Below are 452,221 nucleotides of genomic sequence, written 5' to 3'. Positions count from 1 at the left end.
ATTCCGGTGGTGCCCGGCTCCGAAGGCTCGGTCACCATTCCCGAGGCCCGGGCCATCGCGGCCAAGATCGGCTTCCCCATCATGCTCAAGGCCGAGGGCGGCGGCGGCGGCCGCGGCATCTACGAAATCTATTCCGAGGCCCAGCTCGAATCCGCCTTTTCCAAGGCTTCGGCCATGGCCCAGGCCTCGTTCGGCAATCCGCGCCTTTTCGTGGAAAAGCTCCTCACCTCGGTGCGCCACATCGAGATCCAGGTGGCGGCCGACATGCACGGCAACGTGTTCGCCTTTGACGAACGCGACTGCTCGGTCCAGCGCAACCACCAGAAGCTCGTGGAGATCACCCCCTCGCCCTGGCGGGGCATGACCGACGAACTCAGGCAGCGCCTCAAGGACTATTCCGAGCGGCTGGTGCGCGAGACGGGCTACTATTCCCTGGCCACCGTGGAATTCCTGGTCGACGCCGACGGCGAGCCGTACCTGATCGAGGTCAACACGCGGCTCCAGGTCGAGCACGGCATCACCGAGTGCCGCTACGGCGTGGACCTGGTCGAGGAGCAGATCAACATCGCCTTTGGCGGCAAGCTGCGGTTCAACTGCGGCGACACCCGGCCCTTCCTCCACGCCATGCAGCTTCGCATCAACTGCGAGGACCCCAAGCGCAACTTCACCCCGAACGCGGGGCTCATCGCACGCTACCTCTCGCCCGGCGGCCAGGGCATCCGGCTCGATTCCTGCCTCTCGGCCGGGTACGAGTTCCCGACCCAGTACGATTCGGCCGGGGCGCTCCTCATTTCCTACGGCCGCAACTGGCCCAAGGTCGTGGCCGTCATGGAGCGGGCCCTGCGCGAGTACATCATCGGCGGGCTCAAAACGACCATTCCCTTCCACCGCCAGATCCTGCGCAACGAGGACTTCGTCAAAGGCGAGTTCGACACCAAGTTCATCGCCCAGAATCCGATCCTCCTCGACTATCTCGACGAGGAGCCCGAGGCCCTTCGCCTGTCGTGCCTGGTGGCCGAGATTTCCGCCCGGGGCTACAACCCCCACGTCATGCTCGACCGATACCGCGGCCGCGAGGACTACCGGCTCGGCCGCTTCCAGCCCCACATGCCGGACGTCGACTTCCGCAGCCACGAAAGCCCCTATCCCCGCGGCGACCGGCAGGCCATTCTCGACGTGGTGCGCGACTCGGGCAAGGTCCACTTCGTGGACACCACCACCCGCGACATCACCCAGTCCAACAGCGGCAACCGCTTCCGGCTGGCCGAGGACGAGCTGGTCGGCCCCTACCTCGACAACTGCGGTTTTTTCGCCCTGGAAAACGGCGGCGGGGCCCACTTCCACGTGGCCATGATGGCCAACATGACCTACCCCTTCACCGAGGCGGCGGAGTGGAACCGGTTCGCGCCGAAGACCCTGAAGCAGCTGCTTATCCGCTCGACCAACGTGCTTGGCTACAAGCCCCAGCCGCGCAACATGATGCGGCTGACCGGCGAGATGATCTGCGAGCACTACGACGTTATCCGCTGCTTTGATTTCCTGAACCACATCGACAACATGTACCCCTTTGCCGAGGTGGCCCTGTCACGGCCCGACGTCATTTTCGAGCCGTCCCTCTCCTTGTCCTTTGCCAAGGGCTTTGACGTGCCCCATTACCTTGGCGTCCTGGAGGCCATCCTCGACCAGGTGGCCAAGGCCGGCGGCATGACCCGGGCCAAGGCCGAAAAAAGCATCATCCTGGCCCTCAAGGACATGGCCGGCGTCTGCCCGCCGCGCTTCGTCAAGGAGCTGGTGACGGCCATCCGCAAGGGCTATCCCGACCTTGTCGTCGACTACCACCGCCACTACACGGACGGACTGTTCGTGCCGGCCGTGGGTGCGGCCGCCCTGGCCGGGGCCCATATCGTGGACACGGCCATCGGCGCCTCGGTCCGCTGGTACGGGCAGGGCGAGGTCCTCTCCACGGCCGCCTACATCGAGGGCGACCTCGGCGTGCCGGTGGCCCTGACCAAGAACAACAAGGAAATGATCCGGGCCGCCAACTTCGTCCTGAAGCAGATCATGCCCTACTACGACCGCTACACCGCTCCGTACTTCCAGGGCATTGACTACGATGTGGTGGACCACGCCATGCCGGGCGGGGCCACGTCGTCGTCCCAGGAAGGGGCCATGAAGCAGGGCTACATCCATCTGTTGCCCTACATGCTCCAATTCCTGGCCGGCACGCGCAAGATCGTGCGCTACCACGACGTGACCCCCGGGTCCCAGATCACCTGGAACACGGCCTTTCTGGCCGTGACCAGTGCGTATAAGGCCGGGGGCGAGCGGGCCGTCAAGGACATGCTCGAAGTGCTCGAGGCCGTGGCCGAGACCCCGGACGAGTGTCTGACCCAGGCCGCCCGGCACGACCGGCTGCTCCTTTACGCCAATTGCAACGACGCCTTCAGGAACCTGCTGCTCGGCAAGTTCGGGAAGATGCCCCTTGGCTTTCCGCCGGACTGGGTCTACGAAAGCGCCTTTGGCCCCGACTACAAGCGGGCCCTGGCCACCCGCACCGAGGACTCGCCCCTCGACGCCCTGGGCGAGACCGATTTCGAGGCCGAGATGGTGGCCCTTACCAAGCAGATCGGCCGCGAACCCACCAACGAGGAGTTCGTGCTCTACCTGAACCACCCGGGCGATGCCTTGAAGACCATCGAATTCCGCAAGAAATTCGGCGATCCCAACCGTCTGCCCCTCGACGTCTGGTTCGAGGGCCTGGAACCCGGCGAGGAGCTCCTCTTCTCCGACAGCCTGGGCAAGCCCCACCACCTGTCGATCCTCAATATCTCCCGTCCGGATGCGAGCGGCGCGGCAACCGTGCGCTATGCGCTCGATTCCGAAATCCTGAGCCACCAGGTGGCCGTGGCCGCGCCCCAGGGCGGTTCGGCGCCCCAGGTGGAGATGGCGGACCCGAAAAACCCCTTCCATGTGGGCGCGCCCGTTTCCGGCGACCTGTGGGTCATGCAGGTCAGCCCCAACGACTACGTGCGGACCGGCGAGGAGCTTTTCAACGTCTCGGTCATGAAGCAGGAAAAATCCGTGGCCGCGCCCATGGATGCGACGGTCAAGCGGGTGCTCAAAAGCGCGGATTACACCAACGACCGCAAGATGGTCCCGGTCCGGGAGGGAGAGCTCCTGGTCGAACTGGCCCCCGTGGGCAAGAACTGTCCTGTCTGCCGGCAACCTGTAGCCGACGACCATTACAAGTTTTGCCCGAATTGCGGTCAACAGGTGTAAATTTCGCCACGAACGTGTTAACGGTGGCCGGCCGGACGCACGGGACCGCCGGGCCGGAAGAGACAAGGAGGGGAGAATGGCCAAGACCGACGCCAAAGACAAGCCGCGCCAGGAGGACGCCACGTCCGCCACGCCGAAACGCGCGGCCATCGATACGACGACGACGCTTATCCTGACCGGAGCCGACATTGTTGCCATCGGCGAGGAAGCCGAGATCCTCGTTGGCGGAAAGAACTACAATACCGCGCTGATAAGCCAGATCGCGGGCATCCGGGCCCCCCAGTTCCGGGCCATGTCCTCCGTGGTCTTCCACCGGGTGCTCGATGAGACCAAGGTCAACGCGGCGCTGATCCGGGAAGTGGTCAACGACGGCTACCGCCGGGTCAACTGGAACGACGAGGACGTCAACAGCGATCCGGAATACCTGAAAAACCTCGTGCGCGACCTGGCCGACGAGGCCCGGGCCCGGGCCGTGGACGCCCCGGGCACCACCATCAAGCTGCGCACCTTTGTCAACAACGTGGTCGAGGGCTTCGCCACCTCTCCCGAAGGCATCGACCAACTGCGCAAGCGTTCCGTCCTGGTCCAGGTGGCCATCCTGTCCGTGGACATGCCGGCCGAAGTCCGCGAAGCCGTGTCCAACGCCTACAACGACATCTGCCGCGAAGCCGGCCTCGAGGACGTGCCCGTGGCCGTGCGTTCCTCGGCGGCGGGCGAGGACAGCCGCAAGAAGGCCTTCGCCGGCCTGCAGGACACCTACTTGAACATCGTCGGCGCGGCCCAGTGCGTGCGCGCCTACCAGTGGGACTGCGCCTCGGCCTACAACCTGCGCTCCATGACCTACCGCCGCGAGGCCATTCTCGACGCCGTGGCCCTGGCCGAGCAGACCGGCGACAATTCCATCGCCGAGACCGCCAAGCAGGAATGGGCCATCGAGAACACCTCGCTGTCCGTGTGCATCATGCGGATGATAAACCCCGTCATCTCCGGCACCGCCTTTGCCGCGGACACCGCCACCGGCTGCCGGGGCACCTCCCGCAACGACCTGGTGTCCATCGACGCCAGCTACGGGCTCGGCGAGGCCGTGGTCGGCGGCATGGTCACCCCGGACAAGCTTTTCGTCTTCCAGCGCGACGACGGCTCCGAAGTCGTCATCCGCAACATGGGCTACAAGGACAAGAAGATCGTCTACGACGACAAGGAAGGCGGCACCAAGCTGGTGAAGGTCTCGGACGAGGAGGCCTACCGCTGGGCCTTGTCCCTGGCCCAGGCCGAGGAGGTGGCCCGGGGCGTTCGGGCCATCAGCGCGGCCTACGGCGGCTGCATCATGGACACGGAGTTCTGCATCGACCAGTCCGACCGCCTCTGGTTCGTCCAGGCCCGGCCCGAGACGCGGTGGAACGAGGAACTCGAACGCCATCCGGACACCATCTTCATGCGCCGCATGGAAGTGGACAAAAAGGCCGTGGCCGCGGCCGAAGTGATCCTCGAGGGCAACGGCGCCTCGCGCGGCGCCGGCCAGGGCATGGTCCGGTTCCTGCGCTCCGCCCTTGAGCTCAACAAGATCCAGAAGGGCGACATCCTGGCCGCCGAGCGCACGGACCCCGACATGGTGCCCGGCATGCGCATCGCCTCGGCCATCCTGGCCGACGCCGGCGGCGACACCAGCCACGCGGCCATCACCTCCCGCGAACTGGGCATCCCGGCCATTATCGGCATCCAGCGGGCCGAGACCCTGCGCTCCCTGGACGGCCAGTACGTGACCGTCGACGGGTCGCGCGGCTGCGTCTACCGGGGGCTTTTGCCGCTGGAGGAAGTCGGCGGCGAGATGGACCTCTCAAAGCTGCCCCCGACCAAGACCAAGGTCGGCCTGATTCTCGCGGACGTGGGACAGGCTCTCTTCCTCTCCCGGCTGCGAAACGTTTCGGACTTCGAGGTCGGGCTCCTGCGGGCCGAATTCATGCTCGGCAACATCGGCGTCCACCCCCAGGCCCTCGAAGCCTACGACAACGGCACCCTGCCGCTCCTTCTCGAAAGCAAGGTCAAGGAGCTCGACGCCAAACTGACCAAGGTCGTGCGCGAGCAGCTGGCCGCCGGCTACATCAACGTCCAGATCAAGCTTCGCAGCTACGTCGGCCTCATCACGGGCCTGGCCGGCGAGCTCGACGCCCTGGCCGACCACGCCGGGGCCCGGGGCACCGACGAGGTCATGGCCGTGCACCGCCAGATCCGCGACCTGGAGAAAAGGCTCGACCACCACCTGGAAGAGGTCACCCGCCGGCTCGATCTCCTCAAAACCTCGGCCGACCTCAAGACCCACGTGGCCATCATCCTCGGCTACTGGGACGAGCTCCAGGAAAAGGCGGTCGACCCGGACGCGATCAAGCGCCGCTACGAGATCAAGGCCCGCATCGACGAGCGGGCGGCGGCCGTGGCCGAAGAGCCCATCATCACCGACACCCTGGCCAAGATCGCGGCCATGCGTCAGGAAGTGGCCCGGCAGGTCGGCATCAAGGGCCAGATCGACGACCTCAACGGCCTGCTCGACAAGATCCGCAAGCAGCTCTTCTCGCGCGGGTTCCGCAGCGGCAAGGAGCTCTACGTCCAGACCCTGTCCCAGGGACTCGGGCTTTTCGCCATGGCCTTCCACGGCAAGCCGATCCTCTACCGGACCACGGATTTCAAGTCCAACGAGTACCGGAACCTGCTCGGCGGCAGCCTCTTCGAGGCCCTGGAAGACAACCCCATGCTCGGCTACCGGGGCGTCTCCCGCAACATCCACGACTGGGAAATCGAGTCGTTCAAGCTCGCGCGCGGCATCTTCGGCGGCAAGAACCTGCACATCATGCTGCCCTTCGTCCGGACCGTGGAAGAAGCCACGTCCATGAAGCGCTACCTCGAACGGGTGCACAAGCTGCATTCCGGCGACGAGGGGCTCAAGATGTTCATCATGTCCGAGATCCCGAGCAACGCCATCCTGGCCAAGCAGTTCATCCAGGAGTTCGACGGCTTCTCCATCGGCTCCAACGACATGACCCAGATGGTGCTCGGCACCGACCGCGACAATCCGGCCCTGCGCCACATCTACGACGAAGAGGACCCGGCCGTGGTCTGGGCCCTGCTCGTCACCATCTTCGCCGGCCAGAAGTACGGCAAGAAGGTGGGCTTCTGCGGCCAGGGCGTGTCCAACAGCGTCATCCTGCGGGGGCTCGTGGCCATCGCCGGCATTGTCTGCGCCTCGGTCGTGCCCGACACCTACTACCGGACCAAGTTCGACATGGCCCATGTCGAGGCCGAGGACATCCCGGTCAGCCGCCTTGGCGAATGGCTCAATCTCCAGCACCTGGAACACCTGAAAAAGGTCCTCCAGGAAAACAAGTACGAGCACATCGCCAAGAAGTACGATACCGGGGCGGACATCAAGGACTGGTACGACGGCGAACTGACCCGTCTGGCCGAGCAGCTCCGGGAAAACCTGGAGAGCCCCAAGGCCAACTTCTACCGCCAGGAGATGGAGACGTTCCGTCGTCTCTTCCACAAGCCCGTGCTCTACGCCACCTGGGATTGGCCGAGCACGGTCTTCGACGCCCTGCGCCAGGCCGGGTTCGACTCCTACAAGGAGCAGGCCGAGGCCCTGGCCAGCCAGCGCATCAAGAAGTGGTGACCGGGGAGGGGTGACCCCCTCCGGGGGACGGCGGGAGTCCTCGCCGTCCCGGTCCGGGCGCGGCAGAGTTCCGCGCCCGGGCCACCGCCCCAAACCTCCCTGTTGTCGCGAAAACGGCCGCCCGGCGTGAAGCCGGGCGGCCGTTTTCGCGTTTCGGCGGGATGTAAGGAAAGGGAGCCAGGGCTGCCTGGCGAGCGGGCGTAGGCCGGGTGGTGCCTGGAGCCCCTGGAGTCCGGCGACGGGGCGCGAAAGCCGGGCCGCCTTGCCGGGCCACCGGGAACGTGCTCTGGACCGGGGAGGGCGCGGGGCGGCGGCTTGGCAAAGGCGAACGAACGGAGGAGCGTCGGATGGGGAGGCGGAAGAAGGCGTTTCCCGGGCCGGGAATCTGTCCCGGCCCGGGGCCGTACCGTTATCGGGGCAAGGCGGTCTGGTCTTTTTCGTCCTTGTGTCCGGTCAGCCAGGACTGGAGATCGTCCATGTAGGTGTAAAAGACCGGCGTCAGGTAGAGGGTGACGACCTGGGAGATGATGAGGCCGCCCGCGACCACAAGGCCAAGGGGCTGGCGGGCGTCGCCGCCGGCGCCAAGGCCGAGCGCGATGGGGAAGATGCCGGCAATGGCCGCGACCGTCGTCATCATGATCGGCCGGAACCGGACCACGCAGCCCTCGAACACGGCGTCAAACGAGGTCTTGCCCTCTTTCTCGGCCTCGATGGCGAAGTCGATGACCATGATCGAGTTCTTCTTGACGATGCCGATCAGCATGATGATGCCGATGAAGCCGTAGAGGTCGAGCTGGCGGCCGAAGACGAGGAGCGTGATGAGGCCGCCAAGGGCCGCCGAAGGCAGGCCGGACAGGATGGTGACCGGGTGGATGAAGCTCTCGTAGAGGATGCCGAGGATCAGGTAGATGATCATGATGGCCAGAAACAGCAGGAACGGCACGCTGGCCAGGGACTCCTGGAAGGCCGTGGCCTGGCCTTCGAAGATGTAGCTGATGTTGGCCGGCAGTTCCTTTTTCGACAGGTCCTGCAAGGCGGTCACGGCCTCGCCCAGGGAATATTTACCGGCGGTGTTGAACGAGATGGTGACCGAGGTCAGCTGGCCGGTGTGGTTGACCACGAGCGGTCCCACGTCCTCGGTCATTTTGACCAGGCCGTTTAAGGGCACCATGATGGGATTGCCGTTGGAGTCGACCTGGCCCGACTTGACGTAGAGCTTGTTCAAGAGATCCGGCCGGCGCTGGAACTCGGGCTGGACCTCCACGATGACCTTGTAGGTGTCGGTCGCGCCGTAGAGGTTGGTGACCTGCCTGGCGGCGTAGGCGGTCATGAGCGCGGTTTCGATGGACGAGGCGGAGATGCCGAGCGATTTGGCCTTGTCGCGGTCGATGTCGATGCGGACTTGGGGGCCGTCGATCTGCATGTCCGTGTTGACGTCGGCCAGCTGCGGCAGCTTGCGCATGGCCGCGGTCATCTTCCGGGCCACGGGGTAGAGTTCGGTCGGGTCCGGAGAGAGCAGGGTGAACTGGTAGAGGGCCTTGGTCTGCTTGCCGCCGATCTGGATGGAGGGCGGATTGTACATGAAGACGAAAAGATCCGGCACCTGCGCCATTTTCGGGCGCAGGTCGTCGATGATCTGCTGGGCGCTGCGTTTGCGTTCGTCCATGGATTTCAGCAGCGGAAACATGGCCACGTTGTTCATGGACGTGTTGGGGCCGCCGACGCCGACCACGCCGATGAACTTGAACACGTCCGGATCGGCCATGAAGATGCGTCCGACCTTCAGCACCCGGTCCTTCATGGTCTCGAACGAGGCGCTCTGCTCGGCCATGCCGAAGGCGTAGAAGATGCCGGAGTCGGTCGGCGGAATGAATCCCATGGGCACGATGGTGAACAGCCAGAGCGTGAGCCCGAGGATGCCGACGGACAGGATCATGACGAAAAAGCGCCAGCGCAGGGCGAAGTGGAGCGACTTCTCGTAGCCGCGCTCGATCCATTTGAAGAATTTGCCCGACTCCGAAATCTTGCCCGAAAGAAACCGGCTGCAGAGCATGGGCGTGAGCGACAGGGTGACAAAGCCCGAGACCAGGATGCAAAGGGTGATGGTCACGGCCATTTCGTTCAGGACCCGGCCGAGGATGCCGGCCATGAACATGATGGGAATGAAGACCGCGACCAACGACAGGGTCATGGAGATGATGGTGAACCCGATCTGCCGCGCCCCGTCCAGGGAGGCCTGCATGATCTTTTTGCCCATCTCGGTGTGGCGCACGATGTTCTCGATCATGACGATGGCGTCGTCCACCACGAAGCCCACGGCCAGGATGATGGCCATGGCCGACAGGTTGTCGATGGAGAAGTTGAAGAACACCATGATCGAGAGCGTGCCGATAAGGGCCGTCGGCAGGGCCAGGCCGGCGATGATGGTGGCCGGAAGGTTGTTGAGGAACAGGTAGACCACGATGACGACCAGGACGATGGAGAGGAGCAGGGTGAACTGGACGTCGTCGATGGCCTCTTTGATGGAAATCGACCGGTCGTAGAGAAATTCCAGGTTGACCGACGGGGGCAGGGTGGCCGTGATGTTCGGCATCATGGCCCGGATGGCGTCCACGAGCTGGATGGTGTTGGTGCCGGCGGCCCGCTTGACCGCGATGACGATGCCCTGCTGCTGGTCGAAAAAGGCGGCGTTCTTGTCGTTTATGGTGGAGTCGATGGTGCGGCCCACGTCCTGGAGGCGCACGGGCTTGCCGTTTCGGTAGGCGATGATCTGGCGGTTGTAGGCCGTGGCGCTGGTCAGCTGGCCTTGCGCCTTGATGGTGAAGAGCTTGTCGAGGCCGTAGAGGGAGCCGGTGGGCTGGAGCACGGTTTCGTTGTCAAAGGCGGTCGCCACCTCGTCCACGCCGATGCCGAGCGAAGCCAGCCGGTCCGGGTCGACCTGGACGCGCGGGGAATAGGTCTGGTCGCCGTAGACCGCCACCTGGGCCACGCCGTTGATCATGGAGATGCGCTGGGCGATGTAGACCTTGGCGTAGTTGGTCACGCGGTACAGCGGCATGGTGTCGCTCGAGACGCGGATGTAGATGATGGGCATGTCGGCCGGGTTGACCTTCTGGAAGGTCGGGGGGCTCGGCATGTTGCTCGGCAGGCTGCCCTGGGCGGCGTTGATGTAGGTGAGGACATCGGTGCCCGCGCCGTCGATGTTGCGCGACAGGTCGAACTGGAGCGTGATGGTGGTGGTGCCGAGCGAGTTGCTCGAACTCATGGATTGCAGGCCCGAAATGGAGGTGAACTGCCGTTCGAGCGGGGTGGCCACGGCCGAGGCCATGGTTTCCGGGTCCGCGCCGGGCAGGCTCGCCGACACCTGGATGGTGGGAAAGTCGATGCTCGGCATTTCGCTTATTGGCAGCGAAAAATACGAGACAATGCCGAAGAAGACCAACGCGGCCATAAGGAGCGTGGTCGCGACCGGCCGCTTGATAAAGAGGTCGGTCATGTCTAGTTCCCCTGGCCTGCCTTGGACGGTTCGGCCGGTTTCTTGTCCCTGTCCGCCACGGCGGTGGGCGACACCGGGCCGTCCTTATAGGCCGCGGGCTCGACGATCTTGATGGGCACGCCCGGGAACAGCTTGATCTGGCCGGAAGTGATGACCTTTTCGCCGGCGGCCACGCCCTTTTCCACCACCGTGTCCGGGCCGATCTTGCGTCCCACGGTCACGGGTCGGACTTCCACGGTGTTGTCGGCCTTGGCGATGAAGACCGAGGCGCCGTCCTGGGTGGTGACCAGGGCGCTTGACGGCAAGAGGATGGTGTCGGTCGTGTCGGCCAGGACCACCGAGGCGTTGACGAACTGGCCGGGCCACAGGAGAAGGTCCTGGTTGGGGAATTCGCCCTGCAGGGTGATGGTGCCGGAATTGACGTCCACGGTGTTGTTGATGACCGTGAGCTTGCCCTTGGCCGTCTTTTCCGGATGGCTGGGTGTGCTCGCCGTAACGGCCAGGGTCTTGCCCTTGGACGCGTAGTCGCGGATGTCCGGCAGGTAGCGCTCGGCCACGGCGAACTGGACGTTTATGGGCTGGATCTGGTTGACGGTGAAAATGATGTCCTTGTTGGCCTCGACGAGGTTGCCGGTCTTGTAGGACTGGAGGCTGACCACGCCGGAACTGGGGGAGGCGATGTAGCAGTAGGCCAGGTTGACCTGGGCGCTGACCACGGCCGCCTCGTCCACGCGCACCTGCTCCAGGGCCTGCTGGTAGGTGGTGCGCTTCTGCTCGTAGTCGTCCTGGCTGACCACGCCCTGGGCCACCAGGTCCTTGTAGCGCAACCAGTCGCGCTTGCTCTGCTCGGCCGTGGCCTTGTCGCGGCCGAGGGTGCTCGTGGCCTGGTCGAGTTGGGCCTTGTAGGGGGCCGGGTCGATGACGAGGAGCGACTGCCCTTCCTTGACCACGTCGCCCTCGCCGACCAGCGTCTTTTTGATCACGCCCGTGACCTGGGACCTGACGCTCACCGTGCGCACGGCATAGACGTGGCCGATGCCGTCGACGGCCATGGGGGCGGTGGTGGCCTTGGCCGTCAGCACGGTCACTTCCACCGGGGACGGGGCCTCGGCCGCGGGTTTTTTCCGGTCGCAGCCGGCGAGGCACAGGAGGGACAGGAGGGTCAGGGCGGCCAACCCGCAGGGGAAAAAGCGGGCGCAATGCCCCACAAAACGGCGTGGGAGTGAAACGGGCATGGATGCGGTCTCCTCTCTTTGCAAGCGTGCCCCTGGCCGCGGCATCGGCCACACGCCTGGCCCCTGGCATGGCAAGGGAAATGCTGCCTGTCTTCACCAATCGGATCGTAAAGTCAAGGTGTTAACGACTTTCGTCGCAGCATTGACGCACAGGGTCGGCCACGGGAGGCCGGCCGGGGCGTTTCCCCGCGTCAGCGCGCCGCGGCCCGGCCGAGATACGGGCCGAAAAGCCGGATCCGGTAGTCATGATCCTCCATCCGGCGCAGCATGGCCACGTTGACGGCCTTTCGCAGGTCCGAGCCGCGCGGGAAGGCGAAACCGTAGAGCTGGGGATCGAAAAAGGCGGAAAGGACCCGGATCTTTCCCAGGAACGCGTGGTGTCTGTAATAATGGAGCAGGGGCTGGTCGTGGACAAAGGCGTCGATTTCCCCGCCGACCAGGGCCCGCAGGCCCTCCTCGGCCGAGGCGAAGGGCAGCACGCCCACATGGCCGGCCACAAGCTCCTCCTCGGCGGAGGAATCCCGCACCACCCCGGTGCGGACCTTGTGCAGGTCCTCGGCATCGCGCACCAGGCCGCCCATGCTCTCCACGGTCAGAGACGAGGTGATGCCGGCCGTGAACGAGGCGAGCAGGGCCACGGACGCGAACATCCAGACCAGGGCCACGGCCCGGCCGGCCAGGGTCTTTGGCGTGGCGTCGCCGTAGCCGACCGAGGTCATGGTGACCGCCGACCACCACAGGCCGTCGCCGAGTCCCTTGTGGCCGGGCCGGAAATGCCCGGGGTTGCGGCGGTGCTCCAAGGCCCAGACGATGGTGCCGACCAGGAGCAGGAGTCCGAGCAGGGAGAGGATGTAAAAAAGGACGCGCGGGGAAAAAACGGCCCGCAGGACCGTGTCCGCGAGAGGGGCCCGGTCCTTGGCCGCCACCGCGATGCCAAGGCCCGTGTAGTAGTAGGGCTGGGAGAAATCCATGGCCGACTCGCGCTCCGGGGTGATGGACAGGGCCGAGACGCCGGCGGCCACGGCCCCGCTTTGCACGGCCGCGAGCAGGCCGTCGAGGTCGTATTCCACGGCCTGCCAGGAAAGGCCCATGTCCAGGGCCACATCGCGCCACAGGTCCATGGCCACGCCGTGGAAATTGCCCTGGCCGTCCCTTGCGACAAAAGGCGGGGCCACGAGCACGCCCACGGCCACCCGCCGGGGACCGGGGGCGGCGACGGCGGTCCCGGCGCCGGGGGCGTCGAGGACGGCGGAGGCGGCCAGGGCCGGGGGCGGCGCCAGGGCGGCGGCCAGCGCCAGCCAAGCGAACACAAAGGCCGCGAGCCGCATCATTCCTCCGGGGCCGGGGCGGGCGGCGGGGCCGGCCACCGGCGTCTGGCGTGGACCCGGCGCAGCCGGCGCATCCTGCCGAACACCCCGGCCCGCTTCTGGCGCAGTTCCTCGCGCATGGCCTCCAGCTGCATGGCCTCGGTGCCCTTGGGCTTGTATTTCATCTTCACCCCCTGGAAGGCGACCAGGATCCTGTTGTCCTGGAACTGCTGGTCAATGGCAATGGCCAGTTCGGACTGGACCTGGAATTTCTTCATGAAGTTCTTGATCCAGACATAGAGGTCGAATTCGAGCCCGGACCGGCCGATTCCCCGCAGCATGACCTCCGGGGGCGGTTTCTTGAGGACGTCGGCATGCTCCCTGGCCACGGCCAGGAGGATCTTGCGCACCTTTTTGATCTTGGTGCCCGGGGCCACGGTCACCGGGATGGTCAGGCGCAAGGTGGCGTCCTGGTAGGACAGGTTCACGATCTCGCCGCGCAGGAAGCTCGAATTGGGGATGATGACCGTGGTGTTGTCGAGGGTGCGCATGATGGTGTTTCGCACCGACAGGTCCACCACTTCGCCGAGGTTTTTCCCCTGCTGGATGATGTCGCCCTTTTTGACCGCCCCGCCGAACATGATGATGAGCCCGCTTATGAAGTTGTTGACGATGTCCTTGAGCCCGAAGCCGATGCCGACCGACAGGCCGCTTACGATCCAGGTCAGGCTGCCGAGCGGCACCTCGAACAGGCGCAGGGCGAACAGGAGGAAAAGGACCCAGGTCAGATAGGAAAAGCCCGCGCCCACGGTATGGATCAGTCCCGGTTCCAGGGGCCTTCCCCGCAGGTGGATGAGGCCCAGGGCCCGCTGGAACCAGGCCTGGGCCAGGCGCAGGAGGAAAAAGGAGAGGAAAAGGCCGGCCAGGGCGTCAAGGGAGACCGTGGCCTGGCCGACCCGCACGGTCATGGTGAAGACGTGGTCCATGAGCCCGGGTCCGCCCATGAACATGAGGACCCAGGCCACGTAGAACGTGGCCAGGACCGTGACGGCCAGCGGGCCGACCAGGCAGGCCAGGGAACGCTCGCGCCGGGTGGCCACGCAGACCAGGCCGCCCTGGATGGCGTTTGACAGGCCCATGGTCAGGTGGAGCATGAAAAGGGCCTGCCCGGCCATGACGGCCTGGGGACCGAAGCCGAGGATGGCGGCTGCGGCCGTGGCCGCGAGGACCCAGACGGCCGCCGACCGGCCAAGGCCCGCGGCCCGCAGCCGCCAGATGGCCGGCGCGGCCACGGCCGGCCACAGGAGGCCCGTCGCCGAACCTGGCAGGTTGGCGGCGTCCAGGGCCGTTGCGGCCAGGAAACAGCCGAAAAGGATCGGCAGCGTCCGGTCGCGCCGCAAAAGGAGGGTCAGGCCCCGGCTGACGGCCAGGACCCACAGGAGCGAGGTGAACTGGTTGGCGCCGAAAAGGACCGCATAGCGGGCCAGGGCCAGGGCCAGGCCGGCGGCCAGCCAGACCAGCCCCGGCCGGGCCTCGCCGCCAAGGGCCGGCCACCGTCCGGCAAAGGCCCAAAGGCCGGCCACGATGCCGGCAAAGTCCAGGACCGCCACGGCGGCAAACGTCTTCCAGTCGGTCCAGGCCATGATCGGCCCCCAGAACCGGGGAGCCGCGTCCAGCCATTCCCGGAGGTCGTCCACCGCCTGGGCCAGGCCCACGGGGCGGAGCAGGGACCCGGACGAGGCGAAATAGGCGGCGGCGAAGACATCGAGGAAGCGGCGGATTTCGTCGGCGCGGGCGGCCTCGATATCGGCGGCTAGCGTCGTGGCCTGGGCCAGGGCGGCGTCCACGTCCTCTTTGAGGGCGTCCACCGCGTGTTTGAGCGCCTTGAAATCGTGGCCCGGCCCGGCCAGTTCCTCGTTTATGAGGTCGGCGTATTCCCGGCTGGCGTTCCTGGCCCGGATCTGGCGCAGGGTGGCGTATTCCTGCTTGGTGCGGGCAAAGGCGTCCTCGATGTCCGCAAGGGGCCCGCAGGCCCTGGACACGGCCCGGGACAGGTCGTTTAAGACCATAAGGAGCGTGCGCGAGGCCCAGGGCGTTTCCCCGGCCACACCCCGAAGGAGCAAGAGCTGGTCCAGCCGGCCGCTCACCCGCGACAGGGCCTCGGCCAGGGCGGCCTTCTCCCCGGGCAGGAGCCGCTCGATGCGGTCGAGCTCCTGGCGCTTGATGCCGATGCCTTCCCGGAGCCCGTCGGCAATGGAACGCCACAGCGCCGGATTCTCGGCCTGGGCCGAGGCCGGACCCGGGCCGCAGGCGGCGAGCAGGCAGAAAAGGACAAGCGGAACGGCGCAACGGGCAAAGGACCTCGGCATGCGTCGGCTCCTTGATCGGCCTCGATTCATTCAGGTTCACGGAGTAGCCTGCCGCCGGCCTTTGGGCAAGGCCCGGCGGCAGGCCTTGCGGCCGGGCTTGCGCTGTCTTTGGGCGGTCGGTATGAAGCGGCCCTGACCCATGAGGAACCAGACATGAAGAAACTTGTTTTTATCGCTTTCCTGATCCTGGCGCTGGCCGGCGGCGCGGCCGGCTACTTTTTCCTGACGGACAACGTGCGGCCGGTGATCGCGCTTTCCCCGGACAACGACGTGGCCGCTCCCAAGCGCGAGTTCACCCTGACCCTGGGCGACGCCGGGTCGGGACTCAAAAACGTCAAGGTGACCGTCAGCCAGGGCGACAAGCAGATCACCCTGGCCGACCAGTCCTACGCCACGCCGGTCAAGGAGGCGGTGGAGAAGTTCTCCCTCGAGCCGGCCGGCCTCAAGGACGGCCCCTTCACCCTGTCCATCACGGCCACGGACCGGTCCATCGCCAATTTCGGGGCCGGCAACACGGTCCGGATCGAAAAGCAGCTGACGCTCGACACCATCCCGCCGCGCATCGAGGTGACGAGCCTGGCCCACAACGTGCGCCAGGGAGGCGTTGGCGCGGTGTCGTTCAACCTGAGCGAGGACTGCGAGTCTGCGGGCGTCCTGGTCGGCGACGAACTCTACCCGGCCTATAAGCTCGAAAACGGCAAGTATTTCGGCTTCTACGTCTTTCCCTACGACATGGACCCGAAGACCTTCGTGCCCAAGGTCAAGGCCGTGGACAAGGCGGGGAACGCGGCCATCATGTCGTTTCGCTACCAGGCCATCCCGAGGAAGTTCCGCGACGACAAGCTCAACATCTCGGACAATTTCCTCGAATCCAAGATGCCGCAGTACTACAACACCATCACCGATACCCGGGACAACCTGCAGATCTACCTGCGGGTCAACAACGACATCCGCCGCCAGAACGCGGTCTTTCTCCACGAACTGGCGCTCAAAACCGCACCGGCCATGCTCTGGGACAGGAAGGCCTTCCTGCGCCTGCCAAACGCCGCGCCACGGGCCGGCTTCGGCGACCACCGGACCTACTTCTACCAGGGCAAGGAAATCGACCAGCAGACCCACATGGGCGTGGATCTGGCCTCGCTCGAAGGCGCGCCCGTGCCGGCGGCCAACTCCGGCAAGGTGGCCTTCACCGGCTTTCTCGGCATCTACGGCGAGACCGTCATCATCGACCATGGCCTCGGGCTCCAGACCCTCTACGCCCACCTGCGCCAGATCGACGTGAAGGAAGGCCAGGACATCAAAAAGGGCGAGATCCTCGGCCGGACCGGCGTCAGCGGCCTGGCCGCCGGCGACCACCTCCACTTCGGCGTCCTGGTCTTCGGGCACGAGACCTCGCCCATCGAGTGGTGGGACCAGCACTGGATCGACGACAATATCCTGAACAAGTTGTAGCGGGCCAAAGGCGAAGATGCCTCCGGCGGCCGGGGGGGATCATCCCCCCCGGACCCCCTGGACGGGATGGGGGGGGCTGCCGGAAGGGTCGGCGGGAGGTAAGGGCATGGGCGATGTTGCAGGGCTTTTCCCTTATGACGCCCTGGCCGACGCCGTGGCCGAGGTCCTGCGGGCCCGCCGGGCCGGCCGGGCGATCGCTCCCGAGCGGCTGGCCATGCCGGTCCCGGGCGGGGTGCTTCTGTGCATGCCGGCCGCGGACGAGGCCCTGGCCGTGGTCAAGACCATCACCGTCCACCCGGGCAACGGGGAGCGCGGGTTGCCCGTTATCCAGGGCGAGGTCACGGTCATGGAGGCCGCGACCGGCCGGCGGCTCGGGGTTTTGGACGGGCCGACGGTCACGGCCCGGCGCACGGCGGCCGTGAGCCTGCTCGCCGCCCGGCTCCTGGCCCCGGCTCCCGCCGGGCCGCTTTTGGTCATCGGCGCCGGGGTCCAGGCCAGGGCCCACGTGGAAGCCTTCCGGCAGGGACTCGGGGTGCGGGAAATATGGCTGGCCTCGCGGACCCGGGACCGGGCCGAGGGGCTGGCCCGGGACCTGGCGGGCCGGGGCGTGGCCGTCCGGGTGGCGGCCGACCCGGCGGCAATGGCGCAAGCGGCCGCAACGGCCGGACTCATCGTCACGGCCACCACCAGTCGGGAGCCGGTCCTGCCGGACGCGGTGCGGGGCGACGTGTTCGTGTCGGCCGTGGGGTCGTTCACGCCCGAGGCGGCCGAGATCCCGGCCGCGCTGGTCCGCCGGGCCGCCCTGTTCGTGGACGATAGGGCTTCGGCCCGGGTCGAGGCCGGAGACTTCCTGCGGGCCGGGGTGGACTGGGACACGGTGACCGATTTGACGGACGTGCTCGACAAGCCGCCCCGCCCGTCCGGCCCGGTGGTCTTCAAGACCGTGGGCCACGCCCTCTTCGATCTGGCGGCCGCCCGGCAGGCCTTTGCCGGGCGATTCTAGACGGCCTGCGGCTTCGCTCCCTGGAACAGCTCCGCCCCCTCGTGCAGGGCTTCGGCCGTGCCCATGACGTAGAGCCTGTCACCCGGAGACAGGGCGAAGGGGCCGTCGGGATTGGGCACGAACTCCTCGCCGCGCCGAGCCGCGGCCACGGTCAGGTTGTGGTCGCGCCGCAGCCGGACTTCTTCGAGGGTCTTGCCGGCCAGCTTCGAGGCCGCATCCACGGTGAAAACCGCCACATGGAGTCCGGCCAGGGACTTGTCCGGCGAAAAGGAGGCCATGGCGGCCAGGGAGTCGGGCAGCATGGCCCGGTAGCCCTCCCGCCGGATGTCCTGGGCCATGCGCTCGATGTCGTCGCGCGGCACCATGAACTTGCCGAGCACCCGGGCGAAAACCACCAGCGACGCCTCGAACTCCTCGGCAATGACGTCGTTGGCTCCGATGTCAAGGAGCGCCTTGATCTCGGAATTGAACCGGGTCCGGGCCACGATGTACAGGGCCGGATTCTCGCTTCTGGCCACCTCCACCGCCCGTCTGGCCGCCGCCGCGTCCGAGATGACCACGGCCAGCGCCTTGGCGTCCCGCACACCGATGTGCCGCAGCACCCCGGGCTTGGACGCGTCGCCAAAGACGATGGGTTCCCCCTTCTTGGACTCCTTGCGCACCGTGTCCGGGTTCATCTCCAGCACCACGTAGGGGATGCCCCCGGCCCGGGCGGCCCGGGCCAGCTGCCGGCCGCCCGCCCCGAACCCCAGGATGATCAGATGGTCGGTCAGAAGCGGCGACGGCGGCCCTTCGGGGATGTCGCGGCCGCCGGTCAGCCGGGCCAGCAGCGAGGCCGCGGCCGGGGCCAGGGCGATGAGGAACGGGGCCAGGACCATGGTCAGGATGCTTGCGGCCAGGAATTTCTGGTAGAAGTGCTCGGAAATGACCTGCTGGTCGAAACCGGCCTTGGCCAGGATGAACGAGAACTCCCCGACCTGGCACAGGGCCAACCCGACCAGCACGGCCGTGCGGCGGGGATAGCCGGTGATGCGCGTAGCCGCGCCGGCCAAAACGGCCTTGACGGCCAGGAGCAGGACCGCCGCGCCGAGGATCTCGATCCAGTGCTGCATGGCCGGGGCCATGTCGAGGAGCATGCCGATGGAGATGAAAAAAAGCGCGGTGAAGACATCCTTGAAGGGCAGGACGGCCTCGTGAAGGTTTTCGCGGTAGTCGGAGCCGGAAAGGAGGAGTCCCGCCAGAAAGGCGCCCAGGGATAGCGACAGGCCGATGGAGGCGGTGAGCAGGCTGACGGCCAGGCAGACGCCGAGGGCCGTCAGCAGGAAAAGCTCGCGGCTGCGCGTGCGCACGATGGAGAGCAGCAGCATGGGCATGAGCTTTCGCGACAGGACCACGAGCAGGATGAGCACCAGCGCGCCCTTGGCGATGGTGAAGACGATGGAGTTGGTGAAGCCGAAGGTCTGGCCGGCCAGCAGCGGCACCGAAAGCATCATGGGCACGGCGAGCAGGTCCTGGAAGACCAGGATGCCAAGCGTCACCCGGCCGTGGGGCGCTTCCATCTCGGCCCGTTCCTGCAGGGTCTTGAGCACGATGGCCGTGCTCGACAGGGCGGCCAGCATGCCGATCAGCACCGCCGCGCCTCCCGAGAAATCAAGGGCGAAAAAGGCCACGTCGAAAAAGACCAGCCAGGTGAGCGCCATCTGGGCCGCGCCGCCGAGAAAGACTGGCCGTCGCAACCGGGTCAGGTCGGCCAGGGACAGTTCGAGGCCGATGGTGAAAAGCAGCAGGATGACCCCGATCTCCGACAGGATTTCGACGTCATGGGCCGAGCGGACGAGTCCCAGGCCGTGCGGGCCGCAAAGGACGCCTGTCAGCAGCATGCCGACCAGGGCCGGGATTTTCAGGCGGTGGCAGACCAGGATAACCACCACGGCCAGTCCGAAAATGACGGTAATGTCTGGAAGAAGAGGAATGTCCATCCCGGGACTATGAACAAAAGCCGTGAGCTTGTGAAGCCGCAAGAGGCGGGCGTCGGCCCGAAAGGGTGCGGCAGGGTTACGGCCGCAGGTCGGCCCGGACCGCCTCCATGCAGTGGCGCAGCATGTCCAGGGAGGCCAGGATGGATTCCCGCTGCCCGGGCTCGACCCGTTCCAGCATGCTCTGGAAGAGCCCGGCCATGAAGGTGCGGACTTCCTCCCGGGCCCGGCGGCCGGCCGGGGTGAGGGTGAGCAGCGTCACCCGGGCGTCGGCCGGATCGGGGTGCTTTTCAATCAGGCGGTGGCGCATGAGGCCGGTGGTCACGGCCGTGACCCGGCTTTTGGTCACGCCGAGCCGCCGCCCCAGTTCGCCCGGGGCCAGATAGCGGCTTTCGCCCAGGGCGAGCAGGGCGCGCAAGGCGGCCGGCGGCAGGCCGAACCGCTCGCTTTGCAGGGCGATCCGTTCCTGGCAGCAGGCGAACAGGTTTTCGACGGATTCCTGCAACCGCTTGGCCTGACGTCGGAACTGCTCGGGTTCATGGTCCAGGGCGGCGTCTTCCATGGGCAAAGTGGTATGTGACCGGCTCGGGGCTGTCAATGCGCTTGGCCGGGGAGGGCGGGGTGGTCCGGTCGGCCGGCGGATGTTGCCCCCGGCCGCGTCCTCCTGTAGGAAAATGGCGTAACGGTGGAAGCCTGTTTCCCCAGGTCCGCCCCATTCTGCCATGAGGTTCCATGCCCCACGCCATCGATCTGATCCTGGCCATGACCGGCGGCCTCATCGCCGCCCTGATCCTCGGCCTTTTCGCCAAGCGCCTGGGCCTGTCGCCCATCGTCGGCTATCTGGTGGCCGGGTTTCTCGTCGGCCCGTTCACCCCGGGTTTCGTGGCCGACAAGGACATCACCAACCAGTTCGCCGAAATAGGCGTGATCCTGCTCATGTTCGGGGTCGGCCTGCATTTCCATTTGAAAGACCTGCTGGCGGTGCGGGGCGTCGCCCTGCCGGGTGCCCTGGCCCAGATCCTGGTCTCGGCCGGGCTCGGGGCCGTGGCCGCCCACGGCTTCGGCTGGTCGTGGTCGGCGGGCATCGTCTTCGGCATCGCCATCTCCGTGGCCAGCACCGTGGTTCTGACCCGGGTTCTGGCCGACAACCGGGCCCTCCACACGCCCATCGGCCATATCGCCGTGGGCTGGCTGGTGGTGGAGGACCTCTTCACCATCCTGGTCCTGGTGCTGCTGCCGGCGATTTACGGTCCAAAGGGCCTGGAGGACGGCGGACTCGGCCTGACCCTGGGGCTCGCCCTTCTCAAACTCGCCGGCTTGATCGCCGTTGCCGCCGTGGCCGGCCGGTGGCTGTTGCCCCGGTTTTTCGAGTACGTGGCCCGCACCGGCTCCCGGGAGCTTTTCACCCTGGCGGTTTTGGCCTCGGCCCTGGGGCTGGCCGTTGGCTCCGCCCTTTTATTCGGGGCCTCCATGGCGCTTGGGGCCTTTCTGGCCGGCATGATCGTCGGCCAATCCGACTTCGGGGCCAGGGCCGCCTCGGACGCGTTGCCCATGCGCGACGCCTTTGCCGTGCTCTTTTTCGTCTCCGTCGGCATGCAGCTCGATCCGTCCTCGGTGGCGGCCGAGTGGCGCCTGGAGCTGGCCACGCTCGGCATCGTGCTGCTTGGCAAGCCCCTGGCCGCCCTGGTCTGCGTGCTGCTGCTGCGCCGGCCGCTGCCGGTCGCCTGCGCCGTGGCCGCGGCCCTGGCCCAGATCGGCGAATTTTCCTTCATCCTGGCCGGGCTGGCGACCGGGCTCGGCATCCTACCGCCCAACGCCACCAACGCCCTGGTGGTGGCCTCGGTGGTGTCCATCACCCTCAATCCGTGGCTGTTCCAGGCCGTGGAGCCGCTGGTGGGCTGGCTGGAGCGCCGGGGGCTGGTGCGGCGCGGGGCGGCGCACCAGGAGGCGGTCCTTGAGGACGATGCCGCGGCCCACCGGGCCGTGGTGGTCGGCTACGGACCGGTCGGCCGCACCCTTTGTCGCATCCTTCGGGACAACGGCATCGAGCCGGTGGTGGTGGAAATGAACATCAAGACCGTGCGGATGCTTCTCGCCCAGGGGTGGGGGGCCGTCCACGGGGACGCCTCCAGCCGGGAGATCCTGCTCCACGCCGGCATCGAAACGGCCACGGGCCTTTTCATCACCGCCTCGGGGGTGGACGCCGGCCAGATCGTGTCCGCCGCCCTCGACCTGCATCCCGGCCTGCGGGTCTTGAGCCGCGCCGACTATCTGCGGGAGGCCGCGGTCCAATGCCGGGCCGGAGCCCAGGCGGTCTTTTCCGGCGAAGGCGAGATCGCCCTGTCCATGACGGCCTATCTCATGCGCGAACTCGGAGCCACGGACGAGCAGATCGACCGCGAGCGCGACCGGGTGCGCCGGGAGCTGTTCCAGGAACGGACGGAGCCCGGCTGCGGGGCCAAGGCCGCCGAGGATTGAGGCCCGTCGCTCAACGGCCTGGGCCGCGCTCCCGCACGGCCTCGAGCCGCCAGGCCAGGGCGGCCAGGGCGATGGCCACCACGAGAAGTCCGGCCAGCCAGCGGAAGACGCCGGCCACGCCGGCCGCCAGCACGGCCGGCGGGGCGCTGGTGAAGGCCGCCCGCGAGCCGACGTGGCCCGAGGACAGGACCAGGGAGGCGAACAGCGTGCCGACCAGGGGCAGGCCCGTGGACTGGCCGAAGACCCGGGCGTAGTTGGCCAGCCCCGACCCGACGCCAAGCCGGTGCGGCGGCATCTGGCCCATGATGGCCGAATTGTTCGGGGCCTGGAAGATGCCGATGCCAAGGCCGACCGGCAGGGTCCGCAGCAGATAGCCCCACCACGGCGTGTCCGCGGCCAGGGTGCCGAGGGCCAGGCAGCCGCCGCACAGGACCACGAGCCCCACCAGACAGATGACCCGCGAGCCGTACCGGTCGGCCAGCGTGCCGGAGACGGGCGCGGACAGGGCCATGGAGGCCGGCAGGATCATCATGATGAGCCCCATTTCGGTCACGGACCGGCCCTGGGCCATCTGGAAGAAAAACGGCATGATAAAGCCGCTGGCCCCGGTGATGAAGACCAGGACGGACATGGCCAGGGGCAGGGTGAGCAGGGGGTTGGCGAAAAGGGACAGGTCGAGCATGGGCGCGGGGGCGCGGCGCTCGATGCGGACAAAGACGGCCAGGCCGGCCAGGGCGACCCCCAGCAAGGCCAGGGTGGCCGGATCCTCGAGCCCCTGGCGCTGGGCCAGGGTCATGCCCAAGCCGTAGCAGCCAAGGGTCAGGCCGGCGGCGATGGCGCCCGGCACGTCGAACCGCTCCCCGGCCTTGATCGGCGGCAGGGCGGGCATGTAGCGCCGCACCACGAACAGGGCCACAAGCCCGACCGGCACGTTTAAAAGAAACATGGAGCGCCAGCCGGCCAGGCCGATCAGCACGCCCCCCAGGGGCGGGCCGAGCATGAGCCCCATGGCCACCGTGCCGCCGATGAACCCGAGGGCCCGGCCCCGACTCGATTGCGGCGCGATCTGGGTGACGATGGCCATGCCAAGCGACTGGCTCATGGCCGCGCCGATGCCTTGGACGGCCCGGAAGGCGATCAGCCAGCCGACGGACGGGGCCAGTCCGCAGCACAGCGACGACAGGATGAAAAGCACCAGTCCGGCCGAGAAGATGCGTTTCTTGTCCCGCATGTCGCCAAGCCGCGAGACGAGGAGCAAGAGGCTCGCGATGACCAGGACATAGCTCAGAACCACCCACTGGATGGTGGCGAAGTCCGTGGCCAGGCTCTCGACCAGGGTCGGCAGGGCCACGTTGACGATGCTCATGTCGAGGGTGGCCATGAAGACCATGAGGTTGACCCCGAGCATGGCCAGGGCCGGCGACGCCCCGCCGGCGGCGGCAGGGGAGAACAGGCGTTGTTTCATAGGGGAAAGGTTCCTTGGGCGAGCGAAGTCGCGTCCCCCATACGCCAAGGCGGGGCAGGGGGGAAGGGGCGTCACCGGCGGCCGGCGGCGGGCGGCAGGCGGTAATCCAGGCTGCCGTGGGTCACGGCGGCAAAGAGCCACTGGGTGACCACGGCCAGGGATCGGGGGTCCGCCCGCCGGCACAGGGGATGGCGGGCCAGGACCCCGTCCAGGGCCGGCGGCAGGCCCCCGGCGTTCGGCAGGGGCGGCGCGGGGGCCAGGAGCGCGATTTTTTGCCCGACCAGATTGACGCCCCTGTCGAGGAGCAATTGCAGGGGAATGTCGCAGGCAAGCTGCCATTCCAGGTCGATGTAGCGGATGTCGCCGGTGGCGGGATGGACGAGGACGTTGCCCGGGTGGGCGTCGAGGAGGTTCCCCGGCAGCCACCGGTCCGTTTGATGGTCCGGGTAGACGGTCTGGCCGAGCCGGCCGCGGCAAAAGGCGGCAAAGGCCCGGACCCGCTCGGGCGTGGCCGGACGGGCCCTGGCGGCCGTGTGCTCCATCCAACGGACAAGCGCCTTGGCGGCCTGGCCCATGTCGCCCTCTTCGACCGCGGTGAGGACGGTTTCGAGAACACTCACGTAGCCCAGGTGGTAGGACTCCTCGGCCTTGACGTGCTGCCGGCCGGACGCAAAGACGGCCGGGGGCAGGCCGTGCAGGTTTCGCCGGGTGACGGCCACGCCGCTCCTCCGGGCCGTGAAGCGGGTCATGGTCTGGAAGAGCGGCGGGCAGGAGTCGACGTTCGCGGCCACGGCCAGCGTGGCCTCGTTGGCGGCCAGAAGCGGCGCGTCGTCCCTGGCCGCGGCCAGGACCAGAAACGAGTTCATGTAGTGTCCGGCCGCGCCGCCGGCCAGAGCCGAGCGCAAAAACTGCCGTTCGCTGAAGGCCGGCCGGAAGCGGCCGCCGTAGTCGGCTGTCGGCAGCTCCAGGAGCGGCAGCACGGCAAAGCCGTCGGTGGCCAGGGCCCGCTCGGCCACCACCGCGTCCGGGGTCTTGTAGTCCGGCGACGGGTAGTACCACCGGGTGGTCGGGAATCCGGCCCGGGCGAGCAGGGCGGCAAGCGTCGGCCGGTCGAAGGTGCGGGCCGCGCCCGGGCCGGGATAGCCGTTTATGCCGTCATAGGGCCGGCCGGTATGGTCCTCGGGCAGGCCGGCCAAGTATTTGTGGCCCATGCGGTTCTCGATGGCCAGGATCAGGCAGCCGTCGTCCTTGAGATAACGCCGGGCTTCGGCCAGGAGCCGCTCGTGGGGGCGCGGGCCGGGAACGAAAGCGGCGGCGTATTCGAGCACGCCGACCAGGGTCGCCACGTCGAAGGAGCGGTCATAGGGCAGGCCCACGGCGTTGGCAGCCACGATTTCGAGGTTTCGGGCCGACCGGCAGCGGGCCCGGATGATGGCCGCCCGCTCGGGCGAGCCCTCCACGGCCGTGACCGCATGGGGCAGGGTGGCCAGGTGGGCGGTCAGGGCCCCGCACCCGGCCCCGAGTTCCAGGATGCGGCCGCCCGGCCCGAAATCGATCCAGGACAGGAGCGTCTTGCGGCGCGGGGTCAGGTGGTAATGGATGGCCCAGGGCGCGTCCTTGGGGAAAAGCTCGTACTCGCCCACCGCGTTCTCTTCGAAAAAACGCAGCAGATAGGCTTCCGAACCATCGCGATAGCCGATGGTCCCCGCGCCGGTCGTCAGGTCGGGTCCGGTGTCAGTAACCATAGAAAGGCATGCCTCCGGCGGCCGGGGGGGATCATCCCCCCCGGACCCCCTGAAAGGGGTGCGACTACGACCGATAGAACGCGCCATGACTCCCGCCGCAGTCGGAAAAGCGTATCCGCCTTCCCCGTTGAGAGTTTTTGGGGGGAAGGAGGGGGTGTGGGGGAGGGAACCCCCCTTTTTGCAAAAAGGGGGGTTCCCTCCCCCACATTACCGCTTCCGGCGCTCGGCGGCGAACCAGGCGGCCAGGCGGTCGCAGGCGGTGTCGAGTTCGGCGTCGTCGCCGCCAAAGGAGAGGCGGAGGCTTGCCGCCCCGCCCGGGCCGAAGCTGTCGCCGGGGATGGTGATGACGTGGGCTTCGCGGATCAGCCGGGTGGCCACGTCCATGGGCGCGCCCGGCAGGTCGTAGCGGGCCATGACGTAAAACGCCCCGCCCGGACGGTTGTAGGCGATGGCCGGGGCCATGGCGTCCAGGCGTTGGCAGATCCGTTCCCGGCGGGCGGCGAGGGTGTCGACGAATTCCTGGTACACGGTCTGGGGTCCGGTCAGGGAGGCCAGGGCCGCGATCTGGGACGGGGTCGGGGCGCAGATGGCCGTGCAGTCGTGGACCTTGAGCATCTGCGCCATGATCGGTTCCGGGGCGTAGGCAAAGCCCACCCGCCAGCCGGTCAGGGCGTAGCGCTTGGAAAAGCTGCCGACAGCCACGAGCCGCTCCCGCAGGCTGGCCAGGCTCGACAGGGAAAAGGCCGGTCCGTCGTAGGCCAGGGCGTCGTAGGTGTCGTCGCAGATGACGTAGAGCCCGTGGCGCAGGGCGATTTCGGCCACGGCCCGCAGGTCCTCCTCGGCAAAGACCGAACCCGTGGGGTTGTGCGGGGAATTGACGATGATGGCCTTGGTGCGCGGGGTGATGGCCGCGGCCACGGCATCCGGATCGAGGCCCCAGTCGCCCCGGCGCAGGGGGGCGAAGACGGGCCTCGCCTCGGCCAGGAGTACCTGCTCCACATGGGAGGGGTAGAAGGGCTCGGGCACGATTACCTCGTCGTCGCGCTCGCACAGGCAAAGGACGGCGCACAAAAGCGCCTCCATGCCGCCGACGGTGATGGCCACCTCGGTCTCGGGATTGGCGGCGATGCCCTTTTCGGCGGCCAGCCGGTCGGCCACGGCCCAGCGGAGTTCGGGCATGCCGGGCTGGAGCGAATACTTGCCCACGGCCGGGGAGTCCCGCAGTGCCCGGCACACGGCCTCGACCACATGGGGCGGGGTGGGAAAGGAGGGCACGCCCTGGCCGAGGGAGGCGCAGTCGCCCATGCCGCTTGCGATCATGGGCATGAGCTTGGTGGCGGAAATCTTGATATTGTGGGCACGTTGGCTGAAGACGTGGCGGACGCTTGTCACGGGAGGCTCCTTGCAGTGGGCCTTGCGGCGGCCTTGGGCCGGGACGGGGCCGGCCGGAATGGGCACCGCTTCAGGCGGCGAATGGTGCGTGGCGTCCTTTTAGCGAGTTGCGCGTCGATGCGCCATGGGCAGGCGCCCGTTTCCGCACATTGGGTCCGGGGGCCGCGCGAAGGGTTGGAGCTAGGGCGCGGTGACGGTCTTCGAATGGGCCGGGGCCGTCTGGGCGGCGGCCAGCGCCTTGTCGTATTCGGCCACGGAGTAGCCGGGAATGGCGGTGGTGCCGATGACGACCAGGGGCACGCCGCGCTGGCCGTATTGCTGGAACCGCTTGGCCGCGGCCGGGTCCTTCTCGATGTCGTAGGCGGTGTAGGCGATGCCCTTGGCCTGGAAATAGGCCTTGGCCTTGGAGCAGTAGGGGCACCAGCTGGTGACGAACAGCTCGACCGTGGGGCCTGCGGCGCGCAGCGGGGCGGCGGCCAGGACCAGGGCGGCCGCAAGGGCCAGGGTCAGGGCGGACAGGGTGTGTTTGGCGGACATGGTACTTCCGGAGGTTCGTGTTGGGAAAGTGTGGTAGGTAGCCGGCCGGCGCGGGCCGCGTCAAGAAGGGCCGCCCCTTCTTGCAAGGGACGGGCGGCGATGCTAGGAGGCTCTCCATGCCGGGTTACAAGACGCACATGGCCGGCGCGGCTGCGGTGACGGGGGTGGCGGTGGCCGGGATCTACTGGCTTGGCTTCTACCGCCCGAATTTCGAATCCATGGTCTGCCTCGGGATTTTTTCGATTTTGGGCGGCCTTTTCCCGGATGTGGACACCGACTCCAAAGGGCGCCGCTTTTTTTACGGCGCGGCCCTGCTCGTCGACATCTTCCTCATCTACAAGCAACAGTACCGCTACGCGGCCATCCTCGGCTTTTGCGCCTTGCTGCCGGCCATCGGCTCGCACCGGGGCTGGACGCATTCGTGGTGGGCGGCCATCCTCATTCCGGCCTCGGTCCTGGTCGCGCCCATGGTGCTCCTGGGGCTGCCCTGGCAACCCTTTGTTCCGTATTACCTGGCCACGGTGCTCGGCTACTTTTCCCATCTCATCCTGGACGGCAAGTTCTAGAGGCCGCGGCCGTTGCGGCTGTCCGCAACAGCAGGTTCCCGACCGACTGTTTCGTCCCCGCATCAGGCGCGGCCAAGCGCCACGCAAACGTCACACGCGCATGCCACAGTCCGTTCCGGTTTCCGACCGGCCGTGCCGGGCAATTTGAAGAAGCGGACCTCTGCAAGAACTCCCGCCCTCCTCGCCTTGCTCTGCGCTCCCCGACGGGAGACGGCCTTGCCTTTTTCTCGGACAACGGCTTAGATTGACAGACCATCGTTTCCAGAAGGACCCCGCCGTCCCACCGTCCGCCCCGGAGCCCAAGCGACATGAGCAATACGAACATCCTCCTTGAATCCGGCACCAACGAACTCGAGATCGTGGAATTCTACCTGGAGGAGCCCACGCCCTCCGGGAAGAACTACGTGGGCTACTACGGCGTCAACGTGGCCAAGGTCCTGGAGATCATCCGCCTGCCCAGGGTGACGGAGATGCCGCAGACGCCGCACCCCTGCGTCCTTGGCACCTTCAACCTGCGCGACAAGGTGGTGCCGCTGGTCGATCTGGCCTTGTGGCTCGGCAAGGACAAGGGGGCCAACGACTCGGACAAGGTGGTGGTCACGGAATTCAACCGGGTGGTCAGCGCTTTCCGGGTATCCGGCGTCACGCGCATCCACCGCCTGAGCTGGGAGCAGATCGAGCCGCCGAGCATCCAGGTCCAGATCTATTCCGCCAATTCCGTCACCGGCGTGGTCCAGCTCGACAAGCGGGTGGTCTTCATCCTCGACATGGAAAAGATCGTGGCCGAACTGAATCCCGGCCTGGCCCTCAAGGAGCTCGACGCGGAGGTCTTTGTCGAGCGCCGCAAGACGCTTCCGGACAAGGACATGGTTTTCAAGGCGCTCATTGCCGACGATTCCACCACCATCCGCCGGATGATCGGCTCGTCGCTCGAGAAGGCCGGCTTCGAGGTGACCCGGACCATCAACGGCCGCATCGCCTGGGACCAGCTCATGGAATGGAAGGCGGCGGCCGCCGCCGGGGAACAGCCCATCACGGATTTCGTGCACATCCTGGTGTCCGACATCGAGATGCCGGCCATGGACGGGCACAGCCTGACCCGCAAGGTCAAGGAGGACCCGGTCCTCAAAAAGCTGCCGGTGATCCTTTTCTCGTCGCTCATCACCGACAGCCTGCGCCACAAGGGCGAGGCCGTGGGCGCGGATGACCAGATTTCCAAGCCCGAGATGCTGCAGCTGGCCGAACGGGCCCGGGCCCTGGCCTGGGAACGGCTGGCCACCGAGGCCTAGCCGGCACGGCCCGGCAGAGCCTTGGGGTAGGCTCACACTGTCGGCAACCGGCGTTGCCGGGGTCCCTTTCCCGTTCCTTGTGCCTTCCCCCGGTTCCCCGGTCCTTCCCTCACACCCCCGGTCCCTTCCTCCCTTTGAGGGGGTCCGGGGGGAATCATTCCCCCCGGCCGCCGGAGGCATCCTTTTTCTCCTGTCAACGTTGCTCGGCGCACCAAGTCGCGACGGCCGTCGCCACGGCTTCGGCGGTGCGCCGCTGCCGGTCCGGGCCGGCCAGCTCGGCCTCTTCCGCCCGGTTGACGATGACGCCGGCTTCCAGCAGCACGGCCGGCATGGCGGCTTCGCGCAGCACGGCCAGCCCGTCGTAGCGGTAGACGCCGGCCGTGTCGTCCACGAGCGGGCGGCGTTCGCCCGGGATGTCGGCGGCGTGGTGGCGGGTGAAGGCAAAGCCGGCCCGGCGCATCTCCCGGCCAAGGAGCCGGGCCAGGGCGAGGCTTGCGGCCGCGTGCCGGTTTTTCCCGGAATAAAAGACCGAGTAGCCGGCGAACCGGTCGCAAAAGCGGCGGGTCTGGCCGGCGACGGTCCAGGTTTCCAGGAATTGCGGCTGGGCCGCGTCGTGGTGGATGGAGACGAGGAGCCCGGCCCCGGCCGCGTTCGCGGCCTTGGCCCGGGCCGTTGGCGCGAGGTCCCGGCCGACCGGGTCGAGGAGAACGGTGCGGGGAAAGCCGGCGGCCTGCACGGCGGCTACGACCTGCCGGGCCAGCCGGAAATTGAAGTCGTATTCAGGCGCGCCCGTGGCGCTCGTGGCCCCGGGGAGCCTCGGGCCGTGCCCGGCGTCCACGGCGATGGCGAGACGCTCGGGACGGCAGCCGGCCCAGGCCGGCGCGGACGGGCCGGCCGCAAGGGCCAAGGCCAGAGCCAGGACGAAAAGTCCGAGGAGCCATCCGCCGCGTTTGGCGCGCAACCGGCTTCCTCCTTTCCGTCCCGGCCTGGGCGCGGCGGCGCGCCTCGTGTGGCGTTCTCGAAATTCGTGCATACGAATTTCGATAATAAAGTATTTAAATAATTATTTTTTTCTAAAAAATATGAGCATATTTTTCAGCGAACGCCACACTAGGCCAGCCGGCCCTCGTGGCGCAACGATTCCTTGAGGCCCGTTTCGAGCAGTTCCTCGGGATTGGCGAGCAGGTGGTCCAGGAACTGGGTGGTCTGCTCCCGCAGCCACTTGTCGTTTTCCAGGGCGTCGATGGTCTTTTCGGCGACGACGCGTTTTTCCGGGGGGAGCCCCTTCTCCTGGGCCAGTTGGTGGCGCAGGAACTGGGCGTAGAGTCGGGAGCCGAAAATGGAAGCCTCGGGGTCGAGGCTCACAAACAGATGGTGCAGGTCGTTTCGGGTCCGTTCCGCGGCCACGGCGTGGGTGAACTTCCAGGGCGAGATGCCGCTTGTCAGCGACGTCCAGAAGTAGCGGAACTTGTAATACCGGGTCCCGGTGGAGAAGGCGTTTTCGAGGTCCAGGCCGGTGCAGACGTCGGTCACGCAGCCTTTGAGGGCCTTGCGATAGGGGTATTCGAAGGCGGTGACGATCACGGACCAGAGCATGTAGAAGTTGATGGCCGTAATGATGTAGAGGCTGCCGTTTCGCAGGCTCGGGTTGACGTCGCTGGCCCAGTTGAGGAACAGGAAAAGGAAAATAAAGGATATCGCGATATATTTGATTGCCACCAGGATCAGGCGCGGCACGGAATCCATCTTCCAGTGCAGACGGGCCAGCACCAGGATGAAGACCAGGAAGAGAAAGCTGTGGAAGTATATGCTGAGGTCAAGGTCTGTCGGCTGGTTGCCCATGGCATGCTCCTCGTGGTGGTTGCTGTACGACGCCTGCGTGGGGGGAGCGTCGTGGTCACGGCCCGGAAAAAGCCACGTTGTCGCCGAGATACACCCGGCAGGCGAAAATGGCAACGCCAATGCCGCCTTGTGTCGCCCGATCGACGGCGGCGGCGTCCTGGTCGAGGGCGCCATTGCCGTCCACCAGTCTAGGACCCGGAAGCCAGCTTGTCCTCGACGGACCGGATTTTGGCAGCAAGCCGTCCCGACGGGCCGTCGCGCCAGTCCACGCGCATGGCCACGTGGATGCGGCGGCAGTCCTTTTCCAGTTCCTCCTTGCAGCGGGTGACCACGGCCAGCACCTCGTCCCAGTCGCCCTCGATGCTGGTCGACATGGGGGAAAAGACGTAGGGCAGGCCGCTTTCCCTGACGATGCGCACGGCCTTGGCCACGTAGGCGGACAGGCTTTCGCCCTTGTCCAGCGGGAAGATCGAAAAATCCAGAATGGCGCTCATGTCGTCTCCTTCTTCGTTATTCCACGCGCACGGTCACGGCGTCGGCCCGACCCTGGTCGTCAGCCACGACCAGCCGGTGCGCGCCCGGGCTTGGTTGCCAGAAGAGCCGCTCCCCGGGGAGCCCCTGGGCGGCCAGCTCCCCGTCCACATACCAGGAAAGCCGCCTGCTGCCAGCCGGAACGTCGGCCAAAAGCGCGATGCGCTGGAATTCGGCCGGCGCGTCGCGGCGAAAGACGTAGGGCGTGGCCGAACTCGGCGACACGATGCGCGGCCCCTCGCCCGCCGGGGCCCCGCACCCCGGCTCGGGCTCGGGCGGCTCTTCGAAGGGGATGCCCGACGCCCGCCACCAGGACACCAGCTCGGCCGGATACCGGGCCACGACCACGGGTTTGGCCTCCCGGGTCTCCAGGCAGTCCCCGGAAAGCGTCCGGCCGGTGGCCGCATCGACCAGGAGCCGGCGGTGGACCGGGCAGGGGCCGAGCCTGGTCACGCCGGGGATGATTTTGGCCGTGACGTGGCGCGGGCAGTCGGGGCCGGGCAGCTGGCGGCTGTCGGCGCAGACCTCGATCTCGCGGAGGTTGAGGCCCTGCGCCGTGGCGAGCCTGGAGCCGTGGGCCTCCACGGCCCGGAAAAGCTCGAAGAGGATCGGTCCGACGTGGACCGCGCCGGAGATGCCCTTGACCGGCGCGCCGTCCATGTTGCCGACCCAGACGCCGATGACCCGGTCGGCGCTGTAGCCCAGGGCCCAGGCGTCGCGGTGGCCGTAGGAGGTGCCGGTCTTCCAGGCCACGGCCGGCACGGCCAGGGCCCGCTCCCACGAGGAGGGGAGATCCGGCCGCTCCACCTTGGCAAGCGTCTCGGTGACGAGCGCGCAGGCCTCGGCCGAGAAAAGGCGCGTCCCCGGGCCGTCCCGGCCGGCCAGGAGCCGGGGCGGCCGGTGTTCGCCGCCGCCGGCCAGGTCGGCGTAGAGGCCGGCCAGGGAGAGAAGCGTCACCTCGCCGCCGCCAAGGACCAGGGACAGGCCGTAGTGCCCGGCCGGCCGGTCGAGGGTGGTGATTCCCCCCCGGCGCAGGAGGTCGAGGAAGGAGGCCGGGCCCACGTCGTTTAAGAGCCGCACCGCCGGGACGTTGAGCGAGGTGACGAGCGCCTGCTCCATGGTCACCCGGCCCCGGAAGTGGCCGTCGTAGTTCTTGGGGCTGTAGCCGGCGAAGCCGGTGGGGATGTCGAGGAGCAGGCTCTGGGGAAAGACCAGCCCCTTGTCCAGGGCCATGGCGTAGAGAAAGGGTTTGAGGGCCGAGCCGGGCGACCGGCGGATGGTGGCGCCGTTGATCTGGCCGAAGCGGGTGTCGCCGAAATAGTCCGTGGACCCGACCATGGCCAGGACCTCGCGGGAGGAGGCGTCGAGGACCACGGCGGCCACGGCGCCGATGCCCTGCCCGGCCAGCCAAGCCTTGCGGCCGCGCAGGATGTCCGTGACCGCCTTCTGGGCCGAGGGGTCAAGCGTGGTGTCGATCCGGGGGGCCGGCCCGGCCAGTTCCCGGGCCAGTTGGCAGAACTGCGGGGCCACAAACGGCGGATCGGCCAGGGCCGTCGGCAAGGGAGCCCGGGAAGCCTCGGCCGCGGCCTCGGCCGTCACCACGCCCCGGCGGGCCAGGGCGGCCAGGAGCCTGTCCCGGGCGGCCTTGGCCGCCGTGGGGTGGCGGACGGGGTCCAGGCGCAGGGGGGAGCGGGGCAGGACGGTGAGTAACGCGGCCTCGGCCAGGGACAGCCGGTCCGGGGTCTTGCCGAAATAAAAGGTGCTGGCCGCGCCCACGCCCACGATGTTGCCGCCGTAGGGAGCCATGGAGAGGTAGCGTTCGAGGATGGCCTCCTTGGAGAGATGCCGTTCCAGGGCCAGGGCGGCCAGCGCCTCTTCGACCTTGGCGGCAAACGTCCGGGGACGCGGTCGGGCGAGGCGGGCCAGCTGCATGGTCAGGGTGGAGCCGCCGGAGACGACCCGGCCGGACAGGAGGTTTGCGACGGCGGCCCGGCCAAGGGCCAGGGGATCGACCCCGGGGTGGCGGAAAAAACGCTTGTCCTCGGCCGCGACGACCAGGCGCGGCAAAAGGGGCGAGACGGTGCCGAGGCGCACCGGAAAGCGCCAGGACTGGTCCGGGGCCAGAAAAAGGCGCAACGGCAGGCCGTTTCGGGCCGCGACCACCGTGGACGGGGCCGGGGACAGGGCGGACAGGGGAAAGGGCGGCCGGGCCGTGGCCCAGAGGAGCCCGAGGCAGGCCGCCAGACCAAGGACGGCCAGCGCCGCCGCCAAGACGATCCGGCGGCGGGGGCGGCAAGCGGCGGGCCTTGCCTCGGATGTCTTCAGTATCCGGCCTTGTCCCGGCATTCCCTGAAGCCGGCCAGGATTTCCAGCATGTCGAGCTGCTGGTTGACCCGGCAGGTGAATTCCTCGACCTGGACGGGCTTGACCAGGAAATCGTTGGCCCCGACCTTGAGGAATTTGACGGTCTGGGCCCCGCCCTCGGCCGACACGCCGATGATGGCCAGCTTGTCCTTGGGGTGGGTGGCCCGGATCTCCTCCACCAGGGCGAAACCGTCGAGGTTTGGCATGTTGTAGTCGGTGATGACCAGGCTGATATCCGGGTTTTGCCCGAGGACCTCGAGGGCTTCGCGGCCGTCTTCGGCGGTCAGCGCCTTGACGTTCAGGTTTTTTAAAAGCGAGGTCATGTGCAGCCGGAAGAGCTTGGAGTCGTCGGCGACCAGGGCCGTCACGAACTGGTTCTTGTAAAGCCGTTCGATCAGCCGCTCCATGGCCGTCATCTCCGACAGGCTTTTCAGGAAATAATCCACCACATTGTCATCGAGGAGCTGCTGGCGGACCTCCTCGTTGAAGGTGGCCGTCATGACCACGGTCGGTATTTGCAGGGATTTGGCGATGGAAACGATGCGCCCTTCCGGGTCGTCGGGCAGGTTGCGGTCGAGAATGGCCACGAAGATCCCTTTCCGCTTGGTCGTCATGGCTTCCATGGCCTCGGCCAGGCTGTGGGCCACGATGGTCGGAAAGGGCGTGGCCTGCCCGATGTGTTGGCTGATGATCTTGGCCTGGACGCGGCTGTCCTCGACGACAAGGACATGGCGGGAGTCGGTCATGCTGCCATCCTCTTTTCCCGATACGTCCGGGGAATCATAGGGGATGGCGATGGTCCTGGCAAGGCGGCTTCGCGTCCCGACCGCCCGGGCCCCCGGGATCGGACCGTCCCGGGGGGCGCCGGCCCGGCCCTACCAGTGGCGGGCCATGGAGTAGGGCATCATTTCGCGGGCAAACGTCGCGGGATCGGTGGTGGCCACGGTGGGGGAGACGTAGGCCGCTCCGCCGCCGGCCAGCGCTCCGACGGTGGCGTCCATGGGCAGGGTGCGGCTCGTCATGGCCACGATGTTGTTGTTTCGGGCGTCCATCACCTCGATGTTGAACCGGACGCCGCCCGGGGTGACGATGTAGGTGCCGGCCACGACAAGGGTGGCCGTGGCCCGGGAGGCGGCCAGGGCCCGGGTGTCGCGGGTGAGCGTGAATTCGCCCTGGCCGCGGCTGAAAATGATGTCGCTGGCCTTGCGTATCTCCTGGACGTTGTAGCCCATGGCCACCAGGGCGGAGGACAACTCCTGGCCGAAGAGCCGGGCCAGGGGCGAGGCCCGGTCCAGGGCGGAGAGTTCCGCCGGGGTGGTGACCACCACCCAGTAAAGCCCCCGGCTGTTGCCCGGGGAGCCCATGCCGAGGCGCGGGCCGAGCTGGCGGTCGAGGTCGGCGGCCATGGCCATGGCCACGTCCGGGTACTGGGGCGGCGGGGGCGGGGTGCCGGAACCGCACAGCGCGCCCATCAGAAGCGGCGCAAAGGCCACCAGGAACGTCAGCGGCAGGCAGCGAAGGACAGAGGGATTCATGGCCGGTCTCCTCACGTTATTGGGCCGGGCCCGGAGCGGTGCCCGGGGCGGCGGCCGGGGCCGGATTGGGGGCGGGTTTCGGGGCCGGGGCCGGTTCCGGCGGGAATTCCACGGGACCGGGTTTGCCGCCCGGGGCCGGAGCGGCGGCCGGGGCCGGCTCCGGCCCCAGGGGGAAAATGGATTCCGTGGGCGCTTCGAACCGCTGTTCGAGTTTCGGCGTGGCCGGATTGCCAGTCGGCCGGGCGGCCTTTTGCTCCGGCGCCGGGCGCGGGACCGGATGCCTGACAGGACGGCGGGCCGGTTTTTTCCGCTTGTGGGGCCGGTGGGCCGGCTTTGGCGCAAAGACTTTCGCCGGCGTGGACGGCGTCGGCGGGGCGCTGATGTCGCGGATGGGGATCTGGGTCGGCAGGGGGGCCGGCTGCCCGGCTTCGGCCGTGTGCGGCCAGACCGGACCCCCCATCCCCAACAAGGCGGCCAGTGCGGCCACGGCTGCGGATTTTCGCCAATGTTCCATCGTTTCCCCCTGGGCCCGTTTGGGCTTCCTGTCCCACGTCATCGGCCGGTTTGGCGATATCTTTACCTCTGCTGCCGCTTTGTCCCGGACGCGGGGGTTGCGCAAGGGGCCCGGAAATGCTTTATGTGTGGAGAAGATATCGCATGTCCCGTGTGGGCCGGACCCGCCCCGGCAGTGCTCACGAACCAACGGACCATCGGGGCTTTACAAGGAGAACGACTCATGGCGAAACAGCTGGAAATCTACAAGTGCGAAGTGTGCGGCAATATCGTCGAAGTCCTCCATGCCGGCGACGGCGACCTTGTCTGCTGCGGCCAGAACATGAAGCTCATGACCGAGAACACCAGCGACGGGGCCAAGGAAAAGCACGTCCCCGTGATCGAGAAGACCGACAAGGGCTATCTGGTCAAGGTCGGCTCGGCCCCCCATCCCATGGAAGAGAAGCACTACATCGAGTGGATCGAGCTGATCGCGGACGGCAAAACCTACCGCGCCTTCCTGAAACCCGGCCAGGCTCCTGAAGCGACGTTCTGCGTCGAGGCCGCCTCGGTCACGGCGCGCGAATACTGCAACATCCACGGCTTGTGGAAAAAGGACTAACCCGTGCTCTCGAAGACCATGGAAAAGGCCATCAACGACCAGGTGCACTGGGAACTCTATTCCGCCTACCTGTACGTGTCCATGGCCACCTATTTCGAGGACAAGGGACTGATGGGATTCGCCAACTGGATGCATGTCCAGGACCAGGAGGAGAAATTCCACGCCCAGAAGTTCTATAACTACATCGTCGAGCGGGGAGGCCGGGTCATTCTCCAGGCCATCGAGGCTCCGCCCCACGACTGGGCCTCGCCGCTGGCCGTGTTCGAAGAGGCGCTTTCCCACGAACAAGGCGTCACGGCCCGCATCTATAAGCTGATGGACCTGGCCTTGGAAGAAAAAGACCACGGCACGGCTTCGTTCCTCAAGTGGTTCATCGACGAGCAGGTGGAGGAGGAGGCGAGCGTGGCCGACGTCATCTCCAAGCTCAAGCTCGTGGACCAGACCCCGGGCGGGGCGTTCATGCTCGACAAGGACCTGGCCGCCCGGGTCTTCGTCCCGCCGACCACGGGGGCCTAGCCCGCACCGGCAACAACCTCGCAGACCCTCGCAAGGCCGCCCCGCCCGTCGTGGGCGGCCTTGCTTTTTGCCGCCAAGGAGCGGCAGCGCATGGCCGAAACAACCAGTAATATCGTCATCGGCGGCGAAGCCGGCCAGGGGCTGGCCACCATCGGCGAATTCCTGGCCCGGGGACTCGTCCGGGCCGGCTACGGCGTGGTGGTCACCCAGGACTACCAGTCCCGCATCCGGGGCGGGCATAACACCTTCGCCATCCGCACCGGCAACAGCGTTCCCGAGGCCCCCATCGAGGCCATCGACCTGCTCGTGGCCCTGTCCGCCGACACCGTGCCGCGCCACCAAGACCGGCTGACGGGCAGGGGGCTCGTTTTGGCCGACGCCCGCACCGGCCTCGCCGGCCTGCCGGGCCTCGCCATCCCCTACCAGGAGCTTTGTCCCAAGCCGCTGTACGAAAACACGGCCGCGCTTGGCGTCTTAAGCTCCCTCCTGTGTCTGGATCCGTCGTTCGTGACCGATCTGATCACCGAAAAATTCACCAGGAAAGGCGACGAGGTCGTTGCGGCCAACATCGCGGTTTTCAAGGCGGCCCTGGACTGGACCGCGGCCCAGAAGGCGCCGTTCGCCTGCCTGCCGCCGGCCGCGCGCCGGGAGAAGCGGCTGGTCATGCACGGCAACGACGCCATCGCCCTTGGCGGACTGGCCGCAGGCGTCAATTTCTGCTCGTTTTACCCCATGACGCCCGGCACTTCGGTCATCCAGACGCTGATCGACCACGCCGATGCCATGGGGCTGGTGGCCGAGCAGGCCGAGGACGAGATTGCGGCCATCCTCATGGCCATCGGCGCGTCCTATGCCGGAGCCCGGTCCATGGTTTCGACGGCCGGCGGCGGCTTTGCGCTTATGTGCGAGGGCACGAGCCTGGCCGGCATGCTCGAAACGCCGGTCACCCTGGTGGTGGCCCAGCGCCCCGGCCCGGCCACCGGCCTGCCCACCCGCACCGAACAGGCCGACCTCGATCTGGTCGTCTACGCCGGGCACGGGGAATTCCCGCGCGCCGTCTTTGCCCCCGGCAGCCTGGAGCAGTGCTTCCACCTGGCCCACCGGGCCGTGGACACGGCCGAGCGGTTCCAATCGCCGGCCTTTATCCTCACCGACCAGTTCCTGGCCGATTCCTACCGCGACGTGGGGCCCTTCGACTTGTCCGGCCTGCCGGCCGTGGCCCGGCCGCTGACGGCCGTGGACGACCCGGCCGGGTACGAGCGCTACGCCGTCACCGATTCCGGCGTCTCGCCGCGCCTCTTGCCGGGCTTCACCGAGGCGACGGTCGTCCTCGACAGCGACGAGCACACGCCCGACGGCCACATCACCGAGGACCTGTCCGTGCGGGTGGCCATGCAGGACAAGCGGATGCGCAAACTGGCCGGCCTGACCGCAGCCGTACTGCCGCCCGACCTCTACGGCGAGGCCGAGGGCGCGACGCTCCTCGTCTGCTGGGGCTCGACCCTGGGCGCGGCCCGGGAAGCGGCGGACAGCCTGGCGGCCCGGGGCGAAAAAACGGCCGTGCTCCACTTCTCCCAGGTTTTTCCCCTGGCGCCGGACACGTTTCTGCCCTTTTTCGCCCAGGCCGGCCGCACGGTCATGGTCGAAGGCAACTTCGCGGGCCAGCTGGCCGGGCGCATCCGCCAGGGCACGGGCCACGTTTTCGACCATCACATCCGGCGCTACGACGGGCTGCCCTTCACGGCGGCCTTCATCCTCGAACGGCTGTAGGAGAACGCCATGGTGACCCCCAACGACTACGGTGAGTTCGAAACCGCCTGGTGCCCCGGCTGCGGCAACTTTCCCATCCGCAAGGCCGTGGTCCAGGCCCTGGTCGCCCTCGACCTGCCGCCGCACAAGGTGGTCTTTTCCTCGGGCATCGGCCAGGCGGCCAAGGCCCCGCACTACATCCGGGCCAACGTCCTAAACGGCCTGCACGGCCGGTCGCTGCCGGCCGCAACCGGCATCAAGCTGGCCAATCCGGACCTGACCGTGTTCGCCGAATCCGGCGACGGCTGCTCCTACGGCGAGGGCGGCAACCACTTCCTGGCCGCCATCCGCCGCAACATCGACATCACCTATATCGTCCACGACAATCAGGTTTATGGCCTGACCAAGGGCCAGGCCAGCCCCACCACCATGCAAGGGCAGAAGACCAAGACCCAGCCCCACGGCGCGCCGTCGGAGCCCTTCAACCCCATGGCCGTGGCCGTGACCATGGGAGCCGGGTTCGTGGCCCGGGGCTTTGCCGGCGAGATCGACCATCTGGCCGACCTGATCGTCCAGGGCGTGCGCCACCCCGGCTTCTCCCTGATCGACGTGCTCCAGCCCTGCGTGTCCTTCAACAAGGTCAACACCTTTCCGTGGTACAAGGAGCGATGCTACAAGCTTGGCGACGGCCACGACCCGACCGACCGCGTGGCCGCCCTGGAGCGGGCCCTGGAATTCGGGGACAAGATTCCGCTCGGCGTCCTCTGGAAAAACGACCGCCCGCCGTTCGGGCCGGTGCCGGCCGGTCCGCTCGCCGCCCGCGAGCCGGACATGGGCGTGTTGGCCGGTATTTTGGAAGGGTATGCATAGGGGGAAAAGAGGGAAGATGCCTCCGGCGGCCGGGGGGGATCATCCCCCCGGACCCCCTGGGCGGAGGATAGGGAAGCGGGGTCGGGGACGGGCGAGGTGTGTGGGGAAAGCTTTCGGAGGGAGTAGGGCATGCAATATGACTTGAAGTTCTTCTTGAAGGATTGCATTCGCAAGATGGTGGACTTTTCCACCACGGCCCAGAGCCGAGGACTGGCCGCGCCGCCGCTCCAAAAGCCGTATCCGCCGGGGGCGGCCCTGCTGGCCTTGCCCCGGCCGGAAAAATGGACCGGCATCGGCGACGTGTCGGTCAGGCAGGCCATCGCGGCCCGGGTGTCGCACCGGGCCTTCGAGACGACGGCGCTGACCCTGGACGAACTGGCCTTCCTGCTGTGGGCCACCCAGGGTCTTCGCAAGCCGCCGACGCCGGCCGTCGCCTACCGCACCGTGCCCTCGGCCGGCTGTCGCCACGCCCTGGAGACCTATCTTGCCGTCTTCCGCGTCAAGGACCTGTCTCCGGGACTCTACCGCTACCTGCCCCTGGAACACGCCCTCGTCGAGGCGGGCCGGCCGGACGACCTGGAAGGGCGCGTCCGCCAGGCCGTCTTCGACCAGCGGTTCGCGGCCAAGGCGGCGGCCACCTTCTTCTGGACCACCATCCCCGAACGCATGGAATGGCGCTACGCCGAGGCCTCCTACAAAGTCATCGCCCTGGACGCTGGGCACGTCTGCCAGAACCTGTACCTGGCCTGCCAGGCCATCGGCGCCGGCACCTGCGCCATTGCCGCTTACGACCAGGAGGCGGCCGACGCGCTCCTCGGCGTTGATGGCGAGGTCGAGTTCACGATCTATATCGCGCCGGTCGGCAAGGTCTGAAGCACTATCGGAGAGCTGCAACACGCTGGAGAGGAAAATGAAAAAAATGGCCCTGTTCGCCTTCCGGGGCGACATGTCCTGTTTCGTGCATGTCCTTTTAAACGCCCTCGATTTCCGGGAAAAAGGCTACGAGGTCCAGGTCATCCTGGAAGGGGAGGCGACCAGGCTCGTGGCCGAACTGGCCAAGCCCGGCAACCATCTGCACGCGCTTTTCGAAAAGACCAAGGCGCTTGGGCTCTTTGCCGGCGTCTGCCGGGCCTGCTCCCATCAGCTCGGCACCCAGGAGGCGGCCGTGGCCGAAGGCTTCCCGCTTTTGGACGATATGCACGGCCACCCGGGCATGGCCCGGTACACGGATGACGGGTTCACGGTGCTGATTTTTTAGGAGAAGAGGCCTCCGGCGGCCCGGAGAGGCTCTGCCTCTCCGGGACCTCTCCGCCGGGGGGGATCATCCCCCCCGGACCCCCCGAACGAGGTGAGCGGGGGATGGGGATGCGGGTGAGGGTATGGTCGTAGGCGGGTATAAAAGAATCTTCGCGCAGGACCAGCGAAGAAGAGCACCGGCCGCCTGTGCCGTTCCTCCCTGCCGTCCACCCCGTTCGGGAGGGTCCGGGAGGGGGTGACCCCCTCCCGGCCGCCGGAGGCATCTTCGCCTTTTCAGTCGTACTTGACGGCGCTGATTTCCATCAGCTTGTCCAACCGGATGCGGGTCTCTATGCGGCGCATGGTGCCGGTCTTGCCGCGCATGACCAGCGAGTGGGTGACGGCGTGGGTGCCGGTGAACTGGACGCCTTCGAGAAAGGTGCCGCCGGAGATGCCGGTGGCCGCGAAGTAGGTGTCGTCGCTTTTGACGAGGGTTTCCTCGGTGAAGATGCGGTGGCAGTCGATGCCGGCTTCGGCCAGGGCCTCTTTCTCGTCGTCGAGCTGCGGGTCGAGGCGGGCCAGCAGGCGGCCGCCCAGGGCCCGGATGGCGCAGGCCGAGAGCACGCCTTCGGGGGTGCCGCCGGTGCCGAGCATGATGTCCACCACGTTTTCGGGATCAACGGCCATGAGCGAGCCGGCCACGTCGCCGTCGGTATGGAGCTGGATGCGGGCCCCGGCGGCGCGGATGTCCTTGATGAGCGAGGCGTGGCGCGGCTTGTCGAGGACGAAGACGACCAGATCGTCCACGTCCTTGCCGAGGGCCCGGGCGATTTTTTTGAGATTGTCACCGACCGGCGCGTCGAGGTCGGCCACGTCCTTGGCTTCGGCCGGCACCACCAGCTTTTGCATGTAGTAGCTCGGGCCCGGGTTGAACATGGAGCCGCGCGGGGCGATGCCGACCACGGAGATAGCATTGGGCCGGCCGTAGGCGAGGAGATTGGTGCCTTCGACCGGGTCCACGGCCACGTCCACGGCGTGGCCCGAACCGCTGCCCACCCGCTCGCCGTTATAGAGCATGGGGGCTTCGTCCTTTTCGCCCTCGCCGATGATGATCATGCCTTCGATGGGCAGGGTGTTAAACGACAGGCGCATGGCGTCCACGGCGGCCTGGTCGCCGGCGTTCTTGTCGCCGCGTCCGAGCCAGCGCGAGGAACTGAGGGCCGCCGCTTCCGTGACCCGTACCAGATCCAACCCGAGATTCCTGTCCGGCGCTTCCATGCAATGCTCCTTTGGGGTGGAGGGAGGAAGAATGCGGGGAGGAAACCCGTTTGGGGAAAAAGGGTTTCCTCCCCGCGCCCCTCCTTCCCAAAAAACTTTTAAAGGGGGGCGTTATTCAAAGCGGCCCCGAAGGATGAACCTTGCGGGGCCGCGCCGAGCGAACCTATGCGAGGCGCAGCGCGCCTGGCCCGGAGGCGGGCTACTTTTTGTCGAAGGCGTCCTTGATCTTTTGGGCCAGCTTCTCCGGCGTGAAGCCGTAGGCATCGGCCAGGGTCTCGGCCGGGGCCGAGGCGCCGAAGTGCGAGAGGCCGTGCACCCGGTCGAGGCTGCCGGTGTACTGGCACCAGAGCTCGGGCCGGCCGGCTTCGACGGCGAAGCGGAAGGGGACGGCCGGGGGCAGGACGGCGTCCCTGTAATCCTGCGGCTGCTCGTTAAAGAGCTCCATGCAGGGCATGCTGACGATGCGGATGGCCAGTTCCGGCAGGAGCTTGGCCGCGGCCATCGCCAGGGAGACTTCCGAGCCCGAGGCGAGGAGGACCATGTCCGGGTTTCCGTCGGCCGCGTCCACCAGCACGTAGGCCCCGCGTTTGACGCCGTCTTTGAGGGCCGGATAGGCGGCGTGGTCCAGGATCGGCAGGTTCTGGCGGGTCAAAAGCAGGCAGGTCGGCCGGCTGGTTTGCGTCAACGCCATTTCCAGGCAGGCGGACGTCTCGTTGGCGTCGGCCGGCCGGGCCACCAGCATGTTGGGAATAAGGCGAAGCGAGCTCACCTGCTCGATGGGCTGGTGGGTCGGTCCGTCCTCGCCCACGTAGAACGAATCGTGGGTGAAGACGTGCAGGGCCGGGATGCGCTGGAGCGCGGCCATGCGCAGCGCGTTTCGCTCATAGTCCGAGAACATGAGGAAGGTGGCGCCGAAGGGGATCAGCCCGCCGTGGAGCGCAATGCCGTTGACGATGGCGCCCATGGGGAATTCCCGGACCCCGAAACAGAGGTTGCGGCCCAGGGGGTTGGCCGCGCCGAAGATGCCGGTGATCTGGCGGAATTTCTCGGTCTGGTTGGACGGGTCGAGGTCGGCCGAGCCGCCGACCAGAAGCGGCAGCTGGTCGATCAGGCCGTTTAGAGCCGCGCCCCAGGCCGACCGGGTGGCCACGGCCTTGGCCGGTTCGAAGACCGGCCAGGACAGGGCCCGGTTGCCGGGGGCGCGCCTGACCTGCCGCCACAGGTCCTCGAAGGCGGCGTCGGAATCGAGCCGGTCTTCCAGGGATTTGTTCCAGGCCTTGCGGGCCTCGGCCAGTTTCGGGAAGCCGGCGCGGAAATGGTCGGCCACATCGGTCGGCAGGGAAAAGGACTTGTCCTCGGGCAGGCCGAGGAGCTTTTTCGTTTCCTTGATTTCGGTCTCGGAAAACGGCGCGCCGTGGGAGGCGCAGTTGCCTTCAAGCGTGCAGGAGCCCTTGGCGATGGTGGTGGTGCCGATGATGATGGTCGGGCGCTTCTTTTCGGCCCGGGCCGTTTCCAGGGCGGCCCGGATGGCGGCGTGGTCGTGGCCGTCGATCTCGAGGGCCTGCCAGCCGAGGCTCTCGAAGAGCTTCTTGTGGTTGGTGGCGTCGCAGACGCTGGTCGGGCCGGCCAGCTGGACCTGGTTCTTGTCGAAAAGGACGATCAGGCGGGAGAGGCCCCACAGTCCGGCCAGGGCGGCCGAGCCGAGAAAGACCGGGGTCTGCACGTCGCCGTCCGAAGAAAGGACATAGGTGTAGTGCCCGGCCACGTCCTCGCCCAGGCGTTCGCGCAGCATGGTCTCGGCCGTGGCCATGCCGACGGCCATGGAAAAGCCCTGGCCAAGGGGCCCGGTGGTGCACTCGACGCCCGGAGTCTCGTAATTCTCGGGGTGGCCCGGGGTCTTGCTGCCGAACTGGCGAAACCGCGTCAGGTCCTCCATGCTGAGGATGCCGCGCAGGTGGAGCAGGGCATAGAGCAGCATGGATTCGTGCCCGGCCGAGAGCACGAAGCGGTCGCGGCCGAACCAGGCCGGATCGGCCGGATCGTAGCGCAGAAAATCCTTGAAAAGCACATACGCCATGTCGGCCGAGGACATGGCCCCGCCGGGGTGGCCGGAGGCGGCCTTGCGGGTGGCGTCCATGATAAGGCCCTTGATGGCGCTGACGGCCTTGGCGTCGATGGCGGCGGCGTTCACGGTCATGGGAAGGTTCCTTAGAGCGGGTCGGTTGGGGTTAGGCGGTAATGGACTGGCAGCAGGTTTCGATCAGGTCGATGCGGCGCTGGTGGCGGCCGCCTTCGAAGGCGGTGGCCAGGAAGACGTCCACGATGGACAGGGCCAGGCCTTCACCGACCACCCGTTCGCCCAGGCAAAGGACATTGGCGTCGTTGTGGAGCCGGGTCATGCGGGCCAGGTATTCGTTGACGCACAGGGCGGCCCGGATGCCGGGGATGCGGTTGGCGGCCATGGACATGCCGATGCCCGTGCCGCAGACCAGGATGCCGGCCGAGCCGGGCGTGGCCTGAACCTTTACGCACACGGCCATGGCGAAGTTCGGATAGTCGACGCTGTCGGCCGTGGCGGGGCCAAGGTCGTTGACGTCGTGGCCGGCCTGGGCCATATGGGCGATAATGGCGGATTTTAGCGTCAATCCGGCGTGGTCGGAACCGATAAAAACGGTCTGGGGCATGGGAAGGGTCTCCGCTGTTGGCGTGTTGCGTGGGGCGGGCCGGAACGTCGGGCCTACAGGTCCGGCAGGAGCGGTTCGCCGCCGGTGGCGTCCAGGGAACGCACGTCGGCGGTCGGGGGAATGGGCAATTCCAGGTCCGCGGCCGGATAGGGCGTTTCGCGCGGGGCGAGGCTTTTGACGCGAAGGACCAGGGAGGCGCCGCCGGGCGTGGTCAGGGTGAGCCGGCGAGCGACCGGCGCGGCCATGCCCGGCGCGGGTTCTTCGTCCTCGAAGTCCACGCGCCAGGGCTCCACGCCCCGCCCGGTGAGATGTCGCGGATTGCCGGCGAAGTCAAGGGTCAGGCCGGACAGGCGCGGGTCCTTGGAAAAGGCGTATGCGTAGCCACCAGCCACCTTTTTGGCCGAGGCGTAATCCGGCGGCGCCAGCTCGCCGAGCCGGCCGGAAACCAGGGCGGCCATCTCGCGCAGGGTAAAGGGCAGGGGCATGCCGAGCCTGGCCGCGCCCTGCCGGGTGTCGGCGTGGCGATAGACGGCGTTTTTGTCCGGCAAAAAGGCCGTGAACTCCTCCCCGTCCTCGCGCAGGTGGGCGTAGGCCCCGCCAAAGGCCGTGGTCAGGTCGAGACGCACCGGGTTTTTGAAGTTGCCGTAGAACCGGAAGTTCAGGCGGCCGGACTTGCCGGCTCTGGAAAAGCTCATGGACCCGGCCAGGGAAAAGGCCGGGGCCGGCTGGTTTTTCGCCTGGTTGGCCAGGAAGTTCTTGTAGACCACCCGGGCCTCGTCCGCGGTCGGGGCGGGGCCCGGCCCCGGGCGGGGCGCGGCGCAGCCGGTGGCCAGGAGGGCCAGGGCGGCCATCAGGAAAAAACGGACGGGCAGGCGGGCGTGGCGACGCATGTCACAGGGCTCCCAGTTTCTTTTTGACCGCGGCCGGGGAGTCCGGTCCCAGCTCCAGGGCGGTGCGGTAGGCCTTCTGGGCTTCGGCCCTGCGGCCGGCGGCGGCGGCGATGTCGCCGTAGTGTTCCCAGATGATGGCGTCTTTGACCTTGTGGGCGATGGCCCGCTCGATGGCGGCCAGGGCCTCGTTGGCGCGTCCCAGCTTGTGCAGGGTCCAGGCCAGGGAATCCAGGAAGAAGGGATTGTCCGGCTCTTTTTCCAGGGCCGTTTTCACCATGGAGAGGGCCTTTTCCAGGTCGCGCCCCTCCTCGGCCAGGGAGTAGCCGAGGTAGTTGAGGGCGTCCGGATTGGTCGGCTCCTTGGCCACGATCTTCTCCATGACCGCCTTGGCCTCGTCGCGGCGCTTGAGCTTTTCGAGGGCCACGCCGTAGCGGTAGAGGAGGTCCACGTCGTCGGGCGAGGCGGCTAGGGCGTTTTCCAGGACCTTGGCCGCTGCGGCCGTGTCGCCGCGCTTGTCGAGCAGGGCGGCTTCCACGGAGATGAATTCCTTGCGGTCGGGATAGCGCTGCCGCGCCTCGCGCACGAGCCCCGCGGCCTTGCCGAAATCCCCGATCTCGGACGCGATCTGGATGCGGAAGGCGAGGCTTTTGTCGTAGTTGGGATTTTCCGGCGGTACCCGGCCAAGGATCGCCAGGGCTTCCCTGGGGTTCTTGTCGCCCTCGTAGGCGAGGACCGCCTTGTAAAACGGCAGATCCGGGCTGTCCGGGTCCAGGGCGGTCAGCAGGCCGAGCACCTGCTTGGCCTGCCTGGGATAGCCGGCTTCGACCAGGGCCGACATGGCGTCGAGAAACCGGCTCTTGTCCGGCGCGCCCTCGGCCAGGAGGCTTACGGCCTGGGCCGGATTTTTCTGCTTGATGAGGATCCGGGCGAGCCGGGCCCGGACTTCCGGGGACTCCTCGCCAAGGGAGAGCATCTTGCGGTAGCAGTCCTCGGCTCCCTTGAGGTCGCCCGCCTGTTCGAGGAGCCCGGCCAGATCGGCCCAGGCCGGCATGAGGGCCGGATCCTTGGCCACGGCCGCGCGAAGCGTGCCCATGGCCGCGTCTTTGCGGCCGTGGCCGGCCTCGGCCTTGGCCCGCAGGTAGAGGACCGTGGCGTCGCGGTCCTTTTCCGGGATGCGCCCGAGCACGGCCAGGGCCTGCTCGTGCTTGCCGCTGTCTTCCAGGAGCGAGGCCAGTTCCTGCAGGGCCGGGGCATCGGCCGGGTTTTTCTCCAGGAAACGCTCGAGGGTCTTGACGGCCATGTCTTCCATGCGCCGCATCTGGTAGGCGTTGGCCAGGTAGAAGGTGAGCTGGCGCGCGCCAGGGAAGGCGGCCAGGCCCTTTTCCAGGGTCTGGGTGGCGGCTTCCCGGTCGTTTTGGCCCCATTGGACGTTGGCCAGCTCCACGACCACTTCCGGCGAGGGGTGGGAGGCGGCCAGGTCGGACAACGCCTTGATGGCCTCGTCCTTTTTGCCCTGGCGGGCCAGATCCTGGTAGATGAGGAACTGATAGTCCACCTCGGCCTCGGAGCTCAGGTTCTTGCCGGCGTAGGCCGGCCGGGCCGACCGGCTGGAGGCGCAGGAGTTGGAGAGCAGGCACGGCAACAGCGCGAGCACCACGAGGACGGGCAGGCGCGCGGGAAAAAAACGCTTGGACAGGTCAGACATGGCCGGCATCCGATGCGGCGTGCGGGGTCCGGGCCCGCCGGCCGGGGCCGGCGGGCAGGGCCGCGCCTGTGCCGCTATTCTTCCTTGTGAATCCAATCCGAGGAAAAATCCTCGATGCGCCTGGAAAGGTGCTCCTTGAGCTTTTCGAGCAGCCGGGCCTCGATCTGGCGCACCCGTTCCCTGGTGATGCCGTATTTCGCGCCGATTTCCCGCAGGGTGGCCGGGGAGTCGGAGAGGATGCGGTTGTCTAGAAGGTCGAGTTCCTTTTCGTTGAGCTTGGGCCGGATGGTCTGGATATGCTTGTCGAGCTGGTGGGAGATCTCGTCGCCGGCCAGGATCTCCTCGATGCCAGGGGTGAGCGCCGGCAGAAAGTCCAGGCGCGTGGAGGTGGAATCGTCGCCGAGGGTCATGTCGAGGGACAGGTCGTTGCCGCTTAGGCGCTGGTCCATCTCCACGATGTCCGACTCGGTGACATTGAGGGCTTGGGACAGCTGGGAGGCGCTGGGGTCGAAACCGAGCGTCTGGAGCCGATGGCGCTCCTTGTTCAGGTTGTAAAAGAGCTTGCGCTGGGCCTGCGTGGTCCCGATCTTGACCATGCGCCAGTTGTCCATGATGTACTTGAGGATATAGGCCTTGATCCAGTAGGCGGCGTAATAGGAGAACTTGATCCCCTTGTCGGGATCGAACTTGGTCACCGCGCGCATGAGGCCGACATTGCCTTCCTGGATCAGGTCGAGGACGTTTTGCATCCACCGGCGCTGAAAGTCCATGGCGATCTTGACCACCAGCCGCAGGTGGGAGGAGATGAGCCGGAAGGCGGCCTTCTGGTCGCCGAGGTCGCGCACGCGGCGGGCGAGTTCCTGCTCCTCCTCGGGCTTGAGCATGGGGAACTTGCCGATTTCACGCAGATAGAGGTGCAGCGGATCCCGGGTGGACAGGGAGCCGGCTCCCGAGGTCTTCGGGGTCGGCAGCCGGAAATCGTCCACGGGTTCGATTTCGACGGCCTCCTCGTCCAGGGCTTCGGGGTCGTCGAGTTCCAGGGTTTCCTTGGGGTCCAGATCCGCATCGGTTGGCGAAATATCTTGATCGTCTTGATGTTCCATCGGATAATGGCCGGGTTATACGGTGCGGCCTGGCCGTTTGTGTTTGGGGGGAGGGCGTCGGGACGGCATGGTGACGAGCCGTCTCGCATGGCTATCATCCACTGTAAAGTTTTGGTTTGTCCTTTTCAATGATTTTCAGTAGACCGGCCGCGTTTCAACCAGACCGGCCGGCCGGCAACCACAAGGAGTCCGCGTGGGCGATTTCAGACAGGCGCTTGGCGATGGGGAAATCCTCGTTTTCGACGGGGCCATGGGCACACTCCTCCAGGGGCGGGGGCTGGCGGCCGGGCAGTCGCCGGAACTCTTCGGACTGGCCCATCCCGAGGCCATCGTGGCCACCCACCGGGAATACATCGAGGCCGGCTCCCGCGTCATCACGTCCAACACCTTCGGCGGCACCCGCTACAAGCTGCCCCCGGGCACGGACGTCACGGCCCTCAGTCGCGACATGGCCCGCCTCGCCCGGCAGGCGGCCGGCCAAGGCGTCTTCGTCGCCGGATCCGTCGGCCCCACGGGCCAGTTCGTGGCGCCGCTCGGCAAGGCCAGCCTGGCCGAACTCGTGGCCGCCTTCGCCACCCAGATCAAGGGCCTGGCCGAGGGCGGCTGCGACCTGATCGTCGGCGAGACCCACTTCGACCTGGCCGAGGCCAAGGCGCTGGTCCTGGCCGCCAGGCAGGTCTGTTCGCTGCCCGTCGCCGTGTGCATGACCTTCGAGGGGGCGGTGAGCCTCACCGGCTCCGGCCCGGAAGTCTTTGCCGACGCCATGGAGAATCTCGGCGTGGACCTGGTCGGCGTCAACTGCGGCGCCGGCCCCGACGACATGCGCCTCGTGGCCGAGGTCTTCTCCAGGCGCCTTTCCACGCCCTTTTTCGTCAAGCCCAACGCCGGCATGCCCCGCCTCGAGGGCGGGCGCACGGTCTTCCCCATGGGCCCGGAGGAATTCGCGGAAAAGACCGCCCGGTTCGCGGACCTCGGGGCCAAGGCCCTGTCCGGCTGCTGCGGCACCACCCCGGCCCACATCAAGGCCCTGGCCGGGGCCCTGGCCGGCCGGACCCATACCCGGCCCGAGGCCGTGGACCGGCCGGTCCTGGCCGTGACCTCCCGGGCCCTGACCGTGACCCTTGGCGGCAAGAGCCCCTGCGCCGTCATCGGCGAGCGCATAAACCCGACCGGCAAGGCCGGGCTGGCCGCCGAGCTGGCGGCCGGGGAGTTTGCCCAGGCCCTGGCCTTTGCCGAGGAGCAGGTCGCGGCCGGGGCCGCCATCCTCGACGTCAACGTGGGCGCGCCCATGGTGGACGAGACCGTGGTCCTGCCCGGGCTGGCCGTGGAACTGACCAAGCGCCAGCAAACGCCCCTTTGCCTGGATTCCAACAACGCCGACGCCCTGGTCGCGGCCCTCTACGCCTCGCCGGCCACGCCGCTGGTCAATTCCATAAGCGGCGAGCCCGGCCGGATGGAGCGCCTGGGGCCGATCTGCCGCGACCACGGGGCCCCGTTCATTCTCCTGCCGCTCAAAGGCCGCAAGCTTCCGGTCACTGCGGCCGAGCGCCTGGCCATCATCGAGGAGCTGCTCGTCCAGGCCGACGGCCTCGGCATCCCCCGGCGGCTCATCCTGGTCGACGCCCTGGCGCTCACCGTCTCCTCCAAGCCCGAGGCGGCGCTGGCCTGCCTGGAGACCATCCGCCACTGCCGGGAGCGGTGGGGCCTGCCGACCGTCCTTGGCCTGTCCAACATCTCCTTTGGCCTGCCGGCCCGGGAGCTGGTCAACGCCGCCTTTTTCGCCATGTGCCTGGGGGCGGGACTTTCCGCCGCCATCGCCAACCCCAACGTGCCGCGCCTCATGGAGACCTCCGGGGCCTGCGAGGTCCTTCTCGCCCGCGATCCGCAGGCCGGCCGGTTCATCGGCCGCTTTGCCGGCTGGACCCCGGCCGCGCCGTCCGGGGCCGCTCCCACGGCCGCAAGCGCCGGGGGGGCGGGGGAGGAGGGCGCAAGCCCCCTGCGCCAGGCCGTGGTCCGGGGCCGCCGGGCCGAGCTCGACGGCCTGATCGACGCCGCCCTGGCCGAGGGCCGGGCCGCCGCGGACATCCTGAGCGAGGACCTCATCCCCGGCATCATGGACGTGGGGGAACGCTACGAGCGCAAGGAATTCTTCCTGCCCCAGCTCCTGGTCGCGGCCGAGGCCATGCGGGCCGGGTTCACCCGCCTGGAGCCGCTTCTGGCCGAAACCGCCGGCGCGGCCAAAGCCCGCATCGTCATGGCCACGGTCGAGGGCGACATCCACGACATCGGCAAGAACATCGTGTGCCTCATGCTCAAAAATCACGGATTCGAGGTCATCGACCTCGGCAAGGACGTGCCGGCCGCCACGATCGTGGCCGAGGCCGAGGCCCGGGACGCCGATGTCATCGGCCTCTCGGCCCTGATGACCACCACCATGGTCCGCATGGAGGACACGGTCCGCCTGGTCCGGGAACGGGGCCTTCGGGCCAAGGTCATGGTCGGCGGGGCCGTGGTGACCGAGGCCTTCGCCAAATCCATAGGGGCACACGCCCGGGCCGCCGACGCCGTGGACGCGGTGCGCCAGGCCAAGGCCCTGCTCGGCGCAAACGCCTAAAAAACCGCTGGCGCGCGTTGCCGGCTTTGGATTAAACCAGCCCTGGCGCCCGGTTCGCCGGCCGCCGATACCGCTTGGTGGAGGACGCCTTTGCGCATACGCATCTGCCTTATCCTGTTTGCCTTGCTGCTTTTGCCCTGTACCCGGGCCATGGCCCAGGACGCCGGCCCCATAAAGGGCCAGGGCGTGCTCGACGCCATTGTCGCGGCCAAGGGAAAAGTGGTGGTGATCGATTTCTTCGCGTCGTGGTGCCGGCCGTGCCTGATGGAGATCCCGGACGTGATCGAGGCCCGCAAGCACTATCCCGCGGACAAGGTCGTGTTTCTCGGCATCTCGCTCGACCAGGACCAGGGGGAATACGCCCGGTTCGTCAAGCAGACGCCGTTTAATTTCCCGGTGTACCTGGCCGACCCCGACGTCCTGACCACCTTTGGCGTCAAGATGATCCCGAAGACCCTGGTCTACGATACCACAGGCCAGCAGATCGTAAACCATGCCGGGTACATGCCCGGCGAAATGCTCCGGCAGGCCATCGACGCCCTGCTGAAAGACGGCGGTTCATGACCAAGCTCTTCATCCGCAAGGCGAGGATCCAGGACGTCAAGCAGATCCACGCCCTTTTGATGCACTGCGCCCGAAGCGAATTCCTGCTGCCGCGTTCGTACAACCAGCTCTACAGCCACCTGCGCGATTTCTTCGTCCTGGCCGAGCACGACGCCCCGGGCATCCGGGGCTGTTGCGCCCTGTCCATCTGCTGGGAGGACATCGCCGAGATCCGGTCCCTGGCCGTCAACGAGGACATCCAGAAGCAGGGCTGGGGCGGCAAGCTGGTGGAAGCCTGCCTGTCGGACGCCGTGACGCTCGGCATTTTCCGGGTCTTCACCCTGACCTACCGGCCGCACTTCTTCGAACGCCTGGGATTCGTGCCGGTGGAGAAGGAGAAGCTGCCCCAGAAGGTCTGGGCAGACTGCATCAACTGCCCGAAATTCCCGGAGTGCGACGAGAACGCGCTCATCATGGAAATGTAGGGAAAAACCGGTTTCAACCCGAACGGGCCTTTACTGCGGGGAGACATGTCGGAAACGTTGCGCGAAGTGTATGGCGAAGCGGCCATCAAGGCCCGGGTGGCCGAACTCGGCCGCGAAGTGTCGGCCGCCTATGCCGGCCGGGACGTGGTGCTGGTCGGGGTGCTGAAGGGCGCGTTGCCTTTCATGGCCGACCTGCTGCGGGCCCTGGATTTCTGTCCCACCCTCGATTTCGTGCGCGTGGCCAGCTACGGGGGCGGGACCGCGCCCGGGGAGCTGCGCTTTCTCATGGACATCGAGACCGATATCGCCGGCCGGGATGTGCTCCTGGTGGAAGACATCGTGGACACGGGCCGGACCCTGGCCTATCTTCTCACGATGCTGTCGCGGCGAAACCCGGCCAGTCTCAAGGTCTGCACGTTTCTGGACAAGCCCTACCGCCGGGAGGCGGACGTGGCCGTGGATTTCGTCGGTTTTTCGGCGCCGCCTGTCTTCCTGGTCGGCTACGGCATGGACATCGGGGAGCGGTTGCGGCGGCTTCGCGGCGTGTACGAATTGGTTCGGTAGCAAACGGCCCTTTCTTTGCATCGGTGTGCCCAAAACCGCAACCGGCGTGAGATCAAGCACCATGATTGTACAATGCCCGAATTGCCACTCCAAGTTCAAGCTGCCAGGTGACAAGGTCGTCGCGGCCGGAACCAGGCTGCGGTGCGGCAAGTGCCGCACCGTCTTCCTCGTCGATCCCCCGGCCCCGGCCCCAGCCACTGGCGGCGGGCTGACGGATTTCGATTTCCCGGACGATCTGGACCAGACGCCGCCCGGGCCGGCCACGGCCCCTGCGGCCGCGCCACGGGCCAGGGCCCTCGAAGACGACGTGCCGCCGGACCTTTTCCATTCCGAGACCTACGAGGGGTCGGCCCCGGGCGGGGAGGACGAGGACCGCGACGACCGTCCGGTCAAGCCGGGCTTCAGCCTCGACGACGTGGCCAACCTGCCGCTGCCGGGCAGCGGGGTGTCAAAAGAACGCCGCCGCCGTGTCGTGATTCTTGTCACCGCCGTCATCCTGGTGCTGGCCGGCACCGTGGCGGCCGTGCACTTCCTCGACCTGTGGCCCGGCAAGAAGCCGGCCACCGTGGCCGCGCCGCCCGCGGCCACGGCTCCGGCTCCCGGCGCGGCGGCTCCGGCCGAAAAGGCCGCCGCGCCGGCGGAAAAGGCCGCCCCGGCCGCGCCCAAGCCCGAGGAAACGGCCAAGGTCAAGGACATCATGCTCCAGAATGTCCGCCAGTACTACGTTTCCAACGAAAAGGCCGGGCAGCTGTTCGTCATCGAGGGCAAGGCCGTCAACAATTTCAAGACGCCCAAGGAAATGATCCGGCTCGAAGCCACACTCTTTGACGAGAAGGGCGGCTCCCTGGCCGCCCAGGAAGACCTGGCCGGCAACACGGTCTCGCTCTTCCAGCTCCAGGTCATGACCCGCGACGAGCTCAAAAACGCGCTGGCCTCGCAAGTCGGTGTTCTCACCAACAACACCAACATCGCCCCGGGCGGGGAAGCGCCCTTCATGGTCGTCTTTTTCGATCCCCCGGAAACGGTCAAGGAGTTCGGCGTCAAGGTCATCGACGTCAAGGACCCGCCCCGGCAGTAGCATGGCGACCAAGCCCAAGCGGGTGTTTACCTGCACCGAGTGCGGCGGCGTCTCGCCCACCTGGCGGGGGCAGTGTCCCCGGTGCGGGGTCTGGAACACCCTGGTCGAGTCCGTGGCCGGGGCCGGCCGCAAGGGCCATTCCCTGGGCGAGCCGTCCGGCGTGCCCGTCCCCCTCGGCAGCCACCCCAACGAGGACTTCCGGCCCTTTCCCACGGCCTTTTCCGGCCTGGACCGCGTCCTTGGCGGCGGGCTTACCCCCGGCGGGGCCGTGCTCCTCGGCGGGGAGCCGGGCATCGGCAAATCCACGCTCCTGCTCCAACTGGCCGGACTCGCCGCCGTGGCCGGCCGCCGGGTGGTCTACCTCTCGGCCGAGGAATCGCTTCCCCAGCTCAAGGCCCGGGCCGAGCGCCTGGGCGTCCTGCACGAGGGGCTCCTTGCCGCCTCGACCACGGACGCCGGCGCGGCCGTGGACGTCCTGGGTGCGACCCCGGCCCCGGATCTGGTCATCGTGGATTCGGTCCAGACCATGCACATGGCCGGCATCGAGGGCGCGGCCGGGTCGGTGTCCCAGGTCCGGTCCGTGGCCGCGGCCTGCGTGGAGGCGGCCAAGCGGGGACAGGCCTGCCTGGTCCTGGTCGGGCATGTCACCAAGGAGGGCCAGATCGCGGGCCCGAAGCTCCTCGAGCACATGGTCGACACGGTCCTGTACCTCGAAGGGGAGCGCCGCCACCTGTTCCGGATCTTGCGGGTCCTTAAAAACCGCTACGGCCCGACCGACGAACTCCTCGTCATGGAAATGCGCGAGGCGGGCCTGATCGAAGTGCCCGACCCTTCCACCTTTTTCCTGGGCGACCGGGACCCGGCCGTGTCCGGCTCGGCCGTGGTCATGGCAGTGGAGGGGCGGCGCCCCTTTGCCGTGGAGGCGCAGGCCCTGGCCGCCAAGTCGTTTCTGTCCGTGCCGCGCCGGGCGGCCCTTGGCCTCGACGTCGGCCGCCTGCATTTGCTGCTCGCGGTCCTCGAAAAGCGCCTGCGCCTGAACCTCGGCCAGGCCGACATCTACGCCAAGATCGGCGGCGGGCTGAAAATCCAGGACCCAGGCCTCGATCTCGGCATTGCCGCAGCCGTGCTGTCGTCTTTTTACGACAGGCCCCTGCCCGCGGGCGCGGTCTTCTGGGGCGAGGTGGACCTGTCCGGCCGCATCCGGCCCGTGGCCGCCCACGACACCCGCCTGAAGCAGGCCGAGCGCCTGGGCTACGGCCCGGTCCTGTGCCCGAGCGCCGGCAGCCTCGGTCCCGACGTCGACAACCTCTCCGACCTTTCCCGCTTCCTTTTTTCGAAATCCTAGCCGTCGCCGGCCCGCCGGCCCGGCAATCCGTCCGGCCTCGGACGCTTCCTCTTTGCCAAAACGTCAGGTTGGCCGGCCGATTTTTTGCTTTCCGGCGTTTGACCCTGGCCGATGTTTGCTGCATACAAGCAAGTATGCAGCGAATTTTTCCATGGTCGTTGCCGGTCGGCCCCCAAAGAACCGGCCCTGATTCCTGGCTTTTCACGGTGTGGGCTCCGAGCCGCCAGCGGGTTTCCCTGTTTTTTCCCGAAACCGGCCGGGAAATGGCCATGGAGCCGCTTGCGGGCGGATTTTTCAGGGCCGAGGCCGCGGACCTGCCGGCCGGCGCCCGTTACCTGTTCGATCTCGACGGGACCATTCGCCGGCCCGACCCGGCCTCGCGCCACCAGCCCGACGACGTCCACGGCCCCTCGGCCCTGGTCGACACCGCCGGTTTCGACTGGACCGACGGCCGATTCGTGCCGCCGCCGCCCGACCGCCGGGTCTATTACGAAATCCATGTCGGCACCTTCACGCCGGAGGGAACCTTCGAGGCCGCAATCGACCGGCTGGACCATCTGGCCGGCCTGGGCGTCACCTGCCTGGAACTCATGCCCGTGGCCCAGTTCCCGGGGTGCCGCAACTGGGGCTACGACGGGGTCTATCCCTTTGCCCCGGCCGCCTGCTACGGCGGGGCCCCGGGCCTGGCCCGGCTGGTCGACGCCTGCCACGCCCGGGGCCTGGCCGTGGTTCTGGACGTGGTCTACAACCACCTCGGCCCGGAAGGGAACTACCTGCGCGATTTCGGCCCCTATTTCACGGACCGCTACCGCACGCCCTGGGGGGACGCGCTCAATTTCGACGGTCCCGGCAGCGGGGCGGTCCGGTCGTTTTTCATCCAGAACGCCCTCTATTGGCTGCGCGAATTCCACATCGACGGCCTGCGCCTGGACGCCGTGCACGCCATCATGGACCAGAGCCCGCTCCACCTCGTGGCCGAGCTGGCCGCATCCACGGCCGCCTTCGAGGCGGCAACCGGCCGGCGGACGTTCCTTGTGGCCGAATCCCACCAGAACAACCCGGCCCTCGTCACCGAAGCCGCGGCCGGCGGCCTGGGCCTCGACGCGGTCTGGAACGACGATTTCCACCACGCGGTCCACGCCTGGCTGACCGGCGAGCGGGGCGGGTATTACGCCGACTACGGCAGCCGCGAGGACGTGATCGCGGCCGCGGCCGAAGGTTTTGTCTACGCCGGCCGGTATTCCTCATTTTTCGGCCACGTGCGCGGCCTGTCCGCCGCCCACCTGCCGGCCGACCGCTGCGTCAATTGCCTCCAGAACCACGACCAGGTCGGCAACCGGGCCAGGGGCGAGCGGCTGGTGTCCCTCGTCGGCCGGCCGACGGCCCGGGTGGCGGCCGCGCTGCTCCTCCTGTCGCCGGGGGCGCCGCTTTTGTTCATGGGCGAGGAGTGGGGCGAGGACCGGCCGTTTCTCTACTACATAAGCCACCTCGACCCGGATCTGGTCGAGGCCGTGCGCCGGGGCCGCAAGCGGGAATTCGCCGCCTTCCGCTGGCAGGGCGAACCTCCCGATCCCTTTGCCGCGGAAACCTTCGAGGCCAGCCGGCCCGACTGGGCCAAAAAGGACGACCCGGAACACGCCGGCCTGCTCGCCTGGTACCGGGAACTGCTGGCTTTGCGGGCGGGCAGTCCCGCCCTTCGGGAGACGTGCCGGCGGATGACGCGCCTTTGGCCCCTGGATGCCGGCCTGGGGCTCGCCATGGAGCGCCGGGGCGAGGACGGGCGCATCCTGTGCCTGTTCAATGCCGGCCGGCGCCCGGTCCGGGCCAAGGTCGGCACGGACGGCCCGCCTGTGGCCTACGCCCGCCTGTTCGACTCGGCTGAGGAGCGTTTTGGAGGAAGGGGCGGCTTTGCCCCGCAACGCATGGAAACCATGCTCTCCCTGCCACCGTTTTCCGTCGTGCTTTACAAACGCGAAAAGGGGACATCGATATGAGCCGCTACATCTGCATTCACGGTCATTTCTATCAGCCGCCCCGCGAGAATCCCTGGCTGGAGGAAGTGGAAACCCAGGATTCGGCCCACCCCTTCCACGACTGGAACGAGCGGATCAACGCCGAATGCTACGGCCCCAACTCCGGCTCCCGCATCCTGGACGGCGAAGGCCGCATCGTGGATATCGTCAACAACTATTCGAAGATCAGCTTCAATTTCGGCCCGACGCTGCTCTCCTGGATGCAGCGCCACCACCCCAAGCTCCACCAGGCCATCATCGACGCGGACAAGCTGTCCATGGAGCGCTTCGACGGCCATGGCTCCGCCATTGCCCAGGCGTTTAGCCACCTGATCATGCCCCTTGCCAGCCGGCGCGACAAGATCACGCAGGTCAAATGGGGCGTGGCCGATTTCCGCCGGCGCTTCGGCCGCGATCCCGAGGGCATGTGGCTGCCGGAGACGGCCGTGGACATGGAGACGCTTGGCATCCTGGCCGACGCCGGCCTCAAGTTCACCATCCTGGCCCCACGCCAGGCCTCCCGGGTGCGGGACCTGCGAAGCGAGGATTGGATCGACGTCTCGGGCGGCCATGTGGATCCCACCACGCCCTATCGCGTGCGCCTGCCCGACGGACGCGACTTCAACGTCTTTTTCTACGACGGCCCCATTTCCCAGGAGCTGGCTTTTGGCGACATGCTGGCCAAGGGCGAATCCTTCCACGCCCGGCTCATGGCCGCCTTTGGCGCCGTCGGCCGCGACTGGCCCCAGATCGTGCACATCGCCACTGACGGCGAGACTTACGGCCACCACCACAGCTACGGCGAAATGGCGCTGACCTATTGCCTGGCCCTGATCGAATCCGATCCGTCGGTCGAGCTCATCAACTACGCCGCCTATCTGGACCGGCACCCGCCCCGGTTCGAAGCGGAGATCTTCGACAATTCCTCCTGGAGCTGCATCCATGGCGTGGAGCGGTGGAAGGCCGACTGCGGCTGCAATTCCGGCATGCACGGGGGCTGGCACCAGAAGTGGCGGGGGCCCCTTCGCGACGCCATGAACTGGCTGCGGGACCGGTGCGTGGAGATCCACGGCCGCATGGGGCACCAGTACTTCAAGGATATCTGGGAAGCGCGGGACGCCTATATCGAGGTCCTAAACGACCGGTCCGACGAGAACGTGTCCCGGTTCCTGGCCGACTGGCAGCACCACGCCCTGTCCGACCAGGAAAAGGTCATGGCCCTCAAACTCCTCGAACTCCAGCGCTACGCCCTCCTCAACTTCACCAGCTGCGGCTGGTTTTTCGACGAGATATCCGGCATCGAGACGGTCCAGATCCTCCAGTATGCGGCCCGGACCATCCAGCTGGCCGAGGAGATCGACGGCAGCCGGCTCGATGAGTCCTTCAAGGAGATCCTGGCCAAGGCCCCAAGCAACGTCCTGGCCTCGGGACTCGAGGCCTATGAAAAGTACGCCAAGCCGGCGGCCGTGGATCTCATGCGGGTGGGGGCCCACTACGCCATGTCGTCGCTGTTCGAGGAGTACGACGAGCACTACGAGTACGGCTGCTACCGCGTCCTTGGCGAGAACCTCGAACGCCAGAGCGCCGGCCGGGCCCAGATGCTGACCGGCCGGGCCAGGATCGAATCCACGGTCACCCGCGAAGCCCTGGACGCCAGCTTCGCCGTGGTCCATGCCGGCGGCCAGAACCTGACCTGCGGCTTGCGGCCGTACCGGGACGAGGAGAGCTTCGCCGCCATGGCCGCCGACGTGCGCCAGGCGTTCGAACGCGGAGACATGGCCGAGACCGTCCGGACCATGGACGCGCACTTCGAGAACAACACCTTCTCCATCTGGCACCTCTTCCGCGACGAGCAGCGCAAGGTGGTCTCGGAAGTCCTGGCTCCGGAGTTCCAGAACGCCGAGGCCATGTACCGCCAGATCTTCGAGACCAACTACCCCATCCTCTCCCTGCTCCAGTGGATTTCCATGCCCATCCCCCGGCACTTCCTGGAGGCCGCGGTCTTTATCGTCGAAACCGACATCAAGCGGCTTTTGAGCGGCGACGAAATCGACCTGGCCAAATTCGACGAGCGCATCCAGGACGCGCAGCGTTTCGGCCTGGCCCTGGACTACGACACGCTGGGGCTCGAGGGCGCGGAATGGATCAACCGGCGGCTCGAGGCCTTTGGCGAGGACCATGAGAACATGGCCATCCTGGCCAGCGTGAAGGAGGCCCTGGACCGTCTCAACAGACTGCCCATGGGCCTCAACCTGTGGAAGGCCCAGAACGTGGTGTTCGAGCTGTCGCGGTGCTGCTACGCGCAAAAGCGCGACGCCGCCGCCTCGGGCGACGAAACGGCCAAGGAATGGTTGGACCTCTTTGCCACCGTGGCGGCGGCCCTCAATGTGAGGTTGCCGGAATGACCGCCCCGGTTTCCACGTACCGCCTGCAATTCACCAGGGACTTCACGTTCGCCCAGTGCGGCAAGGTCCTTGATTACCTCGCGGCCCTCGGCGTGTCCCACATCTACGCCTCCCCGATCTTCCGGGCCAGGGCCGGATCGACCCACGGCTACGACGTGTGCGACCACCAGGAGATCAATCCCGAGCTCGGCGGCGAGGAGGCCTTTCGCACCCTCGCCGCCGCGGCCCGGGAGCGGGGCCTGGGCTGGATCCAGGACATCGTGCCCAACCACATGGCCGTTTCGGGGGACAACAAGATCCTGGTGGACGTGCTGGAAAACGGCACGTCGTCGCGGTACTACCACTACTTCGACATCGACTGGGACCACCCCTACGAGAGCATCAAGGGCCGGATGCTGGCCCCGTTTCTCGGCAACTTCTACGGCACCACCCTCGAAAACGGGGAAATCGCCATAGCCTTTGATGCGGAAGGCTTTTCCGTGCGCTACTACGACCTCCGCTTTCCGCTGCGCGTGGATTCCTACATCCGCATCCTGACCCTTGGCCTCGACAAACTGCGCCAGAAGATCGGACGCAATTCGCCCGACTACATAAAGCTCCTCGGCATCCTCTACACCATCAAGTCCCTGCCGGCCGACGATCCCCAGGTCGACCGGTACGACCAGATCTTTTTCATCAAACAGATGCTTTTCGAGCTGTCCGAAACGAGCGGCCCGGTGCGCGAGCACATCCAGGCCAATCTGGCCCGGGTCAACGGCACGGATGCGGCCGAGGAGGTGGCCGACCGGCGGGCCCTGCTCGAAAGCATCCTGGCCGAGCAGTATTTCCGCCTGTCCTACTGGAAGGTGGCCGGGGACGAGATCAACTACCGCCGTTTTTTTTCCATAAACGACCTGATCTCCCTGCGGGTGGAGGACGAGGCGGTCTTCCGCCATTCCCACGCCAAGATCCTGGAACTGGTCAAGGAAGGGGCTTTCGGCGGGCTGCGGGTGGACCATATCGACGGCCTCTACGATCCCTCGCGCTACCTGCGCCGGCTGCGCGAGGCCATCAGCGATGCCTACCTGGTGGTGGAAAAGATCTGCATCGGCGACGAGCCCCTGCCGGCCTTCTGGCCCGTGGCCGGGTCCACGGGCTACGGCTTCATGAACGCCGTGTGCCGGCTCTTTGTGGACGGGGCCCAGGAAAAGGCCTTCGACCGCCTGTATGCCGGATTCACGGGCCGCCGCCAGAAGGCCGAGGACGTGGTGGTCTGGAAAAAACGGCGCATCATCGAAACCCACATGTTCGGGGACGTGGAGAACATGGCCAGGCTCATAAACGCCGTCTCCAGCCTCGACCGCCAGGGGTTCGACATCACGCTGCGCTCGACCAAGCGGGCCCTGACCGAGGTCCTGGCCCATTTCCCGGTCTACCGGACCTACATCTCCCAGGAGGTGATCCGGCCCGTGGACATCACCTACGTGCGCACGGCCGTGCGCCGGGCCAAGCGCCACAACACCGACCTGGCCTATGAGCTGGATTTCCTCGAACGGTTCCTGCTCCTGCAGTACGACGAACACTTGAGCGAAGAGAAAAAGACCCAGTGGACCCGGTTCGCCATGCGCTTCCAGCAGGTGACCGGGCCGCTCATGGCCAAGGGCGTGGAGGACACGGCGTTTTATGTCTTAAACCGCCTGCTGTGCTTAAACGAGGTCGGCGGCGAACCCGACGCCTTCGGGCTTTCGGCCGAGGACTTTCACGCCACCATGGCCGAGCGGGCCACGAAGTGGCCGGCCGCCATGAACGCCACCGCCACCCACGACACCAAGCGCGGCGAGGACGCCCGGCTTCGCCTGGCCGCCCTGTCCGAACTGCCCGACGCCTGGCGCGCGGCCCTGGCCGGATTTTCCCGACAGAACCAGCGGCGCAAGGCCCGGACCGACGGCAAGGCCGTGCCGGACAAAAACGACGAGTACATGCTCTACCAGACCCTGCTCGCCCACTATCCGGACACCGCCGACGACCTGCCGGGGTTCGGGGAGCGACTTTCCGCCTTTCTGGTCAAGGCTGTCCGCGAGGGCAAGGAACAGTCCACCTGGCTGAACCCGAACCTGGCGTACGAAAAGGCGCTCACGGACTTTGCCGCCAAGCTGTTGCGCGACACCCCCAAAAACGCCTTTCTGGCGGAATTTTTGCCGCTGTGCCGCCGGGTCACGGAAATCGGCTATTCCTATTCCCTGGCCCAGACCCTGCTGAAGCTCACCTGTCCGGGCACGCCGGACATCTTCCAGGGCACCGAGGGCTGGGACCTGTCCTTTGTCGATCCGGACAACCGCCGGCCCGTGGATTTCACGGCCCGGGCGGCAGCCCTGGCCGCCCTCGGCAAGGCCTTTGCCAAGGACCCGGCCGCCCTTTGCCGCAAGCTTCTCGAAGCGCCAAACGACGGGCGCGTCAAGCTTTTCACCCTGTGGCGAGGACTTTCCGCCCGGCGCGAAAATCCGGAACTCTTCACCGCCGGGGCCTATCAGGCCGCGTCCTTTGCCGGCGAGCGGACCGGGCACGTGTTCGGCTTCTGGCGCACCTTCGAGAACCAGGCGGCCCTGACCGTCCTGCCCCGGCGCATCGCCGCCCTGACCGGGCCCGGCGTACCGTTCGTCCTTGGCGAGTCCTGGGAGCAGACCCGGCTGGCCGGGGCTCCCGCCGGGCTGGTCACCCTGACCGACGCCATCACCGGCCGGGAACACGCCTGCGCCTCGTGCTACCTGAAAGACGTGCTGCGGGATTTTCCGGTGGCCTTGCTCATTGCCAAGGTCAGGCCCGAGGAAACGGTCTAGCCGTCTTTACCGGAAAACGGCCCAGTCGGTTGGTCCGCAAACCGGCCAAGCCGGGTGGTCCGAAAAATGGTCTAGCCGCTCAGGGTGAAGACGTCGCCCGGCCGGGCGTAGCGGAAGAGAGTGGTGCCCGGACGGGCCAGCCGGCCGGCGAACTGGTCGACATAGCGGGTGTGGCCGCCAAGATGCATGGGCACGAAGACCCGGGGCGCCACCGCCTCCACGAACTGCGGGGCCCCGGACAGGCTCGGCAGTCTCGGGTCCATGTTGGAAAAGGCCACGTCCACCGGCCGGCCGGCGATCCGCCTGAGGGCCCGCCGCCAGGACATGCCGACAGCCCGGGCCGCGGCCGGCGACTGCCCGGGCCAGTCCCAAAGGGCCAGATCCCCGCCGAAATAAACTGACAGTCCGTCGGCCTCGATCCGGTAGGCCAATCCCATGTCGTTGCTCTCCAGGCCCTCCACCCGAAGATCCCCGACCTGGCGGACGTCGTCCGGCTCCAGGACCACGGTTTCCGGCGGCAGCCGGTCGCCGTAGAGGTCGGCCACGTCGTCTGCGACCACGAACCGGCGCGAGGCGGCCGTGGCCGTGGCCGCGGCCATGTCCGGATCGAAGTGGTCGTCGTGGCTGTGGGAGGCGAAGACGGTCAGGTCGGCGCCGGCAATGCGGGAAGCGGCGACTTTGGCCGCCGCTTCCGGAAGATAGTTCGGGGCAGGGTAGTCGAAGAGCAGGGTGCGCCCGCCGACGAGCAGAAAGAAGCAGTCGTGCTGGATGTAGACGATGCGCGCCGGCATGGCTCCTCCGGTCGGCCGTCGCGGGCCGTCAGGCCGCCCGGCTACGCCGGACGGGACTGGGCGGCATAGGGACGGGTCAGGCCACGTCCCACTGGGGGCCGGCGGGGGTGTCCATGACCGTGACGCCAAGGCCGGCCAGTTCGTCGCGGATGGCGTCGGAGCGGGCGAAGTCCTTGGTCTTCCTGGCTTCCTGGCGTTCGGCCACAAGGCCGTCCACCCGGGCGGCGTCGATGCCCAGGCGGGCCAGCCGGCTGGCTTTGAGCTCGGCCAGGAATTCCCGGCTGTCCCGGCCGAAGACGCCGAGGATGCCGGACCAGGTGTCCAGGTCGGCCAGGATGCGGCCCAGGGCCTCGGCCGCCTCGCGGCTTTTGGCCAGCGTCTTGTCGTCCAGGACCCGGCCGGCCAGCCGGACGAGCCCAAAGACGTGGCCGATGGCCTGGGCGGTGTTCAGGTCGTCGTCCATGGCGCCGGTGAAGCCCTCTTCGAGCTTGTTGAGCTCCTGGCCGATCTCCGGGGGAAGTTTGGTCTCGGACCACTTGGCCCGGGTGAGCGCCTGCTCCATCTGGCCCTTGGCCGCGTAGATGCGCTTGATGCCCTTTTCCGCCTCGTCGAGGGCCTGGTCGGAATAGTCAAGCGGGCTTCGGTAGTGGGAGGACACCAGGAAAAAACGCAGCACTTCCGGTAAGTAGCGCTCGTAAATGGTCCGGATGGTGACGAAGTTGCCAAGGGACTTGGACATCTTCTCGGTGTTGATGCGCACGAAGCCGTTGTGGACCCAGAACCGGCAGAAGTCGCTGCCGGTGGCGGCCTCGCTCTGGGCGATCTCGTTTTCGTGGTGCGGGAAGATGAGGTCCTGGCCGCCGCCGTGGATGTCGATGGGAATCCCGAGCAGCTTTTCGCTCATGACCGAGCACTCCAGGTGCCAGCCCGGCCGGCCCGGGCCGAACGGGCTGTCCCAGACCGGCTCGCCGGGCTTGGACGCCTTCCACAGGGCGAAATCCAGCGGGTCTTCCTTTTCCTCGCCCGGGGCGACCCGGGCCCCGGAGCGCATGTCTTCGACGTCCCGGCCGGACAACTTGCCGTAGCCGTCGAAGGAGCGGACCCGGAAATAGACATCCCCGGAGGGAGTGCGGTAGGCGTGGCCGTTTTCGATCAGGCGCGCGGCCATGTCCGCCATTTCGGCGATGTATTCCGTGGCCCGGGGCTCGGCGTCGGCCCGCAGGATGCCGAGCCGGTCCATGTCCTCGTAAAAGGCCGCGATATAACGCTCGGCGATCTCGGCGGACGTCGCCCCCTCGCTGTTGGCCTTCTTGATGATCTTGTCGTCCACGTCCGTGAAGTTGCGCACGAACGTGACCTCATAGCCGAGATGGCGCAGATAGCGCACGAGCACATCGAAGACGACCGACGAGCGGGCATGGCCGATATGGCACAGGTCGTAGGCGGTGATTCCGCAGACATACATGGCCACCTTGCCGGGCAGGCGGGAAACGAAGGGCTCCTTGCCCCGGGCCATGGTATTGAAAAGCTGCATGCCAAGCCTCCGGTGAGAAAAGTCCCCACCCTTTGCAAAGCGCGTTCATAAAGTCAAGCCGGGGGGAGGAAACCCCTTTTTGCAAAAAGGGGTTTCCTCCCCCCGGACCCCCCGCTTTCCCCAAAAACTCTTCAAGGGTCGGGTGGTCTTCCGTCGCACAGCCGCTTCCGGCCACCGCCCCACCCGCTTACCCATCCCCGCGCCCTTGTTCGGGTGGGTCCGGGAGGGGGTGACCCCCTCCCGGCCGCCGGAGGCCTCGTTTCTATTTTGCTGCGGCATGCCGCCAGCCGGTGACCAGGGCCACGGCCTTGATGCCTTTTTTCTCGCCGGTAAAGCCGAGGCCCTCTTCGGTGGTGGCCTTCAGGTTGACCTGGGACTTGTCGAGGCCGAGCAGGGCGGCCACGTTGACGCGGATGGCGTGGTTGTGGGGCGCGAGCTTGGGCACCTGGGCGATGACGGTCAGGTCCACGTGGGTGATTTCCAGGCCCCGGCTGCGGGCGAACAGCAGGGCTTCGCTCAGGAACACGCCCGAGGCCATGTTGTCGAAATCCGGGTTGGTGTCCGGGAAGAGCTGGCCGATGTCGCCGCCGCCGACGCAGCCGAGGACGGCGTCGGTCAGCGCATGGAGCAGCACGTCGCCGTCGGAGTGGGCCAGGACCTCCGGCGCGCCGAGGATGGGGAAGCCGCCGAGCTTCATGGGCCGGGCCGGCTGTTTGCCGGGCCGGGCCGGATCGGCGTAGCGGTGGACGTCGTAGCCGTAGCCGGTCACGGGAACGGCCGGGGGAAGGGTGCTTGCGAGCAAGGGCAAGTCCTCGGGATTGGTGATTTTGACGTTCTCCGGCGCGCCGGGCACGGTGTGGACGGCCTGGCCCAGGTGTTCGACCAGGCTGGCGTCGTCGGTGACGGTGAACGTCTCACCGGCGTGCTCGAAGGCGCCAAGGAGCAGGGCCACGTCAAAGCCCTGGGGGGTCTGGACCGCGACCAGGGCGCTGCGATCATGCGTTGCGACCACGGTGTCGCCGGAAACTTCCTTGATGGTGTCCGTGACGGGCAAAACCGGGATGACGGCTCTTTTCCCTTGGGCCAGGGCGTCGGCCACGCGGCCGATGAGCGCCGGATCGACAAAGGGCCGGGCCGCGTCGTGGACGAGCACACGCCGGCAGTGGGGCGGCAGGGCGGCCAGCCCGTTTCGGACCGAATCCTGGCGGCGGGCGCCCCCGGGGGCCGTCAGCACCGGCACGCCGGGATGGCGGGTGGCGATAAGCGCCTCCAGTTCGGCCCCGGCCGTCTCGAGGTCGTCCGGGGGGAAGACCACCACAATGCCGGCCACGGCCGGGCACCGGGCAAAGGCGGTCAGGGCGCGCCAGTAGAGCGGGCGGCCGTCCAGTCGCAGGAACTGCTTCTTGACGCCGCACGAAGCGGCGGCCAGCCGGGTGCCGGACCCGGCGGCGAGCAGCACGGTCCAAACGGACACGGGGCATCCTTTGGTTAGGAGATGAAAAAAAGGGGAGTCGGCCGATAAGCCGGGTTTTGTTCCCCGGAAATTCCGGGGCGGCCATCATTCCTCTAGGACCGCGATTACCCGCGGCCTCAAGCAACCTACCCGAGGGCACGGCCGGGCCGGCCTTGGCGCCCTCCTATTTGGTCTTGCTCCGAACGGGGCTTGCCGAGCTTGCCGCGTCACCGCGGCAACTGGTGGGCTCTTACCCCACCGTTTCACCCTTACCCGCGCCCGAAGGCGCGGGCGGTCTGCTTTCTGTGGCGCTCTCCCGGGATCGCTCCCGCTGGGCGTTACCCAGCGTCCTGCCCTGTGGAGCCCGGACTTTCCTCCCCGGACGTTGCCGTCCGCGACGATGGCCTGTCCGACTCCCCGATCCACCATAAGGTCCTTTGCCCGGTCCGTCAAAGGGCCCCGGGAATGGTGAAACGGTAAGCCCTGGCCTCTTCGCCTTGTGCGGGGGCCGGCCCGGTGGTAAGAGGAAACCCTGGGAATGGCGGCGCGTTGCCGGGGAAGGGGAGAAGCCATGATGCGGGTGTGCCTGGTGCTTGCGGCGTTGCTGGCGATGGCCTGTCCGGCCCTGGCCACGGACTGGCGGTTTCTGGCCGCCCATGACGATCAGTCCGTGGCCCTCTATTATGACCGCCATTCGGTGCGCAGGACCGGCGATCTGGTCCGGGCGCGGGTCAAGCGGGTCTATGCCGAGGACGAGGGCCGCGACATCGCGGCCGAGCACGGCGTGGGCGACGTGGTGGCCTTCGTGGTGGAGCAGGTGACCCTCGATTGTCCGGGCAGGCGGCAGGCCCGGATGAGCGCGTGGTGGTACGGGAAAAACGGCAAGGTGCTCGACCGCGTGGTGGCTGCCTCCGGGATGCCGTGGCGTCCCCTGCGCCCCGGCGGCCTCGGCGAAGCCCTGTGCGAGGAACTCAATTAGCGGGTGGCGCGCCGGCCCGCCTGGGAGGGAACATGGTCCGGAACCTGGTCTTCGGCCTTGCCCTCTGCCTTAGCCTGCTGGCCGCCGCATCCGGCCGCGCCGACGATCCGGCGGCCCTCTACGCGGAGCTGCTGCGCGCAGCCGTCACGGACGGCCGCGTGGATTACAACACGCTTAAGGCCCGGGAAGGGCAACTCGACGCCTTCCTGGCCGCCCAGGCCGCCGTGGACCCGTCCGTCCTCGACCCAAACAGCCAGATCGCCTTTTACAGCAACCTCTACAACGCGGCCACGCTCAAGCTCGTCCTGACCCGCTACCCCGGCATCCGGTCCATCAAGGACGCGGGCAGCCTCTTCACGTCCCCCTGGAAACAGCCGTTCATCCATCTTGCCGGCCGGGTCGTCAGCCTCGACGACATCGAGCACGGCATCCTGCGGTCCCGCTTCCACGATCCGCGCATCCATTTCGCCGTCAACTGCGCTTCCCAAAGCTGCCCGCCCCTGGCCGCCGTGCCCTACGCCGGCCCGACCCTCGACGCCGCCCTGGACGCGGCCGCCCGGAATTTCATAAACGATCCCCGCAACACCGCGTTTAACGACGGCACGCTCCGCGTCAGCCGTATCTTCGACTGGTACGCCGACGACTTCGGCGGCGAGGCCGGGGTGTGGGACTTTCTCCGCCGCTACGCCAACCCGGACCTCGCCCGCCGGATGGACGCGGCGCCAAGTCGCAAGCTCGCCTATCAGGCCTACGACTGGTCGCTCAACGGGCAGTGATGGGGAGAGGGACGGGGAGGAAGAGGCCTCCGGCGGCCGGGGGGCGTCACGCCCCCCGGACCCCCCGAACGGGGGGGGCGGGAGTTGGGGAAGCGGGTGGGCTGGTGGTCGTTTCCGGCCACACAGGCCCGTCGCCCCGGGGACGGGGCGAGGTGGAAGGAGCATTGCAGACGGCTATGGTGCCAATAGATCGGCAGGAATTTGTTGCCACTCCATTCGGGGGGTCCGGGGGGATGATCCCCCCCGGCGGGTCCAGGGCAGAGCCCTGGCGGGGTCTGGGGCAGCGCCCCAGCGGAGAGGTCCAGGAGAGGCGGCGCCTCTCCTGGCCGCCGGAGGCCTCCTCCTCCTCGCGTTTGCCCTCCTCGGGTTGGCCCTTTGCGGGCGGTATGGGGCGGGGCGGGAGGTGTATGGGGCGTGCTGGGTCTTATCGTTTGCCGCCCTGGCCGTGTTGGTGCGGTGGTGGCCCGGGGGCTGGGGACGGGGGCGGAGCACGGCCGGCATCCTGGCGGCCGGGCTGGTCCTGCGGCTCCTTTTCGTCTGGGCCTGGCCGGCCGATTCCGACGTCAACCGCTACATCGTGGAAGGGGTCCTGCAGGCGGCCGGAGGCAATCCGTACCTGACCGCGCCGGGGGAGCCGGGACTGGCCGAGCGGCTGCCGGAGGCGGCCCGGCCGGCCCTCCCCGGGGTCAACCACAAGGAGCTCGCCGCCGCCTATCCGCCCCTGGCCGAGCTCTATTGCCGGCTGGTGGCGGCCCTCTCCCCGACGCCGCTTGGATTCAAGGCAGCGGCCGGGCTGGCGGACCTGGCCGGCTGCGCGGTCATGGCCCTGGTCCTGGCCAGGCGTGGCCTGCCGGCCTCCCTGCTGCTCTTGTGGGCTGCCAATCCCTTGGCGTTGGGCATGGCCGCCGGGGAGGGGCATCTGGACGCCCTGGTCGGACTCGGGGTGGCTCTTGGTCTTTTGGCCTTCGCCCGGGGCCGCCACGGGCTCGGATCTTTGTGCCTGGGCGCGGCCGGTATGGTGAAGTACCCGGCCCTTGTTTTGATCCCCTTTTTCCTTGATGGAAAAAACGTCGGCAAACTGTGGCCGGCCTTCGTGCCCCTGGCCCTCTTCGGCCTGTACGCCGAGGCCGGGGGGCAGCTTTTTTCCTCGCTGGCCGCCTTTGCCGGTTATCTGTCCCACGGCGGTCCGGTCGTGGCCCTGCTCCAGCCGCTCTGTGGCCGGGGCGCGCCAGCAGTGTCCCTGGTCGTGGGAGGGGTGGTCCTGGCCGGGGTGTGGCTGACGGTCCAGGACCAAAGGCGCGGCCCCCTGGCCGCCATGGCCGTGGTCCTGGCCTGCCTGCCCTCGGCCTATCCCTGGTATTTCCTGGCCCTTGTTCCCTTGTGGCTGGTGCGGCCGGACCGGTCCGTGTGGTGGCTTTTGGCCGGCCAGGGACTGGTCACGGCTCCGGCCTGGCTGCGGCCGGCCGGGCTTGGCGGCGAGGGGCTGGCCCTGGCCGCGGCCTGGATGCCCTGGGCCGGACTGGTGGTTTGGGGCTGGTACCGGCCCTGGGTGTCCGGGCCCGGGGCTGGGCCGCTCTTTGGGCCGGTGGCCGGCCTGTCCGTGGTGGTGCCGGCCCGAAACGAGGCGGCGCGCCTGGGGGCGTGCCTGGCTTCCCTGGCCGGCGCGGTCGCGGCCGGGGAGATCGTTTCGGTGGTGGTGGCCGACGGCGGCTCTGCCGATGCCACGGTGGCCGTGGCCCGGGCGGGCGGGGCGAAGGTCGTCGCGGCCGCGGGCGGCCGGGGCGGCCAGATCGCGGCCGGGGTGGCGGCCTGCGGCGGCGACGCCGTGCTGGTGCTCCATGCCGACGCCGTGTGCCGGGAGGACGTGCCCGGCCGGATCGTCCGGGCCTTCAATGCCCATCCCGCCCTGGCCGGCGGGGCGGTCGGCATGGCCTTTGCCGGCAAAGGGCCGGGGCTGGCCGCGCTCGTTGCCCTCAATGCCTGGCGCGCCCGGATGACGGGCATCAGCTTCGGCGACCAGGGCCAGTTTTTCCGCCGCCAGGCCCTCGATGGCCGGGGCGGCTTTCCGGACATGGCCCTCATGGAGGACGTGGAACTGGCCTTGCGCCTTCGCGAGGCCGGCGAGACGGTTCTTTTGGGCGGCGGACTGGCGGTTTCGGGGCGGCGGTGGGAAGGGCCCGGATTCGGGGCCAAGGTGGTCCGGGTGCTGCGGCTTTTTGCCGGCTACCTCATGGCCCGTCGCCTGGGGTGGGCCGATCCGACGGGGCGGGCCTATTATCGGCGCTACTATGGCCGGCCGCCTCACCAGACCGGGGTGTAGGCGAGCGGCGCCAGGTCCCAGGCCCTGCCGTAGACGTGGACCCGGGTGGTCGGCCGGCCGGCCGGGTCGGTGAGCGTGCCGCCGGCGTGGAGCCAGCCGAGGATGCCGCCGGCCAGGTTGGCCACCGACGGATGGCCCGGGCCGAGGTTTTGGACGAAAAGCCCGCTGCGGTAGCCGATGGTGCAGTAGGCCACGGCCACCTTGCCGGCGGCGAGCGCCGGATCGGCCCGGAAGGCCTCTTCAGTGACGGCCCCGGGCAGGGCGGACACGGCCCGTTCGGCCGGAGTGCGGATGTCGAGGGGCAAAAGCCGCCCCTGCCGCCACAGGGCCACGGCCTCTTCCGGGGCGATCCCGGGCGCGGCCGGGAAATCTTTTTGGGCCTCGGCGAAGAGTTTTTCCACCCGGGCCTTGCGGCCGGCGTCGTCGGCCGGGGGCCGGGAGCAGGCGGCGAGCAGGGCCAGCAGGCAGGCGGCGAGCGGCCATACGGGGAAGGGTGTGCGTGTCACGTCGGTTCCTTGGGATCGATTGCGGACGGTTGCCGTCACGCCTCGGGACCGCGCCGCCGCCGGCGGCAGGCGTCCGGCAGTCAGGTGCCGCCGGGCCGGCTTTTCCGGCCGGACAGGCAAAAGGCCAGCAGGCAGGCGACAAGGGCGGCCATGAGGAGCAGGTATCCCATGGCCGGCCTCTACCATCCCCGGCCGCCCGAGTCGATGGAGGGGAAGCGGGGACTGCCCCGGCCCGGCGCGCGGGGTGGGAAGCGGCGTGGGTGACAGACGCGGCGAAACGATCTATGGACGGACAGCATCAAGACCGCCTTGGCGGAAGGTTGGAGGAATCATGCGAAAATGGAATTCGTTGACGGCGGCCGCCCTGCTGCTCGCCTCCCTTGCCCGTCCGGCCCTGGCCGACGACGACGTGGCCCGGATGCGGACCGTGTTGCAGGAGCACCCGGAAATCATCCTGGACGCCATCCGCCAGCAAGGCCCGGCCGTCCTTGAAATCATCGAGAACGCGGCCCGGGCCCGGCAGCGGACCCTCGAGCGCGCCCGTTTCGCCAGCGAACTGGCCAAGCCTCTGAAGCCGGCCATGGATCCCGGCCGCGCCTCGCTTGGGCCGCAAAACGCCCCCGTGACCATTGTGGAATATTCCGATTTCCTGTGCCACTTCTGCGCCCAGGCCGCCGGAACCGTGCAAAAGCTCCTGGAGCGGCATCCCGGCGAGGTGCGCCTCGTGTTCAAGCACTTCGCCACCGGCAAAAACGACGTCCGCGCGGCCCTCTACTTCGAGGCCCTCAACCTGCAGGACCCGAAAAAGGCCTGGGCCTTCATGGAAATGGCCTTCTCCCGGCAAAAGGACGTGGCGGAAAAGGGCGAGGAAGCCCTGGCCGCCATGGCCAAGGAACTCGGCGCCGACCAGAAGCGTCTGGCCGAGGACTTGAAACGCAAGGACCTGGCCGACCGGATCGACAGCGACGTCAAGGAAGCCCGGAATTTCGGCTTCGAAGGCACGCCGGTCTTTCTCGTCAACGGCGCGCCGGTGCGCGGCGCGGTTCCCCTCGAGGCCCTTGAGGAATACGTGGCCATCGCCAAGGATCCCAAGGCGGCGGCCCAGACGAAAACACCGTAAGTCGTTTCCTTCCCGGTCGGCCCGCGACGGGAGCGGGTCGGCCGGGCGGGCGGAGGGGCCGCTTTGGCGGCCGGATTCGCCATGCCAAGCGTCAGACAGATACTGGTTCAAAACGTCATCAAGGCGCTTCCGGTCGGGCTGTTGGTCATCGGCCCGAAAGGGGACGTCATGGTGGCCAGCCCTTCAGCCGGGGTGCTCCTCGGCCTGTCGCCGGATTCCCTGGAAGGCCACGGCTGGAGGAGGCTCGTGCGGCCGGAGCCGGCCAACGAGCAGTTCAACCGCAACCTGGCCGAGGCCGTGGAGTCCGGCCGGGCCTTCCGCCACTGCCTGACCGACTACCTGCGCCCGGACGGCGAGCCCCGGCGGTTCTCCATGACCGCCTCCTGCCCGGAAATCGGCGGCAAGCGGGTCGGCGTCACCCTGCTCATCGACGACGTGACGGCCCTCTACCGCAGCCGCGAGCGGGAGACGGCCATCCTGCGCGAAAAAAACCGCCTCCAGTACGACATGATCGAGAGCCTCAATAATCTGGCCCTCTCGGTCGCCCACCAGATCCGCAATCCCGCCGCCGCCATCGGCGGCTTCGCCCTGAAACTCCTTCGCGAACACAAGGACCGCCACCTGCAGACCGAATATCCGGACATCATCTTCCAGGAGGCCCGGCGCCTGGAAGAGCTGGTCGGGGCGGTGGTGCGTCTGGCCTCCCTGCCCCAGCCCCGCCTGCTGGCCGTCAATCTGTCGGAACTGGCGGAAGAGGCCGCGGGCCGGGCCGAAGAGGCGGCCGTGGCCCTGCACAAGCGCCTGGAGTGCTCCCGGTGCCTGGAGGAGGCCGAGATCGTGGCCGACAGGACGCTCCTGGCCCAGGCGTTGCAGGAGATCCTGCTCAATGCCGTGGAATTTTCCGGCCACGACACCGTGCGGGTGACCCTGTCCCTGACCCGGCGCGAGGACGGGGTGGTTCTTCGCATCGTGGATGACGGGCCGGGCGTGCGGCGCGACCTGCTGCCGTTCGTGTTCGATCCGTTTTTCACCACCAAGGCCCGGGGGGCGGGCATCGGCCTGACGCTTGCCCGCAAGGCCGTGCTCGAACACAACGGCGAGATCGAGCTGCGTGACGCCGAGGGCGGCGGGGCCATGGTCGTCATGCGCCTGTTCGACACGCCCGAGGCGGGGCTGTGCCGGGAGGCCTTTTACGGGCCCATGGGCCTGGACGTGCGCGAGTTGAAGGCCAAGGCCCGGGAGCTCGGCCTTGACGTTTCCGGCCTGACCACTATTGACGCTGTGCGGGCCGTGCAGCAGGGCGAGGGGTTTGCCCCGTGTTTCGCCTGGGGCGTGCACGACCGGTGCGGCCAGGAACTGTGCGCCTTCCGTCGGGAATGCGTCAAAACCACGCGCATCGGCGATTCCCGCAGCATCACCTACGAGGGCGGCGAATGACAGTCCGATTTTTTTCCGTTTCCTGGCGAAGCATCCTCTGGGGGACGCTCCTGGCTGCCCTGGCCTGTCCGGCCGCGCCGGCCGGGGCCCGGACCATCTACGGCTACGAGGACAGCCTCGGCATGCTCCACACCAGTTCGCGCAAGGTCAACGAATTCTACAAGCCCCTCTACGAGGGGAACGCCGACCACGACGCCGTCATGCGGGCCCTGCGCCAACAGGACGCCATGGGCGGGCCGCCGCCGCGCCTGCCCGTGGCCGCCATGCCGGCCGATCTCGGGCCAATCCCCGAGCGTGGCGAACGGATCATGCGCCTGGCCGAGCCGTACTTCGGCGCGCCCTACCGGCTGGGCGGGGACACGGCCTCGGGCATCGACTGCTCGGGCCTGACCAAGGCCGTCTTCGCCAAGTGCGGCGTGGATCTGCCGCGCCAGAGCCGGCTGCAGGCCGGGCTTGGCACACCGGTCGGGGCCACGGAGCTTGTGCCCGGGGACCTGCTTTTTTTCGCCACGGACCCGAATGTCGGCATCAGCCACGTCGGCATCTATCTTGGCGGCGGCAAGATGCTCCATTCAAGCCCCCGCCGGGGCGGTGTGGGCGTTGACCGTCTGGCCGGCACGGACTACGAACGGTGGTTCGTGGCGGCAAGACGTCTGGCCCGGGCCGAACCGACCCTGGCCGACGGCGCGGACCGGCCCAGCCAGACCAGGCGGCCGGCCGGCCGCCTGAATTGACGGGCGCCGCCGCCCGGGGGACGGCATGGAAGCAATCGCACCGAGGATCGACGCCGAGGCCTGCCAGGGCTGCGGGGCCTGCGTGGCCCTTTGCCCGTCGGGCGTCCTGGCCTTTGCGGGCGGGCGGCTGGTGGCCCGCCAGACGGGGTGCATCGGCTGCGGCCACTGCGAGGCCGTGTGCCCGGCCGGGGCGGTGACACTTCCCGGCGACGACTGGGCAGCCTCCTTCTCCACCATCGCTCCGACCGGACAGATCGTGCCGCCCGGCGGCTTTTCTCCGGCCATGCTCGTCGACCTGCTACGGTCGCGGCGCTCCTGCCGGCGCTACACCGGCGAAGCCGTGCCCGGCCCCATGCTCGAGGATTTGGTCCGGGCCGCCGTCACGGCTCCGTCCGGCACCAATTCCCAGGCCTGGACCTTCACGGTCCTGACCTCGCGGGCGGCGGTCATGAGCCTTGGCGAGGCGGTGGCCGAATTTTTCCGGCGGGTGAACGCGCTTGCGGCCAGACCCTATGTGCGAAAGGGACTGGCCCTCATCGGCCGGCGGGAGCTTGCCGACTATTACCGGGACCACTACCCGTCGGTCGCGGCGGCGTTGGCCGAGTGGGACCGGGACCGGACGGATCGGCTTTTCCACGGAGCCACGGCGGCGGTGGTCATCGGCTCGCGGCCCGGGGCCAGCTGTCCGGCCGAGGACGCGCTCCTGGCCGCCCAGAACATGCTGCTCGCCGCCCACACCATGGGCCTTGGCACCTGCCTTATCGGCTACGCCGTGGAGGCCTTGCGCCACGACCGGCGGGTGGCGGCGGCCATAGGACTGCCCAAAGGCGAGGCCGTCCATGCCGTGGTCGCCCTGGGCCGGCCGGATGTGGAATTTTTGCGCCCGACCGGCCGTCGCCGGCCGCTCGTGCGCTACAAGACCGCCTGAGGGGGCGAAGACAGCGGGTGCAAGGGTCTGGACGGGACGCCGGGGGGCAGGCCCGGGACCGGTCGCGCCGGGAGGGGAAGACGATGCGGGGTTGGATGGTTGTGGCCTTGGTCTTTGGCTTGGTGGCGGCTTTGCCGTGCGCGTCCGTGGCCGGGCGTCCGGAGGCGGCGGGGCACAAGACGGTCGTTACGGCCATGGCGGCGGTGCCGGCGGTGGCGGGCCCGGCCTACGTGCCGGTCGCCGACGGCGGCGGGCTCGATCTTTATCTGGCCACTCTGGCCAAATCCGGCGAGGCCCGTTACCAACCGGGCCTGCCGGACGACCAGATGGCAGAGTTTCTGGCCAGCAAGAACCGGTATTCCATCGAGGTGCGGCTCTCGCAACGCACGCTCTATCTGTATGAAAACCTGCCCGACGGGACCCGGCACCTGGCCAGGCGCTACGCCGTGGCCGTGCCCGGCCGCGACATGGAAGCACCGCAAGGCTGGGGGGTGGTGACCGGGATCAGCTTCGAGCCCTGGTGGCGGCCGACCCCGGCCATGAAGGAACGGGCCCTCAAAAAGGGCAAGCAACTGCCCGAAGTGGTCAAGCCCGGGGTCAAGGAAAATCCCATGGGCCCGTTCAAGATCATCCTGTCCCACGGCTACGGCTACCGCATCCACGGCAACAACAATCCCGGGTCCATCGGTCGGCCCGTGACCAGCGGCTGCATCCGGATGCAAAACGACGAGGGCAAGGACATGGCCAAATTGATCGACGTCGGCACGGAAGTGGTCTTTTTGCAATAGCCGGTCCGGGGCCGGGTGTCCCGCGGCCGTTGCCGTGCGGAGGTTCCATGAAAGGAATGTACCCCTGCGGCGCGCGAAGGCCGGACACCGGCGAAGAGCCGGGTACGGGCGGCGAAGCGTTCGATCCCGAAGCCGCCCGGCGGCGCATGGGGGTCGGCCGGGCCGCCTTCGGCCGCCTGTTCGAATGCATCTGGGACGAGGTGACCGAGCGCCGCACGCTTCTGGACGAGGCCGTCTGGGCCGGGGACCTGAAGCAGGTGGCCCTGCACGCCCATACCATCAAAAGCGCCGCCGCGACCATCGGGGCCGTGGCCCTGAGCCGCGCCGCCGCAGCCGTGGAACGGGCCGCCGGTTCCGGGGACCGCGACGGGCTGGCCGCCGGCATGGACGCGCTCCACGGCGCCAAGGAAACCCTCTGCAAGCTTGTGGGAATGGGATGACCGTCCGTCCCCGCCAACCCCACACGAGAAAGGAGTCGCCCTATGCGGCGTCTGATCACCGCGTCGGTCCTGCTGGCCCTGGGCCTTGCCGGATGCGCCGCGGACAAGTCTTTTGAAAAGGAGATCCTGGGCCACCCGGCACCGGAGTCTCCAAGCGACACGGGCTGGTCCCGGACACCGCCGCCGCCCCCGCCGCCGGCCTATGCGCCGCCCCCGCCGCCTCCGGCCCCGCCCCCGCCGGCCCCGGCCTACGCGCCGCCGCCTCCGGCCTATGCGCCGCCACCGGCCGCGCCGGCTTCGACCTACGCGCCGCCGGTCGTGGCTCCGGCCCCGGCCGGACCCCAGGCCCATACGCCAAAGCCCTTCACCCCGGCTCCGGTCGCGCCCGAGACGCCGGCCCCGGCGCCCCAGCCGGCGGGAGCGGCCGTGGCCGCGCCCGAGGCCCTTTCCGGGTCCCAGGCCGCGCCGGCACCCCCGGCCGCTCCCGCTGGCGCGCCGGCCGCCGCCGGCGAGCGGGCCCTCTTCACCTTCCAGGTCGGCAACTTCGCCCACCCGGAAAAGGCCAAGGAACTGGTGGCCTCCCTGGAGAGCAAGGGCTTCGGGGCGCGCATGGAGCCGGGCAAACTCAACAACAAGGCCTTTTACCGGGTCTATGCCGTCAAGGAAGGCAGCCGGGCCGAACTCGAGGCCGAACTGCTGGCCGTCGGCGTGACCGAGCCCCGTCTGGCCGAGGAACGGCCGGCCGGTTCCGCGCCGGCCGCCAAGCCCTCGGGCAAGCCCGCCGCCAAGCCGGCCGCCGCACCGGCCGCGCCGGCAGCGTCGTCCGCTCCGGCCAAGTCCCCGGTCGCGCCCCGGGCCGTGGAGCCGGCCCCGGGCAAGGTCCGCTACGCCCCGCCCGTGGTGGAGCCGGCCCCGCCGCTTCCGGACGGGTACGTGCCGCCGCCCAAGAGCGCCGGTTCCTGATCCGGAGCCGGGCCGTCCTTCCGTCAGGAGGGCGGCCCGGTCCGTTGCCCCCGCCTTTTTTCCTTCCCCGCCGAGGGCCAGGCACAGGATGCCGGCCAGCACCCCGGCGCAGCCGCCAAGTGCCGGCCAGCCGACCCGTTCCCCGCACAGTCCGGCCGCAAAGGCCAGGGCCGCCACCGGCATGACGCCGGTGGCCACCCCGGCCGTGGCTGCGTCCACCCGCACCACGCCGTAAAACCACAGCATGTAGGCCGCGGCCGTGACACCCAGGCCGTAGTAGGCCAGGGCGGCCAGGGCGGCCGGCGTCAGGGCCGCGCCCGGCAGGTCCGCCGCCTCCCAAAGGCCCGGCGGCAGGAAAAAGGCCAGCCCCAGGACCGAGACCGCCAAGGCCGCGCCAAGGGGCGTCAGGGGCTGGTCCACGGCCCGGCGCAGGAGCAGGAAGACCGCCTCGAATCCCACGGCGCAAAGCACCAGCCCGTTGCCAAGGAGCGGCGACGGGCCGGATCCCGGGCCGCTTCCGGCCTGAAGGACGGCGATGCCGGCCACGGTGGCCGCAATGCCGGCCATGGAGCGGGCAGACAGCCGGTCGCGGAAAAAAAGCCGGCCCAGAAGGGCCACGGCCGCCGGCGTGGCCGCGGCCACTACCCCGGCCTCGGCCGCACCGGTCAGGCGCAGGCCGGTCAGCAGACAGACCGTGAAGAGAAAGGAGCCGCAAAGGGCCTGGGCGGACAAGAGGGCCAGCGTCCGCAGGGACAGGCGCGGCAGGCGGCCCTCGACCAGGAGGACCAGGGGGGCCAGCACGGCCGCGGCCAGGGCGAACCGGACCATGGACGCGAAATAAAGCGGCAGGGCGGCGACCAGCACCCGGCCCACGGCCACCGACGATCCGACCAGGACCATGGCCGCAACCAGGGCGGCCACGGCTTTGGCGCGTGACGGCATGGGGACACCTCCGTTGGAAACAACCGGGCCAAGCCTAGCCGGGAAGGGCGGAGGTGTTTTGAACGATCTTGCGGTAGGCCCCGGGGGACAGGCCGAAACGGGCCGCAAAGGCCCGGGTCAGGTGGCTCTGGTCGGCAAAGCCGGCCATGGCCGCGATGTCGGCCAGCCGGTCCGGCCCGGCCAGGGCGCGCCGGGCCGCCCGCAGCCGGCACTCGCGCTGGTGGGCGTGGGGCGAAAGGCCGGTGTGGCGGGCCACGACCCGGGACAGGTGCCACGGGGAAAGCCCGGCCTCCCGGGCCAGGTCGTGGAGGCTCAGGTTCTCGGCGAACCGGGCGGCCAGGAGATCGAGGACAAGCCGCACGGCCCGGGGTTCCGGCCCGACCGGCGGCGAGGCCGGCCGGTCGTCGGCGTGCCGCCCGGTCCACAGAGCGAGGAGCGCGAGCAGGGCGGTTTCCCGGGCGAGCTGGCTGGCTGCGGCGTCCATGAGCAGGCGGTGGGTGTCGGCCACGCGGGCGGCGAGCAGCGGGTCCTCGATGACCCCGGGCCGGAAATGGGGGAGCGGGGCCCCGTCCGGCAGCACCATGGAGAGGAGGGCGGCCGGCAGGTAGAGCATGCGGTAGCGCCACCCGTCGTCCCCGGCCGGTTCGCCGTCGTGGGGCACGCCGGGCTGGACCAGGTTGACGGCCCCGGCCGGAGCCACCAGCCGGCTTCCCCGGTAGCGGAAGGCCAGGGCCCCGGCCTCGATGACGCCAAGGGCGTAGCCCTCGTGGGCGTGGCGGGAAAACCGGTGGTTGCGGTAGCTGGCGTAAAGGGCCAGGGCGTCCGGACACAGGGGCAGGCGGCAGGCGGTGGCGGCGGGGCCGGGAGAAATTGGTTGTGCGTCGTCCGGCATGAAAAACCGCCGCCGCGCGGGGCGCGGCGGCGGCGGGAGGCAGGTTACTGCGAGACCGCGTTGCGGCGGTACTGGATGTAGGCGTCTTTGACCGCGCTGTACGGGTCGATGGCCGGCTTGACCACGCTGTCGTAGTTCTCGAGCGTCTCGGGCAGGCGGTTGAACACGTCGCTGGCCTTGATGACATAGGGCCAGAACCAGGGATTGTAGCCGTCGTCGTACACGGCGAAGGGGCTGAATATCCAGGTGAGCGGATTGGCGGCGGCGTCGCCGGCCAGGCCCACGGTGTCGCGCAGGGTCGAGGGGCCAAGGAGCGGCCACACGATGTAGAACCCGTCGCCGATGCCGTAATGGCCAAGGGTTTGGCCGAAGTCCTCGTTGCCGGGCTGGAGGTTGGGGTCGGATTTGGCCACGTCCACCAGACCGCCGATGCCGAGGGTGCTGTTGAGCATGAAACGGCCGAATTCGCGCGACGCCTTGGTGAAGTCGAGCTGGAGGAGCGAGTTTATGAAACGGATGGGGAAGGTGAAGTTCGTGTAGGCGTTGGCCAGTCCGGTGCGGACCATCCGGGGCACCACGTAGCTGTAGCCCGTGGAAATGGGACGCATGAGCCCGCTGTAGAAGTAGTGGTTGAAGGTGAACCAGAACTTGTTCCAGCCATAGAGCGGATCGGCCACGGGCGCGGGCGGCGTTTCGGCGTAGGTTCCGGGCGCGTCGTCGTCGTCCAGGGGGGCCGCGGCCGGGGTGGCGGCCGGCGACGGGGCGGGCATGGAGGCGGCCGGAGCCGCGGGCGCCTGGGTCGGGGCCGCCGCCTGGTCGAAACCCTTGGCGGTCTGGTTGCGGGCGTTGCAGCCGGAAGTTCCAAGGACCGTTACGGCAAGCAGGATCAGGACGAGGTTTCGTGGCGTGGTGGCGGTCATGAACTCTCCCCGGCGGGTTGGTCCGTTGGATGATCGGGCGTGGGTCGGGCCCGGCTTATGTCGCTTTCCGGCTTGGCCTGTTTCGAGGCAACCTGCTCTCGGATCAGGATCTTTTGGCGGCGATCCTGGCGATCAGGGCATCCGGGCTCTCGTTGACCAGAATCTGGCCGAACTGGCTGCGGTAGTTCTGCACCAGACTCACGCCCTCGATCACCACGTCGTAGACCTTCCAGCCGCCGCGATCCACGAGACGGTAGGCAATGGGAATTTCCTTCCCTTTGCCGACGACCTTGGTGTCCACCTCGGCCTTGCCGCTCCCGAGTGCCTGCTCCTTGAGATACTGCACCTTTTCATCGGTGTAGCTCTCGATTTTGTCAAGGTAAGTGTTCTGCAACAGTTGGCCGAAGGCGGCCACGAAACGGGTCTGCTGGTCGGGCGAAAATTTGTTCCAGTCCGCGCCGAGGGCCCGGCGGGACAGTTCCGTCATGTCGAAGATGCCGTCAATGACACTGATGAGCTTGGTCCGCATGGCCGGCCGGGTGTCCGGATTCTTGTAGGCCGGGTCAGCCAGCAGGCTGATGATCCGATCCACGGAGGAACTCAGCGTTTCGGTCGCCTGCCCGGCCCGGACGGGGGAGGCGGTTGCGGCCACAAGGAGCAGCATCAGACAGAAGCGGGAAAGGATACGGTTCATACGACGGTTCCATCGGTGGGCTAGAGGGTCGGAAGCGGCGGGTCTTTTGCTATTTGACGCCGCCAAAAACGTATTTGCCGATGAGGTCGCCGAGATCGACCGAGGCCTCGGTCTCGACAATGGTGCCGCCGGGTTTGAGGACGTCGTCCGAGCCGCCCGGGGAGACCTTGACGAACTTGTCGCCGATAAGCCCGCTGGTCTTGATGGAGGCGATGGAATCGTCTGTGAGGCGCACGCCGTTTTGGATCTCCAAGGTGACCAGGGCCATATTGTCCTTGGGGTCGAGGGCGACGGCCGAGACCCGGCCGATGCGCACGCCGGCCATTTCCACGTACGCCCCGCTTTTGAGGCCCGTCACGTCCTTGAACCGGGCCACCAGCGGATAGCTGTCGCCGCCGAAGACGTCGAGTTTGCCGAGCTTGACGGTCAGGTAGGCCACGCACAAGAGGCCCGCCAGGACGAAGACCCCGACCGTGGTTTCCATGGCATATTTTTTCATGTCACCGGCCTTTTACGGCGAACCCGCCTGAGATGCAACACGGTTGGCCCGCCTGGCGTCACAGCAGAAAAGAGGTCAGGACGTAGTCTGCCACCAAAATGGTGATGCACGACAGGACCACGGCCGAAGTGGTGGCCAGACTCACGCCCTTGGCCCCGAACCCCTCGCGCCTGGTGTGGGTGAAATAGCCCTCGAAGCAGCAAATGGCCGCCACGAGCAGGGCGAAGACCAGGGATTTGACAAAACCGCCGGTCACGTCGCCAAGTTCCACCGTACTGTCGATGCGGTCGAAATAAACCCCGGGATTGATGCCGAGGAGCACCACGCCCGTCAGATAGCCGCCGCCGATGCCGACCACGTCGAAGATGGCGGTCAGCAGCGGAAAGCAGACGAGCGAGGCGGCCAGCCGGGGGGCGATCAAGAACCGCAGGGGATTTATGCCCATGGTCGAAAGGGCGTCGATCTGCTCGGAGATGCGCATGATGCCGATCTCGGCGGCCATGGACGACCCGGCCCGGCCCGTGATCATGATGGCGGTCAGGACCGGCCCGAGCTCCCGGATGATGGACAGGGCCACGGCCGCGCCCAGAAGCCCTTCGGAGCCGAATTTGACCAGGGTGTAGTAGCCCTGGAGGCCGAGCACCATGCCCGTGAACAGGCCGATCAGCACGATGACGAACACCGACTTGACGCCGATGAAGTAGACCTGCTGCACGATCTTGCGCCAGGCGGGCGAGGGAAAAACGATGCGCCAAAGCCCCTTGCCCATGAAAATGCAAAGGCCGCCGAGCTCGGCCACCAGGGACAGCACGGCCCGGCCGAGGGCGGCAATGGGCGAGAGGAGAAGGGCAAGGGCTTGGGTCATGGTGTTCGGGCGCGGCATGGGAGCCATCTCCGGCCCGCCGGGCCATGGGTTACACTGCTTTAATCCGAATGGGAAGCGGCCTTGGCCCGCTTCCTCTCCTTGACGATCCAGACGAAACGGTTTAACCGTTTGGTTGAAAAAAGAGGTTCAACCAAATGGGCGATATCGAGGAAGCAGCCACCGTGCTGACGCGGATTTTGGAGGCCGCGGCCGAGGAATTCGGCCGGGTGGGATTCTCCGGGGCCAAGGTCGAGGCCATCGCCCGGCGGGCCGGGGTCAACAAGGCCGGGCTCTATTACCATGTCGGCAACAAGGAAAAGCTCTACGAGGCCGTGCTCCTGCGCCTGTTCGCCCAGGTGGCCGGGACCCTCGAGGAGGCCGTGGCCCAGGGCGGCGATCCGGGCCAGGCCCTTGGCGCCCTGGCCCGGGCCATGGCCGGGCTTTTCGCCCGCCTGCCCATGCTGCCGCGCATCATGGCCCTGGAGATGGCCTCGGGCGGGGCCCACATGCCGGCCGCCGCCCTGGCCGAGTTCCGGCGCATCTTCACCGTGACCCGCGACATCCTGGCCCGGGGCGTGGCGGACGGGAGCCTGCGCCCGGCCGAGCCCGTCTTCGTCCACCTGGCGCTGGTCGGCACGCTCATCGTCTACAGCCTGTCCGAACCCCTGCGCCGGCGGTTCGCGGACGCGGCCCGGGACCTGGGACTTTCCCTGGACCTGCCCCTGGCCGGCGTGGCCGACTTCCTGGCCGAGACCATGGGCCGGGGGCTGGCTTCCGAGCCCCCGGCCTGCCCGCCGTGCGCGGCCGCATTCTTGGAGGAGGCCGACCATGAAGATGCCTAGGCTGCTCCCGGCCCTGTGCCTGTTCCTGTCGGGCCTTGTCTGCCTGGCCGGCTGCGAAGCCGAAAAACCGCCGGTCTGGCAGGGCTATGTGGAAGGGGAGTTCGTGTACGTGGCCGGCAAGATCGCCGGCCGCCTGGACACCCTGTCCGTGGCCCGGGGCGACACCGTCGTGGTCGGACAGGCGCTCTATGCCCTGGAGCACGGTTATGAGGACCGGAGCCTGGCCCTGGCCGAGGCGGACCTGCGCCGGGCCGAATCCGACCTGCGCGACAAGGAGAAGGGGTTGCGGCCCGAGGAGATCGACCAGATCACGGCCGATCTGCGCCGGGCAAAGGCCTCCCTGTCCCTGTCGCGGTTGGAGTACGACCGCCGGGTCAGACTCTACGCCAGCAAGACCATTGCCAAGGAAGAGCTCGACGCCGCCCGTACCGCCCAGTCCACCGACCAGGAACAGGTCAAGTCCCTCGAAGCCAAGCTGGCCACGGGCCGGCTGGCCAGCCGCGAGGACCAGATCCGGGCCGCCCAGGCGGCCGTGGACGCGGCCCGACAGGCCGTGGGCCAGGCCCGGTGGAACCTCGACCAGATGACCCAGCGGGCCGGCGTCGGCGGCCTGGTCTACGACACCCTCCACTACCGGGGCGAGTGGGTGGCGGCCGGCAGCCCGGTGGTGGCGCTCTTGCCGCCGGAAAACGTCAAGGCCCGGTTTTTCGTGCCCGAAGCCGTGGCCGGGGCGCTTTCCCGGGGCCAGGACATCCGCGTCTCCTGGGACGGCGGCAAAGAGCCGGTCGCGGCCAGGATTTCCTACATCGCCCCCACGGTCGAATACACGCCGCCGGTCATCTACAGCCAGGATTTCCGGGAAAAGCTCGTCATCATGGTCGAGGCGGTCTTTGCCCCGGACGTGGCCGCGCGCCTGCACCCGGGCCAGCCGGTGGACGTGTCCCTGGCCTCGGTTCCGGCCTCGGTCCCGGTCCCTGCTCCCGGCCCGGGGGACGGCGGCAAGGCGGGCGGCTCATGAGCGGGGAGGCGCCGGTCATCGACGTCACCGGCCTGACCAAGATTTTCGGCAAAAAGACCGTGGTCGACCACATCGACATGCGGGTGGCGCGCGGGGAGATCTACGGCTTTCTCGGGCCAAACGGCTCGGGCAAGACGACGTTTATCCGCATGCTCTGCGGGCTGTTGCGTCCGGACGACGGCTACGGCACCTGCCTGGGGTTCGACGTCCGCGAGGAGCCGGAGCGCATAAAGCCCCACGTGGGCTACATGTCGCAGAAATTTTCCCTGTACGAGGACATGACCGTGCGGGAGAACCTGGATTTCATTGCCCGCATGTACGGCGTGGCCGGCCGGGAGGCGGCCATCGGCCGGACCATCGAGCGCATGAATCTCGGCCGGTTCCGGGACCAGCTGGCCGGCACGCTTTCCGGCGGCTGGAAGCAGCGCCTCGCCCTTTCCGCCTGCATGATCCACGAGCCAAGGCTGCTGCTCCTCGACGAGCCGACCGCCGGCGTCGATCCCATGGCCCGGCGGGATTTCTGGGACGAGGTCCACAAGCTGGCCGGCGAGGGCATAACCGCCCTTATTTCCACCCACTATATGGACGAGGCCGAGCGGTGCCACCGGCTCGCCTACATCGCCTACGGCCATCTCCTGGCCACGGGCTCGGTGGCCGAGATCGTGGCCGCCGAGGGGCTGGCCACCTATGAGGTCTCCGGGCCGGAACTCTACGGGCTCATCGACAGGCTGCGGGGGCTGCCCGGGGTCGAGCAGGTGGTGGCCTTTGGCCTCACACTCCACGTCAGCGGCCGGGACGGAGCTGCCCTCGAAGCAAGCCTCAAGCCCTTTATGGCCCCGCCCCACACCTTTCGGCGGATTCCCTCCAACCTCGAAGAGGTTTTTATAAGCCTCATGCGCAAGGCGGTGGCGTAATGGCCGGACTCTTCGCCTTTTCCCCCAAACGGTTCGCGGCCATGGTGTCCAAGGAATTCACCCAGATGCGCCGGGACCGGGTCACCTTCGGCATGATGGTCGGCATTCCGCTCCTGCAGCTCATCCTTTTCGGCTATGCCATCAACTCCGACCCCAAACACCTGCCCACGGCCATCCTCGACAACGATCGGTCGACTTTTTCCCGGGACATGGCCGCGGCCATGAAAAACAGCCTTTATTTCGAATTCACCCGGGAGCTCACCACTGAGGCCGAGGCCGACGAACTCTTGCGCCTGGGCCGCATCCAGTTCGTCCTGACCATTCCGCCGCATTTCGGCCGGGACCTGGTGCGCGGCGACCGGCCGGTGGTCCTGCTCGAAGCCGACGCCACCGATCCCTCGGCCACGTCCAACGCCGTCTCGGCCATACGCCAGGCCGCTTCCGACGCCTTCAACCGCGACCTGACCGGCCCGCTGCTGGCCCTTCGGGCCCCCGAGCCCCTGGTCGACCTGCGCCTGCACGCCCGCTACAACCCCGAGGCCAACACCCAGTTCAACATCGTGCCCGGGCTCATGGGCGTGGTCCTGACCATGACGCTTGTCATCATCACTTCGCTCGCCATCACCCGCGAGCGGGAGCGCGGCACCATGGAAAATCTGCTCATCACGCCGGTGCGGCCCATCGAGGTCCTGCTCGGCAAGATCCTGCCCTACATCATTGTGGGCTACATCCAGATGGCGCTCATCATCGTGGCGGCGGTCTTCCTTTTCCACGTGCCCATCCTGGGCAGCCTGCCGCTTTTATTCCTCGTCTCCTTCCCCTTCATCGCCGCCAACCTGGGGGTGGGCATCACCTTCTCGACCGTCGCCCAGAACCAGTTGCAGGCCGTGCAGATGTCCTTTTTCTTCTTCCTGCCGTCCATCCTCTTGTCCGGGTTCATGTTCCCGTTTCGGGGCATGCCCGAATGGGCCCAGTGGATCGGCACGGCCCTGCCGCTGACCCACTATCTGCGCGTGGTGCGCGGCATCGTGCTCAAGGGCAACGGTTTTGCCGACGTCTTTCCGAGCCTGTGGCCCATCGGCCTCTTTCTGCTGGTGTCGCTCGGCCTTGGCATCACGCGCTACCGGCAGACCCTCGACTAGGGCGACCTGGCCTTGCAAGGCGAAGGGGGAATGGAGCGGTAAAAATGACAGGAAAAACAGAGCCAGATTACGGCTACGGAAGAGGGGCAAAGGAACCCTTGCGGGATTCCAAAGGGCGATAGCCCTTTGGCCGCCGGAGGCTTCCCCTCGACCCTATTTCAGTAAAACGACATGACGCGACGGGCGGCCGGGCCGCCCGTCGCGTTTTTTTTGTCCTACTGGTCCCACTGGGCCAGGGTCTCGTTTTCCGGATGCGCTTCCCGCAGGCGCTTCAGCTCCTCGCCAAGGCGGCGACGCTGGTCGAGCCGGGTCAGTTCCTCCAGGAGCACGATGTCCGGGCCCACGTCGCCCGGGGCGGCCGCCTGGCGCATTTGGGCCACTTGCGCTTCGACCTCGGCGAGTTGGGCCCGGTCCTCGTCTGTGAGCGGCTTGTCTTCCGGCAGGGTGACGTCGCGGGTCTTGACCTGGGCTGTCGCCTGTTCGCCGGCCTGGGTCAGGATGGAGGAGGCCTCGCCGCCGGCCGGCCGGGCGCGCAGGGGCAGCTTGTCGGTCACGGGCGGGCCGGCGCTGTCCGGGCTCTGGCCGCCGTCGGCGGTGATGAGGACCGTCGCCGGGCCGGTCCAGGTTTCGCGGACGCCTTTCTGCAAAAAGGCCAGCTGCACTTCGGTTCCCGGAGTCAGATCCAGGCGCTCGCCCTCGCGCAGGCGGGTGAAGACGGCCAGCGGCTTTTTGGGACCATCGGCCGGGGAAAGGCTGGCCTGGCCGGTGATGGCCGAAACGAGGCACACCAGGCGCGTCTGCTCGGCCGCGGCCGGGGCCGTCCAGAAAGCCCCCAGAAGCAGCAGGGAGAAAAGCAGGGTACGGATGCGGGACATGACTGCTCCTTTATTGGTCGGCCAGCCCGAGGATTTCCAGGGCCGGCACGGGTTCGCTCTTGCCTTTGACATGGGCCTGCTCCCGGCGTCCCGTCAAGACGCCGACACCGGCCAGATCCACGACGGTCTGGCTGGCCACCACCGGACACCCCATCTCCTTGGTGAAGCCTTCCAGGCGCGAGGCGGTGTTCACGGTGTCGCCAATGACCGTGAAATCGAGCCGTTGGCGCGAGCCGATGTTGCCGACAACGGCCGGGCCGGAATGGAGCCCGACGCCGATGCGAAAGGTCCAGTCCCCGAGATGGGGGAAGCGTTTCTGCATCCAGCCCTGGAAGTCGTTTGAAGCAGCAACCATGCCAAGGGCCGTGGCCAGGGCCTGCCGGGCGTGGGCCGGATCGGCCAGGGGGGCGCCGAAAACGGCCATGACCGCGTCGCCGATGAATTTGTCGATCATGCCGCCATGCTCCAGAATGATGTCGCAGACCTTGGAAAAATAGGCGTTTAGAAGCTCGACTACCTCCTGCGGGCCGAGCTTTTCGCTTAATGTCGTGAAATTCCGGATGTCGGAGAAAAGGATGGTGACCGTGGCCAGGGAGCCGCCGGGCGCGGGCGGCTTGCCGCTGGCCAGGATGCCGTCGATGGCCGCGTCGGACACGTACTTGCCGAAGGCGTGGCGGATGTGGGCCTTTTCGCGTTCCCCGCGCGTCAGGCGCACGGCGTTGGCCCCGGCCCAGGTCAGGGTCAGGCCGAAGTCGCAGCCGGCCATGGGCATGAGCCAGCCGTACCGGAAAAGGCCGTAGCCGAGGCCAAAGGAGGCCACGGCGCACCCGGCCGTGGCCAGGGCCGAGCGGCCCGGGCCGAGCTTGGCGCAGGCCAGGGCGCACAGGGCCAGAAACGGCAGCCAGGCGGCCGCGGCCCCCAGGCGGCCGATGGGCGCCAGGCCGCGGCCGGTCAGGAGCGCCTCCACGATGTTGGCGTGGATCTCCGGGCCGGGCATGAATTCCTTGGGCGCGCCGAAGACGGGCAGGGAATAGGGCGAGGCCAGCCGGTCGTGGGCCCCGTGGATGTCGATGCCAAGGATGACGACCTTGCCGGCCAGCGCCTTGACCTCGGGGTCGTTCGCCGCGTCAGGGGCCAGGAGCCGGGCGAAGCTTATGTGCGCAAACGTGCCCGGCGGGCCGGCAAAGGCGATGGGCCGGGGGACCAGCGCGGTCTGGGCGTCGATGTCGACTAGGCCCGGCGCCTTGGGATCGGCCCGCCGGGCCAGGGCGGCGGCAAAGGACAGCCGGGGCTCGCCTTCGGAATAAAGGGCCGGGGCGAAACGCCGGACCACGCCGTCGCGGTCGAGCGGCACGTTGGTGAGGCCCAGATCGGCCTCGTGGCCGGGCAGGGCCAGCAGATAGTCGGTGGCCGGCAGGCTGAAGGACGGCTCCCCGGATTCGGTGGACACGCTGGCCGCCAGGATGACCTTGCCCCGGGCCAGTTCCAGCATGAAGTCGCGGTCGAAATCCCGGCTGGAATCGGCCCCGATCAGATCCATCCAGGTGACGGGGCTCAAGGCCGGCTGGATGTCCATGCCGACGGCCACGGCCCCGGCCTCGCGGATTCGGGCCAGCACCTTGGCGTACAGCGGCCCCCAGAAGACGAGCGGCCGGTCGGGTTCGGCGGCCAGCGCCTCGTCGTCGAGCAGGGCCACGGCCACGCGGGAGGGCTCGGCCCGCTTGCCGGCCAGCACGTGCCACAGGTCCGAGGTCCAGGCGTCGACGCGCCGGGCCGGTTCGAGGGTGGCGGCGAAAAGGCCGGCGGCCAGGGCGGCCAGGGTCAGCAGACTGTAAAAAAGAGGCTTGAAATGCATGGCGGTTCCGGAATGCGGGCGGGCCGTGGGGCCCTGCGGCAGGGGTTGCGGGGCGGTCGGGCTGCTCCATCCGTCCCTGCCGGCCGTTTGGTCCATGAAAAAAGGGCGGCGGGACGGTTCGGGACGTGGTATGGCGGTTTGTCCGAAAGCGCAAGCCGGGCGTCCGGGCCGCCGGCCCGGGCCGGCGCAAAGGACTTGCGAAAGCCCGGGGACTGTTTCAGACTTCGGCCGAGAAGGAGGGGAACATGCGTATTGCCAATGACATGACCGAGCTTGTGGGCAAGACGCCCATGGTCTGGCTGACCCGGCTGGCCGAGGGCTGCGTGGCCCGCGTGGCGGCCAAGCTCGAATCGTTCAATCCGTGTTCTTCGGTCAAGGACCGCATCGGCGTGGCCATGCTGCGCGCGGCCGAGCGCGACGGCCGCATGACCCCGGACACGGTGGTGGTCGAGCCGACGTCCGGCAACACCGGTGTCGGGTTGGCCTTCATGTGCGCCGTGCGGGGCTACAAACTGGTCCTGACCATGCCGGAGTCCATGAGCGTGGAGCGCCGGGCCCTGCTGCGCGGCTTCGGGGCCGAGCTGGTGCTGACCCCGGCCGCCCAGGGCATGCGGGGCGCGGTGGAGCGGGCCGCGGAGATGGTCAGGAGCCTGCCCAAGGCGTTCATGCCCATGCAGTTTTCCAATCCGGCCAACCCGGAGATCCACGCCCTGACCACGGCCGAGGAGATCTGGGCCGATACCGACGGGGCGGTGGACCTGTTCGTGGCCGGGGTCGGCACGGGCGGGACCCTGACCGGCGTGGCCCGGGCGATCAAATCCCGCAAACCCGATTTCCGGGCCGTGGCCGTGGAGCCGGCCTCCTCGCCGGTCCTGTCCGGTGGCAAGCCGGGCCCCCACGCCATCCAGGGCATCGGGGCCGGGTTCGTGCCCGAGGTCCTGGACATGGGCCTGGTGGACGAGGTCGTTGCCGTGGAGAACGAGGCGGCCATGCACACGGCCCGGCGGCTTTTGCGCGAGGAGGGCGTCCTTTGCGGCATCTCCTCCGGGGCCAACGCGTACGCCGCCATCGAGATCGCCAAACGGCCGGAAAACGCCGGCAAGCTGGTGGTCTTCGTGGTCTGCGACACGGGCGAGCGCTACCTCTCGACCCCGCTTTTCGCCGAGGAGGCCTGATGTCCCCCCTGGAAAACCAGCTGCCGCGCCCCAAAAAGCGCACCCCGGTGGAATGGGTGGCCGAGATGCTCTGCGAGGAGGCCTCCTACCGCAAGGTCTACCACCGGCCGCTCCACGACGAGCCCATGCCGTCGATCACGGCCCTGGTCGAGATCATGGAGCGGCTGCGGGCCGTCCTTTTCCCGGGCTATTTCGGCCACTCGGACATCACGCCCGAGAACATGCGCTTTCACATCGGGGCCAGTCTCGATGCCATAAACAAGCTTTTGACCGACCAGGTCCGCCGGGGCTACTGCTTTTTCTGCGAAATGGACCGGGCCGGGAACTGCCAGGACTGCGAGGAACGGGCCAGGCGGCTGGCCGGGGATTTTCTCATGCGCCTGCCGGACATCCGCGAACTCCTGGCCGAGGACGCCCAGGCCGCCTTCGAGGGCGATCCGGCCTCGCGGTCGCCCGGCGAGACCATCTTCTGCTACCCGAGCCTGACGGCGCTCACCCACTACCGGGTGGCCCACGAACTCCACACCCTCGGCGTGGACCTCATCCCGCGCATCATCACCGAGATGGCCCACTCCCGCACCGGCATCGACATCCACCCCGGCGCCACCATCGGCCGGCGGTTTTTCATCGACCACGGCACGGGCACGGTCATCGGGGAAACCTGCGTCATCGGCAACGGCGTGCGCCTCTACCAGGGCGTGACGCTTGGGGCCAAGAGCTTTCCCAAGGACGAGCAGGGGATGCTCGTCAAGGGCATCGCCCGCCATCCGGTGGTCGAGGACAACGTGGTGGTCTATTCCGGGGCCACCGTGCTCGGCCGGGTCACCATCGGCAAAGGCTCGGTCATCGGCGGCAACGTCTGGGTGGTAAGCGACGTGCCCCCCTATTCGCGCATCGTGCAGCAAGGGCCGGGCGGCGTCGTCATCCCGGACGGCGGCGGCATTTGATGTAAGGCAGGAAGAGGGAAACGCCTCCGGCGGCCAGGAGGGACGCGCCCCTCCTGGACCACCCGGGAAGGGGGCGGACGGACGTCCGGGAGGGGGCCCCAGGAGTCCTCATGCGCTTCCGGGGGATCGCGCGTTTCCTTGCCGGCGGAAACGGCAATCGATGGCTCCGAGTGGGGTGAGGGAGCGGCCCTCGCACCCCGGATTCGCCCAGGTGCACCAGAATGCCAAAAGCCCGGCCGGTTCCCGTGGGGGAGCCGGCCGGGCTTTTGGCGTTTGCCGAAGCGGTCCTAGTCGGTGACGACCATGACGCTCGACGCCTTGACCATGGCCTTGACCTTGGCGCCGGCCTTGAGGCCCATGGCCTCGGCCGACTCCTTGGTGATGACCGAGACGATCTCGACGCCGGGAGCGGCTTCGATGACGACTTCGGCATTGACCATGCCGATGGAAACCTTCTTGACGGTGCCGGGGATCAGATTGCGGGCGCTGACTTTCATGATGGTCTCTCCGTGCGGGGTATGTATGTTGGTGGAGTACGTCTGTACGCCGTCTTGGCCGGGGCGTTGCCGCCTGTGTGAAAAGAATCTAGGCGGTTTTTTAGTCACACGCAAATTATATTTTTCGTGTCTGCTATGTTATTTTTAGTGTTTGTAATTTAAGTTGGTTGCATGCGATGAGTCACGGATCTAAAATATTCGTGACAGTAGAGAAGGCCCACTGTTCCCCTGCATGGCGGCACTGGAGATGCCACGTGACGCAAGGGAAAAGTGCAGAGACAAAAAGGGGTGGGCATGGTTCGGGACCCTGGCCGGACGAGGGGAGAGGGGGTGGGGCAGGCGGCGGCAGAATGGCGCAGGCCAGGCCGGGTGCAACGCGACGGGGCCGCGCCATCCTTGGAGGAGCGGCCCCGGTGGGACGGCCGTCTAGGCCCCGCCGGCCTGGGCGTTCCAGTCGAGGCGCACGACCACTGTCGGGTCGAGCACCTGGAAAGTGAAGGATTCCAAGAAGAAAAGCGCCACCTTCTCGGTGTCGTGGGAGGCGTAGCCGATGGCGATGTCCCCGCCAAGGGTCATCTCCAGGTCGCCGCCCCGGGTGGAGACGAGGTAGGCCTCTTCGATGAAGGGGCTGACGATGACCGATCCGGACAGCATGGTTTCCAGGTACTGGGACAGGGGATAGCCCCGGACATGGCCGGACAGGGCCACCCACATCTCCGGGCCGACCACCAGATTGTAGGGCCCCTCGACCGAGGTCTTGCGCAGGGCGGTCAGGCCCTTGGACACCTTTTCCACGATGTCCTCGGGATTGCCCGTCACCTGCATCCGGGTCTGGCTCGAGACTTCCGACAGACCCTTGATGCCGGCCGGGGCGAAACCATGGTAGATGGCCTCTTCCTCGAACCGGGCCAGCTTTTCGGCGGCCGCGTCCAGGGCGCCGAGGTCGATGTCCTTGCCGCCCCGGGCCGCGTTGTCGATCTCCGCGATGTCGAGGGTGAAGGGCACCTTGACCTCGATGAGCGGCTTGACCTGGTGCAGGCCGTAGGTGATGCCGGAAACGGACTGGGTCTTGGCATAGTCGATGCGCCCGAGCGGCACGGCGGCGTATTCCCAGCCCAGCGGCCCGGCCACGTCCACGATCTTGCGGGCGGAGAGCATGCTGGTCAGCGTCTGGCGGGCGCGGCTGTCCACGGCCTGCCAGGCGGCGGCGGTGATGGGGGCGAGGTCGCGTTTCAGGATATCCATGGCGTCTCCCGTGGGGTTAACGGTTTCCCTTGAGGCTGCCGATGCCAAGCGAGGCGCCGCCGGGCGCGGTGGCGGCGGCCGACGGCGCGGCCTCGGGGCCGGCCTCGCCGGCGGTGGCGGCGTCTTCCAGGGCCGTGATGTCGCCGGTGGTGAAGAGGTAGGTGCGCATGACCGCGTCCCAGCCGGGCATGGTCCGGCGCAGCCACTCGAGGCCCATGACGGCGTGCTCCATCTCCTCGTCGCGGTTGTGGGCCATGATGGCCTTGATCTGGGGATCGGTGGCCGCGACCACGCGCTGGTGGTACCAGTTGATGGCTTCCAGCTCTTCCTTGATGCTCGTCAACGCCCGCACGAAATCCCGGTCCAGGGGCGTCAGTTCGGCCACGGGCTCATGATATTGATCCACCATGGGAACCTCCAAATGAGCGGTTGGAAAACGAAGTGTTCGAAAGTGAAGGCACTATGCCATAGCCGGAAAAGAATGCAACGACCGACCCTTGAAAAAAATGTGTCTTTTTTCGGTCGGCGGTCCTCAGAGGAGAATCAGGTCCTTGAGCGCATTGGCCTGGTCCGGGAAGGGAGGATACAGAGGGGTGAGAGCCTCGGCCAGGGTCGCAACGGCCTCCGACAGGGCCTCGGCCTGCCTGCCCTGGCGGATGCCGGCGGCCAGGGCCTCCGTTGCGGCGGCCAGCGTCGCCGGAGGGAGCTTTCCGGCCAGTCCGGCGTCCGGCAGGATGAAGACCAGATGCTCGAAGACCGAGACGTAGACCAGGACCGCGTGGCGGCCGGCGGTGCAGGCCAGGCCGTGGGCGTAGAAGGAGGCCTCGGCCGCTTGAAAGGTTTCATGGCGGGCCCGCTCGGGCGAGACGAAAATCCGCTTGAGCGCGGGCAGGCGCTTGGCGGCCTCGAAGGCGGCCAGGGAAAAAAGGCCGAAGAAAAGAAGAAACAGCCACATGTTCCGCGAGCCGGCGGCCAGGGTGCAGGCCACGCCGGCCACCAGGCCGCAGGTCACGGCGCAGGCCAGTTCGGCCTTGGGGTAGGTGTCGCTGGCCCCGACCACCATGGGCACGATTTCGGCCGCTGTCCGGGCCTCGGCCGCGCGCACCGCCGCCACCACCCGCTCCCGGTCGGCCGGGGATAAAAACGCCTGCACGAGCTTTCGCATCATAGCCTCCTACCAGCTGCCCGACGAGCCGCCGCCGCCAAAGGAGCCGCCGCCGCCCGAGAATCCGCCGCCGCCTGACGATCCGCCGCCCCCGCCGCCGATGAAAAATCCGCCGCCTCCGCCCCGGCCCGACCGGAAGAGAAACGGCCCGAGGAGGCCGAGGACCACCCCGCCGACCAGGAGAAGCAGAATGAAGCCCAGGGCCAGGCCGAAGAGCCCTCCGACCACGGGCAGGGCCACGCCGAAGATGCCGGCCCGGGCCAGGGCCGGCAGGCCCGACAGCACGGCGGACAGGATGAGCGCCAGGATGAAAAGGGCGAAAAAGGCGTTGTCGTCGCCCTTGCCGTCCGTCCGGCCCGTCTCCGGCGCGCCCTGGTATTCGCCCCGGGTGGCGGCGATGATGGCGGCCACGCCCGCTTCCACGCCGGCGTCGAAATGGCCGGCCTTGAAAGCCGGGGTGATGGCCTGGGCGATGATGCGGCCGGACAGGGCGTCGGTCAGCACCCCCTCCAGGCCGTAGCCGACCTCGATGCGGACCTTGCGGTCGCCCTTGGAAACCAGGAGCACCGCCCCGTTGTCCCGGCCCTTTTGCCCGATGCCCCAATCTTGGGCCACCTTGATGGAATAGTCCTCCAGCGATTCGCCTTCCAGCGACGGGATGGTCAGGACCACCACCTGGGTCGAGTCCGTGCGCTCGAAATCGGCCAGCTGGGCCTCCAGCCGCGCGACCGCTTCCGGCGACAGCATGTGGGCGTAGTCGTTGACCCGCCCCGCGAGACGCGGCACGTCCAGGGCCCAGGCCGAAGCGACGGTAAAAAGGACGATGAGGAGGAAGAGGCCTCCGGCGGCCAGGGCTTTGCCCTGGACCCACCGGGGGGGATGATCCCCCCCGGACCCCCGCGACGGGGCGGGCGGGGGGGGGACGGCGGCGCAGGGGGCGAAAGTTTGCGAAATGGAAGGCATCGTCCCTCCAAGGGCAAAAGAGCTTATTACAAGTCGTTTTGCATCGTCAGCCGGCAGTCCGGCCGCAGCAGGACCATCCCCTCCCCCTTTCGGGGGGTCCGGGGGGAATGATTCCCCCCGGCGGGGTCCGGGGCAGAGCCCCGGCCGTCGGAGGCCTCTTAAAATTTCACCTTGGGCGCCTGCTTGGCGGCTTCGTCGGCTTTGAAGTATTCCTTGGGCTTCAGGTGCAGGAGCAGGGAATTGGTGATGAAGTTGGGGAAGGTGCGGATCGAGGCGTTGTAGGTCTCGACGGTCTGGTTGTAGCGCTGCCGGGCCACGTTGATCCGGTTTTCCGTTCCTTCGAGCTGGTTTTGCAGGTCGCGGAAGCCCTGGTCGGCCTTGAGCTGCGGGTAGTTCTCGGCCACGGCCAGAAGGCGGGACAGGGCGGACTGCATCTGGCCCTGGGCCTGCTGGAAGGCGGCCATGGCCTCGGGATTGTTCAGGGTGTCGGGAGTTATTTTGACCTGTGTGGCCTTGGCCCGGGCTTCGGTCACGGCGGTCAGGGTGTCTTTCTCGTGGCTGGCGTAGCCCTTGACCGTTTCGACGAGGTTCGGGATCAGGTCGAGCCGGCGTTGCAGGGAGGATTCCACGTTGCCCCAGGCGGCGTTGACCGCCTCTTCGTTGGTCTGCATCTGGTTGTAGCCGCAGCCGGACAGGGTGGAAACGAACAGCATGGAAAGGAAGATTCCAAGAAGTCTGGTCATGGGCGCTCCTCAAGGATGGTGCGGATGGTAGGATGTCTATACGCCGTTTTGGCGGGAGGTTGCAAGGCGTGGACGACTGTGCCGGAAAAAAGGCCCATGGAAGCGAGCCGGGGAAGCGGGCGGTTGGACGGGCGCGGCCGGCGGCCGGCGGGTGCGCGGTCGCCGGTTGGGGAAACGGACAGATGGGGAGGGACCGGATTTCTCGCCCCGGCCCGCACGGCCCCGGGGAAAGGATCAGTCCGTGCGGTCGCGGGAGAGAAGGATCAGTCCGTGCGGCCGGCGCCGAGGATGCGGGAAACGATGTCGCGGGAATTGGACTCGGCGCACAGGTATTCCTCGTAGGAGAGGCCGGCGCCGAGGGCCACCTTCTTGCGGCGCTCCTGGGAGACCAGGTCTTCCGGGGCGTGGGCGTCGTTGTTGATGACGAGCCGGGCCCCGAACCGCCGGGCCAGGGCGGCCACGTGGCCGTTTGTCAGGCTGTGCCCCTTGCGGGTGGTGATCTCGAGGGCCACGCCGCGTTCGGCGGCCAGTTCCGCCTCTTCCGGAGTGAGAAGGCCCGGGTGGGCCAGGATGTCGGCTCCGGCTTCGATGGCCGCCAGATTGGTGCCGGTTTCCACGGGCTCGACAATGGTCTCGCCGTGGACCACCACGAGCTGGGCCCCCCGGGCCCGGGCCTGCTCCACGAGGTGGGGAATCAGCGGCGGCGGCACGTGGGTGATCTCCACCCCGCAAAGGACGGTGACGCCGAGAAAGGCCCCGGATTCGGCCACGAACCGGCCGATGTTGGTGAGAATCAGGTCGAGGTTGGAAGAATCGGCGTGGTCGGTCATGGCCATGGCCCGGTAGCCGGCCTTGGTCGCGCGCCGGGCCAGTTCGGACGGGATGAGCACGCCGTCGGAGAAGGTGGTGTGGGTGTGCAGGTCGATCATGGGTCACATCTTGTATTTGGTGTCGGTCAGGTCGAACTTTTCGAGCAGCTCCGTCCATTTGTCCGTATCATCGCTCGAAAAGGCCACCACCGTCGCGTCCTTGGACTCGTTGGCCACCTGGTCGAGGACCGGTTCGGACACCAGGATCGGGGCCTTGGCCCGCAGGGCCAGGGCGATGGCGTCGGACGGACGGCTGTCGATGCGGCGGATGCCGCCCTCCACTTCCACCTCGATGTCGGCGTAGTAGGTGCCCTCGGTGAGTTCGGTCACGTGGACGGCCACCACATGGGCGTCGAGCTTGTGGATCATGTTCAAAAGCAGGTCGTGGGTCATGGGCCGGGGCAGGGACACGTCGTTTAAGGCCAGCGAAATGGCCATGGCCTCCATGGCGCCGATCCAGATGGGCAGCACGGCTTTTTCCTGCAGATCCTTGAGGATGAGCACCGGGACTTGCGACTCCTCGTCCAGGGCCAGTCCGAATACTTTCATTTCAATCATCTCGAGCCTCCGCCTCCCCGATGAGGGAGTGCTTTTTGGCCTGGACGATGCGGGCCGGAACAATGGTTCCGGCGGCGTCGCCATGGCCCGGCAGGGGCAGGTTGACGATGCGGCCCCAGGGATCGCGGCCGCGCCAGGACGGGCCGGCCGCACCGTCGCGGCGGCTTGGGCCTTCGATCAGGATCTCGGCCGACGTGCCGACCCGGGCGGCCAGCGACGCGGTCAGGCCCGCGTCGAGGAGGGTCTGCAGTTCGGCCAGGCGGGCGGCCTTGGCCTCCGGGGCGATCTTCGGCTCCAGGCGTTCCGAGGCTGTTCCCGGCCTGTCACCGTACATGAAGGAGAAGCCGCTTTCAAACCGAACCTCGCGCACGAGGTCCAGGGTCTCCTTGAAATCGGCCTCGGTTTCGCCGGGAAAGCCGACGATGAGGTCCGTGGTCAGCGCGAGGTCCGGCCGGGCCCGGCGCAGCTTGGCCACGAGCCGGCGGTAATCGGCCGTGTCGTAGCGCCGGCCCATGCGCCGTAAAATCCTGTCCGAGCCGGACTGGACCGGCAGGTGGAGAGCCGGGCACAGTTGGGGCAGACTGCCGAAGCGCTCGATCACGTCGTCGGAGAGGTCCTTGGGGTGGGAGGTGGTGAAGCGGATGCGGGCAATGCCCGGCACCGCGGCCACGGCGTCGAGGAGCCGGGCAAAGGACGTGCCGTCGCCCGAGGCGTCGAGGCCGTAGCTGTTGACGTTCTGGCCAAGAAGCGTCACCTCGCGCACGCCGCGTTCGGCCAGGTTGCGGCATTCCTCGACCACGGCCGCCGCGCCGCGGGACTTCTGGCGGCCCCGGACAAAGGGCACGATGCAGTAGGCGCAGTAGTTGTCGCAGCCCTGCATGATGGACACGAAGGCCCGGGGCGGCAGCCTGTCCTCGGGCCAGGACTGGTCGCGTTCGGGATAGCTTTCCGTGAAATCGAGCAGCGACAGGCGAAGGCCGGGCTCCTCGGCCAGCCGGGCCAGGGCCCGGGGCGCGGCCGCGATGCCGTCGGTGCCGAAAACCAGCCGGACCATGGGAAAACGCCGCCACAGGCTGGTGCCGAGCTGCTGGGCCACGCAGCCGCCGACGGCCACGCAGGCGTTCGGGTTGTCCCGGTGCCGGTCGGCGATGCGGCCCAGTTCGCTGGCCACCTTCTGTTCGGGCTTTTCGCGCACCGAGCAGGTGAAAAGGATGAAAAGATCGGCCTCGTGTTCCGGGGCCGGGGTGAACCCTGTCGTTTGGAGAGAGCGGGTCAGCCAGTCGCCGTCTCCGACGTTCATTTGGCAGCCCATGGTGATGACGTGAAATTTCATGGCGGAAAGGAGGATAATGCAGGACCGGCCGGCGGTAAAGGGAAGGGGGCGGCCGGCCCGCCGGCGGTGTGGCGTTTTTTCCCTTTTCGCCTTGCCCGGGGCAGGCCTTTTGCCGTAACCAGAAAGCGGGATTCCAGCGTTGGTGCGGACGGGGATGCGTTGCTTGAGAACCGAAGAAGAGGGCGCGACCGCAGGCGCATAGGTGTTGCCGCCTGCCGCCGGCCAGGGAGGACCGGGCCATGGAGTACCGCGTGGAAACGGACAGCCTGGGCGAGGTGCGGGTCCCGGCCGACAGGCTGTGGGGGGCCCAGACCCAGCGGGCCATCGAATATTTCAGCCTCGGCGACGCGCTTATGCCCCGGGAGATGATCCCGGCCTACGCGGTGCTCAAAAAGGGCGCGGCCCTGGCCAACGCGGCCACGGGCGGGCTGTCCCGCGAACTGGCCGAGGCCATCGTGGCCGTGTGCGACGAGATCCAGGGCGGCAGGCACGACGCCATGTTTCCGCTTGGCGTCTGGATGAGCGGCAGCGGCACCCAGTTCAACATGAACGTCAACGAGGTCATCGCCAACCGTTGTTCTGAGCTAGCCGGGACGCCGCTCGGCTCCAAAAAGCCGGTCCACCCCAACGACCACGTGAACATGTGCCAGTCGACCAACGACAATTTTCCGGCAGCCATGCACATCGCGGCCGCAACCGCCGTGTCGGCGCGGCTTTTGCCGGCCGCAACCGCCTTCCGGGACGACCTGGCGGCCAAGGCCGCGGCCTGGGCGGACATCGTCAAGATCGGCCGCACCCACCTGCAAGACGCCGTCCCCTTGACCCTCGGCCAGGAGTTTTCGGGCTATGCCGGGCTTCTTGGCGACAACATCGGCCGGCTGGAGGCGGCTCTGGGCGACGTGTACAGGCTGCCGCTCGGCGGCACGGCCGTGGGCACGGGGCTCAATGCCGCGCCCGGCTTCGCCGGGGCGGCCATCGCGGAAATCGCCCGCCTGACCGGGCTGCCGTTCGTGCCGGCTCCGAACAAATTCGCGGTCCAGGGCTCCCACGACGCCCTGGTCCACCTGTCAGGGGTCCTGCGGACGCTGGCCGTCTCGCTTTCGAAAATCGCGGGCGACGTCCGGCTCCTCGGCTGCGGCCCGCGCGCCGGCTTCTACGAGCTCCTCCTGCCGGCCAACGAACCGGGCTCCTCCATCATGCCCGGCAAGGTCAACCCGACCCAGTGCGAGGCCCTGACCATGGTGGCGGGGCAGGTCATGGCCAACGATGTGGCCGTGGGGTTCGGCGGGGCCGGGGGCATCCTCGAAATGAACGTCTACAAGCCGCTTATTCTTGCTAACGTCATGCAGTCGATCCGCCTGCTCGCCGACGGCATGGACAATTTCCGCCGCTTCCTCCTGGCCGGTCTCGAACCCAACCGCCGGCGGATAAAGGAACTTCTCGGCCGCTCGCTCATGCTGGTGACCGCGCTCTCGCCGGTCATCGGCTACGACAACGCCGCCGCCATCGCCCACCACGCCCTGGAACACGACCTGACCCTCAAGGAGGCGGCCATGGACCTGGGCCTCGTGCATGCGGCCGATTTCGACCGTCTGGTGGTGCCGGCCCAAATGACGGGCGCCTTGCCTGCCGATGCCTCCGATGGCGCCTGAGCGCGGTTTCGTCCCGGGGCTGGACGCGGCGACCGAGGCCCGCCTGCGCCAGGAGTCGTCCTTTCTGTGGGTCAACCCCGGCCGCCGGCCCCTGGCCGAGGTGCGGGACGCCCTGGCCGTGACCTGGGCCGACATCATAGCCGCAGCCGACCGGCTGGCCCGGTTCGCGCCGCTTCTGGCCGTGCTCTTTCCGGAACTGGCCCCCGCCGGCGGCGTCATCGGATCCGAACTCCTCCCCGTGTCGCAGTTTGCCGCCCGGCTCAAGCGCCAGGGCCTGCCGGCCGGGGACGCCGTGTACCTCAAAGCCGACCACGCCCTGCCCGTGGCCGGCTCGGTCAAGGCCAGGGGCGGGTTTCACGCGGTCCTGTGCGTGGCCGAGCGCCTGGCCCTCGCGGCGGGCCTCCTGGCCGGCCCCGGCGACGACTACCGCCGGCTGGCCGAAGGTCCGGCCCGGGCCGTGTTCGCCCGGCATACGCTGTCCGTCGGCTCCACCGGCAATCTCGGCCTTTCCATCGGCATCCTGGGCCGGGCCCTCGGCTTTGACGTCACGGTCCATATGTCGGCCGAGGCCAAGGCCTGGAAAAAGGAGAAACTGCGAAGCCTGGGCGCGACCGTGGTCGAGCACCCGGGCGACTACACCGCCGCCTGTTCCGTGGCCCGGGAAGAGGCGGCCGCCTCGGCCACCACCCACTTCATCGACGACGAAAACTCCCTGGACCTCTTTCTGGGCTACGCCGTGGCCGGCCTGCGCCTGCCGGCCCGGCTCGCGGCCCAGGGCATCGCCGTCACCCCCGAACGGCCCCTGTGCCTGCATCTGCCGTGCGGGGTGGGCGGGGCCCCGGGCGGCATCGCGCTTGGGGCCAGGCTGGCCCTGGGTGACGGGGCCCTCGCCTTTTTCGCCGAGCCGACAAAGGCCCCGTCCATGCTCCTGGGACTGGCGTCCGGGCGCCACGATGCCGTGAGTGTGGCCGATCTCGGCCTTTCCGGCCGGACCATGGCCGACGGGTTGGCCGTGTCCCGGCCGTCGCGGTTCGTCGGCCGGCTGCTGGCACCGGTCGTGGACGGGGTGTTCACGGTCACGGACGCGGCCATGGCCGCCTCGGTGGCCGCCCTGTGGCGCGACGAGGGACTGCGCCTGGAGCCGTCGGCCGCCGCGTCCGCCGCCGGGCCGACGCTTGTCCGGGCGGCTGATTTGCCGCGCCTTGCCGGCCGCGACGCCACCCACATCCTCTGGGCCACGGGCGGGAGCATGCTGCCGGAAGCCGATTTCGCCGCCGTCCTGGCCCAGGCCCCGGCCGGGCAGGAGGGGGACGGGGAGCCGGCCGGGTGATCATCAGCGCCAGCCGCCGCACCGACATTCCGGCCTTCTACGCCCGCTGGCTCCTAACCCGCCTGCGGGCCGGCTTTTGCGAGGTGATAAATCCCTTCAACGCCGCCCAGGTCAGCCGGGTGTCCCTTGCGCCCGAGGACGTGTCGGCCATCGTCTTCTGGACCCGCGACCCCCGGCCGCTTGCGCCCCGTCTGCCGGAGATCCTGTCCCTTGGCCACGAGCCCTTTTTCCTCATGACGCTTCTGGACAATCCCAGGGCCCTGGACCCCAAGGGCCCGGACGCGGCCACGGGGCTGGCCGCCTTTGCCGCCCTGGCCGGCGCGCTTCCCGGCCGCGTGGCCTGGCGCTACGATCCCATCGTCCTGACCGAAAAGACGCCGGCCGACTGGCACCGGGCCGCCTTCGCCCGCTTGGCCGCCCGCCTGGCCGGCCACACGGACCGGGTCATCGTCAGCTTCCTCGAACCCTACCGCAAGATCGCCGGCCGCCTGAGGGGGCTCGCCGGGGAAGGCTACGGCCTGCTCCCGCCCGACGCGGACGCGGCCTTGGCCCTCCTCCTCGATCTCAAGGACATGGCGGCGAGCCACGGCATGACCCTTTCCACCTGCTGCCAGCCGGAAATATTCCAGGCCGCCGGCATTCCGGCCAGCCGCTGCATCGACCCGGCCTGGATCGAGCGACAAATCGGCAGGGCCGTGCCCGTGGCCAAGGATCCCCACCAGCGACCGCGTTGCGGCTGCGCCCCGAGCAAGGACATCGGGGCCTACGACCGCTGCCTCTTTGGCTGCCGCTACTGCTACGCCACCACCAGTTTCGCGCGCGCGGCGGCAAATTTCGCCGCGCATGACAGTGCGGGTGCGAGCTTGTGAGGACAGGCGGGGGAGGGGAGAAGAGCCTCCGGCGGCCGGGGGGAATCATTCCCCCCGGGCCCCCCGAACGGAGGCAAGGGGCTACCAGAGGCCGGGGAGGAGGAGGGCCATGAACACGAGGGCCAGGCCGGTTCGGACGTAAAGGCTTGTTTGCGTGTTGGCCATGGGCTCCCCCGCACAGTCCGATTTTCCGCATCATCCCGGCCGGCGAAAGCCTTGGCCCGGGAAACGGCGTCCGCCAGTCTACCTTGCCGGCTTGTTTCCGGAAAGAAAAAAGGCGGGAAAGGCGTCAGGATTTGGACGCGTAGAGCGCTGCCACCCGGGCGGCCCGGCTGTTCGGGGCGGCCGGCTTGGCCTCCGGCTCCGGGTCGGAAGGCGCGGTCGAACCGCAAGGAACGCCGGCACACGTGGAGGGGGGAAAGGCGGTCTGGTCGGCGGGTGCCTGGGCGGCCGGGGGTGCGGCGGCCTGGCCGACGGGCGTGGGCGGAGGCGGGACGGCCTGGCCGGCGGGCGCGGGCTTGGTCCCGGTCAGGCGAAAAGGCGCGGCGAACCGTCGGCCGCAGGTCGGGCAGGCCATGAGCACGCCACCGACATCGGCGGGAAAACGCAACATCTGGCCGCAGCCCGGACAGTGGCGCACGGGTCCTTCGGACATCCGAACCTCCGGAACCTGGAATCCTTGCAAAGGAAGTGCCCGTCTTGCGACGGTTGGTTACAACAAAGGGGCAACGGGAGGGAAGCCAACGTGGAACAGATTGAATTTTCGGATTTTTCCAAGGTCGACCTGCGGGTCGGGTGTATCCTCGCGGCCGAGCCGCTTCCGGGCGCGCGCCTGCCGGCCTATAAGCTGGCGGTCGATTTCGGGGAGCTTGGCGTCAAACGGTCGAGCGCCCGGGTGACCGATCTCTACAGCCCGGCGGATCTCGTCGGCCGGTTGGTGGTGGCTGTGGTCAATTTTCCGCCCAAGCGCATCGCCGGCTTTGTCTCGGAAGTCCTGGTCCTCGGCCTCGACGGCGAGGGCGGGGTGGTGCTCCTTTCGCCCGAACGCGAAGTCGCCCTGGGCCGGCGCGTCTACTAAGGGGGCTTCTTCGAAAGCGTCCCGGCATGAGTTCACCGGAAAACAGGGGCATTTTTTGAAGCGTGCCCCCTCAGGCCCGCGTCCCGGGCAGCCAGTCGCGCAGAAAGGCCAGGACCGCGTCGCGCTCTTCCTCCAGGGACAGGCGCTCCGCGTCCACCACGCACTCGGCTCCCGGGTCTTCCTCAAAGGGCACGTCCACGCCGATGACCGGGCCGAGGCCCGGGAATTTGCGGCCGGTCGTCTTTCGCAGCATGGCCTTGGCGTAGAGCCCGGCCTGAACCAGCCCCTCGGGCCGGGCCGCCTCCCGGGCCATGGCTGTCTTGAGCGTGCACCGGACATGGACTTCCGCGAAATGTTTCATGAGCCCCCGGGCGTAGGCCCGCATGGCCAGCTTCGGGGCCGAGGCGTCCATGAGGACAAGGGCATGGCCCGCCCGGTAGAGGTCCGCCGCCTCCTCGGCGAAGCGCTGGTAGGCCGCCTCCCGTTCCGCGTCGCTGTAAGTGGGATTCGGGAAATAGGCCTTGCGCCGGGCGTCGAGTTCCAGGTGGACGACGCCCGGCATGGTCAGGGCCAGTGTCCTGGCCACGGCCCGGGCCACCGCGCTTTTGCCCGACCCGGGCAATCCCGTGAACCAGAGGGCGGCCGGCATGGCTACCTCAGGTACCGGTTGAAGTTTTGGCAGTCGAACCGGTCGTCCTCGAGCACGTTGCCGAGAAACCGCAACAGCCCCTCCCGCACGGCCGGCGGATGGCCCGGATACCACTGGGGCGAGGCCACCACCAGTCCGCGAAAGACGTAGAAGGGCGCGATGACCGACAGGATCTCGTCGTCCCCGGACTCGCGCAGGTAGGTCTCCCAGAAGGTCAGGTAGAGCCGCTCGAAGTCCCCGGCCAGTTTCGGCTCCCCGTAGAGGCCGAAGAGTACGAAATTGAGGCTCATGGTGGCCACGTCGTCGGCCGGTTCGCCCCACTCGCCCCGGCTGCGGTCGAGCACCGCGAAATCCCTTGTCTTGTCCCCCCCCGGGCCGTCCTCCTGGACCAGCACGTTCCAGGGATGGAAGTCGCCGTGGACTTCGCTCAGGCGGTGGGTGAACCCCCGGAGCTTCCAGCGCCAGTCGATGATCCGCTTTTCCAGGGCGCAAAACCGCTCCGGCGGAAAAAGATCGTAGGGGTGGGGATAGGCGTCCACCAATCCGAAGATGCACTCCGACGCGCCGATCAGATTCCGCACCCGGCGCAGGTACAGGTCGGCGTCGTCCTTTTTCCGGCCATGGATCCGGGCCAGCCAGCGGGCGAACCCGCGCGCCATGTCCAGATCCCGGGCTTCGAGGCCGGTCTTTCGAATCCGCTGCAAATCCAGGTAATAGTCATACCCGGCCGCCTTTTCGCTCAGGATGAAGAATTCCTTGGGCCCGGACACGGGCACCAGCCGGTCGTCCTGGTCGAAATACCCGAGCCCGAGCGGCCGCACGTGCTTTTCAAGCTTTCCCCCGGCCTCGAATTGGAACATCAATATGGCCGCCCGGTCCCAGTAGAACTGGTGTCCGTACTTGTCGCCGCGCATGATGGAAAGCACGCCCCGGCGCACCTCTCCATCCACCTCGAAATCCAGGCACACGGGCTTGCCGTAGCCGAATTCCTTCATGCCCTGGCCGCCTTCGCCCATGGCGCACACGCCGAGCATCCGGGCGCTTGGGCCGAACGCTTCGCGCAGATACCGCTCCACGGCCTCGGGCCGCACCACGATGGGCGTCTTTTCCTCGGTTCCCTTGCGCATGTCGGCTCCTTCCCTATCGACTCTTAATCGAAAAGCTTCTTCTTCCAGTAGGCGGAGCGCTTTTTGAGGGTCTCCTCCAGCTTGGCCATCTCGCGCCGGTCGGCGTCGGTCTTGGCCGCGCCTTTGGCCTTGTCCATCTGGAATTTCACCTGCTCCTGGTTGTTGGCGTAGATGGCGGCGTAGGCCAGGTTCAGGTAGGCGTGGAAAACGTCGCCGGCCTGGCCGAGGACCTGGGCGTAGATGGCGCGGATCTCGGCGTTTTCCGGCACGCGCATGCGAACCTGGTCCAGGTAGGCCACGGCGGCCTTGTAGTTGCCTTCCTGGGCCAGCATGCGGCCGTATTCGAAGTTGGCGTCGATGTCCTTGGGGTTCTGGGCCAGGGCGGCTTCCAGGAGTTTTTTCGCCTGGGCGAAATCCCGGATCTTGAGATAGAACCGGCCGGCCTCGCGAAGGACCAGGGGATCCGTGCTGCCGCAGGCCAGAACCGCCTCGAAGGCCGGCTTGGCCTGGCTCACGTCGTCGAGGGACCGGGACAGGGCGATGGCCAGGCCGAGCTTGTCCAGGCACGTCATCTTGTCGCCGATCTTGCGGAAGTAGGCGACCGCGTTCTTGGGATCCGTGTACCGGGCCCGGACCAGGATCTGGGCCCGTTTGAAGGCCGCGTCCTGGTCCTTGCGGTTCTGGACGTCCTTGGGCAGCAGCTTGATGCGGTCCTTCAAGTAGCCCATGCGCTCCTCAAGGCCCGGGTGGGTGCTGAGGTAGGTCGGGATGTCGCCCGAGCCCTGCATCCATTTGAGCTTGCGCATGGTCTCGAAGGCTTCGATCAGGCCGTTTGGCGAATAGCCGGCGGCAACGAGGTAGTTCATGCCGACCTGGTCGGCCTCCTGCTCGTCGTCGCGGGAATACTTGAGGTAGGCGTGGGCCGAGGCCGCTTGGGAGCCGATGGCGATGGCGCTGCCGAGGTCCTTGTTGCCGGTGGTCTGGCCGAGGATGACGCCGGCCAGGACGCCGACGAGCTGGCCGATGGTCAAGGCCTGCATCTCGCCCATGCGCTTGGCGATGTGGCGCTGGCTGACGTGGGCCAGTTCGTGGGAGAGGACGCCCGCCATCTCGGATTCGTGCTCCATCTGGAGGAGCAGGCCCGTGAAGACGAAGACGTAGCCGGCCGGCCCGGCAAAGGCGTTGACCGCGTTGTTGTTGACGATGCTGACATTGAACGAAAAGGGCTGGGGCGGCATGACCCGGACGATCCGCTCGACCACGCTCGTCACGTAGTCGTTTATCTCGGTGTCCTCGATCAGCGGCATCCGGGCGCGGATCAGCGCATTGAACTTTTCGCCGAGTTCCCGCTCGTCTTTGAGGTCAAAGGAGAAAAAGCCGGCCTGGGCCGCGGGGACGAGCACGGCGGCCAGGAAAAACCAGACAGCGGCCAGAGCCGCCGCCATCCGCCGGGACGCGCCCGGACGAGGTCGGAAGCGAGGGGCGTACATGCCCGGGACATACCCCGAACCGACGGGGAAGAAAAGATGGGCCCGGCCGAGGTGAACAGGCTTTCATGCAGGGGCCGGCAGAGAGGCGCAAACGGCCCGTTTCCGGCCTCGGCCGGGGCCGGGGACGGAAACGGGCCGCCAGACAGGGGACCGGGAGGCGTTTTCCGGCTGCGGGAGCCGGAAGGCCGGAAGGGGCGTCGCCTTGCGGCTAGCGGTTCATGAGGTCGAGAAATTCCCGATTGCTCTTGGTGTGGCGCATCTTGTCGAGCAAGAACTCCATGGAATCGATGGGATTCATGGGAGCGAGGAGCTTTCGCAGGATCCAGACGCGGTTTAAGACGTCGGTGTCGAGCAGGAGCTCTTCCTTGCGGGTGCCGGACCGGTTGATGTCGATGGCCGGGAAGACGCGCTTTTCGGCCAGGTGGCGGTCCAGGTAGATTTCCATGTTGCCGGTGCCCTTGAACTCTTCGAAAATGACTTCGTCCATGCGGGAACCGGTGTCGATGAGCGCCGTGGCGATGATGGTGAGGGAGCCGCCGCCCTCGATGTTTCGCGCCGCGCCGAAAAAGCGCTTGGGCCGCTGCAGGGCGTTGGCGTCGAGGCCGCCGGACAGGACGCGTCCCGACGACGGGGTGACGGCGTTATAGGCCCGGCCGAGGCGGGTGATGCTGTCTAGGAGGATCACCACGTCGATCTTGCGTTCGACCAGGCGCTTGGCCTTTTCGATGACCATCTCGGCCACCTGGACATGGCGCTGGGGCGGTTCGTCGAAGGTCGAGGAAACGACCTCGGCCTTGACCGTGCGCTCCATGTCCGTGACTTCCTCGGGCCGCTCGTCGATGAGCAGCACGATCAGGAAGACGTCGGGCCGGTTGGCGTTGATGGAATTGGCGATGGTCTGCAGGAGCATGGTCTTGCCGGTGCGCGGCGGGGCCACGATGATGCCGCGCTGGCCGTGGCCGATGGGGGCGAGGAGATCGATGACCCGGGAGGAGAAGTTCTCGGCCCCGTTTTCGACCACGAACCGCTTGTCGGGATAAAGCGGCGTCAGGTTGTCGAAAAGGACCAGGTTCCGCGAGGCTTCCGGCGGGGCGAACCCGATCTCGCCCACGCGGAGCAGGGCGAAATACCGCTCCCCCTCCTTGGGCGGCCGGATCTGGCCCGAGACCACGTCGCCCTTTCGCAGGCCAAAGCGGCGGATCTGGGACGGGGAAACATAGATGTCATCCGGACCGGGCATGTAGCTGTACATGGGGGAGCGCAGGAAACCGAAGCCGTCGGGCAGGATTTCCAGCACGCCCTCGCCGAAGATGGCGCCGTTCTGGGAGGCGCAGCTCTGGAGCAGGGCGAAGATCAGCTCCTGCTTGCGCATGCCGTTCGGGTTTTCGACGTTGTATTGGACGGCCAGGTCCATGAGCTCGGGCATGCTTTTGAGCTTCAGCTCCGAGAGGTTCATGGATGTTTCCATGAGGCCGGCCTTGACGGTCGAGGGTTGCAGGATGTCGTCGCTTTCCATGGGGTCGGAAAGCACAGGCCCGGCAGGGGGGGACTGGGGAGGACGCCCGCGGCGTTTGGGTGCGTTGCTCACAGGAATAGCCCGGCGCGGAAATGCGCGTATTGAAGTGAAAGAAAAACCCGATGCAGCGTGAGTTCGGTAAAGCCGTTCGTCAAAGGACCGGCGGGAAACTCGCTTGTTTACGGGGACCAGGGAGTGGGGGACAGACCGATGACGGCCTGCAACGATCCATATACTTTTTCCGGGGACTGTCAAGAGCAAGGCCTGTCCCGACCGGTGGAAAGTGTCCGGCAGGCAGGATCATTCCTCGGGCTTGGGTTGCAGGACATCGGCGAAGATTTCGTTGATGATGTCTTTTATCTCCTGCTGTTCCTTGTCCATGGCCAGGGCCAGTTCCAAGGTGAGCAGGCTCGTCGCCTGTTCGAGCAGGCGGCGTTCGCCAAAGGAGAGTTCCTTGTTTTGCCCAATAAGGAGCAGTTCCTTGAGCACATAGGCCACATCGCCCAGGTCGCCGCTTTTCAGCTTTTCGGAATACTCGCGATAACGCCGGTTCCAGTTCTGGCCGGTATAGCCGGTGAAATCCGAGCGGTCCTTGAGGGTCTCGATGATGGCCTGGCCCTCTTCCGCCGTGCACAGGGGGCGAAGCCCGACGTTGGCGGCATTTTTCACCGGCACCATGAGCGTCACGTTGTTGCTGAGGATGCGGACAATGAAAAAATCAGCCGAGGCCCCGCCGATCACCTGGGTCTCGATGCGTTCGACCCTGCCCACACCCTGGGCCGGATAAACGACAAGCTGTTCCTCAGAAAACACCAGTCCACTCCTTCACGGGAAAAACACGTGCGCAAGTGCACGATTACCGTCTAGGAATCAAACTAGCGCACTTGTCGTTATGTGTCCACGCATTCCGGCAAAGCGGACCAAGCCCTGGGGAAGGGGACGGGGAGGGGCGATGCCGGGTTTGGAGCCGGCCGCTGGTCGGGAAACGGTCAGAGGGCCGGGTCGAAGCCGCCCACGCGCCGCATGGCCGCGTCCAGGCCGTCCTCAAAATAAGTCATCACGCCGTCCACGGCCGCGGGCAGGACCCGTCGCACCACCGGGATCTCCTCGGCGCGAAACGGTTCGAGCACGTAGCCGGCCACGTCGCGCCCCGGTTCCGGCCGGCCGATGCCGAGGCGAAGGCGCACGAAATCCGGGCTGCCGAGCTCCTGGGTCAGGGACTTGAGCCCGTTGTGGCCGGCGTTGCCGCCGCCACGCTTGGCCCGCATCCGGCCAAGGGGCAGGTCGAGTTCGTCGTGCAGGACCAGGACATCCGTCGGCCCGAGCTTGTAGAAATCCATGGCCGCGCGCACGGCCCGGCCGGAGAGGTTCATGAAGGTCAGGGGCTTTAGGCACAGGAATTGGGCAAAGGCCCCCCCGGGCAGGACCGGCAGGGAAACGGCTTGCGCCTCCATGTCCTTTCGCGCGGACAGGGCGGCCTTGGGCGCCCCGCCGAGTTCCCGGGCCCGGTCGATCACGGCGTCCACGGCCATGAAGCCGTAATTGTGCCGGGTGGCGGCGTAGCGCGGGCCGGGATTGCCAAGGCCCACGATCAGGGCGGTTACGGCCATGGGAAATATCTCGTGCCTCGTTGGGCGGACTGCGGAAAAAAAGCGGGGCGCAGCCGAAGCGCGCCCCGCCGGAAAAAAACGGAACCGGATCCGAGGCCGGGCTTAGGCGCCTTCGCCAGGAGCGGCGGCTTCGGCCTCGGGCATGAGGATGCCGAGGATGGCGTAGTTGTCGTCGTAGACGGCCTTGACGCCCTCGGGCAGGGCCAGATCGGCCACCTGCACGGTTTCGTTGAGGTCGAGGTCGGTGACGTCGATGACCACTTTGTCCGGAATGGACAGCGGGAGGCTCGTGACTTCGATGGTCTCGCGGTGCAGGACCATGGCGCCGCCCTTGACCTGGCCCTTGGCCTTGCCGGTCACTTCCACGGGGATGTGGACGCGGATGGCCTTGGTCAGGTCCACGCCGTAGAAATCGACGTGGGTGATGCGCGGCTTGGTCGGGTGGTGCTCGAGCTTCCAGACCAGGGCCGGCTTGGTCTCCTTGCCGTTCTCGGATTCGATCAGCAGATCGAAGACGTGGGCGGAGGCCGTCTTGGCATAGAGCTTTTTGAGGGGGAGGTGCTCCACCATGACCGGAATGTTGACGCCCGTGGCATCGTAGTAGACGCCGGGGACCATGTCTTCGGCACGCAGCTTCCGGTTGGCCCCCTTGCCGATGCCCGCACGGGTCTTGACGGCGAGGGAATGGGTCTCTTTCATAGCAGGTATCTCCTTTGCGCCCTGGGGCGAAACATGATTTCCGGTCAGGCGAGGCGTGGTCCCTAGGTGAAAAGCACGCTCACCGAGGACTCGGTGTGGATGTTGTGAATGGCCTTGGCCAACAGTCCGGCGATGGACAAGGTTTTTATCTTCGAGCAGGCCTTGGCCTTGTCGTTTAGGGGGATGGTGTTGGTGGTCACGATCTGGGAAAAGGGCGAGTCTTCCAGGCGCTCGATGGCCGGGCCGGACAGGACCGGGTGGGTGGCGGCGGCCATGACTTCGCTGGCTCCGTTTTCGAGGAGGACCGTGCCGGCCTGGCACATGGTGCCGGCCGTGTCGATCATGTCGTCCAAAACCACGCACAGCTTGTCCCTGACGTCGCCGATGACGTGCATGGCCTGGGCCTGGTTGGGGGCGTCCCGGCGCTTGTCGATGATGGCGAGGCTGCCGCCGAGGCGCTTGGCAAAGGACCGGGCCCGTTCCACGCCGCCGGCGTCCGGGGAGACCACGCACAGGTTCTTCCCGGTGAATTCCTTGAAATATTCGGCCATGATCGGGGCGGAAAAGAGGTTGTCCACGGGCAGGTTGAAAAAGCCCTGGATCTGGCCGGCGTGGAGGTCGATGGTCAAAAGCCGGTTCATGCCGGCGACCGTCAGGAAATCGGCCACGAGCTTGGCGCTTATGGGCGCCCGGGGCGCGACCTTGCGGTCCTGGCGGGCGTAGCCGTAGTAGGGGACCACGGCCGTGACGCGCTGGGCGCTGGCCCGTTTCAGGGCATCGAGGATCAGGCACAGCTCCATCAGGTTGTAGTTGACCGGATAGGAGGTGGACTGGACCACGAAGATGTCGGAGCCGCGGACGTTGGCCCCGATTTCCACCCGGATTTCGCCGTCGCTGAACGTGCCGACCTTGGCCGGCAGAAGCGTGCACCCGAGATGGTCGCAGATGGCCTCGGCCAGTACGGGATTGGAAGTGCCGGTCAGAATCTTGAGATCGCCTTGCGCCATGCCGGGCCTCGGGGTGGGCTTTGGCCGCCGGCATGGCCGGACGGCGGGGCCGCCCGAAGGGGCGGTCCTGGTTGCTCGGGAAAATTTGGCTGGGGCGGTAGGACTCGAACCCACGAATGCGGGGACCAAAACCCCGTGCCTTACCAACTTGGCGACGCCCCAACATGCCGGTCCGCCCGGAGGCGGACAAAAAACGCGGTGAGCCACTCCTGCCCGCCCGCCGCTCACAGCGGCGCCAGAAAGGTGCGGGGACCGTTTCCCGACAAATCCGCCAGGGCCAGGGCGGCCGTGTGGCGGTGTCTGAAGAGTCCGAAAACCGCGGAACCAGTACCCGAAAGCAGCGCGCCCGCCGCCCCGAGGGCCAGCAGGCGTTCCTTGACCCGCCCGAGTTCCGGGTGGGCGGCAAAAACGACGGGTTCAAAGTCGTTTCGAAGCGGCGCTCCGGTCACGCAAAACGCCCTTTTATTTGCCTCAAAAACGCTTGTCAAGAACTCTCCCCCAAGTTTCGTCGGGAAAGTTCGGGCCGCGTCCAGGGCGGCATAGGCCCAGGCCGTCCTGACCTTGGAGGCCGGGCAGACGACGGCGGCAAACCAGCCGGCCAAACCCGGGTCGGTCGGCACCAGCCGTTCGCCGACGCCGGAGGCCACGGCCGGGGAGCCGAGCAGGAAAAACGGGACGTCCGCCCCGAGGCCCAGGGCGAGATCGGACAGGGCGGTTTCCGGCAGGGCCGCCGCTCCGGCCCGGTCGTTTAAGTAGCGCAGCATGGCCGCCGCGTCCGAGGACCCGCCGCCAAGGCCCGCGCCGTGGGGGATGCGTTTTTTGAGCCCCACCTCGATGCGCGGGGAAAATCCCGTGGCCGCGGCAAAGGCTCGGTAGGCCCGGACCACCAAGTTGTCGTCGGTTTCGAGCTCCGGGTCCGAGCAGGTGAAATCGATGGCGCCCGGTTCGTCGAAACGCCTGATGTAGAAAGCGTCTGCGGGTTCCGGCAGGGGCAGGAAAAAGGTGTCGATGTCGTGGTAGCCGTCGGCGCGCCGGGGCCCCACGGCAAGGCGCAGGTTGACCTTGCAGGGGATGGGGATCGCGGTTTCCTCGATCGAGTTCGGGAGGGGCGCCATGGGAAAGCCTGTTGCGGCCGCGGCCGCGGGACATCTGCCCCGCGGCTGCGGCCGCGTGGTTATTTGGATTCCGCCAGGGGCACGGTCCTGAAGATGGTCTGGCGCTGGCGCTTGATCTGGAGCATGACCACGCCCTTTTGCTTGCCGTCTTCGGCGACCACCTTTTTAAACTCATCGGGGGTGTTGACCGCCCGCTGGTTGACCTCGAGCACGACGTCGCCGGGGCGGACATCGGACTGTTCCGCTTCGGTGCCATCGCCCACTTCCGTTATCAGCACGCCCCGTGCCTTGTCCATGCCCAGGGCCTTGGCCTCCTTGGCGGTGACGGAGCGCACGGCCAGGCCGATCACCGTGGCCGCCTTGTCCGGGGCGGCGTCGTCCTCGCCGTTCTCGTCGCCGGGCGCGCCCTGCTGGGCCAGCTTTTTGGCGTCGCGTTCGCCAAGGGTCACGGAGACGGTCATGGGCTGTCCCTTGCGAAGAAGCGTCATCTCGGCCGACTCCCCGGGCTTGAGGGTGGCCACCCGGCGCAAGAGCTGATTGGAATCGTCGACTTTTTCACCGGACACGGACGTGATGACGTCCCCGGTCTTGACGCCGGCCTTGGCCGCGGGCTGGCCTTCAAGGACCGAGGTCACGAGCGCGCCCTTGGTGTTTTCCATGCCGAGCGCCTTGGCCGTGTTGTCGTCGATGTCCTGGATGGTGACGCCGATCCAGCCGCGCCGCACGGACTTTCCTTCGCGCAGCTGGGCGATGACGTCGCGGGCCATGTCGGACGGAATGGCGAAGCCGATGCCCTGCCCGGAGGCCACGATGGCGGTGTTGATGCCGACGACCTTGCCGTCAAGGTCGATCAGGGGGCCGCCGGAATTGCCGGGATTGATGGAGGCGTCGGTCTGGATGAAATTGTCGAAGGGGCCGGCCCCGATGATGCGTCCCTTGGCGCTGACGATGCCGAGGGTGACGGTGTTTTCCAGGCCAAAGGGATTGCCGATGGCCAGCACCCACGCACCGACCTTGACCTTGCTCGAATCGCCGAACTCCAGGAAGGGCAGGTTGGTGCGGCCTTCGATCTTGAGCAGGGCCAGATCCGTCTCCTGGTCGCGGCCGACGATCTTGGCGGAAAGCGGCTTTTCGTTGTTCCTGAACTGGACCTTGACCTCGTCGGCGTTGTCGATGACGTGGTTGTTGGTCACGATGTAGCCGTCGGCCGAAATGACGAAGCCCGAACCCATGGAACGCTGCTTGTGCGGCTTGCCGCCCCGGCCTTGCGGTCCGAAGAACTTCTCGAACTGGTCGAAGAAGTCGTCCATGGGGCCGCCGCGCTTGTGGAACTGCTCGAAGAGGTCGCGCATGTTTTCCTGCGCCTTGATGGTCTTGGTGGTCGAGATGTTGACGACCGCCGGACCGTCCTTGTCGACCAGTTCTGTGATGTCCGGCAGCGGAATGCGGGCTGCGGCCAGACCGGTCCAGGCCAGCAACATCAGAGTGGCGGAGAGGGGAATGAGGAAGCGTTTCGCCATGGTGAACTCCTGTCTCGTTGATGGCTGCCCGTTCGGGAGCCGGACCATGTGGAGATGCTCTGTTTCCGGCGTCCGCCAAGGAGCGTCCAAACCGAGCATGCCCGTTATACGCCGTTTGCGGCGGTTGTAAACCAAATGCCGAAGGGACTGGGGAATGCCTGCGCACGCCCCCTTCCGGCGTGCCTTCGCCAAGGGTCGCGCGGGTGTCGTTTCTTGACAAGTCGCGGCCGGGCAAATAGTAAAGTTTGTTCGGCGCGCGTCAATCGGCGAAAGCAGCCCCGGGTGGGCTGCGAGTTTCGTGCGGTTATGAAAATATTTCTGAAAAATCAAGATGTTATTGCGTTCTTGAGAGTATCGGAAAGGCGCAATCTGAAAGGTGGATGAACATCGTTTCATACACTACCCGTGCTCCCGTAGCTCAGTAGGATAGAGCGATCGCCTCCTAAGCGATAGGCCGTGCGTTCGAATCGCGCCGGGAGCACCACTTAAAAAATCAAGGGGTTGGACTGACGAAGTCCAGCCCCTTTTGCGTTGTCCGGGGATTTTCTCCCCATCGTCTCCCCATTTTCTGGTCCAAGCTATATCTGGGGGGATTACCGGGGCAGGAACGATGATCTGTGGCTTGGTCCAAAGCGGGTTTATAACGACCGCCTAGACGAAAGTAAGCGGGAGTCGGTGACTAGTGGCTTGGAAGAATAAATTTGGAGCGTAATAGAAGTTGGCTTTTTTATTCTTCAGCTTGTTGCTTGCCGGCGCCGGTCATGCCGTACATGGTGGTCGAGCCGCTGGACCAGAACTCGAGCTTGCCTTCGTTGACCAGCTCGGTGAGGACCTTTTTCACTTCGCGCTGCTTCTTGTCCGGGAAAATCTTGCAGAAATCGCTGAAGTAGAACTTGGACTTGCCCGTCTTTCCCGTAAGGAACTCGAGAACTTGCTCTTTCTCGGAAGGCATGGCGTCCCCTCTTTGTTTGATCCGGGCGGGGACAGGTCCCCGCCCGGAAGTGGTTGCTAGGCTTCGATGTGCTTGGTGAACTTGAACTGGGTGCTCTGGCGCCACGTGTAGTAGGCCGGATCACGGAAGTCGTCGATGCAGTGGTGGGTGAATTCCAGATCGCACAGCTCGAAGAACTTCTCCCAGCCGATGCGCTCGGCCCATTCGCCCAGGCGCTCGTACTTCTGCGCGTTGGCGGCGTAGACCTCGACGATGTGCTTGACCATCTTGGTCAGGGTCGGCCAGCGCGGGGGCTCGTTGGGGATATAAGCCACAACGACCTTGGAGAACTTGGGCATGGAGATCCGGTTGGACACCTTGCCGCCGACCATGAGCACGATGCCGTCGCCCTCGCCGGAGGCGAGCGGCATGGCCGGGCACATGGTGTAGCAGTTGCCGCAGTACATGCAGCGCGAGGCGTTGACCGCGACCGAGTTGACCTTCTTGCCGTCGATCTCGACCTTGGCCGGCTTGATGGCGCCGGTGGGGCAGGCGGAGACGGCCAGGGGCACTTCGCAGATGTTGTCCAGGCGGTCGTGCTCGACGATGGGGGGCTTCCTGTGGATGCCGACGATGCCGATGTCGGAGCAGTGGACCGCGCCGCACATGTTCAGGCAGCAGGCCAGGGAGATGCGGACCATGGCCGGCAAGGTCATGGACTGGAAGTACTCGAACATCTCGTCCATGACGGCCTTGACCGGGCCGGAGGCGTCGGTGGCCGGGGTGTGGCAGTGGACATACCCCTGGGTGTGGACGATGTTGGAGACGCAGGCGCCGGTGCCGCCGACCGGGAACTTCTGGCTGCCGCCGGCGAACTTGCGGGAGGCCAGATCGGCCAGCAGGCCGTCAAGGGCGGCCTCGGTCTCGACCATGAACTCCACGTTGTTGCGCGTGGTGAAACGCAGGTGGCCGCCGCAGTGCTTGTCGGCGATGGCGCAGATTTCGCGGACATGGGTGACGCTCATGAGTCGCGCGCCGCCGACGCGCACGGTATAAACCACGTCGCCCGAGAGGCCCACGTGCTTGAGCACGCCGGGTTTGACGATCTCGTGGTAGTCCCACTGACCTTTGTTTTTCTTGATGACCGGCGGATAGAACTCCTCGAAATGGCGAGGGCCGATATCCGTGATCCGGTTTTCCATGGGCTTGTCGGGATTGTATCCGGAAGAAATGAATGCCATGTCTGTGTCCCCCGCTTATCTCATGTGTCTCTGGCGATAGGCCGCCTCATCGTGGGCAAAGCCGCCGGGAACTTCATCTTCCTTGAAGAAGATGTAGGGGTTGGAGCGCGGCTCCTTGACGTGCTGCGGCATGGCCTTGATGTTGGTGACCTCGAGCAGCTTTTGGAAGGACAGCCGTTTCATGGTCTCGCCCACGCGCTCGCGGTTCTTGCCTTCTTCCATCCACCAGTCCCAGATGTTCTCGATGACTTCCTTGATCTCGTCGTAGGGCTTCTCGACGACCACGAAGGGCACGAGCAGCGAGGACATCTGGGCGCCGTCGAGGATCGGGGCCTTGGCGCCGAGCAGGATTGAAGCGCCGGTTTCCTTGCCGATTTTGAGCGCCGCCGGCATGGTGTTGATGCAGTGCATGCAGCGGGTGCAGTTGGCGTTGTCGATGGAGAGCTTGGCGCCGTCGTAGCTCATGCAGCCGGTGGGGCAGCGATCCACGACTTCCTGGACGATGTCGAACTTGCCCCAGTCACGGCCGGCATGGGAGCCGCCGCCAGCCTTGAACTCGCCGGCGACATAGCCCTTCACGCGGTCCTGGTCGATGCGGATGTCGTCTTTCCAGGTGCCGATGACCGAGAAGTCGGAGCGGGCGATGGAGCAGACGCAGCCATTGGGGCAGCCGTCGAACTTGAACTTGAATTTATAAGGAAAGGCCGGGCGGTGCAGCTCGTCCTGGTAGTCGGTGGTCAGGGTATGGCAGAGGTCCTGGGTGTCGTAGCAGGCGAATTCGCAACGCGAGGAGCCCAGGCAGTCGGCCGGGGTGCGCAGGTTGCCGCCGGAGCCGCCGAGGTCGGTGCGCATTTTGTGGGAGAGATCGTGGAAGACCTCTTCCAATTGGGCCGTCGTGGTGCCGAGCAGGACGATGTCGCCGGTGGAGCCGTGCATGTTGGTCAGACCCGAGCCGCGCAGGTCCCAGATATCCATGATGCCGCGCAGATACTCGGTGGTGTAGTACTTGCCCGCTGGCTGGTTCACGCGCACGGTGTGGAAGTGGGCCACGCCGGGGAACATTTCGGGCTGGTCGCAGTACCGGCCGATGACGCCGCCGCCGTAACCGAAGACGCCGACGATGCCGCCGTGCTTCCAGTGGGTCTCCTTGTCCTTGAAGGAGAGTTCGAGGATGCCGAGCAGGTCGTCGGCGCAGCCGACCGGGATTTGGTAGTCGAGCCCGTCGGGATTTGCGGCCCGATGGGCGGCCTCCTGCTTGACGTCAGACACGAAGCTGGGCCACGGGCCCGTCTCCAGCTGGTCCAGCAGAGGGGTCTGGTGTTTGGCCATGAACATTCTCCTTTGCGAAAACAGATAGTTAGGCGCGTCGCCAAGGGACAGGCCGGACGAATCCCCGAATCATGTCTGCGACATCGGACGGCCGACGACAGCTTTGGCCCGATTGGGCGATGAAGACCCGAATCAGGCGGGCGCGCCACAAGTGCGACCTTGCTAAGCAAGGACAATGCCGGGGCAGGTTTTTCTGTCTAACATATTTATTTTATTCTTATTAATTATATTGTTTGAGCTGTTGACAAGAAAGAGGACGGATGGCCTCGGCATCTGCCTTGACCATTCGCCCTCCAGCAGAGAAGAAACAGCGAAAGTTCGTTGTTGGTTCGGGAATTTTCCGTGTATACTAGGAAATTTCATTGAAACCGTCAGGCGATGCGCCCCTGGTTGCGCTTTCTATGTGAGAAGGGAGAGCAATCGATTGCACTTCCAGCCGAACCGGTACGGACAGGCTGGCCGTGACGAAGCAGTAACGCCTGGCCTGCTCGACGATCGCCTCCAGCCGTCCCCGGAGGAGGGCGGCACGCACGGTGATGGTGATTTCGCCAAAGTGGAAGGCGGCGGCATCTTTATCGGCGCTGACCGTGATTGCAAGAGCCTCCATCGGCTGCCGCCGCCGGGCCGCGACATAGCGTACGGCTTGGCCGAAGCAGGCGGCCACGGCCCACAACAGCAGTTCGCTCGGCATGGGGCCAAGGCCTTCGCCGCCGTATTCCGGCGATTGGTCGGAAATCAGGCTGTGTCGCTCCGAGGCCATGGCGAAGGCGGTTTGGCCAAGCGTGGTTGCGGTGACGATCACAACGCCTCCTCATGAAGTTTCTTTTCCATGAGTTGATGCTTCCTGTCTTGCAGCAAAAATGGTTTGCCCAGGCGCAGCCAGCCGAGGCGCTGGAAGAAACGCACGTTTTGGAACTGCACAGTTGCCAGGAAACGCTTGACGTCCGGCCGGGCGCGCACGAGCTCCACGGCCTTGCGGACGAGAAGCGCGCCGATGTTGACGCCGTTGCGGTATTCCGGGCGCACGGCCAGCCGGCCGCCGTACCACACCCCGCCCCGATGGCGATAACAACGCACCACCCCGGCCAGACGGCCGGCTACCTCGGCAATGAGGGGAATGGCCTGGTCGTCATGGGCGTCGCGGTCGGTGACGGGGAAGATGCCCTGTTCGGACACGAAGACCTCGTGGCGCAGACGCCAATATTCCTCGATGTCCTCCGGGGTCTCGGCCACGCGAAGGCTGACGGCGTTGGCATCGGCCACGGCCGCCGGGGCGCGGATGCCCCGGGACGGCGCCGTTTCGGTGAATTGCAGCAGGGAGCAGGCCCGACAACGCACGCAACCGGCCGAGCTGCGCTCGGCAGACAGTCCCTGGTCTGTCAGCATCTTGCCAACAGCCTGGTACATGCCGCCCAGATAGTCCGGGTCCACCGGCCGGGCCTCGGCCAGGCAGGAATCGAGTAAGGGGCGAAGCGGCACCACCACGGGATAGACGCCAAGGGCCGCCGCGCGTCGGCAGCCGTCCAGGGTGGCCTCCAGATTTTCGCCCAGGCCCAGAATCACGTAGGTGCTGACTTTGTTGCGGCCAAAGACGGCAACAGCGGCGGCAAAGGCTTCAAAATACGTTTCCAGGTCCACTTCGGCCTTGCCCGGGGTCATGCGGCGGCGCACGGCCGGATCAAAGCTCTCCACATGGATGCCGACGTCGGTGACGCCCATGTCCCGCAGCCGGGCGTAGAGGGCCTGGTCGCGAAGCGGCTCGAACTGGATTTCCACCGGCAGCCCCGTGGCCTCGGCGATGGCCTTGGCGCAGCGGCCGAGATAGCGCGCTCCGTCGTCGGGACAGACGGTGGTGCCGGCGGTCAGGGTCACATGGCGCACGCCGTCGAGATCCCGGGCGGCCGAAGCCACCTCGGCAAGCTGCTCGGGTGTTTTGGTGTGGATGGTCGAACCCCGGGCAAGAGACGCGCCGATGGCGCAGAAGCGGCAGCGGGTCCGTCGGCTGCTAAAGCGTACGCACTCCTGGATGACGGTGGAGGCCAGGCAGTCCAGGCCGTGGAGCCGGGCGATCTTGTCATAGGGGACGCCGTCGGCGGTATGGCCGTCATAAAAACGGGGCCTGGGCATGGCGGCCGCATGGCACAGCGGACGGCCGTCGCGCTCCAGCCGCAGGCGGTCGCCGTCCTGGACAAACGCGTAATCCGAACTGCGCGCCGATGGGCTCAGGGCCGGGATCATCACGGGGTGGCCGTCAATGACGTAGGACCCGGCGTCCGCCGGCCCAGCCCCGCCCCGCCGAACGATCTCATGATCAATGATTCTGGCTCCGAAACTTTGCAGGGCGACATAGTCGGCAAGGGTCATGCTCATGGCGTGGCGTCCGTCCAAGAAGTTGTGGACCGGACCGCTCGGAGCGCGGTCCGGTCCGTTGGCACATGGCCCGGCCCAAGGTTTGCCCGTGCGTCGCCTGCCGGGACACGCGGGCTTGCTTGAGCGACCTGTGTTTCAGAGAAGGGCTAAACGCCGTAGAGTTTCTCGGCGTTTTCCCAGAAGAGCTTGTTTTTGAGCTCCTCGGAGATACCAAGCCCCTCGAACTTGTAGTATTCGCTCCAAAAGTCGCTCCAGGGCTCGTCGGAGCTGAACATGACGCGGTCGTCGCCCACGCCGTTCTTCTCGATTTCATCGAAGAGATAGCGATTGCAGAAGCCGACTGCCCAGGACGTGTCGGTATAGACCTTATAGCCTTCCTTCACGAACTTGATGAATTCCGGAATGAACTTGATGTGGCCGGACACGCCGCCACCGCAGTGGACGACATGCACTTTGACACGCTTGCCGTAGGCCTTGACGAACTTGATGCAGTTGCTGACGTCGGAGCCGCCGCCGGGACTGGTGTGCAAATGGAAGACGTGGTCGTGGCTGGCGCACACGTCGATGATGCCTTCCCACATCTTCTTGGTGTCTTCGTCCCACTCCTCGGGGTTCCAGGTGCCGCCGAGCAGGCAGGTGGCCTTGAGCACCTTGATGCCCGGCTCCCCGGCCAGCTTCATGGCCGCCTCGTTGGCTTCCTGCATCTTGACCGACGGCGAGAACCAGACGCCGCCGAGAATCCGCTTGTCCGGGTGGGCGCAGGCGTCGAGCACCACGGCGTTGAGGCCAAACGGCTGGGACGGATCCGGGATGCCGTAGTTGGACATGACGATGGCCCGGTCCACGCCCAGCTGGTCCATGATCTTGATTTTGGCCGCACGGTCGTTGTCGCAGTAGACCGTGGGATTCACCGGCTCGGGCAGGCCGTAGTACTTGAAACCTTCCATAAAACCGATGTGGTTGTGCACATCGAAGACCTTGCGCCGGACTTTTTCTCCAGACAACATGCGTTCCATGAAGCACTCCTTGCGATTGGCGTTCGGGCCGTAGGCAGCCGGCTGTCGGTTAGACGGTCCAGGTGGACAGGATCAGTGCGCCCGCCCGTTGGTGGGTGAGAATGCAGTCCAGGATGTCCAGGGGATGGATGCCCTGAACGCCGGGCAGGAGGTCTGTCTCGCGCATGCCGTACAGGGCGGCCATGGCGAAACGGCAGGCCACGACCTTGCCGCCCTCGTTCATGATGGTGGTCAGCTGTTTGTTGTAGGCCATGTTGCCGGCAAAGCCCTCGTCGCCGACCTTGGGGAAGCCGCGTGCCGCCGAAGCCATGAGCACGCCCGGACCATAGAGCAGGAAGGTCAGATCGTAGCCTTTGCGCACGAGCCGCGTGGCGGTGAGCATGTTGATAAGCCCGACGGAACCCTCGAAGGGCATGGTGTGCATGCAGATGAGCGCTTTTTCGCCCGGGTTGGCCTTGATGTCCTCATAGACTTTGGGACCGTGATTGACGATTTCGTCACCGATGGACGGGGCGGGGATGGAAACCATGGTCATGCGGAACTCCTTGATAATGGGTTGGAGTGTTGTGACTTTTTTGTAGACAGCAAGGGGTGTGCCGGGTTTGTGCGTGGGGCAGCGAAACTGGTTGCGGCGCGCTGGCGGGCTTTTCCGGCCGTCCGGGACTGGCGCGGCAGGCGGCGGTAACAAGATTTCGTGCCTTTCACGCCGAGTCTTCCTTGAAAACAGCGAATCCTCGTTTTTCCCTTCCCGGAAGGGGCGTCCGGACTGGACCCTTTTCCGATCGGACTGCATGACGAATCGTTATTTTCCGTTTCCTACGCCCCTGGAGCGGCTTGACCGGGTTGTCGATGCGACGCGGCATCATGTTTGCTTTGTCTTACAAAACCATTGGCGTCTGGAGGCAGGCGCAACATCTTGCCAAAGCATGGCCAAAACCGAGCAACGTGGGCGCTGACGAGGGGTTGCGTCGAGAATTGCTGGAAAGCGGGAGAAAATGCGGATGAACGACGACGGCGAAGGGACGCGGCGGCAGGCCCTGGGACGTTTGGGGGGGGCTTGGGGACAAGGGGCAGGGCTGTGCGTCCTGGCTGGGATGGGCGGCTACCTGCCCCGGGACGGGCGCGACAACGCCGAACTGGCCAAGACCTACGGGGTGACGGAAGACTGGATTTACAGCCGCACCGGCATCCGCCGGCGGCGCATCCTGCCGGCCGGGCAAAACACCTCGGACATGGCCGTGGAAGCGGCCCGGGCCGCCCTGGCCGACAGCGGCACGGACCCGGCCGATCTCACCCATGTGCTGGTGGCCAGTTGCGCCCCGGACGGGCTCGTGCCCAACACCGCCTGCACCGTGGAGCGCAAGCTCGGTCTGTCCGGCCTCGTGGCCCTGGACTTCAACGTGGCCTGCTCGGGCTTTCTCTACGGCCTCTATCTCACCTCGGCCATCGTGCGCCTGGAGCCTGGGGCCGTCGTGCTGCTGGTGGCTGCCGAGGCCATGAGCCGGCTGTGCGCTCCGGGGGATCGAAGCGTCAACGTCATTTTCGGCGACGGGGCCGGGGCGGCGGTGGTCACGGCCCGGCGCGGGGCGCTGGTCGTGGAGGATATTGTGGTTTCTTCTGACGGAAAAAACGCCGGCATCCTCACCGCCAACGGCGGCGGCAGCCGGGCCGCGTACGCCTCGCCGGACAGCCGGGTGGGAGAGGACTATTTCCTGCGTATGGAAGGCCGCGAAGTGTTCCGGCTGGCCGTTTCGCGCATGGCCGGGGTGTCGTTGGCCCTGCTCGCCCGCAACGGGCTCTCGCCTGCGGACGTGGACCTTTTCGTACCCCACCAGGCCAACGGCCGCATCATCGAGGCCGTAGGCGATCGCCTCGGCATCCCGGCCGCACGCACGGCGGCATATATCGAGGACGTCGGCAACACCTCGGCCGCTTCCATCCCCCTGGCCCTGGAGCAGGCCCGAGCCCAGGGGCGGCTCCGGCCTGGCGGGCGGGTGCTTCTGGCCAGCTTCGGCGCGGGCTTCACCTGGGGCGCGGCGCTTGTGCGCGTGGACGCGGCGGCATCGTAATGCGCCTTTTAAACAGCAAGGAGAAGGACATGAGCCAGGAAACGGACAGCATGGCCAACGACCGCGTCCACGAGCCCGAAAGGGCAATGGACGGGGAAGAGGCGATCATGGCCGCCATGGTCGCGGGCCTTTGCGGCGCGCCGGTCGCCACGGAAACGGCGCTGGCCGGGCGGCTGGCCAGGCTGGAGGAACATTTCGCCCGTCTGTGCACGGTGGTCGGCCGTCTGGAACAGGAACTGGCCGGGTTGCGGGGCCACGCCGCCGGCCATGGCCGCTGAGCCGGCCTTGGCCGGCCGGCTGGTGGCCGGTGTCGACCGGCAGCGTTGCCTCGGTTGCGGCCAGTGCCTGCCGAGCTGCCCAAACGGCCTTCTGGCCGTGCGCGGCGGGTTGGCCGTCCTGACCGACGCCGCCCGCTGCGATGGCCGGGGGCGGTGCCTGGGCCATTGCAGCGCCGACGCGCTGAACCTTGGCCCCTGTTCCTGGCCAACCGGCGGCGCTTGAAGCCTCGTGTCGCGTTCCTTGTAAATGATAGCATTTTTTAAGAAAAATTATGGTTTTAGTATGGTGGCCGCGAAACGCCATAGGCGCTTTTCGTGGCCGCTACACGAAGCCGCCAAAGCCGGCCGGCCCGGGCTTGTTGGGGCCGGCCAAGAGGCATAAAGAGCCCTGGCCGGACATCGTTTCTCGGAGATTTGTGTGACGCAACGGTTTGTGCATTGCGCCAAATGCCTGGGGCAGCTTGGCTTGCTGTGGGGCATTTCCCTGGCCGGCCGGTTTCTGGCCGAGGCCCTTGCGCTTCCCGTGCCGGGCAACGTGCTCGGGGTATTGCTGCTTTTCGGTTTGCTGTGCCTGGGTGTGGTCAAGCTCGAACAGGTGGCGGAGACGGCCGATTTTCTTCTGCGCCATTTGGTATTTTTTTTCATCCCCATCGCCGTGGGACTCATGGACTGGGGCGCGACCTTTGCCCAGTACGGCCTGATGCTGCTCGTGGCCGTGGTGATCAGTTCCGTGCTGCCGTTTTTCGCGGTGGGCTATCTCACCTTGGTGTTTCAGGGGAGGCGGTGATGGGCGGACTCGCGCTCGGCCTCTGGTTTGTCGTTCTGACGGTCGGGGTCTATTTGGCCTGTCGCCGGCTGGCGTTTTGGGTGAACCATCCCTTGCTCAACGTCGTGGCGGTCAGCGCCGGGGTCATCATCGCCGTGCTCGTGGCCTGCGACCAGCCATACGCCGCCTATGCCCCGGCCCGGGAGGTCATGACCACGCTACTTGGCCTGGCTACGGTGGCTTTGGCCGTGCCGCTCTATCGCCATCGTCGTTTGCTGCGCAGCCATGGCCTGGCCATTCTGGCCAGCGTCGGCGCCGGGGCGCTGCTCGCCATGGTTTCGGCCGGGCTGGTGGCCAGCCTCGGCGGCCTGCCCCGCGAGGTGGTGGTGTCCATCCTGCCCAAGAGCGTCTCCATCCCCTTTGCCGTGAAGATCAGCCGAATATACGATGAGATACCGGCGCTTAGCGCCGCCTTTGTCGTGGCCACGGGCACCTTGGGCTCGCTTTTCGGCGCCTGGCTCCTCAACCGTTCCGGCATCGACCATCCCGTGGCCCGGGGGCTGGCCCTCGGCACGGTGTCCCACGCCTAGGGCACGGCCACGGCCCTGCTCGAAGGCGAGGAGCAGGGGGCCATGGCCGGTCTGGCCATGATCCTGGCCGGGGTTTTCACCGCCGGTTTCGCACCGCTGGTGGTGCGGCTGCTCGGCCTGCTCTAGGGCCGCAGTCCTCTACAAGGCCGGGTCGTCCTCGGCCTGGAGGCGCGGCAGGTAGATGCCGAGCTTTTTAAGCCGCGAAATCAGCGTGGTGGGATTGACGCCAAGGAGTTTGGCCGCGCCCCTGGGACCGTAGATGCGCCAGTTGGTCTGGCGCAGGGCCGCCTGCATGTTGGCCTTTTCCAGTTCCCGCATTTCCTTTTCCGTCAGGATGCGTTCGGGTACGACGACCTCGGGCCGGGCCGGTGCGGCTTCCTGCGGCGCGGCCGGCCCATGGTCCAGTTCAAGCAACACCTGATCGGGCTGGCCGGTGATGACCATGCGCTCCACGAAGTTTTGCAGCTCGCGGATGTTGCCGGGCCAGTCGTAGGCGGCCATGCGGCGTCGCTGGGCCTCGGAAAGGCGCACCAGGGGGCGGTTCATCTTCTTGCAGCTGAGCTTGATGAAGTGGTCGGTGAGGAGCGGAACGTCCATCTTGCGGTCCTTGAGGCTCGGCACCACCACCGGGAACACCTGCAGCCGGTAGTAAAGGTCCTCACGGAAGCGGCCGGCCTGGATCTCGGCATGGAGGTTGCGATTGGTGGCCGAGACGATGCGCACGTCGACCTTGCGCACGGTCTCCTCGCCGACCCGCTGGTATTCCCCTTCCTGGAGCACGCGCAGGAGCTTGCTTTGCAGGTAAATGGGAATCTCGCCCACTTCGTCGAGGAACAGCGTGCCGCCGTCGGCGGCCTGGAAATAGCCGATGCGGCTTTTGACCGCGCCGGTGAACGCTCCCCGGGCATGGCCGAAAAATTCGCTCTCGAACAACTCGCGCGGGATGGCCGAGCAGTTGATCTTGATCATCGGCTTGTCGCAACGCCCGCTGTGGTTGTGGATTTCCCGGGCGATCATCTCCTTGCCCGTGCCGGACTCGCCGTAGATGAGCACGTTGGCGTCGGTGGGGCCGACCATGCGGATAAGCTTGCGGATCTGCTCGATGCCCTCGCTTTGGCCGATAATGCCCTTAAACGATTGGGCTTCGTTGATCTCCTCGCGCAGATAGGCGTTTTCAAGCTCCATCTGCTGCTTGAGCCGGTCCACCATCTCGAAGGCCCGGGCGTTGGCGAGGGCGTAGGCCAAATGGTCGGCCACCATGCGCAGCATTTCGAGCACGCCCTGTTCCAGGGGCTGGCGGGTGAAGACCGAAAGCACGCCCAGCACTTCGTCGCGGCAGATAAGCGGCTGGCCGGCGAAGCCGACGATCTTTTCCCGCTTGATCCAGGCGGGATCGGCCACCCACTGGGCGTTTGGATCGATGTCCAGGATTTCGATGGGCTTGCCGGCCTTGGCGATCTCGCCGACCTTGCGGATGCCGACGGGAAAGCGGCTGAAGGCGGAGCCGGCGATATCCCGCCAGTCTTGCCCGTCCGACAGGGATTTGCCGGCGCTGGCCATGAGGTGGAGGCAGCGGCTCTTGTCCGGGCACAGGAGGCTGTCCTTGCACCGGGCGCAGTCGTCGCCGGGCTCGACAAGCCATACCCGCACCAGGGCCACCCCGGAGGCGGCGGCCAGGGTGTCCACGGCGATCTTGAGGACCACCTCCACGGACTGGTGCTGGGCCAGTTCCAGGAGCAGCTTTCGGACGTTGACAAATCCCAGTATCGCCATGGGGGCATCCTTGCGGCGGCGTTCGGGTTTTCCAGATTGGCCGGCGTCGTGTCCGGCGACCTTACGAAGGCTTGTCCCGGCCGGTCAATGTTCCTGACGGCTAAGGCGGTTAAGGATCGCAAGGGTCTTGGCCCGAAGGGCCGTCAGCCCGGGATCGATCCGGGTTCTGGGGCGGGGGAGGTTGACGTCAAGGACGGCCGCCACCGTGCTTGGCCTTGGCGTCAGGACCACGATGCGGTCGCTTAAAAAGGCCGCTTCCTCGATATGGTGGGTGACAAACATGATGGTGTCGCGTCGCCGCGTCCAGATGTCGAGAAGGAAGGCCTGCATGCGGTTTCGGGTCTGGCAGTCCAGGGCGCTGAAGGGTTCGTCCATGAGGACAACCCCGGGGCCGGCGGCCAGGGTTCGGGCGATGGCCGCCTTCTGGCGCATGCCGCCGGAAAGTTCTTTCGGGTAGCGTTCGGCGCAGGCCGACAGGCCGAAGGCGGCCTCGTACTCCCGGGCCACGACTTCGCGCCGGGCTCGCGACAGCCCCTGGAGTTCCAGGCCCAGGGCAATGTTGGCCCGCACCGTGCGCCAGGGGAGCAGGGCCAGATCCTGGCTCACCAGCCCGATGCCTCCGGCCGCGCCGGCGACGGGTTCGCGTCCGTCGATGCGGACCGTGCCGCCGGTCGGCGTTTCCAGGCCGGCCACGAGGCGAAGCAGCGTGGTCTTGCCCGAGCCGTTGAGCCCCACCAGCGACACGATGGCCCCCGGGGGGACGTCGAGGTCCACGCCGCCAAGGACGGTCACCGGCGGCTTGCCGCCGACAGCGGGATAAGTCTTTTGCAGACCCCGGATGGAGAGCGCCGAAGCCATGGTCACTGCCACCGCACAAGGTGCGCCGAAAGCCGTTTCAGGCCAAGTTCCATGGCCAGGCCGACCAGTCCGATGGCGACCATGCCGGCCATGACCATGTCGATGCGTTGCAGATCCCGGGCGCTTAAGATCATGTAGCCCAGACCGTAGCCGCCGCGCACGCCGGCGAATTCGGCCGCGACCAGGGTCATCCAGCCGATGCCAAGCCCCACCCGCACGCCGGTCAAGGCCGCCGGCAGGCAGCCGGGCAACAGCACCTTGCGCCACACGGCCAGCCGCCCCCCGCCAAGGATGCGCACTGCCTCCACATAGGATCGGTCCACCGCCCGCACGCCGGAACAGGTGGCCAGCACCACGGGGAAAAAAGCGCCCAGGAAAATGAGCGCCGCTGCGGAGGCCAGGCCGAGCCCCAACCACAGGATAGCCAGGGGAACCCAGGCCAAGGGAGGGATGGGGCGGATGAAGTCGACCAGCGGCATGAACCCCCCCCGCAGCCGGGGGCTGGCCCCGAGGGCCAGCCCGACCGGCGCCCCCAGGACCACGGCCAAGCCCGTGCCGACCAACACCCGGGTCAGGCTCATCCAGGCATGCATCGGCAGGGTGCGGCCGGGCGGCATCCCGGTCCGGCACAAGTCGACCAGGGCCAGGCCCACTGCGGCCGGGGAGGCGAGCAGGGCCGGCGGAACCAGCCCCGTCTGGCACACGGCCTGCCAGACGCCTGCCACGGCCAGGGCGGAGACCAGCGGGGACAGCATCATCGGGCCGCAGCCTCCCGGGTGGGCAGGTCAATGAAGCTCCGGGTGAAGGCTGCGGCGTCCTCGACCTTGATGACGCCCCGGGTGATGAGGAAGCGGACGTACTCTTCCTCGCCGACCAGGCTCGGCGTTTCGACGTAGGTGACATGGGCCATAGCTCGGCGCGCCACATCCTCGTCCATGCCTGTATATTTTACGGCCACAGCCAAAGCCTCCTCGGGATGGTCGGCGATGTATCGGGTTGCCTTGCCATGGGCGCGGATAAGGCTCCTGGCGACGGCCGGCCGCTTGTCGATGAGATCATCGGCGGCGGCGAGCACGCAACAGGGATGGCCGGCCCAGATGGCGGTTGAATTAGCAATCGTCGTGCCAATGGCTTGAAGGACGGCCCGCGCCGGATAGGGCTCCCAGGCGATGAAGCCGTCGATCTGGCCGGATTGGAGCGCCGGCAGCATTTCCGGTGGACTCACCACCACGAGCTCCACGCCGTCGGCGGACAGACCCAAAGTGGGCAGGGCCTTTTGCAGGAGGAGTTCCTGCACGCCACCATGGCCCGGGATGGCCAGGGTCGGACGCGGGACCTTGCCTTCGGCCAGGGCCTTGGAGCCGACCAGGGCTGAACCCTCGGTGTTGGCCTGGGCCAGGACCTTGATCCGGGCCGTACCGCGCACGGCGGCGATGGTGGCCGGGGCTTGGCCCACATAGGCGGCGTCGAGTTCGCCCGCGCCGAAAGCGGTCATGAGTTCCGGGCCGGAACGGAAGATGCCTGCCACCTCCACGGGCAGGCCTTCCTCGGAAAAAAACCCCTTGTCCAGGGCGATCCACAAAGCCAGATGGTGCAGGTCGTTTTGCAGGTAGGCCAGCCGAACCGGCTGACTGTCTGCGGCCGACGGACCGGCCGGGGCAGGGGCGGCGGCAAGGACGAGGCAGACGGCCAGGATCGCCGCCGTCAGGCGAAAGGCAAGCGCGAGGCTGGGACGAATCATGTGGGTGCTCCTTTACGACGTGGGCAACAGGAGGTGAATGGTTCCTGGGCGGTTCCAGGGACGCTCCAGATAGGGGGAGCCCAGGCCGCGATTGGCGGCGTCCAGGCGCGCCGAGGCTTCGTGAGGGCGATACCCGGCGGTTTGCCAGGCGCTGGCCAGGACGGCCCGGTCCGGACAGGCGCTGGTGGCCAGGAGATAGACCGCCGCCTTGTGGCGGCGGCAGGCAGCGAAAAGGGCGGCCAGATCGTTCGGGACGAGATAATCCGGCACGTTGCTCAGATAGATGAAGTCGTGGTTGACCGGCGCGGCGGCCAAGTAAGCCCCGATGCCCGACCGCACGGCCACCACGCGGCCAAGGATGGCTCTCGCCTGGCCAAAGGCCGCCGCATCGAAAAAGAAATCGAGACCGAACAGATGCTGCATGGCGGCCAGGATTTGATCCGGGGCGTAAGACCGCCCCCGCCCGGACTGATGGCGGTGCAATTCAGGAACGACGGTCCGGGCGAACCAGGACCGCAGTTCTCCAGGGCCCTGGCTGCATGCCACGGCGCGTAGCAGCAGCCGGAAGTATTCGAACTGGAAGGCGGCCACATCGACGTAGACGGCGCTTTCCAGGTGCGGCAAGGTGCGGGCCCCTTCCAGAAGGGCCATGCCCGAGCCGCCGACGAAGACCGGGCGTCTCGGCCGGCGGCGCAACCGTCGCAAGGCGGCCCGCACCACGCCGGCGTCCTCGTTTGGCAGATAGAAACGGCTGCCTTCGCCCCAATCGGGTTCCTGGCGCGTCACGGCGCGCCTCCGACAAAGGGCGTCGTTTCCAGATCCCACAACAGCTCCCGCTCTTCGCCCCGGGTCAGCCAGACCTGTCGTTCCCGGCAGACCTCGCCCACGGGAACAGTCCGTACGCCGCCGGCCGTGAAAAGGGCGACGACGGCGTCGAGCTTGTCCGGAGCCACGGCCAGCAGGAAGCCGTAGGACATAAACGCCAGCAGCCACGGGGTGAGCGGCGCGCCGGGCGGCGGGGACAGGGCGTCGACGTCGAGGCGGCAGCCCACGCCGGAGGATTCGGCCAGCATCAGCGCCGTGCCGGCCAGGCCGGCCATGCTGACGTCCTTGCCGGCCCGGGCCAGTCCGGCCTCGGCGCAGGCGGGCAAGAGTTCGAGATGGGCTATGAGGGTGGCGTCGTCCTCGGGCAGCGTGGCGTTCCAAAACCCCAGGTCGCCAAGCCAGGCGCCGTTTGGGCGCGTCGCCAGCACCAAGCTGTCGCCGGGGCGGGCGTCGAAGCTCGTGAGGCAGGTCTTGGCCCTTCCGAGGATGGCCATGGAGGCCGAGTGGTCGAAGGCCGTGCGCAGGAGATGGCCGCCGACGACGGGAACCCGGTAGCGGGCGGCGGCGTCGCGCATGCCCCGGCAGATCTCCCGGGCCGTGGCCTCGTCGGGGGTTCCGACCACGTCCACCATGGCCAGGGGCCGGCCGCCCATGGCGTATATATCATTGATGTTGGCCAAGACGGCGCAGCGTCCGGCCAGATAGGGGTTACGGCGCACCAGGGAGTCCACGATGCCCTCAGCGGCCAAAAGCAGGAAGCCGTCGCCGTCGGGGATGGCGGCGGCATCGTCGCCGTTGCGGATGCCCGCCGCCTGTTCCTGGCCGCCGAAAAGCGCGACCATGGGCCGGATGCGGCACTTGTTGCGGAAGACTTCCGCACGCCGCAGGGCGTCGGCCAGGGCGGCCAGGGTCAGGCTTCGATCCATGCGCGTTCTCCCAGGCAGATATCCATGACCAAAATAAGGCCCATCAGGGTGTCCAGGCCGCTGGCGTGTCCGATGCAGGCCAGGGCTCCTACGGCGATTGCGGCCCGGTCGGCGTCGCCGGCATGGACCGCTTCCAGCCAGTCGCCAACCGGGCCAGCCACCTGGCCCTCGGCGGCGCAGCGCAGGAGGAAGCCGGAAAAGGCCGTGGTGCGGGCCGCGCAGTCGAGCGCGAGTGTCGTCAGCGTTACCTGGCTCAAGACCGGCCGGCCCAGGCTCAACCCATGAAAGCGCGACGCCGCCAGCATACCGGCTAGAAAATCGTCTCCGGACGGCGTCAGGCCGATGCCCAGGCCGGCCATGGCACGGGCGGCCTGCCCAAGGTCTTCCAGGCGGCGCTGGCGCAAGGCTTCGGCAATCCGGAGGTAAAGCCTGCCACCCAGGTCGGCGAAAGCCCCGGGCAGACGACAGGCGACGTCCGAGGGAGCAGGCCTCGGACGCTGGAGGAACAGGGTATGAAAGCCCCCCTTGTCGGGCAGGACGGCGGCGGCTTGGCGGCTGGCGGCCAGGGCGTGACGGATCGAACGAAATCCGGCCGGCCGGGGATGTTCCAGGGCCGGCCGGAAGCGGGCCAGGCCGGCCAGGGCGACGAGTCTGCGGTCGTCCGTGAAAACGCCGTCGTCCGTGACCGTGACCGTCTGTCCTGGGACGAAGCCGCCCGGATAGCCGTCCCAGAGGATGGAGTAGGGATGGGGCGGCAGGTCCGGGTTGCCCAAGGTCAGGAAGCCATCGCCCAGAGCCACGTGGATGCTTCGTTGAAACACGGCCCACACCCGGCCCCGAAGGCTTGCGCCCGGGGCCGGAACCACCCGCTCGCCCGCGATCCCGACGGCCATATCAGGCCTCCAGGGAGGCCAGCAGCAGTTCCTCCAGGCCGCAAAGACCGATGGGCGCGCCGGTCTCCTTGATGGCCTGGGCGAAGCTGGCCTGGCAAAACGGACACATGGTCGCCAACGTGTCGGCGCCGGTGGCCACGGCCTCTTCCAGGCGTTCCCGGGCGATGGCCGCCGCCATTTGCGGATAGTTGGCCTTGACCCCGCCACCGGCGCCGCAACACCGGGACGCTTCGCGGCTGCGCGGCATTTCGACGAGGTTCAAGCCCGGGATGGCGGCCAGGATGGCGCGTGGTTCGTTGAAAAGCCCTTGGGAACGGCCCACATGGCAGGGGTCGTGAAACGTGACCGTCATGTTGACTGGGACGCGCGGCTGCAAGCGGCCGCAGCCCAGCAGCTCCGCGTAGATTTCAGAGAAGTGTCGCACCGTGGCCATGAAAGGCTTGCCGAGCTTGCGGGCGTAGACCGGGTAGTCGTGTTTGAGCGTCTTGGAGCAGCCCCCGCAGGGGGTGACGATGGTCGTGGCTCCGGTGCGGGCGAACAGATCGAGATTCTTGCCGATAAGCTCCGATGCGATGTCGAGCTGGCCCGTGCGCAGCAGGGGGCTGGCGCAGCAGTGTTCGTCGCCGCCGGCATAGGCGTAGGGGATGCCCAGTCGGGTGAGGATGGTCACGCCGGTCTGGAGCATGGCCGGCATCCGGTAGGACGCGGTGCAGCCGCCGAAGATGAGGATTTCGGCCCGGTTCGTGGGGGCGTGCTCGGGCAAAAGCCACTGGGACTGCTTGGCGGCCGGTTCGCCGTAGGGGTTGCCGTGAGCCTCGGCCAAGGCGCGCAGCTTTTTGTGGGCCGGCATGGGGCCAAGCCCCTGGCGCACGATGTCGGCCCGCACGGTCTCCCAGAGTTCCACCAAGGGAATGGCCGTCTGGCAAACGGTCTGGCAACGTTCGCAGGTGGTGCAGCGGTAGAAACGGTCGACCCAAGCCGGGGAAAGCGCCTCGCGCCCGGCCAGATACTCCCGGAGGAAATAGGCCTTGGCGCGCGGGGAGAAGGTTTCAAAGCCGCCGCCAAAGGGAAAGGTGGGGCAGGCGACCTTGCAAAAGCCGCAGCGGGCGCAGGTGGCTACAATGCGGTCCAGTTCCCGGACAATGCCGGCATGCTCGCGAGTGCTCATGAGGTGCTCCGGGCTTATGAGGAACGATGGCGCGGGGAGGGGAAAAGGGCGGCCAGGGGGCCCATGCAGGCCGTGGCCCAGACAATCAGTCGCGAAAGGCTCAGGCACGGGAGCAGGGGGAGCCAGGGGCCGCCGAGATTCCCGGGGTTGAGCAGTTCGCGGGGGTCGCGCTCGGTCTTGAGCCGACGGACCCGGGCCAGCTTTTCCCGGCCGAAGGCGGCCTCGGCCAGGGCGGAAAACCACATGCCCGTGGCATAGGGCGCGCCGCCGAAACGCCGGGACAGGCGCAGGGGGACCATGGCCTTGGCCATGCGCAGGGGGTAGAGCAGCGAACCGGCGTCGTCGAGGAGATAAACCAGCACGGCCAGACGGCCTCCGCGCACGGCAAAGGCCTCAACGCCCAGGGCGTCGCGCCGCAACGCCCTGGAGAGTGCCGCCATGGCCGGGGCGAAGCCGGCCAAGGGGACGTAGAACTCCCCGACCAGGGCCGATGGGCCGACGCGGCGGATGCGCATGGGATAGTACCGGCCGTCCCATTCGGCCTGGCCTGTGGCCACGTCAAGCAGTGCGCCGCCGCAGCGCGCGGCCAGGCGAGCGGCCTCGGCGGCGTGATCCCCAGGACCCGCGACAGCCAGGGAGACGACATAGCCCGACAGGGCGGCCGGGGCATGTCCCTCGGCCGCCGCGCGCATGGCACAGTAGCCGGCCGAGAGTAGGCTGGCCGAATAGGCCGCCGGCCATGGTTGCAGCAATTCCAAAAACCGGACGGCGCTTGCGGCGTCGGGCAGGCCCACGGCCAAAGGGGTAAGCGCTTCGGCCGGCCGGCAGACCAGACGCAGCCGGGTGATGACGCCAAGCGCGCCGCAGGTCTGGTGGAAGGCTTCCATTTCAGTTCCGGCGTGGGTGTGGATGGTCCCATCCAGGCCGGCCACGTCGATTTCCAGGACATTGTCGCGGATGTCGCCGTAGCGCAGGCTGCCGATGCCGACACCGCCCATGGCGAACCAGCCGCCGACGGTGGAGGACGGGGCGCTGGTCGGACAGACGCGGTTGTCCAGGCCATGTCCGGCCAAGGCGCGGGAAAGTTCCTCCCAGACCACGCCGGGCTCCACATCCGCGGTTCCGGCGATAGGGTCCACGGCCAGGACGCGGTTTAGGCCGCACAGGTCGAGGACCATCCCGCCCTGGCTGGGTATCGCCCCGCCGTAACCCGACGAGGCTTGGCCTCGCGGGGTGACCGGGACGTCGTAGCGGTCGGCGATTGCGAGGGCCTTGGCCGCATCGGCGGCCGTGCGGGGCACGACCACGGTATGGGGGCGGTGCGAAATCAGCGCCATGAGCGGGCGGGGCATTTCGCCGAGGTCATGGTCGTAACTGCGAAGAATTTCGGGGTCGAAGGTTGCGGCCTCGCCAAAGGCCTGTTGGACGGCTTCCTGATACGTCATGGCGGGAGTCTCCATGGCCCGGCGACGCCGTCGCCGGGCCGTTCGGCGCTGGCTTACAGTTCGCCCGCGACAATGGCCCTGGCGGCCTTGGCGGCCTGGGCGTTGGTGGGGAAAAGGAAGGCCCCGACCTCGGCCAGGAGCTTTTCCTGGGCCTGGAGATCCTGGGGGTCGGCCTGCGTGCCGCAGACATGGACCAGCACGACGGGGCCGCCGTCGGGCCGGGCCTGGCTTGCGGCGGCGATGGCCTCGGCCAGTTCGGCCGCCGGGTTGCGGTGGGCGCCGTAGCCGAGGACCAAGTCGAGGAGAACGACCTTGACGCTGGGGTCGGCCATTTCCTCGGCCAGCCGTTCCAGGCGCAAGGAGAGGTCGATGATGGGGTGGGGCCGGCCCTGGGTGAACTCGTCCTCGCCGAGGTCCACGCAGCAGTGTCCCGTGCCTTTGACCGGATAGCCGAGCTTGAGTTCGGGCTTGATCGCCACGTTGGACTGGATGTCCAGGTCGTCCTTGAGCAGGAACAGGGTTTCGTAGCACAGTGTGCCGCCGCTGTAGAGGCCGCGCAGATACTGGCGGCCAGACGACAGCGCGGCGGCGCGTTCCCGAAGGCCCGGGGGAATGGCCAGCGGCGGCAGGTCGCGGTCCAGGGCGGCGAAGGCGGCCTCTTCCAGGGTGGAGACGCAGACCATGCCTTCGGGCGCGGCGGACGCGTCACCGCCAAGGAGGCAGGTCACCACGCGAAGCCCGCTTTGCCGGGCTTCGTCCAGCACGGTTTCCATGACCTCGGGAGCGCCGGGCTTGGACAGGACAACCAGGGTCTTGGTGGCCGGATCGGCGGCCAGGATGCGGATGGCCTGGCGCATCATGGTTCCGCCGACTTCCTTTTTGAGGTCGCGTCCGCCGACGCCGATGGCGTGGGAGACGCCGCCGCCGAAACGGTCGATGAGGCAGGTCACCTCCTGGATGCCGGTGCCCGAGGCGGCGGCCAGGCCAATCTCGCCACGCCGCACCACGTTGGCCAGGGCCAGGGCCACGCCGTTTATGATCGCCGTGCCGCAGTCCGGCCCCATGAGGAGCAGGCCTTTTTTCGCGGCCAGGGCCTTGAGCTCAGCTTCGTCGGCCAGGGAGATGTTGTCGGAAAAGAGCATGACGTGAAGGCCCTGCTCCAGGGCCGTGACCACGTCGAGCTTGGCGAGTTGGCCGGGCAGCGAGATCATGGCGAAGTTGGCTCCCGACAGGCGTGCCACGGCCTCCTCCAGCGACTTCGGATTTGCTTCGGCCGGGCCGGCGGCGGCCACGGAACGCAGCCTTCCGTCCACGTCGGCCAGGGCGGCGGCCACGGCTTCGGCGTTTTCGGCCTCCACGCAGATGACCAGATCGTTGGCCGTGGCAGCGGCAACGACGTCGTCCATGAGTCCGAGATCGGCCAGCACCTTCTTATTGCTGTCCGTGCCAAGCAGGGCCAGCACTTTGCCGACGCCGGGAAGCTGGCTGGCCTGCCGGGAAATCTGCATGAGACGGACCGAGTCCTGGTACTGATTTTTGCGAACGGTGGCTTGCAAGAGCATGGGCGTGCCTCGTTGGTGGTTTGGGCGTCCTATTTGACGATCCTGGTGCAGGTTCCGGATTGCTGCATGGCCGCGACAATGTTGTCCTGGGAGGTGATGATGGCTTCCGCGCCGCCTTTTTCCACGTATTCCACAGCGCTTCGGATCTTGGGCCCCATGCTGCCGGACGGAAACTGGCCGGCCTCCAGCCATGACCGTGCCTCGGCCACGGTCATGGCGTCCACGGTTCGCTCGGTCGGCTTGCCGTAGTCCAGGCAGACCTGGGGCACGCCGGTGAGGATGATGAAACGTTCCGCGCCAATGTTGTAGGCGAGCAGGGCGGCTGTGGCGTCCTTGTCGATGACGCCGTCGGTGCCGACCACGCTGTCGGTGAGGTAGTTGACCGGGATGCCGCCGCCGCCGCAGGCAATGACCACGGTGTCGTTTTCGGCGAGGTATTTGATGGTATTGAGTTCCAGCACCTTGCGCGGCAGGGGCGAGCAGACCACCCGCCGCCAGCCCCGTCCGGAGTCCTCGACCACGTGCCAGCCTTCGGTTTGCCGGTAGTGTTCGGCCTGCTCCCGGCTGTAAAAGGGGCCGATGGGCTTGGTGGGCTGGGCAAAAGCCGGGTCGTCGCGGCTGACGACCACCTGGGTCAGCACGGTCGCCACCTCGCGCTGCATCCGGTCCTCTTCCAGGACCGTGCGCATGCTGATTTCGAGCATGTGGCCGAGCAGGCCCTGGGACGTGGCCACGGCCACGTCGAGGGGGGGGACGGGAATGACGTCGCTGGCCTTTTCGAACTGGATGAGCAGGTTGCCGACCTGCGGACCGTTTCCGTGCACCAAAATAAGCTGATAGCCCTGGTGCAGGATGGCGAGCATCTGCCGGCAGGCCGCCTTGGCCTTTTCGAGCTGGGTGGTGAACGAGCCGTCGTCTCCGGCGTCCAAGATGGCGTTGCCGCCGAAGGCCACCACGGCAATGGGTTTGGTCATGTTCTTGCTCCTGGGCTGGTGGGAAGGTGGTCCGTCGGACTCAAGCCGGGAGAGGCATGGCGCGCAGCGCCTTGATGAAGGCCGCCATGGGCGCGCGGGCGATGCCGGTGCCGATCTGGCCCACGCCCGAGGCTTTGTGGAGCACGCCTGTGTCGATGATGGGGGTAAAGCCCAGGCGCACCACCTTGCGAATGTCGATGCCCAAGGGGGCCGGGGTGAAGTCCACCGCACCTGGGGCAAAGGCCGGATTGTCTCCGGCGCAGATGGAGCGCATGGCGGCCATGGCCTGGCGGGAGTGTCCCATGGAGCCGCCCACAAAGGAGCTGATGCTCGGGGCCGCGCCGATGATCATGCCGCCAAGGCCGGCGGTCTCCACGATGGCGCTGTCGCCGATGTCGCCGGCGGCGTCGTCCGGACCGTAGCCGGAATAGTAGATGGCCTCGTCCATGGGGGCTGTCGGGGCGATGAACCAGTCGTCCTTCATGCCGCCCACGCGCAGAGCGAAATTGACGCCGTTGCGGCTCATTGCCGTGACCACGGTGGAATGGGGGATGCCGTGGGCGGCGTCGCAGGCGGTTTTGCAGGCGGTGAGCGTCAGGCTCAGGAACGAGTGGTTGTTTTGGCTGATAAATTCCACGATGCGGGTAATGACGTCGCGTTTCACGCCGGCGTTGAGGAGCATGGGAGTCAGCTCGCGCAACAGCAGCAAGGTGCAGGCGGCGCTGCGGGCATGGACTTCATCGCCCATAAGCGTGCCCTCGGCGATGATCTTAAAGATGTCGAGCCCTTCGTTGCGGGTGCGTAGTGCGGCGCGCAGACTCGGGGCCAGCACGTCGCGCATCCAGCGCAGCCGTTCGATGGTTCCTTTGTCGTAGGTCCCCATCCAGATGACGTTGCCCTTGCCTTCGTTGAACGTGGACCACGAGCGGTTGCCGTAGGGGGCGTTCTCGGTAACGATGACCTGCATGGAGGGCGAGATGACGCCGCACATGGCCCCGACGCTGCCGTAGGCGTAGTTGGGGCGCAGGCGGATGTCGCCGGAGCGGAGTTTCGCGAGAAGGCCCTCGCGGTCGACAGCCCAGCCTTCGAAGATGGCGGCGGCTTCCACGGCGCGCTGCTGGGGGTCGCACATGTCGCCAAAGTCGATAGGCGGTCCGGAATGCAGCAGGGCGTTGCCTTCCATGCCCGGTATGGCCGCCAGTGCCGGCTGCACGTCGATCCACATCGGCCGGCTGTCTCTGATGCGGGAGATGGTTTTGGCGTTGGCCTCCTCCACTTCCGGCGTCTGCAGCCTGGCCAGCTTGTCGATAAGCGCCACATCGCCGCCGGCCGGCGGTCGCCAGTCCACTTGCACCGTGGGTACGTTCTGTTCTTGAAGTTCTGTGTAGAACCCTTCAAGACCAACGTTTATGACGTGCAATTCCTGACTGATGTCTGTCATGGCGTTCGGCTCCCGTCTGTTCAATGTTTCAAGCCGGCAAGATTTGTTGGCATTATGCCGGAGAATTGTCCTACGCACGTTGCCTGCTTTCGATTTAGGCCAATTTTTTCCTGAAGATCAGAGAAGTCTCTCTCTGGTCATGGGATGTTGTATTGGATTTGTTTTGGCAAGATGCATGCCATTCGATTGTTTTCTTGTATTATCAATTATATCAATTTGTTAAATGGCAATCTGCGCAAAGGTGTCGGTTGCTAAGGGCAGGGCAACGAAATAATGAAACCAAGCGTGAAATTTCGTTCAAAACAACGAAAATTCGTGCTTGGTCTTGAAAAAGATGTTGTGCAAATGAAATCAGCAGATGAACTGGGGGTGGCGTATATTGCTTGTCGATTATTTTAATTGACAAAGGCGATTGTATCTTTGTGGAATAATGTCCAAGTTATTTATTATTTGGGTTTATTTGTCAACCTGTTTGGCGATCTGATATTTTCTTGGAACATGTTATCTTTTAACAAGTCTCAGCGAAGCTGGAAAGGAGGACAGTGTTTGCGCCAAATTGAACAAGACGTGTTAAAATAGTTTTTGACCCAGTAATATGTCCTTATTTGATGGCCATCAATGATCCATTGTCTCGCAGCCAATCCCTTCGTTCCCGATAATCCGGCAAAATCCTGTCAACCGAACTCCAGAATTCCACCGTATGCCTGGGATGTATTCGGTGGGCGAGTTCGTGGACTACGAGGTCGTCGAGCACTTTGAGCGGGGCCATTAGGCACTTCCAATGGAAATTGAGCACGGCGGCAGTCGAGCAGGAGGCCCAACTCGCCGTTGACGAACTCGCGGCTTATTCGGGCGGGGTTGCGCTCGCGCCAGTCGGCCAGGCCTCGGTAAATCCACAAGCGTTGGGCTTCCAGGATTTCATCAGGCGTTTTGCTTCCAGGATTTCATCGATTTTTCCCCGGCGGAGGGGCTTGGGGACGATGAGCGAGGCGGCGGCGCCGCGTCCGATAGGGAGGCTGGCGGTTCCCGCCTGTCGTGCGACGGCGGCTTTTTGGCGTTTCTCCGCAAGTGTGACAGCCCCTTGGCCTTGCGTTTTTTTCGCCTGCGGTATAGGTGTCTTTTTCGTGACACATTTATTTAAATAATATTCAAATAGTCATAATTTTTTAATTTCAATCACCATAACCGTGGACAAGCATGGCCGTCGGGAGCGCGGCACAAGGAGCACACGTGTGCGAATGCCGGATTGAGTGGCAGCCTGAAGCGGCACGATCCGCCGCGCCGGCCATGGTCGTGGTCGGCTGCGGCAACCTGTGCGGGGGGGATTTCGGCATTGGACTTTACGCCTTGGACCTCCTGGCCAAAGCGGATCTTGGCCCCCTGGCCGGCCGGGACGTCGGGTTGGCCTGCCTGGCCGGGGCCTATCACAGCCTGCTGCCGATGTTGGGCCAGGCCGCTGCGGGGGTGATCGTCACTGGCGTTCGGCTTGGGAAAAAGCCCGGGACCATCCGTGCCTGGGGCCTGGACCGGCTGCGCAGACACCTGCGCGGCATTCCGGAAGAGCCCTGCGGCCTGCGTTCGCTCGTGGATAGCCTGGAACGCCTGGAACTGAGCGGTTCGCTCCCCGAATCCTTGCTGCTGGTGTTGGTCGAAGTCGAGACGACTCACGGCGTCGGGCTTTCCTCCTCCGCCAGAAAAGCCTTGCGGAGCGTGGTTGAAACAATTCTCGACCATCTCGCGCAATGCGCCGCGGCAACGAAACGGATGGGAATCAAGCCCGGGCTGTATGCCCTGCCGGACCTCGACGGCATCGTCTGACGGCCGGCCGGGGCGCATCGGGGGCCGGGTTCCCTGGCCGTCCACCGCCAAGGGAAGCCGGCCGTCACGGGCGCATCATCCGGGACAACGGGAAAGGAGGGGGCGCAGGGAATACGCAAGGGCATCTGGTCGCGTGTGCAAACAACCCTGGAGGAAATTGTGATGAGCAGAATCGAGATGGAGAAGATTTTTTACGAACAGCGGACACCCGCTCCGGGCGCGGACCTGGACAAGCTTTTTTTCGTGCAGGTGGACGAAAGCAAATGCATCGGCTGCGACGCCTGCCTGTCCTACTGCCCGACCGGGGCCATTGTCGGGGAAATGGGCGAACCGCACAAGATCGTTGCGCCCGAAGCCTGCATCCACTGCGGCCAGTGTCTCACCCATTGCCCCCAGGGGGCCATCTACGAGGAGCAGTCCTGGGTCCCGGAGATCGAAGCCAGGCTCAAGGATAAAAACGTCCAGGTCGTGGCCATGCCCGCTCCGGCCGTGCGCTACGCCCTGGGCGACGCCTTCGGCCTGCCGGTCGGCGCCGTGACCACGGAAAAGATGCTGGCCGCCCTGCAAAAGCTCGGCTGCAGCAACGTCTGGGACAACGAGTTCGCGGCCGATGTGACCATCTGGGAGGAGGGTTCGGAATTCCTGGCTCGGCTGACCAAAAAAAGCGACAAGCCCCTGCCTCAGTTCACCTCCTGCTGTCCGGGCTGGCAGAAATACGCCGAGACCTTCTACCCGGAGCTCCTGCCCCATTTCTCCTCCTGCAAGTCCCCCATCGGCATGATGGGGTCCCTGGCCAAGACCTACGGAGCCGAGAAGGCGAAATACGATCCGGCCAAGGTCTATACCGTGTCCATCATGCCCTGCACGGCCAAAAAATACGAAGGCCTGCGGCCCGAAAACGATTCCAGCGGCTTTCGCGACATCGACGCCACCATCAACACCCGGGAATTGGCCTACATGCTCAAAAAAGCCGGCATCGACCTCAAGGCCATGCCCGAAGGCGCGCGCGACAAGGTCATGGGCGAGTCCACCGGCGGGGCCACCATCTTCGGGGTGACCGGCGGCGTCATGGAGGCCGCCCTGCGCTTCGCCTACCAGGCCGTGACGAACAAACAGCCGGAAAGCTGGGACTTCAAGGCCGTGCGCGGCCTGGCCGGCTTCAAGGAAGCGACCGTCGACGTGGGAGGCACGGACGTCAAGGTGGCGGTGGTCCACGGGGCCAAACGCTTCAAGGAGGTCTGCGAGCAGGTCAAGGCCGGCAAGTCGCCGTATCACTTCATCGAATTCATGGCCTGCCCCGGCGGCTGCGTCATGGGCGGCGGACAGCCGATCATGCCTGGCGTCCTTGAGGCCATGGACAGGCGCGTGTCCCGGTTCTATGCGTCCATGAAAAATCGTCTGGCCTTGTACAACGAAAACAAAGCCTAAGGAGGCGGTCCATGTCGATTGTCCACTTCACCCGGCGGGGATTCGTCAAGGCCGCCTGCGTGCTCTCCGGCGGGGCGCTTATGGGTCTTCGCTTCACGGGCAAGGCCCTGGCCGCGGCCAAGCAGCTCAAGGAATACATGCAGGACCGGATTGGCGGGGTCTACGGCGCGGACGGGAAGTTCAAGGTCCGGGCCTCCCAGGACAACGCCCAGGTCCAAGCCCTCTATAAGGGCTACCTGGAGCATCCCCTGGGGCATAAATCGGAGCACCTGTTGCACACGACCTGGACGGACCGCTCCAAGGGCCTGTCCCGGATCACGGCCGAAGGGAAATACCCCAACCCCCGGGCCAAGGAATTCGAGGGCACGACCTATCCCTACGAATAGGCCCGCCTGACCGGGACCGGCCTGCGGGGAGGGCAACATGCCTGATCTTGAGGGTTTTTCCCGGTTTCCATGCCACGGACTGCCCCTGCCGCTTGCCGTCCCGGAGTCTCCGGCGACGAGCGCGTCACCCGGGCCTGCCCCGGCGAGGGTTGGGCTACTGCTTTTTAACGATAAAATTCAGGATGGTATCGTTCAGCTCTTCCATGGTGAAGGGTTTGGACAGATAGGCGTCAAACCCGGCCTTCAGAAATTTTTCCCGATCCCCGGCCATGGCATACGCGGTCATGGCAATGATCGGAACACGGGATTGGGATTCGAATTCCTTGGCACTGCGAATGACGCGCGTCGCTTCGACGCCGTCCAGAACCGGCAGTTGGATATCCATCAAGATGAGGTCAAAATGCTTTTGCCTGAGAAGTTCCAGGGCTTCCCGGCCATCCATGGCCAGATCCAGTGAAAAGCCGGCGGTGCGCAGGAGGCTTTTCCCGCTCAGCGCATTGACGGCGTCGTCTTCGACAAAAAGGATATGGCCCTTGGTCTGCGGGAAGTCCCTGTCGGATGCGGGCGCCGCATCGGCGGACTGGCCGGCGCTTGGCGGCAACCGAAACGGCAAGGACAGGTAAAAGGTCGTTCCCTCCCCCTCCACGGAGTCGACCGCCAGGGTCCCTCCCAGCAGGCGCACCAGCTTGCGGACAATGGCCAGGCCGAGGCCCGCGCCCTGAAACCGGCGCTTGTAGGCGCCTTCCGCCTGGACGAACGGATCGAAGATTTCCTTTTGCAACTGGTCCGGGATGCCGATGCCGGAATCCTCAATGGTAAAGAGAACCCGGCAGGCGTCGGGATCGTGTCGCGGCAGTTCGCAGGCGTCGATGCGGACCGAACCGCTCTCGGTGAACTTGATGGCGTTGCCGGCCAGGTTGAAAAGAATCTGCAGCACGCGCGCTTCGTCGCCGATGACCCGGGAGGGAAGCCGAAGATCCAGGTTGAATTGGAACAAAAGTTTTTTGCGCGCGGATTCGATGGCAAAAAGCTCCCGCACCGATTCCTTGATGTCGGACAGGGAGAAGGTGTTTTCCCGCAGGCTGAATTTCCCGGATTCGATGCTCGAGAGATCGAGGATGTGGGACAGGAGGCTGGTCAGGCGCTTGCAGGAATGCTTGGCGGCCACGAGATATTCTTTTTGATACTCGTCCAGATTGCTGTTGTCGATCAGCTGGATCATGCCGAAGATGCCGTTGAGCGGCGTGCGGATTTCGTGGCTCATATTGGCCAAAAACTCGGTTTTGGCCCGGCTGGCCTGTTCGGCCGCCTCTTTCTGGATGGCCAGTTCCGCAGCCCGGGTCTTGAGTGCGTCGTAGAGGTAGGCGTTTTCGATGGCCACGGAAACAAGGTCGGCCAGCGATTGCAGCAGTTCGACCTGATCGGGCCCCGGCACGTGTCTGGTGGCCCAGTAGTTGCCGATGGCGCCGATGGGCGCCTGGCGGTTGACCGGCACCATGACCAGGGATTTGACGAACGTCGGCCGATAGGCGTCGGCCGGGATACGGGCATCGGCATAGATGTCTTCGATGACGGTCGACATCTTGTTGAGCATGACCCAGCCGCTGATGCACTGTTCCAACGGAAACCGCTGGCCCTTCCACAAGGGCTCGATGGCTTCCTCGTCCGCGTAATAGCACTTGTCGCCGTCGCGCAGAACAAAGGTGGCTCCGTCCGATCCGGCCAGCTGTCGGGCAGCGGTGCGCACGATGCGCATGATGGATTCCAGATCATGGGCCGCAGCCAGGCTCTGGGCGACGTGCGTCAATAATTCCAGGGATTCCGCCATCAGACGGAAACGGGCCTCGCCTTTCGGAGAAGCGGGGGCGTCAGGCTGCAACATGGGAATATCCTCATGGCCGACTCAGGGACGTGAGGGGTCCGCCGGTCCTGTCGCGGCTGCCGGGGCGGACGGCCGGGGCCGCCGCGGTCCTGGCCGCTTCCGAACGCGTGGGCGGTATAGGCAGACCTTGGAAAAGGATAGCCGATGCCCGCCTGCCTGCGCAAGGGCGGACCGCCAAAACAATTCCGGTCAGGCCTGCCCCTTGCGCCGTCGCAGCCGGCGGCAGACGAAGTCCGTCAGCATCCGGGCCTCCTCGACCCGAAAGAGGGAGGCCAGGGCCATGTAGGCCACGGCCCACACCGCGATGCCGGCCAGGGCCGGGTAAGGATGGCCGGCCGTGGCATAGGCGCCGATGCCGACGCCAAGGCTCAGGATCGCGCCCCAGAGGGTGGTGCGGCCGGGCGCGAACCACGAGCCGCCGAGCTTCTTGCGCAGAACGAAGCCAAGGACCAGGACGTTGAACCAGGAGGAGATGGAGGTGGCCAGGGCCAGTCCCACATGGGCCGTGGACCCCATGAGGGCCAGGCCCGCGACGACGTAGACCATCAGGCAGGCGGCCGCGGTCACGGCCGGGGTGCGGGTGTCGGAGAGGGCGAAGTAGGCGGCGTAGAGCGGCCGCACGCAGGCGAAGGCCGGCAGCCCCGCGCCGTAGGCCACGAGGGCCCCGGCCGTGGCCGCAATGGCGTCGGCCCCGAAGGCCCCCCGGCCGAAAAGGACCCGCACCATGGGGTCGGCCAGGGCGATGAGCCCGGCCGTGGCCGGCAGGCAGATGAAAAGGGTCAGGCGCAGGGAGGCGTTGAGCGTATCGGTGAATTCGCCGGTCTTGCCCGAGGCGGCGAGCTTGGCCAGACCCGGCAGGGCCACCGTGCCGACGGCCACCCCGAAGACGCCGAGGGGAAACTGGACCAGCCGGTCGGCGTAGTAGAGGTAGGAGATGCTGCCGGTCGGCAGGTAGGAGGCGAGGAGCGTGCCGATGACGATGTTGAGCTGGTAGACGGCCGCTCCAAAGGCCGTCGGCACCATGAGCTTGCCCATCCGGGCCACGCCCTTGTCCCGAAGCGACCAGGGCCCGCGCCAGGTGAAGCCGAATTTGCGCATCTGCGGCTGCTGCATGAGCACCTGGCCAAAGCCGCCGACGACCACGGCCCAGGCCAGGGTGTGGGCCACGTCGAGGTGAAAGAGCCAGGCCACGCCCGCGCCGATGATGATGATGGTGTTGAGCTCGGAGGTGGCCAGGGCCGGGGCCAGGAAATGCCCGTAGGAATTGAGCACGCCCATGCACAAGGCGACGACCGAGATCTCGATGATGTAGGGGAAGACGATGCGCGTCAGTTCCACCGTCAGTTCGAAAAGTTTGGGGTCATCCGCGAACCCGGGCGTGATGAGCAATGTCAGCGGCCGGGCGAAAACGATGGCGAGCGTCGTCAGCACGCCCAGAATCATGAGCAGCCAGACCAGGGCCGCGCGCGGCATGGCAAAGGCCCGCTCATCGCCCTCTTCTTCCCGCAGCCTGGAAAAAACCGGCACAAAGGCCATGGTCATGGAGCCCTCGGCGAAAAGCCGGCGCATCATGTTCGGCAGGCGGTAGGCCACGTAAAAGGCGTCGGCCGCGATGCCGGTGCCAAGGACGTAGGCCAGGATCATGTCCCGGAAAAAACCGAGGAGCCTTGAGAGCAAGGTCGCGCCCCCGACAATGGAGGCGTCCTTGGCGATCTGTCTCACATGCTGCGACATAGGTGTGGTCTGTGGGAATGTGGGGAGGGAACCCCCTTTTTGAAAACAGGGTCCCTCCCCACACCCCTCCCTCCCCTAAAAACTTTCAATGGGTATCGTTGAATATTGTCGTCATGGCGGCCCCATGCAGGGCCGACCGCAAAGTCGATATTGGCTTGGTCCCCGGACGCGGGAGCCGGCCGGAGCGATCCCGCCCGGACCTGCCCCTTTTCCTTACTTTTGGCAATGGGGGCAAAAGGTGGAGGTGCGGCCGGCCACCTTGGCCGCAACAAGGACCGCCCGGCAGCCCGGACACGGCTCGCCGGCCTTGCCGTAGACCGTGAACTGGTGCTGGAAGCCGCCTTCGACCCCGTCCGGGGTCCGGTAGTCGCGGATGGTGCTGCCGCCGGCCGCGATGGCCCGCCCGATGACGGCCTGGACGGCGGCCAGGAGCTTTTGCCGCTGTCCGGCGGAAAGGGATTTGGCCGGCGTGTCCGGCCGGATGCCGGCGGCAAAGAGGGACTCGTCGGCGTAGATGTTGCCGATGCCGGCCATGACCGTCTGGTCGAGGAGGACCGCTTTTATCCGGGTGGTGCGCCGGGAGAGGGCGGCCTCGAAGGCCTCCGGCGTCATGTCCCAGGGCTCGGGGCCGAGGGTGGCGTAAAAGGGCCAGTCGGAAAGCGCCTGGGGCGTGAGGAGGCGGGCCGTGCCGAAGCGGCGCATGTCGGAAAAAACCAGGGACTGGCCGTCGTCCAGGCGCACGAGCAGCCGGGCGTAGGCCGGCGGCGGGGCGTCGGTGGGGGCGATGTGGAAGCGGCCGGTCATCTTCAAGTGAAAGGCGAAAAGGAGCGTGTCTTCGTCGAGGTCCGGAGCCCCGGGGAGGGAGCCGGGGGCAGGGGCGGGGCCGAGGTGGACGAGCAGGAGCTTGGCCCGGCGGGAGACGGCGGTGACGGTGCGGCCGGCCGCGGCCCTGGCCCAGGCGGCCCGGGTTTTGGGCGCGGCCAGGACCTTGCGGTCCGGGGCCTCGATGCCGACGACCACGCGGCCGACGAGCCCTGGAGCCAGGGCCCGGGCAATGGTTTCCACCTCGGGCAGTTCGGGCATGGCTACTTCTTCGAGGTCGCGGGCATGGCCAGAGGGATGGAGAGCGTCAGGGTCTCACCGGCCCGGAAGACGGTCAGAGCGAGCGGCGTTCCCGCCTGGGCCGCCTCCACGGCCGCGGTGTGGAGCACGCCGAGGCTCGACGCCGCGTGGCTGCCGGCGGCGGTGACCGCGTCCCCGGCCAGGAGGCCGGCGGCGGCGGCCGGAGAGCCGGGGGCCACGGCCGTGACCAGGAGCGCCTGGGCCGGCTGGCCCGGCGCCGGGGCCTCGTGGGACAGGGTCATGCCGAGCCGGCTTTTGTGGACGGCCGGACAGGCGTAAAAGGTTCCGGCCTGGGCCGGATCCGGGTTTTCGCCGCCGCGCCAGGGCATGACGGTCTCGACCCGGGCCTTGGGATCAAAGACGGCCAGACGGCGGGCGATGCCGAAACCCCGCTCCACATGGCCGCCGCCGGCGATGACCACCACCGGCCGGCCGGTCCGGGCCCGGGCGAGGAAGGCCCGGGCGGCCATCTGCGTGTCCCACAGCGACTGGACGGCCAGGAAATCGGCCAGCCGGTCGCGGTCGGCCGGAGCCTTGGCCGCCTTTTCGAGCATGGCCGCATGCTGGGCGAACAGTTCCCGCAGCTCCTCGACCTGGGCCGGGGCCGGCGGCAGGATGGCGCCCGGAAGCGCGGCCCGTTCGGTGGGCGTGAGCCCTTCGAGGCCGACGCGGCCGACCTTCCGGGCCAGGCCGGACGGCGCGTTCAGGGCGAAGACCGGCAGGCCGTACTCCCGGGCGGTCTCGAAAATGGGCGCGTAGAGCGCGAAATCATAGCCCCAGGTCTTTTTCCAGGACAGGGCGTGGGGCAGGTCGGCGACCGAAAGCTTGCCGGCGTTGAACGCGTCGAGCACATCCTGGTAATCGGCGGGCACCATCTCGAAGCCGACGGCCGGACGCACGCCGGCGGCGACCAGGCGGCGCAGGACCCCGGCCTGGGCCAGATGGTCGCAGGGGTTGGGATGCTCCTCGCCAAGGAGGATGTAGTCGGCCCGGGCCAGGCCCGAGGCAAAGGCCGCGGCCGCGACCGGCCCGCCGGCCGGGGCGAGCAAGGCTTCCGGCGAGATCCGGGGGGCCGCCATGGCGGCCGGATCGGCCGTCTGGCGCGGGGCGCAGCCACCAAGGCCGGCAACGAGGCTTCCGGCCAGGAACAAACCGGCCAGGACGCGGGGAAGTCCCGCGCCCTGGCCGGTCCAGGGGGGTCGGGGGGGATGATTCCCCCCGGCCGCCGGAGGCATCTTCCCGTCTTCCGCTAATCCCACTTGCGCTTGTCCTCGATGGGACGGATCTGGGGCGGCAGGGTGCCGGGGGCGACCACGGTCAGGCCCGGACGCAGCTTGATCTTCTCCCGGAACTTGTGGAGCAGGTCTTCCTCCCGCTTGAAGTTCGAGGCCTCGACGATGAGGTTCATCTCGTCGATGCCGCCCGGGTTGGTGACCTCGATCTGCCACCGTTTGATCTCTTCGAACCGGGTGATGACCTGCTCGACCTGGTGCGGGTAGACGAACATGCCCTTGATGCGGGCGGTGGTGTCGACCCGGCCGACGATGGACCCAAGGCGCGGCGAGGTCCGGCCGCAGGGGCAGGGGGCGCGCTCGATGTAGGACAGGTCGCCGGTGGCAAGGCGGATCAACGGATAGGTCTTGTTAAAGGCCGTGACCACGATCTCGCCGACTTCCCCGTCCTTGAGCGGAATGCCCGTGTCCGGGTGGCAGATTTCCACAAAGGCCCGGTTGGCGATGTGCAGCCCGGTCTTGTGGAAACACTCGTAGCCCACGCATCCGACATCGGCCGTGCCGTAGCCCTGGCGCATGATGATGTCGAATTTCTTTTCGAGGTTGGTCCGAAGCTTTTCGGAAAACTTCTCGCCCGTGACAAAGGCCACTTCCATGTACAGGTCTTTGCGCAGGTTAAGCCCCATCTCCTCGCCCTTCTGGGCCAGGTGCATGAGGTAGCTCGGGGTGCCGACGTAGCCCGTGGCCCGCAGCTTCTGCATGATTTCGAGCTGGGTGGCCGAGTTGCCGGGGCCGGCCGGAACCACGGCGCAGCCGAGGTTTTTGAGCGGCTCCTCGAACATGAGGCCGGCCGGGGTCAGGTGGTAGTTGAAGGTCACCTGCACGAGGTCGCCGGAGCGGAAGCCGCAGGCATAGAAGCCTTCGGTCCAACCCCAGTAGTCTTCCTCGCGGTCTTCGGGATCGAAGATGGGGCCGGGGGACAGGAAGATGCGGCGCAATTCGCCCATGTCCTTGGTGAGAAGCCCTCCCAGGCGCGGACCCATGGACTGCAGAAAGATGAGTTCCTTCTTTTTGAGAATGGGTATGTGCTTGAGGTCCGAGAGGGTCTTGAACTTCGAGGCCTGGAACTGTGCGCGGTCAAAGCGTTTCTTGACGTCCTCGGAATACCGGTAGGCGTAGGACAGCAGATCCTTGATCTGGATCTGGTAATACTGCCGGCGTTCGGATTCGTCGAGCACTTCCCGGCGGGAGTAGATGCCCTCGGTGCGGTCCTTACGGGTCATGACGGGTCTCCTTTGGAGGCGAAATCCCGTGGCGGGAAAAAGAGAGGCCTTATAGCCTAGGCCGGCAGGGATTTCAAGTCGCTTGTCAGCCGGCGTCCCGTCAGGGCGCGTTCGAGAACATGCAGGAGCACCTGGCGGGTGACGGGCTTGGTGATGTAGTCGGTCATGCCGGAGGCCAGCCCGAGTTTGCGGTCCTCGACCGTGGCAAAGGCGGTCAGCCCCACGATGGGGATGTCCGGCGCCACGCAGGGGATGTCGCCGGCCCGGATGCGGGCGGTGGTTTCCAGGCCGCAGATGCCCGGCATCTGGATATCCATGAGCACAAGGTCCACGGGCTGGGTCCGGAGGATCTCCAGGAGCTTTTCCCCGGAATCGGCCAGGATCGGGAGATAGCCCCGGTCTTCCAGGATGCGCCGCACGAGCAGCTGGCTGACGGGCTCGTCCTCGGCGTAGGCAACGACCGCTCCCTGGCAGGCATAGGGCGTGCCCCCCCCGGAGGGGGCGGTGTCCGGGCGGGACAGGACGTCGCCGTGGCGGAAGACGGCTGTGAAGGAAAAAGCGCTTCCCTGGCCCTGGACGCTTTCAAGGCGCATGGCCCCACCCATTTTTTCCACGATCTCCTTGGAGATGGAAAGGCCAAGCCCGGTTTTGGCGTAGCGTTTGTTGAGGAAATCCTCGCCAATGGCGAACCGTTCGAAAATGTGGCCATGCTTGTCCGGGGGAATGCCGACGCCGGTATCGCGCACGCAAAAGCGCAGGGTGGAGGCGTTTTGCCGTGGCGGGCAATTCCCGAGGGAGACGTGGACCGAGACGGCGCCTTTCTCCGTGAATTTGATGGCGTTGCCGATGATGTTGAGGAGGATCTGGCGCAGCCTGGCCAGGTCGCCCACCAGGACATCGGGCACCTCGTCGTCGATGGCCGCCGTGAAGGCCAGGCCGCGGCGGGTGGCGTCCTCGGCGCAGGCGGTCAGCAGCCCGGACAGTCCCTGGCGCAGCCGAAACGGGACTTCGGCCAGCTCCAGGCGGCCCATGGAGATATTGGTCAGTTCCAAGAGGTCGTTGACCACGCCGAGCAGCTGGTTGGACGCCTCCATGGCCAGCTCCAGGAACTGGCGCTGCCGCGAGGCCAGCTCCCCCTGGAGCAGGAGGCTCAGCATGCCCATGATGCCGTTTAAGGGCGTGCGCAGTTCATGGCTCATGTTGGCCAGGAAGATCTCCTTGGCCGCGCCGGCCCGGACGGCCATGCCGGCAAAGGAGGAAAACTCCTCGCAAAATTTTTTGAGCAGGGTGTGCTTGTCGGCGGGCACGCAGGGAATGAGCGTCAGGGCGGCGTCGGCGGCGACCGAGCGGCCGGCAAGCGCTTCCCGATCGTCGGGGCACATGAAATAGGGGCCAAGGGTCAGGAGGCCCGTCCCGTCGTCGCCAAGGGGCAGGGCGAAGCGGCGCACGGTCAGCCCCAGGGGGCAGACGGCCGACGGCGCCGTGCCGTCGAGGGGAATGGCGTCCGGGTCGGCCAGTATGGGGCAGGGGCCGTATTCGGGAAACTCGCGGTGCAGGATGTCATGCGCCTCGCGCCCCGGATCCGGCCAGAGGGGCGCGTCAGCGGCGGCCGAGACGGAAACCGGGATGCCAAGCAGCGACGTCAGCGGGTCGAGAAGTCGCTTGAAGGTCTGGGGCAGTTCCGTGCGCGGCGCATTGAGGGGCATGGTAGGTTTCTTAGACGCTGGCCCCGCCGAGGTCAATCGGATTGGCCGGAATTCGGAGAAGACTCTTCCTCCGGGGCCGGGGTGTCGCCGCAGGGCTGGTCCAGCAGGTCCAGGTCCGGGGCCGGGGGCAGGGGGGCCGGCCGGGTGTAGGCGGCCAGGCCCCCGTGGCGGGCGAAGACCAGAAAGCCGGTGTGGGCCACCATCCGGTCCTCGGGCCGTAGCCGCTCGGGCACGGGCTTGTAGCGGCGCACCAGGATTTCCAGGACTTCCACGTCCTCGAACGGGGACTCTTCCATGGCCGCCAGCAGCTCGCTGATCTGGTTGACCGTGGGCAGGAGAAAGCCGACCGGGGCCCCCGGGCGCACGACCCGGGCCGCGCTTTCGAGGTAATCCCAGGGGGTGCGGACATCCAGAAACAGGGCGTCGGCGTCCGAGGGATCGCGCAGCGGGTCGCCGGCCACGTACTCCTCGGGGTAAAAACCCGTGGCGATGTCATGGTTGAACCGGCTGACCTGATCCAAAAGCCCGACCGCCTCTAGGTTTTCGCCGGACAGGGCGAAAAATTCCGGCCGGCGCTCGAAGGTGTAGACCCGGCCCGTCGCGCCCACGTGCCAGGCCAGGGCCAGGGTCAGGCCGCCCGAGCCGCTGCCGGCCTCGATGACCCGCACGCCCGGGCCGATGCCCAATTTGAGCAGGACATACCCGATCTCCTTGGGGTACATGATCTGGGTCGAGCGTTTGACGCCCTTGACCAGGTCGTAGGTGGAGGGGCGCAGGATCCGGAACAGGTGGCCGAGGTGGGTGGTGACCGCACCGCCGCAACCGGCCTGCTCCACATCCGCGAAGCGAATCATGCCTTCGTGCGTGTGCAGGACCATATCCGGCTCGAAACGCCGCAGATATCGCTTGCCCTTGGGAGAGACCAGAAGTATCAAATCGCCCTGTTTCACATGGCACCCCGGTTTGCTCGATGCGTCGACGGCCCTTGAGCACGGAGGGGGCGGACCTGTCAAGTAGACGCGACAAGGAGGATCGCGCCACGGACTCCACACGCCACGTTTTCGGCCCGGTGGCATCGGGCCGCCTCGGTCTGTCGCTGGGTCTTGACCTGCTTGGCGCCAGGATTTGCACGTTTGACTGCCTCTATTGCGAGGCGGGCGTGACCGAGGCCCTGACCACGGCCCGCAAACCGTATGTACCGGCCCGGCGCATCCTTGGCGAACTGGCGGACTGGAAAGCGGCCGGACACGGCCTTCCGGACGCGGTCACCCTCGGCGGCCTCGGCGAACCGTGCCTCAACACCGACTGCGGCGAGATCATCGCCGGAGCCAGGGAACTTTTCCCCAACGTCCCGGTGGCGGTGCTCACCAATTCGAGCCTGCTGTCCGATCCGGACGTCCGGTCGGCCCTTTCCGGGGCCGACATCGTGCTGCCCTCCATGGACACATTGGTCGCGGCCGAGTACCAACGCCTGAACCGGCCCCACCAAACCCTCGGCCTGGACGCCATCCGCCAGGGACTGCTCGATTTTCGGGGCGGTTTCGCCGGATCGATCTTTCTCGAAATCCTCCTTGTGGCCGGACAAAACGACTCCGCGGAAAATCTGGGGCTGTTGCGGGAATTTTGCCGCGAACTCGCGCCCACCCGCGTGGATGTCGTCACCCTGTCCCGGCCCGGCGCCTATCCCGGGGCCAAGGCCGTCGCCGGCGACGTCCTGGCCCGTTTTCGGGAGGCTCTCGGCGCCGCCCGGCCCGGGCCTTGGGCCCCCAGCGGCGACGGCCACGGTCCGGCCGGCCTTTTGGGAGACGGCGCCGCCCGGGCTCCGCGCGACCCCGGGCTCACGGATGCAGACCTCGCGGCCCGTATCGCCGCATCCGTAGCCCGCCGTCCGCAGACGGCGGCGGGACTGGCCACGGCCCTTGGCCAGCCGGCCCCGCGCATCCAATCGGCCCTTGACGCCCTTCTGCGGACCGGTGCGGTCCGGCGGGAGCGGTCGGGCCAGGACATTTTTTATTCCGGGTGACCGGAAAACAAATTTCGCCCCGGGACCCGGTCCCGGAGTCAGGGAGCTTTATGACGATGACCAGAGGCAAGAAGCGCAAGCAGAAGATGTTTATAAGCGTGCTGCCCGGAGAGCAGGTCGAGGTGGCCGTGGCCGAGGACGGCCTGCTGCTGGAATACTACGTGGAGATGGTCCACCAGGCCAAGACGCGCGGCCATATCTACAAGGGCAAGATCCACAACATCGATCCCGCCCTGCAGGCCGCCTTCATCAACTACGGGGCGGAACGCAACGGCTTTTTGCAGATCGACGAGGTCCATCCGGAATACTACCAGATCGTCCACGGCGGCGACCGCCGGCCCAAATATCCGCCCATCCAGAAGGCGCTCAAGAAAAACCAGGAACTCCTCGTCCAGGTGGTCAAGGAGCCGACCGGGCACAAGGGCGCGTTCCTGACCACCTACCTGTCCCTGCCGGGCCGCTATTTCGTCCTGACCCCGGGCCGGGAGCAGCGGGGCGTGTCGCGAAAGATCGAGGACGAGGCCGAGCGCAAGCGCCTCAAGGAAGCCATCGCCGGGCTCAAGCTCGAAGAGGGGCTTGGCATCATCGTGCGCACCGCCGCCCTGTCCCAGTCCAAGACGTCCCTTGAGCGCGACCTGTCGTATTTAAAGCGCCTGTGGAAGGACGTGCGCCAGCGCGGCACCACGGCCGAGACGCCAAGCCTCATCTACCAGGAACTCGACCTGTCCTCCCGGGCCGTGCGGGATTATCTGACCGACGACGTGGGCGAGATCTGGGTGGACGAGCCCGAGACCGCCGGCCGGGTGGCGGAAATGGCCACGCTCGTCTATCCGCGTCGTCCCGGCATCGTCAAACAGCACACCGACATGGACACGCCCTTGTGGGACCGGTTCAACCTGCGCAAGCAGATCGAGCAGCTCTATGGCCGCGAGGTCACCCTGCCAAGCGGCGGCGTCCTGGCCTTTGACCATACCGAGGCCCTGACCGCCGTGGACATCAACTCCGGCAAGATCGGCGGGGAATCGAATTTCCGCGAGATGGCGCTCAAGACCAACGTGGAGGCGGCCGAGGAAGTGGCGAGGCAGCTGCGCCTTCGCGACATCGGCGGCCAGGTGGTCATCGATTTCATCGAGATGAAGGACCGCAAGCACGTGGCCGAGGTGGAAAAGACCCTGCGCGCCGCCTTCAAAAACGACCGGGCCCGCACCGACGTCGGCCGCGTCTCCCGTTTCGGGCTCCTGGAGATCGTGCGCCAGCGCCTCGGGTCCTCGGCCCTCTCCATCACTTCCGAAACCTGTCCCCACTGCCGGGGATCGGGACAGCGCCGCAACCACGAGTGGCAGGCGCTCACCGTGCTCAAGGATATCTACCGCCAGATGCGCAAGGACTCCGGCCTGGAGTGCGTCACGGCCAAGGTGTCCGAAGAGCTGGCCCTCTATCTCCTCAACTCCAAGCGGGCGCGGCTGTCGGCCCTGGAAGAGGAGTTCAAGAAGAAGATCGTCATCACCGCCTTGTAACGCCATGGCTGCCCGGGTCCTGCTCCATATCTGCTGCGGGCCCTGCGCCCTGGCTCCGGTGTTGCGCTTGAAGGAGGCCGGTTGGCTCGTGACCGGCCTCTTTTACAATCCCAACATCCAGCCGGCGGCCGAGTACCTGCGCCGCCGCGACGCCCTGGCCGCAGCCGCGGCCCGGCTGGAGATGGAAGTCCTGTACGACGACTACGAGCCCCTCCCGCACCTGCGGCGGTCCCTGGCCGACCCGCAGGGCCGGTGCGGCCCGTGCACGGACGAGCGTCTGGGCCGGACGGCGGCCACGGCCCGAACGCTTGGCTGCGACGCCTTTACGACGACGCTCCTCTACAGCCGGTACCAGGACCACGCGGGCATCAAGGCCCAGGGCGAGGCCCGGGCCGAGGCCACGGGCCTGCCGTTTCTGTATGAGGACTTCCGGGTCTTGTGGGACGAGGGCGTGGCCCTGTCCAAGGCATGGGGCCTCTACCGCCAGCCGTACTGCGGCTGTGTCCTCAGCGAACTGGACCGCTACGCCAAAAAGCTCGGCCGCCCGCCGGCTGTCCCGCCCCGGTAGCGGCGGACCGCCGGACAGTCGGGTTGCCTTCTCCGTCCCCGGACAGCCGGCGTCTCCGGCCGCCACTTCGCGACCAAACCCTGCATCCATTCCGGGAACCGCATGGACACCACCGTGCTTCTGATTCTGGCCGTGCTCTTGGATCTGGTCTTCGGCGATCCGCTGTGGCTGCCCCATCCGGTGCGGTGGCAGGGCGCGGCCTATGCCGGCCTGGACGTCCTGGCCGATCGCCTGGGCCGGCGCACCCGGCCGTTCGGCGCGGCCTGCGTCGTGGCCGTGGCCTCCACGAGTGTCGGCGTCGTTTGGCTGGCCACCCGTCTGCCGGCCGTGGGCGGGCTTGTGGGGCTCTATTTCGCCTACGCCGGCCTGGCCCTGGGCGGGCTGTTGCGCGAGGGCCGGCGGGCGGCCCGGCTGCTCGAAGCCGGGGACGTCGCAGCGGCCAGGCCGGTCGTGGCCGGGCTGGTCAGCCGCGATGTCGCGGCCGAGAACGCCGCCGGTCTGTGGCGGGCTGTGGCCGAGTCCGTGGCCGAGAACGCCAACGACGCCTTCGTGGCTCCGCTCTTCTGGTTGGCCGTTGGCGGGCCGGCCGGCCTATGGGCGTACAAGGCCGTCAGCACCGCCGACTCCATGTGGGGCTACCGCACCCCCCGCCACGGCCGGCTCGGCTGGTTCGGGGCCCGGGCCGACGACGTCCTGGCCTTTGTGCCGGCCCGGCTGACGGCCCTTGGCCTGTGGCTGGCCGCCCGGCTGCTCCGGATGGAGGCAGGCGGCACCTTTGGGGCCATGGCCCGGGACGCCCGGAAAAGCGCCAGCCCCAATGCCGGCTGGCCCATGGCCGCCGCCGCCTGGCTTTGCAACGCCGGCATGGGCGGTCCCACGGTCTACGGTGGCGTACTGGTGGACAAGCCGGCCCTGGGTCCCGTCGGCCGGCCCTGGAATGCAAAACGGTTCGCGGCGCTTGACAGGCTGGTCCTTGTTGCAGGGATTATGGTTGCCATAATAATGATGGCGGTATGCAATCTGGCGCCTTTCCTGTGGCCGTTGTGACGGTTGCGGCCGTGGCGGTTGTTGCACGGCCGGCCCGGCCAGGCAATGGTCAGTCCGGCGATGCGAATATGATTTTTCGTTGACGCATTCAAGGTCGAAATGCTACCTGATAAAGTACGATTTTTTCAGGAGGGCAGACGTATGGGCTTTGAAGGCACGGTCAAATGGTTCAGCGACAAGAAGGGCTACGGTTTCATCATGCGCGAGGGCCAGGATGACGTTTTTGTCCATTATTCGTCCATCGAGGGCGAGGGCTTCCGCACCTTGCGCGAAGGGGAAATCGTCAATTTCGAAATTATCGACGGCGAACGGGGGCCCAAGGCCACCAATGTGGTCAAACCGGCCTAGTGCCGCGCCGGCAAGAAAAGTCCCTGCCTGAGGTTTTCAGGCAGGGACTTTTTTGATGGCCGAGTCCGGACCGATCCGGGGAACGGCCGGCTGGGCTCGGGAACGGACGAAAGGACGCGTACGCCATTGTTGCGCCAGCAGGCTACGACCGCATTGGGCCAGGAAAAGGTCCTTACGCGCCAAGCGCCTTGGAACGGTCCCGCGAGGCGGCCACGGCGTCGATGACCGAGGCCCGCACGGCCTGCCGGTCCAGGTGCATGAGGGCTTCGATGGTGGTGCCGGCCGGCGAGGTCACCATCTCGCGAAGGATGCTCGGATGGATGCCGGACTGGGCCGCCAGCTTGGCCGTGCCCTCGATCAGCCCCGAAACGATGTCCGTGGCCGCCTCCCGGGGAAAGCCCATGAGGACGCCGGATTCGATCAGGGCCTCCATGAAGTAGAGCACGTAGGCCGGGCCCGAACCGGCCAGGCCCGTGAAGGCGTCGAAGTGCTTTTCCTCCAGGACGTAGGTCCGGCCGAGGCGGGCGAAGAGTTCCCGGACAAAGGCCTTTTTCTCCGCCGGCAGGGCCGGGTCGTCCAGGCACAGGGCGAACTGGCCCGCCCCGACCAGGGCCGGGGTGTTGGGCATGACCCGGACCACCGGATTGTTCTCGCCGGCAAGGGCCCGCAGCCGGGTCATGGTCACGCCGGCAACGATGGACAGGACCACCGTCTCCGGCCGCAGGTGCGGGGCCAGGGCGTCCATGGCCGCCTCGAGGTACTGCGGCTTGACGCAAAGAATGACGTAATCGCTCTGTCTGCCCAGAAGTTCGGGCGTTTCGGCCCGTGTGGCCAGACCGTCCCCGGCCAGGGCCTCGACCTTGGCCGCGTCCACATCGTAGGCCACGGCCGACACGCCGGTAACGCCGGCCAGGCCCTTGATGATGGCCGTGCCCATGTTCCCCGCGCCGAGAAATCCGATGACCGCGGCCATGGCCCTAACCCACCATTTCCAGTTTGCTGAAGAAGTAGGAGGTCTCGAAGGCGGCGGTTTCCGGGGCGTCGGAGCCGTGGACGGAGTTCTTCTCGATGTCCAGGGCGTGGATCTTGCGGATGGTGCCTTCCTCGGCATTGGCCGGGTTGGTCGCGCCCATGAGCTTGCGGTAGCGGGCGATGGCGTCGTCGCCTTCCAGGATGGAGACGACCACCGGGCCGGAGATCATGAAGTCCACGAGGCTGCCGAAAAACGGACGTTCCTTGTGCACGGCGTAAAAGCCCTCGGCCTCGGCCTTGGAAAGCTGGATCATCTTCATGGCCACGACCTTGAGGCCGGCGTCCTGGATCATTTTGAGGATGGCTCCGGCCAGGTTGCGGGAAACGGCGTCGGGTTTGATGATGGAAAGGGTGCGTTCCATGGGGTTGCTCCTTGTGTGGTGTTGTAGGGGGGCTGTGCCCGGGGCGTCGCCGCCAGGGCCAGGCCACGGCCCGGCGTGCCGGGGCTTACCCCGAAACGGCCGCCATGGCAAAGGGAAAAGGCCACACTAGCCGCCGGCGATGACCCGCAGCAGCGACTCCCGGTCCACCATGCCCAGAAGCTTCCCCTCGTCGTCCACCACCACCAGCCGCTTGGCCCGGGTGGTCAGCATCCGTTGCAGGACGTCCATGAGCGGCGTGTCCTCGGAGACGGTGTAGACGTTTGCCTGCATGACCTCGGAAGCCCGGCCCATGGGGCAGGCCGCTTCCTCGCGGCCAAACGAGAACAGGGCCTTTAAAAGCCCGGGCTTGCGCTCCGGGCCGCACCGGCCGAGGAGATCGCCGTCAAGGACGATGCCGCGCACCTTCCGGTCCGCGTCGATGACCACCACCCGCCTAAGCGGCGAGGCCACGAGCCTGGCCACCACCTCCGGCAGGGGCGTGTCCGGGGCGGCCGTCGGCACGTCGGTGAACATGACGTCCCGGGCCTGCTGGAAAAGCCCGGCCGTGAAACGGGGCAGGGCCTCGGCCGCCGGGGCCAAGTCCGAAGCCGAGCGCAGGATGTCGGCCCGGCTGACGATGCCGATCAGTTCCCCGGCCTCGTCCACCACGGGCAGCCGCTTGAGCCCCTTTCGCGACATGACCTGGGCCGCCTCGCGAAGCCCGGCCCGCTCGCCGATGGTCACGGCCGGCGAAGTCATGACGTCCCGGGCCGTCAGGCCCGCCATCCGGGCCCGTTCGCCGGCCCGGACATCGTCGGGCAGGATGTTTTGCAGGGAAAGCCGGGTGTCCATGCCGCCGCGCGCGAGCAGATCCCCGCCCGTGACCACGCCGGCCACCTTGCCGTTTTCGCCGATGACCGGCACGGCTTTGACTCCCCGGGCGAGCAGCAGGTCCACGACCTTGGGCAAAGGATCGGTCGGGGACACCGAGGCCACGTCCACGGCCATGACGTCGCGCACCCGGACCGGACAGTGGAAATGGGCGGACAGGCGTTGGCGGGTGATGAGCCCGCCGTTGGTCACGGCCTGGATGCGGGGGAGCAGGGCCTCGACGCGTTCGGGCCGGTCCACGATCTCGACCATCATGGGCAGGTCTTCGGACAGGCGCAGAATCTTGGCCGTGTGGAGCAGGCTCCCGGCCCCGAACCCGAGCACCCCGCGAAGGACCGTGGCCCCGGCCGCGCCGTGCCGCCTGGCCGCTTCGACCACGACCTCGTAGACGGGCCGGCCGTCGGTGCGGTCGGATTCACCGCAATAGACGCGCAGGACCTCGACCTCGGTAAATTCCGCCATGGCGTTCTCCCTGGAGCCGGGAGCCGGAAGGGTGGTGCCCGTTCCGGACGCTCCCGCGGAGGGGGACTCCCTCCGGCCCCCTGTGGCGGGGGCGGTTTTGTCGGTGCTGGGTGCCGCCGGGCCGGACGTGGGTCCGGCTACAGCATCCGGCCGAGCATGAGCCCGGCGAAAAGGGCGGCAAAGCCGAGGACGGTCTGGAAGGCCACATTGGCCAGGGCCGGCAGATAGCGGCCGTCTTCCAGAAACCCGGCGCTTTCGAAAATGAAGGTGGAAAACGTGGTGAAGGCGCCCATGAATCCCGTCAGGATCACGGCCCGGGCCTCGGTGCGCAAAAGCATCCGATCCTCGCCAAGCTCGAAGACCAGGCCGAAGAGAAAACAGCCGAGGATGTTGACCACGGCCGTGCCCCAGGGGAAATCCCGGCCGAACACGTCGTAGACCAACCCCGAGAGCCAGTAGCGGGCCAGGGTGCCGGCCGAGCCGGCCAGGGCGATGAGCCCGATTTTTTCCCACATCGCGTTTCTCCGCGACGGAAACCGGACCGCCGCATCGCTTTTTTTCCCACGTGCCCCGGACGTCGGCAGTGGCGCCTGGCCAGGGAAAACCGTACGGATTTCCCTGGCCGATCCATAGCCCAGAGCCCGGTTGGGGTAAAGGAGGCGATTGACTTGGGAAATCCTCTCATTATGGTATGAAACCGAGGGTTGCTCGAATGAAAAAGAGGGCCGCCGCCCCTTTCCCCGGCCCGCGTTGGGGCATACACTGGATGGGCGCGAAAGGGCGCCAAGCCTTGGTATACGGAGGAGACCATGTGGGAATACACCGATAAGGTCAGGGACCATTTTTTACATCCCCGCAACGTGGGGAGCCTCGAGGGCGCCAATGCGGTGGGCGAGGTGGGGTCGCTTGCCTGCGGCGATGCGCTCAAATTGTTTCTCAAAATCAACGACGCCGGCGTCATCGAGGACGCGACCTTCCAGACCTTCGGCTGTGCCTCGGCCATTGCCTCGAGTTCGGTCCTGACCGAACTCCTCAAGGGCAAGACCATCGCGGAAGCCAAGGCGCTCACCAACAAGGATATCGCGGAATTCCTGGGCGGGCTGCCCAAGGAGAAGATGCACTGCTCGGTCATGGGCCAGGAGGCCCTGGAAGCGGCCCTGGCCAATTACCTGGGCGAGAAGGTCCCCCAGGCCGAGCCCGAAGGCGAACTGGTGTGCAAGTGCTTTGGCGTCTACGACGGCCAGATCCGCCGGGCCATCCGGGAAAACAAGCTCACGAGCGTCGAGGAGATCACGGACTTCACCAAGGCCGGCGGCGGCTGCGGCGATTGCCAGGAACGCCTGCAAGCCATCCTCGACGAGGAACTGGGCCAGGCCGCGCCGGCCGCCGCCGCTACCGAGGCCCAGGCCGGGAAAAATCTCACTAACCTGGAGCGCATGAAGCTCGTCACCAAGGTCATGGAGGAGGAGATCCGGCCCAACCTCAAAAAGGACGGTGGCGACATCGAACTGGTGGACATCGACGGCCACACGGTCGTCGTCTCCCTGCGCGGGGCCTGCAAGGGCTGCCCCAAGAGCAACCTGACCCTGACCGAATTCGTCCAAAACAGACTGCGGGAACTGGTGGAGCCGGAGATCGTGGTCAAGGAGGCGGGCCGATGAAGCCGGTCTATCTCGACAACAACGCCACCACCATGGTGGCTCCGGAAGTCCTGGAAGAGATGCTGCCCTTTTTCGGGGAGCTTTACGGCAATCCGTCGAGCATGCACACCTTTGGCGGCCAGGTCGGCATCCGGCTCAAACAGGCCCGGACCGACATCGCCGAGGTGCTCGGCTGCCGGGCCGACGAACTGATATTCACTTCCTGCGGCTCCGAGGGCGACAACACGGCCATTTTGAGCGCCCTGGCCGCCCAGCCGGAAAAGCGCCACCTGATCACCACCCGGGTGGAACACCCGGCGGTCCTCAGCCTGGCCAAGCATCTGGAGGAGAAGGGCTACGAAGTCACCCTGCTCGGGGTGGACGAGTCCGGCCGGCTCGACATCGAGGAGCTCAAAGGCGCCATCCGCAAGGACACGGCGCTTGTCTCCGTCATGTACGCCAACAACGAGACCGGCACGATCTTCCCCATCCCGGAGATCGCGGCCCTGTGCAAGGCCCGCGGCGTCCTTTTCCACACCGACGCGGTCCAGGCCGTCGGCAAGGTGGACATCGATCTGGAAAAGCTTCCGGTCGACATGCTGGTCCTTTCCGGCCACAAACTCCATGCCCCCAAGGGCGTTGGCGTCCTCTACGTGCGCCGAGGCACGCCGTTTCGGCCGTTTCTGATCGGCGGCCACCAGGAGCGGGGCCGTCGGGCCGGCACGGAAAATACCGCCGGCATCATCGGCCTGGCCACGGCCATGAAGCTGGCCAAGGCGAACATGGCCAGCGAGAATTCCACGGTCAAGGCCCTGCGCGACCGACTGGAATCGGGACTTCTGGCCAGTATCCCCCACAGCCAGATCAACGGCGACATCGGCCACCGGCTGCCCAACACTTCGAGCATCGCCTTCAAGTTCGTGGAAGGGGAGGCCATCCTCCTCATGCTCGACCAGTACGGCATCTGCGCCAGTTCGGGCTCGGCCTGCACCTCGGGGAGCCTCGAGCCGTCCCATGTGCTGCGGGCCATGGGCGTGCCCTTCACCTTTGCCCACGGCTCGATCCGGTTCAGCCTCTCGCGGTATACGACGGACGCCGAGATCGACCTGGTCCTCGACAAGCTGCCGGGCATCATCGAGACCCTGCGCCGCATGTCGCCCTTTACCGAGGAATCCATGCCCAAGCCCGCCTGCACCTGTTAGGGGGGTAGGGAAAATGCCTCCGGCGGCCAAAAAGGATTGCCCCCTTTGGATTCCCGGGAGGGAGGCGAGTCGCCGGCGGGCATTTTCGGCCTGGCGGCGGAGGCGCTGAATGATCGATGATCGAGAAGAAAGGCCGGGACCTCGGTGACGAGGACCCGGCCTTTTACTGTCCGCCCAGGGGGATCAGTAGCCCGTGCCGGGCTGCTGCTGGTAGGTCCCGGGTTGCTGGTAGGGCGTGCCGGGCTGGGGGTAGGCTGTGCCCGGTTGCTGGTATGTGGTCCCGGGTTGCGGATATGCGGACCCGGGCTGCTGGTACGTGGTTCCCGGCTGTGGGTACGGTGTGCCTGGCTGTTGGTACGTCGTCCCGGGCTGCGGGTACGGGGTGCCGGCCGGCGGCGGGACCTGGGTGGCCAGGCCTTCCCGCACGATGCTCCGGGCGTCCTCCTGGGGACTCGCGCCAGGGACCAGGATGTTGTTGTCGCCGATGCCGGGCGCGCCCTGCCAGGTCTGTTCCCACTGGCCGCCCTGGGGCGGATAATACCTTGCCCCGTCGCACCGGCCGGCGCAGGGCGGGCACGAGGCGTTGCACAGCTGGGAGGGCGAAAAATCGGTCAGGGTCCCGGTGTCCACGACGCAGACCTGCTGTCCGGCCGCGTTCACGCAGGTGAAAAGCCCGACCGCGCCGGCCGGCACGGCCGGACAGACGAGGACGGCGGTAAGGACGAGCCGGCCAAGGACGCGTGACACAGACATGGTGGCCTCCTTGCTCAGGCGAGGCGTGCGATGTCCGCCCCGACGTTACGCAGTTTGACTTCCACGGCCTCGTAGCCCCGGTCCAGGTGGTAGACGCGCTGGATGAGCGTCTCCCCCCGGGCCGCCAGACCCGCCAGGACCAGCGAAGCGCTGGCCCGCAGGTCCGAGGCCATCACCGGCGCGCCGGTGAGCCCCTTGACGCCTCGAATAAACGCGTTTTGCGCGGAGATGCGGATCTGCGCGCCCAGGCGCACCAGCTCCTGGACATGCATGAAGCGGTTTTCGAAAATGGTTTCGCGGATCGACCCCGCGCCCATGGCCACGCACATAAGGGCCATGATCTGGGCCTGCACGTCGGTGGGAAAGCCGGGATAGGGCTGGGTGGCCACGTCCACGCCGATGAGCTGCTCGCCCCGGCGCACCAGCACCCCGGCGTTGGTGGCCTCGAAATGGACGCCCATTTCCCGCAGCTTCGAGACCACGGCGTCGAGTTCCATGTACGGGCAGCATTCGAGCCGCAGTTCGCCGTCGGTGATGGCCGCGGCCATCATGTAGGTGGCCGCCTCGATCCGGTCGGGCATAACGGAGTAGCTGCCGCCGCCGAGGTGCGGCACGCCCTCGATGGTGATGACCGAGGTGCCGTGGCCCGTGATCCTGGCCCCCATGGCGTTCAGGAAATCGGCCAGGTCGGCCACCTCGGGCTCGCGGGCCGCGTTTTCGAGAACCGTGACGCCACTCGCCAGGCTCGCGGCCATAATGAGGTTTTCCGTGCCGCCGACGGTCGGAAAGTCGAAGGTGATGTGCGCGCCGGTAAGGCCGTCGCAACGGCCCTCGATGTAGCCGGCCTCCAGGTTGAAGGTCGCGCCCATCTTTTCCAGGGCCGTCAGGTGCAGATCCACGGGCCGGGCCCCGATGGCGCAGCCGCCGGGCAGGGCCACCCGGGCCTGGCCGGTGCGGGCCAAAAGCGGCCCCAGGACCAGGACAGAGGCCCGCATGGTGCGCACCAGGTCGTAGGGGGCCTCGGCACTCAGGCTTTTGCTCGGCTCCAGGGTGACGGTGTTGTCCGTGAAGGTCGAGGGGCAGCCGAGGATATCGAGAAGTTTGAGCGTGGTATGGATGTCGCGGAGTCTGGGGACGTTCTCGATGACCGCCTGCCTGGTCAGAAGCGGGGCGGCGAGCAGAATGGGCAGGGCGGCGTTTTTGGAGCCGCTGATGCGGACGGTGCCACGAAGGGGTTTACCGCCCCGGATGAGGAGAGTATCCATGGTAGAATCCTTGTCTGATTTGCGTGGAAATGGCAAGAACCGGAGAAGGGCTTGCGGGGCGGACCATAGCCCGGGCCGTCCTGATGGGCAAGGGAATCAAAAAAGTTGTTGACGCGGGGGGATGCCGGGGCTAAGACGTTCGTTCGCCAGTGGTGACTGTAGCTCAGTTGGTAGAGTCCCAGGTTGTGGCCCTGGTTGCCGTGGGTTCGAGTCCCATCAGTCACCCCACGAATTTCCTTTTGAAAAGGCCCGGTTTGTCGCCGGGCCTTTTTATTTGCAATCGCGTTCGAAACGAGCGGTGAAAAGCCTGGGCGTTGTCAGTCCACGAGCCGATACCCGATGCCTGTTTCCGTGTGCAAATAGCGGGGGCGGGCCGGGTCCGATTCAATTTTCTGCCGCAGCTTATGGATGTGGATGCGGACGTAATGTTCCTGCCCTTGGCTCTGTTTCCCCCAGACTTCCCGCAGCAGCTGGCTGTGGGTGACCACCTTGCCGGCATGGCGGGCCAGATAGGCCAGAAGCTTGAACTCCGTCGGAGTCAGATGGAGGTCCTCTCCCTTGAGGCTTGCCACATGGGCCTCCAGGTCGAGGCTCAGTTCCCCGAACGTATAACGGGAAGGCGGCGACTCCCCGTCGCTCCCTCCCCGCCGCAGGCAAACCCGGATTCTCGCGGCCAGCTCGCCCAGGCTGAAGGGCTTGGTGAGATAATCGGAAGCGCCGAGGTCCAGAGCCGTCACCTTGTCCCGCTCCCGCGACCGGACGGACAGGACGATGACCTTGGCGCGAAGCCACACGGGCAGCGTGCGCAAGAGCTCCTCGCCGTCCATGTCCGGCAGCCCCAGATCGAGAAGGATGACGTCCGGCCCGTGGGAGGCGATCAGGGAAAGCGCCTCATGCCCCGAGCCGGCCTCGATGACCGCGTACCCCTCGGCTTCCAGGAAGGGGGACAGAAAACGACGGATGGGCGGTTCGTCGTCAACGATGAGGATGGTTTTCTTGCTCGTGCTCATGGAGAGGGAGGGTGATGGTGAATGCGGCTCCGGTCTGCCCGCCGGTCTGATCCGCCGTGATCGTGCCCCCGTGCGCCTTGACCACGGCGCGGCAGATGGCCAGGCCCAGGCCATAGCCGGCGGCGCTCGCCCGGTCGCCCCGCTGGAAGCGCTCGAAAAGTTTTTCCGGGTCGCCCGGGGGCAGGCCGGGACCGGTGTCGCTGACCGTGACAAGGGCCTGACGGCCGCGCACGGCTGCGCCAACGCGTATCTCCGTCCCCGGCGGCGTGTGCTTGGCCGCGTTTTCCAGCAGGTTGATGAGTACCTGTTCCATGAGGACTTCGTCCATGGGAATCGGCGGCAGGTCATCCGGGATGTCGAGGCGAACCTCGTGCCCGACGAGCAGTCCCTCCAGGCGGGTCAGCGCGCTCCCCACCACTTCCTCGATGGGGATGGGCTTGATGTCGGGCGCCACGGAACCGGACTCCAGGGCGGCGATGCGCAGCAGATTGTCCACCAGCCGTTCCAGGCGGGAAGCCTCGGCGACGATATTTTCCTCCAGGGAACGGCGGACGGTCGCTGTCGTGGCCTCGCCAAGGGCCAGGAGGCTTTCGGCGGAACCGGCGATGGCGGCCAGCGGCGTCTTGAAATCGTGGGTGACGGTGGAAAGGAGCGCGGCCCGCAGTTTTTCCCGTTCCGCCTCCACCAGCGTGGCCTTGGCCTTCTCTTCCAGGCGGTCCACATCCAGGGCCAGGGCCGTCTGGTGCACCACGGCCTCGAGCAGGCGGCGTTGATCCGGGAGTTCCAGGGCCTCGCCCGTCGCCAGGTCGTCGGGGCGCAGACCCATGACGCCGAGAATCGCCTCTGTCCCCGGCAGGGGCAGATAAAGGGCATCGGATTCGGCCAGGGTCTGGGTGGAGAGGCCGGCGGGCCTGCCGTTGTCGAAAACCCACTGGGCCACGCCGACATCCTTGTCGGAAAGCGTTTCCTCGGTTTCGGAGACAAAGGCGTTGGCGAGCTTGCCTTCCGGGTTCGGCAGCAGGGTGAAAGCCGTGCAGCCAAAGACCCGGGCGATATGTTCCCGGGCCACCCGCAGGAGGTTGCCGGCCCCGCGCGTGGTGGCCAGACTCCGGGAGAAATCGCTCAACTCCGAAGCCTGCCGTTCCAACTGGACGGCGCTGTCCGCCTGGGCCTTGATGCGGGAAGCCATGCTGCTCACGACCAGGGCCGCCAGGAACATCACGGCGAACGTGACCAGATAGGCCATATCCGTCACCGAAAAGCTGAACCGCGGCGGCACGAAGCAGAAATCGAAGGCCAGGACGCTGGCAAACGAGGTCAGGAGCGAGGCAGGCCGGGACAGCCAGACCGAGGCGGCCATGACGCCGACCAGATAGACCATGATGAGGTTGGCCAGTTCGAAATAGGGGTACATGCCGAAGCAGGCCCCGGTGCACGCGCCCACGATGCCAAGCGCCGCGAGCAGGTCTTTGCCTCGGGGCTTTCGGACGACGCCGGGATTGCGCGAGGCAGGACGCCGAGAGTCCTGCCCTTTGATGACGTGGATATCGATTTCCCCGCTTTCGCGTACCAGCCGATCGACCGGGCTGCCCCGGAACATGTCGAGCATGGTGCGGCGCAAGGGTTTGCCGATGACGATCCGGGTCACGTTGTGCTGTCTGGCGAAGCCGACGATGAGCCTGGCCACGTCCGCCCCGGTCAGGACATGGGTCTCGGCGCCCAGTTCCTGGGCCAGATGCAGATTGGCCAGGGCTCTTGCGGTCGGGTTTCCTTCCGGCCGCTGCTGGATGAACAGGGCGTGCCAGGAGGCGTGCAGGCTGTCGGCCATGCGCTTGGCGGCCCGCACCAGGGTCGCCGAGGAGGGCGAGGGCCCGACGCAGACCAGGATGCGTTCGGCCGTGGGCCAGGTGGTTTCGATGGCATGGCCCTTGCGGTAGACGAGCACCTCGGTGTTGACCCGGTTGGCGGTCTGGCGCAGGGCCAGTTCCCGAAGCGCGTTCAGGTTTCCCGGGCGGAAGAAGTTCTCCCCGGCCCATTCGGCTTGCCGGGGCAGGTAGACCTTGCCTTCCTTCAGGCGCTGGCGCAGGTCCTCGGGCGGCAGGTCCACCAGGATGACGGACTGGGCCTTGGCCAAGACGGCGTCCGGCACGGTCTCGCGCACGCGCACGCCGGTGATTTGCGCCACGATGTCGTTTAGGCTTTCCAGATGCTGGACGTTGAGCGTCGTCCAGACGTTTTGGCCATGCGCAAGCAGCTCTTCCACATCCTGCCACCGCTTGGGGTGACGGGAGCCGGGGGCGTTGGTGTGGGCCAGTTCGTCGACCAGGACCAGGGCGGGACGCCTGGCCAGGACGGCATTCAGGTCGAACTCGGAAAGGACATGCCCCCGGTACGCGACAGGCCGTTTGGGCAACACGGCCATGCCGTACAAAAGGGCCTCGGTGTCCTGGCGGCCATGGGTCTCCACGACGCCGACCAGCGGTTCGATGCCTTCGGCCATCTTGAGGCGTGCGGCTTCCAGCATGGCGTAGGTCTTGCCGACGCCAGGGGCCATGCCGAGAAAGATGCGCAACTGCCCACGGCGCTCGCGTTCCTCTTCGCGCTGCACCATGTCCAGCAGGGCATCCGGGTCGGGGCGTTTGTCCTCGTTGCGCATGCCGCCACCCTACTTCGAGCCGGCCAGGCCATCCAGGGCCAGGTTCAGGCCCAGGACGTTTATGCGCGGTTCTCCCCAAAAACCCCAGAGACGGCCCTCGGCGTGACGGGCGACGAGATCGGCCACCACTTGGCGGGACAGTCCCCGGGCCTTGGCGACCCGGTCGACCTGCCAGGCGGCGGCTTGGGGGCTGATGTGGGGATCGAGGCCGCTGGCCGAGGTCGTGACCAGATCCATGGGGACCTCCCCGCCGGGATTGTCCTTGCCGAGGGCGGCGGCCCGGTCCCTGACCGCCTCGCGCAGGGCCGGATTGGAGGGTGCGAGGTTGGAGCCGGAGGAGCTGGCCGCGTTGCCTGGAAATGGAGCCGTGGCCGAAGGCCGTCCCCAAAAGTACCGGTCCGAGGAAAAGGGTTGGCCGATGCAGGCCGATCCCAGGACGACGCCGTCTTGGCGCAGGAGGGAACCCCGGGCCTGGGCGGGATAAAGCCCCGTTCCGAGGACGGTCACGACCAGGGGATAGCCCAGTCCGGTCAGGACGCTTAGCCACAGGAACATCAGGCAGGAGGGCTTCAACTGTTCGTAAATCTTGGTGAACATACAAGGCTCCTTTAGGCCCAGCCCAGGGCGGCGATAACGAGGTCGATGCATTTGATGCCGACAAAGGGCACGGCAAGTCCCCCCAGCCCGTAGAGGAGAAGATTGCGCCGCAGGGCCGTCGCGGCCGGAACCGGCACGTATTTGACCCCCTTGAGGGCCAGGGGGATCAGAAAGACGATGATGAGGGCATTGAAAACCACGGCCGAGAGCACGGCCGATTTGGGCGTGGCCAGTCCCATGACGTCGAGCACGGCCAGTTGGGGGTAGATGCCGACGAACACGGCCGGGATGATGGCGAAGTATTTGGCGATGTCGTTGGCGATGGAAAAGGTGGTAAGCGACCCGCGCGTCATCAGCAATTGCTTGCCGATGGCCACCACTTCCAGGAGCTTGGTGGGGTTGGAGTCGAGGTCCACCATGTTCCCGGCCTCCTTGGCCGCCTGGGTCCCGGAATTCATGGCCACGCCGACGTCGGCCTGGGCCAGGGCCGGGGCGTCGTTGGTGCCGTCGCCGGTCATGGCCACCATCTTCCCCTCGGCCTGGTACTGGCGGATGCGGGAGAGCTTGGCCTCGGGCGTGGCCTCGGCCAGGAAGTCGTCCACGCCGGCTTCGGCGGCGATGGCGGCGGCGGTCAGCGGATTGTCGCCCGTGACCATGATGGTCTTGATGCCCATGGCCCGAAGCTCGGCAAACCGCTCGCGGATGCCGCCCTTGACGATGTCCTTGAGCCAGACCACGCCGAGCGGCCGGCCGTTTTCGGCCACCACCAGCGGCGTGCCGCCGGATTTGGCCACCTCGTGGATGGCGCCCTCGATCTCCTCGGACAGCCGGTGGCCCGCGGCCTCGGCCAGGGCCTTGACGGCATCGGCCGCGCCCTTGCGGATGGCCCGTCCCGGCAGGTCCACGCCGGACAGCCGTGTCTGGGCCGTAAACGGCACAAAGTCGGCGCCAAGCGCCCCCAGGTCGTGGCCACGGATGCCGAAGCGCTCCTTGGCCAGGACCACGATGGAACGGCCCTCGGGCGTCTCGTCGGCCAGGGACGCAAGCTGGGCCACCTCGGCCAGCTGCCGCTCGCTTACGCCCCTGGCCGGCAAAAAGGCGGCGGCCTGCCGGTTGCCAAGGGTGATGGTGCCGGTTTTGTCGAGGAGCAGCACGTCCACATCGCCGGCGGCTTCCACGGCCCGGCCCGAAGTGGCGATGACGCCGGCCTGGATCAGCCGGTCCATGCCGGCGATGCCGATGGCCGAAAGGAGGCCGCCGATGGTGGTCGGGGCCAGGCAGACGAAAAGCGCGGCCAGGGCGGTGATGGTCACGGCCTGGCCCTGGCCGGAGGCGGCCACGGCATAGGCCGACATGGGCCGAAGTGTCACGCAGACCACGAGAAAGATCAGGGTCAGGGAGGCGAGCAGGATATTGAGGGCGATTTCGTTCGGCGTCTTGCGGCGTTTGGCCCCTTCCACCAGCGAAATCATGCGGTCGAGAAACGTTTCGCCGGCATCGGCCGCCACCCGGACCACCAGCCAGTCCGAGAGCAGCCGCGTGCCGCCGGTGACGGCGCTGCGATCGCCGCCGCCCTCGCGGATGACCGGGGCGCTCTCGCCCGTGATGGCGGACTCGTCCACCGAGGCGATGCCCTCCACGATCTCGCCGTCGGAAGGAATGGTGTCCCCGGCTTCCACCAGGACCAGATCGCCCCGTCCCAGGCTGCTGGCCGGGACCTCGTTCCAGACGGCGTCCCGGCGCGGCGCGGCCAGTTTCCTGGCGGCCACGTCCCGGCGCAGGCCGCGAAGGGCGGCGGCTTGCGCCTTGCCCCGCCCCTCGGCCATGGCTTCGGCGAAGTTGGCGAAAAGCACCGTGGCCCAGAGCCAGGCTGCAACGCCGGCCACGAAACCGAAGGGAGCCTCCCCGTGGCCCAGGGCCGACTGGACGGCCAGCAGCGTGGTCAGGAGGCTGCCGACATACACGGTGAACATGACGGGATTCCTGGCTTGCCGGGCCGGAGCGAGCTTGCGCAGGCAATCGATGCCGGCCTGGCGGACGATGGCGGGATCGAACAGCGGACGTTTGGTATTCTTGGACATGGCGACAACCTCGTTATTCGATTCGCAAAAGCGCCAGATGTTCGGCCACGGGGCCAAGGGCCAGGGCGGGCACGAAGGTGAGGGCCCCGACCACCAGCACCACGACCATAAGCAGCGTGACGAAAATCGGCCCGTGGGTCGGCAGGGTGCCGGGCCCCTGGGCGAGACGCTTTTTCCCGGCCAGGGAGCCGGCCAGGGCCAGTACGGGTAGAATCAGCCAGTAGCGGGACACGAACATGGCCACCGCCCCGGCAAGCGTCCAGAAAGGCGAGGACGCGGTCAGGCCGGCAAAGGCGCTGCCGTTGTTGTTGCCCATGGACGAGAAGGCGTAGAGCATCTGGGAAAAGCCGTGGGGGCCGGGATTGGACACGGCGTCCGGCGGTCCGGCCACGGAGGCGAGGGCCGTGCCGGCCAGGCACAGGAAGGGCGGGATCAGGATGACCAGGGCGGCCATCTTGGTCTCGAAGGGTTCGATCTTCTTGCCGCAGTATTCCGGCGTGCGCCCGACCATGAGCCCGGCCACGAAGACCGTGACCACGGCGAAGACCAGCATTCCATACAGGCCGGACCCGACGCCCCCGAAGACCACCTCGCCAAGCTGCATCAAAAGCATGGGCCACATGCCGCCAAGCGGCGAGAAGCTGTCGTGCATGGCGTTGACCGAGCCGTTGGAGGCGGCGGTGGTGGCGGCGGCCCACAGGGCGGAACCGGCCGCGCCAAAGCGCACCTCCTTGCCCTCGAGGCTGGGCGTGGCCGGGATGCCGATGCCGGCCAGGGCCGGATTGGGAACGGATTCGGCCTGGAGCGTCAGCACGGCGAATCCGGCGAAAAGAAGGGTCATGGCCGCGAGCACGGCCAATCCCTGCCGCCTGTCGCCGATCATGGCCCCGAAGGTATGGCAAAAGGCCGCCGGAATGAGGAGGATGGCCAGCATTTCCAGGAGATTGGTCAGGGGCGTCGGGTTCTCGAAGGGGTGGGCGGAATTGACGTTGAAATAGCCGCCGCCGTTGGTGCCGAGTTGCTTGATGGCCACCTGGGAGGCCACGGGGCCAAGGATGATGGTCTGGCGGGCGGGCGGCTGGTCGGCCTGGGAGGGCGCCTGTTCCGTGGGAGGCGCAACGCGGGGCGCGGGATCGAGCCAGGCGGCATCGACCTGTCCCTCGAACGTCTGGGGGACGCCCTGCCAGATGAGGACCAGGGCCAGCACCAGGGAAAGCGGCAGCAGCACGTAGAGCACGGAGCGGGTGAGGTCATACCAGAAATTGCCCAGATTCGCCGTCTCCCGGCGCGCCAGCCCCCGGATCAAGGCTACGGCGACGGCCATGCCGGTGGCGGCGGAAAGGAAGTTCTGGACGGCCAGGGCCAGCATCTGGGTGAGGATGCTCATGGTCGTCTCACCGCCGTAGGCCTGCCAGTTGGTGTTGGTGGCGAAACTTATGGCCGTGTTCAGGGCCACGAACGGGTCCACGCCCGGGAGGTGGAGGGGATTGAGCGGCAAGACTCCCTGGAGCCGCTCCAGGCCATAGACCGCGAAGATGCCGAGAGCATTGATCCCCGTCACGGCCAGGGCATAGGTTTTCCAGTCCATCTCCCGGGCGGCGTTAACGCCGCCAAGCCGGTACAGCAGCCGCTCGATCGGGCCGAGGACACTGTCCAGGCCGCACGGCCGCCCCTGGTACACCCGGGCGGCATACAACCCCAAAGGCCAGGACAGGACGAGGAGAAGAGCGATAAAAAATAATAATTGCAGCATACTGATCTGGTTCATTCAAACCACTCCGGTTTGCACAAGGCTGCCAGCAGGTAGGCGAACAACGCGGCCGCGATGACCAGGACGGCAATGTCCATTGTCAGCTCCTTTGCAACCGTTCGAGAAGTTCGATCAGGCCGTAAAGGCCGAGAACCAGGACCAGGGTGAGGACGACGAAAAGGATGTCCATCGAAAAACTCCTTGAAGTGGCCATCGATGGCAACCGTATAGCCCATGGGATGTTTAGGCGATGTATAGCTGCAGGGGAGCCGCATAAATTTTCATTTACGGGCAAAGGAGGGGGAGAGGGCGGGAGGTGCGGCGTCCCATGCCGCGGCTTTGCAGGGAGCGCCAGGGAGGTCTTTTTCTCGCGAAGCGGCTTTTGGCGTGAGGAATGCTGTATTTTTTCGCGAACCTTGCGCAGAGCCAGCCGGTCAAAGCGGCCGTCGATCCCAGTGCGCAGCCCGTATTTGGCCAATCCCCTCCAGCAGCCTCAACTGGTCGATGGACTCGGGCATGGCCTGCACCCCTTCCCGCTTGAGCCTGGCTATGAGTATCTGGCACTGCAGCGCCGGCAAAGAGATTTTGCTGCGAAAAAGGCCCGGTCATGCGCCGGGCCTTTTCGTTTTGGCGGCCACTCCGGCCTTTGCGGTCCCGAGGCTCGAATCGGCCGTGCTCGGGGGACTTGGGGGCCCTCCTGGCTGTTCGGGGCGTGGGAACGAAGGCGGCCGCCGGCGTGGACGGCCCTAGCGGCGAATGTCCCGCAGGAAGTCCAGGCAGGCCATGGCCGCCTGGTGGAAGTCCACGCCGCCGTCGATTTCGAGCACCGGCAGGTCGCCGAGGAGGTCGAGGTAGCTGTCCTGGCTGGCCAGGGAGGCTTCCGACGGATCCTCGAATTCGTAGAAAAGGCCCACGTCCTTCATGAAGGCGGCCATGAGGTCGCGGCGGCGGCGCAGATCGACCCGGGACGCGGTCATGGGCGAGGCGTCGCGTTTCCAGCGAAGGACCACCAGCCCGGCCATGGCGCACGAAAGCGTGAACCGGCCGGGCCCGAAGCAGTCGTCGATGAAGGCGTCGTATTTGTGCTCCAGGTCCCACAGCGCGGCCTGGGGCAGGGCGGAAAACCGCTTGCGGTCCGCTTCCCCCATGACCGAGGCCAGGTTCGGGTTGTTGAGCACGGTGCCGGGATTGACCCGGGGCATCTTGGCCACCCCGGTCATGGTCAGCCGGCCGCTGTCGCCCCGGGCCACCATGATCCGGTCGTTGCTGACGAAATCCGTGCCGTGGCGCATGATTTCGAGGGCCAGGGTGGATTTGCCGGCCCCGGAGAAGCCGGAAAGGACCAGCCCCTGGCCGGCCTCGGCGATGCCGGCGGCGTGAAAGAGCAGGGCCCCGCGCTTGAGGCGCAGTTCGATGAAGCGGTTGTTGATGAAATTGACGACTTGATTGTCATTTTGGAGGCAGGGCCCGACCGCGTAGTTCTCCCCGTGCCCGAAGGCGAAGACGAGCCCGGTCTTGAGCTTTCGCACCACCCGGCCGTCCGGCAGTTCGGCGTAGGCCTCCTTGAGGCTCTTGCCGCCCTCGCGTTCCTGGACGGCAAAGGGCAGGTCCAGCTCCGGAGGTGCGGCCTCGATGGCCACGACCGGCACCACGGTCGCGCCGCCACCGCCCGCGAAGTCCCGGAAGTAGTGGGCGAGCGTGTCGATCAGCGCCTGGGAGTTGGACGAGACGGCCACGGTCACGTCGTCGAAGGTCACCTCCAGCCGGTGGGGGGCCGGAGTGGACGCGAGGATGGGAGCCAGGAGGTGGGCAAGCGTCGGCAGGGTGGTCGTCATCGTATGTTCTCCAGCACGTAGTCGGCGTAGGCCCCGGCCGCGTCCAGGCCGCAGGCGTCGAGCAGGCCGCGAAAGCCGCCAAAGGCCGACACTTCGTAGATGGCCGCCCCGTCCGGGGTTTCGACCACGTCCACGCAGGTAAAGGCCATGCCCGGGAAAAGGCCCTGGGCCTTGCGGGCCAGCTCGATGATCGCGTCCGACGGGGTGTGGGGCACGTAGCGCCCGCCCGTGCGGGTGGTGGTGTCCCAGGAGGTGCCGCTGCCCTGCCGGGCGTAGGTGGCCAGGTACTTGCCGCCGAGAAAGGACACGCCGAGGTCCTTGTGCCCGCCGGCATGGGACACCAGTTTCTGGATGTACATGACCTGGTTGCCGGCGGCCTTGTAGTCCGCGATCTCCTCCCGGGCCTCGGCCGTGTCCTCGATGACGGTCATGCCCCGGGCCTTGGAGCTGTAAAGCGGCTTGAACACGGCCCGGCCGAACCGGGCCACGGTCTCGGCCGCTTCCTCGATGTCTTCGGTCACCACCGTCGGCGGCATGGGAATGCCGCCAAGGCGCAGGACCGCCGTGCCCGAGAGCCGGTCGATCAATCGGAACATGCTGTCCGGGTTCGAGAAGACAGGCACCCCGCCCTGGTGCAGGAACCGGAGGATCTCCATGCGATCCAGGGCGTCCGGCGAGTAGGAGGGGGCGATCTTCTTGACGATGACCGCATCCAGGGAAGTCAGGTCCGTGCCCCGGCAAAAGGCCTTGCCCGTGTCCAGGTCGAGCCGGACCTCGGCCATGTCGATGCACAGGCGATAGCCGGTTCTCTCTTCCAGGGCGTCCAGAAGCCGCAGGGTGGACCATCCCTTGGGGATGCCCACCACGCCGATTTTTGGCATTTGTTTCTCCATATGGGGCATTGCGCTCAGTAGCAGACAGCGGCCAGGGGCAGCCGGAAGCCGGCCGGATCGCCGGCGTGGCCGGCCACCCGGGACAGCAGGAATATGCCGCGGGCGAGCATCAGTTTGGAAAACCGTTCGCTCAGTTCGAACCGGGTCGAGGTGACAAACGACCGGGCCAGGCCGAGGGCCAGGCGCATCTCGAAGGCCGCGTCGCCGTTTGCGGCGGCAAAGGACCGGGCGAATCCGAAAAATTCCACGATCACGGAGTTGAGGATGTGCCGCCTTGGGGGATCGAAGACCGGCAGGCGGAAGTTCGAGACCATGAAGACCGAGACGTCCTGGGCCAGGTCGGCCTGGGCCGAGCGGTGCAGGTCGATATAGTGGATGCGGTCCGTGGCCGGATCGTAGAGGATGTTGTTGCTGTTGTAGTCGCCGTGGATGAGGACGGAAAACGGGGCGGAGAGGGTTTTTTCCACGGCTGCGGCCGCGTCGATGGCCGCGTCGAGGGAGGGGAGCGGACAGGCGCCGATGGCTCGCCGGCCGGTGCGGAACTGGGGATGGACGGTCAGTACCTCGTCGAGCCTGGCCCGCAACTGGCGGATGGCGTCGGCCGGGACCGGGGTCCGGACCAGGGTCTTTTCCCACAGTGCGCCGGCCACCCGGCACTGGGCGGCCAGGGCCCGGCGCAAAAGCGCCAGTTCGCCGGCCACGGCCAGGTCCTGGACGGTCTGGCCGGGCAGGAGCTCGACCAGCATAGAGCTCGATTTCCGGCCTTCGCGAAAGGCCTCGACCCGGGGCGGCAGTCCCGGCAGGAGGGCCTCCCACCGTTCGATGTTGGCCGCCTCCTTGCGCAGCTTGTCCGTGTCGCCGTCCTTGAAGATGACGTCCACGTGGCAGTCGCCGCCCTCGGTCCGGTCCGCGATCCGTCCGATGCGGCAGCCCGAACGGGTGCCCCAGATGGATTCGAATTCCAGGGCCGACAGGGGGATCTCATGGCCGCTTTCGGTCAGGATGTCTTTTAAGGCCGTGAACTGGTGGATCTTGAACTTGTCGCCGGTGATGCCGAAGATGGCGGCCTCGCCGATATTTAAGAGCGCGTCCCCGATCCGCTCCAGGTAGCGGAAGATGAAAAGCGTGGTGAGCAGGTCGCCGGTCCGGTAGCCGGTCCGCAGCTCGTCGCGGATCCGGTCGAACTGCTCCTTGTAGAGACGGTCGAGGGTCAGCTCGCTGCGGCAGATTTTAAGGGCCGCGGTCATGTCCCGCTGGAGCACGGCTTTGGGCGCGAGGGCCAGCGCCTGCTTGATCTCCGCGAAAAAGGGCAGGTAGGCGTACTGCTTGATGCATTCGGGATCGTCGTAGTGGCGGGTCTGACGCACCACGTTGACGGCATGGTCCCCTACCCGCTCCAGGTTGTTGCCGATGATGTTCATGGCCCGTATCCGGGCCACGTCCTGGGGGTTTGGCCGGTCCTCGCCGTGCAGGGTGGCGAAGCAGGCGTTCTCGATGACGCTTTTCAGGTTGTCGATGTAGTCGTCCCGGGCCTCGATCCTGACGATGGCCTTCTCGTCGTGCTTCTCGATAACGGCCAGGGTCCCGTCCATCTGCCGTTCCACCTCGACCAGCAGGAACTGGAAATTGGTCTCGATCTCATGCATCGCTTGGTTCCCGGGCCGTGATGAGGAGAGGGGCGTCGAGGATGGCGCATTCCTTGTCCCGCTCCTTCCAGCGAAAGGTCAGCTTGAGCTTCCTGTCCTCGCCCTTGAGCTTGCCTTCGACGGTCACCGCCACCAGGCCCTTGGGCAAAAGCTCCAGCACCTGCTCGCCCTGGGTCAGGGTGACCGCGCCGTTGGCAAAGCCGTCCCGGACGGCTTCGAGATATTCGGCGATGGCGGCCGGCTCCTGCAACCCTTCGTATTTGAAAACCTTGTTCGTCACGATGCCTCCTTGGTCCCGGCACTGCGGGGGGCGGTGCCAAGCTTCGGCGGATGATTACCACGCGATTATGAAGAAAAGGTGAAGACCGGACCGCAAATTGACCGCAACGCGCATCCGGCCCGGGCCGGCGCGCCGCCGGGCGGCCGGCATCGGAAGCCGGCACGCGCATCCCTCCCGCCGCGCCATCTCTCCTCAAATCGCCCTCTTCCCGGCGTTCGTCAACGGTTTGAGGTCCGGACGACACGGCCGGCGCCGGAGCCTCAGCCCGTCTTGTCCGGGCCCGAGGCCGGGGCGGCGGCCCTTTGCGCCGGCCGCGTCCGGATGGTCTCGCCGGCCAGGAGCAGGGCGTCCTTAAGCGAGGCCAAGACCTCTTCGGCGGCGTCGGCATCGGCCTGGCGCAGGTGCGCCTCCAGACGGCCGGCCAGCCGGCGCGAGGATTCGGCGCCCACCGCGCCGGCGATGTTTTTGAGCGAATGGGCGGCCAGGGCCGCCTCGTCCCAGTTCTCGTTGGCGCTGCAAAGGGTGATCAGGCGCAGCTGGCGCGGATACTGGCGCAGGAAGTCGGACTGCAGCTCCCGCAGCAGTTCGGCGTCGCCGCCAAGGCGCAGGAGCGCGCGCTCGGTGTCCAGGGCCAGGACCGGCTGGGCCGATGCCGCGGCCTGGGGCGCGGCCGGGGACAGCCCGGCCGCGATGCGTTGCAGCATGGCGTCGAGCAGCTGGAAGTTCAGGGGTTTCGGCAGATAGTCGGTCATGCCGGCGGACAGGCAGCGCTCCCTGGCGCCACTGAGGGCATGGGCGGTCATGGCGATGACGGGGATGTCGCGGTTGGCCGGGCCGGCCAACCCGGCGCGAAGCCGCCTGGTGGTCTCCAGGCCGTCGAGTTCCGGCATCTCCAGGTCCATGAGGACCACGTCGAAGGGGCGCTCGGCCAGGCGGGCGAGGGCCACCTGGCCGTTTTCGGCCAGGGTGTAGCCGTGGCCGCGCCGGGACAGGTAGGAGGTGGCCACCTTGATGTTGACCGGATTGTCCTCGGCCAGCAGGATGCGAAGCGCCGCCTGTCCGACCGGGGCCGCCGCTCCGGCGGGGGACGCCTGGGGGACGGGTTCCGCCGGGGGCAAGGGCTGGCCCTGGGGCAGGGGTAGGACGACGCGGAAGGTGCTGCCCCGGCCGGGCGTGCTCTCGGTCCGGATGCCGCCGCCCATGAGCCGGGCCAGCTCCCGGCAGATGGCCAGGCCAAGTCCCGTGCCGCCGTAGTGCTTCCCGACCGAGGCGTTGGCCTGGGTGAACATCTCGAAGATGGAGGCGAGCTTGTCCGAGGGGATGCCGACGCCGGTGTCGGCCACGGTGAATTCGAGAAAAAGCGGGTCGCCTGGGGCGTCCGGCCCGGCCATGGGGGCTACGGACACGGTCACGCCGCCCTGGTCGGTGAATTTGAGGGCGTTGCCGATCAGGTTGGTGAGGATCTGACGCACCCGAACCTCGTCGCCGGTGACAAAGCGCGGCACGGCCGGGGCGATGGCCAGGCCGAGGAAGAGTGCCTTTTGCGCGGCCTGGGGGCGCATGGCCCGGACGGTCGCGGCCAGGGTGCGGCGCAGGTCGAAGTCTTCCCGGGCCACGTCGAGTTTTCGGGCCTCGATCCGGGAGATGTCGAGAATGTCGTTTATGAGGGCGAGCAGGCTTGCCGCGGACTCGCGCACGGTTTCCAGGGCATCGCGCTGCTGGGCCGAAAGGAGGGTGCCGAGCGTCAGTTCGGTCATGCCGATGACCGCATGCAGGGGCGTGCGGATGTCGTGGCTCATCTTGGCCAGGAAGTCGCTCTTGGCCCGGTTGGCGGTTTCGGCCGTCTCCTTGGCCTGGCGCAGGTCGGCTTCGATGGCCTTGACGTCGGTGATGTCCCGGACAATGGCGAAATAGCGGTAGTTCTCCCCGGCCCGGCTCGGGTAGCGGTGCAGGCGCAGGGCCACGGGAACAACCGAGCCGTCCCGGCGCCGGTATTCCTTCTCGAAAACGTCGGAGAAGCCGCAGGTGTCGACGGCGGTGCGCAGGATCGTTTCCTCGGTCTCGTGCCAGGACTCGGGTGTCAGGTCCTTGTAGGTCAGCCGGCCGAGCTCGTCGCGGCTGTAGCCCACCATTTCCCGGAAGGCCGGATTGGACTCCATGATGCGGCCGTTGTCGTCCACCACCACGAATCCGTCCCGGATGGAGGCGAGCAGGGCCCGGTACTTGGTTTCCGAGGCCAAAAGCGCCTTTTCCGAACGCTTGCGGTCGGTGATGTCCAGGGCCACGTTGACGATGCCGGCCGGTCTGCCCGAGGCGTCCTTGAAAACGGATTTGAGCACCATCATGTCATGGAGGGAGCCGTCCCTGAAGGCGGACTCGATTTCCATTTCCATGGTCTGTTCCGGATTCCGGAGAAGCTCGGCATCGGAGATCTCGATCCGTTCGGCCTGGGCCGGGGACTCGGTTTCGCGGCAGGTCTTGCCGAGGATTTCGGCCTGGGGGTGGATATCGCGGGCATAGGCCCGGTTGCAGCCCAGGTAGCGGCCGTCGAGTCCCTTGAAGACGATGCGGGCCGGAATGGCGTCGATGATGTCCTGGGTGAAGCGGACGCGTTCGCCAAGCCGGTCGGCCATGGCGTCCAGGGCCCGGCCGAGTTCCGCCAGTTCGCCCTGCCCGTCGGCCAAGCCCGAGCGCCGGGCCAGGTCGCCGCCGGCCATGGCCGCGGCCATCTGCACCAGCCGTTGGATTGGCCCGAGCAGAAAGGATCCGGCGAAGAGGTGGGCGGCCACCAGGGCCAGGGCCAGCGCCAGTCCGAGGCCGACCATGTCCCGGCCCATGACCGCCTCCAGCGGACCGAGGACCGCGCGGGCGGGCAAGCCGACCAGGATGTGGAAACGGGTGGTCGCGTCGGCCGCCACGTCGGCGGTCACATAGTAAAACGGGGAACCGTCCGTCCCGGGGGCGGTCCAGGCCGTGTCCGGATCGGCGTCGTGCCGGGCACGCAGGGCGTCGGCCCCGTCCAGGGGATGGCCGACGGCCGGGGAGGGGCCGGGCCAGGAGGCCAGGACAATGCCGGCGTCGTCGAACAGACAGGCTTCGGAGCCCTCCGGCAACCGACTTTTGGCGAAAATGCCCGTGAAGCTGCTCAGACGCAGGTTCAGAACGCACACGCCGACGATGCGGCCTGCGGCGTCCAGGACCGGGTGGGCCATGGCGATGCCGGGTTCGCCGCTACGCCGGCCGATCCGGTAGCCGCCGACGGCCAGGGCGTTCGTGGTCAGGGCACGGCGGACCCAGGGGCGGTCGGCGTAATTGGCTTGGCCGCCATCGGCGGTGGAGGCCACGACGGATCCGTCGAGGCGCAGCAGGGCGATGGAGGCGAAATTGGAAAAGACTTCTCCGGCCCGTTTGAGGGTCTGCTCCGCCGGCTGCGGAGACATGGAGACGATTTCCGGCAGCCGGGCCAGGCCGTGGAGCGCCTCGCCGGCGCCCGACAGGGTGGACTGGACGTTGGCGGCGGTCAGTTCGGCCACGCTTTCGAGATTGTTCTCGGCGACCTGGCGGGCCATTTCCTGCTTTTCCAGGGCCGAGACGACATGGAGGACGATGGCCGGCACCAAGGTGAGCAGAACCAGGCAGAAAAGACGCGTGCGCAGGCTTTGCAGCCGCAGCCATGTCATGGGCCGACTCCGGGAACGGGGAATACGCGCCGCAAGGCGCACGCCGCTTTGTTTCCCCTGTTAGGAGAGTCCGGCGTGAAAAGCAAGATCGGCCATGGCCGGGGTCAGGCCGCCGGCAGGTAGGACCGGCCGAGCACGAAGCCCCGGGCTTCCAGCACGGCCGACAGGTACTCGGTCGCCCCCCGGCTGGCCACGTACGGCACGACGAAGCAGGTGTCGGGGCCGGGCACGTCGTCGAGATGGAGGACCGGCCGGCCGGCCACCGTCTTGCCTACCTTTCGCGGGTCGATGTCGAGCCAGGCGGTGATGGCCACGCCGTGGGCGAGCAGGTGTTCGGCCCGGCGGCGCGTGATGCGGCCGGCCCCGGCCACGATGATGCCGGGATGGTGCGGGTTGGCCCGGGCGAGGTGCCGGGCCAGATACCCGGCCTTGATCCGGTGAAACGCGTCCGCCCCGTAGCGGGGATCGGTGCGCGAAAGCCGGCCCGGCGGATCGTTCCAGGTGTAAAGGGTCTGCGCCACCTTGGCCATGGCCACGCCGGCCTCGCTCCAGCGCAGCCACAGTTCGTAGTCCTCGGGAAAATCGCCTTGCCGGTAGCCGCCGAAACGGCCGGGCAGCCCGGCCCGGAACATGACCGTGGGGTGGGGCAGGGGGGATTCCCGGAAAAGCCCCAGCCGGATGGCCTCGGGCGTTCGCACGGCGTTGGCCCAGTCGAGGTGGGCGAGATACCCCCGGGCCGCCACGGGATCGCCGCCGAACCCGGCCAGGCAGGAGACCAGGCCGATCCCGGGGTGCTCGTCCAGGAAGCGGGCTTGCCGTTCGAGGCGCCGGGGATGGCAGCGGTCGTCGGCGTCCATGCGGGCGATGTAGCGGCCCCGGGCGGCGGCGAGCCCGGCGGACAGGGCGGCCACGATCCCGCCGTGGGGCCGGTCGAGCACCCGGAACCGGGCATCCCTGGCGGCAAAGGCGGCGAGCACGGCCCGGGTGGCCCCGTTGTCGTCGGAACCGTCGTTTATGGCCACGACCTCGAAATCGGACGCGGTCTGGCCGGCCAGGCTCGCCAGGGCGGCAGGCAGGGTGGCGGCCGCGTTTCGCGCCGGAAGGACCACGGAAACCATCCGGGTCTTTTAACGGGACCGGCCGGACGGGGCAAGGCGGGAGGCTGAGGGGGGGCTCAGTTTGTTTTTCTTGATATTCGGCATTGCTCTGCAATTTTACGTTTGGTAGGTTTCTGAAACGCTTCCCGGGAGACGTACCCCAGCCCATGTCCGACCCGCGAATTCTTCTTGTCTCAGACAGCGCCGTTTTGGCCACAGCCGTTGTCCGCCACTGCGCCGACATTTCGGGTCTTGGGGCCGTGCGGGCCGGGGACGCGGACGAAGCCACGGCCTTGCTCGCCGGTGGCGGACGCCAGGGCTTCCTGCTGAGCGTGGTGGATCTTGGCCTGCCGGACGCGGCCGTGGGACGGCTGGCCGGGGTGGCGGCCACGGAAGGCATTCCCTGGCTGGCCGTGGCCGACCATTACACGCCGGCCCTGCGGGAAAAGGCCGAAGCGCTCGACGCCATCGATTTCGTGGTGGCCGACGCCGAGGAGCCCGAAGGCGTGGCCCGGTATGTGGACCGGCTGCTCAAGAACCGGGGCGCCCGCATCCTGGTGGTCGAGGACTCCGCCTTCATGCGGGTCCACCTGCGCCGCCAGCTGCGCCGCTACCAGTTTCGCGTCCACATGGCCGGCTCGCCCGGCCTGGCCATGCGCATCCTGGAGCAGCGGCCGGACATCACGGCCGTCATCATCGACTACGAAATGCCGGACCAGAACGGCGTGGAGCTGACCCGGGCCATCCGGCGGCGGTTTCGCCACCGGGAGGTCTGCCTCATCGGCATCTCGGGCAAGGCGCCCCGGGCCATCTCGGCGGAATTTCTCAAAAACGGCGGCGACGATTATCTCCACAAACCCTTCGAACGCGAGGAGCTCTACTGCCGGGTGCTCCACGGGGTCGAGGCCGTGGAGCGGATGCTCGAGATCAAGCGTCTGGAGCGGCTTCGCCGGATGTTCCTCTCCATGCTGGCCCACGACCTCAAAAGCCCGGCCGGCGGCATCGTCGGCGCGGCCAACCTGATCCTCGACGGCGTGTGCGGCCAGGTCGGCAGCGAGGTCCGGGAGATGGCCGCGGTCATCAGCCAGGCCGGCCGCCGGCTTTGCACGCTGGCCGCCAACATGCAGGACCTGACCCGCCTGGAGACCGGCCGCCTGGAGCCGTCGCTCGTCATGTCCCATCTGGACGGCCTGATCATGGAGCGGGCCCGCCTGGCCGAGGCCACGGCCTCGGGAAAGGGCATCCGGCTCGAGGCCGACGTGGCGCCGCTGCCGGTCATGGCCTTCGATCCCGATCTGGTGGCCCGGCTGCTCGACAACCTGCTGTCCAACGCCGTCAAGTTTTCCCCGCCCAAATCCCGTGTCCGCGTGGAACTCGAGGCCGCCGCCGGCGAGGCCGTGATCCGGGTCCACGACCAGGGCCCGGGCATCCTGCCCGAGGAACGCCACCGCCTGTTCAAGCCCTTCGAACGCCTGTCCGCCCGGCCCACGGCCGGGGAAAAGAGCCTCGGCCTCGGCCTGGCCATCGCCGAAGGCATCGTCACCGCCCACGGCGGCCGCATCTGGGTGGAATGCCAGCCGGGGCAGGGCGCGGTCTTTTGCTTCACCCTGCCCATCGAGACCGCCGCTCAATCGTCCGACTGTTCCTGCGAATAGACGTAGTCCCGCACTGCCTGGACCCAGGGCCTCGGCTCCCGGCCGATGGTTCCGGCCAGCTTGGCCGTGGAGAGCACGGAATAGGCCGGCCGCTTGGCCTTTTGCGGATACTGCGACGAGGGGATGGACACCACCCGGCACGGCAGCCCGGCGGCGCTGACGGCCTCGGCGGCCAGTTCGCACCAGCTGGCATGGCCCGAGCCCGCGGCATGGAAGATGCCGGACTTGCCCGTGGCGGCGAGCTCCGCCGACCAGCCGGCCAGGTCCAGGGTGGAGGTGGGGGAGCCGATCTGGTCCCCGACCACCCGCAACTCCTCGCGTGTGGCGGCAAGCCCCAGGATGGTGGCCACGAAGTTCTTCTTGCCCGGCCCGAAGAGCCAGGCCGTGCGCAGGATCTGGTAGCGCAAAAGCCCGGTTTCGAGGATGGCCTGCTCCCCGGCCAGCTTGCTCGCCCCGTAGACCGATTCCGGGCCGGTCGGGTCCTCTTCCGTGTACGGCGTGGCCTTGTCCCCCCGAAACACGAAATCCGTGCTGTAGTGGACGAGCATAGCCCTGGCCGCGTCGCAGGCCCGGGCCAGGCCGGCCGGCAGGTCGCGGTTCAGGCGATAGGCTGCCTCCGTGTCGTCCTCGGCCGCGTCCACGGCCGTGTAGGCCACGGTGTTGAAGAGGTGGGTGGCGGAAAAATCGGCCAGGGCCCGGGAGACGGCCTCGGTGTCAAAGGGGTCGAGTTCCGTGCGGGTGGTCGGCCGCACGGCAAACCCCGCCTCGGCGAGGGCCTGGGTCAGAGGGCGGCCGAGCAGTCCGGTCTTGCCGCCAAGAACGATGGCGCGCCCTTTCTCGAGAGTTTCGCTCATGCCCGCTCCCCGTACCATTTGTCCATGAACTGGCGGTAGGCCCCGCTCTGGACGCTTTCGAGCCAGGCGCCGTTTTGGCGGTACCAGTCCATGGTTTCCCGGATGCCGCGCACGAAGTCGTATTCGGGCCGAAATCCCAGCTCCCGCGTGGCCTTGGTGAAGTCCATGGCGTAGCGGCGGTCGTGGCCGGGCCGGTCGGTGACGAAGCGAATGAGGCTTTCGGGCTTGCCGAGGGCGGCGAGGATGGTGCGCACCACCTCGATGTTGGGTTTTTCCGCGTCCCCGCCGAAGTTGTAGACCTCGCCCGGCCGGCCTTTGAGAAGGGTCAGTTCCACGCCCCGGCAGTGGTCGATGACGTAGATCCAGTCGCGGACATTGAGGCCGTCGCCGTAGACCGGCAGGGGCTCCTCGGCCACGGCCTTGGAGAACATGAGCGGAATGAGCTTTTCCGGGAACTGGAACGGCCCGTAGTTGTTGGAGCAGCGGGTGATGACCGTGTCCATGCCGTAGGTCTCGTGGGCGGCCCGCACCAGCATGTCGGCTCCGGCCTTGCTGGCCGAATAGGGGCTGTTGGGGGCCAGCGGCGTCTCCTCGGAAAACTTCCCGTCCGGCCCCAGCGTGCCGTAGACCTCGTCGGTGGAGACGTGGACGAAGCGGCGGATGCCGTAAAGCCGGGCCGCGTCGAGAAGGCTCTGGGTGCCGGCCACGTTGGTGCGGACAAACGGCGAGGCGTCGGAGATGGAGCGGTCCACGTGGGTTTCGGCGGCGAAATTGACCACCGCCTCGATGTTATGTTCCTCGAAGAGGTGGAGCGCCAGTTCGCTGTTGGCGATGTCGCCCCGGGCGAAGACGTAGCGGTCCGCGTAGGCGGCCTCCACGTCGGCCAGGCTTTGGCGGTTGCCGGCATAGGTCAGGGCGTCGAGGTTGACGATGGTCAGTCCGTCATGGCGAGCCAGCATGTCGCGGATGAAGTTGGAGCCGATAAAGCCGCATCCGCCGGTCACGAGCAGTCGCATCGATGCTTTGTCCTTTTATTTAAGGGTTTTGTCTTTTTCCTCAGGTGTCGCGGGAACAAATCTTACCGATTTTTGAAAAAATGTCTTGCCAAATCAGGGGGACCCACATACATTCTTCGACGGGCGATTAACTCAGCGGTTAGAGTGCCATCTTCACACGGTGGAAGTCCGGGGTTCAAATCCCCGATCGCCCACCACCGACACCAAACGGAACGCCTCGCTTTGCGGGGCGTTTTTGTTTTGCCCTGCGTGGCCTATTGGATGCCACGGGTCCGGAAGTCCTGGATCTTGGCGTAGGAGTCCGCGATCTTCGCCTTCTGCCCCTCGATCTCGTGCACGTAGTACTGCTTGAGGATGCGGATCTCCTCGCGCCGCCTGGCCGAGGCCGGATCGTTGGCCACGGTCGCGCGCATCTCGGCGTCGTAGGCCAGGATCGTCTTCTCGTAGTCCGCGATGGTCTTTTTGGACGTCTCGATGAAGCGGGCCAGATCGGCCGGGCCCGGGGGCGCGGCCAGGGCCACGGCGGCCGGACAGGCCGACAGCACGGCCCAGAGAAGCAGGGCCAGCAGGGCAGGGAGCGCAAAACGCACCATGGCAGCCTCCGTAGGGATTGGGCAGGCCATGACTATAGCCCCATTCCCCCGGCTTGACAAACGACTCCCCCCGGCGTTTCATCCCGACCTTTTAAGGAAAAGCCCACCACAGCCAAAGGATTTCCGCATGGATATGCAGTGGTTTCTCGAACGCGACCCTTTTGCCGGCCTCCTCGGCATCCGCCTGGTTGAAGCCGCGCCGGGCTATGCCAAGACCGCCATGGACCTGACCGACCGCCACAAGAACGGGGCCGGCGTCGCCCACGGCGGCGCCGTCTTCAGCCTGGCCGACCTGGCTTTTGCCGTGGCCGCCAACAGCCACGGCAAGCTGAGCCTGGCCGTGGCCGCGTCCATCTCCTACGTCAAGGCCGGCACGGGCAAGACGCTTTACGCCGAAGCCCGCGAAGTCTCGCTCGGCGGCAAGATGGCCACTTACGCCATCACCATCACCAACGACGCCGGCGACGCCGTGGCCGCCTTCCAGGGCACCGTCTACCGCAAGGACATGCCCTACACCAAGGAGACGGCGTGATCGAAGTCGTCCTTTTCGAGCCGGAAATCCCCCAGAACACCGGCAGCGTCGCAAGGCTCTGCGCGGCGACCAAGACTCCGCTCCACCTCATCAAGCCGCTCGGCTTCTCCCTGGCCGACCGCTACCTGAAGCGGGCCGGCCTCGACTACTGGCCCCACGTCAACCTGACCGTCTGGGACAACTTCGACGCCTTCCGCGCGGCCCGGCCGCAGTCCCGCATCGTGGCCACCACGGCCGGAAACCGGGGCCACACGCCCGCCGCCTACCACGTCTTCGCCTACCGGCCGGACGACGCCCTGGTTTTCGGCACCGAAAGCCGGGGACTGCCCGAATCCCTCCTCGACACCGCCGGAGCCAGACTGCGCATCCCCATCTGGGGACAGGTCCGCAGCCTCAACCTGGCCAACGCCGCCTCGGTCGTGCTCTACGAGGCCTTGCGCGCGGTAGGGGCGCTGGAAGGGAAGTAGGAGGCGGGATGGGGGGAGAGGGAAGATGCCTCCGGCGGCCGGGAGGGGGTCACCCCCTCCCGGACCCTCCCGAATAGGGGGGCCTGCCTAGCCGCAATCAAGCCGGCGACGCCCCCGCCCACGACCACACTCCCTCATGTCTACCCAAAACCCCGCCCAGGGGGTCCGGGGGGGATGATCCCCCCCGCCCGCCGGAGGCATCTTCCTCCCCCGCACCCTCGCAACTTGCGACCGTCCGCGATTGCGCCTAAGGACGGGGCATCGCCATGCTGCTCTATATCCACGTACCGTTTTGCCGGGGCAAGTGCCGGTACTGCTCGTTCGTCTCCAGGCCCATGGACATGGCCGAGGTCGAGGTCTTTGCGGCCGCGCTGCCGCTGGAGATGCGGCACTGGGGGAAAAAGCTCGGCCGGCCCAGGGTGGAGACGGTCTATTTCGGCGGCGGCACGCCGAGCCTGCTCCCGCCGTGGGCCCTTTCCAGGATCATCCCCGAGATCGGGCGGCACTTCGACCTGGACCCGGCCGTGGAGTGGACTTTCGAGGCCAATCCGGATTCGGCCCTGGACGGGCAGTACTTAAAGTCCCTCTTGAAGTATGGCGTCAACCGCCTGAGTCTTGGGGTGCAGAGCCTGTCGGACACGGACCTGCGGTTTCTGGGGCGCCCCCACGACGCGGCCGGGGCGGTGGCGGCCTATGGCCTGGCCCGGCAGGTGGGGTTTAAAAACATCAGCCTGGATTTCATTTGGGGCCTGCCGGGCCAGCGCGAGGCGGCCTGGCTGGAGACGCTCAAGGTCGCGGTCAACCTGCGGCCCGAGCACCTGTCCTGCTACGGGCTGACCGTCGAGCCCGGCACGCCCCTGGCCGAGGACGTGGCCGCCGGGGGGGTGGCCCTGCCCCCGGAGGGCGAGCAGGGGCGGATGTTCGTGCACGGCGCGGAGTTTCTCGAGGAGCAGGGCTACCTGCAGTACGAGATCTCGAATTTCGCCCGTATGGGTTTCATGAGCCGCCACAACTCGGGCTACTGGGAGGGCAGGGACTACCTGGGCCTCGGGCCCGGGGCGGTTTCGACCCTGGGGGGCCTTCGGTTCGAGAATCCGGGAGACGTGCGCCAGTGGGCGGCCTTGGCCAGGGCGGGCAAATGCGGCCAGGCGGCCGAGGCGCTCACCCCGGCCGAGCGGGTCCGGGAAATGGTCATGCTGTCCTTGCGTACGGCCAAGGGCCTGCGTCTGGCCGCCTACCGCAAGGCCACGGGCCGCGACTTCATCAAGGATAACGAGGCGCTTGTCACGGCCCTGCGCCAAAAGGACCTGATCCGCCTGAGCGCCGGCCACCTGCGGCTGACCAAAAACGGCTTTCTGGTCAGCAACGTCATCCTGGAGCGCCTGGCCTACTGAAGGCGCCGCACGTTTTTGGGTTCGCGATCAGCCAGGACCTTGGACTCGGGATCGCGGTCGAGGAGGGCGGCCAGCCGCCCGGCTTCCCGTTTGAACGCGGCCAGCCGGGCGGCGGGCAGGGGATCGGCCTGCATTTCCGGATTGGCCAGGGCGTTGACGGGCTGGCCGTTTTTGTAAATGCGGAAATCCAGGTGCGGCCCCGTGGCCAGGCCGGTCTGGCCGACGTAGCCGATGGTCTCGCCCTGGGCGACCTTGGTCCCCTTGTCGAGTCCCTTGGCGAAGCGGCTCAGGTGATTGTAGCGGGTGACCCAGGTCGCGCCGTGGCGCACGGTGACGTAGTTGCCGGCGGCCGCGTTGCGGCCCCGCTCGACCACCACGCCGTCGCCGACGCTCCAGACCGGAGTGCCGGTGGGGGCGGCGTAGTCCACGCCGAAATGGGCCTTGCGCACATTGAGGATGGGGTGCAGGCGCGAGCCACTAAAACCCGAGGTGATGCGCAGAAAGGACAAGGGTGCGCGCAGGAAGGCCTTGCGGAGCGGCCGGCCCGACGCGTCGCAATATTCCGTGCGCCCGGCCGCCACGGGCAGGGCGAAGCCCTCGTGGGTCTTGCCCTGGTTGGTGAACCGGGCGGCCAGCACCCTCCCCAGGCCGATGAATTTCCCGTCCACGTAGCGTTTTTCCACCACGGCCCGGAAGGTGTCTCCCGGTTGCACGTCGTTGCAGAAATCGATGTCGCAGGCAAAGACCTCGGCCAGGGCCGCGGCCGTCCCGGCGTCCCCGCCGGCCGCTTCCACGGCTTGAAAGAGGCTTGAGTCCACGGTGCCGGCCAGCACCGCCTGCCGGGTCTCCTGCTCTTTGGTCTCCACCCGGGCCAGGAGCTTGCCGGCCGCGCTGTCGATGACCAGGGTCTCGGTGGGGCTGATTTCGTACTCGAAGGAAACGAGTTCCTGGTCGCGGACCGTGAGCCGGTAGGGCTGGCCGGGCTGGATGCGGGCCAGGGAAGCGTCGGCCGGGTCGCGGAGGGCGGCCAGGAGGCCGGCGTCCAGGTAGTCGCCGAGGATGCCGCCGAGCGTCTGGCCGGACTTGACCGCGCCGGAGAGCACCTCTTCGGACGGATCCTCCTCGGTGCGGGCAAACAGGTTGTCGCGCGGTTCGCAGAGGGCGTCGGCCCAGGGCGGGCAGGCTTCGACGAGGAGCGCCGGCGGTCCCTGGAAGACCGGCTGCGGCTGTGCGGGGAAAAAAACGGACAGCCCGGCCGCGCCGCCAAGAAGGACCAGCAGGGCCAGGGACAGGGCCAGGCCGTGGGCCCGGCTTCCTTGCAGCAGACGGGACAGAAAGCTTCGTACGGAAAATGACGCCATTGTCGCCTCATGAACGGTTGGCGGTTGCTGGGTGCCGCTCCAGGGCGGCGGGACACCGGGCCGGAACGGCTGGGCGCCGGGTCGGAGCCGCAACCCCTTGCCTGGTCAGGCAAGAAGAAAGGCTGTCCGCTGCCGGCCTTGTGTGACGATCGCATGAAAACATCATTGGGGAGGTGGCGCACAATAGCACCGTTCGGCTTGGGGTCAACCAGGTGAACTATTTTTAACAATCCATAGTACTGGAAGCGTATCCAATGATAGTGCAATGAATTATTTTTCATGAATATGTTTCTGCACTGTTGATTTTTTGGAATACCTGTTGATATTTTCGAGTGTCTGCAGTCGTCGCCCGTGTTGTTTTTGGGGAAATTGATGTTGCGGTTGAAAAATCTACGTGCTTTGAACGGGACTGTGGTGTAGTTTCCGGCCACGCCCGGCCGGGGCGATGCGGCAAGCGGAAAAATGGCCGGAGGTGGGCATGGCGCGATCGGGAATCCGGGGATGGCTTGGCCTGGCCCTCGTGGCCGCAATGGCGGCCTGTTCCCGGCCGGTCGAACCGCCGCCCGGGGCGGCCGGACTGGCCTTTGGCGATCCGCCGCCGGCCGGTCTCGTGGCCGTGGCCGTGCCGCTGCCGGACGACGTGGCCGGCAGGCTGCGGTTTTTCACCCGCCCCGACCAGACCGAAACGTTTCTCGGCATCGCCCTGGCCGAGCCGGTGCTGGCCTTTTTCGAGGAACGGTTTTTTTCCCTGTCCGCCGCCCTGGCCGACCCGGCCGACGGGCCCGGGCTCCGCGAGCGCCTGACCCGGGCCTACGGGCCGGGCTATTGCCGCGATACGGCCAAACTGGCAGTCTGCCTGTGGCGCACTGCCGACGTGGATATGGTCCTGGAGACACCGGCGGACGGGGCCTCCCGGTTCATGGTCCGCCACCGTTCCCTGGCCGGACTGGTGGCCGCGGCCACCGGCCCGGACCGGACGGTCGGCCTGGAAAGCGCGCCGGAACCGGTCCGGGCGCCAGGGCGATAACCCGGGTCCGGCCCACCCCGGCCCATCGGGGCGGCCGGACCGCCAAATACCGCAAGAAAGGCATCCATGGATTTGCTTGGCAACGAAAAGCGGCCCCTGGCCGAACGGATACGGCCCCAGTCGCTCACCGACTTCGTGGGCCAGACTCACGTCATTTCCCGCCTGGAAACCATGCTGGCCGCGCCGCGCCTGCCGAGCCTGCTCCTTTTCGGGCCGCCGGGCTGCGGCAAGTCCACGCTGGCCCTGATCCTGGCCCGGGCCAAGGGCCGGCCCTACGTGCGGGTCAGCGCGCCCGAGGCCGGCCTGGCCACGCTTCGGGAGCTCATCAAGGGCAAGGAAATTTTGATCCTCGACGAGCTGCACCGGTTTTCCAAGGCCCAGCAGGACTTTTTCCTGCCGCTTCTGGAGACCGGCGAGATGGTGCTTTTGGCCACGACCACGGAAAATCCCTCTTTTTCCGTGACCCGCCAGCTCCTCTCCCGGCTCCACGTCCTGCGGCTGCGGCCGCTTTCCCACGGCGAGCTGATGCTCCTGGCCGAGCGCGGGGCCAAGGCGGCCGGCCTGGACTTGGCCCGGGAGAGCCTCGACGCCATTGCCCTTCTGTCTTCGGGCGACGGGCGCACGCTGTTAAACCTCGTGGAATTCGTGGCCGCCCTGCCCGAGGAGAAGCGGGCTCCGGAGGAGCTTAAAAAGCACCTGCCCGAAGCCCTCGCCCGGGGCGACCGGGACGGGGATTCCCACTACGAGCTGGCCTCGGCCATGATCAAGTCCATCCGGGGCAGCGACCCGGATGCGGCCCTTTATTACCTGGCCTGCCTGTTGGAGTCGGGCGAGGACCCGCGTTTTTGCTGCCGCCGACTTATGATCTCGGCCTCCGAGGATATCGGGCTGGCCGACCCCATGGCCTTGCCCCTGGCCGTTTCGGCGGCCGAGGCCGTGGAGCGGATCGGCATGCCCGAGGGGTTCATTCCCCTGGCCCAGACCGTGGTCTACCTGGCGCTGGCCCCCAAGAGCAACACCACCTACGCCGCCTATCTCTCCGCCAAAAAAGAGATCATGCAGGGGGGCCTGAAGCCCGTGCCCCTGCATCTGCGCAATCCCTCCACCCGCCTCCAGCGGGAGTGGGGGTTCGGCAAGGGGTACAAGTATCCCCACGCCTATCCCGAGGCCTGGGTGGAACAGGACTACCTGCCCGAAGAACTGGTCGGCCGCCAGTTCTACACGGCCAAGGACCAGGGCATGGAGCCGCGTCTGGCCGCCCGGCTGGCCCGGCTGCGAAAACGGCAAGGCTAGGGAGGCGGCCGGCGCAAGGCCATTTTACCCACCCCGCGGGCCGGGCGGGACATTGTGACCCGCGGCCGGAATCCGGCGAGGCAGGGGAGATTTTCCCCGGAGCCGGGGCGCTTGCCGGGATGGGCCCTTTCGCCGCCGCCGGCCGGCCGGTCCTTGCCGGGACAAATGTCGCCACCGGCCTCCCTTGCCGGCCCGGAGCAAAAAAGCTATTTTTTTCACGGCGGCGCGTCATCGAAGGGACGCGCCCTCTTCCCGGAGGGACACGCGGCGCGGCCGGCCCGGTCCTTCCCCCACCCGGTTGCGGTCCGACGCGCCATGCGTCGGGCCCCGGCCCTGACCAACGGATGCGGTGAGTCCATGACCGACCCCCGTTTCGAAGCCTATTTCACGGGCCCGGCCCGGCAGTTCCTGGTGCGGGCCATCGACCTGGCCCTGGAGGAGGATGGCGACGACCTGACCTCCATGGCGGTGTTTTCCCCGGGCGACCGGCTGGCCGCGCGCATCGTGGCCAAGGAGGACACCCTCGTCGCCGGGTTGCCCATCCTGCCCCTGGTCGTTTCGCGCCTGGGCGAGGCCGAACGCTGCACCCTCTCCTTCCTGGCCGCCGACGGCGACCGCGTGCCCGACCGGACCGTGGTCGCGGCCATGGAGGGCCCGGCCATCACCATGCTCAAGGCCGAGCGGGTCATGCTCAACTTCCTGTGCCACCTCTCCGGCATCGCCAACGCTGTGGCCCGGGCCGTGGCCGCCCTGGCCGGGACCCGGACCCGGCTCCTCGACACCCGAAAGACCTTGCCAGGGCTGCGCTATCCGGAAAAATACGCGGTCGTGGTCGGCGGCGGCGTCAACCACCGCAAGGACCTCTCCGAGATGCTGATGTTCAAGGACAACCATATCGACCGGGCCGGCGGCATCCCCCAAGCCATGGCCGCCTTGCGCAAAGCCTACCAAAATCGTATGGATTCGATGCCGCCCGTGGAGATCGAATGCCGAACCCTGGCCGAGGTGGGGCAAGCCGTGGCCGAGAAGCCCCGACGGATCATGCTCGACAACATGGATCACGACACCATGCGGGCGGCCCTCTCCATGGTGCCGGCCGGCATCGAGACCGAGGTCAGCGGCGGGGTGGACGTGGCCGCCCTGGCCGGCATCGGGGCCCTTGGCCCGGATTTCGTGTCGGTCGGGCGGATCACCCATTCCGCCAAGAGCGCGGACTTCAGCATGCTGCTTCAGGAGACGGCCTCATCATGAACACCTTCCTTGCGGAAAAAATCACGGATATCCGCCGCCAGCGCGGCAGCGACCTGGCCATCCTGGCCCACCACTACCAGCACGACGACGTGGTGGCCCACGCCGACATCCTGGGCGATTCCCTGGAGCTCTCCCGCAAGATTTCGTCGCTGGCCGCCCGGGACATCGTCTTTTGCGGCGTCTTTTTCATGGCCGAGACGGCGGCCATGCTGGCCAAGCCCGGCCAGCGCATCCACATCCCGGCCCGGGACGCGGCCTGCGTCATGTCCGAGATGGCTCCGGCAGCCCTGGTCGAGACGGTCCTGGCCCGGCTCGAGGCGGCGGGCAAACACGTTTTGCCGCTGACCTACGTCAACTCTTCGGCCGCGGTGAAGGCCGTGGTCGGGGCCCGGGGCGGGGCGGTGTGCACCTCGGCCAATGCCGGGAAGATGCTCCGGTGGGCACTGGACCAGGGGCGGGGCGTGCTTTTCCTGCCGGACAAGATGCTTGGGCAAAACACCTGCGACGCCCTCGGCGTGTCGCCGGAGCGGCGGCACATCCTGGACGTCCGGAGCAACGGGGCCCGGATCGACTTCTCGGCCGCCATGGCGGCCGAGGTGCTCCTGTGGCCCGGCCAGTGCGTCATCCACGCACGCTTCAAGGCCCGGGACATCGAGGCCGTGCGGCAAAAAAATCCGGCCGCCAAGGTGGTGGTCCACCCCGAGTGTTCGCCGGAGACGGTCAAGGCCGCCGACGCGGCCGGCTCCACCTCGTTTATCATCAAGTACGTGGCCGAGGCCCCGGCCGGGGCGGACATCGTGATCGGCACGGAGATCAACCTCGTCCGGCGTCTGGCCAACAAGTACCGGGGCGAGAAGACCGTCCGGCCGCTGTGCCTTTCCGCCTGCTCGAACATGGGCAAGGGGACCGAGGAAAATTTGCTGGCCACGCTCGTCGGCCTGGATACGGCCGAGCCGGTGACCGTGCCGGAGGCGGTGCGCGCCCCGGCCACGGCGGCCGTCACGCGGATGCTGGAAGTGTCGGCCTGATCATCCGGACCGGGCCTAACCGGGAGAATCCCATGGTTTACCGCATGCATGCCAATGCCCTGGTCGTGGGCTCGGGCGTGGCTGGACTGACCGCCGCCCTGACCCTGGCCGATGCCGGGCTCGAGGTGATCGTCCTGACGTCGGGCGAGGATCTCGACGACGGCAACAGCGCCCTGGCCCAGGGCGGCATCGTCTTTCGGGGGGCCGACGATTCGCCGCAGCTCCTCGAACGCGACATCCTGACCTGCGGCTGGCGCTACAATTCGCCCCGGGCCGTCAAGTACCTGGCCAAGCGTGGCCCGCAGGTGGTCCAGGAGCTCTTGATCGATCGCCTGCACCTGCCCTTCGACCACAAGGCCGACAGCCAGGAGTACCACATGGGCAAGGAGGGCGGCCACAGCGTGGCCCGCATCCTCCACATGGCCGACCGGACCGGACGCGGCATCATGGAAGGGCTCATGGCCGCGGTGAAGGCCAACCCGGCCATCCGGGTCCTGGCCCGGCGCACGGCCGTGGACCTCCTTACCTCGCACCACCACGCCACGCTCCTGGAATTCAAGTACCAGCTTCTAAACCAGTGTCTGGGCGCGTATGTCTTAAACGAGGTCTCGGGCCAGGTGGAGACGATCCTGGCCGATTTCACGGTCCTGGCCACGGGCGGGTGCGGCCGGCTTTTTCTCCACACCTCCAACACCCGCTCCTCCATCGGTTCGGCCCTGGCCATGGCCTCCCGGGCCTTTGCCAAGGTCATGAACGTGGAATACGTGCAGTTTCACCCGACCACGCTCTTTCACCGGGCCGAGCGGCGGCTCCTTGTCACCGAAGCCCTTCGCGGTGAAGGGGCCAGGCTGGTGAACGCCTCGGGCGAGCCCTTCATGCAGCGCTACGACCCCCGGGCCGATCTGGCCCCGCGCGACATCGTCACCCGGGCCATCCTGGCCGAGATGCTCAAGACCGACCAGGACTGCGTCTACCTGGACGTGGCCAATTACGTGAAAAACCTGGAGCAGCACTTCCCGACCGTCCACAAGGGCTGCCTCCAGCTTGGCATCGACATCACCAGGCAGCCCATTCCGGTGGTGCCGGCGGCCCACTACTTCTGCGGCGGCGTCCTGACCGACAACGCCGGCCGCACCACCCTGGAGCGGCTCTATGCCGCGGGCGAATGCGCCTGCACGGGCCTGCACGGGGCCAACCGGCTGGCCAGCACCTCGCTGCTGGAATGTCTCTTGTGGGGCTACAGCGTGGGCCATGACATCGGCAAGCGGGCCGGGCACAAGGCGGCGCTTGGCCGCAGGCTGGTGGACAGCATCCCGGACTGGGTGAGCCCGGGGTCCAACCGCAACGAGGACCCGGCCCTCATTGCCCAGGACTGGGCCACCATCCGCAACACCATGTGGAACTACGTGGGCATCAACCGGTCGAGCTCGCGGCTCAAAAGGGCCTTCGAGGACCTGCGGGAACTCAACAAGCACATCCACGACTTCTACCGCGAAACGCCCATCTCCAAGGCCATCGTGGATCTCTTCCACGGCTGCCAGGCCGCCTACACCATCACCATCGCGGCCATGCAGAACAGAAGGTCGCTCGGCTGCCACTACCGGGTGGACTAGAACCTCCCGCCCATAACGACCAAAGGGCCGCGCAAGCGGCCCTTTGCGTTTTCCTTTTACGTGTGGCGCTCAACGTCTGGCCCGGCCTTTCCCCCGTCCAGGGGGTCCGGGGGGGATGATCCCCCCCGGCCGCCGAGGCTTTGCCCTCTCGATTCCCCGGCCTAGCTGCCGCCGGGGCGCGGACCGCCGCCCTGGGGCTGCTTGTTGTTGCCCTGGCAGGCGGCGTAGCCGAGGTTGCAGTTGTTGACGCAGTTGCCCACGCCGGCGCACATCATGACGCAACGCTGGTAGCTCTGCATGCAGGGATCGTTGCCGCCCTGGCCGCCGGGTTGCGCGGGCTGCATGCCTTGCTGGCCCTGGGGCTGGCGCTGCATGCCTTGCTGACCCTGGGGCGGTTGGCCCTGCATCATGCCCGGCCCCTGGGCCAGAAGAAGTTGGCCGTCCCCGCCAAGGGTCCCGGCCGAAACGGCCAGGGGAGCGCAGCAAAGGAGGGTCAGCGCGCCAATCAAAAGAAGTTTGTTGCCAATACCCATGGTGCACCTCGCGAGTGAGTGTTTATCCACACTGTCACAAAAGCATGGAGTCGGGTCCGCGTCAACCTTTCGTGAAAATCCGTCCCGGAAAAGGGTTCCGGACGGCGGGGGATGAAACCCGGCCTGGGAAGGTGGCGAAGGGCGAACGATGTTCCCGGCCGGCCTGTCCTTGCGGACAGGCCGGCTGCGGGAAGGCGGGATCGGCCCAGATAAGCGTCAGTCGAGGGGCGTTTTGGCCGAGGGGTCGAGTTTTTTGACTTGCAGGAAGTCTTCCCGGGCTTTTTCCGCGTCGCCGAGGGCTTCGTAGACCTTGCCCCGGTTGAGGAAGAGGTCCGGATCTTCGGCGTCGAGGGCGATGCCCATGGCGTAGTTGGCCAGGGCGCTTTGCAGGTTTCCCTTCTTGAACCAGGCCGCGCCCCGGTTGTTCAAGGCCTTGGCGTCGGTGACGTTGATTTCGAGGACGAGCGAATAGTCGCCGATGGCCTGGTCGTAGTGGTGCAGGCCAAACTGGCAATTGCCGCGGTTGTAGGCGGCCGGCGCGTAGTGGGGATTTTTGGCCAGGGCGGTGGTGTAGTCGGCGATGGCGGCGGGCAAGTCGCCCTCGGCCGCCTTGGCGCTGCCCCGGGCCGCAAAAAAGAGATAGGCCTGCTCTTCGGGCAGTTCGTTGGAATCGATGGCCTCGGTCAGATGGGTGACGGCCTTGGCGTAGTTCTCGTCGGCCAGGGCCTCAAGGCCCGCCTTGGCCTGCTCAAGCCCGCCGGCCGGGGCCGGACAGGGAAGACACAAGGCCGTCCAGGAAGCCAGGACGGCCAGGACGGCCAGCTGGAAACGACGGCCGAAGATCATGAAAAAGCTCAATCGTGCTCTCCCTCCCGGAGCGGTTCAAAGGCCGGGATCTGCAGTTCCTGGTCGATCTTGTCGGCATCCTCGGCGGAATACCGGACCATGTTGCGCAGGTGGAAAAAGGCGCTTTCGTCCATGCTTTCGAAATCGATGGCCATGCCGTCATGGCTGGAACGCACGATGGTGCCCTTGAGGCGGACCTTGATGTCCTTGGCCAGGCTGAAGACGACCGTGCACTCCCTGCCTGCGGCCAGGCGGGGCTCCGGGCAGAACAGCGCGCCCTTCATGCTGATGTTTTGGGTGCTGACCGGGATTTTTTCCCCGTCGATGTAGACATAGGCGTCAAACTGGGCGCACACCCGGCTGCGCCGGCGTTTATCCTCGTCCATGCGTTCCTCGTGGAGCCGTGCTGCGGCATCGCGGCGGTTTTCCGCGCGAGTGGGGCGCGGCAAGACGCCTATAACGGTTTCGCGGATTTTTAGAAAGCGGCAATCCGGCCGTTGGCCGGCAGGGGGATGCCCGGAGAGGCAGGCTGGCGGCGATTCCGGCCGCCCGGACGGGAACGTCATGGAAGCCGGCGCCACGGCCGGAAGGCGCGGTCAATCCCGGGCCGGGAACCGTGGCGTCGGGAGGGGACGGGCGTCAGGTGGGGCAGAGGGCGGATCCGCCTCCGGCGGCCAGGGCCAGGGCCAGGACGGCCAGGCCCGCCGTCTCCCAGCGCAGGACCCGGTCCCCGAGGCTTAGGGCGGCAAAGCCGGCGCTGACGCAGGTTTCGGCCTCGGCGTCCGTGAGTCCGCCTTCCGGACCGAGGACAAAAAGCGCGTTGCCCGGGACGGCCACGTCGGCCAGGGCCAGCCGCCGGGACAGGCCCGGGGCTTCCCACAGGAGGTAGCGGCGGTCGAATCCGCTCCCCAGGGCGGCCAGGCCGGCCGCACCGCCGGGCACAACCGAGAGGGCCGGCAGCCGGGCCGCGCCGCACTGCTTGGCCGCGGCCACGAGCGTTGCGGTCCAGGCCTCCTTGGGAACGGCCGGCATCCGGCCCTGGCTGTGTTCGGCCTGCCAGAAGACGATGCCGGCCGCGCCGAGTTCCACGGATTTTTCCAGGAAAAAGTCGCGTCTGGCCGAGCGGGAAAACCCGGCCGCCAGATGGAGGCGGCATTCGGGCCGCGGCGCTTCGGTCACGGACAGAACTTCCAGTTCCACGCGGTCCCGGGCTACATCCATGATGGTGAAAAGCCCTTCCCGGCCCAGGCCGTCAAAGGCCCGGACCACCTCGCCCGGCCGCTTGCGCAGGACCCGGACGCAGTGATGGGCCTCGCCGCCGGTCAGGGCAAAGGGCGCGGCAAAGGCCTCTGGCGGCAGATAAAATGCGTCCGGACGTCCCACAGTCATTCAACCTATTGGTGGCCTGTCAAAAAATTCGCCTCCTCTCTCTCCCCTTTCAGGGGGTCCGGGGGGATGATCCCCCCCGGCCGCCGGAGGCATCTTTTCTTTTCTACCCGGCCACGTTTTTGCGGGCCGTGGCGTCCCTGTAAAAGGGCAGGGCGCGTTTGGTGGCGGGCAGTTCGGTGCGGGCGGCCTGGACGCGAAATTCCTTGGCCTCGGCGGCCGGGGCGTCCACGTAGGCCAGGGCCACGGCATGGCCGAGGCTCGGGGCGAAGGAGGCGCTGGTGACCACGCCGACGGTCTTGCCGGCCTTGTCGAGGACGGCGTCGCCGTGGCGGGCGCTACGCCGGCCGGGGATTTCCAGGGCGAGGAGCTTCTGGCGCACGGTTGCTGCCTTGCCCTTGCCCACGTAGTCGGCCGGGGAGGTCAAAAGCCAGCCGTAGCCGGCCTCGGCCGGGGTATGCTCCTCGTCCAGGTCCTGGCCGTAAAGCGGATAGCCCATCTCCAGGCGCAGGGTGTCGCGGGCGCCAAGACCGGCCGGGGCCACGCGCGGATCGGCCACAAGGGCCTCCCACAGGGCCTCGGCCGCCGCCGCCGGCAGGAAGAGCTCGTAGCCGAGTTCGCCGGTGTAGCCGGTGCGGCTGACCATGAGCTTTACGCCTTGAAATTCGGTGAAGGCGAAGTTGAAGTACTTGAGTCCCGAGAAATCGCCCGGCACCCGGTCCCGCAGCACGTCAAAGGCCAGCGGGCCCTGCAAGTCGATTTTGGCTGTGTCGGGCGAGGCGTCGACAAGGGAGAGCCCGGCTGGCAGGCGGCTTTTGATCGTCTCGAAGTCCATGGCGATGCGCGAGCCGTTGACCACGAGCATGTAGTGGTCCGGACCGAGGCAATAGATGATGAGGTCGTCGATGACGCCGCCGGCCTCGTTGAGCAGAAAGCCATAGCGGCATTTGCCCGGGGCCAGGGTGTCGAGGTCGTGGGTGAGGGCGGTCGAGAGCGCCTTGGCCGCGCCTTGGCCCGAGAGGTAGAACTCCCCCATGTGGCAGATGTCGAACACGGCGGCCTTTTTGCGGGTCTGCTCGTGTTCGGCCAGAATGGAGGTGTACTGCACCGGCATGTCGAAGCCGGCGAACGGAACCATCTTGGCCCCGTGGCGCCTGTTCCAGTCCGAAAGAGGGGTTTGGATGAGCTGTTCCACAGTGTTGCTCCGCAGTTTTTAAAGCGCGCCGCGCTCGTTTTCCGTAACCAAAGGCACGACGATGCCCTGATCCTTCTTGGCCTGCCGGATGGACCGGAATTCGTCCAAGAGGGCGACGAGGCGATCGTAGGTCTGTTTCACCATCAGCCCGTACTCGGAGAGGTCCGAGTCCTTTTTTCGGATGTAGTGGCGAAGCAGGTATCGGTCGTTTATGATCATGTCGCCAAGCGACAGGACGCGCTCCACGAGCGTGTCGAAGTAGTTGACGATCTCGAATTTGAGATCGTTTATGATTTCCGTAAAAAGGGAGAGCATCCGCAGGTAGGAAAGATTCTCTCCCTTGTAGTTGCGGTCCTGCAGGTCTTCCAGGAGCTTTACTTTTCGGGCCTGCTGAATGTAGTTGTATTTGCTCCAGACTTCCTGGTAGATTTCGCGATGGGCATTGAAATCGTCGTAGTGGTCGGCGCTCAATAGATAGTTGTCAAGGACCTTGACGACGTTTGAATAGAATTCGTCGGAGTAGCCGATGATGCGGCGTTGGTGCTTGGCCAGCCAGGAGTAGAGGAACTTGAGCTTTTTCTCGTGGGTGTCGGTGTTTTCCACGATTTCGTTGCGCTTGTAGACGATCCGGCCGTTGTATTCGCCGCGCACGATGTCGTTTAAGCGCAAAAAGAGGCTGTAGGTGTCCTTGATGAGATTGAGCCTCGAGAAGGACTGGCCCGTGATCGGGTGGAGGACTTCCTGGCTGGCCACGGACAGGGCCCGGTCCTGGCGGACGTTGTTGGGGTCGTACTTGTGCTGGCGATAGACCACCCGGGTGATGACCACCCGGCGCTCGGGGTCCACGAAATAGCCGCCCTCGCCAAGGGCCTTGATGGCCTCGGTCTGGGACTTGTCCACGGTGATGAGGGCCACCTTCTCCACGCGCGGATAGAACTTGGCCTCGGGATGGGCGTAGAGGGTGGTGAGGGTCCGGTCGGTCTGGCCGAGGACCCGGACCAGGAATTTCTCGCCCATGCGGAAAAGCCGCCGGGCGAAAAGGGCCGACGAGGTCCGGCGTTCGGACACGATGGGAAAGCCGTAGAGCTCCATGAGAAACTGGTAGACGAATCCCCGGTGGCGCTCGTAGCGTCGGTCGTCGCCGACCACGAATTTCTTGATGTTGAGCCCGAAGCGCTTGAGTTCCGTGTCGAGGTAGGACGGAAAGGAAGAGTAGACCCCGGACAGGTAGAAGTCGCTTTGGCTGTCGAGCGACAGGACATGGGCCCGGTCCATCTGGAGCACGGTCGGCAGGAGGGCGGCGTAGTTTTCGAGGCTGGTCACGTCCGTTTCGGAAAAATCCCGGCGGAACTGGTCCTGGATGCCCTTGGGGAGGCGGGCGCAGAAGGTGCGGATGTTTTGCCCGAAAATGGAGGACTCGAGCGGGCACTGGTCCCGATAGGTCTCGTCGGTGTAGTCGAGCAGACAGTGCAGGATGTCGTACTGGAAAATCTCCTGGAAATACTTGAGCGGCCGGGCCAGGGCCACCATGGAGAAACCGGGCAGCTCCTTGTACTCGAAGGTATCGGCCTCGAAAGAGGGCAGAAGCTCGCGGAAATCCACCACCGGATAGTTGGCGTGCTCGAAGTAGGGCTTGAGCAGGCACTGCTTGATATGGACCCAGTCGAGGAAGCGCTTGAGGTCGGGCAGGGACTGGACGCGCAGGATCTCGCCTTCCCGGGGACGGTGTTCGCCGTGCAGGAAGGGAGCTTCCGGAACTTTGGAAAAGGCTTGCGTCCAGTCAAAAGCCATGGCCGTCCCGTGTGTCTGTCGGTTGGTCCCCGGAGGAAGGCCGGCCCGCTAGGGGGAGGCGCCTTCCCGTCGGGGAAAAGATTCATGTAGCCGAAGAGGGGATTTTTATAAAGCCTTTCCTCCGGGCGGGCGTTGTCGGGGCCGCGGGCCGGTTTGACGGCCGGGGCCGGCCCTCGTATATTGCCGGCGAATCAATGCCGGGCATCTCTCGGCCAGGGGAGGACAACATGGCCGACGCCTGCTCGCCGCGCCACAGGGCGGGAGCCGCCCGCAATTTGAAAGGACGCCGCGCCGTGGCGCCGCCCGCCCGCCGGGGCGGCCGTGCCGCGATCCGCCTTCCCTACGGACGGGCCTAGGGCCGCCATGACCGGAACCACTTTCTACGAACAGCTCCTGGCCATTGTCGGCAACGTCTTTGACGCCTATTCCGCGGTGCTGTTCCTGCCGGGACCCGAGGGCGGGACCTGCCGGGCCGTGGCCGCCTTCAGCCTCGGCGACGCCCTTGACCGCGACGCGGCCATCGTGCCGGGCATGGGGCTCGTCGGCTGGATCATCCGCGAGGGGAAACCCTTGCTCATCAGCAATTTCGACCAGCGCCGGGGCGTGCTCGGCTACTACCGGGGCGGCGAGGAGGAGCGCATCCGGGCTTTCATGGGCTATCCCGTGGCCGCGACCGGCGGGGCGCTTTGCCTCGACAGTCGCAAGACCTATACCTTCGGTGACAAGGATCTCAAAATCCTCTCCCAGTTCGCGGAGCTGGCCGGCAGCCACCTGGCCCGCAGCCGCGAGGTGGAGACGAGCCTGGTCGACCACGGTTTCTACCAGTGCCTGCGGCTCATATCCACCCTGCACAAGACCAAGCCCAAGTGGGAAGCCTTCCGTTCCGGGCTCCTCGGCCTGTTGTCCCAGGCCACGGGCTACCAGTACTGCATCCTGACCGTGCGCGACGAATCCGGCCGTTCCTACTACCTCGAAGGGGCCAGCGAGAACCCGTTTCCGGGCGGGCGCAACGTGCCCCAGCGTTTTTCCGTGGGCCAGGGGCTCGTGGGCTGGGTGTTCAAGAACCAGACCCCGGTCTATTCCGGCGAAAAGGACGAGGCCGGCGCCACGGGCCTGCCGCTTTTCGGCCTGGACGTGGCGGCCGGAGATTTCAAAAGCGTCATCTGCCTGCCGATCCGCTTCTCCCGGATGACCCGGGGCGTCCTGACGCTGGCCGACCGCCGGCCCCTGCCCGTGACCGAGGAGCTCAAGGCCTTCGCCGGCATGGTGGCCGAAAACCTGGCCCTTTTCCTGGAGAACCTGCACCTGCGCACCCGCCTCGGCCGGCCTTCGGCGTAGACTTTTCCCGTCCCCCCATCTACCATGCCGCAATTGTGGTGAAGTGGGGCCGCCATCCCCGGCATTTCGAACTCCAATGCGAGCGTGGGCATGTTCTTCAGCAATTTCTTCCGTTTTCTCGGGAAAGACCTGGCCATGGACCTGGGCACGGCCAATACGCTGCTTTATACCGCAAGCGACGGCATCGTCCTCAACGAGCCGTCGGTGGTGGCCATTGACACCCGAAGCGGCGACCTGATCGCGGTCGGCGCCGAGGCCAAGGAGTTCCTCGGCCGCACGCCCGAGCGCATCCGGGCCATCCGTCCCATGAAGGACGGCGTCATCGCCGACTTCGAGGTGACGCGGGCCATGATCGCCTTTTTCATCCGCAAGGTCCTGGCCGGCTTCCGTTTCGCCAAGCCCAAGATCGTCATCTGCGTGCCGACCGGCATCACCCAGGTCGAGAAGCGGGCCGTGGTCGAATCGGCCCAGATGGCCGGCGCCCGCGACGTCAAGCTGGTGGAGGAGCCCATGGCCGCGGCCATCGGGGCCGGGCTGCCCATCGACAAGCCGTCCGGCAACATGGTGGTCGACATCGGCGGCGGCACGACCGAAGTGGCCGTCATCTCGCTTTCGGCCATCGCCTACGCCGAATCCGTGCGCGTGGCCGGGGACGAGCTCAATGAAACCATCCAGCGGTTCGTGCAGGACGAATTCCAGGTCCTCATCGGCGAGAACATGGCCGAGGAGATCAAGATCCGGATCGGCTCGGCCATGCCCCTGCCCGAGCCCCGGTCCATGGAAGTGGCCGGGAAATCGCTCATCGACGGCACCCCGACCATGGTGACCGTGACCGACGCCCATATCCGGGAGGCCATCAAGGAGCCGGTCAACATCATTGTGGGCGCGGTTCGGAAAGCTCTCGAAAAGACGCCACCCGAGCTGGTGGCCGACATCGCCAAAAACGGCCTGCTCCTGGCCGGCGGCGGGGCTCTTCTGGCCGGGCTCGATGTCCGGATCAGCCAGGAGACCAATCTTTCGGTTCTTCTCGACGACGCGCCCCTGACCACGGTGGTCCGCGGCACGGGCCGGTCCATGGAGGACCGGGTGCGCTACAAGGACGTCTTTATCAACTAAGACGGCTGGTGCGGCCGCCACAGACGCAGGGGAGGGCGGATGGACAGGGACCTCGAAGGGCTCTTGGCCCGGACCCGGGAGGCCGTGGCCGCGGCCGGGGAGCGGGTGCGGGCCGATTTCGCCAGCCCGCAGGGCGTGCGGCGCAAGGGCCGCATCGATCTGGTCACGGCCACGGACATGGCCGTGGAGGCCGAGCTCAAGGAGCGGCTGGCCGCCATCGTGCCGGATGCGGTGTTTCTGGCCGAGGAGACGGCTGCGGCAACCGGGCTTTCGGGCCTGACCTGGATCATCGATCCGGTGGACGGCACCACCAATTTCGCCCACGGCTTTCCCTTCGCCTGCACCTCGGTGGCCCTGTACGACGGTCCCGAGCCGCTTCTCGGCTGCGTGGGCGCGCCGCTTCTGGACCGGTTTTTCTGGGCCGGGCGGGGCCTTGGGGCCTGGTGCAACGGGCAGCGCCTCGCCGTCTCGCAGGTCGCCGCTCCGGTCGATGCCCTGGTCGCCACCGGCTTTCCCTACGCCATCCGCGAGAACCTCGACGAGATCCTGGCCGACCTGCGCGTCATGCTGGCCGAGACCCAGGGCATCCGCCGGCCGGGTTCTGCGGCCCTGGACCTGTGTTTCGTCGCGGCCGGACATTTCGACGCCTTTTACGAGATCGGGCTGCACGCCTGGGACGTGGCCGCCGGCCTGCTCCTGATCACCGAGGCCGGGGGCACGGTCACGGGCTACCGGCCCGACGGCCCCTATATTCTCGGGGCCCGGCGCATCCTGGCCACCAACGGCCGTCTGCACCAAGCCATGCTCCAATTGCTCGGCGAGTGACATTCCGAGAATATCCGGCCGGCCGAACGTCTATTGCAAGAGGCCTGGCCTTCCTTACCCCTTCCAGGGGGTCCGGGGGGATGATCCCCCCCGGCGGAGAGGTCCAGGAGAGGCAGAGCCTCTCCTGGCCGCCGGAGGCATCATCTCGATCGGGGAAACAGGGCGTTTTTTTCGAAGAAGTGGACCACGGCCGGGGTGAGCCAGTCGCGGTAGTCCCGGGTCAGGGCGGCCAGTTCGGCCGCGTCCACGAACACGCCGCCCGCGACTTCGCCGGGAGCGGGGCGCAGCGGTTCGCTGGTGCGGCCGGCCGAGAAGAGGGTGACGAACTCGAAGCCCCAGTCCTCGTTGGCCGGGGCGGCGTCGAGCAGGGTGAGCGTCGCCGTGCGAAGTCCCAGTTCCTCGTAGAGCTTGCGGGCGGCGGCCTCGTGGCGCGATTCCCCGGCCCGGACATGGCCCGTGGCCGACAGGTCGAAGCGGCCGGGATAGCGCCGCGTGTCGGCCGTGCGTTTTTGCAGGTAGAGCTTGCCGCGGGCGTCGTAGACGAGCACTCTGACCGAGCGGTGGAAAAGTCCCTGGCGGTGGGCTTCGGCCAGGGGCATGACCAGGAGCGGGCGGTCCTGTCCGTCCACGATGTCGACCAGTTCCGGCGGCGGGCCGGCGGCGGTTTTTTTGGCCAAGCGTCGTCTCCTTGAAGTTTTGGCGCCCCGAAGATGCCATGGACCCAGTGCAATGAAAATCCCGGCCCCGCAAGCACCCATGCGTCTTGGTCCCGAAAGCGCCGCCGTCCTGGCCGTCCTGGAAGCGAAATGCTTCCCCGATCCCTGGGACTTGGCCGCCTTTGCCGCCGCGTTCGCCCGGCCGGCTTTTGCCGCCTACGGCATCCCGGCCGGGACAGGGCTTGCGGCCTATGCCACTTTTCACTTTTTGGGCGACGAATTCGAGGTCCTCAATATCGCCACCGATCCGGGCCTGCGGGGCCAGGGGCTGGCGGGAAAGCTTTTCGCCCACGTCTTGCAACACGCGGCCGAAATGGGCATGAACCGGGGGTACTTGGAAGTCCGGGCCGGCAATGTCCCGGCCAGGCGGCTTTATGCCCGTCACGGATTTATCGCGGTGGGCCTGCGCAAACGGTATTATACCGACACCGGGGAGGACGCCCTGGTCATGGTCCGCGAGGGCGCGGCGGGCGCTGCCCACCCTTCCTGACGGCAAAACCCCTAAGCGCCAAGGAGCACGTATGGCCCTTATCCGTATCGACGAGATTGATATCAGCGGCAAGAAACTCCTCATCCGCGTGGACTACAACGTGCCGCTGCGTGGCACGGACATCACCGACGACCTGCGCATCCGGGCCAGCCTGCCCACCCTCCAATACGCGCTGTCGAAAAATTGCGCCCTTGTTTTGTGTTCCCACCTCGGCAAGGCCAAGGGTGCGCCCGACCCGAAATTTTCCCTGGCTCCGGCGGCCGAGCGCCTGTCCGAACTTATCGGCCGCGAGGTCAAGATGGCCCCGGACTGCCTGGGCGAGGAAACCAAGGCCATGGCCGCGGCCCTTGGGCCCGGCGAAATCCTCATGCTCGAAAACCTGCGTTTCCATCCTGGCGAAACGGCGGGAGATAGGGACTTCGCCAAGGAAGTCATGTCCATGGCCGAGGTCTACGTCAACGACGCCTTTGGCACGGCCCACCGGCCCCATGCCTCCATGGTGGCCTTCCCGGCCGTGGCCAAACAGTGTTGCGCCGGATTCCTGCTCATGAAGGAATGGAAGTTCCTGGGCGAGGCCGTCGAGGCCCCGACCCGGCCGTTCGTGGCCGTCTCGGGCGGAGCCAAGGTCTCTTCCAAGCTCGGGGTGCTCAAGAATCTGCTCGACAAGGTCGACGCCATGGTCATCGGCGGGGCCATGGCCAACACCTTCCTGGCCGCCCAGGGCTACAGGGTGGGCAAGTCCCTGGTCGAGCCGGACCTGTACCAGGAGGCGCTGGACATCCTCAAGGCGGCCAAGGAGAAGGGCGTGGGCTTTTACCTGCCTGTCGACTGCATCATCTCCTACGACGCGGGGAAGCCCCTGGCCGAGATGCGCCCGGCCGGGCAGGTCCCCTTTGCCGCCATCCCGGACGAGGCGGTCGTCCTTGACATCGGACCGGTGACGGCGGGACTTTACGCCCTGGTCATCGAGCCGGCCAAGACGGTCGTCTGGAACGGCCCCATGGGCGCGTTCGAAAACCAGGCCTTTGCCCAGGGCTCCTACACCCTGGCCCACATCATCGCGGGGAATAATGCCGTCAGCATTGTCGGTGGTGGCGACACGGACGTGGTGGTGCACCAGGCCGGTCTGGCCGACAAGATGACGTTCATCTCGACCGGCGGCGGGGCGTCCCTCGAATTTCTCGAAGGCAAGGAACTGCCGGCTTTCAAAGCCCTCAAGGAGTGCCAGTCATGAAAAAGCTCATGGCCGCCAACTGGAAGATGTACAAGCTTGCCGCCGAGGCCGGGGCCACGGCTTCCGCGCTGGCCGGAAAACTGGACGGCCGGCTGCCCCGGGACCGCGAGGTGCTGGTGATCCCGCCTTTTACCGCCCTGGCCGCGACGGCCAAGGCCCTGGCCGGCCAGCCCGGATTTTCGCTTGGCGGGCAAAACTTCTACCCGTCGAAGCAGGGGGCCTTCACCGGCGAGATCGCGCCGGAGATGCTCCTGGACGCCGGTTGCCGCTACGCCTTGGCCGGCCACTCCGAGCGCCGGCACATCCTTGGCGAGGACGACGTCCTGGTCGGGCGCAAGACGGCCTTCGGGCTGACCTGCGGCCTGTCCATGATCCTGTGCGTGGGAGAGAAGGTAGAGGAGCGGCAGGCCGGGCAGGTCGAGGCGGTGCTGACGCGCCAGCTGGCGGCCGGGCTGGCCGATGTCCCGGCCGACGTAAGCCCGGACGCCCTGGCCATTGCCTACGAGCCGGTCTGGGCCATCGGCACGGGCCTGACCGCCGGGCCTGCCGAAGTGGCCGAGGCCCACCGCGTGGTGCGGGCCTTTCTGGTCGAACGGTTCCGACCGGGGGGGGCGAAAATCCGCATCCTCTATGGCGGCAGCGTGAAGCCCGGCAATGCGGGCGAACTTTTAGGGATTGACAACGTGGATGGAGTGCTGGTAGGTGGCGCAAGCCTTGAGGCTGAAAGCTTCGCGGCCATTGTGACGGCCTGACAACGAATCGACATGTCCGCGAAAATAACGGGAAAATTCAGTTGACAACTCTCATAATTACTGTACATGTACTCGCCTGCGTCGCAGTCATCATCTTGGTCTTGCTCCAGTCGGGCAAGGAAGGGATGGGGGTCATCTTCGGCGGCGGCAGTCAGTCGGTGTTCGGAAGCACCGGAGCGGGCGGCCTGCTGGTCAAGCTGACGGCGCTTTTTGGAGCGATCTTTCTTATCACTTCGCTTGTCTATAATGTGTACTCGGGCTCGCACCGGCGTCAGGCCAAATCGGTCATGATCGACGCCAGCGGCGCCCCGATCGCGCCTCCGGCCGGGGTTGCCCCGGATGCGGCCAAAGGCGAGGAACCCAAGAAGGGCGTGACCTTCGAGGATCTCCCCGCCCCGGTCCTGCCCGGAACCCCGACACCGGGTGAAGGCGGAGCGAAGTAGTTGAAATTTGCCGAAGTGGTGGAACTGGTAGACACGCCATCTTGAGGGGGTGGTGGGCCATGCCCGTGGGGGTTCGAGTCCCCCCTTCGGCACCATATCCGAGTCCAGGAAGGTCCAACAAAGACCGAATACCCTGGAAACATTAACGAAGCCGGGCGAGAGATCGTCCGGCTTCGTCTTTTTACGTCCGTTGACATCCACTTCTTATGGGGTATTTGTCGGGGTAGATTCGCCGAAGCGGAAGTCGTTGGGGTATTTTCCCCAACCCCGCATGGCGACTTCACATTTCGATGTGAGGAAATACCCCATGCCGAAAAAGACGATACCCCTAACGGATGTTGCCATCCGAAATGCCAAGGCCGCCGACAAGCCGGTGAAGATGTTCGACGGGGCCGGGCTGTTTCTCCAAGTTACCCCGACCGGCGGCAAGCTCTGGCGGTTCAAGTACCTCTTCGACGGCAAGGAAAAGCTGCTGGCGCTGGGCAAGTGGCCCGACGTGGGCTTGAAGATGGCCCGCCAACGGCGTGATGAAGCACGCGCCCTGGTCGCTCAGGGTGTGGACCCCTCCGAAAAGCGCAAGCAGGACAGGGCCGACGCCGAGGGCCAGGCCGTCGAAAATGCGAATACCTTTGCGGTGGTCGCCAGGGATTGGCACGCCAAGCAGGTGAAGGTGTGGAGCGAGGGCCACGCGGCCAAGATTCTGGCCCGCATGGAACAACACCTTTTCCCGGTTTTCGGCAACATCCCCATCACGACTCTTCGCGCCCCCGCCATACTGCCCACGCTCCGCGACATCGAGGACAAGGGCAACCATGAGACAGCCAAGCGCCTGCGCCAATACTGCGAAGCGGTTTTCACCTTCGCCATTTCCACGGGCATTGCCGAAAGAAACGTCGGGGCAGACCTGCGTGGGGCGCTTGCTCCCTGTCGGGCCACGAACCGGCCAGCCATCATTGATCCCAAAGGTGTAGCGCAACTGCTGCGGGCCATAGACGGGTATCAGGGAAGCCCCGTCACAGTGGCGGCTTTGCGGCTGGCCCCGTTGGTGTTCGTGCGCCCTGGCGAACTGCGGCAAGCGGAGTGGTCGGAAATCGACCTCGACGCCGCCGATGGCCCCCGCTGGTCCATCCCTGCCGAAAAGATGAAAATGCGGCGGGATCATGTCGTGCCGCTGTCGAAGCAGGCCGTGGACATCATCACTGAGATTTATTCCCTGACCGGCCAGGACCGCTACCTCTTCCCCTGCAACCGGACCAAAGGGCGCTGCATGTCGAACATGGCCTTAAACGCGGCCTTGCGGCGCATGGGGTACGAGCAAGGGGAAATGTGCGCCCACGGCTTCCGGGCCATGGCATCCACGCTTTTGAATGAACTTGGCTGGAACAGCGACCTTATCGAGCGCCAGCTTGCCCACGCCGAGCGTAATTCCATCCGTGCAGCCTACAACCGAGCCGAGTATTTGCCCGAGCGCCGCCGCATGATGCAAGCATGGGCCGACTACCTGGACATGCTCAAGGCCGGGGCGAAGGTGACGCCGCTGCACGCGACGGCCGGGGAATGACCACCACCATGGAGGAACCCGCCCGAAGGGGGCGGACCTTATAAAGCGGCCCCGGTCGGTGGAATCAGCACCGGCCAGGGCCTATCACAACCGACCTGAAAAGGAGGTGCGGCCATGACTGAGACGGCCATAGCGCACGGCACAAAGACCGGCAAGCGCCCCCGGTGTGCGGCTTGTCGCTGGCGGCTTGACAATTCCTGCCACAAGCGTTCCCCCTGGATCGTAGAGGGGCAAGTGATGGGCGGACATGGGCATGTGGGCATCTGGCCCGAAACGCCGGCCGATTCCTGGTGCGGCGACTTCAGCTACAAGCAGGAGGTCTAGCCATGGCAAAAAACGCTCTCCGCACGGTCATCGACATTTTCAAGTCCGATCAACCCGAACCCCTTCCCCTTGCCTGGAAGTTGCGCCGCATGTCGGATGCCGGTCCGGATTCCGGGGCTAAGATCGCGGCGGCAAAGAAGCGCCTCTTCAATGCCTATGACGCTTATCAAAAAGAAGTCCAGGCGGCCGTGGATGAGGCCAAGGGACTTTTCAAGCATGATGGCTGCACCGTCAGCGATACGGCCGACCTGATGCGCTCTGAAATTGAAAAAAGCATTGAATGTTATCAGAACCAGACATGGCAAGCATGGGTAGGCATTGACCACGGCCTTGAGGCCCTGCGCTATTACATGGGGCTGATTGTGAACCAGACTACGCGGGAGGTGCGGTCATGAGCGTCAAGAGTAAGGTGGTAGGAGTGTCGCCCGAAGAAGAACGGGAATCAGCCCGACGCAACGGGCTCAAGCCTGTTTACCTACCTAAAGATTCCCGTTTTCCGTATCGGTTCTTTAGAGCCTCTGACGGTGGGCGGAATGCCACGTCTGAGGAGGTGACCTTCCAGCTTGACCTTTTGCGGGAAGGGCTGGAGCGACACGGCCTGACATTTGCGGAGCCAGGTGACCCCGACGGGTTTCTGGTAAAATGGAAGGATGGGAATCTCCAAACAGAGGCCGTGGATGAAGTCGCGGAGACCGTCATGGAAGCGATACCCGGAGCCGAGGGACTCAAGGCCGAGGCCCAAGTGTAGCCGGCGACCACATAGACATTTCCCCGCCCTAGGGTAGCTCCCGAAAAGCCGGAACCCTACCGGCCCGGGCGGGGATCATTATAGGGACAAGCTGCGGGGGCTTGGGAATGAAGTTTTGGATAACCTATATCGAGGTAAAAGCGCTTTACCCGTTTATCACGGACGGCATGCTTGCGGATTGGATTGAGAGAAGGACTATTGAAGTTATACATTCAGACAAAGACCGCTTATCTGTCACCAGTAACGACATGCCGTCATTGCGCTACAAAAAGGAGTCTTTAGCCAACGAATTATTATCATTGTTTAAATACATTGCTGATCGCATTGAAAGCAGATTAAAATATGCAGAAGTCGAAGAAAAAATCCTATTGTCATCGTGTTTAACTGAGATTGTGGAAAAGATAAAAGTAGTAAAATATTCAGTCGCAGAAAACAAAATAAATTTAGACGCAGACAAAACAGCACTTATAAATCTTTACAAACATTATCTCGACCGCCTTTACGCTACTCCTGACCACTACGAACTTTGGCAACAAGTCAATTGTTATTATGAAGCATATATAAATAACGCTACCAATAAGGCGCTTGCGAATAGATTTGGCAAATCAGAACGAACAATACCACGTTGGATAGAAAGCGGAGAAAATTACGCTGTCCATGATCCTGCCGGGCCTCGACTTCCCGCGCTTACCATGCCACCTCACCGACGCAAGTAATTGCCCGTTTCACAGGTCACGACCTGACACGCCTACCTGACACGACCTGACATTTTCCCCAGCCTGTGAACTTCCGGTACACGCCGCCGATCCAGTAATTCAAGCTGGTTGGGCGGCTTTTCCTTTTTCAAAATCCCCCAAAATGCCGTGTCACGTGGTGTCAGGCCGGACCAATTTGGAACCCTTGACCCAACAAAAGCCAAGGAGGCCGCAATGCACGGCAACATCCCATTTCCCGCTTCTGGTTTCGTCCGGATCAAGCAAATCATTGGCGACCGCAAGGCCGGCGAGGCCGGACCCATTCCGATTTCCCGGTCTGCGTGGTGGCAAGGCGTCAAAGACGGCCGCTTTCCCGCTGGGGTGAAACTCGGACCCCGGATGACGGCATGGCGCGCCGAGGACATCAACGCCCTGATTGAAAGGTTGGGGGCGTAAAATGGACGCCAAAAGAATGCGCCCCCCGGTTCTGGCAAACCGAAGGGGCGCGGAAATTGAGGCAAGTGACGCCTCCTCACTGCCAGCCCTGGCCCCCACCGTCAACTTAGAATCACTCCGCCTTTGGTCGGTCTTTCGCCGCTATGCCCGCAACCATTGCCGTATCGCCCGGCTTGTCGCTGAAAACGAAGGACTCTTAGACCGCCTGCGGCAACTTCAAGGGGTGGCATCGTGACCGCCTTCAAGCTGCTCGCCTGTTTGCTGTGGGCCCATGACGCTCTGATTGGTCTTGTCGCATCGTTGGGCTGGCCCCGGTGGGCGTGGCTGCATCGCGCTGTAGACTGGTGCGAGGTTCGGGCCGAGGCCCTGCGCGGCCGGATGGAGTCCCAGGCATGATTCCTACTGTCGAAGACCTTCGTGCCCAGGTCGCGGCCCGGGTGGCCCAAGAAGCGGCAGAGCATGGGACCGGAGGGAGTCAGCCCGGCAGCGTGCGGAAGTTCTCCTTGCTGCCTGCTGTAGACCTTTGCGCCACTCCGATGCGGCCCCGGTGGCTGGTCCGCGACTACTTGGAGGTGGGGACTCTCGCCAGCATCTATGGCCCTTCCGCTGGCATGAAGTCCTTCGTCGCACTGGATATGGGCCTCTGCGTGGCGAGTGGGCGGGACTGGCACGGCCACCCCATCCTTGCTGCCGGGCCGGTGGTCTACGTCTGCGGCGAGGGCTTTGCCGGAATCGGCAAGCGGCTGCGCGTGTGGCTCATCCACCACGGCCTGGAAGCGCCCACTGTCCCCTTTTACGTCTCAAACTCCCCCGTCGCCTTTCTTGACTCGGACTCCGTGGCCGAGGCCGTAGCCGCCGTCCAAGTCCTCGCCAAAGGCATCGGTGCGCCCCAGCTGGTCATCGTTGACACCCTGGCGCGTAATTTTGGCGGGGGGGACGAAAATTCCACCCAAGACATGAGCCGCTTCGTCGCGGCCCTGGACGACATCCGCGTGCAATTCGACTGCGCCGTGATCGTTGTTCACCATACCGGCCTTGCTGCTGCGGATCGTGCACGTGGGGCTTCTGCTTTCCGGGCCGCCCTGGATTGGGAATACCGCCTTGAGCCCAAGGACGACATCCGCGTGCTGTCCTGCACGAAAGCCAAGGACCACGAGCCCCCGGCCGACATGGCTTTCGAGCCTGAAGCGGTTGGGACCGGTTGGACAGACGCCGACACCGGCCAGGACGTGACAAGCATCGTCATGCGGCGGGTGGAGATCAAGGCACCCGGCAAGAAGGAAACGCCGCTCAAGGGAGCAAACAAGGTCGCCTACGAGGCATTGATGGCTCTGTGCACAACATGGGATGTGCTGAAGCAATCGGCCAAGCCTGTAGACGTGGAAACGTGGCGCGAGGAAGCATACAGAAGGAGCATTTCACCGTCTCCGGAACAAGGAGCACGTCAGCGAGCTTTCCATCGGGCGCTGACTGCCTTACGCGACTCCGGGCATATCCTGGTTGAGAATGATTTCTACTGGCCATCTTCCCTGCCCAGACACCCCAGACAAGACCAGACATCCCCAGACAATTGTCTGGGCACTACCCAGACAGACAAGACAACAACCCTTAAGGGTTGTCTGGCTTGTCTGGGTGCCGAGACAGAAAACCAGGGGGTCTTGATATGACCATCATGGGCCTTCTTCCTGCCGGGTTGAAATACGTCTCTGGAACCTCGGGCGGCGAGAATGCCGGTCCATGCCCCTGGTGCGGCGGCGAGGATCGCTTCCGCGTCTGGCCCGATCATCCGAGCGGCGCGACCGGCGGCCGGTTCCTGTGTCGCGGCTGTGGGCGGCAAGGAGACGGCATCGCATTCCTTATGGAGCGGGAGGGCCTGAGCTACCCCGACGCCTGTAAACGCCTGGGAGCCACGCCCAAAGCAACCGGAGCCGTGCGTACCCGGAAGCCCGACACCTGGGAGCCCAAGCCGGCAGTCCTGCCGGGGGATGTCTGGACTACTCGCGCCGGCCAGTTTGTTGACCGCTGCGCCGCTGCGTTGGCCGCTGGTGGTTCGGGAATGGATTACGCCCGGGGCCGAGGCCTGACCGCCAAGACGTGCGCCACGCTACGGATAGGCTGGAACCCTTCGGACCTCTACGAGAACCGTGCCGCCTGGGGCCTGCCGCCCGAGATGAATCCCAGAACCGGGAAGGGCAGACGTGTCTGGCTCCCGTCTGGTCTGGTCATCCCGACCCTGTGCGACGGCCAGGTGGCGGCCATCAAAATCCGTCGCTCCGCGTGGACGCCCGAGGACCAACTTCCGAAGTATGCAGCCGTATCGAGCGGCGGAAAGCTGCCCATGGTCCTGGCACCGGGCAAGGGCAAGCCCTGTGTTGTCGTAGAGTCCGAGCTTGATGCCATCCTGGCCGCTCAGGAAGCCCGTGACGCGGTTTTTTGCGTCGCCCTGGGCACGGCAAAGGGAAAGCCCGATACGGCGGCACACGCGCTGTTTATGGCCGCTCCCGTGGTCCTGGTGGCTTTGGATTTCGACAAGGCCGGGGCCGGTGGCTGGCCGTGGTGGCGTGAGCACTATGCCAACGCCAAACGCTGGCCGGTCCCGGCAGGGAAGGACGTGGGCGACCTCCTGGCCGAACCGGGCATGGTCAGGGCCTGGATTATGGCCGGGCTTCCCGAGGCCGACACAACCGGCCTTTCCTGGCTGCCGAGCTCGCCCGAAATCGATCATCCCGACTTTGAGGGCTGGTGGGCGGCGTTCGACTTGGTCGACCTGGCCCGAAGCCACGGCCTGCGTGTGGTCCTGGCCGAGGGGCGGCCCCACCTTCTCTTCCGGGCCAATCACCATCCCGACCTTGTGAGCTACGCGGGAAGTCTTTTCGCGGACGCTTTTCCTTTTCTCGAACAACACAAGGGCGAATTGCCCATGCAGGAGGTGCAGCATGGATAACGATAGCCAGACTGTCCGCAAGCTTTTTTTGTCCAGCATGGACAATCTGGAGATGGGCCAAGCCGCCTACTTCGGCTTGGCCGAGGCCATGGCGACCGTTTGGCACGCCAGTTTGAGCGGTCGGCCCTTAACCCCCGAAGAGTTGAAGCGGGGTCAAAGCGCATGTCGCTCCGGCATGGCCACGATCAAGGCATTGTGTCGGAGGTACTAAAATGAAAACTCATAGCCCCTACAGGCAGATAGCCAGCCCCATCCTCATGCCGTCGATGACGGAAGAGGAATTGGAAGCCAGGTCCATCCGGGAGCTTGAGCGCATGCAACAGACCAGGGACGCGAAGCGGTCCGGGTACACGCCGCGACGACGGGGGCGGTATGAAAATCGTGGTTGATACGCGAGAACAGGCCGCCCTCGACTTCTCCCGCTATGAGGCCGTGGTGGAGCCCGGGACGCTGGAGGTGGGCGACTACGCCCCGGCGGGCCTCGGCCACCTGTGCGCCGTGGAGCGTAAGAGCCTGCCCGACCTGATGGCCTCTTTGACCAGGGAGCGGGACCGGTTCGAGCGAGAGCTACGCCGGGCCAGGGGGCTGGACGCCTTCGCCGTGGTCATCGAGGGCAGCCTGGGGCAGGTGCGCCAGCACGAGTACCGCAGCCAGGCCAAACCCCATGCCATCTTGCAGAGCATGTGCGCCTTCTCCGTCCGCTACGGCGTGCCCTGGGTGTGGGCGGATGACCCGGCCGGGGCCGCCTACTTCACCTTCCACTTCATGCGCCACTTCATCCGCGGGGCCGAGGCCCGGTATCGGGAGATCATCAAAGCGCATGGCGAGACGGCGACCGGATGAGATTACGGGTCCTTCCTGGCGGTTTTCAAAGCGGATACGCGGAGGCGCAGGATTTCTCTAGGCACAGAAAAAAACGACAGGTTATAGGTGTCCACCCTGGGAAAGTCATTTATAATAAGCATGTTGCCTATTAAACCTAGCCTTGGCTGAACACACCAAAAACGCGGAGGTGTCCACATGGGGAATACCCGAAAGCTGCTCATGTCCCGGCGCACGTTCGCCGCATGGTGGGGGTGCTACCCCAGCTACATCAACCGTCAGGCGGACAACGGCTTTTTGCCCATGGTGGGAGACAAGATCGACGCCCGCGAGGCGTGGACGCTGCTGAACCGGCGGGCACGGTCTTATGGTCATCGGACGCGGCCCTGGCCCGAAGAATTGGACGAACTGCTGGCCGGGTGACGGGCCTCGGCAACCGGACCATAGGCGGTCTGCTTCCCTGGGGGAGGTGGGCCGCTTTCCTTTTGCCGTGCTGTCCCCCGTCTGTCCCCGGCAGGGTGGTAACTGGCTGCATTCGTGCCCGGCATCAATGCCATTTCGTCTTGTCGAAGACTCCGCGCTGAGTCAGTTCGTTTTGCTTGTACCTGTCGAAGTGAAAGAGCCCGGGAACCGTCCCGGCGTCGTGGCGCTTGGCCTTCAAGACGAGGATCGCCACCAGGACGAAGACGCCCACGGCCAGGGCTGCAGTGATGATCCATTCCATGGTGGGGCTGGTAGCAGGTCGAGGCCCGGGTGGTCTACCAGTGAACAGAGAGTGGACACCTGAAAAAGAGTGGGAACCATCGACCAGATACCACTTGACGAAATATCGTAAATTCTTGGCGCGGGTCTGGATCGTGACGACGGTATCTTGACCGCCAAAGTGGGGATATTGGGCGCGGTGGTGGTGATGGACGGGGAGGAGGGGATGCAGCCCAGGAATTTTTTTTGGGGGTATATTTAGGGGTATGTAAAAAAATAGAATTTATTTTTCACTTACTTTACAGTGTGATACTTGAAAATTTCGAGTCCCCCCTTCGCACCATTGATCTGAAAAAGGCTGGGATAACCTCCCGGCCTTTTTCTTTTTTTCCGCCGGAAGAGGGCGTCCGTCAGGACGATTTTCACCGCGCAATCCATCATTTGGGCAACTGGTACGAACTGCTGGTCCGAACTGCTGGTACGGACCTGGGGCAGGGTATCCCGATGGCTGGTCGCGCTCCCTCCTATCTCGTCTTCCGTGCGGGCATCGTGCATTTCCGCTTTTGTCTCCCCGTCGATTTTCGCCCACGTATTGGGCGTGCCGAACTGAGAATCTCTCTCGGGACCGGACGGCTGTAGTGAGGCCAGGGGCAAGGCCCTTGCCCTCACGCAGCCGTGTATGCGTCCATCAACCGCATGCCGGCAAACTGACCAGACCCCTCGTCCAGGAGATGGATCATCCGTGGCTGTTCCTCAAGGAAGCCGGGGATGAAGCGGCCGGGGGGCGGTGGGATGGCCTTTTTTCCCTTTCCGTTTGGGCAAAGCGGTTTGATGAGGAGCTTTGCCTGCCTCTGGGTGAGCCACGGTATATCATTTATGCGCTGGGTTTGCTTTGGGCATTTGAATTCTATCAGGGGTAGAGTTCCTCAGGGATATCATCCTGAAAGTACACATCCTCGCAGCCCTTATTGCAGGCATCTCGGTCAAAAGACTCATAATGTAATTCACAATGTCTCAAACAAGTATCCTTGGATTTCCGTTTTAGATAACCGGCAAACCGCTCGTAAATATACGTTTTACATCCTTCGTTCTGTAACTTCGGTAGGTCCGTACAATACACCATCTCAAGGGAATGCGCAAAACTCCGGTCCCTCTGCGAAGATGCCGGCTTGGCGCTCAGACACAACATCCCAAACAAGAGCGCTGTCATGATACTCGCACGCATCATAAGGATTCTCCTCTTTACGGTTTTCGGGCTGCCGAACCATCGGCGAATTTTTCGCCTGGATCGACCCAAGTCCTGAGCGGTAGCAAACAATTACCTTCCACGCATTCTCTTCCAGACGAAAGCATTGATCTTGCGCCATATCAGCGACGACTACAAATCGAACTCCAGCCCGGATTGGTCTATGAGCATAGGTTTTTCCTCCTTGTACTCCACCGACATGGCGTCGGCCTGAATGGGATCCCTGACCACCGTCGGGGTAATGAACAGCAGCAGTTCCCGCTTCTGTTTGGATGTCGACTTCGTGCCGAAGAGATAGCCAAGAACCGGAATTTTTCGAGCCGTCGGCGTTCCGCTGTCTTCCTTCTCGTCGGTCTGCATCGTCAGGCCGCCGATCACCAGGGTCTGCTTGTCATGGACCACCACCGTGGTGTCGGCCGTTCGTTCGGAGGCTTTGTAGGTGTCGTTGGTCGTGTCCTGCTCATCCAGGTTGGAGAGTTTTTGTGACACCTTCAAGGTGACATCTCCGTTGTCCGCAATGGTCGGGGTCATCTTGAGTTCCAGGCCAAAGGTTCGTTGCGAGTAGGTTTTGATGGGATCGTTGTTGGTGTCGGTCCGATATTCCTTGAGAATCGGAATCTCGCGCCCCAGGCTGATGCTCGCTTCCTGGTTGTCGGCCACGAGGAGATGCGGCGAGGACAGGATTTTGGCGTTGGTGTCGGAGGAAATCATATGGACAAGCATACTCAGGTAGCCGCCTGGGAAAATATTGAAAAACATGGCGGCCTTGGTCCCGGCGTCGGAATACTTGGCCAGATTGGCGGAGGCGGATTGGGAGCCCGTCTCCAGGGTCTTCGCCAGGGTATCCTGGGCGAATTCGTTGTAAGCCTTGTTGCTGCTCCAGGCCCGCAATTTCCAGTCCAGCCCCATCTTGCTCGACTCATCCAGAATAACCTCCACCAGCATGGCCGAAATGGACACCTGGGGCGTGCGCTTGTCCATATTGGCGAGGATGTTCGCCACCTGGGACTGGGCGGCGGGCAGCGCCGTCACGACCACCGTGTTACTGCCCTTAAGCGGCAGGATCTGCAGGGAGGCGCTACCGTCCTTCCCATCCTTTTTGAAAATGTCCCCGAGGACCTTGGCCGTGGCCGCGGCCATGAGATACTGAAGATGGTACGATATGGTGACCTGGGCGAAACTCGGACTGTCGATCTTGGCGATGATCCCACGCAACTTGATGATGTTGGTTTCCTTGTCGCCGACCACCACGTAGTTGCCATCGGTGCCGGCGAAGATGGACGCCTCCGGGGACAGGACTTTGCGCAGGTCCTCCACTACATTCTTGGCCGGGATATGCTTGAAATAGAACACCTCGGTGAAGACCTGGTCGCTCCCGTGGCCGCCCCCGCCCTTGATGCCGGCGCTGGCGATGGCGTCCTTTTTCTTGATGACCTTGTAGGCATTGTCCATTTCCACCACCGAAAAGCCCTTGACGTCCAGGATGGAAAAGAGCAGCCGCTTGGCCTCCTCACGGGTGACCGGGCTCGAGGCGATGACCGTGACCTTGCCCGTGAGGTCTTCGGCCGGAATGAACGTCTTGCCGAGCAGCTCGGCATAGAACTGCAACACGGCCAGCACGTCGGTGTCCCGGAAATTGAGTTCGATCCGTTCGCCCTGGTCGGAGTTCCCCTTGGCTGCGCAGACCAGGATGGGCGAGATAAGCATGAGGACAAGGGGCAAACAGGCCAGGGTGGCGGGAAGGACCATGCGTCGCGTCATACAGGGCACCTCATCGAACCTATTCGTACAGGGGTATGTTGATTTCCGCGTGCCTGCCGTTGCGGAGCCGGTCGAAACGCAAGGCGCGTCTGGACGAAGCACCCAGGGCGTCCACGACCATGGCGATGGAAAAAATAGGCGCTCCGTCAATGGTTAGCAGCACATCGTTTTCCTTGAGATCGATATCACTCCGCTCGACGCTGGTCACCAGGAGCCCCTGGCCCTGGGGCAACCCGGCAGCCGTGCGCTCGGCATCGGTCAGGCCGCGCACCGTGATGCCCAGATGGCGTCGATCCCGGGAACTGCTGGGGGCGAGCACGGTGTGACTGGTGACAAGGGGTTTGTCGGTGCGTCGGATGGGGGCGTGCGTGTGGGCCGAGGGGGGCAGGTTCGGGGACTTGCTCGAACTTGACCAGGGCACCCAGATTTGGACTCTCGCCGATACGCCGTTTCGGGTCAGTTCGACGAAATCAGGACCAATCGCCGATACAAAGCTCTCGCCGACCATCCCCCCCAGGGGCACGAGCATCTGTCCTCCCCCTCCAGCCCGCTCGATGATGGCGTAGGTCCTGCCGGTCCCCGGCAAGGTCGCCACCAGGCGCAGGCCCGCCACGTCGGGCGGCACGGGGGGGGGCGCGCCTGTGGCCGGAGCCGCGAAGGAGAAAGCCTCTTCCTTGAGGGGATGATAGCGGAACGCGAAGTCAGTTCCCAGGGAAAAAGATTCGTACTCGGGATAATGCAGTTTGGCCGGCTTGACCTTGATTCTGGCCGCCTGGACCGGTTGCGGCGGCGGTTTGTCCCGGAAGTCGGCCAGCCACAAGAGCAGGGCGGTCGTCAGACAGGCTGCGGCGATGAACCACAGCCAGTGGCGGCACTGTTCGAGCCGTCTGCCCGACACGGTGATGGTTAGGGGCAAGGCCATGGTTCAGTGCTGTTCACAGGGGATGTAGGATTTCATAAAACGCCAGTCCATAATGCTGTCCATGGGAATGTGGACGTCGCGCTTCCAGAATGCCCGGTAAAAGGCCTCCATTTCCTTGGTGCAGTGGACGATACCAGGTTCTTTGTCCTTGCTGCCGCAAAAAAAATCCGCCAACTGCTGCGAGGACGGGAATTCCGCACTGGTCAGTTGGTGCCGCAGGAGCTTGGGCGCTACGCCCATCCGCTTGCTCGCGAGGGCCAGTCCTTCGTCGGGGTGCTCCCGCCACCAGGCCAGGCCCTTTTCGAAACCGTCCACCAGCAACTGGACCAGGGAGGCTCCTTCGCCCTGAAGCAGTTCGGCCCCCACGGCCACGATCCAGACGGCATCCGTCGGGGACACGTCGATGCAGGCCAGCGTCTTATACTGGTCTGTGGGTTCGTCCTTGGTCAGGAGGGCGACTTCCACGATCCCCGTGGTGAGCGCCTTGCGGAGCATACCCTGGGTCAGGTTCTCCGTGTGGACCGAGTCGAGAGGAACTCCGTTCTTTTCCAGAAGTTTGTACAATATATGGTGATATTGGGCAGCTTGAACATACACGGTCTTGCCCTTCAGGTCCCGCACGTCGGCGATCTTGGAATGGGGAGAAACGACCAGGGCCAACTGCGGCGCGCCCCAGTTGAGCACCAACACGCCACGCAGATCGACGCCGGCGTTGCGGAAATAAGGCAGACTGTAGAGCGAGGTGTTGATAGCCCGCATGTCGCCGGAAATGAGGTACATCTCCGCGGCCTTGAAGTAATCCAGTTGCTTGAGCACCACCTCGCCGGTTTCATTTTTGAGCCAGCCCTTTGCTTCGGCCACGAAAAAGGGGATGTTGCTCGCTTTGGGATACAGCCCCAGGACAAGGGTTTCTCCGTGGCCTGCCAGCCCTTCGTGTTTCTCGTCCTGGGGCAGGGACAGCTTGACGAGGGATATCTTGGCCTCCAGGGTGTCGCCGTTGGGGCCGGGAAGCATGCTCAGATTGGTGAGGTTGAAGACCTCCTCGCTGGTCTCCAGGAAATAGAGAAAGCGTCTGACCGATTCGACCGAGCCGGAATAGGCGATATCCACGGGGGTTTCCAGGTGGTCCCCCTGTTCGTGCTTTTCCTTGGGGGTCAACTGGGAGATGGAGACCCCGGACAGGTGGGCCAGGGTCTCTATGACCTCCAGCACGCGCGGCAGGTCGAGATAGCCATTGTCCCGCAGGTGCACCTGCCGTTTGAGGGCGCTGTATTCGGCGCTCAGCTGGTCATACTTGCGTTGGCGCTGGATGCGCAGGGCGGCCTGTTCGCCGGCTTGGCGTTTCTTGGCCAGGAGCGCCTCCCGTCGGATGTCGATTTCCTGAAAGGCGTGCAGCAGGGGGTCGCAAACCGCAACGTAGAGGCCGGCCAGGGCCAGGATGATCGCGAGCAGGGTCAGGGACTTGCGATCACGGGGGGCCAGGGCGAGCCATCTGCCCTGGGCGTTGTCCAGCCAGTCGGCCAGGGACGCCTTCATGGCTGGCCCTTCTTGCGTTGTTGGCGTTGGGCGGCGGCGCGCAGTGCCTCCTGATATTTCTGCCAGGCTGGAGCCGTGGTCGAGATGGCGAAACGGGCTGTCTTGGTTTTGGGATCGACCTCCAGGGACTCGAGCTTGGGCGAACGCACCGCCTCCAGTTTGGACAGCGAGTCCAGAAACTCCGTCACGTAGAATTCGTTTTCCGCCTGGCCGTTGAGGCGGACGGCACCCTGGTCCGAGACGCTTATGCCATCGAGCTTGAGCAGCCGGGGCACGGCCCGGAAGACCGTAGCCACCACACCGAGCATCATGGGCTTATCCTCGGTATGGGATCGGATGAAGGCGATGCCTTGCGAAAGCCCACGGATACGTTCGCCGAGAATCTTGGAGCGGTTGGCCTGCACCGTCAGAGAGCGGACCTCGGTTTCCAGCTGGGCCAGATCCTTTTCAGAGTCCCGGAGCAGGGCAAACGCCAGGGCCATCAGTCCGACCACCATGGCGGCCACGGCCAGGCCCAGTCGTTTGAGACCCGGCCCATCGAGCCTGACGCGGTCCCTGGCCGTCAGGAACTCACCGAACACGACGTCCCGGCGTCCGGGCATCCAGGCTGTCGAGGAGGCGCCTGGGCTGTCGAGGAGACGGGGCAACACCGCCGGCCAGTTGGCAACGCACTCCACGGGGATCCCCGGGAAGGCCTGGCCCACCGTCGCCGTCAGCGGCCCGGCCAGCTGTCCGTCCATGGTCCAGACAAGGCCGCGTTCCGGGAGGGCCAGCCTCTTTGCCGCGAGTTGTTCCGTAATAAGGTCCAAGCAGCAGGCCAGGCTGGGGCCGGCCTCGGCGAAGGCTTGCCACAAGACGGGCCGGCCTCCCGCGAGATAGGCTGCCAGGGCATGGGTCCGGTCGACGGAGACAAGGACCATGGGGCTTGCGCCGCAGGCGAACTCCGGGACAACGATGCGGCTCGGGGCCAGCCCCGCGGCGACGGCCGCGTCGGCAAAGTGCGACAGCGTGTCGTTGTCGAGAAAGGCGGCCACGGCCTGGAAGCCGTCTCCGTGGCGACCGGCCCGGACAAAGGTCCAGCCGGTCGCGGGATCCACAGCCAGGCTGGAGTGCAGTTCCAGCACGGCGGCCGCCCTGGCTTCCCCGATCCGGCCGCCCGGAACCGCGATCCCGCGCAGGGTCAGCCAGCCGGGGGGCAGGACCAGGGCACACGCCTTTCCCCGTTGCGTCCGGGGCAGGCGATCCGGTTGGCGCCATGCGATCCCCTCCGGATCGCGAGCGAAGATAGCGATCCGGTCGTCCCCCCCAGCCAGGACCACGGCCAGGGGGGGCTCGGGCAACAGACGACGCACCAAGTCCCGAATCCGCGACCACGGTTTTCGATCAGCCGGAGGCGCGTCCCCGCGACCACCGTGCTGGACCGGGGGCAAAGAGGGGAGATGGAGGCGCTTTCCCATCATGAGTGTGCTGCCCGTCCCTCGTTTTCGGACATCAGGAATCGTCCGCCCTGGCCGGGACCTGAAACATGGTGAAGGCCATGGTCTGGTCGCCAAGACTCAGCCGGGCCCGCACCGGGTACTCGTAGGTGCCGTTGGCGTTTCTGCCCGTGGCCATCAGCCGGAAATTACGGGATTTGACATCCAGCAGATTGGCCGGCAGCGGTGCGGACGCGCCGGAGCCCGAGGCCGTGGCTTGATCCGTATTGGCCGGGGCCCCTTGGCCCGAAGGCGCGGACTCCCCTTCTGTCTGGCCGGCTTTGGCCAGCCCCGAGCCGGACAACCCGGACTGGGCCAAGCCCGTGGGGGCCAGAGCGGAGGGCGTCAGGGCGGAGCCGGCCTTTCCGGTCCCGTTCCCGAGGGTGTTTGCCCCGGCCTTGGCGTCGGAAGCGGCCACGGCGGCGAGAAATTCCCCGACGTCGTGAAAGCCGGGGAACCCCTCCCGGCGCAGGGCCAGCAGCTTGTTCACTTGGCCCAGGCTCAGGCCCAGGGCGATAAGGGTCGTGGGGCGGGCGGTGTTGACGTTGACCTTGCCCGTGGAAAAACAGGTCAGTTCCCTGGCCAGCCCGCCCTCTTCGCCGGTGGAGGAGTCGCCAAACAACAGCTCCCGGGTGACGCCGGGGACCTCCAGCAGTTCGGCGAGCTGGCGGATGGGGCCCGTCACCAAGTCATCGGCGTGTCGCGGTGCGTCCAGCTTGAATTGTTCGGCCTTGGTCCGGGCCTTGTCCGCGGCTTCCTTGCGTTTCCTGATAAAGAGCACCAGGTCCTCGGCCAGGGCGCTGGGGACTCCAGGGAAACGCATGAGCATTTCCGGCGTGGCCACGTTGACGTTGAGACGCGATTCCTCGTCATCCAGGCCGTACCAGGGACCATCCCCGGCGGTGTCGGACGGGTCCACGGCCGAACCCTGGCGGGTCAACGAGCAGAAGGCCTGACCGAATCGGACCTGATGGTACAGGGCCGGGTCGGTCCACCAGGGAGCGGTGGCCGAGTGCATGGGATCCCCGGCGTGTTCGCGGATGACGGCGGCCGCTAGGTGGAGGCCGGCCCGGGCCGTGAGGAAGGCCTGGCTCCGGCGCAGATCAAAGGCCGCCACTTTGGCCTCGGTCTGGCTGGTGAAGGCGAAACAGGCACCGACAATGCCCAGGATGGTCAGCACCCACAGGGTCGACAGCAGGGCGAAGCCCCGGGCCTGGTCAGTTGCTGGTTGCGTCATGGGGCGTGGTTTCCAGATAGACCGCATGGCTGTACCGCTCCTGCCGTTGGGTCCCGCGACCGAAGTCCAGGTCCAGATCGACCAAGCGAGGAAACCACTTGTCCTTGGTCAACAGGGCCTTGTGCGTGTAAAACATCACCTGGGACAGGTTCCCCGCCACCACGGACGTTGCTGCCGGAGCGGCGGCATCGGGTGCCCTTTCTCCGGGAGCGAAGCGTTCCCGGCGCAGTTCGCCATCGATGAACGCGTAGCGAATGAAAATCTTTTCACCATGGGGATCAAGAATGGGAAAAAGGCAGGAGTGCTCCTCGCAGGCGAAGTCTTTGTCCGTGCACTCCTCGTGTAGGCGCAGCAGGTCCCGGGACAGGGAGGCGAAGACGTACCGGGCTCGCATCAGGGGCTCCAGGGCGCGCTGGGTCCGGTCGCGCCCGGCCATGGCCGCGTGAAAGCTCGCGTAGGCCGCGCTCAGCAGCAAGGCGCCCAGGGTCAGGGCGATGGTCAGTTCGAGCAGGGTGAATCCGGACTGGGACGGGTCCGGGCCGTACCCCTGGCCTTCTTCTGGTACAGGGGCATGTCGTTGGTGCCCCCTACCAGTTCGTGATGTTGGCATTCTCGCCGTCTCCGCCCGGCTTGCCGCTCTTGCCCAGGCTGTAGAGATCGTAGTCGGGATTGTGCTTGCCGGGCTTGACGTAGCCGTAGTCATTGCCCCAGGGGTCCTTGGGCAGCTCGCGCTTGCGTAAATAGGGGCCGTTCCAGCCCTTGGGCACGGTGCCGGAACTCGGCTTTTCCACCAGGGCTTTGAGCCCCTGCTCCTGGCTCGGGTAATCCCCGGTATCGAGCTGGTAGCTGTCCAAAGCCAGGGCGAAGACCTCCAACTGACTTTTGGCCGCCGCGATCTTGGCCTCGTCGGCCTTGCCGAAAAAACGTGGTCCGACAATGGAGGCCAGGACCCCGATGATGACCACCACCACGAGCATCTCAATGAGGGTGAACCCCCGGGGCGGCCGCCTGTTTCCCTGCATCCGCATGAATAGTCTCCTCTTACGCCGGCGTGGACGCGGTTACTGGAGCGTGGCCTGCAGGGTAGAGGGGGCTCCCTGGCGGAAAATCCCCAGCAGAATCGGTTCTCCGGCCTGCTTGCGCTGCATCACGGCCAGGCATTCGCGCATGCCCCGCACACGGATGCCATCGAGACTCAGAAAAAGATCGCCGACCCGCACGCCGGCCCTGGCGGCGGGCAGGCCGTCCTTGACCCGGGTGACGACCAGCACCACCTCGTCGGCTTTGAATTCGCTGAAAAGCCGCAGGTCATCGCCGACCGGGACCACCTTGAGGGTGACGCCCACCTGCGGGTGCTGGATCGAACTCGTGTCGAGGGGCTGGTAGTCCTTGTACGCCTTGCTGCTGCACCCCGTGGCGGCCGCGAGGGCCAGGACGGTCACCAACCAGATACAGGGTGCGCTCCTCCAAGTCTTCAGCATGTAGGCCCTCACTTCACAGCGCCGCTTGGGGGCGGCAATTGCATGTTGGCCTGGGCCGTTTCCAGGGTCACGGTCCGAGTGCCGGCCGGGGTCGGGAATGTCACGCCCACGGTGAACACGGTCAGTTCCGGATGTTCCGGCATGGCCCCCGCCCGTGTCCGCCAGTGGCCCGACAGGGGAGGACGGCAGTCCCCCGTGTTCTCAAAGGGCGCCTTTGGTGAGGCCTGCAGCAGTTCGGCCATGAGACGTTCTGCCTCCAGTCGGGCCCGCTCGCTGCCAATGGCTTGGGACACGGCCCGCTGCGAGGCCGAAAACACCGTCAGGACCGCCGTAAGCCCTATGGCCATAATTGCCGTGGCCACCATAACTTCAAGCAGGGTAAAGCCACCCTGTGCAGACCGATTCTGTTTATGCATGGTACACTCGAGAAGCGAAACCTTCAATGAAACATTGTGGCGGTTGGTTGGCCTCAGCCTCTTTAACATAATGTCTTATAACTCAGCTGGTTGACGAGCATTTATGCCAAAGTTCTACACCGAGATGGACCGCATCGCCTTTCCAGGGACGTTCTCCACGGACAGGACTTGCCGAGAGCGACGTTTTAATCTGCGGTGGACTGATGGCTTCCGAGGCCCGAGATGCGACAGCCAAGAGACCTGCCACATTGAAAATCGCAATCCCTTGACGTGTGTCGAGTCCAGGCATCAAGCATCCCTCGCCGCAGGCACAATCATGCACCGGACCAGAACGCCTCTGGTCAAATGGTTCTGGACAATTTTCCTCGTCAGCACGGATAAACGCGGTCTCTCGGCTCTGGCCCTGGCGCGAAAGATCGATATCGGCCTCAAGTGGGCGTGGACCAGGCTGCCTACGATGTGCAAAGCAATGGAAACCCGCGACGCCGAGCGCCAATTGGCTGGACTCATCGAGGCCGATAAGGCCTTTTTCAAAGGTGGAGTCACCATTTGCTACCGGTTCAGATCATGTGCCTAACGAACCTTCGCGTAGTCTGCCGCTGGCCGGATCCAGAGTCAGGAGCAGTGTGCGTTGCCGGTGACGCAGGGTCATGGAGGCATCCGTGGCCGTGCCGTCGGGATGAAACACCATGGTGGTCCCGCCTTCCTTGTGGACGTTGCCCCGGACCCTGATCCAGTCAATGGCGACCCCCTTGTCCAGGTGTCGGGCCATGACGACGGCCTTGGTGTCGGACCGGCGCAACAGGACCCGCCGCGTCTCCAGGGACAGGACGAGTTCGTGGTTGTAGCCGCTGGCCACGCTCAGGTATCGCCCGGAACCGGCCAGGGTCACGAGGCTGGCCGCCGCGGCCTGCAACCTGGCTCCCTCCAGCCGCGGCCCAAGCAGGGGCATGGTCAGGGCCGAGACCACGCCGAGGATGACCAGAACCACGAGGAGTTCCAGCAGCGTAAACCCGGCCCGACCCGGAACGCGGACGTCGTGTCTCACTTGGCCCGCCGCTTAAAAAAATAGCCGATGGTCTGATCGTAATACACCAGTTCCCATCCATCCCGACCCAGGGCGGAAAAATCAGGCTCGGTCTGGGACCGGCCGCTTTTGGTGTCCAGGAGGTTGACCTTGGCGATTGTGTATTCCCACTGGGGATGATTGAGTTGGCTGAGTTGGGTGCAGACCTCGGCAAGCCCCTTGCTGACCGTTGCATTCAGGCTGGCGATAGCCCCGGCCAGGTGGTCCAGATCCTGGTTCTCGGCCGCCCGCAACGGCAGGGCCAGCCAGACCAGACCCGTGGCCACGGCGGCCAACAGCACGGTTACGGACCGCCAAGAAAGAACATTCCGCATGGGACGCTCCTTTGCAAGTCTATCCGGCCATCAGGTTCATCTGGAAAATGGGCAGGAGCATGGCCAACACGATGAAGGCCACCACGCCGCCCATGACCAGAATCATGAGGGGTTCGATCAGGGAGGTCAGGCCCTTGAGCAGGGTTTCCGTGTCGCGGTCGTAGGTGTCGGCCACCCGCAACATCATGCGGTCAAGGGAACCCGCCTCCTCGCCAACAGCCGCCATTTCCTCGGCATAGGGGGTGAATCCGCCGATGGTCCGGATAGAATCGCCGAGTTTTTTCCCTTCCTGGACGTTTTTGATGGAGCCGGACAGACAGCGGGCGACCACGGTGTTGCCGGCCACGGCCGCAGCCGAGGACAGGGCCGTTAAAAGCGGGACCCCGGACTGGAGCATGCCGCCCAGGGTGCGGCAGGACCGGGACAGGGAGAGTTCGTGGACGAGCCGACCGGCCAAGGGGATTTTCAGAACGGCCGCGTCCAGGGCGTAGCGTCCCTCCGACGAGGCAGCGTAATGGCGCAGGCCCAGCCAGCCAGGGATCAAAACTGCCGGGAGCAGCCACCAGTAGGCTTGGAACACGGCCACCGCGTCAAGCAGCATCCGGGTGGGCAGGGGCATGGCCTGGCCCATGTCGGCGAAGAGCTGGCCGAAACGGGGCACCACGAAGGTCACCAGCACGATGACGGCTCCGGACATGGCCAGGAACATGAAGGCGGGATAAATGAGCGCGCTCTTGAACTTGGCGGCAATCTCCTCGGAGGCCTCCCGGATGCCGGCCAGGCGTTCCGCGGCCTCCTCCATGCGGCCCCCGGCCTCGCCGGCCCGGATCATGGCCACGTACAGGGCGTCGAACTCCCGGGGAAAGGCGGCCAGGGCTTCGGAAAACGTGGCGCCGGAACGGAGCTTTTCGCCCAGGGCGTCGATGACCCCCCGGGCGCGTTTGGCCTCGGATTGCCGGGCCAGCAGGGCCAGGCTCCGGGACAGGGTCAGGCCGGATCCCAGCAGCGAGGCCAGTTGGCGAGTCAACTTGGTCACGTCCTTGGTACCGATCCCTCGGCTGGGAAAAAGTCCCGGGCCCGGACCGGCCACACCCGCCGCTCCCGTGCGCGCCTCCACGGACAGCGGGGACAGCCCCTTGCGACGCAGGGCCAGGGTGGCTTCGCCTTGGCTGGCAGCCTCGATCTCGCCCGCCACCCGCAGGTCGCCCTTGAGGGCCGTGTAACCGAACAGCGCCAAATCGTGATTCCTCCGTGTCGTCAGGGCGGCCCGGTCAGGCCGAGGCCACCCGGGCCACTTCCTCGGCGGTGGTCAGTCCCTGGGCCGCCTTGGCCATGCCGTCCTCGTAGAGGCTGCGCAGCCCTTCCTGGCGGGCCAGCTCTCCCAGTACCGAGGCGTCGGATTTCTCCAGGACGAGACGCCGCATGGGATCGGTCATGCGCAGCAGCTCGAAAATGCCCAGCCGTCCCTTGTAGCCCGAACCGCCGCAGAGCTCGCACCCAGGCGCGGACCAGGTGCCGTCCGGGGCCCGGCGCCGGCAGGCCTGACACAGCTTGCGCACCAGGCGCTGGGCCAGGGAGGCCACCAGGGTGGAGGCCACGAGATAGGGCTCCATGCCCATCTCGATGAGCCGGGTAATGGCCGTGGCCGCGTCGGACGTATGCAGGGTGGAGAAGACGAGATGGCCGGTCAGGGCGGACTGTACCGCAATTTCGGCCGTCTCGAAGTCACGGATTTCGCCGATCATGAGCACGTCCGGGTCCTGGCGCAGGATGCTGCGCAGGGCCGAGGCGAAGGTCATGCCCACCTTGGCGTTGACCTGGATCTGGTCCACGCCGCGCAACTGGTACTCCACCGGGTCCTCGACGGTGATGAACTTTATTTCCGGGGATTTGATGTGGTTGAGCGAGGAGTACAGGGTGGTGGTCTTGCCCGAGCCTGTGGGGCCGGTCACCAGGATGACGCCGTTGGGGCGCTTGATGAGCTCCAGCCATTGGGCCAGCATGGTCGGGGCGAAACCGGAGTCGGCTAAGGCGACCTGGATGGACGCCTTGTCCAGGATGCGCATGACCGCGCCCTCGCCGAACACGGTGGGGGTCACGGCCACTCGGATGTCGTAGTCGTGACCCTCGACCTTGAGCCGAATGCGACCGTCCTGGGGGATGCGGCGCTCGGCGATGTCCAGGTTGGCGATGATTTTCAGGCGCGAGATGATGGCGGCCTGGAACTTGCGCGGCACCTGCTTGACCACGTGCAGGATGCCGTCCACTCGGTAGCGCATTTCCAGGCCGTCCTCGTAGGGCGAAAGATGGATGTCCGAGGCCTTCTGGACGATGGCCTCCATGAACAGGTTGTTGACGAGCTTGATGACCGGGGCGGCTTGCGCCATGTCCTTGAGGTCCTCAATGTTTTCCAGCTCCTCGAAATCCGCGTCCTCCAGATCCTTGACGGCCCGGGCCATGCCCCCCTCGCCGTAGGCGGCTTCCAGGACCTCGTCGATCTTGACGGCGTTGGCCAGGCACAGCGACACCGGCGTTCCCAGTTGGTGGGACAGTTCCCCGGCCACGGTGCCCAGAAACGGCGTGGCCACGGCCACCCGGACACGGCCATCGGGGAGGGCGGCCAGGGGCAGAAGCAGGTGTGTCTTGGCAAAGTGGGCGGGCAGGCGGTTGAGGAGTTCCACATCCACCGGCGTGGCCGCGTCCACGGTCACGGGCTCCAGGCCCAGCCGATCCGCGGCCCGGGCCAGCAGGTCGTCCTCGGAATCGTCCGCGCGGCCGAGCCGGCGCCACAGGGCCAGGGCCGCCTGGGGCGAGGCGAACGGGAGCAGGGTTTGCCGGTCCATATGGTTGCCTTCTTCCTGGTGAGCCGGGCCGGATAGGCCAAGTTCGCCATCCCGGCCCGGCGGAAGAAGCCCCTCCCCCGCCGGATCGGAGTTAGCGGGCGGCGGACCCAGTTCCGCTACGCCCCGTCTATGGCGTTACAAGCCCTTGGTAACCGTGCCCGTCGATTGGCAGGTCTTGTTGCAGTCGTCAAAGGAAACGGCAGCGTCCCAGAGGTTCTGGTCGCCTTGGGGTGGCTGGGCAACCGGTTTGCAATAGCGCAAGGTGGTCTTCACAGAACCACCTCCCGGCTTTTTCTTTTCCACATCCTCCGTCCCGCAATAGAACTGCATGTGCTTTTTCTGGCACTCGATCAGGCTGTCTGAGTCGCCGGTGCTGCTCACGTTGCAGGCGCCATGCGCATAGGCCCATTTTTGCGGCTTATACGGCGTTTGCCCTTGTTCTCCCGGCCCCAGGGTGACCAGATACTTGGCGCCGAATTTTTGGCAAAGCATGGTCGAAGCGTCGTCGTTGAACTGCCAGGCATAGGCTTGGTTTCCCGTCGCCTTGAGCATCTTGACAAAGTTCGTATAGGGCCTGCCTTTGCCCTTGGCGATACTGTCCGCATCGTAAACGCCAGGCGTGCCCGCCGGGCCGACGGCGCATTGCGGCCCGCCGCAACCGGGGGTCAGGCACTGGTCGGGATCGGCATCGGCCCCGTCATAAGGCTTGACGTTGCAGGCGTACCAGTCGGCGAGGTTGGGTTGCGTCTTGGTGATGCCGGCGGAGATCACGATCGGATCCGTGTTCACGGGATCCTGGCCGCCGGGAGGCTCGATCCAGCGTTCCGGAGACATGCAGGCCAGACGCAGATTCTTGGCCTTGTCGCTATAATAGACAAGTGAGATACCGGCATCAAGCTGCTTGTTTTGATATTTGTCGTTGTAGATGGAGGTGCTGTCTTCATTCGGACAGGAATACAGGTCCGTGATGGCGATCAAGGACTTCAGATTGCAAGCATGATCGTCCGAGCTGGTCGTTTCCAGCTTGAGGGGAATGGTATAGCCGTCGAGATTGCTCAAATCCAGGTAGTCGGCTTCATTCCTGTCCTCATGATTGTTGGAAGGATTCAGCGTGCAGTTGCCTGCTGTCACATGGCCTGTGTCACAGCCACCTGTGAATTCAAAAATGGAATCAATGCCAAAAGGATTGTGACCAGGTGGAACACCGATTTTACAATCTTGGGGATATTCTGGCTTGTCCTTGTCTGTTTGAGGCTTGCAACCAAGATAGAATTTGAATTTTCCGCTAAAGATTCCCTTGTCAGGTATGCATAATTCAACTTTATTTGTTACTCCATTCGCGTCGTATTTTCCTATAATCGTCATGGATTGATTATCTTTAGTGCCTAAATCCTTGAACCCGCCCCCAACGCTTCCCCACAACTCTGTATTCGTGGAATCACTTGGAGGCGTCAGAATGATGTACGCGTCCTCAGGAAAATTGTTAATGAAGGTCAGCCGTTGAGAATAATTATCCATACATTTCGTCTCGGCTTGTGCAGTGGCACTCAACAAGAGAAATATTCCCGTGAGCATCGTGAGTTGAGCCAGTACGCGTCGCATGGGCCCCTCGCTGCTTTGGAGATGAATGGAAAATACCGCTTCATGTAGGGAGCCACTCTCCATCTTCGATAGAAAATACCCTCCTTTGCCAGTTTTCAAGCTCGCCGCGTCCAGTCTGTGCCGACAAAAAGACGGATGTCTTCCCAGGCGAGTAGGCCACCCCATGGCGGGTTCCAATGTGCAGCCCTGTGGGGGAATGCCGAACACCTTGCTGCATAAAAGGATTTTCATAACAGGATTCCCGTGATTGCAAGTCGCGTCAAGAGAAAAAGTTATCATATTTCCGGTAAGGGCGTGCATCGCCTAAGAAGCCATGAATGGCTAGGAGTGCCGGGAATCTTCAGCCCGGACTCGGGATCGCAGTTTCACCTGCCAGGACGTTATCCCGGTTCTCAAGGATGCCGGTATATCCATCCCCATGGAGGGCAGGCAAAGGCCGGTGGATGGGGAACGTCTTTATCGAGCGCCTGGGGCGGTCGGTGAAATGGGAGTGCGTCGCCTTGCGGGAACTCGAAACCGGCGCTGGGAGCCCTATAGGGCAGTCACTTGCTGTGTGGCGACGGACATGGACAAGAAGGCCAGGATGGCCACGAAGACGCGATACGGCCAACGGGAACGGCGCTGCCGTCTGGCCTTGCCGAGACTGGATGTCCGGTCAGCAGTTCCCTGTACAGCGACGACAGGGACTCGAGCCGGCGTGATGACCGATCTTTTGGGCTTGTGGAAGAGGGGGGCAAACGGATGGGTCAAAAACAGGCTGAACTTTCTATGACTTTTTTGAAACCAAATGATATCAGGTTGTTACTTCTGGTCTTGGTTCCAAGGGTGCCGAGCCCTCCTTTGGCGCCATTGATCTGGAAAAGGCCGGGAGAACCTTCCGGCCTTTTTGTTTTTTTCGCCGGGAGGGGGCGCCCGTTTGGGCGATTTTCGCCGCGCAATCCATCTTTTTGGGCAACGGATACGAACGGCTGGTCCGTTTTGCTGGTACGGACCTGGGGCAGGGTCTCCTGATGACTGGTCGCGCTCCTTCCCATTTCGTCTTCCGTGCGGCAGGCGGCTTGCAGTTCTTTTTGGCAAGGGTGCTGTTGCCGCAAGGAGCGGACCGGCCTATAAGCGTATGAGGTGGAATCGGCGGTTTCCGGCGGTGGAAAATTCATCGCTCGAAACCGTCGCAGGTTGGAAATTTTCCTCGAACCGCCCCAAGCGTGGAAGGAAGGACCGGTGTCGCAATTTTTGAAAACGTACCTGCCGTATCACGACGGCGTTGCCTCCCGATGGTTTTCCCTGCGCCAGGCTGTCCGGAACGCCTTGAAGAGGAATACCGGCCGGGCGGTGGTCTTCCTGGATGCGACCGCCCTTGGCGACCGCCATCTCTATCTTCTGGCCCAGTTTTTCATCCAGGCCGGTTACTTCGTCTCGATCGTCGGCAGCATACGGAAAGAACTCTATTATTACCGAGATCCCTATTATTTTTATGTCTTTTCGTCGAAGAACATCAATTTCGTCAAGGAGGTGGAGCGCGGGGATCCTGGAAACGCGCTGCTGTGCACGGACCGGCCGGTCCCCGGGCACCTGGAGGAACGGTTCACGCGCATCCTTCGTCTCAGCTACGACATCGATATCATGCCGGAAAGCGCCGAAGGTACCGTGATCCTGCCCTATCCCATGCATCCCAATGTCTACCAGGCCGGCCAACTGGCCCGTATCCCCGAGTTGCGCGGCCGGCCGAAGACGGTGGGCGTCTTTTTCGCCGGTAACCTCAAGGACCAGTATGCCCGGACGACGCGGCTGCTGCGGGGCATGGTTCCACGGGCCGTGGCCATCCGGAGCGTCCTGCGCCGCTTCAAGGAGCGCGTGCGGCTCTTTACGACCAGGGAAGCCTTGTTGCGGGCCCTGGACGAGGAGGACCTCGCCACGTCCATCGTGGTCTTTGACGCCACCACGGCCAGACTCGGCCGGGAGGAGTGGTTTCCGGTCCTGGCCCGAAGCCGGTTTTTCCTGGCCTTGCCCGGCGTGGTCATGCCCATGTGCCACAACGGCGTGGAGGCCATGGCCCTTGGCGCGGTGCCCATCCTCGGCTACGGGCATCTTTTTTCGCCCCGGCTCCGATCCGGCGCCGTCTGTCTGGAATATGTCTCGGAAGCGGATCTGGCCGGGGCCGTGGAAATGGCCTTGGCCATGGACGCCGCGGCTTATGACGGCCTGCGCCGGCGGGCCGTGGACCACTTCGACCGCCATATGGAGCCGGCGGCTTTTCTGGATGCGTTATTGCGCGGTTCGGGCCGGATCCTCGACGTCCGTTTTCCGGCCGAATTCGTGAGCGAGGCGGTGGCCGGGGGCAACGGGACCGCCGGGTGAACAGGGCGTTGGCCGGGGGAGGGAGATTGGAGCGAGGTCCTGTCCGGACCGGACCGACCCGGGCATGGGGCGGAGGGAAGGCCGCTCTTGGCCCGGGCCGGCGTGCGGCTGCCGCAGGGCAACGACAAGCGGGCGGGGTCGTCCTGACCCCGCCCGCTTGTCGTTGCCTGGGAAAAGTGGTTAGGCCTTCTTCATGAACCGCTTGCGCGAGCCGAGCAGGCCGATCATGCCGGTACCGAGGAGCAGCATGGTGGCGGGCTCAGGCACGGTGCCCGGATCACAGGGGTCGTAGGTGTAGCAGCCGGACAGCACGCTCTTGTCGAGCTTGAAGCTGTCGCTGCCGCCGGTCGTTTCGTCGAAGGTGATCAAGAGATTCCAGGTGCTGCCGGCAATGGAGCTGTACAGAGCGTAGGGGATATTGAATGTTTCGGCCTTCCATCCACTGGTGCTGTCCAGCGTACCGATCTGGGTCTTGGAGTTTCCGGCCTGGACAACCCAAACCTCGGCCGGATTCCACCAGGAAGAATCAACCTGGCTATAGGTAAGAGTCAAAAATGCGCTGGTAACGTCCACAGCCGGATAGGCGAAGTCGACAGAGTGGGTGTAACTGAAATCAGGATTGTCGCCAATTAATTGATATGTCCGCCCATCGTAGGTGCCGCTGCTGTAGAAATCAACGGTATCGCTGTAGTCTCCAGTAACGACGAAGGCGTGAGACGAAATGGTGCCCAGGGCTATGATCGACAAAGCCAGACAGATACTCAGGATGAACCGCTTCATGACAAATCCCCCTTTCATGTTTTGTAAACACCCTATGTGTTTAACGACCCCTGACAGTGTTGTTGCTGTGTGGCAACCCGCGTTTCTTCTTCTGCCTGCTTGTGAGCATAGAGCGTGCCAAGCGCTTGTTTGATTTATAACTTTCTAGAATCTTTGGAATACGTGGAACAGCAAGCGGTTTGAGGCGAAATGGCAGGCCTCTTGCTGTAAAGAAATCCGAAGCCAAAGCTCTTTGGCGGAAATTTTTCCCGACAAAATCCGTCCGAAGGCGGCCAAGGCCCGGGTTACTGGCTTCGAGCACCGCGCCGCAGGCGATGTTCACGGCAGGCGGAAAGGGCGGGATCGAAGGGAAAACGGTCCGGCCGCGTTGCATGGGCGGTTGGCAGGCATGCGTCGCAGCGGTCCCATGCCGCAGGAAAAATATGAAAACAGGTCCGAGCGCCGCCAGGGACGTGCGGGAGAGGGCAACTGGGACTCCGTCAGAAATGCGCCCCTCTCCGCGCCGCCAGGGACGTGCGGGAGAGGGAGTCGGGTCCCACGCTGGTGCCGGAGGTTGCTTCAGGGGCAGGGGCGGGAATTGTAAAAAAGGCCAACAGGCAACCAGCCTCCCGGCCTGTCCGCCTGCCGCTCTCCGGTGGCTGATTACGGAAGGATAGTTATCGCAAGGTGCGGAAAAGACAGGTTCAGTGCGACCGATCCTTCTTTTTCGCTTCCATGACCCGCCCCAAAACCCGCTGCAATTCATCCAGATTCAGGGGCTTGGAAATATAGTCGTTCATGCCGACGGACAGGAATCGTTCCCGGTCGCCTTGCAAGGCATAGGCGGTCTGGGCCACGATGGGGATATCCGGATTGCCGGCCTCGCCCGAACGGATGAGCCGCGTGGCCTGTTCGCCGTCCATGACCGGCATGAGGGCGTCCATGAGCACGAGGTCGAACTCGCGGGTTTTGAGCGTCTCCACCGCCTGCCGGCCGTTGTTGGCGATTTCCACGGTATGGCCCCAGCTCTGCAGGATGTGGCTGGCGAACAGGCTGTTGACCTGGTTGTCCTCCACCAGCAGGATTTTAAGCGGCGAAATGCCGTCCTGGCCGGCCGACAGGGGGGACGGGGGCGTCGTCTCGATTTCCGCGACCTTCTCCAGGGTAAGGACAAAGGAAAACGTGCTGCCCCTGTGGAGTTCGCTTTCGACCTGGATCACGCCGCCCATCATTTCCACGAGCGCCTTGGAAATGGCCAGGCCAAGGCCGGTGCCTCCGTACTGGACATGGGCAGAGGAGGCAATCTGCTCGAATTTTTCAAAGATGGAATGAATCTGGGCGCTTGAAATACCGATGCCCTCGTCCTTGATCAGGAAGAGCAAGGACGCCCTGCCAGGCTCCTGGATCTCGGCCAGACGGACTTTGACCTCCACGCGGCCCCGTTTGGTGAACTTGATGGCATTGCCCACCATGTTCGTCAGGATCTGACGCAACCGTCCCTTGTCGCCGATCACCCGGTCCGGGACGCCCGGCGCAATGGAGAAGAGGAACGTGAGCCCCTTGTCCCGCGCCAGGAGCCCAAGGGGCTTGAGCGTGGATTCGACCATCTCCACGAGGTCGAAGGGCTTTTGCTCCAGCACCACCCGGCCGGCTTCGATCTTGGAGAGGTCCAGGATGTCGTTTATGATGTCGAGAAGCGACTGGCCGGACTGGTGGACGAGCTGGAGAAATTCCCGCACGTCGTCGGGCAGGTCGCGGTTGAGGGCGAGCTGGGTCATGCCGAGGATGCCGTTCATGGGAGTCCGGATCTCGTGGCTCATGTTGGCCAAAAATTCGCTCTTCGTCCGATTGGCCCGTTCGGCCTTCTGTTTGGCTTCGAGGAGTTCCTTGGCGAAGCGCTTGTTGTCGGAAACATCGCGCAGGATGGCCAGCAATCCGATCCTGTTCCCCCGGGTGTCGCGTAGGACGCTTACCGACGATTCCACCACGATGTGGCTGCCGTCGGCCCGGGCATGATCGAATTCCTTGATCCACAATTGTCGGTCCTCGGGACGATCGGCGGCGGCATCGTCGGCCATGATCCATTTGATGCCGGTGAAGGCCTCCAGGGGTTGCCCCATGGCCCGCTCGGCCGGGATTTCGAGAATCCGTTCGGCGCCCGGATTCCAGAGGATGATGGAGCCTGCCTCGTCCACGGCGATCAGCGCGTCGCTGACCTGCGACAGGACGTCGGCCTGGAACCGGAGTCTGTCCTCGGCCTGTTTGAGGCCGGTCATGTCCCGCATGACGACAAAGGTCTCGGCCGCCACGGGAACGATGCGCACTTCCAGGTGGCGGTTGTTGCCATGGGCCACGAAATGGAGATCCAGGCTGCGCTGGGCGTCCGCTTCCCGCGCTTCCTGCAGGGCCTCCTCCAGGGTGGCGCCGTGCTCGGGGCCGAAAATCTCGGAGAAATGCTTGCCGGCCACAAGGGTGGCATCCGGGATGATATCCGGCTGGTGCGTGGAGCGGCAGTTGAGGATGGTGCCGTCCGGGGCGACCTTGAAGTAGATGTCCGGAATGGTCTTGTAGAGCGTTTCCAGCTCTTCGGTCTGCTGCGAGAGCCGCTTCTCGGCGGCCACGGCCGAGGTGACATCCATGAAGGTCAATACCACGCCGTCTATCCGGTCGTTGATCGAACGGTAGGGAATGACGCGGGTCAGGATGCGCTGGTCGGCTTGGCCGACCAACTGCCGTTCCAGTGGCATCAGGGTTTCGAGGACGTGGTGGATGTCCTCGAAAATTTCCTTGTAATCGATCCGGGAGCGCAGATGGGCAAAGGGACGCCCGATATCCACGTCCAGGATGTTGAAGAAATCCATGACCTGGGGCGTGAATCGCCGGATCGTCAGATTCTTGTCCAGAAACAGGGTGGCGATCCGGCTGCTGTTGATGAAATTTTGCAGGTCGCTGTTTGCGCTGCACAGATCGTCGAATTTGTGCTGCATTTCGTTGTTAAGCGAGGTCAGTTCTTCGTTTATGGAATGAAGTTCCTCGCGGGATGTCTCCAGCTCCTCGTTGGAGGATTGGAGTTCCTCATTCATACTCATCAATTCTTCATTGGACGACTTCAGTTGCTCGTTGGCGCCTTCCAGTTCCTGGACCATTGTCTGCAATTCTGTCTTGGCTGCATTGAGCTCCTGTTCCAGGCTTTTGATCAGCACTTCGCAATCGGCCGTCGGGCCGATCATGTGCGAGGCGGCCTTGTCTCCGCTCCACCCGACATGCTCGAAAACGACCAGGAAAAGCCGTTCGAGCCGTTCGTCCTCCCAAAGCGGCATGACAATCAGGTCAACCGTTTCGATTCTGCCGTCCACGGGCAGGTGCAAGCTGTTCCGCCGTACGGATTGGTTTTCCTTGAGGGCTGTGTGCAGGGTCGAGCGCAGGTACGGCCGTAACGATTCCTTGGCCAGCAACAAGATGCTTTTGGTGGATTCACCGGCAGTGACTTCAAAATAGCGATTGACCGGACCGAAAAAAGTCAGTGGCTCGTAGCGGTCGTTGATGACGACACTTGAAGCCGAAAATCTTGTAACGATAAGCTGCTGTGCTTGTCTTGTATAGGAAGTATGGTCGGAATGACAGGATTCGTTGGAGGTTTCAAGCATTACTTGCTGTCCATTCGACAAGATAAATGGAATGTCATGAATTTTGCCCGGGGTATTTGCTTTAGCCTGAAATATTTTCCACTTTCGATCTACCGTTTCGAAAAGGCCCATCTGCTCCGTAACGGATTCCGACGGCCCAAGAAATAGAAATCCCTGCGGATTGAGGGAATAATGGAACATGGGCAGGACTTTCTTCTGCAGATCCGGGGACAGATAAATAAGCAGGTTCCGGCAGCTGATGCAATCAATATGCGAATAGGGAGGGTCGCGGATCAGGCTGTGCGGGGCGAAGATGATCATTTCCCTAAGGGATTTCATCACCCTGTACGCAGGGCCTTCCTTGGAAAAGAAACGGCTCAGGCGTTCGGGAGAGACGTGGGCTTCAACGGCCGCGGGGAAGAGGCCATGCCGGGCAACCTCCAGGCTTTCCTCGTCGATGTCCGTGGCGAAGATCTGGACCCGGTTGGTTTTGCCGTGCCGGCCCATATGTTCGGCCAGAAGCATGGCCAGGGAATAGGCTTCTTCCCCGGTGGAGCAGCCGGCCACCCAGAACCGGATGGTTTCGGCCTCGGATTTGCCGGTGATGATTTTCGGAATGACCGTCCGGGCCAGAATTTCGAAGGCCTCCTCGTCCCGGAAAAAGTTGGTCACGCCAATGAGGAGTTCCTGGAAAAGCATTTTTATTTCGGCGTCATTGTTTTTGATATAGGCAAGATAATCCTGTCGTTCCGGAATCTGCAGCAGGGCCATGCGCCGTGCGATGCGACGGGCCACGGTATTGGGTTTGTACCATGAAAAATCATGCCCGCGTTTGACCTTTATCTTGCGCAATATTTTTTTAATGAACTCGCTTTTTTCCATAGTTTCGACTGTTGCCTGGGATTCCAAGGGCAGGTTGGGCCGATGTTTGAGCAGGTTCAGGATTTTTCCAGGCATTTCCTGGACGTCCAGGACATAATCGACCACCCCCGTGGTCAGGCCGCTCTGAAGCCTGTCCGCGAACCTGGCGTCGCTGTTTTGGGCCAGCGTGATACCGCCAGACGCCTGGACCGTCTTGAGGCTCAAAGTGCCGTCGGAGCCCGTCCCGGGAAGGAGAATGCAGACGGCGTTCCCTTTTTGGTCCTTGGCCAGGGAAGCGAAGAAACGGTCGATGGGGCGGTTGTGCCCCCGGGGCCTTTCCGGTTCCGCCAGGTTCAGGCTGCCGTCAAGGATGAGGAGTTCCTTGCCCGGCGGCATGGTGTACACCGTGTCCGGCGCGACCCGCAGCCCATCGGCCGCCTGCCGGGTCGCCATTTGCGTCGCCTGTCCGACGCGCTCGGACATACGGCTGTCGTGTTCCGGTGAGAGGTGCTGGACCAGGATGAAGGCCGCGCCGCTGTCCGGCGGCATGTGGGCAAAAAAGGTTTCGATGGCCTCCAGGTCGCCGGCGGACGCGCCGATGGCCACAATGGGGATAGGGGGAGCCTTGTGTTCCTTTATCGTTTCGCCAATGGCGTGGGGATCTGCGGTTTGCGGCGCAAGCGGCGAAGGTTCTTGCCTGCCCGGCGTTTCTGTCGGCCTGTGCTTCTTGGATGGCGACATCCTTCACTCCTGATCCGGTCCACTTCGAACGAAAATGCTATGGTCGGCTTCATACGACGGTCAAGGGGTACGCGCAAGCTTTTATGCCTCTGCCGTTTTTCTTGTGCCTTCTCTTGCGTAGGCCTGAGGCGGCCGCCCTGGCCTGATGCAATTCCACGGTGTTCTCGCCCCCTTTCGGTCGATGGTGGAAGGCCTGATCCCTTGGGGCGGCCGATAACGGATCGCCTATGGCCGGGCCATGGCCTCGTAGGCCTCCTCCAGGCATCGCGCCAAGTCCCTGGCGTCGGTGAGGGGACTGGCCCGCATCCGCTCCCGCTGCCCGGAACGCAACCCGGTCCTCCCGGCCACGTCCCGGGCCAGGGCCACGGCCAGACCGGCGTAGGCCTCGGGGGTGGCAGCGACCCAATCCCCATGTCCCAGGCCGGATACGAGCGAAGCGGCCATGCGGGTCGCCAGGCGGTCCCCGGCCATGGTCACGACCGGAACGCCCATCCATAGGGCATCGCAGGTGGTGGTGACGCCGCTGACGGCGTCGACGGGGTCGAGGGCGACATCGACGAGGTCATAGGCCGCCATATGCGCCGGCCAGTTTGCGGTCTGGCCCATGAGGACGAGGCGGTCCCGGGCGATGCCCCGGCCTTCGAAGGCGGCCAGCATGCGCTCGCGGTTGGCGGCGTGGTCGAGTTGCCCGGATTTGAGCAGCAGTTTTCCCTCGGGCAGGGCCGACAGAATCCGCGACCAAAGATCCAGGGTGGCGTCCTGGATCTTCGAGAGGTGGTTGAAGCTGCCGAACCATATTTCGCCGTTGCCGCGCGGCGTCCAGGCGGACCCGGGCAGGTCTTCCCGGCCGTCGTAGCACAGGTAGGGCCGGGGCAACCGCCAGGGGGTTTCACTGTAGGGCGGGGTCTCCCCTTCCGGAAAGAGCACGCTGTCGCCGATCCAGTAGTCCATGGCGGACAACCCGGTCGTGGCGCAATACCCGAGGTAATGGGCCTGCACGGGAGCGGCCCGTCGGGCAAAAATCCCCAGGCGGTTGTACCGGGTGTGGCCCGAGAGATCGACCAGCACGTCGATGCCGTCGGCCCTGACGCGTTTTGCCGCCTGTCGGTCGGTCAATCCCGTAAGGGGCGACCAGTGGTCGCCCAGGTGCTGCAAACGCTCGGTGGTGTCGTCTCGTGCGCGTTGCGTGGGGTAGAGGAACACCTCGACGCGCCGCCGATCGTGCGCGGCCAGGAGCGGGCCGAGGAAAAAGGGCACGGGATGCTTGCCGCACAGATCCCCGGACACGTAGCCCACGCGCAGGCGCCGTCCCTGCCGCGCCCGGCGGGGCAGGGACGCGGCCCCGCCTTCCCGGTCCGCCTGCCCGGTCAGCACGCGGTCCAGGCCCCTGGCCTCGGCCAGGAAGGCTTGGGGCGTGAGCCGGTTTGAAAAGGCTTCCAGGAGCAGCAGGTTGGTGCGCGCCTCCAACCGCTCTGGGTCCAGGGCCAGGGCCCGGCCATAGGCGGCCACGGCCGCCTCGATGTGTCCCAACTCCTTCTGGGCATTGGCGTAATTGACGTGGGCCTCCACATTGGCCGGAGCAAGGGCCAGGGCCCTGGCATGGCACTCGAGGGCGGCCTGCACCTGTCCCTGGGACTGGAGCACGATGCCGAGGTTGGTGTGGGCCATGGCGTGGTTTGGCTGGCACCGAAGGGCCTGGCGGTAACTGGCCATGGCCTCCTGGGGCTGCCCCAGCTCCCGCAAGGCATTGCCGAGGTTGTTGTGGGCCGAGGGATAGTCCGGCCGAAGGGCCAGGGCCCGGCGAAAGGCGTTGGCCGCCTGCTCCGGCTGCCCCTGGTGCAAATAGGCCGAGCCGAGGTGGTCCCAGAGATCGACATCGTTTGGAAGCGTCGCGACCGCCCGAAGGAGCGGCTCCAGGGCGGCCGCGCCGTCACCCCGCGCCACCAGGGACAGGCCCAGCAGGTGCCATCCCTTGCCGCTCTCCGGAAAGCGTTCCAAAAATTCTTTGGCCTTTGCCTCCATGGCGGCATACGACCCGGCCCGGAACAGGTCCTCCAGGGCGCGCAGCCGGGACTGGCGCTCCAGGGCCTTCTCGAGCCGGGCGGCCAAATCGTCCACCGGCGGGCCGGCCAATCCCTGCCGCCGGCCCTGGTCCAGCACGGAGCGGGCCCCGTCGCACTGTCCCGCGGCCAGCAGGGCTTCGAGGAGGTCCAGCCAATACGCTCCCACCCCCGGCCGCGCTTCCAGGGCGGCCTTGAGAAACGGCAGGCCAAGGGCGGCCTTGCCCGCCTGGACAGCCAGCACGCCCAGATCGTGGTTCGCTTCGGGGTGGTGGGGCTGGGCCGCCAGAATGGCCCGGTAAACGCGCTCCGCGTCCTCGAATTGTCCGGCCCGGTGGAACTCGTTTCCCAGGCGCAGGGCCTCGTCCATGGTCAGTTGGCTGGATCCCATGCTCCCTCCCGCGGCGTGGATGCCCCATACCCTCATACGCGGCGGAGTGAAAGCACTGGGCCGTCGCACCGCGCTGGTCGGGTGCGCCAGCCCGGGCCGGTCCCCGCCCCGTTTTGCGGCCAGGACAAGAAAGGCCGACAGGCCCGGGCCAACAGGCGGGCAGGGCGGGATGTTGCAAAAGACGCGAAAGCCTGTGACCAAATGTGGCCGCCGGCCGTATATACACGAAAGGGGCTGTAGAAACACGAATGGACCAGAACGATGAAGCGCAACTCATCGAGGATATTCTTGATGGGGAGGCCGAGGCCTATGCGGTCCTGGTCCGCCGTTATCAGGGGCCTATCCACGCGCTCATGGCCCGGATGTGTGGCGACGGCGAAGACGCCCGGGATTTGACCCAGGAGACCTTCGTGGTGGCCTATGAAAAATTGGATCGTTTTAAATGCGGCGCACGCTTTTTCCCCTGGCTCTATACCATCGGTCTGAACCTGGGCCGGGACCATCTCAGGAAAAAGCGGCACTGCGAAATTTCCTCTGCGGATTTGCCAGAGGGCTTTATGGAAAATATAAGCGATGGGCTGACCTCCGAGCGGCTCGCCGACTGGATGGATGCGAATACACTCGTATTGGCCATGGATAGCCTGGGCCTGTCGACACGAGAGGCCTTGTTGCTGCGCTATCAGGAAGGCATGTCGATCAATGATATCTCCAGTGCCTTGGGCCTTTCGGTCAGTGCGGTCAAAATGCGGATCGCACGCGGCCTCGATCGGTTGCGTTCCCTGTTCGTGGCCCGAGGAAGCGGACACGCGCTATGAATGAAAAAGAGAAAGAACAGGCCAGGCGGGAGACCCGGCGGCTGGCGGGATACATCGCCGGCCTGCCGCGCCCGGAAGCGCCGGAGGACATCCTGCCGCGGGTGATGGCGCGGATACAGCCCAAGAAGCAGTCCAGACTGAAGAAATTCTTGCGCCAGTGGCGACGCTTCACGGTCGGCCGCACCGGACGGGCCGTTGTGGCCGGCGGTTTGGCCTCCGTCGCCCTCCTCCTGGCCGGGCAACTGCTTGCCCCGGGGCTCAACGGGTCTTCCGGGGACCAGGGTCCCCGGTCCGCCCTGGGGGTGTTGCAGGAACCGACCCGCGCGCAACTTGCGAAAACGGCGGCCGGGCCGAGCAAGGAGGTCACCTTTGTGGCCAACATGCCCGGCGCGCGCCAGGTGGTCGTCATGGGATCCTTCAATAACTGGGATCCCGCCCGCCACGTGATGCGAAAGGCTCCGGGCAGCGACCTTTTCACGCTGACGGTCCCCCTGCCCCGGGGACGCTATGTCTACGCCTTCCTTGTGGACGGCGTGCTTTTGCAACCCGATGCCGGGGCGTTGATCCAGGAAGACGACGGTTTCGGCAACACCAACTCGGTCCTGGTCGTCGACGAAGGCGAGAACCGGCAACACGGCAGGCAATCCCATGAACGCCCGCTTTAGGCATGTGGCGGCCGGACTCGCCGTTGCCGTGGCCCTTTCAGGTCCGGCGCCGGCCCGAGCGCAGACGGCGCCGGACCTGGGGGAAACGATGGAATCGGCGCGCGGGGCCGGAGTGTCGCGGCCCGATATCGATCGTGTCCTGGCCCTGGGCCTTCGGTACGGGTTGAGCGAAAGGGACACGGCGACCCTTCTCGCGGCAACGACCAGGGCATCGGTATCGGGCAGGGCCATAGAACCCGTCGTGGACAAGGTGGAGGAGGGGTTGGCGAAAAAGGCCGCTGTGGCCAGCATCGTGACGGCGGTGGAAAGAAGGACCGCCGATTATATGTTCGCCCAGCGACTCCTGGCGGCGTTCAGGGACGCCGGGCCGGAACTCGTGGAACGGCTGGCGAACACGCTGCGCATGGGCCTCTCCCAGCAGGACGTCGCGGGCTGCGCCGCCCATACCGGACGTTCGGCTGCGGAAATCGTCGGCGCGGCGGAATTTTTCGCGGCGGTGCGCCAGGCTGGTGTGGATGCGGAGCTGGCAGCCGTCCTGACCTCCCGCATCCTGCAACGGGAGCATTTCCCCGGTTCGCTGCTGGACCTTGCCCAGTCCATTCGCGACGCCAAGGCAAAGGGCCACAGCGATGCGGCGGTGCTCGGCACGGCCGCGCGGGTCGTGGACGGCTCCTTGAGTATCGCCGACGCCCGGACGGCATTGGGACGCTATGCGGACAACGACGCGGCGGGTGCCGCAAGCGCCAGGGGGGACGGAGGCGCCGGCTCGGGCCAGGGAGGGGGCAGAGGGGCCGGCGCCGGAGCCGGCAGAGGTGGCGGTCCCGGGGGAGGGCCGGGCGGCGGTCCTGGCGGCGGGGGCAGGGGAGGCAGGAATTGACGGCCGCAGCCTGTCGTGTGGCCGCGGCGCTTCGGAAAAAATCGCCCTTCTCCTGGCCACGCGCGGTGACGCTTCCCCGTTCCGGTCCGTATATGTTTCTGGGTTTACGGGGAGAAAGGAATGACTCGAAAGTGGATTTGTGTCGTGGCCATGTTCGTTCTTCTTGGACTTTTCGCCAATGCGTGGTCCGGCGACGGACTCGAAGCCATTACAGGCAATAGCCTTGATGAGGATTCTACCGGAATTGCCCTGTGGGCGAGAGCGGTGTGCCCCTTTGGAAACGAAACGGGATTTGGACTCATGTTCTGCTTTATTGATGGCAATACGTCTTTATTCCCGCAAGAGACGAGTTTCAGCGCGCCTTCGGCCAGATGACGGTCCCGTGGGGAATGGCGTCGAAAGAACGAAGATTTACGGTATGCCATTGCTGCAGTCTGTCATGGTGGCAAGCCATATGTGTCTTAATAGAAAAAAGCAGCGATGATCTGGGGATGTTTGTGCGAGGCGCAGCTTTTTTTGCAGTCGTTGCCAGCTTATGGGGCCTCTTTATCGTGCTTTTAGCGATAGCCTGCTGGAAAGCGGTTGTTTGTTTCCTGTTGTATTGCGTGGCGATTATTTTGTTGTTGAAACGGTTTAGCCAAAAGATATCGCACTTTTCACAGCCCTAGCCATACCCATCCGGTTTGCGTCTCTTCCCCGGGGGCTCGGGGAGAGCCTGTTGCCCGAAGGGCCGCGCTGGGCGGACCGCCGTCGATCCGGGCCGCCGCTTGCCTCGTTTTGCGGCCGCGCTTGGCGGCGCGGTGGTCAACACGCGATGACACTGACCGCCAGCCCGCCCTGGGCCGTTTCCTTGTATTTGCAATTCATGTCCCGTCCCGTGGCCTGCATGGCCTCGATGGCCTGGTCCAGGCCGACCTTGTGGTGCGCGAGCATTTCGTCCGAGGCGATCAGGTAGGCGGCATAGGCCTTGACCGCTCCCATGGCGTTGCGTTCGATGCAGGGGATCTGGACATACCCGCCGACCGGATCGCAGGTCATTCCCAGATGGTGCTCCAGGGCCGTTTCCGCCGCGTTCTCCATCACGCGCACGCCATAGCCCATGCCATGGGCCAGCATGGCCGCGGCCATGGCCGAGGCGACGCCGATCTCGGCTTGGCAGCCCCCTTCGGCGCCGGCAATGGTGGCATTGTGCTTGGCCAGAAACCCGACGGCCGCCGCAGCCAGGAGTCCCTCCCGGATGGAGTGCTCGGCGAGTTCGAGGTAGGTGCGCATGAAGCGGGCCACGGCCGGGATGATGCCGGCCGCGCCGCAGGTCGGGGCGGTCACGATGACGTGGCCGGCGGCGTTTTCCTCGGCGGCCGCGAAGGCGAAGGCGATCAGTCGGGTCAGGGCGCTGTCGTGCGGTTGCCTTTGGGACCGGCTGCTGCGTTCGAGAAGCCGTTTGGCCTTGCGCGAAAGGCCGAGGGGGCCGGGCAGGACGCCCTCGGTGGCCAGCCCGGCGGCCACCGCCGCGTCCATGGCCCCCAGCACCGCGTCGAGTCCGGCCAGGATCGCGGCCTGGCCGGCGCCGGTCACGGCCATCTCGTTTTCCAGCATGAGCTTGTGCAGGCCGATGTCGTGCTCGGCCACCAGCCGTTTGATGTCGGCCATCGTCGCGTACGGGTGGACCGGCTCACGGCGCGTCGGGGCCGGTTGCCCGGCATACTGCACGAAGCCGCCTCCGATGGAGAAGTAGATGCGCTCGGCCAGAGGGGCCGCGCTTTCCTCCGGTCCCAGCAGGCGGATGGCAAGGGCGTTGTTGTGGGGAAAATCGTGTTCCAGCGGGCCGAAGGCCACGTCCCCGGTACTGATTTCGAGGATCTTCGACCCCAGATCCAGGGCGCGGCGGGTGTGGGGGCTTCGGGCCAGTTCGTCGAGAAAGGCCGGGGCGCAGTGTTCAGGGACCTGCCCCAACAAGCCTGCCACCACGGCCCTGTCCGTGCCGTGTCCCCTGCCCGTGGCCGAAAGGCTGCCGTAAAGCACGATTTCGATGCGCGTGGCCGCGTCCAGGGTCTCGGGCGGCAGTTCCCGGACAAGACGCAGAAAATCGCAGCCGGCTTTCATGGGGCCGATGGTGTGGGAGCTTGACGGCCCGGGACCGATCTTGAACAGATCGAAAATACTGAGATCGATTGCAGCCAAGCGGGACTCCTTGCCGTTTGGGTCATGCGTGCGCCTCCCTTGTCCCCTGTGCCCCCGGGGCTGGTCAAGCGCCTGGGGAAAATGAACCATGTTTTCCCATGTCGAACTCCCTGTGAAATACTTTTCCGGTAAAAGTAGGAATAAATGGAATTTCTAATGTGGAAGAGCATTTTGCACCAGCAATCTGCAAGTCATAGTTGGACCGTATGACAGAATTTGAATTAAGAGGCATTTTAAATCCTCAAAACATTGAGTGCTTGTCAAAGTGACGGGAAAAGAAACTCGTAAAATTTTTATTGTCGGGTAGCAACTCGAAAATTGAGCAGCCCACCTGCTTGCGTGGGCTGCTCAATGGCCTAAAAGATGAAGCCCAGCCTGACCATGATGTTGCTCGTCCGAATGCCGTTGGAAGTGGCTGCGTCGGTGCTGAACGCCGTCATGACCTGGGTATTGGGCGTCACCATATAGGCGAGGGCATTGTCGGTATCGAAGGAGAACAGGGCGTAGCCCGACAGTTCGAGCCACGTCCGGTCGCCAAAGCCCTTGGCAACGCAGATTTCATGCTTGGTGGACCAACGGTTTGACCCGAGATTGATGACGCCTTCCCGGTCGAATTGGCCGGTCGGAATGGTCAAAAACGGCGTGTAGGCGAAGATGAACCGGTCTTCCTTGTTGTTGACGAACCGATCGTGGAGGCGATCGTCGCGTCAATGCTCGTTCTGATGCGGACCGATCATACTTTTGAGGCTCGAAGCCGCCGTCTCAGTCACGAGGCGCTACTTTTTCCTACTCCTCCTGCGATTATTGAAAAAGGTCCTTCCGACTTTTCCGTGGGTAGGTGACCGGATATGGTCCGCCCCGGGAGGGTGACCATGAAGGACACGGACCTGTATTCTCGGATTCTGGGGCTGAGTGACCCGTGGTTTGTTGCCGACGTCGAGTTGGACACGGCGGGAGGCCGGGTGGACGTCCATGTTGATCATGTTGCCGGTGTCCGCTGGCGCTGTCCGACCTGTGGTCGCGAACTGGCTTGTCGGGATCATGCCGAGCCTCGGGTATGGCGTCACCTCGACACCTGCCAGTTCAAGACCTTCCTTCATGCCCGGATTCCGCGCGTCGAGTGCCCCGAGCACGGCGTGCTTCAGGTGAGAGTGCCTTGGGCCGAGGCTAAAGGGCGTTTTACCTTGCTCATGGAGCGCTTGATCATCGATGTGTTGCGCGAGTGCGCCACCGTGTCCGGCACCTGCCGGCTCATGCGGATCAGCTGGGATGAGGCCTGGAACGTCATGGATCGAGCCGTCCGGCGAGGGCAAACCAGGAAGAAGACCACCCCCGCACGCTATCTTGGTATCGATGAGAAGGCCTTCCGCAAAGGTCACGACTACATGACCGTGGTCTGCGACCTGCTTGGCGGAACAGTGGAGTTTGTGGCCCAGGATCGCAAGACCGAGAGCCTCGAGGACTATTACCGGCAGTTCACGGCGCAGCAACTCGAGCGCATCCGGGCCGTGGCCATGGACATGTGGGAACCGTACTTCAAGGCCACGATCAAGCACGTGCCCGATGCGGCGCACAAGATCGTCCATGACCGCTTTCACATCATGCAGCACGTGGGCCAGGCCGTGGACAAGGTCCGCCGGCAGGAACATCGCGAACTGCTCCGCCAGGAAGACGAACGCCTCAAGGGCACCAAGTACATCTGGCTTTACCGGGAAGAGAATCTGCCGGACAAGCACCGACCGACCTTGGAAGCCCTGAAGGCCACGAACCTGAAGGTGGCCAAGGCCTGGGCGATGAAAGAAAGCCTGGCCGGATTGTGGAACTACCTCAGCGTCGGCTGGGCAAAGCGGTTCATGAAACGCTGGCTGACCTGGGTGAGGAAGTCAGACTTGCCCCCGATGCGCAAGGTCGGGGAGATGCTCTCTCGGCATCTGGACAACATCCTGACCTTTTGCCGGCATCGGATCACCAACGGCGCGGCCGAGGGACTCAACAGCAAGATCATGGCCATCAAGCGCAGGGCGTGCGGGTACCGCAATCGGGAGCACTTCAAGACCGCTATCTACTTCTTCTGCGGCGGCCTGGACCTCTATCCTAGACAGGCCTGAACCCGGGTACCCACGGAAAATCCGGAAGGACCTTGAAAAATGACGGTGGTCGAGGTTGCCTCGACCACCGCGCTGGCGGACGGACGACTCCTCAGGCCTGCTTGAACAGGCGCGAAGCCAGGACGAAGAACAACGGAATGAAGATGAGGTCGATGAAGGTGGCGGACAGCATGCCGCCGCAAACTGCGGTGCCGATGGCGTTCATGGCCCCGGCGCCGGCCCCGTTGGCGATGGCCAGGGGCAATACTCCGAAGAAAAAGGCCAACGAGGTCATCATCACCGGCCGGAACCGGGTTTTGACCGCGCCCAGGGTGGCCTCGATGAGTCCTTCTCCGTGCCCCATCCGCTCTTTGATGAACTGAATGATCAAAATGGCGTTTTTCGTCGAGAGGCCAAGTGTCGTCAGGAAGCCGATCTGGAAATAGACGTCGTTTGGAAAGCCGCGCGCGGACGTGGCCACGATGGCACCGAGTACGCCAAGCGGCAGCATGAGCATGTTGACGATGGGGATGGTCCAGCTTTCATAGAGGGCGGCCACGCAAAGGAAGATCACGAAAATGGAGAAGGCGTAGAGAATGGCTCCCTGAGAGGTGGCCATGCGCTCCTGGTAGGACAGGCCTGTCCAGTCGAAGCCGATGCCCTGGGGCAGCTTGGCGGCGAAGTCCTCCATGAGGGACATGGCCTCACCGGTACTGTGCCCGGGCGCTGGCTCGCCCCAGAGGTTGATGGAGGGGAAGGCGTTGTAGCGTTCGAGTTTGGGCGAGCCGACGGCCCAGTGGCCCGTGGCGAAGGCGGACACGGGCACCATCTTGCCCGCGTTGTTGCGGACGTACAGTCTGTTGAGGTCCTGGGGCTGCATGCGATAGGGGGCATCCGCCTGGACATAGACCTGTTTGACCCGACCCCCCTGGACGAAGTTGTTGACATAGGAGCTGCCGAAGGCCGCCGAGATGGTGGTATGGATGGAACTTATGGGCACGCCCAGGGCCCCGGCCTTGTCCCAATCCACGTCGAGGTGGTATTCGGCCACGTCCTCCATGCCGTTGGGCCGGACCCGGACCAGACGCGGATCATGCCTGGCCAGGTCGAGGATCTTGTCGCGCGCGGCCATGAGTTTGTCGTGGCCAAGGCCCCCCCGGTCCTGCAACTCGAAGTCGAAGCCCGAGGCCATGCCGAGCTCCACGACCGGCGGTGGCGGAAAGGCGTAGACCTGAGCTTCCTTGATCGTGGAAAAGACCTTCATGGCCCTGGCGGCGATGGCCTTGACCTTGAGGTCGGCCCCCGGGCGGCGGTCCCAGTCCTTGAGTTTGACGAAGCCCAGGGCCATGTTTTGCCCCTGGCCGCCAAAACTGACGCCGGAGATGTCCATGAAGGATTCCACGGCGTCTTTTTCCTGCTCCAAAAAATAGTCCCTGACCTTTTTCATGACCGCCTGCGTCTGCTCCAGGGTGGCGGTGCCCGAAGGCAGCGTGGCCTGGACAGTCAGAATGCCCTGATCCTCATCCGGGATGTACGAGGTGGGCATGCGCTGAAACAGGAAGCCGACCGTGGCCACGATCGCGAGGTAGAAGATGAGGTAGCGTGTGGCCTTGGAAAAGGAGCGGCCGACCAGGCCCACATACACGGATCGGATCCGGAAGAAGATGCGATCGAACCAGCGGAAGAAGGGGCGAAGAAAAAAGACCACGTTTTCCGAGGACTCATGCCCCTTGGGCACAGGTTTGAGCAACGTGGCGCAAAGGACCGGGGTCAGGACCAGGGCTACCACCACCGAAAGCATCATGGACGCAATGAGGGTGATCGAAAACTGGCGGTAGAGCACGCCGGTGGACCCCTGGAAAAAGGCCATGGGACCGAATACCGCCGAGAGCACCAAGCCGATGCCGACCAGGGCGCTCGTGATCTCGTCCATGGATTTGGCCGTGGCCTCCCGGGGGGACAGGCCCTCCTCGGACATGATCCGCTCGACGTTTTCCACCACCACAATGGCGTCGTCCACCAGGAGGCCGATGGCCAGCACCATGGCGAACATGGTCAGCATGTTGATGGAAAAGCCGCAAAAATTGAGGACCGCGAACGTTCCCATGAGGACCACCGGCACCGCGATCGTCGGGATCAGGGTGGCCCGGATATTGCCCATAAAAAGAAACATGATCAGAAAGACGAGCACTACCGCCTCAAACAGGGTCTTGACCACCTCGTGGATGGCCACCTTGGTGAACGGGGTGGTGTCGTAGGGGTAAACGACCTTCATGCCGGGGGGGAAATAGTGGCTCACCTCCTCCAGCTTGCTCTTGATGGCATCGGCCGTGGCCAGGGCATTGGCGCCGGCGGACTGGCGGATGGCCATGGCGGCCGAGGGGAGACCGTTGTAGAAGCCCACGATGTCGGAGCGCTCGGACCCCAGTTCGGTGCGACCGACATCCTTGAGGCGGACCATGGAGCCGTCCTGGTTGATGCGCAGCGGGATGTCGGCGAACTCTTCCGGAGTCTGCAGCAGATGCTGCACGATGATGGGGGAATTGAGATGCTGGCCCGCCACGGCCGGCGCTCCACCGAACTGACCGGCCGAGACTTCGACATTGTAGGCGTTAAGGGCCGTGATGACATCGTCCACGGTCAGGTTGTAGCTGTTGAGCTTGTTGGGATTGAGCCAGACGCGCATGGCATACTGGGTGCCGAACTCCTCCACCTCGCCCACTCCCGGCACCCGGGAGAGAACCTTCTCCAAGGTGGACTGGGCATAGTCGCGCAGGTCCTCGCCGCGCATGCTGCCGTCTTCCGAGACCAGCCCGACCACGATCAGGTAGTTGCGCGTGGACTTGCTGACCGTGACTCCCGAACGCTGCACCTCGTCGGGCAGGCTGGCCAGGGCGAGTTGCAGTTTGTTTTGGACCTTGGACCAGGCGATGTCCGGATCGGTGCCCGGGGTGAAGGTCATTTCGAGCCGGGCTTGGCCGGAGGAGGAACTGTAGCCGCTTAAGTAGAGCATCCCGTCGAGGCCCGTCATCTTCTGCTCGATGATCTGGGTCACGGTGTTTTCCACCGTCTCGGCCGAGGCACCGGGATAATAGGCGGTGATGGCGATGGAGGGCGGCGCGATGGGCGGATACTGGGCAATGGGCATGCTGTAGATGGAAAGCCCGCCCAGCGACAGCAGAATGATGGCTATGACCCAGGCAAAGACGGGTCGGTCCAGAAAGAATTTCGACAGCATCACCGGCCCCCTTCATGACGTCCTGATGTCTGGACGCCGGAATCGGCGGTCTGGTTCCGTCCGGTTTTCGTCTCCGTAAACGGCGTCGCCTTGACCTGGGTGCCCGGGCGCAGCATTTGCAGGCCTTCGACGATCACCCGGTCTCCCGGGGCCAGACCCGAGGTGACGAGCCAGTCGTTGCCGATGGCCCGGTCAAGGATAAGGTCGCGCCGCTCGACCTTGTTTTCGGCGTTGACGATCAGCGCAAAGGGATTCCCCTTGCTGTCGCGGGACACCCCCTGCTGCGACAGGAGGATGGCTTGGTTATTGACGCCTTCCTTGATGATCGCCTTGACGAACATGCCCGGGAGAATTTCCCCGTCCGGGTTGGGGAAGACCAGACGCACGATGACCGAGCCGGTGGTCGGGTCCACCGAGACATCGCTGAATTGCAGGGTCCCCTCCAGGGGATAGGGCGTGCCGTCTTCCTGGATGAGGCTGACCTTGTTGTGGTCCTTGCCCTCCGGATCGACCAGGCCCTGCTTCAGGCGGGTCTTGATGCGCAGCATTTCGGCTGTGGATTGGGGCACGTCCACGTAAATGGGGTCGAGCTGCTGGATGGCGGCCAGTGCGGTCGCCTGATAGGCCGTGACGATGGCGCCGTCGGTCACGCTCGACTTGCCGATGCGGCCGGAGATGGGGGCGGTGACCTTGGTGTAGCCCAGGTTGATGCGGGCGGTCTCGACGCTGGCCTGCAGCGAGTTGATGTTGGCCAACAGCTGATTGAGGGAGGAGGCTGCGTCGTCGTAGTCCTGCTGGCTGAGCGCGCTGTGGCGCAGCAGGTTCTTGTAGCGTTCGGCCCGCGACCGGGTGGCCGGCAGTTTGGCCTGGGCCTCGGCCAGGGCGGCCGTGGCGTTGTTGAACGCCGCTTCGAACGGGGCGATATCGATCTGATAGAGGATCTGCCCTGCCTTGACGTTGGACCCTTCCGCAAACAGGCGCTTTTCGATCAGCCCGTTCACCCGGGGCCGGATTTCCGCGATCCGAAAGGCGGAGGTGCGGCCCGACAGTTCGGTGGACAGCAGAACCTTCTGGGGCGCGATCGTCACGGTGGACACTTCCGGTGTGGGACGCGGCGCCTGTCCGTTTGGATTGCGATCGCAGCCGGCGAGCAAGAGCATGGCCAGCAGGATCAGGGGCGCCATATCGCATCGGGGGGAAGTCTTCGAGTTTCCAGAAAATCGCATCAGAGAACCTCCAACGGTTTCCAGGTCAAACATCCAGGCCGTGAATCAATTCGAGTTCCATGAGGGCAACCGACATGTATTTTCTATGCATCGGCGGTTGAGCATATTGGCTGGTGCCACGCGGCAGGCGGGGAAACCCGGGCTCGTGTCGCGTTCTGGAAGTTCGTGCATGCGAATTTCCAGAATAACATATTTAAATAATTATTTTTTAGCGAACGCCACACCAGGGTTCGGGAGTCTTTACATATCGTTATAATAGTAACTAAATGGTGCTTTTATTGCCACAATCTCGCCCCGGCGGTGACGTTAATGGGAGCGGCGGCGCCTTTTCACGGCATGACCGACTCGCCGGAAGCAACTTTGGCGCTTTTACGGATTTCCTTCATGAAATGTTGTATAATTCCTTTCGGTTCGACATATTCTGGTTTGGCCCCGCGCAGGTGGGGGATGACACAGGCAAATTGGCGATAGCCGATAATGGTGCTCGTGAGGAAAAGGGCGGCGAGCACGGAATCCGGAGAGTCCAGGGCGGACTCGGTGAGCTGGACCAGGGTGTCAAAGGATTCCTGGAAGACATTTTTGGTCAGGAATTCAAGTCTGTTGGCATCACCATCCAAGAGTTCCCGGAAAAAGAGCTTCGCGAAAATGGTGTCCTCGAACAGCAGGGTCGCAAACCAGGACAAGCTCTTTTCGAGACGGCGTTGCGGATCGGATTCCTCGCTGAGGACCGCCCTGAGCGCCTGGGCCTTGCCGCTGAACACATAGACCAGGGACGACAGGATGAGGTCTTCTTTATTCCTGAAATAATAGTATAAATTTGCCTGGGTCATGCCGGCGGCCGTGGCGATGAGCCGCATGGAAACGGCGTCGTAGCCTTGGGCGGCAAACAGGCGGGAAGCCTTGTCGAGGATTTTTTCTCGGATTTCCGGTGCAGGCACGGTCTTTCCTTTCTCCAAAACTACTGAACGTTCGTTTGAATATTATAATCGTGGAGCATGTCAAGACTGATTTTCAGAATTCATCCAATTATGTGAGTGTCCTGTAAACTGCGTAGACGCCCCTGCGATGTTTGAGCGGAGATCGCCCCGGAGCCTTTTCTGGAAGAAGATTGAGAGCTGGGCCATGATCTCCAGGATGCCCTTGCCCTGTCGGCGGAGAATTTCAATCTCCATCCCCACTCCCTCGTGATCATGGGCCTGGCCTGGCGGTGTCGGCGACCGCCCCCATGAGTCCACGGAGTGCTCAACGGATGGAGCCGCGGCGCGCTCCCCCCTAATAATGGAGTCATGTGATGATCAGGCAGTGGCGGATGTCCCGCCTGAAAGAAAGCGGGGGTGGCCGCGTGGTGCTCTCTCCATTTTTCCATTGGACTCGTGTCAAGGGGGAGGGCGATGGGAACGGGGAGGGGGATTGGGGCCGTGGGTTAGCGGTGAGCGGAAATATTTTCGAAGAGAGGGTAGGTCGACAAGTAGGTCGACGTGGGATTCGCTACTTGCACCGCAGGTCGACAAAAGCGAAAAGCCGCCCTGTGTGGGACGGCTTTTCTCAATAAAAACAGAAAAATCTGGCGGAGAGGGAGGGATTCGAACCCTCGAACAGGGTTTACCCCCGTTACCCGCTTAGCAGGCGAGCGCCTTCGGCCAGCTCGGCCACCTCTCCGCAAAACGGCGGAATAAATGTTTGCCCGGCCCAGGTCAAGAAAAAATATGCAGCGCCCGCATCAGAACCCATTCCCGCTCTTTACAGAGCCCCTGCCCCGCGGATATGCTCACCTTTCGCCTGAAACGAGCCCCCCTCAAAAGGAGTCCAGGGCATGAAAAAGTTCGCGCGTATGGAGCGCCTGCCGCCATACGTCTTCGCCACCGTCAACGAGCTGAAAATGCAGATGCGGCGCCGCAACGAAGACGTCATCGACCTCGGCATGGGCAACCCCGACCTGCCCACGCCCCCCCATATCGTCGAGAAACTCGTTGAGGCCGCCCAAAAGGCCGTCAACCACCGCTACTCGGCATCCAAGGGCATCAAGGGCCTGCGAAACGCCATCTCCGGCTGGTACAAGCGCCGTTTCGACGTGGACATCGACCCGGAAACCGAGGCCGTGGTCACCATGGGCGCCAAGGAAGGCCTGGCCCACCTGGCCCTGGTCATGCTCTCGCCGGGCGATGTGGTCTTCGCCACCGATCCGTCCTATCCCATCCACCCCTATTCCTGCATCATCGCCGGCGCGGACGTGCGGCGCATCCCCATCAGCCACGACCGCGACTTCATCGAGGACCTGCTCGCCGCGACCCGGCAGACCTGGCCCCAGCCCAAGCTCCTCATCATCTCCTTTCCCCACAACCCGACCACGGCCACCGTGGACATCGACTTCTTCCAGCGCATCGTGGATTTCGCCAAGGAACACGACATCATGGTGATCCACGACTTCGCCTACGCCGACTTCGGCTTCGACGGCTACCAGCCACCGAGCTTTTTGCAGGCCAAGGGCGCCAAGGACGTGGGCGTGGAGTTCTTCTCGCTGACCAAGAGCTATTCCATGGCCGGTTGGCGCGTCGGGTTCTGCTGCGGCAACCCGGAGATGGTCCATGCGCTGACCCGCATCAAGAGCTACCTCGACTACGGCATCTTCCAGCCCATCCAGATCGCGGCCACCGTCGCCCTGAATGGGCCCCAGGAGTGCGTGCGCGAGATCATGGACGTCCACCAGGATCGCCGCGATGCGCTGATCGAGGGATTGAGCCGGGCCGGCTGGGACGTGCCCTCGCCCAAGTCCACCATGTTCGTGTGGGCCAAGATTCCCGAGGAGTTCGCTCACCTCAAGTCCGTGGAATTCTCGAAGCTGCTCCTGCGCGAGGCCGGCGTCGCCGTGTCCCCGGGCCTCGGCTTTGGCCACTTCGGCGACAACCACGTCCGCTTCGCCCTGGTCGAAAACCGCCACCGCATCAACCAGGCCATGCGTGGCATCAAGAAGGTGCTTTCCGGATGAACGCCGTAACAGACGCTCCCGTCCGCATCGGGCTGGCCGGACTCGGCACTGTCGGGTCCGGCCTTGTGTCCATCTTAGAGCGCAACGCCGACTGGATTGCCAGGCGTCTTGGGCGTCGTGTGGTCGTCAAGAAGGTCCTGGTCCGCGACCTGGCCAAGCCCCGGGCCGTGGCCCTCGGCCCGGGCACGGAGTTGACCACCGATCCCGACGCCCTGGTCACGGACCCGGACATCGATATCGTGGTCGAGCTCATCGGCGGCCTGGACGCCGCCTTTGACCTTATCCACAAGGCGCTTTCGGCCGGCAAGCACGTGGTTTCGGCCAACAAGGCCCTGCTCGCCGAACGCGGGCCGGAGCTTTTCACCTTAGCTGCGCAAAAGGGGCTTGGCCTCTACTACGAGGCCAGCTGCGCCGGCGCCGTGCCCATTGTCGAGACCCTGAAATCCTCCCTGGCCGGCAACCGCATCCAAAGCATCATCGGCATTTTAAACGGCACGGCCAACTATATCCTGAGCAACATGAGCGACGCCGGCCTGTCCTTTGCCGATGCCCTGTGCCAGGCCCAGGCCAAGGGCTACGCCGAGTGCGACCCGACCCTGGACATCCAGGGCATTGACGCGGCCCACAAGCTCATTTTGCTCATCCGCCTCGCCTATGGCCAGAATCTGCCTCTTTCCAGGCTGCCGGTCGAGGGCATCACCCGGGTCACGCCCGAGGACATCCGGTTCGCCGGCGAATTTGGCTACACCATAAAGCTTATCGGCCAGGTCCGGGACGTGGACGGCAAGCTCGCCGCCGGCGTCTATCCGATGCTGGTGCACAAGGATTTCCTCCTGGCCAGCGTCAAGGGGGCGTTTAACGCCGTGCGTGTCGAAGGCGACGCCTCGGGGCCCATCATCCTCCACGGCAAGGGAGCCGGGGACCTGCCGACCGGCAGCGCCGTCCTGGCCGACATCCTGGCTCTGGCCCGGGAAGGCATGATCCCCAACAACACCGGCTTTCTGGCCGAGCCCCTGCCGGACGCGGACCTGCCCGATCCGGACGAGGCCGTAAGCCCGCATTACGTCCATTTCACGGTCAAGGACCAGCCGGGCGTCATGGCCGCCATCTCCAAATCCATGGGCGTCCACGGCGTCAGCATCCGGCAGGCCGTGCAAAAGGGCGAACCCGAGGACGGCTACGTGCCCATCGTCTTCCTGACCCACGAGGCCCCCACCCGGGCCATCAAGGGCGTGCTCGAAGACGCCGCCGCCATGCCGTTCATCAAACCCGGCACCGTGCACTTCCGGGTCCTGTAGGCCGGGGCGCTGCCCTGGACCCGCCGGGGGGATGATCCCCCCGGACCCCCTCGGCGGGGTTTGAAACGTCTCCCAGGCTCCTGTCGTTGCAGCGGGGAGCGGGAGGAAAGCCGGCCCGGGCCGGATGGTCGCCGCAGGAACCGCGCCGCTGCCGCGTCCGACGCGAAGCGCGCCAAAAGTTTTTGAAGAGAGTCCAGAGAGAAACTTTTTTCAAAAAGTTTCTCTCTGGCCGCCGGAGGCATCTTTTGTCTGTTCCCACTTCCAAGTTGGTCTTCCTCATCGCCGACGGCATGGGCGACGAGCCGGTTGCCGCCCTGGGCGGAAAAACGCCCATGGAGGCGGCCCCCACGCCGCACATGGACCGGCTGGCCCGGGAGGGCATGCTCGGCCTGTGCCGGACCGTGCCGGACGGCATGGCTCCGGGGTCGGACGTGGCCAACATGTCGCTTCTGGGTTTTGACCCGGCCGTCCACCATACCGGGCGCGGCCCCATCGAGGCGGCGGCCATGGGCCTGGCCCTGGATCCGGACGACGTGGTATTCCGGCTCAATACCGTTGCCGTCAGCGAATTCGCCGATACGGGGCTCATGCGCGACTATTCGGCCGGCCACATCGCCACCGACGTGTCCCGGGCCCTGGTGGAGCGGATCGGCCGGGAGTGCTGTCCGGACGGCTACGAGCTCCATCCCGGCATCCAGTACCGCCACCTGCTCGTAGCCAAGGGAGCGGCCGGCCGGGAAGAGGCCCGGGTGGCGGTGCGGCCGCCCCACGACATCACGGACCAGGGCATCGCCCCGGATCTGGCGGAACTGCGGCGTGCGCCCGCCCTGTGGGACTTTGCCGCCTGCGCCGCCAAGGTCCTGGCCGGGCCGGACAATGCGAGCAAGGCCAATGCCGTGTGGCCGTGGGGACAGGGCAGGGCGCTTACGCTGCCGGATTTTACGGCCACCTTCGGCCTTCGCGGGGCGGTGGTGTCGGCCGTCGATCTGGTCAAGGGCCTTGGCCGGGCGGCCGGCATGGCTGTCTTGGATGTGCCCGGAGCCACGGGGCTCCTCGAGACCAACTACGAGGGCAAGGTGGCGGCGGCCCTGGAATTTTTAAAAGACGGGGACTTCGTCTTCGTCCATGTCGAGGCCCCGGACGAGTGCGGGCATGGCGGCGATGCGGCCGGCAAGACCGAGGCCGTGGCCCGGTTCGACGCCCGGGTGGTCGGTCCCATGCTCGAAGCCCTGGGCGGCGAGGCCGCCTTTCTGATCGCCTGCGACCACCCGACGCCCATTGCCATCCGCACCCATACGGCCGATCCCGTACCGTTTCTTTTCTGGAAGCGGGGCGTGACCCCATGCGGCGCGGCGGCGTTTAGCGAACGAGAAGCCGGGAAAACGGGCCTTGTGGTCGCGCCCGGCCACAGGTTGCTGCCCGAGGCCGCGGCCTGGAGCCGCTAGGCAGCCATGGCCCTCATTCTCAAGCCCGAAGGCTTCCCCCGGCCGGACACCCGGCTGCGCCTGACCGTTTCCTACGGCGAGACCGACCGCATGGGCTATGCCTACTACGGCCACTATCCCCACTGGTTCGAGCAGGCCAGAGGCCGGTTCATCCGCGAGCGCGGCATGAGCTACGCCGCAGTGGAGGCGCGGGGGGTCTGGCTGCCGGTGCGCGACATGGCCGTCCGCTACCTCCGGCCCGCCCATTATGATGAGGACATCGTGGTCCGGGCCGGCGTGGCCGCCTGGGGCCGGGCCTCGGTCACCTTTGTCTATCAGGTTTTCGGTCCGCCGGACGACGGGGTCCTCCTGGCCGCCGGCGAGACCCTCCACGCCTGCACCTCGCCCGAGGGCAGGCCCATTGCCGTCCCGGATTGGCTTCGCAGCCTCTTTTCCGTGTAACCTTCCTTCCTTTTCTCCGACTTGGCACCATCATGTTCATTGACATCCATACGCACGCCTATCATCCGAAGATCGCGAACAAGGTCCTCACGCAGCTTGAAGACCACTATGGCATCCACCCCGTCGGCACCGGCCAGATCGACGACCTGCTCGCCCGGGCCAAAAAGGCGGGGTTGGACCGGGTGGTGGTCCACAACGCGGCCACGGCCCCGGCCCAAGTCGTCCCGGCCAACAACTGGGCCATTCGCATCCACCGCGAATATCCCGAGGTCCTGGCCTTCGGCACACTGCACACCGATTTTCCGGATTTCGAGCGCGAACTCGACCGGCTGTGGCGGTCCGGCATCAAGGGCATCAAGTTCCACGCGGATTTCCAGGGTTTCCGCCTGGACGACCGCAAGCTGTGGCCCATCTTCGAGGCCCTCTCGGGGCGGTTCGTGGTCATGCTCCACGTGGGCGACCGGCTGCCGCCGGCCGAGAACAACTCCTGCCCGGCCAAGGTGGCGGCCATTTTGCGCGACTTCCCGAACCTGACCGTCATCGCCGCCCACATGGGCGGCTATCTCCACTGGCAGTACGCCCTCGAGCATCTGGTCGGCAAAAACGTCTATATCGACACGTCGAGCACACTTGCCTTCATCGATGACGACACCCTGTCGCGCATCGTTTCCGGCCATCCCCGCGACCGCATCCTCTTTGGCAGCGATTATCCGTTGTTCGATCCGGGCGAAGAGATCGGCCGGCTGCGAAAACGGCTGTCGCTTCGCGATGCCGAACTGGAACAACTCCTTTCCACCGCAACCGCACTTTTTCGATAACAAAAATGTGCATTGACTTTGGTCGGGGCCTCATGCTCGAACGGCCTGGCTCGGGCTCGTTCTGATGTTTCCGGCCAACCGGCCGGACAAGGAGATTCACCATGAGAATCCGCACGCAAATCCTCTGCTCTCTCGGGATCCTGTTTTTGCTGAGCTGCGCCATGTTCGCCACGACCTGGACACTGGTTTCCGACCAGAAGGCGGATGGGGAAGCCATTGACCTGACCGCCCTGCAGCGGTCCATGGTTCACGAAATCGGCAAGGACAGCCTGGCCCGCCTGCGCCAGGCCAAGGCCCAGGGCACCGCCTCGTCCGTGGCCGACGAGGTCCGTTCCCGCCTGGGAGCCCTGGAAAGGGCCCAGCTGGTTCTCATCACGGGTGGCGACTACGCCATCGGCCAGACCCGGTTCCACATTCCGGTTCCGGACCGGGATACGGCCGCGCTTTTCCAAGACGCGGGCCACCGGTTCAAGGAATTCGCCGCCGTGGTGGAGACCGCCCTGACCCGCGACGACGCCGCCACGGCCGACCAGATCATGGCCTCGGCCAACGCCGTGGCCATGGCCCTGGACAAGGCCGTCGGCCGCCTGCAAAAGGACAACGAAGGCGACCTCGAACGGCTGATGACCGTCCAGGCGGCCGGCATGGCCCTGGGGGCGGCGGTCTTCATCGCCGTGCTGGCCCTGCTCGGCCGCACCCTGACCGGGCCCCTGGCCCGGCTCGGGGAATACGCTGCGGCTGTTGCCGGCGGCAACCTCAAGGCCGTGGCCGCCGGCGGCTATCCGCCGGAACTGGCCGAGCTGCGCGACGCCATGTCGCGGATGGTGGCCTCCCTGGAGAAGGAAATGGCCGAGGCCCGGGAGAAGGGCCGGGCCTGCGAATTGCAGACCGCAGAAACCCAGGCGGCCCTGGCCGCCGCCAGGGAGCAGGAAAGCCGCACCACGGAACTGCTGGACCGCATGAACGAAGCCGCCGGCAAGGCCCGCTCCGTTTCCCAATCCGTGATGGACGAGTCCTCGAACCTGCTGGTCCAGGCCGAGCAGGTCGCAAGCGGGGCCCAGCACCAGCGCGACCGCATGATCGAGACGGCCACGGCCATGGAAGAGATGAACTCCACCGTCCTCGAGGTGGCCAGAAACGCGGCCGCCGCCGCGGCCAGCGCCGACGGGGCCAAGGGCAAGGCCCTGACCGGAGCCGAGGGCGTGCGTTCGGCCGTCAGTTCCATCGAGACCATCCGCACCCGCATCCTTGACCTCAAGGAGTCCATGACGCGCCTTGGGCAGCAGGCCGACAACATCGGCCACATCATGAACGTCATTTCCGACATTGCGGACCAGACCAACCTGCTGGCCTTAAACGCCGCCATCGAGGCCGCCCGGGCCGGGGATGCCGGCCGGGGATTTGCCGTGGTGGCCGACGAGGTCAGAAAGCTCGCCGAAAAGACCATGGCCGCGACCAAGGAGGTGGGCAACGCCGTGGTTTCCATCCAGGGGCAGGCGCGGGAGAATATCGCGGCCGTGGAATCGGCCGCCTCGGGCATCGAGGAAAGCACCCGGGCCGCTGCCGACTCGGGCCGGTTCATGGACGAGATCGTGGGCATCGTCGATGTGACGGCCTCCCAGGTCGCGTCCATCGCCACGGCCTCGGAGCAGCAGTCCGCGACTTCCGAGGAGATCAACCGGGCGGTGGAAGAGGTCAACCGCATCGCCAACGAAACGGCCGACGGCATGGAAGTGGCGACAGCGGCCCTCGCCGCCCTCTCCGCCCTGTCGGGCGAACTCGACGAGGTCATCCGGCAGATGACCGGGGATACGACCGCCACCCGCCGCGTGGTGCCGACGCCGCCGCGCGCCGTGGCCGCGTCCCGGGCGCCGGTCCGTGCCGCCTTGCCGCCGTCCAGGCCGGGCGCAAAATCCCTGGCCGCCTCCCGGCCGGCCCCGGCCGGATCGTTTTCCGCCTCCCGGCCTGCGGCCAAGGCCCTGCCGGCTTCGCGTCCGGCCCCGGCCAGGCCGGCCGCGCCGCGCCCGATGTCGGCCAAAACGCCTGCTGCCTTCGGAAAACCGGCTGCCGCCAAAGCGTCGGGCAACGGCGGGGCGGCGGCCTGCTCCATCGGCGGCGGCATCCTGCAGTGGGACCAGTCCCTGGCTGTCGGCATCGGCGAGATCGACGGGCAGCACCAGAAACTGGTGGGTATGATCTGCGACCTGCACGAGGCCATGCGCTCGGGCAAGGGCAAGGACCAGGTGGAGGCGATCCTGCGGGAACTCGAAAACTACGCGGTCGAGCATTTCGGGTACGAGGAAAAGCTCATGGAGCAGTACAAGTACCCCGCCTACCGCAACCACCGGAAAGAACACGAGGCCTTCGTCGACAAGGTCATCGCCTTTGGCAACGACTTCCGCAGCAACCGGGCCGCCTTGACCACCGAGGTCATGAACTTCCTCAAAAACTGGCTTGTCGGGCACATCAAGGGCACGGACCAGAAATACAGCGCCTTTTTTAACGAGCGGGGCGTCAACTAGCCCCGGCCACGGACAGGAAAAAGCCCGGACCACGTGCACGCGGTCCGGGCTTTTTGTTTTCGGGAAGGGGAACCGGTGTCGGGCGGCTCAGGCCGGCAGGGCGGCGGCCGCTTCACGGCGCAGGCTGTCGAGCAGCCCGGCCAGGTCGGCCGCCGATCGGGACAGGTGCGAGAGTTCCGCGTGGGCCTCGGCCATGTCCCGGCTCGTTTCCTCGGAAATCAGCCGGATGTCGGTCAGGGCCCGGTTGATCTCCCCCGAGGCCGCGGACTGCTGTTCCGAGGCCGTGGCGATGGAGCGGATTTCGTCGGTGGTCGTTTCGACCATGGACACGATATGGCGCAGGGACTTCCCGGCCCGGCCGGCCAGGTCCGTGGCCGAGGCTACCGCGACCACGGCCGCGTCCATGCCGGACACGTTTTCCCGGACCCCGTCGTTGATGGCCGAAACCACGGAGGCCACCTCGCCGGTGGCCTGCATGGTCTTTTCGGCGAGCTTTCTGACCTCGTCGGCCACCACGGCAAATCCCCGGCCGGCGTCCCCGGCCCGGGCGGCCTCGATGGCGGCGTTTAAGGCCAGCAGGTTGGTCTGATCCGCGATGTCGGAAATGACGTTCATGATGGCGGTGATGCCCTTGGCCCGCTCGCCCAGGGTGTCGAGGCTGGCCTTGAGCCCGACCGAGAGCTCCCGGACCCGGTCGATGGACCGGGACACTTCCTCGGTGGCGTCAAGCCCTTCGCGCGCGCCTTCCCGGGCGGCGCTGGCGCTTTCCGAGGCCCGGGCCGCGGTTTTGGCCACGTCGAGGACGGTGGCGTTCATCTCTTCCATGGCCGTGGCCGTCACGGCCGTGCGGTCGTGCTGGCGGGAAGTGCCTTCCGTCACCTGGGCCACCCGGCCGGTCAAGGCGTTTCCGGCCTGGGCCACGGCATCGGTCAGGGCCTCCAGGCGGTTGGAGGCCTCGGCCATGCCTTCCAGGCGGGCGCGCTCGGCCTGGGCCATGGCCTTTTCCGCCGCCTGGCGGCTGCGATCGGCCTCTTCGGTCTTGGCTTCTGCCGCGGCCTTTTGGGCCGCGATCTCGTCAAAGGAGGTCCGGAGCTTTTCCGTCATGTCGGCCATGGCCGACATGACGCCACAGGTCCGGTCCATCCTGGCACAGGCCTGGCGCACATTCTCGAAACGGCCGGCGGCCACGTCACGGGCCATGGCGGCCACCACCTCGGGCTCGGCCCCGAGCTGGCGCAGGATGCCGCGCGAGACCAGCCAGGCCGTGACCGCGCCGATGGCCAGCGACACGGCCAGCAGGACGTACTGGAGCGTGAGGTCGGCGGCCAGGGCCGCGACCACGGCCGAGACCTGGTCGTCGGCTTCCTGGAACCGGTGTTCCTTGAGCGGATGGATGCGTTTGGCCAGAGCCTCGGTTCGGGCGTCGAAGTCCTCCATGAGGACATTGCCGGCCTGCCGGCCCTCCTTGACGTAGGCCCGGGCCATGCGCACGCCGACGTCGTACATACTCTCGAAATCCTTCGAAATGGCCTCGATTTCAGCCAGCATGGCCCGGTCGTTCCTGTTCCGGCCCAGGTCCCGGAACTTGACCACGCCGTCGCGGAAGTCCTTGGCCGCCGCCTCGGCTTCGCCGAAGCCGTCCTCCTCGCCCGTGGCCGAGACGTCGGTCAGGAACTGCTGGACGTTGACGGCCGAAAACTGCATCCGCGCCGCCTCGTCGGCCAGAGGCAGGCTTTCCGAGCGCACGACCGACGCCCGTTCCTTTACGGCGCGCATGGAAAAGGTCATGACCAGGGCACCGGTGGTCATGGCCGCGAGCACAAGGCCGAAGCCGAGGCCCATTCTGGCCGAGAGCGTGAATTTCATCCAACCTTCCCGCGATAAGAGGTTGCCGACCAGTTTACGCATCATGCAGCCGGGAGGCCGCTGACGAGGCGAAAAGTTGTCCGATACGATTACCGCCTGGCCAGGGTTCCGGTCAAGACGAGGGAAAGGAATCTTTGATGGGGAATAATGGCAACGAAATCCTGGATGTCGTGGTGCCGACCCGCGACGCGCCGGTCTTCGTCCGGGCCCGGATCATGGCCGGGCCGGCCCCGGCCGTGTGCTGCCTCCATGGCCTCGGCGATTCGCATCTGGCCTTCGAGGACGCCTTCGAGACCCGCTACCTGGCCGGGAAAAGCCTCATTGTCCCGGACATGGCCGGCCACGGCGCCAGTCCGGCCACGGGCGATTATTCCATGGAAGCCGCAACCGGCCGCGTCCGGGCCGTGCTCGACCACCTGAAGGAATACCACGGCCTGCGGCCAAGCCCGCTCTATCTGGTCGGGCATTCCGTGGGGGGCATCCCGGCCATCTATTATTGCCGCGACGCCGCGCCGGGCGAAGTGGGGGGGCTTATCCTGGCCGAGGCTTCCATCACCCGCTTCGGTTCGTTCATCACCGCCCATGCCGAGGCGGCCCGGCTGTCCGGCCGGTTCGGGGAGTGGTACCGGGATTTCCGCGAACAGCTCGTCTTCCGCGACTATCTCGGCCGCTTCTCCTTTTGCCGCCACTATTACGCCTCCCTGCGTTTCTGCCGCGAAGACGCCTTTCTCCAGACCGTGCTGGCCGTGCGCCGGGTGGCCAAGGCCCTGCCCGGCAAGTGGAGCCACGCCGCCGGCGAGGCCCTCGCCGGCCTGACCCTGCCCGTCATTTATGCCTATGGCCGGGACGTGGCCCCGGAAACCCTGACCTTCCTGCACGAACACGCCATCGAGGCCCGGCCCTTTCCCACGGACTGCCATTTCCTGATGCAGGCCATGCCCGGCGAGTTCTACGGCCTTTTGAGCGAAGTGTGCCGCTGAAAAACGCTGTCCCCCTTGCCAGGAAGCCCGGCAAGACGCACACTGGCCGGACCTCGTCGCCGGCCGTCCCGGTGGCGGGCGGCCGGCGAGTCGAACCCCGACCGGGAGGATGCCATGGTTGCCTTTCATTTTTCCCTGACCAAGAAAGAGAAGGAGTACTTGAAGGGGCTTGTCCGGCAGCGCATCGCCGCCCGGCTGGCCGGCGGGGAGGCCGCGACGCCGCCGGCGCCGACCGAGACCCTGCGCCAGCCCCTTGGCGCCTTTGTCACCCTGACCGTGGGCGGCCACCTGCGGGGCTGCATCGGGCATATCGTCGGCGACCGGCCGCTTTTCGAAACCATCGGCGAGATGGCCGAGGCGGCGGCTTTTGGCGATCCCCGGTTTCCACCCTTGTCCCGGGCGGAATTCGACAACGTGGCGGTCGAAATCTCCATCCTGAGTCCCTTGACCGAGTGCCCGGACCCGGAGCTGGTGGAAGTCGGCCGGCACGGGCTGCTGGTGCGCCAGGGGATGCGCTCGGGGCTGCTTTTGCCCCAGGTGCCGGTGGAATGGGGCTGGGACCGCCGGACCTTTCTGGACCAGACCTGCCGCAAGGCCGGCCTCGCCCCCGGCTGCTGGAAGGACCCGGACACCACGCTCCTGTGGTTCGAGGCCGAGGTCTTTTAGGGCCGGATGGGCCAGGCGTCGGGAACGCCCCGGCATTGCCCGGTGCGGCCCGGGCGAAAAACATTGCCCCGTCTCATCGTTTCCGCAGCATACAATTCTTGAAATATGGGCATTTTTCCTGTCGCAGCTCTCCTTTTTTGGGAAAGGCCGTGAGCCATGAAACAATGAGGGAGCTCCTGGTTGGAATAATTGATTTTTTTATAGATGATTCCTGGCACGCTTCTGGCTCTTCTGGTTGACATGGGGTTGTTGGAGAAACGCCGCCCGGGGTGGCGCAGCACCAGGGAGAAGACCATGAAGCGGTATCTGTACATGATGGGAGCGGTGATTGTGGGAACGGGACTGTATGCGGCCCATGCATCCGAATTTTCGGCCCAGCAGGTGGCGCCGTCGCGCGGGGTCGAGGTGGCGGTGGCGCCGATGGAGCCGCAGACCGTGGTGGCCAGGCTGGCCGAGGCAAGCCTGGCCATGCGCCGGGTGGACGGGAATCCCGTTGTCGTGGCCTCTCCAGAACCGCTTCCGGAGAAGCTTTTCGCCAAAAAGTAAGGGTTGTCGAAAATATCATTTGGGGCTGGTCCGCGTCCAGCCGCCAGGGGGTGTCCGGAGCACCCCCTTTTTATTGCCGGCCCGGGACGGCGCGCGGTCCGGCATTGCAGGAGAGAAAAGGGCAGAAGCGAAGCGCCGCCTCGCTCAAACGCGTTTCGGGCCCCGTTCCCTCGTATAGGGCCAGCGGCGCGTCCAGGCGCAGGCCGGGGCGGCCGTTTTTGCGGGCCAGAACCAGGATCTGCCTGGCCGGAGCGTCCCGGCGCGGCGACACGGGCAGGATGTATTTGGGCTCGAGGTTCTGGGCCGCAAGCGAGGCAATGACATGGACGAGCCGTTCGGCCAGATGCACGCAGGCGAAACGGCCCTTGTCGGCCAGGGCCAGGAAAGCGGCCGCGGCAAAGGCGGGCAGGTCGCCATCGGTTTCGAACCGGGCCGCCTCCCGGCCCTGGTGTTCGGGCCGGCGTCCGGAACCGGGGTGGCGGTAGGGAGGGTTGGCCAGGACCAGATCGCAGGACCCGGGCACAAGGCCGGCATCGGTTCCCAGGTCCCTGACATCGAGGAGCCGGGCGTCGAACCGGTCGGCAAGGCCCAGACGGCGGGCGTTTTCCCGGGCCGCCTCCACCATGGCCGGGTCCTTGTCGAGGCCGAGAACCGTGGCCTCGGGATCCTGGCGGGCCAGCATCCAGCCCAGCCCGGCCGGGCCGCAGCCCGTGCCGAGGTCCAGGGCCCGGCACCCCGGGACCTGGGCGGCAAAGGCGGCCAGGAGCAGGGCGTCCGCCCCGAAGCGGAAGCCGCCCTCGGGCTGAGCCAGGCCGCGCGGGAAGGCCTTTCGGGCCGCGGCCTCGCTCATGGCGCCGCTCCGGGATTTTTTTTGGTACAACCAATGCAAGAGCGAGACAGATTGTCCGCTGCCGTGGCATGTTCGGGCAGCCTTCCCCCGGGTGCGGCAGGCGGGCAGGCCGCCGGCCCGGCCCATGGCGGCAACGGCCCGTCCGGGGAACCTCCCCAGGGAGACGGCAGGAAACAGGTCCCAATGAACCAGGAGGAGACCATGCGGTTGAACATGCGAATGGCTCTGTTTGTCTGCGCCGTCGTCGGCGCGAGTGTGCTTTTTTCGGATCTGGCCGCTTTTGCCCAGTGCCCGCCGGGCACGCACTGGTCGAACCGTGCCTGGCAGTGCGTCCCCAACCGGCGGATGCCGCCGCCTCCGCCGCCCCCGCCCCCCCGCCGCAGCTGCAACAAGAGCTACAACCGGTGCCTGCGCATCTGCCAAGGCGTGCCCCACTGCGTCAACAATTGCAATATGGGCTACAACGCCTGCCGGGAAGGGCGGCGCGGCTACTACTAGGCAGCCTCTCCTGTCCCGGACCCGGTCCTGACCCGGCCGGGCTCGGAACGTGCGGGCCGCCCGTGAAGCCGTCGACCGGTTTCACGGGCGGCCTTCGTTTCAGGGGCGGCTGCTTGTGGCGGCCGCTTTTTTGGCGCGGATGTTGAGCAGTTCGACCAGGAGCGAAAAGGCCATGGCAAAGTAGATGTAGCCCCGGTCGATGTGCTTGCCGAGGCCTTCGGCCACCAGGAAGACGCCGATCAGGATGAGAAACGACAGGGCCAGCATCTGGACCGTGGGATGGCGCGAGACGAAGTGGCTGACCGGATCGGCGAAGAGCATCATGATCAGGACCGCCGTCACCACGGCCGCCACCATGACCACGACCTCGCCGGACATGCCGACCGCGGTGATGACCGAATCCAGGGAAAAGACGATGTCCAGGACGGCGATCTGGGCCACGGCCGAACCGAATCCCCGGACCTTGCGCCCTTTGCCGGCCGCATCCTCGTGGGGCTCGATTTTATCATGAATCTCGAAGGTCGACTTGGCGATGAGGAAGAGCCCGCCAACCAGGAGCACGATGTCGCGCCCCGTGACCACATGCCCAAGGACGCTGACGACAGGAGCGGTCAGCCCCATGACCCAGGTGATGCCGACCAGAAGCACGATGCGGCTGCCCATGGCGAGGAGCAGGCCGATCTTGCGCGCCCGCGACTGCACCGCAGCCGGCAAGGCATTGGTGATGATGGCGATAAAAACGATGTTGTCGATGCCAAGAACTATTTCCAGGGCCGACAAGGTCAGGAAGGCGATCAGGTTTTCCACGGTGAAAAGGGCCATGCAAGTCCTCCTTGGCCTGCCTTGGTAGCATGGCGCGGCCATTTTCCGAAGCGCTTTTTGCCGCTTCGGACCAAGGGGAGCGTTTGGCCGGGCGACATCGGAATCGGCGGCTGCGCCATTCCCGGCGGTGGGGCCGTCCTGGCTCCTCATCGCCGGCCCGCCCATCTCCATGCCGCAGGACTTCCGCCCGGCCTGTCTCCGCTCGCCTGGGCGAGTGGGGCAAACGGTCCTCTGGGTGTCGTCTATAATTTATGGAATAATATTATAGCATTATGGGTGGAATGGCCAACGGATGCCTGGGAAAGCCTCCCCGGGCACGACTGTCGGCTTGACAGGATTTTGCGATTCTGTTCTATACTCCAGCTTGGATTCCTTTTGTTGCACGAAAGGATTGCCTGGATGAAAAGAAAGAAGATTTGAAGGATTCGAAAAAAATGTTGACATAAAATGGGTATTGTTTGATATAGTGAGTCAGACGGACCTCTTCTTAAGGGGATTTGTGATGTCCAACAATATTGGATACTTTGGTGTTGTTGTCTTTTAACCTTTTATTTTTAGTTTTGTTTGGAGAATAAGAAAGAAAGAATTTTTCATATCCCATGTCTGGAAAAGTTTTAAAAATGATGTATATGATATTTTCTAAATGGCATGGTGCTGACTTTGGGTGTAGGGAAATATTACAGCCCTGCCTGAAATTGCAAAGTGGCATCAACGGAAGAATTTCTGGAAACGGGTTGTGGCGCTGAACGAGAAAGAGAAGTGTCAGAGGAGTATGTCGTGCCACAGCTTCAAAATAGGAACCAACCAGGCAAACCAAAGGAGTCTCTTATGCTGCACGCCAAAAAACATCTGATCGTGGCCCTGGCCATGGCCCTGTCCCTGATCGCCGCGACGGCCTTCGCCCAGACCCCTGTCGCCGGAACCATCGGCGTCACCGTGGAAGAAGGAAAGATCCTGGCCAAGGGCTGGAGCATCAAGAAGGACATTCTCGGCATGGATGTCTACAACGATGCCAATGACAAGGTCGGAACCGTCGAAGACATCATCGTGACGCCGGAAAAGGCCACCTCGTACGCCATCGTCGGTGTGGGCGGCTTCCTCGGCATGGGCGAGCGCGAAGTGGCCATTCCGGTCAACCAGTTCAAGATGAACAATAAGCGCATTGTCCTGCACGGCGCCACCAAGGATGCCCTCAAGAACCTGCCCGAGTTCAAGTACATCAATAATTAATTGCCGCACACGGCAACACGGCTTGGGGGGTGCGCGCGGCAGGTTCGCTGGCGCACCCCCCCCAGGACGGTCGCGCGGCGGTCATCCCTTCGCCCGGGGCCGCCCCCGGCGTTTCCACAGCCGCCGGAGGACCGCATCGTGCCGGATGAAACATGGTCGGAGAGGCATTACGGTCCAGTCGGATACGATTGGACGGCCGGCGGTCGGAAACAACCCGGTCGCTGCTGGGCAAAAATCTGTAAACTCGCAACGAGGTACGTTCCATGCCCCATGAATTTCTGCGCCATCTCAAGGAAGACCACAAAAAGCAGATGCAGATTTCCCAAAAGATGATGGCCGCTTCCGATCCCAAGGAACGCGAGCAGCTGCGCCATCAGTTCTATGAAGCCTTCTATCCCCACATCATCGGGGAAGAGCAGTCCATGTTCCCCTTCCTGGTCAAAAGCCAGCAAATGGAAGCCAAGGAGCATGGGCTCGTCAGCCTGGAAGAGCATACGGTCGCCAAGACCGCCCTCAAGGAATTCATGAAGTGCGATCCGGCCAGCGACGTGTTCAAGGCCAAGGCCCATGTCCTGGACGAGCTTAACAACCACCATATCCAGGAAGAGGAAAAAATAGACATGATGGCCCTGTCCAAGCTGTGCGACAAGGCCTGCCTCGACGACCTGTTCAAGAAATACGAGGCGGCCGAGGAAAAAGCCAAGGGCAAGGCCTCCTGACGCATTTTCCAACGGGTGGAGCCTTGCCGGCGGGCTGGCCGCCGTCAGGTCCCGTGATCCGGGGAAAGGCTGGGCCAATACGGCGGATAGGCCCCGCCTGTCCGTCCGGCCCGCCCCAAAGCCCCCGCCGAAAAAGCGGGGGCTTTTTCGTTTCCGGCGCCCCCGGCGGGGAAGGGCGAGCGAGGGCCTGCCGGTGCTGCGTTGACAGGACCCTGCGTCCATGATGGGATTGACGACCGGATTGTGAAATCCGGTCTTGTTTTTGAGGAACTGTCCCGGTCGCACCTTTCCGGCGCCTGTGGGACGGACCGGGAAGCAAACCTGAAAGCGGAGTGACGCATGGACCTTAAGATCAATCTTCCCGAGGGGGAAATGCCCCGGCAATGGTACAACGCCCTGCCGGACCTGCCAACGCCCCTGGCCCCGCCGCTCGATCCCCAGACCAAGCAGCCCGTGAGCCCGGAACAGCTGGAGGCCATCTTTCCAAAGGCCGTTATCGAACAGGAACTTTCGACCGAGCGCTGGTTGCCCATTCCCGAACCCGTGCGCGACATCTATCGGCTTTACCGGCCGACCCCGCTGGTGCGGGCCAAACGGCTCGAAGAGGCCCTCGGCGTCAAGTGCAAGATATTTTACAAAAACGAGTCGGTCTCGCCGGCCGGGTCCCACAAGCCCAATACCGCCATCCCCCAGGCCTACTACAACAAGCTCGAAGGCGTGCGCCGCATCAGCACCGAGACCGGCGCCGGCCAGTGGGGCACGGCCCTGTCCTTTGCCTGCTCCATGTTCGGCATGGCCTGCACGGTTTACATGGTCAAGGTGAGCTACAACCAGAAACCCTACCGCCGCATCCTCATCAACGCCTATGGCGGTGAAATCTTCGCCTCGCCTTCGGAAAACACCAAGACCGGTCGGGCGGTTCTTGCCTCGGACCCCGACTGTTCCGGGTCGCTCGGGCTGGCCATTTCCGAAGCCGTGGAGGATGCCGCCACCCACGCCGACACCAAGTACGCGCTCGGCAGCGTCCTAAACCATGTCCTGCACCACCAGACCATCATCGGACTGGAAGTGGAAAAGCAGCTGGCCGCCATTGGGGAAAAGCCGGATTATCTGGTCGGCTGCGTGGGCGGGGGCAGCAACTTCGCCGGGCTGGTCCTGCCCTTTTTGCCGCGCAAGCTCTCCGGTGAGGCCATCCGTTTCATCGCGGTCGAGCCCAAGGCCTGCCCGACCTTGACTCGGGGCCAGTTCCGTTACGATTACGGGGACGTGGCCCAGCTCACGCCGCTTTTGAAAATGCACACCCTCGGCCATGCCTTCATGCCGGCGCCGATCCACGCCGGCGGCCTGCGCTACCACGGCGGGGCCCCGATCGTCTGCAACCTAGCCAACGAAGGCCTCATCGACGCCACGGCGTATTTTCAGACCGAATGCTTCGACGCGGCCCGGCTTTTTCTGCGCACCGAAGGCTTCCTGCCGGCCCCGGAAACCTCCCACGCCATCAAGGGGGCCATCGAGACGGCCAAAAAGGCCAAGCCCGGAGAGAACGTGGTCTTTTTGTATTCCGGCCACGGCCTGCTCGATCTGGCTTCCTATGACGCCTTCCTGCAGGGGAAGCTGACGGATTTCGCCTATCCCGAGGCCCATATCGCCGAAGCCCTCAAAGCCTGCCCGGACGTCGGCTAGTGTCGCGTTCTCGAAATTCGTGCATACGAATTTCGAAAATAACATATTTAAATAATTATTTTTCTCGAACTTCACACGAGAGGGACGCGACATCGCCGCTGCAAAACGGCCCGACAGGACACGCCTCCTGCCGGGCCGTTTGCTTGCTGGCGCCGGCGTTGTCGGAAACGGCTGTTTCCTGCCGGGCCTTTCCCCTCGGGGGAACGGGGAGAATCCTTCCTGCGGCGGGGTTCGGGGCGCAGCCCCGGTTTTCCCTCGCACCAACCGCCTATTCGGTGCTCAAAATCACGCTGAAGGCCTTGAAGAAAAACCAGACCGTATCGCCTTCCTTGATATCCAGGGTTTCCACGGACTCGGCCGTGATGAGCGCACACATGGGGGTGCCGCCGTCGAGGAGGCCCATGATCTCGACAGCCACACCGTCCCCACGGATGCTGACGACCCGCCCGGGGAAACAGTTGCGGGCGCTGGTGCGGGCTTTTTGCTCGTCCTTGCCAAGGAGCACCCAGGGCGCCTTGACCAGGGCGGTCACTTGCCCGCCTTCGGTCAGGCCCAGGCGTTCGAAACTCTCGTTGGTGATGACCGAGATGACTTCAAAGCCGTTCTGGGCGGCCAGGGAGACTTCGGTCAAAAGCGGGCTTTTGCGCACGCTGGTGACGGCTCCGAAAAAGGTGTTGCGGGCGCTGGTTTTCATGCGGCTCTCCTTGCTGACGCAGTGGTTGACGATGCGGCGGCAGTCCTGGTCGGAAAACGAACAGTAGATGGAGGTGAGGACAAGACTCGAATGGCCGAGCATGACCTGGACCACGGGCAGGGGCACGCCGCTGCGCAACAGTTCCACCGCCCGCGAGTGTCTAAGCGACGTGGGGCTGACACGGCCGGTCGGCAGGCCGGCTTTCCGGGCCTGTTCGTAGAGCTTTCGCCGTACGAACCCCGGATCGAGGTGGAACAGTTCCCCGCGCAGGGCCCGGTTGGCGGGGCAGGCGGCGAACCGTTCCACCTCGTCGAGGAATGTCTGGGGCACCACCACCCGGCGGCTCGGTTCTTCGGGCCGGGTCCCGCCGAAGCCGACCGTGGCCTGGGCCAGGTCGATGTCCGTGCGTTCGTTTAGGGCCAGCACCTCGCCAAGCTTGGCCCCGCTGTGGCGCAGCATGAGATAGACCAGACGCATCCGTTCCCTGGCCCGGCGGATGGGGGCGTTTCGGGCGGCGTCCCGCCAGGCGTCGAAGGCGGCGGTCAGCCTTTCGATCTGCTCCGTCTCCAGGTGGCGGAGGTCGTGCGGCACCGTAAAGAGCGCGGCCTGGCAGGGAGCGGGGCCGGGATGGCGACGCGGCCCGGGGCGGTGGGCCTTTTGGGCGAGAATACCCGCGGCCCGGTCGCACAGACGCTCCAGAGCCACAACGTCCAAACGGGAAATCATGTCCAGAATATGTTCTTCGGAAGTGCTCATGATAGAGGTTGGTAGCCAAGAAATGTTATGCTGTAAAGAATAGAACGATTGTATCACGAATAATAAAACGGACGTGATACTTTCACATATTGGGAATTTTCTGGGATGGTATTCGTTACAGCAGGCCTATATCACGAAAATAAAAGTTATCGTGACACTGTATTGCTCGAATCGTTTCGGTGTCGCTTGCCAGGGAAGGCTTTCTCTGTTTCGCTCGCCCGTCGCGATCGGCCGCAGACAGGCATTTTGTCCCTGGCCTGACGAAAGGGAGCTTGACAATCATTCTCAATGTGGCTAGGTGATGGGGCAAGCAAGGAGCACGCTATGCCCCCTCTCGATTCCCTCTCCCATTTTCCGCCCGGAAGCCGTGTGCGCGTCGAGTCGTTGTGCGACTGTCCCCGGGCCAGGGGGCGGCTTTGCGCCATGGGAATCACGCCGGGGACCGTGGTCGAGATCACGGCCGGTTGCGGCGGGCCGGTTTGCCTGCGCGCCCGGGGAGCCTGCTTTTCCATCGGCCACGGCCTGGCCGACAAGGTGATGGGCCGGTTGGCCCAGGAATCCATCCAGGCGGCCTGAAGGCCGGCTGACGCACCGTTTCCGTAAAAGCCCGTATGCGGCGTCCGGGGCGGTTGTTCCCGGACGCCGCATTGTTTTTTGGACATAAGGAGTGGGCATGGATCAGGAAGTTTTGCCGGAAATGGGGCTGCGTCGCCTCCTGGTCGGGCAGCGGGCCCGCATCTGCCGGGTCGAGGCCGCGGGTGAACTTGGCCGGCGGCTTAGGGACATGGGGCTTGTGCCGGGGACGGAAGTTTCCGTGGTCGGCCGGGCGCCGCTCAAGGATCCGGTGGCCTTGCGCCTTCGCGACTTCACCCTGACCCTTCGCAACAGCGAAGCCGATCATATCACGGTCACGCCGCTCCAGTAAGGGCTCTTCGTCGCGGTTGACAGCCCGGCCCCGATTCTTCGGCGCCGGGTTTTTTGCCTTTGGGGTCATTGTTGCCGGACCCTTCCCGGATTGTATAGGCTTGGCACGGACGCCCGGGCGCATCCCCGGGCGGGGAGGAAGGACATGTCTGACGTCGCCACCATCGCGGCCGGCCATTTCAAGGCCGGGTACAACTGTTCCCAGTCCGTGCTTATGGCGCTTTGCCACCGCTACGAGCTTTCCGAGGAACTGGCCGCCCGCCTGGCCACGGGCTTTGGCGTGGGCATGGGCCGGGGCGGGACCTGCGGGGCCGTCTCCGGGGCCGTCATGGCCCTTGGGCTTTTCGGCGGCGGCGGGGGACCGGCCGGCGCGGCGGCCAAGGCCGCGACCTATGCCCGTAGCCGGGAGTTCTACCGCCGATTTGGCGAACGCCACGGATCCCTGGTCTGCCTGGATCTGATCGGCCTTGATCCGTCGTCCCCGGAGGGCCTCCAGCAGGCCCGGCGTGAAGGGCTCTTTCAGTCCATCTGCGTCGAACTGGTCAAAAGCGCGGCCCGGACGGCCGACGAGGTCATGGCCTCCGGCGTCGTCGAAAGCGCCTGACAGGCTGGCCCGGGCGGCGGAAACGCGGTACAGGGCCAGGATGCGAAACCAACCTTTCACACCCTCCGCCGTGCCGCCGACCGGGCAGACCACCTGCCATGACCGGGACGGCCGGGAGATTCCCTGCCTGGGCAGCGGCCAGGACGCGGCCCATAACGGGCTGGCCTCGGCTTGGCCCGACCGTTTCGCCCCGGCCGGCCACGGTCTGGTCGCCGACCGGCTGACGGGCCTCCTCTGGCCTATGGACGCCGGCCTGGCCGGATTTCCCCTGCCCTGGGCCGAAGCCCTGGTCCTTGTGGCCGGCTTTGCCCGGGACCGCCTGCTTGGGCGCAACGACTGGCGGCTTCCCAACCGCCGGGAACTCCGCAGTCTCGTCTCCTACGGCGCGGCCCGTCCGTCCCTGCCGCCCGGCCATCCCTTCCGAAATGTCTTCCTCGGCTGGCATTGGTCCTCGACCACGGCCGCGCCCGCCCCGGGCTACGCCTGGTATGTCCATCTGGAGGGCGGGCGGATGTTCTACGGCAAAAAGGACCAGGACTGCCTGTGCTGGCCCGTGGCCGGAACGTGCCAGTTGCCGCAAACCGGCCAGGACCGCTGTTTCGACGCGGGGGGCAAGGAAATTCCCTGCCCGGTCTCGGGCCAGGACGGAGAAATCCGGTCCGGCACGCCCTGGCCCAAGCCCCGTTTCGTTCCGGCCGGGGCCGCCGGGAGCGGGGAGGCGGTCCTCGATCGCCTGACGGGCCTTGCCTGGGCGAAGCGGGCCGACGCGGCCGGCGGGCCGGTCGCCTGGGAGGAGGCGCTGGCCGTGGCCGCGGCCTATGGCCACGGCGGCTGGCGGCTGCCGGACATCAACGAACTCGAATCCCTGGTCGACGCCGGTGAGGCCTTTCCGGCCCTGCCTGCCGGCCACCCGTTCACGGACGTCGGCGAGGCCTACTGGTCCTCGACCACCAGCGCCTTTGAAAAAAACTGGGCCCACGCCCTCTACCTCCACAAGGGGGCAGTGGGCGTGGGCTTTAAAAGCGGGCGCGAGTTCTTGGTGTGGCCCGTGCGCGGGCCACGTTCCTAGAACCGTTCGAAATCGTCGTCCCGGGCTTCCGTGGTGCGATCGGCCGGCGCTTCCTTGCTCCGGCCCGAATTCCGGGCGGGGCTTGGAGCCGGCCGGAGCCGGGGGGCGGCCAGGGCCTTTGGCGGCTGGGCCTTTGGCCGTCTGGTCAGGGTGTCCAGGTGGAAATAGGACACCGTTTCCTGGAGCTGCAGGGCCTGTCCGGACAGTTCCTCGGCCGTGGAGGCCATTTCCTCGGAGGCCGAGGCATTTTGCTGGACCACCTGGTCAAGCTGCTGGATGGCCCGGTTGACCTGCTCGGCTCCGGCGTTTTGTTCCACGCTCGAGGCCGTGATCTCCTGGATAAGTTCGGCCGTGCGCTGGATATCGGGCACGATGTGGGCCAGAAGCTCCCCGGCCTTTTCGGCGATGTCCACGCTCGACGAGGACAGCTCGCTGATTTCGCCGGCCGCGTTGCCGCTGCGTTCGGCCAGTTTCCGGACCTCGGCCGCGACCACGGCGAAGCCCTTGCCGTGTTCCCCGGCCCGGGCCGCCTCGATGGCGGCGTTTAAGGCCAGCAGGTTGGTCTGCCGGGCGATCTCCTCGATGATGCCGATCTTTTCCGCGATCTGCTTCATGGCCGTCACGGTTTTGGCCACGGCCTCGCCCCCGCTTCGGGCGTCCCGGGCCGTCTGGAGCGCGATCTGTTCGGTCTGCTTGGCGTTGTCCGCGTTCTGCCGGATGTTGGCCGTCATCTGCTCCATGGACGAGGAAATCTCCTCCACGCTGGCGGCCTGCTCGGTCGCGCCCTGGGACAGGCTCTGGGTGGTGGCCGAAAGTTCTTCCGACCCCGAGGCCACGTTCTCCGCCCCGGCCTGGACCTGGCCGACGATCTCCCGGAGCTTGCCGATCATGTGGCGCAAGGCCCCGGCCAGGGCCCCGATCTCGTCTTTCTGGTCCAGGTCGATGCGCTGGTTGAGGTCTCCGGCCGCCAGTCCCTCGGCCGCTCCGACCCCGAGCAGCACCGGCCGGGTGATCATGCGGGAAATGACGATCCCGAGAAGAATGGCCAGCACCACGCCGACGCCGATGCCCGAGACGGACATGATCCTGGCCCTGGCTGCCGCCTCCTCGCCGTCGGTCTTGCCCTTCTGGGCGGCGGCCAGGGAGTCGGCCATGAGGCGATCAAGGAGGTCGAAGCAGCGGATCTGCTTTTCCCGCACCGTCACCATGGCCTCCTGGCGCATTTTGGCGCACAGGGCCTCGATGCGGGCCACCTCGTCGGACAGGGTCTCGAACAGGCTTATGGTCCGGTCGACCGCCGGCTGGATATCCAGGCGCACCACCTCCAGCAGTTCCTCGCGCGAGGCGTGCCGGTCGGCCCGTTCCTTGAGCCTGGCCACGCCCTGGTGCAGCTTGTCGTGGATGGGACGGATTTCCTGGAGCGTCTTTTTGAAGACAGGATTGGCGATGTCCCTTCCCTCGCCTTCGAGCCATTGGCCGAAGCCGCACGTGGCGGGGTCGCCGCCGCCGGCGATCGGGGTCCCGAAAAGGGCCAGGTTCAGGGCGTCGCTCAGAAGCTTGTAGTGGTCCCCCCGGAACCGGGCGAAATCCCGGCGCAGGGCGTTCGGGTCGTCGATACCCGAGGCGTCCCACTGCCGGGCTATGTCGAAGATGTCATTGTTGATCTTGACCCATTCCTGCCAGGCCGGCCCGAACTCCCGCCACAGCCGTTCGGCCTCGGCGGACTTGGGGAGCTTTTCGTACTCGTCCCAGGAGACGCGGTAGCTTTGCCGCAGGTTGGCGATGTTGTCGAACTGGCGCTGCCGGTCCTTGGAATCCAGGCCGGGGACGAGCAGGGTCCGCTGGGCCACGCGGACGGACTCGCCCGCTATTTTGATGAGCTGCAGGTCGCGGACAGCCGGCAGGTTGACCTCGGTCACGGTCATAAGCCGCGAGGCGACCGTGGTCAGGCCGGACAGGGCCACCAGGCCGACCACCAGCGTGATGGCGGCGCAGATGAGAAAACTGCCGACGAGTTTCACCCCAAGCTTGAGATTGCCCATGCAGAACACCCCTTCGCGGCTGGTTGACGAGGACTTTTCGTGAGACGAGCACACATTCCCTACGGTGGCCACTCGGGATTTGTCAAACTTGCCGACAGCGGCGGATCCGGGGAAAGGGGGAAGGGGAGCCCGCCATGGGGCAGGCGGGCCCGGGGGAGGAGGCCGGCCGGGCCGGCGGGAGGGCGGCCGGCCTGGCGGACGTCAGTTCGCCGCGAGGATGCGGCCGTCGCGGATTTCAATGACCCGGGAGGCCATGGCCGCGTAGTCCGGTTCATGGGTGACCATGACGACGGTCAGGCCGTCGGCGTTGAGCGTTCGCAGGATGTCCATGATCTGCCCGCCGGTGTCGCCGTCGAGGCTGCCCGTCGGCTCGTCGGCGAAGACCACCCGGGGTGAGGTGACCAGGGCCCGGGCGATGGCCACGCGCTGCCGCTCGCCGCCGGACAGGCCGCCCGGCAGACGGCCGGCCTTGTCGGCCAGGCCCACCCGGTCGAGGCAGGCCAGGGCCGTCTTCCGGCGGGCGGACGAGACCGGAGTCAGGCCTGAGAGAAACGGGGTTAGGACGTTTTCCAGGGCCGTCAGGTAGGGCAGGAGGTGGTGCATCTGGAAGACCATGGAAAAATCCGTGGCCCGAAGCCGGTTGCGCTCGCGCGGGGAGAAGTCGGCCAGAGGCCGGCCCTGGTAGCGGACCTCGCCCGCGTCCGGGGACAGGAGGCTTGAGAGGATGTTCAGCAGGGTGGACTTGCCCGAGCCCGACCGGCCGATGACGCAGGCGAATTCGCCGGCCGCGAAGGCGACGGACACGCCGCGAAGGACCGGTTCGGCCCCGGAGGTCCCGGCAAAGGATTTGACGATATTTTCGGCTGCAAGCAACATGGGGCACTCCAGGGAGAAGGGGGGTTACAGCATGACCAGGGCCTGGGACGGCTCGATGCGGGCGGCGGACAGGGCCGGCGGCAGGGAGGCCAGGCAGGAGAGGAGGGCCACGGCCGCGAACACGCAGCTAAATTGGACCGGATCGAAGGCCGGGGCCGCGACTGCGCCGAGATCGAGGAGGACCATGATCTTGCCGCTGGCGACCAGGCCGATTGCCTGCCCGGCCACGGCCGCGACCAGGCCGAGAACCACGCCCTCGAGGCTCATGAGCGTGAAGATCGAGGGTTTGGAATAGCCCAGGGCACGCAAGAGGCCGATCTCGTTCTTGCGCTCGTTGACCGAAGAGAAGACGGAAAGCCCGATCATCACGCAGGCGGTGAGCAGGATGACGCCCGAGACGGCAAGAGCCAGGCGCTTGACGAAATCGACCGTCATCATCCGGCTTTTCACCACCTGGCCCATGGCCTTGACCTCGGTCCCCGGTAGCCCGGCCGCGATCTGGCCCGTGATCTCCTCGATGGGGCAGCCGGCGCAAAGGGCGGCCACCTCCACGAAATGGATGCGGTTTTCCTTGCCGGCCGCCCGCTGCAAGGCATGTAGGTCGGCGAAAAGCATGCTGTCGTCCCCGGAACCGGTGGGACCGAGGACGCCGGCCACCACAAAGGGCCGGCCTTCCAGCGTGACCGGGCTTCCCGGCGAAAGGTGCAGGCGCGCCGCCGCCTCGCTCCCGGCGAGCAGCCCGTCGTCTCCGGCCGGTATGGCCCCGGCGGCCGGGTGCCAGTAGCTCTTGATCAGCATTTCCTGCTCGAAATCCACGCCGATGACCCCGACCGGCACGTCGGCCACCCGGGTCAGCACCGCGAACTTCGGCGCCACGGCGCTTAAGCGGTCCTTGTGGTGGATGCCCCGGATGGCGGGCAGCACCTCGTCTTCCTTCAGGTATTTGATGTCCACGGACACGTCGCCAAGGGCCATGCCGCCGTAGCTGACCGACAGGGTCTCGGTCTTGGGACTGACCAGGATGTTGGCCCCGTAGGCGGCGAGCTTGGCTTCGAGGCTCTCGCCCACAGCCTTGGACAGTTCGAGCAGGGCCGTCACCGAGGCCACGCCCACGGAAAAGACCGCCACCATGAGCAGGGTACGGGGGAGCTTGCGGCGCAAGTTGCGCAGGGGAATCGTCAGGATGTTCACGCGGCCTCACTTCGTTGCAGCACCGCCAACGGGCGCTGCTGGTCCCATGTCGTGCCGTCAGGACTCCACCCCCGTTGGGGTGGGTCCGGGAGGGGATCATCCCCTCCCGGCGGGGTCCGGGGCGGAGCCCCGGCCGCCGGAGGCCTTCTTAAAAAAACGACGCGCCGGCCGCCAGGGTGGGCAAGGCGACGCGCAGGCTGTCGCCCGCGACTTCCGAGGCCAGGGGGGCGGGGTTGCAGCCGCCGTGGACGTCGCCGACCCGGGACACATGGAAGCGCCGGCCGCAGTTGGTGCAGACCATGAACTCGCCGTCCTGCTTGTAGCCTTTTTTCTCGGGATAGCAGACGTCGCAGGCGTCGAAGGCCGTGCGAACGCGGCCGTCGGGCGTCTTGACCACGAAAAAGCGGATCTGTTTGCCCTCGGCCGTGACGGCGTAGAAGTGGGCCTTGCCGTCGGCCACGTCGGCCAGCGGCACGGTGACGGCGTTATCCTTGGGCGTCAGGCTGGTGGTGTCGGAAAAAAGGCCGAGAAAGGCCGCGGACGGTTCGGGCGCGGCCAGGAGCACGGTCAGGGCGAGCAGGGCGGCCAGGGCCAGAAGCGAGGGGCCGGCCGGGAGAAGGGGGCGTTGCATGGGCGTATCCTTTGTTTGTTTCGCGAGGCCTGGGGCAGGTCGCCGCAGCCGGAAGGCCGTTTCCGGTCGTTCCGGACGGGGCCCGGGAAGCGCGGGATGGGGGAGCCATCCGGCCTCGGACGCAGAGACCTGGTTCCGTGTCAATCCTTCCCATTTTGGTAGGGATTGCCGCCAGAAATAGCAATGGTTGTGCCAGGGTCAAGAGCGCACCGGGCCCGCTGTCGGAAAAAGACGGAAATCCCCGCGTCTGCCCTCGGAAAAGCAAGGATTTCGGTGGAAAGCGGCCGGCTTTGGAACGGGCCGTGCAAACGCTGCCGCAACGGTTCGGGGGCTCGGTCCCGGGCGGGGGGTGTCTCTTTTCTCGACAATATGTCCCTCCCCCCTGTATAAAAAAGAACGCCCTGCTTCCTTTCCATACAGGACACCATTCGGAGAAAGCGGCAACAACGTGATGCGTCTGCTCAGAAAAAACCCCTTTGGCGGGATCTCCTCCCCCTTTCTGGTGATCGGCGCGGCCGGCATCCTGGCGGCCGTGGTGGTGACCATGGCCGCCATCGATCTCGGCCGGGAAAAAGAGTATATGACCCAGCTTTTGCTGGAAAAAGGCGCGGCGCTGATCAAGGCTTTCGAGGCCGGGACCAGGACCGGCATGCGCGGCGGGTTCGGCGCGGAAATAAGGCTCCAGCACCTGATCGAGGAAACGGCCAACCAGCCCGGCATCTTCTACATCGCGGTCACGGACGCGAACGGCCGGATCGTGGCCCACAGCGACGCCTCGCGCATCGGCCAGGACCTGTTCGCCGCCGGGGTCATGGCCGAACTCGCGCCGGACGCCACGGAAAAATGGCGGCTGGCCCGGGACGAGGGCGACGGCCGAAGTTCGTTCCTGGTCTACCGGCGGTTCATTCCCTCGGCCGGCGGCCGCGGGCCCCACGGCCCCCACGGCATGGGCTGGCATCCGCCCCTGTCCCTGCCGATGCCCATGCCCGCCCCTGGCCAGGGCCAAGGCCAGGGCCAGGGACAGGGATTTTTTTGCACCGACGACTGCACCGCCCCCGGCCCGCCGCGGGACCTGCGCGGCGTACCGCTGGATATCTTCGTGGGCCTCGACGTGGCCCCCATCGAGGCCGCCCGCCGGGCGGACCTGCAAAACACCCTGGCCACGGCCGGGGTGCTTCTGGTCCTTGGCCTCGGCGGCGTGCTGGCCCTCTTCTGGGCCCAGAGCTACCGGGCCCAGCGGCGGGCCTTGCGCCACACCACGGCCCTGGCCTCGGAAGTGGTGGCCGCCATGCCGGCCGGCCTCCTCCTGGTCGCTCCGGACGGCCGGGTGGCCATGGCCAACGGCGCGGCCGAGAACCTGGCCGGCCTCCCCCCGGGCGGCCTGTCCGGCCGGCCGGCCGGCGAAGTGCTGCCGGCCGGGGCCCTGGCCGAGACGGCCGGCGGCGAGCGGGAGATGGACATCGTTCTTGGCGGCGGGGAGCCTGTCGCCCTCGGGGTCTCGGTTTCGGCCGTGCGGACCGAGGAAGGGGTGCTGGTCGGTTCGCTCGTGGTGCTTCGGGACCTGCGCGAGGTGCGGCGCCTCGAAGCCGAGGTCAGGCGGCGGGAGAAGCTGGCCGCGGTCGGCAACCTGGCCGCCGGCGTGGCCCACGAGATCCGGAATCCGCTCAGCTCCATCCGGGGCTACGCCGCCTATTTCGGGGCCAAGTTCGAACCGGGCAGCGAAGACCGGCAGGCGGCCGAGGTCATGGTCCGGGAGGTGGACCGCTTAAACCGCGTCATCTCCGAGCTGATCGAATTCGCCCGCCCTTCGGATCTCAGGCGCCGTCCGGTATCCCTGGCCGATCTGGCCGCCCACGCCGCCCGCCTGACCCGGCCGGACGCCGCGGCCCGGGGAGTGGACATCGATCTGGCCGAGGCGGCCGGCGGGCCGGAGATCCCGGCCGATCCCGACCGGCTGGCCCAGGCGCTGCTCAACCTGTGCCTGAACGCCATCCAGTCCATGGAGGCCGGCGGCGTCATGCGCCTGGCCACGGGCACGGCCCCGGACGGCCGGGCGTTCATTTCCGTGGCCGACACCGGCAGCGGCATCGACCCGGAAGAGCGCGACCGGATTTTCGATCCCTACTACACCACCAAGCCCCACGGCACCGGACTCGGACTGCCTATCGCCCACAAGATCGTGGTGGCCCATGGCGGGGAAATCCGCCTGGCCAGACGGCCCGGGGGCGGCACCCTGGCCACGGTCTATCTGCCGGCGGCCACCGGGATAACGAATTTGGGAGACAAGGATGCGGGCCAAGATACTCGTGGTTGACGACGACGCCGGACACCTGTCCATGTTGCGCACCGTGCTTTCGGGCTGGGGCTATGCCCCGGAGGGCGCGACCGACGGGGCGCAAGCCGTGGAGCTGGTGCACCGGAAGGCCTACGACGCGGTGCTCCTCGACGTGCGCATGGCCGGCATGGGCGGCATGGAGGCTCTCTCGCGCATAAGGGAGTTCAATCCGGCCGTGCCGGTTTTGATCATGACCGCCTATTCGTCCGTCGAGACGGCCGTTTCGGCGCTCAAGACCGGGGCCTACGACTACCTGACCAAGCCCCTCGACCTGGACGTCCTGCGCCTGACTCTGGAGCGGGCCCTGGACCACATGCGCCTGGCCGTGGAAAACGAAAGCCTGCGCCAGAAGCTCGGCCAGGAGACCGCCGGCCCGGAGATCATCGGCAAGAGCCGGCCCATGCGCGAGCTTTTCACCATGATCGGCATGGTGGCCCCGACCGAGGCCACGGTGCTCATCACCGGCGAATCGGGCACGGGCAAGGAACTGGTGGCCAAGGCCATCCACGCCCGGAGCGCCCGGGCGAGCGGTCCGCTGGTGGCCGTCAACTGCGCGGCCTTGAGCGAAACGCTCCTTGAATCCGAACTCTTCGGCCACGAGAAGGGGGCCTTCACCGGGGCCGAGCGCCGCCGGGAAGGGCGGTTCATGGCCGCCAACAAGGGTTCCATCTTCCTCGACGAGATCGGCGAGATCGCCCAGCCCATCCAGGCCAAGCTCCTGCGCGTCATCCAGGAGCGCGAGATCCAGCGCGTCGGCGGGGACAGGCCCGTCGGCGTCGACGTGCGCATCCTGGCCGCCACCAATCGGGATCTCAAAAAAGAGGTAGAGGCCGGCCGGTTCCGCGAGGACCTCTACTACCGCCTGAACGTGGTTTCGGTCCTCGTGCCGCCGCTTCGCGACCGGCCGGACGACATCCCGCTTTTGGCCCAGTTTTTCCTCGGCCGGTTCGCCGAGAAAAACCGCAAGCGCATGAAGGGGTTTACGCCCGCTGCCATGGACCACCTGGTCCGTTGCCCCTGGCCCGGCAACGTGCGCGAGCTCGAGAACGCGGTGGAGCGGGCCGTCATCCTGTCCGTCGGCGAGTACGTCAGCGAACGCGAGCTGCCGGCCTGCGAGGCCGGCGTCTCGGACGTGCCGGCCGTGGGGGGCTTTGCGGCCCCGGCCGCCCTGGCCGGCCGGGCCCTCGACGATGTGGAACGGGAAGTCATCCTGGCCACCCTCGACGAATGCGGGGGCAACAAGAGCGAGGCGGCCAGGGTCCTTGGCATCACCCGGGCCACCCTCCACAAGAAGCTCAAGAAATACGACGAAGCGTAGCATCGGGTCGCAACCGGCCTTGCGCCTGCCATCCCCCCGTGGCTGAAGCCGCGCCGGCCGGATGCCGGGAGCCGGACGTCCGGCGCGAATCGCCCGCGACAAGAAACGCCTGGGCCTACGGGCACCGTCCCTGGGCCGTAAGGCCGCTTGGCCGACCAAGCGGCGGGGGCGTATTCGCGTTTCATTTTCCCCGGAATGATGCTAGGATTTCCTATCTGGCGAACCCGAAGCCTGCGGCCCCGCCCGCAAGATGCTTCCCATCCGTTCCGGTGTGGCGTGCCGCATGTGCGGTGGAATAGCCCATGGTCCTGCTGCCCGGACCCTGGGGCTCGCGACGGCGGCCAACAGCACGGAAGCCCGTTCCATGGACCCATTCCCGAAAACGATGCTCCTTGGGCTGGCCAACAATGCGGCCCTGCTCATCGTCCTCGCGTTCCTCTACGATTCGTTTCTGAGGGACAGGCCGCATTTCCCGTTCCTCAGGCGTCTGGCCGCCTCCCTGGGCCTTGGCGCCATGGCCATGATCGTGATGCAGAGTCCCTGGGAGCTGCGTCCGGGGATTTTTTTCGACACCCGCTCGATCCTCCTGGGTTTGGCCGGACTTTTTTTCGGTCCCGGCCCGACGCTCCTGGCCACGGCCATGGCGGCCGGCCTGCGGCTGGTCCAGGGAGGCCTCGGCGTCCAGGCCGGTGTGGCCACCATCCTCGTATCGAGCGCCATCGGCCTGGCTTGGGCCCGTGTCCGCAAAGGCGATCTGGCCCAACTGCGCCTTGGCGAACTCTACGCCTTCGGCTTGGTGCTCCACCTGGGCATGCTGGCCTGCATGCTGCTGTTGCCGGGTTCGCACGCCCTGGAAACGCTCGGACACATCACCCTGCCGGTGCTCTTGATCTATCCTGCGGCCACGGCCGCCCTTGGGCACCTGTTCGTGGTGCGGTTCGCCCGCAATCGTCTCCTCCGTCGGCTTTCGGAAAGCGAATCCCGCTACCAGAGCCTGTTCGAGAACAACCACGTGGTCATGCTTCTGATCGACCCGGACACCGGGGCGGTCATGGACGCCAATCCTTCGGCCTGTGCCTATTATGGCTGGTCCCGCGAGGAAATTAAGAAAAAAAAGGTCCACGAAATAAATATGATGGCCCCGGAAGCCGTGCACGCGGCCCTGCAGGACGCCAAGACCCGGCGCAACACCGCCTTCCATTTCCGCCACCGTCTGGCCGATGGCGGCATCCGGGAGGTCGAGGTCAATTCCGGACCGATCCTCTATCTCGGCCGCCTTCTGCTCTATAGCGTGGTTATCGACGTGACCGACCGCCGGCGGGCCGAGGACCGGCTGCGCCTCGGCGAGGCCCGGCTGCAAAGCCTTTTTGCCATCACCCAGATGGAGACGTCGTCCCTGGACACGTTGCTCGCCCATGCCGTGGCCGAGGCCAGGCGGTTGACCGGAAGCAGGCTTGGCCGCCTGTTTTTGCAGCACGAGGAGAACGGTAGGCTCCTGCTCGCGGCCGAGTCCGGGGACGGGGCCTGCGGCGCCCCGCTACCGGGCGGCCCGGACGCGTCGGACCCGCATGGCCCGTGGGCCGAGGCCCTACGGCTGCGCCATCCCGTGGTGCTCCCGGCCCTGACGGAACGGGGGGAGGAATCGGACTGCCGCCAGGCGCCCGGGGAGGCGCTTTGCGTGCCCATCGTCACCAACGACGCCGTTGCCGCTTTTTTGGTCCTGGCCGGGAAGGCGGACGTCTACGACGACCAGGACATCCGGCTGGCCTCGCTTCTCATGGACGCGGTCTGGCGCATGGTGGCCCGGACGCGCGACGCCGGCACCCTGCGCGCGGCCAAGGAGGCCGCGGAGACGGCCAGTCGGGCCAAAAGCGAATTCCTGGCCAACATGAGCCACGAGCTGCGCACGCCCTTAAACGGCATCCAGGGCATGGCCCAGCTCCTGGACGGAACCGATTTGACCGTCGAGCAGAAGGAATACGTGGACGCGGCCCTGGCCTCGTGCCGGCGGCTGACCAGGCTTCTCGGCGACATCCTTGACCTGTCGCGGGTGGAATCCGGCAAGCTCGGCCTCGTATCCGAGCCTTTCCGGCTGGCGGACCTGATCGCCTCGGTTTCCGCCGCTTTCGAGCCCGCCTGCCGCGAAGCCGGCGTCGCCTGGATCACGGACGTGGCCAGGGACGTGCCGGAGACCCTTTGGGGCGACGAGGGCCGGATGCGGCAGATCCTCTGCAACCTGGCCGGCAATGCCGTCAAGTTCACCCGGGCCGGGAGCGTCCGGCTGGAGGTCCGGGCCGGCTCCAGGGACGCGGCCGGCCGGGGGAGCGTGCTTTTTACCGTGGCCGACACCGGCGTCGGCATCGCGGAGGAGGACCTGGAACGGGTTTTCGAGGCCTTCCACCAGGTGGAGCGCTCCTTTTCCCGACGGTTCCAGGGGGCGGGCCTCGGCCTTGCCATCGTGCGGCGGCTGGTCGGGCTGATGGGCGGTGTCGTGGTCTTGGAAAGCGAGGTCGGACGGGGGACGGAGTGCGTGTGCGCCCTGCCGCTCATCCGGCCCGCCGTGCCGGTCCCGGAACCGGTGGCGGCGGCGGGAGGTGTCGCCGGGACCGGCACCGTCCGCTCCGGATGGCGCATCCTCGTGGCCGAGGACGATGCCGTCAACGCTCTGGCCTTGCGGCGGCTGCTGGAAAAAATCGGCCATGCCGTCAGCGTGGCCCACGACGGCCAGGAGGCCGTGGACATGGCCCTGGCCGGCCGGCCGGACCTCGTGCTCATGGATGTGGGCATGCCGGTCCTGGACGGCGTCCAGGCGATGCGCCTGCTCCGGGAAAAGACGGGCCTGGCCGGGGTGGCGGCCATTCCGGTCATCGCGCTGACGGCCCACGCCATGGCCGGAGACCGTGAAAACCTGCTCGCCGCCGGCATGGACGGTTATGTCGCCAAGCCCGTAGACCGGGAGGACCTGCTGGAAACCATGGGCCAGGTGCTCGGTTGCGGGCGGCTGCGGATGGAGGGCGAGGCCTGACGTGCCCGGACGTCAGCGTTTGGCCGGGACGCGCAGGGGCTGGCCCAGGGAGAGGCGGCGCGAATCCACGCCCGGATTGACGGCCAGGAGATCGTCCGCCGGTATGCCCAGGCGTTTGGCGATAATTGCGATGGTGTCGCCTTTTCGGACGGAATAGACCGAACCGCCGGCCTTGGCCGGCGCGGCCTTGACCGGGGGGGCCAAGGGGGCCTGGGCCGGGGAGGGGGCCTCGTCCGCCACCGGGCGCACGTCCCTGGCGTAGAGGCGCAGTTCGTCCACGCTGGCCAGGGGGGGAAACGTTTCCCGGTCCGCCACGGCGGCCAGGACCACACCGGCCAGGAGCCGGGCCCCGCCGTCGGTCAGATGCACCCCGTCGGCCGTGCGCAGGACGAGCGTGTCGCCGGTGGCCCCGTCCCGGCCATGCCGGCTGAAACGACCGTCCGGATCGGAAAAGGCGGCTTCGGTGTCGATGAAGCGGCAGCCGGGCGTCTTGCCGCACATGGCGGCCAACGCGGCGTTGACCTGCTTGACGCCCGAGGCCAGGCCCGGGTCGCCCATGGCCGGGACGCCCACCCAGTAGACCACGACCCCGGGATTGGCCTGGCGGCAGATGGCCACCAGCTCTCCGGCCTTGGCCGCGTAGGCCCCGGCCCAGGCGGGATTGTCGAAATAGATGCGTCCGCCCTCCGGGCCGTCCACGGGCATGACGTCGTTGGCGCCGATCATGACCACGACCACGTCCGGCGCGGTTCTCCCCACCAGTTCGCGCAGACGGGCCGGCCAGTCGAGAAGTTCGGGCCGCGTCAGGCCCGTGGAGCGCATGCCGTCCCGCACGAAATCGATGCCGGGCGCGCCGGCCAGGGCCCGCTCCATCTGCTCCCCGAGGCTTATGGACAGGGAGTCGCCGACTTCGAGCAGTTTGAGGGCTTTGGGCGCGGGAGCCGTCCCGGTGGGCAGAGTCGGGGCGCGTTGCGAAAAAACGGTGGAGGGGGCGATGTCGACGGCCTCTCCCGGCGCGTCCGGAGCGTTGCGGTCGCAGGCCGCTCCGGCCAGGCAGGCCAGGCACAGGAGCAGGGCCGCCAGGCCGCCCCGCCCGGGACGGAATCCCGGTCTTCCGCCAAGGCCCGGTCGCCGGGCGCGGCCGCTACGGAGCGGCGGGAACTGGGGCATGGGCCGCGTCCGGGGTTTTGGGCCGAAGCTCCACATCCTTGGCCATGGCCGCCAGAAAGGATTGGGCCAGGATGTCGCCGCCGGCCACGGTGAAGTGGACCTTGTCGTTGGCCCGCACCTTGATTTTCACGCCTTTTTCATTGGGCAGAAACGTGGAATAGCCGCCCTGGGCGTCGGCCAGGAGGTTCCAGGTTTCCAGGAACCGGCTGGAGCCGAACTTGTCGCATTCGGCCTTGACGATGTCGTTCATGATCTCGGCCTGCCGGGCATAGGGCGCATCCCCCATGATGGGCAGGCCGATCCAATAGTTGCGGATGTTTTTCTCCTGCAGGGCGGCAAGGAAGTTCTCCACCCGCATGGCGAAGACCTCGGGCCAGGTCTTGTTGGGGCTGCCGGCCGGCCGGGGCTTCTCGTTGACGTTGATGTACTTGGCGTCGTTGGCCCCCATCATGATGACCACGATGTCGGGCTTGTACTTGTCGAGAAAGACCCGCAGGGCCTTGCCCCAGTCGTAGTATTTGGGATTGGCTAGGCCGCTTGAGACCTTGCCCTCCTCGATCAGTTCCATGCTCTCAAACTCCGCCAGGGAGCGGCGAAGGGACAGGGAGAGGCCGATGGCCAGCGAGTCGCCGACCACCAGCACCTTGCGGGGGGCCTCCTGCTTGCCGGCGGACAGGGAGGGGCCGTCCGCCGGGGCTGCCGAAGGCGCGGGCCTTGGCGCGGCCGGCGCGGCGACGGGAGGCGCGCCCTCCTCGCCCTCGGGCGACAGGGGGGAGAGGGGCGGGGACAGGACGGCGAGCAGGCCCTCGGCATCCACGGGCTGGTCGGGCTTGAGAACAGGCTGGTTGGGATCCAGGCGTTCGCGCAGGGCCTCCTCGGCCTTGCCCGTGGTCGGGTCGTCGCGGCAGGCCAGGGTGTTTTTGTAGGTCTCGTCGAAAAAGGGCGCCAGGGCGCAGTCGATGCGGCGGGAGGAGGCGGCCAGGCCCAGCTCGCGCCAGACGTTGCGCACGCGCCGCACCTGCCGGGCCAGCTCCGGGGCCGGACCGTCGGCCAGGCGATCGTCGACCCAGACCGAGACCTTTTCGATATTGGCAAGCACCGTCACGGCCAGGGCGATGCAATAGATGCAGCAGGCTTTTTTCCAACTCATGGGGTTCGGTCTTCTCGGCGGTTGAGGGATGGAGCTCTCGCGACCGGGCGGGACTAGCGTGCGGTCGTCATGCCCGTGGCGATATGGTCGGTCAGAAGCTTGCAGCCGGCCGCTGTGAAATGGACGCCGTCCTTGCCGCGCAGGGCCACGGCCTTGCCGGCCACCGTCTTTTTGGCGCAGAAGTTCCCGGATTTGTCCGCGAAAAGGTCCCAGGAGTCGATGAAGCGGCACGAGGTGGCTGTGGCGCAGGCCGCCCGCATGGCCTCGTTGGCGGTCCAGGCCCGTTGGCTGAACGACTTCTCCCGCATGGGCGGCAGGCCCACCCAGTAGACCCTGACCTTGTGCCGCCCGGCGATTTCCAGGAAGCGATGGGCCTTGGCTTCGAAGTCATGGGACCATTGGGGGGTGCCCCGGCCGTTTTTGGCGTCATTGCCGCCAAGCATCACCAGCAGGATATCGGGCTTCTCGGCGATTAAAAAATCGGCCAAGGCCTTTTCCCAGTCGTAAAAGTGGGGGGATTCCAGTCCGGTGGAGGTCTTTCCCCGGCTGGCCAGGACCACCGGTCCGGCGGTCCTCAGCGACTGTTCCATGGTCAGGCCAAGGCCCACGGCAAAGGAATCGCCGACGATGAGGACTTTCTGCGGGGGCTGGCCGGAGGCGCCCGACGTCCCGGCCGGAGGGCAGGCCTGCGGAGACGGCGCGGCGACCTGTCTGGCCGGTTCCGGCTGTCTGGCCGCCCCCTTTTTCCCGGCCCAGGCGCCGGGGGCGAGGGCAAGGATCAGCCCGGCCGTCAGGGCGATGGAGAGGCGCTGCAGTGTCCGGGGGGTGTGCCTGTGCCAAAGAAACGGAGGGAACTGTCGCATCGAGGCAACCATAAACCCGGCCTGGGGCTTTGTCCAGACGCGGCGGCTACGGCTCCCGGGCGGCCTGGGGCGGGCCGCCCGGGAGAGGGATCGAATGCCGGCTAATCCAGGTGCTTGGAGCCCACCCAGCCTTCCTGGCCCCGGGTGAAGGCCCAGACATGGGTCCAGCCGCCTTCGTGGCCAAGGACCTGGACCTGTTCCCCGGCGTTCAGGGAATTGATGATGCCGCACTTGGTCCCGGGGCAGGAACGCAGGCTCAGGCCGTTGGTACTGACCACGGCATAGACCGCGTCCGGAGGCACGACCACGCCCACGGGCAGCGGCATGCAGCCGTAGCCGGGCGACCAGTAATACCCGGCCGGGCACGGCGGCGGGCCCGCCGGCGGATAATAGGCCGGCCCGGCCGCGATCGTGCAGCCCGAAACGGCCAGAAGGGTTGCCAAACCGAGCCAAAGCCACGAACCGCGTACTGCCTTCATGGGTCTACCTCCCGCCTTGTGGGCCGTTTCGCCCGTTGGCCCGTCCCGCGTCCCGGGGCGGGGGGACGGGCCCGCCCCGGGAACACAGATCGGATTTTTCCATCCTTGCCATCCGTAGCATTGCGGGGATGGCCCGGTCAACGCGGGGCGGCATAAAAATGCCCGGTCCATCCCTTTACAATCCCAGGGCAAAGGGACTATAAACTTCCTTTTTATCAATTCCCGGGAAGTTGCGCCGCAAGGATACCGTCATGCCCCAACATTTCCTGACCATTCTGGACTTCACCCCCGAAGAGGCCGTCCGCCTGCTCGACCGCGCCGCCGCCATGAAGGCCGCCAACCACAGGAGCGATCTGCTTCACGGCAAGACCTGCATCCTGGTCTTCGAGAAGGCCTCCACCCGGACCCGCGTCTCCTTCGAGGTCGCGGTGCGCCACCTCGGCGGCTGGCCGATCTTCATGACCCAAAACGATTCCCAGCTCGGCCGCGACGAGCCCATCCGGGATACCGCCCGGGTCTTGTCCCGCTACGCGGACTGCCTGATCGTGCGCACCTTCGGCCACCACAAGCTCCAAGAGCTGGCGGAGAGCGGTTCGATTCCGGTGGTCAACGCCCTGTCCGACGAATACCATCCCTGCCAGATCATGGCTGACCTGCTCACCATGCGCGAGCACTCCGGCCGCCTGGACGGACTTACCGTGGCCTTTGTCGGGGACGGCAACAATATCGCCCACTCGCTCATTAACGCCGCCGCCCGTTATCCTATAAAGGTCGTGGTGGCCGCGCCCAAAGGCTACGAGCCCGACCCGGCGGTGGTGGAAAAAGCCCGCAGCCTCGGCGCGGACGTGGCCGTGGTCAACGACCCGGCCGAAGCGGCCAGGGGCGCCCACTACCTGTATACCGACGTCTGGGCCTCCATGGGCCAGGAGGCCGAGCAGGCCAAGCGGGCCAAGGCCTTTGCCGGTTTCCAGATCAACGACGCTCTCCTGGCCCTGGCCGCGCCCGGGGCCAAGGTGCTCCACTGCCTGCCGGCCCACCGGGGCGAGGAGATCACGGACGCGGTCATGGAAGGCCCGGCCTCCATTGTCTGGGACGAGGCCGAAAATCGCCTGCACGTCCAGAAAGCCATTCTCGAATGGATTTTCACCAAGGCCTAAGCGCCGTTTCGATAAGGAAAAACGCCATGAGCACCATCAAGAAAGTCGTCCTGGCCTATTCCGGCGGCCTCGACACCTCGGTCATCCTCAAGTGGATCAAAAAGACCTACGCCTGCGAGGTCGTGACCGTCACCTGCGACCTGGGCCAGGAAGAGGAGCTCGACGGCCTGGAAGACAAGGCGCTTCGCACCGGCGCGACCAAGGCCTACATCGACGACCTGCGCGAGGAATTCGCCAAGGACTTCATTTTTCCCATGCTGCGGGCCGGAGCCGTGTACGAGGGCCGCTACCTGCTTGGCACCTCCATCGCCCGGCCGCTCATCGCCAAACGGCTCGTGGAAGTGGCCCGGGCCGAGGGGGCGCAGGCCGTGGCCCACGGCGCCACCGGCAAGGGCAACGACCAGGTCCGCTTCGAGCTGACCACCGGCGTCCTGGCCCCGGATCTGCGCACCATCGCCCCCTGGCGCGAGTGGGACTTCGCCTCGCGCACGGATCTCCTTAATTTCGCCAAGGAAAATGGCATCCCGGTTCCCTCCGACAAGAAGGGCTCGGACCACAGCATGGACCGAAACCTCCTGCACCTGAGCTTCGAGGGCGGGGAATTGGAAGATCCCTGGAACGAGCCGAGTGCCGATACCTATCTCCTGACCGTGCCCATCGAAAAAGCCCCGGATGAGCCGGAGGTGATCACCATCGATTTTGAGCACGGCGATCCGGTGGCTGTTGACGGCGAGAAGCTCTCGCCGGCCGCCCTGGTCAAGAAGCTCAACACCCTTGGCGGCCGGCACGGCATCGGCCGTATCGACATGGTGGAAAACAGGTTCGTGGGCATGAAGTCGCGCGGCATCTACGAGACCCCGGGCGGCACCATTCTCCACGTCGCCCACCGCGACCTGGAAGGCATCTGCCTGGACCGCGAAGTCATGCATCTGCGCGACAGCCTCATCCCCAAATACGCCGAAATGGTCTACAACGGCTTCTGGTACGCCCCGGAGCGGGTGGCCCTCCAAGCCATGATCGATCAGGCCCAGGAGCGCGTGACCGGCACGGTGCGGCTTAAGCTCTACAAGGGCCAGGCCTATCCGCTCGGCCGCAAGTCGCCCAACAGCCTGTACAATCCCAAGCTGGCCACGTTCGAAAAGGACGAAGTCTACAACCAGGCCGACGCCACCGGCTTCATCCGCCTGGTCGGCCTGCGCCTGCGCGGCCTGGGTGTGAAGTAGCAGGAAGAATGCCTCCGGCGGCCGGGGGGGATGATCCCCCCGGACCCCCTCGACGGGAGGCCTTCCCGGAGAGACAATTTTCGATTTGCCGCACACGACGCGAAGCCCATTAAGAGTTTTTGGGGAGGGTGGGGGTCCGGGGGAGGGAACCCCTTTTTGCAAAAAGGGGTTCCCTCCCCCGGTTCCTCCTCCGCTTCCCAAGGGAGACAGCACCATGTCCACGAAAATGTGGGGCGGGCGGTTTGGCGAGGGCACCGGGGCCTTGATGGAGGCCTACAGCGAGTCCGTTTCCTACGACAAGCGGATGTGCCGCCAGGACGTGGCCGGCAGCAAGGCCCACGCCAGGATGCTGGCCAGGCGCGGCATCCTGACGAACGAGGAGGCCGAACGGATCGTGGCCGGCCTTGACCAGGTGCTGGACGAAATCGAGGTCGGCGTGTTCCCGTGGCGCGTCGAATTCGAGGACGTGCACATGAACGTGGAGCAGCGCCTGACGGAACTGATCGGCCCCCTTGGCGGCAAGCTCCACACCGGCCGCAGCCGCAACGACCAGGTGGCCCTCGATTTTCGGCTCTACGTGGCCGAGAGCCTGGATGTCTGGGGACGGTTGCTGCGCGAGTTGATCACGGTCTTCGTGGCCCGGGCCGGCGAGCACCAGGATACGCTGCTGCCCGGCTGCACCCATCTCCAGCCGGCCCAGCCGGTGAGCCTGGCCCACCATCTGCTCGCCTACGCCTGGATGCTCAAGCGCGACTGCGAGCGGGTCGAGGATGCGTTGCGGCGCGTCAGAATTTCGCCCTTGGGGGCCGCGGCCCTGGCCGGCACCACCTATCCGCTGGACCCGGCCATGGTGGCCCGGGCGGTCGGCTTTTCCCACGCCTTTGCCAACAGCATGGACGCGGTCTCGGACCGGGATTTCGTGCTGGAATCGCTTTTTTGCGCCTCGGTGGTCATGGCCCACCTCAGCCGCTTCTGCGAGGAGATCATCCTCTGGGCCAACCCCAGGTTCGGCTACGTGGCTCTGCCCGACGCCTACGCCACCGGATCGAGCATCATGCCCCAGAAGAAAAATCCCGACGCCGCCGAACTGATGCGCGGCCGGGTCGGCCGGGTCTACGGGTCGCTCATGGGCATGTTGACCGTGGTCAAGGGCCTGCCCCTGACCTACAACCGCGACTTGCAGGAAGACAAGGAACCCTTTTTCGACGCCGACGACACGGTCCGGGCCTCGCTTCGGGTCATGGCCGGCATGCTCGGCGAGCTGGCCTTCCGGCCGGACCGGATGCGCGAAGCCCTTGCCCAGGGCTTTCTGAACGCCACGGAACTGGCCGACTACCTGGCGGCCAAGGGCGTGCCCTTCCGGGAGGCCCACCACATCACTGGCCGGGCGGTGGCCTATGCCGAGTCCCAGGGCAAGGCCCTCGAGCAATTGACGCTTGATGAATTGCTTGTATTTTCCCCGGCCATGGGCGACGACGTTTTCGAAGCCCTGCGGTATGAAACAGCCGTGGCCCGACGCAACGGACCCGGCGGCACGGGTCCCGAATCTGTGACCACCCAGATGGCGGAACTCTCCCGATGGCTTCAAAAACGCTAAATCTCCAGCTCTCCTGCCTCCAGGCCATAAGCGGCATCATCGACAAGGCTCTTGATCTGGAGCAGTCGCTGCAGGATATTTTGCGTATTTTGGCCGAGACCCTCTCCATGAAGCGGGCCACCATCACCCTGGTCGACCGCTCCACGGGCAAGCTCGTCATCAGCGTCTCCCAGGGCCTTTCAGCCGAGGAGAAGCGCCGGGGCGTCTACGGCCTGGACGAGGGCGTCACGGGCCTCATCTTCCAGACCGCCTCGCCCTACGTGGTGCCGGACATCCGCGAGGAGCCACTTTTCCTGGACAAGACCCGGTCGCGCAAGATCGAGCGGGACCGCATCTCCTTTGTCGGCGTGCCCATCATCCTCCACGGCCAGGCCATCGGCGTCCTGAACGTGGACCGGCTTTTCGGGGACGAGGTGTCCTACGAAGAGGACGTGGCCTTTTTGACCGTCGTGGCCACGCTCATTGCCCAGTTCATGAGCCTGAACCAGAAGTACGAGGCCAAGGTCCAGGACTTAAAGCGCGAAAACGTCACGCTCAAATTCAAGCTTTCCCAGGAAACGCGCGGACTTTACATCGTCGGCAAGAGCCTGGCCATGCAGGAGGTCCAGCGGCAGATCGAAAAGGTCGCCCCGACCAGGGCCACCGTGCTCCTCCTTGGCGAATCCGGCACCGGCAAGACGCTCATCGGCCGCATCATCCACGACCTGTCCGAGCGCAAGGACTATCCCTTCATCAAGGTCAACTGCGCCTCGATCCCGGAAAACCTCCTGGAATCGGAACTGTTCGGCTACGAGAAGGGGGCCTTCACCGGGGCCGACCAGACCAAGCCCGGCCGGTTCGAGGACGCGCACAAGGGCACACTTTTCCTGGACGAGATCGGCGAACTGCCCCTTGGCCTCCAGGCCAAGCTCCTGCGCGTGCTCCAGGACCGGGAATTCGAGCGGCTTGGCAGCAACAAGACCCGGCAGGTGGATGTGCGGATCCTGGCCGCCACCAACAAGGACCTGGCCACTCTGGCCGAGGAGGGCTCGTTTCGGCCCGACCTCTACTACCGCCTGAACGTCTTTCCCTTGCAGGCCCCGCCCCTTCGGGACCGCAAGGAGGACATTCAGAGCCTGCTCATCCATTTCCTCAACAAGGTTTCCAAGGAATACGCCAGAAAGTTGACCTTCTCCACCGAGGCCCTGGCCATCCTCAAGGAATACGACTGGCCGGGCAATGTCCGGGAGATGGAAAACCTGGTCGAACGGCTGGTCATCCTGGCCGAAAACGAGCGCATCGACGCGGATCTTATCCGCCCGTACCTGACCATGCAGTCCCGGGACGAGGGTTTCGAGGCCGGGCGGGACGGCGGCGAAGGCTCGCCGTCGCTCAAAAGCCTGGAAAAGTCCGTCATCATCGACGCGCTTCGCCGCAGCGGCGGCATCCAGCACAAGGCGGCCCGGGAACTCGGCATCACCCCCCGCCAGATGGGCTACCGGGTGAAAAAATTCAATCTCGAATCCCTGGTGGCCGTGCAGCGGGTGAAAAACCGCTTCTAGCATTCCCTCCCCCGTTCCTTCCCTGCCGCCGGCGGAGCCGGCCAGGGGAGGCCGCATTTCCTTTTTTCCGTTCCTGTCTCCCCATGTCCCGGATCGTGTTCGGGACGGGTCTTCCACCGCTCTTCCCGGCCTAGCGGCTCATGTCCCTGTAGAGGGCGTCCAGGGCCGTGAAAAGATCTGTCCGTTCCCGGTCAAAGGCGGCCATGGCCGCGCCGAGCCGTTCTCGCCGGCCGTGGGCCACCAGGTCCACGATTTCCCGGGCCAGGTCGTGGACCCGGGCGTGGCGGCGTCCCACTTCCCGGAAAAGCGTCTGGCCGCCGAGCCCTTCCCTGGCCGCGGCGTCGTACCATTGGCCAAAGGCGCACTGGTGGTGGTTGTCCACCTGGGAGACGGCCAGCCGGGTGTGGCCCTCGATCACGGATTCGAGCCGGCTCCGCCAGGCCAGGTGCATGGCCTTGACCGCGCCGATGTCAAAGGGCGGGGTGCCCGTGTCGTAGCGGGCCAGCCCCTCGGCCCGGGCCTTGGCCATGGCGGCCAGCTCGCCGGCAGCGGCCCGCATCTGGAGCGAGGCCGCGCCGATGTCGCCGAGGTTGCGGCTCATGCCCATGACGTCGGCTCCGACGTCGCGAAGCGACTCCAGGCAGGCAGCCACATCCTCGTTGACCGCGTGCAACTCGGTCGCCGACCGCTCCAGGTTGTCCGTGATTTCCGCCGAAGCCTGGGCCTGTTCCTCGGCCGCGGCCGAGGCGGTGTGCACCACGTCCTTGAGCTTTTCCATGACGGCCGTGATGGTCGCGACTTCCCGGCCGGCCTCGCCCATGGTCCCGACCATGCCGTCGATGGCCGCGATCTGCTCCCGGGCCAGATCCACGGTCACGGCAATGGCCGCCTCGGATTCGGCCATGGACTGGATGCCCTGGCTCGAGAGGCGCTGGATGCCGGCGATGGACTGCCCGACCTGCCGGGTGGCGGCCATGGTCTTTTCCGCGAGCTTTCGGACCTCGTCGGCCACCACCGCGAAGCCCCGGCCCGATTCGCCGGCCCGGGCCGCCTCGATGGCGGCATTGAGGGCCAGCAGGTTGGTCTGGTCGGCGATGTCGGAAATGATGCCCATGACCGAGCCGATGGCCAGGACTTCGGCGTCAAGGGCCCGCATGTCTCCGTCAAGGGCCTGCCCCTTTTCCCGGACCGCTTCGATGGCCTCGGCCACCTCGTGGATGCCCGTGGCGCTGCGCCCGGCCAGTTTGCCCAGGGCTTCGATGCGGCCGGCATTGATCCGGGCCGCGTCGGCCACGATATCGGCTTCGGTCCGGGTGCGCTCGAGGGTGCCGGCGATTTCCCGGCTGGCCTGGCGCATCAGGTCCATGGACGCGGCGATGCCGTCGATGTGGCGTCCCCCGGCCTTGGCCGCCCCGGTGATGGCGTCCAGGCGCAGGGCCAGTTCGGCCGTGGCGTCGCCGATGTGCCGGCCGCGCGCCGCTCCCTCGTTGCAGGCCCGGCTGAGGTCCCGGGCGTCCTCCAGCATGGTTCCGGCATGGGCGGCCATGGTGCCGACCGCGTTTTTGCTGTCCAGAAAGGCGGTCCTATAGACGGCCAGGACCGGCGAGGGATTGCCCGGCTGCACCAGGCTGCCGGATTCCAGGGCGGCCAGCGTTTTTTCCGAGACCGTGGCCCGGCGCGTCGCCGGCAGGAGGATGCGCCGGGCGAGATAGGCCATGGCCGCGGCCAGGGTGGCCCAGCCAAGGCCCACGGCCGAAAGCCCGATCCAGGGGGCCGGATCGGCCTGGCCAAGCCGCCAGGCCGCCACGGCGCAGACGGCCAGGCTGACGAGCAGGGCGCCGGCCATGAAGGGGAGGGAGGGGCGAGCCTCGGGAAGAACGGTGGTTGGCATGGGAGCTCCGTCTACTTGATATTGATTTTAAATATCAAATAGACGGAGTCCCGGCAAAGGGCAAGGGAAAATATCGCCGCAACGACCTGCTGGAGGGCCGGGCAGGGGAGGCCGTGCCCGGCCGCAAGGGTTCCGCCACCGGACCGTCCCGGGTCGGGTGCGATCACCAGGCCACGGGCTTGGGGTTGATGGTGTCAAAGCCCATCTGGTGCCAGTAGGGGTAGGCGGGCTGGCGGTGACTGGCGGTGTCGAGCTTCGCCACCTGCTCGGGCGTCAGGTTCCAACCGACCGCCCCCAGGTTCTGCCGGAGTTGCTCCTCGTTTCTGGCCCCGACCACGATGTTGGCCACGGTCGGGCGCTGCAACAGCCAGTTGAGGGCGACCTGCGGCACGGTTTTGCCGGTCTCGGCGGCCACCTCGTCCAGGGCGTCGACCACTGTGAAGAGGTATTCCTCCTCGACCAGGGGGCCGCCTTCGGCGCCGCCGGATTTGATGCGTCCCTCGGGCAGGGGCTGGCCCCGCCGGATCCTGCCGGTCAGCCGGCCCCAGCCAAGCGGGCTCCAGACCATGAGCCCGACGCCCTGGTCCAGGCCAAGGGGCATGAGCTCCCATTCGTAGTCGCGGCCGACCAGCGAATAGTTGCCCTGGTAGGCCACGTAGCGGGCCAGGCCGTATTTCTCGGACACGGCCAGGGATTTCATGAGGTGCCAGCCCGAGAAGTTGGAGCAGCCGATGTAGCGGATCTTGCCGGCCGTTATGAGGTCGTCCAGGGCGCGCAGGGTCTCCTCCACCGGGGTGTGGGCGTCGAAGCCGTGCATGAAATAGAGGTCGATGGAGTCGGTGCCGAGCCGCGTCAGGCTGTCCTCACAGGCCTTGAGCAGGTGGCGGCGGGACGAGCCCCGGTTGTTGGGCCCCTCGCCCATGGGAAAGGTGGCCTTGGTCGAAACGATGGCCTTGTCCCGCCTGCCGGCCAGGGCCTTGCCAAGGATGATTTCCGAGTTGCCTTCGGAATAGGTGTTGGCCGTGTCGAAGAAATTGACTCCGGCCTCCAGGCAGATGTCCACCAGGCGCGTGGCCTCCTCGACATCGGTCTGGCCCCATTTCTTGAAAAACTCGTTGCTGCCCCCGAAGGTCCCCGTGCCGAAGCTCAGCGCCGGAACCCAGAGGCCGCTGCGTCCAAGTTGCCGTAGTTCCATGGGAAGACTCCTTGTTTGGTGAAACCGTCGTCCTGGAGCATGGACCCGCTGCCGTCGTCTTGCTGTCTGTCCGCCCATTGCCGGCCATCTCGGCCTGGAGCGGGGAATTTCCCCGAAAAGGAGCGGGCAGGGGCCCTGGTATGGTCGCAACCTCTTGCTTTTCGGAGGTGGTGTCAATGCCGGTTTCTCCGGAAGGCTGGCCCGAAGCCGACGGCCTGGGCCGCAAACGCAAAAGCCGCCTGCGGCGGGGCAAGCGGCTTTCGGGTCCGGGAACCGGACGCCGGACCGGGGGCCGGCGTGGCGGCGGCTGGATCAGGCCCGACTGAAGTGCCGGTACTTGATGCGGTGGGGGATGTCGGCCGCAGCGCCCAGGCGGGCCTTGCGGTCGGCTTCGTATTCCGTGAAGTTGCCGTCGAAAAAGACGGCCTGGCTCTCGCCCTCGAAGGCCAGGATGTGGCTGGCCACCCGGTCAAGAAACCAGCGGTCGTGGCTTATGACCAGGGCCGAGCCGGCAAAGGCCAAAAGCGCCTCTTCCAGGGCGCGAAGCGTGTTGACGTCCAGGTCGTTGGTCGGTTCGTCGAGGAGCAGCACGTTGGCCCCGCTTTTGAGCATGAGGGCCAGGTGCAGGCGGTTTTTCTCGCCGCCGGAGAGGACCTTGACCTTTTTCTGCTGGTCCTGGCCGGTGAAGTTGAACCGGGCCACGTAGGCCCTGGCGTTGACGTCCTTGGTGCCGAGCCGGATGGTGTCGTAGCCTTCGCCCACGGCCTCGAACACGGTCTTTTCCGGGTCGAGCGACTCGCGGTTCTGGTCCACGTGGGCCAGCTCCACGGTCTCGCCGAGCTTGAAGGTGCCGGCGTCCGGAGTCTCCTGGCCGGTGATCATCCGGAAGAGGGTGGTCTTGCCCGCGCCGTTGGGGCCAATGATGCCGACAATGGCCCCGCGCGGCACGATCATGTTCAGATTTTCGAAAAGCAGCCTGTCGTCAAAGCCCTTGGCCACGCCCTCGGCCTCGATGACGTTCTTGCCCAGCCGCGGTCCGGGCGGGATGTAGATCTCCAGGTCCTTGGCCATGCCGTCCGATTCCTGGGAAGCCAGGGTTTCGTAGGCCGAGATGCGGGCCTTGGACTTGGCGTGGCGGCCATGGGCCGACATCCGCACCCACTCGAGCTCCCGGGCCAGGGTCTTTTGGCGCTCGCTTTCGGATTTCTCCTCCTGGCGCAGCCGTTCCTGCTTCTGCTCGAGCCACGAGGTGTAGTTGCCCTTCCAGGGGATGCCGCGGCCCCGGTCGAGTTCGAGGATCCAGCCGGCCACGTTGTCGAGGAAATACCGGTCGTGGGTGACGGCGATGACCGTGCCGGGATAGCCGTGGAGGAAGTGCTCCATCCAGGCCACGGTCTCGGCATCCAGGTGGTTGGTCGGTTCGTCCAGGAGCATGATGTCCGGTTTCTGGAGAAAGAGCCGGCACAGGGCCACCCGGCGGCGTTCGCCACCGGACAGGACCGCAACCGGCGTGTCGGCCGGCGGACAGCGCAGGGCGTCCATGGCCATTTCCAGCCGGCTGTCCAGTTCCCAGGCGTCCAGGGCGTCGAGCTTTTCCTGGACCTCGCCCTGGCGTTCGATCAGCTTGTCCATGGCGTCGGCCTCCATGGGCTCGGCAAAGGCGGCGTTGATGTCCTCGAATTCCTGGAGCAGGGCGACCGTCTCGGCCACGCCTTCCTCGACCACTTCGCGCACCGTCTTTTGGACGTCGACCAGCGGGTCCTGCTCCAGGTAGCCGATGGTGTGGCCGGGGGTGAGGACGGTCTCGCCCTGGAAATCCTTGTCCAGGCCGGCCAGGATTTTGAGAAGCGTGGATTTGCCCGAACCGTTGAGGCCGAGCACCCCGATCTTGGCGCCGTAGAAATAGGACAGGGAGATGTCCTTGATAATGGGCTTTTTATCGTGGAACTTGCTCACACGGATCATGGAATAGATGATTTTATTGGGCTCGGCGGCCATGAAACCTCCTTGAAGGCTGGCAGTGGTCCCGACCGGCGGCCGGTCGGGGCGGTTGGGCGGACAGGGCCCGGAAAAGGCAAGCGGCCCCCCGTCCCCGGCCGGATCGGGTCGGAGGGAGGGCCGCCTGCGGCTACGGCCGGGGAGTCCCGGTCGGCGAGATGGATCAGCCTTTCTTTCTGGACAGGGCTTCCTGGAGCTTTTCGCCCAAAAGGCCAAGTCCGCCGCCCGAAGCCTGGGCAGTCTGCTTTTCCTTTTTCGCGTACTGTTTCCAGTCGTTGTTATCCCGGTCGCGGTCCCGATACTCGCCGCGGTCCCGCGTGAATTCGCGTTCCTTGGTCCCGCCGACGGGCGCCAGCGTCATCTTGCGCTTTTCCGTGTCGATCTCGGAAACCACCACGGAAACCGTATCTCCGGAGGAGACCTTTTCGTAGGGGGCCGGCTCCAGGGCATCGCGGAGCTTGGAGGCCGGAAGAAGGCCGGTCACCCCGGGGGCCAGGTTGATAAAGAGCCCGTACTGCTGGCGGTTCTCCACGGTCCCTTCCACGGTCGAGCCGATGGCGAAGGTGTCGGACACGGCGGCCCAGGGGTCGCCGGCGACTTCCTTGAGGCTGAGCGATATCCGGCGCTTGGACAGGTCCACGTCCTTGACGGCGACGGTCACCGTCTCGCCGGGGCTGACCACGTCGGACGGCTTGGCAATGCGGCGCACGTGGCTCATTTCGCTCACGTGAATGAGGCCCTCGATGCCGGGCGCGATCTCGACAAAGGCGCCGAAATCGGCCAGGCGCGTGACCTTGCCTTCGACCCTGTCCCCGGCGGCGAATTTTTCGCCCACGGTGTCCCAGGGATCGGGGCCGGCCTGCTTGATGGAAAGGGAGATGCGCGGCCGGCCCTTCTTGTCGCGGTCAAACGACAGGACCTTGACCGTGACAGCCTGGCCGAGATCCACGGCGTCCTCGGCCTTTTCGGCCCGGGACCAGGACAGCTCGGACAGGTGGACGAGTCCCTCGAGGCCCGGGGCCACTTCCACGAACGCGCCAAAGGCGGCGAAGCGGGTGACCACGGCCGGGATGACGTCCCCGGGGTTGACCGACTCCAGGAAGCGCAGTTCGGATTCGGCCCGTTCCTGCTCCTGGAGCTTGCGCCGGGAAACCACGATGTTTTTGCCGTCGCGTTCAAAGGTGGTGATCAGAAAGGTGTAGGTCTGGCCGACGTGGACTTCGGGATTGTCGGTAAAGGCCAGATCGATCTGGCTGACCGGACAAAAGGCCCGTCGGTGGAGGATCTCCACGTCGAAGCCGCCCTTGCGCGAGGCCGTGACCTTGCCTTCCACGGGAACGCCGGCCTCGAAGGCCGCGAGCAACGCCTCGGCGCCGCCCTGGCCGGTCAGGGCCTTGGACAGGGCCACCTCGTCGCCGCGTACGGACACGACATAGAGGGTGACGGCCTCGCCTTCGCTGATGGTCAGCGCGCCGTTTTCGTCCAGGAATTCGGATTTATCCGCCACCCCGTCAAGTTTGGTGCCGGTGTCCACCACGACAGTGGTGTCCGTTACGGCGATGACGGGTCCGGTGATGCGGTCTCCAACGCTGATCTCGCCGCCACGTTCGGCCAGGGAGGCCTCCATGAGCGCGGCGAATTCGCCCTCGGCCGGCATGTCTTTGGTGTCCGGCGACTTGTCTGCCATGATCGCTCCGAAAGAAGGGGTGATTTGGGCGCGAACGCGCCGGGGCGCACTGTAGCGCAGCGGTGATCCTTGTCAAATGCGAAAAAGGCCCTATCCTACGAAAACCTCGCCCTGAACCCGTTTTCGGAGGATCGATGGACCCTGTTACCCATGTTGCCGCCGGCGTGCTCATCGGTCAGGCCGCCAAGGACCGCTTTCCGGCCGGCCGGGCCCTTGTCCCCTTGGCCGCCTTTGCCGCCTGGATGCCTGATCTCGATAATATCGTTACATTTTTCGGCCCGGAAGCCTACATGCGCTACCACCGGGGCCTGACCCATTCCCTGCTCGGCTGCGCGCTCCTGGCCTGGCTTCTGGCCCTGGTGGCGCACCGGCTGTGGCGTGAGGCCGGCGCGGGCCGGTTTTTCATCCTATTTTATATCTGCGCCCTTTCCCACCTTTTTCTCGACTGTATAACTTCTTACGGGACCGGGCTTTTCCTGCCCTTTTCCGACATGCGGGTGTCCTTTCCCTCGGTCTACATCATTGACCCGGTCTATACCCTGGCCCTGGTCGGACTGGCCGTGGCCGGGGTTGTGCGGCCCGGCGCGCGAAAGGGCTTGGCCGTGGCCGGACTGGCCGTGATGCTGGCCTGGCCGGCGCTCGGGTTCGGTGTCGGGCACTACGTGGCCGGCCGGGCCGGCACGCTTCTCGCCGCCCAGGGCCAGGACGTCAAGGCCATCCACGCCCAGCCCGACGCCTTTGCGCCCTTGTGGTGGAAGATCGTGGCCGACGAGGGGGACGAATACGTGCTGACCGGCATGGACCTTTCCTCGCCCGGGACACTCCTGCCCGAACGGCGCTACCGGAAGGCCGCGCCGGCGGAACTGGAGGCCCTCGGCCAGGCGGCCCCGGTCTTCGCCCAGTACGTCTGGTTCACCGATTTTCCGGTCATCTCCACGGCCACGAGTCCGGAAGGGACGACGCTCACCTTCCAGGACCTGCGCTTCATGGCGGTCAATCCGCTGGTGGCCAAGGTCCGCGGAACGGCCGTTCCCTTCACCCTGACCGCCTACCTGGATTCGGCCGGCCGGCTCATGCGGGTCCTGTATTCGCAGCTCGGCAACGGCGAGGTGATCCTGCCGCGTCCCGAGGCCGCCCAGGCCGCCATCCTCTGGCCCGTCGGCGGGAACTGATCCCTATTGCCGGCCGGGCCGGCTTCCGACTCTCCGCCGCCCGGGCGGCGCGACAAAAGGCCCGCTCCTGGACTGGGAGCGGGCCCTTGGCTAGTATGGCCGCATCGCGACCAACGTTTGAGCCCAAGGAGCCGCCATGCCGTTCGTCAATATCAAGATCACCCGCGACGGAGTCACCCCGGAACAGAAAGCCCACGTCATCGAAGGCGTGACCAACCTCCTGCGCGACGTCATGGGCAAAAATCCCCAGACCACTTTCGTCCTCATCGAAGAAGTGGAGACCGACAACTGGGGCATCGGCGGCGAAACCGTCACGGTCCGCCGCAACCGCGAGCGAAAGGGCTCGTGACCGGGCCGGCGCGGCCGGAGGGCGGACGCACGGGCGAGATCGCCCAACTGCATGCCATCCGCTCCCTGGCCATGGCCGCCATCTTTTGCCACCACCTGTGGCTCGGGCTCCCGGAACTCGGCCGGGCCTGGCAGGGCACGCTCCTGGACGCGGCCTTCCGGTCCATGTCCCTGGGCGTGGTCGTTTTCAACGTCATGACCGCGTTTTTGATGGGCCTGCCTTTTTTCGGCCCCGCGCCCGTCCCGCCCCCGGCCTTCGGTCCTTACGTGCGCAAGCGGCTGTGGCGGCTTTACCCGCAGTACGCTTTGGCCGTGCTGGTCCTGACCGCCGTCTCGGCGGCCGTCTTCCGGCTGTCGGACTGGCGGGGCCTGGCCACGGGGGTGGCCTCCCACCTCCTGTTCCTGGATCCCTTCTGGACCGGGCCGTTTTACGGCAACATGGCCGCCTCCTGGTGGCTCGGGCTGCTCGTCCAGTTCACGCTGGTCTTTCCCTGGCTGGTGCGTCTGGTCCGCCGTCCGGGCCTGGGCCCGGCCGGCTGGTGTCTGGTCTCGGCGGCGGCCATGTGGCCGGTCACGGTCTGGATCAAGGCCAGGGGGGCGGCCGCGCCCGGGACCGGCTGGGACACGTTCGCCTTCCTGTGGACCTTCAACCTGCCACCGCGGCTGCCGGAATTTTTGTGCGGCCTGTGGATGGCCCAGGCTTACCGGGAGCAGGCCGGCCCGGGCTGGCCGTTTGGCCGGGGGCTGGCGCTGTTCCTGGCCGGTGGTTGCCTGGCCGCCTTCCTTTCCGGCGTCGTGCCCGGCGCGCCGTCGCTTGGGCACATGAGCGGGGCGGTCTGGAGTCTGGCCGTGTTCGCCGTGCTCTTCCGCCTGCCGTGCATGGCGGCTGCGGGAGCCTGGGCCTGGGTCAGGCGTTTTTCCCTGCTGTCCTACGGCGTCTATCTCTGCCACCAGCCTCTCCTGAGTTTCTGCGGTCCGGCCACGGCTGGTCTGGCCCCATGGGCGCGGTTCGCGCTCGAGGCCATGGCCGCCGGCGCGGCCAGCCTCATGGGGGCTTGGCTCCTGGAACGCGTAACCGCCGCCGCCCTGGGGGCGCGCAAGCCGGGGAAAGCGGTGGCGGCGGGGGGAATCCGCCTTCAGAATCGAATCAGATAGACCCCGGCCAACAGCAGCACGGACCCGGCCAGCCGCTTCAGGTCGAAGGGGATGTGGGGGAAGCCGAGCAGGCCGAAGTGGTCGAGGGCCATGGAGGCGGCCACCTGTCCGGCCAGCGTCAGGGCCACCATGGCCCCGGCCCCGATGCGCGGGGCCAGGATGACGGTGGCCGTGACGAAAAAAGCGCCGAGCGACCCGCCGATCCAGTACCACCACGGCCCGGCCGGCCAGGCCCGGGAGACGGGCACGCCCTGGCCCAGGGCGGCAAGGACGCAGCCAAGGGCCAGGGTGCCGACCAGAAACGAGATGAAGGCCGCCGCGATGGCCCCGTCCACGAGGCCGGCGAGCTTGGAATTGATGCCGGCCTGCACCGGCATGAACATGCCGGCGGCCAGCGCCAGGACGAGGTAGGCCGTTTGCATGGCGGTTTCCGGCTCAGTACGATTTGTCCACCACGGTCTTGCCGATGGGGGCCAGGGCCAGGAGGGCGAGTTTCAGGTGCTGGAGGGCGAAAGGGATACCGATGATGGTCACGAAATTGGCCACCGCGGCCGTGAGGTGCCCGATGGCCAGCCAGACCCCGGCCAGGACGAACCAGATGATGTTGCCGAGAAAGCCCAGCGGGCCGGTGCCGAGGTCTTCGCCGGAGACGTGGCGGCGGTCCACCACTTCCTTGCCAAAGGGCCAGAACGACAGGTTGCCGAGCACGAAGCAGGCCCGGGTCCAGGGCAGGCCGATGATGGTGATGGCCATGACGACCCCGGCCAGGTACCAGCCGATGCCCATCCAGAGACCGCCGAGAATGAGCCAGAGGATATTCATGAGGAAATTGACGGGTTGCATGGGTGCTCCTATTCGCTGATTGTGGCGAGGCGGTTCATGAGGTTGGACACGGCGCGCAGGTGGCTTTTTTCCTCCTGGGCCAGTGTCGTGAAAAGCGCGGCGGATTCGGGGTCTTTGGCCTGTCCGGCCAGCCGGGAATAGAGGTCCAGGGCCTGCGCCTCGACCGAGGCGGCCAGCTCCAGGGCCTCGCCCGGCGCATCGGGTTCGCCGCCGAGCTGGGCCAGGAAGGCTTCGCCGGGCAGGCCGCCCTCCAGTTCGGGCGACACGCCGGAGAGCAGCGCCGCCAGCTCGCTTTTGTCCCCCGTGGCCTTGCGGTAGAGGCCGTGCACATGGTGCAGGTGGCGCTCCTCGAAGCCGGCCAGCCGGACGAACACGTCGCGGGTTGCGGCATCGGCCGCGGCTTGCCCCAGCTTGCCGTAAAAGGCGCCGAGCGCCGCTTCCATGCCAAGGGCGGCGAGCAGGATCTGGCGGGGCGTTTCCGTGCCGTCAAGGAGTGTCATGCCGGTGTCAGGCGGCCCGGTTGCGGCCGCGCCCTGCCAGGCCAATGCCCCGCCGAGCATGTTGACCACGTTTGGAAATCCCGCGCCGGACAGGATTTTCGCGGCCGCGGCGCTGCGCTTGCCGCCCCGGCAGTAGACCACCACCGGTTTCTTCCTGTCCAGGGCCTCCAGGGTGTCGGCCAGGTCGGGCAGCGGGGAAAGGGTCGCGCCGGGCAGGTGGAATTCCTCGTATTCGGGTTCCATGCGGACATCGAGCAGGGTGAGGCCTCCCTGGGGCGTTTTGTCGAGCAGGGCCCGGACCTCCTCGGCCGAGGCGTTTTGGACGAGAGCCGGGTCGGCGGCGTCGGACATGGGCGTCTCCGGGGTTACGGGTTGCGCTTTGGCCGGCGGGTAGGATAGGAAACGGCCAGCCTGCCCAAAGCATATGCGCGAGGCGGGGAAATCTTGTCAAGGCGGGAACGTATGGCGCAGGGTACGGTGCGGCGGCTGCCGCCCCTCTGGCTGGAGCTGGTGGTCATCTGCCTGCTTGGGGCGGGTTTGTCCGTGGCCATGAACATGGCCCGGGAAGAGCCTTTGCCCTGGGTGGCCGACTTCGCGGCCCTGGACCGGCGCGAAGCCCTGCGGCGGGGCCTTGAAACCGTGGACGCCAACGCCGCCCTGACCCTTCGCGGCAAGCCGGGCGTGGTTTTCATCGACGCCCGCACAGCCGGGGAATATGCCGAACGGCGCGTGGCCGGGGCGAAAAACCTGCCCCAGGAGGCCATGTACGGCGACCTGGACGCCGCGACCAAGGCCCTGGGCCTTTCTCCCGACGATCGGCTGGTGATCTACTGCGGCGGCATCCTGTGCGACAAGAGCAAGGAACTCGGCGACGCCCTGCGCACGGCCGGATTCCCCTACGTCACGGTCGTCTCCGACGGTTTCGACGGTTGGCTGGCCGCTGGCGGCCCCACGGAGGGCGGAGCGTGAAAATCCTCGGCGTCATCGCCCGTATGGTTCTGGGTTGCATCTTCCTGGCCGCGGCCTGGGACAAGATCGTCGATCCGGCCGCGTTTGCCAAGATCATCCGCAACTACCAGATTCTCCCCGACATGCTGATCTACGGCGTGGCCCTGGTCCTGCCCTGGATCGAGGTGGTCGTCGGCATGAGCCTCGTAACCGGCTTTTTGTCGCGCGGGGCGAGCCTGACCGCCTGCCTCATGATGGCCGTCTTTCTCTCGGCCATGGCCTGGGCCTGGCACAAGGGCATAAGCACCCAGTGCGGCTGTTTCACCACCAAGGCCGAGGACGCCATTTCTCCGGCCACGTTCTTCCGCGACGGCTCCATCCTGGCCCTGGCTCTTTTGGTGGCCGTGGACAGTTTCGTGCGGGCCAGGCGCGCGTGAGGCAGGCCCCATGTCCGGGGTGAAAATCATCCCTATCGGCAAGCCGCGCACGGTGCGCCAGCGGCTGCTGGAGGCCCTGGGCGACCTGCTCGCCAGGGAGGGCTTCGACGGGCTGTCCCTCGAGGCCGTGGCCAAGGCGGCGGGCCTTGATCGGGCGGTGGTGCTGCGCCACTTCCAGGACCTCGACGACATGGTCACGGCTTTCGGCCAGAGTTCCACCTTCTGGCCGACCGTGGCCGAGCTCCGCGACGACGTGGCCGACCGTTTCGCCTCCCTGCCGCCCAAGGCCCAGCTTTCCCACTTTTTCAAGGCCACCATCCGGGGGCTCCTGGCCCGGCCCCGCACCCTTGACATCCTGGCCTGGGAACTCATGTGCCGCAACCGCTTCACCCGGCTCCTGGAATATCCCCGGGTGCGGGCGGCCCTGGAATTTTTCGAGAACGTCACCGGCGAGGTCCCGGAATCCCTGGACCTCACCGCCGTGGTCGCCGTGCTTGGCGGGGCGGCCATGTTCCTGTCCGTGCGGTCCCGCCAAAGCGGGGTCTTCGGCGGACTGAACCTGTATGACGACGCCGACCGGGAACGCGTGGACCGGGTGCTGGACCTCATCCTGGCCGGCATCCTGCGCGAGGCCGAGGGGCGCTGACACGGGAGGACGCCATGTTGATGCGCGGCAAAAAGGCACTGGTCTTCGGGGTGGTCAACGAGCGCAGCATCGCCTACGGCATTGCCAAATCCCTGCGCGACGAGGGGGCCTCCCTGGCCCTTGGCTACGCCGCCGAACCCATCCGCAAGCGGATCGAACCCATTGCGGAGAATCTTGGCGCGGACTTCGTCTTTGCCTGCAACGTGACCAGCGACGAGGAGATCGCCCGGGCGGCCGGGCTGGTGCGGGAGAAATGGGGCACGGTGGACTGCCTGGTCCACTCCATCGCCTACGCCAACCGCGAGGATCTGGCCGGCCGGTTCATCGACACCAGCCGCGAAGGCTTCCGGGTGGCACTCGACGTGTCGGCCTATTCCCTGGTGGCCCTGTGCCGGGCCTTCGAGCCGCTTTTCGTCTCCGGCGCCTCGGTCATGACGCTCAGCTACTACGGTTCGGGCCGGGTGGTCGCCAACTACAACGCCATGGGCGTGGCCAAGTCCGCCCTGGAAGCCAGCGTGCGCTACCTGGCGGTCGACCTCGGCCAGTCGGGGGTGCGCATAAATGCCATCAGCGCCGGTCCGGTCAAGACCATGGCCGCCTCGGCCATAAGCGGCTTTCGCACCATCCTCGAAACCATCGAGAACCGCTCGCCGCTTGGCCGCAACATCACGCTTTCCGACATCGGCGGCTGCGCCCTCTACCTGGCCTCGGACCTGTCGTCCGGCACCACGGGCGAGGTGATCTTCGTCGATTCCGGCTACAACATCATGGGCGTCTAGACGCGGGACGCGCCGGCACGCGCCGACCCGGGCGAGGACGGATCCTTCCGTCGTTTGCCGGATCAGGGTTGCGTCTGGGAGCGGGGGGCGGATTTTTCCGCCCGGGTCATCCGCCGCCGACAGGCGGGAAAATGCCCACCCGGTCGCCGTCGGCCAGTGGCCGGGCAAGGTCCGACGTCACGCCGTTGACGAAGACGATTTTTACCTCGTCGCGCGGGATGCCGAGACGGTCGACGAGACTGGCCACGGTTTCTCCTGCCGTGATCGGGAAGGCCCCGGAGTTGGGAGGGGTCAGGGGAGCCAGGGTGGCGAAGCAGTTGAGTTCTATGGGCATGGCGTGGTCCTTGATGCGCGTGGATCGCTTTTCCCTGTTTTATAAAACATGACTGCTTGCCTGTCCATGCGCCTTTTGGAAAAGGGATGGCGATATCGAAGATTCGTTGCCATTACTGGCGCATGGGTGTAGGGAAAAAGCGACGAGCGTCTTCTTTTTCGAAACGCCGTGCAGCGGTGTGCCACTGCCTCGGGTCCCGTCCGGCGGTGTCCTTTCCGAGAACGGGGAATGGCCGTGGCGGCGGTCCGGACGGCGTCTGTCGCGTTGTGGAACCGGCAACCGGGACAGGCCATGCGAAGAATTCTGGGCTATGTGGCCGTTACCCTCCTTGTGGCCGCGGCAGGCCTGTGGGGCCTGCTCTATGTCCGGGAGGGCAGAAACGCGCCGGCTCCGGTCTGGTCCGGCGGCGCATTGCGGATCGGCTATTCGAGCGAACCGCCGTATTCGTATCGCACAAGCGACGGCAAGGTCACGGGCGAGGCGCCGGAGATCGCCAAGGCCGTGTTCGACGCCATGGGCGTGACCGCCGTCCGCTGGGTGCTCCTGGATTTCGGCCGGGCCATTCCCGCGCTCCTGGACGGCCAGGTCGACATGTTGGCCAATGGGCTCTTCATCACGCCCGAGCGTTCGGCCCAGGTCCTTTTTTCCTTGCCCTTTTGCCAGGTGCGGCCGGGCCTGCTCGTGCGTCACGGCAATCCTTTTTCCCTTTTTTCCTACGAGGACGTGGCGGCCCGAGCGGAGGTCACGGCGGCGGTTCTGGACGGTTCGGTGGAACAGGCCGCCCTGGTCCGCCTGGGAAAACCGGCCCAACGGCTGTTCGTGGTGCCGGATCCGGCCGCCGGGCTTTCGGCCGTCGGTTCCGGCCGGGCCGATTGCCTGGCCCTGTCCGCGCCCACGGTCGCCTGGCTGGCCGGCGAGACGGCGGGCGAGGTCGAACAGGCCGCGCCCTTCCGCGAACCGCCGGACGCGACTATCAGGGAAAGCGCCTTCGCCTTCCGTCCCCAGGACCGGCCCCTGGCCGAGGCGGTCAACGCCGCCCTGCGCCGGTATATCGGGTCCCCGCAGCACCGGCGCGCCGTTTCTCCCTTCGGCTTCGGCCCCGAGGCCCTGCCGGGCTGGAGCCACTAAGATGCCCGCAGCCGGACAGGCCAGGCGGCAATCCCTGGGAACCCTCGGTTGGATCGACCTGCACCTCTACGCCATGGTCGCGGTGGCCCTGCTCTCGGGCCTGCTTCTGTGGTGGACCAACGTCTCCTGGCGGACGCATTTCGAGGTCTACCCGCGCCTGCTCGACACCCTGCGCCTGGCCCGGGGCGACGTGGTCAGGGGATACGTGGTCCTGGAGCGCCACCTGGCGGGCGAAGCCACCGTTCCCTTGGCCGACGCGGAAGCCCTGTTCGAGCAGGCCGCCCTTCGCGTGGACGATGCCGCCAAGGTGCTGTCTGCGGACGAAGGCTTGCCCCTGGGGGAGGGGATGCCCGACGTGGCGGCCGCGCTTGCGGCCTACCGGCAGGGCATTCGGTCCTTCGAGGGGCTGGCCCGGCAAAGCCTGACCGGCGAGGCCGGAAACCGGAACCGGCAGCGCCTGGAATTCCAGGCCGCCTTCGCGGCCCTGGAAAACGCGGCCGATTCCCTGAGCGAGGCTATCGGGCGCCAGGGCGCCTCCATATCCGGGCGGCAGGACCGGGCGAACAACCTGCTTTTTTTCGTCTGGCTCCTGTTCTTGGCCGTGCTGGGGGGCAGCCTGGCCATGGCCGGGGCCAGGCGGCGCAAGGCCGAGCAGGCCCTGGCCGAGAGCGAGGGCAAGTACCGGTCGCTTTTCGACCAGGGCATGGATGTCATTTTGCTCGTGGCCGAGGATTCGGGCCGCATCCTGGACTGCAATCTCGCGGTCACGGCCGAGTGGGGCTATGAGTGTGAGGAACTGGTCGGCCGCACCCCGGCGAGCCTGCTTCTCGCAACGCCGGAGGCGGGACAGGCCACGCCGGTCGAGGCCCGGTACGCCGATGGCCGGCGGTCCCTGGTCTGGGAGACGCGCCTGGTCACCCGGGACGGGGCGGTGCGCGACGTTTCGGTCAAGACCGGTTTTTTCACCCTGGGCGGCCGGCGGGTCCGGCTGGAGATCTACCGCGACGTGACCGAGCGCAAAAAGGACGAGACCGCGCTCCTGGAACGCGAGGCCCTGTTGCGCGGCCTTGGCGACAATCTGCCCGACGGCGTGATCTACTGCCTGGAGGTGCGTCCGGACGGCGGCCGCCGTTTCCTTTCCATGAGCCAGGGCGTGGAGCGCCTCTTCGACCTGCCGGCGGCCAGGGTCCTCGAGAATGCCGGGCTCCTTTTCGATCGGATCGAGGCGGCGGACCGGGAGGCCTTTCGCCGGGCGGAAGTCGAAGCCGCGGCCGGCCGCGCCGCCCTCGACGTCCAGGCCCGGATGCGGGCCGGGGACGGATCGGTGCGCTGGTGCCAGTTTCGGGCCGCGTCGCGACAGGCGCCGGAGGGGGGCGTGGTCTTCGACGGCGTCCTTTTCGACGTGACGGCCCAGAAACGCACCGAAAGCAACCTGCGCCAGGCCATGGCCGAGGCCGAGACCGCAAGCAAGGTCAAAAGCGAATTCCTGGCCAACATCAGCCACGAAGTCCGAACGCCCTTAAACGGCGTCCTCGGCATGCTCCAGCTGCTCGAAATGTCGCCCCTGTCCGAAGAGGACGCCGCCAGCGTGGCCACGGCCCTGACCTGCGGCCGGGGACTGGTCAAGGTGCTGGCCGACATCCTGGACTTCAGCCTCATCGACGCCGGCCGGGTGGCCCTGTGCCAGGACGCCTGCGACATCCGGGCCGTGGTCACGGACGTGTGCGGCATGCTTTCCCCGGAATGCGGCAAGAAGGGCATCTCCCTTTTCTCCGAGGTGTCCGACGCCGTGCCGCCCTTTGTGGCCACCGATGCCGCCAGGCTGCGCCAGATCCTGTTCAATGTCCTTGGCAACGCCGTCAAATTCACCTCCTGGGGCGTGGTCCGGCTGTCCATCGTCCCCGCCTCGCGCCGCGGCGGGACCCTGCACCTGCTTTTTACGGTCCGCGATACCGGAATCGGTATCCCCGAGGAACGGATGGACGAGATCTTCGATCCGTTCACCCAAATCGACGGGTCGCTCACCCGCAAGTTCGGCGGCACGGGCCTTGGGCTTGGCATCGTCAAGCGTCTGATCGGCCTGCTTGACGGCCATATCACCGTGGAAAGCGAACCGGGCAAAGGCACGGACTTCACCTTTTCCATCCGCTGCGTCGAGGCCGAGGCCCCGGTGGCCGAGGGAGGGCCGGTCGCGCGCCAACCGATCGACGCCGCCACCCCGGTCCGGGTGCTGGTGGTCGAGGACGACGCCATAAACCGCATGGCCACGGTCTCCATGCTCGAAAAACTCGGGTTTACGGCCGAGGCCGTGGAGGATGGGGACGTGGCCCTCGATGTCCTCGACGGCGGCGACTTCGACGTGGTCCTCATGGACATCCAGATGCCGCGCCTGAGCGGCGACGAGGCCACCCGCCGCATCCGCCGCCGGGAGCGGCCCGGCCTCGATCCGGAAATCCCCATCATCGCCGTGACCGCCCACGCCATGGACGGCGACCAGGAACGCTATCTGGCCTGCGGCATGGACGACTACCTGCCCAAACCCGTGGACATGGCGGCCCTTGGCCAGGCCGTGACCCGGGCCGCCGCCCGACGCCGGGCCCTTTTCGCCTGACATCCCGCATCCCGCTGTCTTGACGCGCCTTTCCGATCATGGTTTGCTGGTTGTGCTGGAAAAATAGAGGGAGAGGGGGAAGCCATGGTCGTGACGGTTCTCGAACGCCTGATGGAGCGCCTGAAGCAGATCGGCATCACCGACGTTTTCGGCGTGCCCGGTGACTTTTCTTTTGCCCTAAACGACGCCGTGGACAACGATCCGGATATCCGGTGGGTCGGCTGCTGCAACGAACTGAATGCCGCCTACGCCGCCGACGGCTACGCCCGGATCAAGGGCCGGGCGGCCCTTTGCACCACCTACGGCGTGGGCGAGCTGTCCGCCCTTTGCGGCGTGGCCGGGGCCTACACCGAACACCTGCCGGTCATCCATCTGGTCGGCATGCCGGGCGTTTCCACCCAGCGGGCCAGGCGGATCGTGCACCATACCCTTGGCACCGGCGAGTTCGACGCCTACGCCGACATGACCAAGCCGGTGGTGGCGGCGAGCGCCGTCTTGACGGCCGAAAACGCGGCCTGCCAGATCGAGCGCGTCCTCGAAGCGGCGCTCACGCGCAACAGGCCCGTCTACCTGGCCATTCCCCAGGACCACGCCGACGCGCCCCTGGCCGGGGAACCGGTCTGCGTCCCCGAGGCGCCCCAGAGCGATCCCGAAATCCTGGCCGCGGCCATCGAGGCCATTGCCGAAAAGGTCGATGCCGCCGGTTCGGCCGTGGTCCTGGCCGGCTACCTCATCGCCCGGCTCGGGTTGCGGCCCCTGGCCACGGACCTGCTTGCCCGCACGGGGCTGCCCTTTGCCACCATGTTCATGGACAAGACCGCCCTCGACGAGACCTTGCCCGGCTACGTCGGCCTCTACGACGGCCGGATCATGAACCCCGAGGTCCGCGATTTCGTGGAAGGGTGCGACTGTGTGCTGAACCTCGGGGCGCTCTGGAGCGATTTCAACACCGGCGCCTTTACCGCCAAGATCGATTCCAGGCGGATGGTCGCGGTCATGCAGCACGAGGTGCGGGTCGGCCACGCCACTTTCCGCGAGGTCGAGATGCGCGACGTGCTGACGGGCCTGGCCCGCGTCCTTTCGCCCAAACCCGGGGGCGCCGTTCCCCGTCCCAAGGGCCTTGGCGAGCCCAAGGGCGGACCGGACGAGGCCATCACCCCGGACTACCTCTATCCGCGTTGGGAAAAGTTCTTGCGCGAGGGCGACATCGTCGTGGCCGAGACCGGCACGGTCTCCATGGGCCTCGGGTTCGCCCGGATGCCGGCGGGTGCGGAATTTTTCAACCAGACCCTGTGGGGGGCCATCGGCTGGGCCACGCCGGCCGCCTTTGGCGCGGCCATGGCCGCGCCCGACCGGCGCACGCTCCTTTTCACCGGAGAGGGCTCCCACCAGATGACCGTCCAGGAGCTTGGCCAGTTCGGGCGCTACGGCCTCAAACCTATCGTCTTTTGCCTCAACAACGACGGCTATCTGATCGAGCGGCTCCTGTGCAAGGACCCCATGAGTTCGTACAACGACCTGGCCCCCTGGAACTACACGCAACTGCCGGCCGCCTTCGGCATGCCCGACTGGTACACGGCCAAGGTCACCACCAACCGCGAACTGGAAGAGGCGCTCTCCAAGGCCGAGTCCTGCGGCACCGGCGCCTACGTGGAAGTGGTCATGGACAGGATGGCCGCCTCGCCCCTGGCCCAGAAGCTCGGCGAATCGATCAAGACGCTGTACGGGAATAAATAAAGAAAAAGATGCCTCCGGCGGCCGGGGGGGATTTTCCAGCCCCCCCGGACCCCCTGGAAGGGGGGAGATTGGGTGCCGGGTCGGCGGTATGAAAGCGCTGTCCTCCCCGGCAGGGGAAACTATTCGCCGATGATCTTGACCAGCACCCGTTTGCGGCGGCGGGCATTGTCCCGCCCGGGGCCGCGCCGTGACCCCTTACTTCTCCAGCCCGAACGGCCAGGCGGCCAGGCCGCCTTCCAGGACCGTCACGTTGTCGTAGCCGTGGGCTTCCAGCACGCGCTGGGCCTCGTAGCCGCGCATAGAGACCTTGCAGTAGGCGACGATGGGCGCGCTCTTGTCGGCCGGCAGGTCGCCCAGGCGCTTTCTGAGCTGCCCAAGCGGAATGAGCGTCTCCCCGAGCCCAAGCCGCATTTCCTCGAACTCCTTGGGTCCGCGCACATCGAGCAGAAACGGCGTTTCCCCGGCGTCCAGGCGCTCCTTGACCGCCAGGCTCGAAGCGCCGCGCATGAGCCCGCGCAGCTTGTTCTGCAGGACGTGGGCCGTGGCGATGGCGTGGTCCACGGCCAGGGAATAGGGCGGGGCGTAGGGCAGGTCGGCCGTGGCCACATCGTCGATGGTGAGGTCCCCGAGGATGGCCATGGCCATCTCGGCCGCCTGCCGGTTGACGTTGCCCGGGCCCACACAGGCAAACCCCAGGATGCGGCCGGTCGTGGCCTCGGCGATGAGCTTGGAGACCAGGGGCTTGGCCCCCATGAACCCGGGCCTGTCCGGCCCGGCGTTTACGGCCGTCACCACGTCGAACCCGGCCTCCCGGGCCCGGCGTTCGGACAGGCCCGTAGCCGCGGCGGCGAAATCGAAGACCTTGCAGATGCCGCTGCCGATGCTGCCGGGAAAAGTGGCCGTGTCGCCAAGGACCGCGTTCTCGCCGGCCACCCGTCCTTCCAGGTTGGCCAGGTCGCCGAACGGCGCGAGCATGGGCCGGCCGGTCAGCCGGTTTTTCACCTCCACGCAGTCCCCGACCGCGTAGATGTCCGGATCGGAGGTGCGCATGTGGGCGTCGGTGGCGACGGCGCCGGTGGGTCCAAGCTCCAGCCCGGCGGCCTTGGCCAGGGCCACGTTGGGGGCCACGCCGATGGAGAGGACCACCAGCGAGCATGGCAGTTCCCGGCCGTCGGCCAGACGGACGCCGGTCACCTTGCCGTCCGTGCCAAGGATGGCCGCGATGCCGACGCCGGTCAGGATGGCCGCGCCCTTGGATTTGGCGTGGTTTTCGACCAAGAGGGCCAGCTCCGGATCCAGAAAGCCCATGAGGATTCCCGGCAGGGCCTCGACCACCGTCACGTCCAGGCCGGCGGCGACGAGGGCCTCGCAGGTCTCCATGCCGATCAGCCCGCCGCCGACGATGACGGCCTTGCCACCCTTGTGGGTGCCGGCCAGGGCGCGAAGCCCGTCGGCGTCGGCCAGGCTCGACAGGGTGGCCACGCCGGCCAGTTCCCGGCCCGGAATGGGCGGCACCTTGGGAACGGAGCCGGTGGCCAGGATCAGCTTGTCATAGGGCAGGTGGCCGGTTTCCCCGGTGGCCGGGCGCTGCCACGACACGGTTTTGGCCTGCCGGTCGATGGCTGTGGCTTCGGTGCCGACCAGGGCCGCGATGCCCTTGGCCCCGGCGAAAAAGGCCGGATCGCGGACCACGCCGGCCGGAGTGGCCAGCAAGGCGCTGCGGTCGGCCACCGAACCGGCCACGAAATACGGATAGCCGCAGGAGGCCATGGACAGTTCCGGGGCCTTTTGCAAGAGCGTGACTTCGGCCTCGGGATCGAGCCGTTTGGCCCGGGAGGCGGCCTTGGGTCCGGCGGCCGTGCCGCCGATGACGACGATGTGCTTCCTGGTCATGGATGTTCCCTCCGTCCTGGTGTTTCAAGAACCGAATAGGCCGCCTGGGCGGCCGTGGGAGTGTGTGCGTATTCCGATATAATTCATACCGTGAATCAAAAAGGACCGCAATCCCTGGCCCAGGGAGAAACGCGGACAAAGGGCGGGAGACGGCAGGGGAGGGGTCAACGGCCGGGGGCCCCGGCGGCGGCTTCCAGGGCGGCAAGCGTCAGGCGGGCGGTCTTTTCCCAGGTGAAATGGGCCTCGTTGGCCCGGCCGGCGGCAATGAGGGTTCGACGAAGGGCCGTGTCCGTGGTGACCCGGGCAAGGGCCGCGGCCCAGGCCTCGGTATCGGTCGGATCGACGAGCAGGGCACCCTTCCCGGCCGCTTCGGGGAGCGAGGTGGCGTCGGCGCAGACGACCGGCGTGCCGCAGGCCTGCGCCTCCAGGACCGGCAGGCCGAAGCCTTCGAAGCGCGACGGAAAGGCCAGGGCCGAGGCGGCCCGGTAGAGCAGCGGCATGTCGTCGCGGGCAATGTGTCCAAGCCGCCTGACCCGGCCGGCAAGCCCGAGCCGGGCCACGTCGGCTTCGAAATCCTGGTTCCAGGCCAGGCCGCCGGTCACGGCCAGGTCGCAATCGAGGGCGCCCCGCACCTTGGCAAAGGCGGCCAGGAGCACGGACAGGTTTTTTCGCGGCGAGATGTTGCCGGCGTAGAGGATGAAGTCCCGGCTGAGACGGTGGTCGCGGCGAAAGGAGGCCACCGCGTCCGGGGAAACCGGGCGCTTGTAGATCGGGTCGCAGGAAAGCGGGGTGACGGACACGTTTTCGGGCCGGGCCCGGGTCAGGCGCAGGACGTCGCGCCGGGTGTGCTCGGAGATGGCCACGATCCGCTCGGCCCGCCGGGCGCTGTAGCGGATGGCCCGGCGCATGTAGCAGGTGTCGGCTGTTTTATACATGCGAAGGGTGGGGTGGAAATAGCCGAGGTCGAGCATGGCCACCACGGCCGGGCAGGGAATGCCGGGCGGCATGTTGGACGACGGGAAAAAGGCCACGTCCGGCCGCGCCCGGCGAAGGGCCAGGGGCAGGGCCAGCCAGTCGAAGAGGAGCCGGTTGCGAACGGGAAGCACGTTTTCCGTGGCCCCCGGAAAGGTGCCCAGGTGGTCGGCCCGGGAATAGTAGAGGACCAGTTCATGGCCGCCGATGGTAAGCAAGGCGTTGACCAGCCCGATCAGATATTCTTTGGGGCCGCCGGAGGGGTAATCGAGGGTGCGGGCGCTTACGGCGATGCGCATGTCAACCGGCCAGGCCGTGCTTTTTGCGGGCATAGGCCCGAAGCGGTTCGATCCGGGCATTGATCTGGGTGGGGAGCCGGCGGCCTTTGAGCAGGGCTCCGAGTTGGGCCAGGACGGAGCCGAGGCGGACCTCCAGGGTCACGAGCTTGATGGCCAGTTCGTGGAAGAGCCCCTGGCCGTGGCGGTGCTGGCAGGCCAGGACGTCGGTGCGAAAGACCGCCTGCCAGGTGGCGGTCTTGGCGGCCGGATGGAGGCGAAAGGCGGCCAGGACCTTGGGGATGCGCACGATCGCGCCGTGGCGGCTCAGGCGCTCGAAGAGATCGAAGTCCATGCAGTAGGCGAACGACGGGTCCATGCCGCCGGCATCGAGATAGGCCGAGCGCCGGAAAAAGGTCGACTGCTGGGGCACGGCCATGGTGTGGCGCATCTGCCGGGCCGAGGGAGCCAGCACCATGTCGATCATGACCGGCTGGCCGTCGGCGTCGGTCAGGACCGTGTCGCCCGTGACCATGACCGCCTCGGGGTGCCGGGCAAAGGCCTCGGCCACGGCGGCCAGGGCCGTCTCGTCCCACAGGAAATCGTCGGAATTGAGCCAGCCCATAACCTCGCCCGTGGCCAAGGCAAAGCCTTCGGCCAGGGCGGCCGTCTGGCCCGCGTCCGGGGCCGAACGCCAGAAGGCCAGCCTGTCGTCCCACTCCCGCAGGACCTCGGTCGTGCCGTCGGTGGAGCCGCCGTCGAGCACGATGTGCTCCACGGCCACGCCTTTCTGGCCGGCCACGCTGGCCAAGGTCCGGGGCAGGTACCCGGCCTGGTTGTAGGACGGGGTGACGATGGTCACTTTTGGCAGGCGAAGGGGCGGGGTGCCCGAGGCTTCGGTCAGGGCCGCGTAGACGTTCCCGGCGCAGGCTTCCCAGGAAAAGTCCCTGGCCCGGTCGAGGCCAAGGGCGACCTGGCGGGCGCGGAGCCTTTCGTCGGCCGCAAGGCGCGTGAGGATATCGGCCAGGGCCGCATCGTCGTCGGCCGGAAAGGGCAGGCCGGCCAGGCCCGCCGCCTCGGGCAGCGAAGCCGCGTCGGCGTAGGCCACAGGCACGCCGCTGGCCATAGCCTCGAGGAGCGGCAGCCCGAACCCCTCGTAGCGCGACGGAAAGACGAAGGCCGCCGCTCCCCGGTAGGCCAGACCCACATCGTCGTCGGAAAGGTAGCCCAGGCAGACGAAATCCGCCGGGTCCGCGTCCGGGGGGAGGAGCGCGGCCACGGCCGCCGGGTCGCCGTGGCCGATGACGGCCAGCCGCAGCCTCGGGCCCGACGCCCGCCGGCCCAGCCTGGCCACGGCCCGCACGGCCGCGCCCAGGTTCTTGTGGGCCATCAGATTGCCGACCGCCAGGACATAGCCTTCCGGCAGGCCGTGGCGGGACCGGAAAGCCTCCAGCGCCGGAGCGTCTTCCGGGACAAGCGGCCGAAACCGCGACAGGTCCGCCGCGCAAAGTTCCGTCGGCCGCACCCGGGTGGCCATGGGCCCGTAGGCCCGGATCAGCTCCCGCCGGGTGAATTCCGAAAGGGTCAGCGGGATGGTCAGCCGGCCAAGGCTCGCCTTCTGGCGCAGGGCGAAGACCAGCCGGATATGCCAGGGCAGGGTCTCGGGCAGGCGTTTCCACAGGATGTCGTTGACCACGCCGACTGAGCGGCCGACAAAGCCGATGGGGAGCAGGCCGTCCGGCGCGTAGTGGACGGCCGGGTCGATCTTTTTGAGCTGTCCGGCCATGCCGGCCTGCTGCCAAACGTAGAGCGAGGGCGTGCACACGGTTTCGGCGTCGACAAGCCCCTGGTCGAGCAGGGCCCGGGCTGTGGCGTTGACAATGGGACTGCCCGAGACCAGCACGATGGCGTCGCGGCCCCGGGCCAGGGCGGCCAGGTGCGGCAGGATCGATTCCAGGCACCGGCCGATGCCGGTGCGCCGGGGATGGGAAAGGGAGCTGGCGTCGATGGTGATGCGCATGGGAAAGCGTCCAAAAGGGTGTCGATCGGTGCCGTTGCGGTCGGGTTTGAGGCTGGACCTTTCGGCGGATGCGTTGACATGCGTTAATTCGATCGAATATGCAACCGGCTCCATGCAGGCATCACCACACGTCATGGTCGTCAGGCGGCCCCGGGTCGGATCGTTCTGGTCCGGTCTCCTGGCCGGGCTCTCGCCCGTGGCCTTTGCCCGCCACTTTTGGCGTCGCCGGGAGATCCTGGCCACCTTTGCCCGTATCGAGTTTCTTTCCCGCTACCACGGGGCCCAGCTCGGGCTTCTCTGGGGGCTGGTGTCGCCCCTGGCCACGCTGGCCGTCTACACCTTCGTTTTCTCCGTCGTCTTCAAGCCGACCTGGGCCGGCGGCGGCCAGGGCGGGGTCATGGGCTACGCCCTGATCCTTTTCACGGGCCTGGCCGTGTTCGAGGTCTTTGCCGGGTGCGTCAACCGCACGCCGAGGCTGCTCTCGGAAAACGTCAATTTCATCAAAAAAGTCCTTTTTCCCCTGGAGATCCTGCCGGTCGGCATCCTGTGCGCCGGGGCCCTGGAATCGCTGGTCAGCCTGGCCCTGGTGGCCCTTGGCGTCCTTTTGACCACGGGGTCCCTGTCCTGGACCGTGGTCTTCGCGCCCCTGGCTTATGTGCCCCTTTGCATGTTGACCCTCGGGGTCTGCTGGTTTCTGGCCCCGATCGGCGTCTTCTTGAAGGACCTCGGCAATATCGTCGGCGTGGCGGTGCAGCTCTATTTCTTCGCCACCCCGATCCTCTATCCCCTTTCCGCCGTGCCCGAGCCCTACCGCCGGCTCCTGGCCATAAACCCGCTCCATCCCGTGGTCGACCACCTGCGCCGCACCATCATCTGGGGCCAGACGCCCGACTGGGCCGCCCTGGCCTGGGTCACTGTGGCCTCGGCCGTGGTCATGCTGGCCGGCTACACCTTTTTCGCCAGCGCCAAGAGGCTTTTTGCCGATGCCGTCTGACGTCGCCGCCCCCCCCATGGCCGCTCCGGTCATTTGCGCCCGGGGCGTCTCCAAGATGTACGAGCTTTACAACCGGCCCCAGGACCGGCTGCGCCAGCTCCTGTTGCCCGGCGGCAAACCGCTTTACCGGGAACACTGGGCCCTGCGCGACATTTCCTTTACGGTCATGCCCGGCGAGGCTTTCGGCATCATTGGCAAGAACGGGGCCGGGAAATCGACGCTTCTGCAGATCCTGGCCGGGGTCCTGGAGCCGACCGGCGGCGAGGTGGTCCTGCCCGAGCGCACGACCGCGCTTCTTGAACTCGGCTCGGGCTTCAAGCCGGAATTCACGGGCCGGCAAAACGTCTACGTCAACGCCGCCGTCCTCGGCATCCCCCGGGCCACGGTGGAAGCCAAGATGGACGACATCGCGGCCTTTGCCGACATCGGGCCGCACTTCGACCAGCCGGTCAAGACCTATTCGAGCGGCATGTTCCTGCGCCTGGCCTTTGCCGTGACCACGAGCCTGGAACCGGACGTGCTCATCATCGACGAGGCGCTGGCCGTCGGGGACGTCTTTTTCCGCCAGAAGTGCTACCAGCGCCTGGACGGGCTGCTTTCGCGCGGCACGGTGGTGGTCCTCGTTTCCCACGCCATGAACGACGTGGCCCAGTTCTGCCACCGTGCCCTTTTGATCGAACGGGGCAAGGTCGCCTTCCTTGGCGACGCGGCCGCGGCCGTCAAGCGCTACATGGTCGGCGACAGCGGCTTTGCGCCAAAGGCCCCGGGCGAGGCGGCCCCGGGCCTGGATTTGCCGTCCGAGGACGCGGCCGAGGGCTTCTGGCCGGCTGTCGACGCCTTTCTCGACCTCTCGGCCGTTGCCGTGGCCGCCAACGACTGGGCGGCCTGCACCCATGTGGCCGTGTGCGACGCCTCGGGCCAGGCCTGCCGGGCCTTCGAGCAGGGCGAAACCGTCTCCATTTTCTGCCGCTACGCCGTTGCCCACGACATCGAGGTGGCCGTGGCCGGGGTCGAACTCGTCAACGACAAGCGCGTCATCGTATTTGGCAAGAACACCCTGCAATTCGACTGCGACCACCCGACCGCCGTGCCGGCCGGATCGAGCCTCCGGGTGCGCTTTGACGTCAAGCTCGACCTGGCCCCGGGCGAATACACCTTCAACCTCGGCTTCGAGGCCATGGGCGTGGCGGACTTCCACCGCCGGGCCAGCCTGACCCACCAGGAGCTCGACAGCCGCACCACCGTCATTTCCATCCTGACCCGGGCCGGGGATTTCATGGTCACCTTCCGCAGCCGCGACACCAGTCCGGTCCAACTCACCCACCACGGCGTCGCCAACCTCCCCGGCCAGGCGGTCATGCGGCTCTACGGACAAGATGCGGGGCTCCGCCCCGCGTCCCGCCGGGGGGATGATCCCCCCGGACCCCTGCAACGATAACGGACACACATTTTTTATGACGGGACCGTTTTACCGATTCCCCCGTTAAGCGTTTTTGGGGAGGGTGGGGGTCCGGGGGAGGGAACCCCTTTTTGCAAAAAGGGGTTCCCTCCCCCGGTTCCTCGTTCCCTCCCCGCAAGGAGTCGCCATGCGGCAATGTTGGTGCGGGACGGGCGGGCTGGAGCCTTTTTCCGAGGCGTACATGCTGTGCCCGGCCTGCGGCACGCTGGTTTCCCGGGAAGAGACGGCCAGGGGCTATGGCCACCAGGAGGCCGCCCCCGGCCAGCCGTCCCTCGATATCCGGTCGAGGCTCGACCTGTCGGAACGATGCGTCTCCTGGCTGCGGTATTTTCTGCGGGCCTGCCTGCCGCCCGGCGACGTGCTGGAACTCGGCTGCACCCACGGCGGTTTCACGGCCCTCCTGCGGCGGGCCGGGTTCGGAGCTCGGGGCCTCGAATTCGACGCCACCCTGGCCGGGTTTGCCGGCCGCACCTTCGGCCTGGAGGTCCTGGCCGGGCCGCTGGAAGAGCAGGACATAACACCCGGGAGCCTTGCCGCCGTGGTCCTCATGGACGTGCTGGAGCACCTGCCCGATCCGGTCGGGAGCCTTCGCCGGGTGATGCGGCTGCTGGCCCCGGGCGGGGTGGTCTTTGTCCAGACCCCGCGTTTTCCGGCCGGCACGACCCATGAACGGCTGGTGGCGGATGGCGATCCGTTCGTGCGCATGCTTTTGCCGGCCGAGCATCTCTATCTCTACAGCGAACAGGCGGTGCGGGAGCTTTTCGCCTTTGCCGGCATGGACCGGTTCCGGTTCGAGACGCCGCTTTTCCCCTACGACATGCTCTTCGTGGCCGGCCGGCAGCCCATCCCGGATCACGGGAGCCAGGCCGTGGCCGAGGCCCTCTCCCGCACGCCGGACGGCCGCCTGGCCCTGGCCCTGCTCGACCTCGCCGACCGAGCCGAGGCGGCCGAGAGACAAGCCGAAAAACTTTGCGGTGCCGCCGCGACCGACGCCGGGGGCCTGGAAGGGGTGATCCGCGAGACGGCATCGGGCTGGGTGAGCGAGGGCCGGCTGCCGGGGTTCGTCAACAAAGTGCTCTTGCGCGTCGGCCGCATCGCCTGGTTCCACAACAAGCTCGTCAAATACGTGCTCCGGGAGCGGGGCGGGCGAAAGCCGGTCGCGGCCCGGGAGGCGGGGGCGGACATCCTGGTCGCCGTGGACCTGACGCCGGTCCTGCCGGGCGGCGACAACGGCGGGGCCAAGCTCATGACCATCCTGCTCGTCCAGGCCCTGCGGGCCATGCGGCCGGACTGGCGGTTCGTCTGCCTCGTGTCCGACGCGGCCTTCGATGAGCTGGCCCACCTCGACGCGCCTAATGTCGAGCGGGTCCGGGCCGCCTCCCTCGGGCGCGGGCAGGGGCTGTCGCACTGGAAGGGGCGGCCCGTGGATCTGCTTTTCTGCCCCTTTACCATGCCGTATTTCCACCACCCGGACGTGCCGGCCGTGTCGGTCGTCTACGACCTGCAATACGCCTACTATCCGCAGTTTTTCTCCCCGGGCGAGGAGGCCGGCCGGGAGCGGACGTTTCTGACCGCGGCCAGCCTCTCCGAGCGGCTGGTCTGCATCTCGGACTTCGCCCGGCGGACCGTGCTCGAACAGGGCAACGTGCCGGCCGGGCGCACGGCCACCATCCACATCGCCCTGCCGCGCCGCCTGGAGCGGGCGTCGGAGGCGGCCGTGGCCGCCGTGCGGGATCGGCTTGGCCTGGACGAGGACGGATACCTTCTTTATCCGGCCAATTTCTGGCCCCACAAAAACCACCGCATGCTCTTGACCGCCTTTGGCATGCTGGCGGCCGACCGTCCGGACACGCGGTTGCGGCTGGTCCTGACCGGGGCGGACACCGGCCTTCGTCGCGAACTTGGCGAGGCCGTGGCCCGCCTTGGCCTGGAGGGCCGGGTGGTCTTTGCCGGCTACGTGGCCGACGCCGAGCTGGCGGCCCTTCTGACCGGGGCCACGGCGCTGGTCTTTCCCTCGCTTTTCGAAGGGTTCGGCATGCCGCTGGTCGAGGCCATGGCCGTTGGCACGCCGATCGTCTGCTCCGACGTCACCAGCCTGCCCGAGGTCGGCGGCGACGCGGCCCTCTATTTCGACCCCCGCCGGCCGGACGACATCGTGGCCGCCGTCAGCCGGCTGCTGGATACGCCCGGGCTGGCCGGGGAGTTGGTGGCCCGGGGCCGGGAGCGGCTGGCCGCCTTTGGCGGGCCTGAGGACATGGCCCGCAAGTACCTTGGCGTCTTCGAGGAGGTGCTGGCCCGGCCGGTGTCCCAGAGCACGGCCGTGCGCGGGCTCTACGCCGACGGCTGGTGCGGGGCCAGGCTTTTCGCCGCCTTTGGCCCGGCCGCCCAACGGCAGTGGCTGCGGGCCGCATTCGCCCTGCCGGCCGAGGGCCCGGCCGGCAGGGTGACGGTGGCGACGTTCGTCTGCGGCAAGCCCTGGGGCAAGCCGGTGACGCTCACCAGGGGCAAGGCCGCGACTTTCGCGCCAGATCTGCCGCCGGGCGGCGGGTATGTGGAATTCTTTTTTGACGGTGCCCGGCGCGGCGACGCCCAGGGCCCGGGCGCGGACCGGCGCACGCTGTCCGTGCGGTGCCGGGAGCTGCGCCTGACCGACGGGGCCCGCGACGTGGACCTGCGCTACGCGGAGGCCGGCCATGGCGATGCCTAGCGTCAGCGTGGTCACGCCGTCCTACAACCAGGGACGGTTCATCGGCCGCACCATCCAAAGCGTCCTGTCCCAAGGTATCGCCGACCTGGAATACGTGGTCATGGACGGCGGCAGCACGGACGAAACCGTGGCCGTGCTTGAAGGCTACGGCAACCGGCTGCGCTTCCGGTCCGAGCGGGACAAGGGCCAGCCCGACGCGGTCAACAAGGGCATCGCCGCCACTTCCGGCGAGGTCATTGCCTGGATCAATTCCGACGACGTCTACTATCCGGGCGCCTTTCAAGCGGTGCTTGAGGTTTTTGCGAATCGGCCCGAGGTGGACGTGGTCTACGGCGCGGCCGACCACATCGACGTGGACGACGCGGTCATCGAACCCTATCCGGCCGAACCGTTCAGCCTGTCGCGTCTCAAGGACCAGTGCATCATCTGCCAGCCGGCCGCCTTTTTCCGGCGGCGGGTGGTGGAGCGGCTTGGGGCTCTCGACCTGCGCTGGCAGTACACCCTGGACTACGAGTTCTGGCTGCGCCTGGCCAAGGGCGGGGCGGTCTTCGCCTGTCTGCCGCAAAAGCTGGCCGGTTCGCGGTTTTATCCCGAGACCAAGACATCCGGGGCCAAGGTCACGGTCCATGCCGAGATAAACGACATGATGGTGGCCACCTTCGGCCGGGCTCCGGACCGGTGGCTGTGCAACTACGCCCATGTCCTGGTGCGGGAGCGGTGGAAGCTTGGCGAGGCGAGCCCCTTTTTCACCCCGGCCGTGGCCCTGGCCGCCCTTCGGGCCTCGTGGCGCTGGAACCGGGACGTTTCCCCGGTGCTCTGGCGCACCACGGCCTCGTGGCTGACACGCGGCCTCATCCGGCCGGGCGGGGCGGCATGAGGATCGGCTTCGACGTGTCCCAGACCGGGGCCGGCAAGGCGGGGTGCGGCTATTTCGCGGCCGGCCTGCTCGCCGCCCTGGCGGTGGTGGATCGGGAAAACGACTACGTCCTCTATCCGGCCTTTGGCGATTTTTTCCGGGAGCCGCGTCCCCGGGCCTGCCTGCGTCCGGCTGGCCGCCGGTTTCGCCTGGGCCCGACCTTTTGCCGCTTCTGGTCCCAGAAGCGGTTTTTCCGCCAGCCGCCGCCGGACTTCGAAATCCGGCTCGGCAGCCCGGACATCGTCCACGCCAACAATTTTTTCTGCCCGGCCGGCCTGTCCCGGGCAAAACTGGTCTATACCCTCTACGACCTGTCGTTTCTCGACAACCCGGCCTGGACCACCGAGGCCAACCGCACCGGCTGCTTCGACGGCCTCTTTCGGGCCGCGACCCTGGCCGATTTCGTGGTTTCCATCTCGGACTATTCCCTCAACCACTTCCTGAGGGTTTTCCCGAAGTTCCCGCGAAACCGGACGGTTGTGGCGCCTCTGGCCAGCCGGTTCGGGTCCGGTTCGCCGCGAGAGCGGCCCAAGGGGCTGGCCGACGTTACGCCGGGAAATTTTTGGCTCTGCGTCGGCACCATCGAGCCCCGGAAAAACCACGAACGGCTTTTCGCGGCCTATGCCGCCTGGCGGCGGGACACGGGCGGGGACATGCCGCTGGTCCTGGCCGGCGGCAAGGGCTGGCTCATGGACGACGTGGCCCGGACGGTCAAGGAACTCGGCATCGCCGACCATCTCGTCTTCACGGGCTACGTCACTGACGCCGAACTGGCCTGGCTCTACGGCGAATGCTTCGCCTTCCTCTATCCGTCGCTCTTCGAGGGATTCGGCCTGCCGGTACTCGAGGCCATGAGCCTTGGGGCGGCGGTCGTCTGCTCCAACGCTACGTCCCTGCCGGAAGTGGCCGGCGACGCGGCGATTCTGGTCGATCCGCAGGACGTGACCGGCCTGGCCCGGGCCATGGCCGCCGTTGCGGCCGACCCGGCTTTACGAGAGGCCTTGCGGGCCAGGTCCCTGGCCCGGGCCGGACTTTTTTCATGGGAAAAGACGGCCCGGATCGTGCTCGACGCCTACGCCACCGTTCTTACCCTGCCCCCTCTCGCCAACCTGTCGCATGAGAAATAGCCGCCGCCCATCCAGGGGGGCCGGGGGTGATCCCCCCGGCCGCCAAGGCATCTTTCATTCTTCCCGCTCCTTCACATCCTCCCGCCACCCATTGAGCGGTGCGCAGCAGCCGTGTCCCACACCCAGTAGAAAGCGCATCCGTTCGCTCCTGACCGGATCTTCGGCCAGGCGGCAGCGGTATTGTCCGCTCGGACCGTGCCAATAGAGGTCGGGGCAGCGTTTCAAGTAGCCGTAAAGAATGTGCGACTCCACGCACGGGTCGGCCAGGCAGCACCAGCCGCACCCGACGCAGGGGAGCGAACTCAGGACGCAAGCAGACAGGCTGCTTGACCGGCGGTCAAGCCACGGGAAATCGCTCTGGGCATGGCGCGACGTCTCCTGACGGCCCCGTCACCGAGGAGGGGCCAGGTTGGGAGGAGCGGGGCGGCCGAATGTGGACGGTCCGACAGTCGGACCGTCAGACGGAAACGCGGTCGCCACAGGGGTGCAAGCGGACCCGAAGGCGCTTTGGGGAAAGGGCCGGCGGCGGTCCGTCCGCAGGGGCGGTGCCGGCCTTTGTGCCCCGGTCCCAAGCGGTAGAGGGGATTGCCGCGTGCCGCAAGCCTTTTTCGGTCCAGGACATGGGTTCGCGGCGGGACTTGACTTCGCCGTGCAACTCTGTTGCATTGCCTTCGCCCGTGCGTCCGACGCGGGCCAAAAGGAGCAGCCATGAAACGGATGTCATTGCTACTGGGAGCCACGCTCCTCGTCCTCGGGCTGGCCGGGCCGGCCCAGGCCAAAATCCTGGCCGCGGTCAGCATCGCCCCCCAGGCCTATATCCTCCGGCAGGTCGCCGGCGACCGGGCCGACGTGCTGGTCATGGTCCCGGCCGGGGCCGACGCCCATACCTACGAGCCAAAGCCCAGGCAACTGGCCGATCTCGGCCGGGCGTCCGTCTACTTCAGCGTGGGCATGGACTTCGAAAAAGCCTGGCTGCCCCGGTTCGCCGCCACCAACCCGAAGATGGCCATCGTCCAGACCGACGCGGCCATCGAGAAAATCCCCATGATGGCCCATGACCATGACCATGAGGCAGGGGTAGCCGACAGCCACGGGGCGGGCCACGAGGAAGGGCGCCATCACGAGGCCGGCGAACCCGATCCCCATGTCTGGCTCTCGCCCGCGCTGGCCAAGGTGCTGGCCGCGTCCATGCGCGACGGTCTGGCCGCCGCCGATCCGGACGGAGCGACCGCCTACAAGGCCGGCTACGACCGTTTCGCCGCCTCCTGCGACGCCCTGGACGCCGATATCCGCAAGATGTTCGCCGATCTGCCGGCGGGAGAGCACAAATTCATGGTGTTTCATCCGTCATGGGGGTATTTCGCCCGGGATTACGGGCTGGTCCAGGAGCCCATCGAACAGCTCGGCCGCGAGCCCGGGCCGAAGGCCCTGGCCGCCTTGGTCCGGGAAGCGAAAGAGGATGGCGTGAAGGTGATATTCGTGCAGCCCCAGATGAGCGCCCGGCAGGCCGAGACCATTGCCCAGGCCATCGGCGGCAAGGTGGCGGCTCTCGATCCCCTGGCCGAGGACTGGCCGGGCAACCTGCTCGCCGCGGCCAAGGCCCTGCGTGAGGGAATGGCCGGCCGGCCGGAGGGCAAGTGACGCCGCCCGTGATCGATATCTGCGACCTGACGTTTGCCTACAACGGCCAGGATGTCCTTTCGGACATTTCCCTGGCCGTGGCCGAGGGCCAGCGTCTGGCCGTGCTCGGCCCCAACGGCGGGGGCAAGACCACGTTTCTAAAGCTCCTCCTCGGCATCCTGCGTCCAACCACGGGCACCATCCGGGTCTTTGACGAGGAGCCGGGCCGCAACAGCTCCCGCATCGGCTACGTGCCCCAGCGGCTGGAAGGGATGGCCGAGCGCAAGGACCTGCCGATCCTGGTGCGCGAGGTGGCGCTGATGGGCCTTATCGCCCCGGGCCGGCACGGATTTCGCCACTCCCGGGAATCGATCCGGCAGGCCGAGGCGGCCCTCGACCAGGTGGAGATGCTGCCGCTCGCCGGCCGGCGGTTTTGCGAATTGTCCGGCGGCCAGAAGCAGCGCACGCTCATCGCCCGGGCCCTGGTTTCCGACCCGGCGCTTTTGATCCTGGACGAACCCACGGCCAACATCGACCCCCAGGGCAAGTTTTGCCTGTATGAGGTCCTTTCCCGCATCGGCCAGGGCGTCACCTCCCTGGTCGTCAGCCACGACATGAGCATCCTGGCCGCCGGGGTGACGGCGGTCGCCTGCGTCAACGGCCGGCTGGCCTATTCGCCGGAGCCGCGACTGACCCAGGAGATGGTGGACCTCCTCTACGGCGTCCACCGCCACACCTGTCCGCTGGACGCCTATTTGCGCCGGATGCCGCCCGACCTGGCCGGCCTGTCGCCGTTGGAGACCCGATGATCGAGGATTTGGCCTTGCCTTTCATGCAGCATGCGGTGCTTGCCGCGCTTCTGGCCGCCGTCTGCTGCGGCGTGATGGGAACGCTGGTCGTGGCCAACCGCATGGTCTTTCTGGCCGGCGGCGCGGCCCACGCCGCCTACGGCGGGGTGGGGCTGGCCTATTTCCTGGCTCTGCCCGTCTTGCCCGTGACGGTCGCCTTCACCGTGGCCGCGGCCCTTCTCATGGCGGCCGTGACCCTGCGCCGGGTCGAGGACACGGACACGGTCATCGGCGTCCTGTGGGCGGCCGGCATGGCCTTCGGCATCATCCTGCTCGACCTGTCGCCGGGCTACAAGCCGGACCTCATGAGCTACCTTTTTGGCAGCATCATCACGGTGCCGGTCGCCGACCTCTACGCCCTGGCCGGGCTGGCCGTGCTGCTGGTGGCGGTGACGCTTCGCCACTACAACGGCTTTGTGGCCATGGCCTTTGACCGGGAGTTCGCGGCCGTGCGTGGGGCCCCTGTCCGGTTTCTGCACTACTTGCTCACCGCCCTGGCCGCCGTCACGGTGGTTCTCCTTATCCGGGTGGCCGGCCTGATCCTGGTCATCGCACTCCTGTCCGTGGCCCCGAGCCTGGCCGTGCGCCGGGCCGCCTCGCTTGGCCGGGCCATGGCCTGGGCCGCGCTTTTAAACGTCTTTTTCTGTCTGGCCGGGCTGCTCCTGGCCTATCGGTTCAACCTGACCTCGGGCGCGGCCATCATCGCCGTGGCCGCCGCCACCTTCGGCCTGTCCCTGGTTGCGGGCAGCCGCCACCGGCGGCAGGGAGCGTAAGGCATGGCCGGCGAGGCTTTGGAAAGCGGGCAAACGGCGGCCGTGCTGGCCCGGGCCGGCATCGAGCCGACCGCGCTTCGGCTGTGCGTGGCCGATGTCCTGGCCCGGGAGGGCCGGGCCCTGGCCGCCGCCGACATCCTGGCCCGGGTCCGGGCCAGGAGGCCGGCCAACAAGGTCACGCTCTACCGCATCCTCGACCTCTTTGTGGAGAAGGGGCTGGCCCATCGCCATAGTTCCGGCGACCGGGCCTTCCGCTACTGCCTGGGCCCCCGCTTTTCCAGCCGGACCCACTGCCACGCCTATTGCCTGCGTTGCGGCCGCATGGAGTGCCTGCCGGCCGCCGAAGAGGCGGTCGACGTGGCGGCCCTGGCCCAATGCTGCGGCATGGACGTGGCCGGGGTGGAGGTCCGTATCGACGGCATCTGCGCCGCCTGCCGCAAGTCCGACGGACCGGCCGCGGCCGCCGGCCCGCCCGGCATGGTTGACGACGGTTGTGGAAACCCCTAATCTGCCGCGTTGCCCGGTACCGTCTCCTTGGATACCATCCACATGAAAAAAGCGCTTATTTTCGGGGTTTCCGGCCAGGACGGAGCCTATCTGGCCCGATTGCTCCTGGAAAAAGGCTACGAGGTGGCCGGGACCTCGCGCGACGCCCAGATGGCCTCGTTTCGCAATCTGACCACCCTTGGCATCCGCGAGGCCGTGTCGCTGCATTCCGTGACCCTGACGGATTTTCGCAGCGTGTTGACGGTCCTGACCAAGATCCGGCCCGACGAGATCTACCACCTGGCCGGCCAGTCGTCGGTAGGCCTGTCCTTTGACCAGCCGGTGGAAACCTTTCTGTCCATCGGCGTGGGAACGCTCAATCTCTTGGAAGCCGTGCGGTTTCTCGGAGCCCCGGTCAGGCTCTACAACGCCTCCTCCAGCGACTGCTTCGGCGACACCGGCGGGGAGCCGGCCACCGAAGCCACGCCCTTTTCGCCCCGAAGCCCCTACGCCGTGGCCAAGGCGGCCGCCCACTTCGAGGTGGCCAACTACCGCGAGGCCTACAATCTTTTCGCCTGCTCGGGCATCCTTTTCAACCACGAGTCGCCGCTGCGGCCGCCGCGTTTCGTCACCCGGAAGATCGTCTCCGCCGCCTGTCGCATCGCCAAGGGATCGTCCGAGCGCCTGTCGCTCGGCAATATCGACGTGGCCCGCGACTGGGGCTATGCCCCGCAGTACGTGGAAGCCATGTGGCGCATGCTCCAGCGGGACGCGCCCGAGGATTTCGTCATCGCCACCGGCACGACCATCACCTTGAAGGAATTCACGGCCGAGACCTTCGCCGCCGCCGGCCTCGACTGGCGCGACCACGTCGACGTGGATAAAACCCTTTTCCGGCCGTCCGACATCGCCGTCAGCCGGGCCGATCCGGCCAAGGCCGCGAGCCTGCTCGGCTGGAAGGCGACCCTGGGTCCGGCCGAGGTGGCGCGGGCCATGGTCGCCCACGAACTGGGCCAACCGCTACGGGAGAATACCGCTTCATGAAGAGCAAAGTCGCCCTCATCACCGGGATCACCGGCCAGGATGGGGCCTATCTGGCCGAACTGCTGCTGCAAAAGGGCTACGAGGTCCACGGCATCAAGCGCCGGGCCTCGCTTTTCAACACCCAGCGCATCGACCACCTCTACCGCGATCCCCACGACACCGGACGCAAGCTGGTCCTGCACTACGGCGACCTGTCCGACTCCACCAACCTGATCCGCATCATGCAGGAGGTCCGGCCGGACGAGGTCTACAACCTGGCCGCCCAGAGCCACGTCAAGGTCTCCTTCGAGACGCCGGAATACACGGCCGACGTGGATGCTCTTGGCACCCTGCGCCTGCTCGAGGCCATCCGCATCGTGGGCCTGGAGCAGCAGACCCGGTTCTACCAGGCCTCGACCTCGGAGCTTTTCGGCAAGGTGGTGGAAATTCCGCAGACCGAGAAGACGCCGTTTTATCCGCGCAGCCCCTATGCCGTGGCCAAGCTCTACGCCTACTGGATCACGGTCAACTATCGCGAAGCCTACGGCATGTATGCCTGCAACGGCATCCTTTTCAACCACGAGTCGCCGCTTCGCGGCGAGACCTTCGTGACCAGAAAGATCACCCGGGCCATGGCCCGCATCAAGCTCGGGCTCCAGGACTGCCTCTACCTCGGCAACCTCTCCGCCCTTCGCGACTGGGGTCATGCCAAGGACTATGTCGAGATGCAGTGGCTCATGCTCCAGCAGGACGGGCCCGAGGATTTCGTCATCGCCACGGGCCGCCAGTATTCGGTGCGCGATTTCATCAACATGGCCGCGACCGAGCTTGGCATTCCGCTGCGTTTCGAAGGGGAAGGGGACCAGGAGAAGGCCTACCACGCCGAAACCGGCCAGTGCCTGGTGGCCGTGGACCCGCGCTATTTCCGGCCGACCGAGGTGGAGACGCTCCTTGGCGATCCGACCAAGGCCCGGGAACGCCTGGGCTGGCAGCCGCGCATCACCATCGAGCAGATGGTGGCCGAGATGGTGCGCGCCGACCTGCGCGAAGCCGAGCGGGACGCCCTGTGCAAGAGCCAGGGGTTCACGGTTTTCGACTACAACGAATAGTCCCGGCCTTGACACGGCCGGACCCGATATCTAGCTGATGGGGCCGGCGCTCGCGCCGCCAACCACCAAGGAGAACGACACATGGCTTACGACATCCGCCTCGTGAAACTCATAAACGGCGAAACCGTCCTCGGCAAATGGGACGAGGAAGCCGGCAAGCTGACCGACGTGGCCCTTTTGCAGACCATTCCCTCCCAGCAGGGCGTGCAGATGCTGCTTCTGCCCTTCGGCTACCCCTTCGAGACCGAGGTCGGCGGCGAAATCGATCTTGCCCACGTCCTCTACCAGTTCAAGAAGTTCCCCGACGAACTCAAGACCCGCTACCTCGAAGCCACAAGCAACCTGACGCTCTCGACCACCGGCGATCTGAAGACTCTGTCCAACCTAGCCGGCAAGGGCAACATCTCGAATCTCCTCAAGAAATAGTTCCAGGCAAGAAGGGTCCCCCCCGGTCGACCGGCCGGGCGGGGACCTGTCCTTTTTTCACCAACCACACCATACCGCCCCGGCCCGACCTCCTGGCTTTGGCCATGGCGGCCGGAGACATCCATGCGCGAGCTCGTTCCCTGGCTGCAAAAGCCCACCCAGTATCTTGGCGCCGAATGGGGCCGGGCCGCCAAGGATCCGTCCGAAGTCCGGGCCAGGGCCGCCCTGGCCTTCCCGGACTACTACGAGGTCGGCATGTCCTATGTCGGCGGGCGCATCCTCTACGAATGTGTCAACCGCGTGCCGGGTCTGGCCGCCGAACGGGTCTTCACCCCGTCCGACGAGGCGGCCGCCATGCTGCGGGAGCGTAAAGCCCCCCTTTGCACGCTCGAGTCCGACACGCCGCTGGCCGCCTGCGACGTGCTGGCCTTCCACCTGACCCATGAGCTCTGCTACACCAACGTCCTCTACATGCTCGACCTGGCCGGCCTGCCGTTTCGGGCACGGGAGCGGGGCGAGGGCGGGCCGCTGGTCATCGCCGGCGGCGGCTGCGCCTTCAATGCCGAACCCGTGGCCCCCTTTTTCGACGCCATGGTCCTTGGCGACGGCGAAGAGGCGCTGGTCGCGGTCCTGGAGGCCGTGGCCGCGGCCAAGGCCGAGGGCCTTTCCCGGCGTGAGCGCCTCTTGCGTCTGACGGCCATCCCCGGCGTCTATATTCCGGAATTTTTCGACATCGGGCCGGACGGCGCGGTCATACCCCTGGTGCCGGGCTACGAGCTGGTGACCAAGGCCGTGGTGGCCGACCTCGACGACGCGCCCTTTCCGGGCTGCCAGGTGGTGCCCTATGCCCAGGCCGTGCATGACCGCCTGTCCGTGGAGATCGCCCGGGGCTGCACCCGGGGCTGCCGTTTCTGCCACGCCGGCATGGTCTACCGGCCGGTCCGGGAACGGAGCCTGCCCACCCTCGAAAAGCTCGTGGCCGAGGGCTTAAGCCGCACCGGCTACGAGGAACTGTCGTTCCTGTCCCTGTCCACGGGCGATTTCTCGGCCCTGGAAAGCCTTTTCGCCCAGAGCATCGACCGGTGCCGCCGGGAGCAGGTGGCCGTGTCCCTGCCGTCCTTGCGGGCCGGCACGCTTTCGGACTCCATCCTGTCCATGATGGCCGGCATCCGCCGCACCGGCGCGACCATGGCCCCGGAAGCCGCCACCCAACGCCTGCGCGACGTGATCAACAAGGGCATCACCGAGGACGACATCCTGGACCACGCCCGCCGGCTCTTTGCCAGGGGCTGGCAGCAGGTCAAGCTCTACTTCATGATCGGGCTGCCGACCGAGACCGAAGAGGACGTGCGCGGCATCTTCGAACTGGCCAAAAGGGTGTTGGCCCAGGCCCCGCCCGGCACCAAGCGGCTGCAGGTCACGGCCGCCATCTCGCCCTTCGTGCCCAAACCCCACACGCCATTCCAGTGGGAGGCGCAGATCACCCTGGACCAGATCCGGCAGCGGGTGGGACTCTTGCGCGACCTCTTTTCTTCCGACCGGCGGCTGACCCTCCGGTGGCACGAGCCGGAGATGAGCTTTCTGGAGGGTGTTTTTTCCCGGGCCGGCCGGGAACTGGCCCCCCTGGTCGAGGCCGGCTATCGGGAAGGGGCACTCTTTTGCTCCTGGGTCGATCGGTTCGATCTGGCTCCGTGGCTGCGGATCTTCGAGACGGCAGGCCTCGAACCGGCCGCCTGGCTGGCCGCCCGGGACCCGGACGCGCCGCTCCCCTGGGACCATCTTTCCTGCGGCGTTTCCGCCGGCTACCTGCGCCGGGAGCGGGACAAGGCCCTTTCGGGCCGCCTGACCGGGGATTGCCGTTTCGGCGACTGCACGGGCTGCGGCGTGTGCGGCCATGAAGGCCGCAAGACCGTCCTTGCCGCGGCCGGGGGCCTCGAAATCCGGCCGCGCCTCAACCGTTCCGAGCGCGAGCACGAAGCCGTGGCCGCGCCCCCGGCCCCGCCCCGGGAAGACCTGACCCGCAAGGCCGCCCATCTGCGGCTGTGGTTTTCCAAAACCGGCAGCGCCGTCTACCTGAGCCAGCTCGAACTCGGCCGGGTCTTCGAACGGTCCCTGCGCCGGGCCGGGCTGAGGCCCAGCTTTTCCGCCGGCTACCATCCGCTGCCCCAGCTGTCCTTCGGCCGGGCCCTGCCGGTCGGGGTGTCGAGCCGGGCCGAGTGGATGGCCCTTTTTCTGCGCGAGCCCATCGCGGCCGAGGAATTCGCTGCCCGGCTCGGGCCGAACCTGCCCGAGGGCCTGGCCGTGGCCGGGGTCGAGGCACTGCCGCCCGGCAAGAAGGTGGCCCAGCCGGTCTTCGAGACCTTCGAGCTGGTTGTGCCGGTCGAACAGGCGTCCGATTGCCTGGAACACTGGCGCGACTTCGCCCGGTCCGGGACCTTTCCCGTGACCTGGGAGTCGAAAAAAGGTCCGCGCACCCTGGACGCCCGGCCTTTGATCGTGGCCCTGGACATCGCGCCGCCGGTCACGGTCCGCTTTACCTGTTCGTTTGCCGAAACCTACGTCAGCCCGCTGCGGCTGGCCGAGGCGGTCTGTCCGCATCTCGTCCGGGGTCTTTATGGAATGACCAAGGTCGGGGTCGCCTTCGCCGGGGGGGAAACTCCTTTTCCCGCCGAAAGATGAACCAGAATTAAGTTCCGTTCTTTCCCGAATGCCCTAGGTTCCGTTCTTGCGTCCGGCCGGGGATGATTGTCATGCGGCCCGCCGGCGAACCAGCAAAGGAGTTGCCCGATGCGTTGGCCCATGATGGTGCCCCTTGCCGCCTTGCTTGCGGTTTTGGTTGTTTCCCCGGTATTCGCGGCCAATCCGCCCAAGGTGGTCCGGCTGGCCAACGGCCTGACCGTCATGACCATCGAGGACAACCGGTTTCCCCTGGTCGCGGTGCGCCTGTTCGTCCACGCCGGCTCGGGCTACGAGACGGCCCGGCAGGCGGGCCTGAGCCACCTGCTCGAACACATGGTGTTCAAGTCCACCCAGAAGCGGCAGGCCGGGCAGGTGGCGTCGGACATCGAGGGGGCCGGCGGGGAGCTGAATGCCTCCACGAGTTTCGACAGCACCGTTTTCCGGGTGGACCTGCCGGCCGACCGATGGAAACTCGGCTTGGACGCCATCTCGGACATGATCTTCGGGGCCAGATTCGTGCCCGGGGAGCTCGATGCCGAACGCCAGGTGGTGTTATCGGAACTGGCCCGGGGCAAGGACAGCCCCGACAACCGGCTTTTCCAGCTGACCCAGGCCATGGCCTGGCCGGGACTCGCCTACGGCTGGCCCATCATCGGGTTTCCGGAAACGGTCTCCGCCTTCACGTCCGAGGACCTGCGCGGCTACGTCAAGGAGCGCTACCAACCCCAATCCATGCTCCTCGTCGTGGTTGGCAAGATCCAGGCCGAGGCCGTGGAAAAAGAGGCCCAGGCCCTTTTCGGCGGCCTGCAAAACGACCGGCCCCTGACGCCGCCCCTGCCCTATGCCCAGCCGGTCGGCGCCGCGGCCGGGCCGGCGGTCAAGGTGGAGTACGGGCAGTGGAACAAGGTGCGTTTGCAAGTCGCCTTTCCGACGGCCGGCCTTCGCGGCGCGGACGAGGCCGGCCTCGAGGTCCTCTCCGGCCTTTTGGCCGGGGACGAGACGAGCCGGCTCTACCGGACCTTCAAGTACGACAAGAAGCTCGTGGACGACATCTCCTGTTCGTCCCTGACCCTGGAGCGGGGGGGCCTTTTCCTGATCGATGCCACGTTGGATGCCAGGAACGTGGCCGCTTTCTGGCAGGGCCTTTTGTCCGAACTGGCCAGGCTCAGGGGCACGGCGTTTACGGACCACGAAATCGAGCGGGTGAAGCTGAATCTCGAGGACGGCCTCTACCAGGCCAAGGAGACCTTGTCGGGCCTGGCCATGAAGGCCGGCTATTTCCGGTTCTACGGCTACGACCCGGACGGCGAGGCCAACTACCTGCGGTCCGTGCGGCTGGTTGACCAGAAGGCCCTCGGGGCCATCATCGAGGCCACGCTTCGGCCCGAGCGGATGCTGACCGCGGCCATCGCACCCCAGGCCGACGAGGCGACGGTCACGGCCAAGGAGCTTGGCGACATGGCCGCCCGGATCTGGCCCGCGCCAAAGGCCGACGCCCGGTCGGCCGAGAAAGGCCCGGAAGCCGCTTCCGGCGAGGTGGCCGCGCCCGAGGTTGTGGATCTCGGCGGCGGCCACACCCTGGTCTTCCTGCCGGACCGGACCCTGCCTTACGTGTCCGTGTCCATGGTCTTTAACGGCGGCGACGCGCTCCTGGCCAAGGACCGGCAGGGGTTGGCCGAGCTTGCGGCCGGCAGCCTCACGTCGGGCACGGCCAAACTGTCGGCCAACGCCATCGAGGATTTTCTGTCCGACCGGGCCGCCTCGTTGTCCGCCAGTTCGGGCCGCGACTCCTTCAGTGTCGGCGCCAAGTTCCCGAACCGCTTCCAGCAGGACCTCTACGGCCTTATCGCGGATGTGCTCCAGCATCCGGCCTTCCTCAAAACCGAGGTCGACCGCCAGGTCCAGGACCAGCTTGCGGCCATCAAGGCCAAGGAGGAACAGCCCATGGGGCTGGCCTTCCGCAAGCTGTTCCCGTTTCTTTTCACCGACACGCCCTACGCCTACACCCGTCTTGGCGAACCGGCCACGGTCAAGGCCTTCACGCCCAAGGACGTGGCCGGCTACTGGGCGGCCCAGCGGACCATGCCCTGGGTCATGGCCGTGTGCGGCGATTTCGATGCGGCGGCGGTGCGCCATCTGGCCGACACCCTGGCCAAGGCCACCGGCCCGGCCAAGCCCTTTGCCTTTCCCACGCCGACCTGGGGTGAAAAGCGCGAGCAAGCCGTCACCCTGGCCGAGCGCAAGCAGACCCACCTGCTGATGGTTTTCCCCGTGCCCGGCCTGACCTCGCCGGACACCCCGGGCCTGGAGCTCTTAAACGACGTGCTGGCCGGGCAAAGCGGGCTGCTTTTTTCCCAGCTCCGCGAGGGCGAGAGCCTCGGCTATTCCGTGACCTCGTTTCTGTGGCAGGCCGAGCATACCGGGTTCATGGCCTTTTACATCGGCACCTCCCCGGACAAGGCCGACGCCGCCCTGGACGGGTTTCGGCGCGTGGCCGGACAGTTGCGCGACACCCCGCTGCCGGACGACCTGATGCGCCGGGGCAAAAACGTCATGTCAGGGGATTATTACCGCGAGCGGCAAGGCCTCAAGGCCAGAAGCGGCGAGGCGGCCCAGTCCCTGGCCCTTGGCCTGCCCTTGGACCACGACCGCCGGGTGGTGGAGGCGGCCCAGGCCCTGACCCCGGAGAACCTGCAAGAGCTGGCCGGCAAATACCTGAAGCCCGAAGCCGCCTATGTCATGAAGGTCGAGCCGTAGGCAGGACCGTCCCTTGAACGTGCGAAGCCCCCGGGTTCCGGCCCGGGGGCTTTTTTCTTGAAATCCGCCGCCGTCGATGCGATTGAAGTAAGAAGGGGAAGGAGGCGAGGAGCGCCCCCATGATCAGATGCCAAAGCCAGGAGAGGCCTTATAGGACGATATTCACCAACGGGACGTTTTCCGGAGCCTGCGATGCGCCTCCGGACAAGGGAGGAGAGGGGGACGGCTTCCGGCCCCACGAGCTTTTGGAGGCGGCCCTGGGATCGTGCCTGGCCATGACCTTGTCCATGTACGCCAGGCACCACCGGCTGCCGCTCGAAGAGGTGACGGTTTCCGTGACCCTGGAGCGGCCCGAGGCCGGGACCTCGGTCTTTGCCTGCGACATCCGCCTGACCGGCGACCTGAGCGAGACCGCCCGGGCCAGGCTTTTGCGCGCGGCCAGGGCCTGCCCGGTGCGAAAGACCCTGGCGGGCCAGCTGGTTGTCGTCGAGAAGGACTAGGGGCGCAGCTTGTTGGTGGTGATGAGCCGCACCAGGATGACGATCAGGCAGGCGGTGAAGACACCGAGCGAGATGTAGCCGAAAAAGGCTTCCGAGGCGGCCAGCAATCGCAGGTTCTGGGTCGGCGCGCAGTCGGCGCAGCCGGTGTTGGTGAAAAGCGACACGCTGAAATAGAGGCAGTCCTTGAAGGACTCGGTCAACTTGCCGTTGCACAAGATCTGAAAGGCCATGAACGTCCGGGCGTAGCCGGCGATGACGCACACGGCATAGACGGGCAGCGACACGGCAAGAACGATCAGGCTCCGGAACAGGACCAGGGACAGGAGGATCAGCGTCGGAAAGGTGATGGAAAAGACAAAGGCCAGGAAGATGATCTGGTCGGGCGACGTGGTCTTGGCCTGGCTCAGGTAGACGAGATAGATGATGAAAGGCAGCGAAGCCCCAAGGCCGACGGCGCCGAGGATGGTGCGCAGGCTCATGACGGCCGGCCCTCCCGGCGCCGGCTGCCGGCCGGGCAGGCCGGCAGCCGGCGGACGGACGCCGCGGCGCGGTTCCCGACGTGACGCGAGGACGCCCGGACAGGCTGAAAGACGGGGCCGGATTCCGTGGACATGGGATGCCGCTAGGCCCGGATCATAAGCGCGTTGACCAGCCCCATCAGCAGTTCCGGCTGGTGGTGCAGGTCGGAATTCTGCAGAAACACCCGGCGCTGGTGGAACCGGTCGCGCAGGGTTTCGAGGTAGCGGTCGTGGTTTTCGACCGCGGCCGGGTCGTAGGTTTCGGCATAGCCGGGCAGGAGGCGTTCCACGCTTTCCCGCTTCGGCAGCTGGGCCCCGGGCAGGAGGTCCCACTCCTCCCACTCGAGTTGCTCCAGGAGCAGGGCGGTCTGGAGGGTGAGCGAGGTCTGGAGCGGAATCTTGCGCACTTCGCGGTCCGACGTCTTCCAGAAGCCCACGGAGTTGAAGGCGTAGCCCACGGCCCCGGCCTCGAAGACGTTCAAAAACGCCTCCACGTCCTTCCAGAGCTCATAGACCCGGAAGGGGTTGGCAAAGGGCTCGAACACCAGTTTTTTGAGCTCGTCCTCGCTGACGTTCTCGGCCAGGTTGCGCCGGGTCATCAGCGACGCCCCCATGGCCACGGCCAGCCGCTTGTCGGCGAAGCGGACCACCGGCGGCAGGCAGGTGTCCTTCATGAGCCAGACCATGACGTCCGGGAAGGAACAGCGGTTGACGTAGGTGCCGAGGAGATCCCGGTCGATGAGGGCCCGGCCGTTGGGATTGCGCACGTCCTGGCCGAGCGGCAGGATCTGGCCGTCCGATTCGGTCAAGGCCAGGTTCATGGTTGAAATCATGTACCGCCAGTCCGGATGGCCGAGCGGCCGGGAATCGGTCTTGTCGAACAAGGTCGGCTCCCAGACCCGGCAGACCTTGCCCGCGCAGTCGATCTGGAAGGCGTCGTCGTGGAGCACCACCTTGGAGAACCCGGCGGGCAGGGTGCCGCCGTTGTCATGGGAATTGGTGTGCGAGGACTTGCCCGTGCCCGAAAGCCCGAAAAAGGCGATGGAGCGTTTGCCCATGTCCCGGTCGCGCTTTGCCTGGCAGCCGGAAAAATCGATTTCCTTGATGCCGCCGTGGCAGGCGGCCATGCCAAGACGCATGCCGGACGTCCAGGCCAGGGTCAGGGTGCCTTTCTTGCGTTCCCCGAAATAGCGCATGCCGAGGTTGAAGATGACGTTGGCGTCCTCGTCGACCAGGGCCAGTTGGGAGCCGCCTTCGTTGTGGTAGTAGGGGTCGGTGGTCTTCCAGTGGTTGAAGCCGACCACCAGGATGTCGGGAATGGGCAGGCGCGGGCTCTTTGCGTAGGCCTCGGCCAGTTCCTCGTACGGCGTGAAATTGGCCAGCCAGTTGAAGACGTTGACCGCGTCGTCCTCGGTGGTCACGATGGTGGCCTTGATCATGAGGTCCGGGTCGAGGCCGAGGATGGCTTCGGCCTTGATCAGCGGGTGGCGTTGGAGGGCGTAGACCGCCTCGCGCAGGTCCGCCTCCACCTTGCGCCGCTCGGTCGGTTCCATGCGGGTGTAAAACCGCCGGGCCTTGGCCGTGCGGCCGACGATGCGGCCGTGGCAGTTGTTGAGCACGGTGGCGCCTTCGGGCAGCCCCAGGCGCCGGGCGGCCGGCGGATAGATCGGCAGGTCCGTGTCCATGACGTCGTGCTGGCTTTTGGCCAGCGCGTAAGCCTCGGCGGCCGTCACCTTGCGCACGCGTTTGTCCAGGCACAGGGTCTGGGCGATGGAGCGGAGCGCCGGCATTTGGGTCATGTCGTCGCGGTAATAGTCGTGGCTGGCAAGGCTGGCCATGAACCCTCCGATGGGGAGATGTATTGGCGATTTCTTTTACGCGGCCGGGGGCTTCGGGTAAACCGTTTTTTCGGGCGTTTAGCCGCGTCGGCCGGGAGTGAAGCGCTTGGGATCGATGCCGTATTTCTTGACCTTGTAATTGACCACCCGGTAGCTCTCGCGCAGGTCCCGGGCCGCCTGATACATGTTGCCCCGGGCCTTTTTGAGGGCTTCGACCAGAAGCTCCTGCTCGAAAGTGGCCACGGCCTCGCCAAAGGACAGGGAGGGTTCCGTGCCCGAGGACTCGCCGGTCTGCAGCGTCGGCGGCAGGTGGTAGGTGCGGATGACGGCCTCGTCGCACAAGGTGGCGGCCCGGTCCATGCAGTTGGCCAGTTCCCGGACGTTTCCGGGCCAGTGGTACTGGTTTAAGAGATCGATGGCCGGGGTGGAGATGCGGCGCACGCTCTTGCCCGTGCGCCGGGAATACTCTTCCAGGAACCGTTCGGCCAGGGGCAGGATGTCGCCCACCCGGTCGCGAAGCGGCGGCACAAAGAGGGCAAAGACGCCAAGGGCGTAGTAGAGGTCTTCGAGAAATTCTCCCCGGGCCATGGCGTCCTCAAGCGAAGCCGTGGTGGCGGCCACCACCCGGGCCTCGACCGGCACGGACTTGTCGCTGCCGATCCGCTGCACGGTCCCTTCCTGGATCACCCGCAGCACCTGCCCCTGGGCGTCGAGGGACAGTTCCTCGATGTCGTCGAGAAAGACGACGCCGCCTTGCCCCAGTTCGAAGATGCCGCGCTTGGACCGGGTGGCCTTGGACTGCTCGCCCTTTTGCACGCCGAAAAGGGCTTCCAGTGCCGTTTCCTTGGGCAAATCGGCGCAGCCCAGGCGCAGGTATGGCCGGCCCCGGCGGCCGCTTTGGCTGTGGAGGAAAAGGGCCAGTGCCTCCTTGCCCGTGCCTTCCTCGCCCCGAAGGAGCACCGGCGCGTCGGAATCGGCGGCCTGGGCGATCTGGCGCAGGACCAGCCGCATGCTTTTGGACACGGCCACGGGCATGGCCACCTCGGCCGTGGCCGCGGGCAGCTCCTGCCCCTCGCCCGGAGCGGGGGCGGCCGGCGCCGTCTGGGACGACTGGGCCGCCTGGACGGGCCGACGCCTGGACCGGGCCAGTTCGTCGCGAAGGCGCAGGGCCGCGTTGCCGATGACGCCGCCGACCACGGCCAGAAATTCCCGGTGGGCCTCCAGAAAGACCATCGGAGCCTTGGGCAGGTCCACACTCAGGGCTCCGACCACGCCGGACGGCGAGGCGGGCTGGAAATCCTCCACCTGTCCGTCCGGGTCCGGCACGGTCACGGGCACGCAGATGTAGGACAGGGTGGCCAACTCCTGGGGAGGCCGGCCGATGAAGTCCGGGTGGTCTTTGACGTCCTGGAGGATCATGGACCGCCTGGAGCCGATCACCTGGCCGGTCGAGAGCGGGGCCGGGCCGAAGAGGTGGTCGAGGCCGCGCTCCTTGCCGTGGGACAGGATGATGCGCGCGCCCGGCTGGGGCAGGTCGTGGAGCTCCAGGCAGGCCCGGCGGTAGCCGAGGACGTCGACGAGGATCGTCAGCGCGTTCTCGAGGCCCCGCCGCACGGCCCGGCCCGGGCCCGTCGCGGCCACGATGCGCGCGAGGGCTCCGTAGAAGGCCGGGCCGGCACTGTCAAAGGAAGTCGTCAAGGCGTCGATCACGCCGCCTGCCCCGTTTGGGCCGCCCGGGCGGCCTCGGCCCCGAGTTCGAGGGCCTTGACGTTCAGGGCCACGAGCTGGGGCTTCAGGTATTTTTCCACGGACCGGGCCAGGGCGGCCACGTCAAAGGGCAGGGCGCCTGCTGCCGCGGCCGCGCCGATCAGCACCGTGTTGGCGGCCTTGGCCGTGCCGGCCCGCTCGGCCAGGCTGATGCACGGCACCAGGACCACCCGGCCGGCAAAGCCCTTGGCCGTCTCCAGCACCTGATCGAGCGGCGGATAGCACTCCCGGCCGAGGCACACCCCGACCGGCTGGACCTGTTCGCTGTTGCCGACGACCACGCCGCCGCGCCTGAGCATCGGCAGGGCGCGCAGGGTTTCGAGCAGCTCGAACCCGAGCAGCACGTCGGCTTCGCCGGGGGCAATGACCGGACTCCTGTAGCCGCCGATGAGAATCGTGGATTCGACCACGCCGCCGCGCTGGGCCATGCCGTGGATCTCGCCGGAGGTGACGGGCAATCCGGCGTCAAGGGCGGTGCGGGCCAAGAGCGTGGTCGCGGTCAGGGTGCCCTGGCCGCCGACGCCGGTTAAAAAGACGCGGGCGCGGTTCATCTCGCCTCCTTTTTGCCGGGCTTGATGTCGGCGGAGAGCTGCACGCAGTACATGCAGCCGTCGCACTGTTCGGCATTGATGGAAAAGGCGCCGTCGACCATGGCAAAGGCCGGGCAGGCCAGGTTGTCGCGCACGGCCAGGCAGGCCTCGGGATCGCCGGCCACCCGGGCGGGCAGGGTCTTTTTGGCCTGGCCCATGCGTCGGGCGTGGATCGGGCAGGGGTATTCGGCCACGAGCACGCGGGGACCATGCTGTTCGGAAAAGGCCGTAAGCGCCGCCACGGTGGCCTTGTGGTTCAGCGGATTGACCTTGACCGGCTCGATGCCGCAGGCCCGGATAAGGGCCATGAGGTCCACCGGATTGGGGTTTTCCCCGAAGATGGTGGTGTCGACGCCGGGGTTGGGTTGGTGGCCGGTCATGGCCGTGGTCCGGTTGTCCAGGATCACGATCAGGATGTCGTGGTTGTAGGCCACGGCGTCGACCAGGCCCGTGATGCCGGAGTGGAAGAAGGTCGAGTCGCCGATGAAGGCCACCACCGGCTTGCCCGAGGCCCGGGCGAAGCCGGCCCCGGTCGAAATCGACGAGCCCATGCACAGAAGAAAGTCGGCGGCCCGAAACGGCGGCAGAAAGCCCAGGGTGTAGCAGCCGATGTCCGAGGAATAGACGGCCGTGTCGCCGTAGACCTCGCGCACGGCGTAGTAGGCGGCCCGGTGGGGGCAGCCGGCGCAGAGGTTCGGCGGCCGCTTCGGCAGATCGGCGGGCACGGACAGGGTGTCGGCCTCGGCGGTCTCCCGGCCAAGGACCGCGTGGACGGCCAGGCGGACGTTGGCGGTGGAGAACTCGCCGTTGCGGGGCAGATGCTCGCCCTTGCCGAGGATGACGACCGCGATGCCGCGCTTCTGGGCCAGTGCCCGGATTTCGGTCTCAAGGACGGGTTCGAGTTCCTCGACAATGACCACCGTGCGGCACTTGGCCAGGAAGGCGGCGATGCGGCCTTCCGGCAGGGGATAGGTGAGACCGAGCTCGAGGACCCGGACCGTGCCGGTGAGGCCGTCTTCCTCCAGCACGTCGGCCAGGTAGTTGCGGGCCACGCCGGAGCTTATAAAGCCCACGTCTCCGGCGCCGGTCTCCGTGTTGTAGGGCGAGGCCTCGGCTTCGGCCCGTGCCGCTTCAAGGACCTTGAGCAGCCTCGGGTGCATGACCCGGGCCGAGGCCGGCAGGGGCACGAACCGGGCCGGGTCCTTGACGAAGGGCTTTTCCTCGATTGTCTGCGGCATCGCGCCCACGGTCACGGGGCCGCGCACGTGGTTGACCCGGGTGGTGGTGCGCAAAAGGACCGGGGTTTCCAGGCGCCGCGACAGGGCCAGGGCGTCCCGGGCCATGTCCTTGCACTCCTGGGCCGTGGCCGGCTCGAAACAGGGAAGCCCGCCCAGGCGGGCGTAGATGCGGTTGTCCTGCTCGTTTTGCGAGGAATGGCAGCCCGGATCGTCGGCCGAAAGGAGGACCAGGCCGCCCGGGGCCGAGACGTAGGCCAGGGTCATGAGCGGATCGGCCGCGACGTTGACGCCCACGTGCTTCATGGTCACAAGGGTCGGCAGCCCGGCCAGGGCCGCGCCGCCGCCCACTTCCAGGGCGACCTTCTCGTTGACCGAGTATTCGAAATAATAGGGTGCGCCTTCGGACAGGCGGAAAAAGGTGTCCGGCACTTCGGAGGAAGGCGTGCCGGGATAGCAGGTCACGAACCGGACCCCGCCCTCCAGGGCCCCCCGGGCGATGGCCTCGTTGCCAAGCAAGAGCAGGGTCTCGCCGGCCGTTGCGGTCAAAAGCTCCTTGCCCACGAAAAACCTCCGGCAAAAGGATGGACGCCGATCGGCGTCGGCGTCAGGGTTTCCCGGCGCGTCCGGAAGATCCCGGACGCGCCGGGCGGGTGCGTCAATGGCTGGCCGGACCGGGCTTTGGTCCCGTCCGTTCGGACAGCGCGTCCTGTCCCGGCGGCGGGACGCAGCCTAGCCGTTGGTCTTGGCGCCGGCCGCGGCCTTGGCTTTCATGTCGGCGATCCGGGCGTCGATGAAGCCGGCGTTTTGCACGTTGCCGCCGGTCTTCATCCGCTCGTAGGCGGCCAGGGCTTTCTGCCACTGGCCGGCGGCCTCGGCCGTGGTGGCGAGCTGGCGGTCCACGGTCATGGTGAAGGCCTTGGGCGCGGACACGGCCAGGCCTTCGAGCACTTCCACGGCCTTGGCGTCCTGGCCGGACTTGGACAGGGCCGTGGCATACCCGAGGCCGGCCACGGTCTTCATGCCGGCCGGAGCGCTCTTGGAAACGGCTTCCCAGGCGGCGGCCGCCTTGGCGAAATCACCGAGCTCCTGGGCGGTCTTGGCCATCTCCAGGTGGATGCCGTCCTTGGCGCCGGCCGGCGCGGTCCTGGCCAGGCCCTCCAGGGCGGCCAGACGCTCGGCCCCGGCCTTGGTGGTGACGATGGTCCCGAGCTCGTTCTCGGCCTTTTCGACCTGGCCTTTCTGGTACACGCCGTAGAGGGCATAGCCTCCGGCCGCGGCCAGGACCACGAGAATCCCGGCCAGGCTCTGCTTCCAGTATTGCACCGGAAGCCGCAGCAGGGTCGGGACGTCGTTGGCGGAATTGCGGCCCGACTGCGGCGAAGTGAAATCAGTCATAAAAACGCCTCCAAAGCGCATGCGAGTTTCGCGAAAAAGAGCGGTAGAGATAAGCACAAAGGCGGGATCGTGTCAAAAGGGGCGGCCGGCCGGTGCGGGGCAAGTAGACCCCGTCCGGCCCGGTCAGGCCGTGGCCTCGGCCGGGGCCTGGGACAGAACGGCCTGGGCCGCGCCGACCAGGCCGGCGATGGAGGAGGCGTCCTCCAGGAGGTCCAGGCGGATGGCGCCTAGGGGCAGGCCGTGCCGGTCCGCGAAGCCGGAGAAGCCGCGTTGCATGGCGGCAAAGGCCGCGGCGTCGATCTTGTTGGCCGTCGAGCCGAGGAGGCGGATGGCGGCCAGGGGGCGGCTGCGGTCGAGCTCATGGGCCAGCATGCCCAGGTGGGCCCCGAGCAGGGCGTAAACCCGGGCCGCGTCGAGCCCGGCCGGGTTGTCGTTTCGGACCAGGGCGTCGTGGAAAAACGGAATCGCGGCTTCGATGGGGAGCCGGTAGTGTTCCAGGAGCCCGAGATCATGGGCCGCAGCGGCCACGCCGTAGTGGGAGAGGTAGAGGCGGATGGTCGAAAAAAGGCTCCCGGTCGCTTTGCTTGGCGCGTAGCGCGTGACCAGCCAGCCGTATTCGTGGAGGCCCTCCACCGGCCGCCCCCGGGCGTCCAGGCAGTGGACGGCCGGGCAGGCTCCGAGGCGAAGCGAGAGCATGTCGCCGGGCAAGGCCGCTCCTGTCGCCAGGGGATGGCTGTGGTGGAAGGCGAAACGGGCCTGGGCCTCGCCGTCGTTGACCACGGCCAGGGGCAGGCCGGGGAAAGCCCGGCCGCAGGCCTGCCGGAGCAGGACGTTTGCGGTGTCGATCTCCTCGGGCGGGCAATCGGCGAAGAGCCCGAACTCCGGCACCGGGCGGACGACGCCGGCCAGGGTCGTGGCCGCGATGCTCACCCCCACGGCGTCGACGGGCCGGCCCGATGCCGCGGCAACGGCGCGGGCCTCGGCGAAGATTCCGTCCCAGGCGGCAGGCAGGCACTGCCGGCCGCCGGCCGGCCAGGTATCGCGGCGCACGAGTTCGGCGACCTCGTGGCCGCCGGCGGCGTCGAAGCGGACCAGAGCCAGGCTCGTCAGGTGCTGGCCGACATTGATGGCCAGGACTGTGCCCGGTCGGGCAGGGGCGCAGGGGCCCGGCGGAGCGGCCTGGAGGCGCGGTTCGGATGCCTGCGACCGCAGCCGGTCCCGCAGGGCCTGGGCGCGATCCCGGTCGGCGTCCAGGGCGAAGTCCGTGCCGAAGATCCGGCGGATGAGCCCGTAGAGGAAAGCCAGGGACATGTTGGAAAAAGAGTCGATACGCCCCAAAAGCAGGCGTTCGAGGGCGAAGGTCAACTCGCGCCCCGCCTCGATCGTGTCGGCAACCACGCTCACCCGTCCCGCCCCCCGGGTGCACAGGACGTTATTGATGAGCGCCGCCAGATAGAAGACGGCCAGTTGCCGCACCCGCCCGTCGGCAAGGTCCGGGATGCGCACGGCCTCGACCAGGGGCGGCAGTTCCCCCCGGTCGAACCACAGTTCCACAGGCCGGGAGCAGGCCGGCGGCAGGGCGGCAAAGGCCTGCCGCCAGGCGGCCAGGGAAGAGGGGACGGCCTGGGCGGGGTCGAAAAAAACCGGAAGCGGAGCGGTTGGCATGTTTTTTCGTCTTACCGGCTCCGTCGTGGCGTCCGCCTAGCCCGTCCGGCCGGATGGCTGGCGCCTGACGGCCGCCGTGGAGCACGACAGGATTGTCATCCGCCGGGCAGCCCCGGTTACAGGGCGGGAGGGCAAAAAAACGATTAGGTTCCGGGCGGGCGGAAACAGGTCCCCGAAATGAAGGGGGGGAACGCCGGCGTCCGCACGAGGGCGCAGGCCCGCAACCCGTCGTCTTCGTCCGTCTCCGGAAGCCCCGGGCATGCCGGACGGCCGCGGGCGGGTCCGGGAAATCAGGCGGCGGTCTTGGCGCCGAGCTTCTGTTCGATAAGCGCCTTGGCCCGCATGGCCAGCTGGCTGACGTCGGGCTTGGAGATCTGGTCGTCGGCGCCCACGGCCTCGCCCTTGTGCCGCAGCTTGTCGGTGATAAGCGACGAGAACAGGATGACCGGCAGGTGTTTGAGGACCTGGTCCTCCTTGATCCGCTTGGTCAGGTTGTGCCCGTCCATGGCCGGCATCTCGATGTCCGCCACCATGACGTGCACGTAGTCGCTCAAGGGGCGCTTTTCGTCCTCGCTTTTGCCCTTGATCTGCAGGAGCAGTTCCCAGGCGTCCCGGCCGTTTTGCACGGCCGTCACGTCGAAGCCGGCCTTTTGCAGCAGGTCCTTGAGCATTTCGCGCACCAGCACCGAATCGTCGGCCACCAGGGCCCGATACCGGCTGGTGGTGCTCCACTCGATGCTCATGTCCAGGCGCAGGCCCAGGTTGGGATTGAGATCGGCCACGATCTTTTCCAGATCGAGCAGGAAAACGATCCGGTCCTCGAGTTTGACCACGCCGGTGATGCAGTCGCCGCTCATCTTGGACACGTAGCGGTTGGGCGGCTCCACGGCCTCCCAGCTCATGCGGTGGATGCGGGTGACGCCGGAGACGAGAAAGGAAGTGGTCACGTTGTTGAATTCCGTGACAATGACCTTGGGCGAATCGGTAGCCTGGCGTTCCTTGTCGAGCCAGATGCTGAGATCGACCAGTGGAATGATGTGGTTGCGCAGATTGAAGGCTCCGAGCACGCTCGGGTGGGAGACTTCCGGCATGCCCGTCACCTTGGGCAGGCGGATGATTTCCAGCACCTTGGCCACGTTGACCCCGTAATAGCCCCGGTACTGGCCCGTTTTTTCCGGGGCGTCGGCGGTAAACGAGGAGGGAGCCGGTTCGTCAATGTAGAACTCGACGATTTCCAATTCGTTGGTGCCGGCTTCGAGCAGGATATTGGTATGGGCCATGGGGGTCTCCGGGTGTCGGCCATTTGAGCTAGAGCGCTTCCAGCACCTGTTGCACACGGTCGATTATTTTCTTGGGGGTTGAAGCTCCCGCTGTCAAGCCGATTGTGTGCTTGCCCGCGACCATGTCCGGGGAAAGCTCGTCTGCGGTCTCGACGTGGACGCAGGGGGTGCCCGCGGCCCGGGCGACCTGGGCCAGCCGCCGGGTGTTGCCCGATTCCCGGCCGCCGACCACGACCATGAAATCCACCAGCGCGGCCAGATCCATGGCTTCCTGCTGCCGGTTCATGGTGGCGTTGCAGATGGTGGAAAGCACGGTCAGCTCCTGGCCGAACCGGCTTCGCAGGTAGTCGCGCAGGCGCAGGAACTCCTGCTCGTCCTGGGTGGTCTGGGCGGCCAGGAAATAGGTGGGCCCGAAAGGCAGCTCCAGGCTTTCCAGCTCCTCCATGGAACCGAAGACATGGGCCCCGGCCGTGGCGTAGCTTAAAAGTCCCTTGACCTCGGGATGGTCCTCTTCGCCGAAAAGGAGCAGGACCCGGCCGTGTTTGGCCTGGCCGGAAATAAGCGTCTGGGCCTTTTTCACCTTGGGGCAGGTGGCGTCGACCAGGTGGGCGTTTCGGGCCAGGATGGCTTGCCGCACGGGCTCGGGAATGCCGTGGGCCCGGATGACCACCGTGGCCCCGGCCGGGATGTCGGCCGGGTCGTTGACCACGCGCACGCCCTTGGCCGCGTATTCCTCGAGCACCTGCGGATTGTGGATGATCGGGCCGAAGGTCAAAAGCGGCCGGTCTTTTCCGGCCTGGCCGGCGTTGTCCGGGGACGCGAGGAGCGAGGTCAGCTTTTTGAGGGCCAGATCCACGCCCATGCAAAAGCCGGCCGTCTGGGCGCGCAGCAGTTTCATAGGTCGCCTCCGGCGGCGTCGGCGGCGAACCGCTCGGCCGCGTCGATGATGTCGTCAAGCTCGTTCCAGGAGGTACAGTGGCAAAGCCTGTCCCGCAAGGCGCGGCAGCCAGGCATCTCCCGCAAATAACGGGGCACGGCTGTCCGCATCCGCAAAAGCGCCCGCCGGTCGTCGGCGTATTCCCGGCAAAGGGCGGCGTGGCGGCGGATGACGTCGCAAAGCCGGGGCAGGGGCAGGGCCGGGAGCCCCCGGGTCTGCCGGATCAGGTTGGCGTGGCGGCCAAACACCCGGGGATCGGCCAGGGCGCCCCGGGCGTACATGACCCCGGCCGCGCCGGTCCGGGTGAGGCAGGCCTCGGCGTCCCCGGCGGTCAGGAGGTCGCCGCTGGCCAGGACGGGCAGGGGCGAGGCCGCGACAAAGGCGGCCAGGGCCTCCTGGTCGGCGGTGCCGGAAAAACCCTGGCTGGCGTGGCGGGGGTGGAGGGTCAGCCAGGCCACGCCGGCGTCGGCCAGACGCCTGGCCAGATCCAGGGCGGCAAAGGACGGCGGTTTCGGCCCCAGCCGCAGCTTGACCCCGACCCGACCCGGCAAGGCGGCCCGGGCCATGGCCCGGGCGCAGTCCACCAGCCGGTCCGGGTCGCCGAGAAGCGCCGCTCCGGCCCCGGTTTTGACGACTTTGCGGACGGAACAGCCGCAGTTGAGGTCGAAAAGGGCGTAGCCGTCCCCGGCCAGGCTGGCCACGGCCCGGAAGAGGTACTCGGGTTCGGCCCCGAAGAGCTGGACCGCCAGCGGCGCGTCGGCGGGAGTTGTGGCCAGGAGGCGTCTGGTGTTTTTCGAGTCGTAAAAAAGGCCCTTGGCGCTGACCATTTCGGTCACGGCCGCGCATGCGCCGAGCTCCCGGCACAACAGCCGGAAGGGCAGGTCGGAGAATCCGGCCAGTGGAGCCAGCCACGGGCTGTCCGGGGAAAAGGGGAGAAGCGGGTGCATGGGGAAATTCCTCGGCGGCCTTTACCCCAAGCCGGAACGCCCGGCAACGGGGCGGGCGGTCCGCCTGCCCCGTTGCCGGGCGAAAAGGGAATCCTGTTCCGGGAAAGGCGGATTTATGGCGTTTCCGCTTTCCCGGGGCTTAGAATCGGCCGTGGGTCAGGCCGAGGATGCCGATGATGATGAGGTAGATGGCCACGATGAAATTGAGCAGGCGCGGCATGACCAGGATCAGGATGCCGGCGATCAGGGCAATGACGGGCTGCAGTGAAAAAAATATCTGCATGGCGGCTCCCTTTGGAATGGGGTTGCTCGTTTAGGCATGGGCAAAACCGATTTCCCCACGGTATCCCTCATAGCCGAAGAGACGGGATTGGACAAGGAGAGGCGGGCAAAAACCTGACAGCCGGTCTCTCCCGGCCCTGGCGGCGAGGACGGCGGCGACGTGTCGGCGTTGTCTGTTGTTCGTTCCCGGGTTGCAGCGCGGCGCGCATTCCCCTACACTGCCGGACATCATGGCCTCTTCCTTCTCGGGAAAAGGCCGGGAGTCCCCATGGCGCCCCGTCTCCATCCCGGAGCGGGCGCAACCCCGGAAGGAGATGCATGGAAATCCGAGCCGGGCGCGACGCGCCCGTAAAGCCACTCCTTGAGCTGGCCCTGGCCCCGTTCATCCGCTTCAGCCAGGTGCAGTCCTCGGGCGGGCTGGTGCTGATCGCCTGCACCGTGGCCGCCCTGGCCTGGGCCAATTCCCCGTATGCCCCGTCCTATTTCGCCTTGTGGGAGACGCCGATATCCCTGGGCTTCGGGGACCTGGTCCTGTCGAAAAGCCTGCACCACTGGATCAACGACGGGCTCATGGCCATCTTCTTTTTCATGGTGGGCCTGGAGATCAAGCGGGAAATCCTGGTCGGCGAGCTGAGTTCGCCGGGGCAGGCGGCCCTGCCCGTGGCCGCGGCCGCGGGCGGCATGGCCGCGCCGGCGCTCCTTTTCGCCCTTTTCAACCACGACCTGCCGTCGGTTGCCGGCTGGGGCATCCCCATGGCCACGGACATCGCCTTTGCCCTTGGCATCCTGTCCCTGCTCGGGGACCGGATTCCGGTCAGCCTCAAGGTGTTCCTGGCGGCGGTCGCCATTGTGGACGACATCGGCGCGGTGCTGGTCATCGCGGTCTTTTACAGCGGCGACATCTCCCTGGCCGCCCTGGCCGTGGGCGGCGGGATCTTTGCGGCCATGGTGCTCCTCAACTTCATGGGCGCGCGCCATCCCGCGGTCTATGCCATCCTGGGCGCGGCCCTGTGGCTGGCCTTCCTCAAATCCGGGGTCCATGCCACGGTGGCCGGCGTGCTGGCGGCCATGGCCATACCGGCCCGCACCCGCATCGGACCCGAGGATTTCGCGGCCCATGCCCGCCGGCTGATCGACCGCTTCGAGTCCTCCCGGGCGTCCGACCGGCCGCTTTTGGCCAACCCGGCCCAGATCGCGGCCCTCGAATCGCTGGAGCATGCCTGTCAGAAGGCCGGCGCGCCCCTGCCCCGCCTGGAGCACGGACTCCATCCCTGGGTGGCCTACGGCATCATGCCGCTTTTTGCCCTGGCCAACGCCGGGGTGCGCCTTGGCGGCGGGACCGGCATGGTCCTTGGCGAACCCGTATCGCTCGGCATCATGGTCGGGCTGGTGGCGGGCAAGCAGGCGGGAATATTTCTCACCTGCCTGGCCATGTTCCGGTTGCGGCTGGCATCCGTGCCGGCCGGGCTCGGCCTTGGGCAGTATTACGGGGTGGCCTGTCTGGCGGGCATCGGCTTCACCATGTCCATCTTCATCGCGGATCTGGCCTTCGGCCAAGCCGGAGACCTCGGCGGCCAAGCCAAGGTGGCCATCCTCGCCGCCTCCACCGTGGCCGGCATCCTCGGCTATCTGGTCCTGCTGGCCACGACCCGCACGAACGGGGCAACCCCGGCGCAAGCCGCCCCGACCCGGGCTCCGGACCTGGAATAGGCGCGCCGCCGGGGCCGAAGGCGGCCGGGCCTCAGACCGCCGCTCCCGGCCGCACCCAGGCGATCTGGCGCACGCCGGAGAGTCCCTTGAAGCATTTGCCGGCCCGGATGCCGGCGAGCGCCGCTTCGGGGTCGGGCACGTCGCAGCCGGCCAGGACGTCGATGCCGCAGTCGAAAAGGGCCCGGGCAAAGGGCGTGGTCGGGCCAAGCATGACCACAAAGGCGTCGGGGCGGCAGGAACTGAGGAGCCCGGCCAGGGTGCCGTTTAAAAGCGTGGTGCCGGTGACGGCCACCAGATCGGCCTGGGGCAGGATCTCACCGGCCAGGCTCGCGTCCGTGTCTCCGGGCCTGGGGCGTTTTTCCAGCACCCACAGCTTGGCGCAGGCCGTGCGCAGGGCCTCGACGAACGGGAAGTGGCCGACCACGGCCACGTTTTTCCCTTTCCCCCTGGCCAGGAGGAGCTCCTGGCCGGGCATGGTCGCGTCCTCGGCCGGCGGCGGCAGCAGGGAATTGACCGCGGCCATGGCCAGGGAGGCGGCGTCGGTGTTGGAGACGCCCGGATCGCAAAGCCGTGCGGCGGCTGCATGGACCGTGGCCGGGAGGTCCCCGGCCGGCGCCGCGGTCCGGGGCAGGCCGGGGGCGATGTGGGAGACCAGGGAGGCCAGGCCGCAAAACCGCGACCTGACGGCGGCCAGGCACGTGCCCGTGAGCACGTCGCCGATCGGCGCGTCCGGCAGGAGGCAGACTTCCTCGGCAATGGCGCACAGGATATCGTGCTGGGTGCGGGTCCCACGCATGGCGACACTCCTTGGGCTGGAAATTTCCGGAAGACGGCTGGCGGGCCAGCGCCGCTGCCGCCGGTTTGGTTGCCATGATTTCTAGCCCCCGGGGTCCGGCCTGTAAAGCCGTCTTGCCCGGGCGTGGTCGCCCGAGTCCTTTGCCAAAATACGTTTTTTCTTTCCCGAAAGCCGAAGTTTCTGGTAGGGCACAGGGTGGAGTTTTTCCCTGACGGCCCGGCGTTCCCGGCGGGCCGCGCAAGCCAAGGAGACAAGGACCATGCAGCAGGACCAACCGGAACCGCGTGCTTCCCTGTGGATGGCCACGGCCGACATGCCCTTCCGTGACGCCCTGGCCGAGGATCTTCGCGTGGACGCATGCATCGTCGGCGCGGGCGTCGCCGGGCTGATGACGGCTTACGAGCTGGTCCGGCAGGGCAGGTCCGTGGCCGTGCTCGATGATGCGCCACGGCGGCAGAGCCTGACTTGGCGCACCTCGGCCCACCTGAGCTGCGCCCTGGACGACCGCTTCGAATACATCGAACGGGTGCGGGGCGAAAAGGAGGCCAGACTTGCGGCCGCCAGCCACGGCTCGGCCATCGACAGGCTGGAGGCCGTGGCCCTGGAAGAGGCCATTGCCTGCGAATTCACCCGGGTGGACGGCTATCTTTTCAAGCCGCCCGCAGATGCGTCCGATATCCTGGACAAGGAACTGGCCGCTGCCCACCGGGCCGGCCTCGTGGACGTGGCGCTTTTGCCCCGGGCCCCGCTGCCGTCCTTTGACACCGGGCCGTGCCTGATCTTTCCCCGGCAGGCCCAGTTCCACCCGCTCAAGTTTCTGGCCGGCCTGGGCGAGGCCGTGGAGCGCCGTGGCGGACGCCTCTTTTTTGGCACGCGGGTCCGGGACGTGGCTGGCGGCAGCCCGGTCAGGGTCACGACCACAAGCGGCCGCACGGTCACGGCCGGGGCCGTTGTCGTCGCTACCAACACGCCGGTCACCAACCGGGTCCTGCCCCACACCAAGCAGGCCGCCTACAGCACCTACGTCATCGGCGCGCCCGTGTCCAAGGGGGCCGTGCCGCCGGGCCTCTATTGGGACACCCTCGATCCCTACCACTATGTCCGACTCGGGACCGGCGTGGACGGAGCGGCGGGGGAGACGGACATCCTCGTCGTCGGCGGCGAAGACCACAAGACCGGACAGGTGCCGCCCGGACCCGAACCGTACCAGCTGCTCGAGGTCTGGGCCCGCAAACGGTTCCCCATGATGGGCCAGGTGGCCTTTCGCTGGACCGGCCAGGTTCTGGAAACCTTCGACGGCCTGGGCTACATCGGCAAAAATCCGACCGAGGCCAACGTCTACATCGCCACGGGGGACTCGGGCCACGGCCTGACCCACGGGGCCATTGCCGGCATGCTGCTCTCCGACCTGATCCTTGGCCGGAGCAATGCCTGGACCGAACTCTATTCCCCGGCCCGGCAGGTGTTCCACGGCGGGGCCGGGATCGCCCGGTGGCTTGGCGAGAATCTGAACGTGACCCGGCAGACCCTGGACTGGATCAGTCCGGGCGAGGTCGCAACCGAAGACCGGATCGCACCCGGCACCGGGGCCGTTGTCCGGAAGGGGTGGGGCAAGGAGGCTGTGTGGCGGGATGCGGCCGGAGGCCTGCACCGGCAGGTGGCCAACTGCACGCATATGAAGTGCATCGTGCATTGGAATCCGTGGGAAAAGAGCTGGGACTGCCCCTGCCACGGCTCGCGCTTCGACGAGGCGGGCCGCGTTCTTCACGGTCCGGCCAACCGGAACCTGGAAGCCACGTCGGCAGAAGGGGGGGACGAAGCCTGAAAGAACAAGGGCCTGCGTTTCGGAAAGCCGTTTCCGAGCCCGGAAACCGTGGAAGCGATGCCGCCAACCGCCGGTACGAACGGACGCAGGTCCTCGATCAGGCGGGCTGTCCGTACACGGCGGCCTTGGCCGTTAAGGTGGTAAAACGTGTCGTTGAGGCAGTCGAGGGGAAAGCGGGAATCTTCGAACGCGCCCAGAAAGGGCACCCCCTTCTCCTCGTAATAGGCTTTGATGGCCGCGCCCAATAACGTCATCTTTTCGGGATCGAGAGCATCCGAGCGATAGCTGTTGGGATAGGTGAAGAGGACGTCAATATTTCTTTGGCGGCAATGGACTATGAAGGAGGTAACCACCTGATCGAACCTTCTCTTCCTGAGGTCACTCACTCCTTGAAAGTCGTAGAGCAGCGGCGGGTACAAGTCTTTTATGAGAGAGAGATTTTTTTTCAACGCCTCGCGGTATGTCTCGGGAGGATCGGAATAGATCACATCGCCATGGGTGGTGAGGATATGATCCAAATCGATCGATTGGGCTGTCTCGGCCCCATCCTTTCCTGAAAAGGCGAACTGCGCGAGCTGGGGGAAGGGAAGGAGCCAAATGTAGCGGGACAAGTCGGGGACGGACAGGGTTCGGAAAAAATCCGATCCGAGCATGTAGGATGTCAGGGCCGTGGGCGGGGTGATGCTTGGCTGATCGGCCAGATAGACGTCGAATTCCGGAGCCACGAGCACCATGTCCCCGGGATGCAGGCGTTTGGCCGTTTCATAAAGGATTAAGTCATATCCGGCTCCGGCACCCACGGCAAAATTGACGCATGGGATGCCGAGCGATTGTTCGATGGCTTCGGCGTGAAATCCTTCCAGACTGGAAGATCCTCCGGATATAAGGAGTTTTCGGCTTGGGATACGCTCGGCGATGTCGATTTTCCGACGCAAGAGCAGGGTATAAAGCGATGCATCGGCATCGGTGAAGACGATTTTTCCGAAAGGAAGAAAATAGGCCAGCAAAAGCAACACGACCGCTACAGCAAAGAGGCCACCGGTCGCGCACACAATCCAACGGCGTCGCATATTGGAACCATTTTCGGCTCCCGGCTCTCGGATGTCAAGTCGATCCAGACCCCGCAGGCACGCCTGCAAAGGCAATGGCCGGACAAATGTCCTGCCAACGCCTCTCCGGGGGCCTCCGAAAGTGCCCGCTGTCCCTGGGGGTAAAGAGCGCGTGGAGAGAAAAAAGCGGGGAAAAGGGTGCTATGCGATAGCATCGTGATCTGTTGCGATAAGATGTCCCGGGGAGGCGGCAAATGATTGGCGGAGAGGGTGGGATTCGAACCCACGTGCAGGCTATTAACCCGCAACCCGATTTCGAGTCGGGCCCGTTACGACCACTTCGGTACCTCTCCGCACAAAGAAAGAACCGGAACGAATTTGGAATCCTAAGCGAACAAAGCTGGCTTGGCAAGTATTATTTTGCCGGGGCCCCGTCCGGCCGGGCGCGGCGGTTGCGGAAAAACTGCCGCAGGAGCGCGGCGCTGGCGTCGGCGCACACTCCGGAAAGAACGTCGAAGCGGTGGTTGAAAAAGGGCAGGTCCGGGCCGGGGAGCCGCGAATCCACCGCGCCCGTACGCGGGTCGGGCGCGCCGTAGACGAGCAGCCCCACCCGGGCGTGGATCATGGCCCCGAGGCACATGAGGCAGGGCTCGAGCGTCACGACCAGGATCGAGCCCGGCAGCCGGTAATTGCCGACCCGGGCCGCGGCCTGGCGCAGGGCCAGGATTTCGGCGTGGGCCGTGGGGTCGGCCCGGGAGATCGGGCCGTTGCCGGTTTGGGCCAGCACCTCGCCCGCGCCGGAGAGCAGGACCGCGCCGACCGGCGTCTCGCCCAGGGCGGCCGCTTCCCGGGCCTCGGCCAGGGCGAGTCCCATCACCGCCTCGAAACTTTCCCAGCCCGGCGGCGGGTCGGGCAGCATATCCCCGCCGGCGACAAAGCGCCGGGCCGGCTGCAAGGCCATAGCCATTCCTTCCTGAATATTTTTTCCCTGCGAATCCGCGTGTCGCGTGAAAGGGGAGCTGACTTCCCTCGCCCAGGACCGCCGGGGGGCTGGAAAATCCCCCCGGCGGTCCTGGGCAGAGCCCTGGTAGGGTCCGGGGCAACGCCTCGGTTAGGCGTGGCCCCGCAGGTGGGCCACGGCGTTTTCGAAAAGTACCGTGCCGAGCTGCGGGCGTTCGCCCCGGGTGTAGCCGGGGTGGTTGGTCGGGTGGTTGAAGGCCTCGGGGTGGGGCATGAGGCCGAGGATGCGGCCGGACGGGTCGGTCAGGCCGGCGATGGCCAGGGGCGAGCCGTTGGGATTTTGCGGATATTCCATGGTGGTCTCGCCTGTGGCCGGATCGGCGTAGGAGAGGGCGATGGCCCCGGTTTTGACCAGTTCGTCCAGGATTTCCGGGCTCTTGGGCACGAGCTTGCCCTCGCCGTGGCGCACGGGCAGGTCCAGGCGCGTGAGGCCCCGGGTGAAGATGCAGGGGCTTTCCGGATTGGCGGCCAGGGTTACCCATCGGTCCTCGAACCGGGCCGAGTCGTTGTTGGCGAGACTGACCTGCCGGGCGAAATAGTCGCCGCCAAGGGCCGGCAGCAGGCCGAGCTTGACCAGGAGCTGAAAACCGTTGCAGATGCCAAGGACAAGCCCCCCGGCCTCGAAAAAAGTTTTGAGCTGGCCAAGAAGGGCGTCGCCGGCGGCGTTTTTGGCGTGCTTCCAGCGCACGGCCGCGGCCTGGGCCGCACCGAGATCGTCCCCGTCAAGGAACCCTCCGGGAAAGATCAGGAAATTGTAATCCGGAATGCGCGTGCGACCGGCGGCGATATCCGAAAAAAAGACGATGTCCGTGACGTCGGACCCGGCCGCGCGGGCGGCGTAGGCCGATTCCACTTCGCAATTGGTGCCGTAACCGGTGATCACGAGGGTGCGCACCTTGGCCATAAGGGAAATCCTCCCGGGGGTTCCTTGAAAATTTGCGCCCGAAGGCATACTTTACGCGGCTGAACATAAGGGGCCGCCCCGGCCGCGTCAACCGAACCGCGCCACAGGCCCGGTCCGGCCCGGTCCCGAGGGACCCGGGCCGCCGGGTCCGCCGGCGTGGCCTAACCTCTTTTCCAAGGACGGCATCATCATGAAGACCAAGTTTATTTTCGTGACGGGAGGGGTGCTGTCCTCCCTGGGCAAGGGGCTGGCCGCCGCTTCCATCGGCGCACTGCTCCAGGCCCGGGGGCTCAAGGTCACCATCCAGAAGCTCGACCCCTACATCAACGTCGATCCCGGCACCATGAACCCCTTCCAGCATGGCGAGGTCTACGTCACCGACGACGGGGCCGAGACCGACCTCGACCTCGGCCACTACGAGCGCTACCTCGGCGTGCCCATGAGCCAGAACAACAACTTCACCTCGGGCCGGGTCTATTTCAGCGTCATCCAGAAGGAACGCCGGGGCGACTACCTCGGCGGCACGGTCCAGGTGATCCCGCACATCACCGACGAGATCAAGCGGTCGATCCTCGGCGTCGCCGGCGACGAGGACGTGGCCATCATCGAGATCGGCGGCACGGTGGGCGACATCGAGGGCCAGCCGTTCCTGGAGGCCATCCGCCAGCTGCGCATGGAACTTGGCAAGGAAAACGCCCTGTACATCCACTTGACCCTCGTGCCCTACCTGCGCGTGGCCGGCGAGGTCAAAACCAAGCCCACCCAGCACAGCGTCAAGGAACTGCGGTCCATCGGCATCCAACCCGACATCATCATCTGCCGCAGCGAAGTGGAGCTTGGGCGCGACATCAAGGAAAAGATCGCCCTTTTCTGCGACGTGGACGCGGACGCGGTCTTTACCGCCGTGGACGTCAAAAACATCTACGAACTGCCGCTTCGCCTCTACGGCGAGGGCGTGGACCAGAAGATCGCCATCCTGCTGCGCCTGCCGGCCAAAAACGCCGACCTGCAAGCCTGGCGCGACCTGCTGCACCGGTCGGAAAATCCCGGAGGCCAGGTTTCCATCGCCATTGTCGGCAAGTATGTGGACCTCAAGGAAGCCTACAAGAGCCTGCACGAGGCCCTTGTCCACGGCGGCATCGCGGCCGGGGTCTCCATCCGGTTCGTGTACGTCAATTCCGAGGAAGTGACCCGCCAGAACGCGGCGTCCACCTTCGCCGGCATCGACGGCATCCTGGTGCCGGGCGGCTTCGGCTCGCGCGGGGTCGAGGGCAAGATTACGGCCATCGAATACGCCCGGGAAAAGGGCGTGCCCTTTTTCGGCATCTGCCTTGGCATGCAGTGCGCGGTCATCGAATACGCCCGGAACGTCCTGGGGCTTTCCGGCGCCAATTCCGAGGAATTCGACCTGACCACGCCGCACCCGGTCATCTACCTCATGCGCGAATGGTTCGACTGCCGCACCCAGAAGACCGAGTACCGGGACCCGTCGAGCGACAAGGGAGGGACCATGCGCCTGGGAGCCTACCCCTGCCGGGTCAAGCCGGAAACCCAGGCCGCCGCGGCCTACGCCGCCGAGGAGATTTCCGAGCGCCACCGCCACCGCTACGAATTCAACAAGACCTACGCTCCCTCGTTTGAAGAGGGCGGGATGGTCTTAAGCGGCCTGTCGCCGGACGGCGAGCTGGTCGAGATCGTGGAACTGCCGGACCATCCGTGGTTCCTCGGCTGCCAGTTCCACCCGGAGTTCAAGAGCAGCCCCATGCGTCCGCATCCGCTCTTTCGGGAATTCGTGAAGGCGGCCAAGCGGTACAAGGGCTAGCACGACGTTCGCTGAAAAGCAGGGGCATAGTTTTTAGAAAAAAATAAATATTCTAATTTGTTGTTCTCAAAATTCGTATGCGCGGATTTCGAGAACGCGGCATGAGCGGACGGCGTCGCCTCGGGTCGTCCCGCCGGGGCCGGGCGGCGCGAGGAGGCGGGTGGTATGGCGCAGGATGCGAAGCTGGCCGCGACGCGGGCCAGGGACGTGGCCTTGCTCGTCCTTGACGTGGACGGCGTCCTGACCGACGGCGGCCTCTATGTCGACGCCCACGGCGGCATCGCCAAACGGTTTCACGCCCACGACGGCCTCGGCATCAAGGCCGCCCAGATGGCGGGCTTGCAAGTGGCGGTCATAAGCGGCCTCGACAGTCCGGCCGTGGCCGCCCGCATCAAGGAACTGGGCATTGGCGAGTACCATCCCGGCCACCACCACAAGGTTCCGATCCTGACCGGCATCCTCGGGCGGCTGGGGCTTTCCCCCGGCCAGGCCGCCTACCTCGGCGACGACTGGGTGGACGCCGGCCCCATGGGTCTGGTCGGCCTGCCCATGGCCGTGGCCGACGCCCAGCCGGAAATCATGGACCTGGCCCTGTGGGTGGCCAGCCGTCCCGGCGGGCACGGGGCGGTGCGCGAGGCCATCCGGTTCCTGCTTCAGGCCAGCGGCCGTCTCGAAGCGGCCTACGCCTGGTTCCTCCCGGAAGGGTAAGCCGTGCCGATTGCCACGATCCTTCGATTGTGGCATGCTTTTTGTTGAGCGGGCGGGGCGTCGGCCTTGCCCCCGCTTTTCGCACCAACATCCAAAGGACCTCGCACGGCGGTAGACATGGCCCTGGAACTGCGACAGCAGCTCAAACTCTCCCAGCAGCTGGTGATGACTCCCCAACTGCAGCAAGCCATCAAACTCCTGCAGCTCTCCCGGCTCGAGCTGCTGGAGAGCGTGCAGCAGGAGCTTTTGGAAAACCCCCTTCTGGAGGAATCGATCGAGGAGGACCGCCAACCGGAGCGGACCATGGCCGAGGACAACCTGGGGCCGACCGGGAATTCCAGCGACGCGGCCATGGAAAAGGAACTCCTCAAAAACGCCGAATGGGACGACTATCTCGGCGATTTCGCCAGCACCGGCCGCCAGTCCCAATCCCGGGAGTCGGAGATGCCCGAGGAGGGCATGGCCTTTGACGCCAGGCTCGCCTCCAAACCCTCCCTCGAAGGGCACCTCGGCTGGCAGATGCGCCTGTCGAATTTCACGGCCAAGGAACTGGAGATCGGGGAGAGTATCGTCGGCAGCCTCAATTCCTCGGGCTACCTGCGGGCTTCCCTCGAAGAACTGGCCCAGATGGCCGGAGCCTCGGTGCCCGAAGTGGAGACCGTGCTCCACCGGCTCCAGCGGTTCGACCCCGTGGGCGTGGCCGCCCGGACCCCGAGCGAATGCCTGCTCACCCAGATCGAGGTCTACGGCTACGAGGACACCATCCTCATCGAGCTTGTGCGCGACCACCTCGAAGACCTGGAGAAGAAACGCTACAAGCCGCTGGCCAAAAAATTTCATATCACCATGGAAAAACTCAAGGAATACCTTGAGCTGATCCAGACCCTCAATCCCATGCCCGGAGCCAGCTACGGCTCGGGCGATCCCATTTTCGTGAGCCCGGACGCCTTTGTGTACAAATACGGCGGCGAATTCGTGATTATTTTAAACGAAGAGGGCATGCCGCGGCTCAACGTCAACACGACCTACATGGCGGAGATCAATCCGAAAAACGACAAGGACAAGGATTATCTCCAGGACAAGATGCGCTCGGCCATGTGGCTGATGAAAAGCCTCTACCAGCGGCAGCGGACCCTGTACAAGGTCCTTGAGAGCATCGTGAAGTTCCAGCGGGAATTCTTCGAGGAGGGGGTCACGCGGTTGCGGCCGTTGATCCTCAAGGATGTGGCCGACGACATCAGCATGCACGAATCGACCGTCAGCCGCATCACGTCCAACAAGTACGTGGCCACGCCCCATGGCATTTTCGAGCTCAAGTTCTTTTTCAACAGCTCCCTTGACCTCGACGACGGCGGCACGGTCGGCTCGGAATCGGTCAAGGCCATGATCAAGCGGATTATTTCCGGGGAGAATGCCAAAAAGCCTATCAGCGACGAGGCCATTGCTGATATGCTCAAAGACGAGTTGCAGATCAACATCGCCCGGCGCACCGTGGCCAAATACCGCACGGCCATGGGCATTGAATCCTCGTCCAAGCGCAAGGAAATTTTCTGATGCTTCGGGCCGGGCTTCCCCGGCCCAATACCACGCCATCTGGAGGATCTCATGAACATCACTTTTAATTTCAAGAACTTCGAACCTTCCGACCATTTGCGCGACTACGCTCGCAAGCGTCTGGAAAAGCTTGCCAAATATGCTTCCGCCAATGACGCCTCCGAACTGCAGGTCAATCTGGCCGTGGAAAAGACCCGCCAGATGGCCGACGTGATCTTCGTGGCCGACAATATGCATATCTCGGCCCATGAGGTGTCCGAGGACATGTATTCCACCATCGACATGATCCTCGACAAGGTGGAAGCGCAGGCCAAGAAGTTCCGTGAGAAGCAAAAGGACCGCCGCCGCCAGTCGACCGAGACCGTGCGCATGGACGTCATCACCATCAACGCCGACAACGCCGGGGCCCGCACGCCGACCATCGTCGAGACCAACGAATACGAGCCCAAGCCCATGGCCGTGGAAGAGGCGGCCATGCAGCTTGGGACCATCAAGCACGAATTCCTGGTGTTCATCAATTCGGAAACCGAACGGCCCAACGTCATCTACCGTCTGCGCAACGGCGACTTCGGCCTGATCGATCCTGGAACGGGTGTGTAGATGCGTCTCGAGGACTATCTCCAGCCCGAATTCGTGATCGGGGAGCTCGCGGCCGAGTCCAAGTCCGAAGTGCTGGCCGAGCTGGTCGCCAAAATTGCGGCCGGCCTGCCGGGTTTTGACGCCAAACGGGCCCATCAGGTGCTCCTTGACCGGGAAAGCCTCGGCACGACCGGCATCGGCGACACCGTGGCCATCCCCCACGGCAAGATGGAGAGCCTCGAAAAGATCGTCATCGCGGTCGGCAGGAGCCTCAAGGGCGTCAACTTCGATGCGCTGGATTTCAAACCCTGCCGCATCTTTTTTCTCGTCCTTGCGCCGGAGCACGTGGCGGGCCTGCACCTGCGCATCCTGGCCCACATCTCACGGCTCCTCTCCGACGAATCGTTTCGGCACGCCTTTTTGAGCGCCGAAAACGACGCGGCCCTGTGGCAGGTTCTGACCGCCGCCGCCTGAAACGCGTAGCACCGTCTCCTTGCGCGCTTGCCGTCACACAAGCGCGCAAGGAATCGGTTAGAGCTTGAGGGCGGGGGGCAAAGACACCATGGAAGAAACGCCGACGGAACTGAAAATCGTCATTTTGACGGGGCTGTCCGGCTCGGGCAAGAGCACCGGCCTGCGGGTGTTCGAAGACCTGGGCTTTTTTTGCGTGGACGGCCTGCCGGTCGGGCTCGTGCCAAAGCTCATCAATCTTTTCGACGAAAAGGGCGGCCAGCGCTACAAGGGCCTGGCGCTTGGCATGGATGTGCGGCAAGCCGACCTCGATACGGACTGGGGCGTGACCCTGGCCCAGATCAAGGTGAAAAACGTGGCCCCGCAGATCATCTTTTTCGAGGCCGACACCCAGGAAATCATCCGCCGCTATGCCACCACGCGCCGGCCCCATCCCCTGGAAAGCGCCAACCGGGGCCTCGAGCAGGCCGTGCTCGAGGAACGGGAACGCATGACGCCCTTGCGTGAAGCGGCCGACATGGTGCTCGACACCACCCATTTCTCCATCCACGACCTGCGCCGCAAGTTGCAGGAAAAGTGGGCTTCGATCCGTACCACGCGCGGCACCCTCAAAGTCCACGTCATGAGTTTCGGCTTCAAGTACGGACCTCCCTCCGAGGCGGACATGGTCTTTGACCTGCGTTTTTTGCCCAATCCTTATTTCGTCCGGGAGCTGCGCGAGCAGACCGGCAAGGACGCCCCGGTGCGCGACTATGTCCTGGCTGCGGATCCTGGCCGGGAGTTTCTTTCCCGCCTTCAGGAATTCCTGCTCTACCTGCTGCCGCTCTATGCCCAGGAAGGGCGCTACCGCCTGACCGTCGCCTTTGGCTGCACCGGCGGACGGCACCGGTCCGTGGCCGTGGCCGAGGCCGTCTTTGACACCCTGTCCAAGGCTGGCTATAATATTTCCCTGGAACACCGGCATATCGAACGCGGCTAGGGCGTCGTTGCCGGCAGCCGGGGAAGCCGCGGCTGCGGCCTTGGGGTCCCAGGCGGAGCCGGACGAAGGACCCGGGCGGAGCCTTACAGGCGCCCGGCAACGGCGGGACGGGACGGCCGGGGCGCACCGCGCGCCCTTGGTTTTTTCCGGCTGCCCGGGGCAGGCCGGATCGGCCGGCAGCGGTGCGGCGCGTTCTGCGTGCCTGGCCCCTGTTCCGGTGCCGAGCCACTGCCGGCAACAGTGTCGTTGCGGCAAAGAACCCCTGATGTGACGCTCGCCATGGGCCTGCGCCTACGGATACACAATGACGAATGTCCAATCCCGGTCGGATGCGCCGGTCGGCGTGGTGGTGGTCACCCACACCGATTACGGGGCATGGCTTCTCAAGGCGGCGGAATTCATCCTGGGACCCCAGGAGCGCTGCCGGTGCGTCAGCGTGGACATGACCCATCCGGTGGATGAGACCCTGGTGACGCTCAAGGCCGCCATCAAGGACACCGAGCAGGGCGGGGGCGTGCTTATCCTGACCGACATGTTCGGCGGCACCCCGACGAACTTGAGCCTGTCGCTCCTCGGCACCGGACGGCTCGAAGTCCTCACCGGCGTCAACCTGCCCATGCTGATCAAGATCCTCGGTTCCCGGACCAAGGCTCTCGAAACCCTGGCCGTCGAAGCCAAGCAGGCCGGATGCCAGGGGATCGTGGTCGCGGGCGAGGTACTGCGCAAAAAGGTGGCCGAGGGATAGCCCATGGCGTTTGTTCGCGTGGACAATCGGCTCGTGCACGGCCAGATCATCGAGTCCTGGCTGCCTTTCACCCACGCCCGGACGATCCTTGTGGTCAACGACGAGCTGGCGGCCGACTACCTGCGCCAGGAGATCATGTCGCTGGCCATCCCGGCCGGGGTGCGCATCGAGTTTTTGCCGGTCGGCGCGCTCATGGGATTCTTGTCGCGAAATCCGCTGGAATCCGAGGACGCCCTGATCCTTTTTTCCGGTTGCCGCGACGCCAGGGCCGCCTACGAATTGGGACTCGGCTTTGCCGCCCTCAATCTCGGCAACCTCCACTACGCGCCCGGCAAGAAGCAGGTCTGCCCCCATGTCGCCTTGTCCAAGGAGGACGAATCCTGCCTGGATTTTCTCCGGGACAAGGGCGTGCGTCTCGATTACCGTTGCGTGCCGAGCGATCCGCAGCAGCTGCGCGCGGTCTAGTGTGGCGTCCGCTAAAAAATATGCGCATATTTTTTAGAAAAAAATAATTATTTAAATATTTTATTCTCGAAATTCGTATCCACGAATTTCGAGGACGCGACACTCGGCGACCGCTCGCCGGCGACGCCGTTTTTTCGGAACGCCCGGCCACGGCGGGGACGGCGGGCGCAATCGGCAACAACGAATAGCCCGGACGGGATGGAAACGATGACCCATCAGGCCGATATCTTGCTGCATGTTTTTGGCGTCGCTTTTTTTTTGTCCTTTTCTCGTCGTTCCGTTTCTTCCTGAACGCGGCGCTCCTTGAACGGCCCATCGTCATCGGCTTTTTCTGGGCCGCGGTCCACGGCGACCTCGATGCGGCGCTCAAACTGAGCCTTTTCTACGAACTCTTCTGGCTCGACGGCATCCCGGCCGGCACCCACATTCCGCCAAACGCCGCGGCCGCCACCCTGGCCGGCCTCTCGCTCATGTACGTCTTCCAGCTGACCTCGCCGGCCGAGGCCCTGTTCGTGGCCGCAACCACCGGCATTCTCGGCCGCCTGTTCGCGGCCCTGGAAGGGGCCCAGCGCGTGATGGAGAACATCGTCCTGTCCCGGTACACCGCGGCCCGGGAGCGCTCTCGGGCTCCGTTTTCCCCGGCCCGGCTCATCCGCCGGGCCTTTCTCGACATGGCGGTCCTAAACGGCGTGACCTTCTGCGTGGTCCTGGCCGCGCTCGTGGCCCTTTACCATGTGCTTTTGCCCATGGTCTGGCCGTACCTCAGCTCCTCGGGCGCGACCTGGAGCCAGCTGTGGATCCTTGGCAGCCTGGGCGGGGTTTTGTCCCTGCGCTATCGGCCGGCCTACGTGGCCCTGGCCTGCGGCATGGCCCTGACCGTGGTCTGGTGCCTGGTATAGGCGCCTGTTGCCGGCCGCCTCCCGGGGTTTTGTCCCAAAAAAGCAATCCTTGCCACGGGAATTTGACTTGGCAAGGAACGGCTTTTGGGATATTCTTCACAAGTTTCAAATTCGCTACCAACCCGTCAGGGTTTTGGGAAAACCACCAGGAGGAAACTACTATGGCTTTGTATGTCGTTGGTCACAAAAATCCGGACACCGATTCCGTCGCCGCCGCCATCGCCGTGGCTGATCTGATGAACAAGGCCAAGGGCCTGGATGCCAAGCCGGCCACCCAGGGCGCGATTCCGCCCGAAAGCGCCTTCGTGCTCGAGAAGTTCGGCGTGGCCGCTCCGGAGATCGTCACCGACGCCACCGACAAGCAGATCATCCTGGTTGACCACTCCGATCTGGCCCAGAGCCTGGACAACCTGGCCAAGGGCGAAGTCATCGGCATCTACGACCACCACAAGCTCGGCGACGTGACCACCCCCAATCCCCTGGACATCCTGGTCAAGCCGGTCGGCTGCTCCTGCACCGTGGTCAAGATGATGTACGACTGCGCCAAGGTCGAGATCTCCAAGCCCATGGCCGGCATCATGCTGTGCGCCATCCTGTCCGACACCGTCATGTTCAAGTCCCCGACCTGCACCGCTGACGACAAGGCCGCTGTCGAGGCCCTGGCCAAGATCGCCGGCGTGGCCGACGTCATGGGCCTTGGCGTCGAGATGTTCAAGGTCAAGTCGGCCGTTGGCGGCACCCCCGCCCGCGACCTGGTCTTCCGCGACTACAAGGACTTCGACATGGGCGGCAAGAAGATCGGCATCGGCCAGCTGGAAGTGGTCGACCTGTCCATCCTCGAGCCGATCAAGGCCGACCTGCTCGCCGAGTGCAAGAAGGTCAAGGCCGAAGGCCGTCATAGCGTCTTCCTGCTCTTGACCGACATCATGAAGGAAGGCTCCGAGATGCTGATCGTCTCCGACGATCCGAGCTACGTGGAAAAGGCCTTTGGCGTGAAAGTCACCGGCGACTCCGTGTGGCTCGACGGCGTGCTGTCCCGCAAAAAGCAGGTCGTGCCCCCGTTCGAGAAGGCTTTCGCCTAACCCTTTCCTTCTTCTCGTTTGGCAAGGGGGCGGTCTTCGGACCGCTCCCTTTTTTTATTCCGGACGCCGTCGCAACCGGGAGCGGGTGGCCGCCCACCTGGGACAGCCGGCCGGCGGACGGAACGGAAAGGGGAGGCGAAAAGGAGGCTTGGCGGAATATTCGATTCCACCTTGCGGCAGGCGCCAAAGTGGGGCAGGAAAGAGAAGAGGGACGTTCAGGCGCGGATCGCCGTCCGGGGCAGAGCTTTCATGAACGCGAAGGAAGCGTGGTGTTGCGGCGTCACCTTCGCCCGGGCAGGGAGGAAGCTTTCATGCGCTCCACACGCGAGGCGGTTGACTACATCAAAGGCTTCTGCATTTTCATCATTGCCTGGGGCCATTTGCTCTACAATAACTTCCCTGGAAAATTCACTTACTTTGGCAATCAATTCGTCGCTTTCTTCTTTGTGGCAAGCGGCTATGGAATCTTCCTGTCCTTGGCAAGGCAATGCGAGGGGCCTGGCAAACTGAATCTCCCGGCGTTTTACAAAAGACGCTTCCAACGCCTCTTTCCTCTCTATTGGCTTTGGTTTGTCGTTGCCTTGTCTCTTTCCCAACCGCTCGGCTGGCAGGATCTTTTTTTGCTGCGCATGTATGATCCGCCGGTGTGGTTTCTCAATGCCATTGTCCATTGTTATCTGCTGGCACCGCTGCTTTTTTTCATGATCCGCCGTTTGAAGTGGGGCTCCCTGCCGGTTTTGTGTCTGCTCTTGTACCTGGTCAATGCCGCCTTCCGAACCCTTGGTCTGCCGGATATGCTCGTTTACGGATTTCGAAAAATATACCTCTTTCACATCTTTCTTTTTGCCGTCGGCATGTTGCTGCCCTCATTATTGTCCATAGCGTATGATATAAAACGTCCAAAAACGCTGGTCGTTTTGTGCTTCGGCCTGTTCCTGCTGGCTTCGCTCCAGACATCCCCCGATCGTTTGGAGGCCCTGGATCTCTCCTATGTCAAGTTGCCATACTTTCACATCAATAAATATAACATCATCCTCACCCTGTCCGTCGCGGCCATATGTTTTATCATGATTCAGGCACGGCCGGCCATGCCTCTGCAAAGAACAATGGTTCTTTTTGGCAAGTATTCCTTGCCACTTTATTTATTCCATACGTTTTATGTGAATATTGTGGTATTTTTTCTGGGAAAGGAGCAGGTACAACTCGTGTACTTTGCTGTCTTCGTTTTTTTCTTTCCTGTTTTGCTTGGCTTGTGCGCCGTGTTGCAGCATGGGGCCAACCGGCTCTGTTCCCTGCTCGACAATTCGGGCATCCAGACCGCGGTCCGCAAGGTCCTGCCGGGCTGACACACGGTTGTTTCGATTCTGGGGAGGGAATTTCCCTGGGGCCTGCCTGTCGACGCCCGTCACCCGGAGCTCGCCTTGTCCCGGGGAGGGCTTTCCAGCGGCAACGAAGATTTGTGAATAAATCATTGACATCCAAGGGTGGTCGGGGTAGTCTTCCGTTTCTTCGGGCAATTAGCTCAGTTGGATAGAGCGTTGGCCTCCGGAGCCAAAGGCCGTAGGTTCGAATCCTACATTGCCCACCATAAAGAAATCAACGGGTTACGGTGCAAAACCGTAGCCCGTTTTTCTTTTGTGGCTACCGCATGGCTAACGCCGTTGCCGGGAACTCCTCGCGCAGTGTTCCCGCTTCAGACCGGCCGGAAGCACAAAACAGCAGAATATATCTGGATTTTTTTAAAAGCAGGCGGACATCAGAAAAACGGTGTGGTCCCGGACGGTCTTTGCAAGGCCTGCTCTGGCGGGGTCGCCGGCAAGCGTTGGGAACCACGCTCGCGGGCATGGGACGGGCCGAGGTCCGGCCCCGGCAAGGTGGACGCGCCGCAGGGCGGGCCGGGCCGGCGGTCAGCCCGCCTGGGCCGTGCCTACGGCCTCTTCTCCGGTCCGCGACACCGGCCCAAGGGCGGTGCAGACCTGGTTGCGGCCGAGGGTTTTGGCCTGGTAGAGGGCCTTGTCCGCCTTGTCCAGAAGATCCTTGCGCTTGGACAGGGCGCCCGGGAGCAGGGTGGCCGCGCCGATGGACACGGTGATGGAAAAAGGGTGGCCGTCGTGGACGAACCGGGCGTCGGCGATGAGGCCGCGCAGGCGTTCGGCCAGGACGCGGGACTGTTCCTCGGCCGTTTGGGGCAGGATGATGACGAACTCCTCGCCACCGTAGCGGGCGGTGAAATCCGTGCTGCGAAGCGTCTCCGTCATCAACCGCCCGACCTCGCGCAACACGTGGTCGCCGACCAGATGGCCGTAGGTGTCGTTGATGCCCTTGAAATGGTCGATGTCGAGCATGAGCAGGCTCATGGGGTGGTGGTAGCGCTGGTGCCGCCGCAGTTCCTCCACCAGCCGTTCGTCAAAAGCCCGACGGTTGTGGATGCGGGTCAGGCCGTCATGGTCGGCCCGGACCTTCACCTGGCTGAACAGGGCCGCGTTTTTGAGGGCCAGGGCCAGATGGTTGATGGACGCGTACAAGGCCTGGACCTGATCCTTGCCAAGGGCCGGACCCTTGGCCCGGTACAGGGACAAGAGGCCAAAGGTCTGGCCGCCGGCCCGAAGGGGCAGGGAGATCACTTCCTCGACGGTCCGGGGAACGTCCACGGGCTCGCGGCCGGGACAGCCATCGAGAAAGGTCGTGCGATAGCTCTGCATGGGCTTGCCGGCCAGCTTGGCGGCCTGGCGCAGGAGCTGCTCGGTCCAGTGCCGCTCCGTGTCGTGGTCCATTTCCGGCTCGAGGAACAGTTCCGCTTCGAGGGCCCCGGAATCGCCGGGCTGCCACAGGATGCCAAGCAGCCCGCGCATGGGCAGGAGCAGCTCCAGGTCTTCCCGGGCATTGTCGAGGATGACGGTCGGGTCAAGGGACTCCGTGGCCCGGGTCAGGATGCGGTTCAAAAAAAGCACCAGGTCGGTCTTTCGGGCCAAAAGCTCCCGTTCGAGCATGATCTCGCGGGTCATGCGGAAGATGTCGTCGTAGAGGCTCTTGACTTCCTTGGCCCGGAAGATGACGTCCCGGATCTTCTTGTCGGAAAGCGGCTCGGACACGGCCGAAAGAAACCCCTGTTCGAGCAGCTCGTCGAAATCGGCCATGGGCTGGGCTGCGGACAGGACCAGCACCCGCTGGGGCACTTCCCACTGCTCGAGGCGCTTCCTGGAGGAAGAGGGCAGGGCCTCCCAGGCTTCCTTGACCACGAAGATCACGAGCGGCGTGGCCCGGCCCAGGTCCCGTTCGCCGGGATGCTTGCCGTGCGGCCAATTGCGAAGGACATAGCCGTTGCCCAGGGCGGCAGAAATTTCCGCCGCGGTCTCTTCCCGAAGGCCGATGCCCCATACCTGTTCCGGTCGCATGCCGCGCGTCATAACGGGCCTCCTTTGATCCTGGGACCGCGTCCGGAGCGGTTCCTGTCCCATCCCTTGCAATATCGAAGCCAGCTGCAAAGGCACGCCCCTGTTTGACAAGATGGCCCAGGTATGGCTCCGTCCCTCCATGCATCCGCCACGCCTTTTCGCCACTCTCGACCCTTTCGTCGAATCCGGGGCCGTCATGGGCCGCAAAGTGGCCAATGCCGGCTTCCTGGACGCGCTGTTGGCGGCCGATCCCTTTGACGCCTACCATTTCTTCATGCCGTCGCCCCGGGAGCGCGACATTCAGGCAGGGCTGCTCGCCGCCCGCCATCCCGACCTGGCCGGGCAGGGCAAATTCAAAGTTCTGACGCGCCTGGATCTGCCCCGGGCCCTGGCTGCCGACGACTACGCCGTCTTTCACCTCTCGGACTGCATCACGTCCCAGCCGCGCCTGGCCGCCGCCCGAAACGCCCTGGCCAAAACCATCTTTCCCATCACCGCCACCACCCACTCCCTGAGCTACGCCGCCTACGGCCGGGAATTTCTGGCCCATCTCTGGCCCGGCACCACCGGCCGGGACGCCATCGTGGCCACATCCGAGGCCGGCCGGGCGGTGGTGGCCGGGTTTTTCCAGTCCCTGCGCCGGGGCTACGGCCTGGACGAAGCGGCCTATCCGGCCCCGCGGCTGGCGACCATCCCCCTCGGCGTGGACCCGGCCGTATGGGAGTCGCTTGCCGGCGAGGCCCGGGCGGCCGCCCGGACGCGGCTTGGCCTCGACCCGGAGGCGGTGGTCCTGCTCGTCTTCGGCCGGCTGTCCCACAGTTCCAAGATGGACTTGCTGCCGCTTTTTCGGGCCGTGCAGCGCCTGATCGCCGACGGATGCGATCCGGCCGGCCTGTGCCTGGTGGCGGCGGGCTGGACCGAGGACGAGGATGGCCCCTTCACCGACATCCTGGCCGGCCTGGCCGGCAACATCGGCCTGCCGTTTCGGCTGGTGCCCCGGCCGTCCGAGGCGGCCAAGCGCGAGCTATTCGGGATTTCCGACATCTTTGTCTCCCTGGCCGACAACCCCCAGGAGACCTTTGGCCTGACCATCCTTGAGGCCATGGCGGCCGGCCTGCCGGTGGTGGCCTCGGACTACGACGGCTACCGCGACACGGTCGTGCCCGGGGTGACGGGCTATCTCGCGCCGACCCTGGGTTTGGCCGACACCGGGCCCCGGGATGTGCTGGCCCCCCTTTGCTACGACAACCACACCCATCTGCTCCTGGCCCAGGGCCTGGCCGTGGACGTGGCCGCCGTGGCCGCGGCTTTGAAGCAACTCGTGGCCGATCCCGGACTGCGCCGGGCCATGGGCCGGGCCGGACGGGAGCGGGCAGGCGCCGTTTTCACTTGGCAGGCGGTGGTGGCCCGCCACCTCGCCCTGTGGGAGGCGCTCGCCGCCGCGCCGATCCCGGACCGGGCCTCCCTTCGCCGGCTGCGCCATCCGGCCGCCCTGGCCTATGGGGAGCTTTTCGGCGGCTACCCGACCGCTGTCCTCTCCGACGCGGTGCGCCTGACCTGGACCCGGACCGGCCGGGCCGTCTACCGGGGCCGGGATTTTCCGGTGGTCTACGAGGGGCTTGGGCCGGAGGTCTCGCTTGCGGCCCTTCGCACGCTGCTTTTTCTGGCCCGCTCGGGCTGTCCGGGCCTGACTCTGGCCGCCCGGCTGGCCGCGGCCGAACCCGGGCTCGACGCGTTTGCCGCCCGCTTTCACGTTGTCTGGGCCCTCAAACAGGATTTGCTCGAAAAGGAGGCCGTATGAGCCGGAAGTGGGGCGGCGTCGCAGATGGCGGGCACGGAGCCGTGCGGGAGGCGGGAGGAGCCGTCGACGACGGCGAGGCCTTTGCCCGGCCCAAGCGGAGCCTTGGCCAGAATTTTTTGCAGGACCCCAACACCGCGGCCCGGATCGTGGCCAACCTCGGCATTACCCCAGCGGATACAGTCATCGAGATCGGCCCCGGTCGGGGGGCCCTGTCCGGCCACATCCTCGACGCCGGGCCACGGGCCTACCTGGTCGTCGAAAAGGACCGCGACCTGGCCGCGCGCCTGGCCGCAAGCCACCCCGGGGCAAACGTGGCCCTGGCCGACGCCCTGCGCCTGGACTGGTCCCGGATCGACCGCCTTGCCGATGTGAAGCTCATCGGCAACCTTCCCTACAACATCGCCTCGCCACTTTTGTGGGACATCAGCGCCGGGGCGTGTCTCTTTCGCCGGGGGGTTTTCATGGTGCAGCACGAGGTGGCCCTGCGGTTGGCGGCCGCGCCCGGCGGCCGGGCCTATGGGGCCCTCACCGCCTGGGTGGCCGGGTTTTCCCGGGTGCAGTACTGCTTCAAGGTGCCGCCCACGGTCTTTCGGCCGCAACCCAAGGTGGATTCGGCCGTGGTGGCCCTGACTCCCCTGCCAGCCGGGGAGCGCCCGGCCGACCCGAAGGCCCTCTCCAAGCTCCTGAAACTCCTTTTCTCCTTGCGCCGCAAGCAATTGGGCCACATCCTCAAGCGGGTCTGGGACGACGATGTGGCGGCGTATTTCGCGGGGCAGGGGCTTGACAGCCGGGATAGGCCCGAGAATCTGTCTCCCCAACAGCTCTCCGGGCTGGCCACATTGCTGAAAACACGCCTGGCCTCTTGACTTTGGGGCTGAAATCGATTTTCTTTTGCCCACTCACGCCATGCGCGAGTGCGTTTTTCGACTGCTCGAAAACGGGATGAGGCTCGCTATCCTCGTCAGGGGGAGGCGGGGGAGCCTTTTCCGTTTGCTCTGGTTGCCGTTGGATTTGCGCAAAGGGAGAGGTTCGGGAGCAGTGTGCCGCCGCCTGGCGGTCGGCGTTTCAACCGAGGAGGAGAGGACTGATGACCAAAGCTGATCTGGTAGGAAAAATTGCCGAAAAGACAGGCCTGACCAAGGCCAATGCCGAGCGGGCCCTCAATGCCTTCATCGAGGCGATCGAGGCCACGCTGGTTGGCGAAGGGAAACTGACCCTGACGGGGTTTGGCACCTTCATGGTGGATGAGCGCAAGGCCCGTACCGGTCGCAACCCCCGCACGGGCACGGAAATCAACATTCCGGCCTCCAAGGTGGTGAAGTTCCGGCCCGGAAAATTGCTCAAGGACGCCATTCAATAATCACTCCCGGGAGAGCTTTCATGTTACACGGCGAAACCGTCCACAGCCCGTTGCCCCAGGACCTGCCCTGGTGGCAGCCCGATCACTTCGTTTTTTTCAGCGTCCTGTACCTGGTGCTTTTCATTATCGCCTCAGGCATGGGCTACTGTGTGGTCAAGGCCTTCCTGGACACGAGAAAGGCCGAGGCCCACGGCCACCACTAGGGAAGCCGGACGATCGAAGTTTTTCATCCGCCCGGTTTCGGCCGGGCGGATTTGTTTGTTCCGAAGTCTCCCTTGACAAGAGGGGGACGCGCGCATAAGAGTCTCTCTTTGCCGCAGGGAATTTCCCAAGGGGGGGGTGATTACTATGCCCGGAGTGTACCTTGACGAGTCCGACAACTTCGACGTGGCCCTTCGCCGCTTCAAGAAGCAGGTCGAGAAATCCGGGATTCTCTCGGAGCTGAAAAAGCGCCAGCACTTTGAGAAGCCCAGCGTCATGCGCAAGAAGAAAAAGGCCGCCGCCCGCAAGCGCCTGCTTAAGAAAATGCGCAAAATCAACATGATGTAATGAATCTAACGACCCGTATCGAATCCGACTACCTGGCTGCCATGCGCGCCAGGGACGAGCTTGTCGTCAGCGTCCTGCGGATGCTCAAGGCTGCCGCCAAGATGCGGCAGGTGGAGCTTCGCCGTCCGCTTACCGACGACGAGTTGCTGGATGTCCTGGCCAAGCAGGGCAAGCAGCGCCGGGAGTCCATCGAACTGTTCGCCAAGGCGAACCGGGCCGATCTTGTCGAGAAAGAGGAGCGGGAACTGGGTGTGCTCATGGCCTACCTGCCCGCTCCCCTTACCGATGCCGAACTCGGCGATGCCGTGGCCGCGACCGTTGCCGAACTGGACGCCCGCGGCATGAAGGACATGGGCCGGGTGGTGCAGGCGGTCCTTGCCGCCCACAAGGGGCGGGTCGACGGCAAACGGGCCAGCGACGCCGTCAAGGCGCACCTCGCTTCCTCCTAGAACCTGCATTTTCTTCCCTTATTTCATATGGAATCCAGAACCCTCTCGTTGCTGGAGTTTCCTAAGGTCTTGGAACGGCTGGCCGCCTTGGCCGTTTCCGAACCCGCGGCCGCTGCCTGCCGGGCCATTACCCCCTTTGCCGACGAGGCCGCCCTGGCTCCGGCCCAGCGCAAGCTGGCCGAGGCCGTGGAGCTGCGCCGCGACGCGGCTTTTGAATTTACGCCCTTTCCGGACATCGAGCCCCTTTTCGACGTCCTCGAGAGCGAACGCCGGGGCCTCGATCTCGACGCTCTGGTGGCCCTTGGCCATGTCCTGTCCCGGGTGGCCGCCCTGCGCCAGGCCCTTGGCCAGGGTGCGCCGGGACAGTCCCTTTTGCGCGACACGGTGGCGGCCGCGCCCTGGCCGAAAAAGACCCAGGCCGCGCTGGCCCGTTGCCTGTCCGCCGACGGGCGGCTGCGCGACGAAAGCTCGCCCGAGCTTTTTTCCGTGCGCCAGGAAATCCGCTCGATCCACCAGACCATCACCAACCGGGTCAAGGAGTTTGTGGGCGAAAAGGACATGGGGCCCTTTTTGCAGGACGACTACGTCACCATCTCCTCGGACCGCTACGTGCTGCCGCTCAAGGCCAATTTCAAGGGCCGCATCCCAGGCATCATCCACGACTATTCCCAGACCGGGGAAACCGTGTACGTGGAGCCGTTTTTTTTGGTCGAGGTCAACAACCGCCTCCAGGAGCTCAAAAACGAGGAACGCGAGGCCGAAGCCCGGGTCATGGCCTTTCTGACGGGCCTGGCCAAGGACGAGCGCCGGGAAGTGGCCGCCGCCTACCGGCTCCTGGTCGAATGCGACGTCCTGTGGGCCAAGGCCGCCCTGGCCGAGCGCCTGGGCGGGACCATCCCGGAAGTGGCCGCCCAAAACGCCGTCCACCTGCTGGCCGCCCGTCACCCGCTCCTGGTGCTCGCGGCCGGCGACGACGGGCCGAAAACGGTCACGCCCCAGGATCTGGTCCTGGCCGAGGACCAGCGGGCCTTGATCGTCACCGGGGCCAACGCCGGCGGCAAGACCGTGTGTCTCAAAACCCTGGGCCTCTTGTCGGTCATGGCCCTGTCCGGCCTGCCCGTCCCGGCCGGTGAGGGCAGCCGGCTGCCGTTTTTCCACAAGGTGTTTGTCTTCCTCGGGGACGAGCAGAGCCTCGAGGACCACCTCTCCACGTTTACGGCCCAGATCCGCCACCTGTCGCGCGTCTGGCCGGATATCGACGCCCGTACCCTGGTCTTGCTCGACGAATTCGGCGCCGGCACCGACCCGTCCCAGGGCGCGGCCCTGGCCCAGGCCGTGGTCGACGGCCTGCTCGACCGGGGGGCCTATCTGGCCGCGGCTACCCACTTCCCGGCCTTGAAGGCCTATGGCCTGTCCCGGCCCGGCGTCCGGGCGGCCTGCATGCTCTTCGACCCGGCCACCAAGAAGCCGGTCTACCGCCTGGCCTACGACCAGGTGGGCGCGTCCATCGCCCTGGACGTGGCCCGGGAGCACGGCCTGCCCGAGGACATCCTGGAGCGGGCCAGCCGCTACCTGCTCCTGGACGGCGGCGACGCCGGCCTGGTCTTTGACCGCCTAAACGATCTGGCCCTGCGCCGGGAGCGCGAGCTGGACGAACTGGCCGCCACCCGCAAGGCCGAAGCGCAGCGGGTGCAAAAACTCAAGGACGGCCTGCGAAAGGCCCAGGATTCGCTGGTCGAGGAGATCAGAAACCTCTCCCGCGACATTGCCAGACGCCACGAGGCCGGCCGCCTGGAACGCAAGGAAGCCCAGAAGGCCCTTGCCGAGGCCAGAAAAAGACTTATTGAAGAAAGCGCCGCCATCACGGGCGAAACGCCCGGGACGACGGCGCCGGAAGCCGGCGTCGACCTGGCCTCCCTGGCTCCGGGCCAGACCGTCCGGATTCTCAGTTGGGACAAGACCGCCGTTGTCCGCGAAAAAGACCTCAAGCGGCAGGCGGCCAAGGTCGATATCGGCGGCGTGAGCCTCTGGGTCCCGGCCTCGGACATGGCCCCGGCCCAGGGACAGCCCGCCAAGGGCAGCGTGGCCGTGACCCCGGCCGCGCGTGGCGGGGCCGCAAGCGGCCTCGGACTGGTCCTCGATATTCGCGGCATGCGGGCCGATGTGGCCGAAAGCGAACTGGCCGCCTTCATTGACACGGCGCTCCTGCGCGGCCACGGCGAACTGGAGATCATCCACGGCAAGGGGACCGGGGCTCTCAGGCGCGAAGTCCACCGGCTCCTCAAGGACCATCCCCAGGTCGCCTCCTTCGCCCTGGCCCCGGAAGACCGCGGCGGCGACGGCATGACTATGGTCACGCTGAAGTAGAGAGTTGCCTCCGGCGGCCAGGAGAGGCGCCGCCTCTCCTGGACCTCTCCGCCGGGGGGATCATCCCCCCCGGACCCCCCGAACGTCGGGGGAGGCGGGCCGGTTGGCGAGGGGGCTTTGGGGGGGCGGCGGAGCGGGCCCGAAGCAATTTCTCCTCCCTGGCGACGGAGGGCGTTCAGACGGTACGCGTGGCGGTTTGATTGGACAACGGCGTCGTAACCAAAGGCTCCCATGAACTTCGACCCGTCCACCTTGGCCCCTTTGAAAGTTTTTTGGGGAAAGGGGCGCGGGGAAAACCCCTTTTTTTCAAAAAAGGGGTTTTCCCCGCTTCAAACACCATGAAACACGACGCAGGCGCGGTGGCGGCGGTCAAGGCCCGGGCCAACATCGCCGAAATAGTGGGCCGGTACGTGGCCCTGCGGCCGGTGGGCGGCCGGCTGGTCGGCCCCTGCCCGTTCCACCAGGAGACCAAGGGCTCCTTTAACGTCCATCCCGACAAGGGCTTTTTCCATTGTTTCGGCTGCCAGGCCTCGGGCGACGTCATTGATTTCTATTGCCGCATAAACGGCCTGGAATTTCGCGAGGGCCTGGAGCGGCTGGCCGCGGAAGTGGGCGTGGATCTGGGGCAGGCCCGGCGCGACCCCCGGCAGGCCGAGCGCAAGCGGGTCCGCGACGATTGCCTGGCCATGCACGAGCTGGCCGAACGGTATTACCGCCATGTCCTTGGCACGGCCGAGGGGACAGCGGCCCGGGAATACCTGACCCGGCGCCGGGTCAGCGCCGAAATGATCGAGCGCTTTGCCCTGGGGGTGAGTCCGGCCGGCTGGCAGGGCCTCCAAGGCGTGCTGCGCTCGCGGGGATTTTCCGACGACGGCGGCGTCCTGGCCGGGCTTTTGAGCCTTGGCAAAAACGGCCGGGTCTGGGACCGGTTCCGCGACCGGCTCATGTTTCCCATCCGCGACGGCGGCGGCCGGGTGGTGGCCTTCGGCGGCCGCACCATGGGCGACGGCGATCCCAAGTACTTAAACAGCGCCGAAACGCCGATCTACACCAAGGGGCAGCACCTCTACGGCCTCTACGAGGCCAGGCCGCACATCGCCAAGACGCGGCGGGCCTTTCTGACCGAAGGCTACCTCGACGTCATAACGCTGCATCAGTTCGGCTACGGCGAGGCCTGCGGTGTGCTCGGCACGGCCATGACCCTGGAGCAGGCCAAGCGGCTGGCCGGATTTTCGCCCCGGGTGGATCTGGTTTTTGACGGCGACGCGCCCGGGCGCAAGGCGGCCCTTCGCGCCGCCCAGATGCTGTTGACCCTTGGCGGCGGCTGCCGGGTGGTGCCGCTCCCCGACGGCGAGGACGTGGACAGCCTGCTCCATGCCAAGGGCCGCGACGGCTTCGAGGCTTGCCAGGCCCGGGCCGAGGACGGCTTGACGTTTTGCCTGCACACGGTGCGCGAGACGTATTCGCCCAAGGAAATGGCCGCCTGGGCCGTGGAATTTCTGGCCGGCCTTGGCGACGAGTCCTTGCGGGCGGTCTTTATTCCCCGCGTGGCCTCCGGGCTCGGGCTGGCCGAGATCGAGCTGCGCGGGTTTCTGGCCTCGGGGCAGGGACGACCCAGGCAGCCGGCCAAGCCTGCTTCCCCCCGGTCCGGGGTGCTGGAACTCAGTTCGCGCGACGCCCAGCTCCTTGCCTTTGCCGTGCGTTGCCCCCAATACGTGGCGGCGCTGGCCCGGGAAGGGGTGGCGGACATCCTTTCCACGGGCGGGGCCCGGGATTTTTTCGCCAAGCTGGCCGGGGGCGGCCCGGACGAGCTGGCCACGCGACTGGACGAGGCGCAGACGGCCTTCTGGGTCAGGACGCAGCTGGAGCCGGTCTTGAGCGAGGACGAAGCCTCGGCTTTTTTTGAGGAAATTTGTGTTTTTCTCCATGAGGCTCGAGAAAACGACCGGCGGCGGGCCATCATGGAGGCCATTCGCCGGGCCCAGGAACAGGGAGCCCACGAGGATGCCTTGCGGCTGCTCGGGGAACTCCAGGCCCTTTCCGGGAGGGATGATGAGTAATCTCAAAGAAATCCAACAGATCAAAAGCCTCATCGTCAAGGGCAAGCAGAAAGGCTTCCTCACGTTCGATGAGGTCAACAAGGCCCTGCCTTCGGAAGTCAACAATCCCGAGCAGCTCGAAGAGGTCATCGCCATCTTCGACCAGCTCGACATCAACCTGGTCGATACCGACAAGGACGGCCGCAAGATCGAGGTGGCCAGCACCGAGCCGGAAGAAACCCCGGACGCCGACCTGGAGCTGACCGAAAGCGAAGACACGCTCGATTATTCCTCGCGCAGCACCGATCCGGTCCGCATGTACCTGCGTGAGATGGGGGCCGTGCCGCTCCTTGACCGCGAGGGCGAGGTGGTCATCGCCAAGAAGATCGAAAACGGCGAAATGGACGTGCTCTACGCCCTGGTCGAAGTGCCGGTGGCCGTGGAGGAGCTCATCCAGGTGGGCGAGGACCTCAAGATCGGGCGCATCAAGCTCAAGGACGTGGTCAAGACCATTGAAGAGGATGATCCGTCCGAGGACGAGATGAACCAGCGCCAGCGGGTCATCTTCCTCCTCGACGAGGTCAAGGCGTCGTTTCGCAAGAAGCGCAAGATCTACAGCAAGCTCGACCAGTGCGCCTGCCTGGACCGCCGGGTCGCCGGCATCCAGAAGGAGATCATGGTCTTCAAGGAAGAGATCGTGGTCCGCCTGCGGGACATCAAGCTCGAAAAGACGCTCATTGACCGCATCATCGAGATCGTCGAGGACTACGTGCGGCAGATGCACAACTGCCAGCGCGACCTCTCGGCCTACATCCTGTCGGTCGGCAAGTCCCAGTCGGAAATCCAGGAGATGTTCGCCCAGCTCGACTCCCGGGACATCAATCCCGTGGTCGCGGCCGAGTCGCTCGGCCTGACCGTGGAGGAGCTCTTTTCGTTTAAGGAAATGCTTTCGGCCAAGATGGAGATCCTCGACCGCCTGCAGGAGAAGTGCTGCCACCACGTGCACGAACTGGAAGAGGTGCTGTGGCGCATCAAGCGCGGCAACACGGCCGCCCAGCGGGCCAAGCAGGAGCTCATCCGGGCCAACCTGCGGCTCGTCGTCTCCATTGCCAAGAAGTACACCAACCGCGGCCTGCAATTCCTCGACCTGATCCAGGAAGGCAATATCGGTCTCATGAAGGCCGTGGACAAGTTCGAGTACCAGCGCGGCTACAAGTTCTCGACCTACGCCACCTGGTGGATTCGGCAGGCCATAACGCGCGCCATTGCGGACCAGGCCCGGACCATCCGCATCCCGGTGCACATGATCGAGACCATAAACAAGCTCATTCGCACCTCGCGCTATCTGGTCCAGGAGCTTGGCCGCGATCCGACCCCGGAAGAGATCGCCGAGCGCATGGACTACCCGCTGGAGAAGGTCAAAAAGGTGCTCAAGATCGCCAAGGAGCCGATTTCGCTGGAAACGCCCATCGGCGACGAAGAGGATTCGAGCCTTGGCGACTTCATCGAGGACAAAAAGGCCCTGGCTCCGGCCGAGGAAGTGGTCAACACCAAGCTCGGCGAGCAGATCGGCAAGGTCCTTTCCGACCTGACTCCCCGCGAGGAGCAGGTCCTGCGCAAACGGTTCGGGCTTGGCGAGAAATCCGACCATACCCTCGAAGAGGTAGGCAAGCTTTTCAACGTCACCCGCGAGCGCATCCGCCAGATCGAGGCCAAGGCCCTGCGCAAGCTTCGCCATCCGGTACGCAGCCAGCACCTGCGCTCCTACTACGAAGGCTGATGCTCCCTCATTCCGAAACAGGACGGCGCAGGGCGGTGTGAAACCGCTTTCGCCGGACCATCGACAACGCCCCCGCCAAAAGCGGGGGCGTTGTCATTTCGAGGGCGGCCCGGCCAGGGATGCCGCCTTGCCGCTCTTGCGAAAGTCTTCCCTCCTCCAACGCGCCCTTTGTGTCGGCGAAAGTGAAAGCCGCGTTCCCAAGTTGCTGCGGATTTCCACAGAACCGAAGGGGCCGATCCCTGTCACCTGTACGGAGAAGCCTCCGGACCAAAACGGAAGAAGCCGGGCCTTGCGGTCCGGCTTCTTCACTGAAATTCTTGGTCTTTCGAAATCGTATGGGACCGTGTTGGAAGTTCTTTTGGGGCGGGGACAACCAAATTGATGGCATAACAGATTGATATTTTAGTATAAAAATGATTCTTGTTTTGTGTGTTATCCGGAAAGTTATACGGTTTGATGGAGTGCTGCCTCGCTGGGTTTGCCCACCAGCTACCTGAAGATAGCAGAGAAGCGCTACGGGCCTCGGCAGTACGGTAGGATGACAAGTCCCGCCCTCCCTGCTACCAGCCATCCCCATGGAATGGGTCATCACCGCAGCCCTGGCCGTGGGCGTCCTTGTCCTGGCCGCAGTCTTGGTCTTGAGGACCAAGCATCGCCCTGGCAGTGTCCACGGCGACTTCCGATTTGACAGCCATAAGACCGGCGAGTTGTCCAAGCGTGGGTTGTTCGACAAGACGAAATGGCGTTGATGCCAGACGCCATCCCAAGTAGGCCCGACAACGAAAAGGCGGCCCACCCCCAGCAGGGGACAGACCGCCAACCATGATCCACTTGCCGAGGCCCGACTACCAAGCAGGGCACCCATCACACTGACCTCTGCAATCCACAGCTTTGACTACCGCGAAGGTTCCCCAGGAATAGACCTCGCCAGCCCCGCCGGCTGCAAGGTTAGTTTCGTCGTTGGCTAATCCTACTACGTACCCGCCATCAAAAAGACCGCCTGAATCATCATGACATAACACCTTCCGCTGCCCATCAACAAAAAGCAAAGAAACCATTTGCATCGGTAGCACCTCACTTAAAATTATTGAATACGCTCTTAGCATGTTGCTCACCGCAGGTGCAAATTCGATAGCGAATAACAAGGCTCGTTGGCTTATTCGTTTTCGTTAGACCGCAATGTTAAACTTCCTCGCCACATGATGCCAATACACTGATTCTAATTCGGTAATTCTCAAACGAATACGGTCGAATGTGACTTGGTGCATACCCTTTGGCTTGCAAAGTATAGGGGTGGCCGTACCCGCCTTGACTCCGATTTTCTCGCGTAGCTTATTCGACCGTCGCAGCAACCGGGACGTGGCGTCCTCATTTTCGACCGAGTAGGCTACGTCATTGCAATGTCGGCATAGGAATCGTTGGCCGCCGTAGAGAACGGCCACGCGCTGGCCGCATCTGGGACATAGGAACCATATCCGCGTTCCCCCATAATGGCAGCTAGTCCGGTCCAATCCCACTACGTAGTCCATTTTTTTGCGATTATCGCCCTTGCCGCTGGTGTAAATGAGGCGGATAGAGTCCTTACTGGTAGCTATGCTGATACAGCCGGTGGGTTTATCCCCCCAAAACCATTCCCATGACAAAAATAGGCCCGGCCGCAAACAGTTCTTGCGGTGTAGCTGCCGCACATCCAAGCGCAGCATATGTTCCGCAATAGGCCGCCGGCCCGGCCGACCACTCCCAAAACCACCCACGGCAGCACCTCCCCAGGATTTCCCAAATCAAAAGTGAAATATCACCCGCTTCGGGTTATTCGATTGCGATTAAAAAGCATCCTGCACCGTTTTTTCAGCCGATTAAACGGTCCGCAGTGGTCTACGAGGCCATTAAAAGAAATTGAAGCGTTCTTTTTCTTCCTCGTCCGACAGTAGTCCGACCTCGGCCTTCGGGGCACCCACCAAATACCCGGCCAACCAAGCCCGTGCCCGGGGATCGCCCTCGCGGGCGTCAGAGACAGCCTTGGTCACGATCTCCTGCCACATATCGGGGGGACAGGCTGCATGGATGGCCCGCAGATAGGAGAGCTCTGTCTCTCGCGCCGGCCGTCCAGGGCCGCCAGGATTTCCCTTGGCAAACCGGCCTCGTGTGTCTTTTGTTATGGCCTTCATGGCCGCCTCCTTTTCCATCTGTCTGGTCGTTACTACCTGCCGCCGTGCCCACCACGCCAAAAGCAGCGCGTCGGCCCAACCTCGGGAGCGGGTGGGATGAAGGTAAGACGTTCATTCACAATTTTAAGGGGCTTCCCGATGAGCTTTAGGGCCGTCCTATTGCCCATCATCCATCCCCTTGAAATCGTCGTGGTCCAGTGAATCGCCAGCCGCAAGCCAAAGCGATTGCACCACCTGTTTCTGGCAGGCGGCCCACTTGGGCGGATAGATCGGCCACATGCTCCCACCGTCGCCCCTGGTGAACCGCAGCCCCTTGTGCTGGCTCATCACGTCCTTGATGATCCCCGCAACCTCGGCAGGGTCCAGGGCCGGCAACTTGTCCAGGCGGGCAGCAAGGTAGGGCTGGGCATCACCGAGAAGGGCCTCGGCGTAAGACACAAGGTCAGGGTGTAGCTCGGGCGGGTAGAGGACTAGGACACGACCACTAGCGGCGACCACGCGCAGACCGTAGAGCTTGGCGAAGTCGGCCAAGTCAAATGCCCCCCACCAGCTTTCAAAGTCTGGTCCATCATCGGCAGGAGGTCCGGGCAACCACTCCAGCCCAGTAGAGGGGCCGGGGGCCGAAGCCCCCGACAGTTCGCGCACCAGTTCTTCCCGATGCTCACGCGCCACATTGAGAACGCGCTCGGCCACATCGGACGGCAGGCGGTCCAAACCGGCCAGCTTCACCTTGCCGTCCACCAGAGCCAGAGCCACGCCCGTAGCCTTGATGACCTCAGCCGCGCTCATATCTCCACCTCGGCCGGGCCGGTCCATAGACCGCTATTTTCTGCACCCCCTGGCGAATTTAGCGAATTTAGCGAATTATCTTCCCCGGCATCACAGCCTGACTGAGTAATTTCGCATAATTCGCTTTTTTCGCTTAGGGCGTATTTTTTTCGCGGTTTACCGGCGGTCTTCTCTTCGGTCTGAATGATCCGCCCGGAGGCCACAAAGGATTGCAGCGCGTCCTTGATCGTGTCCTTGGTGGCATGGTTTCCCATAACCCGGTGCAGGTCGGTTGTCGTCAAGGGGCCATTTTTGAGCGCGACCAGTATCTTGTCTGCTATCGGGCTGGATTCGCGGCCACCGAAGACGTACAGGGCCGAGGTCTTGCAGTAGTCCCAAAAAGCCAGCCCTGCCCGGAGATGCGGCTCCCCTATCATATTTTGCCCGTCCAACAGCGCATATACCAGGGCCAGCCGTAACGCCTGGGCTTCGCCTCGGTTGATGATGCACCCCGCAAGCCCCGGATGGTCCTTGGACAAATCGGAATAGACCATCCGCCACATTTCACGGGCTTGTGCGTCAAGGTTCACCACGCCGCACTCATGCGCCAGGGCCACCACATTGAACAAGTCATGGCGAATTGCCGAAAGCTCGTCTTCGGGCATCCTGGCGGGGAAAGGGACTTCTCTCTGCCGCCGGGCACAAACCCACAGGAATCGGTTGCCGAAGCCGTTAAATGCCTGCACATCGTCCAGCAGGGCGGTCAATTCGTGCGTTGTGATATGCGTGACGATGCAGACGTGTGCTCCCGTGGCCTTCGTGCGCTCTCGCTTAACCAGGGGAGAATAATCCCCGGAATCCCAAAAGCACCGGATGGCTGTAGAGAGCGTATTCCCTTCGCGCTTTGTGCATTGGAGCGCAGCGGCAAACTCTTCGTCGGAGACGAACAGGCGCTTGTCTTCAACTCCAGGGTCAACGGTGGACCATTCGCCGGCTTTTGTCTTTTTATCGACTACCCACTCTTGACGGGCGTCACGTACGGCGAAAGCAAGGCCTTCTCCCGTAGACAAGGGGCCATTGCTCGTGCTGGCAGGGGAATAGGTGGACAACAGGGCGGCGGGAACGGCCGAGAAGTCGAACAGGATTTTCACCGGCCCGGCCGAAGTGCCTTTTCTTGCTTTTGAGGATGCGCCAATGATGGCCGTGAATAGACGAGAATAGTGCTTCGTCTCACCCACGTACAGGATTGGTCCCTTCCCTGACTCCCGCCCGTAGACCTCGGCCCCAAAGCGGGTAAGGAAGGTCGCCAGCACGGCGGCGGGATCGGCCTCCGATGCCCTGGTGGCAAGCTCCACAAAAGCCCCTGTGATTCCGGGTAACGCTTCCCGCGATAGAGAGGGCCAAGGGCGTATCTCCGGCTCCCATTCATCGGCCTGGGAGACGTTGGCCCGTTGGCTGCCATTGTTTAGGTGTCGTGGCCTTGACGTATCAAAGAGTGAATCACTTCCGCTTATGACGCGACGAGCTTCGGCCCATGTACGGCCTTGGCAAGAATTATGATAACATTGGTAAAATAGCTTACCATCAGCGCATTGCCCTATTGCCGCCTCTCCACCAGCATGATCCGCGTTGAACACGCATGGGTCTATGACATACAAAGTTGACGTGCCGTGCTGTTTGATCGCCTTGATTGTGACGCCATATTTGCCACAGTACGTTTCTACGTCGAGTTTTTGGTTGTCGCCATCGTGCCGCCGCTCTCGCGGCTCCCTGGCCGGCGGCTTGGCGTCGTTGACCTCAGCAGCCAAGGCTTCGAGCAGTTCACGCGGAACCGGCAGGGGATCGGCAGGAATATGAAGCATGGCGGATCGGCGGTGCGGCCGGTCGGCGGTATCATCTCCCTTACGGGCCATCGTGCCCCAGAGCTTGACCAAGCGGGCGGGATTGAAAACGCTCTGATCCACCTTCACGCCGTCTGTGTTGTCGGCGACCGCCCCAATGAGTCCATTTGATGATCACCTAATGGAGCCACGGAGTGCTCGCCTAATGGAGCCATTTGATGATCAGGCAATGGAGCCATTCCGTGATCACCTAATGGAGCCAATTCAGCTGTAGGCGACCGGGTTTCGGACCTTCGAGACGCCGCGTACTCCTTCCCCGATTCACAAAGGGGAGGAGCGCGGGATGTCCAATCGGAGGTTCGAGATGTACGAGTATCGTCATGCCCTTGTTCGGATGCGCCTTGGCGAGTCCGACAGGCAGATCACAAAGACCGGACTGATGGGGCGCAGAAAACTGGCCCACGTCCGTCTGACCGCCGAGTCGCAGGGCTGGCTCAATCCTGCGGCGTCCTTACCCACTGACGCGGCCTTGTCATCGTTCTTTGCAGGCCGGGCAACGAATCAGCCGTCCACATCCAGCATCATCCCCTTCCAAGACGACGTCCGGGACTGGGTCAAACAGGGCATCGCCGGCTGTACTATTCACCAAGCCCTGATTCGCAAGTACGGTTTCACGGGCGCGTATTCCAGCGTCAGGCGCTTCATCGCCAAGATAAAGGAAGTCACTCCGGTGGCTACTGTGATGCTGGATTTTGCTCCAGGCGATGCGGTGCAGGTGGATTTTGGTGCCGGCCCCGAGATTACTGACGCTTTTACGGGTGAAGTTATCAAGACGCATTTCTTCGTGATGACACTGGCTTGGAGCCGACATCAGTACGCGGAGATCGTGCGTGACCAAAAGATCGAGACTTGGCTTGGCTGTCACCGCCGGGCCTTCGAGTTTTTCGGCGGCGTCCCGGCCAGGGTCATCATCGACAATCCCAAATGCGCCATCACCAAGGCCTGCTACCACGATCCCGAGGTGCAGCGATCCTATGCCGCCTTCGCCGAGGGTTGCGACTTTCTGGTTTCACCTTGCCCACCACGCGATCCACAGAAAAAAGGCCGAGTGGAATCCGGCGTCAAGTATATCAAGAACAACTTCATGCCGTTACGTGACTTCCGCAGCCTGCGGGATGCCAATGAGCAGTTGCGAGACTGGGTCATGGGAATAGCTGGCAACCGCATCCATGGGACCACCAAGGAGCAACCCTTGGCGCTGTTTGCCGAGACGGAAAAGCACATTCTACGCCCTCTGCCGGACGTGCCGTTGGAGCTGGCCGTCTGGGCCAAGGTGAAGCTGCACGGCAACTGCCACGTTGAGTTCCGCCGCTGCTACTACTCCGCTCCGCACCGTCTGGTGCGTCAAACCCTGTGGCTGCGCGCCACGGAAACAACCGTCCAGATCTTCCACGACAACGAACTGGTCGCCATCCACTCTCGGCTGTCACGGCCGGGGAGCAAAGCCACTGTCCAGGAGCATCAGCCGCCTGAAGCCCAAGCCTACATCATGCACGATCCGCAATGGTGTCTGGCCCAGGCTGAGAAGGTCGGCCTGGCCTGTCGGGAATGCATCGACGCGCTGTTTGCCCACAAGGTCCTGGACAATCTCCGGGCCGCCCAAGGAACACTCCAGCTCAAGAAGAAGTATGGAGCTAAACGCCTGGAAGCCGCCTGCCGCCGCGCCATGGACCATCACGATCCCCGCTACAACACCGTCAAACGTATCCTGGAAAAAGGCCTGGATGTCCTGCCGCGTCCCGTTTTCCATGAGGAGGTGAAAGAGGTCTACAGAGGAAAGTCGAAATATTGCCGTGAATTGCGAGGAATACTACAATGAAGAGGAGGAACTCATGAACCCTATGCCAGCGCTCGAACCCGCGCTCAAGCAACTCCGTCTCTCCGGCATCCTGGATTCCATGGAGGTCCGCAACAAACAAGCCATCGAGGACGGCCTGTCACACGTGGAGTTCCTGGCCATGCTGATCCAGGACGAGGTGGCCCGCCGGGAACAGAAGAAGTTCTCACTGCGTGTCCGCCGTGCCGGTTTTCGCAGCGAAAAGACCTTGGAAAGCTTCGACTTCAGCTACAATCCGTCCGTCAATAAGGCGCTGATCCTGGACTTGGCCACCTGCCGCTTTCTGGAGGAAAAGGCCCCGGTGCTCATCGTCGGTCCCTGCGGCACTGGCAAGAGCCATACCGCCCAGGCCCTTGGCCATGCCGCCGCCAGAAACGGCTACGAGGTGCTCTTTACGCCTATCGGCAAGCTCCTGGGGATGCTCCAAGCGGCTAAGGCGACCAACACCTATGACAGAAAATTGTCCACCCTGGCCAAGACGGACCTGCTCATCATCGACGACTTCGGTTTGAAACCCTTTAAATCCTCTGAGGATGAGGATTTTCACGACCTGATCGCCGAGCGCTATGAGCGCTGCGCAACGGTCATCACCAGCAACCTGGACTTCGCCGAATGGGGGGAGGCTTTCAACAATAAACTGCTGGGGGCGGCGACCTTGGACCGGATTAGGCATGGAGCCTACAAGGTCATTCTTGAAGGAAGGAGCTATCGAAGCTCCCGAGAGGAAGCGGCGCTCAAAAACCTCATTGCCGGTGCGGAGGAAAACACCTAACTTTTCGATGCGTCCGAACCCCGGAATCGCCACCCAAGGTGGCTCCATTAGGGGTGAACATCGCTGGCTCCATTAGGGCGGTCAATGACATGTGTCGAATCGAGCGGCCAGGGCGCGGAGAATGCCTTTAATCAGGGCCACGTTCTCGGACGTGTTCGCCAAGCTGATCTTGTAAACAAGATGGTCGCCATTCCCGGAATCGGCGCACAGGGGATCGGGCCACCCCAGCCCCCGCAGGAAGGCATAGATAGCCCTGGACATTTCCCGGGCCTTGGTCCTTTCGGCCTCGGTTGCTGAAATGCCCGCCGGGCGCACAGGGTCGGCATCAAGCAGGAGATTGCACAGGGCCACCATTTCGCTGTCTTGAGTCCGGTTCACACCGGCCTTCAAGCGATGGTCAGCCCGGCCGAGCAGTGCGGGAGACGTGGGGTTTAGAGTGACGTAGATGCCCTCAGGGCGGGCCTCGGCATCCAATATGGCGGCCAACATGGCGGCCTTTTCCTGATCCGAAAACCAACCGGCGACGATAGGCTTCTTGCCCCCGGCAAAGTCGTTATCCCACAACCGGTGCTTTTTGATTCTAGGGCCGATGCCGCATAGTTCAAAAGTAGAACGGGCAGGGTAAAGGAAGGCCAGAGCGCGTACAGCGTCAGGAACAGACATTCCCTCGGCACCATTTTGCATTTGCTGCTTCGTCGCAGAGACAGCCAGAGCCGAAGGTGTTTGGGGCGTGGCCTCGCTGGTGCTACAATCAATGCGAGTCATTCCGCCCCCTTCATGCCCCGATAGAGGTACAGGGCGACACGGTGGGGCTTACCTTCAGACGTGAAGTCATCGGTCGGTACCGTGTCAATCAAATGCCCGCGTGCGCGAAGCTCCAAAACCCGTGCAGCAGGGTGAAGGATATCGTATTCCCGACGCGCTTTGAGGGTCGAAACAGGGCCTTTGTGCAAGGCGGCCAGCATCCTGGACCGTTGGGCCGAGGCGGAATTGTCGTTGAAGTCGGCGGAATTGTTATGTACAAGGGTCTTGTCACCATCTTCATTCGAGTTTTTTGCGAAGCCCGGCCCCCCAGCCGGGTTTTGCTTTTTCTGGGTACTACTCATGGGTAGCCCCCTTGCCGGCCACCAGCCGATCCACCAAATCGTCAACGACGGACTCAGGCCATGCCACGGCGCGCCCCCCCAACTTTACGGGCTTAGGGAACACGCCTTGGCGGACCAGATCGAGGAAGCGGCTACGTTTGTAGCCTATGCGGTCAAGGACGGCAGGGAGACGAAGAAGACGTTCGGGCTTGTGAAGATCGTTTTGCAACTGACCATTCTCCTTTTGGGAGTGACCACCCACGCGGGGAGACTCGCGGTTGCGGGGTGGAATAGTCAGTAAAAACCAAAAAAAGCCGAGAATGAAAAAGAACCAGAAAATTTCTGCGGTTCTGGGAACCAGACCTTACCTTTTGGTTCCTCTTTTGGTGAAGGGGAGGACCTCCTCGGCCACGACACACGCCTCCGTCCGGCGACGGTAAAAACGGATGTCCGTGTCTTCAATCTCTGTAATTCCGAGCTGTGTGAGGTAGTTATGTTTATGTAGTTCAGCAATAGCCTGCTTAATTGCTCCGCGTTTACCTCCAAGTTCTTTTACTCGATCCCAAAGCCATAGACCTATTGCCCTGACTATGTCTCTATTTTCTTTCTGGAAATCATGAATTGATATGTTCCTGCTTTTAATAAAAGCTTCCTCCCTTGAACGACTATCACTTTCAAATAGACATCTAATATCAGCCAAGACTATTTCTATGTTTGTTGATTTGTTTATTGCAATCAAATGACAATAATTTTCAACATAATCAGTTAAATTCTCGCAAATAGGATTGCCCTCGTCGTCGTAATCAATAGGTCTATCTCCTTTGTCATTTAAATATGATGAATCAAGCTCTATAATTGATTCATTACTCATGCAATCTGGATAATAATACACAAATTTATCGCTAATTATTCCTTCTATGATGCGAGATGGCGTGATATTTAGACTGTATTCTCTTTCGAACTTCTTGATATTATCTCTGTATTGTTGTTCGTATGGGTTAAAATCAATCCTCAAACCACATTGTTTGTGTCTTTTGATGTATTGCCAACGCCAAAAAAAATAAAAGTCAACTACGCTCTTCCCCTGCAGCATGTGCATATTCCAGGCCCCATCGGCTTCTCCCTATGTTGAATCCCCGCCCAGGCCGGTAGGGTTCCGGCTTTTCAGGAGCTACCCTAGGGCGGGGAGATGTCGTCTACTCGCCAGCTGCCGCGTGAATCGGCGTCACCTTCGCCCCGGCCTGGAGCTTTTCCAGGTAATCCGCCCATGCCTGCATCATGCGGCGGCGCTCGGGCAGAAATTCGGCAAAGTTGTAGGCGGCCCGGATAGAGTTGCGTTCGGCGTGGGCAAGCTGCCGTTCGATGGCGTCCCTGTTCCAGCCCATTTCATTGAGCAGGGTAGAAGCCATACTGCGGAACCCGTGGCCGGTCATTTCGTCCTTGGCATAGCCCAGGCGGCGTAGGGCGGCGTTGACCGTATTTTCCGACATGGGCCTTGCCGAGGTCCGCACGGACGGGAACAGATAGCGCCCGGCCCCGGTCAGGGGATGCAGTTCACGCATGATGGCGATGGCCTGCCGGCAGAGGGGGACAATGTGCTGTTCCCTCATTTTCATCTTGGCGGCCGGGATGCGCCATTCTGCCTTGTCGAAGTCAATCTCCGACCATTCCGCATGGCGCAGTTCGCCAGGGCGCACGAACAGCATAGGGGCCAGCCGCAACGCGCTCATGGTCACGAAAGAGCCTTGGTATGTCTCGATGATCCGCAGGAGGGCGGCAACGTCCTTGGGGTCGGTGACGCTGGCGTGGTGCTTTTCCTTGGAAGGGGGGATGGCTCCCCGGAGGTCGGCGGAAATGTCGCGTTCGGCATGACCAGACGCCACAGCATAGCGGAAGACTTGCCCGCAATTCTGCATGGTGCGGTGGGCTGTCTCAATGGCTCCACGAGCTTCGATGCGGCGGATGGTGGTCAGCAGTTCGGGGGCCAGGATGTCGCGGATGGGGCGCTCCCCGATCCAGGGGAAAACGTCCATCTCAAAGCGGCGAATGGTCCGGTCGGCATGGGAGTCGGTCCAGTTCTCCTTGAACTTTGAGAACCATTCCCGCGCCACCTTCTCGAAGGTCACAGCGACGGCGGCGATGCCGGCTTTCTCTTCCTTCCGGGTCTGGCTCGGGTCAATGCCGTTGGCGATGAGCTTGCGGGCTTCGTCTCGCCGCTCCCTGGCATCCTTGAGGGAAGTATCTGGATAGGTACCCAGGGAAATGAGTCGTTCCTTACCGGATATCCAGTAACGCAGACGCCACCACTTCCCACCCTTGGGGCTGATTTCCAGATGCAACCCGCGTTCGTCCTTGAGGCGGATCGTCTTCGGGCCGGGCTTGGCGTTCCTTACGGCAACATCGGTCAGAGCCATGCGGATAACCTCCGGAGGCAGGCGGGGCCATAGTTTCTCGCCGGATATCCGGTTTTCCGGGCGGTCGCGCTTTGCCTATCCGGTTAGCTATCCGGTGGAATGGTGGATGTCAACGGACCAAAACGGACAAAGCCGGACCTTACGGTACCGGCTTTTCCTTGAAATTCTTGATCTTTTGGACTTTATCGGATCGTGTTGGAAGGTCTTTTGGTGGAGGCGGGGGGAATCGAACCCCCGTCCGAGAATGCTCCACTCCTAGCGTCTACAGGCTTAGACCGAAAAACAATCTCGCCTCGGGCAGGCCTTCCGGCCGGGCCGCCTCCGGCCAGTCCGTCTATTGTCTCGCGCGCACCCCAACGGACGAGGGTTTGCACCAGCCTGATGGGGGTTTGGCATCCCGGTTCAGCGTATCAGGCGTCGACCGAGGGGACGCTGGCTGTCTATTTAAGCAGCCAGGGCGTAATCGTAGTCGTTGGCAGTTAACCAGTTGCCGCGTGTTTTACGAGGCCTCGCGGCACCTCGGCCTGCAACCAGGGCTTCACTATCCCCGTCGAAACCAGGGCGCCCCCGTCGAAACTGAAATATAAGCCGTTATGGACAAAAGGCAAGGGCCCACGCCTTAAAACAGTCGGAAATGGGAATTATACCCTCGCTCCCGCATGCAGTCGTCGGTCAGGGTGTCACGCTCCCGAAGCGGGCTGTCCGGAAAGGGGGGCGTATTGACCGTCAGCGAGGCCTTGGAGAAACAGTCCGTATAATCATCTTCCACGGTGGCCAGATCCTTGCCCGGGCTGGAATAGGGCGGGCGGGTGCAACCGGAGGCCAAAGCCAGGACACACAGGATCAAGAAAAGAATGCGGCGCATGGTAACATCTCCTCACGTCGCCTCAGCCGGGTTCGCCGCGGCGGCTTGGTGTGGCAGGAAGGGCCCCTGTTTGCGGGCAAACAGGGAAAAGGCCCAGACATCCAAGTCTTTTCGTAGCGCTTATCCGCCTGTTCGGGAAGTATTTTTTTGTGGCTCCCGTGACTAGGCGGAGCCGTGGCGAATGCGCGCTGGCGGTTTTGCCGGCCGAAACGTGGTCCTGCCAGGGCAGTGACGCCTCTCCCATCCTCCGGCTCCGGGCGGCCGTTGCGTTCGGTCTAAACAGAATAGCGGGATACAGGCGGCTGTTTGCTGGCTGCGATTTTCCGGTCCGGCCGAAATTGCCCTCCAGGCGCGACCGAAATGCGGATCCCTGCCGCAGGAGGGCTGCCGGAGCGGTATGGTTTCGGTTGCGGAACACGGGGAGCAGTCTGTCCCGGAGGGTGCGCTTCTGATGTTCCATGCGTTTCGCCGGGCAAGAAGAAAGATAGTCCGAGAACGGTTCGTTCCTATTGTCACAAGTTTCCTTGAAGGGCCATCTTTTTGGAGAAAATGTTTGTGATGAATTTCGCAATATCGGTAGGCTGGAGAAGAAAATGGTGTTCCCCTCTTGCAGAAACGTCATTATTGAAATAAAATTGCCATACTTGTGACTGTATTGCGCCCGTCCGCAAGGTTTTGCCTGATTCCACCGTAATTCCGGAGGCGGTCTGCCTCTGCGCTGGAGAAGAGGATGCATCGCGTAAGCATAAAATGGTTGTTGATGACGCTTGGCATCGCCAGTGTGGTCGGGGCGTCGCTGACGGTGATGTTGCTGTATCTGCAACAAGATCGGACAGTCGGGTATTTGGAGAAAATAGGAGCCGTTGACGGCCCGCTGCTCTTTCATCTCCAGGATCTCTACGCCCAGGGACTGCAAAATGAACAGGCCGCCCGCAACGTGCTGCTCAATCCCAAGGATCAGAAGGCCCGGGATAATTTCGACAATGCGGATAAAAGTTTTCGAGCGGCTCTGGCCGCCTCCTCCGCCCTGGCCAAAGAGGATGTTGCGCGGAGTCTGGAGGGAATCCTGCCGCAGTGGAATGCCAGCCATGCGCTCAAGATCAAGCTTATGGACATGGCTGTGGCCGGGGATACGGCCCGGGCCGTGGAAGTGCTCAACATCGAGGAAACGCCGCTTTGGCGCACCATCAAGCAAACCGTCCTGACCCTTGTCGCCGGTCAGCAGGAAGTCTCAAAGGCCAACCTCAAGGCCATTGAGGCCGAAGAAGGGGCGGTCTTCCGTATTTTTCTCACGATGGCCGTCATCTCGGTCCTCTTGCTCATGGCCCTGATCATTTTTCTGCTCAAGGGCGTCAGCCGGGGGGCGTCGTCCATCATCGACTATGCCCAAACCATCGGCGCGGGCGATTTCACGAAAAAGCCGGCAACGGGCCTGCCCCGGGAATTCGGCGTCATGGCCGGTTCGCTCCTCGAAATGGTTCGCTACCTGGAAAATTCGCTGGGCTACTATCAGGGCATCATCAGGGGCATGGCCACGCCGTTTGTGGTGGTCGACGTCCGGGAGAACCTGCTGCTTACCAACGACAGCCTCATGGCGCTCCTGGAACAGTCGGGGCGTCCCGAGGACTACTACGGGCAAAACGTGGCCGGATTTTTCTACGGCGAACCGGGCCGCAAGACCGTGCTCGGCACGGCCATGGCCGAAGGCCGGACCATCCGCAAGGAGGTGGAGCTGGTCTCCCGCAAGGGCAGCCGCAGAAACGTCCTGATCGACGCCTCGCCGCTTTATAACGCCATCAACGGAACGCTTATGGGCGCGTTGTGCGTCTATTCCGATTTCACGGAACTGCGCCGCCGCGAAGCCATGATGTTCGAGCAGACCGACCGGATGCGCGACACGGCCCGGGAGGCCAAGGGCATTGCCGACAATCTGGCCCGCGAGATCGAGGACCTGACCCGGCGCGTCGATTCCGTCGAGCACGGGGCCATGGAGCAGAAGGACCGTATCGGCGAGACGGCCGCGGCCATGGACGCCATGAACGTCACGGTCCTGGACGTGGCCAAAAACGCGGCCGCGGCCGACGCCCTGGCCGAGGCTGCCCGGGAAAAGGCCGCCATGGGCGCGGACATGGTGTCCGGCGTGGTGGAGGCCATCCGCAACGTCAACCGTCTGGCCGATGAGCTGCGCCGGGACATGGGCGAGCTTGGGGGGCAGGCCGAAGGCATCGGCAAGATCATGGGCGTCATCGCCGACATCGCGGACCAGACCAATCTCTTGGCGCTCAATGCCGCCATCGAGGCGGCCCGGGCCGGGGATGCCGGCCGAGGGTTTGCCGTGGTCGCGGACGAGGTCAGGAAGCTGGCCGAGAAGACCATGACCGCCACCAAGGATGTGGCCGGCTTCATCACGGCCATGCAGCAAAGCGCCCGCAAAAACATCGACAAGACCGACGAGACCACCACCGCCATCCAGCACGGCACCCGAAAAGCGAACGAGTCAGGGGAAATGCTCCAGGAGATCGTGGGGATCGTGGCCCGGACCTCGGATCAGATCCGGTCCATGGCCACGGCCGCCGAGGAACAGTCGGCCACTTCCGAGGAAATACGCCGGGCCACGGAGGAAATTAACCGCATTGCCGTGGAAACCCTGGATGCCATGGCCGCCTCGGCCCGAGCCGTGGCGGCCCTTGGCGGGCAGGCCAGGGGCCTTGAGTCCGTTGTTTCCGGCCTTGAATCCGACAACCGGGCGATCGCCGGTTGAGGCGGCGGGCAGGGGCCCCGCGACGCGGGCCTGATGTTGCGACCCTTGGAAATACGCCAGTATTTTTTAAGAAAAAATAAATATATTCGGCCCTTATCCGTGGAAAAGAACGTACTTTTTCACGGACGCGCCACTAGGCCAGCAGGCCGACGAATCGCCCCGTCACCTGGCGCAATCGGCGACTGAGGACCCGGCCGATGTAGAAGAGCACCTTGATGGCCAGATGCGGATGGGCTTCGGCCAGGGCGTCGAAGTGTTCCCGGGTCATGACCAGGAGGCGGACGTCCGTTTTGGCCACCACCGTGGCCGAACGGGGTTCGCTGTCGAAAAAGGCGATCTCTCCGATCACTGCGTCCCGGCTCAGGTCGATGATATGGCGTTCCGGCTGGCCGGTGTCCTCCTTCTGGATGGTCACCACCCCCTCCTCGAGAAAGGCCAGGGACGTGGCCTTTCTGCCCTCCTGGATGATGACGGTCGCGGCGGGAAAGACTTTTTCCCGCAGGTAGCCGGCCAGGACCCGGATTTCCTCCCAGGTGAAGGCGGCCCCGAGCTTCAGGCCGTCGAGGCGCGCGGCAATGGCGGCCTTGTCCGTTTCGGTCTGGGCGATCTCCATTGGAGGCCTCCTCGGGGCGCAGAGGGTGATGGGGTGTGGCCGATCCCTGTCCATCCTATGCGCTTTGTCCGCAAAGGGAAAGATGGTGTCCCAGCCGGGCGACAGGTGGAGCCGTCTTGCGGCGGCCGCCAGGGGCGGTGCCCCGCCCTTCGGCCGTGACCAGAAAACGGACCAGGACCCGGCCGCCTCTCCTGGATCGGCGGCCCTGCTGGAGCCTGCGGACAAAAAAGCGGAACAACCCCATCGAGGGTCGATCCGCTTTTTACATGCCGCCGTACGCGATGGGCTCCTGCCTCGCCAAGGGCTCAAAGTCGCGCGCCTCCACCGGCGGCACTTGACCTTTCCGTCCCTCTCTCCCTACAATTTCCCCATGAAGTCCACATCCACTCCATGTCCATCTAGTCCGCGCTTTGAAGGACATCGTTCCGAACGCGCATGGCTCGACGGCTTGGGGAACCCATCCCTGCCGTCACCTTCCTCTTTCCTCTCCCGCCTTCCCGGGAACGCTCCCGCATCCGCCTCCGCAGCCGCTGCTGGATAGCCGAGCCGCGCGTTTCGCACTCAGCTCGGCTGATCCTCGTGATCCGGAACAACTCGTTGGCCTTGGCCAAGTAGTCGCGGCCGTCCGCCGGCCTGCCGTTTTGCGCGCGCATTGCGCGCCGCCGGCCAGGATGTCGCCCGTTCGCAGAACACGCAGCCCGGAGAAGACAGCATGTATTTCCCGCAGTCCGCCGACCATCCTTTTTCGCTTTCCATGCCCCAGCCGCCGTACTCGTCCGTTTCGACCGACACCGGCCGCGTCCCCGGCTTTCGGACCGTGCCGCGCACAGGCGTTATCCATGTCATGCACCGCGCCCGGGCCGAGGGCTTCACGCCTGACCATCCGGAGTGGGCCAACCTCGGGCAGGGCGCGCCATCCACCACGCGGCTTCCCGATGCCCCGCAGCGCATCGAGTGCATCGCCTGCAACGCCTGGGACCAGGAGTACGCGCCCGTGGCCGGCCGGCAGGACCTGCGCATGCAGGTGGCCGAGTTCTACAACCACTTCCACCGCCAGGGGAAGCGCTCCAAGTACACATGGCGCAACGTCTGCATCGCCCCGGGCGGGCGCGCGGCCCTGACCCGCATCGCTGCGGCCCTCGGCAACATCAACCTCGGCCACTTCATTCCGGACTATACGGCCTACGAGGAGCTCCTGTCCGTGTTTCGTTCCTTCACCCCGATTCCCATTCTCCTGGACCCGGCCAACGCCTACCGAATGGCACCGTCCACCCTGGAGCGGGAGATTGTCAGCCGGGGGCTCGGGGCGCTGCTTGCTTCCAATCCGTCCAATCCCACGGGACGGCTGGTAGCGGGGGAAGAACTGCGGCAGTGGGTGGAGCTTTCCCGTTTCCACGGCTGCGCCCTGATCATGGATGAGTTCTACTCCCACTATGTCTACGGGAGGAGCGAGCTACGGGTCTCGGCTGCGGAGTTCGTGGAGGACGTGGAGCGGGACCCTGTTGTTGTAGTCGACGGTGTGACCAAGAATTGGCGCTATCCCGGCTGGCGGGTGGGCTGGGTCGTAGGACCGAGCGAGGTGATCGAGGCCATGGCCAGCGCCGGATCGTTCCTGGATGGCGGAGCAAACCACCCCGTGCAGCGCGCGGCCGCAACCCTTCTCTCTCCGGAAGTGGCGGAGCGGGAAATCGCGGCCATCCGGATGGAGTTTGGCCACAAGCGGGACTACTTGCTGCGTGAGCTTGGCCGGTTAGGCTTTGTCATCGAGGCTGTCCCGGAGGGGGCCTTCTACGTCTGGGCGAACCTCAAGGCATTGCCCGGCGAGTTCCGCGAGGCCATGGTCTTCTTCGAACGTGCCCTGGAGGAAAAAGTCATCGTGGTGCCCGGGGTGTTTTTCGACGTGAACCCCGACCGGCGACGGCCCCATTCCTGTTACCGTAATCACATTCGGCTGAGCTTTGGGCCGGACATGGAGGTGCTTCGGCGCGGCGTGGCCAGGCTTGAGCGGATGCTCCGCCGTCATGCCTGAAGACATGGCGGGCAGGGACGGGAAGGCCTTGATGGAAGGGCGGCCAGGTTCCGTTCGGCCCAGTATGCCTCCAGGGCGGCCGTGAGTTCCCGAGCGGCCCCCTGGGGGGAAATCCCCAGACATGGGCTGCCATGTTTTGCCGGGAAGACGTTGAGGGTATGGTCGGCATGGCCTGTCCGGACCGGCGGCACAGGGAAAAGGAAAAGAAAAAGGGGACCGGACACTGGTGACCGATCCCCGTAATTTCTTGGTAGCGAGGGAGGGAATCAGCCGATTGCTCGCGTAACAAGCAACAATTATTTGATTTTTTCCTAATGGGACAGCCCGTGTGCCCCAGTTGACGAGTTGTTTTGTACCACTTCCATGGGGCATCCTCAAGTCCTGCGCCTTCCGTATTCAGGGGGAGCTTTTGCCTACGTCAATGGCCATATCGACCTCGTTTCCCATCGATTGGCTGACCAGATGATTTATCCTCGATCCAGGTGCACAAGAAATATGTTCTTTTTGGCATAACTACTTCAGATTATTGACTCCATGGCTTCCCCATGACAGTTCAACCCGCTTATGAGAGGCCGATATTCTGGCCTATTTCGGTCTACTTTGACCCATTTGGCGACTTTTTGTAAAAAATTCCGCGTGGTTAATAGGTACTGGCTATAGGGGGTACCCCTTGGCCTGGGTCCACGCCACCCCGGGTGCCACCCCTCCCCCCCCACATGCCACCACGACATGCAGGGGGGTCCGTTTCGGCAGGACTGCCTACCACATGCGATGCAAGGCCATTCCGACAAGCGCGAGGTGGAGCAGAAGTTCGATGAAGTCTCCCATGCGTGTACCTCCTCTTGGGATTTGACCCAGCGTAGAGGGGCATTTATTCGTAGGGGACGGTCGGGTTGTCCCGTTACGACATTACTCATCGTAATATATATCTATTTTCCGTCAGTTTGGGGGCCTTCTCTGCGTCGGTTCACTACTGTCCGCTATCTCCAGTAAGAGTCGACAACGCGTTGCCGAAACTCTCTTCCTGTCAACAAGGTATGCTTTCTCGACATTCAGAGGCCGACCGTCGTTCCTGGCTTTCCAGTGTTCAACAAGTCTCAAAATCCATTATTGACAAGAATTCCAAGATGGTCTAAGAACTTGTTCAACACGAACGAGGAGAGTCTTCCATGTCCGGCCAGACCATCGCCTACCGTCGCGCATCCACGCTCGAACAGAACACCGACCGCCAGCTTCCCGACATGGCCTTCGACCGGGAGTTCCAGGACAAGTGCTCCGGATCGACCACCAACCGCCCTGGCCTCAAGGCCTGTCTGGACTTCATCCGCGATGGCGACACCCTGGTGGTCCACTCCATGGATCGGCTGGCCCGGAACCTCGTCGACCTGCTGGCCCTGGTGAAGGACCTGACCAAGCGCGGCGTCAGCGTCCGCTTTCACAAGGAAGGCCTGCTCTTCACCGGAGAACCCAACCCGATGCAGGACCTCCAATTGGCCGTTATGGGGGCCGTAGCCGAGTTCGAGCTTGCCCTGATCCGTGAACGGCAGCGGGAGGGCGTGGCTGCGGCGAAACGGGCCGGCAAGCACTGCGGACGAAAGGCCACGCTCACGCCTGTCCAGGTCCGGGAAGTCCTGGAGCGGATCGAGGCCGGCGAGGACAAGTCCGCCCTTGCAAAGGCCTTCGGGGTATCGCGGGGGACGATTTACAACGTGATAGCCAAGGCCAAGTAGCCCGTAACGGGGTATTTAATGACCTGCATGGCCGCTGTCCTCCTGGGGATGGCGGCCTTTTTTTGTGGAGCGGCGAGTGAAAGCCGAGGCCAAGATGGCCCGAAAGGGACCAACTCGTCCCAACATGGACCATCTTGGACTACGACTTCGACGACTGTGCTATACTTGGCTTGTCAACATCGAGATGGACGGCCCGCATCCCGCACAACACCAACAGGAGAGACACCATGCTCGAAATGCTCAAGAGACAATCCCACCCGCTGCGCCAAGTTTTTACGGACGCAGGTCTCGACACCTCGGACGTTGCCCGTTTCCTGGGCCTCTCCCTCGGCCGTGCCCAGCAACTGCTTTCCGGCCGCGACACCCCGCCGGCCTGGGTCGAAGCGAAGCTCCAGGAACTCGCAAAACTCTGCCAGTCCGAGGCCGAGTAGAACCACCGGGGCCTTGCCCCATGCGTCCCCCGTCTGCCGGGTCATCACCGTGGCTCGGCTTTTTTTGCGCCCAAGGCGTATTCAAAGCAGGAGGTTCCTTGTCGCACCAAGTCGTCACCATCCGTCTCGAATCGGGCCTCGTGAAGGCCTACCAGCAGCTGGCAAAGCGCCTGTCTGTCCCCCAGGTCGAACTCTTCCGGGAGGCCCTGTTCCTGGCCTTGATCCACATAGACAACACCCAGAGCGGCAAAGTCCGCTTCAAGGAGGCGTAGCAATGACCATATTCGATATGGCCCGTCTTTTACTGGCCGATCTGAGCGAATTGAAGGCTCTCGTCATGCGCTACCTGCGGCTGCTCTATCATTCAATCTGAGCGTCCGAACCCCCGTGTAAGGCGGGGTTTTAGTGCGAACCCCCGCCGCCATGACCTTTGCTATGCCAGAAATTTTATTTTTCCCGGGAAGCCAGAAAAGACGCGCCTCTCAGCGGCCAAGGCTCCCGCCAACCTCACAACCTCTACAACTCAGGAGATGCACCAAAAGGAGAATACTGCCTATGCGGAGAATCCATTGCACGGTCGATTCCAACGAAGACTTCTACGGCCTCCCAGTCCGCACACTCGTCCATGACAAGGTCAAATTCGGCCCTGTGGACGTCGAGGTCAGGATCGGCCCCATCATCGGGGCTCATGAATACGTGGTCCTGACCCGCTGGTTCGGCAAACCGACATGGTCCGAGTCCTGGCGGCTTGGCGAACTGAGCGGTTTTCGGGAGGAATTCTCCCGGAGCCATTACAAGCCCCATTTTAAGCGCTATCTCCAGGCGATTTCCGACCTCGTGGACCAAGCGGGCAGGGTTGAGGCCCGGGAGAATGGCGAGGCCGTCTAGGGGTCAACCAGAGTAAAGACGATCTTACTCTGTTTTCTGGAAATTTCCCGGCTACAGCCTTTATTTTTCCTCTTGACGTCGTCACGACCGATCTTAGTCTCTGCTCCATCCCGAACAAGAAGCGAATGCCATGCCCAACACTCGACCACCACCACGTGGACGTTGCGTCTTTTCCCTGTCATCCAACCCCTAACCAGAAGGATATACCATGACCGTTGACCCCCAACCATCGCGCTACACCGAAAACTTCTACAAGCTGCCAAAGGAGTTGCTGACAGAGAAGACGTCCCCATTCCGCAAGATCCACCACTCGGCCCGGAGCGTCTTCCTGCACATCGCCGTCCATAGCAACAAAGAGGGGTTCGCGTTTCCGAGCCAGCAGACGATTGCCGAACAGACTGCCCTCGCTATCGGCACCGTCAAATCCTCAGTGGAAGCACTGATTGCCGTGGACCTTCTCTTGCGTGAGGAAGTAGGCCACCGTCCAACCAGTCACTACAGATACTGGGTCGACAAGCCGACAAAAAGAGAGAACATGATCTTTGTTTACAAGGACTTGGTCCTGTCCCCGGAGTGGACCAAACTCAGCCCGGCCGCCCGTTCGCTGTATCTCGGGATGCGGGTCCGGGCGCGAAACAATGATTTCGGGGATGAGACCGACGAAGCTTTCAGGTGGCGCGAGGTGGACTACTGCCAGAGCAAGCAAGCCGATTTGCTGCGCTGGTCGGGCGTGTCCCGCTCGAAGTTCGGGGCGTTGGTGGCTTCCCTGGAAGAAGGCGGGGTCATCACCAGAGAACGGGAAGGCATCTGGGGCGTCCGCCTTCATGCCGTGGGCTGGACGCACGATCCAGACGGTGAAGCCGATGGCTCCTTCGATTCCGGGAGGGCTTCGGATTTTTAGAGGCGTCCCCTAATTGACACCCACCTGTCCCGCAATTGATACCCTTCCGCAAAAAGTGTCCCCTCATTGACACCAAATGTCCCCCCATTGACAGTGCAATGTCCCCTAGTTGAGGACTAAGTAGGTATTCAGGTCTTTTCAGGACTTTTAGAATAGAAAGAATAGGGCATGCCTTCCTTGCGTTGCTGCGTTCGGCGATGCTTCCACCTCTTTTGGCTGATGGCTGGATCTTGAGCTTCTGGCTCTGTCCCCCGCCGTTGTTGAACACCACCGACGACAGGCGCTTGTATTGGGACGCGGCCCGTGCCCGCCGTTCGATCCGCAGGAGATCCTCCGGGTTCTCGACCCGGTCGATCACTTCCTCGGCCAGAGTGGCATCGCCGGCCTTGTACCGGGCGTAGATCTCGTTGACCTGCATGTGCAGGGCCGGGGAGAGCCATTTGGCGTAGGCCAGGGCGATCTGCCAGTGAGCGAAGGTGCCGGGGAGCTTACCCCCACGGCGCGAGATGACAATCCTGGAAATCCAGGATTGCTCTTTATTAGCGATTTCTTTGATGAAATCGGCAATGGCCGCCTGAGAGAGAAAATTGGAAGGCTGTTTGGTCTTATGACCACCAGACACCTTCTACAGATCCGTCAGGCTGATCAGCCCGTCCTCGTTCACCGACACCGCAGCCGACCCGATCATAAACTTGGCGGGCTTGACGGGGACGGGAGCGGGGACCGGGGCCGCTTAGGCTTACATCATTCATACTCGTCAGGCCAAATGGTAGAGGATGCAGGCAAGCCGGCTTTCAGCGCTTTGGAAAGCTCACTGGGAGAATCAAAGGAGTGGAGGTTCTCCCCCATAAGGGCATCCTGGATGGCCTGCCCCGTGTCAGCATTGGGAATTTTCAAAGCCTCCCCTCCCACCTGTGCCGCGTTTCTCGAACAAATCGTTCCCTTGTTCATAGCTTCTTTCTCCAGGGGTCCTGTGCTGGCCGGCGGAAGGAATTCTTCAAGCACGATGGAGCCACAATGTGTCCTCGGTCAAGATTTTTGAAGGCTAGCCGAATCGCTCCGCAAAGCCCCTCGTAACCCGGCCTGAATGAAGCTTTCCCTTCCTGGACCTGTTGTACCATCCCGAGTGGAAGACGTATCATAGATGGCCCGTTACAAGGGACTTGGCCGGCGAAAAGAGCTCATTGTCTTCTCGCCTCCTCAAAGCCCAAGTTCGCTATGCGATCCAAGACGTACGAGGTCAAGGAATCCATCTTGCGTTTTACGATATATCAGCACAAGGTCTGGCCTGATATGGCAATCTCGATGGTCACACCAATCGCCAGTGAGAGAATGATCACGGTTCAAGACTGGAAGCGGTACATCTGCTGCCAGAAGGGCAACGATTGCCGGAAGCAAGTCGTCGAGGTCTTTGCCGTGCCGCCCGGACTTCTCCCGTTTGTAGTCGCGTTTGAAGCGCCCTGTGTACCGGACTTCACGCATTGAGAGACGCCAACAGATTTTCCGGCTTTCCCACCGTCGTCAATTCGCCTCGCCGCGCCGCGTTCATGGCCTCAATCGTTTCCTCATTCGGGATAAGCGGATCGAAGGGCAGAGCCTTTTCCGTGGCGATGCGGACCAACAGCATCCGGAAGGCATCGGAGACTGTGAGCCCCATTGAGGCCAGCACTACCGTAGCGTCTTCCTTGATCTTTTCGTTGACACGTGCCCGGACAACAGCGTTCGCGGTCATAGTTCACCTCCCCATTTGGGCTACAATGTAGCTCACAAAGTCGTCATTGTGAAGGGGTTGACCTCTGCTTCGTGTTTTCTCTCCAGACAGGCGTGGGTGCCGCCGCCATTGCTGGACTTCCGGGTCAAAATCTCCTTTAAAGGAGCGTTCGCTGATCTTCTCGGTCGACAGCCACTTCGCCGGCTGCTTGTGGTTCACTGCTCCAGCCCTCTGCCAAAGGTCCCAAGCCGACCAGCCCGTCCAGGTCGGTGGACACCTCGCCCGCACAACCCAGGATCGAGTCCCAAGGCCCTCGTAACCCGGCCTGAATGAGGCCTCGCCCTTGGATGACCAAGACATCATCCCGAGTCGGACAGGAACCAAAAAGGCCCCTTACGCGGGACTTAGCCGGCGAAAAGGGCTATCCCTTCAGCACGAACCGAGACTCCTTCAAGTGCGAGAGGTCGACGCCGAAATCCAATCTCGCTATGTATTCTACAAGCTTGGTCACTGGAATTTCCTGAATGTAATGATATTCTGTGACATCACTTGCTAGGCTATGCCCATCGAGCCTCTTGATCATATTTGCCGGCACATCGTTTACAGCGAGGCACTTCGAGAAATTCTTTCGCAGGCTATGGAAGGTTCTCGTCTTTTGGATGCCAAGAGCATCTCGATAATCGCCAAACCACTTGGTGAGATAGTGCCCTTTACGCCCTTGAACTCGCTTTAGAGCAGGAAACAATTCCAGTTCACCGTTTGCGCGTTGTGCTTCAACGAATCCAAGGAAGTTCAACTCCTCAATGAGAAATGGATGGAGAGGGATGCTTCGATTGCCACTAATTGTTTTTACCGACTTTGTGTCAGAAGATTCAATTACAAGACACCAGATGCCATCGACCTCTCGAACATCATCAACATGTGCCTGGGCAATTTCATCCAGTCGCGCACCAGTGAACAAGCCGAGTAGAGGAACCCAAAAACGCCAGGGGATCTTGCCGCAGGCATCGAGAAATCTCGGCCCCAAGAGGAGGGCAATTTCTTCCTTCGTGAACGCCTGTCGTTTCTTGTGTGCCGGGGTTGTGTCCCGGAGCGTCATTTCTGAGAAGTAGTTGTTGGCAATCCAGTCGCGCTTTTTGGCGTATTTGAACATCGCAGCGATGTCCGTGATGATGTTATTGACGGTGCCTGGAGCGATAGATTCAAGCAGTCCAGAAGATTTGGATTCTGCAGACTGCTTTTTTCGTGGCTTCTCCATGAGCTTCTTGCGAAAACGAAAGGCGAAATCGTAATTGATCGTCTCTAATTGGACGTCACCCATCAATTCGATGAGATGATTGAGACGTTCCGTGATAGTCCTGTCTGATCTTGCTGTCCAACCATGTTGTCTTTTTTCACCGCAATACTCATTCACAAGTCCAGACAGTAGGCGCTTCTCTGGTTTTTTGACCTGTTCAATCTGTTTTGTCGGATCAGATAGCGATTGATCATCATGAAAGACGACCGGTAGATAGTCGACCAAACCATGCTCACGTTCTCGAATAGCAGTGAACGCTTCTATCATTCCTTGAGCATATACGTGGCAGATTTCGTTAACGAGAGGGTCATCGGAAAGAATATCGTAGCCATTACGTTTTAAGAGATCCAAAACGGGTTTTTTCAAGTCGGGCCACTGCCCGTTGCGAAGCTTACCCCGTATGATGGGCTCAGCCTCTTTTGCTGTCAGATGGTCCCAGGGATCTAGTTCCGTCAATTCTCTCCAGTTCGCATCAAGTGGTCCTTTAACAGGCACCCGAGCCTTGAATTCGTATTCGCCAGGGAAACGCATCCGGCTCTTCCGGTCTTCCTCCAAGATGCGCTTGAACTCTTGCCGGGCCATCTCGAAAATTTCATCGCTCGTCAGGTCTGCCATTGCCCCTTTCCTCAATTCTCGGATGAGTCGACGCACGAACACGGCCAAGGCCAAGGCCTTGTCCCGGGCTTCGCGCAGTCGTCCAGTACCCAAAGAAATCCGAAACTCTGTGCGGCCAAGGCGGGGGCGAAGATCAAAAGGGATTGCCGCTCGGAAGTGGAGAGTGCCGCCTCGATGAACCAAATAGGAGAGTCCTGCCATGTCCAACCCCGCTGGTTGAGGTAGGAATGGACCAGCATTTTGTACCACTGGCCCTTTGACAGGCTGTCTGAAGGAAAAACCGGAACCCTCCGTCATCAAAAGAAAAAGGGGACCGGACACTTATGACCGATCCCCGTAATTTCTGGTAGCGAGGGAGGGAATTGAACCCCCGACACTGCGGATATGAGCCGCATGCTCTAACCGTCTGAGCTACCTCGCCAGAAGTCCCCGTCAGCGGAGAAACGGGTAGATATCCAATTCGACAGGGGTTGGCAAGCCTTTTCCCCGGGCCAAGTCATTTTGGCCAGAAAAAAAAGACCGCCGCGGCCAAGGCCAGCCGGTACCAGGCAAAGGGGCGCAGGGACACCTGCTTGACCAGGACGATGAAACCTTTGACCGCGGCCAGGGCCGCAAGAAACGACACCACGAAGCCGATGGCCAGAATGCCGAGGTCGTCGGCAGAATACAGGGGCGCGCTCTTGTAGAAATCGTAAGCCGTGGCCGCGAACATGATCGGCACGGCGGCGATGAAGGAATATTCCGCCGCCAGGCTCCGCTTGGCCCCAAGGAGCATGCCGCCCATGATGGTGGCCGCGGACCGCGAGAAACCGGGCCACAGAGACAGGCACTGGAAGCAGCCGATGCCGAAGGCCAGGGCCGGCGTGATTTCGTCCAGGGTATAGTAGCGGTCGCGCATGCGCCGGCGCTCGACCCAGAAGATCATGAGCGCGCCGACGGCCAGGGCCAGGGCCACGGTGATCGGGCCGAACAGGTAGGCCTTGATGGTTTTCCTGGCCACCAGCCCGACCAGCCCGGCGGGAAGCGAGGTCAGAAACAAAAGCCAGATGCCGCGAAGCCCGGAAAAAGCGTGCAAGGGCTTTGGCGAGAGGAGCCACCAGAACCGTTTCCAATAGAGGACCACCACGGCCAGGATGGCCCCGAGCTGGATAATCACCTCGAAGCTGTCCGCCTTGTCCCCGGTGAACCCGATGAGGTGACCGGCCAAGATAAGATGGCCGGTGGAAGAGACGGGCAGGAATTCGGTGACGCCTTCGACAAGGCCGAGCACGGTGGCGGCTAGGGTTTCGGTCATGACGAGGAAGATCTCCTGAGAGGGGATGTGGGGGCGGCTTTACCCCATGGCCCAGCAAGTTGCAACCCGTGCCGGCCTCGTGTATGCCTAGGAGCCGGGCAAGGAGGCTCTATGGCGACGATCATGCCGCAAGGCGAGCTTATGCGACGCGCCGTCAAGTGGATTGACGAGCAACGAAGCGAAACCGGCCAGTCCTTTTCCGCGCTGATTGACAAGGCGGCCGTGAATTTCAACCTGAGTCCCAAGGACGCGGAGTTCCTCACCGGCTTTTTCAAGGAGCGGGAGGAGACGCCTCGGGATTGACGGCGGCCTCGGCCAGGACCCGGCAAAGCGCCTCCCGGCCAAGCCCGGTCTTGCCGGAAAAAAGAATCGGCGGGAAGGCGGGTTGCGCGAGCTCCCGCCACTCTTTTTTCCGGGCCTCGCGGTCCCGCTGCTTGCATTTGTCCGCCTTGGTCAGCACCATGATCATGGGGATGCGCCGGGCCCGCAGCCAGTCCACCAGTTCGATGTCCAGGCGCTGGGGCGGCAGACGGCAGTCGACCAGGGCGACGACGGCCCGAAGCTGGTCGGTTTTGCTGAGATAGGCCTCGATCAGCTTGGCCCATTTGTCCCGTTCGGCCATGGAGCAACGGGCGTAGCCGTAGCCCGGCAGATCGACCAGGCAATAGCCGGTGGCCCGGGCCTGATAGAAGTTGAGGCTTCGGGTCTTGCCCGGCGTGGCGCTGATCTTGGCCAGGCCCTTGCGGCCGGCCAGACAGTTGACGAGCGTGGATTTGCCCACGTTGGAGCGACCGGCCAGGGCGATTTGCGGTTCGGCCACGACCGGGATCTGGTCGGACAGGTAGGCGGTGACCACAAGGTCCAGGTCGAGTTCCGTTCGAGTTTGTGCTATGGCGTCCATCCGTTTGTTGTGACTGGCTCCAGGGACCCCGTCAAGGCCCGGAGAGCGCCTAAAAAGGAAGGCAGCATGCGCAAGGTGAGGTTACTGGTCCTAAACGGCCCCAACCTGGGGTTTATTGGGCTGCGGCAGCCAGAGATCTACGGCCACCGCACCATCGCGGACCTGCCGGCCCTGGTGGCCGAAATGCTCGGCGAATCCTCCGAGCGGTTGGAACTGCAATTTCACCAGGCCAACAGCGAAGGCCACTGCATCGACCGGCTGGAGCAGGCCTGGAAGGACGGGCTCGACGGCATTGTGCTCAACGCCGGGGCCTATACCCACACCAGCCTGGCCCTGGCCGACTGCCTGGCCTGGATCGGCATCCCCTGCGTCGAGGTCCATATTTCCAACATCTTCGCCCGCACCGACGAACCGTTGCGCCAGAAGAGCATGATCGGCAAGAACTGCATCGGCTGCATCGCCGGCTTTGGCCTCACCGGCTACGCCCTGGCCGTCATGGCCCTGTGGCGGCACATCACCGAGAATCCCAACTTCCTGTAAGGAGATCAGATGCTTTCCACCACAGACTTCCGTCGGGGACTGAAAATCGAAATGGACGGCGTGCCCTACGAGATCGTGGATTTCCTCCACGTGAAGCCCGGCAAGGGCGGGGCGTTTATCCGCACCAAGCTCAAGAACATGATCAACGGCCGGGTGGTCGAGAACACCTTCCGGTCCGGCGAAAAGATGGTCAAGCCCGACCTCGAAAGCAAAGAGATGCAGTATCTCTACCGGGAAAGCGACGAGTTCGTTTTCATGGATATGGAGAGCTACGAGCAGCTGCACGTGGGCGTGGAACCGTTGGGGGAAAAAGGCGGCTACCTGAAGGATGGCATGGAACTCAAGATGCTCCTCTACAAGGGCCAGCCCCTGGACATCGACCTGCCGGCCTCGGTGGTCCTCGAAGTGACCGACACCGAGCCCGGGGTCAAGGGCGACACGGTCAGCGGCGCCAACAAGCCGGCCGTGGTCGAATCCGGCATCACGGTCAACGTGCCGCTGTTCGTGAATACCGGCGACAGGATCAAGGTGGATACCCGCACGGGCGCGTACATTGGCCGGGAATAGCAAAGAGGCCGTCAAAGAAAAAAGCGGCTTTCGCCTCACCCGCGAGTTGGTGGGGCTGGCCGCCCTTTTCCTGGCCGTCTTCACCTGTGTCGCCCTGTACACGTACAGTGCGGGCGACCCGGGATTCAACCAGTCCGTCTCCGCGCGCCAGGGCGTGGCCAACAAGGCCGGGCTCGTGGGGGCGTACTGGGGAGGGCTGCTCGCCGAGGCGTTCGGGGTGTGGGCCTACCTCATCCCGTGTTGGATTCTCTGGCGCGCGGCCCGGTTCCTGGCGCCGGGCCTGGGCCTGCCCTTCTGGCGGGGCCTTGGCGGCTGGTTTCTGGCCGGCGTGGTCCTGGTCTTTCTCGGCTCCCCCTGGGGCGTCTTTGGCCTTACCGTCGGCAATGTCCAGGGCGGCGGGGGCATCGGGCGTTCGCTGTTTGGATTTCTAAACCATTACTTGAGCCCTTTCGGGGCCTATTTTCTTTTGGCCTTTGCCCTGGTGGCGGCCATCCAGCTGGCCTTTGGCCTGACCTGGGACAATTTCTGGCGGCCGGCCATGGCGGTGGCCAACGACCAGTGCTGGCGGGCCTTCGATGCCTGGCAGGCCTGGCGTGCGCGTCGGGCCGAGGCCCGGGCGGAGGAAGAGGAACGGCAGCCGTCCCGGCCGGCAGAGAAGGGGCCGCCGCGTGAAAAGCGTCCGCCCCGGGAAAAGCGGGCCCCGGCCGAGGAGCGCCCGGTGCTGGTGCCGGTGGCGGACGCGCCCCCGTCCGAGGCCGTGGACCGGTTCCTCGATGCTCTGGTGGCCGAGGCCGGGATCGAGAAGCCCATGAAGCCTGCGGCGCAGGAAAAAGCGGTGGCGGCCGCCGTCCCGGAACCGGCCTTGGCCCCCACGCTCCGGCCGGCACTCCCCAAGCCCGTCAGGCCCATGCCCAAAGCCGCCCCCCTGTCCCGAAGCGAGGCGCCGTTGCCGCCGCTCGACCTCCTGTCCGTGCCGCCGCCCTCGGAAGCCATGCCCGTGGAACCGGAAGTCTGCCGGCGGCAGGCCGAAAGCCTCATCACGTGCCTGAACGACTTCGGCATCCAGGGCGAGGTCATGCGCGTGGTGCCGGGCCCGGTGGTCACCATGTTCGAGGTCAAGCCGGCCCCGGGCGTGAAAATCAGCCGCATCGTCGGCCTGTCCGTGGATCTGGCCCTGGCCATGAAGGCGCTGGCCGTGCGCATTGACCCCATTCCGGGCAAGGACACGGTGGGGGTCGAGATCCCCAACGCCAAGCGCCAGACCGTCTATTTCCGCGACATCCTCGACACCGAGGCCTTCCGGGCCTCGAGCTCGAAGATCACCCTGGCCGTGGGCAAGGACATCCAGGGCCGGCCCCAGGTGGCCGACCTGGCCCGCATGCCCCACCTGCTCGTGGCCGGGGCCACGGGATCGGGCAAGAGCGTGTGCATCAACGGCATCCTGCTTTCGATCCTCTATAAGGCCACGCCCGACGAGGTGAAGCTGCTCCTGGTCGATCCCAAGCGCATCGAGCTTTCGGTGTACAACGACCTGCCCCATCTGGTGCACCCGGTGGTGACCGAGACCGCCATGGCCAAGTCGGCCCTGGACTGGGCCGTGGCCGAGATGGACCGGCGTTACGAGGCCATGGCCCTGCTTGGCGTCCGCAACATCGCCGGCTACAACGAGAAGCTCGAGAAGCTCGGCGACGCCCGCACCGAGGAGCTGGCCGCCCTGGAGAAACTTCCCTATCTCGTCATCGTCATCGACGAGCTGGCCGACCTCATGATGACCGCGGCCAAGGAAGTGGAGGTGAGCATCGTCCGTCTGGCCCAGCTGGCCCGGGCCGCCGGCATCCATCTCATCCTGGCCACCCAGCGGCCGAGCGTCGATGTGGTCACGGGTCTCATCAAGGCCAACTTCCCGACCCGCATCGCCTTTCAGGTGACGAGCAAGCACGATTCGCGAACCATCCTCGACGCGGTCGGCGCCGAGTACCTGCTCGGGCGCGGGGACATGCTTTTCAAGCCGAGCGGGGGCAAGACCACGCGCATGCACGGGGCTTTCGTCTCGGACGAGGAGGCGGCGGCCGTGATCGAGTTCTGGAAAAGCAAATCCCCGCCGAGCTACTCCCTGGATTTCAACGAGTGGCAAAAGGGCGGGGAGAACGGCCCGGGCGAGTCCGGTGGCGACGGCGGCGACGACACGGCCGCCGATCCCGTCTATCCGCAGGCCGTGGATTTCGTCCTGGAGCAGGGCAAGGCCTCGATTTCGCTGATTCAGCGGCGCTTTCGCATCGGTTTCAACCGGGCCGCCCGGTTCATCGAGCAGATGGAGCGCGACGGCCTGCTCGGCCCCCAGGAAGGCAGCAAGCCGCGCAGCGTCATCCGGGGGGAAAAGTAAGGGAGGGGAGAAGGGGGGGGATGCCTCCGGCGGCCGGAGGGGATCATCCCCCCCGGACCCCCTGAAAGGGGACGGCCTGCGGCAGCCCCTTCACCCGCCTGGCACCCTCGTTCGGGAGGGTCCGGGAGGGGGTGACCCCCTCCCGGCCGCCGGAGGCATCTTCGTCCCTTCTTCTTGCACTGTCCGTCCCGACTTCCACATCCAACTTTGCGAGTACCCTATGAAAACATTTGCCACCCTTGTCGTCCTCGGCCTGATCCTGTCCGTTGCCGCGCCGGCCCGGGCCGTGGAGCCGGCGGAGCTGGCCGGCCGCATCCAGAAGAAGTACGCCACCCTGAACTCCTTTTCTGCCGAGTTCTCCCAGTCCATCCGCAACGCGGCCAGCGGCGACACCGAGCGCCGTTCCGGGTCGTTTCTCTTCAAAAAGCCGGTCCTGGTCCGGTGGGAGACGGTCAAGCCGGAAAAGGAACTGCTCGTGGTCGGCAAGGACGCGGTCTGGGACTGGTTCGAGGAGGATCGTGAGGCCTACCGCTATTCCGTGGCCGAGGTCATAAGTTCCAAGACCATGCTGCGGTTTCTGACGGGCAAGGCCAACCTGACCGAGGACTTCCTGGTTGCGCCGGGCAAGCCCGAAGAGGCCGGCCCCGGACAGGCCGTGCTCCAGCTGGCGCCCCGGGAGCCCGAGCCGGGCCTGGTCATGGCCAAGGTCTGGGTGGATCTGGCCACGGACATGATCGCCCGCATCTACATCCAGGACTTTTACGCCAATACCAACGACTTGGCGCTTACCGGCGTGGTCGCCAATCCCAAGTTGGCGGACACGCTGTTCGCCTTCACCCCGCCCAAGGACGCCAAGGTCCACGACAACGCCCCGGCCAAGGAGCGCGACCTGAAATAGGGAGACCCTGTCTGGCGCACCGTGCGTGTCGTCCGGCGCGCCGAAGCGGAAGCGGGCCAGCGGCCTGTTCCCGCCCCTGGTCCAGGCCGGCTGGGAACACGTGCCGGTCAGGAGCATGGCGGGTCGGAAAATGAAAAAGAAAGCTCCCGCAGCCGGCCAGGGCAGGGCCTGGACCGGGGACGCGGGAGCGGCTGTCCGTTTACGGTATCGGGTGTTTCCGGGTTTGTTTGCGCGGCCGCCCCATTGCCAGGGCCAGTGTCGCGTCCATGAAAAAGCACCTGCTTTTTCATGAATAACCATCTGCGATGATTATTCTTTATTAAAAAATACCGGCGTATTTTTTAAGGATCGCAACACTAGATCCTGCCGAGCAGAATGAGGATCAGCAGGATGACCAGGATCACGCCGATGATACCGGAAGGCCCATATCCCCAGCCACGGCTGTACGGCCAACTGGGGATGGCGCCAAGCAACATCAATATCAGCAGGATGAGCAGAATGGTTCCGAGTGACATGGCAGTAACCTCCGTTATGCGGCCATCAGGCGCTTAAACGACCGCAGTGGCATTGCCTCTCCGTTGTGGAACAACAACGTCCCTTTACGGCCTTCTTTCCATGTCCTTATCCAAATCGTCCTTCAGGGAAGCGGAGAATTCGTCGATTTGACGCTCGGCGTCATCCTTGGCGATGCCGTAGGCCTCTTGGATCTTGCCAGCAAGCTGCTCCCGCTTGCCGGCGACGATATCGATATTGTCGTCTGTGAGCTTTCCCCACTTCTCCCGGACCTTCCCCTTCAGCTGCTTCCAGTTTCCTTCAATCCTGTTCCAGTCCATAATGATCTCTGCCTCACTCAGGTTTAACCCCAAAAACAATTTTTCGGGGACTGTTCAATCCGATGTGAAACCCTCTGCACCGCAGAGGATTTCCATATTCAGAATACATTTTTTTGGGGGTCCATCAATCTTTTTTTTGACTCTTTCAGAATCTGATGGGGTTTTTCTTCTCGGGCAACAGGGTCTTGCATTCTGAATTTTTTATTTATCTCGCTATATTAGTGCCTTGAAAACAAGGACGGCCTGTCCGGGGGGAGGCGTGCGCCCGGAAGATCACCCCGTGCGCTTCCACCTGGGCGACGGGTCCACCTGTCCGGAGGGAGGCGTGCGGCTGGACGATCATCGGATCGGAAGAGCGGAAAAGACTTGGCCGAAGGTTCGAGGCGCGGACCGGGGCTCGGGCGCGGGTACCGCAACGCGGTCGCGGAGGAGAGCTTCGAACGGGCGGGGGGAGAACCGTCAGGCCGATAGGCTGGCGGCCTGACGGGATGGGGGACTTGCTTCCGGCTTCAACGCCGACGGCCGGGCGCCTTGCCGGAAGGGGATTCAGAGGCCTTGCGGGGAGCCTTGCCGGGTGCCTTGACGGAAGGCTTGGCCGGCGCGGCAGACGATGGCAAGCCCACGCTGCGGCGAAGGGCGGCCAGTTCGCTGGCCGCCAGTTCGCGGCATTTGCCGGCCGGCAGGCCGCCCAGGGATACCGGCCCCTGGGCGATGCGGCAAAGTTTTAAGACCGTGAGGTCAAGATCGCGGCACATCCGGCGGATCTGCCGGTTGACCCCCTGGGACAGCTCCATTTCCAGGACGAATCGGTCGGCCGCCAGCCGGGCCGTGATGCGGGCCCGGACCGGGGCCAGCTGTTCGCCCTCGGCCAGGGTCATGCCCTTGGCCATGGTGTCCAGGGTTTGTCCGTTCACCGTGCCGCGCACCGTGACCAGATAGCGTTTGTCCACGTGCCAGCGGGGATGGGCCAGCCGGTTGGCCAGTTCCCCGTCCGTGGTCAGGAGCAGGAGGCCCTCGGAAAAGTAGTCCAGCCGGCCCACGGGGAAAAGCCGTCTTGCCCGGTAGGCGGCCGGGAGTTCGTCGAAGACCGTGGGCCGACCCTCCGGGTCGTTTGCGGTGGTGACGCACCCAGGACGTTTGTTGAGGAGCAGGGTGAGCGGTGCGTCGGCCGCCCCGGACAGACGCACCGGGCGGCCGTCGACGGCCAAGCGGTTTCTGGCCGGATCGATCTTGTTGCCGAGTTCGGTGACCACCGCCCCGTCCACGGTCACGCGGCCGGCGGTGATCAGGGCGTCGGCCTGACGGCGGGAGCAGACTCCGGCGTCGGCCAGGGCCTTGTTTAAACGAAGAAGGGCCTTGTCATCCATGCGTGGCGTGCTCCGGGATGTTGGGGGGAAAGCCGGGTGGGCCGGCAAAATGTTCTGGACAGGCTGGAGGTTGGACAGACTCGGCCTGGGACCGGGCCGTGTGTCTACGCCGGCAGCCGGAGAAAGAAGCGGGTGCCGGTTTCGGGATCGGACTCGAAATCCACCTCGCCGCCCAGGCACTGTCTGGCGAAAAGCCGCATGCCGTAGACGCCGAATCCCCGGCCCGGGCCCTTGGTGGAGAATCCTTTCTGGAACAGGCGCATCCGGGTTTCCTCGGGCAGGACGGCCGGATTTTTGACCCACAGGACCACGCCGCCGTCTGGGCCGGTCTCGCAGCCGAGGGTGACGGTTTCGCCGGCCCGGCACGCCTCCAGGGCGTTTTTGACCATGTTGACCATGATGCGTTGGAGGATGCGGCCGTCGGAGGAAAAGGTCCGGGACGCGGCCGCCGGATCCACGGTCAGGATGCGCGAGGCCCCCGGATCGAAGGATTGGCAGTACGCGGCCAGATCGCTCAGGAGTTCCAGGGAATGGAGCGTGGAACGAGCCTGGTGGTACTCCCTGGTCTCGACGGACAGCAGTTCCTTCTGGGTTTCCACGATGTCCTGGATGTTCTGGACGGCCTGGCGCAAAAGCTCCAGGTCGCTGGACTGGCTTTCGGGCAGCTCCAGGGAGAGGAGGTCGTGAAGGCCCTGGATGCCGGCCACGGCGTTTAGGATATCGTGGAAAAAGATCCGTTCGAAGCCGCGCAGGGCCTTTTCGTGGGCGATGTCCAGGAGCGAATTCAGGACCAGCCGGCGTTCGCCCAGCTCCAGGGGCGCGGTCCAGACCTGAAGATTGAGCGCGTCGAAGGTGTCCGGGGCGTCGCGGGTGATGGCGCATTCCTGGGTGGCTCGCTCGCCTTCGAGGCTTTTGACCACGGCCTGGGCCGCGCCGCAGTACCGGCAGAAGCGGGTGGTACCGCAGCCGCCGCCGCTTTCCCCGGCATGGAGGCATCCCAGGGCTTCGCCGAGGCGCTTGCCTTGGATGTCCTCCACCGTGGCCGCGCCGGCCAGGGCGACGAACCGGTCGTTGGCATAGACGATCTGGCGCGTGTCGCTGACGATGGCTACGGCCAACGGCACCAGGGCCAGGGAGGCGGCCGAAGGCGAATCGGCTATCTCCATGGCGATTTTCCGGATCAGGGCCGGCGCCAAACGCCCGGCCGGCAGGAAAGCGGTGGCAGTGTCCTCGTCGTGCATGGTCTTTTCCAGGTCCCGCTTTTACGGCTGCGGGCGGCGGGTGTTGTAAAAAAGACGCCCCTGGTGGTCCAGGACACGGACACGTGGTCGGCCGTGGGAGGCGGCAGGGGCCGCCCCAGGGCGGCGAACCTCCTGCGGCGCCGGGTCGTTACAACTGAATGACTTTATCCGCCAGAGCGAGGCTGGTGACCACGTCGAGCATGTTGGTGGTTTCACCGACCTCTTTTTGGTCCAAAACCCCGAAAAAGTCCAGGCAGGTGCCGCAGACGAGGATCGAGACCCCGCTCGCGGCCAGAGTCTGTAGCCTGTCGAGCACCGGGCTTCCCGCCACCGCCAGCTTGACGCCGCCGTTGACCAGGATGATGCGCCAGAGCTCTTTGCCGAGCTCCGGCAGGGTGGCGAGGAAATTGCCCATGAGTTTGTGGCCGAGTGTCGCATCGCCCCGGCCGAGGGTGTCGGCGGTGATGAAGACCACGGTTTTGCGGTTGCCGCTGTCCGGGCCGGGCCGGGATGGCGTCCCGGCCCGGGCCGCTTCAGGAGCGGTGGCGTCCTGGGGAGCCGTGGCCGTCAGCACGAAGAGGCCGTCTTTTGCGGCCATCGTGACCGTATAGCCGCGCATGGCCAGAAACCGGGCCACGTTCTCCCGGGCCGGCTCGTTGTCCACCGTCACGGTCAGGGTCTCCGGGCGGTCGCCTTCCACGCATTCCTTGCAGCGTAGTACCGGACCGGGACAGGCCAGGCCGCGGCAATCGAGGGCTATTTCCATGGTGGGCTCCTTTTCGTGGGGCAGGGTAGCAAAGATGCCCACCGGCTGGTCAAATCGATTGTTCGGATGGCTCGGCGACCAATGGATCGCCTGATCCGATCGGACGAAACAACGGGGAGGACTGTCCGCGCCGCCAGGAAGAAAATCGCCCCGAACCGGAACGCGGTCCGGGGCGGTTGGTGACACAGGATCAGGCTAGAACGGACTGTTGAAGCCGAAGGTGCGGGCCAGCCAGTCCAGGTAGGTCTTGGCCGAGGCGCTGGCCTGCCCGCCGGCAAAGGCCACCCGGGCCAGTGCCTCGGCTTCGGACAGGAGGCCGGCCATGCAAAGGACATAGACCCGGGCCGGGGCCAGGTTGCTCGGGTAGCCCATGTCCTGGGCGCGCTTGAGCTTGGCATCGGCGAGCAGGTAATTCCGTTCGGCCAGGGCCTTGACCCCGAGCTGGAATTCCGTCTCCGCAGTCGGGGCCATGCCAGCGGCCAGGAGCTTTGCCACGATGGCCTGCTTGTCGGGGTCCGACTTCATGAGCCAAAGCGGCACCACGCGCAGGTCCGTGCCGGAGAGCACGTAGTTGACGGCCGGCAGGGGCGGTGGCGGCGGAATCATGTTGTTCAAGTAGGTGTTGATGATCTGCTGGGTCTCGAACCATTTCCCGGCCTCGGCCTTGACCGGCGGCGGCAAGAGGAGCGCCGCCTCGGCCGAGCCGGCGAAGCGTTCCTTGGCGGCCAGGGCATCAAGGAGCTTGTTGTGCTCGGCGAGATAACCCTGCTGGGTCTGGGGGCTGTCGGGATAGCCGGAGAGGCGCTTGGGGTAGTTGTCGGTGAGCGGTTTGGCGTCCCCGAGGTAGTCGGCCAGGGCCTGGCCGTCGAGCATGAAGAGTGCTCCGAGCTGACCCGGTTCCTCGACGCCGATAGTGCGCAGCCCCTCGCCCGTGGCCCCGGCCTCCCAGAGACGGGGGAAATCGGCCGCCGGCTTGGGGCCCTTGGGCTTTTTGACGCCGACCATCATCCAGTTGAAGTTGTCCCCGGTCCACAGCGACGCGTGGTCGAAGACGTCGGCAAAGGCGCGCAGGATCGCCTTGGCGTCGGCCGGGGAGATCTCAAAGACCGGCAGCCAGTAGGTGACCATGCCGCCGTCGCTCAACCGATCGCGCATGAGCTCGAAATATTCCCGGGAATAGAGGTTGACCACGCCGGCCATCATGGGTGGCGGCGGCTCGGCCGTGATGATGTCGTACTTTTTGGTCGAGGCGAGAAGAAAGAACCGGCCGTCCTCCACGTGGGTGGTCACGCGCGGGTCCAAGGTCGGGTTCTTGGCCGGATCGGGGTAGACCAGGCTGCTGCCGCGCAGCACGTCGCGGGAAATGTCCACGATGTCGATGGACGTGAGCCGCTTGTCCTCGACCAGCGAGGTGGCCGTGGAGCCGGTGCCGAAGCAGATAAGGAGGGCGGATTTGGGGTTTGGCAGCACGGCCTCGGGAAAGTAGCCGAAAAGTTTCATGTACCGCTTGGCCAGTCTGTCCGTGGAGGACATGGAATAGCCGTCGGTGACCAGCCGGTAGTAATAGGGTTCGCCCAGGTAGTCCTTTCGCAGGTACTGGAGCGTGCCGGTCACGCCCTCGATGGTCTCGATGACGGTCTCGCCGTCCTTCAGGAAGTCGGCGCAGGCCCGGGTCAGGTAGCCGCGCACGGCGCCGAAGGGAAAGATCGCCAGGAAGAGGGCAAAGGCCAGGGTCGCGGCCTGGAGGAACCGGCCGGTCCCAAACGACGGCCAGGGCGCAGTCCGGGCGGTGCAGAGGGCGGCCGGGAAAATGTAGACCGCGCACAGGGCGAAGAGGCTCTTCTCCATGCCAAGCGCCGGGATGAGGAGAAAGCCGGCCACCAGCGGACCGGCCATGGCTCCGAGCGTGTTGGCCATGGCAACGAGGCCCGCCGAACGGGCCCGGTCGCCCACCTCGCGGTGGAAGGCCTCGCCGAGGGTGGTGAAGACCATGCCCGAGACAAAGGCGGCCGGAAACATGAGGGCAAGCGAGAGGACGGCCACGTAGCGCCAGTCCACGGTCTGGTAGACGCTCAAGGAGACGCCGGCCGCGGATTCGAAGAGCCGAAACGAGGCCAGGGCCGTCGCCCCGACAAGCAGGGCCAGGGGGGCCGTGATCCGGCGGCCGTCGGCCTCGCGCCGCAGCCACCAGCCGGCGAACACCCCGCCAAGGCCGATGCCGGCCAGGATCACGGCCAGCATGACGGCAAAGGCCAAGCTGGTCGATCGGACAAAGAGCTGCAAAAACCGCGTCCAGACCACTTCCAGGCCCAGGAACGCGCCGCCGGCCAGGAATCCGGCGGCCAACAGGCGTTTGGCCCGGCCGGTCAGGGGCGGCCGGGCGGCCGTTTCCGTAGTCTCTTCCCGGGCCGGCTCCTCGCGGAACCTGGCGGCCACGGCCAGGGCCCCGACGGCGGCCAGGGCATTGAGGCCGGCCGCGACAAAGCCGGTGCCCGAGATGCCAAGGGGTGCGATGAGAAGCGTTTCGCCGGCCAGGGCCCCGAGGCAGGCCCCCAGGGTGTTGACGCCGTAGAGCCGGCCCAGGGCCTTGCCGAATTCCCCGGGCCGGCGGGTGAGCGCCTTGACCAGAAGGGGCAGGGTCACGCCCATGGCCGTGGACGGCAGGAGAAAGAGCAGGAAGGAAAAGGAAAAGCGCAGGCCGTTTAAGAGCACCGGCTTGTCCATGGCCGGGCCGAGCATGGCTCCGAGCCAGACCGACAGCATGGGGAAGCACAGGACGAGCAACAGTCCCCAGGCCCCGACCAGGAGTTCCATCACGGCATAGAACCGGACCGGATCGGTGACGTCGCGGCCGAACCGGGAAATGAGGGCGTTGCCAAGAGCGAGGCCGCCCATGAAGCTCGAAAGGACGAGCGCGCTGGCGTAGACGCTGACCCCAAAGACCAGGCCGGCCAGATGCAGCCACAGGGTTTCAAACAGCAGGGCCGAGGCCCCGGAGACGAGAAACACGGCACTCAGGACCAGGCGGTCGCGTCGGGTGGACTGCTGTTGCGCCGTCGGGGCTGGCTTGGCTGGCATAACTGGCCTCGGACCCGGGCGCCGGCCCGGTCCGGGAACCGGTGGACGGCGGCGGGGGGTGCGTCAAGGTGTCAGGAGATCGGAATTGGGGGGCGTGGGGTCACAGACCCAGCCTGGGGCAAATATCGCCGAGAACGCAAAAATCGCACCGGGGCTTGCGGGCCTTGCACACGGCCCGGCCGTGCAGGACCAGCAGGTGGTTGACGATGCCCCAGTCCTCCTGCGACAACAGGAGCATCATATCCTTTTCAATGATGATCGGGTTGGTGGAAACCGTCAAGCCGAGGCGGAAGGCCAGCCGGCGCACGTGGGTGTCGACAGCGATGCCCTCGTTTTTGCCGAGGGCGTTGGAGAGGACGATGTTGGCCGTCTTGCGGGCCACGCCCGGCAGGGTGGTGAGCGTGGCCATGGAATCCGGCACCCCGCCGCCATGGCGTTCGGCCATGAGCTTGGCGGCGGCGACCAGATTCTTGGCTTTTTGGCGGAAAAACCCCGTGGAATGGACGACATCCTCCACCTGGGCCACGTCGGCCCGAGCCAGGGAGGCGGGATCCGGCCAGCGGCGGAAGAATTCCGGGGTGACGGTATTGACCCGGGCGTCGGTGCACTGGGCGGCCAGCACCGTGGCCACGAGCAGTTCGTAGGCGTTCGAATGGACGAGGGCCGGCTCGGGATCGGGGTAGAGCGCGCGCAGTCGGACAACGATTTCCCGGGCCCGGGCGGCCGTGTCCATTATCCGGTCTCCCGGGTGGACGCGGCCGCAGGTCCGCAGGCGATGGAACCCACCAGACGCATGGGATTTAGGGAATGAACACAACCGCCGAAATGGTCGTGGTCCACATGCCCGTCTCACCGGTGGTGACGCAGGGCATGGAAGCGGAATCGATGATCTTGCCGCTCATGAGGTAGGTCTGGCGGCGTTCGTCGTAGGCGGTTTCCGGATCGAAGTCGATGCCGAGCGTGGTGGCCAGCATGGTGGAGGCCAGGTCCTCGGCGAAGTCGCCGATCTCCTGCTCCTCGGAACCGAAGGCCGTGTGCTCTGAGATGTAGCCGTAGTTGGACTTGTCGGCCGGGAAGGCCATGCCCACGGCCGAGCCCACCAGCCGGTTCTTCTCGTCCGTGGCGTTTCTGGCCATGACGCAGAAGGTGATCTGGCCCGGGCTCAAGAGGCTCACACCCTCGTCCAGCGTGATCAACTGGCAGTGGGGCGGATAAATGCTCGAAACATAGACCAAGTTGAGCTTTTCGATGCCGGCCTCGCGCAGGGCCAACTCGAACGACTGCAGCTTGTTTTTGTGGCGGCCGACACCTTTGGTGAAAAACGCCTTGGTGGGGACGAAAGAGCCTGGGATCATGGGCGGTCCTCTTTATGCATCAGGTTTGCCGCGAAAGCGGGGGAATCCTCATAAGGGTTTTTTGCCGAGAAGTATAGGACCTTTTTCTCCGGTCCGCTTGAGGCCGTCGGCGATCTCCGCCTCCGTGCCTTTGATTTGAATTTTCACCCGGAAAACCGAGTTGTTACCGGATTTCGCCTCCTGGATCGTGGCCGACACGCCCTTTTGGGCGAGCTTTTGGGCCAGGGTCTGGGCCTGCTCCCTGGCCGGGAAGGAAGCCACCTGGTAGGTGGCCACGAACTTGGGCCCGGCTTTTTTCTCAAACGGCGCCTTGGGTTCGACCCGGGCCGGGGCCCGGGCCTCCCCGGCCGCAGGCTTGGCCGGGGGCGTGGCTTTCGGGGCCGCGACGGCTGCCTGGGCGGGGATGGCCGTGGCCACGGCCGCCTGGCCCATGGGCACGGATTTCGCGTCGGGCAGGTCCCGGGATTTGAGGCCCGGACCTTTCTTGCCGTCGGCCGGAGCCTTCTGGGTGGAGTCGGCCACCACCTCGCCGTCCTTGTCTTGCAGGCCCTCCATGAACTGGAGTTCCTCGGGCTTGAGGACCGCGGGCGCGGCCGCGGGCGCGCCGTCGGCCTTGGGTTCGGTGGTCGGCATCATCTGGGCGATCTGGGGCACGGCGGCTTCGGGGCGGTAGCCACGGCCGACCAGGATGCCGAGGATAAAGACCCAGCACATGCCGAGCACGACCACGATGCCGACGGAAATGACGCCGGACATGCTGATTTCAAACGAGAACTTGCGCGGTCCGCCCTTGTCCTGGGATACGTTGAATCGACTTAAAAGCTTCATGGAGTCAAAGTTCCTCGACGGCTGATGATTCCCGAACGCGAGGTCCTGTCCGCCGTCTACATTTTGTCCGGAGCGGACACGCCAAGGAGGCCGAGGCCATTTTTGACCACCAGGGCGACAGCTTGGAGGAGACGCATCCGGGCGGCGGTGACGGCCTCGTCGCCGGCGCCGAGGACCTGGTTGACGGTGTAGTAGCGATGGAGCTTCCCCGCCAGTTCGCGCAGGTAGAAGCTGACCAGATGCGGGGCGAAGCTGCGGGCCGCGGCGGCGACCGTGTCCGGGTACTGTTCGAGGAGCTTTAAAAGCTCCAGGTCCTCGGCCGTGTCCAGGCGGGCCAGGAGGGCCGGGGAGGCCGCGTCCGGCACGAGTCCGCGCTCGGCCGCCTTGGCGAACACGGACCTGACCCGGGCATGGGCATACTGGACGTAGTAGACCGGGTTGTCCATGGACTTTTTGGTCACGGCGTCGAGGTCGAAGTCCAGGTGGCTGTCGGATTTGCGCGACAGGAACATGAACCGGGCCGCATCGGCCCCGACCTCGGCCACCACGTCGGCGAGCGTCTCGAACTTGCCGGCCCGGGTGGACATGGCGATCTGCTCGCCGCCCTTGAGCAGGTTCACGAGCTGGACCAGGATGACCTTGAGGCTGGCCTCGGGATCGCGGCCAAGGGCGGCCACGCAGGCCTTCATGCGCGGCACATAGCCATGGTGGTCGGCGCCCCAGATGTCCACCACCACGTCGAAGCCCCGGTGGAACTTGTCGTCGTGGTAGGCGATGTCCGAGGCGAAATAGGTCAGTTCGCCGCCGGATTTGACGAGCACCCGGTCCTTGTCGTCGCCGAAGGTGGTGGTGGCGAACCAGAAGGCCCCGTCCTTGTCGTAGGCCAGATTCTTGGCCCGCAGGTCGTCAAAGGTCCGCTCTACGGCCCCGGCGGCCAGAAGCTTCGATTCCGGGAACCAGACGTCGTGGTGGACCCGGAAGTCCTGCAAGTCCTTCCTGATGCCGGCCAGGATCTCTTTCTCCCCGTGCAGGCGGCAGGCGTCGGTGGCCGCCTCTTCGGACAGGGCGAGGAGCCCCCGCCCTTCCCGGTCGATGAGCTGCCCGGCCAGGTCCTTGACGTAATCGCCCCGGTAGTAGTCCTCGGGCTCGGTCACGGGCTCGCCCAGGAGCTCGCGGTAGCGGTAGAGGATGGAGAGGCCGAGGATGCGCATCTGGCGGCCGGCATCATTGATATAATACTCGGTCTCCACGGTGAACCCGGCGGCCCGCAGGACCCGGGCCAGGCAGTCGCCCACGGCCGCGCCCCGGCCGTGGCCGATGTGGAGCGGTCCGGTCGGGTTGGCGGAGACGAATTCCACCTGGATTTTCGTGCCCTGGCCGATGTCGAGCAGGCCGTAGCGGTCGCCTTGCTCCAGGACGTCGAGGACGGTCTGCTGCCAGAAGGCCGGAGCGAAGGTGACGTTTAAAAAGCCCGGTCCGGCCACCGACACTTCGGCCAGGCCGGTATCGGCCGCAAGGAGGGCCTGGCGCAGGTGCTCGGCCAGGGCCCGGGGCGGCATTTTCGCGTCCTTGGCCGCGACCAGGGCCACGTTGGTGGCCAGGTCGCCGTGGGCCTTGTCCCGGGGCGGCTCGATGGTGGTCTTGGCCGGCCAGGGGATGTCGGATTCCCGCAGGACGGTTTCCAGCAGGCCGCGCAAGTGGCTTGTGGCGCGCATGATCCTTAGGCCTCCAGGCCGGCGGCGCCGGCCGGATCGGCCACGGACAGGCCGGTGTACGGTTCGCCCGCGTCCTTGAGGTTGGCGGCGAGGAGCTTGGTCAGGACGCCCTTGGGGCCAAGCTCCACAAACGTCCGGGCCCCGGCCCGCCACAGGTTGCCCATGGTGTCGATCCAGCGGACCTGCGAGGTCATCTGGCGGCACATGAGTTCAAGCGCCGCATCGGCGCCGGGCTCGGCCGCGCCGGTCACGTTGAAAAAGACAGGCCCCTTGGACGGGCTGCGAAGGCCGGCCTTGCGCAGGGCTTTTTCCAGTTCCGCGGCCGGTTCGGCCATAAGGGGGCTGTGAAACGCCCCGCTCACAGCCAGGGGCACGGCCCGGCCCTTGCGTTCCTTGACCAGATCGGCAGCGGCGGCAACAGCCCCGGCCTCGCCGGAAATGACATACTGGCCCGGGGAGTTGTAGTTGGCGATGAGAAGGATCTTGCCCGTCGCCTGTCCGGCCTCACGGACCACGTCCTCGATCTCGTCGAGGGTCAGCTTCAGCACGGCGGCCATCTTGCCGTCGCCGCCGGCCGCCTCGGCCATGAGCCGGCCGCGAAGGCTGGTGAGTTCGAGAACGGCCGGCACCTCGAGCATGCCCGAGGCGGCCAGGGCCGCGTATTCGCCGAGGCTGTGCCCGGCAAACCCCACAACGGGGGAGAGTCTCGATTGGAGGAAATACCACAGGCCAAGGGTCACGGCGGTCATGGCCGGCTGCAGGGCACGGGTGTCGGCCATGGCCGCCTCGTCGCCCTCCCAGTAGATTTCCCGCAGGGAAAGCCCTGAGGCCTTTTCAGCCAGCAGCCACAGTTCGGCCGCCTCGGCCGAGACCTCGGCCAGGGCCCGGCCCATGCCCTTTTCCTGGGAACCCTGGCCGGGAAAGAGCACGGCCAGACGGTTTTCGGTTGCGCTCACGTTCGCCTCTCCTTAGAGCTTTTCTCGTCTTTTCGGCCGCGATTGGTAGAGCAACGGGCCAAAATGTGCAATGGTCAATTTAGAAGGGGAGAAATCATGCCGCCATCCGACCAGCAACCCGACGCCCGGGCCGTGACCCGGGCCGCGGCCGGTCTCGGCCGCCACCTCACGCCCGAACAGGCCGGCACGATTTCGGGGTATCTGGGACTTTTGGCCCGCTTTCGGTCCAAGGTCAATCTGGTTGGCCCGGCGGACTGGGAAACCGTGCTCGCCACCCTGGTGGCCGACTCCTGGCACGTGGCCGATTTCCTGTCCGGACCGGCCGGGGCGGCGGTCCTGCCGCCGGCGGGCCGGCCTGTCCTGGGACTTGATTTCGGAGCCGGGGCGGGACTGCCCGGCATCCCGCTGCGGGCCTTTTTCGACCGGGGCGAATACGTCCTCCTGGAGGCGCGGGAGAAACGGGCCTTTTTCCTGGCCGAGGCCGTGGCCAGGCTCGGGCTGTCCGGCCTGTCCGTGGCCGAGGGGCGGGTCGAGGACACGGTGCCCGGCATCGTGGCCCGGCATCCGGACGCCTTCGTGCTGTGCGTCAGCCGGGCCTTCGCGCCCTGGCCGCAGTTTTTGGCCTTGTGCCGCCGGATCGTCCGACCGCCCTTTGCCGCCCTGACCATGACCGGCGAGGCGCCGACCGAGGCCGAGATGCCGGCGGGTTTCGCCCTGGCCGCCCGGGCCTCCTACCGGATCGGGGAGAAAATGCGCTATCTGGCGCTCTTCGCGTCCTCGATGGCGTCCATGTAGGTGTCCTTGAAAATGAGCCGGGTGGCCGTGGCGTCGACCAGCTCGGCCAGGTCCATGATCGACTCCAGGAAGTCGAGGATCTCGCCTTTGTCCGCCTCGGAGGCGTTCTCGAAGTCAAAAGCCAGGTCGCCGCATTCGAGGTAGCGGCGCAGTTTTTCCAGATAAGCCGGATCGAGCAGAGGCAGGGGCATGGGTACCGCCTTTTTCGGAATGCCGGTTAATGGTGATAGGGGGCCCCGGCGTTGATGGCCGCCGCCCGGTAGAGCTGTTCGTACAGAACCACCCGGGCCAGTTCGTGGGGCAGGGTGCCGGGACCGAGGGCCAGCGTCATGTCGGCCCGGGCCAGGACCTCGGGGGAAAGGCCGAAGGCGCCGCCGACCACGAACGAGGGGGACCGGCCCGGGTCCTCGACCATGGTCCGCAGCCGGCCGGCCAGGGCCCGGGAAGTGAGCGAGGTGCCGCCCTCGTCAAGGACCACCAGAAAGTCGCGGGCACCGATTTTTCCGAGCAGGGCCTTGCCCTCCTCGGTTTTGCGGCGGGCGGCCTCGGAGGCCTTGCCGTCGCGCACGACCACCTCTTCGGCCGGCAGGTAGCGCCGAAGGGCCATGAGGTAATGGGCTGCGGCGTCCCGGAACCAGGGGGCCTTGGCGGCCCCGACGACGAGAAGGCGAACGGGTTTCATAGGATGGCTGTGTCCGGCGGGCGAAAGTCCTTCCGGGTGTTAGCCGAGGGGCCGGGCTGTTGTCAAAGCGGCCGGCTTGGATTAGGCCCTTTACCGCATGGCAGGATACGCACCGATCAGGGAGAGGCATGCCGTTTCCTAAATCCTCGCCCCAAGGCGTCCGGCGACGCGCCGCCTGGCTGGCCTTGGCCTTTTTTGCGACGGTCTGGTGCGCGCGGCCGGCTTTTGCCCAGGAACTGCTTTTAAGCAACCTGGTGCTCAACAACTTCGAGGGCAAGATCCGGGTCCGCTTCGGCGTGGAGCCGACCGGGCTCGACCGCATCCGGCAAGTGCTCGTGGCCGGGGAGCGGCTGTCGCTCGTCTGCGTGGCCCGGCTGGCCGTCAAGCGGGACTACGTCTGGAACCGGGAAGTCAGCGGGGCGAAGTGGGAAAGCGAGGTCAGGCGGCTTAAGGGCGGCGACTTCGTGGTGTCGCTTCCCGGCCAGGGGTCCATGGCCGACAAGGATCTGTCCGCGCTTTTTCGCAAGGCCTGGAACGAGATCCTGGTGGATCTCGGCTCCTGGGACCGCCTGGAGCGGGGGCAGACGTATGTCCTCACCCTCGAACTGACCCTGGTGCGCCAGGACGTCTCGCCCTGGCTCAAAAAGGGTCTTTTCTTCTGGCCTTTCGACGCCGCCCCCCCGGTTTCCTACCAACTCGATTTCACCTACTGAAATCCCCGCATCGGTTGCCTTTCTGCTGGTTTCTCGTATAATACCGCCAATATCCTTGTAGATTCAGGCACGGAGGGCCCATGCGGGTAATCATTGCCGGCGGTTCGGGATTCATCGGTCAGGCGCTTTGCCGGTCCCTGGTCCGGGACGGCATCGAGGTCATGGTCCTTTCCCGCTCCGGCCCGGGCCGGCGGGCGGGGCCCGGCGTCACCTTCGTTCCCTATGACGGGCGCAGCGGGGAAGGCTGGTTCCATCTGCTGGACGGGGCCCTGGCCCTGGTCAATCTGGCCGGCGCGAACATCGCTTCCGGCTACTGGACCGAGGCCCGCAAAAAAAGCATCCTCGAAAGCCGGCTTCGGGCCGGGCGGGCGGTCATGGACGCCCTTTCGCGGACGTCGGCCCGGCCGGCCGTTCTCATCCAGGGGTCGGCCACGGGCTATTACGGCGACCGGGGAGGGGTTCCCACCGACGAGGAGGCCCCGGCCGGCACAGGATTCCTGGCCGAGGTGGCCAGCCGCTGGGAAGCTTCCACGGAAAAGGCCGAGGCCCTTGGCCTGCGTCGGGTGGTGGTGCGCACGGCGGTGGTCCTTGGGCCGGGCGGCGGGGCCCTGCCCCGGATGCTCGCGCCCTATCGGTTTTTCATCGGCGGCCCCCTTGGGACCGGGCGGCAGTATTTCCCCTGGATCCACCTGGACGACGAAGTGGCGGCCATCCGGTTCCTGATCGAACGGCCCGAGGCGGCCGGACCCTACAATCTGGCCGCGCCCGGGGCCGTCACCCAGGAAGAACTGGCCGTGGCCATCGGCCGGGCCCTGGGCCGGCCGCATTTTCTGCGCGCCCCCGAGACCGCCCTGCGGCTGCTCCTTGGGGAAATGGCCCAGGAGCTCTTTTTAAACGGCGTGCGGGCCGTGCCCGCTCGCCTTGCGGAACTCGGTTTCTCCTTTCGATTCGGGACGATCGCCGCCGCCCTGGCCGACATCCTCCAGCCAAGGCGGTCCGCCCATGACGGCTGATACGACGGTCGAGCCGGTGAAACCCCGGGTCTTGGTCGTCGAGGACGAGGCCGTGGTGGCCATGGACGTGCGCCACCGCCTCGGCCGGCTCGGGTACGACGTCTGCGGTCTGGCCGACACCGGCGAACAGGCCGTGAATCTGGTCGGGCAACTGGTTCCGGACCTCGTGCTCATGGACATCATGCTGGCCGGGGACATGGACGGCGTGGACGCCGCGGCCCGCATCCACGACGGTTTCGGCGCGCCGGTCGTCTTCCTGACCGCCCATTCCGACACCCAGACCCTGAAGCGGGCCGGGTCCGTTTCCCCCTACGGGTATATCGTCAAACCGTTCGAGGATCGTGAACTCAACACGGCCTTGGAGATTGCCCTTTACAAGTCCCGCACGGAGCGGCAACTGGTGGAAAACGAACGTTGGATGTCCATCACCCTCGAAAACCTTGGCGAGGGTGTCATTACCGCCGACCCGGAAGGGCGCGTGCGCTTCTGCAATCCCGTGGCCGCAAACCTGCTCGGCCTGGCCGCCGGCGACATGCTCGGCCGCGATCTTGACGGCGTGTACCGGGCACGAAAGGATCCCGCTGCCGGGGACGGAGCGGAGGAGGCCGCCGGCCGGGAGCATGCCCGCCTGTGCCGCACGGACGGCCGCATCATTCCCGTGGAGCAGACCCGGTCGCCCATCCTCGACGGCCAGGGGCGACGCCTCGGCATGGTGCTGGTCTTCCGGGACGTCAGCCGCCGCCAGCAGGTGGAAAAGGCCTTGCAGGAGTCCGTGGACAGGCTGCGCCGCACCCTGGAGGAAACGGTCAACGCGCTGACCGTGACGTCGGAAAAACGCGATCCCTTCACGGCCGGCCACCAGGAGCGGGTGTCGCGCCTGGCCTTCGCCCTGGCCGGGGAGCTGGGATTTTCGGCCGAGGAGCGGGAAGGGGTGCGCGTGGCCGGACTCGTCCACGACATCGGCAAAATCCACGTGCCCTCGGAAATCCTGGCCAAGCCCGACGTTCTTTCGGAGATGGAAATGGGCATCGTCCGGGACCACAGCCTCGTCGGATACGAAATTCTCCGGGACATTCCCTTTCCCTGGCCCGTGGCCCGCATGGTCCTCGAGCACCACGAGCGCCAGGACGGTTCGGGCTATCCGTCGGGCCTCTCCGGCGAGGCCATGCTTTTCGGTTCGCGCATCCTGGCCGTGGCCGACGTGGTCGAGGCCATGAATTCCCACCGGCCTTACCGGGCCTCCCATGGCCTCGAACGGTCGCTGGCGGAACTGGCCGACGGCCGGGGGACGCGCTACGATCCCGACGTGGTGGACGCCTGCCTGCTCCTTTTCAAGACTTGCTCCTTCCACTTCTAGGCCCTGCGCGTCGCCCCGACGATTACCCTTCCTTGATCCAAATGAGGCTGGCCTGGCGGCCGGCCGTCTTGTCGCGCCGGTAGGAGAAAAAGGCGGGCAGGCTTTTGGTGCAAAGATCCAGGCTGAAAATCCGGTCCCGGTCGAGCCCGACGGCGACGAGTTGGTCGCGGGTGAGCCGCCACAGGTCGACCTTGCGGCTGCGGTGGTCGTAGTAGGGACGAAAGGCTTCGCCGAATTCGCTCTCGAAGGCGGTGAACTCCGATTCGCCGGGTCCGAGGCTCGGTCCGCGCACGGCCAGGAGTTCGCGGGGATCGAGGCCGTAGCGCACACAAAACGACCGCACCCCCCGGCCGCAGAAATCGGCCACGTTGCCCCGCCAGCCGACGTGCAGGGCGGCGATGAACTTGCCTGACTCGTGGGCCAGGAGCACCGGCTGGCAGTCGGCGGTCTTGATGGCCAGGGCCCGGCCGGGCCGGCTCTCGGCCATGCCGTCGCCGGCCTCGATGCTCGGCCGTTCCAGGGTATCGAATTCCGGCTCCATGATCATGTGCACCCCGTGCACCTGCTTGAGCGAATGCCAGATCGAAAAGTCGAGTTCCTCTTTCAGGCCGCGGCGGGTGGCGATGACCGCAGCCGGGTCGGCCGCGCCGGTAAAGGCGGCCGTGTCCGGTCCATGGCCAAAGGCGCAGCCGACGCCGGGCAGTCCCGGAAACGCAAAGGGAATGTAATTCATTTGGAAAACCAGTGTGTTTGTTGTTCAGTTGCGACCAGATCCACGGACCTGTCCCACGGCTCGGCCGGCAGGCGCGACACCATCTGGAAGGCGTAGGCCAGGCCCACGGTCAAGGCCCCGGCCGCCATGGGCAGGGCGAGCAGCCGGTCGTAATAGCCGCCGCCCTGGCCAAGGCGCAGGCCCTGGGCGTCAAAGGCCAGGCCCGGCACCAGGATCAAGTCCGGGGCGAAGGCCTCGGGCAGGACGCACAACTCCGGCCGGGGTTCGAGGATGCCGAAACGGCCGGGCACGGCGTCTGCCAGGTCGGCCACGCAGCCGAGATCGAGCTGGCCCGGCGCGTCCGGCCGGCACCGGGGCAAAAGGAGCCGGCGGCCGGAGGCGAGGACCCTCTCGGCCAGGAGGCCGGCATCGACCTCGTTTCGCACGGGAAGATAGGCCAGGACCTCGCGGGCCGTGGCAAAACGCGGCAGGGCGGCCACCCGTGCGGCCACGGCCGCGCTGGCCGTGGCCACGAAGGCCGGGGCAAGGGCCTCCCGGCGGCGCCGCATCTCCCGGCGCAGTGCGTCCTTGCCGGTATCTGATATCTGATATGGTTGCATTGTTTGCACAACCACAGCATACTAGCAGGGCCTTCCCGCCAGGGGAAGGGCGGCTTGCGGCACCAGGCGCGGGAGGGGATATGGCCGAAGGGACCTATTGGATCGGTATCGGAGACGTGCACGACGACATCGCGGCCCTGGGCCGCATCCCGGGCCTTGGCGACGCGGCCGGGGTGGTGGTCAGCGGCGACCTGACCATCCGGGGCGGCGCGGCCTCGGCCAAGCTGGTCCTCGAGGCCGTGCGTCGGCGAAACCCGGTGGTCATGGCCCAGATCGGCAACATGGATACCGGCGCCGTGGACGCCTACCTCACGGCCGAAGGCGTCAACCTCCACGCCACCGGCCGGGTCATGCCCCAGGGCGTCGGGTTTTTCGGCTGCGGCTGGTCTACGCCGACGCCGTTTCACACGCCAAGCGAGGCTGGCGAGGAGAGGGTCGCGGCCTGGCTCGAAGCCGCCCATGCCGTGGTGGCCCACTGTCCGCACCTGGTCATGGTCTGCCATACCCCGCCCTTTGGCACCGCCGCCGACGTGGTCGGCTCCGGGGCCCATGTCGGCAGCCAGGCCGTGCGGGATTTCATTTCCCGGGTCCAGCCGGCGATCTGCCTGACCGGCCACATCCACGAGGCCCGGTCCATCGACTCCCTGGGCCGGACCGTGATTGTCAATCCCGGAGCCCTGGCCGACGGCGGCTATGCCCGCATCACCCTGGGTCCGGGCGGCCTTGCGGCCAGCCTCCTGACCGTCTGAAAAAACGAGCGCGGGACGCCCGGAGCCGGCCTGCCTTTTTCCGCGGCCGTTTCAAAGCGGGCGTCACCCCTGGTGGCGCGCCCCGGAGGTGGTGATGCTCGTTGTCAATGTCATCGACATTGCGTTTTATCGGGCCTTTTTGTCCAAGATCTACCTGACTCTGGGGGTGGAATACGCCTTCGCCCTGCCCGGCGAAGGGGGCTTTGTCTTTCCCTTGGCCGAGCCCGCGCCGGACGCGGTCCTGATCCAGGATTCGTACATGAGCCTTGGTCAGGCCGAACTGCTGGAGCGCATCCGGGAATCCGGCGCGGCCTCGGGCCGGCGGATCCCCATCCTGTGCCTGCAGCCGTTCGAGGAGGCCGCGGCCGAAGGCCGGCCGGAGTTCCTGGCCGACCAGCCGGACGTCATTCCCGTCCACCGGCTGAACCTGGCTTCGGTCCTGCGGGAGCTCAAGGACGGGTTGCTCCATCCCGCCGCGCCGACGACCGGGCGGGCCATCCTTTTCGTCGATGCCGGCAAGACGCTCCTGCACGTCGTCAGGGCGGCCCTGTCCCCGGCGGGATTCCAGGTGGTGGCCGCGCACAGCGCCGAGGAGGCCCTGGCCCTTTGCCGCAGCCAGTCCTTCGAGCTGGTCCTGACGAGCGTGCTGTTGCCTCGCCTTTCCGGCCTGGACCTGTGCCGCCGCCTCAAGGAGGAGAACCCCGGCCGCTACCTGCCGGTGGTCATCCTGTCGAGCAGCGACAACGCCCTGGATGTGGAAACGGCGTTTAACTGCGGGGCCGACGACTATCTTCTCAAATCGTTCACCCCGGACATGCTGGCGGCCAAGGTGTCGGAGCATCTGGATCTGGCCGAGCGCAAGCGCCACAACAAGATTCTGGTCGCCGACGACAACAAGCTTATCCGGGAGCTGTTGCGCCACAGTTTCATCAAAAGCGGCCACTGCGTGCTGACGGCCGAAAACGGGCAGGAGGCGCTGGAGCTGGCCATGGCCGAGCGGCCGGACGTGGTGGTGACGGACATCGAGATGCCGGAGATGGACGGCTACGCCCTGTGCGAGCGGCTGCGCGACCAGCCCGAACTGCGCAACACCCTGGTGGTGATCATGAGCGGCCGCAACCGGCCGGGCGACATCCGGCGCGGCGAGCGCCTGGGCGTCTCCCGGTATTTCGTCAAACCCTTTGACGTGGAAAAGATGCAGCTCGTGGTGGAGCAGCTGTTGGCCGAGAGCTACCGGCATCTCAAAAAAGAGCACGAGCACGTCCTGGCCAGCATGTCGGCCCTCATCACCGCCCTGGAGGCCCGTGACGAATACACCAAGGGCCATACGGCCCGGGTGTCGCGCATGGCCATGCGGCTTGGCCGGGCCATGGGGCTGGCCGACCGGGAACTCCGGGAACTCGAGATCGCGGCCAACCTGCACGACATCGGCAAGATCGGCGTGCGCGACGCGGTGCTCCTCAAGCCCGGCCGTCTGACCGGCGAGGAATACGCCAAGATCCAGGAGCACGCCATCATCGGCGCGGAAATCCTGCGGCCCATCGTCTCCCTGTCGCCGGTTTTGCCGCTCATTCTTTTGCACCACGAGCGGTGGGACGGGCTCGGCTACCCCACGGCCATCGTGGGCACGGACATTCCCCTTGGCGCGCGCATCATCTCCATTGCCGACGCCTACGACGCCATGACCACCGACCGTCCCTACCGGCGCGGCATGGCGCTCGAGAAAGCCCTTGGCATCATCGGCGAAGAGGCCGGCCGGCAGTTCTGCCCCACCTGCGCCAGGGCGTTTTTGCAGATGATGGAACGGGGCGAGGAAACCGCGCCTGTCGCGGAGGAAAACGGGATCACGCAATGATTTTAATGAGCTGGAATGTCAACGGCCTGCGGGCCGTGGTGCAGAAAGGGTTCTGGGAGTGGTTGTCCGGCAGTGGCGCGGACGTGGTCGGCATCCAGGAGTCCAAGCTCCAGACCGGGCACGAGGCGGACTTCGGCCACACGGGCGGCTACAAGACGGTCTGGCTCAGTTCCACGGTCAAAAAAGGCTATTCCGGCGTGGGCTGCCTCTACCGGGTGGAACCCCGAAGCATCGGCCTGGACCTGCCCGACGCGGCCTGGTGCGGCGAGGGTCGGCTCATCCAAATGGAATTCAACGACTTCTACTTTTTCAACGTCTATTTCCCCAACGGCGGCCGGGGACCGGAGCGGCTGGCCTACAAGCTCGGCTATTACGAGGCCTTTCTGGCCCATGCCGAGGCGCTGCGCCGCAAAAAGCCCATCGTGGTCTGCGGCGATTTCAACACCGCCCACACCGCCCTGGACCTCAAAAACGCCAAGGCCAACGAAAAGACGTCCGGCTTTCTGCCCGAGGAGCGGGCCTGGCTCGACGGGTTCGTGGCCGCCGGCTATGTGGACACTTTCCGGATGTTCGAGAAGGAAGGCGGGCACTATTCCTGGTGGGACTACCGGTTCAAGGCCCGGGATCGCAACGTCGGGTGGCGCATCGACTATTTCTTCGTGTCCGAGGAACTGCGACCCAGGGTCAAGCGGGCCTGGATCGACAATACCGTCTTTGGTTCGGACCACTGCCCGGTGGGGCTTGAGATCGACGCCTCCTAAACAGCCAAAGATTGGCCGGCGGCGTCGGATCTTTTCGGCGTGGCCGGCCGGCTCAGGACGCTTCGCGCCAGGAGCCGAGGCACATCCATTCCACCGGGGCGAAGTCGTCGGTCAAGACCATGCCGTCATCCCCGGCCGGATTTTCCAGGCGGGCCGCCAGAAAACTCCGCGCCTCGGCGTCCGCCGGCACGGCCGGGGGCCAGCTCTCGGCCCGGGCCACCAGCATCACGTTCTGCTCCTCGGACGCGCGCCCTTCGCCTCCCAAGGGATAGACGGCCACCTCGGCAAAGGCCGTGGCGAAGGTGGCGGCCAGGGAGCGGGGGAACCGTCCGTTCTTTCCTTCGGCCGCGGCAATGGAGTTGACCACCACCGCCCCGCCCGGGGCCAGTTTGGCCGCCAGCCGGGCCGCCGCCTCCCGGGTCACCAGATGGAACGGCGGCGCGTAGTCCGTGCCGAAGGCGTCCAGGTAGATCAGATCGTAGGGACCTGTCTCCCGATTGATGAACGTCCGGGCGTCCTCGTGGATGATGGAGAGGCCCGGGGTGTCCGCCAGGCCGAAATATTGGCGGGCCAGGGCCGTGATGCCGGGATCGAGTTCCACCACCGTGACCTCGGTCCCGGGCCGCGTGGCCAGGATGTGGCGGGGGAAGGAGTAGCCGCCGCCGCCAAGGACCAGCACCCGCCGGGCGTCCGGGACCAGGGTGCGGGCCAGGTCGAAGAACCGGACGTAGGGCAGGGCCAGGGCGTCCGGGGCGTCGAGGTACATGGCCGACTGGTAGCGGGCCGGACCGGTGGTCATGACCCGGATGGGGCGGCCGGATTCGGGATGGAGCCCGTCGTAGACCAGCACCCGGCCGTAGGCCGTGTCCACGTCGCGCACGCCGGCTGCGGCCAGGGATCGGCCGTTGGCCAGGAGCCCCAGGCCGCAAAGGGCGATGACGAGGCCCGCGGCGGCCTTGGCCTTGCCGTCGGCCCGCGAGGCCAGGAAAGCCAAGCCGAGCAGGAAGGCGGCCACCACGATGAGGATGGCCGTGGAGCCCAGGGTGGCGACCAGGAAAAATCCGGCGGCAAAGGTGCCGACGATGCTGCCGCAGGTGGACAAGGCATACAGCCGGCCGGCCGTGGATCCAGAGGTGGCGGTGTCGCGCAGGGACAGGCGGACGGCAAAGGGGGCGACCATGCCGAGCAGGGCGGCGGACGGGGCGAAAAGGAGCAGCGTGGCGGCGATGACGGCCAGGCGGGGGCCGGAGGCCTGGGTGGCCAGGAAATCGAGCAGCGGCATCCGGGTTGCGGCCGTGGACGCGACCAGCACGGCGGACAGGGCGATGATGCCGGACAGGGTCCGGGCCGTGGGCCGCCGGTCGGCCAGCCGGCCGCCCTGCCAGTAGCCGACGGCGAGGCTCCCCAGGATGACCCCGATAAGCCCGGTCCAGACCACGATGGAGGTGCCGAGGAACGGGGCCAGAATGCGGGCCCCGACGATCTCCAGGACCATGACCGCCGCGCCGCAGCAGAAAACCACGATTTCAAGCATCCGACACTCCTTGCCTCGACGGATCACAGGCCGGCCAGAGCCCCTGACGCCATCCATAACGGCACCGGACCGGCCGCGCAAGCACGTGGCAAGCGGTTTGTTTTTGACCGAGGCCGGCTGTTCGATGTAGGGAAAAGAAACCACCCCATCACGTTCAATTCTGGAGGATCCCGATGAAACGGTTTCTTGCGGCCACGGCCACCATGGCGTTTTTGCTGGCGATGTGCACAGCGGTCCTGGCCTCTTCCGGCGGTTCGGAAGTGAGCGCCGACGAGGCCCTGTCCCGGCTCAAGGAAGGCAACACGCGGTTCGTGTCCCAGGCCAACGTCGCGCCGCATCAGGACGCCGCCCGTCGGCATGAAACCGCCACCGGCGGACAGCACCCGTTTGCCACGGTCCTGTCCTGCGCCGATTCCCGGGCCCCGGTCGAGGTCCTCTTCGACCAGGGCGTGGGCGACCTTTTCGTGGTCCGCGTGGCCGGCAACGTGGCCGCCACCGACGAGATCGGCACCATCGAGTACGGGGCCGAGCACCTCGGCGTGCCGTTGGTGGTGGTTCTGGCCCACACCAAATGCGGGGCGGTCACGGCGGTGGTCAAAAACGAGCCCGTCACCGAGAACATCGGCAAGCTGGTGGCCCCCATCGTGCCGGCGGTCAAGGGCATCAAGGCCCGTTTCGCCGCTTCGGACGTCAACGAGATCATCAGCCGGTCCATCGAGGCCAACATGTGGCAGGCCATCAGCGACATCTACGCCAAAAGCCCGATGCTCAAAAAGATGGCGGCCGACGGCAAGATCAAGGTCGTGGGCGCCCTCTACGACATCGACTCCGGCGAAGTGCGCTGGTTCGGCGAGCACCCGTCCGAAGGCTCCCTGCTCGACAATTAAGGGAAGGCTGGGGCCCTGCCCCGGACCCGCCGCCGGAGGCATGCTTCCCCCCTGGTCCCCAACGAGGGGGCCGCGGGAGAGCATCGCCCCCGGCGGCGGGGGGCGGCCCCCCGATTCTTCTTCCTGCCGCTTTCCCTTGGCTTTTCTGACGCGAACCTGCTAGGCCGGGGCGTGCGCGCCGCAGTCCTTTTCGTTTTTCTCCTTGTCTACGCCGCCATGGCCCTGGGCCGGCTGCCGGGACTGGCCGTGGACCGGGCCGGGGCGGCCCTGGTCGGGGCCATCGTGCTCGTGGCCGGCGGTGCCATGACCGTCTCCGATGCCTGGAATGCCGCCGACGTGCCGACCCTGGCCCTGCTCTTCGGCCTGATGGTCGTTTCGGCCCAGCTGCGCCTGGGCGGCTTCTACGCCGCCGTCAGCCGGGCCCTCATCGCGGCCGCCGCTTCGCCGGCCGGGCTCCTCGCCCGGGTCATGGGCGCGTCGGCCGTGCTGTCCGCCCTTTTGGCCAACGACATCGTCTGCCTGGCCATGGCCCCGATCCTGGTGGAGGCGACCCTGGCCCGGGGGCTTAACCCCTTGCCGTACCTGATCGGCCTGGCCCTGTCCGCCAACATCGGCTCGGCCGCGACCCTCATCGGCAATCCCCAGAACATGCTGATCGGCCAGGTGGCCCACCTGTCCTTCACCGGCTATCTGGCGACGGTCTGGCCCTGCGTGGCCGTGTCGCTGGTATTGGCCTGGGTCGGCACGGTCTGGGCTTGGCGTGGCCGGTTCGCCGGCCCGACCGTTGTCCTTGGCCTGCCGGCGCCGCCCTTTTCCCGGTGGCAGTCGGCCAAGGGGCTTTTCGCCATGGCCGTGTGCCTGGCTGCCTTCCTCTGGGGCGGCGTGCCCCGTGAGGATGTGGCCCTGGCCTGCGGCGGGGCCCTCCTTCTCAGTCGCCGCATGGGATCACGCGAGACGCTCGCCCTGGTCGACTGGCAGCTCCTGCTCCTTTTCCTCGGGCTTTTCGTGGTCAACCGGGAAGTGGCGGCCGCCGGCTTTCTCGACGACGCCTACCAGGGGCTTGGGACCCTCGGCATCGACCTGTCCCGTCCAGCCTGGCTTTATGCGGTCACGGCCCTTTTTTCCAACGTGGTGTCGAACGTGCCGGCCGTGATGCTCCTTTTGCCCGGCCACAGCGGGCCGGAGCAGGCCACGCTCCTGGCCGTGTCGAGCACCCTGGCCGGCAACCTGATCCTGCCCGGCAGCCTGGCCAACCTCATCGTGGCCGACCAGGCCGAACGTCTGGGTGTGCGCCTGGGGTTTGCGGCCCACGCCCGGGTCGGCCTGCCCGTCACCCTGGCCACCCTGGCCGTCTCGGGCTGGTGGCTCCTGCGCTAGGCGGCTCCGTCCGATCCTCGACCCGGGACGAAAGGACAACGTCATGGAAATGGTGCGAAAGGCCCTGGTCGACGGCATGATCCGCGAAACGGACACGGCCGTGGTGGTCTACGATCTGGACCGGCTGGAAGCGGGGGTGGCCGAACTCGCGGCCGCCTTCGGACCGCAAACGCTTGCGGCCGTGGCCGTCAAGGCCAATCCCCTGCCGCCGGTGCTGGCGTTTCTCTGGGGACTTGGGGCCGGGGCCGAGGCCGCCTCCCTGCCGGAACTCCATCTGGCCCTGGCGGCCGGAGTGCCGGCCGGCCGGATCGTCTTCGACTCCCCGGCCAAGACCGCAGACGAGCTGCGACTGGCCCTGACCCTCGGCGTGTGGGTCAATGCCGACAATCTGGAGGAAGTGGCCCGCCTGGACACCCTGGCCGCCTCCCTTGGCCGCCCGCCCGAGGCCGGACTCCGGGTCAATCCCCAGGTCGGCCTTGGCCGCATCAAGGCCACCAGCGTGGCCGGACGGTATTCGAAGTTCGGCGTGCCCCTGGAAAAGCGGCGGGAGATCAAGGCCGCCTTTGCCCGCCATCCCTGGCTGACGGGCCTGCACGTCCATGTCGGGTCTCAGGGCTGTCCCCTGGATCTGCTTGTGGCCGGGGTCGGGGCCGTCTACGACCTGGCCCTGGAAATCGACCGGGAGCAGGGGCCCGGCCGGGTGCGGCGGCTGGATATCGGCGGCGGCCTGCCGGCCACCTACCGCGAGAACGACAGTCCGCCCACGCCCGCAGCCTATGCCGCGGCCCTGGCCACGCGCTGTCCGGGAATCTTTTCCGGCGACCGGGAACTGGTGACCGAATTCGGCCGATGGCTCCATGCCCCGGCTGCCGTGGCCATAAGCCGGGTGGAATACGTCAAGCGCCAGCGGGGCCACCGGACGGCCGTGCTGCACCTTGGCGCGGACATGTTCGTGCGTGAGTGCTACAACCCGAAGTCGTGGTCCCACCGGGTGGCGGTCCTCACGGCGGACGGCCTGGAAAAGACAGGGGAAAAAAGTGCTTGGCATCTGGCCGGGCCGCTGTGCTTTTCCGGAGACTTTCCGGTCTGGCGGGTCCGCCTGCCGGACATCGACGAGGGCGACCTGCTCGTCATCCGCGACGTTGGGGCCTACACCCTGTCCATGTGGTCGCGCTACAACAGCCGGCAGATGCCCCGGGTCCTGGCCGTGCGGGATGGCCGCTTTTCGGTGCTGCGGGAACGCGAGTCACCGGACGACGTGGTGCGGTTCTGGCGCGGCGAAGCCGAAACCTGGCGGCGTCCTTGAACAACCGGGTGCTTTTTTAGGAAAAAATGAAAAGGAGCTTGCCTTGAAATCCGGGTCTGCGATTTCAAGGTGTGCAGTGCCGGGACCGGAGACGGCAAACGGTCGTTCGACCGGATGCGGTCGTCCGGGAAGGTTTCGCGTTGCCAGGGCAGGCGCGAGGCCGGCGCAGAGCCGCCCGGAGGCGGTCACTGCCTCCGGTGGCAGTCGGTTTCCTTGTCCGGGTCCGGCCGGCCCAGGAGGAAATCCACCTCCTCCCGGGTCAGAATGCCGCCCGGGCGTTGGCCCTTGTCCGGGTCGGCGGCGCGGCTGGCCAGGATGGCCCGGGTCTTGGCCCGAAGCGCTTCCGGGGACAGGGGAAGCAGGCACACGCCCTGGAGCAGGCCTTCGGCCACGGCCTGGCGGATTCCGGCCGGACAGGGCGGCCGGACCAGGGCGATGACCGCCAGGCCGGGCCGCGCCTTGACCAGACGGTTGGCCAGGGCCACGGTGGCGGCGGCGTTTCCACCCATTTCGCAGTAGGCCAGACGGCAGGAGGCGTGCCGTCGCGCCAGGCGCAAGGCCTCTTGCCCGTTGCTCGCGGCAAGCACGGGATAGTGGCCGGACAGGGCCCCGGTCAGGGACGTCAATCCCCGGAGATCCGGGCAGACGAGAAGTACGCTTGCAGGCAGGGAGACCTCCTCCCCGGCCGCCAGGGCGACCGGGCCGGCCGGGGCACCCCCGAGGCGACCGGACGGCAGTCTGTTCTGCCTGCAATTGAGCAATAAATGGGCCAGGCCTGTTATCCCAACCTGTTGAGCCGATCCGGACACGGCGCCGGCAAGTCGTGCCGCGTTTACCGGCAATGGCCTTCCGCTTTGAAGCTCTTGAAAAACTCGCAGTCTCCCAACTCGCAGGCTTTCTTGTAGTCGGTGCAGGCCCGTTCCGGGTTACCGAGCCGTTCGTGCGCCAAGCCACGATTGGTGAAGTAGGCCGCATCCGAGGTCTTCAAGGTAATCGCTTTGTCGTAATCCGCCAATGCTTCCTTCACCTTTCCCCTATTGTTTTGCACGTTGCCCCGGTTGTTGAGCAGGTCCGGGTCGAACGGATCGGCGGCCACGGCTTCGTCGAGCAAGGTCAGGGCGGTGTCCATGTCGCCGGCGGACGCGGCCTTGGCGGCCTGGGCGGCCAGGGCCGCGGCGGCCTTCGGATCGCGGGTCGAGCCTTTGGCCTTGGCGGCCGGGGCCGGCGTTGGCGCAGCGATCGGAGCCGGCGAGGCGCTCGATGCGGGAAGAGTCCCGGCCGGAAGGGGGGGCGGCGTTGCGGCCTGTTGCGGGGAAACGTTTGCCTGGGGCGGCGCGTCAACGGCCGGTTTGGCGGCAGCCGGCTTTTGCTGCCACAGGCCGCTTTTGGGTTCCGGCGACGGCCGACGGACAGGATCCGGGATGGCCAGGGTCTCGGTATCGGCCTTGACCGGCTCGGACGCGACCGAGGCGGCGTTTTGCCGGTTCTGCTCCTGGCGCTGCTGCTCTTCGGTACGTATTTCCGGCTCGGCCTGGCGCATCTTGTCCAATCGGCGCTTGAGGATCTCTTCCTGGGTCAGGGCGTTGGCCGGGGCGACCGCGGCCAAAAAGAGGAGGGCCGCAAGCATGAGGTGAAAAAATCGCATGATGCCGTTTCCTTTCCGCGAGCCCGCAGGGGGCTCCTGTCACTGCCACGAAATCCGCCGAGGGTTTCACCGGAACCACGCCGCGTCTCCGGCGTGGTTTTTTCAGGCAAAAATCCGTCGCCATACCTGCAGCCACGCCGCCCGACACCCGAACGGGCAAGGAGGGGCGGGAGGATCAGGGATGGGCCGGAATCGTCAGCACCTGCCCGTCGCGAAGGGTGTCCGGGTTCATGTTGCCGTTGGCCCGGGTGATGTCTTCTACGGTGACGCCGAACTTGTGGGCGATCCGTCGCAGGTTGTCGCCCCGGACCACGGTATACTGGGTGGCTTCGCCGCTTTTGGTGGCCTCGGGCTTGGCCTTTTGGTCTTTCGGGTCCTTTTTCCCTTTGTCGGACCGGGATTTGGCGCCAGCGTCACTTCCTGGCGCCGGAATCTCGATGACTTCCTCACCCCGGTAGGGAATGGACAACTGGCCGCCATCGCCCGGCCGCATCTGCCCCTGGGCCGGGAGCTTTGGCGCGGCCGGGGTCTTGGCCGGAGCCTGGCCCCCGGCGGCCGGCTGGATATCGCCCTTTGCAAAGGTTTGGTATTCCTCGAGGGAAAGGCCGCCGTCGCCGTTGGCGTCGAGCTTGGCAAAGACTTCGGGGCTGACTTCCGGGAACACGAACAGCAGTTCCTCGTAGGAAATCCGGCCGTTCTTGTCATGATCGACATTGCGGAAGGAATCTTTGTCCCCTCCGGAACAGGCAGTGACCCCGGCCAGCAGGCCGAGAGCCAAACAAGCAATGATAGGCCGCATAGGCTCCTCGTTTCTGGCGTTGGAGAAGGCGGCGCTGACGCCGGCATTCGAAGGTGGCGCTTACCATGGGGGCAAAGGCCAAGTCACGTGAAAAAAAAGTGGGATAGGCCGGCCCGGAGGGGCTTTCCACGGATCCGATGGCTTGCCCGTGCGCCGGCCGAGGGATAGGACGGGGAGGGCCGGACCGCCGGCCGCTCTCCTTACTTCGCACCACTGGAGGCGCTTGAGATGGATCTGACGACACTTCGCAAAAAAGCCAGGGAAGAACTCAAGGGATACTGCCGGGTCTGCCCGGTCTGCGACGGCCGGGCCTGCGCCGGGGAGGCCCCGGGCATGGGCGGGACGGGTACGGGGGCGGCCTTCGGGGCCAACCTGCAGGCCCTCTGCGCCTATCGGCTCAACATGCGCACGCTCCATGGTGTCAGGACCGCCGACACCACTGTAAATCTTTTCGGCCGGGAACTGTCCATGCCGGTTCTGGCCGCCCCCATGACAGGAGTTCTTTACAACATGGGCGGGAGACTGTCCGAAGAGGACTTCATCCGCACGATCGTCGCCGGGGCCAAGGCCGCCGGCACCCTCGGCATGAGCGGCGACGGGGCCGATCCGGCCATGTTCGACAGCGGCCTTGCCGCCATCGCGGCCGCGGGCGGCCACGGCGTCCCGTTTATCAAGCCCCGGGCCCAGGAAGCCGTCAAGGCGCTTCTGAAAAAGGCCCAGGCGGCCGGGGCCGTGGCCGCCGGCGTGGACGTGGACGGCGCGGGCCTGGCCGTCATGGCCCTCAAGGGGCAGCCCGTTTCGCCCAAGACGCCGGCAGAGCTGGCCGAACTCATCTCCGGCACCACCTTGCCGTTCGTGGTCAAGGGCATCATGACCCCGGACGAGGCCAGGCTGGCCTTTGACGCCGGCGCGGCCGCCATCGTGGTTTCCAACCACGGCGGCCGGGTCCTCGACCACACCCCGGGCGCGGCCGAGGTCCTGCCGGGCATCGTCCGGGCGGTCAAGGGCCGCGGGGTGATCCTGGCCGACGGCGGCGTCCGGACCGGGGCCGACGTACTCAAATACCTGGCCCTCGGAGCCGACGCCGTGCTGGTCGGCCGGCCGCTGGTGACCGGGGCGTTTGGCGGCGGCGCCGAAGGCGTGGCCTTTTTGCTGCAAAAGCTGCGGGCCGAACTGGCATCCGCCATGCTCCTGACCGGCACGGCCTCGGTGCGTGAGGTCTCTCCGCACATCCTTTGTCCCAATCCCTGCGGCTGAGGTCTGGAAACACCAAAAGAGTCGGCTGGACCGGAATGCAAACGCCTCCCCGGGACCTCTTTGGTTCCGGGGAGGCGTTTGCCTTTGAGACGGCGATGCAACGGGCCGGGCCGCAGGCCGGTTGTCGGCGCGGACGCGGTTGCGGCCGGCTGACGGGCGCGGGCGGCTAGTCCTCGAGACCGATGTCCTCTTTGTCCTTCCAGGACAACTCGATGGTCAGCTTGCGCTTGGATTTGCCGGGCTTGATCTTTTCCTTGAAGCTGACCTCAAGGGTGCCGACAAGGGGGAGATCGATGCAGACCGGACCGTCCTCGCCCGTTACGCCCAGTTTGCCCTGGCGCAATCCGGCCACGAGGTTTTCCAGATAGATGGCGGCGTCGTAGGTCAGCATTTTTTCGTCGCAGTGGAAGATTTCCGATTTGTCGCCCATGGTGTTCTCCTTCACGCATGCGTGGGTTTGGTGCATGTTTGGAGTCTACCGTATACTCGCAACCTGCGGATTTGTCATGACAGGGGCAAGAAAAAAGAGCCGCGTTTCGGCGACGCCGAGGCCCCCTCGGCCGGCCGGGACACCATGGCCGCCTCCGGGGCGTCACATCTGGCTTAGAAGGAGTTTTTTCCAGAGCGAGTAGCCGTTTTTGGTGAGATGGATGCCATCTTCGGTGAAATTGGGGCCGAGCTTGCCGTCGTCGGCCAGAAACGAGTCGTAGAGGTCGATGTAGCGCACGAAGTTGTTTTGCCGGGCGCACAGGGCTTTCAAGCGTTTGTTGGTGGCCAGGATGTCGGCGTTGTCGATGGTCTGGCTGCGGGTGGGCAGGATGCTTTGCACGTAGATGAGCGTGTAGGGCGAGGCTTCCTGGATTATTCTGATGATCTTGTCGTAATTGTCGATGATGCGGTTTTGGGCCTTGATTTCATTGATGCCGATCATGAGAAAGAGCTTGTGCGGCTTCTTGGCGGCAATGGGCTCGATGCGCTTCAGGATGTCCGCGCTGGTGCACGATTCGACGCCGTTGATGTAGACCTTCTGCGGCTGGTCGAACAGGTTGTAGATTTCCCAGCCCTTGGTGATGCTGTCACCGCAAAAGACGATTTGCAGGATGAGAAGCGCAGGCAAGGCGGCATTCACAGCGGCAGGCCCTCCGGGATGGTTCGACGTCGGGGGAGGCGTGTCCGAAGAGGGCTGGCCGCGCAGTGCGACCGGCCCCATGTTCCATGAGATAACCGCCGGAACCTGTCCGGTCAAGAGAGGAACCGCAGCCTGCCGCAAGCGGCGCGGTGGTCCCCTACGGCAGCCGGCCCCGGGACGACAGTCTCCGGCGGCCGGCTATGCAAAGAGCCCCAGGCCGGGGCGATGGAATCGGTTCCTAGCGTTCCAGGGCGATCAGGTCCTCGTAGGTCTCACGACGGCGGGCCACCGTGACTGTCTCGCCGTCGACCAGGACCTCGGCCGCCCGGGGCCGGGAGTTGTAGTTCGAGGACATGGTGAAGCCGTAGGCGCCGGCCGAGTAGACGGCGAGCAATTCGCCCGGGGCCACGGCCGGCAGGTCCCGGTCCCGGGCCAGGAAATCGCCGGACTCGCAGATGGGGCCGACCACGTCCACGTTGAGCGTCTCCCGGCCGGCCGGCCGGACCTCGCGGATGGCATGGAAGGAGTCGTAGAGCGAGGGCCTGATCAGGTCGTTCATGGCCGCGTCCACGATGACGAAATCCTTGCTCGGCGTCTTTTTGGTGTACACGACCTCGGTGACCAGGATGCCGGCATTGCCGACGATGACCCGGCCGGGTTCGAGGATGAGCGTCATGGGCAGGTCGCCCAGGGCCTTGGTCAGGGCCTCGCCGAATTCCTTGGGGTGGGGCGGGTCTTCCTCGTCGTACTGGATGCCGAGTCCGCCGCCGAGGTCCAGGTAGCGGGGTACGATGCCCATGGCGCAGAGCTTCTCGCGGAAGGTCAGGATCTTGTCCAGGGCCTCCAGGAAGGGCGAGATGGAGGTGAGCTGGGAGCCGATGTGGCAGTCGATGCCGACCGGGGTGATGTTCGGCAGTTCCATGGCCTTGGCATAGGCGGCCAGGGAATTTTCGATGTCCAGGCCGAACTTGTTCTTTTTGAGCCCCGTGGAAATATACGGATGGGTCTTGGGGTCCACGTCCGGGTTGATGCGAAGGCTCACCTGCGCGGTCTTGCCCAGGCGCTTGGCAATGGCGCTTATGCGTTCGAGTTCGCCCAGGGATTCCACGTTGAACATGAGGATGCCGGCCGTGAGCGCCTGCTCGATCTCGGCGGCCCGCTTGCCCACGCCCGAGTAGACGATCTTTTCCGGGGCGACACCGGCGGCCAACGCCCGGTAGAGCTCCCCGCCCGAGACAATGTCCACGCCAGCCCCCATGGCCGCCAGGGTTTTAAGGACGCTCAGGTTCGAATTGGCCTTGACGGAAAAGCAGGTGAGGTGGGGCAGGCCGCCAAACGCCGAGTCAAAGGCCGTGAAATGGCGGCGCAGGGTGGCGGCGCTGTAAACGTAGAGCGGGGTGCCGTAGGCGGCGACAAGGGTCGACACGGGAACGTCCTCGGCATAGAGCTCGCCGCCCCGGTACGCGAAATGGTGCATGGGTTCAGTCTCCTTGGGCAGCATGGCCGCCAAAGCGGTTTTTCCAGTCGCAAAGCAGGGTAAGGGCCTCAAGGGGCGTCATCCGGTCTAGTTCGAGCCGGGAGAGTTCGTCAAGAAGGGGACGGCCCGGATCGGCCACCGGCGCATCGGTCTCGGCCGGGGCCGGGGCCATCAGCCCCGGCAGCACGGGCTGGCCGCGTTCCCGGCCGCCCCGGCCGGCCTCCTTGCCGGGATCCCGGGACCGCTCCAGGGTTTCGAGGAGTTCCCGGGCCCGCTTGACCACGTTTCGCGGCACGCCGGCGAGGCGGGCCACTTCCACGCCGTAGCTGCGGTCGGCCGGACCGGGCAGGAGCCGGCGCAGGAAGATGATGTCCCCCTTCCACTCCTTGACCGCGATATTGAAATTGCGAAGCCCGGGCAGGCGGCCTTCAAGAGCCGTCAGTTCGTGGTAGTGGGTGGCGAAAAGGGTGCGCACGCCTTGCCCGCCTTCCCGGCCGGCCAGATCCTCGACCACGGCCCAGGCCAGGGCCAGGCCGTCGAAGGTGGCCGTGCCCCGGCCGATCTCGTCCAGGATGACGAGGCTTCGCTTGCCGGCCTGGCGCAGGATGCGGGCCGTCTCCATCATCTCGACCATGAAGGTGGACTGGCCCCGGGCCAGGTTGTCCGAGGCCCCGACCCGGCAGAAGACCCGGTCGACCAGCCCGATGACGGCTTGCGTGGCCGGCACGAACGAGCCGATCTGGGCCAGGATGGCGATCAGCGCCGTCTGGCGCAGGACCGTGGACTTGCCGGCCATGTTCGGGCCGGTGATGAGGAGCAGCCGGGCCGCGTCGTCCACGCTGATGTCGTTTGGGATGTAGTTGCCGATGCCCTGGGCGGCCTCGATGACCGGGTGGCGGCCGGCCCGGATCGTGATGCCAAGATCCTGGCGCAGTTCCGGCCGGGTCCATTCGCCGATCACCGCCGCCTCGGCCAGCCCCTGCCAGACGTCCAGGCGGGCGACCCGGGCGGCCGTGCCCATGATCCGGTCGCGAAGTCCGGCGACCTGGGTCCGCAGGTCCAGAAACAGGTTGTATTCGAGCGTTTTCCGCTTGTCGGCGGCGGAGAGGAGCCTTTCCTCCAGGTCCTTGAGGGCCGGGGTGACGTAGCGTTCGCAATTGGCCAGGGTCTGGCGGCGTTCGAAGTGCCCGGGCGGAGAGCCGGCGGATTTGGACAATTCGAAATAATAGCCGAAGACCCGGTTGTAGCCGAGCTTGAGGCGCGGCAGGTTGCAGGCCTCCCGTTCCTCCTGCAGGAGCGCCTCGATCCGGGCCTCGCCGTGCTCGGTCAGCTCCAGCAGCTCGTCGAGTTCCGGATGGTAGCCGGGCCGGAAGAGCCCGCCCTCGGTGACGGCCAGCGGCGGAGAATCGACCAGGGCACGAGACAAGAGGGCGAAGGCGTCCTCCAGGGCGTCGAAATCCGCCAGGAGCTCGACGAAGGCTTTGGGCGCCTGGTCGTCGGCGGAAGCCAGTTCCCGCAGCCGGGGCAGGGCCCCGAGCGACTGGCGCAGGGCCGTGAAATCCCGGGGCGCGGCCCGGTTCAAAAAGATGCGCGTGGTCAGGCGTTCCAGGTCGTAGACGCCGGCGAGGGCCTCGCGAAGCCCGGTCCGGCGGCCTTCGTCCGCCGCAAGGCTGGCCACGGCCGCCTGGGTTTCGAGGATCGGCCCGAGGTCGAGCCAGGGCTGGCGCAGCCGGGATTCGAGGAGCCGGCCGCCCATGGGCGTCATGGTCTTGTCAAGGACGTGCCACAGGGTCCCGACCCCCTTGCCGCCGTCCAGCCGGCGAAATATCTCGAGGTTTTTCTCCGTGACCTCGTCCAGGAGCATGGTGCGGCCGAGGTTGACCGGCCGGAAGGGGGAGAGGTGGCCCAGCTCGCGCATTTGCGTCGCGGCCAGGTAGGTCAAAAGCGCGCCCATGGCCCGCACGAGTTGGGGCTTGTCCCCGAGGTCCAGGGCAGCCAGATCGGCCACGGCCTGGGCTTTTAACACTTTGTCGCGGCCGCCGGCGAAATCGAAGTGGGGCCGGGGGGGGAAACGGCTTATCTGCACGCCTTCCTTGGGAAAGTCCTTGGGCGGCTCCAGGCCGTCCGGCAGGAGGAGTTCGCGAGGACCGATCTTGACCGTCCACTGCCACAGCCGGGCCGCATCGCGGGAGAAAAGCCCGGACCATTCGCCCGTGGAAAAGTCGACCCAGGCCAGCCCGCCGGCCCGTTCGTCGGCGTCGAAAAAAAGCGCGGCCAGGAAGTTGTGTTCCTTGGCCCGGAGGTTGCCTTCCTCGACGGCCGTGCCGGGGGTCAGGACCCGGGTGACGGCCCGCTTGACCAGCCCCTTGGCCAGCTTCGGGTCCTCGATCTGGTCGCAGACGGCGACCTTGAACCCTTTTTCCAGGAGCTGGGCGATGTAGCCTTCCACAGCGTGGTGGGGCACGCCGCACATGGGAACAGGCGCCTCGGCGCCGGGATTGCGCGAGGTGAGCGTGATCTGCAGTTCCCGGGCCGCCGTTTCGGCGTCCTCGAAGAACATCTCATAGAAATCCCCCATGCGGTAGAGCAGCAGCGCGCCCGGGTGTTCGCCCTTGACGCGCAGATACTGCTCCAGCATGGGGGTCATTTTGATCTCCCCCACGACAGGCCGGCTCGCGCCTAGGCTTCGGACTTCTTGTCCGCGCCGGCGACGACTTCAGCCGCCGGAGGCGTGGCAACCGAGGACGCGGCGGCGTAGCTCGGGGCTACGATGGGAGAGGCGACGGTCCGTTTCTGGGCCAGCTGCTTTTCCATGGCATTGACCTTGTTCTGCAGGCTGCGCACCGAGGTGGCCAGCCGGACCTTTTCGGCCAGGAAATACAGCGTGCAGAAAAGGCCGCCCGCGACAAAGGCCAGGAGGAGCACCACGTAGAAGGGCACGGCCGGGGTCTCGGCGTGGAAGCCGAAGGCGCCGATCTTGAGCAAGAGCGGCGTTTCCAGAATGGCCGTGTTCTGCACGAAAAAGAGCATGCAGAAAAAGAAGAACGCAAGCAGGAAAAGCACCTTGATCACGCGCATGGAGGCCTCC

The 452,221-nt window shown here is 65.7% G+C and carries 399 protein-coding genes, 9 tRNA genes, 2 other RNA genes and 3 pseudogenes (1 of these 413 running past the window's edge); 193 read left to right on the top strand and 220 right to left on the bottom strand.

The window, feature by feature from the left end; translation table 11 throughout:
• Positions 1-3,279, top strand: the 3' portion of a protein-coding gene (locus DFW101_RS06295; RefSeq protein WP_009180676.1) for a pyruvate carboxylase. It extends 417 nt beyond the left edge of the window; only the last 3,279 of its 3,696 coding nucleotides appear in the window; its start codon lies beyond the left edge, outside the window; its stop codon occupies positions 3,277-3,279.
• Between the two features lie 76 nt (positions 3,280-3,355).
• On the top strand, positions 3,356-6,943 hold the full coding sequence (locus tag DFW101_RS06290; protein WP_009180675.1) for a PEP/pyruvate-binding domain-containing protein: 3,588 nt from the start codon (positions 3,356-3,358) through the stop codon (positions 6,941-6,943).
• A gap of 409 nt (positions 6,944-7,352) precedes the next feature.
• Here DFW101_RS06290 and DFW101_RS06285 read toward each other — a convergent pair whose 3' ends face one another.
• From DFW101_RS06285 to DFW101_RS06270, 4 genes are all read right to left on the bottom strand, one after another.
• On the bottom strand, positions 7,353-10,439 hold the full coding sequence (locus DFW101_RS06285) for an efflux RND transporter permease subunit (protein WP_009180674.1): 3,087 nt from the start codon (positions 10,437-10,439) through the stop codon (positions 7,353-7,355).
• Positions 10,440-10,441: 2 nt separating this feature from the next.
• Positions 10,442-11,674, bottom strand: a complete 1,233-nt coding sequence (locus DFW101_RS06280) for an efflux RND transporter periplasmic adaptor subunit (protein WP_009180673.1) — start codon at positions 11,672-11,674, stop codon at positions 10,442-10,444.
• Positions 11,675-11,865: 191 nt separating this feature from the next.
• The gene (locus tag DFW101_RS06275; RefSeq protein ID WP_272867635.1) at positions 11,866-13,005 is read right to left on the bottom strand and encodes a transporter substrate-binding domain-containing protein; all 1,140 of its coding nucleotides are present in this window, start codon (positions 13,003-13,005) and stop codon (positions 11,866-11,868) included.
• The gene (locus tag DFW101_RS06270; RefSeq protein WP_009180671.1) at positions 13,002-15,350 is read right to left on the bottom strand and encodes a mechanosensitive ion channel family protein; all 2,349 of its coding nucleotides are present in this window, start codon (positions 15,348-15,350) and stop codon (positions 13,002-13,004) included. Before DFW101_RS06270 ends, DFW101_RS06275 begins: the two co-directional genes overlap by 4 nt.
• Before the next feature lie 153 nt (positions 15,351-15,503).
• On the opposite strand from DFW101_RS06270, the gene DFW101_RS06265 reads away from it, so the two are divergent.
• Together DFW101_RS06265 and DFW101_RS06260 are read left to right on the top strand one after the other, a co-directional pair.
• Entirely contained in the window at positions 15,504-16,802 is a 1,299-nt protein-coding gene (locus DFW101_RS06265) for a M23 family metallopeptidase (RefSeq protein WP_009180670.1), read from the top strand.
• Between the two features lie 106 nt (positions 16,803-16,908).
• Positions 16,909-17,805 (top strand): delta(1)-pyrroline-2-carboxylate reductase family protein, encoded by an 897-nt coding sequence (locus DFW101_RS06260; RefSeq protein WP_009180669.1) that lies wholly within the window; start codon positions 16,909-16,911, stop codon positions 17,803-17,805.
• Here DFW101_RS06260 and DFW101_RS06255 read toward each other — a convergent pair.
• Positions 17,802-19,784 (bottom strand): monovalent cation:proton antiporter family protein, encoded by a 1,983-nt coding sequence (locus DFW101_RS06255; RefSeq protein WP_009180668.1) that lies wholly within the window; start codon positions 19,782-19,784, stop codon positions 17,802-17,804. The genes DFW101_RS06260 and DFW101_RS06255 overlap by 4 nt on opposite strands.
• Positions 19,785-19,860: 76 nt before the next feature.
• The gene (locus tag DFW101_RS06250) at positions 19,861-20,343 is read right to left on the bottom strand and encodes a MarR family winged helix-turn-helix transcriptional regulator (protein ID WP_009108667.1); all 483 of its coding nucleotides are present in this window, start codon (positions 20,341-20,343) and stop codon (positions 19,861-19,863) included.
• A gap of 170 nt (positions 20,344-20,513) precedes the next feature.
• Between DFW101_RS06250 and DFW101_RS06245 the strand changes: the two genes are divergently transcribed.
• Positions 20,514-22,259, top strand: a complete 1,746-nt coding sequence (locus DFW101_RS06245) for a cation:proton antiporter (RefSeq protein ID WP_009180667.1) — start codon at positions 20,514-20,516, stop codon at positions 22,257-22,259.
• Positions 22,260-22,269: 10 nt separating this feature from the next.
• Here the strand turns inward: DFW101_RS06245 and DFW101_RS06240 are convergent, their stop codons facing one another.
• The 4 genes from DFW101_RS06240 to DFW101_RS06225 form a co-directional block, all read right to left on the bottom strand.
• Positions 22,270-23,724, bottom strand: a complete 1,455-nt coding sequence (locus DFW101_RS06240) for an MFS transporter (RefSeq protein WP_009180666.1) — start codon at positions 23,722-23,724, stop codon at positions 22,270-22,272.
• A gap of 71 nt (positions 23,725-23,795) precedes the next feature.
• On the bottom strand, positions 23,796-25,469 hold the full coding sequence (locus DFW101_RS06235) for a class I SAM-dependent methyltransferase (protein WP_009180665.1): 1,674 nt from the start codon (positions 25,467-25,469) through the stop codon (positions 23,796-23,798).
• 207 nt (positions 25,470-25,676) lie between these two features.
• A complete protein-coding gene (locus DFW101_RS06230) occupies positions 25,677-26,861 on the bottom strand; it encodes a pyridoxal phosphate-dependent aminotransferase (protein ID WP_009180664.1) in 1,185 nt (394 codons plus the stop codon).
• A gap of 180 nt (positions 26,862-27,041) precedes the next feature.
• Complete coding sequence (locus DFW101_RS06225) at positions 27,042-27,398, bottom strand: glutaredoxin family protein (protein WP_009180663.1); 357 nt, start codon at positions 27,396-27,398, stop codon at positions 27,042-27,044.
• Positions 27,399-27,514: 116 nt separating this feature from the next.
• On the opposite strand from DFW101_RS06225, the gene DFW101_RS06220 reads away from it, so the two are divergent.
• Both DFW101_RS06220 and DFW101_RS06215 read left to right on the top strand, forming a co-directional pair.
• Positions 27,515-27,964: a metal-dependent hydrolase gene (locus DFW101_RS06220; protein ID WP_009180662.1), complete on the top strand. Its 450-nt coding sequence runs from the start codon at positions 27,515-27,517 to the stop codon at positions 27,962-27,964.
• Positions 27,965-28,272: 308 nt separating this feature from the next.
• Positions 28,273-29,253: a chemotaxis protein gene (locus DFW101_RS06215; RefSeq protein ID WP_009180661.1), complete on the top strand. Its 981-nt coding sequence runs from the start codon at positions 28,273-28,275 to the stop codon at positions 29,251-29,253.
• Between the two features lie 193 nt (positions 29,254-29,446).
• On the opposite strand, the gene DFW101_RS06210 is transcribed toward DFW101_RS06215, so the two are convergent.
• The 7 genes from DFW101_RS06210 to DFW101_RS06180 all read right to left on the bottom strand — a co-directional run bounded on the left by DFW101_RS06210 (position 29,447) and on the right by DFW101_RS06180 (position 36,039).
• A complete protein-coding gene (locus DFW101_RS06210) occupies positions 29,447-30,214 on the bottom strand; it encodes an N-acetylmuramoyl-L-alanine amidase (RefSeq protein WP_009180660.1) in 768 nt (255 codons plus the stop codon).
• Between the two features lie 149 nt (positions 30,215-30,363).
• Complete coding sequence (locus DFW101_RS06205) at positions 30,364-31,095, bottom strand: hypothetical protein (protein ID WP_009180659.1); 732 nt, start codon at positions 31,093-31,095, stop codon at positions 30,364-30,366.
• Between the two features lie 188 nt (positions 31,096-31,283).
• A complete protein-coding gene (locus DFW101_RS06200) occupies positions 31,284-31,589 on the bottom strand; it encodes an MTH1187 family thiamine-binding protein (RefSeq protein ID WP_009180658.1) in 306 nt (101 codons plus the stop codon).
• 16 nt (positions 31,590-31,605) lie between these two features.
• Complete coding sequence (pbpC, locus tag DFW101_RS06195) at positions 31,606-33,897, bottom strand: penicillin-binding protein 1C (RefSeq protein WP_009180657.1); 2,292 nt, start codon at positions 33,895-33,897, stop codon at positions 31,606-31,608.
• Between the two features lie 50 nt (positions 33,898-33,947).
• On the bottom strand, positions 33,948-34,736 hold the full coding sequence (locus DFW101_RS06190) for a response regulator (protein WP_009180656.1): 789 nt from the start codon (positions 34,734-34,736) through the stop codon (positions 33,948-33,950).
• A gap of 129 nt (positions 34,737-34,865) precedes the next feature.
• Complete coding sequence (locus DFW101_RS06185; protein WP_009180655.1) at positions 34,866-35,525, bottom strand: FlgO family outer membrane protein; 660 nt, start codon at positions 35,523-35,525, stop codon at positions 34,866-34,868.
• Positions 35,526-35,541: 16 nt separating this feature from the next.
• Positions 35,542-36,039: a hypothetical protein gene (locus tag DFW101_RS06180; protein WP_009180654.1), complete on the bottom strand. Its 498-nt coding sequence runs from the start codon at positions 36,037-36,039 to the stop codon at positions 35,542-35,544.
• A 222-nt stretch (positions 36,040-36,261) separates the two neighbouring features.
• Here DFW101_RS06180 and DFW101_RS06175 point away from each other — a divergent pair, with 222 nt between their 5' ends.
• The 6 genes from DFW101_RS06175 to DFW101_RS06150 all read left to right on the top strand — a co-directional run bounded on the left by DFW101_RS06175 (position 36,262) and on the right by DFW101_RS06150 (position 41,032).
• The gene (locus DFW101_RS06175) at positions 36,262-36,639 is read left to right on the top strand and encodes a desulfoferrodoxin (protein ID WP_009180653.1); all 378 of its coding nucleotides are present in this window, start codon (positions 36,262-36,264) and stop codon (positions 36,637-36,639) included.
• A 3-nt stretch (positions 36,640-36,642) separates the two neighbouring features.
• Positions 36,643-37,155, top strand: coding sequence for a ferritin (locus tag DFW101_RS06170; RefSeq protein ID WP_009180652.1), 513 nt, complete (start codon positions 36,643-36,645; stop codon positions 37,153-37,155).
• A 90-nt stretch (positions 37,156-37,245) separates the two neighbouring features.
• Positions 37,246-38,925 carry a 2-oxoacid:acceptor oxidoreductase subunit alpha gene (locus tag DFW101_RS06165; RefSeq protein WP_009180651.1) on the top strand — a complete coding sequence of 560 codons (1,680 nt, stop codon included), beginning with the start codon at positions 37,246-37,248 and terminating at the stop codon, positions 38,923-38,925.
• A 9-nt stretch (positions 38,926-38,934) separates the two neighbouring features.
• Positions 38,935-39,774: a 2-oxoacid:ferredoxin oxidoreductase subunit beta gene (locus DFW101_RS06160; protein WP_009180650.1), complete on the top strand. Its 840-nt coding sequence runs from the start codon at positions 38,935-38,937 to the stop codon at positions 39,772-39,774.
• A gap of 129 nt (positions 39,775-39,903) precedes the next feature.
• Entirely contained in the window at positions 39,904-40,647 is a 744-nt protein-coding gene (locus tag DFW101_RS06155) for a SagB/ThcOx family dehydrogenase (protein WP_009180649.1), read from the top strand.
• A 37-nt stretch (positions 40,648-40,684) separates the two neighbouring features.
• Positions 40,685-41,032: a hypothetical protein gene (locus DFW101_RS06150; RefSeq protein ID WP_009108014.1), complete on the top strand. Its 348-nt coding sequence runs from the start codon at positions 40,685-40,687 to the stop codon at positions 41,030-41,032.
• Positions 41,033-41,304: 272 nt separating this feature from the next.
• Here the strand turns inward: DFW101_RS06150 and glpX are convergent, their stop codons facing one another.
• From glpX to DFW101_RS06120, 6 genes are all read right to left on the bottom strand, one after another.
• Positions 41,305-42,288 carry a class II fructose-bisphosphatase gene (glpX, locus tag DFW101_RS06145; RefSeq protein WP_009180648.1) on the bottom strand — a complete coding sequence of 328 codons (984 nt, stop codon included), beginning with the start codon at positions 42,286-42,288 and terminating at the stop codon, positions 41,305-41,307.
• Between the two features lie 199 nt (positions 42,289-42,487).
• Positions 42,488-44,485 carry a transketolase gene (gene tkt / locus DFW101_RS06140; protein WP_009180647.1) on the bottom strand — a complete coding sequence of 666 codons (1,998 nt, stop codon included), beginning with the start codon at positions 44,483-44,485 and terminating at the stop codon, positions 42,488-42,490.
• Positions 44,486-44,516: 31 nt separating this feature from the next.
• Complete coding sequence (gene rpiB / locus DFW101_RS06135) at positions 44,517-44,972, bottom strand: ribose 5-phosphate isomerase B (protein ID WP_009180646.1); 456 nt, start codon at positions 44,970-44,972, stop codon at positions 44,517-44,519.
• A 53-nt stretch (positions 44,973-45,025) separates the two neighbouring features.
• Entirely contained in the window at positions 45,026-45,862 is an 837-nt protein-coding gene (locus tag DFW101_RS06130; protein WP_009180645.1) for a lipoprotein insertase outer membrane protein LolB, read from the bottom strand.
• A 1-nt stretch (position 45,863) separates the two neighbouring features.
• Positions 45,864-47,567, bottom strand: coding sequence for a tetratricopeptide repeat protein (locus tag DFW101_RS06125; RefSeq protein ID WP_009180644.1), 1,704 nt, complete (start codon positions 47,565-47,567; stop codon positions 45,864-45,866).
• 74 nt (positions 47,568-47,641) lie between these two features.
• Positions 47,642-48,670, bottom strand: coding sequence for a sigma-70 family RNA polymerase sigma factor (locus tag DFW101_RS06120; protein WP_009180643.1), 1,029 nt, complete (start codon positions 48,668-48,670; stop codon positions 47,642-47,644).
• Between the two features lie 193 nt (positions 48,671-48,863).
• Here DFW101_RS06120 and DFW101_RS06115 point away from each other — a divergent pair, with 193 nt between their 5' ends.
• From DFW101_RS06115 to treY, 9 genes are all read left to right on the top strand, one after another.
• Positions 48,864-51,284: a homocysteine S-methyltransferase family protein gene (locus DFW101_RS06115; protein ID WP_009180642.1), complete on the top strand. Its 2,421-nt coding sequence runs from the start codon at positions 48,864-48,866 to the stop codon at positions 51,282-51,284.
• Between the two features lie 90 nt (positions 51,285-51,374).
• Positions 51,375-51,848, top strand: coding sequence for a TlpA family protein disulfide reductase (locus tag DFW101_RS06110; RefSeq protein ID WP_009180641.1), 474 nt, complete (start codon positions 51,375-51,377; stop codon positions 51,846-51,848).
• The gene (locus DFW101_RS06105; RefSeq protein ID WP_009108024.1) at positions 51,845-52,312 is read left to right on the top strand and encodes an N-acetyltransferase; all 468 of its coding nucleotides are present in this window, start codon (positions 51,845-51,847) and stop codon (positions 52,310-52,312) included. The genes DFW101_RS06110 and DFW101_RS06105 overlap by 4 nt, the downstream gene beginning before the upstream one ends.
• Positions 52,313-52,357: 45 nt before the next feature.
• Positions 52,358-52,876: a hypoxanthine phosphoribosyltransferase gene (gene hpt / locus DFW101_RS06100; RefSeq protein WP_009180640.1), complete on the top strand. Its 519-nt coding sequence runs from the start codon at positions 52,358-52,360 to the stop codon at positions 52,874-52,876.
• Between the two features lie 61 nt (positions 52,877-52,937).
• Positions 52,938-53,954 carry a DUF3426 domain-containing protein gene (locus DFW101_RS06095; RefSeq protein ID WP_009180639.1) on the top strand — a complete coding sequence of 339 codons (1,017 nt, stop codon included), beginning with the start codon at positions 52,938-52,940 and terminating at the stop codon, positions 53,952-53,954.
• Position 53,955: 1 nt separating this feature from the next.
• On the top strand, positions 53,956-55,299 hold the full coding sequence (gene radA, locus DFW101_RS06090) for a DNA repair protein RadA (RefSeq protein ID WP_009180638.1): 1,344 nt from the start codon (positions 53,956-53,958) through the stop codon (positions 55,297-55,299).
• Positions 55,300-55,433: 134 nt separating this feature from the next.
• Positions 55,434-57,293: a malto-oligosyltrehalose trehalohydrolase gene (gene treZ, locus DFW101_RS06085; RefSeq protein WP_009180637.1), complete on the top strand. Its 1,860-nt coding sequence runs from the start codon at positions 55,434-55,436 to the stop codon at positions 57,291-57,293.
• A complete protein-coding gene (locus DFW101_RS06080; RefSeq protein WP_009180636.1) occupies positions 57,290-59,716 on the top strand; it encodes a DUF3536 domain-containing protein in 2,427 nt (808 codons plus the stop codon). Before treZ ends, DFW101_RS06080 begins: the two co-directional genes overlap by 4 nt.
• On the top strand, positions 59,713-62,532 hold the full coding sequence (treY, locus tag DFW101_RS06075; protein ID WP_009180635.1) for a malto-oligosyltrehalose synthase: 2,820 nt from the start codon (positions 59,713-59,715) through the stop codon (positions 62,530-62,532). The genes DFW101_RS06080 and treY overlap by 4 nt, the downstream gene beginning before the upstream one ends.
• 71 nt (positions 62,533-62,603) lie before the next feature.
• Here treY and DFW101_RS06070 read toward each other — a convergent pair whose 3' ends face one another.
• From DFW101_RS06070 to rnpB, 4 genes are all read right to left on the bottom strand, one after another.
• A complete protein-coding gene (locus DFW101_RS06070; RefSeq protein WP_009180634.1) occupies positions 62,604-63,323 on the bottom strand; it encodes an MBL fold metallo-hydrolase in 720 nt (239 codons plus the stop codon).
• Positions 63,324-63,399: 76 nt separating this feature from the next.
• Entirely contained in the window at positions 63,400-64,857 is a 1,458-nt protein-coding gene (gene cysS, locus DFW101_RS06065; protein ID WP_009180633.1) for a cysteine--tRNA ligase, read from the bottom strand.
• Between the two features lie 262 nt (positions 64,858-65,119).
• Positions 65,120-66,331 (bottom strand): 2-C-methyl-D-erythritol 4-phosphate cytidylyltransferase, encoded by a 1,212-nt coding sequence (gene ispD, locus DFW101_RS06060; protein ID WP_009180632.1) that lies wholly within the window; start codon positions 66,329-66,331, stop codon positions 65,120-65,122.
• A 29-nt stretch (positions 66,332-66,360) separates the two neighbouring features.
• An RNA gene (gene rnpB, locus DFW101_RS18770) (RNase P RNA component class A) lies at positions 66,361-66,727 on the bottom strand.
• 154 nt (positions 66,728-66,881) lie between these two features.
• Between rnpB and DFW101_RS06055 the strand changes: the two genes are divergently transcribed.
• The 3 genes from DFW101_RS06055 to DFW101_RS18635 all read left to right on the top strand — a co-directional run bounded on the left by DFW101_RS06055 (position 66,882) and on the right by DFW101_RS18635 (position 70,385).
• Positions 66,882-67,289 carry a surface-adhesin E family protein gene (locus tag DFW101_RS06055; RefSeq protein ID WP_009180631.1) on the top strand — a complete coding sequence of 136 codons (408 nt, stop codon included), beginning with the start codon at positions 66,882-66,884 and terminating at the stop codon, positions 67,287-67,289.
• 32 nt (positions 67,290-67,321) lie between these two features.
• Positions 67,322-68,065 (top strand): DUF547 domain-containing protein, encoded by a 744-nt coding sequence (locus DFW101_RS06050; RefSeq protein ID WP_009180630.1) that lies wholly within the window; start codon positions 67,322-67,324, stop codon positions 68,063-68,065.
• A 403-nt stretch (positions 68,066-68,468) separates the two neighbouring features.
• Positions 68,469-70,385, top strand: coding sequence for a glycosyltransferase (locus DFW101_RS18635; RefSeq protein ID WP_009180629.1), 1,917 nt, complete (start codon positions 68,469-68,471; stop codon positions 70,383-70,385).
• Here DFW101_RS18635 and DFW101_RS06040 read toward each other — a convergent pair.
• Positions 70,367-70,891, bottom strand: a complete 525-nt coding sequence (locus DFW101_RS06040; protein WP_009180628.1) for a rhodanese-like domain-containing protein — start codon at positions 70,889-70,891, stop codon at positions 70,367-70,369. The two genes, DFW101_RS18635 and DFW101_RS06040, sit on opposite strands and share 19 nt — an antisense overlap.
• A 331-nt stretch (positions 70,892-71,222) precedes the next feature.
• On the opposite strand from DFW101_RS06040, the gene DFW101_RS06035 reads away from it, so the two are divergent.
• The 7 genes from DFW101_RS06035 to DFW101_RS06005 all read left to right on the top strand — a co-directional run bounded on the left by DFW101_RS06035 (position 71,223) and on the right by DFW101_RS06005 (position 77,301).
• Positions 71,223-72,011 carry a DsbA family protein gene (locus DFW101_RS06035; RefSeq protein ID WP_009180627.1) on the top strand — a complete coding sequence of 263 codons (789 nt, stop codon included), beginning with the start codon at positions 71,223-71,225 and terminating at the stop codon, positions 72,009-72,011.
• Between the two features lie 81 nt (positions 72,012-72,092).
• Entirely contained in the window at positions 72,093-73,448 is a 1,356-nt protein-coding gene (locus tag DFW101_RS06030; protein ID WP_043643218.1) for a two-component system sensor histidine kinase NtrB, read from the top strand.
• On the top strand, positions 73,445-74,182 hold the full coding sequence (locus tag DFW101_RS06025) for a C40 family peptidase (protein ID WP_009180625.1): 738 nt from the start codon (positions 73,445-73,447) through the stop codon (positions 74,180-74,182). Before DFW101_RS06030 ends, DFW101_RS06025 begins: the two co-directional genes overlap by 4 nt.
• Positions 74,183-74,207: 25 nt before the next feature.
• On the top strand, positions 74,208-75,110 hold the full coding sequence (locus DFW101_RS06020) for a nitroreductase family protein (RefSeq protein WP_009180624.1): 903 nt from the start codon (positions 74,208-74,210) through the stop codon (positions 75,108-75,110).
• A 95-nt stretch (positions 75,111-75,205) separates the two neighbouring features.
• Complete coding sequence (locus DFW101_RS06015) at positions 75,206-75,898, top strand: L,D-transpeptidase (protein WP_232286160.1); 693 nt, start codon at positions 75,206-75,208, stop codon at positions 75,896-75,898.
• Between the two features lie 47 nt (positions 75,899-75,945).
• A complete protein-coding gene (locus DFW101_RS06010) occupies positions 75,946-76,338 on the top strand; it encodes an Hpt domain-containing protein (RefSeq protein ID WP_009180622.1) in 393 nt (130 codons plus the stop codon).
• 42 nt (positions 76,339-76,380) lie between these two features.
• On the top strand, positions 76,381-77,301 hold the full coding sequence (locus DFW101_RS06005) for an SPOR domain-containing protein (protein WP_009180621.1): 921 nt from the start codon (positions 76,381-76,383) through the stop codon (positions 77,299-77,301).
• 138 nt (positions 77,302-77,439) lie between these two features.
• Here the strand turns inward: DFW101_RS06005 and DFW101_RS18935 are convergent.
• The 6 genes and pseudogenes from DFW101_RS18935 to DFW101_RS05975 form a co-directional block, all read right to left on the bottom strand.
• A pseudogene (locus DFW101_RS18935) lies at positions 77,440-78,243 on the bottom strand (DMT family transporter); the annotation flags it as partial.
• Positions 78,244-78,277: 34 nt separating this feature from the next.
• Positions 78,278-79,135, bottom strand: coding sequence for an AraC family transcriptional regulator (locus DFW101_RS05995; RefSeq protein ID WP_009180620.1), 858 nt, complete (start codon positions 79,133-79,135; stop codon positions 78,278-78,280).
• 44 nt (positions 79,136-79,179) lie between these two features.
• Positions 79,180-80,055: an MlaA family lipoprotein gene (locus DFW101_RS05990; protein WP_009180619.1), complete on the bottom strand. Its 876-nt coding sequence runs from the start codon at positions 80,053-80,055 to the stop codon at positions 79,180-79,182.
• Between the two features lie 103 nt (positions 80,056-80,158).
• On the bottom strand, positions 80,159-80,749 hold the full coding sequence (locus DFW101_RS05985) for a Tgt2/MlaC family protein (protein ID WP_009180618.1): 591 nt from the start codon (positions 80,747-80,749) through the stop codon (positions 80,159-80,161).
• A 49-nt stretch (positions 80,750-80,798) separates the two neighbouring features.
• Complete coding sequence (gene mlaD / locus DFW101_RS05980; RefSeq protein WP_009180617.1) at positions 80,799-81,248, bottom strand: outer membrane lipid asymmetry maintenance protein MlaD; 450 nt, start codon at positions 81,246-81,248, stop codon at positions 80,799-80,801.
• A gap of 58 nt (positions 81,249-81,306) precedes the next feature.
• Positions 81,307-82,131: an MlaE family ABC transporter permease gene (locus tag DFW101_RS05975; protein ID WP_009180616.1), complete on the bottom strand. Its 825-nt coding sequence runs from the start codon at positions 82,129-82,131 to the stop codon at positions 81,307-81,309.
• Between the two features lie 137 nt (positions 82,132-82,268).
• Between DFW101_RS05975 and DFW101_RS05970 the strand changes: the two genes are divergently transcribed.
• Genes DFW101_RS05970 through DFW101_RS05955 form a run of 4 tightly spaced genes read left to right on the top strand, consistent with a single transcriptional unit; the run spans position 82,269 to position 86,029 of the window.
• The gene (locus DFW101_RS05970) at positions 82,269-82,955 is read left to right on the top strand and encodes a TetR/AcrR family transcriptional regulator (protein WP_009180615.1); all 687 of its coding nucleotides are present in this window, start codon (positions 82,269-82,271) and stop codon (positions 82,953-82,955) included.
• A complete protein-coding gene (locus DFW101_RS05965) occupies positions 82,942-83,973 on the top strand; it encodes an HlyD family secretion protein (RefSeq protein WP_009180614.1) in 1,032 nt (343 codons plus the stop codon). Before DFW101_RS05970 ends, DFW101_RS05965 begins: the two co-directional genes overlap by 14 nt.
• Positions 83,970-84,887, top strand: coding sequence for an ABC transporter ATP-binding protein (locus DFW101_RS05960; RefSeq protein ID WP_009180613.1), 918 nt, complete (start codon positions 83,970-83,972; stop codon positions 84,885-84,887). Before DFW101_RS05965 ends, DFW101_RS05960 begins: the two co-directional genes overlap by 4 nt.
• A complete protein-coding gene (locus DFW101_RS05955) occupies positions 84,887-86,029 on the top strand; it encodes an ABC transporter permease (protein ID WP_009180612.1) in 1,143 nt (380 codons plus the stop codon). Before DFW101_RS05960 ends, DFW101_RS05955 begins: the two co-directional genes overlap by 1 nt.
• 215 nt (positions 86,030-86,244) lie before the next feature.
• On the opposite strand, the gene DFW101_RS05950 is transcribed toward DFW101_RS05955, so the two are convergent.
• On the bottom strand, positions 86,245-86,904 hold the full coding sequence (locus tag DFW101_RS05950; protein WP_009180611.1) for a hypothetical protein: 660 nt from the start codon (positions 86,902-86,904) through the stop codon (positions 86,245-86,247).
• A gap of 10 nt (positions 86,905-86,914) precedes the next feature.
• On the bottom strand, positions 86,915-88,759 hold the full coding sequence (locus DFW101_RS05945; protein WP_009180610.1) for an adenylate/guanylate cyclase domain-containing protein: 1,845 nt from the start codon (positions 88,757-88,759) through the stop codon (positions 86,915-86,917).
• A 245-nt stretch (positions 88,760-89,004) separates the two neighbouring features.
• Between DFW101_RS05945 and cysK the strand changes: the two genes are divergently transcribed.
• Together cysK and epsC are read left to right on the top strand one after the other, a co-directional pair.
• Positions 89,005-89,934 (top strand): cysteine synthase A, encoded by a 930-nt coding sequence (gene cysK / locus DFW101_RS05940; RefSeq protein ID WP_009180609.1) that lies wholly within the window; start codon positions 89,005-89,007, stop codon positions 89,932-89,934.
• On the top strand, positions 89,934-90,881 hold the full coding sequence (epsC, locus tag DFW101_RS05935) for a serine O-acetyltransferase EpsC (protein ID WP_009180608.1): 948 nt from the start codon (positions 89,934-89,936) through the stop codon (positions 90,879-90,881). Before cysK ends, epsC begins: the two co-directional genes overlap by 1 nt.
• Before the next feature lie 287 nt (positions 90,882-91,168).
• On the opposite strand, the gene DFW101_RS05930 is transcribed toward epsC, so the two are convergent.
• The 9 genes from DFW101_RS05930 to miaB all read right to left on the bottom strand — a co-directional run bounded on the left by DFW101_RS05930 (position 91,169) and on the right by miaB (position 98,254).
• The gene (locus DFW101_RS05930; RefSeq protein ID WP_009180607.1) at positions 91,169-91,378 is read right to left on the bottom strand and encodes a TOBE domain-containing protein; all 210 of its coding nucleotides are present in this window, start codon (positions 91,376-91,378) and stop codon (positions 91,169-91,171) included.
• Between the two features lie 426 nt (positions 91,379-91,804).
• Entirely contained in the window at positions 91,805-92,623 is an 819-nt protein-coding gene (locus tag DFW101_RS05925) for a family 1 encapsulin nanocompartment shell protein (protein WP_009180606.1), read from the bottom strand.
• Positions 92,624-92,639: 16 nt separating this feature from the next.
• Complete coding sequence (locus DFW101_RS05920) at positions 92,640-93,032, bottom strand: encapsulin-associated ferritin-like protein (protein ID WP_009180605.1); 393 nt, start codon at positions 93,030-93,032, stop codon at positions 92,640-92,642.
• 123 nt (positions 93,033-93,155) lie between these two features.
• A complete protein-coding gene (locus DFW101_RS05915) occupies positions 93,156-93,788 on the bottom strand; it encodes a hypothetical protein (RefSeq protein WP_009180604.1) in 633 nt (210 codons plus the stop codon).
• A gap of 9 nt (positions 93,789-93,797) precedes the next feature.
• Positions 93,798-94,751: a TPM domain-containing protein gene (locus DFW101_RS05910; protein WP_009180603.1), complete on the bottom strand. Its 954-nt coding sequence runs from the start codon at positions 94,749-94,751 to the stop codon at positions 93,798-93,800.
• 158 nt (positions 94,752-94,909) lie between these two features.
• Positions 94,910-95,494, bottom strand: a complete 585-nt coding sequence (locus DFW101_RS05905; RefSeq protein WP_009180602.1) for a LemA family protein — start codon at positions 95,492-95,494, stop codon at positions 94,910-94,912.
• Positions 95,495-95,757: 263 nt separating this feature from the next.
• Positions 95,758-96,423 carry a histidinol phosphate phosphatase domain-containing protein gene (locus DFW101_RS05900; protein ID WP_009180601.1) on the bottom strand — a complete coding sequence of 222 codons (666 nt, stop codon included), beginning with the start codon at positions 96,421-96,423 and terminating at the stop codon, positions 95,758-95,760.
• 3 nt (positions 96,424-96,426) lie between these two features.
• Positions 96,427-96,921: a bifunctional nuclease family protein gene (locus DFW101_RS05895; protein ID WP_009180600.1), complete on the bottom strand. Its 495-nt coding sequence runs from the start codon at positions 96,919-96,921 to the stop codon at positions 96,427-96,429.
• Positions 96,914-98,254: a tRNA (N6-isopentenyl adenosine(37)-C2)-methylthiotransferase MiaB gene (miaB, locus tag DFW101_RS05890; protein ID WP_009180599.1), complete on the bottom strand. Its 1,341-nt coding sequence runs from the start codon at positions 98,252-98,254 to the stop codon at positions 96,914-96,916. The genes DFW101_RS05895 and miaB overlap by 8 nt, the downstream gene beginning before the upstream one ends.
• 239 nt (positions 98,255-98,493) lie before the next feature.
• Between miaB and DFW101_RS05885 the strand changes: the two genes are divergently transcribed.
• The 3 genes from DFW101_RS05885 to DFW101_RS05875 are packed head-to-tail and all read left to right on the top strand — an operon-like array spanning position 98,494 to position 102,105.
• Positions 98,494-99,906, top strand: a complete 1,413-nt coding sequence (locus DFW101_RS05885; protein WP_009180598.1) for a class II fumarate hydratase — start codon at positions 98,494-98,496, stop codon at positions 99,904-99,906.
• Positions 99,896-101,236: a D-serine ammonia-lyase gene (locus DFW101_RS05880; RefSeq protein ID WP_009180597.1), complete on the top strand. Its 1,341-nt coding sequence runs from the start codon at positions 99,896-99,898 to the stop codon at positions 101,234-101,236. Before DFW101_RS05885 ends, DFW101_RS05880 begins: the two co-directional genes overlap by 11 nt.
• The gene (locus DFW101_RS05875; protein ID WP_009180596.1) at positions 101,233-102,105 is read left to right on the top strand and encodes a DUF1848 domain-containing protein; all 873 of its coding nucleotides are present in this window, start codon (positions 101,233-101,235) and stop codon (positions 102,103-102,105) included. Before DFW101_RS05880 ends, DFW101_RS05875 begins: the two co-directional genes overlap by 4 nt.
• Positions 102,106-102,394: 289 nt before the next feature.
• On the opposite strand, the gene DFW101_RS05870 is transcribed toward DFW101_RS05875, so the two are convergent.
• Positions 102,395-102,760 carry a hypothetical protein gene (locus DFW101_RS05870; RefSeq protein ID WP_009180595.1) on the bottom strand — a complete coding sequence of 122 codons (366 nt, stop codon included), beginning with the start codon at positions 102,758-102,760 and terminating at the stop codon, positions 102,395-102,397.
• A gap of 90 nt (positions 102,761-102,850) precedes the next feature.
• Here DFW101_RS05870 and DFW101_RS05865 point away from each other — a divergent pair, with 90 nt between their 5' ends.
• Complete coding sequence (locus DFW101_RS05865; RefSeq protein ID WP_009180594.1) at positions 102,851-103,183, top strand: tRNA-binding protein; 333 nt, start codon at positions 102,851-102,853, stop codon at positions 103,181-103,183.
• 70 nt (positions 103,184-103,253) lie between these two features.
• Here the strand turns inward: DFW101_RS05865 and DFW101_RS05860 are convergent, their stop codons facing one another.
• The 11 genes from DFW101_RS05860 to DFW101_RS05810 form a co-directional block, all read right to left on the bottom strand.
• Entirely contained in the window at positions 103,254-103,832 is a 579-nt protein-coding gene (locus tag DFW101_RS05860) for an adenylyl-sulfate kinase (RefSeq protein WP_009180593.1), read from the bottom strand.
• 2 nt (positions 103,833-103,834) lie between these two features.
• Positions 103,835-104,959 (bottom strand): phosphotransferase family protein, encoded by a 1,125-nt coding sequence (locus tag DFW101_RS05855; protein ID WP_009180592.1) that lies wholly within the window; start codon positions 104,957-104,959, stop codon positions 103,835-103,837.
• A 23-nt stretch (positions 104,960-104,982) separates the two neighbouring features.
• Positions 104,983-106,404: a M48 family metallopeptidase gene (locus DFW101_RS05850; protein ID WP_009180591.1), complete on the bottom strand. Its 1,422-nt coding sequence runs from the start codon at positions 106,402-106,404 to the stop codon at positions 104,983-104,985.
• A 253-nt stretch (positions 106,405-106,657) separates the two neighbouring features.
• Entirely contained in the window at positions 106,658-107,905 is a 1,248-nt protein-coding gene (rho, locus tag DFW101_RS05845) for a transcription termination factor Rho (RefSeq protein ID WP_043571188.1), read from the bottom strand.
• A gap of 360 nt (positions 107,906-108,265) precedes the next feature.
• Positions 108,266-108,778: a CarD family transcriptional regulator gene (locus tag DFW101_RS05840; protein ID WP_009180589.1), complete on the bottom strand. Its 513-nt coding sequence runs from the start codon at positions 108,776-108,778 to the stop codon at positions 108,266-108,268.
• Between the two features lie 176 nt (positions 108,779-108,954).
• Entirely contained in the window at positions 108,955-109,575 is a 621-nt protein-coding gene (pth, locus tag DFW101_RS05835; RefSeq protein WP_009180588.1) for an aminoacyl-tRNA hydrolase, read from the bottom strand.
• Positions 109,576-109,677: 102 nt separating this feature from the next.
• On the bottom strand, positions 109,678-110,274 hold the full coding sequence (locus tag DFW101_RS05830; protein WP_009180587.1) for a 50S ribosomal protein L25/general stress protein Ctc: 597 nt from the start codon (positions 110,272-110,274) through the stop codon (positions 109,678-109,680).
• Positions 110,275-110,336: 62 nt separating this feature from the next.
• Complete coding sequence (locus DFW101_RS05825) at positions 110,337-111,281, bottom strand: ribose-phosphate diphosphokinase (protein ID WP_009180586.1); 945 nt, start codon at positions 111,279-111,281, stop codon at positions 110,337-110,339.
• An 86-nt stretch (positions 111,282-111,367) separates the two neighbouring features.
• Positions 111,368-111,443, bottom strand: a tRNA-Gln gene (locus DFW101_RS05820).
• A gap of 62 nt (positions 111,444-111,505) precedes the next feature.
• A complete protein-coding gene (gene ispE / locus DFW101_RS05815) occupies positions 111,506-112,396 on the bottom strand; it encodes a 4-(cytidine 5'-diphospho)-2-C-methyl-D-erythritol kinase (RefSeq protein WP_009180585.1) in 891 nt (296 codons plus the stop codon).
• A gap of 59 nt (positions 112,397-112,455) precedes the next feature.
• Positions 112,456-113,916, bottom strand: a complete 1,461-nt coding sequence (locus DFW101_RS05810) for a DegQ family serine endoprotease (RefSeq protein ID WP_009180584.1) — start codon at positions 113,914-113,916, stop codon at positions 112,456-112,458.
• A 407-nt stretch (positions 113,917-114,323) separates the two neighbouring features.
• On the opposite strand from DFW101_RS05810, the gene DFW101_RS05805 reads away from it, so the two are divergent.
• A tRNA-Arg gene (locus DFW101_RS05805) sits at positions 114,324-114,400 on the top strand.
• A gap of 243 nt (positions 114,401-114,643) precedes the next feature.
• Here the strand turns inward: DFW101_RS05805 and DFW101_RS05800 are convergent.
• The 7 genes from DFW101_RS05800 to DFW101_RS05770 form a co-directional block, all read right to left on the bottom strand.
• Positions 114,644-114,868 (bottom strand): dissimilatory sulfite reductase D family protein, encoded by a 225-nt coding sequence (locus tag DFW101_RS05800; protein ID WP_009180583.1) that lies wholly within the window; start codon positions 114,866-114,868, stop codon positions 114,644-114,646.
• A gap of 56 nt (positions 114,869-114,924) precedes the next feature.
• On the bottom strand, positions 114,925-116,088 hold the full coding sequence (gene dsrB, locus DFW101_RS05795) for a dissimilatory-type sulfite reductase subunit beta (RefSeq protein ID WP_009180582.1): 1,164 nt from the start codon (positions 116,086-116,088) through the stop codon (positions 114,925-114,927).
• A gap of 15 nt (positions 116,089-116,103) precedes the next feature.
• Positions 116,104-117,417: a dissimilatory-type sulfite reductase subunit alpha gene (gene dsrA / locus DFW101_RS05790; protein ID WP_009180581.1), complete on the bottom strand. Its 1,314-nt coding sequence runs from the start codon at positions 117,415-117,417 to the stop codon at positions 116,104-116,106.
• Positions 117,418-117,766: 349 nt separating this feature from the next.
• Complete coding sequence (locus DFW101_RS05785; protein WP_009180580.1) at positions 117,767-118,219, bottom strand: OsmC family protein; 453 nt, start codon at positions 118,217-118,219, stop codon at positions 117,767-117,769.
• Positions 118,216-119,787, bottom strand: a complete 1,572-nt coding sequence (locus DFW101_RS05780) for an MSMEG_0568 family radical SAM protein (protein WP_009180579.1) — start codon at positions 119,785-119,787, stop codon at positions 118,216-118,218. The genes DFW101_RS05785 and DFW101_RS05780 overlap by 4 nt, the downstream gene beginning before the upstream one ends.
• A 146-nt stretch (positions 119,788-119,933) precedes the next feature.
• A complete protein-coding gene (locus DFW101_RS05775; protein ID WP_009180578.1) occupies positions 119,934-120,803 on the bottom strand; it encodes an amidohydrolase family protein in 870 nt (289 codons plus the stop codon).
• 49 nt (positions 120,804-120,852) lie between these two features.
• On the bottom strand, positions 120,853-121,338 hold the full coding sequence (locus tag DFW101_RS05770) for an MSMEG_0572/Sll0783 family nitrogen starvation response protein (RefSeq protein ID WP_009180577.1): 486 nt from the start codon (positions 121,336-121,338) through the stop codon (positions 120,853-120,855).
• 559 nt (positions 121,339-121,897) lie between these two features.
• Between DFW101_RS05770 and DFW101_RS05765 the strand changes: the two genes are divergently transcribed.
• From DFW101_RS05765 to DFW101_RS05745, 5 genes and pseudogenes are all read left to right on the top strand, one after another.
• A complete protein-coding gene (locus DFW101_RS05765; RefSeq protein ID WP_419187160.1) occupies positions 121,898-122,872 on the top strand; it encodes a beta-ketoacyl-ACP synthase 3 in 975 nt (324 codons plus the stop codon).
• A gap of 29 nt (positions 122,873-122,901) precedes the next feature.
• Positions 122,902-123,150: a type II secretion system protein E gene (locus DFW101_RS05760; protein ID WP_157137623.1), complete on the top strand. Its 249-nt coding sequence runs from the start codon at positions 122,902-122,904 to the stop codon at positions 123,148-123,150.
• On the top strand, positions 123,140-123,373 hold the full coding sequence (locus DFW101_RS05755; protein ID WP_009180574.1) for an ATP-binding protein: 234 nt from the start codon (positions 123,140-123,142) through the stop codon (positions 123,371-123,373). Before DFW101_RS05760 ends, DFW101_RS05755 begins: the two co-directional genes overlap by 11 nt.
• 195 nt (positions 123,374-123,568) lie before the next feature.
• A complete protein-coding gene (locus DFW101_RS05750) occupies positions 123,569-123,937 on the top strand; it encodes a CidA/LrgA family protein (protein WP_009180573.1) in 369 nt (122 codons plus the stop codon).
• A pseudogene (locus DFW101_RS05745) lies at positions 123,937-124,632 on the top strand (LrgB family protein). Before DFW101_RS05750 ends, DFW101_RS05745 begins: the two are co-directional and overlap by 1 nt.
• A gap of 12 nt (positions 124,633-124,644) precedes the next feature.
• Here DFW101_RS05745 and DFW101_RS05740 read toward each other — a convergent pair.
• The 13 genes and pseudogenes from DFW101_RS05740 to DFW101_RS20280 all read right to left on the bottom strand — a co-directional run.
• Complete coding sequence (locus DFW101_RS05740; RefSeq protein ID WP_009180571.1) at positions 124,645-126,279, bottom strand: sigma-54-dependent Fis family transcriptional regulator; 1,635 nt, start codon at positions 126,277-126,279, stop codon at positions 124,645-124,647.
• Between the two features lie 84 nt (positions 126,280-126,363).
• Positions 126,364-127,137, bottom strand: coding sequence for an ABC transporter ATP-binding protein (locus tag DFW101_RS05735; protein WP_009180570.1), 774 nt, complete (start codon positions 127,135-127,137; stop codon positions 126,364-126,366).
• Positions 127,138-127,139: 2 nt separating this feature from the next.
• The gene (locus DFW101_RS05730; protein WP_009180569.1) at positions 127,140-127,895 is read right to left on the bottom strand and encodes an ABC transporter permease; all 756 of its coding nucleotides are present in this window, start codon (positions 127,893-127,895) and stop codon (positions 127,140-127,142) included.
• The gene (locus DFW101_RS05725; RefSeq protein WP_009180568.1) at positions 127,892-128,878 is read right to left on the bottom strand and encodes an ABC transporter substrate-binding protein; all 987 of its coding nucleotides are present in this window, start codon (positions 128,876-128,878) and stop codon (positions 127,892-127,894) included. Before DFW101_RS05725 ends, DFW101_RS05730 begins: the two co-directional genes overlap by 4 nt.
• Positions 128,879-128,890: 12 nt before the next feature.
• Positions 128,891-129,664, bottom strand: a complete 774-nt coding sequence (locus DFW101_RS05720) for a hypothetical protein (RefSeq protein WP_009180567.1) — start codon at positions 129,662-129,664, stop codon at positions 128,891-128,893.
• Positions 129,661-130,629, bottom strand: coding sequence for a sll0787 family AIR synthase-like protein (locus DFW101_RS05715; RefSeq protein WP_009180566.1), 969 nt, complete (start codon positions 130,627-130,629; stop codon positions 129,661-129,663). Before DFW101_RS05715 ends, DFW101_RS05720 begins: the two co-directional genes overlap by 4 nt.
• Complete coding sequence (locus DFW101_RS05710) at positions 130,614-131,522, bottom strand: oxamate carbamoyltransferase subunit AllH family protein (RefSeq protein ID WP_009180565.1); 909 nt, start codon at positions 131,520-131,522, stop codon at positions 130,614-130,616. The genes DFW101_RS05715 and DFW101_RS05710 overlap by 16 nt, the downstream gene beginning before the upstream one ends.
• A gap of 1 nt (position 131,523) precedes the next feature.
• A complete protein-coding gene (locus DFW101_RS05705) occupies positions 131,524-132,690 on the bottom strand; it encodes a (Fe-S)-binding protein (RefSeq protein ID WP_009180564.1) in 1,167 nt (388 codons plus the stop codon).
• Positions 132,691-132,704: 14 nt separating this feature from the next.
• A complete protein-coding gene (locus tag DFW101_RS05700; protein ID WP_009180563.1) occupies positions 132,705-134,135 on the bottom strand; it encodes an FAD-binding oxidoreductase in 1,431 nt (476 codons plus the stop codon).
• A gap of 53 nt (positions 134,136-134,188) precedes the next feature.
• Positions 134,189-135,697: an acyl-CoA synthetase FdrA gene (gene fdrA, locus DFW101_RS05695; RefSeq protein WP_009180562.1), complete on the bottom strand. Its 1,509-nt coding sequence runs from the start codon at positions 135,695-135,697 to the stop codon at positions 134,189-134,191.
• Between the two features lie 29 nt (positions 135,698-135,726).
• Positions 135,727-136,671 carry a carbamate kinase gene (gene arcC / locus DFW101_RS05690; RefSeq protein WP_009180561.1) on the bottom strand — a complete coding sequence of 315 codons (945 nt, stop codon included), beginning with the start codon at positions 136,669-136,671 and terminating at the stop codon, positions 135,727-135,729.
• 40 nt (positions 136,672-136,711) lie between these two features.
• Positions 136,712-138,112: a YlbE family protein gene (locus DFW101_RS05685; RefSeq protein ID WP_009180560.1), complete on the bottom strand. Its 1,401-nt coding sequence runs from the start codon at positions 138,110-138,112 to the stop codon at positions 136,712-136,714.
• 601 nt (positions 138,113-138,713) lie between these two features.
• Positions 138,714-138,932 (bottom strand): annotated as a pseudogene (locus tag DFW101_RS20280) (M48 metallopeptidase family protein); the annotation flags it as partial.
• Positions 138,933-139,342: 410 nt separating this feature from the next.
• Between DFW101_RS20280 and DFW101_RS05680 the strand changes: the two are divergent.
• The 3 genes from DFW101_RS05680 (at position 139,343) to DFW101_RS05670 (ending at position 141,744) form a co-directional block, all read left to right on the top strand.
• Positions 139,343-139,930: a hydrogenase maturation protease gene (locus DFW101_RS05680; RefSeq protein WP_009180559.1), complete on the top strand. Its 588-nt coding sequence runs from the start codon at positions 139,343-139,345 to the stop codon at positions 139,928-139,930.
• Between the two features lie 162 nt (positions 139,931-140,092).
• The gene (locus tag DFW101_RS05675) at positions 140,093-141,358 is read left to right on the top strand and encodes a [FeFe] hydrogenase, group A (protein ID WP_009180558.1); all 1,266 of its coding nucleotides are present in this window, start codon (positions 140,093-140,095) and stop codon (positions 141,356-141,358) included.
• A gap of 11 nt (positions 141,359-141,369) precedes the next feature.
• Positions 141,370-141,744: an iron hydrogenase small subunit gene (locus DFW101_RS05670; protein WP_009180557.1), complete on the top strand. Its 375-nt coding sequence runs from the start codon at positions 141,370-141,372 to the stop codon at positions 141,742-141,744.
• A gap of 154 nt (positions 141,745-141,898) precedes the next feature.
• Here the strand turns inward: DFW101_RS05670 and DFW101_RS05665 are convergent, their stop codons facing one another.
• The 7 genes from DFW101_RS05665 to DFW101_RS05635 all read right to left on the bottom strand — a co-directional run bounded on the left by DFW101_RS05665 (position 141,899) and on the right by DFW101_RS05635 (position 151,653).
• A complete protein-coding gene (locus tag DFW101_RS05665) occupies positions 141,899-143,626 on the bottom strand; it encodes a GAF domain-containing hybrid sensor histidine kinase/response regulator (RefSeq protein WP_009180556.1) in 1,728 nt (575 codons plus the stop codon).
• Positions 143,627-143,815: 189 nt separating this feature from the next.
• Positions 143,816-145,360, bottom strand: coding sequence for a murein biosynthesis integral membrane protein MurJ (gene murJ / locus DFW101_RS05660; RefSeq protein ID WP_009180555.1), 1,545 nt, complete (start codon positions 145,358-145,360; stop codon positions 143,816-143,818).
• A 213-nt stretch (positions 145,361-145,573) separates the two neighbouring features.
• Complete coding sequence (gene mutM / locus DFW101_RS05655) at positions 145,574-146,443, bottom strand: bifunctional DNA-formamidopyrimidine glycosylase/DNA-(apurinic or apyrimidinic site) lyase (RefSeq protein WP_009180554.1); 870 nt, start codon at positions 146,441-146,443, stop codon at positions 145,574-145,576.
• A gap of 2 nt (positions 146,444-146,445) precedes the next feature.
• Positions 146,446-147,741 carry a ChaN family lipoprotein gene (locus DFW101_RS05650; protein WP_009180553.1) on the bottom strand — a complete coding sequence of 432 codons (1,296 nt, stop codon included), beginning with the start codon at positions 147,739-147,741 and terminating at the stop codon, positions 146,446-146,448.
• Positions 147,732-148,997, bottom strand: coding sequence for a phenylacetate--CoA ligase family protein (locus DFW101_RS05645; protein ID WP_009107783.1), 1,266 nt, complete (start codon positions 148,995-148,997; stop codon positions 147,732-147,734). The genes DFW101_RS05650 and DFW101_RS05645 overlap by 10 nt, the downstream gene beginning before the upstream one ends.
• A 56-nt stretch (positions 148,998-149,053) precedes the next feature.
• On the bottom strand, positions 149,054-150,703 hold the full coding sequence (locus DFW101_RS05640) for an ATP-binding protein (protein WP_009180552.1): 1,650 nt from the start codon (positions 150,701-150,703) through the stop codon (positions 149,054-149,056).
• A 32-nt stretch (positions 150,704-150,735) separates the two neighbouring features.
• The gene (locus DFW101_RS05635) at positions 150,736-151,653 is read right to left on the bottom strand and encodes a tRNA (adenine-N1)-methyltransferase (RefSeq protein WP_009180551.1); all 918 of its coding nucleotides are present in this window, start codon (positions 151,651-151,653) and stop codon (positions 150,736-150,738) included.
• 20 nt (positions 151,654-151,673) lie between these two features.
• Here DFW101_RS05635 and DFW101_RS05630 point away from each other — a divergent pair, with 20 nt between their 5' ends.
• The 5 genes from DFW101_RS05630 (at position 151,674) to DFW101_RS05610 (ending at position 156,206) form a co-directional block, all read left to right on the top strand.
• Positions 151,674-152,726, top strand: coding sequence for a radical SAM protein (locus tag DFW101_RS05630; protein WP_009180550.1), 1,053 nt, complete (start codon positions 151,674-151,676; stop codon positions 152,724-152,726).
• Positions 152,727-152,782: 56 nt separating this feature from the next.
• Positions 152,783-154,243 carry an Rne/Rng family ribonuclease gene (locus DFW101_RS05625; RefSeq protein WP_009180549.1) on the top strand — a complete coding sequence of 487 codons (1,461 nt, stop codon included), beginning with the start codon at positions 152,783-152,785 and terminating at the stop codon, positions 154,241-154,243.
• A gap of 4 nt (positions 154,244-154,247) precedes the next feature.
• Positions 154,248-154,811, top strand: coding sequence for an epoxyqueuosine reductase QueH (locus DFW101_RS05620; RefSeq protein WP_009180548.1), 564 nt, complete (start codon positions 154,248-154,250; stop codon positions 154,809-154,811).
• A 102-nt stretch (positions 154,812-154,913) separates the two neighbouring features.
• On the top strand, positions 154,914-155,858 hold the full coding sequence (cbiB, locus tag DFW101_RS05615) for an adenosylcobinamide-phosphate synthase CbiB (RefSeq protein ID WP_009180547.1): 945 nt from the start codon (positions 154,914-154,916) through the stop codon (positions 155,856-155,858).
• A 141-nt stretch (positions 155,859-155,999) separates the two neighbouring features.
• Positions 156,000-156,206: a cold shock domain-containing protein gene (locus tag DFW101_RS05610; protein WP_009107794.1), complete on the top strand. Its 207-nt coding sequence runs from the start codon at positions 156,000-156,002 to the stop codon at positions 156,204-156,206.
• Between the two features lie 172 nt (positions 156,207-156,378).
• Here DFW101_RS05610 and proC read toward each other — a convergent pair whose 3' ends face one another.
• From proC to crcB, 4 genes are all read right to left on the bottom strand, one after another.
• On the bottom strand, positions 156,379-157,179 hold the full coding sequence (gene proC / locus DFW101_RS05605; protein ID WP_009180546.1) for a pyrroline-5-carboxylate reductase: 801 nt from the start codon (positions 157,177-157,179) through the stop codon (positions 156,379-156,381).
• Positions 157,180-157,183: 4 nt separating this feature from the next.
• Positions 157,184-157,600 (bottom strand): nucleoside-diphosphate kinase, encoded by a 417-nt coding sequence (gene ndk / locus DFW101_RS05600; RefSeq protein ID WP_009180545.1) that lies wholly within the window; start codon positions 157,598-157,600, stop codon positions 157,184-157,186.
• A 126-nt stretch (positions 157,601-157,726) separates the two neighbouring features.
• Complete coding sequence (locus tag DFW101_RS05595) at positions 157,727-158,953, bottom strand: DUF190 domain-containing protein (RefSeq protein ID WP_009180544.1); 1,227 nt, start codon at positions 158,951-158,953, stop codon at positions 157,727-157,729.
• Positions 158,954-159,090: 137 nt separating this feature from the next.
• Positions 159,091-159,468 carry a fluoride efflux transporter CrcB gene (gene crcB, locus DFW101_RS05590; protein WP_009180543.1) on the bottom strand — a complete coding sequence of 126 codons (378 nt, stop codon included), beginning with the start codon at positions 159,466-159,468 and terminating at the stop codon, positions 159,091-159,093.
• Positions 159,469-159,762: 294 nt separating this feature from the next.
• Between crcB and nifU the strand changes: the two genes are divergently transcribed.
• Positions 159,763-160,614 carry a Fe-S cluster assembly protein NifU gene (nifU, locus tag DFW101_RS05585; protein ID WP_009180542.1) on the top strand — a complete coding sequence of 284 codons (852 nt, stop codon included), beginning with the start codon at positions 159,763-159,765 and terminating at the stop codon, positions 160,612-160,614.
• On the top strand, positions 160,611-161,795 hold the full coding sequence (nifS, locus tag DFW101_RS05580; RefSeq protein ID WP_009180541.1) for a cysteine desulfurase NifS: 1,185 nt from the start codon (positions 160,611-160,613) through the stop codon (positions 161,793-161,795). The genes nifU and nifS overlap by 4 nt, the downstream gene beginning before the upstream one ends.
• A 183-nt stretch (positions 161,796-161,978) precedes the next feature.
• Here the strand turns inward: nifS and DFW101_RS05575 are convergent, their stop codons facing one another.
• Both DFW101_RS05575 and murA read right to left on the bottom strand, forming a co-directional pair.
• Positions 161,979-162,548 (bottom strand): hypothetical protein, encoded by a 570-nt coding sequence (locus DFW101_RS05575; RefSeq protein WP_009180540.1) that lies wholly within the window; start codon positions 162,546-162,548, stop codon positions 161,979-161,981.
• Positions 162,549-162,562: 14 nt separating this feature from the next.
• Complete coding sequence (murA, locus tag DFW101_RS05570; protein ID WP_009180539.1) at positions 162,563-163,813, bottom strand: UDP-N-acetylglucosamine 1-carboxyvinyltransferase; 1,251 nt, start codon at positions 163,811-163,813, stop codon at positions 162,563-162,565.
• Between the two features lie 152 nt (positions 163,814-163,965).
• On the opposite strand from murA, the gene DFW101_RS05565 reads away from it, so the two are divergent.
• A tRNA-His gene (locus DFW101_RS05565) sits at positions 163,966-164,041 on the top strand.
• Positions 164,042-164,130: 89 nt separating this feature from the next.
• Here the strand turns inward: DFW101_RS05565 and DFW101_RS05560 are convergent.
• The 11 genes from DFW101_RS05560 to DFW101_RS05510 form a co-directional block, all read right to left on the bottom strand.
• Positions 164,131-164,823 (bottom strand): response regulator, encoded by a 693-nt coding sequence (locus tag DFW101_RS05560; RefSeq protein WP_009180538.1) that lies wholly within the window; start codon positions 164,821-164,823, stop codon positions 164,131-164,133.
• Positions 164,789-167,479: a sensor histidine kinase gene (locus tag DFW101_RS05555; RefSeq protein ID WP_009180537.1), complete on the bottom strand. Its 2,691-nt coding sequence runs from the start codon at positions 167,477-167,479 to the stop codon at positions 164,789-164,791. Before DFW101_RS05555 ends, DFW101_RS05560 begins: the two co-directional genes overlap by 35 nt.
• Positions 167,480-167,488: 9 nt before the next feature.
• Positions 167,489-168,076 carry a potassium-transporting ATPase subunit KdpC gene (gene kdpC, locus DFW101_RS05550; protein ID WP_009180536.1) on the bottom strand — a complete coding sequence of 196 codons (588 nt, stop codon included), beginning with the start codon at positions 168,074-168,076 and terminating at the stop codon, positions 167,489-167,491.
• Between the two features lie 11 nt (positions 168,077-168,087).
• Positions 168,088-170,157 (bottom strand): potassium-transporting ATPase subunit KdpB, encoded by a 2,070-nt coding sequence (gene kdpB / locus DFW101_RS05545; RefSeq protein WP_009180535.1) that lies wholly within the window; start codon positions 170,155-170,157, stop codon positions 168,088-168,090.
• Between the two features lie 13 nt (positions 170,158-170,170).
• On the bottom strand, positions 170,171-171,925 hold the full coding sequence (gene kdpA, locus DFW101_RS05540) for a potassium-transporting ATPase subunit KdpA (RefSeq protein ID WP_009180534.1): 1,755 nt from the start codon (positions 171,923-171,925) through the stop codon (positions 170,171-170,173).
• A 728-nt stretch (positions 171,926-172,653) separates the two neighbouring features.
• Positions 172,654-173,742 (bottom strand): HprK-related kinase B, encoded by a 1,089-nt coding sequence (locus tag DFW101_RS05535; protein WP_009180533.1) that lies wholly within the window; start codon positions 173,740-173,742, stop codon positions 172,654-172,656.
• Positions 173,739-174,623, bottom strand: coding sequence for a GAK system ATP-grasp enzyme (locus DFW101_RS05530; RefSeq protein WP_009180532.1), 885 nt, complete (start codon positions 174,621-174,623; stop codon positions 173,739-173,741). Before DFW101_RS05530 ends, DFW101_RS05535 begins: the two co-directional genes overlap by 4 nt.
• A gap of 26 nt (positions 174,624-174,649) precedes the next feature.
• On the bottom strand, positions 174,650-176,281 hold the full coding sequence (locus DFW101_RS05525; protein WP_009180531.1) for a phosphate signaling complex PhoU family protein: 1,632 nt from the start codon (positions 176,279-176,281) through the stop codon (positions 174,650-174,652).
• A complete protein-coding gene (locus DFW101_RS05520; RefSeq protein ID WP_009180530.1) occupies positions 176,274-176,561 on the bottom strand; it encodes an amphi-Trp domain-containing protein in 288 nt (95 codons plus the stop codon). The genes DFW101_RS05525 and DFW101_RS05520 overlap by 8 nt, the downstream gene beginning before the upstream one ends.
• A 260-nt stretch (positions 176,562-176,821) precedes the next feature.
• Entirely contained in the window at positions 176,822-180,241 is a 3,420-nt protein-coding gene (locus tag DFW101_RS05515; RefSeq protein ID WP_009180529.1) for a PAS domain S-box protein, read from the bottom strand.
• 104 nt (positions 180,242-180,345) lie between these two features.
• Complete coding sequence (locus DFW101_RS05510; RefSeq protein WP_009180528.1) at positions 180,346-181,359, bottom strand: glycosyltransferase; 1,014 nt, start codon at positions 181,357-181,359, stop codon at positions 180,346-180,348.
• Between the two features lie 146 nt (positions 181,360-181,505).
• Here DFW101_RS05510 and DFW101_RS05505 point away from each other — a divergent pair, with 146 nt between their 5' ends.
• Positions 181,506-182,993 (top strand): hybrid sensor histidine kinase/response regulator, encoded by a 1,488-nt coding sequence (locus tag DFW101_RS05505; RefSeq protein WP_009180527.1) that lies wholly within the window; start codon positions 181,506-181,508, stop codon positions 182,991-182,993.
• On the opposite strand, the gene rfbD is transcribed toward DFW101_RS05505, so the two are convergent.
• Both rfbD and rfbB read right to left on the bottom strand, forming a co-directional pair.
• On the bottom strand, positions 182,966-183,847 hold the full coding sequence (rfbD, locus tag DFW101_RS05500) for a dTDP-4-dehydrorhamnose reductase (RefSeq protein WP_009180526.1): 882 nt from the start codon (positions 183,845-183,847) through the stop codon (positions 182,966-182,968). The genes DFW101_RS05505 and rfbD overlap by 28 nt on opposite strands.
• On the bottom strand, positions 183,844-184,863 hold the full coding sequence (rfbB, locus tag DFW101_RS05495; RefSeq protein WP_009180525.1) for a dTDP-glucose 4,6-dehydratase: 1,020 nt from the start codon (positions 184,861-184,863) through the stop codon (positions 183,844-183,846). Before rfbB ends, rfbD begins: the two co-directional genes overlap by 4 nt.
• A gap of 121 nt (positions 184,864-184,984) precedes the next feature.
• Here rfbB and DFW101_RS05490 point away from each other — a divergent pair.
• Positions 184,985-185,060 (top strand) — tRNA-Val (locus DFW101_RS05490).
• Positions 185,061-185,117: 57 nt separating this feature from the next.
• Here DFW101_RS05490 and DFW101_RS05485 read toward each other — a convergent pair.
• Positions 185,118-185,456 (bottom strand): hypothetical protein, encoded by a 339-nt coding sequence (locus tag DFW101_RS05485; RefSeq protein WP_009180524.1) that lies wholly within the window; start codon positions 185,454-185,456, stop codon positions 185,118-185,120.
• Between the two features lie 127 nt (positions 185,457-185,583).
• On the opposite strand from DFW101_RS05485, the gene DFW101_RS05480 reads away from it, so the two are divergent.
• The 3 genes from DFW101_RS05480 to hemW all read left to right on the top strand — a co-directional run bounded on the left by DFW101_RS05480 (position 185,584) and on the right by hemW (position 187,849).
• Positions 185,584-185,988 (top strand): PaaI family thioesterase, encoded by a 405-nt coding sequence (locus tag DFW101_RS05480; RefSeq protein WP_009180523.1) that lies wholly within the window; start codon positions 185,584-185,586, stop codon positions 185,986-185,988.
• Positions 185,985-186,455 carry a tRNA (cytidine(34)-2'-O)-methyltransferase gene (locus DFW101_RS05475; RefSeq protein ID WP_009180522.1) on the top strand — a complete coding sequence of 157 codons (471 nt, stop codon included), beginning with the start codon at positions 185,985-185,987 and terminating at the stop codon, positions 186,453-186,455. Before DFW101_RS05480 ends, DFW101_RS05475 begins: the two co-directional genes overlap by 4 nt.
• 266 nt (positions 186,456-186,721) lie before the next feature.
• On the top strand, positions 186,722-187,849 hold the full coding sequence (gene hemW, locus DFW101_RS05470; protein WP_009180521.1) for a radical SAM family heme chaperone HemW: 1,128 nt from the start codon (positions 186,722-186,724) through the stop codon (positions 187,847-187,849).
• On the opposite strand, the gene DFW101_RS05465 is transcribed toward hemW, so the two are convergent.
• The gene (locus DFW101_RS05465) at positions 187,843-189,210 is read right to left on the bottom strand and encodes a M23 family metallopeptidase (RefSeq protein ID WP_009180520.1); all 1,368 of its coding nucleotides are present in this window, start codon (positions 189,208-189,210) and stop codon (positions 187,843-187,845) included. The two genes, hemW and DFW101_RS05465, sit on opposite strands and share 7 nt — an antisense overlap.
• Before the next feature lie 478 nt (positions 189,211-189,688).
• On the opposite strand from DFW101_RS05465, the gene DFW101_RS05460 reads away from it, so the two are divergent.
• The 5 genes from DFW101_RS05460 to nadB all read left to right on the top strand — a co-directional run bounded on the left by DFW101_RS05460 (position 189,689) and on the right by nadB (position 195,422).
• Entirely contained in the window at positions 189,689-190,237 is a 549-nt protein-coding gene (locus tag DFW101_RS05460; RefSeq protein ID WP_009180519.1) for a hypothetical protein, read from the top strand.
• 66 nt (positions 190,238-190,303) lie between these two features.
• Positions 190,304-191,530, top strand: coding sequence for a replication-associated recombination protein A (locus DFW101_RS05455; protein ID WP_009180518.1), 1,227 nt, complete (start codon positions 190,304-190,306; stop codon positions 191,528-191,530).
• Positions 191,531-191,887: 357 nt separating this feature from the next.
• A complete protein-coding gene (nadC, locus tag DFW101_RS05450) occupies positions 191,888-192,781 on the top strand; it encodes a carboxylating nicotinate-nucleotide diphosphorylase (RefSeq protein WP_043643201.1) in 894 nt (297 codons plus the stop codon).
• Positions 192,778-193,809, top strand: coding sequence for a quinolinate synthase NadA (gene nadA, locus DFW101_RS05445; protein WP_009180516.1), 1,032 nt, complete (start codon positions 192,778-192,780; stop codon positions 193,807-193,809). The genes nadC and nadA overlap by 4 nt, the downstream gene beginning before the upstream one ends.
• Positions 193,810-193,841: 32 nt before the next feature.
• A complete protein-coding gene (gene nadB / locus DFW101_RS05440) occupies positions 193,842-195,422 on the top strand; it encodes an L-aspartate oxidase (protein ID WP_009180515.1) in 1,581 nt (526 codons plus the stop codon).
• A 161-nt stretch (positions 195,423-195,583) separates the two neighbouring features.
• Here the strand turns inward: nadB and DFW101_RS05435 are convergent, their stop codons facing one another.
• The 6 genes from DFW101_RS05435 to DFW101_RS05410 form a co-directional block, all read right to left on the bottom strand.
• Positions 195,584-195,955 (bottom strand): hypothetical protein, encoded by a 372-nt coding sequence (locus DFW101_RS05435; protein ID WP_009180514.1) that lies wholly within the window; start codon positions 195,953-195,955, stop codon positions 195,584-195,586.
• Positions 195,956-196,171: 216 nt separating this feature from the next.
• A complete protein-coding gene (locus DFW101_RS05430) occupies positions 196,172-196,813 on the bottom strand; it encodes a tetratricopeptide repeat protein (RefSeq protein ID WP_198285079.1) in 642 nt (213 codons plus the stop codon).
• Positions 196,810-197,187, bottom strand: coding sequence for a PilZ domain-containing protein (locus DFW101_RS05425; protein ID WP_009180512.1), 378 nt, complete (start codon positions 197,185-197,187; stop codon positions 196,810-196,812). Before DFW101_RS05425 ends, DFW101_RS05430 begins: the two co-directional genes overlap by 4 nt.
• Positions 197,188-197,440: 253 nt before the next feature.
• Complete coding sequence (locus DFW101_RS05420; protein WP_009180511.1) at positions 197,441-198,190, bottom strand: 16S rRNA (uracil(1498)-N(3))-methyltransferase; 750 nt, start codon at positions 198,188-198,190, stop codon at positions 197,441-197,443.
• Positions 198,191-198,293: 103 nt separating this feature from the next.
• The gene (gcvT, locus tag DFW101_RS05415) at positions 198,294-199,382 is read right to left on the bottom strand and encodes a glycine cleavage system aminomethyltransferase GcvT (RefSeq protein ID WP_009180510.1); all 1,089 of its coding nucleotides are present in this window, start codon (positions 199,380-199,382) and stop codon (positions 198,294-198,296) included.
• Positions 199,383-199,400: 18 nt separating this feature from the next.
• Positions 199,401-201,173, bottom strand: a complete 1,773-nt coding sequence (locus DFW101_RS05410; protein WP_009180509.1) for a hypothetical protein — start codon at positions 201,171-201,173, stop codon at positions 199,401-199,403.
• Positions 201,174-201,536: 363 nt separating this feature from the next.
• Here DFW101_RS05410 and DFW101_RS05405 point away from each other — a divergent pair, with 363 nt between their 5' ends.
• The 3 genes from DFW101_RS05405 (at position 201,537) to DFW101_RS05395 (ending at position 204,452) form a co-directional block, all read left to right on the top strand.
• Positions 201,537-202,511, top strand: coding sequence for a GAF domain-containing protein (locus tag DFW101_RS05405; RefSeq protein ID WP_009180507.1), 975 nt, complete (start codon positions 201,537-201,539; stop codon positions 202,509-202,511).
• Between the two features lie 90 nt (positions 202,512-202,601).
• Positions 202,602-203,627 carry a rod shape-determining protein gene (mreB, locus tag DFW101_RS05400; protein ID WP_009180506.1) on the top strand — a complete coding sequence of 342 codons (1,026 nt, stop codon included), beginning with the start codon at positions 202,602-202,604 and terminating at the stop codon, positions 203,625-203,627.
• A 39-nt stretch (positions 203,628-203,666) separates the two neighbouring features.
• Positions 203,667-204,452 (top strand): inositol monophosphatase family protein, encoded by a 786-nt coding sequence (locus DFW101_RS05395; RefSeq protein ID WP_009180505.1) that lies wholly within the window; start codon positions 203,667-203,669, stop codon positions 204,450-204,452.
• A gap of 140 nt (positions 204,453-204,592) precedes the next feature.
• Here the strand turns inward: DFW101_RS05395 and DFW101_RS05390 are convergent, their stop codons facing one another.
• The gene (locus tag DFW101_RS05390) at positions 204,593-205,129 is read right to left on the bottom strand and encodes an NUDIX hydrolase (RefSeq protein ID WP_009180504.1); all 537 of its coding nucleotides are present in this window, start codon (positions 205,127-205,129) and stop codon (positions 204,593-204,595) included.
• 79 nt (positions 205,130-205,208) lie between these two features.
• Here DFW101_RS05390 and rimI point away from each other — a divergent pair, with 79 nt between their 5' ends.
• From rimI to DFW101_RS05315, 16 genes are all read left to right on the top strand, one after another.
• Complete coding sequence (gene rimI, locus DFW101_RS05385; RefSeq protein ID WP_232286157.1) at positions 205,209-205,658, top strand: ribosomal protein S18-alanine N-acetyltransferase; 450 nt, start codon at positions 205,209-205,211, stop codon at positions 205,656-205,658.
• 31 nt (positions 205,659-205,689) lie between these two features.
• Positions 205,690-206,892: a phosphoglycerate kinase gene (locus DFW101_RS05380; protein ID WP_009180502.1), complete on the top strand. Its 1,203-nt coding sequence runs from the start codon at positions 205,690-205,692 to the stop codon at positions 206,890-206,892.
• On the top strand, positions 206,889-207,644 hold the full coding sequence (gene tpiA / locus DFW101_RS05375; protein ID WP_009180501.1) for a triose-phosphate isomerase: 756 nt from the start codon (positions 206,889-206,891) through the stop codon (positions 207,642-207,644). Before DFW101_RS05380 ends, tpiA begins: the two co-directional genes overlap by 4 nt.
• Before the next feature lie 41 nt (positions 207,645-207,685).
• The gene (secG, locus tag DFW101_RS05370; RefSeq protein WP_009180500.1) at positions 207,686-208,087 is read left to right on the top strand and encodes a preprotein translocase subunit SecG; all 402 of its coding nucleotides are present in this window, start codon (positions 207,686-207,688) and stop codon (positions 208,085-208,087) included.
• Positions 208,088-208,096: 9 nt separating this feature from the next.
• Positions 208,097-208,182 (top strand) — tRNA-Leu (locus DFW101_RS05365).
• Positions 208,183-208,394: 212 nt separating this feature from the next.
• The gene (locus DFW101_RS05360) at positions 208,395-209,648 is read left to right on the top strand and encodes a tyrosine-type recombinase/integrase (protein ID WP_009180499.1); all 1,254 of its coding nucleotides are present in this window, start codon (positions 208,395-208,397) and stop codon (positions 209,646-209,648) included.
• A 114-nt stretch (positions 209,649-209,762) separates the two neighbouring features.
• On the top strand, positions 209,763-209,972 hold the full coding sequence (locus tag DFW101_RS05355; protein WP_009180498.1) for a hypothetical protein: 210 nt from the start codon (positions 209,763-209,765) through the stop codon (positions 209,970-209,972).
• Positions 209,973-209,974: 2 nt separating this feature from the next.
• A complete protein-coding gene (locus tag DFW101_RS05350; protein ID WP_009180497.1) occupies positions 209,975-210,367 on the top strand; it encodes a hypothetical protein in 393 nt (130 codons plus the stop codon).
• The gene (locus tag DFW101_RS19440) at positions 210,364-210,720 is read left to right on the top strand and encodes a hypothetical protein (protein WP_009180496.1); all 357 of its coding nucleotides are present in this window, start codon (positions 210,364-210,366) and stop codon (positions 210,718-210,720) included. The genes DFW101_RS05350 and DFW101_RS19440 overlap by 4 nt, the downstream gene beginning before the upstream one ends.
• A gap of 107 nt (positions 210,721-210,827) precedes the next feature.
• Positions 210,828-211,436 (top strand): hypothetical protein, encoded by a 609-nt coding sequence (locus tag DFW101_RS19435; RefSeq protein WP_009180495.1) that lies wholly within the window; start codon positions 210,828-210,830, stop codon positions 211,434-211,436.
• Between the two features lie 213 nt (positions 211,437-211,649).
• Positions 211,650-211,871 (top strand): helix-turn-helix transcriptional regulator, encoded by a 222-nt coding sequence (locus DFW101_RS05340; RefSeq protein ID WP_009180494.1) that lies wholly within the window; start codon positions 211,650-211,652, stop codon positions 211,869-211,871.
• A gap of 392 nt (positions 211,872-212,263) precedes the next feature.
• A complete protein-coding gene (locus DFW101_RS05335) occupies positions 212,264-213,538 on the top strand; it encodes a helicase RepA family protein (protein ID WP_009180493.1) in 1,275 nt (424 codons plus the stop codon).
• Positions 213,535-214,815 (top strand): primase-helicase zinc-binding domain-containing protein, encoded by a 1,281-nt coding sequence (locus DFW101_RS05330; RefSeq protein ID WP_009180492.1) that lies wholly within the window; start codon positions 213,535-213,537, stop codon positions 214,813-214,815. Before DFW101_RS05335 ends, DFW101_RS05330 begins: the two co-directional genes overlap by 4 nt.
• Complete coding sequence (locus tag DFW101_RS05325; RefSeq protein WP_009180491.1) at positions 214,808-215,026, top strand: hypothetical protein; 219 nt, start codon at positions 214,808-214,810, stop codon at positions 215,024-215,026. Before DFW101_RS05330 ends, DFW101_RS05325 begins: the two co-directional genes overlap by 8 nt.
• Before the next feature lie 161 nt (positions 215,027-215,187).
• Positions 215,188-215,658 carry an ERCC4 domain-containing protein gene (locus DFW101_RS05320; protein ID WP_009180489.1) on the top strand — a complete coding sequence of 157 codons (471 nt, stop codon included), beginning with the start codon at positions 215,188-215,190 and terminating at the stop codon, positions 215,656-215,658.
• A gap of 177 nt (positions 215,659-215,835) precedes the next feature.
• Positions 215,836-216,060 carry a hypothetical protein gene (locus DFW101_RS05315; RefSeq protein ID WP_009180488.1) on the top strand — a complete coding sequence of 75 codons (225 nt, stop codon included), beginning with the start codon at positions 215,836-215,838 and terminating at the stop codon, positions 216,058-216,060.
• Positions 216,061-216,184: 124 nt separating this feature from the next.
• Here the strand turns inward: DFW101_RS05315 and DFW101_RS19745 are convergent, their stop codons facing one another.
• Positions 216,185-216,361: a hypothetical protein gene (locus DFW101_RS19745; RefSeq protein ID WP_009180487.1), complete on the bottom strand. Its 177-nt coding sequence runs from the start codon at positions 216,359-216,361 to the stop codon at positions 216,185-216,187.
• A gap of 224 nt (positions 216,362-216,585) precedes the next feature.
• On the opposite strand from DFW101_RS19745, the gene DFW101_RS19430 reads away from it, so the two are divergent.
• Entirely contained in the window at positions 216,586-216,978 is a 393-nt protein-coding gene (locus DFW101_RS19430) for a hypothetical protein (protein ID WP_157137622.1), read from the top strand.
• 739 nt (positions 216,979-217,717) lie between these two features.
• Here DFW101_RS19430 and DFW101_RS05295 read toward each other — a convergent pair.
• From DFW101_RS05295 to DFW101_RS19420, 15 genes are all read right to left on the bottom strand, one after another.
• Positions 217,718-219,346, bottom strand: a complete 1,629-nt coding sequence (locus DFW101_RS05295) for a secretin N-terminal domain-containing protein (RefSeq protein ID WP_009180485.1) — start codon at positions 219,344-219,346, stop codon at positions 217,718-217,720.
• 19 nt (positions 219,347-219,365) lie between these two features.
• Positions 219,366-220,268: a PDZ domain-containing protein gene (locus DFW101_RS05290; RefSeq protein WP_009180484.1), complete on the bottom strand. Its 903-nt coding sequence runs from the start codon at positions 220,266-220,268 to the stop codon at positions 219,366-219,368.
• 3 nt (positions 220,269-220,271) lie between these two features.
• Positions 220,272-221,804: a type 4a pilus biogenesis protein PilO gene (gene pilO, locus DFW101_RS05285; protein ID WP_009180483.1), complete on the bottom strand. Its 1,533-nt coding sequence runs from the start codon at positions 221,802-221,804 to the stop codon at positions 220,272-220,274.
• Positions 221,801-223,159, bottom strand: a complete 1,359-nt coding sequence (locus tag DFW101_RS05280; RefSeq protein WP_157137621.1) for a hypothetical protein — start codon at positions 223,157-223,159, stop codon at positions 221,801-221,803. Before DFW101_RS05280 ends, pilO begins: the two co-directional genes overlap by 4 nt.
• Before the next feature lie 136 nt (positions 223,160-223,295).
• Entirely contained in the window at positions 223,296-224,516 is a 1,221-nt protein-coding gene (locus DFW101_RS05275; protein ID WP_043642703.1) for a type II secretion system protein GspK, read from the bottom strand.
• On the bottom strand, positions 224,497-225,126 hold the full coding sequence (locus tag DFW101_RS05270) for a PulJ/GspJ family protein (RefSeq protein ID WP_009180480.1): 630 nt from the start codon (positions 225,124-225,126) through the stop codon (positions 224,497-224,499). The genes DFW101_RS05275 and DFW101_RS05270 overlap by 20 nt, the downstream gene beginning before the upstream one ends.
• Entirely contained in the window at positions 225,104-225,544 is a 441-nt protein-coding gene (gene gspG / locus DFW101_RS05265; protein ID WP_009180479.1) for a type II secretion system major pseudopilin GspG, read from the bottom strand. Before gspG ends, DFW101_RS05270 begins: the two co-directional genes overlap by 23 nt.
• Positions 225,545-225,577: 33 nt before the next feature.
• Positions 225,578-225,997 (bottom strand): PDZ domain-containing protein, encoded by a 420-nt coding sequence (locus DFW101_RS05260; RefSeq protein WP_009180478.1) that lies wholly within the window; start codon positions 225,995-225,997, stop codon positions 225,578-225,580.
• Positions 225,998-226,005: 8 nt separating this feature from the next.
• Positions 226,006-226,413: a type IV pilus modification PilV family protein gene (locus DFW101_RS05255; protein WP_009180477.1), complete on the bottom strand. Its 408-nt coding sequence runs from the start codon at positions 226,411-226,413 to the stop codon at positions 226,006-226,008.
• 565 nt (positions 226,414-226,978) lie between these two features.
• Entirely contained in the window at positions 226,979-227,461 is a 483-nt protein-coding gene (locus tag DFW101_RS05245; RefSeq protein ID WP_009180476.1) for a prepilin-type N-terminal cleavage/methylation domain-containing protein, read from the bottom strand.
• The gene (locus tag DFW101_RS05240; protein WP_009180475.1) at positions 227,458-227,814 is read right to left on the bottom strand and encodes a hypothetical protein; all 357 of its coding nucleotides are present in this window, start codon (positions 227,812-227,814) and stop codon (positions 227,458-227,460) included. The genes DFW101_RS05245 and DFW101_RS05240 overlap by 4 nt, the downstream gene beginning before the upstream one ends.
• Positions 227,815-227,833: 19 nt before the next feature.
• Positions 227,834-229,051: a type II secretion system F family protein gene (locus tag DFW101_RS05235; RefSeq protein ID WP_009180474.1), complete on the bottom strand. Its 1,218-nt coding sequence runs from the start codon at positions 229,049-229,051 to the stop codon at positions 227,834-227,836.
• A 34-nt stretch (positions 229,052-229,085) separates the two neighbouring features.
• Positions 229,086-230,657, bottom strand: coding sequence for a GspE/PulE family protein (locus tag DFW101_RS05230; RefSeq protein ID WP_009180473.1), 1,572 nt, complete (start codon positions 230,655-230,657; stop codon positions 229,086-229,088).
• A gap of 135 nt (positions 230,658-230,792) precedes the next feature.
• A complete protein-coding gene (locus tag DFW101_RS19425) occupies positions 230,793-232,259 on the bottom strand; it encodes a hypothetical protein (RefSeq protein WP_009180472.1) in 1,467 nt (488 codons plus the stop codon).
• Positions 232,260-233,005: 746 nt separating this feature from the next.
• Positions 233,006-233,416, bottom strand: a complete 411-nt coding sequence (locus tag DFW101_RS19420) for a hypothetical protein (protein WP_157137620.1) — start codon at positions 233,414-233,416, stop codon at positions 233,006-233,008.
• Between the two features lie 64 nt (positions 233,417-233,480).
• Here DFW101_RS19420 and DFW101_RS05220 point away from each other — a divergent pair, with 64 nt between their 5' ends.
• Positions 233,481-234,617 carry a hypothetical protein gene (locus DFW101_RS05220; RefSeq protein WP_009180471.1) on the top strand — a complete coding sequence of 379 codons (1,137 nt, stop codon included), beginning with the start codon at positions 233,481-233,483 and terminating at the stop codon, positions 234,615-234,617.
• A 180-nt stretch (positions 234,618-234,797) separates the two neighbouring features.
• Here DFW101_RS05220 and DFW101_RS05215 read toward each other — a convergent pair whose 3' ends face one another.
• The 3 genes from DFW101_RS05215 to DFW101_RS05205 all read right to left on the bottom strand — a co-directional run bounded on the left by DFW101_RS05215 (position 234,798) and on the right by DFW101_RS05205 (position 243,055).
• Positions 234,798-235,397 (bottom strand): PEP-CTERM sorting domain-containing protein, encoded by a 600-nt coding sequence (locus DFW101_RS05215; RefSeq protein ID WP_009180470.1) that lies wholly within the window; start codon positions 235,395-235,397, stop codon positions 234,798-234,800.
• A gap of 683 nt (positions 235,398-236,080) precedes the next feature.
• Entirely contained in the window at positions 236,081-240,604 is a 4,524-nt protein-coding gene (locus DFW101_RS05210; protein WP_009180468.1) for a CheR family methyltransferase, read from the bottom strand.
• A gap of 225 nt (positions 240,605-240,829) precedes the next feature.
• Positions 240,830-243,055, bottom strand: coding sequence for a tetratricopeptide repeat protein (locus tag DFW101_RS05205; protein WP_009180467.1), 2,226 nt, complete (start codon positions 243,053-243,055; stop codon positions 240,830-240,832).
• 248 nt (positions 243,056-243,303) lie between these two features.
• On the opposite strand from DFW101_RS05205, the gene DFW101_RS05200 reads away from it, so the two are divergent.
• The 4 genes from DFW101_RS05200 to DFW101_RS19415 all read left to right on the top strand — a co-directional run bounded on the left by DFW101_RS05200 (position 243,304) and on the right by DFW101_RS19415 (position 245,787).
• Positions 243,304-243,870, top strand: a complete 567-nt coding sequence (locus DFW101_RS05200) for an RNA polymerase sigma factor (protein WP_009180466.1) — start codon at positions 243,304-243,306, stop codon at positions 243,868-243,870.
• Positions 243,867-244,535, top strand: a complete 669-nt coding sequence (locus tag DFW101_RS05195) for a glycogen-binding domain-containing protein (RefSeq protein WP_009180465.1) — start codon at positions 243,867-243,869, stop codon at positions 244,533-244,535. The genes DFW101_RS05200 and DFW101_RS05195 overlap by 4 nt, the downstream gene beginning before the upstream one ends.
• Positions 244,519-245,412, top strand: a complete 894-nt coding sequence (locus DFW101_RS05190; protein WP_009180464.1) for a hypothetical protein — start codon at positions 244,519-244,521, stop codon at positions 245,410-245,412. The genes DFW101_RS05195 and DFW101_RS05190 overlap by 17 nt, the downstream gene beginning before the upstream one ends.
• A 120-nt stretch (positions 245,413-245,532) precedes the next feature.
• Positions 245,533-245,787 carry a hypothetical protein gene (locus DFW101_RS19415; protein ID WP_157137619.1) on the top strand — a complete coding sequence of 85 codons (255 nt, stop codon included), beginning with the start codon at positions 245,533-245,535 and terminating at the stop codon, positions 245,785-245,787.
• Between the two features lie 429 nt (positions 245,788-246,216).
• Here the strand turns inward: DFW101_RS19415 and DFW101_RS05185 are convergent, their stop codons facing one another.
• Positions 246,217-247,593 carry an L-serine ammonia-lyase gene (locus DFW101_RS05185; protein ID WP_009180463.1) on the bottom strand — a complete coding sequence of 459 codons (1,377 nt, stop codon included), beginning with the start codon at positions 247,591-247,593 and terminating at the stop codon, positions 246,217-246,219.
• A gap of 356 nt (positions 247,594-247,949) precedes the next feature.
• Positions 247,950-248,228 (bottom strand): transporter, encoded by a 279-nt coding sequence (locus DFW101_RS05180; RefSeq protein WP_043642691.1) that lies wholly within the window; start codon positions 248,226-248,228, stop codon positions 247,950-247,952.
• Between the two features lie 237 nt (positions 248,229-248,465).
• On the opposite strand from DFW101_RS05180, the gene DFW101_RS05175 reads away from it, so the two are divergent.
• Positions 248,466-249,701: an ISL3 family transposase gene (locus DFW101_RS05175; RefSeq protein WP_009179504.1), complete on the top strand. Its 1,236-nt coding sequence runs from the start codon at positions 248,466-248,468 to the stop codon at positions 249,699-249,701.
• 91 nt (positions 249,702-249,792) lie between these two features.
• Here DFW101_RS05175 and DFW101_RS05170 read toward each other — a convergent pair whose 3' ends face one another.
• From DFW101_RS05170 to DFW101_RS05155, 4 genes are all read right to left on the bottom strand, one after another.
• Positions 249,793-252,918, bottom strand: a complete 3,126-nt coding sequence (locus tag DFW101_RS05170) for an efflux RND transporter permease subunit (protein ID WP_009180462.1) — start codon at positions 252,916-252,918, stop codon at positions 249,793-249,795.
• On the bottom strand, positions 252,918-254,102 hold the full coding sequence (locus DFW101_RS05165; RefSeq protein ID WP_272867634.1) for an efflux RND transporter periplasmic adaptor subunit: 1,185 nt from the start codon (positions 254,100-254,102) through the stop codon (positions 252,918-252,920). The genes DFW101_RS05170 and DFW101_RS05165 overlap by 1 nt, the downstream gene beginning before the upstream one ends.
• Positions 254,103-254,473: 371 nt before the next feature.
• A complete protein-coding gene (locus DFW101_RS05160; protein ID WP_009180460.1) occupies positions 254,474-255,082 on the bottom strand; it encodes a TetR/AcrR family transcriptional regulator in 609 nt (202 codons plus the stop codon).
• Between the two features lie 627 nt (positions 255,083-255,709).
• Positions 255,710-255,803: transfer RNA gene (locus DFW101_RS05155), tRNA-Ser, on the bottom strand.
• Between the two features lie 154 nt (positions 255,804-255,957).
• Here DFW101_RS05155 and DFW101_RS05150 point away from each other — a divergent pair.
• The 6 genes from DFW101_RS05150 (at position 255,958) to DFW101_RS05125 (ending at position 263,654) form a co-directional block, all read left to right on the top strand.
• On the top strand, positions 255,958-257,130 hold the full coding sequence (locus DFW101_RS05150) for an aminotransferase class I/II-fold pyridoxal phosphate-dependent enzyme (protein ID WP_009180459.1): 1,173 nt from the start codon (positions 255,958-255,960) through the stop codon (positions 257,128-257,130).
• Positions 257,127-258,428, top strand: coding sequence for a homoserine dehydrogenase (locus DFW101_RS05145; RefSeq protein WP_009180458.1), 1,302 nt, complete (start codon positions 257,127-257,129; stop codon positions 258,426-258,428). The genes DFW101_RS05150 and DFW101_RS05145 overlap by 4 nt, the downstream gene beginning before the upstream one ends.
• 245 nt (positions 258,429-258,673) lie before the next feature.
• Positions 258,674-259,873, top strand: coding sequence for a cofactor-independent phosphoglycerate mutase (locus DFW101_RS05140; protein ID WP_009180457.1), 1,200 nt, complete (start codon positions 258,674-258,676; stop codon positions 259,871-259,873).
• A 6-nt stretch (positions 259,874-259,879) separates the two neighbouring features.
• Entirely contained in the window at positions 259,880-260,314 is a 435-nt protein-coding gene (locus DFW101_RS05135) for an acyl-CoA thioesterase (RefSeq protein WP_009180456.1), read from the top strand.
• Positions 260,315-260,346: 32 nt separating this feature from the next.
• Positions 260,347-261,132, top strand: coding sequence for an amidohydrolase family protein (locus DFW101_RS05130; RefSeq protein ID WP_009180455.1), 786 nt, complete (start codon positions 260,347-260,349; stop codon positions 261,130-261,132).
• Between the two features lie 101 nt (positions 261,133-261,233).
• The gene (locus tag DFW101_RS05125) at positions 261,234-263,654 is read left to right on the top strand and encodes a bacteriohemerythrin (protein ID WP_009180454.1); all 2,421 of its coding nucleotides are present in this window, start codon (positions 261,234-261,236) and stop codon (positions 263,652-263,654) included.
• An 87-nt stretch (positions 263,655-263,741) separates the two neighbouring features.
• Here DFW101_RS05125 and DFW101_RS05120 read toward each other — a convergent pair whose 3' ends face one another.
• Positions 263,742-265,520 carry a methyl-accepting chemotaxis protein gene (locus tag DFW101_RS05120; RefSeq protein ID WP_043642685.1) on the bottom strand — a complete coding sequence of 593 codons (1,779 nt, stop codon included), beginning with the start codon at positions 265,518-265,520 and terminating at the stop codon, positions 263,742-263,744.
• Positions 265,521-265,657: 137 nt separating this feature from the next.
• Between DFW101_RS05120 and DFW101_RS05115 the strand changes: the two genes are divergently transcribed.
• From DFW101_RS05115 to DFW101_RS05105, 3 genes are all read left to right on the top strand, one after another.
• A complete protein-coding gene (locus DFW101_RS05115) occupies positions 265,658-266,500 on the top strand; it encodes an alpha/beta fold hydrolase (protein WP_009180452.1) in 843 nt (280 codons plus the stop codon).
• 114 nt (positions 266,501-266,614) lie between these two features.
• Positions 266,615-267,166, top strand: a complete 552-nt coding sequence (amrA, locus tag DFW101_RS05110) for an AmmeMemoRadiSam system protein A (protein WP_009180451.1) — start codon at positions 266,615-266,617, stop codon at positions 267,164-267,166.
• A 294-nt stretch (positions 267,167-267,460) separates the two neighbouring features.
• A complete protein-coding gene (locus DFW101_RS05105) occupies positions 267,461-267,712 on the top strand; it encodes a hypothetical protein (RefSeq protein WP_009180450.1) in 252 nt (83 codons plus the stop codon).
• Between the two features lie 70 nt (positions 267,713-267,782).
• Here the strand turns inward: DFW101_RS05105 and DFW101_RS05100 are convergent, their stop codons facing one another.
• Positions 267,783-268,562 carry a tRNA1(Val) (adenine(37)-N6)-methyltransferase gene (locus DFW101_RS05100; protein ID WP_009180449.1) on the bottom strand — a complete coding sequence of 260 codons (780 nt, stop codon included), beginning with the start codon at positions 268,560-268,562 and terminating at the stop codon, positions 267,783-267,785.
• Between the two features lie 213 nt (positions 268,563-268,775).
• Here DFW101_RS05100 and DFW101_RS05095 point away from each other — a divergent pair, with 213 nt between their 5' ends.
• The gene (locus tag DFW101_RS05095) at positions 268,776-269,060 is read left to right on the top strand and encodes a hypothetical protein (protein WP_232286155.1); all 285 of its coding nucleotides are present in this window, start codon (positions 268,776-268,778) and stop codon (positions 269,058-269,060) included.
• A 99-nt stretch (positions 269,061-269,159) separates the two neighbouring features.
• Here the strand turns inward: DFW101_RS05095 and DFW101_RS05090 are convergent, their stop codons facing one another.
• Entirely contained in the window at positions 269,160-269,882 is a 723-nt protein-coding gene (locus DFW101_RS05090) for a TerC family protein (protein WP_009180447.1), read from the bottom strand.
• 828 nt (positions 269,883-270,710) lie between these two features.
• On the opposite strand from DFW101_RS05090, the gene DFW101_RS05085 reads away from it, so the two are divergent.
• The 3 genes from DFW101_RS05085 to DFW101_RS05075 all read left to right on the top strand — a co-directional run bounded on the left by DFW101_RS05085 (position 270,711) and on the right by DFW101_RS05075 (position 273,514).
• Positions 270,711-271,112, top strand: a complete 402-nt coding sequence (locus tag DFW101_RS05085) for a PRC-barrel domain-containing protein (RefSeq protein WP_009180446.1) — start codon at positions 270,711-270,713, stop codon at positions 271,110-271,112.
• Positions 271,113-271,375: 263 nt separating this feature from the next.
• Positions 271,376-271,831 (top strand): hemerythrin domain-containing protein, encoded by a 456-nt coding sequence (locus tag DFW101_RS05080; protein WP_009180445.1) that lies wholly within the window; start codon positions 271,376-271,378, stop codon positions 271,829-271,831.
• Positions 271,832-272,170: 339 nt separating this feature from the next.
• A complete protein-coding gene (locus tag DFW101_RS05075; RefSeq protein WP_009180444.1) occupies positions 272,171-273,514 on the top strand; it encodes a TrpB-like pyridoxal phosphate-dependent enzyme in 1,344 nt (447 codons plus the stop codon).
• A gap of 268 nt (positions 273,515-273,782) precedes the next feature.
• On the opposite strand, the gene DFW101_RS05070 is transcribed toward DFW101_RS05075, so the two are convergent.
• Complete coding sequence (locus tag DFW101_RS05070; protein WP_232286154.1) at positions 273,783-274,934, bottom strand: TOBE domain-containing protein; 1,152 nt, start codon at positions 274,932-274,934, stop codon at positions 273,783-273,785.
• 354 nt (positions 274,935-275,288) lie between these two features.
• Here DFW101_RS05070 and DFW101_RS05065 point away from each other — a divergent pair, with 354 nt between their 5' ends.
• The 4 genes from DFW101_RS05065 (at position 275,289) to DFW101_RS05050 (ending at position 277,561) form a co-directional block, all read left to right on the top strand.
• Positions 275,289-275,540, top strand: coding sequence for a FeoA family protein (locus DFW101_RS05065; RefSeq protein WP_009108651.1), 252 nt, complete (start codon positions 275,289-275,291; stop codon positions 275,538-275,540).
• Positions 275,541-275,637: 97 nt separating this feature from the next.
• Entirely contained in the window at positions 275,638-275,889 is a 252-nt protein-coding gene (locus DFW101_RS05060) for a FeoA family protein (RefSeq protein ID WP_009180442.1), read from the top strand.
• A 144-nt stretch (positions 275,890-276,033) separates the two neighbouring features.
• Positions 276,034-276,492, top strand: coding sequence for a C-GCAxxG-C-C family protein (locus tag DFW101_RS05055; RefSeq protein WP_009180441.1), 459 nt, complete (start codon positions 276,034-276,036; stop codon positions 276,490-276,492).
• Between the two features lie 40 nt (positions 276,493-276,532).
• On the top strand, positions 276,533-277,561 hold the full coding sequence (locus DFW101_RS05050; protein ID WP_009180440.1) for an Lcl C-terminal domain-containing protein: 1,029 nt from the start codon (positions 276,533-276,535) through the stop codon (positions 277,559-277,561).
• Here the strand turns inward: DFW101_RS05050 and DFW101_RS05045 are convergent.
• From DFW101_RS05045 to DFW101_RS05030, 4 genes are all read right to left on the bottom strand, one after another.
• Positions 277,558-279,603 carry a methyl-accepting chemotaxis protein gene (locus DFW101_RS05045; protein ID WP_009180439.1) on the bottom strand — a complete coding sequence of 682 codons (2,046 nt, stop codon included), beginning with the start codon at positions 279,601-279,603 and terminating at the stop codon, positions 277,558-277,560. The genes DFW101_RS05050 and DFW101_RS05045 overlap by 4 nt on opposite strands.
• Before the next feature lie 201 nt (positions 279,604-279,804).
• Complete coding sequence (locus DFW101_RS05040; RefSeq protein WP_009180438.1) at positions 279,805-280,479, bottom strand: ABC transporter ATP-binding protein; 675 nt, start codon at positions 280,477-280,479, stop codon at positions 279,805-279,807.
• 24 nt (positions 280,480-280,503) lie between these two features.
• The gene (locus DFW101_RS05035) at positions 280,504-281,670 is read right to left on the bottom strand and encodes an ABC transporter permease (protein ID WP_009180437.1); all 1,167 of its coding nucleotides are present in this window, start codon (positions 281,668-281,670) and stop codon (positions 280,504-280,506) included.
• 148 nt (positions 281,671-281,818) lie between these two features.
• Positions 281,819-282,301: a DUF2318 domain-containing protein gene (locus DFW101_RS05030; protein WP_009180436.1), complete on the bottom strand. Its 483-nt coding sequence runs from the start codon at positions 282,299-282,301 to the stop codon at positions 281,819-281,821.
• A 451-nt stretch (positions 282,302-282,752) separates the two neighbouring features.
• Here DFW101_RS05030 and DFW101_RS05025 point away from each other — a divergent pair, with 451 nt between their 5' ends.
• The 3 genes from DFW101_RS05025 to DFW101_RS05015 all read left to right on the top strand — a co-directional run bounded on the left by DFW101_RS05025 (position 282,753) and on the right by DFW101_RS05015 (position 288,979).
• Positions 282,753-284,615: an ATP-binding protein gene (locus DFW101_RS05025; RefSeq protein ID WP_009180435.1), complete on the top strand. Its 1,863-nt coding sequence runs from the start codon at positions 282,753-282,755 to the stop codon at positions 284,613-284,615.
• Positions 284,590-285,954, top strand: coding sequence for a sigma-54-dependent transcriptional regulator (locus tag DFW101_RS05020; protein ID WP_009180434.1), 1,365 nt, complete (start codon positions 284,590-284,592; stop codon positions 285,952-285,954). Before DFW101_RS05025 ends, DFW101_RS05020 begins: the two co-directional genes overlap by 26 nt.
• A 364-nt stretch (positions 285,955-286,318) precedes the next feature.
• On the top strand, positions 286,319-288,979 hold the full coding sequence (locus tag DFW101_RS05015) for an ATP-binding protein (RefSeq protein ID WP_009180433.1): 2,661 nt from the start codon (positions 286,319-286,321) through the stop codon (positions 288,977-288,979).
• A 12-nt stretch (positions 288,980-288,991) separates the two neighbouring features.
• On the opposite strand, the gene DFW101_RS05010 is transcribed toward DFW101_RS05015, so the two are convergent.
• The 4 genes from DFW101_RS05010 to DFW101_RS04995 form a co-directional block, all read right to left on the bottom strand.
• Positions 288,992-290,149, bottom strand: coding sequence for a DUF459 domain-containing protein (locus DFW101_RS05010; RefSeq protein ID WP_009180432.1), 1,158 nt, complete (start codon positions 290,147-290,149; stop codon positions 288,992-288,994).
• Complete coding sequence (locus tag DFW101_RS05005) at positions 290,124-291,299, bottom strand: SGNH/GDSL hydrolase family protein (RefSeq protein ID WP_009180431.1); 1,176 nt, start codon at positions 291,297-291,299, stop codon at positions 290,124-290,126. The genes DFW101_RS05010 and DFW101_RS05005 overlap by 26 nt, the downstream gene beginning before the upstream one ends.
• Positions 291,300-291,352: 53 nt before the next feature.
• Complete coding sequence (locus DFW101_RS05000) at positions 291,353-292,162, bottom strand: DUF459 domain-containing protein (protein ID WP_232286152.1); 810 nt, start codon at positions 292,160-292,162, stop codon at positions 291,353-291,355.
• Between the two features lie 101 nt (positions 292,163-292,263).
• Positions 292,264-292,641, bottom strand: coding sequence for an SH3 domain-containing protein (locus DFW101_RS04995; RefSeq protein WP_009180429.1), 378 nt, complete (start codon positions 292,639-292,641; stop codon positions 292,264-292,266).
• Positions 292,642-292,892: 251 nt separating this feature from the next.
• Between DFW101_RS04995 and argF the strand changes: the two genes are divergently transcribed.
• From argF to DFW101_RS04975, 4 genes are all read left to right on the top strand, one after another.
• The gene (argF, locus tag DFW101_RS04990; RefSeq protein WP_009180428.1) at positions 292,893-293,798 is read left to right on the top strand and encodes an ornithine carbamoyltransferase; all 906 of its coding nucleotides are present in this window, start codon (positions 292,893-292,895) and stop codon (positions 293,796-293,798) included.
• A 26-nt stretch (positions 293,799-293,824) separates the two neighbouring features.
• On the top strand, positions 293,825-295,021 hold the full coding sequence (locus DFW101_RS04985; RefSeq protein WP_009180427.1) for an argininosuccinate synthase: 1,197 nt from the start codon (positions 293,825-293,827) through the stop codon (positions 295,019-295,021).
• Positions 295,022-295,235: 214 nt separating this feature from the next.
• On the top strand, positions 295,236-296,618 hold the full coding sequence (gene argH, locus DFW101_RS04980; RefSeq protein ID WP_009180426.1) for an argininosuccinate lyase: 1,383 nt from the start codon (positions 295,236-295,238) through the stop codon (positions 296,616-296,618).
• The gene (locus DFW101_RS04975) at positions 296,600-298,159 is read left to right on the top strand and encodes a sigma-54-dependent Fis family transcriptional regulator (protein ID WP_009180425.1); all 1,560 of its coding nucleotides are present in this window, start codon (positions 296,600-296,602) and stop codon (positions 298,157-298,159) included. Before argH ends, DFW101_RS04975 begins: the two co-directional genes overlap by 19 nt.
• A gap of 130 nt (positions 298,160-298,289) precedes the next feature.
• On the opposite strand, the gene DFW101_RS20225 is transcribed toward DFW101_RS04975, so the two are convergent.
• From DFW101_RS20225 to DFW101_RS04950, 4 genes are all read right to left on the bottom strand, one after another.
• On the bottom strand, positions 298,290-300,050 hold the full coding sequence (locus tag DFW101_RS20225) for a methyl-accepting chemotaxis protein (RefSeq protein ID WP_009180424.1): 1,761 nt from the start codon (positions 300,048-300,050) through the stop codon (positions 298,290-298,292).
• 163 nt (positions 300,051-300,213) lie between these two features.
• Positions 300,214-301,245, bottom strand: a complete 1,032-nt coding sequence (locus DFW101_RS04965) for an aldo/keto reductase (RefSeq protein WP_009180423.1) — start codon at positions 301,243-301,245, stop codon at positions 300,214-300,216.
• Between the two features lie 312 nt (positions 301,246-301,557).
• Positions 301,558-303,243 carry an energy-dependent translational throttle protein EttA gene (gene ettA, locus DFW101_RS04955; protein ID WP_009180422.1) on the bottom strand — a complete coding sequence of 562 codons (1,686 nt, stop codon included), beginning with the start codon at positions 303,241-303,243 and terminating at the stop codon, positions 301,558-301,560.
• A 163-nt stretch (positions 303,244-303,406) separates the two neighbouring features.
• Positions 303,407-304,930 (bottom strand): 30S ribosomal protein S1, encoded by a 1,524-nt coding sequence (locus DFW101_RS04950; protein WP_009180421.1) that lies wholly within the window; start codon positions 304,928-304,930, stop codon positions 303,407-303,409.
• A gap of 134 nt (positions 304,931-305,064) precedes the next feature.
• On the opposite strand from DFW101_RS04950, the gene DFW101_RS04945 reads away from it, so the two are divergent.
• The 3 genes from DFW101_RS04945 to DFW101_RS04935 all read left to right on the top strand — a co-directional run bounded on the left by DFW101_RS04945 (position 305,065) and on the right by DFW101_RS04935 (position 307,605).
• Positions 305,065-306,102, top strand: coding sequence for a metal-dependent hydrolase (locus DFW101_RS04945; RefSeq protein WP_009180420.1), 1,038 nt, complete (start codon positions 305,065-305,067; stop codon positions 306,100-306,102).
• 136 nt (positions 306,103-306,238) lie between these two features.
• Entirely contained in the window at positions 306,239-306,451 is a 213-nt protein-coding gene (locus DFW101_RS04940; RefSeq protein WP_009180419.1) for a tautomerase family protein, read from the top strand.
• Positions 306,448-307,605 carry an acyltransferase family protein gene (locus DFW101_RS04935; RefSeq protein WP_009180418.1) on the top strand — a complete coding sequence of 386 codons (1,158 nt, stop codon included), beginning with the start codon at positions 306,448-306,450 and terminating at the stop codon, positions 307,603-307,605. Before DFW101_RS04940 ends, DFW101_RS04935 begins: the two co-directional genes overlap by 4 nt.
• Here DFW101_RS04935 and DFW101_RS04930 read toward each other — a convergent pair.
• From DFW101_RS04930 to DFW101_RS04920, 3 genes are read right to left on the bottom strand one after another with little or no spacing between them, the layout of a single operon-like run.
• Positions 307,587-308,027, bottom strand: coding sequence for a DMT family transporter (locus DFW101_RS04930; protein WP_009180417.1), 441 nt, complete (start codon positions 308,025-308,027; stop codon positions 307,587-307,589). The two genes, DFW101_RS04935 and DFW101_RS04930, sit on opposite strands and share 19 nt — an antisense overlap.
• Before the next feature lie 13 nt (positions 308,028-308,040).
• Positions 308,041-308,448 carry a YccF domain-containing protein gene (locus DFW101_RS04925; protein WP_009180416.1) on the bottom strand — a complete coding sequence of 136 codons (408 nt, stop codon included), beginning with the start codon at positions 308,446-308,448 and terminating at the stop codon, positions 308,041-308,043.
• 8 nt (positions 308,449-308,456) lie between these two features.
• Complete coding sequence (locus tag DFW101_RS04920; RefSeq protein WP_009180415.1) at positions 308,457-309,299, bottom strand: rhodanese-like domain-containing protein; 843 nt, start codon at positions 309,297-309,299, stop codon at positions 308,457-308,459.
• A 111-nt stretch (positions 309,300-309,410) separates the two neighbouring features.
• Between DFW101_RS04920 and DFW101_RS04915 the strand changes: the two genes are divergently transcribed.
• From DFW101_RS04915 to DFW101_RS04900, 4 genes are read left to right on the top strand one after another with little or no spacing between them, the layout of a single operon-like run.
• Positions 309,411-309,917, top strand: coding sequence for a rhodanese-like domain-containing protein (locus DFW101_RS04915; RefSeq protein ID WP_009180414.1), 507 nt, complete (start codon positions 309,411-309,413; stop codon positions 309,915-309,917).
• On the top strand, positions 309,914-310,333 hold the full coding sequence (locus tag DFW101_RS04910; RefSeq protein ID WP_009180413.1) for a MauE/DoxX family redox-associated membrane protein: 420 nt from the start codon (positions 309,914-309,916) through the stop codon (positions 310,331-310,333). The genes DFW101_RS04915 and DFW101_RS04910 overlap by 4 nt, the downstream gene beginning before the upstream one ends.
• Positions 310,334-310,343: 10 nt before the next feature.
• On the top strand, positions 310,344-310,979 hold the full coding sequence (locus DFW101_RS04905) for a TetR/AcrR family transcriptional regulator (RefSeq protein WP_009180412.1): 636 nt from the start codon (positions 310,344-310,346) through the stop codon (positions 310,977-310,979).
• 14 nt (positions 310,980-310,993) lie between these two features.
• The gene (locus DFW101_RS04900) at positions 310,994-311,758 is read left to right on the top strand and encodes an enoyl-ACP reductase FabI (protein WP_009180411.1); all 765 of its coding nucleotides are present in this window, start codon (positions 310,994-310,996) and stop codon (positions 311,756-311,758) included.
• Positions 311,759-311,864: 106 nt separating this feature from the next.
• Here DFW101_RS04900 and DFW101_RS04895 read toward each other — a convergent pair whose 3' ends face one another.
• Positions 311,865-312,092, bottom strand: coding sequence for a MoaD/ThiS family protein (locus DFW101_RS04895; RefSeq protein ID WP_009180410.1), 228 nt, complete (start codon positions 312,090-312,092; stop codon positions 311,865-311,867).
• A gap of 291 nt (positions 312,093-312,383) precedes the next feature.
• Here DFW101_RS04895 and ehuB point away from each other — a divergent pair, with 291 nt between their 5' ends.
• The 3 genes from ehuB to DFW101_RS04880 all read left to right on the top strand — a co-directional run bounded on the left by ehuB (position 312,384) and on the right by DFW101_RS04880 (position 317,568).
• Positions 312,384-313,220 carry an ectoine/hydroxyectoine ABC transporter substrate-binding protein EhuB gene (gene ehuB, locus DFW101_RS04890; RefSeq protein ID WP_009180409.1) on the top strand — a complete coding sequence of 279 codons (837 nt, stop codon included), beginning with the start codon at positions 312,384-312,386 and terminating at the stop codon, positions 313,218-313,220.
• A gap of 1 nt (position 313,221) precedes the next feature.
• Positions 313,222-315,831, top strand: a complete 2,610-nt coding sequence (locus DFW101_RS04885; RefSeq protein ID WP_009180408.1) for a PAS domain-containing hybrid sensor histidine kinase/response regulator — start codon at positions 313,222-313,224, stop codon at positions 315,829-315,831.
• 84 nt (positions 315,832-315,915) lie between these two features.
• Positions 315,916-317,568, top strand: coding sequence for an alpha-keto acid decarboxylase family protein (locus tag DFW101_RS04880; protein ID WP_009180407.1), 1,653 nt, complete (start codon positions 315,916-315,918; stop codon positions 317,566-317,568).
• 195 nt (positions 317,569-317,763) lie between these two features.
• Here the strand turns inward: DFW101_RS04880 and DFW101_RS04875 are convergent, their stop codons facing one another.
• From DFW101_RS04875 to DFW101_RS04865, 3 genes are all read right to left on the bottom strand, one after another.
• Positions 317,764-319,461, bottom strand: coding sequence for an FAD-dependent oxidoreductase (locus tag DFW101_RS04875; protein ID WP_009180406.1), 1,698 nt, complete (start codon positions 319,459-319,461; stop codon positions 317,764-317,766).
• 164 nt (positions 319,462-319,625) lie between these two features.
• Complete coding sequence (locus DFW101_RS04870; protein ID WP_009180405.1) at positions 319,626-320,732, bottom strand: glycosyltransferase family 4 protein; 1,107 nt, start codon at positions 320,730-320,732, stop codon at positions 319,626-319,628.
• Between the two features lies 1 nt (position 320,733).
• Positions 320,734-322,728: a glycosyltransferase gene (locus tag DFW101_RS04865; RefSeq protein WP_009180404.1), complete on the bottom strand. Its 1,995-nt coding sequence runs from the start codon at positions 322,726-322,728 to the stop codon at positions 320,734-320,736.
• 112 nt (positions 322,729-322,840) lie between these two features.
• On the opposite strand from DFW101_RS04865, the gene DFW101_RS04860 reads away from it, so the two are divergent.
• The 15 genes from DFW101_RS04860 to DFW101_RS04790 all read left to right on the top strand — a co-directional run bounded on the left by DFW101_RS04860 (position 322,841) and on the right by DFW101_RS04790 (position 342,152).
• A complete protein-coding gene (locus DFW101_RS04860) occupies positions 322,841-323,722 on the top strand; it encodes an ABC transporter permease (RefSeq protein ID WP_232286151.1) in 882 nt (293 codons plus the stop codon).
• Positions 323,712-325,160, top strand: coding sequence for an ABC transporter ATP-binding protein (locus tag DFW101_RS04855; protein WP_009180402.1), 1,449 nt, complete (start codon positions 323,712-323,714; stop codon positions 325,158-325,160). The genes DFW101_RS04860 and DFW101_RS04855 overlap by 11 nt, the downstream gene beginning before the upstream one ends.
• A 148-nt stretch (positions 325,161-325,308) precedes the next feature.
• On the top strand, positions 325,309-327,888 hold the full coding sequence (locus DFW101_RS04850; protein WP_009180401.1) for a glycosyltransferase: 2,580 nt from the start codon (positions 325,309-325,311) through the stop codon (positions 327,886-327,888).
• On the top strand, positions 327,875-328,765 hold the full coding sequence (locus tag DFW101_RS04845; RefSeq protein ID WP_009180400.1) for a glycosyltransferase family 2 protein: 891 nt from the start codon (positions 327,875-327,877) through the stop codon (positions 328,763-328,765). Before DFW101_RS04850 ends, DFW101_RS04845 begins: the two co-directional genes overlap by 14 nt.
• Positions 328,762-329,931: a glycosyltransferase family 4 protein gene (locus DFW101_RS04840; protein WP_009180399.1), complete on the top strand. Its 1,170-nt coding sequence runs from the start codon at positions 328,762-328,764 to the stop codon at positions 329,929-329,931. The genes DFW101_RS04845 and DFW101_RS04840 overlap by 4 nt, the downstream gene beginning before the upstream one ends.
• 708 nt (positions 329,932-330,639) lie before the next feature.
• Positions 330,640-331,572: a metal ABC transporter solute-binding protein, Zn/Mn family gene (locus DFW101_RS04835; protein ID WP_009180397.1), complete on the top strand. Its 933-nt coding sequence runs from the start codon at positions 330,640-330,642 to the stop codon at positions 331,570-331,572.
• Positions 331,569-332,360 (top strand): metal ABC transporter ATP-binding protein, encoded by a 792-nt coding sequence (locus DFW101_RS04830; RefSeq protein WP_009180396.1) that lies wholly within the window; start codon positions 331,569-331,571, stop codon positions 332,358-332,360. The genes DFW101_RS04835 and DFW101_RS04830 overlap by 4 nt, the downstream gene beginning before the upstream one ends.
• On the top strand, positions 332,357-333,172 hold the full coding sequence (locus tag DFW101_RS04825; protein WP_009180395.1) for a metal ABC transporter permease: 816 nt from the start codon (positions 332,357-332,359) through the stop codon (positions 333,170-333,172). The genes DFW101_RS04830 and DFW101_RS04825 overlap by 4 nt, the downstream gene beginning before the upstream one ends.
• Before the next feature lie 3 nt (positions 333,173-333,175).
• Positions 333,176-333,679 (top strand): Fur family transcriptional regulator, encoded by a 504-nt coding sequence (locus DFW101_RS04820; protein WP_009180394.1) that lies wholly within the window; start codon positions 333,176-333,178, stop codon positions 333,677-333,679.
• Positions 333,680-333,721: 42 nt separating this feature from the next.
• Positions 333,722-334,702, top strand: a complete 981-nt coding sequence (locus DFW101_RS04815; protein ID WP_009180393.1) for a GDP-mannose 4,6-dehydratase — start codon at positions 333,722-333,724, stop codon at positions 334,700-334,702.
• Entirely contained in the window at positions 334,699-335,790 is a 1,092-nt protein-coding gene (gene gmd, locus DFW101_RS04810) for a GDP-mannose 4,6-dehydratase (protein ID WP_009180392.1), read from the top strand. The genes DFW101_RS04815 and gmd overlap by 4 nt, the downstream gene beginning before the upstream one ends.
• Positions 335,791-335,871: 81 nt before the next feature.
• Positions 335,872-336,216, top strand: a complete 345-nt coding sequence (locus DFW101_RS04805) for a hypothetical protein (protein WP_009180391.1) — start codon at positions 335,872-335,874, stop codon at positions 336,214-336,216.
• A 123-nt stretch (positions 336,217-336,339) separates the two neighbouring features.
• Complete coding sequence (locus DFW101_RS04800) at positions 336,340-338,895, top strand: TIGR03960 family B12-binding radical SAM protein (RefSeq protein WP_009180390.1); 2,556 nt, start codon at positions 336,340-336,342, stop codon at positions 338,893-338,895.
• Positions 338,896-339,003: 108 nt separating this feature from the next.
• On the top strand, positions 339,004-341,652 hold the full coding sequence (locus DFW101_RS04795) for a M16 family metallopeptidase (protein WP_009180389.1): 2,649 nt from the start codon (positions 339,004-339,006) through the stop codon (positions 341,650-341,652).
• Between the two features lie 119 nt (positions 341,653-341,771).
• Entirely contained in the window at positions 341,772-342,152 is a 381-nt protein-coding gene (locus DFW101_RS04790) for an OsmC family protein (RefSeq protein WP_009180388.1), read from the top strand.
• Here the strand turns inward: DFW101_RS04790 and DFW101_RS04785 are convergent.
• The 11 genes from DFW101_RS04785 to DFW101_RS18915 all read right to left on the bottom strand — a co-directional run bounded on the left by DFW101_RS04785 (position 342,149) and on the right by DFW101_RS18915 (position 354,610).
• Entirely contained in the window at positions 342,149-342,631 is a 483-nt protein-coding gene (locus DFW101_RS04785) for an ion channel (RefSeq protein ID WP_009180387.1), read from the bottom strand. The two genes, DFW101_RS04790 and DFW101_RS04785, sit on opposite strands and share 4 nt — an antisense overlap.
• Positions 342,632-342,774: 143 nt before the next feature.
• Positions 342,775-344,508 carry a phosphoenolpyruvate carboxykinase (ATP) gene (locus DFW101_RS04780; RefSeq protein WP_009180386.1) on the bottom strand — a complete coding sequence of 578 codons (1,734 nt, stop codon included), beginning with the start codon at positions 344,506-344,508 and terminating at the stop codon, positions 342,775-342,777.
• Between the two features lie 78 nt (positions 344,509-344,586).
• Positions 344,587-346,218 (bottom strand): sigma-54-dependent Fis family transcriptional regulator, encoded by a 1,632-nt coding sequence (locus DFW101_RS04775; RefSeq protein WP_009180385.1) that lies wholly within the window; start codon positions 346,216-346,218, stop codon positions 344,587-344,589.
• Positions 346,215-346,826, bottom strand: coding sequence for an indolepyruvate oxidoreductase subunit beta (locus DFW101_RS04770; RefSeq protein WP_009180384.1), 612 nt, complete (start codon positions 346,824-346,826; stop codon positions 346,215-346,217). Before DFW101_RS04770 ends, DFW101_RS04775 begins: the two co-directional genes overlap by 4 nt.
• A complete protein-coding gene (iorA, locus tag DFW101_RS04765) occupies positions 346,823-348,664 on the bottom strand; it encodes an indolepyruvate ferredoxin oxidoreductase subunit alpha (protein ID WP_009180383.1) in 1,842 nt (613 codons plus the stop codon). The genes DFW101_RS04770 and iorA overlap by 4 nt, the downstream gene beginning before the upstream one ends.
• A 168-nt stretch (positions 348,665-348,832) precedes the next feature.
• Entirely contained in the window at positions 348,833-349,498 is a 666-nt protein-coding gene (locus DFW101_RS04760; RefSeq protein WP_009180382.1) for a tetratricopeptide repeat protein, read from the bottom strand.
• A 123-nt stretch (positions 349,499-349,621) separates the two neighbouring features.
• Complete coding sequence (locus DFW101_RS04755) at positions 349,622-351,163, bottom strand: hypothetical protein (protein ID WP_009180381.1); 1,542 nt, start codon at positions 351,161-351,163, stop codon at positions 349,622-349,624.
• 290 nt (positions 351,164-351,453) lie between these two features.
• Positions 351,454-352,443 (bottom strand): chemotaxis protein, encoded by a 990-nt coding sequence (locus DFW101_RS04750; RefSeq protein ID WP_009180380.1) that lies wholly within the window; start codon positions 352,441-352,443, stop codon positions 351,454-351,456.
• A 28-nt stretch (positions 352,444-352,471) separates the two neighbouring features.
• A complete protein-coding gene (ispH, locus tag DFW101_RS04745) occupies positions 352,472-353,341 on the bottom strand; it encodes a 4-hydroxy-3-methylbut-2-enyl diphosphate reductase (RefSeq protein WP_009180379.1) in 870 nt (289 codons plus the stop codon).
• Positions 353,338-354,327 (bottom strand): tRNA dihydrouridine synthase, encoded by a 990-nt coding sequence (locus tag DFW101_RS04740; RefSeq protein ID WP_009180378.1) that lies wholly within the window; start codon positions 354,325-354,327, stop codon positions 353,338-353,340. Before DFW101_RS04740 ends, ispH begins: the two co-directional genes overlap by 4 nt.
• A 139-nt stretch (positions 354,328-354,466) precedes the next feature.
• Positions 354,467-354,610: a DUF3096 domain-containing protein gene (locus tag DFW101_RS18915; RefSeq protein ID WP_009108587.1), complete on the bottom strand. Its 144-nt coding sequence runs from the start codon at positions 354,608-354,610 to the stop codon at positions 354,467-354,469.
• A 317-nt stretch (positions 354,611-354,927) separates the two neighbouring features.
• Between DFW101_RS18915 and nhaA the strand changes: the two genes are divergently transcribed.
• The gene (gene nhaA / locus DFW101_RS04735; RefSeq protein ID WP_009180377.1) at positions 354,928-356,319 is read left to right on the top strand and encodes a Na+/H+ antiporter NhaA; all 1,392 of its coding nucleotides are present in this window, start codon (positions 354,928-354,930) and stop codon (positions 356,317-356,319) included.
• Between the two features lie 31 nt (positions 356,320-356,350).
• Here the strand turns inward: nhaA and DFW101_RS04730 are convergent, their stop codons facing one another.
• On the bottom strand, positions 356,351-357,115 hold the full coding sequence (locus tag DFW101_RS04730) for a Rossmann-like domain-containing protein (protein ID WP_009180376.1): 765 nt from the start codon (positions 357,113-357,115) through the stop codon (positions 356,351-356,353).
• A 259-nt stretch (positions 357,116-357,374) separates the two neighbouring features.
• On the opposite strand from DFW101_RS04730, the gene DFW101_RS04720 reads away from it, so the two are divergent.
• A complete protein-coding gene (locus DFW101_RS04720) occupies positions 357,375-358,940 on the top strand; it encodes an FAD-dependent oxidoreductase (protein ID WP_009180375.1) in 1,566 nt (521 codons plus the stop codon).
• Here DFW101_RS04720 and DFW101_RS04715 read toward each other — a convergent pair.
• The 4 genes from DFW101_RS04715 to DFW101_RS04700 all read right to left on the bottom strand — a co-directional run bounded on the left by DFW101_RS04715 (position 358,880) and on the right by DFW101_RS04700 (position 361,913).
• A complete protein-coding gene (locus DFW101_RS04715; RefSeq protein ID WP_009180374.1) occupies positions 358,880-360,010 on the bottom strand; it encodes a hypothetical protein in 1,131 nt (376 codons plus the stop codon). The genes DFW101_RS04720 and DFW101_RS04715 overlap by 61 nt on opposite strands.
• A gap of 238 nt (positions 360,011-360,248) precedes the next feature.
• Positions 360,249-360,342: transfer RNA gene (locus tag DFW101_RS04710), tRNA-Ser, on the bottom strand.
• A gap of 62 nt (positions 360,343-360,404) precedes the next feature.
• Positions 360,405-360,950, bottom strand: a complete 546-nt coding sequence (gene tadA / locus DFW101_RS04705; protein WP_009180373.1) for a tRNA adenosine(34) deaminase TadA — start codon at positions 360,948-360,950, stop codon at positions 360,405-360,407.
• Between the two features lie 150 nt (positions 360,951-361,100).
• Positions 361,101-361,913 carry a phosphoribosylformylglycinamidine synthase subunit PurQ gene (locus DFW101_RS04700; protein WP_009180372.1) on the bottom strand — a complete coding sequence of 271 codons (813 nt, stop codon included), beginning with the start codon at positions 361,911-361,913 and terminating at the stop codon, positions 361,101-361,103.
• Positions 361,914-362,103: 190 nt separating this feature from the next.
• Between DFW101_RS04700 and DFW101_RS04695 the strand changes: the two genes are divergently transcribed.
• From DFW101_RS04695 to DFW101_RS04640, 12 genes are all read left to right on the top strand, one after another.
• Complete coding sequence (locus tag DFW101_RS04695; protein WP_009180371.1) at positions 362,104-363,735, top strand: CTP synthase; 1,632 nt, start codon at positions 362,104-362,106, stop codon at positions 363,733-363,735.
• A gap of 165 nt (positions 363,736-363,900) precedes the next feature.
• Positions 363,901-364,443: a KdsC family phosphatase gene (locus tag DFW101_RS04690; protein ID WP_009180370.1), complete on the top strand. Its 543-nt coding sequence runs from the start codon at positions 363,901-363,903 to the stop codon at positions 364,441-364,443.
• A 117-nt stretch (positions 364,444-364,560) separates the two neighbouring features.
• Positions 364,561-365,997: an RNA polymerase factor sigma-54 gene (gene rpoN / locus DFW101_RS04685; RefSeq protein ID WP_009180369.1), complete on the top strand. Its 1,437-nt coding sequence runs from the start codon at positions 364,561-364,563 to the stop codon at positions 365,995-365,997.
• A gap of 51 nt (positions 365,998-366,048) precedes the next feature.
• Positions 366,049-366,597 (top strand): ribosome hibernation-promoting factor, HPF/YfiA family, encoded by a 549-nt coding sequence (gene hpf / locus DFW101_RS04680; RefSeq protein WP_009180368.1) that lies wholly within the window; start codon positions 366,049-366,051, stop codon positions 366,595-366,597.
• Entirely contained in the window at positions 366,598-367,050 is a 453-nt protein-coding gene (locus tag DFW101_RS04675; protein ID WP_009108577.1) for a PTS sugar transporter subunit IIA, read from the top strand.
• An 88-nt stretch (positions 367,051-367,138) separates the two neighbouring features.
• Positions 367,139-368,026 carry an RNase adapter RapZ gene (gene rapZ, locus DFW101_RS04670; RefSeq protein WP_009180367.1) on the top strand — a complete coding sequence of 296 codons (888 nt, stop codon included), beginning with the start codon at positions 367,139-367,141 and terminating at the stop codon, positions 368,024-368,026.
• Positions 368,027-368,330: 304 nt separating this feature from the next.
• Positions 368,331-368,771: a PTS sugar transporter subunit IIA gene (locus DFW101_RS04665; protein ID WP_009180366.1), complete on the top strand. Its 441-nt coding sequence runs from the start codon at positions 368,331-368,333 to the stop codon at positions 368,769-368,771.
• A gap of 3 nt (positions 368,772-368,774) precedes the next feature.
• Positions 368,775-369,236 carry a PTS sugar transporter subunit IIB gene (locus DFW101_RS04660; RefSeq protein ID WP_009180365.1) on the top strand — a complete coding sequence of 154 codons (462 nt, stop codon included), beginning with the start codon at positions 368,775-368,777 and terminating at the stop codon, positions 369,234-369,236.
• 287 nt (positions 369,237-369,523) lie between these two features.
• The gene (locus DFW101_RS04655) at positions 369,524-370,135 is read left to right on the top strand and encodes a PTS sugar transporter subunit IIC (RefSeq protein WP_083838476.1); all 612 of its coding nucleotides are present in this window, start codon (positions 369,524-369,526) and stop codon (positions 370,133-370,135) included.
• A 161-nt stretch (positions 370,136-370,296) separates the two neighbouring features.
• On the top strand, positions 370,297-371,217 hold the full coding sequence (locus DFW101_RS04650) for a manganese-dependent inorganic pyrophosphatase (protein ID WP_009180364.1): 921 nt from the start codon (positions 370,297-370,299) through the stop codon (positions 371,215-371,217).
• Positions 371,151-372,563, top strand: a complete 1,413-nt coding sequence (locus tag DFW101_RS04645; protein ID WP_232286149.1) for an acyltransferase family protein — start codon at positions 371,151-371,153, stop codon at positions 372,561-372,563. The genes DFW101_RS04650 and DFW101_RS04645 overlap by 67 nt, the downstream gene beginning before the upstream one ends.
• Positions 372,564-372,728: 165 nt before the next feature.
• A tRNA-Arg gene (locus DFW101_RS04640) sits at positions 372,729-372,805 on the top strand.
• A gap of 319 nt (positions 372,806-373,124) precedes the next feature.
• Here the strand turns inward: DFW101_RS04640 and DFW101_RS04635 are convergent.
• Positions 373,125-374,624, bottom strand: a complete 1,500-nt coding sequence (locus DFW101_RS04635; RefSeq protein WP_009180362.1) for a sensor domain-containing diguanylate cyclase — start codon at positions 374,622-374,624, stop codon at positions 373,125-373,127.
• 127 nt (positions 374,625-374,751) lie between these two features.
• Between DFW101_RS04635 and DFW101_RS04630 the strand changes: the two genes are divergently transcribed.
• The 9 genes from DFW101_RS04630 (at position 374,752) to rpoD (ending at position 384,957) form a co-directional block, all read left to right on the top strand.
• Positions 374,752-376,413, top strand: a complete 1,662-nt coding sequence (locus DFW101_RS04630; protein WP_009180361.1) for a glycosyltransferase family 4 protein — start codon at positions 374,752-374,754, stop codon at positions 376,411-376,413.
• Complete coding sequence (rsmA, locus tag DFW101_RS04625) at positions 376,410-377,279, top strand: 16S rRNA (adenine(1518)-N(6)/adenine(1519)-N(6))-dimethyltransferase RsmA (RefSeq protein WP_009180360.1); 870 nt, start codon at positions 376,410-376,412, stop codon at positions 377,277-377,279. Before DFW101_RS04630 ends, rsmA begins: the two co-directional genes overlap by 4 nt.
• Before the next feature lie 143 nt (positions 377,280-377,422).
• The gene (locus DFW101_RS04620) at positions 377,423-377,773 is read left to right on the top strand and encodes an HU family DNA-binding protein (RefSeq protein WP_268743552.1); all 351 of its coding nucleotides are present in this window, start codon (positions 377,423-377,425) and stop codon (positions 377,771-377,773) included.
• 20 nt (positions 377,774-377,793) lie between these two features.
• A complete protein-coding gene (locus DFW101_RS04615; RefSeq protein ID WP_009108566.1) occupies positions 377,794-377,976 on the top strand; it encodes a hypothetical protein in 183 nt (60 codons plus the stop codon).
• 145 nt (positions 377,977-378,121) lie between these two features.
• Positions 378,122-378,322 carry a 30S ribosomal protein S21 gene (rpsU, locus tag DFW101_RS04610; protein WP_005990045.1) on the top strand — a complete coding sequence of 67 codons (201 nt, stop codon included), beginning with the start codon at positions 378,122-378,124 and terminating at the stop codon, positions 378,320-378,322.
• A complete protein-coding gene (locus tag DFW101_RS04605; RefSeq protein ID WP_009180359.1) occupies positions 378,322-378,771 on the top strand; it encodes a GatB/YqeY domain-containing protein in 450 nt (149 codons plus the stop codon). The genes rpsU and DFW101_RS04605 overlap by 1 nt, the downstream gene beginning before the upstream one ends.
• A 27-nt stretch (positions 378,772-378,798) precedes the next feature.
• Positions 378,799-381,138 (top strand): endonuclease MutS2, encoded by a 2,340-nt coding sequence (locus tag DFW101_RS04600; protein WP_009180358.1) that lies wholly within the window; start codon positions 378,799-378,801, stop codon positions 381,136-381,138.
• A gap of 338 nt (positions 381,139-381,476) precedes the next feature.
• Positions 381,477-383,198, top strand: a complete 1,722-nt coding sequence (gene dnaG, locus DFW101_RS04595; RefSeq protein ID WP_009180357.1) for a DNA primase — start codon at positions 381,477-381,479, stop codon at positions 383,196-383,198.
• The gene (rpoD, locus tag DFW101_RS04590) at positions 383,191-384,957 is read left to right on the top strand and encodes an RNA polymerase sigma factor RpoD (protein ID WP_009180356.1); all 1,767 of its coding nucleotides are present in this window, start codon (positions 383,191-383,193) and stop codon (positions 384,955-384,957) included. The genes dnaG and rpoD overlap by 8 nt, the downstream gene beginning before the upstream one ends.
• 1,886 nt (positions 384,958-386,843) lie before the next feature.
• On the opposite strand, the gene DFW101_RS04585 is transcribed toward rpoD, so the two are convergent.
• From DFW101_RS04585 to DFW101_RS04575, 3 genes are all read right to left on the bottom strand, one after another.
• Positions 386,844-387,125 carry a hypothetical protein gene (locus DFW101_RS04585; protein WP_009180353.1) on the bottom strand — a complete coding sequence of 94 codons (282 nt, stop codon included), beginning with the start codon at positions 387,123-387,125 and terminating at the stop codon, positions 386,844-386,846.
• Positions 387,126-387,281: 156 nt separating this feature from the next.
• Positions 387,282-387,914, bottom strand: a complete 633-nt coding sequence (locus tag DFW101_RS04580) for a hypothetical protein (RefSeq protein ID WP_009180352.1) — start codon at positions 387,912-387,914, stop codon at positions 387,282-387,284.
• Entirely contained in the window at positions 387,911-389,755 is a 1,845-nt protein-coding gene (locus DFW101_RS04575; protein ID WP_157137618.1) for a hypothetical protein, read from the bottom strand. Before DFW101_RS04575 ends, DFW101_RS04580 begins: the two co-directional genes overlap by 4 nt.
• A gap of 343 nt (positions 389,756-390,098) precedes the next feature.
• Between DFW101_RS04575 and istA the strand changes: the two genes are divergently transcribed.
• Complete coding sequence (gene istA / locus DFW101_RS04570; RefSeq protein ID WP_232285950.1) at positions 390,099-391,613, top strand: IS21 family transposase; 1,515 nt, start codon at positions 390,099-390,101, stop codon at positions 391,611-391,613.
• 13 nt (positions 391,614-391,626) lie between these two features.
• Positions 391,627-392,403, top strand: coding sequence for an IS21-like element helper ATPase IstB (gene istB, locus DFW101_RS04565; RefSeq protein ID WP_009180350.1), 777 nt, complete (start codon positions 391,627-391,629; stop codon positions 392,401-392,403).
• An 81-nt stretch (positions 392,404-392,484) separates the two neighbouring features.
• On the opposite strand, the gene DFW101_RS18620 is transcribed toward istB, so the two are convergent.
• Genes DFW101_RS18620 through DFW101_RS18900 form a run of 3 tightly spaced genes read right to left on the bottom strand, consistent with a single transcriptional unit; the run spans position 392,485 to position 393,657 of the window.
• Positions 392,485-393,168 carry a hypothetical protein gene (locus DFW101_RS18620; protein ID WP_050805025.1) on the bottom strand — a complete coding sequence of 228 codons (684 nt, stop codon included), beginning with the start codon at positions 393,166-393,168 and terminating at the stop codon, positions 392,485-392,487.
• Positions 393,165-393,509, bottom strand: a complete 345-nt coding sequence (locus DFW101_RS18905; RefSeq protein WP_009180349.1) for a helix-turn-helix domain-containing protein — start codon at positions 393,507-393,509, stop codon at positions 393,165-393,167. Before DFW101_RS18905 ends, DFW101_RS18620 begins: the two co-directional genes overlap by 4 nt.
• Positions 393,502-393,657 carry a helix-turn-helix transcriptional regulator gene (locus DFW101_RS18900; RefSeq protein WP_232286219.1) on the bottom strand — a complete coding sequence of 52 codons (156 nt, stop codon included), beginning with the start codon at positions 393,655-393,657 and terminating at the stop codon, positions 393,502-393,504. Before DFW101_RS18900 ends, DFW101_RS18905 begins: the two co-directional genes overlap by 8 nt.
• Between DFW101_RS18900 and DFW101_RS19885 the strand changes: the two genes are divergently transcribed.
• Positions 393,616-393,789: a hypothetical protein gene (locus DFW101_RS19885; protein ID WP_232286248.1), complete on the top strand. Its 174-nt coding sequence runs from the start codon at positions 393,616-393,618 to the stop codon at positions 393,787-393,789. The two genes, DFW101_RS18900 and DFW101_RS19885, sit on opposite strands and share 42 nt — an antisense overlap.
• A gap of 63 nt (positions 393,790-393,852) precedes the next feature.
• On the opposite strand, the gene DFW101_RS19410 is transcribed toward DFW101_RS19885, so the two are convergent.
• From DFW101_RS19410 to DFW101_RS04540, 4 genes are all read right to left on the bottom strand, one after another.
• On the bottom strand, positions 393,853-394,587 hold the full coding sequence (locus DFW101_RS19410) for a hypothetical protein (protein ID WP_157137617.1): 735 nt from the start codon (positions 394,585-394,587) through the stop codon (positions 393,853-393,855).
• A 97-nt stretch (positions 394,588-394,684) separates the two neighbouring features.
• Positions 394,685-395,902 (bottom strand): tyrosine-type recombinase/integrase, encoded by a 1,218-nt coding sequence (locus tag DFW101_RS04545; RefSeq protein WP_009180346.1) that lies wholly within the window; start codon positions 395,900-395,902, stop codon positions 394,685-394,687.
• Between the two features lie 208 nt (positions 395,903-396,110).
• Positions 396,111-396,471: a transfer-messenger RNA gene (ssrA, locus tag DFW101_RS18895) on the bottom strand.
• Between the two features lie 50 nt (positions 396,472-396,521).
• Entirely contained in the window at positions 396,522-396,767 is a 246-nt protein-coding gene (locus DFW101_RS04540) for a hypothetical protein (protein ID WP_009180345.1), read from the bottom strand.
• 730 nt (positions 396,768-397,497) lie between these two features.
• On the opposite strand from DFW101_RS04540, the gene DFW101_RS04535 reads away from it, so the two are divergent.
• Positions 397,498-399,528: a methyl-accepting chemotaxis protein gene (locus DFW101_RS04535; protein ID WP_009180344.1), complete on the top strand. Its 2,031-nt coding sequence runs from the start codon at positions 397,498-397,500 to the stop codon at positions 399,526-399,528.
• A 133-nt stretch (positions 399,529-399,661) separates the two neighbouring features.
• On the opposite strand, the gene DFW101_RS04530 is transcribed toward DFW101_RS04535, so the two are convergent.
• Positions 399,662-400,141 (bottom strand): cyclic nucleotide-binding domain-containing protein, encoded by a 480-nt coding sequence (locus DFW101_RS04530; RefSeq protein ID WP_009180343.1) that lies wholly within the window; start codon positions 400,139-400,141, stop codon positions 399,662-399,664.
• Between the two features lie 712 nt (positions 400,142-400,853).
• Between DFW101_RS04530 and DFW101_RS04520 the strand changes: the two genes are divergently transcribed.
• From DFW101_RS04520 to DFW101_RS04500, 6 genes are all read left to right on the top strand, one after another.
• The gene (locus DFW101_RS04520; RefSeq protein ID WP_009180342.1) at positions 400,854-402,170 is read left to right on the top strand and encodes a pyridoxal phosphate-dependent aminotransferase; all 1,317 of its coding nucleotides are present in this window, start codon (positions 400,854-400,856) and stop codon (positions 402,168-402,170) included.
• Between the two features lie 1,169 nt (positions 402,171-403,339).
• Positions 403,340-403,900, top strand: coding sequence for a recombinase family protein (locus DFW101_RS04515; RefSeq protein WP_009180341.1), 561 nt, complete (start codon positions 403,340-403,342; stop codon positions 403,898-403,900).
• A gap of 227 nt (positions 403,901-404,127) precedes the next feature.
• On the top strand, positions 404,128-404,331 hold the full coding sequence (locus DFW101_RS04510) for a hypothetical protein (RefSeq protein WP_009180340.1): 204 nt from the start codon (positions 404,128-404,130) through the stop codon (positions 404,329-404,331).
• 98 nt (positions 404,332-404,429) lie between these two features.
• A complete protein-coding gene (locus DFW101_RS19405) occupies positions 404,430-404,603 on the top strand; it encodes a hypothetical protein (RefSeq protein WP_009180339.1) in 174 nt (57 codons plus the stop codon).
• Positions 404,604-404,886: 283 nt separating this feature from the next.
• Positions 404,887-405,219, top strand: a complete 333-nt coding sequence (locus tag DFW101_RS04505; protein ID WP_009180337.1) for a hypothetical protein — start codon at positions 404,887-404,889, stop codon at positions 405,217-405,219.
• A gap of 208 nt (positions 405,220-405,427) precedes the next feature.
• A complete protein-coding gene (locus DFW101_RS04500; RefSeq protein WP_009180336.1) occupies positions 405,428-406,120 on the top strand; it encodes a helix-turn-helix domain-containing protein in 693 nt (230 codons plus the stop codon).
• Here DFW101_RS04500 and DFW101_RS20275 read toward each other — a convergent pair.
• From DFW101_RS20275 to DFW101_RS04475, 7 genes are all read right to left on the bottom strand, one after another.
• Complete coding sequence (locus tag DFW101_RS20275) at positions 406,005-406,742, bottom strand: KilA-N domain-containing protein (protein WP_083838475.1); 738 nt, start codon at positions 406,740-406,742, stop codon at positions 406,005-406,007. The two genes, DFW101_RS04500 and DFW101_RS20275, sit on opposite strands and share 116 nt — an antisense overlap.
• 122 nt (positions 406,743-406,864) lie before the next feature.
• On the bottom strand, positions 406,865-407,071 hold the full coding sequence (locus tag DFW101_RS19400) for a hypothetical protein (protein WP_157137616.1): 207 nt from the start codon (positions 407,069-407,071) through the stop codon (positions 406,865-406,867).
• Between the two features lie 249 nt (positions 407,072-407,320).
• Positions 407,321-407,602: a type II toxin-antitoxin system YafQ family toxin gene (locus DFW101_RS18885; protein ID WP_083838474.1), complete on the bottom strand. Its 282-nt coding sequence runs from the start codon at positions 407,600-407,602 to the stop codon at positions 407,321-407,323.
• Entirely contained in the window at positions 407,595-407,852 is a 258-nt protein-coding gene (locus tag DFW101_RS04490) for a type II toxin-antitoxin system RelB/DinJ family antitoxin (protein WP_009180334.1), read from the bottom strand. Before DFW101_RS04490 ends, DFW101_RS18885 begins: the two co-directional genes overlap by 8 nt.
• Before the next feature lie 400 nt (positions 407,853-408,252).
• On the bottom strand, positions 408,253-409,944 hold the full coding sequence (locus DFW101_RS04485; RefSeq protein ID WP_009180333.1) for a DUF6538 domain-containing protein: 1,692 nt from the start codon (positions 409,942-409,944) through the stop codon (positions 408,253-408,255).
• Positions 409,945-410,087: 143 nt separating this feature from the next.
• Positions 410,088-410,164 (bottom strand) — tRNA-Met (locus tag DFW101_RS04480).
• A gap of 75 nt (positions 410,165-410,239) precedes the next feature.
• A complete protein-coding gene (locus DFW101_RS04475) occupies positions 410,240-411,037 on the bottom strand; it encodes an undecaprenyl-diphosphate phosphatase (protein ID WP_009180332.1) in 798 nt (265 codons plus the stop codon).
• A gap of 111 nt (positions 411,038-411,148) precedes the next feature.
• Between DFW101_RS04475 and DFW101_RS04470 the strand changes: the two genes are divergently transcribed.
• Entirely contained in the window at positions 411,149-411,340 is a 192-nt protein-coding gene (locus tag DFW101_RS04470) for a hypothetical protein (RefSeq protein ID WP_009108557.1), read from the top strand.
• Here the strand turns inward: DFW101_RS04470 and yihA are convergent.
• Positions 411,309-411,938, bottom strand: a complete 630-nt coding sequence (gene yihA / locus DFW101_RS04465) for a ribosome biogenesis GTP-binding protein YihA/YsxC (protein ID WP_009180331.1) — start codon at positions 411,936-411,938, stop codon at positions 411,309-411,311. The two genes, DFW101_RS04470 and yihA, sit on opposite strands and share 32 nt — an antisense overlap.
• Before the next feature lie 66 nt (positions 411,939-412,004).
• On the opposite strand from yihA, the gene DFW101_RS04460 reads away from it, so the two are divergent.
• The 4 genes from DFW101_RS04460 (at position 412,005) to lolA (ending at position 416,326) form a co-directional block, all read left to right on the top strand.
• Positions 412,005-412,478 carry a type II 3-dehydroquinate dehydratase gene (locus DFW101_RS04460; RefSeq protein ID WP_009180330.1) on the top strand — a complete coding sequence of 158 codons (474 nt, stop codon included), beginning with the start codon at positions 412,005-412,007 and terminating at the stop codon, positions 412,476-412,478.
• Between the two features lie 9 nt (positions 412,479-412,487).
• On the top strand, positions 412,488-413,045 hold the full coding sequence (efp, locus tag DFW101_RS04455; RefSeq protein ID WP_009180329.1) for an elongation factor P: 558 nt from the start codon (positions 412,488-412,490) through the stop codon (positions 413,043-413,045).
• Positions 413,032-415,428, top strand: a complete 2,397-nt coding sequence (locus DFW101_RS04450) for a DNA translocase FtsK (protein ID WP_009180328.1) — start codon at positions 413,032-413,034, stop codon at positions 415,426-415,428. The genes efp and DFW101_RS04450 overlap by 14 nt, the downstream gene beginning before the upstream one ends.
• Before the next feature lie 220 nt (positions 415,429-415,648).
• Positions 415,649-416,326 (top strand): outer membrane lipoprotein periplasmic chaperone LolA, encoded by a 678-nt coding sequence (gene lolA / locus DFW101_RS04445; RefSeq protein ID WP_009180327.1) that lies wholly within the window; start codon positions 415,649-415,651, stop codon positions 416,324-416,326.
• 356 nt (positions 416,327-416,682) lie between these two features.
• Here the strand turns inward: lolA and DFW101_RS18880 are convergent, their stop codons facing one another.
• From DFW101_RS18880 to DFW101_RS04390, 11 genes are all read right to left on the bottom strand, one after another.
• Positions 416,683-416,841 (bottom strand): DUF3309 family protein, encoded by a 159-nt coding sequence (locus DFW101_RS18880; RefSeq protein ID WP_009180326.1) that lies wholly within the window; start codon positions 416,839-416,841, stop codon positions 416,683-416,685.
• A gap of 84 nt (positions 416,842-416,925) precedes the next feature.
• Complete coding sequence (locus DFW101_RS04435; RefSeq protein ID WP_009180325.1) at positions 416,926-417,159, bottom strand: CsbD family protein; 234 nt, start codon at positions 417,157-417,159, stop codon at positions 416,926-416,928.
• Between the two features lie 509 nt (positions 417,160-417,668).
• Positions 417,669-418,526, bottom strand: a complete 858-nt coding sequence (locus tag DFW101_RS04430) for a pseudouridine synthase (protein WP_009180324.1) — start codon at positions 418,524-418,526, stop codon at positions 417,669-417,671.
• 104 nt (positions 418,527-418,630) lie between these two features.
• Positions 418,631-419,767 carry a sensor histidine kinase gene (locus DFW101_RS04425; RefSeq protein ID WP_009180323.1) on the bottom strand — a complete coding sequence of 379 codons (1,137 nt, stop codon included), beginning with the start codon at positions 419,765-419,767 and terminating at the stop codon, positions 418,631-418,633.
• 148 nt (positions 419,768-419,915) lie between these two features.
• Entirely contained in the window at positions 419,916-420,533 is a 618-nt protein-coding gene (gene yedF, locus DFW101_RS04420) for a sulfurtransferase-like selenium metabolism protein YedF (RefSeq protein WP_009180322.1), read from the bottom strand.
• Between the two features lie 195 nt (positions 420,534-420,728).
• Positions 420,729-423,611 carry a fused MFS/spermidine synthase gene (locus DFW101_RS04415; protein WP_009180321.1) on the bottom strand — a complete coding sequence of 961 codons (2,883 nt, stop codon included), beginning with the start codon at positions 423,609-423,611 and terminating at the stop codon, positions 420,729-420,731.
• Positions 423,612-423,711: 100 nt separating this feature from the next.
• Positions 423,712-424,344, bottom strand: coding sequence for an endonuclease III (gene nth / locus DFW101_RS04410; RefSeq protein ID WP_009180320.1), 633 nt, complete (start codon positions 424,342-424,344; stop codon positions 423,712-423,714).
• 67 nt (positions 424,345-424,411) lie between these two features.
• Positions 424,412-424,966 (bottom strand): pyruvoyl-dependent arginine decarboxylase, encoded by a 555-nt coding sequence (locus DFW101_RS04405; RefSeq protein ID WP_009180319.1) that lies wholly within the window; start codon positions 424,964-424,966, stop codon positions 424,412-424,414.
• A gap of 48 nt (positions 424,967-425,014) precedes the next feature.
• On the bottom strand, positions 425,015-425,794 hold the full coding sequence (locus DFW101_RS04400; protein WP_009180318.1) for an SPOR domain-containing protein: 780 nt from the start codon (positions 425,792-425,794) through the stop codon (positions 425,015-425,017).
• A 56-nt stretch (positions 425,795-425,850) separates the two neighbouring features.
• The gene (argS, locus tag DFW101_RS04395; protein WP_009180317.1) at positions 425,851-427,509 is read right to left on the bottom strand and encodes an arginine--tRNA ligase; all 1,659 of its coding nucleotides are present in this window, start codon (positions 427,507-427,509) and stop codon (positions 425,851-425,853) included.
• Positions 427,510-427,514: 5 nt separating this feature from the next.
• Positions 427,515-428,465: an ACP S-malonyltransferase gene (locus DFW101_RS04390; protein WP_009180316.1), complete on the bottom strand. Its 951-nt coding sequence runs from the start codon at positions 428,463-428,465 to the stop codon at positions 427,515-427,517.
• Between the two features lie 96 nt (positions 428,466-428,561).
• Between DFW101_RS04390 and DFW101_RS04385 the strand changes: the two genes are divergently transcribed.
• Positions 428,562-429,260, top strand: a complete 699-nt coding sequence (locus DFW101_RS04385) for a 16S rRNA (guanine(527)-N(7))-methyltransferase RsmG (protein WP_009180315.1) — start codon at positions 428,562-428,564, stop codon at positions 429,258-429,260.
• On the opposite strand, the gene DFW101_RS04380 is transcribed toward DFW101_RS04385, so the two are convergent.
• Positions 429,221-429,451: a hypothetical protein gene (locus tag DFW101_RS04380; RefSeq protein ID WP_009180314.1), complete on the bottom strand. Its 231-nt coding sequence runs from the start codon at positions 429,449-429,451 to the stop codon at positions 429,221-429,223. The two genes, DFW101_RS04385 and DFW101_RS04380, sit on opposite strands and share 40 nt — an antisense overlap.
• A 26-nt stretch (positions 429,452-429,477) precedes the next feature.
• A complete protein-coding gene (locus DFW101_RS04375) occupies positions 429,478-429,942 on the bottom strand; it encodes a 23S rRNA (pseudouridine(1915)-N(3))-methyltransferase RlmH (protein WP_009180313.1) in 465 nt (154 codons plus the stop codon).
• Positions 429,943-430,070: 128 nt separating this feature from the next.
• Between DFW101_RS04375 and DFW101_RS04370 the strand changes: the two genes are divergently transcribed.
• From DFW101_RS04370 to DFW101_RS04360, 3 genes are all read left to right on the top strand, one after another.
• Positions 430,071-430,655, top strand: a complete 585-nt coding sequence (locus DFW101_RS04370) for a DUF4390 domain-containing protein (protein WP_009180312.1) — start codon at positions 430,071-430,073, stop codon at positions 430,653-430,655.
• 80 nt (positions 430,656-430,735) lie between these two features.
• Positions 430,736-431,668, top strand: a complete 933-nt coding sequence (locus DFW101_RS04365) for a TIGR01777 family oxidoreductase (protein ID WP_009180311.1) — start codon at positions 430,736-430,738, stop codon at positions 431,666-431,668.
• On the top strand, positions 431,658-433,025 hold the full coding sequence (locus DFW101_RS04360) for an HD domain-containing phosphohydrolase (protein WP_009180310.1): 1,368 nt from the start codon (positions 431,658-431,660) through the stop codon (positions 433,023-433,025). Before DFW101_RS04365 ends, DFW101_RS04360 begins: the two co-directional genes overlap by 11 nt.
• Before the next feature lie 22 nt (positions 433,026-433,047).
• Here the strand turns inward: DFW101_RS04360 and DFW101_RS04355 are convergent, their stop codons facing one another.
• Positions 433,048-433,758, bottom strand: a complete 711-nt coding sequence (locus DFW101_RS04355; RefSeq protein WP_009180309.1) for a purine nucleoside phosphorylase YfiH/LACC1 family protein — start codon at positions 433,756-433,758, stop codon at positions 433,048-433,050.
• Positions 433,755-434,357, bottom strand: coding sequence for a 5-formyltetrahydrofolate cyclo-ligase (locus DFW101_RS04350; RefSeq protein WP_009180308.1), 603 nt, complete (start codon positions 434,355-434,357; stop codon positions 433,755-433,757). The genes DFW101_RS04355 and DFW101_RS04350 overlap by 4 nt, the downstream gene beginning before the upstream one ends.
• An 80-nt stretch (positions 434,358-434,437) precedes the next feature.
• On the opposite strand from DFW101_RS04350, the gene DFW101_RS04345 reads away from it, so the two are divergent.
• The 3 genes from DFW101_RS04345 to DFW101_RS04335 all read left to right on the top strand — a co-directional run bounded on the left by DFW101_RS04345 (position 434,438) and on the right by DFW101_RS04335 (position 437,722).
• Positions 434,438-435,106: a metallophosphoesterase family protein gene (locus tag DFW101_RS04345; RefSeq protein WP_009180307.1), complete on the top strand. Its 669-nt coding sequence runs from the start codon at positions 434,438-434,440 to the stop codon at positions 435,104-435,106.
• Positions 435,107-435,200: 94 nt separating this feature from the next.
• Complete coding sequence (locus DFW101_RS04340) at positions 435,201-436,961, top strand: response regulator (protein WP_009180306.1); 1,761 nt, start codon at positions 435,201-435,203, stop codon at positions 436,959-436,961.
• The gene (locus tag DFW101_RS04335; protein ID WP_009180305.1) at positions 436,958-437,722 is read left to right on the top strand and encodes an exodeoxyribonuclease III; all 765 of its coding nucleotides are present in this window, start codon (positions 436,958-436,960) and stop codon (positions 437,720-437,722) included. Before DFW101_RS04340 ends, DFW101_RS04335 begins: the two co-directional genes overlap by 4 nt.
• Positions 437,723-437,774: 52 nt before the next feature.
• Here the strand turns inward: DFW101_RS04335 and DFW101_RS04330 are convergent, their stop codons facing one another.
• The gene (locus DFW101_RS04330; RefSeq protein WP_009180304.1) at positions 437,775-439,256 is read right to left on the bottom strand and encodes a fused MFS/spermidine synthase; all 1,482 of its coding nucleotides are present in this window, start codon (positions 439,254-439,256) and stop codon (positions 437,775-437,777) included.
• A 173-nt stretch (positions 439,257-439,429) separates the two neighbouring features.
• Between DFW101_RS04330 and DFW101_RS04325 the strand changes: the two genes are divergently transcribed.
• From DFW101_RS04325 to DFW101_RS04315, 3 genes are all read left to right on the top strand, one after another.
• Positions 439,430-440,143, top strand: a complete 714-nt coding sequence (locus tag DFW101_RS04325; RefSeq protein WP_009180303.1) for a carbonic anhydrase — start codon at positions 439,430-439,432, stop codon at positions 440,141-440,143.
• A gap of 171 nt (positions 440,144-440,314) precedes the next feature.
• Positions 440,315-441,520 carry an SLC13 family permease gene (locus tag DFW101_RS04320; protein WP_009180302.1) on the top strand — a complete coding sequence of 402 codons (1,206 nt, stop codon included), beginning with the start codon at positions 440,315-440,317 and terminating at the stop codon, positions 441,518-441,520.
• A 43-nt stretch (positions 441,521-441,563) separates the two neighbouring features.
• Positions 441,564-442,826: a type III PLP-dependent enzyme domain-containing protein gene (locus DFW101_RS04315; RefSeq protein ID WP_009180301.1), complete on the top strand. Its 1,263-nt coding sequence runs from the start codon at positions 441,564-441,566 to the stop codon at positions 442,824-442,826.
• Positions 442,827-443,011: 185 nt separating this feature from the next.
• Here DFW101_RS04315 and DFW101_RS04310 read toward each other — a convergent pair whose 3' ends face one another.
• The 3 genes from DFW101_RS04310 to DFW101_RS04300 form a co-directional block, all read right to left on the bottom strand.
• Positions 443,012-443,452, bottom strand: a complete 441-nt coding sequence (locus DFW101_RS04310; protein WP_157137615.1) for a hypothetical protein — start codon at positions 443,450-443,452, stop codon at positions 443,012-443,014.
• A 206-nt stretch (positions 443,453-443,658) separates the two neighbouring features.
• Positions 443,659-444,471: a tetratricopeptide repeat protein gene (locus DFW101_RS04305; RefSeq protein ID WP_009180299.1), complete on the bottom strand. Its 813-nt coding sequence runs from the start codon at positions 444,469-444,471 to the stop codon at positions 443,659-443,661.
• 175 nt (positions 444,472-444,646) lie between these two features.
• Positions 444,647-445,270 carry a LysM peptidoglycan-binding domain-containing protein gene (locus DFW101_RS04300; RefSeq protein ID WP_009180298.1) on the bottom strand — a complete coding sequence of 208 codons (624 nt, stop codon included), beginning with the start codon at positions 445,268-445,270 and terminating at the stop codon, positions 444,647-444,649.
• Between the two features lie 228 nt (positions 445,271-445,498).
• On the opposite strand from DFW101_RS04300, the gene DFW101_RS04295 reads away from it, so the two are divergent.
• Positions 445,499-446,527, top strand: a complete 1,029-nt coding sequence (locus tag DFW101_RS04295) for an alpha-hydroxy-acid oxidizing protein (RefSeq protein WP_009180297.1) — start codon at positions 445,499-445,501, stop codon at positions 446,525-446,527.
• A 166-nt stretch (positions 446,528-446,693) separates the two neighbouring features.
• Here DFW101_RS04295 and DFW101_RS04290 read toward each other — a convergent pair whose 3' ends face one another.
• From DFW101_RS04290 to DFW101_RS04270, 5 genes are all read right to left on the bottom strand, one after another.
• The gene (locus DFW101_RS04290; protein ID WP_009180296.1) at positions 446,694-446,957 is read right to left on the bottom strand and encodes an amphi-Trp domain-containing protein; all 264 of its coding nucleotides are present in this window, start codon (positions 446,955-446,957) and stop codon (positions 446,694-446,696) included.
• A 162-nt stretch (positions 446,958-447,119) separates the two neighbouring features.
• Complete coding sequence (locus DFW101_RS04285) at positions 447,120-447,656, bottom strand: GDSL-type esterase/lipase family protein (RefSeq protein WP_009180295.1); 537 nt, start codon at positions 447,654-447,656, stop codon at positions 447,120-447,122.
• 238 nt (positions 447,657-447,894) lie between these two features.
• A complete protein-coding gene (gene lysA, locus DFW101_RS04280; protein ID WP_009180294.1) occupies positions 447,895-449,133 on the bottom strand; it encodes a diaminopimelate decarboxylase in 1,239 nt (412 codons plus the stop codon).
• A 4-nt stretch (positions 449,134-449,137) separates the two neighbouring features.
• Positions 449,138-451,780, bottom strand: coding sequence for a DNA mismatch repair protein MutS (gene mutS / locus DFW101_RS04275; protein WP_009180293.1), 2,643 nt, complete (start codon positions 451,778-451,780; stop codon positions 449,138-449,140).
• A 32-nt stretch (positions 451,781-451,812) separates the two neighbouring features.
• The gene (locus tag DFW101_RS04270) at positions 451,813-452,211 is read right to left on the bottom strand and encodes a LapA family protein (RefSeq protein ID WP_009108516.1); all 399 of its coding nucleotides are present in this window, start codon (positions 452,209-452,211) and stop codon (positions 451,813-451,815) included.
• Positions 452,212-452,221: the final 10 nt, after the last annotated feature.

The organism is Solidesulfovibrio carbinoliphilus subsp. oakridgensis (assembly GCF_000177215.2).
GTDB classification, from domain to species: Bacteria; Desulfobacterota; Desulfovibrionia; order Desulfovibrionales; family Desulfovibrionaceae; genus Solidesulfovibrio; species Solidesulfovibrio carbinoliphilus.
This window is presented reverse-complemented; position numbering and strand designations above follow the sequence as displayed.

What these genes read in the sequence shown, in the direction of transcription:
- DFW101_RS06290 (WP_009180675.1), top strand. Translation starts at nt 3,356, where the DNA reads ATGGCCAAGACCGACGCCAAAGACAAGCCGCGCCAGGAGGACGCCACG.
- DFW101_RS06285 (WP_009180674.1), bottom strand. Translation starts at nt 10,439, where the DNA reads ATGACCGACCTCTTTATCAAGCGGCCGGTCGCGACCACGCTCCTTATG.
- DFW101_RS06280 (WP_009180673.1), bottom strand. Translation starts at nt 11,674, where the DNA reads ATGCCCGTTTCACTCCCACGCCGTTTTGTGGGGCATTGCGCCCGCTTT.
- DFW101_RS06275 (WP_272867635.1), bottom strand. Translation starts at nt 13,005, where the DNA reads ATGATGCGGCTCGCGGCCTTTGTGTTCGCTTGGCTGGCGCTGGCCGCC.
- DFW101_RS06270 (WP_009180671.1), bottom strand. Translation starts at nt 15,350, where the DNA reads ATGCCGAGGTCCTTTGCCCGTTGCGCCGTTCCGCTTGTCCTTTTCTGC.
- DFW101_RS06265 (WP_009180670.1), top strand. Translation starts at nt 15,504, where the DNA reads ATGAAGAAACTTGTTTTTATCGCTTTCCTGATCCTGGCGCTGGCCGGC.
- DFW101_RS06260 (WP_009180669.1), top strand. Translation starts at nt 16,909, where the DNA reads ATGGGCGATGTTGCAGGGCTTTTCCCTTATGACGCCCTGGCCGACGCC.
- DFW101_RS06255 (WP_009180668.1), bottom strand. Translation starts at nt 19,784, where the DNA reads ATGGACATTCCTCTTCTTCCAGACATTACCGTCATTTTCGGACTGGCC.
- DFW101_RS06250 (WP_009108667.1), bottom strand. Translation starts at nt 20,343, where the DNA reads ATGGAAGACGCCGCCCTGGACCATGAACCCGAGCAGTTCCGACGTCAG.
- DFW101_RS06245 (WP_009180667.1), top strand. Translation starts at nt 20,514, where the DNA reads ATGCCCCACGCCATCGATCTGATCCTGGCCATGACCGGCGGCCTCATC.
- DFW101_RS06240 (WP_009180666.1), bottom strand. Translation starts at nt 23,724, where the DNA reads ATGAAACAACGCCTGTTCTCCCCTGCCGCCGCCGGCGGGGCGTCGCCG.
- DFW101_RS06235 (WP_009180665.1), bottom strand. Translation starts at nt 25,469, where the DNA reads ATGGTTACTGACACCGGACCCGACCTGACGACCGGCGCGGGGACCATC.
- DFW101_RS06225 (WP_009180663.1), bottom strand. Translation starts at nt 27,398, where the DNA reads ATGTCCGCCAAACACACCCTGTCCGCCCTGACCCTGGCCCTTGCGGCC.
- DFW101_RS06220 (WP_009180662.1), top strand. Translation starts at nt 27,515, where the DNA reads ATGCCGGGTTACAAGACGCACATGGCCGGCGCGGCTGCGGTGACGGGG.
- DFW101_RS06215 (WP_009180661.1), top strand. Translation starts at nt 28,273, where the DNA reads ATGAGCAATACGAACATCCTCCTTGAATCCGGCACCAACGAACTCGAG.
- DFW101_RS06205 (WP_009180659.1), bottom strand. Translation starts at nt 31,095, where the DNA reads ATGGGCAACCAGCCGACAGACCTTGACCTCAGCATATACTTCCACAGC.
- DFW101_RS06200 (WP_009180658.1), bottom strand. Translation starts at nt 31,589, where the DNA reads ATGAGCGCCATTCTGGATTTTTCGATCTTCCCGCTGGACAAGGGCGAA.
- DFW101_RS06190 (WP_009180656.1), bottom strand. Translation starts at nt 34,736, where the DNA reads ATGACCGACTCCCGCCATGTCCTTGTCGTCGAGGACAGCCGCGTCCAG.
- DFW101_RS06185 (WP_009180655.1), bottom strand. Translation starts at nt 35,525, where the DNA reads ATGAATCCCTCTGTCCTTCGCTGCCTGCCGCTGACGTTCCTGGTGGCC.
- DFW101_RS06180 (WP_009180654.1), bottom strand. Translation starts at nt 36,039, where the DNA reads ATGGAACATTGGCGAAAATCCGCAGCCGTGGCCGCACTGGCCGCCTTG.
- DFW101_RS06175 (WP_009180653.1), top strand. Translation starts at nt 36,262, where the DNA reads ATGGCGAAACAGCTGGAAATCTACAAGTGCGAAGTGTGCGGCAATATC.
- DFW101_RS06165 (WP_009180651.1), top strand. Translation starts at nt 37,246, where the DNA reads ATGGCCGAAACAACCAGTAATATCGTCATCGGCGGCGAAGCCGGCCAG.
- DFW101_RS06160 (WP_009180650.1), top strand. Translation starts at nt 38,935, where the DNA reads ATGGTGACCCCCAACGACTACGGTGAGTTCGAAACCGCCTGGTGCCCC.
- DFW101_RS06155 (WP_009180649.1), top strand. Translation starts at nt 39,904, where the DNA reads ATGCAATATGACTTGAAGTTCTTCTTGAAGGATTGCATTCGCAAGATG.
- DFW101_RS06150 (WP_009108014.1), top strand. Translation starts at nt 40,685, where the DNA reads ATGAAAAAAATGGCCCTGTTCGCCTTCCGGGGCGACATGTCCTGTTTC.
- glpX (WP_009180648.1), bottom strand. Translation starts at nt 42,288, where the DNA reads ATGGAAGCGCCGGACAGGAATCTCGGGTTGGATCTGGTACGGGTCACG.
- tkt (WP_009180647.1), bottom strand. Translation starts at nt 44,485, where the DNA reads ATGACCGTGAACGCCGCCGCCATCGACGCCAAGGCCGTCAGCGCCATC.
- rpiB (WP_009180646.1), bottom strand. Translation starts at nt 44,972, where the DNA reads ATGCCCCAGACCGTTTTTATCGGTTCCGACCACGCCGGATTGACGCTA.
- DFW101_RS06130 (WP_009180645.1), bottom strand. Translation starts at nt 45,862, where the DNA reads ATGCGTCGCCACGCCCGCCTGCCCGTCCGTTTTTTCCTGATGGCCGCC.
- DFW101_RS06125 (WP_009180644.1), bottom strand. Translation starts at nt 47,567, where the DNA reads ATGTCTGACCTGTCCAAGCGTTTTTTTCCCGCGCGCCTGCCCGTCCTC.
- DFW101_RS06120 (WP_009180643.1), bottom strand. Translation starts at nt 48,670, where the DNA reads ATGGAACATCAAGACGATCAAGATATTTCGCCAACCGATGCGGATCTG.
- DFW101_RS06105 (WP_009108024.1), top strand. Translation starts at nt 51,845, where the DNA reads ATGACCAAGCTCTTCATCCGCAAGGCGAGGATCCAGGACGTCAAGCAG.
- hpt (WP_009180640.1), top strand. Translation starts at nt 52,358, where the DNA reads ATGTCGGAAACGTTGCGCGAAGTGTATGGCGAAGCGGCCATCAAGGCC.
- DFW101_RS06095 (WP_009180639.1), top strand. Translation starts at nt 52,938, where the DNA reads ATGATTGTACAATGCCCGAATTGCCACTCCAAGTTCAAGCTGCCAGGT.
- radA (WP_009180638.1), top strand. Translation starts at nt 53,956, where the DNA reads ATGGCGACCAAGCCCAAGCGGGTGTTTACCTGCACCGAGTGCGGCGGC.
- treZ (WP_009180637.1), top strand. Translation starts at nt 55,434, where the DNA reads ATGCAGCGAATTTTTCCATGGTCGTTGCCGGTCGGCCCCCAAAGAACC.
- DFW101_RS06080 (WP_009180636.1), top strand. Translation starts at nt 57,290, where the DNA reads ATGAGCCGCTACATCTGCATTCACGGTCATTTCTATCAGCCGCCCCGC.
- treY (WP_009180635.1), top strand. Translation starts at nt 59,713, where the DNA reads ATGACCGCCCCGGTTTCCACGTACCGCCTGCAATTCACCAGGGACTTC.
- DFW101_RS06070 (WP_009180634.1), bottom strand. Translation starts at nt 63,323, where the DNA reads ATGCCGGCGCGCATCGTCTACATCCAGCACGACTGCTTCTTTCTGCTC.
- cysS (WP_009180633.1), bottom strand. Translation starts at nt 64,857, where the DNA reads ATGCAGCTTTTCAATACCATGGCCCGGGGCAAGGAGCCCTTCGTTTCC.
- DFW101_RS06055 (WP_009180631.1), top strand. Translation starts at nt 66,882, where the DNA reads ATGATGCGGGTGTGCCTGGTGCTTGCGGCGTTGCTGGCGATGGCCTGT.
- DFW101_RS06050 (WP_009180630.1), top strand. Translation starts at nt 67,322, where the DNA reads ATGGTCCGGAACCTGGTCTTCGGCCTTGCCCTCTGCCTTAGCCTGCTG.
- DFW101_RS06035 (WP_009180627.1), top strand. Translation starts at nt 71,223, where the DNA reads ATGCGAAAATGGAATTCGTTGACGGCGGCCGCCCTGCTGCTCGCCTCC.
- DFW101_RS06030 (WP_043643218.1), top strand. Translation starts at nt 72,093, where the DNA reads ATGCCAAGCGTCAGACAGATACTGGTTCAAAACGTCATCAAGGCGCTT.
- DFW101_RS06025 (WP_009180625.1), top strand. Translation starts at nt 73,445, where the DNA reads ATGACAGTCCGATTTTTTTCCGTTTCCTGGCGAAGCATCCTCTGGGGG.
- DFW101_RS06020 (WP_009180624.1), top strand. Translation starts at nt 74,208, where the DNA reads ATGGAAGCAATCGCACCGAGGATCGACGCCGAGGCCTGCCAGGGCTGC.
- DFW101_RS06015 (WP_232286160.1), top strand. Translation starts at nt 75,206, where the DNA reads ATGGTTGTGGCCTTGGTCTTTGGCTTGGTGGCGGCTTTGCCGTGCGCG.
- DFW101_RS06010 (WP_009180622.1), top strand. Translation starts at nt 75,946, where the DNA reads ATGAAAGGAATGTACCCCTGCGGCGCGCGAAGGCCGGACACCGGCGAA.
- DFW101_RS06005 (WP_009180621.1), top strand. Translation starts at nt 76,381, where the DNA reads ATGCGGCGTCTGATCACCGCGTCGGTCCTGCTGGCCCTGGGCCTTGCC.
- DFW101_RS05995 (WP_009180620.1), bottom strand. Translation starts at nt 79,135, where the DNA reads ATGCCGGACGACGCACAACCAATTTCTCCCGGCCCCGCCGCCACCGCC.
- DFW101_RS05990 (WP_009180619.1), bottom strand. Translation starts at nt 80,055, where the DNA reads ATGACCGCCACCACGCCACGAAACCTCGTCCTGATCCTGCTTGCCGTA.
- DFW101_RS05985 (WP_009180618.1), bottom strand. Translation starts at nt 80,749, where the DNA reads ATGAACCGTATCCTTTCCCGCTTCTGTCTGATGCTGCTCCTTGTGGCC.
- mlaD (WP_009180617.1), bottom strand. Translation starts at nt 81,248, where the DNA reads ATGAAAAAATATGCCATGGAAACCACGGTCGGGGTCTTCGTCCTGGCG.
- DFW101_RS05975 (WP_009180616.1), bottom strand. Translation starts at nt 82,131, where the DNA reads ATGCCGCGCCCGAACACCATGACCCAAGCCCTTGCCCTTCTCCTCTCG.
- DFW101_RS05970 (WP_009180615.1), top strand. Translation starts at nt 82,269, where the DNA reads ATGGGCGATATCGAGGAAGCAGCCACCGTGCTGACGCGGATTTTGGAG.
- DFW101_RS05965 (WP_009180614.1), top strand. Translation starts at nt 82,942, where the DNA reads ATGAAGATGCCTAGGCTGCTCCCGGCCCTGTGCCTGTTCCTGTCGGGC.
- DFW101_RS05960 (WP_009180613.1), top strand. Translation starts at nt 83,970, where the DNA reads ATGAGCGGGGAGGCGCCGGTCATCGACGTCACCGGCCTGACCAAGATT.
- DFW101_RS05955 (WP_009180612.1), top strand. Translation starts at nt 84,887, where the DNA reads ATGGCCGGACTCTTCGCCTTTTCCCCCAAACGGTTCGCGGCCATGGTG.
- DFW101_RS05950 (WP_009180611.1), bottom strand. Translation starts at nt 86,904, where the DNA reads ATGTCCCGCATCCGTACCCTGCTTTTCTCCCTGCTGCTTCTGGGGGCT.
- DFW101_RS05945 (WP_009180610.1), bottom strand. Translation starts at nt 88,759, where the DNA reads ATGCATTTCAAGCCTCTTTTTTACAGTCTGCTGACCCTGGCCGCCCTG.
- cysK (WP_009180609.1), top strand. Translation starts at nt 89,005, where the DNA reads ATGCGTATTGCCAATGACATGACCGAGCTTGTGGGCAAGACGCCCATG.
- epsC (WP_009180608.1), top strand. Translation starts at nt 89,934, where the DNA reads ATGTCCCCCCTGGAAAACCAGCTGCCGCGCCCCAAAAAGCGCACCCCG.
- DFW101_RS05930 (WP_009180607.1), bottom strand. Translation starts at nt 91,378, where the DNA reads ATGAAAGTCAGCGCCCGCAATCTGATCCCCGGCACCGTCAAGAAGGTT.
- DFW101_RS05925 (WP_009180606.1), bottom strand. Translation starts at nt 92,623, where the DNA reads ATGGATATCCTGAAACGCGACCTCGCCCCCATCACCGCCGCCGCCTGG.
- DFW101_RS05920 (WP_009180605.1), bottom strand. Translation starts at nt 93,032, where the DNA reads ATGGTGGATCAATATCATGAGCCCGTGGCCGAACTGACGCCCCTGGAC.
- DFW101_RS05915 (WP_009180604.1), bottom strand. Translation starts at nt 93,788, where the DNA reads ATGCGAAAGCTCGTGCAGGCGTTTTTATCCCCGGCCGACCGGGAGCGG.
- DFW101_RS05910 (WP_009180603.1), bottom strand. Translation starts at nt 94,751, where the DNA reads ATGCCTTCCATTTCGCAAACTTTCGCCCCCTGCGCCGCCGTCCCCCCC.
- DFW101_RS05905 (WP_009180602.1), bottom strand. Translation starts at nt 95,494, where the DNA reads ATGACCAGACTTCTTGGAATCTTCCTTTCCATGCTGTTCGTTTCCACC.
- DFW101_RS05900 (WP_009180601.1), bottom strand. Translation starts at nt 96,423, where the DNA reads ATGATCGACCTGCACACCCACACCACCTTCTCCGACGGCGTGCTCATC.
- DFW101_RS05895 (WP_009180600.1), bottom strand. Translation starts at nt 96,921, where the DNA reads ATGATTGAAATGAAAGTATTCGGACTGGCCCTGGACGAGGAGTCGCAA.
- miaB (WP_009180599.1), bottom strand. Translation starts at nt 98,254, where the DNA reads ATGAAATTTCACGTCATCACCATGGGCTGCCAAATGAACGTCGGAGAC.
- DFW101_RS05885 (WP_009180598.1), top strand. Translation starts at nt 98,494, where the DNA reads ATGGAGTACCGCGTGGAAACGGACAGCCTGGGCGAGGTGCGGGTCCCG.
- DFW101_RS05880 (WP_009180597.1), top strand. Translation starts at nt 99,896, where the DNA reads ATGGCGCCTGAGCGCGGTTTCGTCCCGGGGCTGGACGCGGCGACCGAG.
- DFW101_RS05870 (WP_009180595.1), bottom strand. Translation starts at nt 102,760, where the DNA reads ATGTCCGAAGGACCCGTGCGCCACTGTCCGGGCTGCGGCCAGATGTTG.
- DFW101_RS05860 (WP_009180593.1), bottom strand. Translation starts at nt 103,832, where the DNA reads ATGCCGGCCGCCCTCTGGTTCACGGGATTGCCCGGGTCGGGCAAAAGC.
- DFW101_RS05855 (WP_009180592.1), bottom strand. Translation starts at nt 104,959, where the DNA reads ATGCGCAAGGGAACCGAGGAAAAGACGCCCATCGTGGTGCGGCCCGAG.
- DFW101_RS05850 (WP_009180591.1), bottom strand. Translation starts at nt 106,404, where the DNA reads ATGGCGGCGGCTCTGGCCGCTGTCTGGTTTTTCCTGGCCGCCGTGCTC.
- rho (WP_043571188.1), bottom strand. Translation starts at nt 107,905, where the DNA reads ATGAACCTCTCGGAGCTGAAGCTCAAAAGCATGCCCGAGCTCATGGAC.
- pth (WP_009180588.1), bottom strand. Translation starts at nt 109,575, where the DNA reads ATGGCCGTAACCGCCCTGATCGTGGGCCTTGGCAATCCCGGCCCGCGC.
- DFW101_RS05830 (WP_009180587.1), bottom strand. Translation starts at nt 110,274, where the DNA reads ATGAAAGAGACCCATTCCCTCGCCGTCAAGACCCGTGCGGGCATCGGC.
- DFW101_RS05825 (WP_009180586.1), bottom strand. Translation starts at nt 111,281, where the DNA reads ATGGCGCAAGGCGATCTCAAGATTCTGACCGGCACTTCCAATCCCGTA.
- ispE (WP_009180585.1), bottom strand. Translation starts at nt 112,396, where the DNA reads ATGGCGCCCCTCCCGAACTCGATCGAGGAAACCGCGATCCCCATCCCC.
- DFW101_RS05810 (WP_009180584.1), bottom strand. Translation starts at nt 113,916, where the DNA reads ATGGCGAAACGCTTCCTCATTCCCCTCTCCGCCACTCTGATGTTGCTG.
- DFW101_RS05800 (WP_009180583.1), bottom strand. Translation starts at nt 114,868, where the DNA reads ATGCCTTCCGAGAAAGAGCAAGTTCTCGAGTTCCTTACGGGAAAGACG.
- dsrB (WP_009180582.1), bottom strand. Translation starts at nt 116,088, where the DNA reads ATGGCATTCATTTCTTCCGGATACAATCCCGACAAGCCCATGGAAAAC.
- dsrA (WP_009180581.1), bottom strand. Translation starts at nt 117,417, where the DNA reads ATGGCCAAACACCAGACCCCTCTGCTGGACCAGCTGGAGACGGGCCCG.
- DFW101_RS05780 (WP_009180579.1), bottom strand. Translation starts at nt 119,787, where the DNA reads ATGAGCATGACCCTTGCCGACTATGTCGCCCTGCAAAGTTTCGGAGCC.
- DFW101_RS05775 (WP_009180578.1), bottom strand. Translation starts at nt 120,803, where the DNA reads ATGGAACGCATGTTGTCTGGAGAAAAAGTCCGGCGCAAGGTCTTCGAT.
- DFW101_RS05770 (WP_009180577.1), bottom strand. Translation starts at nt 121,338, where the DNA reads ATGACCATGGTTTCCATCCCCGCCCCGTCCATCGGTGACGAAATCGTC.
- DFW101_RS05765 (WP_419187160.1), top strand. Translation starts at nt 121,898, where the DNA reads ATGGGCGGCTACCTGCCCCGGGACGGGCGCGACAACGCCGAACTGGCC.
- DFW101_RS05760 (WP_157137623.1), top strand. Translation starts at nt 122,902, where the DNA reads ATGAGCCAGGAAACGGACAGCATGGCCAACGACCGCGTCCACGAGCCC.
- DFW101_RS05755 (WP_009180574.1), top strand. Translation starts at nt 123,140, where the DNA reads ATGGCCGCTGAGCCGGCCTTGGCCGGCCGGCTGGTGGCCGGTGTCGAC.
- DFW101_RS05740 (WP_009180571.1), bottom strand. Translation starts at nt 126,279, where the DNA reads ATGGCGATACTGGGATTTGTCAACGTCCGAAAGCTGCTCCTGGAACTG.
- DFW101_RS05735 (WP_009180570.1), bottom strand. Translation starts at nt 127,137, where the DNA reads ATGGCTTCGGCGCTCTCCATCCGGGGTCTGCAAAAGACTTATCCCGCT.
- DFW101_RS05730 (WP_009180569.1), bottom strand. Translation starts at nt 127,895, where the DNA reads ATGATGCTGTCCCCGCTGGTCTCCGCCCTGGCCGTGGCAGGCGTCTGG.
- DFW101_RS05725 (WP_009180568.1), bottom strand. Translation starts at nt 128,878, where the DNA reads ATGATTCGTCCCAGCCTCGCGCTTGCCTTTCGCCTGACGGCGGCGATC.
- DFW101_RS05715 (WP_009180566.1), bottom strand. Translation starts at nt 130,629, where the DNA reads ATGGATCGAAGCCTGACCCTGGCCGCCCTGGCCGACGCCCTGCGGCGT.
- DFW101_RS05710 (WP_009180565.1), bottom strand. Translation starts at nt 131,522, where the DNA reads ATGGCCGTCGGGATCGCGGGCGAGCGGGTGGTTCCGGCCCCGGGCGCA.
- DFW101_RS05705 (WP_009180564.1), bottom strand. Translation starts at nt 132,690, where the DNA reads ATGAGCACTCGCGAGCATGCCGGCATTGTCCGGGAACTGGACCGCATT.
- DFW101_RS05700 (WP_009180563.1), bottom strand. Translation starts at nt 134,135, where the DNA reads ATGACGTATCAGGAAGCCGTCCAACAGGCCTTTGGCGAGGCCGCAACC.
- fdrA (WP_009180562.1), bottom strand. Translation starts at nt 135,697, where the DNA reads ATGCTCTTGCAAGCCACCGTTCGCAAAAATCAGTACCAGGACTCGGTC.
- arcC (WP_009180561.1), bottom strand. Translation starts at nt 136,671, where the DNA reads ATGACCAAACCCATTGCCGTGGTGGCCTTCGGCGGCAACGCCATCTTG.
- DFW101_RS05685 (WP_009180560.1), bottom strand. Translation starts at nt 138,112, where the DNA reads ATGACAGACATCAGTCAGGAATTGCACGTCATAAACGTTGGTCTTGAA.
- DFW101_RS05675 (WP_009180558.1), top strand. Translation starts at nt 140,093, where the DNA reads ATGAGCAGAATCGAGATGGAGAAGATTTTTTACGAACAGCGGACACCC.
- DFW101_RS05670 (WP_009180557.1), top strand. Translation starts at nt 141,370, where the DNA reads ATGTCGATTGTCCACTTCACCCGGCGGGGATTCGTCAAGGCCGCCTGC.
- DFW101_RS05665 (WP_009180556.1), bottom strand. Translation starts at nt 143,626, where the DNA reads ATGTTGCAGCCTGACGCCCCCGCTTCTCCGAAAGGCGAGGCCCGTTTC.
- murJ (WP_009180555.1), bottom strand. Translation starts at nt 145,360, where the DNA reads ATGTCGCAGCATGTGAGACAGATCGCCAAGGACGCCTCCATTGTCGGG.
- mutM (WP_009180554.1), bottom strand. Translation starts at nt 146,443, where the DNA reads ATGCCCGAACTGCCCGAGGTGGAAACCATTGCCCGGGCCCTGGCTCCA.
- DFW101_RS05645 (WP_009107783.1), bottom strand. Translation starts at nt 148,997, where the DNA reads ATGACCCGTAAGGACCGCACCGAGGGCATCTACTCCCGCCGGGAAGTG.
- DFW101_RS05640 (WP_009180552.1), bottom strand. Translation starts at nt 150,703, where the DNA reads ATGCCCCTCAATGCGCCGCGCACGGAACTGCCCCAGACCTTCAAGCGA.
- DFW101_RS05630 (WP_009180550.1), top strand. Translation starts at nt 151,674, where the DNA reads ATGCGTCGACGGCCCTTGAGCACGGAGGGGGCGGACCTGTCAAGTAGA.
- DFW101_RS05625 (WP_009180549.1), top strand. Translation starts at nt 152,783, where the DNA reads ATGACCAGAGGCAAGAAGCGCAAGCAGAAGATGTTTATAAGCGTGCTG.
- DFW101_RS05620 (WP_009180548.1), top strand. Translation starts at nt 154,248, where the DNA reads ATGGCTGCCCGGGTCCTGCTCCATATCTGCTGCGGGCCCTGCGCCCTG.
- cbiB (WP_009180547.1), top strand. Translation starts at nt 154,914, where the DNA reads ATGGACACCACCGTGCTTCTGATTCTGGCCGTGCTCTTGGATCTGGTC.
- DFW101_RS05610 (WP_009107794.1), top strand. Translation starts at nt 156,000, where the DNA reads ATGGGCTTTGAAGGCACGGTCAAATGGTTCAGCGACAAGAAGGGCTAC.
- proC (WP_009180546.1), bottom strand. Translation starts at nt 157,179, where the DNA reads ATGGCCGCGGTCATCGGATTTCTCGGCGCGGGGAACATGGGCACGGCC.
- ndk (WP_009180545.1), bottom strand. Translation starts at nt 157,600, where the DNA reads ATGGAACGCACCCTTTCCATCATCAAACCCGACGCCGTTTCCCGCAAC.
- DFW101_RS05595 (WP_009180544.1), bottom strand. Translation starts at nt 158,953, where the DNA reads ATGGCGGAATTTACCGAGGTCGAGGTCCTGCGCGTCTATTGCGGTGAA.
- crcB (WP_009180543.1), bottom strand. Translation starts at nt 159,468, where the DNA reads ATGTGGGAAAAAATCGGGCTCATCGCCCTGGCCGGCTCGGCCGGCACC.
- nifU (WP_009180542.1), top strand. Translation starts at nt 159,763, where the DNA reads ATGTGGGAATACACCGATAAGGTCAGGGACCATTTTTTACATCCCCGC.
- nifS (WP_009180541.1), top strand. Translation starts at nt 160,611, where the DNA reads ATGAAGCCGGTCTATCTCGACAACAACGCCACCACCATGGTGGCTCCG.
- DFW101_RS05575 (WP_009180540.1), bottom strand. Translation starts at nt 162,548, where the DNA reads ATGTCTGTGTCACGCGTCCTTGGCCGGCTCGTCCTTACCGCCGTCCTC.
- murA (WP_009180539.1), bottom strand. Translation starts at nt 163,813, where the DNA reads ATGGATACTCTCCTCATCCGGGGCGGTAAACCCCTTCGTGGCACCGTC.
- DFW101_RS05560 (WP_009180538.1), bottom strand. Translation starts at nt 164,823, where the DNA reads ATGAGCACGAGCAAGAAAACCATCCTCATCGTTGACGACGAACCGCCC.
- DFW101_RS05555 (WP_009180537.1), bottom strand. Translation starts at nt 167,479, where the DNA reads ATGCGCAACGAGGACAAACGCCCCGACCCGGATGCCCTGCTGGACATG.
- kdpC (WP_009180536.1), bottom strand. Translation starts at nt 168,076, where the DNA reads ATGTTCACCAAGATTTACGAACAGTTGAAGCCCTCCTGCCTGATGTTC.
- kdpB (WP_009180535.1), bottom strand. Translation starts at nt 170,157, where the DNA reads ATGTCCAAGAATACCAAACGTCCGCTGTTCGATCCCGCCATCGTCCGC.
- kdpA (WP_009180534.1), bottom strand. Translation starts at nt 171,925, where the DNA reads ATGAACCAGATCAGTATGCTGCAATTATTATTTTTTATCGCTCTTCTC.
- DFW101_RS05535 (WP_009180533.1), bottom strand. Translation starts at nt 173,742, where the DNA reads ATGACGACCACCCTGCCGACGCTTGCCCACCTCCTGGCTCCCATCCTC.
- DFW101_RS05530 (WP_009180532.1), bottom strand. Translation starts at nt 174,623, where the DNA reads ATGCCAAAAATCGGCGTGGTGGGCATCCCCAAGGGATGGTCCACCCTG.
- DFW101_RS05525 (WP_009180531.1), bottom strand. Translation starts at nt 176,281, where the DNA reads ATGCATGAGATCGAGACCAATTTCCAGTTCCTGCTGGTCGAGGTGGAA.
- DFW101_RS05515 (WP_009180529.1), bottom strand. Translation starts at nt 180,241, where the DNA reads ATGACATGGCTGCGGCTGCAAAGCCTGCGCACGCGTCTTTTCTGCCTG.
- DFW101_RS05510 (WP_009180528.1), bottom strand. Translation starts at nt 181,359, where the DNA reads ATGGTTTCCGTGGTCCTTCCGGCGCGAAACGCGGCCGCCACCCTGCCT.
- DFW101_RS05505 (WP_009180527.1), top strand. Translation starts at nt 181,506, where the DNA reads ATGTCCGACCCGCGAATTCTTCTTGTCTCAGACAGCGCCGTTTTGGCC.
- rfbD (WP_009180526.1), bottom strand. Translation starts at nt 183,847, where the DNA reads ATGAGCGAAACTCTCGAGAAAGGGCGCGCCATCGTTCTTGGCGGCAAG.
- rfbB (WP_009180525.1), bottom strand. Translation starts at nt 184,863, where the DNA reads ATGCGACTGCTCGTGACCGGCGGATGCGGCTTTATCGGCTCCAACTTC.
- DFW101_RS05485 (WP_009180524.1), bottom strand. Translation starts at nt 185,456, where the DNA reads ATGGTGCGTTTTGCGCTCCCTGCCCTGCTGGCCCTGCTTCTCTGGGCC.
- DFW101_RS05480 (WP_009180523.1), top strand. Translation starts at nt 185,584, where the DNA reads ATGGATATGCAGTGGTTTCTCGAACGCGACCCTTTTGCCGGCCTCCTC.
- hemW (WP_009180521.1), top strand. Translation starts at nt 186,722, where the DNA reads ATGCTGCTCTATATCCACGTACCGTTTTGCCGGGGCAAGTGCCGGTAC.
- DFW101_RS05465 (WP_009180520.1), bottom strand. Translation starts at nt 189,210, where the DNA reads ATGGCGTCATTTTCCGTACGAAGCTTTCTGTCCCGTCTGCTGCAAGGA.
- DFW101_RS05460 (WP_009180519.1), top strand. Translation starts at nt 189,689, where the DNA reads ATGGCGCGATCGGGAATCCGGGGATGGCTTGGCCTGGCCCTCGTGGCC.
- DFW101_RS05455 (WP_009180518.1), top strand. Translation starts at nt 190,304, where the DNA reads ATGGATTTGCTTGGCAACGAAAAGCGGCCCCTGGCCGAACGGATACGG.
- nadC (WP_043643201.1), top strand. Translation starts at nt 191,888, where the DNA reads ATGACCGACCCCCGTTTCGAAGCCTATTTCACGGGCCCGGCCCGGCAG.
- nadA (WP_009180516.1), top strand. Translation starts at nt 192,778, where the DNA reads ATGAACACCTTCCTTGCGGAAAAAATCACGGATATCCGCCGCCAGCGC.
- nadB (WP_009180515.1), top strand. Translation starts at nt 193,842, where the DNA reads ATGGTTTACCGCATGCATGCCAATGCCCTGGTCGTGGGCTCGGGCGTG.
- DFW101_RS05435 (WP_009180514.1), bottom strand. Translation starts at nt 195,955, where the DNA reads ATGGGTATTGGCAACAAACTTCTTTTGATTGGCGCGCTGACCCTCCTT.
- DFW101_RS05425 (WP_009180512.1), bottom strand. Translation starts at nt 197,187, where the DNA reads ATGGACGAGGATAAACGCCGGCGCAGCCGGGTGTGCGCCCAGTTTGAC.
- DFW101_RS05420 (WP_009180511.1), bottom strand. Translation starts at nt 198,190, where the DNA reads ATGACTGTGGGACGTCCGGACGCATTTTATCTGCCGCCAGAGGCCTTT.
- DFW101_RS05410 (WP_009180509.1), bottom strand. Translation starts at nt 201,173, where the DNA reads ATGGCTTTTGACTGGACGCAAGCCTTTTCCAAAGTTCCGGAAGCTCCC.
- DFW101_RS05405 (WP_009180507.1), top strand. Translation starts at nt 201,537, where the DNA reads ATGACCGGAACCACTTTCTACGAACAGCTCCTGGCCATTGTCGGCAAC.
- mreB (WP_009180506.1), top strand. Translation starts at nt 202,602, where the DNA reads ATGTTCTTCAGCAATTTCTTCCGTTTTCTCGGGAAAGACCTGGCCATG.
- DFW101_RS05395 (WP_009180505.1), top strand. Translation starts at nt 203,667, where the DNA reads ATGGACAGGGACCTCGAAGGGCTCTTGGCCCGGACCCGGGAGGCCGTG.
- rimI (WP_232286157.1), top strand. Translation starts at nt 205,209, where the DNA reads ATGCGTCTTGGTCCCGAAAGCGCCGCCGTCCTGGCCGTCCTGGAAGCG.
- DFW101_RS05380 (WP_009180502.1), top strand. Translation starts at nt 205,690, where the DNA reads ATGGCCCTTATCCGTATCGACGAGATTGATATCAGCGGCAAGAAACTC.
- tpiA (WP_009180501.1), top strand. Translation starts at nt 206,889, where the DNA reads ATGAAAAAGCTCATGGCCGCCAACTGGAAGATGTACAAGCTTGCCGCC.
- DFW101_RS05360 (WP_009180499.1), top strand. Translation starts at nt 208,395, where the DNA reads ATGCCGAAAAAGACGATACCCCTAACGGATGTTGCCATCCGAAATGCC.
- DFW101_RS05355 (WP_009180498.1), top strand. Translation starts at nt 209,763, where the DNA reads ATGACTGAGACGGCCATAGCGCACGGCACAAAGACCGGCAAGCGCCCC.
- DFW101_RS05350 (WP_009180497.1), top strand. Translation starts at nt 209,975, where the DNA reads ATGGCAAAAAACGCTCTCCGCACGGTCATCGACATTTTCAAGTCCGAT.
- DFW101_RS19440 (WP_009180496.1), top strand. Translation starts at nt 210,364, where the DNA reads ATGAGCGTCAAGAGTAAGGTGGTAGGAGTGTCGCCCGAAGAAGAACGG.
- DFW101_RS19435 (WP_009180495.1), top strand. Translation starts at nt 210,828, where the DNA reads ATGAAGTTTTGGATAACCTATATCGAGGTAAAAGCGCTTTACCCGTTT.
- DFW101_RS05340 (WP_009180494.1), top strand. Translation starts at nt 211,650, where the DNA reads ATGCACGGCAACATCCCATTTCCCGCTTCTGGTTTCGTCCGGATCAAG.
- DFW101_RS05335 (WP_009180493.1), top strand. Translation starts at nt 212,264, where the DNA reads ATGATTCCTACTGTCGAAGACCTTCGTGCCCAGGTCGCGGCCCGGGTG.
- DFW101_RS05330 (WP_009180492.1), top strand. Translation starts at nt 213,535, where the DNA reads ATGACCATCATGGGCCTTCTTCCTGCCGGGTTGAAATACGTCTCTGGA.
- DFW101_RS05325 (WP_009180491.1), top strand. Translation starts at nt 214,808, where the DNA reads ATGGATAACGATAGCCAGACTGTCCGCAAGCTTTTTTTGTCCAGCATG.
- DFW101_RS05320 (WP_009180489.1), top strand. Translation starts at nt 215,188, where the DNA reads ATGAAAATCGTGGTTGATACGCGAGAACAGGCCGCCCTCGACTTCTCC.
- DFW101_RS05315 (WP_009180488.1), top strand. Translation starts at nt 215,836, where the DNA reads ATGGGGAATACCCGAAAGCTGCTCATGTCCCGGCGCACGTTCGCCGCA.
- DFW101_RS19745 (WP_009180487.1), bottom strand. Translation starts at nt 216,361, where the DNA reads ATGGAATGGATCATCACTGCAGCCCTGGCCGTGGGCGTCTTCGTCCTG.
- DFW101_RS05295 (WP_009180485.1), bottom strand. Translation starts at nt 219,346, where the DNA reads ATGACGCGACGCATGGTCCTTCCCGCCACCCTGGCCTGTTTGCCCCTT.
- DFW101_RS05290 (WP_009180484.1), bottom strand. Translation starts at nt 220,268, where the DNA reads ATGGCCTTGCCCCTAACCATCACCGTGTCGGGCAGACGGCTCGAACAG.
- pilO (WP_009180483.1), bottom strand. Translation starts at nt 221,804, where the DNA reads ATGAAGGCGTCCCTGGCCGACTGGCTGGACAACGCCCAGGGCAGATGG.
- DFW101_RS05275 (WP_043642703.1), bottom strand. Translation starts at nt 224,516, where the DNA reads ATGACGCAACCAGCAACTGACCAGGCCCGGGGCTTCGCCCTGCTGTCG.
- DFW101_RS05270 (WP_009180480.1), bottom strand. Translation starts at nt 225,126, where the DNA reads ATGCCAACATCACGAACTGGTAGGGGGCACCAACGACATGCCCCTGTA.
- gspG (WP_009180479.1), bottom strand. Translation starts at nt 225,544, where the DNA reads ATGCGGATGCAGGGAAACAGGCGGCCGCCCCGGGGGTTCACCCTCATT.
- DFW101_RS05260 (WP_009180478.1), bottom strand. Translation starts at nt 225,997, where the DNA reads ATGCTGAAGACTTGGAGGAGCGCACCCTGTATCTGGTTGGTGACCGTC.
- DFW101_RS05255 (WP_009180477.1), bottom strand. Translation starts at nt 226,413, where the DNA reads ATGCATAAACAGAATCGGTCTGCACAGGGTGGCTTTACCCTGCTTGAA.
- DFW101_RS05240 (WP_009180475.1), bottom strand. Translation starts at nt 227,814, where the DNA reads ATGCGGAATGTTCTTTCTTGGCGGTCCGTAACCGTGCTGTTGGCCGCC.
- DFW101_RS05230 (WP_009180473.1), bottom strand. Translation starts at nt 230,657, where the DNA reads ATGGACCGGCAAACCCTGCTCCCGTTCGCCTCGCCCCAGGCGGCCCTG.
- DFW101_RS19425 (WP_009180472.1), bottom strand. Translation starts at nt 232,259, where the DNA reads ATGCGACGCGTACTGGCTCAACTCACGATGCTCACGGGAATATTTCTC.
- DFW101_RS19420 (WP_157137620.1), bottom strand. Translation starts at nt 233,416, where the DNA reads ATGAATTTTCCACCGCCGGAAACCGCCGATTCCACCTCATACGCTTAT.
- DFW101_RS05215 (WP_009180470.1), bottom strand. Translation starts at nt 235,397, where the DNA reads ATGAAGCGGTTCATCCTGAGTATCTGTCTGGCTTTGTCGATCATAGCC.
- DFW101_RS05210 (WP_009180468.1), bottom strand. Translation starts at nt 240,604, where the DNA reads ATGTCGCCATCCAAGAAGCACAGGCCGACAGAAACGCCGGGCAGGCAA.
- DFW101_RS05205 (WP_009180467.1), bottom strand. Translation starts at nt 243,055, where the DNA reads ATGGGATCCAGCCAACTGACCATGGACGAGGCCCTGCGCCTGGGAAAC.
- DFW101_RS05200 (WP_009180466.1), top strand. Translation starts at nt 243,304, where the DNA reads ATGGACCAGAACGATGAAGCGCAACTCATCGAGGATATTCTTGATGGG.
- DFW101_RS05195 (WP_009180465.1), top strand. Translation starts at nt 243,867, where the DNA reads ATGAATGAAAAAGAGAAAGAACAGGCCAGGCGGGAGACCCGGCGGCTG.
- DFW101_RS05190 (WP_009180464.1), top strand. Translation starts at nt 244,519, where the DNA reads ATGAACGCCCGCTTTAGGCATGTGGCGGCCGGACTCGCCGTTGCCGTG.
- DFW101_RS19415 (WP_157137619.1), top strand. Translation starts at nt 245,533, where the DNA reads ATGACTCGAAAGTGGATTTGTGTCGTGGCCATGTTCGTTCTTCTTGGA.
- DFW101_RS05175 (WP_009179504.1), top strand. Translation starts at nt 248,466, where the DNA reads ATGAAGGACACGGACCTGTATTCTCGGATTCTGGGGCTGAGTGACCCG.
- DFW101_RS05170 (WP_009180462.1), bottom strand. Translation starts at nt 252,918, where the DNA reads ATGCTGTCGAAATTCTTTCTGGACCGACCCGTCTTTGCCTGGGTCATA.
- DFW101_RS05165 (WP_272867634.1), bottom strand. Translation starts at nt 254,102, where the DNA reads ATGGCGCCCCTGATCCTGCTGGCCATGCTCTTGCTCGCCGGCTGCGAT.
- DFW101_RS05150 (WP_009180459.1), top strand. Translation starts at nt 255,958, where the DNA reads ATGAAAAAGTTCGCGCGTATGGAGCGCCTGCCGCCATACGTCTTCGCC.
- DFW101_RS05145 (WP_009180458.1), top strand. Translation starts at nt 257,127, where the DNA reads ATGAACGCCGTAACAGACGCTCCCGTCCGCATCGGGCTGGCCGGACTC.
- DFW101_RS05135 (WP_009180456.1), top strand. Translation starts at nt 259,880, where the DNA reads ATGGCCCTCATTCTCAAGCCCGAAGGCTTCCCCCGGCCGGACACCCGG.
- DFW101_RS05130 (WP_009180455.1), top strand. Translation starts at nt 260,347, where the DNA reads ATGTTCATTGACATCCATACGCACGCCTATCATCCGAAGATCGCGAAC.
- DFW101_RS05125 (WP_009180454.1), top strand. Translation starts at nt 261,234, where the DNA reads ATGAGAATCCGCACGCAAATCCTCTGCTCTCTCGGGATCCTGTTTTTG.
- DFW101_RS05120 (WP_043642685.1), bottom strand. Translation starts at nt 265,520, where the DNA reads ATGAAATTCACGCTCTCGGCCAGAATGGGCCTCGGCTTCGGCCTTGTG.
- DFW101_RS05115 (WP_009180452.1), top strand. Translation starts at nt 265,658, where the DNA reads ATGGGGAATAATGGCAACGAAATCCTGGATGTCGTGGTGCCGACCCGC.
- amrA (WP_009180451.1), top strand. Translation starts at nt 266,615, where the DNA reads ATGGTTGCCTTTCATTTTTCCCTGACCAAGAAAGAGAAGGAGTACTTG.
- DFW101_RS05105 (WP_009180450.1), top strand. Translation starts at nt 267,461, where the DNA reads ATGAAGCGGTATCTGTACATGATGGGAGCGGTGATTGTGGGAACGGGA.
- DFW101_RS05100 (WP_009180449.1), bottom strand. Translation starts at nt 268,562, where the DNA reads ATGAGCGAGGCCGCGGCCCGAAAGGCCTTCCCGCGCGGCCTGGCTCAG.
- DFW101_RS05095 (WP_232286155.1), top strand. Translation starts at nt 268,776, where the DNA reads ATGCGAATGGCTCTGTTTGTCTGCGCCGTCGTCGGCGCGAGTGTGCTT.
- DFW101_RS05090 (WP_009180447.1), bottom strand. Translation starts at nt 269,882, where the DNA reads ATGGCCCTTTTCACCGTGGAAAACCTGATCGCCTTCCTGACCTTGTCG.
- DFW101_RS05085 (WP_009180446.1), top strand. Translation starts at nt 270,711, where the DNA reads ATGCTGCACGCCAAAAAACATCTGATCGTGGCCCTGGCCATGGCCCTG.
- DFW101_RS05080 (WP_009180445.1), top strand. Translation starts at nt 271,376, where the DNA reads ATGCCCCATGAATTTCTGCGCCATCTCAAGGAAGACCACAAAAAGCAG.
- DFW101_RS05075 (WP_009180444.1), top strand. Translation starts at nt 272,171, where the DNA reads ATGGACCTTAAGATCAATCTTCCCGAGGGGGAAATGCCCCGGCAATGG.
- DFW101_RS05070 (WP_232286154.1), bottom strand. Translation starts at nt 274,934, where the DNA reads ATGATTTCCCGTTTGGACGTTGTGGCTCTGGAGCGTCTGTGCGACCGG.
- DFW101_RS05065 (WP_009108651.1), top strand. Translation starts at nt 275,289, where the DNA reads ATGCCCCCTCTCGATTCCCTCTCCCATTTTCCGCCCGGAAGCCGTGTG.
- DFW101_RS05060 (WP_009180442.1), top strand. Translation starts at nt 275,638, where the DNA reads ATGGATCAGGAAGTTTTGCCGGAAATGGGGCTGCGTCGCCTCCTGGTC.
- DFW101_RS05055 (WP_009180441.1), top strand. Translation starts at nt 276,034, where the DNA reads ATGTCTGACGTCGCCACCATCGCGGCCGGCCATTTCAAGGCCGGGTAC.
- DFW101_RS05050 (WP_009180440.1), top strand. Translation starts at nt 276,533, where the DNA reads ATGCGAAACCAACCTTTCACACCCTCCGCCGTGCCGCCGACCGGGCAG.
- DFW101_RS05045 (WP_009180439.1), bottom strand. Translation starts at nt 279,603, where the DNA reads ATGGGCAATCTCAAGCTTGGGGTGAAACTCGTCGGCAGTTTTCTCATC.
- DFW101_RS05040 (WP_009180438.1), bottom strand. Translation starts at nt 280,479, where the DNA reads ATGTTGCTTGCAGCCGAAAATATCGTCAAATCCTTTGCCGGGACCTCC.
- DFW101_RS05030 (WP_009180436.1), bottom strand. Translation starts at nt 282,301, where the DNA reads ATGCAACGCCCCCTTCTCCCGGCCGGCCCCTCGCTTCTGGCCCTGGCC.
- DFW101_RS05025 (WP_009180435.1), top strand. Translation starts at nt 282,753, where the DNA reads ATGCGTCTGCTCAGAAAAAACCCCTTTGGCGGGATCTCCTCCCCCTTT.
- DFW101_RS05020 (WP_009180434.1), top strand. Translation starts at nt 284,590, where the DNA reads ATGCGGGCCAAGATACTCGTGGTTGACGACGACGCCGGACACCTGTCC.
- DFW101_RS05015 (WP_009180433.1), top strand. Translation starts at nt 286,319, where the DNA reads ATGGACCCATTCCCGAAAACGATGCTCCTTGGGCTGGCCAACAATGCG.
- DFW101_RS05010 (WP_009180432.1), bottom strand. Translation starts at nt 290,149, where the DNA reads ATGCCCCAGTTCCCGCCGCTCCGTAGCGGCCGCGCCCGGCGACCGGGC.
- DFW101_RS05005 (WP_009180431.1), bottom strand. Translation starts at nt 291,299, where the DNA reads ATGAGTTGGAAAAAAGCCTGCTGCATCTATTGCATCGCCCTGGCCGTG.
- DFW101_RS05000 (WP_232286152.1), bottom strand. Translation starts at nt 292,162, where the DNA reads ATGCGACAGTTCCCTCCGTTTCTTTGGCACAGGCACACCCCCCGGACA.
- DFW101_RS04995 (WP_009180429.1), bottom strand. Translation starts at nt 292,641, where the DNA reads ATGAAGGCAGTACGCGGTTCGTGGCTTTGGCTCGGTTTGGCAACCCTT.
- argF (WP_009180428.1), top strand. Translation starts at nt 292,893, where the DNA reads ATGCCCCAACATTTCCTGACCATTCTGGACTTCACCCCCGAAGAGGCC.
- DFW101_RS04985 (WP_009180427.1), top strand. Translation starts at nt 293,825, where the DNA reads ATGAGCACCATCAAGAAAGTCGTCCTGGCCTATTCCGGCGGCCTCGAC.
- argH (WP_009180426.1), top strand. Translation starts at nt 295,236, where the DNA reads ATGTCCACGAAAATGTGGGGCGGGCGGTTTGGCGAGGGCACCGGGGCC.
- DFW101_RS04975 (WP_009180425.1), top strand. Translation starts at nt 296,600, where the DNA reads ATGGCTTCAAAAACGCTAAATCTCCAGCTCTCCTGCCTCCAGGCCATA.
- DFW101_RS20225 (WP_009180424.1), bottom strand. Translation starts at nt 300,050, where the DNA reads ATGCCAACCACCGTTCTTCCCGAGGCTCGCCCCTCCCTCCCCTTCATG.
- DFW101_RS04965 (WP_009180423.1), bottom strand. Translation starts at nt 301,245, where the DNA reads ATGGAACTACGGCAACTTGGACGCAGCGGCCTCTGGGTTCCGGCGCTG.
- ettA (WP_009180422.1), bottom strand. Translation starts at nt 303,243, where the DNA reads ATGGCCGCCGAGCCCAATAAAATCATCTATTCCATGATCCGTGTGAGC.
- DFW101_RS04950 (WP_009180421.1), bottom strand. Translation starts at nt 304,930, where the DNA reads ATGGCAGACAAGTCGCCGGACACCAAAGACATGCCGGCCGAGGGCGAA.
- DFW101_RS04945 (WP_009180420.1), top strand. Translation starts at nt 305,065, where the DNA reads ATGGACCCTGTTACCCATGTTGCCGCCGGCGTGCTCATCGGTCAGGCC.
- DFW101_RS04940 (WP_009180419.1), top strand. Translation starts at nt 306,239, where the DNA reads ATGCCGTTCGTCAATATCAAGATCACCCGCGACGGAGTCACCCCGGAA.
- DFW101_RS04930 (WP_009180417.1), bottom strand. Translation starts at nt 308,027, where the DNA reads ATGCAAACGGCCTACCTCGTCCTGGCGCTGGCCGCCGGCATGTTCATG.
- DFW101_RS04925 (WP_009180416.1), bottom strand. Translation starts at nt 308,448, where the DNA reads ATGCAACCCGTCAATTTCCTCATGAATATCCTCTGGCTCATTCTCGGC.
- DFW101_RS04920 (WP_009180415.1), bottom strand. Translation starts at nt 309,299, where the DNA reads ATGTCCGACGCCGCCGACCCGGCTCTCGTCCAAAACGCCTCGGCCGAG.
- DFW101_RS04915 (WP_009180414.1), top strand. Translation starts at nt 309,411, where the DNA reads ATGGCGCAGGGTACGGTGCGGCGGCTGCCGCCCCTCTGGCTGGAGCTG.
- DFW101_RS04905 (WP_009180412.1), top strand. Translation starts at nt 310,344, where the DNA reads ATGTCCGGGGTGAAAATCATCCCTATCGGCAAGCCGCGCACGGTGCGC.
- DFW101_RS04900 (WP_009180411.1), top strand. Translation starts at nt 310,994, where the DNA reads ATGTTGATGCGCGGCAAAAAGGCACTGGTCTTCGGGGTGGTCAACGAG.
- DFW101_RS04895 (WP_009180410.1), bottom strand. Translation starts at nt 312,092, where the DNA reads ATGCCCATAGAACTCAACTGCTTCGCCACCCTGGCTCCCCTGACCCCT.
- ehuB (WP_009180409.1), top strand. Translation starts at nt 312,384, where the DNA reads ATGCGAAGAATTCTGGGCTATGTGGCCGTTACCCTCCTTGTGGCCGCG.
- DFW101_RS04885 (WP_009180408.1), top strand. Translation starts at nt 313,222, where the DNA reads ATGCCCGCAGCCGGACAGGCCAGGCGGCAATCCCTGGGAACCCTCGGT.
- DFW101_RS04880 (WP_009180407.1), top strand. Translation starts at nt 315,916, where the DNA reads ATGGTCGTGACGGTTCTCGAACGCCTGATGGAGCGCCTGAAGCAGATC.
- DFW101_RS04875 (WP_009180406.1), bottom strand. Translation starts at nt 319,461, where the DNA reads ATGACCAGGAAGCACATCGTCGTCATCGGCGGCACGGCCGCCGGACCC.
- DFW101_RS04870 (WP_009180405.1), bottom strand. Translation starts at nt 320,732, where the DNA reads ATGCGCATCGCCGTAAGCGCCCGCACCCTCGATTACCCCTCCGGCGGC.
- DFW101_RS04865 (WP_009180404.1), bottom strand. Translation starts at nt 322,728, where the DNA reads ATGCGCATCACCATCGACGCCAGCTCCCTTTCCCATCCCCGGCGCACC.
- DFW101_RS04860 (WP_232286151.1), top strand. Translation starts at nt 322,841, where the DNA reads ATGCAGGCATCACCACACGTCATGGTCGTCAGGCGGCCCCGGGTCGGA.
- DFW101_RS04855 (WP_009180402.1), top strand. Translation starts at nt 323,712, where the DNA reads ATGCCGTCTGACGTCGCCGCCCCCCCCATGGCCGCTCCGGTCATTTGC.
- DFW101_RS04850 (WP_009180401.1), top strand. Translation starts at nt 325,309, where the DNA reads ATGCGGCAATGTTGGTGCGGGACGGGCGGGCTGGAGCCTTTTTCCGAG.
- DFW101_RS04845 (WP_009180400.1), top strand. Translation starts at nt 327,875, where the DNA reads ATGGCGATGCCTAGCGTCAGCGTGGTCACGCCGTCCTACAACCAGGGA.
- DFW101_RS04840 (WP_009180399.1), top strand. Translation starts at nt 328,762, where the DNA reads ATGAGGATCGGCTTCGACGTGTCCCAGACCGGGGCCGGCAAGGCGGGG.
- DFW101_RS04835 (WP_009180397.1), top strand. Translation starts at nt 330,640, where the DNA reads ATGAAACGGATGTCATTGCTACTGGGAGCCACGCTCCTCGTCCTCGGG.
- DFW101_RS04825 (WP_009180395.1), top strand. Translation starts at nt 332,357, where the DNA reads ATGATCGAGGATTTGGCCTTGCCTTTCATGCAGCATGCGGTGCTTGCC.
- DFW101_RS04820 (WP_009180394.1), top strand. Translation starts at nt 333,176, where the DNA reads ATGGCCGGCGAGGCTTTGGAAAGCGGGCAAACGGCGGCCGTGCTGGCC.
- DFW101_RS04815 (WP_009180393.1), top strand. Translation starts at nt 333,722, where the DNA reads ATGAAAAAAGCGCTTATTTTCGGGGTTTCCGGCCAGGACGGAGCCTAT.
- gmd (WP_009180392.1), top strand. Translation starts at nt 334,699, where the DNA reads ATGAAGAGCAAAGTCGCCCTCATCACCGGGATCACCGGCCAGGATGGG.
- DFW101_RS04805 (WP_009180391.1), top strand. Translation starts at nt 335,872, where the DNA reads ATGGCTTACGACATCCGCCTCGTGAAACTCATAAACGGCGAAACCGTC.
- DFW101_RS04800 (WP_009180390.1), top strand. Translation starts at nt 336,340, where the DNA reads ATGCGCGAGCTCGTTCCCTGGCTGCAAAAGCCCACCCAGTATCTTGGC.
- DFW101_RS04795 (WP_009180389.1), top strand. Translation starts at nt 339,004, where the DNA reads ATGCGTTGGCCCATGATGGTGCCCCTTGCCGCCTTGCTTGCGGTTTTG.
- DFW101_RS04790 (WP_009180388.1), top strand. Translation starts at nt 341,772, where the DNA reads ATGATCAGATGCCAAAGCCAGGAGAGGCCTTATAGGACGATATTCACC.
- DFW101_RS04785 (WP_009180387.1), bottom strand. Translation starts at nt 342,631, where the DNA reads ATGAGCCTGCGCACCATCCTCGGCGCCGTCGGCCTTGGGGCTTCGCTG.
- DFW101_RS04780 (WP_009180386.1), bottom strand. Translation starts at nt 344,508, where the DNA reads ATGGCCAGCCTTGCCAGCCACGACTATTACCGCGACGACATGACCCAA.
- DFW101_RS04770 (WP_009180384.1), bottom strand. Translation starts at nt 346,826, where the DNA reads ATGAACCGCGCCCGCGTCTTTTTAACCGGCGTCGGCGGCCAGGGCACC.
- DFW101_RS04760 (WP_009180382.1), bottom strand. Translation starts at nt 349,498, where the DNA reads ATGACTGATTTCACTTCGCCGCAGTCGGGCCGCAATTCCGCCAACGAC.
- DFW101_RS04755 (WP_009180381.1), bottom strand. Translation starts at nt 351,163, where the DNA reads ATGCCAACCGCTCCGCTTCCGGTTTTTTTCGACCCCGCCCAGGCCGTC.
- DFW101_RS04750 (WP_009180380.1), bottom strand. Translation starts at nt 352,443, where the DNA reads ATGGCCCATACCAATATCCTGCTCGAAGCCGGCACCAACGAATTGGAA.
- ispH (WP_009180379.1), bottom strand. Translation starts at nt 353,341, where the DNA reads ATGAAACTGCTGCGCGCCCAGACGGCCGGCTTTTGCATGGGCGTGGAT.
- DFW101_RS04740 (WP_009180378.1), bottom strand. Translation starts at nt 354,327, where the DNA reads ATGCACCCGCTTCTCCCCTTTTCCCCGGACAGCCCGTGGCTGGCTCCA.
- DFW101_RS18915 (WP_009108587.1), bottom strand. Translation starts at nt 354,610, where the DNA reads ATGCAGATATTTTTTTCACTGCAGCCCGTCATTGCCCTGATCGCCGGC.
- nhaA (WP_009180377.1), top strand. Translation starts at nt 354,928, where the DNA reads ATGGAAATCCGAGCCGGGCGCGACGCGCCCGTAAAGCCACTCCTTGAG.
- DFW101_RS04730 (WP_009180376.1), bottom strand. Translation starts at nt 357,115, where the DNA reads ATGCGTGGGACCCGCACCCAGCACGATATCCTGTGCGCCATTGCCGAG.
- DFW101_RS04720 (WP_009180375.1), top strand. Translation starts at nt 357,375, where the DNA reads ATGCAGCAGGACCAACCGGAACCGCGTGCTTCCCTGTGGATGGCCACG.
- DFW101_RS04715 (WP_009180374.1), bottom strand. Translation starts at nt 360,010, where the DNA reads ATGCGACGCCGTTGGATTGTGTGCGCGACCGGTGGCCTCTTTGCTGTA.
- tadA (WP_009180373.1), bottom strand. Translation starts at nt 360,950, where the DNA reads ATGGCCTTGCAGCCGGCCCGGCGCTTTGTCGCCGGCGGGGATATGCTG.
- DFW101_RS04700 (WP_009180372.1), bottom strand. Translation starts at nt 361,913, where the DNA reads ATGGCCAAGGTGCGCACCCTCGTGATCACCGGTTACGGCACCAATTGC.
- DFW101_RS04695 (WP_009180371.1), top strand. Translation starts at nt 362,104, where the DNA reads ATGAAGACCAAGTTTATTTTCGTGACGGGAGGGGTGCTGTCCTCCCTG.
- DFW101_RS04690 (WP_009180370.1), top strand. Translation starts at nt 363,901, where the DNA reads ATGGCGCAGGATGCGAAGCTGGCCGCGACGCGGGCCAGGGACGTGGCC.
- rpoN (WP_009180369.1), top strand. Translation starts at nt 364,561, where the DNA reads ATGGCCCTGGAACTGCGACAGCAGCTCAAACTCTCCCAGCAGCTGGTG.
- hpf (WP_009180368.1), top strand. Translation starts at nt 366,049, where the DNA reads ATGAACATCACTTTTAATTTCAAGAACTTCGAACCTTCCGACCATTTG.
- DFW101_RS04675 (WP_009108577.1), top strand. Translation starts at nt 366,598, where the DNA reads ATGCGTCTCGAGGACTATCTCCAGCCCGAATTCGTGATCGGGGAGCTC.
- rapZ (WP_009180367.1), top strand. Translation starts at nt 367,139, where the DNA reads ATGGAAGAAACGCCGACGGAACTGAAAATCGTCATTTTGACGGGGCTG.
- DFW101_RS04665 (WP_009180366.1), top strand. Translation starts at nt 368,331, where the DNA reads ATGACGAATGTCCAATCCCGGTCGGATGCGCCGGTCGGCGTGGTGGTG.
- DFW101_RS04660 (WP_009180365.1), top strand. Translation starts at nt 368,775, where the DNA reads ATGGCGTTTGTTCGCGTGGACAATCGGCTCGTGCACGGCCAGATCATC.
- DFW101_RS04650 (WP_009180364.1), top strand. Translation starts at nt 370,297, where the DNA reads ATGGCTTTGTATGTCGTTGGTCACAAAAATCCGGACACCGATTCCGTC.
- DFW101_RS04635 (WP_009180362.1), bottom strand. Translation starts at nt 374,624, where the DNA reads ATGACGCGCGGCATGCGACCGGAACAGGTATGGGGCATCGGCCTTCGG.
- DFW101_RS04630 (WP_009180361.1), top strand. Translation starts at nt 374,752, where the DNA reads ATGCATCCGCCACGCCTTTTCGCCACTCTCGACCCTTTCGTCGAATCC.
- rsmA (WP_009180360.1), top strand. Translation starts at nt 376,410, where the DNA reads ATGAGCCGGAAGTGGGGCGGCGTCGCAGATGGCGGGCACGGAGCCGTG.
- DFW101_RS04615 (WP_009108566.1), top strand. Translation starts at nt 377,794, where the DNA reads ATGTTACACGGCGAAACCGTCCACAGCCCGTTGCCCCAGGACCTGCCC.
- rpsU (WP_005990045.1), top strand. Translation starts at nt 378,122, where the DNA reads ATGCCCGGAGTGTACCTTGACGAGTCCGACAACTTCGACGTGGCCCTT.
- DFW101_RS04605 (WP_009180359.1), top strand. Translation starts at nt 378,322, where the DNA reads ATGAATCTAACGACCCGTATCGAATCCGACTACCTGGCTGCCATGCGC.
- DFW101_RS04600 (WP_009180358.1), top strand. Translation starts at nt 378,799, where the DNA reads ATGGAATCCAGAACCCTCTCGTTGCTGGAGTTTCCTAAGGTCTTGGAA.
- dnaG (WP_009180357.1), top strand. Translation starts at nt 381,477, where the DNA reads ATGAAACACGACGCAGGCGCGGTGGCGGCGGTCAAGGCCCGGGCCAAC.
- rpoD (WP_009180356.1), top strand. Translation starts at nt 383,191, where the DNA reads ATGAGTAATCTCAAAGAAATCCAACAGATCAAAAGCCTCATCGTCAAG.
- DFW101_RS04585 (WP_009180353.1), bottom strand. Translation starts at nt 387,125, where the DNA reads ATGAAGGCCATAACAAAAGACACACGAGGCCGGTTTGCCAAGGGAAAT.
- DFW101_RS04580 (WP_009180352.1), bottom strand. Translation starts at nt 387,914, where the DNA reads ATGAGCGCGGCTGAGGTCATCAAGGCTACGGGCGTGGCTCTGGCTCTG.
- DFW101_RS04575 (WP_157137618.1), bottom strand. Translation starts at nt 389,755, where the DNA reads ATGCTTCATATTCCTGCCGATCCCCTGCCGGTTCCGCGTGAACTGCTC.
- istA (WP_232285950.1), top strand. Translation starts at nt 390,099, where the DNA reads ATGTACGAGTATCGTCATGCCCTTGTTCGGATGCGCCTTGGCGAGTCC.
- istB (WP_009180350.1), top strand. Translation starts at nt 391,627, where the DNA reads ATGAACCCTATGCCAGCGCTCGAACCCGCGCTCAAGCAACTCCGTCTC.
- DFW101_RS18620 (WP_050805025.1), bottom strand. Translation starts at nt 393,168, where the DNA reads ATGACTCGCATTGATTGTAGCACCAGCGAGGCCACGCCCCAAACACCT.
- DFW101_RS18905 (WP_009180349.1), bottom strand. Translation starts at nt 393,509, where the DNA reads ATGAGTAGTACCCAGAAAAAGCAAAACCCGGCTGGGGGGCCGGGCTTC.
- DFW101_RS19410 (WP_157137617.1), bottom strand. Translation starts at nt 394,587, where the DNA reads ATGCACATGCTGCAGGGGAAGAGCGTAGTTGACTTTTATTTTTTTTGG.
- DFW101_RS04545 (WP_009180346.1), bottom strand. Translation starts at nt 395,902, where the DNA reads ATGGCTCTGACCGATGTTGCCGTAAGGAACGCCAAGCCCGGCCCGAAG.
- DFW101_RS04540 (WP_009180345.1), bottom strand. Translation starts at nt 396,767, where the DNA reads ATGCGCCGCATTCTTTTCTTGATCCTGTGTGTCCTGGCTTTGGCCTCC.
- DFW101_RS04535 (WP_009180344.1), top strand. Translation starts at nt 397,498, where the DNA reads ATGCATCGCGTAAGCATAAAATGGTTGTTGATGACGCTTGGCATCGCC.
- DFW101_RS04530 (WP_009180343.1), bottom strand. Translation starts at nt 400,141, where the DNA reads ATGGAGATCGCCCAGACCGAAACGGACAAGGCCGCCATTGCCGCGCGC.
- DFW101_RS04520 (WP_009180342.1), top strand. Translation starts at nt 400,854, where the DNA reads ATGTATTTCCCGCAGTCCGCCGACCATCCTTTTTCGCTTTCCATGCCC.
- DFW101_RS04515 (WP_009180341.1), top strand. Translation starts at nt 403,340, where the DNA reads ATGTCCGGCCAGACCATCGCCTACCGTCGCGCATCCACGCTCGAACAG.
- DFW101_RS04510 (WP_009180340.1), top strand. Translation starts at nt 404,128, where the DNA reads ATGCTCGAAATGCTCAAGAGACAATCCCACCCGCTGCGCCAAGTTTTT.
- DFW101_RS04505 (WP_009180337.1), top strand. Translation starts at nt 404,887, where the DNA reads ATGCGGAGAATCCATTGCACGGTCGATTCCAACGAAGACTTCTACGGC.
- DFW101_RS04500 (WP_009180336.1), top strand. Translation starts at nt 405,428, where the DNA reads ATGACCGTTGACCCCCAACCATCGCGCTACACCGAAAACTTCTACAAG.
- DFW101_RS19400 (WP_157137616.1), bottom strand. Translation starts at nt 407,071, where the DNA reads ATGAACAAGGGAACGATTTGTTCGAGAAACGCGGCACAGGTGGGAGGG.
- DFW101_RS18885 (WP_083838474.1), bottom strand. Translation starts at nt 407,602, where the DNA reads ATGCGTGAAGTCCGGTACACAGGGCGCTTCAAACGCGACTACAAACGG.
- DFW101_RS04490 (WP_009180334.1), bottom strand. Translation starts at nt 407,852, where the DNA reads ATGACCGCGAACGCTGTTGTCCGGGCACGTGTCAACGAAAAGATCAAG.
- DFW101_RS04485 (WP_009180333.1), bottom strand. Translation starts at nt 409,944, where the DNA reads ATGGCAGGACTCTCCTATTTGGTTCATCGAGGCGGCACTCTCCACTTC.
- DFW101_RS04475 (WP_009180332.1), bottom strand. Translation starts at nt 411,037, where the DNA reads ATGACCGAAACCCTAGCCGCCACCGTGCTCGGCCTTGTCGAAGGCGTC.
- DFW101_RS04470 (WP_009108557.1), top strand. Translation starts at nt 411,149, where the DNA reads ATGGCGACGATCATGCCGCAAGGCGAGCTTATGCGACGCGCCGTCAAG.
- yihA (WP_009180331.1), bottom strand. Translation starts at nt 411,938, where the DNA reads ATGGACGCCATAGCACAAACTCGAACGGAACTCGACCTGGACCTTGTG.
- DFW101_RS04460 (WP_009180330.1), top strand. Translation starts at nt 412,005, where the DNA reads ATGCGCAAGGTGAGGTTACTGGTCCTAAACGGCCCCAACCTGGGGTTT.
- efp (WP_009180329.1), top strand. Translation starts at nt 412,488, where the DNA reads ATGCTTTCCACCACAGACTTCCGTCGGGGACTGAAAATCGAAATGGAC.
- lolA (WP_009180327.1), top strand. Translation starts at nt 415,649, where the DNA reads ATGAAAACATTTGCCACCCTTGTCGTCCTCGGCCTGATCCTGTCCGTT.
- DFW101_RS18880 (WP_009180326.1), bottom strand. Translation starts at nt 416,841, where the DNA reads ATGTCACTCGGAACCATTCTGCTCATCCTGCTGATATTGATGTTGCTT.
- DFW101_RS04435 (WP_009180325.1), bottom strand. Translation starts at nt 417,159, where the DNA reads ATGGACTGGAACAGGATTGAAGGAAACTGGAAGCAGCTGAAGGGGAAG.
- DFW101_RS04430 (WP_009180324.1), bottom strand. Translation starts at nt 418,526, where the DNA reads ATGGATGACAAGGCCCTTCTTCGTTTAAACAAGGCCCTGGCCGACGCC.
- DFW101_RS04425 (WP_009180323.1), bottom strand. Translation starts at nt 419,767, where the DNA reads ATGCACGACGAGGACACTGCCACCGCTTTCCTGCCGGCCGGGCGTTTG.
- yedF (WP_009180322.1), bottom strand. Translation starts at nt 420,533, where the DNA reads ATGGAAATAGCCCTCGATTGCCGCGGCCTGGCCTGTCCCGGTCCGGTA.
- DFW101_RS04415 (WP_009180321.1), bottom strand. Translation starts at nt 423,611, where the DNA reads ATGCCAGCCAAGCCAGCCCCGACGGCGCAACAGCAGTCCACCCGACGC.
- nth (WP_009180320.1), bottom strand. Translation starts at nt 424,344, where the DNA reads ATGGACACGGCCGCCCGGGCCCGGGAAATCGTTGTCCGACTGCGCGCG.
- DFW101_RS04405 (WP_009180319.1), bottom strand. Translation starts at nt 424,966, where the DNA reads ATGATCCCAGGCTCTTTCGTCCCCACCAAGGCGTTTTTCACCAAAGGT.
- DFW101_RS04400 (WP_009180318.1), bottom strand. Translation starts at nt 425,794, where the DNA reads ATGAAGCTTTTAAGTCGATTCAACGTATCCCAGGACAAGGGCGGACCG.
- argS (WP_009180317.1), bottom strand. Translation starts at nt 427,509, where the DNA reads ATGCGCGCCACAAGCCACTTGCGCGGCCTGCTGGAAACCGTCCTGCGG.
- DFW101_RS04385 (WP_009180315.1), top strand. Translation starts at nt 428,562, where the DNA reads ATGCCGCCATCCGACCAGCAACCCGACGCCCGGGCCGTGACCCGGGCC.
- DFW101_RS04380 (WP_009180314.1), bottom strand. Translation starts at nt 429,451, where the DNA reads ATGCCCCTGCCTCTGCTCGATCCGGCTTATCTGGAAAAACTGCGCCGC.
- DFW101_RS04375 (WP_009180313.1), bottom strand. Translation starts at nt 429,942, where the DNA reads ATGAAACCCGTTCGCCTTCTCGTCGTCGGGGCCGCCAAGGCCCCCTGG.
- DFW101_RS04370 (WP_009180312.1), top strand. Translation starts at nt 430,071, where the DNA reads ATGCCGTTTCCTAAATCCTCGCCCCAAGGCGTCCGGCGACGCGCCGCC.
- DFW101_RS04365 (WP_009180311.1), top strand. Translation starts at nt 430,736, where the DNA reads ATGCGGGTAATCATTGCCGGCGGTTCGGGATTCATCGGTCAGGCGCTT.
- DFW101_RS04360 (WP_009180310.1), top strand. Translation starts at nt 431,658, where the DNA reads ATGACGGCTGATACGACGGTCGAGCCGGTGAAACCCCGGGTCTTGGTC.
- DFW101_RS04355 (WP_009180309.1), bottom strand. Translation starts at nt 433,758, where the DNA reads ATGAATTACATTCCCTTTGCGTTTCCGGGACTGCCCGGCGTCGGCTGC.
- DFW101_RS04350 (WP_009180308.1), bottom strand. Translation starts at nt 434,357, where the DNA reads ATGCAACCATATCAGATATCAGATACCGGCAAGGACGCACTGCGCCGG.
- DFW101_RS04345 (WP_009180307.1), top strand. Translation starts at nt 434,438, where the DNA reads ATGGCCGAAGGGACCTATTGGATCGGTATCGGAGACGTGCACGACGAC.
- DFW101_RS04340 (WP_009180306.1), top strand. Translation starts at nt 435,201, where the DNA reads ATGCTCGTTGTCAATGTCATCGACATTGCGTTTTATCGGGCCTTTTTG.
- DFW101_RS04335 (WP_009180305.1), top strand. Translation starts at nt 436,958, where the DNA reads ATGATTTTAATGAGCTGGAATGTCAACGGCCTGCGGGCCGTGGTGCAG.
- DFW101_RS04330 (WP_009180304.1), bottom strand. Translation starts at nt 439,256, where the DNA reads ATGCTTGAAATCGTGGTTTTCTGCTGCGGCGCGGCGGTCATGGTCCTG.
- DFW101_RS04325 (WP_009180303.1), top strand. Translation starts at nt 439,430, where the DNA reads ATGAAACGGTTTCTTGCGGCCACGGCCACCATGGCGTTTTTGCTGGCG.
- DFW101_RS04315 (WP_009180301.1), top strand. Translation starts at nt 441,564, where the DNA reads ATGGAAATGGTGCGAAAGGCCCTGGTCGACGGCATGATCCGCGAAACG.
- DFW101_RS04305 (WP_009180299.1), bottom strand. Translation starts at nt 444,471, where the DNA reads ATGCGATTTTTTCACCTCATGCTTGCGGCCCTCCTCTTTTTGGCCGCG.
- DFW101_RS04300 (WP_009180298.1), bottom strand. Translation starts at nt 445,270, where the DNA reads ATGCGGCCTATCATTGCTTGTTTGGCTCTCGGCCTGCTGGCCGGGGTC.
- DFW101_RS04295 (WP_009180297.1), top strand. Translation starts at nt 445,499, where the DNA reads ATGGATCTGACGACACTTCGCAAAAAAGCCAGGGAAGAACTCAAGGGA.
- DFW101_RS04290 (WP_009180296.1), bottom strand. Translation starts at nt 446,957, where the DNA reads ATGGGCGACAAATCGGAAATCTTCCACTGCGACGAAAAAATGCTGACC.
- lysA (WP_009180294.1), bottom strand. Translation starts at nt 449,133, where the DNA reads ATGCACCATTTCGCGTACCGGGGCGGCGAGCTCTATGCCGAGGACGTT.
- mutS (WP_009180293.1), bottom strand. Translation starts at nt 451,780, where the DNA reads ATGACCCCCATGCTGGAGCAGTATCTGCGCGTCAAGGGCGAACACCCG.
- DFW101_RS04270 (WP_009108516.1), bottom strand. Translation starts at nt 452,211, where the DNA reads ATGCGCGTGATCAAGGTGCTTTTCCTGCTTGCGTTCTTCTTTTTCTGC.